Source organism: Rhizobium sp. Root1220 (assembly GCF_001426265.1).
GTDB lineage: Bacteria > Pseudomonadota > Alphaproteobacteria > Rhizobiales > Rhizobiaceae > Rhizobium.
The window spans coordinates 115,343-551,013 of record NZ_LMDG01000023.1 but is presented as its reverse complement, the minus strand read 5'-3'; the positions used below and the strand labels follow the sequence as shown (position 1 = coordinate 551,013).

Below are 435,671 nucleotides of genomic sequence, written 5' to 3'. Positions count from 1 at the left end.
AAGCCCTAAAGCCTCAAACCCTCATCAGCATCGCAGCCAATCCGGAAACTCAGAAGCGAAGGACATCGTCGCCAGCAGCGCCGCCGCCCTCGTTCAGTGAGTGGGCTTATAGATCCTGACCTGTTTTGAAGTCAACAACCGATTTCGAAAAAAGCGAGATTTCTTGCATCTCGTTGAATTCCAAACCGTATTTTCAGAAGGGTCGTTTTCCGGCCAAGGATCGGCGGTTTGCACGACGGTCTTTTAGATAAATAGGGCACCAAAACCGCATGACGAGGCCCTTTGCCCTCACATCTTCACAATCCGGTGGTCTCAAGAGGCAAGGAATTTTCGGGCGGTCAACCCGCTCATTTGACTTCCATTGCCGAACTATGCACTTTTTGCCCGCCACCGGCACCTATGAAGCCTACCAAAAAGGACGCGGATCGCACTGCCATGATGACCGAGAAGATGATGATCCGCTCGTTTGGCAACGAGCCGCCGCTTCTCGCAGATGGAAGGCGCGCACCCGACCGCCGCGAAGTTTCGCTGCGTTGGCTTTCGGGTACGTTCCTCACGGGCATTACCTCCAGCGTATTGATGGGCGTTGCGCTGTTTGCGGCACTCGATGGTCGCCAGCAACTGGCGATCCCGGCCGAAGCCTACGCCAATATCAATGCGGACGCGCACGGCGACATTGACGTGACGCGCGGCGGACGCCTGATCGCCCCCGCGATCGCAGCCAAGCCATCCGACCGCAAGATCATGGACGTCTCGACCGTCGTTCACGAAGGCGACAAGGAGGTTGTCCGCCGGCAGCCTTTCGCACGCGTTAAGATGACGCTTGCGGCCAACCACGTCGCCACCGAGGACTATCCGAGCTTCAATCCGCTGACGATCTTTTCTGCCGATGAGCCTGAAGCCTCCCCCAGTGTCCGCACCGGCCAGATCTATGGCTCCGACGTTGAATCCGAGGTCAGCCTGAAGACGGTCGCTTATCCGACCGGCAAGTCGAGCGTCGCAGTGGCGGCCGGCATGTCATTGGATGAGATCGAGGAGAATGTTCGTTCCAACGGCTCAGTGCTGACGGACGGTGCAGCGCAGGTTGCTGCCCTTTACTACGTCGATCCCCGCCGCTTCTCCAACGATGAGAATGACGTTGATCTCGCCGCCGGCCTCACAGCCCGCGTGCTCGAGCAGAACATGACGGTCTCGGCGCCGGAATCGATCACGCCGCAGACCGAAGAATTTGCCGACGACATCATCCCTGTCCGCCAGAATACGGCCATCGTCAAGTCGATGATGGCTTCGGGCTATCCGGAGTTGCAGGCCAAGGGCCTTTCCGCTTATCTCTCGCCGCTGCTCGGTTCCGATGATCTGTCGAAGGGCGACGTGCTGCGGATCGGCATCCTCCAGAAGGGCGAACAGGCAAAGATCATCCGCGCCAGTGTCTACCGCGGCACACGGCATCTCGTGACCGTCGCATTGGATGACCATGATCGTTTCGTTGCCGGTCGAGAGCCGCCGGAACTCGACGCAGTGGCGACCGCCTTCGACGACAGCGCACTGACAGCGCCGTCCAACCAGAACCTGCCGCGCGTCTATGACGGCATCTACAGAGCCGCCCTCTCCTATGGCATGACCAAGGATATGACGGCGCTGATCATAAAGCTGTTGGCAAGCAGTGTCGACTTCCAGGCCGAACTGCGCCCGACGGACACGCTCGAAGCATTTTTCTCCGTGGCCGATTCCAGCGGGCAGGCGACGGACGATTCCGAATTGCTTTACGTCAATGCCCGTTTCGGCGACACGCAGACACGCTTTTATCGCTTCCAGGATCCCGAAGACGGCTCGGTCGATTATTTCGACCAGGACGGCAAGAGCATACGCCAGTTTCTCCTGCGCAACCCGGTCCCGAACGGCATTTTCAAGTCGGGCTTCGGCATGCGCCGGCACCCGATCCTTGGTTTTGCCCGCATGCACACCGGCGTCGACTGGGCCGCTCCGCGTGGAACGGCGATCATTGCCGTCGGCAACGGAACGGTCGAAAAGGCCGGATGGGATTCCGGCGGCTACGGCAACCAGACGATTGTTCGGCACACCAACGGCTACGAATCCTCCTACAATCACCAGAGCGCCATTGCCAAGGGTGTCGTACCGGGCTCCAAAGTGCGCCAGGGGCAGGTCATCGGCTGGGTCGGCACCACCGGGGAGTCGACGGGGCCGCATCTGCACTACGAGATGATCGTCAACGGCACCAAGGTGGACCCGTTGCGCGTGCGTCTGCCGGGCGGAAAATCATTGAAGGGCGAGCCACTCGCCAAGTTCGAAGACGAACGCCAGCGGATCGATACGCTGCTCGGCAACGAGCCTCCGCCGCAGGTCGCAAGCAAGTAGCCTGCAGACAAAATGGCGGCCGGAGCCGCCATATCTTTGCCGATATTCCCGCCTTTAGGCGGCTTCGTTCACCGTCGCATTGCGCGTGCGAAACAGCAGCCGGTCGGTCCCGCTGGTGACCTTCACCGTCGAGCCATCCGGCACCTGCCCGCCAAGGATCTGCTCGGCCAGCGGATCCTGCACAAACTTCTGGATCACCCGCTTCAGCGGCCGAGCGCCGTAAACAGGGTCGTAGCCCTTGTTGGCCAACCAATGGGTGGCCTCGTCGTCGAGCTCGATGGTGATCTTGCGTTCAGCGAGTAGCTTGACCAGACGCTTCAGCTGGATCTCGACGATCGCGCCCATTTCGTCCCGCTTCAGGCGGTGGAATAGGATGATCTCATCGATACGGTTCAGGAACTCCGGCCGGAAGTGACCGCGCACAACCTCCAGAACCTGCTCGCGGATCTCATCCGTGTCATGACCGTCGGGAAGCTCCGTCAGCATCGTCGCGCCGAGGTTCGACGTCATGATGATCATCGTGTTGCGGAAATCGACTGTCCGGCCCTGGCCATCGGTCAGGCGTCCATCATCGAGCACCTGTAAGAGCACGTTGAACACATCGGGATGCGCCTTTTCGATCTCGTCGAACAGCACGACCTGATAGGGCCGACGGCGCACCGCTTCCGTCAGCGAACCGCCCTCCTCATAACCGACATAGCCGGGAGGAGCGCCGATCAGCCGGGCCACGGAGTGCTTCTCCATGTATTCCGACATATCCATCCGCACCATCGCCGTCTCGTCGTCGAACAGAAAGCGGGCGAGCGCCTTGGTCAGTTCCGTCTTGCCGACGCCGGTCGGCCCCAGGAAGATGAACGAGCCGAGCGGCCGGTTCGGATCCTGCAGGCCGGCGCGCGCGCGGCGCACCGCCCGCGACACGGCCTGAACGGCATCACCCTGGCCGATCACCGACTTCGCCAGCTCGTCTTCCATCCGAAGCAGCTTTTCGCGATCGCCTTCCAGCATCTTTTCAACAGGAATGCCGGTCCAGCGCGAGACGATATGGGCGATATTGTCAGGCGTCACCACCTCCTGCACCATGGCGCTGCGGTCATTGTCCTGCTGTTCGGATTCCGCCAGCTGCTTTTCCAGCTCCGGAATGACGCCATAGGTCAACTCCCCGGCGCGCTGGAATTCTCCCTTGCGCTGGGCAATCGCCAGATCGTTGCGGGCATCGTCGAGCTGTTTCTTCAGATCGGCGGCAAGGCCGAGCTTCTGCTTCTCCGACTGCCAGCGGGCGGTCAGCGCATCGGCACTCTCTTCGAGATCGGTGAGTTCGGTCTCAAGCCGCACCAGCCGGTCGGCCGAGGCAACGTCGGTTTCCTTCTTCAGCGCTTCGCGCTCGATCTTCAGCTGCATGATGCGGCGATCGAGTTCGTCGAGTTCTTCCGGCTTGCTGTCCACCTGCATGCGCAGGCGCGCCGCCGCCTCGTCCATCAGGTCGATGGCTTTATCCGGCAGAAAGCGGTCGGTGATATAGCGGTTCGACAGGGTCGCAGCCGCCACCAGGGCCGAATCCGAGATCCGGACCTTGTGGTGCTGCTCGTATTTTTCCTTCAGGCCGCGCAGAATCGAGATCGTATCCTCGACCGTCGGCTCTTCGACGACGATCGGCTGGAAACGACGGGCGAGCGCCGGGTCCTTCTCGACATGCTTGCGATATTCGTCGAGCGTGGTGGCACCGACACAATGCAACTCACCGCGGGCCAGCGCCGGCTTCAACAGGTTGGAGGCGTCCATTGCGCCATCGCCCTTGCCGGCACCGACAAGCGTGTGCATCTCGTCGATAAATAGGATGATCTCGCCGTTTTCGGCCTGCACCTCGTTGAGCACGCTCTTCAGCCGCTCTTCGAATTCGCCGCGATACTTCGCACCGGCAATGAGCGCGCCCATGTCGAGCGCCATCAGCTTCTTGTCTTTCAACGATTCCGGCACGTCGCCATTGACAATGCGCAGAGCCAGGCCTTCGGCGATCGCCGTCTTGCCAACGCCGGGTTCACCGATCAGCACGGGATTGTTCTTGGTCCGACGCGACAGGACCTGGATGGTGCGACGAATTTCGTCATCCCGGCCGATCACTGGATCGAGCCGGCCATCGCGGGCTTCCGCCGTCAGGTCACGGGCAAACTTCTTCAGCGCGTCGAAGCCCTGTTCGGCATTGGCGCTGTCGGCCGTGCGGCCTTTGCGGATCTCGTTGATAATCTGGTTGAGCGCAAGTGCCGTCACACCAGCGTTCTTCAGCGTGGTCGAGGTCGACGATTCCATCGCCAGCGCCTGCAACAGCCGTTCGACGGTGACGAAACTGTCGCCGGCCTTCTTCGAAGCCTCTTCGGCGGTCGAGAGAACCTTGGCAAGCGGTGCGGCAAGATAGATCTGGCCGTTGCCACCTGAGATCTTCGGCAGTTTGGCAAGTGCGGCGTCATTGGCAAGGCGGGCAGCCTTAGGGTCACCGCCGGCACGCTCGATCAGTGATGCGGCCATGCCCTGATCGTCGTCGAGCAGGACTTTGAGAACATGTTCCGGCGTGAACTGCTGGTGCCCCTGCGCCAGCGCATAGGTCTGCGCCGACTGGATGAAACCGCGCACCCGCTCCGAGTATTTTTCGATATTCATAGTATACCTCCATAGACCGCCCTGCCCTCACAAGGCACAGGCCGATGACTGAGATTGAGCTCCCTCAAGAGGCGAGCCATTTCCCTGCCGTTGCTGGTATTTACGGCACAGGAACTTTCGTGAGGGATATGGTGGAGAATCCCGGGAGTTTAAAGAGGTCGGAGAGGAAAAACGCGGGCATTCAAACGAACCGAAAGGCACCGCGGGGACCGTCGCTCTCCTCCGATCAACCCCCGCCAGTTGAAGTACACAACCTGATTGTTCAAGGGCAGTGCATTCACATGCGTGCCGCCGATCAAGATGCCGCCGATCCAGACGGCAAGTCGGGGAGACGGCGCTGCACTACCGGGCGTCAGTGCTCCACCGCATGTGCGGCGACCTCGATGACCGGAAGCTGCTACCATGGGCCCTGCGTGACGATCTTGCGCGCGAAAGCACAACGCGCTTCTCGCTCTCGGGCCGACATTGACCAGCAGTGGCAGCGAGCTGGCCAGCAGAGTCATGAATCGACGCCGGTGGGGAAATCCGCAAAAGCGAAGAGGCCGCTCCAGTGGAGCGACCCCTCGTCAATCTCAAGCCAATTCTCCGCATATGGAGATATGGATCCCTTATTCCGAAGCAGCGTCCGCGAGAATCGGCGCTTCGCCAGACCCGGCGCTTTCGCCGGCGGCCTGCGCCTCGTCACCTTCCGCGCCGCGACGTGGGCGACGCGGGCGGCTTGCGGTGCTGCGACGACGTGGCTGGCGTTCACGCGGCTGTCCGCCGGCACTTTCCTCGTCCATCGACACTTCGGCAGGGATGCCGTCGATTTCTGGCTGCGGACCGCTGCCGTCGATCACCTCCGGCTCAGGCGCAACGACTGCGACCGGTGCCGGGCGCTCTTCCTGACGGCGCTGCTGGCGTGCGGGCGCAGGTTGTTCCTCATTGCGCTCATTGCTGCGGCGCTGATGTTGTTCATCCGAGCGGCGCTGGTGCTGCTGGTGGTCCTGCTGCTGGCGCGGTGGCTGAACGACAACGACGTCATCATTGTCGTCGCCATCGCTATCGTCGCCTTCGCGGTCGGACCCGTCGCCGAATTCGTTGCGATCGTCGCGCTGGAAACGCTCCTGCATCTGCGCCTGAGCCGCAGCAATGATGCGATAGTAGTGTTCCGCATGCTGCAGATAGTTCTCAGCGATGACACGATCGCCGGAGCTCTGCGCGTCGCGGCCGAGTTGCGCATACTTTTCTGCGATGTGCTGAGCAGTGCCTCGGATCTTGACGTCGGGGCCGGAGCTATCGTAGGTCCGCGTCAGCGGATTGCCACCCTTGCGGTTGAAGTTGTTATTATTGTTGTTGTTTCCGCCGCCGCCGCCGTTGTTGTTACTGCCACGCCCGCGACCGCGCTTGTTCTGCTGTCCTGGCCTCATCGATCGTTCACCTGAATTCTCTGTTTGTGTGGATTATTGGCACGAACCTCCGTGGCCGGGTCGACCGGCTCAGGGACTTCGTGCCGCAAGCATACTGCGCTTTCGCGCCAACCTGCCGCTTGTTCTCAAGTCAGTTTGACTGATTCACGCATTGGGTCGTGTTCAACCTTTGAAACACTCGTTTAAAAGAGCGGACCCCCGAGATCGAGCAAGTGCCGAACGAATCCTCGTTCTTTCCTGACTCTCCAATGCATAGGGGCAACCTATATCGCTTCCCGTGGAAATCCAAGCCTTTTCTTCGCGATGACAATTGCGTCCCGTTCCATCCTGCAATTTACCGGCGATCAGGTGATCGCGAACACCAGCACCCGGTCGTTCTGTCCATAATCCTTTACGGATTCCAATAACTTGAAGCCATGGGCCTCAAACACACCGGCCACGTCGCTGCGTTGATCGTAACCTATCTCAACGCCAACAACGCCACTTGGTCGTATGAACCCTGCTGCATCCTTGGCGATCGCTCGGTAGGCGTCAAGCCCGTCACTGCCGCCATCCAGTGCTGCAGCGGGATCAAATTTCGTCACCTCGGGAGCGAGATCGTGAACGACCCCGGAAGCTATGTAGGGCGGATTTGAAACGATCGCGTGAAACGAACCGCCTATGCGCTCGAACCAGTTTGACTGGATGGTCGTGAACCGATCTTGCAACCCGTTTCTCTCTGCGTTTGATTTCGCCGTCCTCAACGCATCGGCCGATATATCGCTGCCAACGCCGGACGCTTCCGGACATTCGCTCAACAGCGCGAGGCATATCGCCCCGGTTCCGGTTCCAAGGTCAAGAATATGGATATGCCCTTCCGCCTTTGCAAGGTCACGCAGATAGGGAATCATCGTATCGACGAGGATTTCGGTATCTGGCCTTGGTTCCAGAGTCTCGCTCGAAAGAGAGAGCGGGAGGCCGTAAAACTCGCGTTCGCCAAGAATGCGGTGAACGGGTTCGTGCGCCAGGCGCCTTTTGACCGCAGCCTCGACGAAAGACGCTCTTTCCTCGCCCAGCAGATCTCCGCCGCGCGTCAGCATCTCGGTCGTCGAAAACCGCAAAACGCCCGCGATCAGCAGGCGCGCATCGGTCGAGGGGTCGACGATGCCCGCTTCAGCGAAGCGACGGCGGGCATCCGCCAGAATGTCGGAAACCGTCGGTTCGCCCTGTTTCATCGCTGCTCGCCGAGTTGCGCCAGCTGGCTTGCCTGGTAGTCTGCCATCAGCGCATCGACGATTTCATCGATCTCGCCAACCATCATCCGGTCGAGCTTGTAGAGGGTCAGATTGATCCGGTGATCTGTGACCCGACCCTGTGGAAAATTGTAGGTCCGGATACGTTCGGAACGGTCGCCTGAGCCGACCTGGCTCTTGCGGTCGGCAGAACGCTCGCTGTCGGCGCGCTGCCGCTCGGCATCATAGAGCCGCGAGCGCAGAACCTGCATCGCCTTGGCGCGGTTCTGGTGCTGCGACTTCTCGGAACTGGTAACGACGATACCTGTCGGCAGGTGGGTAATGCGCACGGCAGAGTCGGTCGTATTGACGTGCTGTCCACCGGCGCCCGAAGAGCGCATGGTGTCGATACGGATGTCTTCAGCCCGGATCTCGATGTCGATCTCTTCGGCCTCAGGCAGCACCGCAACCGTCGCCGCGGACGTGTGGATCCGCCCACCCGCTTCCGTCTCGGGCACGCGCTGGACGCGATGCACGCCGGATTCGAACTTCAGCTTGGCGAAGACGCCCTTTCCCGTGATCGTCGCGATGATTTCCTTGAAGCCGCCAGCTTCACCTTCGCTGGACGAGAGAACCTCGACCTTCCACCCGCGGGCCGCCGCATACCGCTCGTACATGCGAAACAGGTCGCCGGCAAACAGCGCAGCTTCCGAGCCGCCGGTGCCGGCGCGGATTTCCAGGATCGCACTCTTCTCGTCGGCCGCGTCCTTCGGCAACAGGAGGATCTGAATTTCCTGCTCCAGCGCCTCTATGCGTTCCTTCACGTCCGGTAGTTCAAGCTCGGCCATATCGCGCATTTCCCGATCGACGCCCTTGTCGTCGAGCAGCGACTGCAGACCGGCCTGTTCCGCCAGCGCCTTCTCGTAGGCGCGGATTTTCGTCACCACCGGCTGCAGCTCGGAATATTCTGAGGCAAGCTTGACGTAGACATCGGCCGAGGGACCAGCCGACATGCGCGCTTCGATTTCGCCGAAACGGCGTTCCAGCTCGCGCATCTTTTCAACGGGAAGCTTCGCCACCCTTCACTCCGATTCTGATTGTCGTGCCTAAAGAGGAATATTGTGAACGTCGGCGAAGTGGGCAAGCAGCTCGCGCATCGAGGTCGCCCTCTTGGTATCGTCCAGCGCCTCGTTCATGATCATTGCCAAAGCCTCCACGTCGAGCCCAAGCAGCATCGCCTTGACCGGCCCGATCGAGGCCGGCGACATCGAGACCGAACGGAACCCGATGCCGAGCAGGGCCATCGCCGAAATCGGCTTGCCGGCAAGTTCGCCGCAAAGCGTCACCGGCGTTTTATTGCGCTCGCCGGCGCGCACGATGTCGCGCAGTATCCGAAGAAACGGCTTGCCGAGCGTATCGAAGCGATCCGACACCCGGGCATTGCCACGATCGACCGCCATCGAAAACTGGAAGAGGTCGTTGGAGCCCACCGACACGAAATCGACCGCCGCCATCAACTCGTCGAGCTGCCAGAGCAGCGACGGCACCTCCAGCATGGCACCGAACTGCAGCTTGCGCGGCAGCCCGTGGCCGAAGCGCGATAGATGTTGCACTTCCTTCTGCAGCAACTCGCGCACCGCCGCGATCTCCGAGACCTCGGTCACCATCGGCACCATCAGTTTCAGTTCGAGACCTGCGGCTGCCTTCAGCATCGCGCGTAGCTGCGTGCGCAGAAGACCGGGCCGATCGAGCGACAGGCGGATCGCCCGCCAGCCAAGCGCCGGATTTTCTTCTTCGTGGCCGCGGAAATAAGGGACTACCTTGTCGCCGCCGATATCAAGCGTGCGGAATGTAACGTTGCGCCCCGCCGCCTGCTTCAGCACATTGCGGTAGAAGATCTCCTGCTCTTCGGCCTTGGGCATTGTGGAGGCGATCATGAATTGCAGCTCGGTGCGAAACAGACCGATGCCCTCGGCACCTGATTCCGCCAGTTGCGGCAGGTCGACAAGAAGGCCGGCATTCATCTGCAGCGACACGCGCTGGCCATCCTTGGTGAGCGGCTCAACAGCGCGCAGCGCTCGGAACTGCTCCTGACGACGCGCGCGGAACCGCACCTTTTCCTCGTAGGAGCGCTGATGCTCCGGCATCGGCCTCAGATGCACATGGCCGCCATCGCCGTCGATGATCACCGCGTCGCCGTTTTCGGCAAGCGCCACGATGCCGGCCGCCTGGCCGATGACCGGAATGCCCATGGCGCGGGCGACAATGACCACATGGCTGGTGACAGCCCCTTCCTCGAGCACCAGACCGCGGACGTTGGCACGCGGATAGTCGAGAAGCTCGGCCGCGCCCATAGCGCGCGCCAGAATGATTGCATCACTGGGAAAGCCGTCGCCGGCCGTTCGGCCCGAATAGCCGGTCAGTTGCCGAAGCAGGCGGTTCGCCAGATCCTCGAAGTCGTGCATCCGCTCGCGCAAATAGGGATCAGTCAGGCGCATCATCCGCGCCTTGGTATCGCTCTGCACCTTTTCGACTGCGGCTTCGGCGGTCAGGCCGTTGCGGATCGCCTCCTCGAGCTTGCGCACCCAGCCTTGATCGTGAGCGAACATTCGGTAGGTCTCAAGCACGTCCCGGTGCTCGCCCTCCATCGAGACATCGCGCTGCGACAGAAGATCGTCGATCGAGATCCGCAGCGAACCCAGCGACTCCGAGAGACGTCGGATTTCCTTGTCGGTGTCGTCATTGAGCAGATTGGTGACGACAATACGCGGCTCGTGCAGTACAACATAACCAAGGCCGATGCCTTCGTTATAGGTATCGCCGTCGATGGTGACGGAACGCGTCAGATCGAGTTCGAGGCCAGGCTTGGTCAGCTTCTTGAGCTCGCCGGTGGCGATCATCTCGGCCAGCACCATCGCCGTCGTTTCGAGCGCTTCGAGCTCCTCGTCGCGATAGTTGCGGCTCGCCTTGTTCTGTACGACAAGCACGCCGAGCGAGCGGCCGGTCCGCAGGATCGGCACGCCCAGGAATGAATGGTAGATCTCTTCACCGGTCTCGGGGAGATAGCGGAAGGCCGGATGCGATTGCGCATCGGAGAGATTGAGCGGCTGCGCCGAGGCAGCGATCGTGCCAACGAGGCCCTGCCCCATCTTCAGTTGTGCCAGATGCACAGCTTCACGGTTGAGACCCTCGGTTGCATAGAGCTCAAGCACCCCGTCAGCGCGCAGCACGTAGACCGAGCACACCTCGGCCACCATGTTGCCGGCGATCTGACGAACGATCCGGTCGAGACGTTCCTGTGGCTCCAGCGGCTCCGCCATCAACTCGCGCAGCCGCTTGAGCAGCACGCGCGGACCACCGGAAAGGTCTCTCATTGCGTCTCAAGCTCCAAAAACAAAAGCAACGTAATCCGGCAGGCAGCCGCTCACTGCTCAACTTGAACGCGCGGCATACTGCTGGGAATCAATTCTTATCCAGACCGTAGCAGGAATGCAAAGTCCTGACAGCGAGTTCCGCATACGGACCATCAATCAGGATGGAAATCTTGATTTCCGAGGTTGTAATAGCCTTGATATTGATGCCCTTGTCGGCCAACGCCTTGAAGGCGGTCGCCGCAACGCCTGCGTGACTGCGCATGCCGATTCCGATGACGGAGACTTTGACGAGGCCAGATTCGTTCTGGACGACATCGTAGCCGATCTTTTCCTTGTTCTCGCCGAGCACCTTGATTGCCTTCTCGACGTCACCCGAAGGAACGGTGAAGGTCATGTCCGTCTTAGAACCGTCCTCCGAGATGTTCTGCACGATCATATCGACGTTGATATGGCTTTCGGCCAGCGGTCCGAAGATCGCCGCAGAGACGCCTGGCCGATCGGCGAGACGACGAAGCGAGATCTGAGCCTCATCCTTGGCATAGGCGATGCCGGTGACTACTTCCTGTTCCACGATTTCTTCCTCGTCACAAATCAGCGTTCCGGGCGGATTCAAGAAATCACCCATGCCCGGAGCATCGGGATCTTCAAACGATGAACGCACGAAGGTGCGTACCTTGAACACCATGGCAAGCTCGACAGAGCGGACCTGCAGGACCTTGGCGCCGAGCGAGGCCATCTCGAGCATTTCCTCGAAGGCGATCTTCTTCAGGCGGCGCGCCTGCGGCACGATGCGCGGGTCGGTCGTGTAAACGCCGTCGACATCCGTGTAGATATCGCAGCGATCCGCCTTGACGGCCGCGGCGATCGCCACCGCCGACGTGTCGGAGCCGCCGCGCCCAAGCGTCGCGATCCGATTGTCGGGGCCGAGACCCTGGAAACCGGCGATGACAGCCACCTGACCCTCGCCCATGCGCTTGACGATATCCGCGCCGTCGATCTCGAGAATGCGCGCGGCGCCATGGGCGTTGTCGGTGCGGATAGGGATCTGCCAGCCCTGCCAGGAGCGCGCGTTGATATCCATCGCCTGCAAAGCAATCGCCAGCAGCCCGGAGGTCACCTGCTCACCGGAAGCCACGACCGCATCATACTCGCGCGCATCGTAAAAGGGTGAATTGGCACCGACGACCTTCGGCATCCCCTGTACCCAGCCGACCAGCTCGTTGGTCTTGCCCGACATTGCGGAAACAACGACAGCCACTTCGTGGCCGGCATCAACTTCGCGTTTGACGTGACGGGCAACGTTCTTGATGCGATCTAGATCAGCGACGGACGTTCCGCCGAACTTCATTACGATGCGTGCCATATGCCTCTACCACAGCAAACCGCCGGGAGAGACGAAAGCCAGACCCGGCACGACGAAGCCTTGGAAAGCGGCAAGGCCGAAGAGCCGGAATTGGGAGTTCTGGAACCCTTCTGAAGCCTGGCGCCCAAGGCCCAAGTTGCGGCGTCTCTTAGCGAGTTTGTGGGGGGGTGGCAAGGTGCAGGAAGGAGAATGCCGAGGTGGCCAGCAGAGCACCGCTCGATGGCATTCCACACCCCTCAAATCCGGCGCGCTTCGTTGGACCGAACGAATGATGAGGAGTACCATGACCATTCTGCTGGAATAGCCTGAAGCATAGCGGGAGGATCACCATGTCTATCCGTCATCTGGGCTGTCTTCTCTGCATGGCAACCGTCGTCGCGACTACACCGACAACGGCCCGGCTCAACGAACTTCATGATGCAATCGCTGCAGGCGACCTGCCTCGTTTGCAGACGGGAATTAAGGCAGGCCTTGATATCAACGAGGTCGACTTCACGGTCGGCACACCGTTGCACGCAGCTGTCTTGCGCGGTTCGCCGGAAATGACGCAAATACTGCTTCAGGCAGGTGCCGACGTCGAAGCCCAGTCGATGACGAACGATTCCACGCCGCTGCATGACGCAGCAAAGGCAAATCGAGCCGAGATCATCCCGTTGCTTGTGACGGCCAAGGCCAACCTTGAGGCCAAGGACTCGCTTGGAAGAACGCCGCTGATCGTGGCGACCGTGAGCAACAGCGCCGATGCTGCCCGAGCACTGGTTCTGGCGGGTGCCGACCCTGAAGGGCGCGACGACAACTATAAGGAGCCTCCGTTGCTTTTTGCCGCGGCAAACGGTGACGTTAAAGTCGCGGAAGTCCTGGCTGGCAAGGCGGACATCAACGTCAGGTCTGGGGAAAACCAGGCCACCGCACTCCACTACGCTGCGATGGACTCGCGCATCGAGATGATCCGGTTTCTGTTGGCGAGGGGCGCAGATCCAACCCTCGTGAACAAGAACGGGGAGACTGCCTACACACTCGCGAACGCCGCTGACGTTAAGAAACTCCTGCAGGATCTTGGCGCCGGCCAGCCGTAGGGCGCACAACATTCAGGACGTGCTGAAGCGCGACTCAAGCAGATCGATTTCCCGGACCAGTTTGCGGACGAGGTCATCCGTCAGACTGCCGGAACGGGCGATGCGATAAACCTCGCTCCGTTCGGCACCGAGGGCGACAAGGCGCAGACTACGCTCGATATCATCGGATTTCCGGGCGAGATCGGCGTCCTCACCGGTCTTGGAACGTGCCTCGATGCGCTGCCGGTAGAGCGTCATGATCCTTGCTCCGGCATCCATGTAGACGTCGGCATCGTCCCGCCCCGGCTTCATGTCGTGGAGACTGCGGTCGACCGCACGCATTGCAGCTTCGGCCGCGGCAACGCGTGCCTGATCCTCCTGCCGCTGGCTTGACGGTTCGGGAGGCAGCTTCACACCCTTCATCAAGTACGGCAGTCCGACGTTTGCGGCGGCAAGGGAAACCACGATCACGCCAGCCGCCAGGAAAATTGCAAGGTCGCGCGCCGGAAACGCCGAGCCGTCCTGCAGGGTCAAGGGTAGTGTCAGCACGCCCGCAAGCGTGATCGCTCCTCGCACTCCGGCAAGAGACATTGCAGCGATCAACCGCCACCCGGGCGACTGAACCTTCTGCCGCCTGCGGGCAGCTCGAAACAGGATCAACCCGAGCGAAGCCCAGACCCAGAGAAACCGCAGCGTCGCAAGCGCGAACGCGATGGCAACGACATAGACAAAAAGCCAGAATTCTTCCCTGCGCCCGGCCTCGCGAACCACCTGCGCTGCGCCTGAAATGATTCCGGGGAGTTGTTCGCCGAGCAACACGAAGATCACGCCGTTTCCGGCGAATTGGATGGTATCCCAGAACACGGCGCGACGGACGCGCGTAACGGCCAGCGCCCGCCCCGATTGCTCCTCGTAGCTCATTAGGATGCCCGCCGCGACGGCCGCCAGGATGCCGGAGGCCTGGGCTTGCTCGGCCAGGATATAGGCACCGAAGGGAATGAGCAGGCTTATCAGAATCTGTGAACCGGTCTCCTCGCCAAACCGTCGCGATATCCAGTCCTTTAGGGTCGTCGTCAGCAGGGTGACGCCCACCCCGATCGCAATGCCACCCACTGCCAACCAGAGGAAGGTGCCGGACGCCTCGACGATCGAGAATGTCCCGGTGAGCGCTGCGACCACGGCAAAGCGCATGCACACCAGGCCGGAGGCGTCATTGAGGAGCGACTCGCCTTCGAGGATATGCATTAGGCGGTTGCGGATCGGCGCCCGCGCGGCAATGGCGGATACACCGACCGCGTCGGTCGGCGAGAGCACCGCCGCAAGCGCGAACGCCACCGGCAACGGCATCGCCGGGATAATCCAATGGATAAAGAAACCAGCGCCCAGGACGGTAAACACCACCAGACCAAGCGCCAAGGCCAGGATGGTTCCCTTGTCGCGCAGAAGACCTTCCTTCGGAATGCGCCAGCCGTCGAGAAAGAGCAGCGGCGGCAGAAAAAGCAGGAAGAAGATATCCGGATTGAGCTCGATGCGAAAATCGAGCATCGACGCGATGACCGCACCGAGTGCAATCTGCACCAGCGGAAGTGGCAAGGGCATGGGCGACATCCGCCCGATGGCGCTGCTTGCCACGACGGCGAGCAGCAAAAGCAGACTGACGGTAATCGCGTCCACAAGTCACTCCCAAGAAAGTTGAACCCCAATTGGGCGTGACTTGTCCGCAGGTTCACCCGTTCTGGGGAGCCGCCGGAGCTGTTTTGACATCACCCGCGGGCAGGAACACCCGCGCTCTGTGGTCGGCACTATCGGAGACAATACCGGACACCAGAAAAGCAATGATCACGAGGCCAGCAAAGACAATGACCAGAAGCGGGAATCCTGTTCCACTACGAGTCGCATTTTTGTCGTCTGGATAGAGAGACATGGCGAATTCCTTTACGGCCGCTCGATTACCGAACACCGCTACCGTTGTTGCAAATTCGTTGATACTACGGGCGACAACGCGATCTCGGTGCCGATGACGACAATGTGTCACCAACAGGCTTTCTATGGAACTATACTAAGGTCTGGCCATCGGCGCGCGCCCGCCTCATCGGACGAACCGGCACAGTCTACATGCCCGGCGTCATGCCAGATGCTATCGAGTTCGTCTGCGAACGGCGGCAGCCGGAATTGCCAGTAGAGCCTCTCCCAAAGCGAAGTGTCCGGGTCCGTTTCGAGAAGGATTTCTATCGGGACAGCAGGACGCGCCGACGGTTCTCTGGCCAGGTGGTGCGGAAACTTTTTGTCGAGAAATGCGTTGGTGCTCATGGAAGGCCTTTGTGTCGTCTGCTTAGGTTTTTTCGCCAATACACGCAGTGGTAATTCATTTGGGGTCCAGCTTTGACTATACGAAGGTATGGTTCTCCAGAACGCAGGTTGAATTTCGGAGACAGCGCGGCGCCGCTATTCTCCAAGCTCTCTAACGGTCAAAGCTGGAGCATTGCGATGTTTTACAGAAATCTTCTGGCCTGCCTCGTTGTCGCGAGCTGCATGGCAGCGCCCACCGCCAGTTACGCGCGCTTGAACCCGCAAGCGACGGCGGTCGAGCCCGAAGCCCGAGCTGCGGCGGATCTGACGCTTACATTTTCATACGAGGTTGATTTGGCGCGGTCGCATTTCGAACTGGTTGACGAAACCAGCTCCAGAGTGCCTTTGGACAATGCTCAGCTCAGCGGCAACGGCACTGACGTTGTTGTTCCCATCAACGCACTGCTCAAGCCGGGCAGCTACACTATGAAGTGGCGGGCGCTCTCAAAAGACGGCCTTACAGACGAAGGCAGTTATACGTTCCGGGTAGGACCTTGAGAAAGATCGATCCAATGAGGCTCATCATGATCCTGGTGCTCATCGTGATGATCGGCGGCGTTCTAAGCCCAGTGTTTGTGGCGGGATCCAACGAACAGATACCGGCGGGCCAGCCGCTTGAGCAGGCCCTCAATCCTGAAAAAATCCTCTACTGAAAGCAGCATTCGGTCGGGTGCCATACACCTGGATTCGGCTGCGGATGTGTTCCAAACACTCGCTTCACTATTCGCGAGAATGAAGCGACAGCGCCAAACGCGCGCTATGGCGTCGCTTGGTGTTGCTGCAGCCGTCGAAAAGCGGAGTTGCATCGCGTACCGGAAACAGGCAGCGTAGGCGCGCCTGGGACCGTCACTTCGCAACAGACGCCTCATCGGGCCTTCATGCGTAAGGGCCAAATCGCATCATGACGCGTGCGCAGCAAATCGGCGTTGTTATCGGCCTAGCCATCGTCGCAGCTTTCACGTTGCTGCGGGCGAGCGATCCGCCGCTCCTGCGCCAGCTCCGCGACGTCACTTTCGACGAGTACCAGCGTATCACGCCACGAACCTTCGAGACGACGCCTGTCCGGGTGATCGACATCGACGAAGCCTCGCTCAAGGAATTCGGCCAATGGCCCTGGCCGCGCGACCGGCTGGCCCTGATGGTCCAGAGGCTGTCGGGTATGGGCGCCGCGGCGATCGCCTTCGATGTCCTCTTTGCGGAGGCGGACCGCCTGTCGCCGCGTTCCATCATGCGCGATGTCGGCGTTGATCCCTCGTTGCTTCGCCAGTTGCCCGACAACGACGAGACGTTCGCCGCGGCGATCGCAGGACACGCCGTTGTACTCGGCTTCGGCCTGTCCACCGAAGGCAATTACCGGCCGCCGATCGGCGCCGGCTTTGCCTTCACCGGCGAAAGCCCGCTGAACGCGCCGCCGCGCCTCAATGCCGCGACACCGATTCGCCCGCAATTGCAGATCAACGCTGCCGGGCTCGGGCACATCAGCCTCAATCCGGGGAACTCCTCCGCCGTGATCCGCAGGATTCCTCTTTTCCTGACAGATGGCGAACAGCTTTATCCGAACCTTGCGATCGAGGCCCTGCGGGTCGCCCAAGGTGCTTCGACCTATCTGATTGCCGGAGCTCCCGAGACCAAGGACACGATGACGTCGGTCAAGATCGGCGATTTCGTCGTGCCGGTTACGGCCAGCGGCGAGTTGTGGCTCTACACCAGTCCGGACGTCGTCGCTCGTTACATCTCCGCCGCCAAGATCCTGGCACCCGATGGAGTTTCGCCCGATGTCGAAGCCGCGATCCAGGGCAGCATCGTCTTCGTCGGCACATCTTCGGCCGGCCTGCAGGATATCCGCACGACGGCTCTTGGCCAGAACGTTCCGGGCGTTTCGATGCATGCGCAGACGGTCGAGCAGATCCTCACCGGCCATTTCCTGTCGCGGCCTGATTGGGCCGACGGCATGGAAATTCTGTCGATCGCGGTGTTGGGCACGGTCCTGGTCGTGCTCACCACCTTCGTCAGCCCGGCTGTCGCCCTCGCCTGTGGCCTGTTCATCACCGCGCTCGCGCTGGTGGCCTCGTGGTTCGCTTTCTCCACATGGGGCCTGCTTTTCGATCCGCTGGCCCCGATCATTGCTGGATCGATCATCCATTTTGCCGCGACATCGTTCCGCATCCTCGTCATCGATCGCGAGCGCCGCGAGGTCCGCCGGGCCTTCGGCCAGTATCTGTCACCTTCGCTGCTCTACCGGATAGAGCACACGCGCAATGCATTGCGCCTTGGCGGCGACGACCGCGAACTGACGGTGATGTTCGTCGACGTGCGCGGCTTCACGGAACTCAGCGAGCGGCTGCAGCCTGGCGAAGTCGTCCGGTTTCTCAACACGCTGCTCGACGCGTTGAGCCGCCATGTCACCGCCCACGAAGGCACACTCGACAAGTTCATCGGCGACTCGATCATGGCCTTCTGGAACGCGCCGGTCGATGTCGCGAACCATCCTGCCAAGGCGGTGCACGCCGCCCTGGCCATGCGCGAAACACTGGCGCGCCTCAACGCCGAGGATGCTTTCGGCTTCGGGAAGGACTATCAGGTCGGCATCGGCATCGGCATTCACACCGGCCTTGCCTGCGTCGGCAACATGGGCGCGGAAACACGCTTCAACTATTCCGCCGTCGGCGACGCCGTCAATGTTGCCGCCCGCATTGAATCCGCCTGCAAGGAAGTGGCTTTCGACATCCTTGTTTCAGAGGAGACAGCCGGTGAATTGCCGCATTTTGCCATCCTCGACGCCGGCGCGATGGGTCTCAAAGGAAAGAGCAGCAGAGCTCGACTTTATGCCGTCGTCGGAGACAAGCAGGTGCGCCGATCGAAGGAGTTCGCAGACATGCTCCATATCCACACCAAGCTTGTCGCAGCGCTGGGCTCGCGCTCAACTGACAGCCGAAAGATACTTGTCAGCGCGAAACTGACGGCATCGGCACTTACCGCCACTCTCCAGCAATTCTATGCCCGCATCTCGCGTCGGGCGGACCATTTCCGCGACCTGCCCAGCACCGAACGAGACAGCGCGCAGGCGGGTTAGCTCGGGGACCGTGTCGCACTCGGGCTAATCGCTGCTCGTGTGCCTGTTTCCCTGGTAACCACCGTCGCGACGATTATAACCCCTGTTCCAGCCGTGGTTATCCCTCCCGTGACCGTTGTATTCGTAGCCGCCGTGACCATGATGGCCATGGTGAGGCTTGTCGGGTTTGTCAGGCCTATCCGGCTTGTCCGGCTTGTCCGGAACCTCTGGCGTTTCACGCGGCTGCTCAGGCGCTGGCGGTGCCGGCGCTTGGGGTGTCGGCGCCTGGGGTGTCGGGGCTTGAGGCGCAGGCGGCTCCGACCGCTGCTGCTGTTGCTGCCGGGGGCGATCTTGCCGATTGTCGTCACGCAGGGATGCCAGGCCGCAGGTGGTGCGGATGCCGCCCAGCGCACCCGAAAGCTGCTGGTGGCCGGAGAGGAATGGAAGCGCCCTCGGATTTCCGAGTGTTTGCAGTGTGCTGCGGTCAACCTCGCTCGGGTCGGTCATCCTGCCGCCACGCGTCGCGATGACGCAGTCGCACTGTTGCCGCAACTGCCTGCACCCACCCGGGCCGCAGAATTCCGCCGCGCCGTTCAGCAGGACGATCGCCGTGGTGCCGTTCTCCCCAACATAAAAGTCGAAGGCCGTGCCTCGGACGCCGATCGTTCCGGCAGGCGTAACGATCGAATAGGCCGATGACGCCGATTTGCCGCTGATCCAGCGGAAAGTCCCTTTCGCGGCCTTGATCGAAAGCCTCTTTACGGAGGCGGTATCGTCATAGACAAACTTGTCGATGACCACGGACGAGCCCGCCCCCACGGCGAGCTTCGTGCCATCCTTGAAAAGGAACTGACCGAGCCCCGACCTCGACGTTCGGATGCGCTCATCGCGGTGCACAGGAGATCGGGTGGCCAGGACACCAGCCTCGCCAGTAACCTCTGTCCGGATAAGCGTTGCCTGGCCGACAGGCTCCGCGGACAAAGCCGGAACCGGATCGAACAACGCAATAATCAGACCCGCGGCGACGACACCACTCGAGCGCAACATGACGACCCCCACACAACACGCATGAGTATATTAGCATATTATTATTATTAACGTCTGCTTATCCACTTGATGTACAGCGGCGATAGCTGGCTCAGGTCAGACCCCTTGACATCCCGGCGCGTTCATCCGACTTCACTCAACACGAACGCGAGGAGCAGACGATGACGGAAGCGGCAAAAAGCACGATCGACCAGAGCGAAGTGGACCGTTTCTCCGCCATGGCAGCGGAATGGTGGAGCCCAACTGGCAAGTTCAAGCCGCTGCACAAGTTCAACCCGGTGCGGCTCGCCTATATCCGCGACAAGGCCGCCGAGAATTTCGGGCGGGACGTCCGCAGCGCCAGGCCGCTGGAGGGCCTGCGTGTTCTCGACATCGGTTGCGGCGGTGGGCTGCTCTCCGAACCAGTCGCCCGCATGGGCGCTTCGGTCGTCGGTGCAGATCCGTCCGAAAAGAACATCGGCATCGCTTCCACCCACGCCAAAGCGTCAGGCGTGTCCGTGGACTATCGGGCCGTCACCGCAGAGCAGCTTGCGGAAGCCGGAGAAACGTTCGACATCGTGCTCAACATGGAAGTCGTCGAGCATGTCGCGGACGTCGAATTCTTCATGACCACGTGCGCCAGAATGGTCCGGCCGGGCGGGCTGATGTTCGTGGCCACCATCAACCGCACCATGAAGGCGGCAGCACTGGCGATCTTTGCGGCCGAAAACATCCTGCGCTGGTTGCCGCGCGGAACGCATCAGTACGAGAAACTCGTTCGCCCCGAGGAAATCGAAAAGCCGGTGGCGGCCGACGGCCTGACCGTGATCGATCGAACCGGCGTGTTCTTCAATCCGCTATCGGATCGATGGAACCTGTCGAAGGACATGGACGTGAACTACATGCTGCTGGCCAAGCGCGAGCAATAAGAATCCCCCCTCAGCGCCCTACTACGACGAACGCAGTCCGGCGCCATTTCAAAAAGGCCTCCCGGTAGATCGCGTAGAAGGCCTAGTTGGCCTCGTCAGGGAAGGTCGGGAGCGCGGCAATCTCGATGCCCTCCTCCAGCAATGCCTCTGCCTCGTCGAACGTCGCCTGACCTATGATGCCGCGGGCATCCGCCTCCCCGTAATGGATCTTGCGCGCCTCTTCCGGAAATTTCGTGCCGACATCCTCGGAATTGGCTTTGATGGATGCGACAGCCTCCTTCATCTTCTGGAAGGCCTCGCGGCGCATCGCATCCATCGCAACCGTCTGCATCTCGCTCTTCTTGCGTGCTGTCGAGACTGATGGCGCCATCAGGAGCTTGGAAATGGAAGCCGAGTGGCAGGTCGGACAGGTGAGAAAACCCGACGCCACCTGGCGATCGAAATCCGCACTTTCGGAAAACCAACCTTCGAACTCGTGGGCATTCTCACAACGCAGCGAATAGCGGATCAAGCGGCAACGCCCCCGGCGACTGCCCCGTCAACCCTCTCGATGGAAAACTCTCGACCATTTTTCAGGTTCGGAATCTTGTCATGCGCGGCCTTCACCGCAGCGGGATCGATTTCGGCGACGATCACCGCCTCGCCCGTGGGCCCAGCGGATGCAAGGACTTTGCCCCACGGGTCGATGATCATCGAATGGCCGAAGGTTTCACGCCCGTCTTCATGCACCCCGGCCTGCGCCGCGGCAATGACGAAGACGCCATTTTCAATAGCGCGTGCCCGAAGCAGAATTTCCCAATGCGCCTCTCCGGTCTGTCGCGTGAAGGCAGCAGGAACCGTCATGACCTGCGCGCCGGCGATCGCCTGCGCCCGAAACAGCGCCGGAAAGCGAACATCGTAGCAAATGGTGAAGCCCATTTCGGCGAAAGGAAGCGATAGCACGCGAGCCTCCGATCCCGCCTGGTAAGCAGCGCTTTCGCGCCAGCTTTCGCCGTTGGCAAGATCGACATCGAACATGTGAATCTTGTCGTACCGATTGAGAATTTCACCGCCTGGGCCGAAAAGGTAGCCGCGATTGGCAAGCTTGCCGTCGTCCAGCGCAATGGCTGTGGAGCCAACATGCATGTGGATGCCAAGCTCTCTCGCGAGTTCGGACCCGGTACGAACGATGACGTCATCCGCTTCATTGCGCAAAAGCGGCTTGGCGGCCGCGCGGTCACGTTGAAGCATGCCGGTCATCTCGGGCGTCTGAACATAGGTCGCGCCCTTTGCCGCCGCCTCGCGAACGAGGCGTACCATGGCGGCAGCGTTCCTTTCGGGATCGACGCCAGAGCACATCTGAACGGCGGCAGCGGTAAAGGTCATGGCATTTCCTCAGGCGGCAAGCAGCGGATCGAGCTTGCCGGCACGATCCAAAGCAAAGAGGTCATCACATCCGCCGACATGCTGCTCGCCGATGAATATCTGCGGAAACGTGGTGCGGCCGCTGGATTTGCCAATCATTTCCTGGCGTAGTTCCGGAGCGAAGGTCGCATCGTGCTCGACAAACGCCACGCCTTTTTCGGAAAGCAGGGACTTGGCGCGGGAACAGTAGCCGCAGGCCTGGCGGGTATAAATCGTGACGGGTACCATAAAGGGCTCCAGACAAATTCGTTATCTCTGGTCATATAGTTTCTGAAAGTGCCCTTGCAAAGGTCAAAACCGTGATGTCTGCCGCTCCTGCCTTGCGCAGTGCCCGCGTCGCGGCGGCGACTGTTGCACCGGTCGTATACACATCATCGACGAGGATGAGCCGCTTTCCGGTCACTTCGTTCTCGCGTCCCTTGGCAACGGCGAAGGCTCCGCGAACATTGTCTTCGCGAGCCTTCGCGCCGAGGCCGACCTGCTGGCGGGTCCGCTTGATGCGCACCAGCGTTGCGGGCAGAAGCGGCTTGCCGGATTGCCGCGCAAGGTGACGCCCAAGTTCCGCGGCCTGGTTGAACTTCCGCGAGACCAATCGGGTGCGATGGAGCGGCACCGGCAGTATCGCGTCGCATTCTTCGACGACCCCATCGCCGGCCCGCAACATCCATTCGGCCATCATCGGTGCAAGATCTGTCCTGTCGCGATACTTCAGCCCGTGAACAAGGTTACGGATCGCTTCGTCATGAAACGCCGCAGATCGCAGCCGATCGAAGGGAGGCGGGTTGGCGATGGCTTCGGCGCTGAGGATGCCCGGCCCAAGATCGTGGGAGAAAGGAACCCCGAGTACCTCGCAATATGGCCGCTCGATGAAGCGCACGCCAGCCCAGCATTTCGGGCAAAGGCCGCGATGTCGACCCGTTGCGATACCACAGACAACACACCCAGGCGGATAGACAAAATCGACTAGACGCATCAAGGGACGCATCAGGAGCGCCCTGTCCACCCTCGCCAAAGTCTTCCATCCTTGCAACCCCATGGCGAAAGTGTAGCGCGTTTCTCGCCGTTGGAAAATCGTCTTGCGGCACCGGACTTGCGGGACTATGGACTCGGGCATGGATTTGATTTTCGACCAGGCCCGGATCGCAGCAAACCGGCACCGCGCGCTTCGCGGCAACGACCCGAAAGCCGCGTTTCTGCTGGATATTGCCGCCGACGAGTTGGGCGAACGCCTCGCCGTCGTCGAGCGAAGCTTCGACCACGGCGTGGAATTGCACGGCGCAACCGGCGCTGCCGCGCGTGCGGCGCTCGCGACCGGAAAGGTTGGCCAGCTGACCAGGGTCGAGAGCGAGCGCGGTTTTGTCGGAGCCGGCGAGACCTTCATCCAGGCCCCTCTCGAGGACGTCCCCCTGGAGCCGCAGTCGGCAAATCTTATCCTGGCTCCGCTCAGCCTTCATCTGACGAACGACACACCGGGTGTGTTCATCCAGATTCGCCGCGCGCTGAGGCCCGACGGGCTGTTTCTCGCCGCGATCCCGGGGTCCGGCACGCTGCAGGAACTGCGCGAAGTGCTGCTCGCCACCGAGATTGAAATGACCGGCGGCGCAAGCCCGCGCGTCATCCCCTTCGCCGACGTTCGCGATGTCGGTGGCCTGCTGCAGCGCGCCGGTTTCGCGCTGCCGGTGATCGACGCCGAGACCTACACGGTGCGCTATGATTCGATCTTCCCCCTGATGAGGGATCTGCGAGCAATGGGCATGGCCAATCCGCTCGCCGCGCGTAGCCTAAAGCCACTGACGCGCGCCTTCTTCGTGCGTGCGGCGGAGATCTACGCCGAGCGCTATTCAGATCCGGATGGCAGGATCAGGGCAACTTTTTCGATCATCTATGTCTCGGGTTGGGCGCCGCACGAGAGCCAGCAGAAGCCTCTGCGTCCGGGGTCAGCGAAGGTCAGGCTCGCCGACGCGCTCAGGGTCGAAGAACACAAGCTGAAACAATAGCTGGGATGCGATCAGCTCTAATGGTTCGTCGATCTTGCCCGCCAGTTGCCGCCTTGACTTGAGCGGGGCAGTCCTCAGCAGCCGAGCCCGTTTCCGTATCCCTGAACCACGCAGACAGAACCCGGCGTTTCCTGAAGGACGCTGCGGCGGATTGTATAGCGCTTGCCGTTCTCGGCTTTCGGAATGGAGCCCGTTGTCATCGTGTCGAATTCCGATGGGGCGCTTGCAAAGACGCTGGATCTCGACTTATCGGCCAGCATCGGCGTCAGGATCAATGTCAGCGCCACGACGGCCGTCCCGAACAGCAGCGCAATATTCAGCACTCCGGTCCTGCTCGAGGCAGCCGAAGTCTGTTCCTTTTCCCTGACAGCTTTCCAGAAATCGTCGTCCATGCGTCAAGCCTTCTACACACACGCCAGTTGCTTGATTGAGGCCGATATTTGGCAGAAGGTGTTAAACGATCGATTAATATCCACACCCAAAATCGCAATGCGATGGATAATAATGAGAGGTTTCTAAAGTAAGTCCTGCAGGACCGGGATAAGCGGCTCATCGGCGGGTGGCATGGGATAGTCTCGCAGCGCCTGCGGCTTTACCCATTTCAGCGCCTGGCCTTCCTTTCCGTGCGGAATTCCCTCATAGCGCCGGCAAACATATAGCGGCATCAGCAGATGAAATTTCTCGTAGGTATGGCTGGCAAAACTCAGCGGCGCGAGACAGGCGATTTTGGTGGTGATGCCGAGCTCTTCGTAGAGTTCGCGTACCAGCGATTCCTCCGGCGTCTCGCCAGGCTCGACCTTGCCGCCAGGAAATTCCCAGAGGCCGGCAAGCGACTTGCCCTCCGGTCGCTGCGCTAGAAGAATACGACCATCGGAATCGATCAACGCACACGCAGCGACGAGAAGGATCTTTCTGCCGGAGTCGCTCATCACGGCTGGCCCTGGCGCCAATAGCGATAGCGGTACGCCTCGCGAAAGCCGAGACGCTCATAGAGCGCCAGCGCTGCAGCATTTTCGGCCTTGACCTGCAACCAGGCGGAACGAGCACTACGCATCCGCGCCCAGCGCAAGGCGGAGGTCAGGATTTCCAGGCCAAGCCCCTCGCGCCGGCGCGACTTCGCGACCGAAAGCGACATGATGCCGGCCAGGTCATTGTCCTGGACGCAGAGAACCGTGGCAAGCGGGCCGGTTTGCGGGTCCTCGATCATGAACAGGCCGGACGGTGGCTTGATCGCGTTGATGATCTCGGCGAGTGCGGGCTTCAGCTTCGCGGTGACCTGATCGGTGGCCAGATTGGCATCGACAAAGCGCCCTATGTCATGCGTCGGCAGGTGATCCAGCGTGTCCGGCAAGTCGGCATGCGCCAGGTCGCAGGTCATGACGATCGTTTCATCGAACCGCTCCCAGCCCTGCGACTGGATGATATTGATCAGGACCGGCGATGCCAGTGGTGTCTGCCGCAAAACAGCCGGGCGGCCATAGGCCTCGAACTTGCGGCTTGCCTTTGCCAGCCTGATCTCGACATCGCGATGATCCGAGGGATCGAGCGGTACGATGGAGTTGAGGCGGTTCGACGGATGGCCGGCCGTCAAGCGAACCTGCCAGCTGCCGTCATACTGCACGGACGAAGCCGGCCAGGCACGGAAACCGACTGCTTCGAGCCTGCGCACCAGCGGCAGATTTGTCGTTTTGAGTAGTGCTTCGGTCAATGAACGATCAGCTCCGATAGTCGCCGTTGATGGCGACATACTCTTTCGTGAGGTCGCACGTCCAGACTGTTGCCTTGCCATTGCCAAGGCCGATCTCGACCTTGACCGGGATATCCTGCCGTTTCATGACGTCGGAGGCAGCCGCTTCGGAATAGCCGGCGTCACGCTCACCGTTGACGGCTACGCGTACGTCGCCAAACCAGATGGCCAGCCGATCGCGATCGGCCATCTCGCCCGACTTGCCGACGGCCATGACGATGCGTCCCCAATTGGCGTCCTCGCCCGCTGCGGCGGTCTTGACCAGAGGTGAGTTGGCGATCGACAATGCGATCTTCTTGGCAGCAGCATCGTTCTCGGCACCGGTCACGGTGATCTCGAGCATCTTGGTGGCACCCTCGCCGTCGCGCACGACTTGCAGCGCGAGATCCTTCAGCAGATCGTTGAGGGCGGCCCGGAACGAAGCAAGGCGGGGGTCGTCGGCACTCTCGACGCGAGCCTGGCCGTCTTCAGCGGCAGCCGCGGTCGCAAAGAGCATCAATGTATCGGACGTGGAGGTATCGCTATCCACGGTCATCGAGTTGAAGGTGGGATCGACGCCGGCGGAAAGCAACGATTGAAGTGCCGACGGCGCGATATCGGCATCGGTGACGACGAAGGACAGCATGGTGGCCATATCGGGAGCGATCATGCCGGCACCCTTGGCAATGCCGTTGATCCTGACTTGAACGCCACCGATTTCGGCACTGCGGGTCGAAACCTTGGGGTAGGTATCGGTGGTCATGATCGCCTTGGCGGCCTCGAACCAGAAGTCGCCCGTCGCATCGGCGCAGAGCGTATCCAGAACGCCAGCGAACTTCGTGGCATCGAGCGGCTCGCCGATGACGCCGGTGGAGGCGAGATAGACCTCGTTCTCGTCGCAACCGACAGCCGCGGCGGCAGACTTCGCCGTCAGTTCGGTGGCTTCGCGGCCCTTGACGCCCGTAAACGCGTTGGCATTGCCGGAATTGACAACAACTGCCCGCGCCACGCCGTGCGGCAGGTTGACGCGGCAGAAATCGACAGGCGCGGACGGGCACTTCGAGCGGGTGAACACACCCGCGACGGCAGCCGGCTTGTCGAACACCATCATCAGGACATCGGTGCGGTTCTTGTACTTGATCCCGGCGGAAGCGGTCGCCATTCGCACGCCGCGCAGCGCCGGCACGATTGCAAAAGATTTCGGTGCGAGCGGGGAAACGGAACCGGACATGACGATAGACCTGGCTATGGGCATTTCCAGCCGGCGTGGAATCGTTCGCCGGCAGGATATGCGACTACGGAAGATAGTGAGGGGCCCGGAAAAAACCGGGCCCGGAATGACGATTACTGCTGCGGCTGCACTGCCGCCGGCGCATCGCCCGGCTGCGGCTGCTTGTTGGCGTCATCATAGCTCTTGCGAAGGGTTGCGTCAGTGATCTCGACCTTGGACTTTTCCTTCGCGGCAGCGAGAAGGGCAAGATACTTGTCGCGCATGACGAGCTGGCGAACCTGATCCTTGACCTGGTCGTAGGCCGGAGGAGCGGCATCGCGCTTATCTTCGACGAGGATGACGTGATAGCCGAAATCGGTCTTTACAGGGGTCTTGGTGTAGGTGCCCTTTTCGAGCGCGAAGGCAGCGTCTTCGAATTCCTTGACCATGCGGCCCTTGGTGAAATAGCCGAGATCGCCGCCGTCGGTCTTGTTAGGGTCGGTCGACTTTTCCTTGGCGAGCTCCGCGAAATCCTTGCCGGCGTCGAGCTGCTTGATGATGTCCTGGGCTTCGGCCTCGGTTTTCACCAGGATGTGGCGGGCGTGCACTTCTTCCTGCTTCGGCAGGGCGGCAACTTCCTTTTCGTAGCGTGCCTTGACTTCTTCATCGGTGACGGTGTCGACGACATGCTCCTTGAAGTAGGCGTTGTGCAGCTCGCGATCGGCGAGATACTGCATGCGCTTCTTGAACTCGGCAGACTGATCGAGCTTCTCGGCAGTTGCATCCGTTGCCAGCAGCTTCACATCGATTGCAGCCGAAAGGGCGGCGACCTTCTTCTGTTCTTCAGGCAGCTGCGCAAGCTGCGGATCAAGATTGGCAATTGCCAGATCCAGCTCCGACTGATGAATCTCGACGTCGCCCACCTTGGCCACGACCGCATCCGGCTTGTCTTCCGCACGGACCGGCGCCTGGAACGCAACAAACGTTGCGAGCGCCAACACGGCGATTTTGTTGTAGTTCAACATCAAATAACCCTTCACAGTTAAACCAGCGGCTTCAACTTTGTGAATCCAGCCTCAAACAGCCATCAACACTGGAATGTGGCCTTTCTATATCAGCCAAATCCGTTGACATCATTCGACCCCCCTCTTATCTGTCTCGCAACCTCGCGTCCAGAACAGTTCCTGGCGTTTCGAGACGTGCGCCTGAATTTCGGCCGGGCCGCGGATAAGAAAAGCCGGGGAAGTATATTGAGAAAGGACCAGTCATATGGTCAGCTTTGGCGGTTTTGCCCGCAAAATATTTGGCTCTGCCAACGACCGCCGCGTGCGGTCCTTCACGCCGAACGTCGCCTCGATCAATGCGATAGAGGAGAAGACCAGGGCGCTCTCGGACGAGCAGCTCGCTGCCCAAACGGTGGAGTTTCGCAAGCTTCTGGCCGAAGGCAAGACGCTGGACGATCTACTGGTCCCCGCTTTTGCCGTCGCTCGCGAAGCCTCCCGACGTGTTCTCGGCATGCGACCTTTTGACGTACAGCTCGTCGGCGGCATGATCCTGCATTCGAACGCGATCGCGGAAATGAAGACCGGCGAAGGCAAGACGCTCGTCGCAACGCTGCCGGTCTATCTCAATGCGCTGTCCGGCAAGGGCGTGCATGTCGTGACCGTCAACGACTATCTGGCACAGCGCGACGCCGCCACGATGGGCCGCGTCTACAGCTTCCTCGGCCTGACAACGGGCGTTATCGTCCATGGGTTGTCCGACGAGGAGCGAGCCGCCGCATACGCTTGCGACGTCACTTACGCGACCAACAATGAGCTCGGCTTCGATTACCTGCGCGATAATATGAAGTACGAGAAGAACCAGATGGTCCAGCGCGGCCATAACTTCGCGATCGTCGACGAAGTGGACTCGATCCTCGTCGACGAAGCGCGCACGCCGCTGATCATCTCCGGTCCGCTTGACGACCGCTCGGATCTTTACAACACTATCGATGCCTACATCCCGCTTCTCACCGAAGCGGACTACGAGATCGATGAAAAGCAGCGCTCGGCCAACTTCTCCGAAGAGGGCACGGAGAAGCTGGAGAACCTGCTGCGTGAGGCCGGCCTGCTCAAGGGCAACGCGCTCTACGACATCGAGAACGTTGCGATCGTTCACCACGTCAACAACGCGCTAAAGGCCCACAAGCTGTTCCAGCGCGACAAGGACTACATCGTCCGCAACGACGAAATCGTCATCATCGACGAATTCACCGGCCGCATGATGCCGGGCCGCCGTTATTCGGAAGGCCAGCACCAGGCGCTCGAAGCCAAGGAACGGGTGAAAATCCAGCCTGAAAACCAGACGCTGGCGCAGATCACCTTCCAGAACTACTTCCGCATGTACGGCAAGCTCGGCGGCATGACCGGCACGGCGCAGACCGAAGCGGAAGAGTTCGGCAATATTTACGGCCTCGATGTCATCGAAGTGCCGACCAACCTGCCGATCCAGCGTATCGACGAGGACGACGAGGTCTACCGGACCTTCGAAGAGAAGTACAAGGCGATCATCGCCGAAATCGCCGACGCCCAGAAGCGCGCGCAGCCGGTGCTTGTCGGCACGACCTCGATCGAGAAGTCCGAACTGCTCGCCGAGATGATGCGCAAGCAGGGCTTCAAAGACTTTCAGGTGCTGAACGCCCGTTATCACGAGCAGGAAGCCTATATCGTCGCCCAGGCAGGCGTGCCCGGCTCGGTCACCATCGCGACCAACATGGCAGGCCGCGGTACCGACATCCAGCTCGGCGGCAACCTCGACATGCGCGTGGAACGTGAACTCGGCGATATCGAGCCAGGCCCGGAGCGTGACGCCCGGATCGCGGCGATCGTGGAAGAGATCAAGGTACTCAAGCAGAAGGCAATCGACGCCGGCGGTCTGTACGTCATCGCGACCGAGCGACACGAGAGCCGCCGTATCGACAACCAGCTGCGCGGTCGTTCAGGCCGTCAGGGCGACCCGGGCCGCTCGAAGTTCTACCTGTCGCTTCAGGACGACCTGATGCGCATCTTCGGTTCCGACCGCATGGACAGCATGCTGCAGAAGCTGGGTCTGAAGGATGGCGAGGCCATCGTTCATCCCTGGATCAACAAGGCTCTGGAGCGCGCGCAGAAGAAGGTCGAGGCCCGCAACTTCGATATCCGCAAGAACCTGCTCAAGTACGACGATGTTCTGAACGATCAGCGCAAGGTGATCTTCGAACAGCGCCTCGAACTGATGGAATCGCCCAGCATCTCCGAGACGGTGTCCGACATGCGCCGCGAGGTCATCGAAGACCTCGTCGAGAAGCACATTCCGGAGCGGGCCTACGCCGAACAGTGGAATGCCGTCGGCCTGAAGGAACAGGCAGCGGCGCTTCTCAACCTCGATCTGCCGATCGAGGACTGGGTCAAGGAAGAAGGTATCGGTGAAGACGATATTCGCGAACGCCTGACAGCGGCTGCTAACGCAACCTTCACCGAAAAGGCCGAGCGGTTCGGTCCCGATATCATGCACTATGTCGAGCGCTCGATCGTCATGCAGACGCTCGATGCCTTGTGGCGCGAGCACATCGTCAACCTCGACCACCTGCGTTCCGTCATCGGTTTCCGTGGCTACGCCCAGCGCGATCCGCTGCAGGAATACAAATCGGAAGCGTTCGAGCTCTTCACGTCGCTGCTAAACAACCTCCGCGAGGCGGTCACCGCGCAGCTGATGCGTGTCGAACTCGTCCAGCAGGCACCTGCCGAGCCGGAACCGCCTATGATGCAGGCCCACCACCTCGACCCGGATACCGGCGAAGACGATTTTGCGCCGATCTACCAGGCATCGGAAGTCATCGTCACCCCTGAAAACCGCAATCCTGATGACCCTGCGACCTGGGGCAAGGTCGGCCGAAACGAGGTCTGCCCCTGCGGCTCCGGCAAGAAATACAAGCATTGCCACGGTGCCTTCGAGCAGGTTTGAAGCTTTGTCAGGTTGAATTGATCGCTTAAAAAGGCCCTCGCGACAGAGATGTCGCGGGGGTTTTTTGCGGAATCATGAATCAGCCATCATGGGAAGCTCAAGTCCAAACCGAGCATCCGGCTGAGGACGAAGGTGACGAGTCCCACGACTAGAAGCGCTAGCACGAAGACTGCGGCCATCGTGCCGCCCGTGCGTAGCACCGCCCGCGTCTCGGCCTTCTCACCTTGATCATAGTGCCATTTGATGGCGAAGAACATGGCTGTGCCTAACGCGAGAACCTTGAACGTAACGAAGACGACAGGAACCCAATCCATAATAAAGACCCTCATGTGCATAAGCTACGCGCCTTATGATCCTATTTTAGGCAAACGCATACGACCTATTATGCAACGCTGATATGTAATAGCAGGTGGCGGTTCCTGGCCTTTATCGTTGGGTTCGGGAATGACCGGGCCGGAAGCGTACATTGGTGGCATTTGCTACTTAATTCCGGTTTTTTGTCTGGTGTGGAAACATGCCTGCAACTCTTGATTTCATAGTGCACACAAGATTCAGCCGCAAAAGCGTCGTTTTGTTTCCCAAACTTGCGGACAGAGCCACGAGCTCGAACTCTTTGAGAGGCCCCCTCATGACAGCCGTCGCGCCGAAAGCAAATCTGAGTGCCAACACCAATCAAACGGCGGTATATCGGCGGCGGGTGGCGGTTTTGTTTGGCGGGCGCTCTTCTGAGCATGACGTCTCGGTGCTGTCGGCCACCAACGTAGTGAAGGCACTCGATCCGGATAGATACGACGTCTTCCCGATTTTCGTCACGAAAGCTGGACAGTGGAGGATGGTCGAGCCGAACGTCGATCTGTCGCTTGCGTCGACAGCAGAAGCCGCGCCACAACTCTGCCTGCTGCCGGGCGGACATGGACGGCTGTTCGCAGTCCCCGACAACGCGACTGCCTTCGAGTTGCCGCCGATCGACGTTCTGTTTCCGGTCCTGCACGGCATGCATGGCGAAGATGGTTCGATCCAGGGTTTGGCAGAGGTCGCCCGCGTACCCTATGCGGGATGCGGCATCCTCGGCTCTGCGGCGGCCATCGACAAGGATGTCGCCAAGCGTCTGTTGGAGCAGGCAGGACTGCCTGTGGCGAATTCCGTCTGTATTCACCACGCCGCACCGGCGCCTTTCGGCGAAGTCGTCGACCAGCTTGGCCTTCCGCTGTTCGTCAAGCCGTCTCGCCAGGGTTCCTCCGTCGGCGTCAACAAGGTCACCGACAAGGAAAGCTTTGACGCCGCATTGGCGGAAGGCTTCAAGTACGATCGAAAGCTGCTCGCCGAGCAATTCATTCGCGGGCGGGAAATCGAATGCAGTGTGCTCGAGCATGCCGATGGCGAAATATTCGTATCGCTGCCCGGCGAGATTGCGCCATCCGAGCATCATGGCTTCTACAGCTACGAAGCAAAATACATCGATGAGAACGGTGCAGCTCTGATCGTTCCGGCTCAGTTGCCGAAGGACGTCGAAGGCCGGATCAGGCAGGCTGCCGCTCTTGCTTTCAAGGCACTCGGCTGCGACGGCATGGCGCGCGTCGACTTCTTCCTGACCGCCGACATGGCGTTCGTCGTCAACGAGGTCAACACCATCCCGGGATTCACGGATATCAGCATGTATGCCAAGGCGATGGCCGTAAGCGGCATCAGCTACCCGGAGATTCTCGACCGGTTGATCGACCACGCTATGGCGCGTGCTGGCCGCTGACGCCAAACGTTAAGTGAAACGGCATCGCCACAACCGTTTCTTAACGCTGTTCTGCCACTACTCGACGGACGATTTGCCTGAGAGTTTTGCGTGTTTATGATGGCAGTCATTGAGACGGCTGAAAAGTTGCTGCCTGCGGGCTTGCGCCCGGCGGGCGGTCGCGTGCTGCGCACTCTGGCTACCATCCTGACGGAAAGCGGCGAAAAGGCCGTCGCTCGGCGCATGGCTCTGACCGCCTTCGCCATCCGCATCGTCAGCGCCGCCCTCGCCTTTCTGTCGCAGATCGCTCTTGCCAGGCTGATGGGCGAATACGAATACGGCATTTTCGTATTCGTCTGGGTGCTGATCGTGGTTTTCGGCGATCTCTCCTGCCTCGGCTTCCACACCGCCATCGTGCGATTCCTGCCGCACTACAGGGCATCCGGCGCCTATGACGAGATTCGCGGCCTGACCGGTACCGCCCGCCTGTTTGCACTCCTGTCCGGCACGGTCGTTCTCGTGTTGGGTTTGATCGGATTGCATCTATTTGGCGGCAGGATCGAGAGCTACTACCTCGTCCCCATATTTCTCGGCTTGTTTGCCCTGCCAATGATCGCACTCGGCGACGTGCTGGAGGGAACCTCGCGGGCCAACCACTGGCCGGTGATGGCGCTTAGTCCGGTTTACATCGTCCGCCCGATCCTCATCATCGCCTTCATGCTGGTGGCAATCCGTCTGGGCGCCGAACACACCGCCGTATCGGCGATGAAGGCGGCGTTGGCCGCCACTTACGTTACAGCCGTCGGTCAGTACATCGCCACGCTCCTGCGGCTACGCCGGCACTACCATGCGGGGGCGTCCAAGGTGGATTTCCTGGCCTGGCTCGGCGTCGCCTTCCCGATCTTCGTGATCGAAGGCGTCAGCTTTCTTCTGACCAACTCGGATGTCGTCATCGTTGGTATCTTTCTCGATCCACACGAAGTGGCCATCTATTTCGCTGCCGCCAAAACAATGGCCCTGGTCCACTTCATCAATTTCTCCGTCAAGGCGGCCTCCGGCCCGCGCTTTTCCAGCATCATCGCCGAGGGCACCCGAGAGCAACTTGAAGCGGCCGCAATTGACGCCGCCAAATGGACATTCTGGCCGGCGCTAGGAATTGGCCTTGCCGTGCTCGCTGCCGGCAACCTGCTGCTCTCCCTCTTTGGCGACGCATTCACGGCCGGCTACATGCTGATGGTCATCCTGCTTGCCGGGATTCTCGCGAAAGCCTTGGTCGGGCCTGCCGAAACGCTGCTGATGATGGCAGGCAAGCAGAACATATGCGTCCTGCTATATGCCGTGGCGCTGACGGCAAGCATCACGTTCAACGTGCTTCTCATCCCGAACCTCGGCATCGAGGGCGCGGCAATAGCGACCGCGTCGGCCATGGGTGTCGAAGCGATCCTGCTGCATCTCGCAGTCCGCGGCGCGCTGGGTATCACCCTCTTCGCGTTCGCTAAGCCGGCCGCGGCCAAAACAGACATGAAGGCCTGAACGAATGGTGCGAACTCCCCCCGCCAACGAAACCACCGACGCGACGGCGAACCGCATGGTTCACGAGCTGGCGGCGCTGGATTTCGACACGCCGCAGGCAGACGCACGCGTGGAAATCGGCCGGCCAGGGCGCGAGCTGTGCCTCTACTCCGGCAAGCTCGGCTATGAATTGCAGGACGAACTCGACTTTCTCTCCAATCGTGCGATGGAGCCGAATGTCTTCTTTACGGCACGTTTTCTGGCGCCTGCCATGCCGCGGCTCGATGACCGGCAGGTGAATTTTGCACTGGTGCGCGACGAAAGTGACACACGCAGCCGGATGCGCTTCCTGATGCCTTTCTCCATCGAGAGGCCCGGCTTCGCGGTCGGCCCCTCAATCGTTCGCGTCTGGTCGAACAGCTTCGCGCCGCTCGGCACGCCCCTCATCGATGCGGAAGATGCGGCCGAAACGCTCGATAATCTCTACGAGGGATTGACCCATCAGGATCTGCGACTGCCGCCGATGCTTGTCCTGCCCGACATCAGGCTGAACGGCATCTTCGCGCGCATGGCCAAGGCCGTCGCGATCAGCCGCAACCTGCCAATCACAATTGCCAACCCGTACCAGCGCGCGATGCTGCAGAGCGATGAGGACGCTATGGCCTACCTTCGCCACGCCATTTCTTCCTCCCACATGCGCGAGATGCGCCGGCAATGGCGCTTGCTCGAAGAGCAGGGCACGGTCGTCTACGGTGTAGCCCGCCAGGCGCGCGATGTTCACGCCCGCTTCGAGGAGTTTCTGGCGCTGGAGGCCGGTGGCTGGAAGGGCAAGAAGCGCAGTGCGTTGGTGACCGACAGATACCACACTGCCTTTGCCCGCGAAGCCATCTCCAACCTTGCAGCCGTCGACGCCGTTCGCGTTCATACGATCGACTTCGACGGCAAGGCGATTGCGGCAACCGTGGTGCTGATGATGGGCGGCGAGGCATATACATGGAAGACCGCCTATGACGAGGCGTACGCGCGTTTTTCACCCGGAAAGCTGCTGATGGGCGAACTGACCGAGTGGCATCTCGACGATGCCAACATCGTTCGCTCGGACTCATGCGCAGCACCCAACCACCCGATCATGAATCGCTTCTGGCGGGAACGGGAGGACATGGGGACGCTGGTGATTGGCCTGACGCAAAACGGCGACCGCGACGTGCGCCAAGTGGCGGCGCAACTCCATATGTACAGCAGCACCCGCAACGTTGCGAAAATGCTGCGCCAGAAGATCATGTCGCTTGCCGGCCGTGGCTAGGCGTCGACGTTTGCCCTGTCCCTCAGCATCCGGCGGATCACCTTGCCGGTGGTCGTCAGCGGCAATTCATCGATGAACTCCACTTCGCGCGGATACTCGTGCATCGAAAGCCGCATCTTCACCCAGTCGCTAATCTCGATTGCAAGCCGCTCGCTCGGCTCGAAACCCGGAGCAAGAACGACATAGGCCTTGACTATTTCGGTGCGCACCGGATCGGCTTTCCCGACCACGGCCGCAAGCTGCACCGCCGGATGGCCGATCAGGCAGTCCTCGATCTCCGCGGGGCCGATGCGGTATCCGGCCGACGTGATGACGTCGTCGTCGCGCCCGAAGAACGTTACATAGCCATCCTGATCCTGCCGACCGATATCGCCAGTCAGAAGCCAGTCATTGGCGAACTTCCTTTCAGTTGCCGCGGCATCGTTCCAGTAGCCAAGAAACATGACCGGATCCGGCTGCTTCACGGCGATCTGCCCGGCCTGTCCGGCCGGCAGTTCCTCGCCCGTTTCGCTGACGATCGCAACGCGGTGCCCGGGCACCGGCCGGCCTATGGCGCCGGCACGGCTGATGCCGATGGCAGCGCACGACGACAGGACGAAATTGCATTCCGTCTGACCGTAGAATTCGTTTACCGTTATGCCGAGTGTTCGCTTGACCCACTCGTAAGTCTCCGCGCCGAGCGACTCTCCGGCAGCCCCGATTGTCCGAAGCACGAGATCGTATTTCGAACGCGGATCGGACACGGATTGCAGCAGCCGCAGCGCCGTTGGCGGAATAAAGCCGTTGCGGACCTTCATCTCCGCCATGATACGATAAGCCATGTCGGCGTCGAACTTCTGCGCGGGTGACGAGACAACCGGAACACCGAGCAGAAGGCTTGGCAAGAGCGCGTTCAGCAAGCCTCCCGCCCATGCCCAATCCGATGGCGTCCAGACTTTGTCGCCTGCCTGCGGGAAGCCCTCGTGGGCGAATTGCATGCCCGGAATGTGGCCGGCGAGCACCCGATGCCCGTGCAACGCACCTTTCGGCGGCCCGGTGGTACCAGACGTGAAGATCATCAGGGCCGGTTCGTCTGGCCCCGTTGCGGCAATGTCGAAGACGGGCGGATGGGCATCCATCAACGCCAAGAAGGACAGTGCGTCGCTGTCGCCGTCGACGCTGATGACCGACGCCAGTTCCGGCAGTCGCTCGCGAATCTGGCGCAGTCGCTGAAGCCCGAAGCTGTTGGTAATGATCGCCGACACTCCTGCCGTCTTCAGGCGGTATTCGAGTGCTTCGACCCCGAAAAGCAATGCCAGCGGCACGGCGATGGCGCCCATCTTGTAGATCGCCACATGTGCAATAACGGTTTCGAACGATTGCGGCAGGAGCAATGCGATGCGATCGCCCCGCTTGAGGCCCAACGAGACAAGTGAATTGGCAAGCGAGGACGAGCGTTCGGCAAGCTCGCGGTAAGTCAACGAAAGGTGATCGCCGTCCGGACTGAAGTGTTCGAGGCAGACACGCTCCGGTTCTCGCGAGGCCCAGTCATCGCTGACGGCACGGCCGATGTTGAAATCTTCCGGAATACTCCAGGCAAAATCGCGATATAGCTCGTCATAGTGATCGCGTGGCGGCAGTTTCATCGGCAAAGTCCAATTATGCTGCGGCAGCTAACACCTTGTGCCGCGCACACGCAAGCGCACCGCCGATGGAGCCTGCGCTGATCTGTCATATCATTCTTCGACCGCGGGCCTGACATTTTCGCCATCGCCGCCCTAGATCAGGGGTGCGCGCGGGTAGGCTATTCGTCACGGAGCAATTCTCATGGACTACGTCAAATTTGGTGGTACCGGGCTGGAGGTGTCAAGGATCTGCCTCGGCTGCATGACGTTCGGGGACCCCGATCGCGGCAACCACAGCTGGACGCTCGGCGAGGAACAAAGCCGGGCCCTGATCAAGCAGGCGCTCGACCTTGGGATCAACTTCCTCGACACCGCCAACACCTATTCCAACGGCTCGTCGGAGGAAATTGTCGGCCGTGCCGTGAAAGACTTCGCCAGGCGCGAAGACATCGTGCTCGCCACCAAGGTTTTCAACCGCATGCGCCCCGGCCCGAACGGCGGTGGCCTTTCGCGCAAAGCCATCTTCGACGAGATCGACCACAGCCTTCGACGCCTCGGCACCGACTACGTCGACCTCTACCAAATTCACCGCTTCGACCACACGACGCCGATCGAAGAAACGCTGGAAGCCCTTCACGATGTCGTAAAGGCAGGCAAGGCTCGCTATATCGGCGCTTCCTCGATGCATGCGTGGCAGTTCGCGAAGATGCTCTACACCTCCCGCGCCAACGGCTGGACGCCCTTCGTCAGCATGCAGGATCACCTCAACCTGCTCTATCGCGAGGAGGAGCGCGAAATGCTCCCGCTGTGCCAGGACCAGAAGATCGCGGTGATTCCCTGGAGCCCCCTCGCGCGCGGTCGGCTGACACGCGACTGGGACGAAAAAACGGCGCGCAGCGAAACCGACGAGTTCGGCAAGACGCTGTATAAGCAGGCCGAGGACGCCGACAAGGCGATCATCGGTACCGTCGGCAAGCTGGCGAGCAAGCATGGCGTTTCCCGCGCCCAGATCGCTACCGCCTGGATCCTGCAGAAAAGCGCGGTTACCGCTCCGATCATTGGCGCCTCCAAGACAAACCATTTGGTCGATGCCGTTGGCGCGCTGTCCGTCAAGCTCACACCCGAAGACGTTGCAGCTCTGGAGGAACCCTATGTTCCGCATCGGATCGAAGGGTTCAAGTAACACGCACCAAGGATCGGAACGCCTGCCGCTTGGCGATAAGCGTTCCGGTCAGGATATTGTCAGATGACCCCCATTCCGTTCGAAGCCCGCCGCTTCCGCTCGACTGCGGCCTATTACGCCCACTACCGTGTTCCCTATCCGGATGCCCTGATCGAACGTGTTTCCGAAAGAGCCGGGCTTGTTCCCAGTGATCGCCTCCTTGATCTCGGCTGCGGCCCGGGCCAGCTCGGCATTGCTTTCGCACGTCTGGCGAAGGCAAGCGTCACTGCCATGGACCCTGAGCCGGAGATGCTGGAGGCTGCCCGCAGCAACGCGGCCGAGGCCGGCGTTAGAGCCAGTTTCGTCCAGGGGTCGTCCTACGACCTTGGGCAGCAGTTCGCTCCGCTGGCGATGACCGTCATGGGCCGCTCTTTCCACTGGATGGATCGTCCGGCGACGCTTGCAGCCCTCGATGCGATTACCGCGCCCGGCGGCTCCATCGTACTCTTCGGCGACCGCCATGTTTCCGTGACACCGGACTGGCACGAGGCCCTGAGGAAGCTTGCCGAACATTTCTCGCCGGAGCGCAATGCCGAGCGCGAGCGCCGTCGGGGGCCGGAATGGACCCCGCATGAAGACATCCTGCTCAAGTCGGCTTTCAGAAATCTCGAACGGATCGGCATCGTTGTCGAACGCTCCCTCGATATCGATGATATCGTCGGCCGCGTTTTCTCCATGTCCGCGACCTCGCCCCAGGCGCTCGGCGACAGGGTAGCCGAATTCGAACAGACGCTGCGCCGGGAACTCGTTGCGCTGTCGTCGACCGGAACGTTCTCGGAAACCGTCGACGTCAACGGCCTGATTTGTTTCCGTCCGTAAGCGGCTTTTTCAGTCCCAGCTGCTCCCGCATCGTCGAGAGAAACCGGCCGGCCAGCGTCCGATCCCTGACCGCACGGGCAAGGATGACCGCCCCCATCATCGAGGACAGGGTGGTGAAGCCGTTCCTGCGGCGCGTCTCGTTATCCTCGCCCGGCACGATGTCCGCGAGGATATCGACAAGCGTTGCGAGCCCGTTGTCGAATGTATCGCGAACGGCACCTTGGCTGCGACTGACCTCCTGAGACAGAGTAGCAAACACGCATCCGGCGTCGTCGACAGCCAGCCAGGAGATATAGTGGTCCACCAAAGCGTCCAGCGGCCGGTCCGGGGTGCTTGCGATAACCGCTTTCCAGCGCACCGCCACCCTGTCGATGAGCGCACGGCTGACCTCCAGCGCGAGATCGTCCTTCGACCGGAAGTGGCCGTAAAAACCACCATGCGTCAGGCCCGCCGCCTTCATGATATCGGCAACGCCAACGCCATCGAAACCGCTTTCCCGGAACATCACGCCGGCAACATCCAGGATTTTCTCGCGGTTTTCCGCGAATTTCTCTCTGCTAACCCGCATTCGGTTCTCCGCAAAATAGCTGCTTGACAATTTATATGACGTCCATCATCAATAATCAACAATCATGATGGCCATCATGTAAATTCTTGCAATCCCCAACACGCGGAACACCCAATGGTCTCCACTGTCCTTGCCTCGTCGCTGGCGCGGCGCAACATCCACTACGGATGGGTCGTCGTCGCGACGACCTTCCTCACCATGCTGGTTACAGCCGGCGCCATGGGGGCGCCGGGCGTGCTGATCAAACCGCTGCAGGACGAGTTTGGCTGGGACACCTCGCAGATTTCATCGGCTCTCGCCGTACGATTGGTTCTCTTCGGCCTGATGGGACCCTTCTCGGCTGCCTTGATGAACTACTTTGGCGTCCGCAAGGTCATCGTCTTCGCCATGGTACTGATTTCCAGCGGCTTCGTCGGTTCGTTGTTCATGACAGAGATCTGGCAGTTGCTGCTCCTTTGGGGCGTTGTTGTCGGCCTCGGCACCGGCCTGACGGCAATGGTACTGGCCGCAACCGTTTCGGCCCGCTGGTTCACCAAGCACCGCGGCCTCGTCGTCGGCATGCTTTCGGCAAGCTCGGCCACCGGGCAGCTCGTCTTCCTGCCGTTCATGGCGCAATTGACGGAAAGCTATGGCTGGCGCGCCACGGTGTTCTTCGTCTGCGGCATGATCCTGTTTGCCGCCCTCGTTGTGCTCGCCTTCATGCGCGACCGCCCGTCCGATCTCAACCTGCCGTCCTTTGGCGAGGAAACCGTATCGCCGCCGCCACCGGCGCAATCCGGCGGCCTGCTTGTCATGCTGGCAACGCCGATCACCGTGCTTCGGGACGTGTCGAAGACCTCCACCTTCTGGATCCTGTTCGCCACCTTCTTCATCTGCGGGCTGAGCACGAACGGCCTGATCCAGACCCACTTCGTCACCCTTTGCGGCGACTTCGGCATCCTGCCCGTCGCGGCCGCCAGCGTTCTCGCCGTCATGGGTATCTTCGACTTCTTTGGCACGATCGGCTCCGGCTGGCTCTCCGATCGATTCGATAATCGTTGGTTGCTCTTCTGGTACTACGGCCTGCGCGGTCTCTCTCTCCTCTTCTTGCCGTTCAGCGATTTCACCTTCTACGGCCTCTCGATCTTCGCAGTCTTCTACGGCCTGGACTGGATCGCCACGGTTCCCCCGACCGTAAAGATCGCCGCTGACCGCTTCGGCCGCGAAAAGGCAGGCATTGTTTTCGGCTGGATCTTTACCGGCCACCAGTTGGGCGCGGCGACCGCCGCTTACGGCGCCGGCCTGTCGCGCACGGAACTGTCGAGCTACCTTCCGGCCTTCTTCATCGCCGGGGCTTTCTGCCTGCTCGCCTCAGTCCTTGCGATCACGCTGAAGAAATCAGGCCTGACGGGTGCGGGACCCGCCATTGCCCACTAAACACCGGGCTTCCGTCCGATTTTTTGCAGCCGGAAGCTCCATCAAATCAGCCCGATAACTTTGCCCGCCGTCTTGCGCGCGCGGGCAAACGCGTGCTAGACACCCGCCTCGTCGGTATCCGTTGCCCCATTGGCGGAATTGGTAGACGCGCTCGACTCAAAATCGAGTTTCGAAAGAAGTGCTGGTTCGACTCCGGCATGGGGCACCACCGCATCCCAACGGGACCGATAAGCGCGACCCGGTGATAGGTAACGTCACCCGGTACCGCAAGGCGGGCCTTGGTGGCTTTGGTGCACCGTTCGGAGGCAATAGCCTCAGACCACCGCGCCTACGGAGACGATGGCCAGGAAAACGAAGGCGATCACCCCGACCAGACAAGCGAGGCTTTCAACGTTCCGGGGACGCTCGATCCCTGCTGCGTGAACCTTCAGGGCGAGATACAGCGGCAGCGCCAGAAAGAATATCGATATCCACTTGGGACGCACCATGGTTCCGTCGACAGCGACCATAACGACGAGCACGAGCATCAGGCTTATGGCCAGCGTCCGTCCGACCAGTCGTGTCCACTGGTTGCTTGCGGTGAGTATCGCGACGAGATCCGATCGGTAGACCAGCGCAAACAGACCGAGTGTCAATGCCGCGCATTTGAAAATCGACAGAATAAGGGAAAAGGCAGCCTTGACGGCATCGGGAACTGGCCCGGTCGTGGCCGTCTTCATCTTGCTTATCGTGTCGCCGGTGGCGTCGCCGAAATGAGTCACGATCCAATAACAGTGCGGACCGACGATTAACACGCCGACCGCCAAGGCGATGGCCATGCGCCAGTTCAACGCCAAACGACGCAACCCCGGCTCCAACAGCAGCGCTGCCACCATGGCAACCGGGATGATCGCAAAATTGTATTTCGCCAGGAAACCGATACCGGCCGCAGCGCCCACAAGCCCATAGTTCAGCGCGGTCGGTCGCTTGACCAAGAGGAACACGGTATAAAGAAACAGGGAAACCGCAGCGAAGGCGCCCACGCTATGTGTCAGGTCCCTCTGCGAGAGGAGGAACACAGCTGGCAGGCTCAAAATGCCGAGCGCCGCAATCGACATCGCATCGCGAGAATTCGTCGCCGCCCGCGCCGCCATTGCAAGAAAGACGCAGCTAAGCAGAAGCGTTCCGCTCTTCACGAACGCAAGCGTTTCGAGCGACACGCCGAAAAGCTGGCCAAACCCATAGACCAGCCAATTATATAGCGGAGGCTGATCGCCGTAACCGATCTGCAAGGCGTGCGACAGGAAGACCTGCTCGGCCTCGTCGGATACCAGCGGCCCGCCGCGTAGTATCCGGGCAATGAAGCTGGCGGCGAAATATGCCACGACCAGAAACGCCGGCAACAGTTCACGCAGACGTGTGACGCGCCGCGAAGGAGCGTACGAACCACTTGTAATTTCAGTCAATGCTACCCCGCATGCACTTGCTTTGAGTTGCCCTCATCCGACCTGCAACATGCAACGTTCGCTCCGCGCTGTACACTTCAAATGAGATTTGGTGAAACACGCATTTGCGCCGGTTGAAATACGCCGTGAGGTGACCGCGCGGTTACCCGGGCGAAAGGGGTTCCGGCGGGTTCATGGCGGAAGATCCGTACAAGCGGCCTGCGTCAAAGACGTCCGGTACGCCACAAGGTCAAATCAGCGGTTTAAATTCTCCGGCACTTCGGCCAAAGTGGCGCGATTGCTAAAAAGGGACGCGCGTGCATCAGGAAGTATCGCTAATTGCCACGGTAGCCGTGAGTTTCGTTTGCGCGGCCATATTCGGCTATGTTGCCGACCGGCTGCGTCTGCCGCCACTGGTCGGCTATCTGGTCGCCGGCATTGCCATGGGGCCGATGACACCGGGCTTCGTCGCCGACGCGGAGCTCGCCAGTCAGCTGGCTGAGATGGGCGTCATCCTGTTGATGTTCGGCGTTGGCCTGCATTTTTCCACGGCCGATCTGCTCGCCGTGCGCGGCATCGCCGTGCCCGGTGCGCTTGCGCGGATCGCAGTAGTCACCCTGATCGGCATCGGGCTCGCAAACTGGTGGGGCTGGGGGCTGGGCGCCGGGATCGTCCTCGGCCTTAGCCTGTCGGTGGCGAGCACCGTTGTTCTGTTGAAGACGCTGGAGGAGCGGAACCTGCTCAATTCGGCCAGTGGCCGCGTGGCTGTCGGCTGGCTGATCGTCGAGGACCTTGCCATGGTCCTGGCGCTGGTGCTTTTGCCTGCCCTTGCAGAATTGCTCGGCGGCCGCGCCCCCGCCGACCTTGCACTTGGCGCCGGGTTGCCGCTTCCGCTGGCGATTTCGCTGACGCTGCTGAAGGTCGGCGCGTTTGCGGTCATGGCGATTGTCCTCGGACCGAAGGTCGTGCCCTGGCTGCTGACGCTGGTCGCTCGAACGGGCTCACGCGAACTGTTCACGCTGACGGTCCTCGCGATCGCGCTCGGCATCGCATTCGGCTCAGCGGCAATCTTCGGCGTGTCGTTTGCGCTCGGCGCCTTTTTCGCCGGCGTCGTGATGAGCGAATCCAACCTCAGCCATCGGGCTGCTGCCGACTCGCTCCCTCTCCAGAACGCCTTTTCGGTGCTGTTCTTCGTGTCCGTCGGCATGCTGTTCGATCCCACGATCCTGGTGCGCCAACCGATTGCCGTGATCAGTGCGCTGGCGGTGGTCATTGTCGGCAAGGCCCTCATCTCCTTCCTGATTGTCGTGCTGCTTCGCTATCCGATCGGCATGGCGCTGACGGTGTCGGGCGGACTGGCGCAGATCGGCGAATTCTCGTTCATTCTAGCCGGTCTCGGCGTTTCCCTGGGATTGCTGCCGACGGCGGGACAGGACATCATCCTCGGCGCGGCGATCATTTCGATCACCCTCAATCCACTCGTCTGCGCCGGCGCCGAAGTGCTGCACACGCAGGTGCACGCGAGATGGCCGGCGCTCGGCAATCACTTCGGTCGCCGCCGGCACGAAGCACTGGGCCGGGAACTTGAAAAGATCCGGGCGGTCACCGAGGCGCGCGAGCATCAGCATCAGCTCGAGATGCAGGAGCTTATCGAAACCTTTCCACTGTTTGCCAAGGTAGACGAGGATTCGCAGGAGGAATTGCTGCTCCTCTTCCGGCCGAAATCCGCCCTGCCGGGCGAACGCGTAATGCGCAAGGGCGACCGCGGCGACGGCATGTACTTTCTGTCATCCGGTGCGGTCGAAGTGCAGGTGCCGGGAGAGCCTATCCGACTGGATCCGGGTGCCTTCTTCGGCGAAATGGCGCTGCTTAGCGGCGGGCGACGCACCGCAGACGTCGTCGCCGTGGATTTCTGCCAGTTCTTCGTGCTGGAGCGGCGCGATTTCAATATGTTTACCGCAAAGCACCCTGTCTTGCGCCAGGCTGTCAGCGAAATGGCCCGCGAACGAACCGAAATGAACGTCATGCGGCAGAAGCATGGACAGCCATCGCGCGTCGAGCCGTGACAGGGTTTACGGAAATACGATCACGAAGTTTTTTTTAAGCTCGACCCAACGAACGACACAGCAAGCATTTACAGCTTGGGGCGAGCTACTTAAAGCTCTCGCACGTCACGATGAAAGGATCGGAATGCTTCGCAGACTGTACGACTGGACCATGTCACTTGCCGCCCGTAAATCGGCGGAAGTCTGGCTCGCGGTTATCGCCTTCGTCGAAAGCTCCGTCTTTCTGGTTCCCGCCGACGTTCTTTTCCTGCCGATGGCACTCGCAAAGCCGGAACGCGCCTATCGCTATGCGCTCGTGGCCACCATAGCCTCCGTTCTTGGCGGCATTGCCGGGTGGGCGCTCGGCTATTACGCCTATGACACGGTTGCTCGCCCGGTTCTCGAATTCTACGGCAAGCTCGATGCATTCGAGCAAATGCGCATGTACATTCATGACGAGTGGGAAATCCTCCTGCTGCTGCTGGTGACCTCTGGTCTCGCGCATCTGCCGCCGATCAAGATCGTGACGATCCTAGCCGGCGTCATCCACATGAACCTCGGCTTCTTCATCATCTCCGCGATTGTTGCGCGTGGGGCTCGGTTCCTGTTCCTGGCATGGCTGCTGCGTCGTTACGGCGAGCCTATCCGTCATTTCATAGAGAAGCGCCTTGGACAGGTTGCCGGCGTCCTCGCCGCGGTCGCGATCGCTCTCGGCATTGCCTACAAACTGCTTGCACATTGAGCCAACCGCGCTGGAGCCTCCCATGACTGCCTCCTTTTCCCTTGGTCGCCCCACCTTCGTCTATTCGATCCTGCTGGCGGTCGCGATGGCGGCGGTCGTCGGCACTGCGCTCGGCTTCCAGTATCTCGGCGGCTATATTCCCTGCGCGCTTTGCCTACTGCAGCGCCAGCCCTACTACTACGGAATTCCTGTCGCAGTGCTTGGCGCCATCGCGTCCGCGGTCGGCCTGCCGAACTGGATCGGGAGGGCTTTCCTACTTGCCGCCGGCATGCTGATGATCGTCGGCGCCGCCATGGGCGTCTATCACGCAGGCGTCGAGTGGCATTTCTGGGCTGGGCCGGCGACCTGCTCGACGACAGCCAGCAGCATGTCGCAGAACGCCGGCGACCTTCTGACCGAGCTCAATACCATCAAGGGGCCATCCTGCACCGACGCCGCACTGCGCGTGCTCGGCCTGTCGTTCGCCGGCTGGAACGTGATCGCAAGCCTCATCCTTGCAGCCTTCGCTTTCATCGGCGTGCGCAAATCGGCTTGATCACGGCTTTGATCGGGAATTGATCACGGCTGCAGTTCGCTATCCCAGTAGAGATAGTCGAGCCAGCTATCATGCAGGTAGTTCGGCGGGAAGAGCCGGCCGTTGTTGTGCAGGTCCTGCACGGTCGGCTGATACGGCTTCTGATGCGGGAACATGCCTGCCTGCTTCGGCAGCTTGCTGCCCTTCCTGAGATTGCAGGGTGAGCAGGCCGCCACGACATTCTGCCAGGTCGTCTCGCCACCATGCGCGCGCGGCACGACATGGTCGAAAGTCAGATCATCGTGCTGACCGCAATACTGACACTCGAACTTGTCTCGCAGGAACACGTTGAAACGCGTGAAGGCCGGATTGCGCGAAGGCTGGACGTAAGTCTTTAGGCACACGACGCTCGGAAGCCGCATCGAGAAGCTCGGCGAAGAGACCGAGTGCTCGTATTCTGCAATGATGTTCACACGGTCAAGGAAAACCGCCTTGATCGCGTCCTGCCAGGACCAAAGCGACAAGGGGTAATAACTCAGCGGCCTGTAGTCAGCGTTCAGGACGAGCGCCGGCAGGGCCTGGGGGGAAACTGCAATCGTCAAGGGCTTCTCCTGATCGATTCGGCATCTGCATTCTTATATTAGGCCGGTTGTGACGGCATTGTGAAGTCCAATAAATTCAAACGGGAATCCTCTATTCCCGAACTATTGCCGATCAGTCGACCGGCAGCACGCCACGGCCAAGCTTGACTGCGTAGTAGGCCCAGAAAAGCCGGGCTGCGACGGATCTCCAGGGTGACCACTCGGTCGCCATGGATGCCAGCTCCCGTGCCGGGGGCCGCGTGCCGAGACCGAATGCCGCAGCCACGGCATTCTGCAGGGCGACATCCCCGGACGGAAATATATCGGCATGACCGCCGCAGAATATGAGGTAGACCTCAGCCGTCCAGGGGCCGACACCCTTGACGGCCGTTAGCTCCGCCAACGCCTCGCGCGGTGGCCTGGCCGAGAGCGCAAGCAGATCGAGCTGGCCCGCGGCAACAGCCCCGGCAACGCGCGAAAGCGTTTCGGCCTTGGCGCGTGACAAGCCGAACTCGCGCCATGCTTCGGAATGCAGCAGCACGTAGTTGTCGGCACGTAGCACGCCGTGCTCCGGCTGCATCCGGCGCCAGATCGCCTCGGCGCTGGCGCGCGATACCATCTGCGAAACGATGATGTGTGCGAGCCCCTCGAACCCCGGCTCCCGCAGACGCAAGGGGATCTTTCCGGCCTCCCCCGCAACTGGCCCAAGGCGGGGATCAAGGCGGAGCAAGTGCTCCAGCCCTTCCCTGACATCATCGTCACTGCGAATGATCTGCACGCTTCCTCGCGATCGTCGTCAATCCGTGGCAGAAGAAAGCATGATCGCGATTCCCCGTCAAAAGCCAGTCTTCCGCTTTGCGCCAAGCCCCAACGGACCGCTGCATCTCGGCCATGCCCTGTCGGCGTTTCTCAACCGCGATATGGCGGCATCGAATCACGGCCGCTTCCTCTTGCGGATGGAAGACATCGATCTAACGCGCTGTACACCCGAATTCGAAGCGGACATCTACGCCGATCTGGAGTGGCTTGATATAGACTGGGAGTTGCCGGTGCGACGTCAATCGGAGCATTTCAGCGAATATCAGACGGCGTTGAATGGTCTGATCGAGCGCGGCCTTGCCTATCCGTCCTTCTTGACCCGTGGTGAAATCAGGGCACGTGTTGCGGCTGCCGATACGACCGCGCTGGCTTGGCCTCGCGACCCCGACGGTTCACCGCTTTATCCTCCCGATGATCGGGAGCGCACTGAGGACAGCCGGCAGGCGCTGCTGGCATCGGGATTGAAGCATGCATGGCGGCTCGACATGGCTAGGGCGTTGGCGCTGGTGGATGAGCCGATGTCGTGGACGGAGACGGGCGACGGAGAAACCGGCCGTGTGATTGCTAACGCTTCGGGATGGGGCGACGTCGTTCTGTCGAGGTCCGACGCCCCATCGAGCTACCATCTCTGCGTGGTCGTCGACGATGCTGTGCAGGGCATCACCCATGTCGTGCGCGGACTCGATCTATTCCATGCCACGTCGGTGCATCGGTTGCTGCAGACCTTGCTCGGCCTCCCTGCGCCGATCTACCACCACCATCGCCTGATCATCGACGAGGAAGGGCTGAAGCTGTCCAAGAGCCGGGGCGATACAGGCCTTGCGGAACTGCGCGAAAGCGGCGCTTCACCGACCGATATTCGCCGTCTTGTCGGGCTTTGAGCCTTTCGGCTGACCGCTCAGGAAATTGTGAGCGAAGATTGCGCGCACCCGGAATTTCAGCAGCGCCGCGTTGATCTCGGCGCCAACGATGAAGATCACGCCGATCATGTAGAGAAAGATCAGCACGATCATCACCGACGCCAGGCCGGCATAGGTCGCCGTATAGTTGGCGAAAGCCGAGAGATAGTAAGCGAATATAAGTGCACCGGCCAGCCACAGCAACAGCGTCACCAGGACGCCGGGCACCACGTCGAACACCCGTCGGCGCCCCGCCGGCAGCCACAGGTGGACCACGAACAAAGCGACCGTCAAAACGAACAGCGTCCCGTAGACACGCCAGCTGAAGACGACTTCAAGCGTTTCGGCAAGAAGCGGCGACCACAGGCGCGCATAGTCCAGCGCCAGCGGTATTGCCGCCACCAGCACGATGCTGATGGCGGCAAAGATGATGACGGCGATCAGGACGTAGCCAAGGCTGGCAAGGCGGGTGAAATACCAGGGCCGCGTCTCCTGGACGCGGTAGGCGCGGTTGAGCGAAATACGCAATGCCTCGACCCCGTTGGAGGCGAAGTAGGCCGCGGCCAGCACGGAGACCGTCAACAGGCCGCCCCGGGGAATGGTCAGCACCTGCAGCACCTCGTCGGCAAGCGGCTTGGCGATGACATCGGGCCAGGTGTCGAAGATCAGGTGAATTGCCGTGGAGGAAAACTGGTCGGCGCCGAGGAAGGTGGCCAGCGTTGTGCCGAAGATCAGGAACGGAAATACTGCTAGCAGCGTCGACAATGCGATGTGGCTCGCCATGGCAAAACCGTCATCTTCAATAAGGTGGCATATGGCGTCATAGACCACCTCATAAAAGATTCGTACTATCCTCGGCATTCCATCTCCCGGCATTCCTCATTGTGTCGCCCGTTCGAATATGGGAAACGACTCCCGTTTTGTACAGGAATCATTCCATGTCGGATCAGCGCACAATCATCGTGACTGGATGCTCGTCCGGCATTGGTGCCTTTTGTGCAAGGGCGCTGAAAGCGGACGGCTGGAAGGTTTTCGCGACCGTTCGGAAATACGAGGATCTCGCCCCGCTTGAGGCTGATGGTATCGCAGCCCTCCGGATGGATTACACGCGAACGGACACCATAACGGATCTGGTGCGAGACGTGACGGCATCGACAGGCGGCCGCATCGATGCCCTGTTCAACAATGGCGCCTACGGCCAGCCCGGAGCCGTCGAAGACCTTGCGACGGATGTGTTGCGCGCGCAGTTCGAAACGAATGTCTTCGGCTGGCACGAGCTGACGCGGCAAGTCATCCCCTTGATGCGCAGCCGCGGCCAAGGCCGCATCGTTCAATGCTCATCGATCCTCGGCGTCGTGCCCTACCGGTACCGCGGTGCCTACACAGCCTCGAAATTCGCGCTTGAGGGCCTCAGCATCAGCCTTCGCATGGAGCTGCAGGACAGCGGCATCCATGTGAGCCTGATCGAACCTGGCCCCATCACCTCCCGCTTCACGGCAAATGCCCTGGCGAAGATCAACGAGCACATCGACATCAAGAACTCGGTGCATGCGGCAGATTACCGCCGCCAGCTCGCCCGCCTTGACGGATCGGGTGAACCCAATCGACATAAGCTTGGACCGGAAGCGGTTTATGCGGTGCTGAAGCACGCATTGAACTCGACCAGCCCAAAACCACATTATCCCGTAACCACACCGGCGAAGCAGGGCATGGTGCTGAAGAGGCTGCTTCCTGCGGATCTTTTCTATCGCCTGATGCGCTGGGTGGACTGACAAGAAGGCTACAAGCAGCATGTCGACCGTCACCTATGTTCTTGCGATCATCGTCATGGGCATCGTCGCCCTGGTTCTGATCCGTGGCCTCTTCAACATGGCGAAGGGCGGCGATCCGAACCTTTCCAACAAGCTCATGCAGCTGCGCGTGCTCTTGCAGGCGATTGCGGTGATCCTGATCATGCTGACGCTCTGGCTGACCGGCGGTGGCCGCCCTAGCTAACACAAAAAAGGGGGAAGCATGGTCAAGCTCAACAAGATCTACACGAAGACCGGCGACGACGGGACGACAGGCCTTGTGTCGGGCCCTCGCCGCGTGAAGGACGATCTGCGCGTTGAAGCCTTCGGCACCATCGACGAGGCGAACTCGGCGATCGGAATTGCAAGGCTGCACATGCAGGGCATGCCGGAACTCGATGGCATGCTGATGCGGATTCAGAACGACCTCTTCGACCTCGGCGCCGACCTCGCGACGCCCGACACCGGCAAACCGCCCGAATACGAGCCGTTGCGGATCGTCGACACACAGGTGACGCGCATCGAGCACGACATCGACACGCTGAACGGCGACCTTCAACCGTTGACGTCCTTCGTCTTGCCCGGGGGGCACACCGCCGCCGCCCATTTGCATCTGGCCCGCACGATCGCCCGACGCGCCGAGCGGCTGATGGTGTCGCTTGCGCGCACCAAAGGCGAGGTCGTGAGCCAGGCCGCATTGAAATACGTCAACCGTCTCTCCGACTTCCTGTTTGTCGCCGCGCGCCACGCCAACGATCGCGGCCATGCCGATGTGCTTTGGGTTCCCGGCAAGAACAGGTAGGCCGTCCACTCGACACGAACGCCCGGGGGCAGGCTTCATGTTCATACCGCTGCACGACGCCAACACGCTGAAGCACATCAAGGTCCAATGGGTGACCGTGGCGCTCATCGCGCTGAACATTGCTGTCTGGCTTTTTACCGGGATTGCCGCGACCCAGCCGGTCGCGCAGGCAACCATCGTCGGTCTCGGCTATATTCCCGCCGTCGCCTTTCACTATGCGACGCTTGAGCCGGCACTCGCCTTCGTTCCCGAACCGCTCACATACCTCACCTATGCCTTTGTCCATTCGGGCTTCTGGCACCTGGCCTCCAACATGATCTTCCTCTGGGTGTTCGGCGACAATGTCGAGGATGCACTGGGCCATGTTCGCTTCCTAGCCTTCTACCTGCTGTGCGCCGCTGCCGGCGCGCTTTGCCATGGACTTGTGGGCACGACATCGGAGGCACCGCTCATCGGAGCCTCAGGCGCGATTTCGGGCGTGGTGGCCGCCTACGTCATGCTTCATCCACGCGTGAAGGTCTGGGTTCTGGTCCTCATGCGCATCCCCCTGCCCCTGCCGGCCTTCGTGCCGTTGTTGCTGTGGATCGGCCAGCAGTTCGTGATGCTCGTGCTCGATCCCGACGGCGGGGTTTCCTGGGGCGCCCATGTCGGCGGCATCGTGGCCGGCGGCCTACTCGTGCTTGCCATGCGCCGTCCGGGCGTTCCGCTTTTCGATCGCGAAATCGTGACGCCCCGGGCCGTCAGTGACCGACCGGCCGCCAATTCGGAAACGGCTGCTCTTCTCAGCCGGCGACTGCCGTGGCGCCGACAATAGCACGCATATTGACGTGAACGTAAACGTTATATATTTGCAGGGGCAATTTGCCTGTCTGCGCCATGGAAGCGTTGTGTTTGGAGGAAAAACGCGTATCCATGTCGCCATTCGACAATCGGAGCGGCGCCGAAGCGCGCATTTTCTTGGCGAAAGAGTTGAAGGAAGGACCCCATGAAAATCCTAGTCCCCGTGAAGCGGGTTGTTGACTACAACGTGAAGATCCGCGTGAAGCCGGATGGCACAGGCGTCGAGCTCGCGAACGTGAAGATGTCGATGAATCCTTTCGACGAGATTTCCGTCGAGGAAGCGCTGCGGCTGAGGGAAGCCGGCAAGGCCGAGGAAGTCGTCGTCGTATCGATCGGCCCCGCCAAGGCCGAGGAAACCCTGCGCACGGCGCTCGCCATGGGTGCCGACCGCGCGATCCTCGTCGAGACCGACGATCAGGTCGAGCCGCTCGCCGTTGCCAAGATCCTCAAGGGTGTCGTCGATGCCGAACAGCCGGGGCTCGTCATCGTCGGCAAGCAGGCGATCGACGACGATTCGAACCAGACAGGCCAGATGCTGGCAGCCCTCCTCGGCACCGCACAGGCGACCTTTGCCTCGAAGATCGAAATCGGCGACGGCAAGGCCCAGGTGACGCGTGAAGTCGATGGCGGCCTGCAGACGATCGAGATCAAGCTTCCCGCGGTGGTCACCACCGACCTGCGGCTCAACGAGCCGCGCTATGCCTCGCTGCCGAACATCATGAAGGCGAAGAAGAAGCCGCTCGACAAGAAGGCGCCCGCCGACTTCGGCGTCTCCACCGAGCCGCGCCTCAAGGTGCTGAAGACCGAGGAGCCGTCCGGCCGCAAGGCTGGCGTCAAGGTCAAGTCGGTCGCCGAGCTTGTCGAAAAGCTCAAGACCGAAGCCGGCGTGCTTTAAGTTAGGACAAGGGAGATATCATCATGGCCATTCTTCTTCTGGCTGACCACGACAGCAGCCACCTGTCCGACCAGACCGCCAAGACTCTGACGGCTGCCGCCAGGATCGGCGGCGACGTGCATGTTCTCGTCGCCGGTGCCGGCGCCAAGGCTGCTGCCGAGCAGGCTGCGAAGCTGTCCGGCGTCTCCAAGGTGCTGGTCGTCGAGGACGCGAGCCTTGCCAACAATCTCGCCGAGCCGCTGGCGGCCCTGATCGTTTCGCTCGCCGGCTCCTACGACACCATCATCTCGGCTGCGACATCGGTCGGCAAGAACGTCCTGCCGCGCGTGGCAGCCTTGCTCGATGTTGCACAGGTGTCGGAAATCATCGAGGTCGTTGCATCGGACACCTTCAAGCGCCCGATCTATGCCGGCAACGCCATCCAGACCGTGCAGTCGACCGACGCCAAGAAGGTCATCACCGTGCGGACGGCTTCGTTTGCCGCAGCAACGGACGGCGGTTCCGCATCGGTCGAGACGATCGCCGCCGTGCCCGATCCGGGCCTGTCGTCCTTTGTCCGGGACGCCCTGTCGACCTCCGACCGTCCGGAGCTGACCTCGGCGAAGATCATCATCTCCGGCGGCCGTGCGCTCGGCTCCGCGGAGAAGTTCAAGGAAGTCATTCTGCCCGTCGCAGACAAGCTCGGTGCCGCCGTCGGCGCATCCCGCGCTGCCGTCGATGCCGGCTATGCGCCGAACGACTGGCAGGTCGGCCAGACCGGCAAGGTCGTCGCCCCGCAGCTCTACATTGCCTGCGGCATATCCGGCGCCATCCAGCACCTCGCCGGCATGAAGGATTCCAAGGTGATCGTCGCCATCAACAAGGACGAGGAAGCCCCGATCTTCCAGGTCGCCGACTACGGTCTCGTCGCCGATCTCTTCGAGGCCCTGCCGGAATTGCAGAAGGCTTTGTGATCGCGAAGCACCTTGTTTTTCGCACTTGCGAATGACTGGAAAATTATCCTTTTAAGGTCTACTACTGCTGCCGGGCGATGTTTTGCCCGGCAGTTTTGTTAGAATAATGCGGCAGCGCGGGGGCGACTGGCGGTCGGGGATTTGGAGATGAATGCGGTGTTGAAGACGATTGGTATTATCGGCGCGGGCCAGATGGGCTGCGGCATCGCGCAGGTTTCCGCGGACGCCGGCTACAAGGTACACATCTACGATCTCTCCCAGGAGCGCATCGAGCACGGCCTCGCCACGATCAACGGCAATCTTGCGCGCCATGTCACCAGCGGCAAGATGACCGACGAAGAACGTTCGGCGACGCTGGCGCTGATCTCCGGCTCGTCCGACGTCAACGACCTTGCGGCCTCCGATCTGGTCATCGAGGCGGCAACCGAAGACGAGAGCGTCAAGCGCAGGATCTACACGCAGGTCTGTCCGGTCCTGAAGCCGGATGCCATCCTCGCGACCAATACATCCTCGCTCTCCATCACCCGGCTGGCATCGGCAACGGACCGCCCAGAGCGGTTCATGGGCATCCATTTCATGAATCCCGTGCCGGTGATGAAGCTGGTCGAGCTGGTGCGCGGCATCGCGACGGAAGAAGGCACGTTCAGCACCGCCAGGGAGTTCGTCGCCTCGCTGGACAAGACGGTCACCGTCGCCGAGGATTTCCCGGCCTTCATCGTCAACCGCATCCTGCTGCCGATGATCAACGAAGCGATCTACACGCTCTATGAAGGCGTCGGGACCGTCGATGCGATCGACACTGCCATGAAGCTTGGCGCCAACCACCCGATGGGCCCGCTGCAGCTCGCCGATTTCATCGGCCTCGACACCTGCCTTTCGATCATGCAGGTGCTGCACGACGGCTTGGCCGATTCCAAATACCGCCCCTGCCCGCTGCTGGTGAAATACGTCGAAGCCGGCTGGCTCGGCCGCAAGTCCGGCCGCGGCTTCTACGACTATCGCGGCGAAGTGCCGATTCCAACTCGCTAAGCCTCCTCCGCGGGAGAAGGTGGCACCGCTCACACGCCGATCGCGCCCTTGATCAGCGCCTTCGCCTCGTCGCTATCCCAAGCAGCAGGCCCGTTCATCGCCGAAATCAGGCAGCCCTTGCCGTCGATCAGAAGCGTGACCGGCAACCCGAATGCCAGCCCTTCCTTCTTCAGGTCGTTGAAGACGTCGATGGTGTTGTCGCGATAGAGCTGCAGCGCATCGACCCCGGTTTCGGCAAGGAACGCCTTCGGCTTTTCGTCGTCGCCGGTGTCGATATTGACCGCCACGACCTGGAACTTGTCGCTGCCCATCTCGCGTTCGAGCGCATTCAACGCCGGCATCTCCTCGCGGCAGGGCACGCACCACGTTGCCCAGAGATTGAACAGCACGGTCTTGCCGGCAAATTTGTCGAGCGTCATCGGTTTGCCGTCGGCACCCTTGAAGGAGACAGCCGTCAGCCGACGCGGCTGGTCGGCAGCAACCATCGCCGCCACCTGCCCTGTCAGCAACGGCGTAATCCTGGCCGCCGTGTCCCTGGTTGCCGCGCACTCGGCGGATGCCGTTTGAGCGCCGCCATTGCCATACCCGGCTTCACTGATGTAAACCGCTGCCGCACCGGCAATGATGCCTGCGACGACCGCGATCCCAACCAGTTTCAGGGATGGCAGGCGCAAGGGCGTTCTTGTTGTCATTTCATTCTCCAGGACACGCGTTCTTCAAGGCAGGCATCTTTCATGGCCGACAGCACGGACACCAAATCCTCCAACCAGATGTGGGGCGGACGTTTCGCGTCCGGTCCCGATGCGATCATGGAGGAGATAAATGCCTCGATCGGTTTCGACAAGAAGCTGTTTGCCCAGGACATCCGGGGATCGATCGCCCACGCCACCATGCTTGCCCACCAGGGCATCATTTCGGCCGAGGATAAAGACAAGATCGTTCAAGGGCTAAACACGATCTTGTCAGAGATCGAGAGCGGCAATTTCGAATTCTCCCGCAAGCTCGAAGACATCCACATGAATGTCGAAGCGCGCCTGGCGACACTGATCGGCACGGCCGCCGGCCGCCTGCACACCGCCCGCTCGCGCAACGACCAGGTGGCGCTCGATTTCCGCCTCTGGGTCAAGGAAGAGCTTGAGAAGACCGAGCAGCTGCTGACCAGCCTGATCGCAGCCTTCCTCGACCGCGCCGAAGAGCATGCCGACACCGTCATGCCCGGCTTCACCCATCTGCAGACCGCCCAGCCCGTCACCTTCGGACACCACTGCATGGCCTATGTCGAAATGTTCGGCCGCGACCGCTCGCGCGTTCGCCACGCCATCGAGCATCTGGACGAGAGCCCGATCGGTGCTGCCGCCCTCGCCGGCACCGGCTATCCGATCGACCGCCACATGACGGCGAAGGCACTCGGCTTCCGCGAACCGACCCGCAATTCGATCGACACTGTTTCAGACCGTGACTTCGCCATCGAGTTCCTGGCGCTGGCCGCCATCTGCGCCATGCACCTGTCGCGTCTCGCCGAAGAGATCGTCATCTGGTCGACGCCGCAGTTCGGCTTCGTGCGCCTGTCGGATGCGTTCTCCACCGGCTCCTCGATCATGCCGCAGAAGAAGAACCCGGATGCCGCCGAGCTGGTGCGCGCCAAGACCGGCCGTATCAACGGCTCGCTCATCGCGCTGCTGACGATCATGAAGGGGCTGCCGCTCGCCTATTCCAAGGACATGCAGGAAGACAAGGAACAGGTCTTCGACGCCGCCGAGAGCCTGGAACTGGCAATCGCTGCGATGACCGGCATGGTTCGCGACCTGACGATCAATACCGCCCACATGAAGGCCGCAGCCGGCACCGGCTATTCCACCGCCACCGATCTCGCCGACTGGCTGGTGCGCGAAGCAGGCCTCCCTTTCCGCGACGCCCACCATGTCACCGGGCGCGCCGTGGCGCTTGCAGAAAGCAAGGGATGCGACCTGGCCGAGCTGCCGCTTGCCGATCTGCAGGCGATCAATTCCGCGATTACGGACAAGGTCTACGACGTGCTGACCGTCGAGGCATCGGTCGCCAGCCGCAAGAGTTTCGGCGGCACGGCACCCTCGGAAGTGCGCAAGCAGATCGCCTACTGGCGCGCCCGAAACTGACCCGAACAATCGGGGTGCACAAGGTGGATAAACTTCGCTATGAAGGTGTCCATCGGTGCCGCTCCAAGAGGAATCCCATGCAGACCAGCTTGCCGCAGATCATCCGCCTGACGGTTGTTTTCGCCGTGATCGGCCTCGCCGTCGCCGGATGCGGACGCAAGGGCGATCTCGATCCACCGAGCGTGCAGGCAACCAGGGGCGGCGACTCGTCCAAACCGACGCAGCAGCCCGGCAGCGTGGACAGGCCCTTCTTCCTCGATCCCCTTCTTTAACAGGCCACTCCAGTGAACCATTTCGAGTACCGCGACGGCATCCTCTACGTCGAGAACGTTCCCGTTCCGGACATTGCCAAGGGCGTCGGCACACCCTTCTATTGCTATTCGACGGCAACGCTCGAGCGCCACTACCGCGTCTTCGCCGAAGCCTTCGGCGACATCGATTCTATGGTCTGCTATGCCATGAAGGCGAACTCGAACCAGGCGGTTCTGAAGACGCTGGGCAATCTCGGCGCCGGCATCGACGTGGTCTCCGAAGGCGAACTGCGCCGCGCGCTTGCCGCCGGCATCCCGGCGAGCCGCATCATGTTCTCCGGTGTCGGAAAGACGCCGCGCGAAATGGACTTTGCGCTGGAGGCAGGCATCTACTGCTTCAACGTCGAATCCGAGCCGGAACTCGAAATCCTCAACCAGCGCGCCATCGCGGCGGGCAAGAAGGCTCCGGTCTCGTTCCGCATCAATCCGGACGTGGACGCCAGGACCCATGCAAAGATCTCGACCGGCAAGAAAGAAAACAAGTTTGGCATTTCCGCCGAACGCGCCCGCGCCGTCTATGCCCGCGCGGCTGGCCTTCCCGGCATCGAAGTGACCGGCATCGACATGCACATCGGTAGCCAGATCACCGATTTGCAGCCATTCGACGACGCCTTCCGGATGCTGCGCGACCTTGTCGACACGCTGCGCGCCGACGGCCACGATATCCACCACGTCGATGTCGGCGGGGGTCTCGGCATTCCATACCGGGCTGACAACAACCCGCCACCATCCCCCGAAGCCTATGCGGTGATCGTCAAGAACAATCTGCGCGGCCTGGACTGCAGGATCGTCATGGAGCCCGGTCGCCTGATCGTCGGCAACGCCGGCATCCTGGTGACGGAAGTTCTCTATGTGAAGGACGGCGGCGAGAAGACGTTCGTCATTGTTGACGCCGCCATGAATGACCTCATTCGCCCGACGCTCTACGAGGCCTATCACGAGATCCGCCCCGTGGTGATCTCCGCTGCCAACGCCCCGCGTATCAAGGCCGATATCGTCGGCCCGGTCTGCGAGACCGGCGACTACCTTGCGCTCGACCGCGAAATGGCAATGCCGAAGCCGGGCGACCTGTTCGCGGTCAGCTCTGCGGGCGCCTATGGTGCTGTGCAGGCGGGCACCTACAACAGCCGTCTGCTGGTCCCGGAAGTGCTGGTCAAGGGCAGTGAATTCCACGTGATTCGGCCGCGCGGCACCTATGAGGAACTGATCGCCCTCGACTCCGTACCGGCTTGGCTGGCCTGAGGGGCCTCGCTGCCTGGGCCATCACTTTTTGGCGACCCGGCGTGAAAAACCGGCATTGCCCGGCGCTTGCCCTCGCCTTCGCCACAAAGAATGTTATCCTTTGCGAAGAGCGAATTGCCCAGCAATCGCCGGAAGCGCCCTCTGCCCCATGAACGCCAGATCGCGGAGACCGGATTGAAGAAGAGCTCCAGCACGGAGAAAAAAGGTGCATTTGCCCTGAGGCCGTCCTTGGCGCGACTGGTTGCGGCGAAGCGTTTTCTGGCGCGGATCGTGCTGCTGTCGGAACAGGCCCTTCCTCTGTTGCTGCCGGTTCTTTCGCTGGTCGCACTCTATCTCTCGATTTCCTGGTTCGGCATCTTCCGCCACACGCCCGATTGGGCGCGTATTGCCCTGCTCGCTGCCTTCGGCGCCGGTATTGTTGCCGCGCTGCTGCCGTTCCGCAAAGTGCGCTGGCCGGATGTCGCCGCCGCCGATCGGCTGCTCGAACAGCGCAACGGCCTGCCGCACCAACCGGTCGCCGTGCAGGAGGACGAACCCGCCTTCGATACGCCGTTCGCACGCGCCCTCTGGAGGGAACACCAGACGCGGATGGCGGAAAAGATCGCCGCGCTCGACGCCGGGTTCCCGCGTCCCGAAATCGCCAACCATGACCGCCTGGCATTGCGCACCATTCCAGCTCTGCTGGTGGCGACCGCTTTTGCCTATTCGCTGTCGACGAACGGCGGATCGATTGCCGATGCGCTGCAACCGCGACCCGAGCCACAGGCAAGTGACCCGACGGTTCGCATCGATGCCTGGGTCACTCCGCCTGCCTATACCGGGCGCGCCCCAGTTTACCTGACCGCGACCGGCACCGAACAGACCGCCATCAGGATTCCGCAGCTTTCGAATCTCACGGTACGGGTCAGCGGCGGCAAGGCCGCAGAAAAAGTACTCTTCAAGCGTGAGGACGGGCAGGCACAGGAGATTGCTGCCCAGGACGACCCCAAACAGACTGACGCTCAAGCGGGACAGCCTGATGGTGCGGCAGTTGCAAACCCTGCCTTGGTGGCGAGCACGCACCTGATGAAACTCGAGGAGAATGGCACGCTTGAGGTCAACGGGCGCACGTGGACTTTCAACGTCATTCCGGACAAGGCGCCGGAGATAGCATTCAACGGCATTCCCAAACCGACCGTCAACGGCGCTCTCGAAATCGGCTTTACCATCAAGGACGACTACGGCGTCCAGGAGGCGCATGCCGAGATCGTCCCTGTCGAATCCGATCCGACGGCGACCCCGCTCTATCCGTTGCCGGACTATCGTCTCGATATTCCCCGTCGCAATGCACGCGATGCGAAAGGGCTGACCAGCAAGAACCTCACCGAGCATCCGCTCGCCGGCAAGCGCGTGCGCATCACCTTGGTCGCCAAGGATGCCGCTGGCCAGACCGGCCGCAGTCCGCCGCACGAAATGACGCTGCCCAGCCGGCCGTTCAACGAGCCCCTTGCCGCGGCCGTTGCCGAGGAGCGTCAGGTCTTCGCTCTCGATACCGGCAAAATGCCGGAGGCCGTCGCGCTGAACGAAGCGCTGACGATCCGCCCGGAAGAGACGATCCCCAACCTGACCAATTACCTGCTGCTGGAATCGGCCCTGGCGCGAATGAAGCTGGCAAAGGGCGACGAAGCGCTGAAGGATACCGCGGACTATCTCTGGGATATCGCCGTCGGCATGGAAGACGGTGACCTGTCGCAGGCCGAGCGCAACCTGCGCAATGCCCAGCAGAATCTTGCCGACGCCCTTCAACGCAATGCGCCGGATGCCGAGGTCAAGAAACTCATGGACGAACTGCGCAAGGCGATGCAGGACTATATGAAGGAACTCGCGCAACGCATGCAGAATGCGCCGATGCAGCCGAACCAGAACGCCCAGAACATGATCCGGCAACAGGATCTGGAGCGGATGATGGACCAGATCGAGAATCTGGCGCGCTCGGGCAATCGAGACGCGGCACAGCAAATGCTGTCAGAGTTGCAGCGCATGATGAACAACCTGCAGGCGGGCCGTCCCCAGCAGGGCCAACAGGGTCAGGACAACAGCCAGATGCGCCAGCAGATGGACAAGCTTGGCCAGATTCTGCGCGACCAGCAGAAGCTTATGGAAGAAACCTTCAAACTGGATCAGCAATTGCGGGACCGCATGCAACGCGGCGACCCCAACATGGGCATGAACGACCCGCTGCTGGACGATATGCCAATGGACAATGACGGCATGCCCCAGGACCAGCAGCAGGGTCAGCAAGGGCAGCAGGATCAACAGGGACAGTCGCCCTCCGATCAGATGACGGCTGAACAGTTGCGTGAGGCCTTGAAACAACTGCGCTTCAGGCAGGACGAGCTCGGCAAGCAGCTGGGTGAATTGCAAAAGGGCCTCGGCGACATGGGAATGAAGCCCGGCCAGGGATTTGGTCAAGCGCAACGTGAGATGGAAGGCGCCGGCCGAGAGCTCGGCCAGGGTCGCGGTGAACCGGCCGTTCAGGGCCAAGGCCGTGCGCTGGAAGCGCTCCGCCAGGGCGCTCGCGATATGATGAGCCAGATGATGCAGGCAATGCAGGGACAACAGGGACAAGGGCCGCAAGGGCAGGTCGGACAGGGCAACCAGAATGGCCGTGACCCGCTCGGCCGGCCCCGCCGGGCAGACGGACCGGATTTTGGGGATCAGGTGAAGGTACCGGACGAAATCGATGTGCAGCGCGCCAGAGAAATTCTGGACGCCATCCGTGAGAAGCTTGGCAACAACCCTTCGCAGGAGATCGAGCGACGGTATTTAGAACGGTTGCTGGACATTCAGTAAGCAATCCGTCCCAATATGGGTCACGATAGCGTGAGAACGGCTTTCCCGAACGCCAGTTCGTTCTATTTTGCCTTTGGCGCAACACGTTGAGTCAAGGGTATTCCGATGAAAGCCGAATGGAAGCCGATCTTAGCGATCGCTATTGGCATCGGCATGAGCGTGAACACTGCGAATGCGATAGATCTTGGCGGTTTTGCCACGATCGATAGCGGGGGCAAGTCGATGGCTGCCGAGAACTACAGCCCGAATTATCGCCGCCAAAGCCACCTGTACAGCACCGAAACAACCGGCAGTATTTCACCCCACCGCGGTTCATCAAGGACTCGGCCGGCCGGCTGCCCGCTTCGGCCGGTGCCTGGCTCGCTGCAACCCCTTGGCGGAAATAGCGGTGCCAGCCAGGACATGGCGTGCCCGCACTACAAATAGCGTCCTGGTCGGTTGTCACCCGAATATCCGACGCGTCGTACCTGGTGCGCGACCACCAAGGTCGATCGAATTTCCTTGCCCAGGACTATTCCTGCTTGGCAAAAGCTTCGTAGTGTCAAACTACAGGCGAATAACGACAGCGATTCGATGGCAATTCTCTTCAAGACGGTAATCGGCGAAAACACGGCGTTCCAGATGATCGAGGATGCGCTCGTCGGAACCAGCGATTATGACGGCTACCTAAACATCGTGGCGGACGAAGGCGAGCGGACGCTTTCCTGGGCGCCCGGCATGCATGCTGAGCAATTCCAGACGGAAATTACCGAAGTCCTCCGTTCAACCTGGGATATCTGTCGCTTCTGGGTCGTCTACGAGCGGCGGGACGACCGGCAGGATGCGGAGGCGAACGCCATCCGCAATGCTGCATTCAAGCTCACACGCGGCTATGCTGGTGTCATCGTGGTAACGCTCAGCCTACTCCACAAGCGCGACAGCCTCGCCGATATCGAACTGATTTTCGTTTGCTTCCAGCAGGATTTCCAGCGCCGGAATTTCCGCGTGCGCTACGAGGGAAAATTCATCCCGGACCAGCCGTGAACGTCCTGATTGGATTGCCGCCGCAGCCGTGTCAGGCAGCCAATGCGCGAGCAACGGCCTTGCGGATATCCGGCAAGGCAAATGGCTTCGAAACGACATCGATGATCTTCTCCGCCAGATCGTCGGCGCGCTCCCGCTGCTCGGCATAGCCGGTCATCAACAGGATCTTCAGCGCCGGAAAGGCGGTTTTTGCCTGATGGGCCAGTTCGATGCCGTCCATGACAGGCATGCGGATATCAGAGAGCAGCAGATCGTAGGCGCCGTCTCTCAGCTTCTCCAGCCCCTCCGCACCATCGGCGGCTTCCTCGGTCTCATGACCGTCAAGGCGCAACGCGCGGGCTACGAAAGAGCGCAGCGAATCTTCGTCTTCCGTAATCAGAATTTTTGCCATGGTGTGCATCGCTCCGTTTCATGCCCCCGCACGGAAATCACACGACTTTCCTTTGCGTTCGGTAAACATCGGCAAGCGATGGACGGGATGGTTAACAACCCGTCTTGTCCCGCACACTCAGGCGTCGCCGGTAACGACGCCTACAAACGGAAGTTCGCGGAAAGCGTAGGCCACATCCATCCCGTAACCGACGACGAAATAGTCCGGGCATTCGAAACCGACATAATCGGCTTCCAGCTTTTCCTTGCGCTTGACGCTCTTGTCGAGCAGCACCGCGATAGTGACGTGGCGGGCGCCGCGTTCGTAGAGCAGTTCCTTGGCAAACAGCAGCGTACGGCCGGATTCGAGAATATCGTCGATCAGCAGAACGTCGCGGTCCTTCACGTCACTGTCGATGTCCTTGACGATGCGCACGCCTTGCGAAACGGTCCCCGTTCCATAGCTCGACAGCGTGATGAACTCGACCTCGGGCGCAAGGCCGCTGTCATGCAGCGCGCGGATAAGGTCGGCCGCGAAAATGAAGGAGCCCTTCAGGATCGCGATAACCAGGAGATCCTTCGTGGGGCCCTGCGCGATCTGCTTTGCGATGGCGTGATTGCGCTCGGCAATCTGCTCGGCGGTGAAAAGTGGCTCGATGTTTTTTCCGCGCACGACGGGCATTGGAAGGCTGCTCCATGAAAAGAAGCACAAGCCGTTACCACAAAGCGAACGCGGAAGCACCCCTCACGGCATGAAGGAGAGCCGGACTTCCGGGATTTTTCCACCGGCATACTGGACCCTGGTCGAGAAACCGCGGCTTTGCCCGCTATAGATGACATCGACCGGCGGGTTGATGATGACACTTGCGGTCAGCTGCTCGCGTACGAAAAGGTCGGCGCGTATGGGACGTATCACCTGCGTCGTCCGGCTGTCGTTGTCGACGATGCCGTTGATCAGGAGCACCCGCATGCCGTTGGCATCCCGCGGCGTCAAAGTGACATGTGTGAAATGCAGCGGCGAACCGGACGCAGCCGTCTCGGCTGGCGAGAGGCTCGAGAAGCCACCGGAAACACTGAAAGCAAGCAGCGAAACCGCAAACACGAACAATAAGAAGATCCTCGGCGACGCCTGCTGCAGCCAGCCTTCTCCGGCGCGCGCAAGCGATGCCACAATGCCGGTCGATGCCGGCGGGTCTATAACAGAGCGCCTGCGGTTGTCCTTGAAACTTCGGGCATCGAAGGATTGCGTGCGACCGGCACCAATTACGAAAAACTCGGCATCTGCAATGTCGACAGCGCGCGCGTGGCGCGTCGTGCGCGCCGCGGGCTCTGGTGGCAACAAATCGTAGGTGCGACCGGGCGCCTGGCGTCTGAACGAGGAAGAGTTCATGAGGACGGCCTTTCCGATGTCCACACGTTTCAATCCAGGTAGTGAATCCGGCATTGAAACGAATCCTGCCTAGTCGTAAATCTTAATGGTTAATGCTTCGCGAAGATCGCCATCAAACCGGCGTCTCTCCAGCGCAATTTACCGCTTGTTAACCGAGTTGGTTAACAAGTCGTGCGGTGAAACAACAAAAGACTGAGCTGCCCGTTGATCCACTTCGAGAACGTCGGTTTGCGCTATGGAATGGGGCCGGAAATTCTTCGGGACTTGACCTTCGACATTCCGAAGAAATCCTTCCAGTTCCTCACCGGGCCATCGGGCGCGGGCAAGACGACGCTGCTGCGGCTGCTGTTTTTGTCGCTGCAGCCGACACGTGGCCTGATCAGAATGTTCGGGCGCGATATCTCCGATATTCCGCGAACCGAACTGCCGTTGCTGCGGCGCCGCGTTGGCATCATCTTCCAGGAATTCCGCCTGCTCGACCATCTAACAACCTACGAGAATGTTGCGTTGCCGCTGCGCGTTCGCGGCAAGGACGAGAGTTCCTACAAGACGGATGTTCTGGAACTTCTGAAATGGGTCGGTCTCGGCGAGCGCATCAATGTCTTGCCGCCAGTTCTTTCGGGTGGCGAGAAGCAGCGCGCGGCCATTGCCCGCGCCCTCATCGACCGGCCCGAGATACTTCTCGCCGATGAGCCGACCGCGAACGTCGATCCGCCGATGGCGCGTCGTCTCCTCAATCTCTTTCTCGAACTCAACCGGCTGGGCACCGCGGTGGTGATTGCCACTCACGACCTGACCCTGATGGACCAGGTCGAAGCCCGCCGCATGATTCTCTCGGAAGGGCACCTCGATATCCATGACTGAGCCCGCCCCCCGCTCGCCTGTGAAAGCGTCGCCGAAAAGCCAGAAACGGCCGGAGTTGAGGGTGCGCCCGACAGCGCCGATCCTGCCGTCGGCCAACATTCAGGGTAATGCGCTGATGGTGGTGATCGCCATCATGGCCTTCCTTGCCTGCCTGACGCTCGGCGGCGTCAGCATGGTGCGCTCGACCGCTGCAAGCTGGGAAAGCCAGATCTCCCGCGAGGTCACCATCCAGATCAAGCCGGATGACGGGCTCGATATGGAAAAAGCACTGGTACAGGCGCGCGAAATCGCCCTTACCTTTGTCGGCACCAAGAGCGGCCAGATCGTCGACGAGGCGGCAACCGCACGCCTGCTCGAACCCTGGCTCGGCACCGGTCTCGACATCAAGGAGCTACCTGTTCCGCGACTCGTCATCGTGACCATCGACGAGACCAACCCTCCCGACTTCGATTCGATGCGCTCGCTCCTGAAGGAAAGTATTCCGCAGGCCTCACTCGACGATCACCGCACCTGGGTCGACAGGCTTGTGTCCATGGCCCATACAACCGTGATGATCGGTACCGGCGTGTTGCTGCTGGTTTTCTCGGCGATGGTTCTGACCGTCGTCTTCGCCACCCGCGGCGCGCTTTCCGGAAACAGGCACATCGTGGAAGTGCTCCATTTTGTCGGCGCCGAAAGTTCTTTCGTCGCCACGGAATTCCAGAAGCATTTCCTGAAGATCAGCCTGAAGGGATCTGCGGTTGGAAGCGGGCTTGCCGCACTATTTTTCATGAGCGCCGGTTTCCTCCAGAGCCACACGCTGGCAACGCCGCAGACAGATCAGGCAACCGCCCTGTTCGGCACGTTCTCTGTCGGCGCGCTCGGCTATGCCGGCATCTTTGCAACCATGATCGTCATCGCATTGCTCACCACCTTCACGGCGCGGCTGACTGTTATGCGGACGATTTATGAGATTGACACGTTGCGCTCCGATCCGACGCGTGCCGATGGATTGGCGAATTGACGCTTGCGTTTGCCTTTTTCGCCACGAAAGCGTCTGTTACATGCCGCAATCTCGATATATTTTCTGATTCATGAGCATGAGCCACATGTCGCGCCACACGATTCGCCCGAAAACGGAGCTAATCCGCTCCGCAGGCGAACCTGCGCGTCGTGGCCCGGTGCGGCGCATGCTGCGCTGGGGTGGTTTTGCGTTCATATTGGTTGTCGCTACCATTTTCGGCGGCTTCCTGCGCTTTGCCGATTCCGTCACCACATTGAAGCCGCCGCTGGCGCCCCACGCGGATGCGATCGTGGTCTTGACGGGCGGATATCAGCGCATCGACCAGGCGGTCGAACTGCTGCAGAAAGGCGCCGGCAAACGTCTGCTCATTTCCGGCGTCCACCCGACAACCACCCCCAAGCAGATCCGCAGAATGACCCAGGCCTCGTCTGAGCTTTTCTCCTGTTGCGTCGACATCGGCTATGACGCCCTTGATACTATCGGCAATGCCGAGGAAGCGTCGAACTGGATTCATGCACGGGGATATAAAAGCGTTCTCGTCGTGACCAACAACTACCACATGCCGCGCAGCCTGGCCGAACTCGCCTATGTCGATGCTGACACCCAGTTCATAGCCTATCCGGTGGTCAACTCGGATCTGAAAAGCAGCAACTGGTTCACCGATCCGAACGCCGTGCGGGTGATGCTCGCCGAGTATGCCAAGGTCCTTCTTGCCGGCGCCCGCAACATCACCGGCCTCGGACGCCACGCCGGCCTTCGATCGGAAAGCGTCGCCGGACAATGGTGAGCGAAAGCTTTTTCTGAAGAACAATATCGTGTAGGACGACGCAGCCGCCTCTTGCGGACACTGCCTTGGGAAAGTTCATGATTGCCCTGCGTTCCGTCCTCTTCAACACGATCTTCTATGCCAATCTCATCCTCCGGATGATTGTGCTTTCTCCTTACTATTTCCTCGCGCCACGCAAGGTTGCCTACCAGATTCCGAAAAACTGGGCGCTGTCGAACCATTGGCTCATGGAAAAGATCGTCGGCACCACCTTCGAAATCGAAGGCATGGAGAACCTGCCGGACGGCGGCTACATCCTTGCGCCGAAGCACCAGTCCTTTTGGGATACATACGCATTGCTGCCTTGGCTCAAGGATCCGGTCTATATCCTGAAGCGCGAACTGATGTGGATTCCGCTCTTCGGCTGGTATGCCAAGAAGCAACGGATGATCCCGATCAATCGCGGTGCCCGCGGCAAGGTCATGGTCGAGGCACTGAAGCGGACCAGGGAAGAACTCGCGACCGGCCGCCAGTTGATCATCTACCCGGAAGGCACCCGTCGCGCGCCCGGCGCAGAACCGCTATACAAATACGGCATCGCCCGCATGTACCGCGACCTCGGATTGCCGGTCGTCCCGGTCGCCATGCATCCCGGCCTGTTCTGGCCACGCCGCAGCACCATGCGCTACCCCGGCCATTTCAAGGTGAAGATCTTGCCGGCGATCCAGCCTGGCATGGACCCGGACGCGTTCTTCGCTCACCTGATCGACGTTACCGAGCGCGCAAGCGACGAACTGCTGATCGAGGCGGCCGAGCGGAACCCCAGCCTGCCGCTACCGCCGACAGCAGCCCAAAGGCTCGCAAAACTCCGGAAGACGGACGTGGCGACCGCCTGAATTCAGGCCGCCCGCAGCCGTGTCACTTCGCCCACCACCTGCTCGAGCCAGTGGTCGCGAATACCCATTTCCTGCAGATGCGCCAGCGTGTTGAAAACATAGGCGTCGTTGGGGCCGGATTGACCGTGCGCCTGGTGGACGACCCGCGCAGCAGCGACCGCGTCGAGCGCGCCGGCGTATTGCGTGTGGTTCCTATCGACAACATAGGCGACCGCCTTGCTGCTTCTGCCGTCCGCCAGTTGGAGTGGCAGGCAGCGTTCAAGATAGACGTTCGTCACCAGCTCACGTTCACGCAGATATTCGACCACGTCGTCTCGTCGTTCCGGCTCAATCCGGAAGGCCATGCCGCGGCAGGAACCACCCCTATCGAGGCCAAGTACAAGCCCCGGATTTTGCTGGGTGCCCCGGTGAACCCAGGAGCGCACGCAGAGCGATCGCCGATAGCCATGGACAAGAGCCTGAGAACGCTCCACAAATTCGAAGCCCGGATTCCACATGAGGGATCCGTAGCCAAATACCCAAAATTCGTCCATATCGCACGCCAGACCCACATTACCATTCGCGAGTCACCATTGGAGAACATCATGGCAGCGTCAAGCCAATCCCGAGGCGGCAGAAAATTCTGGATGCTCGGCGGTGGCATCGTCCTCGTGATCGCGCTCTACACCGGCGCCTGGTTCTATGCTGCTTCCGAGCTGAAGAATACCGTCCTGCGGGCGATCACGCCGGGCAACACCGCGGGCGTCAGCGGCGAGTGCGCTGACATCGACTTCCGCGGCTATCCCTTCCGCATCGGCCTGTTCTGCTCGAAGGTCGACCTCGATGATACCGTCAACGGCGTTTCGGCGAGCTTCGGTGCGTTGCGCTCCGCGGCCCAGGTCTATGCGCCCGGGCACATCGTTTGGGAGCTCGATTCTCCCGCGGAAATTCGGACTGCCCACGGTCTTTCGGTGAATGCCGAATGGGCAAGGCTGCAATCAAGCCTGGTCACGAAACTGAAGGGCATTGACCACTCCTCGACGGTAATCGACGGACTGAAGGCAACCGCCATCTCCTCGCAGACAGGCCAGACGATCAATTTTGACGCTGCCCATACCGAAATCCATCTTCGCCAGAATGGCGTCGATCTGGATGCCGCCGTCTCGGTGACGGACTCCAACACCGTTATCAAGGACTGGCCGCAGTTGTTCCCGAAGCTCTCGGCAAGCGCGGACGTGACACTCGCCGGCAAGGCAGGCATGATCGACGGCAGCGACAAGCGGGGCCTCTACGGCGCTGGCGGGGAGTTGCGCAAGGTCGTGGCAGACATCGGCGACGGCAGGGTGATGACGCTGACCGGGCCGTTCTCCTTCGACGAGGAAGGTTATCTCTCGGGCAAGTTCAAGCTCGAGATCGACCGCCTCGGACCCTGGCGCGACAGCATCAAGCAGACCTTCCCCGACGTCGCCAAGACCGTCGATACTGCCGCCAAGCTGTTGAAGGCACTGGCTGGCGGCGGCGACAAAGTCTCTGTCGATCTGGTTGTTGCGCGCGGCAACGTCACCGTCGGCGGCTTCATTCCGCTCGGTTCCATCCCGCCGATTTGAGGGTCAGGGCTTCTTTTCCAGGGGATGAGGACGGCCGAAGTCGGGCGCGTCGACATCCTGGCCGGCCTGGATGATGGAACGGCGGATGGTGCGGGTGCGGTTGAAGAGTTCGAAGATCTTGTCGCCCTCGCCCCAGCGAATCGCCCGTTGCAGATAGGCCAGATCCTCCGAAAATCGGGCGAGCATCTCGAGGATTGCATCCCTGTTGTGCAGGCAGACGTCGCGCCACATCGTCGGATCGGATGCGGCAAGGCGGGTAAAGTCTCGAAACCCGGAAGCAGAATATTTGATGACTTCCGATTCCGTCACAGTCTCCAGGTCGTCTGCCGTGCCGACGATATTGTATGCGATGATATGCGGCAGGTGCGAGACGATGGCGAGCACCTTGTCATGGTGCTCCGGGTCCATCTCGTCGACTTTCGAGCCGAGCGTTTCCCAGAAATGACGCAGCGCCTTCAGCGCGGTTTCATCGGTTCCGGGCACCGGCGTGAAAATGCACCAGCGCCCCTCGAACAAGCCGGGGAAACCCGCATCCGGCCCGGACTTTTCCGTGCCGGCAAGTGGATGGCCGGGTATGAAATGCACGTACGGCGGCATATGCGGCTGCATCTGCGCGATGACCGACGCCTTGGTCGAACCGACATCGGTGACGATCGCTCCCGCCTTCAGGCTACCGGCAATTTCCTTGGCGACACTCTCCGAGGCGCCAACTGGAACAGACACGATCACAAGGTCCGCCTCGACGACAGCCTCGGCCGCTGAAGTCGTGTAGCGATCACCGAGCTGAAGCTCCTCTGCACGCTTCAACGTCTCCGCACTGCGCGTTGTTACGACGACTTCCCTGGCGAGCCCTAGCCGCTTGATGTCGTGGGCGAGAGAAGAGCCGATCAGCCCGATCCCGATCAGCGCAATACGATCGAACTGAACCGTCATGCCTTGCGCCCCATGAACTCGCCGAGCGCTTCGATGACGGCGCGATTCGCCTCTTCGGGGCCGACGCTCATGCGCAACGAGTTTGGAAAGCCGTAAGCCTTGACCGCACGAAGGATGTAACCCCGGCTCGTCAGGAACTCGTCGGCTTCAGCAGCGCGCTTGCCCTCGACATCGGGGAAATGAATGAGGACGAAATTTGCAACCGAAGGCGTCACCTTCAGCCCAAACGTCTCGAGCGCCCCCGTGATTTTCTCGATCCACATCTGATTGAAGGAGACGGCTCCCTGTACGAAAGCCTGATCGCGAACAGCGGCCGCACCCGCAGAGATCGCCGCCGTATTCATGTTGAACGGACTGCGAACGCGATTCACCGCATCGATGATATCCACCGGAGCGAACATCCAGCCGATGCGAAGCGCGGCAAGGCCGTAAACCTTCGAAAAGGTGCGGGTCATCACGACGTTAGCGTTGGACGAAACCAGCTCGATACCAGCCTCGTAATCATTGCGACGAACATATTCCGCGTAGGCAGCGTCGAGCACCAATACCGCGCTCTTCGGCAGAGCCGCATGCAACCGGCGAATCTCGCTGACAGGAACATACGTCCCTGTCGGGTTGCCCGGATTGGCGATGAAGACCATCTTGGTCTTCGGCGTTATGGCAGCAATGATCGCATCCACATCGACCGTCGCGTCCTTTTCCTTGACGGTGACAGGCGTTGCTCCGGCACCCATGATCTGGATCTTGTAAACGAGGAAGCCGTGCTCGGTGATGATGGCCTCATCGCCCTTGCCGAGATAAACGTGGCAAAGCAAACCAAGCAACTCATCCGAACCGTTGCCGCACATGATGTTAGCCGGATTAAGGCCGTGCACGGCACCGATCGCCGTGCGAAGCACGAGGGCCTGCCCGTCCGGATACCGCTCCAGATGGCCGGCGGCGTCGCGGAAGGCCTCGATCGCCTTCGGGCTCGCGCCAAACGGTGTTTCGTTCGACGAGAGCTTGTAGACGCGAGCAACACCCGGCGCATGTTCCTTGCCCGGAACATAGGCTGCGATATCCAGGATACCGGGACGCGGAACGGGCTTGCTAGTCTCTACGCTCATGGGATCGACCTTGGAAAATGCCGGAAATCCGGCTTAAAATTGCCATGAGGCAATAGAACGGAAAGTCGATCTTGTCGAGTGCCGCACGCCTATCGGCTGCGCGTCGTCGGAACGCCATGCGGCGTGATCACCGGCACGAAGACGCGGCGCGAGGCGCGGGCCGCGACGGGAAGGCCCTGATAAAGCCTCTTCTGGGCCTCGACGATGATGACGCCGGAGAAGGCCGGCCAAAGCGTCCGCCCGACGCGCTCGAATGCGCCTCTGAGCCGCATCATTGTCCTCAGTTTCGACGGCGGAAACAACAGTGCCTCAGCGGTCGCGCCCGGCGTGAAGTTGGTTTCCCGCAGCAGATGCGTCAGCTGACCGCGCGAATACGGCCTGCCGGAACCAAACGGCGTGTGCTCCATCCGTGCCCAGACGCCGCGACGGTTCGGCACGACGATGACCAGCCGCCCACCGGGCGCCAGCACGCGCCACAATTCTTTCAACGTTTCGCGCGGGCTCTCCGCAAATTCGAGCGAATGAACCATCAGCACACGGTCGATGGAGGAATCGGGCAGTGGCAATTCTTCATCGAAAACCAGCGCTGTGGAAGACAGTGCCCCGACCGGCCAGTTAACCGCACCCTGCCCCGCCGGCATGAAGGCGAACGTCCGCTCCGTGTCAGTCTGGAATCGATCGAGAAATGGAACGACGTAGCCAAGGCCGACGAGGCGCTCCTGTGGCAATCTCACCCATAGCGACGAAAGCGCCATGGCGATCGAATGCTCGGCAATACGTCCGAGGTCGGAATGATAGAACTGGCGTAGGTCGACAATATCAGCGTGCATCGCAATAAATGTTATCAGTGAGCGGTTGGACTTCAAGGGCGGAGCCTCTACATTCCCGGTATACCGCGACAAAGAGGTTATTTGAGACTATGAAACCCTTGGATTTAGACGTTTTTCTCTGCCGTTCCGATAATTTTGGCGTGCTCGTCCACGATCCAGAAAGCGGATTTACCGCCTCGATCGATGCGCCCGACGCGAACGCCGTTATGAAGGCCGCCGACAGCCGCGGCTGGACCGTCACACATATCTTCACCACCCACCATCACACCGATCATGTCGAGGGCAATCTGGCGCTGAAGGAACGATATGGCTGCGAGATCGTCGGACCGATCAACGAGGCCGTCGCGATCCCGGGTCTCGACAGGACAATGGCCGATGGCGATACTTTCCTGTTCGGCGACCACACGGTCGAAGTCATCGAAACGCCCGGTCATACCGCCGGCCACATCTGTTACCATTTCATCGACGACAAGCTGCTCTTCGCCGCCGACACACTGTTTGCGCTTGGATGCGGACGCCTGTTCGAGAGACCGCCTGCCGACATGTGGCATTCATTGCAAAAGCTGGCGGTCCTGCCGGACGAAACCGCCATCTATTTCGGTCACGAATACACGCTCTCCAACGCACGCTTCGCGTTGACCATCGATCCTGACAACGAACGGCTGAAGAGCCGTGCGGCCGAGATCGAGGCGCTGCGTGCAGAAGGCAAGTTCACGATCCCGACAACGCTCGCGCTCGAAAAAGAGACCAATCCTTTCCTCCGCGCGGCCGACCCGGCAATCCGCCGCAACCTCCTGATGGAAAACAGGAGCAACGAGGACGTCTTTGCCGAAATCCGCAAGCGGAAGGACAATTTCTGATGTCTCCGGACGATGTTATCCGCGAACTCGGGATGCAGGCACATCCCGAGGGCGGCTGGTATGTGGAAACATTCCGCGACGGACATGGGGCACGCGCCCATTCGACCGCAATCTACTACCTCTTGAAAGCCGGGCAGCGCTCGCACTGGCATCGCGTGCACGATGCCGCGGAGGTCTGGCACCATTACGCCGGTGCGCCACTGGCGCTGCACCGTGCGCAGGACGGCGGCCGCTGCGAGACCGTGATCCTTGGCACCGATATCCTTAGCGGCGAGCGACCGCAGGCGGTCGTTCCCGCCGATTGGTGGCAATCGGCTGAAACGCTCGGTGAGTTCACGCTGGTCGGATGCACGGTTGCGCCCGGTTTCGAATTCGCGAGTTTCGAGGTGGCGCCACCTGACTGGCACCCCGCCACTTGAGTTATTCGGCAGCGGCGGGCCGCTCGATCGTCCCGGCCTTGCGCCGGAACATCTCCTGCGCGGCGAGCAAAGCACCGCCGGTGACAAGCAGGCACGCAATCGCAATGCGCCAGCTCGGTTCCGCAAATCCGAAAATGGTCAGGATCAACGTCGAAAGCAGCGGCGCGGCATAACTGGCCGCGCCCAGGATCTGGATGTCCCCGTTCTTGACACCATGATCCCAGGCGTAGAACGCCGCACCGACCGGAAACAGGCCAAGGCCCGCGACAGCTACCCATTCGAGCACAGTCTCCGGCCACACGGTGGCCTCAAGGCCGAGATGGCAAGCGAAGGACAAAACCGACGTTGCCAGACAGAATCCGGTAACGACATCCGTCGACACGGCATCGAACCGCCGCGTCAGCAGGGAGTATCCGGACCAAGTAAACGCGCAGAGAATAGCCGCGCCGTAGCCAATGGCGTAGGCGCCGTCGAAATCGATGCCGTTCCGCCCGACAATCAGGAAGGTACCGCCAAGACCGGCCAGGGCGCCGACAATGTGGTACCAGCGCAGCCTCTCTCCCGGCAACAGGGCCGAACCGACCACGATCAGCAGCGGCCAGAGGTAGGCGATGAGCCCCGCTTCCACAGCCGGGGCGTTGCGTAGTGCGGTGAAGTAAAGAAAGTGGTATCCGAACAATCCGGCAATGCCGACGATCCACACCTTGGCGGGCTGCTTGAGCAATGCCAGTCGTGAGGGATTGAGAGCCAGCACTAGGATGCCCGGAATACTGCCGATGGCAAAGCAGATGGCGGAAAGCTGAAACGGCGGCATCCTGCCAGAGGCTGCGGTCAGCAGCGCCAGAAACGACCACATCAGAATGGCCGTGAACCCAATCAACGTTGCCCGAAGCTTCACATATCCCCTTTCACGGGAACCCTTGCCCCGTTAGCTTGCGCTGTATTTCACCGCCGTGATGGTCACCGGCCCGTATTGCGTCGGGATACGGACATAGACGGGAGCATATACATTGGCCGCATCTGCCTTGGCAAACCAGATTTCCATACGGTTGCTCTTGCTGAGATAGACAATGTCGCTGCGGCCTTTCTTGTAACCGGATTTCGGAACGAACCGGACGCTGCAGACCAATGCCTTGCCGCTGAATCCCTCTGTCGAAAAATCCTGCGAGCCTCTGGGCGACAGCACCAGATCCATCCGCATCTCACCATCATAAATGGGAAGCCGTTGCGAGCAAGGATTGGAGTCGGCGGGGAAAATGAGCCCTGATATCGGATCCAGTACCGAGCGCAGGTCTCCGGCAGGGACATCGACCCAATTTGCCGGCGGACGGCGCGGCGGCTTGACCGTGGTCGAGGTTATGTTGCCATTGTTATAGCGAACCTCGTAGGTGCGCGCCCGTTTTCCGCTCTTGTAGTAAAGGTAGTAGCGCGAGGCCTGCAGTCGATCGCCCCGCAGCACGCCATCGACGCTTGTCTTGGCTGAAATGTTCGTCACCAGATCCGCCAGACCCGCAGAGCTGATATCGCCGGAAACCTTGTAGCTCTTGTCGTCTTCAATTCGAGTGACGAACGTGGCGCGAGCAATCGTCAGTATCCCGAGCGCAACCTTGTACTCCGTCCGATGCACGACCTCGCCAGCGCCGGCCGGAACGGCCATCAGCACAGCGAGGGCGGAAATGAGAATACGTCTGCCCATATGAGCCATGAAATGAACCTTGTCGTCCCGGCGAACTGGTCAGGCCGTCGAACACGGTCTATATCCTTGTCGTTCCATCAAGCAAACACCAGCTTTTTGACGGAATTGCGGGAAACGCCAAGGTTTGGCTTGACGGGCGCGACCTGCCTGATTATAGAACCGCAACTTTCCAATCATGGCCTGTTGGATTGCAAGCCCGATTTTGCGCGGGTCGGCAATAGATGGCCGAGAAAAACAAGAATAGGTGTCTCATGTCCCGCATGTGCGAATTGACCGGCAAGGCAGTCCTCGTTGGCAACAATGTCAGCCATGCCAACAACAAGACCAAGCGCCGGTTCCTCCCGAACCTGTGCCAGGTTACGCTGATCTCCGACGCGCTCGGCCAGCGTTACCGTCTTCGCGTTTCGGCTGCTGCTCTGCGTACCGTCGAGCATCGCGGTGGTCTCGATGCTTTCCTGATCAAGGCAAGCGAAGGTGATCTGTCGATGCGCGCTCGTCTGCTGCGCCGTCAGATTGTCAAGAAGACCGCCGAAGCTGCTGTCGCTGCTTAAACAGCAACTGCCCTTCTGCTATAAGGCTTCAAAAGGCTTGCACGGATAATCTCCGGACAAGCCTTTTGCTTTGCCTGCCGATCCCTCCAACTGGTGGCATACCCCAGGATAAAAAAATGCTGACGATGCGCTCTACCCTTATCTACGTAGCCCTGATGACGCTGGTCGTCGTCGCCTCGAACTTCCTGGTTCAGTTTCCCCTGCATGCCGAGCTCGCCGGCATCAATCTGGCCGATCTTCTGACCTGGGGTGCCTTCACCTACCCGGTCGCCTTCCTGATAACCGACCTCACCAACCGCCAGTTCGGCCCCAAGGCCGCGCGCAAGGTGGTGTTCGCAGGCTTCGTGGTTGGTGTCGCGCTTTCTTTCGTCACCTCTGTTCCACGCATCGCGATCGCATCCGGCTCGGCCTATCTTGCCGGTCAGCTGCTCGATATCGCCGTCTTCAACCGGCTGCGCCAACAGGCATGGTGGCGTGCACCGCTGCTCGGCTCACTGGTCGGTTCGATGCTCGATACAGCGATCTTCTTTTCCTTCGCGTTTGCCGCCGTCTTCGTCTTCATCGGTCCGAACGATCCCTTCGCGCTGGAAGCCGTCCCCATCCTTGGCGTTTTCACCGCACAGGCGCCGCGCTGGATCTCCTGGGCAATCGGCGATTTTTCGGTGAAGGTAATTGTCGGTCTGCTCATGCTGCTTCCCTACGGCGCCCTGATGAGCGTGCTGCGTCCGACACAGGCGGTTCGCGCCAACTGATCGGCAGCGCCTGGCGCTATCCCGCACTGCTCAAGTCTGACGAAAGCGACCGTGGCATCAAACCCGATGCCACGGCGCTGGACAATGTCAGATTGTTTGACCATTCTGCCCCTATAGTTGCATCCCTATCGTCGTCGGCCGCAGAGTTGAGGAGGAGAGTAAGCAATGATCCGGTTGGGTGGAAAATACCAGCATCTCGGCCACGGCTTCGGCTGCGGTTGCCTTTCGCCTGAGATTCAGCATGCGTCGCGCCGGCTGGAGTACCTTACCCGGCGGGGAGTTCTCAGCGGGCTCGGCGCAGCACTGTTCACCGCCGCCGCTCCACCACTCGCCTTGGCGCAGACGTCCGCGCCGCCGACCAGGATCCTCCTTAGGCAAGCAAAGGTGTTCGATGGGAAGTCTGCCACGGCACAATCCGGGGCGCAGATCTTGATCGAGGGCAACAGGATCGCCTCAATCGACACGACCAATAGTCAGCCGCCTGCCGATGCAACCGTCATTGACTGCGGCGGGCGCCTCCTCATGCCCGGCATGATCGACGCGCATTGGCACAGCCTTTTCGCCGCCGTTCCTATCACCATCGCCGTGACGGGAGATCCGGGCGCGATCTTCACCGCTTCCACGGCGGAGGCGGAGCGCACACTGTTGCGCGGCTTTACCACAGTCCGCGATGTCGGAGGACCAGTCTTCACATTCAAGCAGGCGATCGATAACGGCGTGATTCCAGGTCCGCGGATCTATCCCTCCGGGGCAATGATCACGACGTCGGGCGGTCACGGCGACCTGCGGATGCTATCGGAAATCCCACGCAATCCGGCCCAGCTCAGCATCGTGGAGAAATCCGGCGGTGCGATGATTGCCGACAGTTTGGGTGAGGTGCAGCTCCGGGTTCGCGAACAGTTCATGCAGGGCGCGTCCCAGATCAAGATCGTCGGTGGCGGCGGTGTTTCATCGCCGCGCAGCCCGCTCGACATGACGACATTCAGCGAAGGCGATCTCCGGGCAGCTGTTGCCGTCGCGAAGGATTGGAATACCTATGTCACCGTTCATGCCTACGCCCCCAACACCGTCCAGCGCGCCATAGCCGCAGGGGCAGCCTGCATCGAGCACGCCCATCTGATGGACGAGGACACGGCAAGGATGATGGCCGACAAGGGAATCTGGCTCAGCATTCAGCCGTTTCTCTCCGTCGAGGATTCCGTGCCGCTCACCGGCCCGTCTGCCGAGCGGCTGCGCCAGGTATTTGCCGCCACCCCGGTGGCCTACGATCTCGCGCGCAAGCACAAGATCAAGACCGCGTGGGGCTCTGACATGCTGTTCTCACCAGAGATGACCGCACGGCAAGGGACGATGCTGACGCATCTCAGCCGTTGGTATTCGAACGCCGAAGTTCTGCAGATGGCGACCTCGACGAACGCCGAGCTTTTGGCCTTGTCCGGGCCTCGCAACCCCTATCAGGGCAAACTTGGCGTTCTGGAGGGAGGAGCATTCGCGGACATGCTTCTCGTGGATGGGGATCCTCTTGAAGATATCAACCTTCTGAGCGACCCGGACAAGAATCTGGCCGTCATCATCAAGGACGGGCGGATCTTCAAGAACACGCTAAACCCGTAGGCGTCAAACAGACTACCATCGACACAGTGGCCCGCCGCCGAATTGTCGGCGCGCTATTCCACCAATCGGAATTCCAGCATCAGATTGCGCTGCAGCATAGAATGGTTGTCGTCGGAGACGAGAATGACATGCGTCGTACCGTCGACGGCGGTGAAGGCCTCAAGGCCTTCCATGTTGTCGATCTGGTAGTTGAAGTCGCCCTGCAGCAGAATCTCGCCGTCCATCACGGAACCTGGCTTGATGTCGGCGGACTTGATGCGACGGATGCGCATACCGATTCCCTCGGCCATGTTGAACCGACGCTCCAACAGCAGCAGGTCGCCGTTCGGCAGGAAGGCGCCGTCGGTGGCATCGTAGTCGCCGTAGTGGGCAAGTGCGAGCTTGCCCTTCATCGGCCCGTCGAGGATGGCTGCATAGGCGTTGCCATCGGCATCGAGGCTGCGCTCGGCAACGATGAGCGTACCGCCCTTCAGTGGGCTCGTCAGCGGAGAGACGGCTATGGTTTCGAAGCCCCGGTTGGCGCGCAGCGAGCGTTTCGGAAACGGGATAGGCATCGCGTCGATGGCGCGCGAGGTCTCGAAGCCCGGATTGGGATAGACATCCACGCGGTGATCCTGTTCGAAGGAGACCAGCACCCGATCACCATGCAGCGCGAGGCCCTCGGCATCCATATGGCCTTTGCCCTCGAAGCTTTGCCCGACGCGGTTGCGCATCGGGGTGATCTCGACATCCGCCAAACCCGAAAGGCGGCCTTGCGGATTGCGCTCGATACAACCGGTCATCCAGTGGCCGGTGTCCAGAACCCCGACGAAATGCGTCCGGTCCGGCTGGAGGCGGATGGATGACAGCGAACCGAACACCCGGTTGCGCGACACCATCTCCAGCCCACCGAGAAATTCGAAAGGCCCGAACCTTGTCTCGTTCGAGCCTATCTTGAAATCGGAAATGACACGGCTCTCGATGACCGACGGAAACGTGCCGGCCACCGCCGGCATGCCGGTCGCAAGGCCAAGAGCCAGCAGCGCCAAGAGTGCGTATTGTTTCCCAACCGCCCAGGCAGCGCTCATGCGCGGTCAGCCTGCGCGACGGAGACGCCCGCCTCGCGGCTGGGAGGCCTGATCCTCGAAGAGCGAGGCAAGCTGCTCGGTCATTGCGCCTGCCAGCTCGTCCGCATCGACGATCGTCACTGCCTTGCGGTAGTAGCGCGTGACGTCGTGACCGATGCCGATGGCCAGCAGCTCGACCGGCGAGCGGGTCTCGATGCGATCGATGACCGCGCGTAGATGGCGTTCCAGGTAGTTGCCCGGATTGACCGACAATGTCGAATCGTCGACCGGCGCACCGTCGGAGATCATCATCAGGATGCGGCGCTGTTCGCGGCGGGCAAGCAGGCGATTATGTGCCCAGATCAGCGCTTCGCCGTCGATGTTTTCCTTGAGCAGGCCTTCACGCATCATCAGGCCGAGATTGCTGCGCGCACGGCGCCACGGTGCGTCGGCTGATTTGTAGATGATATGCCGCAGGTCGTTGAGGCGACCCGGCGTCTGCGGCTTGCCGTTGGCCAGCCACTGTTCGCGCGCTTGTCCACCTTTCCAAGCCTTGGTGGTGAAGCCTAGGATCTCGACCTTGACGCCGCAACGTTCGAGCGTGCGAGCCAGAATATCGGCGCACGTGGCGGCGACCGTGATCGGTCGTCCGCGCATCGAGCCTGAATTGTCGATCAGCAGGGTTACGACGGTATCACGGAACTGCGTGTCGCGCTCCATCTTGAAGGACAGCGCCTGCATCGGGTCGATGATCATGCGCGTCAGGCGCGCCGGATCGAGATAGCCCTCTTCGAGGTCGAAGTCCCAGGAGCGGTTCTGCTGCGCCATCAAACGGCGCTGCAAACGGTTGGCCAGGCGACCGACGGCGCCCTGCAGATGCGCCAGCTGCTTGTCGAGGAAGGCGCGCAGGCGCTCGAGCTCGGCCGCATCGCAGAGTTCCTCGGCGGTGATCGTCTCGTCGAAATCCTCGGTGAAGACGTGGTAATCGACCTTCTCGTTGAAGTCGTCGAACGGCGTGTTCGGACGGCGGGTCTCGCCCGGCGTCTCCGAATCGTCCTCGCCTTCCTCCATCATGTCGTCGTCGGAGATCTCGGCGCCTTCGGTCTCGCCGTCCTCCATCTGCTCGTCGGCGACTTCGCTGTCTTCGACGGGCGCGGCATCGGAGCCGGCGTCATCGTCGACTTCGTCGTCGTTCTGCTCCTCGCCGCCCGGCTGATCCTCCTGATCCGATTGGTCGTCGGACTCGGGGTCGCTGTCGTCGTCGCCATACTCCTCGGCCATTTCCATGGCCGACAGCATGTTGCGGATGACCTTCGAGAAGGCCTGCTGGTCGGTGATGACATTCGAGAGATTGTCGAGTTCCGACCCGGCCTTTTCCTCGATGAAAGAGCGCCACAGATCGAGCACCTTACCACCCGACGCCGGTGGCTTCTGGCCTGTCAGCTTCTCGCGCACCATCATGGCAACAGCTTCGCCGACGGGCGCATCTTCCTGGCGTTCGATGCCGGTGAAGTTCGCCTTGGCGTATTTCTCCTCGGTCATGGAACGCAGGTTGGCGGCAACGCCTTCCATGCGCAGCGCACCAATGGATTCGACACGCGCTTGTTCCACCGCATCGAAGATCGCCCGCGCGTCGGAGCCCTGCGGCGCCATCGTGGCGTGCACCTTCTCGTCATGGCAGGCAAGCCTCAGCGCCATCGAGTCGCCAAGACCGCGCGTAACCGCGAGCTCGTGCGCCGTCGGTCGCTTGGAAAGCTCCGGCAGGCGAATGCGCTCGGCCGTCATTCCGGGGCGCTCATTGGCGAAGGTTACTTCGACCTCGCCGTCGCCGGCGATGGCGCGCACGCTGCCGGTTATCGCCCTGCGTAACGGCTCCACGTCGACCGGCGAGCCAGGCTTTGCTTTCGAATTGTCACCGCGAGCTGCCATGATCGATTGGCCTCAGGCCTCCAGGACGATGTTGGCAGCACTTTCCTTCAGCTCGACACCGAAGGCGCGCTGATAGTGTTCGGCGACCAGCGGACGCTCCAGTTCGTCACACTTGTTGAGGAAGGTGACGCGGAAGGCGAAGGCAAGATCACCGAAGATCTCGGCGTTTTCAGCCCAGGTGATGACGGTACGCGGGCTCATGACGGTCGACAGGTCGCCGTTCATGAAGGACGCGCGGGTCAGATCGGCAACCCGCACCATCTTGGAGACGGTGTCACGGCCGTTCTTGTCCTTGCCGAAGCTTTTCACCTTGGAGGCGACGATATTTACTTCATGATCGTGGGGCAGGTAGTTCAGCGTCGTGACGATCGACCAGCGGTCCATCTGCGCCTGGTTGATCTGCTGCGTGCCGTGATAGAGGCCCGTGGTATCGCCCAGACCGATGGTGTTCGCCGTCGCAAACAGCCGGAAGGCAGGGTGAGGGCGGATAACGCGGCTCTGGTCAAGCAGCGTCAGGCGGCCGGACGATTCCAGCACGCGCTGGATAACGAACATCACGTCCGGGCGGCCGGCATCGTATTCGTCGAAGACCAGCGCCACATTGTGCTGATAGGCCCAGGGCAGGATGCCGTCCTTGAATTCGGTGATCTGCAGGCCGTCCTTGACGACGATCGCATCCTTGCCGACGAGGTCGATACGGCTGACATGGCTGTCGAGGTTGATACGCACGCACGGCCAGTTGAGGCGCGCTGCTACCTGCTCGATGTGCGAAGACTTGCCGGTGCCGTGGTAGCCCGAAATCATCACGCGTCGATTGTGGGCAAAGCCGGCAAGAATGGCGAGCGTCGTCTCGCGATCGAAGAGGTAGTCCGGGTCGAGATCCGGGACATAGGCGCTGCCCTGGCTGTAGGCCGGAACGCGGATGTCGGAATCGATGCCGAAGACGTCCCTGACCGAAACGGTAGTGTCTGGAATCTCGGAAATATCAAGGTCAATCTTGCTCATCATGTCTCCAAGGAGGGTGACCGACACCCTGCCATACTGTCTCAGTCCAGTTTGCAACCACGGCGCCGCAGAAGGTCCGCGCCCGCTCATGTCGGGACGTCGGCTATGCTTCTCCGGGACTGAAACCAAACCTCGGGGCGACAGATCGATCGCTTGCGAGCATTCTTGAACATAGTCCCGGACAAGAAATGCCGCATCCGGAAGTGGCCGAGGCGCCTGGGGGGCAAACGCAAAAACACATGCCGCGGTTGCCTGCGGCCTCAGCCGATTTGGACCATACCCGATTGAAGACCAAGAGCAAGGACGGGAATCGATCCGCAGGAAGTCGCCAATCTCGTAGCCTACGTGGCGAGCCCGCTTTCCCGCCATTGGCATCCGGGTGGTGCTTCTTCACCAGTTCCTTGTAGCGACTCTTGATCTCGGCCGAGGTGGCGTTGGCCGCCAGGTCCATGGTGTCGAAGGCCTTGGCTTCCAAACTTTTAAGCTTGCGCTGTTCGGGAAAACGCGGGCCGCTGCTCTTCGCATCCTTAACAAAGCCGAAGGGATCACGAACGCGGGTATAGGCGCCCGAGCGCACTTCCGACTGGATGGGGCTGTCTTTCGCCGACTTGTTGACGCCGACGGTCCAGGTCGGGCGATGGCCGGTGATCGCCTCTTTCTGGTAGCGCGCGATCTCGCCGTCCGAGAGGCCGGAGAAATAATTGTAGCCCTTGTTGTATTCCTTGACGTGCTCGAAGCAGAACAAAAAGAACTGTCCCTCGGCATTGCGTCCGACGGGAGCGCGATGCACGCCTTTTTTGTCGCAGCCGTCCCACTGACAGGAAGGGGGGGCCTGTTCGGGTTCCTGCTCGCGTTTGCGGCGGGTGCGGATACGGTCGAAATATTTGGAATCGAGTCTCATGACGGCGCTAATTATGGGGCTCAGAAGAGCCAAGGACAAGAATTGACAAACGGGAATGTTGCTGGCTTGGTGGGAACCTTTTTCGCAAAGCAGCAAGATCGGCCAATGACCCTGCAATCCTCCATCGAAGAAAAGCTGACGACGGCCTTCGCGCCCGAACGCCTTGATGTCATCAACGAAAGCCATCTGCATGCTGGTCACCAGCCCGATATTACCGGCGCCGGGGAAACGCATATGCGGGTACGCATCGTGTCCGCCAGCTTTGCCGGCATGACGAGGCTGGCGCGCCATCGCGCCATCACGGAACTGCTGAGGCCGGAGCTTGATGCCGGACTGCACGCACTCGCCGTCGAACCCGCAGCGCCCGGCGAGCCGGTGCGCTGGTAGAGCTTGCCGCATGACACGCGAGCGCCGGAGCTCGGTCAGCGAATGATCAGTGCCGTCGCATAGAGACCGAAACCGAAGACCGTGTGAGCCACGAGATTGAGAAACCGGACCTTGTTGGGGTTCGCCGTCTTCGATGCCGCCCAGCCGATTCCCAGACCGGGCTGCAGCAGAAACCAGCCGGCGCCAACCGTCAGGATCGCCCAGATCCAGGCCGGCAGAAGCGTCGGCTCCGCCAGCCAGCCGGGGCCGGTGATCAGCACCAGCAGGATGCCGTATAAAATGCCGATGGCGTAGTGGCTGATCCAGCCGAGCGCCAGTTCATGCTCATATGGCGCGGCGGCCCCGATATCGTCGTGGAATACCTTGCCGGTGCGCAGATGCCAGAACCAGCGGCCGACCGGCGCCCAGTTGGGCATCCCTCCGTTCGTCGCCTTGGCGAGAAGGATTGCCCAGATGTCCATGAGGGCCGTCGCGCCCATGCCTATGACGACCGAGCGCCAGAAAATATCGAACATATTAAATCCATGATGATCCTGCGCGCCTTGAGACAATCTCCTCCCGCGGCGCGCAATGGGTGGTAAGGGGTCAGGCCGGGTTCGCCTCGTTTTCTTCCGCTGGCCGGATACGCAGCTTGGTGATGCGGTTCCTGTCCCGCTTCATGACGATGAAACGCTTGCCATAGAAGGTGAAAGCCTGCCGCTCTTCGGGGATCGTCATCGATTCGTGGATGACCAGGCCCGCAATCGTTGTCGCTTCCTCATCGGGCAGGTTCCAGTCTAGCGCCCGGTTGAGGTCGCGAATGGGAACATTGCCGTCAACCACGATCGAACCGTCCGCCTCCTGGCGCACACCTTGGATGTCGATGTCGTGCTCGTCGGCGATGTCGCCGACGATTTCTTCGAGAATATCCTCGAGCGTCACGATGCCCTGCACCTCGCCATACTCGTCGACGACCACTGCAAAGTGCTGCTTGCGGCGCAGGAAGGCGTTCAGCTGATCTTCGAGACTGGTACTGTCCGGCACAAACCACGGCTTCTGCGCGATCTTGGCGATATCCAGGTGCTCGGGCTCGGCATCGCGCTCGGCGAGCGCGCGCAGGAGGTCCTTGGAATGCACCACGCCAATGATGTTGTCGGTGGTGCCGCGCCACAGTGGCATGCGCGTGAATGGGCTGTCCAGGATGGTGCGGACCACCACCTCGGGCGGATCATCCGCATTGATGCAGCGCATCGCCATGCGGTGAACCATGATGTCGGAGAGTTCCAGCTCGCCAAGGTCGAGCACGCCGCCGAGCCGGTCGCGGTCGGCTTTGACCACGGAGCCTTCGCGATGCAGAAGGTCGACCGCGCCGCGCAGCTCCTCATGGGCCGAAAGCATGGAAGTCTCGCGAGACAGGTTGATGCCGAAGAGCGACAGGATCCACCGCACGATCATGTTCACGAAGGAGGAGATGGGACCGACGACGGCGACGAACATCTTGACCGCGAAAGCCACCTTGAGCGCAAATTGCTCCGGTATCGAGATCGCCCAGCTTTTCGGCAGCACTTCGGCAAAGACCACGAGAATGACGGTCATCGCCAGTGTCGCAAGCGCCACGCCCGAATTGCCGAAGATCCCGAGAAAGACACTCGTTGCAATCGAGGACGATAGGATGTTGGCGAGATTGTTGCCAATCAGCAGCGCGCCGATCAGCCGGTCGCGACGCTCGATCAGCTGGCGTACCATTCCGGCGCGCTCTTCGCCGTTGGCTTCCAGCGTGTGGATGCGGCTGCGCGATACCGCGGTCAGCGCTGTTTCCGAACCGGAGAAGAAGGCAGACATCAGAACGAGTGCCACGATGGAAATAATTTCCGGCCAGTATGCGGAAAGAAATGCCAGCGTGCCGTCGAGGGTCATTGAGGGTGTTTTTCCTTGAGAAAGCTCAACACTTCCGAAGCCGGTACATCGTTGGCGACGAAGGACTTGCCGATGCCATGGGTCAGGATGAAGGTGAGCTGCCCGTTCTTGACCTTCTTGTCCTGCGCGATCGCATCCATCAGCACCTCCGCAGGCGGAAGCGCGCCGGGGATTTCAGACATGCGCGTCGGCAAGCCGACCTCTCTCAGATGACGCTCGACGCGGCGCGCATCATCGGGGCTCGCGAGGTTCATGCGAGCCGAGAATTCATGAGCCAACACCATGCCGATCGAAACGCCCTCGCCGTGGACAAGACGTGCGCTGTCGTAGGCCGTGGCCGCCTCGAGCGCATGGCCGAAGGTATGGCCCAGATTGAGCAGGGCCCGCTGGCCAGTCTCGCGTTCGTCCGCGACGACGACATCCGCCTTGGCCTGGCAGCTGGTCGCAATCGCCTCGATGCGAGCGGAGCCGCCTGAAAATACGGCTTTCCAGTTGGTTTCCAGCCAGTCGAAGAACTCCGGCTTGTCGATCAGTCCGTATTTCGCGACCTCAGCATAACCGGCGCGAAACTCTCTCTGGCTCAGCGAATTCAAAGCATCCGTATCGGCAAGTACGAGATCGGGCTGATGGAACACGCCGATCAGGTTCTTGCCATGGCGGCTATTGATACCGGTCTTGCCGCCGACGGACGAGTCCACCTGCGACAAAAGCGAGGTCGGCACCTGTACGAAGCGAACGCCGCGACGCACTATGCCAGCTGCAAATCCCGACAGGTCGCCGATGACACCGCCACCCAGCGCAACAACGCAATCGTTGCGCTCGATGCGCGCTTCCAGGACCTTGTCGCAGGCAGCCATCAGATGCTCGAAGCTTTTCGTCTTCTCGCCGGCAGGCAGGACCAGTGTTGAGGACGCGATCCCGGCGCCTTCGAGGCTGTCCACGAGCGCGTCGAGGTAGAGCGGCGCAACGTTCGCGTCGGTGATAACAGCCGCCTTGCGCCCCTTGAGCCGCGCGGCGATCTCGGCACCGGCGCACGCGATCAGGCCAGGCCCGATCACGATGTCATAGGCGCGCTCGCCAAGCGGCACATGAACTTTGCGTTCGATAGAGGCGGCAACGGCATTCATCAGGCTGCACTTTCAGTTTGGGATTCGATCACCGCCTTCAGCACGTCCTCGGCCATGATCTCCTTGCGCACGTCGCGGGAGACTACGGTAAGGTCGGCAAGCGCGTAAACCGGATATCGGGCATTCATCAGGTTTTCGAGCGTCTGCCTGGGGTTTTCCGTCTTCAGCAGCGGGCGTGTGTCACGTTTGTTGACACGCTCCCAAAGCACGTCGAGATCGGCCTTCAACCAGACGGAAACACCGCCCTTCTTGATATGCCTGCGGGTGCGGTCGTTGATGAAGGCTCCACCACCGGTGGACACCACGCGCGGACCATTCTTGAGCAGTCGCTTCATCACCCGCGTCTCGAGCGAACGAAACTCCTCCTCGCCGTACGCGGCAAAGAGTTCGGTGATCGACATGCGCGAAACGCGCTCGATTTCGAGATCGCTATCGACGAAGGGGACGCCCAGCTGAGTGGCGACAATCCGCCCGACGGAGGACTTCCCGGCACCCATCAGGCCCACGAGGATCAGATTGCGCGAGCCGAGCGCGGCACGACCTCTGTCTCTCAGGCTTTCGGCAACGGTCAGGACTGGGTCGCTCATTGGTCCATTCATACTTTGTTTGCGAACGGTATCGACAAATGCAGGTGTAGCGTCAAGTCGCGGGCAAGTGAAACTTGGTTCAAAAGCTCCTTCTTGCGCTTGCAAACACGCTTCTTCATAAAGAAGCAAAGCCATGGAGTTGCTGAATGCCAAGCCTGTTCCGTTTACTCGCCATATTGGCGATCATCGCCGGAGCGATATACGGAACGATGTGGGGCCTCGTTACGTTCGTCGAGCCGCAGGAGCGCGACGTCACGATCCGCATTCCTTCCGAGCGGATCAATCCACCCTCCACTGGCGCAATCAACCCGGCCAGGAAGTGATGCGATGAAGGATCTCGGCCGCGTTCACGTGGAAGCCTTTCTCGAGATGATGAGCGCCGAACGCGGCGCGGCTGCGAATACGCTTTCCTCCTACGAGCACGACCTTGACGCGCTCCGCTCGTTCCTGAACGGAAAGAGCATCAGACTGACCGAAGCAGGATCGGCCGATCTTTCCGGCTACCTGGCCTCCCTCGCCGAACAGGGGTTCAAGCCCTCCTCACAGGCTCGCAGGCTGGCCGCGATGCGCCAGTTCTACAAGTTCCTCTACGCCGAAGGTCTCCGCACTGATGACCCGACCGGCATACTCGACGCCCCCAAAAAGGGCCGGGCGTTGCCAAAGACAATGGGCATCGATGAGGTCGGCAGGCTGCTAGAGCAGGCGGAAACGGAGGCACACGATCCCGCTCCCGGACAGTTGCTGCGGCTGCGCATGCTGGCGCTGCTCGAGCTTCTCTACGCGACCGGCATGCGGGTCAGCGAACTCGTTTCCCTTCCCGCCCGCGTGCTTGATCAGGAGGGGCGCTTCCTGATGATCCGCGGCAAGGGCAGCAAGGAGCGCCTGGTACCGCTTTCGCAATCGGCGATCGCTGCCCTGAAACTCTACGGCCGCATGCTGGTCGCCGAGAATGCCGCAACAGGGAAGCCCGAGGAAAGTCCATGGCTTTTCCCGGCAGCCTCGAAGGAAGGGTATCTGCCGCGCCAGGTTTTTGCACGCGATCTGAAAAATCTTGCAATCCGGACGGGTCTTACACCATCTATGATCTCGCCCCACGTCATGCGGCACGCCTTCGCAAGCCATCTGCTCGCCAACGGCGCTGACCTGCGTGTGGTACAGGAACTGCTCGGTCATTCGGACATTTCGACCACGCAAATATACACGCATGTATTGGAGGAAAGGCTCCAGCAACTGGTCCAAACGCATCACCCCCTTGCCAAACAGGCGAAAAAGCAGGAATAGGACCGGCGACAAAGGGCATCCCAACCAAATACCCCGGGCACAAGGAACGGAAACGCACCTCATGCACAACTACCTCGACTTCGAAAAGCCGATCTCCGACCTCGAAGGCAAGATCATCGAACTGAAGAAGCTCGCCTCGGAAGACGAGAGCATCGACACGTCCGATGAAATCGGAAGGCTCGAAGTTCGCGTTCGCGAGGCGACGGTCGACATCTATTCGAAGCTCAACGCCTGGCAGAAGACCCAGGTCGCGCGGCATCCGCAGCGACCCCACTTCGTCGACTACGCCAAGACGCTATTCCAGGAATTCACGCCGCTCGCCGGCGACCGGAAGTTTTCGGAGGATGCTGCGATCCAGGCCGGCCTTGCGCGTTTCCGCGGCCAGCCGGTTGCCGTTCTCGGCCAGGAAAAAGGCAGCGACACCAAGAGCCGCCTGAAGCACAACTTCGGCAGCGCGCGGCCGGAAGGCTACCGCAAGGCAATCCGCGTCCTTGAAATGGCTGACCGTTTCGGCCTGCCGGTCATCACGCTGGTCGACACCGCGGGCGCTTATCCAGGCGTCGGCGCTGAGGAGCGCGGTCAGGCGGAAGCCATCGCTCGCTCGACGGAAATGTGCCTGGGCGTCAAGGTTCCGATCATTTCCGTCGTCATCGGCGAAGGCGGCTCCGGCGGTGCGATCGCGATCGCGACCGGCAACCGGGTCTATATGCTCGAGCATGCGATCTACAGCGTGATCTCGCCGGAAGGTGCAGCCTCGATCCTGTGGCGCGATTCGGCGCGCGCCAAGGAAGCTGCCACCAACATGAAGATCACCGCCGAAGACCTGAAGTCCCTCGGCATCATCGACGGTATCATCGGCGAGCCTCTAGGCGGCGCGCACCGTGATCCCGACAGCGTGATTGCCGCGACCGGCGACGTGATCGCCAACGCATTGGGCGAGCTTTCCAGCCGCACCGGCGAGCAGATTCGCAACGATCGCCGCCAGAAATTCCTCAGCATGGGGCGCAACCTGTAGCGTGAAGACTGCGACACTTTGGCGATTGGGGCCAAACCTTAGCCACAATAATGTTATCAATAACATTCCTACTTGCGGGGGCCTTGGTGGCGCGGCATAGGATGGTAAGGTTTTCTAAACCATATTCATCCAATGATTCTGCTTCGTTTCCCGAGCTGCAAGACGGATTGGATCGCATCTCGTTATTGGGCTAGTTTGAATGCGCATTCGTCATTTTGCCTATGTTTCCCTGATAGCGCTGGCTCTCGCCGGCTGCAACGACGCATTGGATTCCACCCAGATCGACCTGTCGACGGTCAAGAATAAGGTCGAGCAGCCACTGCCGCCGCGCATCCTCTCCGAGATGAACGCGAAAAGCATGGACCGCAATTCGCCGATCATGATCCGCATCTTCAAGGAGGAAGGGGCGCTGGAGATCTGGAAGGCGAAGACCGACAACCGCTTTGACAAGATCGCCGACTACAAGATCTGCGCCTGGTCCGGTCGTCTTGGTCCCAAGGTGAAGCAGGGTGACAGGCAGGCGCCGGAAGGCTTCTACAACCTGAGCCGTGCCAACCTGAATCCGAATTCGAAATACTATTTGGCGATCAACACTGGCTTCCCGAACCGCTATGACGCCGTCAACGGCCGCACCGGCACCGACCTGATGATCCATGGCGCTTGCTCATCATCGGGTTGCTACTCCATGACCGACCAGCAGGTGCTGGAAATCTACGCCTTCGCGCGCGACGCCTTCAAGGGTGGACAGTCGACCGTTCAATTGCAGGCCTTCCCGTTCCGAATGACCGCCGACAACATGGTGAAGCACCGCATGAACTCGAACATCGAGTTCTGGAAGATGCTGAAGGTCGGCTACGACAATTTCGAGGTGACCAAGCGTCCGCCGGAAGTGAATGTCTGCGAGAAGAAATACGTCTTCAACCAACAGTCGGCCGGTGGCGGATTTGATGCCGGCGGCAAATGCCCGGAAATGTCGACGCCTCCCGCGCTGACTGCAGCGCTTGCCTCCTATGGCAAGACCTACGACCTGGCCTACGCCAAGGCGATCAAGGAATTCGACGGTCTGGCCTGGTACGATCCAAGCGAAGCCGAGCGCAAGGCGGTTGTCGCCAAACTGCGCAAGGGCCGTGACCTGGCGTATGCGCCGACGGGCACGTCGCTCGAGGCTGGACGGATGGTAAAGGTCGCGGAACTTGAAGGCATGATGTCCAACAAGACTGCGACGACTGTTGCCAACAATGCAGCTCCATCGGCAACGCCGGCGGCTCCGGAAGCGTCAAAGACCACGGCAGTTGCCGTTGTCGATCCGGCAGTTGTTCCCGTCCCGACGCCGAGCCCGCTGACCGCCTTTGCGCCAGCCGAGCAGCAGGAGCCGATCGAGGTTGCGTCAAAGAAGCCGTTCTGGAAATTCTGGGGCAGGGACTGATGGCGTGAGCGCCATTTCCTATGATCTGCGTGGGCTGAAATGCCCGCTTCCTGTTCTCAAGACACGCCGAAAACTGTCGTCGCTGCCCAGCGGCGCGACTATCCGCGTGGAAACGACCGATCCGCTTGCCGGGATCGATATCCCGCATTTCTGCAATGAAGATGGCCACGAACTGGTCGAGTCCGAAAAGACCGAACGCGGCCACCGCTTCCTGATCCGCAAACGATAGCTTAGAGCCGCATGCCTGGTATGGCGAGCGGGTTGTTCGCCAGCGCGGCGCGATCCGGCGTATCTATCCGCGGCTTGCCGAGAAACGCGTCGAACAGATCCTTCACGAAGGCCTCCGGCAGATCCTTGGTGATCAACACCATCCGCGTGCGCCTGTCGTCGGGGTTGGGCCAGGCAGGCAGCCTGGTCGGCGGATGGAATATATTCTGGACACCGTGCAGCACCAGCGGGCGCTCCGGACGGTCGGACACGGCGATGATCGCTTTCATGCGCAGCAGCTTTTCACCGTGCGCCGAACGCAGGAGATCGATGAACATGTCGAGCGCCATCGGATCGATCGGCTTGTCCTCGACGATCGAGAAGGACCGGATCGAAGCGTCGTGACGGTTTACGTCGTGGGGGTCCTGATGGTCGTGTCCGTGATGATGGTGATGACCGTGTCCATGGTGGTCATGGTGATGCGCCTCGTGGGCGTCTTCGTCGCGCAGCCAGCGGCCGACATCGGCACTCTTCGTCGCCGGATCGTAGAGACCGTTGAGCAGCGTTGCCGTCGTTCCGGTTTGCGGATCGTCGGCATCCATCAACGCCGCCCGCGGATTGAGCGATCGTAGCCGCACTTCGAGGCCCTGAAGCGTTTCCGCCGGGGCCATGGTCTTCTTCGAGATGATCAATCGATCGGCAACGGCAACCTGCCTCACGGCCTCTTCGTGATTGTCCAGCGTCTGCACGCCATTGACGGCATCGACGACGGTGACGACACCGTCCAGTTCGAAGTTCGTGGCGATGATCGGGTTACCCATGATCGCCTGCATGACTGGCGCCGGATCAGCAAGGCCCGTCGTCTCGATGACCACACGCTTGACTGGTTTGACGCGACCGGTCTGTACGGCATCCATCAGATTGGCGAGCGTATCGACCAGCTCGCCGCGCACAGTGCAGCACAGGCAGCCGTCGGAAAGCTCGATGATTGCATCGCCGGAGCTTTCAACGAGGAGATGGTCGATCCCGACATCGCCGAACTCATTGATGATCACGGCGGCGTCCTTCATCGCCGGATCCTTGAGAATGCGGTTCAGCAGGGTCGACTTGCCGGCACCGAGAAAGCCCGTGAGGATGGTGACCGGAATACGGTCCGAAGGAGCGCTCATGTGACTGTGGCCTTAGAACGAGGTCGGACGCGGCAGCGGCACCGGAACATTGGCAATGGTGCCGGCTGTATCGGCGGTAGCAAGCTTGTCCGGCTGCGGCTCGTTTTGGCCCGGGATCAGGCCGGCATAAACGAAATTCGGCTCGTGATCCATTTCCTGAATATAGGGCGAATTGATTTTCATGCGGCCTACCTCATCGCGTGTCTCGCTGCGAATCTTCGCGCCCTTTGCGCTGCAGATCTCGGCGGTGATATCCGTGACCTGATCCTGGCCAGGGCCGTAAGGCTTCAGAGAGCCGAGCGTATCGCCACCGGCGAATTGCGAGGTGAAGCCCTTCTGCAGCAGGTCGGCTGATGCGTCGACGCGCGCCGCCAGGCTATCGGTTCCGAGCACGACCGAAACCAATGTTCGGCCATTGCGCGTGGCTGAGCCGATCTGGTTGAAACCTGAAGCACAGATGAAACCGGTCTTCATGCCGTCGGCGCCGGCAAAGCGGCCGATCAGCATGTTGATGCTGGGCACGTTCTTTGGACCGGTGGTGATGCCTTCCAGCGAGAAGAAGCCGGCATATTGCGGGAAATCACGACGCAGCGCGACCGACAGGATCGCGAGGTCGCGCGCGGTCGTGTACTGACCCTTGCCTGGCAAGCCGTTCGGATTGACGAAGTGCGAATCCGACATGCCAAGCTTGGCCGCTTCGCCATTCATCCTCAGAACAAAGGCTTCCTGGGTGCCGCCGACGGCTTCCGCCACCGCCACGGCTACGTCGTTCGCGGATTTGACCATCAGTATCTTCAGCGCGCTATCGAGCGTCAGCTTCTGACCCGGCTTGAAGTACATCTTGGCTGGTGGCTGGGCAGCCGCCCGCTTGCTCATCACCACGGGCGTATCCAGACTGATCTGGCCAGAGCGGACAGCATCGAAGACGGTATAGACCGTCATCAGCTTGGTCAGTGAGGCGGGATACCACTTGCGGAAGGCCTCCTCGTGTTCAAGCACGCGGCCACTTTGAACATCGACCAGAATATGCGGGTTCGCATAGGCCTGCGAGGTGGCGGAAAAAGCAATGGCGGCTGCGGAAGCTGCGATTGAGAACGGCCGCATGGCGGCAAGCAAACGGTTCTGGCGCGTCGACACTGTTTATCCTCAAAGATGTCCGGGGTTCTCGAAACTTTCCCCTATTTAACGTATATGGCCATGACATGGCAAAGGTCATTGTCTAACTTATTTCCGCGGCATGATGTCTCCGTGGTTCTTTTGCCGCCATTTTCGATTTCACTGGGGAAAGCAAGCATGCCGATTTTGAACAGAGCCGCCGAGCTTCAAGGCGAAGTCACCGAATGGCGTCGGCATATCCACGAGCGGCCGGAGCTGCTGTTTGCGGTCGAGAACACCGCGGCTTTCGTGGCGGAAAAGCTCAAGGAGTTTGGCGTCGATGAAATAGTGACCGGCATCGGTCGCACCGGCGTCGTCGGCCTGATCAAGGGTCAGGGCGACGGGACCCGGGCGATCGGCCTGCGGGCCGACATGGATGCGCTGCCCCTGACCGAGATCTCCGGCAAACCCTGGGCCTCCAGAACCTCCGGCAAGATGCATGCCTGCGGCCATGACGGCCATACGGCGATGCTGCTCGGCGCCGCCAAGTATCTCGCCGAAACCCGCAATTTCAACGGCAATGTCGCGGTGATCTTCCAGCCGGCGGAAGAAGGCGGCGGCGGCGGGAACCTGATGGTCAAGGATGGCATGATGGAGCGCTTCGGCATCGAAGAGGTCTATGGCATGCACAATCTTCCGGGCCTTCCGGTTGGCCAGTTCGCCATCCGCAAGGGCGCGATCATGGCCGCGACCGACGAATTCACCATCACCATCAAGGGTCGCGGCGGCCACGCTGCGCAGCCGCACAGGACCATCGACCCGATCGCCATCGGCGCGCAGATCGTCACCAACCTGCAGCTTCTGGCGTCGCGCAACGTCGATCCGCTGCGCTCGGTCGTCGTCTCGGTCACCAAGTTCAACGCCGGCTTCGCCCACAATGTCATCCCCAACGATGCGGCGATCGCGGGAACCATACGAACGCTGGACGATGAGGTGCGCGATCTTGCCGAAGCGCGCCTGAAGCAGATCGTTGAGGGCCTCGTTGCCGCCCACGGTGCCGAGGTCGACATCGCCTTCCACCGAAACTACCCCGTGACCTATAACCACGTGGCAGAGACCGGCCATGCGGTCCAGATCGCCAGCGACATAGCTGGTGCGGCCAACGTCAACGCCGAGATCGACCCGATGATGGGCGGCGAGGATTTCTCCTACATGCTGAACGCCCGCCCCGGCGCCTTCATCTTTATCGGCAACGGCGATACGGCGGGACTGCACAATCCGGCCTATGACTTCAACGACGAGGCCATCAGCCACGGGATTTCCTACTGGGTACGCCTGGCCGAACAGCGCCTCGGCCAATAGCAATCCCACCGACGAATTCCATTGCAAAAGAGCTTGGCTTCCGGCCAAGCCTTTTGTATGGATTACGCCTGAGTGGTCCCGTAGCTCAGCAGGATAGAATAGGTTTAGGGGCGGAAATATTTACCGATTAACCTCAAAGGCCCGCAAAATGCTGGGTTCCCGGGTCGGTAACATTACCGGTCTCATTGATTGCCCTCTTGCTCGCATTCCTGCCATCAGCTATGGGGTGATTAATGACAGTTTGTCCACGTAGCTCAGCAGGATAGAGCACAGGATTCCTGGTTGTAAATTGGGGGCTGCACAACGAAAGGGTGTAGTCGATCTGCTCAAAGTCGGGGAACGCTTCGCTGAACTTTCAGCATGCCAATCCCGAGCCAAGCTTCGGAGAAATCCGTTGAAGGTGTAGAGACTGGATGGGTAGCACCTAAAGGCTTCGGTCCATGGTGAAGGGACAGTCCAGACCACGAACGCTCTAGGGCGGCGGCTAAAGCCGAAGTGGTATGAATCCTGGGGTCGGAGGTTCGAATCCTCTCGTGGACACCAATTTCCTTAGAACGGCTCATACCGAAATTGACGCCTAGAAGCGTCCTTTTCGTTTTACCTGACGATTTCGTTAGAATTCTAACGAGATATCATGATTGCAATCATGAATGATTGCAAGGCTTAACGCAAGCAGGATTGCTTGCTTTCTTGCATTCGTGGGCAAAACCGAGTACTTTTCTGACCGATCTAATCTCTATGGAGAGCCACGAATGCCAGTGATATGCGCCGCCAACCCTAAGGGGGGCGCGGGGAAATCAACGATGATCCTGACGCTGGCGACCACGCTTTCTCACGAAGGAGCATCGGTTACGGTCATAGACGCCGACCCGAACCGGCCGATTTCCGACTGGCGAACAGGTGGCAGCCGATTGGCCATCAAGGTCGTTGGAGACGTTACCGAGGCCAACGTCCGTGATCGCATCAACACGGCAGCAAGGGAAAGTCAGTTTGTCTTCGTTGATCTCGAAGGGACTGCGAGCCGACTGGCCTCTCGCGCGATCATCCGTGCCGACCTCACGTTAATTCCGCTATCAGGCAGCGCACTCGACGCGAGACAAGCAGCCAGAGCAGTTGGCCTAGTGAAGGAGAGCGAAGAGGATACCGGCCGTCGTCTCAACTTCTGCCTGGCTTTCAACCGAACCAACCCTCCACCCTTTACTCGCAGGATTGAGCGCGAGATCACCAATCAGATGATCGCCAATCGCCTCCCGGTGATGCCCACCCACCTTTACAGACGAGAAGCCTACAACGCGATGTTCATGGAGAAACTGAGCCTCTACGAACTCGACGGCAAAAGCGTCAACGGGTTGAGCGGCGCTATCGAGAATGCGATACAGGTTACGGCAGATGTACTGGAGCTCCTTCGCGCGATCGCGGATGAAAAGGCGGCGTAATGAGCAAGACCGATATTTTCCGAACGGAAGAGCGCAAGCTGAAGATCGACGAGTTCAAGCCGGAGACGGGCGAGGACAGTGACAGCGAGCTCGAGCAGCGGGTCGCAGATCGGACCGCCGAACGGAATGGCTTTACCAGCCGTGAGACGATCGAGCGCGTCGGCCGCGTCCGAAAGCCTAGCGAGCCGTTTGATCAGGCTTACGTTCGCGCGCCGCTTGCCACAATCAATCGGTTCAAGCGCTACTGCAACGAAACCGGCTATTCTTACGGTGAAGCGTTGGATGTCTTGATGAAGAAAGCCGGCGTTTAATCGACAACCTGATCGACGGTAGCTGACCCGCGGCAACGCTCGGGTCAGCCGATTTCAATTATTTCTCACCTGCACGCCGTCTCTTTTCGGCCGACTTGAAGTCTTCGATTAGGGTTTCGAGTTCGGCTAGGGTGCTGGCGTCCAGGATCAGGGTTCCGATGGGTGTCTTCCTACTCACCTTGACCCCGTCATCGTCAACTGTAAACAAACCGAGCTTCAATATCCCAATCCAATAATCCAAGGATTCGATAGCGCGGCCGGACGTCGACGGGATCGCGTCGGCATCAACTTTCACGTTATCGGTGATGAGTTTCTTCAGACCTGCGATCCGTTGTCTTTGTTCGCGAATAATTCGGAAAAGTTCATCGAAAACAGCGCGCGTGTTGGCATCAACGCCACCGAGATCGATGGATTCCAGGTCGTCGAAGGTCAATGGATCGTCCGCCATGATGTTCGTTAGGTCATCGAAGGCGCGTTTCCAAATACGGAGCATTTCCGGGTAGGTGTTGTAGATTGTCCGTTCACTAGGGAAGGCGGGGTCACCGCCTCCCATAGTGGCACCGGTTTCCGCTACAAGAGCCGCGGTAGGGATGTATGGTGTTTTCCTGCTGCTCAGGAGAACGCGGCAGACGTCTGCGATCTTCCGATAGTTTGCTTTTGCCACAGCCCTCTCAATGGGCAGCGACTCGATCAGGGTAAACGCAGCTGTCACCAATAGTCCCCGATTGACTTTCACGATGCCCAACATGAGCAAGCTGAACACAATTCAACGTGGCCTAGAGGAAAAGCATGCCCGCCTGGTCGAGGCCAAGCGTCGCATGGAGCGCTTGAAGAACGAGCTCAACCTGTCCGATGAGGATATGGCGAGCTTGGTCGAGGATGACTAATGACGCGTGATGACTTCAATGCGAGCATCCGTGCAATCCAAGCCTTCTTCGAGAATGAAGGTTACCTTGAAAGCACCGTCTACTTGGTGGCACTTCCACGTTCCGAGGACTTCAACGCGACGACTCTAACTTCGAAGGACTATAGCGTCGTTTATGAAAAGGGCCTCTCTCTATCGCACTACAATTTCATATTGAAAGACCTCGCTTACTTTCAGTTCTCGCATGCATCAGGAGGAGAGTGGGCTCTGGCATATTACCCGAACCCTCGGGTAAGTGGTTCACCGGACGCATTTGCGGAGTTCAATGATTTGAAGGACGCTCTGGATCGAGACGAGATCAACGATGAGGAGTTTTCGTCATTGGTTTCGAGCCTTCCCATTGGCAACTACATTCCCCGCGTCAGGTTCGAATACAGCGAGAGCCAATACAGGCGTGTCAGACATCCTGGCGCGCATTTCCATATTGGTATGTCAGGCGAAGATCGATGGGCCTCGTCCCGCAAGCTATCGCCTCGATCGTTCGGCATGCTTATCGCGAAGCACTACTATCCCGACCTGTGGTGGAATAAATCCAGGTTTTCGCTCTCTGAAGAGGATCAGGAGCTCCCAGGCAATGTGGAAACCTGCTTCGACGAGAAGCTACTGAACTCCATTCGCAACGATGGCGTGTCGCATTCTTTTGCCGAATTTGAGCGACAAACGTTCCATTTCGGGGCTCTACAAGCCGCTATGGCGTAGAGGGTGTTTTAGACAAAATCAAATTGCTCGGTAAGCGGTGTCTCAATCCCACCGTGAGAGTTCCCTCACGTTTAAAGGACTTAGAACCTAATTGATTTACAATCCGATGCGTTACCCAAGCGCGGCGCGCTGTAAACCTTCGTTTGTCTTACGGCCCGGTGCGCGCAGGCATAACCTGCTCGAAGCCGCCACGAAGAAGTGCCCGCATCAGGGGCGCTCCTCAGGAGCATCGACGGAAAGTGACGGCTGCCAACCAACACAGGAGCACGCTATGTCGCAATTAACAGTCGAATCCCATGGACGGACAATGCCTCAGCTGCAGCCGCCGGCGGAGGACTCTTTTCATCATGGCAAATCCGGCAAGAGCGAATTGGTTTCCTCGCGGTATGCCGTCAAGATCGGTGACATCGACGTGATGATCATCAGCGACGGCGTTCTTCCTCTTCCGAACGAGATGCTGGGCTACAACGCAGACCCGGCGCATCTTGCGGACTGGGTATCCGACATGTTTCTCCCGACTGACACGTTCGACTGGCCGCTCAATGCTGTCGTCGTGCATAGCGGGGACCAGATCATCCTCCTCGACGCCGGGCTCGGAATGGACCCCGATCTCCATCTTCCGAGAGCGGGCCAGCTGCTCAAACGCCTCGATGCCGCCGACATCGATCTCGGTTCGGTTACCGACATCGTCTTGACCCATCTCCACATGGACCATATCGGCGGGCTGGTCGTCCCTGGTGTCAAGGAAAAGCTCCGTCCGGACCTGAAGATTCACGTCGCCGCCGCCGAAGTCCGGTTCTGGCAAGCTCCGGACTTTTCCCACGTGCACATGCCTGAAGGATTTCCAGATGCGCTAAGGGCAACGGCCAAGAAGTTTTTGGCCGACTACGGTGATCATCTGACGTTGTTCGACGACATGAAGGAGATCGCGCCCGGCGTTACAGCACGGCGGACAGGCGGCCATACCCCCGGACACTGTGTCATCCGCGTAGCGTCCGGCGCAGATGCGCTTACCTTCGCAGGCGATGCGGTTTTCGCGGTCGGCTTCGAACAACCGGAATGGTTCAACGGTTTCGAACATGATCCCGAGGAAGCCGTCCGGGTCAGGGTGGAACTTCTCAAGGAACTTGCTTCGACTGGCGAACTGCTCGTGGCTACCCACCTGCCGTTCCCGTCACTCGGCCGCGTCGCGGTGACGGCGGACGCATTCCGCTGGGTGCCGGTTTTCTGGGACTACTAAACGGTGCGGTCTGCTACTGACAGCGTCACGGCATCATCAGAGGCGGCAGGACATTCGGAACCCTGCCGCCCCCTATCGAGGGCCTTCCGAGGTCGTCGGCCGCTAGGCCGCGATCGCGGTCGGAAGCTCCCGTCCCTCGAAAAACGCGTTCAGGTTAAGGATCAGCTGGTCCACCAGTTTCGGCATGACAGTTCGCGTGGTCCCGGCCGAGTGCGGTGTCACGATGACGTTGGCTAGGTTCCGCCACTTTACGGGGTCGGTCGGCTCGTTCTCGAAAACATCGAGCGCAGCTCCCGCCAAGCGTCCCGACCTCAGGCGATCGACCAGGGCGTCCTCGTCGACGAGACGGCCTCTCGCGACGTTCACCAACAGTCCTCGCGGACCGAGGGCGTCGAGAATCGCGCCGTCTATCATGTGACGGTTGGAGGAGTCCGCCTTGCACGCGACGATCAGGACGTCGTTCTCGTTTGCGAGTGTCATCAGGTCTGGCAGCCTCGGAAACGACACATCGTCCTTGGGACGCGGCCCCCACCAGGATACGGGCAGCCCGAGCAGGGCGCACCGAGCAGCGACCGCCTTCCCGATCGCCCCCATACCCACCACGCCGACCGAAAGCTCTCTGAGGGAGCGGGTGACGATCTTGGCGCTGCCCGACCATTCGCCGGAGCGGACGAGGCGGTCCCCCGAGACAAGACCTCGGGTCCAAGCGATCAAGAGGCCAAGGGCATGGTCGGCCACGTCTTCGTGGTTGACTTCGACTGCGCGGGTCACTTTGATGCCTCGCCGGGCCGCCCATCGGACGTCGACCCCGTCATAGCCTGTCGAGAGACATGCGATCAGTCCGAGATTTGGAAACTGGGCCAGGTAGCTTTCTTCCAAACAGGTGTCGCCTGCCACGACGATCGCCGTGACGTCATCGGTCAGGGCTTTCGGGACCGCTTTCCATCCGACAACGGCTTCGTAGTTCGGCGGTAGGCGGGGACCGACGAACGCGATCTGCTCATGAGCGATCAGCACTCTCTTAGGCTGCATTCAACGACGTGTCCGGCTGCTGGGGCTGAGGCATCGGAGCCTGGAACACCTTGATCCGCGCGTGGTACGGAACGCGTTCGTAGAGGTCGACGATGTCGTGGTTCATAAGGCGAACGCAACCCGACGAGACGGCCTTCCCGATGGAATTCCACTCCGGGCTTCCATGGAGCCGGTATAGCGTGTCCTGACCATCACGGTAGATATACAGAGCGCGCGCACCGAGCGGATTCATCACGCCGGGTTCCATTCCTCCGTTTGCGATCGAATACTTCTCGAGTTCGGGCTGCCGCCCAATCATCTCGGCCGGCGGCTTCCAACGCGGCCACGCCTGACGCCAATGGATGACGCCATCACCTTCCCATGAGAACCCTTGACGACCGACCCCGATGCCGTAGCGCATCGCCGTGCCTCCGGCCTCGACAACGTAGAGGAACCGCTTGGACGTATCCACGACGACCGTGCCGGGCATTTCACCTGTGGGATCGGTCACGCGCTGGCGAAGGTACTGTGGATCGATCTGTTTGTAAGGTACCGCGGGAACGAGATGCCCGCCGTCTTCAAATGCACCATACCGGGCGTCGAGTTCCGGGTCCTCAGGTGACTGCGGTGGCAGTTCAGCTACCTTCGCGGGGATCGGGGGATTCTTGGGTTCCGTGGTCGCGCACGCGCTCAAGAGCGCCGGGGCCGCCAAAGTTCCCAGGAGTAGAGAACGTCGAGAGATTATCATCTGTTTGTCTGCACCGCTTCTATGGGAGGTGTGGGCGATAGTCGCTGCGAGCGATAATCGACATCCGACTCCTAGAAACATCAGCGCGACCAAGCAGTCCATTGCGCGGTTGGTTATGGTCCCGATAACGGTCGGTTATCACTCAGGCTGCCAGCATCATATCCTGTGCAATGCCGTCGATAGACCGCAGTTTTGGCATGACGAAATCCACGAACGAACGCACGACCGGACGCATGAATTTGGTGGACGGAAACGTCAGGAACGCCTCCGTCGGTTTTACCGCGTATTCGGGAAGCACCCGGACGAGCTCACCGCGCGCAAGCAGATCGATCACGAGATTCCGCTGGACTTGCCCGACGCCACGTCCGCGAAGGAGGGCGTCGACGACAACGTGCGCGTTGTTGGTCTTGAGGACGGGCTTTATCGCGATCTCGGTCGTTGAACGGTCACGCCGAACAAGCGACAGGGTATTCCTCGCCGAGGTGCTGGTGAAGGTCGAGACGACATCCAGATCGGCGAGGTCGTCCACTGAAGCAATGGGACCGACCTTGTCCAGAAACTGCGGTGACGCCACCAAGATACGCTCCACCCAACCAATCCTGCGGGCGATCACCTCCTGCTGCTCGATCTTTCCGTATCTGAGGCTGACATCGAAGTTCTCGTAGAGGAGATCGACCGCCCGTCCGTCCAAAACGAGGTCGACGCTGATGTTGGGGTGCATGTCCTGAAACTCCATCACGATGCCGTAGAAATGCTGGACACCGATGCAGGAAGGCGCGTGGACACGGAGGTTTCCCTCTATTTCGCCCATGTTGATACGAACGCCCTCGAGAGCGGCGTCAATCGATGCGATTGCCTGTCGGCTGGCTTCGTACAACTCCGTCCCGTGCGCGGTCGGGAGAACGTTCTTTGGCGTTCGTTCGAGGAGGCGCGCGCCGACATGCTTCTCGAGATTGACGATGTGCTTTGTGACCGCCGGTTGGGAGATACCGAGGTCGCGCGCGGCCCCGGTTATCGACCCTTTTTCAACCGTCCTGATGAACGACCTCAAGGCGGTGTTCAAGTCCATACCCATAACTCCCCGTTATAACCTCCGAAGGCGATAACATTCTGAATGTGGCATGGCCGTGACGCACGCCTTCAAAGCGTGGGTCGCAACAGCACTTCAGCTAGCCTGCCACGCAGCCCTTCCCGTCACACCCTTGCAAACAGCGCCGACAAGAAACCGTCTGATGCGATGTCAAATCATACCGCTCAGCATTGTGGGGGCTGGGGCATGGTGCCTTTGCGTTGGACGCTTCAGATGTTTCCGACGGGACACCAAAGGCTCCGTGGTCGGCAGCCAACTGATACAGTAGAAAGAACGAAAACATGTCTCCACCTCGCGGTTGCGATTGAACACCTCCGCAATAATACGGGATTGGAGTTGTGCGGTTAACGCAAACAAAGGTTTACATGCGCTGGTCCTCCGCCCCTCGCTTCACGGTAAACCACCGTTTTATTGATCCGCCGCTTTCCATCTGCAAACACGGGCGCATTCCGAACGTCGTGGCGACGTTCGGTGCCATCCAGCGAGGAAAGAATGGCGGTAAACCCAGTGCTCAACCACCCAAGCAACGAAAACACGGTCGAGACGGTCGATCTGCGGATGCTGTTCGCCGATATCCAAACCGAGATTGGACAGTCGCTCGCGCCGGAAATCCAGCTCGATGTAAAGTTGGCTTCGTCGCTTCCGTTGGCCGCATGTTGCCGTGAAAGGCTTCGCGATGCGATCGTCCAGCTCCTCAGCAATGCGCGAGACGCCTTGCCAGCAGGCGGAATCATTGGCCTGAGCGCTGCTGCCCGTCACCATAGGGACGGAGTGAGCAGCCTCGATTTGCATGTTTCCGACAATGGTATTGGCATGGAGGGCACAATGCTTCGCCGAGCCCTGGAGCCATTCTTCACGACGAAGACCACGGGCCTGGGAGGATTAGGCCTCACGATCGTCAGCCATTTCGCACGCGAAGTCGGCGGAAAATTTCACTTGGAGAGCGAGTTTGAAATAGGCACCCGCGCGACCCTGTCGCTGCCGGCCTTTGTCTGACCCGCTGTGCCTCACTCGGGCCGAAACGCGAGCCCGAGTGACTTCGACGGGAACGGGATCGTTCGTCAGAACCCGGACACGGACTGTCCAAGCTTAGTCATAGTCTGGCTATCGAGGCTTCCGGCGAACCAGGCGTCCAGTGTGGACTCGAACAGGAACTCAGAGCTAGCGTTGAAGAAAAGCGTCATCGAGGCATGCAGCTTCCGCACGTCCACGGCAGTCAGTGTTGAATGTGCCTGCGTCGTCCTGAGATGCTCCAAGGCGCGTACGCACTCGCGATAGCGCCCACCAAGAACAGCGTCCTCGAGATAGTTGCGCGCTGATTCGAGAGAGCCGATGGAGAGCGATCCTCCACCAAGTGAACACCCCGTACCATGCAATCTGGGGAACAACGCGTCGAGATCGTCGGACGGGACACGGCCTTCGCGAATGGCGATAAGGTTCCGGTCATACGAGGGCCCTTGTGCAGCGACGAAGCGCATAAGGTCTCCGGACTGCGTATGCGACGCAGGAGAAGCGACGCCTACGACGTCGAGATATTCTGGGTTCGCATGCAGGAAGGCGTTCATGAAGGAGCACCTTGACAACGCTGTTTCGCCGCGGCGTTTCACCAAATCCAGTGTACCCTCCACCAGAGCGGTTCCAATGCCTTGCCCCAAAAATTCCGGGACCTCGACGTGTACGAATACGATCAGGTCGCCTTCGAGCCTATAGTATGCGGCGGCGATGCTGTTTTCATGGATCGCGCGCTCGAAGCGACGTTTGGATGGGTTGTCCCTGACTTGTGTGTCCATTGTTTCCACTCCGGCTTTTGGTGACCGATCACCGACTGCCGATAGGATATTTCGTGTACGGCTAGCGGTCATCTAAACGAAGGTTTGCATCGACCTCCTGGGCGGCGGGCAAGATGACTGTCATTGTAGCGCCGTCCGATCCGCTTGTGGCCATAATCGATCCCCCGTGATTTGAAAGGATCGAGCGGCATATGGCCAACCCCAAGCCCGCGCCCTCCGGCTTTGTCGAGAAAAAGCCGTCGAAAATTCGATCTAGGTTCTCGCTGTCTATGCCGCCACCGGTGTCCCTGACGGTCATTCGGATAGCTCCGTCCTCAAGTGTCGTCGCGATGTGAATCTCACGGACCGAGTGGTATGGACTCGAAGTCGCGTGGACGCTGTTGAGAAGTAGATTCACCAAAACCTGCTGCAATTGTATCCTGTCGCCGACGACGTCCGGAAGCGTCGGTTCGAAGTGTCGGCAAACCTCGATCCCGTAAGACTGGAGATTTGGCATAACGAACCGAATTGCCTCGTCTGCCACGGTGTTGACGCTGACACGCCTCCAGGCCGTTTTTTTCTTCGCGGTCATCTCGTGCACGCGCCGGATAACGTTGTTCGCACGGTGGGCGTTCTCTTCGATCCTGGTCATCAGGGCGGCCACGCGCGCTCGATCCAATGGTTCCCTCTCAAGCCAACGCGCGCCCGTGGCCGCATCGGTTACAATGACGGACAACGGTTGCCGCACCTCGTGCGCGATCATGGCTATCAGTTGACCCAGCGCGGAAAGTCGGTCCGCGTGAATGACATCCGCTTCGAGGTCGGAAAACTGCGATGCGGATCGCCGCCGGCCGAATTCGACGTAGTGCGAAACTCCACCATCCTGCGATGAGATCGCGAAAACCCGGACATTGAGCGTCACAACCGTGTCCATTGACGATCGCGTCACCACCCCCTGCCAGCACCCCCATTTTGCGATCTCCCGCCAAGGAAGGTCGCCCTTGTCCACTGCGGAGGCTACGTCTCGGCCCAAGACCTCGTCGACCTTCCAACCGAACAGAGCAAGCGCTACGGAATTGCAGTGAAGGACGATTCCGTCAATTCCATAAACCACCACGCTTCCGGCAGCTTCCTCGGCCATTCTCGCGACCAGTGGGTCGACCGCCGAGACCCGTTCTTCTTGAGTGTGGTGGGCGGTATTCATGTTGTCTCCATCACTCAGTAAGCCCTGAGCCACGCAATGCTTTTGAAAAAGTTCTGCGCCCGGGCGACGTGGGCCCGATTGATATTCATCTGAAGTTCATGACTGGTCGCAAAGCGACCTAGCATTGCAATTAGCCGTTCCTCTTCCGCTTCGTGGACGCCAGCCTTCTTACAGTATTGAGAGATGTCCCAGACGGCTCTCACGCTTGTCTCGTTAGTCATTTTCTACCAATCATCGACATGCCCGCAGGCGCTTTGAGAAACAGGCGGCGGAGCCGGTCTGGTACGGTACTTTACCGTACCTGTCAAACTCACGTCACGCGCCCAGTACCTCTTGGATTAGGCCTTCGTGAAAGCTCCCGCGACTAGGGCTTCGACAGACCGCCGCACGTCACTTTCAACGACCTCTGCTGTCGGCGTTATTCCGGTGAGCAGCGCTTCAAGGTGGACGGACCCTCGGAGCAGCGCCAGAAACTGGTCCGCCGCGACTTGGGGGTCCTCGCTCAATCGAGCTTCGGTCTGCTGCGCCAGGAAGTTGGCAAGAATGTCGGAAACCCGCTTCGTCGCGTCCACAACAAACCTCTGTCCCAAGCCCGGGAAATGCGGAGATTCCGACACAACGGCACGGAACAGCGCCAGGCCGTCGGGTGATACGATAGTCCTGAGGTAGGTCCGGCCGAAAGTCGTGAGGGTTTCACGAAGCCCTTTCACCGGCATTACCGTGAGCCCGACGATCGTTCGGTCCGAAACCATTTTGATGACGGCGAAAAACAGGTCCTCCTTGCTCGGGAAATATCTATAAAGCGTCCGCTTCGAGCCTCCCGTCACCGCAATCACGTCGTCCAACGAAGTGCGCGAAAACCCCTTCTTGAAGAAAACCTCGGCAGCAGCCGAAAGCATTTCGTTTCGGCGAGCTTCCTCGCGTGGCGACAGTAATAGATCAGGACTGCTGGACAATGAAGTTTCCTGTTTGGAATGGGAGGTATCAAAAGTCGCTATAGCGGATTGACAGACAATTGTCCGCATCATCCGAGCCGACGCCGGAACAGCCAAGAAGCCGAACCCAGCGTGACAGCAGCGATCAGCAACAATGGCACAGTCTGGCGGATAACCTCGTCGAGGCCGATGTCCTTGAGGAAGATTCCTTTGACGATTACCAGAAAGTATCTCAACGGATTGACGATGGTCACAGGCTGAAGCCAATCCGGCATGTTTTCGATGGGGGTAGCGAACCCCGACAAGAGCGTTGCCGGGACGAGAAACAAAAAGGCCCCAAGTATCGCCTGTTGCTGCGTGACCGACATCGCCGAAATGAACAGGCCGATACCCGCGATCGACCCAAGATAAAAGAGCGAGCTTGTATAAAGCAGAATGAGCGAGCCCCTGAGCGGAACCTCGAATAAAAACACCGCCGCCACGATGTAGACCGTCATGTGAAAAAGCCCGATCAACATGGGCGGCACCAACTTACCGACCACGATTTCGTGCGTGCGCAAGGGCGAGACGAGAAGCTGGTCAAAGGTGCCTAACTCGCGCTCTCGGGCGATCGACAGCGCCGTAACGATAAGGCCGATGAGAAGGGCGATATTGGCAATCAGGTTGGGTACCATGAACCACTGATAGATCAGGTTCGGATTGAACCAATACCGCGGTTCGGTCGACAAGGCCCGGGGAGCGAGTCGGACGCCAGTGGGCGTCTCCTCACTCAGGGACGCGACGATCCGCGAAAGATACCCCGCGACGATCTGCGAGGCGTTCGAACGCCGCCCATCGAGGATCACCTGAAGGTCGGCGGGTTGGCCAGCAGCGATGTTCCTCGAGAAATCTGGTCCCACGGTGACAGCGGCCGTTACGCGTTGCTTATCAATCGCGTCGTGGACGTCACGCAGCGTAGCTGCCGGAATGACCTCCCGAAACATTGGCGAGCCTTTGATTCGCAGGGACAACTCTTGGCCCCAGTAGCCGGCGTCCCTGTTCAAAAACATCACATCCACGTTACGAACTTCGAGGGTGGCGGCGTACGAGAATACGAGGAGCTGGACAATCGGCGGGCCGATGAGGATCGCTCGGCCCTTGGGGTCACGCAACACAGCGAGCAGTTCCTTGACAATCAAGGCTTTCAAACGAATCCACCACATCACGCGATCCTCTTCCTGGTACTGCGAGCCGCGAGCGTGAAGAAGACCGCTCCTATAACAAGCATCGCTATGGCGGACTGGGCGAACATCGGCCAGATGTCTCCGGCCAGGAAAACCGTCTGCAGGCAAGGAATCAGGTAGCCGGCCGGCACGAGATAGGTAAGCCACTGGATGACCTGCGGCATGGAGTTGATCTCGAAAAGGAAGCCGGACAGAAGGAATGACGGTAGAAACGCGGTTATGAGAGCGAGCTGGGAAGCCAGGAACTGGTTCTTCGTCGCCGCCGATATCAGGAGCCCCTGCCCGAGCGCGGGAACAAGAAACACCGCGGAAAGGAAGTACAACGCGACCATTGAGCCTCGAAAGGGCACGCCGAACAGTCCAACGGCAACCACAACGCATAGCGTCATTGAAGCGAGCGCAAGCAGGAAGTAAGGCAATATCTTGCCGGCAAGGAGTTCCACTGCGGAAACCGGGGTCGCCATGATCGCTTCCATAGTCCCCCTCTCCCACTCCCGCGCCACGACAAGAGACGTCAGTAGGGTTCCGACAAGCGTCATGATGATTGCGATCGATCCGGGAACCAGAAAGTTGCGGCTTGTAAGCTCGGGGTTGAACCAGAACCGTTGCTCGACCTGAATCGGCGGCAGGTTTACGGCGATATCCGACCCACGTTGCCGCTGCCAGTTCGATACCGCTCCCTGCGCGTAGTTCAGGACGAACGCCGCTGTATTCGGATCGGAGCCGTCGACGATCACCTGAACGCCAGGTCGCTCGGCCGCTGCGTATTCCGTGGTGAAGTCGGCGGGGATAACGATGATACCCCTCACCCTCGCGAGGACCAGTTCCTCTTCGAACTCCCGACGGTCACGGCCGGTTTGGACGGAAAAGTAGGGGGACCCTTGAAAACTGGCCGCCAGATCGCTCGTAAGCGGATTGACCTCCTCGATGACCAACCCTATCCGGGTCCGCGTCGCGTCGAGCGAAATTCCGTAGCCGAACAGAAAAAGCAGGATCAGCGGCAACACGAACGCGATGAGTATGCTGCTTGGGTCACGAACGACTTGAAGCGCTTCCTTCCGGACCAGCGCGCCGAACCGCATCGCTGTTCCACCATCGGGCGGCATGGGTTTAGGCGTCGACATCATCCGCTCTCCTTCATGTCGGACTGCTTTACGAGAGCGATAAAGGCATCTTCCATGGTCGGATCGGCGTTCTCTGTGGTTGCCGTCCTCGACTTGAGTTCGTCCGGGGAACCAAGTGCGATTGAACGTCCTCTGTAGATCAAGGAAATACGGTCACAGTACTCGGCTTCGTCCATGAAGTGGGTCGTCACGAGAACCGTGACGCCTTTCTCGACAAGACCGTTGATATGCGTCCAAAATTCCCTACGGGTGATCGGGTCGACGCCTGACGTCGGCTCGTCGAGAAAGAGCGCCTTGGGCTCGTGGATGACTGCACATGCAAGGGCCAAGCGCTGCTTGAGACCAAGCGGAAGAGCGCCCGCCGACGTGTTCAAACGCGAACCGAAATCGAATATGGACGTCATCAACTCGATGCGCTCACGTTTCTTGGCTCCAGTCAGCCCGTAAACCCCGGCGAAGAAATCGAGATTCTGACGGACGCTCAGATCGCCATAGAGCGAGAATTTCTGCGCCATGTAGCCGAGCATGTTCCTTGCCTGAGGCGCGTCCTTTCGGAGATCGAAACCCGCGACGCGACCCTCGCCTCCCGTCGGCACGAGGAGGCCGCAGAGCATCTTGAAGGTGGTCGATTTACCCGCTCCGTTCGGCCCAAGAAGTCCGAATATTTCCCCAGCGGGTATATCGAACGTGATGTTGTCGGCTGCGACGAAATCGCCAAACCGCTTCACTAACCCCTTCGCTTCGATAACGGGTTGATTGTCCGCTCTTGAAATCGCCGGCTGGGACTCGGCAAGCTTCGACTTGCCGCCAGGGCCGCCTCCGAGCATGTCGACGAATGCGTCTTCGAAGCGCGGTGCGACTACCCGTATCTCCGCAGCGGGGCCGAGCGAGCTGAGGACCGGGAGCGCAGTGCTTTTCGTGACGATCCTCAAAGAGTCGCCCTGGATGCCGCCGTCGACGATGCCCTCCTCGTCCAGCAACTTCGCAAGGACGCCGCGTCGACGCCCTCCGACGTTCTTGACGCGAAAGACGCGACCCGTCACGCGTTCGGTCATTTCTCCAGGACTGCCCGAAAAAAGCACCCGGCCCTCGTTGAGCAGCAGGACCCTGTCACATGCTTCCGCCTCGTCCAGATACGCGGTCGACCAGACAACACCGATCCCTTCTTCGGTCAGATTTTCGACCATCTTCCAGAGGTCGCGCCGGGAGATGGGGTCGACGCCAACCCCGGGCTCGTCCAGTAACAGCAAACGAGGCTTTTTAAGGAGGGCGCAAGCGAGGCCAAGTTTCTGCTTCATCCCTCCCGACAGTTTGCCCGCGAGCCTTGTCGAGAACCGTTTGAGGTCGGTGAACTCGAGTAGGTTTTCAAATGTTGCTTCACGTTCGGAGTGAGGCAATCCCCGCAAGTCAGCATAGAGTGTCAGGTTTTCTCGGATGGAAAGGTCTTCATAAAGGCCGAAACGCTGAGGCATGTAGCCAATAGCGGCCTGGATTTGCGACGCATGCGTCCCGGTGTCCATACCGAGGATAGCGACCGAACCGGTATCTGGCTGCATGAGCGCCGTCATCAGCCTTATCAGCGTTGTCTTTCCGGCCCCGTCCGGACCGACGATCCCCGTGATCTGACCTGCGAAGATCGAGCCGGAGACATCTTCCAAGGCCGGTTTCGTCGCCCCGAATCCTTTCGCCACCTTATTCAGGGTGGCACATTCCCGCGGCAGGGTGACATCGCCGTCAGCGGTCATTGCCCTGACGCCTGAACTGACGGAAACCTGACCGTCACAGGCATGCCCTGACGAAGGTCTGGATCGGGTAGGTCGATGACGACTCGGAGGCGGTAAACCAGATCGGTCCTTAGCTCGGGAGTCTCGACGGATTTCGGGGTGAACTCTGCCACCGGTGATATGAACCCAACCGTGGCATCGTATTGTTTAGTGGCGTCGGTATCGGAGGACACCTTCGCCTTCATGCCAGGGTGGATTTTACCCAGGGATGTCTCCGCGATGTATGTCCTAACCCAGACGGGCCGGGTCAGTGAAAGCACATAAGCCACGTCCGCCGGCGAGACGATCGCGCCAGCTTCGCGAACTCTCGATAGTATGACGCCATCGTTGGGTGCGCGAAGATCGGTGTCGTCCAATGACGTCTGGGCAGCCGACAAGGTCGCCTCACCTGCCTTGAGCTGCGCGGCAGCGGTAGCGATGTCTTCTATGCGGGTTCCTTCGAGGAGCACAGCCAGAGCCTGGTCCGTGACATCCGCTCGTGCAGCCGCGACAGCCCGAGCGGCGGTGGCGTCGTCGAGCCCCGCTTCGGATATCGTGCCCTGTGGCCGCAGGCGTCGCGCGCGGTCGTAAGCGACGCTGGCGTTTTTGAGGCTGGCAACACTTTCATCGTGGGCTGCTCTGGCCTGAGCGATCTCGGTCTTCCGGGGGCCTGCCCGCAATTTATCAAGCGTCGAGCGGAGAGCAGAAGCGTTGGCTTCAGCCGATAGCAACGCATATCGGTGAGGGTCTCTATCCAGACGCGCGATGACGTCGCCTTTGCGTACGTCGTCACCTTCGTCGACGAGTGACTCGCTGATGCGGCCGCCCACTCGGAAGGCCAGCGCGACCTGGCGTATGTCCACATTCCCATACAGGACCAGTTCAGTTCCGGTCCTGTGGGACAGGCCGACCAACGCCAGCGCATCGAACCGCCAGAGGGCTCCGGCAAGAACCAGCAGCACTATCCCGGCCGAAATCGCTTTTTTCATCGTCTTCTCCCGGCGCAGGTCGAGACGGCAAATACACCCATCTGCCCTGCCGATTTTTATGGGAAAGCCCAGTGCGGCACCCACAGTTGAAATCATGGAACGGCGGTCCAGCGTGGCGCTGCCGCTCCTTGGACGGACAACCCGCCTTCTTATCGAGATAGTCTGCGTAGGTTTCGAGGGACAGCCAAACGTTCGTATGCGTTGACTTGTGATGCCGACATAACCGCGGGACCGCAAAATTGATGACAGCTGTCACACAGCGGCCGATTGCCGGAAAACATCCAGTTTCGGACAAGCCGTTGCCGCCACGGTCTACTGGATTTTACCCAGGAGGTTTCTATGAAAGTCGGTCTCGACAGCTCGGTTTACAGTGTGTTCGCCCGCCAGGCGGTGAACGCCCCATCCGTTAGCGACGACAAATTTGAGCTGCCCTCGTCGTCGAGCCCCGCCAAGGTCCCGGCGCTAAAGACCGACGCGCAGTTGCTCGACGATTTTTACAACAGGCTGGTGCAGTCAAACTTCAGAGCCGATGCCGATAAAGACGGCCTGGTTTCGAAGGATGAATACGTCCAGAGCAAGAAAGAACTCGCTGCGGCGGACGACCGACCCTACGACGCGACGGTCGTCGAAAGGCATTGGAACGTATTGGACCCGACCGGCAAAGGAAGCGTCGACCAGGGTGAAATGCGCTCCGGAGTTGAGCGGCTGCTGCCCGTCAGTGTCGGTCATCTCAGCGACGCGGACGCTGCGCGTCTGCGCAACATGAAACCGAGCACCTGAAGTGCATGACGCCATGGGCGGCCAGCATATGGTGCGGCGGCTCTCGATTAGCCCTAAGACCGAGAGCCGCCGTGTTGATCGAAACGGGCCGCGGACTGCTACGCGGTGCCAGGCGCGAACAGTTCGATTGGTTCCGCAAAACCTTTAAGTCCATGCCTTCCGACTGACCGCGCATCGCTCCCTGCTCGTCTGCGAAGATCGTCGGTTATTAAAAGCTCCTCGCCCATCGGGGCGCACGCACCTTGGATGCGGCTGAGGAGATTGACGTCGGGGCCGATAACCGTGAAATCCAACCGGCGACCCGAGCCAATGTTTCCGTAACTCACCTCGCCATAGTGGAGGCCGATGGTCGCTTCGATCCGGCGGCCGTACAGTTCGAAATCCGATAGCTGCCTGAATATAAGGGCACACGCCGCTAAGGCCTGTCTGCTCGCTATCGCGGCGTCGGCACTCGGAAAAAACGCCATGACCGCATCGCCCATAAATTTGAGTACCTCACCGCCGTTCCGAGTGATTGCTGGCACGACCATGTCAAAGTAGGCATTGAGAAGTTGCAGGACCTTGTCCGCGGTTAGGCTGTTCGAAAGCTCCGTGAAACCCTTGAGGTCACAAAGAAGCAACGCGGCCTCGATGGTCTCGATGTCGCCTTGGCGTATGCGACCAGCCAGAATGCGTTGCGCCGTCATGGGACCGATGTAAGTATCGAGGAGGGAAAGCTCGGCTTGCCGCATGACCCTGATCTCGCACGTGTTCCTGAGCGCCGGACGAATGCGTTCGATCGCCATGAGGTCTGTCACGCTGAAGCCTCCTGGCCTCTTGGTAGCAAAGCAGGCCGCGCTTACCGGGCCGTCCATATTGTTCAGAGGAACGATGGAAATCTGTTGAAGTCCACGGTGAGCGAACACGTCGATGCCCTCCCATGGCCACTGTGGATCGCCCGCGCGGACGACCATTGGCTCACCCGAATTCATGACCTTCATCACCGGACTTGCGGAGAGCTGAGCACGCACCCCATGCTCTCGATCGCGCACTTCGACCGGTTCAGCCGGCGACCATGCGAGCGTACGCGCCAGTATTTCGGGATGCAGTGTCATCAAGTGCAGCGTCAGTCGGTCCACAGGGAGGCCGATCTGTACAAGCCGCGTTCCGAGACCGGCGATAAGGCCTGGCTCGTCGAGAGCATGACAGTCGTCGCTGGAAAGCCATTCCAGAACCGACAGAACCGTGCTGGTTTCGATGGCACTGGGTAACCCGTCAGACCGGTATGATCGGGCTTCCGTATCGCCGCCGTTGATCGACTTGCGCATTAGTGGGCTCCTCCGCCGCCTGACATGTGACCTGGCTTCTTGAGGAAGAGACCGGAAATCAACGCAACGATCAGTGCCACGCCGAGGAGGTAGAACGTATCGCTGAAGGCCATGATGGTGGACTGTTTTCGGATATTCATCGCAATCGCGACAATGGCTTTGTGCGTGGCGGTAGCCGGATCGCTCACGCCATGATCCAGGAAATAGGACGTGAGTTTCGCGATCCGCAGTCTTGTGGACTCCTCGAATAGGCTCACAGAGTCTGTCAGAATATTGGAATGAAACTGCTGGCGCTTCGAAAGAAACGTCTGCAGGGAAGCAATGCCAACAGCACCCCCGAGATTTCGCATCATGTTGAAGAGGGCCGATGCAGAGCCTGCGTTTTCCTGCTCGATGCCCGCGGTGGCCACCACTGACAAGGGCGCGAAAACCAAGGCCTGGCCAACAGCGCGGATCACGTTCGGCAGAAAGAACTGGTCGGCCGCATAGTCGCCCGTCATGTGCACGTTCATGAAATTCGATACCGCGAACAGTAGGAACCCGATGGCGATGATCACTCGAACGTCGAACCGTTTCATCAGGCGTGGGACGAGCGGAATCAACAACAGTTGGGGTATCCCTGTCCATGCGAGGACGAAGCCAATCTGCTCGGCGTTGTAACCCTGGACGCGCGAAAGATAGATCGGCATAACGAAAGCCGAGCCATATAGCGCCATCCCCAGCAAGAAGTTGGAGACGATACCGGCCCCGAAATTCCGCCTTAAAAGCAGCCTAAGATTTAATAGCGGATGCGCCGTCTTGAGTTCGATAACGAGAAATAAGGTCAGCGAAACAAATGCTATGACCGAAAGCGTGACGATGAACTCTGAGCCAAACCAATCCTCTTTGTTTCCCTCTTCCAGGACCGTCTGCAGAGCCGCGAGACCAAGCGCAAGGGTCGCGATCCCGGGCCAGTCGCCCTTTGCCAGCAATCCCAGGTTCATCGGTGCCCGGTCGAGCGACGCCCAAAGCATCGCGATCATGAGCGCCCCGGGGACGAGGTTTACGTAGAAAATGAATTCCCAGCCGTAATTCTCGCTCAGGTAGCCACCGATTGTCGGTCCGATCGCCGGAGCGAACGTCGCGGACAAAGCGAACAGCGCTAGTCCGATAGGTTGCTTCTGCTTGGGCAGCAGCGTGATGATGATCGTAAACGCCATAGGAATAAGGACGCCACCGGCGAAGCCCTGGATCGCCCGCAACACGATCATCTGCTCGAGGCTCATCGCGAAGGCGCAAGCCACGGAGAAGAACAGGAACAGCATCGCGTTGGTCAGAAGGAATTTACGCAGCGAGAATACGGTCGATAGCCAGCCGCTCAGGGGGATCACGACAATCTCGGCTATCAAGTATGATGTTGATATCCAGCCGCCGTCGTCCTTTCCCGCCCCAATCGCGCCTTGGATATCCGCGAGCGAAGCGTTGACGATCTGGATGTTAAGGACCGCCATGAATGCGCCCAGCGTCGAACCGACCACCGCCGTCCACATGCGTAGGGCGCTCATTTCCTGCTTTGGCGGTTCGGCGGGGACTGCATTCGGCGCTGCGATGATTTCAGGCATAGCTATTCTCCTTCCGGCTGCGGTCCGGATTCCACACGGGCGTTTTTACTGAGATGATGGATCAGTGAGCGGTCGCGCGCGCGTCTGATCGGGTATCGATTTCCGGTTCGACCGACATGCCTGATCGAAGCTGGCCGGGTACATCCTCGTGATCGATGATGATTTTCACGGGGATGCGCTGGACGATTTTCGTGAAGTTACCGGTCGCGTTGTCCGGCGGCAGGAGCGAGAACTCCAACCCGCTGGCAGGCGAGATGCTGTCGACATGCCCTTCGACCTTGAGGTCAGGGAAACTGTCCACCCTGACCTCGACATGCTGCCCGGGCCGCACGTCGGTCAACTGGGTCTCCTTGAAGTTCGCCACCACGTAAACCGAATGGAGCGGGACGACAGCCATCAACTGCGTGCCGGCTGTAACGAACTGGCCGATACGGATCGATCGCGCGCCTACGGTCCCTTCGACAGCTGCCACAATCTCGGTATACGAAAGGTTCAATTCCGCTTGGCCCGCCATCGCCACTGCCCGGTCTCTCTGCGCGACCGCCTGCTCTCGCTCGGTCTTTAGAACGGGTATTTTGTTCTGCGCGGCGACAAATGCGGCATAGTCCCGCTCGACTGCGGCCGAGGCCTGATCCATCAGGGATCGGCTTTGCTCCGCGCGCGACTGGGTTCCGGCTCCGTTGGTGATCAGGCGGGCATTCCGCGCGGCGTCCGACCGGGCATAGATGAGCGTCGCGCTCGATGCTTCGCGGGAGGCCCGTGCCTGAAGGATGACAGACTGCTGCAACTCGATCTGCGCGTCGATATTCTTGATCGCCGCATTCGCTGCGTTTACGTCCGACCTCGCTTGAGTGAGCGCGGCCTGGAAATCGCGGTCATCAATTCGCGCGAGGATTTGACCTGCCTTTACCACGTCGTTGTCATTGACGAGAACCTCCTTGACGTACCCTGCGATCTTGGGCGCGACGGTCGTATAATCGGCCTTGACGTAGGCGTTGTCCGTCGAGACGATAAAGCGGCCCACTGTCCAGTATTGATAGCCGAAGTCACCTGCATATGCGGCTGCGGCAAGCAGGGCGGCAACGAATAGCCCTCTCTTCAGCACGCTTTTGCCTGTCTTCGCCGCGGACGTGCCGGGGTCGGGAGAAGCCGGCACTCGGGGCAACGTTTCGTTCGTGGAGGGTTCGAAATTCTTGTTTCGTGGCAGTTCAACCATGGTCGTCTCCGAGGCGCGTAGTGCGCGCTTATGATCGTCGTCCGCAACATGCCCCCATTGATCGGGATTGATAATCCATCGATTATCGGAAAGATTAGCCGCTCTAAGCGGATAATGTAGGAGCGGAAATGGATCGCTTAACTAGCTTGTCAGTGTTCGGTAAGGTTGTGGAATGCGGTGGTTTTTCCGCAGCGGCCCGTCGCCTCAACATGTCCGTGACCATGGTCGGCACCCATGTCCAGTCTCTTGAAGAAAGGCTCGGCGTTCGACTTTTGAACCGTACAACCCGCAAGGTGAGCCTGACCGAGACAGGGAAATTTTATTACGATCGAACGGCGCAAATCCTAGCTGAACTCGATGACGCCGACCGCACCGCTGGCGCGCTGACCACCACTCCACGGGGAACGCTCAAGCTTTACGCCAACTCCGCCATCGTCAGTTTTCTGCTGCCAGTCATCGATGAATTCCTGGCACTGTATCCGGCGATCTCCCTGAACCTGCATACGGGCGACGCCATGATCGACATGATCGACGAGGCCTACGATCTGGCCATCCGCTCGGTTCCTTCTCATCACCCTAGCCTGATCGTCCGAAAGCTCACTCCCTGGAGACACGTTCTAGTCTGTGCGCCCGCCTACCTGGATAACCATGCCGAACCGAGGGTGCCGGGCGATCTCATGGATCACGACTGCCTCCAGTACACGTACTACCCGTACGGAGACGAGTGGACCTTCGAGGATGCGAATGGCCAGCGGAGCAGCGTCAGGGTCAAGGGAACCATCCTTTCGAACAACGCCGAGACGCTTAGGCACCTCGCCATCGCCGGCCGTTCTGTGTGGCTCGCTCCGAGCTTCGTCGTCTCGGGGGACCTTACCGCTGGGTCGTTGGTCCCTCTCCTCCCGGATCACCGTGGCGTCGAGCTTGCGATCAATGCCGTTTACCCGGACAAAAGCCACCTTCCCACGAAGGTTCGGCTGTTCGTCGACTTGATCGCCGACCGTTTCGCCGAGCACAGAAAGTGGATGACGTGAGGCTTTCATTTGCCCGATCCCGCACGAGCGTGTGCGGGACCGGAACTTTCACGGCATTACGCCGCCCGCACGGTGCTCTTCGCGAACCAAGTAGCGAAGTCGACCTTGCCGAGCTTGGCCGGACCCAGCGGAACCAGAGACTCTTCGTCGACGAGCGAACCGAAGTATTTCGATGCCCTGTCGACCACGATCTTGCGATCGTCGCCTTTCGCCTCGAGGAAGCGCTTCAGGAAGTCACTCATCGGGCCCTTCTCGGGGCCGGCGATTTCCAAAGTGCCGTTTATCGGGTCGGCGCATACCGCGTCTGCGACAAAGGCGGCGACGTCGTCGGCTGAGATCGGCTGGAAGGCCCCGGGGGATGCGTGAACGGTTCCGTCCACGGCCATGCTGTCGGCGATCCCGCCGATGAACTCGAGAAACTGAGTGGAGCGAACGATGGTGTACGGGACGCCGCCATTCTTGACGCGGGCTTCCTGCGCCAGCTTACCCGGAAAGTAGCCGTTGTCCGGCGAGCGTTCGAGCCCGACGATGGACAGGGCGACGTGATGCCCCACGCCCGCTTTCGCTTCCGCTTCGAGCAGATTTGCCGTTGCAGTTTCGAAAAACGATAGTACCGCTGCCGGCTCGAAAGACGGAGAGTTCGCGACGTCCAGAACGACGTCGGCCCCAGCGAGAACGTCTGCAAGACCCTCGCCCGTCAGAGCGTTGACGCCTGTCGACGGCGACGCCTGATTCACGTCGTGGCCCCGCGAGCGCAGGATATTGGCGACCTTCGTTCCGATCAGCCCGGAACCGCCTATGATCACGATTTTCATTGTATTTCCTCTTTTGTTTTGGTTTTCCGTGTGTCCGTGGAGGGTTCAGATTTGGCTGCTGCCACGGGAAGCCAAGATCATTCGTCGGGGGTGACGAGCTGCGTCTCGTTCGTATCCACGACGAACACAGCCATGAGCTTGGCCGGCTCTGTCGCGCTGGCGTTGGCGCTGACTTTGTGATGATCGCCCGGCACTTCGGTCCAGTGCTCGCCGGTCTTGTAGACGTGGAGTTCGCCGTCGTTGACCTGGCTCTTGATCCGGCCCTCGATCACCGTCGCATAGATGAAAGCGGACTTGGGATGCATGTGCGACGGGTTCGACCCGCCCGGCCCGTACTCGACGAGAACGACACGCAAACTTTTCCCGGAAACGTTCGGCAGCTTCTGATCGAAGATCGTCGAAACCTTGGAGTTGTGCGCCTTGTCCGCGGATACCGCGGGTGCTGCGATCGAGAGTGCACATGCTAGAGCGATAGTGAACCTACGCATGAACTTCATCCTGTTCTTGAGTTAAGACAGGGGAATTCTAGCCAGCCGGACACGATCCTAATAGATAAACGATGGTTTGCCTGTGGAGCCTTGGGTTGCGATTTCTGACGGATGAGTCGTTTGCATGGACACCGGGCGTGCAAACACGGCGCGGCGATGTCGGCGCATCGCCCTAAAGTCATTGCAGCACTTGCGGCCGCTCCACGTACGGTTCTTCGGTGCCGTTGCGCGAACGCGAGAGGTCGCTCTCACCCGGGCGTTTCAGGGGAAGCGTGAAACTGACCGACGCTCCGCCGTCCGGCATGTTCTCGGCGTGAAGTCGTCCGCCGTGGGCCTCGATGATGGAACGGCATATGGCTAGCCCTATTCCCAAGCCATCTTTCTTGGTTGTGTAGAACGCGTCGAATACTTTTTCCGGCGCGCCGATGCCAGGGCCGTGGTCACGCACCTCCACTTTCGCGGTTTCCGAGGACGCCCGACTGGCAACGATCGAAATCTTCCTGGGGAGGCTCTCTGTTTCCCGCATTGCTTCGATGCTGTTCCGGATCAGGTTCAGGACCACTTGCTCGATCTGCACGCGATCCACCGGCATCGAGGTCAACCTTGGGTCCAAATCGACTTCCAACTTGACGCCGTTGTTGGACAGCTTGTCCGCCATCAGGTCGCATACCCCCGTGACGATGGCATTCAAATCGACGACTTCGCGCTGATGCTCGGACTGGGAGAAGAGAGCTCTGATCCTGTTGATGACTTCGGCTGCCGCATCCGCATCCCGTATGATCCATTCCGCGGTCTTCCTTGCGCGGTCGTAGTTGGGCGGTGTTGCGCCAAGCCATCGTTGGAACGCGTTTGCATTGGACACGACAGCCTGAAGGGGCTGGTTGAGTTCGTGGGCGATCGATACGGACAGCTCCGACAGGCTCGCGGCGCGAGAAGCGCGTGCCAGCCTCTCATCGGCGAGGCGAAGGGCCTCCTGCGCGCAGACCTCGTCGTCTACGTCGAGGTTGACGCCATACCATTGCAGGATACTGCCTTCGTCATCCCGGAACGGTTCGCTTCGGTCTTCGATCCATCGGTAGACACCGTCGGCTCGGCGTTGCCGATAGCGCATCGCGAACGACTCGCCGTGGGCGTAGCAGTATTCCAGACGACCAAGAACGGCAGAGAGATCGTCGGGATGGACAAGGTCGCTGTTTGTGTGCGCTGCATTGATGTCGACAGCGCCATCGGACCTCGGAGCCTTGAGGCCGGTACTGTCGTGCAGCTTCTTATTGACGTAGACCGGCATGCCTTGGGGATCGGCCAACACGATGCCGACCGGCACGGTGTCGATAACGTGCTGGAGATACCGCTCGCTTTCTTTCAGCGCTGCCTGTGCCCTAACCTCCTCCTCGATTTCGAAGGATACTCCGTACCAACGGACGATCTGGCCGGTTTGATCCCTCAGCGGCTCGGCACGGGAATCTATCCACCTGAACTGACCGTCGCGTCGCCGCAGTCGGCACTTCGTATGGATCGAACGTCCTACGGCTAAGCCGTTTTTAAAATCATCGTTGATGCGGTCGCGGTCGTCGGGATGCAAGAGTTCCGGATGGATCGTGCTGGAGCCGATATGGGCGTCGGCCGCAATACCCGTCCACTCGGCGAAGCGGGCGTTAAAGTAGCAAGGCTGACCTTCAGGGGTCAGGAGCCAAATGAGCGAGGGAACGGTATCGACCAGTACCTGAAGCTCTTTCTCGCTTTGCCGGACTGCTTCGTTCGCCTGCACCTCGTCGTTGATATCGAGAAAAACGCCGTACCACTGAATGATATCGCCGTCGTCGTCGTGCAGCGGTTGGACTTTGCCGTCGGTCCAGCGGTACTGCCCGTCGGCCCGTCGAAGGCGAAACCTCACACCGAATGGCTCGTCACGTTCGAAGGCGTGTTCGAGGACCGCCCGTAACCCGACCTTGTCCGCAGGGTGCGCACTATCGCTTATGACGTCAGCGAAAAGGTGGCCGCTATCGGGTGTAAAGTCCGATCCAAATCCCATCCACTCCAGAAGTCGCTCGTTGAAGTAAGTGGTTCCGCCGGACGGGTTGGTACACCATATGAGCGCCGGGACGGTATCTATCAGACTCCTCAGCTTCTGCTCGCTTGCCTTGAGAGCCGCTTCGGCCTTGCGCTGGTCGTCGATGTCGACGGTGGTGCCGAACCATCCTGTAATGTTGCCGTGGCGGTCTCGCGAGGCAACAGCTGAGTCTCGAAACCAACGATAGGTGCCATCGTGCCGCCTCACCCGCTGTTCATCAACGAGCGGCTCACCGGTTCTGAGACTGTGATCCCAGCGGTCCAAGCTCGCCTGGACGTCGTCGGGATGAACGAAGGGAGCCCACCAGGCATAGGTGTCCCTTTGCATTCGCTCTAGCATCTCTTCGGCCGAGATACCTATGTACTCGGTTGCCGCGGGGTTGACGAACCGCAGACGTCCGTCTGGATAGGCTGACCATCCAAGGCCTGGGATGTCGTCTGCGGTCGGTTGCTTCGACTTATAGACCTGCTCGAAAAAGCTCGTGGTTCGAAAGATCGATACCAGCGTCCAGGCCATGAACGCGGTGGCGACGAAAACGAGGAACTTCGTGAGGGAATGTTGGTCTGGCCCCGGGACCTCGTAAACCCACGCCGCCAGAGCGGTGCAGGCCACAACAAACGCGAGGCCTTGTTTCCAGCCGCAACAGATGCAGATAGATATTACTGCAAGCAACAGGCTCGAAGGCTCTTCAAGGAAAACGGCCGCGCCGATACTGATCGCGGCAGCCGTTCCCGCTAAAGCCTTTCGGGCAATTGGTGATGACCATTCCATTGCCACTCCTCGCCGGCAGCCAACCACAGGCAGCCACCGATGTTCCACAATAAACTCTGGACGCTCGTCGCGATACCTGTCCGTTGGCACAGGTATCGAACTAGCCCCGCCCTATCTCCAAGTCGTATAGAACTCGGGACAGCGACTGACAGACTGTAAACAGCTGGGTCACGGCGTTGACCTTGAGCTTTTTCATCATGTTGCTGCGATGAAGCTTGACGGTGGTCTCCGTGATACCGAGCTCGTAAGCGATCTGTTTATTCAGAGCGCCGGTTATGACGAGCTTGAGAACCTGCCGCTCGCGAAAGGTCAACGTTTCATACAGCTCGAGATGTCGGCGTGACGCGGCGGTTTCCTCCCTGCGGATACGATCGGTTTCGATGGCTCGTGATATCGAATCCAGCAGGGTCTGATCTCTGACCGGCTTGGTCAGGAAGTCGATGGCACCAGCCTTCATGGCCTCGACACTCATGGCTATGTCGCCGTGCCCGGTCAGAAACACAACGGGGGTGTTCATACCATGTCGAGCCATGTGCTGATGGAGATCGAGTCCGCTCAATCCCGGCATGCGGACATCCAACACGACACAGCCCAGCCGGTCAGGCAGGTTCGTCTGCAGAAACTCCCTCGCCGACGCGAAGGCCATCGACTCGATGCCGACCGAACTAAGGAGGTTTTCCATGGCGTCGCGAACATGAGCGTCGTCATCGACAAGCATCACGATCGGTTCGGCATTCGGATATGTTTCCGGGCACACCATCCCTTCCCCCTGGGCTACGGCACCAACTGCGCACCGGGACAATCTCCCTTACCCACCCAATACGCTGGCGACGTGCACAAAAAATATACACCATGGAAAAACCATAAACCACTGCCCCTGCCCACTTCTGGCGGGAATCCGACAAGAATTTACCAGCAGATTGCGTAGGTTGTACTTGAAACAAAGCACAGCCAAGGTAGCATAAATGTACACAAAGTTGCTGGGAGCCGCTGCACGACTTGCTGTCATCGCGTTGCTCGCCCTCGTGTTCTCGGGGTTGCGGGTCAATGCGTCCGAGGAGCTGCCCGCACTGCGCATTCCAATTTCGACGGATATCGGCACTTTCGACCCCGACAACGGGTTCGAGATCGACGGAATCAGCGTCATCAACAACGTGTACGAAGGGCTCGTGGAGTACGAAGAGCTATCAACGACTTTACGCGGTCTCCTGGCCGAAAGCTGGACGATCTCCGACGACGGTCTGCTCTACACTTTCAAGCTCCGGCCGGGTGTGACATTCCAAGACGGATCGCCGTTCGACGCGTCGGCGGTAATAACGTCCTTTTCCCGAAGGCGCGACGGCAGGTTTTCCCTGAGCTACTTTTTCGACAACGTGGCCGACATGAAAGCCTTGGACGACCGAACGGTTGTTTTACGTTTGAAGGAACCTCAGCCCTCGTTCCTTGACAGTCTCGCGAGCCCGTGGGGACCCAAGATCCTCAGCCCGAGGGCCTTGAAGGAAAACGACGGCGGGGATCGAGCCTCCACGTGGCTGAACCAACATGCCGTCGGGACCGGCCCATACAGACTGAGTGAGTTCAAGCGGGGCGAACGCTACGGCCTTCTCCGCAACGACGACTACTGGGGAAAGAAACCTTTCTTCCGGGAGGTCAGGCTTCCTGTCATTCCAGATGTCAGCCAGCAGATGCTGCAACTCCGCGCAGGCCAGATCGATGCTGTTCCCAAGAACTATCCCTTTGAACAGCTGAACAGCCTGCCGGCAGGTTTGATCGCCACCGCTTCCCCGAACATGACGCTATATGACCTCTTCCTGAAACCCGGAACCCCGCTGGATGAACCGGAGGTCAGGAGGGCGTTCATGACGGCAATCAATCCTTCGGCGTGGGTCTCCGACGCTTTCGGAAAATATGCCACCGTGGCCCAGTCACTGTATCCTAAAAGCGTTCTTACGCCTCGAAAGCCGATGACGTTTCCGACTGATCTCGATGCGGCCAGGGAGACGATCAAGAAACACGGCGACGTCAACGTCGTCATAGGCTTGTTCAGCGCGACCTCCACCTACAGACGGATAGCGGACCTCCTGACGGCGCAATTGGCGACCGTCGGAATAAACGCCACCTCCTACGTGCTCGCACCGGGTGCCGGTTTTGCGGTCAAGAACGATCCGAACGCGCCGGACGTACTTCTGACAATCGCAGGTCCCGATGCTGCCCATCCAGAAAATCAGCTGACCGCCTTCTATACCGAGAACGCGCCTCTAAACTTCTTTGGACGACGCGTGCCGGAAGCCGACGCGATCGTGGACAAGGCGAGACGCATGACGGAAACCGAGGAGCGCAATCCGCTCTACGAGGAAGCAGGCGACCTCTATCTCGCAGCGGGCGTGTCGATCCCGCTTGTCGACGTCGACAACGTGATCGTTCACCGCAGCGATCTCCGCAACTTCGGTCTGCGCCCTGTCTATCCGATCGGAAACATCGACTATTCGAAGGTCGAGCGGACGGGACCCTGACGGACGGCAGACCTTGCAGATGGAGAAACACGTATCGAATAGCGACGACCATGACCAATCCACCTATCCTCGCCGTAAGGAACCTCTGCATATCCTTCCGCTCCGCCCGAAAGTCGGTGAAGGTGCTCGACGACGTGGATTTAAGCGTGGCGTCCGGCGAGAACCTCGCAGTGGTCGGCGAGAGCGGCTCGGGTAAGACGTCGCTTGGCTTGGCCGTGCAAGGTCTGCTGGCACCGTCCGGGAACCCCATCGTAGCGGGATCGATCGAAATCTGCGGACAGGAAGTGATCGGGTCGACCGAACGTAGCATGCGCGAAATCCGCCGCCATCTCGTGAGGGCCATACCCCAAGACGGGCTGTCGGCTCTCAATCCCACCATGACCATCGCCAATCAGCTACTGGAATCGGCCACCGTAAGCCGAGCGATCATCCTCGACTGGCTGTCACGGACGGGCATCAAGGAGCCGGAGCGCATCCTCGAGCGCTACCCCCACCAGCTATCGGGTGGCCAAAGGCAGCGGGTGCTGGTGGCGATGGCCATGATGGCACAGCCCAGACTGCTGATCGCAGACGAGCCTACGGCCGCGTTGGACACCGACTCGCGGGCCGAAATCCTGAACATGCTCGACGAGATCGTCCGAGAGCGGGACACGGCCGTCTTGTTTATCACACACGACCTCGCTGCGTCCGCCAGGATATCGGACCGCACGTTGGTCCTTTATTCTGGCCGTGCCGCGGAAACGGGCGCAACCGGTCGGGTCACCAAGCAACCGGCTCATCCCTATACGGCCGGCCTATTGAAATCCCGCTTCGATTTCGAGTCAGACAGGACCCGCCCCCTCCCGGTTCTCCGAGAGGACGACAGGCTGCCAGTGGTCGAGGACGCATGCCACTATTCTCACAGATGTCCCATAGCGCGGCCGAAATGCTTCGTCACGCGTCCACCGATCGAGCCAACGCCGGACGGCGAAGGAGCAGTCGCCTGTTTCTTCACCGACAAGACGAGGTCGCTTGAGAACGAGAAGCTGTCGGAAAAATGGCCACTACGGCCCCAGCGTTCGACCGCGGTTGTTTTGGAAATGCGCTCAGTGAGGAAATCCTTGACCGAACACCGAGCCAACCGCACAGACCGTCGATCGGCCGTTTTGGAAGGCTTCGATCTCCACGTCAATGCGGGCGAGGCTGTGGCCCTGATCGGTGCGAGCGGTTCTGGGAAATCCACGGTTCTCCGGATAGCGGCTGGCATCACGCCTGCGGATAGTGGCCTCGTAAAGCTTGGCGGGGGGGAAGGGAGTTTGCAGTTCATCTTCCAGGATGCCTTCTCGTCGTTGACGCCATGGCTTTCTATCGGAAGGCAGATTTCAGATCGGCTAAGACACCTTGACAAGTCGACGGCCGAGAAGCGGGTGGATGAAGTGCTGCGACTCGTCAGGCTGCGGCCGGAGCTGGCCTCGTCGCTTCCCTCGGAGCTTTCGATAGGTCAATGTCAGCGCGCGGTCATCGCACGCGCGATCGCTGTCCCCCCGTCCCTTCTCCTGTGCGACGAGCCCATCAGCGCGCTGGATGTGTCTCTCGCGTCCTCGACGCTGAACCTGCTCGGCGAGCTCAGACACCGGCTTGGAATGGCGATGATCTTTGTGACGCACGATATGGCGGCCGCCCGGTATCTCGCCGACCGGATTGTTTGGCTCCATGGAGGCGTCGCCAAAGATTTGGGCCGGGCAGACTCGCTGAATGCTCGCCAACACGACCTTGATCGCCGACCGAATGACAGCTTGGAGAGAACCTGACTTTGCCAAGAGTGCTATCAGACGTCAGAAGTCTTAGAATCCCCGCAATGAGGCTTGGGACCTGGGGATGTGTAGCCGCGCTCCTCTTTCTGGTCTTCACGGCACTTGCGTTGTTTCCCTATCAGCTCGCGCCCTTCGACCCGCAAGCTAGGGTAGGGCCGACGTTCTCGCCGCCGTCAACGCTGCATCTCTTCGGAACGGACGAGATAGGCCGTGACTTGGCGTCGAGGACGATACTCGCGCTGCGCTATACATGGCTGCCAGCCCTGGCCTTGATCGCATTCAGCCTGTTTGTCGGACTGGCGATCGGCGTCGCGGCCGGGTTCGTAGGCGGGTGGTTCGACTTCGCGGTGCAGCGCCTGGTCGATCTTTTCATGACGCTACCTTCTATGCTGGTAGCGCTAGCCATAGCGGCGACGTTGGGTCCTGGAACCGTCAACACCCTGATCGCGATCGCGCTGACCTGGTGGCCATGGTATGCGGTGATCGCGCGCGACGAAACCCGGAGGCTGAAAGCACGACCGCACTTCGAAGCCGCACAGGTGGCTCGTATCGGGTGGTGGCGATTGATCTGGCATTACCTTGCTCCGGGCGTCTATCCGGCGCTCGTCGCGGCGGCGGCGCTTGATGTCGCCAATGTGGTCAGCGCACTAGCACTGATGTCCTTTCTCGGTCTCGGCCAGCCCGATCCCGCTCCGGAACTCGGCTCGATGATTTCGAGGTCAATGGACAGTCTCACCGCATTCTGGTGGCTGCCGATCATCCCTGGCCTCGTCATCTTCGCTCTGTGTATCACGGCCAATGTCCTGGGCGACGCCGTCCGGGCGTCTCTCAGGGGGCGTTGAGCCATGCTGCGCTTCGCGCTCAAGCGGGTCTCGAGCTTGCTGGTCGTTCTGGTCGCCATGAGCTTCATCGTCTTCAGCCTGCAGCGCATAGTTCCCAGCGATCCTGCTCGGATACTCGCCGGTCCGACCGCGCCGACGGCGGCGGTCGACACGCTGCGCGAGCGCCTCGGGCTGAACGCTCCGATCCTCGCTCAGTATTGGCGCTTCATCAAAAATCTCGGCAGAGGCGACCTTGGCACTTCGCTGCGGACGCGCAACCCTGTAACGATGGACCTCGTCAATGCAGCTCCTGCATCGATCGAATTGTCGTTGGCGGCTCTTTCCTTGGGTACTTTGATCGCAGGGTTGGTTACGGTCGTCAGCGTGGTCGGCAAGCGCGTTCGTATGTTCCGCCTGAGCCTTCTGGGGTTCGGTTCCGCGCCGGTGGTGCTGACGTCCCTCCTGCTGATCTACGTCTTCTGGTTCGAGCTGAACTGGTTTCCGAGCAGCGGAAGGATAGGCGCTCCTGATTTCCAATCGCGATCCGGATTTCTGCTACTCGACACCATCGCGGCAGGCAGGATCGATCTTTTTATCGACGTTCTGAAACATCTAGCGCTTCCTGCGATTGCCCTCGCCTTGCCGATAGCTGTGGCTCTGTGCCAAACGCTTACGGCTTCCCTATACGGCGTCATGCAAGAGGGCTTCATCCTGACGGCCCGCGGGAAAGGACTTGGCCCACTTCACGTTCTTCTTTTCCACGGGCTGCGCAATTCGGCTTCCGCTCCTATAGCGATGTTCGGGCTCCAGGTGAGATTGCTTCTTGGCGGGCTTCTTGTCGTCGAACGGGTGTTCGCCTGGCCTGGTATCGGCCTCTACATGGTCCAGTCCTTCAATGCTGCCGACCTTCCGGCGATATTGGGGATGTCCCTGGCATTGGGGGCCTTCTACATCGTTGTTTCCGCGATGGTAGAGCTTGCGCAGGCGTGGGCCGACCCGCGGATATCGGTCTGAGCGACCTAGCCCCGAGGGTAGGTTGACAATGCTAATACACTAGCCGAAGCGCACTCCGCACGGATGGATTTCATGCGCGTCATTGGGTCTGATCGAGACCCGACTGAAATCCGCGAGCTTGAAGATGTCCGACCTCGACATGCCGATCGATCTCCACCTTACCCCCTTGCCCGTCGAGCATTTTTGGGAAGGTACATCGTCAGGCCTATCCGACATCGTCGTGAGAAATCCGGCACGTGGGCGCACCGGATTGTGCGCGTGGCAGTATCGGAAGACCCTGCGTTTCATCGAGAACAGGCTGTCGCAAACCATCAAGGTGGAGGATATCGCTACCGAGGTCCGCATGAGCGCCGGGCATTTCTCAAGAGCGTTTGCGATATCTTTCGGCATCGCCCCTTATGCATTTCTTCTGAATAAGCGTCTCGAGAGGGCGCAACAACTCATGCTCAAACCGGATCAACAACTATCGGCCATCGCTTTCGAATGCGGACTGGCCGACCAAGCCCACCTCAGCAAGCTATTCAGGAAGCTGGTCGGGACGACGCCAGCACGCTGGCGTCGTGAAAGACTGGTCAATCAGGCCCGGACCACGGCCCGACGCACATCGGGCGTTTCGCGTCTGGACGGCTGTTGCAGCTGATCGAAGCGGCGGACGACGTCGACGAGGGAGCGGGCCTGGAGTTTTCTCATCATACGGCCGCGGTGGAGTTTCACCATGATCTCGCTGATGTTCATCTCGTAGGCGATCTGTTTGTTCAACAGCCCCCTGGACACGAACGCGAAGACTTCCGCCTCCCGTGGCGTCAGCCTCTCCGCGCAAGCGCGGGATATCGATAGGGCCGCCTCCTGCTCCCTCAACTCGGCGTTTCGTCTGACCGCCAAGCGTACGGTCTCGATAAGAGTTTTCCCATCGAACGGCTTGAGCAGGAAGTCAAACGCGCCTTCTTTCATAGCATGCACACTGATCGAGACGTTGGCATTACCGCTCATGAAAATGATCGGAAGCGGATGACCGGCCGCCTTCAGACATGCCTGCAGCTCAATTCCGTTCATCCCCGGCAACTTGACGTCGAGGAGGATACATCCCGGCACAGAAAGGTCGGCCACTTCGAGGAACTCGTCGGCCGACCCGAATTCGTCAGCCTCCATGCCGATCGACTCGAAGAAATTCTGTAGCGACAACCGTAAATTCGCGTCATCGTCAATGATGTGTACAGTCGCGTTCGTAGGTTCGGCGCAAGGGTTCTCTAGCATCTTCGATCCTCCAGTATGTGCCCGCTACCAAGTCTGTCGGCCCAAGCGGTCCATCTGTACTCATCTTACCTTCCTCCGATATCGGCTGCCATTAGACCGTGGCCGAGTCGACCTATTCAATGGTTTAGAGAGACATTCGCGGGGCTAGGCGTGACCGCGCGAAATGAAAGGGGCCGCCCCTGCAAGGAACAAGGACGGCCCGCTTGGCGGACGGGGGATTGTCCGCGAGCTCGGCTAAGAGGGGGCAGCCGAGCGATAGCCGTCGGCGCTCGGGAAGGATGAGAGTGCGCCGTCCGACATATAGAAGCTTACGGATATTTGATCGATTGGCACGATATACAGTGGTTTGTCTTGTCGGGGGGACGTCCGACCTGCCGAACGAACGTCCCTTCTTCATTATTCGAGGCCGGCTTTGTCCAGACCATAAGCCTTATCAGCCGACCCTGGGATCGCTTTGGCGGCAATGCTAGCGCGGTTCCAGGCATTGATGGCCATGATCTGGAAGGTGAGATCGGCCATGTCTTTTTCGGAGAACTGCCCCCGAACTCTGACGAACAGCTCTTTGGCGACCCCGTGTTCGGAAAGGGTGGTGAGCGCCTCTGTGCCGCAAGATGGTAGAGACGCAGCGGGCGCTCGCCGTGGATCGTGGCCTCCTTGGAATGCATGTCCAGGCAGAACGCGCACTGGTTGATCTGGGAAGCGCGGATGTCTACGAGGTCGAGGATCGACTGTTCGATCGATGCTTCTTTGATGGCGTTGCTGAGGCCCATGAGGGCTTTAAAGAGGTCGGGCGCGTGTTGCGCGTAGTTGAGACGCTGTGTCATTGCGACGATCCATGTTATTTTTAGGGAAACGCAATCGGGCTCGCCAACGGCCCGCGGATCGTGCTGTAGAGGCGCGCAGGTTAATAGCTATACGGATGTTCTAAGCGGGACTATCGAAGGGATCGAAAACACAAACGCGGCTCCGCGCGGTGTATTCGGTTCGACCCACAGTCGTCCTCCGTGCGCCTCGACGATCGACCGGCAGATTGCGAGCCCCATCCCCATTCCCTGCCCCTTGGTCGTGAAGAACGGTTCAAATAGTTGTTCGGTCTCAATTACTCCCGGCCCGGTATCGCGGACTTCAGTCTGGACGAAACCTCTAACGACATACAGGCGGATCGAAAGCGATCGGTCCGATGTGTCATCCATGGCTTCCAAGCCATTCCGGATAAGATTCACCACGACTTGCTGGATTTGTACTCGGTCGATCAGCACCGAAGGCATGTTCGCTTCGAAAGCCAGATCAATACGCACGTTTTTTCTATACCCCTCCTCTGCCATGAGTTCCCGGGCCTCGGCCACGACGTCTTGCATGGAAGCGTCAACGCGCTCCTCGTCATTGCGCCGGAACAACGCCCGGATTCGGCTGACTACCGATGTTGCGATGTTCGCGCTGCGGATGACCCTTTCGAGCGCTTGCTGAGCCCGTTCCACCTTGGGAGGATCGGCCTGAAGCCACCTGAGGCTGGCGTCCGAACTCGAGACGAGAGCCGACAACGGCTGGCTCACTTCGTGTGCGATCGATGCCGTCAACTCGGCAAGTTTTGCCGCTTCGCTCGCTCGTGACAGATTTCTCTGCGCTCGACGTAGTTCTTCCTGCGATTGGACAAGATCATCGATGTCGATGCAAACGCCGTTCCACTGGATGATCTTCCCCTCCTCGGATCGCATAGCAGCCGTTCGCGTTTCCACCCAACGATATTGTCCGTCGAAGCGTCTCAGGCGGTGCTTCATCGCATATGGCTCACCGGTGGCAAGGGAGCGGGCATATCTCTCCTTGACCGTCGGCAAGTCATCCGGATGAATGATAGCCTCTAGTGTCCCGTCCAGCCTCGATCTGCCGGCCTCGTCTTTGTCAGCCAGATTGAATCCCAGGAACTCCTGCAGGCTCTTGCTCCTGTATATCGGCTTGCCATTTGGATCGGCGCAGTAGATTAGCGTCGGCAGTGTCTCGACGAGTTGCTGGAGGGATCGTTCGCTCTCACGTAGCGTCTGCTGAACCCGCATTTCATCGTCAACATCGATGGAGATTGCGTACCATTCGAGAATCGCGCCGTTTTTGTCCTTCACGGGTTCGAACCGATCGGACATCCAGCGGTAAGCTCCAGCCGCAGTGGCGCGACGGTACCGCATCTCGAAGATTTTGCCCGATCTCATTGCCCGGATGATCCGCCTCTGGACCTCCTTTCGATCTCCCCGATGAACGCGTGTCTTGATCGCTCTCGCCAGCCCGGAAATGGTCATCGGGCTGGGAGAGAATTCTTCGATAAGTCGTTTACTGGCGTATGTGATCGCGCCGTTGGGCGTCCAGCTACAGATGTTGACTGGCAACGAGTCAATGAGATGCTGGAGATGCCATTCGCTTCGTTGGAGCGCCTCCTCGGCGCGAACTTGATCGTCCACATCGTGGCTCAGCCCGTACCATTGAACTATTTCACCGCGATGGTCGCGCATGCACTCAGCGCGCCCCGACACCCATCTGTATACCCCGTCGTGCCGGCGGAGACGGTACCTGGCGGCAAACTTCGCCCCCGTCGCAAGACTACCCTTCAAGTCTACTCTTACCCTCGGTAGGTCGTCGGGATGGAGGCACTTCTCCATCATGTTGTCGAAAAAGCTTGTTCCGGGTCCACGTACACCCGCGACATCGAAGCCCAGATAATCGACCATCCTCTTGTTGAAGAACACGGGCTCTCCTTCGGCGGTGAGACGCCACAGGTTGCTCGGAACCATGTCGACGAGCTGCCGCAACTCCAGTTCCCGGTCTTTCAAAGCCTCGACTGTATCCCTGTAAAGATCAGTATCGAAGGAAGTCGCGTGCTCCCCCGACCTGACGACCTTCGTCGCACTCTTCCAAAACGCTCTGCTTGAAGAGGAGACCTTCAAAACTCGATCGATTTGGCCGAGGTTCGAATGTAGATCGCCCGCGCAGCCATTCTGACGGCGAAGAAAAATAACCCCCAACCAGATGGCGCATAGCCCGAACACCGCCGAACGCACCGAAATGACGGAGCTCGCTTCCTCGTGGAGGATAAGGGCAAAAACCACGGTCGATACGATCACAATCACAAGCACCGCGATCGGACGTCCTCGCGCAATCGACAGCATCAAAGCAAGCGGCGCTATTAGAGCGAGCGGCTCACCGACCAGAATAAGGGTCGCGGCCGCCATAGCGGAGGCGACCGCAAATTGAGCCCAAATCCACGCTTCTCGTTCCATGTCTCGCTCGCCTGTCGCTAGAACCGCTTCCAATACGTCAATTGTCAGGTCGATGATGCTGCCTCGGCGGACTCCTGGGTGCAGACGTCTGTCATGATCAACACTCATCCTGCTTCCGCGGCGTCCCGCCTGAAAAGCGATCTCACCGCATGAGCAAAATCTGGTCTGGCATTGTCGCCGGCGGTGTCAGGACTTGGTGCCGGGGTAATTGAGTGCGATGTCCCGGACCTGGCTTTCAAACTCTCCATCAGGGCAGAATTGCGTTCCATCATCTGTTCGAGTGCCTCCGGAGAAATCTCGTCGGCGGTCACCCTCGTAAACGCACGGACTTCGTCGACACCAGCGTTGTCCGACAGGACTGAGCCAATCACCACGTCGCCGGGTGAAAGGCGGGTCACCTGAGTTCCCCGACGCAGCTCCACGATTCCTGTCCGAATAACAAGCAAGCCGTCGGGCCCGGAACCTTCAGTACCAATAAGCTCTCCTTTGGCAAAAGACCGGACCTTCGCGGATTTTGCTAGCTCCAAGCCGGTATCCTCCCCTTCGTCAACCAATGAAGGCGCGCGGCCAGCCGACGCCGGTTCAGCTGCGTTGACGAGGTAGCTGGAATTGGGTGGCATGGCCAACTCCACCCCGTTGGCGCGGCAGTGCTTGAAGACCATTTCGATAACTTCGTTTCGGATCGGATTCCGATGAGACGGCCCTGGAACATGGAACAGCAGATCGGCTTGCGTGTAGGCGGCATTGATCGCTCGCAAGGAAACCGATGGAGCAGGATCGCGTATCACGGAATTGCAGCCGGCCAAGGCGTCCTGCATGGTATCCAAAATGACGGATGGTCGGTGCTCCGCGCGCACGTGCACGGTCAGCGAAATCTGGTGAGCTTCGTCGGGTTTGCTCAAGTTCGTAAGGCCTTGTTTTGCCAACACGCTGTTTGGCAGCACGACGAGATTGTTCGACGAAGTTAGAAGATAAGTGGAGCGCCAGTTGCTGGCGACGACGCGGCCCTCCGTCCCCTCTGGAAGCGATATCCAGTCGCCGATTACGTAAGGACGTCCGAGCGTCAGGGCGATGCCCGAGAAAACGTCTCCCAGGGTGTTTTGCAGGGCAAGGCCCAGAATGATGGCGACGACACCGGAGGTCGCGAGCAGCGTGCCGATCGGCGCGCCGAATACGAAGGCCATGATCGAAAGGCCGACCCCTAGATAAACCAGCGCAACGATCAGGTCTTGGAGGAGCCTTGCCTCCTTTGGTCGCCCATCGAGTACGATGTAGATGCGAACGAAGCCGATGGCGGCCCAGGCCAGATGTGTCCACCAAAGAATCTTCGCGGTCACAACCAACGTGCCCGAACCGCCGATGTGGGGAGCTTCGTACTGAAAGGGATTTCTACCAGCCAGCACGACGGCGGCGGTCATGGCAAGGAAAAGCATGATCTGGACAATCAGGCGCGCTGTCGGCCGCGAGCGCCCTTGAAGATGCCAGACAACGATCCCGACTACGCCGAGAAGATTTACAGTTACGAAAACGGGAAGCATTTCTGTCTGCATGACATGGGACCGTTGCCTGGGACCGCGCTGAACGACTTTGAGGTTCGCTGCGGTCGGATTGAGCAAAGCTCAGAATATCGACCCGGTTCCGCATGCGACAGTAAACGATGGTTTGCCTTGCCCCGTGATGGCTCGGCACCGATTGTATTCGGCTGATGTGAACTCGGAAGCGACGCCGCGGTCAGTCAACTCGGGGTGCTACAAACGTCAGTATAGTTGCCAGACAAGTAGCGACAGAATACCCGTCGCCACCGGGGCCATCTGAGTGGAGGATGCAAATGGCGTTTGACACAGAAGAAGCTCATGAGGCTTTGCGCCCACAGACGGTCTACGTTGTCGACGATGACGCCGAAGTCGCGGTGTCGCTGACGGACTTCTTGGAGGCTGCGGGTCTCTCAGCGAAGAGCTACGGCGACGCGGCTTCGTTTTTCGCCAGCGCTGCTTTGGACGCCGCTGGTTGCGTGCTCGTCGATCTGCACATGCCAAAGGTCGATGGGATAGGATTTCAGCGCGAATTGGACGGCAGAGGATATAGACTTCCCGTCGTTTTCATGACCGGACTGGCCGATGTCGGGATAACCGTCGCCGCCATGAAGGCGGGCGCAATCGACTTCTTCCAAAAACCTTTTCGTCCCGACGACCTTCTGAAGTCCGTGCTTGACGCCCTCACCCTCGACGCTGGTCTTTTCAAGGAACGGCAGATCAAGGCCGATGCGCTATCGAAATTCTCATCGCTGACACCCCGCGAGAAGGAGGTCATGTCGCACGTCGTCAGGGGCTTGTTGAACAAACAGATCGCCTACGAGTTGGGCATCAGCGAGATCATGGTGAAGCTTCATCGCAGCAGTATGATGAAAAAGATGAACGCGGCATCGCTTCCCGAGTTGGTCCGGTTGGCGGCGATCTTGCCTTAGTATTGTTTCAGAAATTTCAGATAGCCCGGAGGTCCGGGCGGAGGTGACGCAATATGCCTACCGAGAGCCCAGTAAGGATAGCCATCGTCGACGATGACCAGATTCTCCTGGATTCACTCCGCGACTTTTTCGACGCTGTAGGCATAGAAGCGATTACGCATTCGTCAGCCGAAGCGTTTCTCGCGGCACACTCGGATGATGTGGATTGCGTTCTCGCCGATCTAAAGATGCCCGGCATGTCCGGGATCGACTTGCTGCAAAGAATCGTCGCCGCCGGGGGACCTCCGGTCTGCATGATGACATCGTTCGCAGACAATCACACGAAAACCAAGGCATCCTCGTTAGGTGCGGCGGGTTTCCTCGAGAAGCCGATCCGTTCCAGTGAACTCCTAGACTTCATCAAAAGGTCCTGTCCGCGCCACACATAAGAGCCTCACCTCGGCTCCACGTCGACGCCCACATCGAAGATGTAGCCTTTGCCGCGAACGGTCCTGATCAGCCGCGGCCTCGAGGGGTCGATTTCAATGCGTCGTCTCAACCTCATCACCAGAGCGTCGAGGCTGCGATCATAAATCTCCTCGAAATTGACCCTGCTTGCGTTCAACAACTTCTCCCGGGATAAAACTTGCCGGGGTGCGTTCAGAAACGCGATTATCAGATTGAACTCCGCCACGGTCAGCACCGCATCGCTGACACCCGGTCTGCTAAAACGGCGATCGCGGACGGTTAGTTTGCAGTCTCCGAACGCATATGATCGCCGCGTCCGATCGGCGGTTACAAGCCGGTTTCTGCGAATGGAGCCCTGTATCCGGGCCTCGAGTTCCCGAAGGCCCATCGACTTGTGGACGTAATCTGCAGCGCCGGCTTCGAACCCCCTCACCTTATGTTCTTCATCGAGTAGCCGGGCGCTGGCTACGATCACCGGAACCGGCGTGATGCGGGTCAGTTCCCGGAGATCATGAAAATTCTCGGGGTTGTCGATGTTCACCAAAAGGGCGTCCGCGACGCCCTTCGCAAGAGCGTGCCTGAGCTTACGAAAATCGGCCACTACCGTCACCAGAAACGCGTTTGCCAGAAAATGCTCGGCCACCTTGGCTCCAGCATCCGTGTCGGCATCAAGCAGTATCAAATGCCCCATCGAATAGACCCCCGTCTTGCGGGCACGGGCTATAGGCGGATACGAGCTCGAAAATAACGCAAACGTCCGTATAGGTTGCCACCGGGAAAGCGGGCGGCGGAGCGTCATAACCATCGTATAGCTCCACAAGGACGGGCTGCTGCGCCATCAATCCAGAGCCTCATCTGGGCGAGTTCACGCCTTCATGAGAACCCCTCAAGATTGATTGGAAGCATCGATGACTTCGAAAACCAATGGGCACACACGCCGCACTTTAATAACCGGATCGTTGGCCGCCGTCGCGGCCGCCGGCACCCTGAGGACGTCGTCCGCAGCGCAGCCCGCCAAAAGCTTGGGCTCGAACGAGGCCGGCTATGTGGTGACCAACGACGGCACTTCGATATTCTATAAGGACTGGGGCCCTCACAGCGCCCAGCCCATCGTGTTCCATCACGGCTGGCCTCTCAGTTCGGACGACTGGGACGCCCAAATGCTGTTCTTTCTTTCGAAGGGTTACAGGGTCATCGCGCATGACCGCCGTGGGCACGGCCGTTCCGCGCAGGTGAGCGACGGTCACGACATGGACCACTACGCCGCAGACGTCGCTGCCGTGATGGCTCACCTCGACGTCCGCGACGCGATACACGTCGGCCACTCAACCGGCGGCGGTGAAGCTGCCAGGTATGTCGCAAAGTACGGAGAAGGCCGAGTTGCCAAGCTCGTGCTGATAGGTGCCGTTCCCCCACATCTTTCGAAAGCCGATGCCAACCCGCAAGGCATTCCGTTGGATGTCTTTGACGGCCTTCGCGCGGCGTTGGCGGCCAACCGGTCGCAATTCTACCGCGAGTTCGCGGGTGGTCCTTTCTACGGGTACAATCGTCCCGGAGTGAAGGCTGCGGACGCGGTTGTCGAGAACTGGTGGCGTCAAGCGATGACCGGAGCCGCCAATGCTCACTATCTCGGCATCAAGGCATTCTCCGAGACCGACTTCACAGGCAATCTCAAGAAAATCACTATCCCGACACTCCTGATGCACGGAGACGACGATCAGATCGTGCCGTTGGCTGGCTCCGCGATACTGGCCGAAAAGCTCCTGCGGAATGCCACTTTGAACGTATACAAAGGCTTTCCGCACGGTATGGCAACCACGCACGCAGACCTCGTAAACGGCGACCTTCTTGCATTCTTTGAAAGCTGACATCGCCGGGGGTGCCAAAAAAAGGCACCCCACTCCCACTATGAGTTGGCGAGAACATCTGCCTTGCGGACCAAGTCGGCGAGGTTCCGGCTCTGCATCTTCCGCATGAGGCTCATTCGATGAAGTTTCACGGTCATCTCGCTGATGCCCAGCTCAAAGGCGGCCTGTTTGTTCAGCAGCCCGCGGCATATGGCGTTCATGACCTGCTTCTCCCGCGGGGTGAGCTTGTCAAACAACGCACGCACTTCGTCTGTCTCGGCCTTCGCGAGCCGCCGCTGTGTGTCGACACTGATCGCGACATCAACAGCGGTCAGGAGTTCCTGATTTCGGAACGGTTTGGTGATGAAGTCGGCGGCTCCGGCCTTCATCGCTATGACGCTCGCCTGGATGTCCGCATGTGCCGTCAGGAAGATGAGAGGAAGCGTGCTTCCTACCTCGTTGAGATACACCTGGATGTCCAACCCTGTCTTCCCGGGCATGCGTAGATCGACGACCACGCAACCTGGCGCGGACAGGTCGGCCGCGGCGACGAACTGATCTCCACTGGCAAACGCAACGGCTTGCAGTCCGACCACCGAAAACAAATCGAGCAAGGACTCCCGAATGTCAGGGTCATCGTCCACGATATGTATCAATGGGGTCTGGTCGTCTACGGCGCTTTTCATCGGCTGCATATTCGCACTGCCCGGCCCGAAGGCCTTACGGTTTCTCGCGCGAGACATTAGCACGAACAAAATCCGAGGCACGGCAAACCATCGTATAGGGGTCCGGCCGACACGGCCGAGAGAGCGCCAAGAGTCCGTCAAGGCAAGCTTTCGTTTAGTCGAAAGCCCCGGCCAGAAGCTTATGATGCCCCCGATGTGACACGGAGGTCTTTTATGAGAATCGCAGTTATAGGCGCAAGCGGCACAATGGGCTCTAGAATTGCGAAGGAACTGCAAGCCTCCGGCGCGTCAGTGGTTCCGGCGTCGACTTCAACTGGCGTCGACGTGATCACGCGCGAAGGTCTGGATGCGAGATTGTCCGGTGTGGACACGGTCGTCGACGTCGTCAACTCAGGTTCTTTTGGGGACGGTGACGCACTCGAGTTCTTTCGGCGAGCAACCAGGAACGTTGTGGAAGCGGCCAAAGCGGCCGGCGTGAAACACTACGTGGCTCTCTCCGTCATGGGAACGGACCGCCTCGTCGAGAACGACTACTTTCGCGGAAAGCTCGTTCAGGAGAACATCGTGCGATCATCCGGTCTCCCCTACACAGTGGTGAGATCAGCGCAGTTTTTCGATTTATGGGTAGCATCCTAGACGGTTTTGAAGCCGACGGAGCATTGAGGTTACCCGAGATAGACCTTCAGCCTCTGGCCGCGAACGAGGCAGCGAAAGGCATAGCGAGGCTGGCACTCAGCAGCCCCCGGGATTCGATCGTTGAATTCGCCGGACCACAAAGTATCAGCCTCAACGACATCGCAAGCGAGTACCTCACTGCGACTTCCGACAGTCGGTCGGTCAGGAGTGATCCATCGGCGATGTACTTCGGCGTCGGCCTGCCTCCGGACGGCTTGTTGCCTGGCAGAAGCGCGATGTTGTCGGAGCTTTCTTTTCACGATTGGATTAGGCGAGAGGTACTGGCGATCGCCTGACGATGAGACGCGACAGCGAACTCGACCCCGGAGAGGTCACCGCCCTTTTTACGGTCCACTTTCTCGTGACCGGGGTTGCTTGGCTGTGCGCCGCGCCGTCGGTGTACCGCGGGTGGGCGAACAAGTCCTCTTCGGAGACGCAGGGAACATCGTCTACCGAGTGGACGGCGTTCTCTGGGCTTATGCAGACGAGAACGATAACGGTCATGAGGTTTTTGTGACCCTCTCCCACCCTCGGCTTGCCAACGGTGGGGCAGTCGTTAGTGGCTAGCCCTCCAGATACGACCATTGCGAAAACGTGGCGGCCTGGCCTCGACGGACGCCATCCGCGTCGATCAATTGCCAAACGAGCCCGTTCTCCATCTAGAACTCCCTCCCTGATTTCGTGACCCGCAAGCCCCTATAGTTATCGATAAATCCATGCGTGGCGACCGCGTCGAGCAATCGCTGCCGTTCAGATCGATCGGGAGCCTTTGCCGAAAGCCGTGACGGCAAGGATGTGAACTCGTCCCAAGAATAGCCGAAGATGCGTTGCGCCATGAGGTTCGCATAGACGAACCGAGGATCGGGTTCTGTATTGTGAGCTACGACGACAAACGGCGCGTTCGCGTAGAGCCGACCCGGTGTCGCTTCGTCGTCGCCTAAAAGCTGTCGCCCGGAACCGTCGGGTTCCTGTTTTGAGGTCCTTTCGTGTTGGGACGCTGGACCTCGCGCCTTGCGTAAAACTTGCGAAAAACGGGTGTAATGGCGATCCATGACAACCGTCACGATAAACTTCCATAAAAGACGAGTTCAAGGCGGACGACCGGCGTCATTGATCCTGACCTCGGCCGAAACCCTCGGGCCGCTATTTTAGATGACGCTGAAAATACCGTTCGCGACGGTGCGCCATAGCGAACGGTTATGCCGGCCATAGGCGGACCCGACATAGACGCCGCCGTGAAACTGCGATTGTTTCGGCAGCGCACAGGCATCGATTACATAACAAATCCCGTCACGGGCTCGGACCGTATGACTTCGGCTTCGGCTGAAAGGACACGATGAAAAGGACAATTCTCATCACAGGCGCGAGCAAAGGGATCGGCCTTGCGCTCGCAAACCGCCTTTCGAGAAAGGGGCACAGCGTAATCGGCATTGCCCGAAATACCACGGAAGGTTTCCCTGGACGCCTCTTTCCTCTCGATCTCTCTAATCATACAGCGTTGGAAGATTTGAGCCGGATAACTCGTGAGAACAGTGTCGACAGTGTAGTCAACAATGTCGGCCTCGTGCGGGCAGCGCCGATGGATGACGTGACGATCGAGGCCCTCGAGAGCGTGCTTCGCGTCAACCTTCATCCCGCACTCACCGCATCGCAGGCCGCGCTTGCGGGAATGAGATCGCGAGGTTGGGGGCGGATCGTCAACATTTCGAGCTTGACGGTGCTCGGTAGCTTAGAGCGCACAAGCTATGCGGCGGCAAAGGCGGCCTTGGTCAGCTTCACCCGGAACTGGGCGCTTGAACTGGCGTCGACTGGGATTACCGTGAACGCCGTTTCGCCTGGCCCCACGGAGACGGAGCTGTTCCGGGCAAACAATCCGGTCGGAAGCGCTGGTAAGCTCGATATCTCTCAGGCGTTCCTATGGGACGTTTTGGAAGGCCGGATGAAATCGCCTCGGCTATCGAATACATACTGTCCGAAGACGCCAGCTTCATGACCGGGCAGACCTTGCATATCGACGGCGGAGCATCGATCGGCAAGGCAGCGCTGTAGGTGCGACCTGACCGTTCACAGTTTGAACAAGGGCCGCGAGTTTTTTCTAGAGGGCCTTCCGATTTGGGGAGCTCGACAGTTGGTCAGAGAACTCGTCACTCAACTTAGAGCCCAGGTATCGCCTCGGCATGCTGTCCAATGAAATCGCAAAAGCGGCGGAGGCGGTTCGGCATCATGGAACCGAAGGCATGAATGACCCGGAAGGGCTGGGAAGGAAGAGCAAGGTGAGTCGAGACGTCTATCAAACGGCCGTCTCGAAGCTCATCGTACACAGCGCAACGCATAAATACCGCCGCTCCGAGGCCGTTCATTGTTGCAGCCCTGAGAGCTTGCCCCGTGTCACAGTCGACCCTTCCTTGAGGTAAAAACGTCTCACCGTTTTCTAAGGACACAGGACTAGGTTTGCCATCGACAATGTACCTTGCGAACGGCAGTTGTGCTGCTTCGTGGCTCGATCTGGGCATGCCGTATCGCTCGACAAAACCAGGTGAGGCGACCATGACCATATTCACATCGGCCAGCTTGCGAACTCGGTGGTCGCTTTGTCCTCCCCCGCCAACCCGAAACACCACGTCGTAGTCTTCACGGATAAGGTCGACTTGCCGGTCAGTGAGCCCGACTTGCAAACTGGTTGCGGGGTACGACGAGGCGAAATCACGAAAAATCGGAGTCATAAAAAATCGGCCTAGTTCGCTCGGCATGCTGAACTTGATCCGACCGACAAGGTGCTCATCGTTAAGTGCGAAATCATCAGAAGTGTCCAATTGCCGAAGCAACGGCACCACCTTGTCGAAGAGAGCCTGCCCTTCCGCAGTCAAAGAGAGGGCCCGCGTCGACCGCAGAAACAAGCGGGCATTCACGAGCGCCTCTAAACGCCCCACACTTCTTGAAACTGCCGATGGCGACGTTCTGAGGAATTTTGCCGCCGAACTGAACGACCCCGTCTCTACCGACCTCACAAATGCGATCAATCCTGGCGTCTCATCAAGAAGATTGGGCATCGATACCTCCTGCGCACAGATCATGTGCTCGCAAACCAGCTTATGTGCCGCTCGTCGCAACGCTATCTCAAGGCTCCGCAACATGGAGACTGAGATGAATACATTGCAAGGAAAAGTAGCCGTCATTACAGGCGGTAACAGTGGGATCGGAAAGGCCACGGCCAAGTTGTTCGCAGACCGTGGCGCGAAGGTCGTTATCACGGCGCGACGCCAAGATGTCCTTGACCAAGCGGTCAATGAAATAGGCCACGGGGCGGTAGGCCTTTGCGGCGATGTTGCAGACCTTGCACATCACCACGAGGTAGCAGCGGAGGTGTCTAGAGTATTCGGCACAGTAGACATATACATGGCCAACGCTGGTGTGATTGATCTCAAGCCATTTCAAGAGATCAGCGAGGAAGTCTACGATCACCACTTCTCGATAAATACCAAAGGGGTTTTCTTTGGTGTCCAGGCCATTTCCCCGATCATCAACCACGGGGGAAGCATCATCATAACGAGTTCACTGGCTGCTAGCAAAGTCCTTCCCGATCACACAGTCTACGCGGGCTCAAAGGCAGCCGCCGCCGCCTTCGCGAAGAACTGGGCGATAGAACTCAAGGATCGCCGTATCCGAGTAAACATCCTTAGCCCTGGCCCCACCGACACCGAAATCCTCGGCAAGCTCGGAATTTCGGACAAGCAGCGTGGTCCGTTCCTCGAACATATGTCCAAAACAATCCCAGCGGGAAGGCTGGCAACCTCGGAAGAATTAGCTAATGCCGCGTTCTTTCTTGCGTCGGACGATAGCCGTTTCGTGAACGGCATCGAATTAAATGTCGATGGTGGAATGTCGCTGATCTGAGGCATACGCATAGCCGCTCACAAGCCGCCCCGCAGATGTGCCAGTTTCCGCTGCCACATTCTAATCTTCTTGGCCAAAGAGACGAGGCGGCTCCTGTCTCAACGGGAGCGACTGAACCGCAACTAACTCGATCGTATCCGATGCAGTGAAGACGGCATCGGACGACTGCTGCCGGATATTTCAACTAGAGCGGGTATCCATTCCTGCTATGGAGAGCCCCCACCGCCCGCGTCTTCCATTTTTTATCCAGTTGCCTCGGAGTTGTCCCATGAATTTCTGGTCTCCCGCCCGCCGTCCTGCTCCTTCTGCCCCTTCCGATGAACTCGACAGCACCCAGTCGGGGATCGACGACGGAGACGCCCGCGGATGGCGCTCCGAATTCCAGCATGATCACGACAGACTGTTGTTCTCCACGCCGGTTCGCCGTCTCTCGGACAAGACGCAAGTCTGGCCCATGGACGAGAACGATGGCGTTCGCACTCGGTTGACACATTCGCATGAGGTGGCAAACCTCGCACGCTCGATTGGCTCGAACATCGCCGAGCGGCGGCCCGAACTTTTCGGTGCCGATTTACACAAGATCATCCAGCCGATCCTAACCGCGATCGGGCTCGCCCATGATCTGGGAAATCCTCCATTTGGTCATCAGGGAGAGGCGGCAATTGGCTACTGGTTTACAAAGCGCTCGAGTTGGATTTTCGATCTCGACGGCCCGAAAGGAAAGCAATTGGAGGACGAGGTGCCCCTGGGCTTGCGGACGGAATTCACCAAGTTTGATGGGAACCCGCAAACGTTCCGCCTAATCACCAGACTTCAGACGCACCGTGATTACCTCGGACTGGACCTGACGGCTGCGACACTCTCGGCCGCGCTCAAGTACCCCGTCTCCACAGTTTCCACGGTCGACGATCATCCCGTGTTCGGAAAGCGCGGTTATTTTGAATCCGAAAGTGATGTCGTCAAATGGATGCGGGCGCACGTCGGCGTCGCGGAGAAAGAACGTCACCCGCTCACGTGGATCATGGAAGCCTGCGACGACATCGCATACAGCATCCTCGACGTGGACGACGTGATGAAGAAGAAGATCATCTCGCCGGACGATGTCCTTGTAATACTCCAGCACGACGAGCGGAGTAAAGACCATCCGGCGGTCGAGAAAATCGGCCGGAAGTTTAAGGAAATCCATGACCTGAAGAGAAGCCCGCAGGTTGCCCGCGATATCAAGATCGGCATGCTGCGAGCTTACCTTATTTCCGCTCTGATTGAGGATGTGGCTACGACCTTCCTCGCTTCGTCGGATGCCGTGATGGGGAAGACGCATGCGAAGGCAATTCTTGATGACAATAAATTGTGCAAGGCCCTCAAGGGGATAGCAAAACAGCATGCATTTGCGCATCCATCCGTGCTCAAGATGGAGGCCCTTGGAGCGGCGGCGCTGGACGAGCTGATGTCGTTTTTCTGGGAAGCGATCAGCCAGCGCGAGGAAAACGACAACTTTGACAGCAAGCGAACGACCGCAATCGCAAAATACGGATGGTCCCTTGTCAGCCCGAACTACATCGAGGCGGCCAAACACAGCAAGGACAGCGCCGGGCCAAGCTCGGGCATCAGGTACAGGGAGCTCAGGCTCCTTACCGACATGATTTCGGGCATGACGGATTCGTTTGCGTTGAACCTCTGGAACGAGGTAAGATCGTTGCCGAAATGACAGTCGCAACGAAGTCCCATATCGTGAAGCGTCGTATCGACGATTACGTCTGGCGAGACGACACCCTCGCCAGTCGGCGGCTGCGCCATGTCCTTGCGATACATTTTCATCAGTTCGACAACGTTGCCATTGTCGGCGGTATGGTTCGAGACTTCGCGCGCGTCGGAAAACTGGGGTTCAAGTCAGACGTCGACCTTGTGATAGACGCGCCGGTGGAAGCCGTTGCCGACATGGCTAAATCCGTGAATGCCCGAACCAACGCTTTCGGCGGACATTCGATATCGGAGATGGGGTGGAACGTCGATTTTTGGGCGTTGAAGTCCACTTGGGCGATACGCGAAGGTCACGTCGCGGCGGACAAGCTCGAGGATTTCACGCGCTCGACGTTTTTCAACTATGATGCCGCCCTCTATGATGTTCGCAGGCGACGGGTGCTCCACGACGAAACCTATCTGCACGGCCTTCAGAGCAGGGTTATGGAGATAAACCTTCGGCCGACGCCGATGGTCCTTGGCAATCTCTACAGAGCTGTCAGGCGCATTCTCCTTTGGAACCTTTCACCGGGAAGCAAACTCAAGTCGTTCATAACGGAGAACCTGGACAACGATGGTTTCCGTGACGTAGTCGCAATGGACAATCGCAAAAGCGCTACACCCTTCCTCTATCGGTACAAGAGCGCAAGCGAACTGCGGCAGTCGGTGATATGCCGCGACTACAGAGTTGCTATGGCGACATACTACGGGGAGCAGCTTGACCTTCCGGGCCTGGCTCAAGGCCCGATACATTCGTCCGTCTGAGCATTCGGTTCCGATTGCGCCGTTCTGCTTTAGCGTCAGCGAGATCGACTATTTGACAGGCATTGGCTAGTCATCTTCCGGATCAGGAGCGACGTCCGGTACCCGGTCGAGGATAGCCAACGCCGATTGCACGAGTTCTTCATTCGATCCGAGATTTGCACCGATCTCCACGACGAAGCCGGGATCGAATCCTGTCCGTTCACCTGGATATCCTCGAGGATTGCTGACCACGCGCGTCTGCCCGATGTGGTAGTCACTTCGGTTGTGAAGGTGGCCGTGTATCCAGAGCGCCGGCTGCGCATCGAGGATTAGACTTTCAAGATGGGAGGCATAGCAGGCGACCGCCGAACCCTCTCGATACCATGACGGAACCGATCGGCTGGACGGCGCATGATGGGTTAGGACGACAGTCGTCCGTTCCGCGCTCCCTTCCATTGCTGCCGCGATGAAATTGCGGGTCTCCTGATGCTTCCGGAAAGCGTGGATCGGTTTGAACTTCTTATAGGGTCGCTTCGTGAATTTAATCCGGCGGTAGTCATTCATGCCCGCTTCCGCGTCGGCCATCGCGAAAGCAGCCTCACGGCCAAAGAGTTGGAAGTCGGTCCAAAGAGTTCCTCCAATGAACTGCATGTTCCCGATATCGACTGTCTCGTTCTCGAGAAAATGGATATTGGGAAAACCATTCGCGAACTTGCGGGCGTCCCTGATGTTTTCTTGCACAAAGCCGCCGTAAAACTCATGATTTCCAGCGACGCAGACGACCGGGATTTCGGGTGCGATGTTGTCGGCCAACCATTGAAGACTGGGGATGATGCCTTTCGTGGTGACATCGCCGGCGCATACGACCACGTCCGTCCCTTCCGGGAGGCGATGATCGAATGGCACCCCGAATTCGAGATGCAGGTCGGAGATTGGCCATAGCTTCATCGGGACGGCACCTATTGTCGACTGGTCGGAAATGAGTTCAGCGAATGGAGGTTGTCGCTACCAGTCTTGGCGAGAGCGATTATTCGAACAAGAATGGCGCGTGCGGAAGGTACTGGGCTACAAAAGCACTCACCATGGTAATCGAAAGAGCATCGTGTTCGATCAGCAGCGTCCGCTCGGCCTCTTGAGCCGAGAGCCATCCGTCGTGCAACCGCCATCGCCTCAGGAATAACTGATCGAGATTCCATCGGCTCCAAAACCTGAGGGACTTGAGGGCGTCATCTCGGGTCTTCGTAGTCGGCGCATACTTGGCCGCCGCCTCTAGCCAGTCCACGATGCTCTCTTCGGTGATGACACCTGTCACTTTAAGTCTCTCCGCGATATCCTCTGGAACACGGACCAGCGCGATATCACGGGCCCTTGTAAAACGGCGGTCCGCGGTAAAATCGATTCCCCACTCGTCAGGGGAGTCACGCCACAGGATCGTTTCAGCTTGTTCCGTCCACCTGGCACCGAGAATAAGGCCGAGGCTCTCAAAGACACCGAAAGCTTCAGGCGAAAGGTATGCAGGTCCACATCCATGGGCTGCCCGTATGTTCGCAGGCCGAAGGCCCGTTTGACTTGGTCGGGCCCGCGCTCCGACGAAATGTCGGTACTCCAGTAGATTGACCTGGGCCGCGAGAGAAACGACGACCGTGGCGACATCGTCCCATCGTGGCAACGTCGCCGGCAACGTCGGGTGTGCACTTCTCTCGATGCCACCGTCGACCGCCTTGACCGCCTCTCCGAGCGCGACCAAAGCCCCGCAGGCAGCTTCAAATGCACTGATGAAGAGATGGTCCCATTGACCGGTTTCGGGGTCGGGAAGTGCCGACCACAGGAACTCCGCGACTGGGCTAACCCATTTCGGCGGTGAGGGCACCCTATCTGCGCCGCGTTCGGAAACGTTTATCGTTCTACCGAGTGGCTGGAAGCCGGCCTCGTCGAGCATCTCACCGACCGAACCCGGCAAAGGTTTCCGTGGCGTCTTCCGATTGCCGGATGATCGCGTTCGTTTTGCTGTCACGTCCCCGTCCTCAGTATTGGCTTCGCAAGGCTGACTACCGATCTGCGATGGCGACGCAGAATCTCGACGACCTCCGCGCCTGTCATCGAGCACGTTTCCATCAACCGATCTGCCAAGGCATCTAGGGCTGGTCGCTGCCTTTGAATGATAGACCTCGTTCTCGCGAGTTCGTTTTGCAGCAACAAGTGGACCTGTCTTCGAAGCTCCGGTCTGTGGAGACGCATCATCGCCAGCTTTGCGAGTTCAAGGGGTTCCACGATGAGTGTGTGGCCCATACCCGTCACCCCTTCGATAACGGTCGCGATTTCCGTGGCCCTGTTCAAATCGGCCTCGCTCGCGCCGGACGCGCCGTCCGCGAAAGCGCCGTGGACTTCCATTTCAGCCGCGATGCCTCCAAGGCAGGTGGCGATGGAGTCGAGATATGTTGCTTTGGTCCTAGCGTGCGTCGCCGACGGCTCATAGTCGACCCTACCGAGTTCACCAACATGTCCAGGTCTCCGCAGTTTCGAGATCGCAATACTGGAAATCTCGCGTCCGGTTTCAAAGGCGACCAACGCGTGTCCCGCTTCATGGATCGCGACGACCCGGAGGTATTCCTCCGAGAGCTTCTCCAGCATTGGGAGCTGATCGATTATGTGCATCGCGTTAAGGTCGTCTGCATTGCGCCGTGCCGTTCGCCTCGCTCCCCGCACGAGTTTCTCGACATCCGCGCCCGCAAAGCCCTCGGTGGCGAGCACGAACATTTCGGCGTCCGCGTCTGAAAGCCGGATGCCGCTATGAAACTTCAGAATACGAAGACGTGAAGCGCCATCGGGGAGCGTGACTTCCAGATGACGGTCGAGCCTTCCCGCGCGCAGAATGGCAGGATCGATGAGGCCCGGGTGGTTACATGCCGCGACGACCACCACGCCCTCGCGACGGACGAAGCCGTCGAGAAGTTCGAGCAGGCCCGTTATAAACTTACGATTATAACTCGAGTTGTGGTCGGATTCCATACGCCGGCCAACTGAGTCCACTTCGTCGATAAACAGTATCGACGGCGCATCCTTCTCGGCTTGGGTGAAAGAAGTGCGCATGGCCTTCAGGTGTTCATCCAGGTTACCCGCTTCTTGCCAACGAGAAACTGAACCGAAAACCACACGCACCTTGCAGGTGTTGGCCAACGCGGTTGCGAACATCGTCTTCCCGACGCCCGGCGGCCCACTAATCAGGACTCCAGCATCGACATCTCGCCAGCCGATCAAGCCAGACTTGTAGTCCGCCAGGTCCTGCGCGAGCTCGTATCCCCAGGCTAAGGCTGGCCCGAAACCGTGCATGTCCTCAAGCGTCGGTCCGATCGTCTCCGCGATCTGTGGCTCGGGTTTTCCAATCAGTTTTGAAAATTGTTGACGCAAACGCTCCAAAGCCTGGAGGGCACCGCGCCGGTCTTGAAACGCGGAGTGAAGACGTTCCCAAGGTTCCTGTACCAATAGGTCAACCAGCTTCTCGTCACGAGGAAGTCCTGCCCGGAGAAGAGCCGCCTTTGCGTGTCTCCTGGACCGGGGGCCGATTTCGATCACTGCGTCCGAGAAAAGCAGTTCGTTGTCAGTCAGCTGGTACTTTGGCGGTGACAGGAAGATTCCCGACTGATTCCTCTCCGCAAGAGCCTGATCGCGAAATGATTTGTCCGACCATTCGAAGACGAAGGTGTCGAAGTCCAGCCTTTTCCAAATTTCCCGGCCAAAGACCTGCGCCGCTTGGGAGTAGACCGGTCTATAGTAGTCGTCGCCGAACGTCAGCGTTACGATCGTTTTGCGTTCTATTTTATTCCACGGGCGGAGCGCGGCTGCTATGGCGCAGTAAGCCATGAAAACAGGCAGCGTGACGTTAGTGCTGCCGACTCTTGTCGACTTCCAAGGCACGCGGGTGCGCTTGCCAGAATGAACTTTTGGCATTGCTTCTTCCTGCAAATGGAATGCTCTACAGCGCGCCGTTTTGGCTCACCGCAATGATGGACTGGCGTCGACTATTACTGGAACTGACGATCGGCGGTCCCCGACGGCCCGAGGGAATACCAACGGGACAAAGTGCGGGCGAGACCACGACGCTTGTCGAGAAAGAATAGTTGGCTGGTGCATGCTGTTCGCCCGTCGGCGATGCGAGGATGGCCAAACGATTGGCCGACGAGAGATGGAACGGGCCTCTGCACCAAAAACCAATCCTTGAGAAACGCCGAAGGTACACCTGTCCCGGCGGAGGTTTCTGCGTTCTCAAGGTCATCCGCAAGTCGTCTCAGTTTTTCAACCAAGGCTACCTTCGAATAGCCAAGCCACAGGTCAACAGACGAATCACCAAGTTGCATTAAATCGTTCCCGGATTCTGTGTGCGTTTTCTGATCACCGATCACGGTTATAACGTGTTTTATGAACAAATAAAGACCCTGACGAACGAATGTTGACAACCAATGTCCCAAAACGGCTTTTCATTTGCGATGAAGACGCCCACCTCACCCGCAGCACTTCGAGTCGCGCGATCCCTAACGAAGCTCCACGTCGCTGAGGTCTCTGAAATCGTGAAGATTCCACGACGAGCGATAGCCGCCGTTGAAGCCGGTGAATCCTCCGTCAACGACCACAATGTGCGACTGCTGGAGTTCTACGAGTCCAAGGGTATCGAGTTTCTGGGCGAGCTAACGTTCGGGAAAGATGTCGCGCGCTCCGGGGCTAGATGGATAGCGCCCGAAAAAATCGATTTCATCGAGAGCGAAGAATACCATACGGAAAAGACAGGCGTGTCATTCGCTGCGGCCAGAAACCTTCTTGGGCTGAAGCAAGCAGAGGCCGAAGCGAGGTCCGGAGTGTCCCTGAACGCCATCGGCAAACTGGAGACCGGCCAGCCATGGCCCAGTTCGCTCGAAAAGCTGCACAAATTCTACCTCAACAGCGGCGTTGAGTTCCTGGGCTGGAGTAGCGTCCGGACCCAGCTTTTCTATGGCGTAGGTGTCCGGTGGCGTTCCTAGACGTAAGCACTTAGGTGGGAGATCATAGTTCGCAGAACCGAGGAAACGCCGAATTTTTCAGAGAAATTTTTCGAAAAATTGAATCCGCCCTTGGCGGATACTCCATTTCTTCTGCCACTCCTGCCTGGCCCTGTAAAGGCACGCTCGCCGCAAGGGCTCGCTCTGACGACCTTGACAGGGTCATTCACTCGTAGCGTTGGCTTGGGAACAGCAAGGCCAAGTGTGGCCGTGCTGCCCATCGACTACTGTCACCCAACCGAAGGCGTCGGTAAATACCGGTAACTTTGAACCCGCCTCTAAAAGAGCACCAGATTCCTAATCTGGGGGTCACGCGTTCGAATCGCGTCGGGATCACCAATAGATTCAACGAGATAACAAACAACCCAGCCTTATGGATGTTGCATCCGTTTCCGTTGATTTTCAACGATTCGGCGAATCCATGCGACATGGATTGCAACATGGGACCTTGCAAAGGCGTCTCGCGCATTTGACTCGATCACGTCAGGTGTCGTGATTTTGCCTGACACAACGGAGGCAGTGATTCGCATGGCATCGTGGGCAGCTTTTTTCATCAGCATCGCAGTGGCCATCATTGCCTTCCTGCAATGGCGAACAGCGCATCAGAAAGTGGTCCTTGATCTCTTCGATCGTCGTATGAAGGTCATCGACGAGGTCAACGACGTCATCGGATATTTCTGGACGAACGAAGGTAACCTTGTCGCCTTCAATGCCCGTCGACGATTGTCACTTGCCTCCGGAAGTGCTCGCTATCTGTTCGGTGAGGAGGTCGCCACCGCCATCAAACGTTTGGACGCGATCATCAGGGAACTCGGATCCCTGAAAAACAGGCTGGAGAAACTGGCCGTCGACGGTCCCGGCCGCTATGAGGTCACTGAAAAGATCACCGCGCTGGAAGACACATTCGACCAATGGGTGAGGTCATTCCCTGATTTGTGCCTTCCATATGTGAAGCATGATCAGCGGCGCGTCGGAACTCTGCGCGAATGGTTCGTCGAGCGAAATCGCAAGCGTTTGAGCTACGGCGACCAATAAACTACGCGACCAAGGCGCCAAATAAAAGCGATTCACTTCTCGATATTTTCGATAAGGGAACGCGAATGACGAGGAAAGCAATCATTAGCCAAGCCGCCACGGGCTCAATCCGTCGTGGCTTGCTGCTGGCGTTGCCGTAGACAACGGAGAGGTAGACAAGAAGGGCAAACCGATACTGAGGCCGAAGTATACCGGCTTGCCTCCCAAAAGTGCAGGAGCGTATGGGGCGTTCGACGATCGCACTGACAATGGACCGATACTCGCATCTATTCCCGAGCGGGAAACCACGGGTGTCGCCGGGATCGGTGCCCGTCAACAAGCGGCGTTCAGTTTGGTGTCAGGATTCCGTGCCATGTATCCGGATTGCGTTGATTCGTCACACGACTGACCCGTCTTCGCATGCTATCAGCCGATGAACACGTGCATTGGATCCGCCAATCTTGCGAAAATCGCTTCTCTCCCGGCCGAGCATCGGCAGCGTCACGCTGTGCGCGATCGTGGCGCTCTATCTCGCCGTCTGTGCAAACCGGACGTTCTGGGTGAAGGTTCACAACTACCTTGCGCCCGAGCCCGGCGCCGTCTGGATGTTGTATGTCGCGATCCCCGTCCTGTTCATTGCGGCAGCCACCGCTTTTTCCGCCAAGTATGTGATCAAGCCATTTCTGATTTTCCTCGTCGTGGCTTCGGCTCTCGCGGCTTGGTTCACCGACACCTTCGGGGTCATTGTCGATCCCGATATGATCCGCAACGCGATCGAAACAACGCCTGCTGAAGCCCATCATCTGATTACGCGGGGCTTCCTCCTGCACGTGCTTCTTTATGGTGTGGTCCCGGTCCTGCTGATACTCTGGGTCAAGGTTGTTCACCGCCCCGTTTTGCAGAAGCTGTTGTGGAACACCGTAACGATCACCGTCTGCCTTGCAGTGTTTTCCGTCGCCGCCATCGGCTATTCCAAGGAATACACGACAGCGATCCGCCAACACCGCGACCTCGTGAAGACGCTGAACCCTGTTACCCCCATCGTCAGCACGGCACGATACTTCTTGCAGGCCAGCAAGGAGGCACGGCTTGTCGTCCAGCCTTTAGGGACGGACGCCGAGGTTGCTGCTCCGGCCGGCGGCATCAAAAAGCCGCGGGTGACGATCATCGTCGCGGGAGAGACAGCGCGGGCGATGAACTTCTCGCTCGGAGGCTACGGGCGGGACACCAACCCTGAGCTTCGAAAGCGGGACGTCATCTACTTCCCGCAGACGACCAGCTGCGGGACCGCCACCGCAACGTCGATCCCTTGCATGTTTTCGCAGTTCACGCGAGCGACCTTTACCCATAGCAAGGGGCTGGAGAACGAGGGCCTGATGGACGTTCTTGCCCATGCCGGCATCGATGTCGCGTGGTTCGACAACAATACCGGCAGCAAGGGCGTGGCCAACCGCATCAAATACGTGGATCTCGCCAACTTGACGGATCCGCGCTTCTGCAAGGGAGGCGAATGCCAGGACGGCGTCTTCCTCGACAAGCTTGATGAATGGCTGGACGGCGTGACCAAGGACAGCGTGCTCGTGCTTCACCAGATGGGAAGCCACGGCCCTGCCTACTATCTGCGTTATCCTGAGGAATTCCGGAAATTTCTGCCGGAATGCGAGACGGCCGAACTCGGAAGCTGCAAGGACGAACAGATCGTCAACGCCTACGACAATTCCATTCTCTATACCGACCATTTCCTGTCGACGGTGATCGACAAGCTGAAGGCACGCAGCGACAAGATGGCTACCGGGATGATCTATATGTCGGACCACGGAGAATCGCTCGGCGAGAACGGGCTCTATCTCCATGGGACACCGTATCTGCTGGCCCCTGACGAGCAGACCCATGTCCCCTTCCTGGTGTGGCTCGATCCGGATTTCACCAAGTCCATGGCGGTCGACAAGGCATGCGTTGCCCAGGCCTCGGGCCGGGCTACATCCCACGACAACCTGTTTCACAGCGTCCTTGGAATGATGAACGTGACGACGTCCGTTCACGATCCCAAGCTCGACGTTTTTGCAGGCTGCAAGACCGGGCCGACGTCGTAATCCCCAACAGCCGGCCGCAAGTCGAATTGTCCGACCGTGTGCGGTTCGGTCTTACTTGCCGCGTTCTCTAGCCCCGACAGGAACATTCGACGTCCTGCCGCGTTTACGGCGAAACAGGAGTGCTCGCCATGCGAATAAAACTCACAGTGCTGGCAGTCGCATATCTCGTCGTTAGCAGTCTTTTGTTGGCGACCGCCTACAAGCCGGGTGGTCCGATGACCACGCCGAAAACCGACAGGATAGCCGGATCCACCTTCCTTGCAGAGCGCTTCGCGGGATGATTGCTACCAGCGCGCTGCAGGTCGCTGCTGAAACACCTCGTGTCTCCGGCGCGGGCGCCGATGCTATGCCACCCGAATATCGTTCTGGACGGATTTGACACCCGTTACTGCCCGAGCGACCGCTGCCGCCCGTTCGACCTGAGCGACAGTCGCCACGACGCCTCCAAGTACGACGTTTCCTTCGCGTACAGTGACATCGAGATCAGAGGCATCAAGGCCGCCTGCCACGGCCAGCGCATTTGCGACGGCCTCCTCGAGAGCCGCGTGGTTGACGAACTCCACTTCGATTTCCGGCGTTTCGCCGAAGAACGTTGGCTGTTTGAAAATCATGGTGGCTTCCTCTCAACTTCTCTTTTAGAGAACGCCGCATCGCGAAGTTGGTTGCATGCGTCACCCGGCGACCAGCACATGCTGGCCCAACGATGCGAACGCCACTCCGCCGCATCGCACACTTGCCGCCCATATCAATCCCCTGTAGAGCCGGGGCGGGTACAAGAGTTTTGGCGAAATCACCATGATGACAGGCAATGCGCCCAGGCGCCTCAGTGTTTTTGGTTCAACGGGCTCGATCGGCCAGAATACGCTTGATGTCATCGGGCAGCTTGGCGGACGGGAGAATTACGAAGTCTCCGTTGTCACCGGCAACGAAAACGTCGAGCTCCTGGCGCACCAAGCAAGATTGGCCGGCGCGAAGCTCGCTGTAACCGCCAGCGACCGCATGTATGACGCGCTGAAGGCCGCGTTGTCAGGCAGCGACATTGCGGTCGCCGCCGGCGTTTCCGGACTTGCGGAAGCCGCTGATATCGAGGCGGACTGGGTAATGGCAGCCATCGTTGGCACCGCTGGACTGGCACCCACGCTGGCGGCGGCGCGCAGGGGGGCGACGATCGCGCTGGCGAACAAGGAATGCCTTGTTTCGGCGGGCGACCTCTTTGTCGACGCCGTGCGGGACGCAGGCGGCCGATTGATCCCCGTCGATAGCGAGCACAGCGCAATCTTCCAGTCGCTTGACGAAGATCAGCGGCACGCCGTCGAGCGTATCATCCTGACGGCGTCGGGTGGCCCCTTCCGGACATGGTCGCGAGCCGACATGGCGAACGTGACCGCCGCGACCGCACGGGCACACCCGAACTGGTCGATGGGCCTGAAGATTTCCATCGGCAGCGCATCGATGTTCAACAAGGCTCTGGAGATGATCGAGGCAAAGCACCTTTTCGGAGTTCGTCCAGATCAGATCGAAGTGATTGTCCATCCGCAATCGGTCGTCCACTCCATGGTCGGCTACACGGACGGATCGGTCATTGCGCAGCTCGGCAGCCCGGACATGCGCACCGCGATTGGCTACGCTTTGGATTACCCGCGCCGGCCGAAGCTGGACGTCGAGCGGCTGGATTTCGCAAAGCTCTCCCGCCTGGACTTCGAAGCCCCGGATGAAGACCGCTTCCCTGCTCTGAGACTGGCACGGACGGCGCTCGAGCGCGGCGGACTGCAGGGCGCCATCATGAACGCCGCTGAAGAGGTGGCGTTTCAGGCCTTTGTCGATGAGCGGATTGGATTCTTACAAATGGCCGACATCGCCGAGGCGATCATGGACAGGATGACCGGGGCAGGCGGGGCGAACACGATGGACGATGTGTTTGCCGCCGACGCAGAAGCCCGCGACCTTGCGGCGGAGTTGGTTTCCATCAAGGAAAAAGCCGCCTGACAGGAGAGCCCCGCAGACGGCTTTGTTGTACTCGAAGTGCTTGACCCTCAGGCGGCCAGATCGTCCGCTTCGCTTTCCTTGAACATCTTGGCGAGGTTGAGGAAGCAGATCATGCCGTTCTCCGAGGCGATGATGCCTTCGCAGAAGGCGCGATCGAACGATGCCGTCACTTCCGGCACCGGCTGCACCTGTCCCGATGCGATTGTCAGGATATCCGAAACCCGGTCGACCAGCATGCCGATGACCATGTTGTGGACTTCGGCAACGACGATGGCACTGCGTTCGTTTGCGACGGTGCTTTTCATGCCGAGCTTGAACGCGAGATCGATGATCGGGATCACCGAGCCGCGCAGGTTCATGACGCCGATGACGTCGGCCGGGGAATGCGGGATCGGCGTCGACGGTGCCCAGCCGCGGATCTCGCGAATGGTAGTCGTCTTAACGCAGAATTCCTGATCGTGCAGTCTGAAGGCAATGATCTCCAGCATATCGCCGCTGAAGCTCGTGGAATTGATCGTAGCCATTGGAATCGTCCCAACTGTCGAAAGCCAGGGCAGGAGCAACCGCGCCACCATTGGCGCGGATGGACTTTGCCTTCAAACCGCGCACGCCTTCGAAATTGGAAGAGCACTGATACGGTTAGCATCGACATTAGGGAAAGAGTGTTGCGCAATTCTAAATCGACGCCGAGATTTCTTGCCTGGTGTATATATGCCGGACCGGTCAGGCGATCGTCTTGCCGATCTGTTCCACCGCCCAATCGACCTGCTCCTTGGTGATGACCAGCGGTGGCGCAAGGCGGATGGTGTTCTCGTGCGTATCCTTGGCGAGCAGGCCGCGCTCCTTGAGCGAATAGCAATATTGCCTTGCACCACCGGCTTCCGGTTCCAGTTCGACCGCCATCATCAAGCCGCGACCGCGGACATCCTTGACGATGTTGGAGCGGATCGAGCGAAGACCTTCGAGGAAATAGTCGCCCATCCTGGCGGCATTTTCGATCATGCCTTCCTCGGTCAGCACTCTAAGTGCGGCCCGTGCCACCGCACAGGCGAGCGGATTGCCGCCGAAGGTCGAGCCGTGCTGACCAGGCTTCAGCACACCGAGCACCTCGGAATTGGAAAGCACGGCGGAGACTGGATAGAACCCCCCGGACAGCGCCTTGCCGATCAGCGTCACGTCCGCTTCTATGCCTTCATGCTCTTCGGCCAGTAATTTGCCGGTACGACCAAGGCCAGTCTGGATTTCGTCGAGAATCAGCGTGACGTTCTTTTCCGTGCAAAGTTCGCGCACGCGCTTGAAGTAGCCGACCGGCGGAATAACAACGCCGGCCTCGCCCTGGATAGGCTCGATCAGCGCAGCAACCGTGTTCTCGTTGATGGCAGCGGCGAAGGCATCCGCATCGCCGAAGGGCACGGTCCTGAAGCCTGGGGTGTAGGGGCCAAATCCGGTCCGTGCATCAGGGTCGGTGGAAAAGCTGATGATGCTGAGCGTCCGGCCGTGGAAATTGTCCGAGCAGACGATGATCTCGGCCTTGCCTTCCGGCACTCCCTTGACCTCGTAACCCCATTTGCGAACAGCCTTGATCGCCGTCTCGACGGCTTCTGCGCCGGAATTCATCGGCAGAATCTTGTGTGATCCTGTCAGTTCCGCCAGCTCCTCGTAGAGGTGCGCTAGTTGATCATTGCGGAAGGCGCGCGAAGTGAGCGTCAGCTTTCCGGCCTGCTCGACCATCGCCGCGAGAATCTTCGGGTGGCAATGGCCCTGGTTGACGGCGGAATACGCCGAGAGGCAGTCAAGATAACGATTGCCGTCGGTATCCCACACGTGGACACCCTCCCCCCGCGTCAGGACAACATCGAGTGGCTTGTAGTTGTGGGCGCCGAGACGCTGTTCGGTATCGATCAGGCTTGTTGAAATGCTCATTGTCGGCCCCTTTATGCAGCGCGTGTCGGACGGTCGAAGATACGGCGACCGAAGAGGCTTGCCGTCAGTTCCACGAGTATGCGGGCGCTTTTGCCGCGATCGTCGAGGAACGGGTTGAGTTCAACAAGATCAAGCGAAGAGACGAGGCCGCTGTCGCAGAGCATTTCCATAATGAGGTGAGCTTCACGGAAGGTCGCGCCGCCCGGGACGGTCGTGCCGACTCCGGGGGCGATGTCCGGGTCCAGAAAGTCGACGTCGAGACTGACATGCAACAGGCCATTGGCAGCAGTGATAACGCCGAGGATATGGCGCATCGTCGCCGCGACGCCTTGCTCGTCGAGCCAGCGCATGTCGTAGACGTTGACGCCATGCTCGGCGATCAGCTCGCGCTCGGGCGCGTCGACGGAGCGGATGCCAACCTGGAAGACATTGCGAGGATCGACCAAAGGACGATCCCTCGGCAGGATATCCGCGAGTTCGGCCTGGCCGCAGAAATAAGCGACGGGCATGCCGTGGATATTGCCGGAAGGCGAGGTGGAAGGAGTATTGAAGTCGGAATGTGCATCGAGCCAAAGGACGAACAGCGGTCGGCCTTTATGAGAGGCGTACCGCGCCATCCCCGAAACCGTTCCCATCGACAGGCTGTGGTCACCACCGAGGATCAGCGGAAAGCGGCCGGCTGCCGCGGCCTCGTAGACACCGGCCTCCAGCGCCCGGGTAAACGCGCCGATGATACGCAGATTGTGTGCCTTCGGATGGTTCGGCAGGTCGCGGGCCGGAACGACATTCACGTCGCCGGCATCGAGCACATCGTGGCCAAGATCGATCAGCGTCTGGTCGACACCGGCGATGCGCAGGGCGGCTGGCCCCATGGCAGCGCCCCTTCGGCCCGATCCCTCCTCGAGCTCTGCGCCGATAAGGGTGATCGATCTCGGATGTGCCTGCATTTTTTTCTCCCGCTCAAGTACGTCGGGATGCATATTGAAGCATCGCCGCGCCGGCAAAAAGATGAAAAAATGTCAGTAATGATCCATCATTTAGCAGTTTGCTAATTCCGATTTTGCAAAGTGACAGCCATGGACGATCTTGACCAGGAAATTCTGAGCGCACTGCGTCACAATGCACGCACACCGGTCTCTTCGCTGGCGGCGATGACCGGAGCATCGCGCGCGACCGTCGCTGCGCGAATCGAGCGGCTCGTCGCCAATGGCACCATCGCGGCGTTCACCATCCGGACCGGTCATGAGACCCGCGCCGCCGGCGTCCGGGCCATTGTCATGATCGAGGTTCTCGGCAAGCTTGCGGACAAGGTCGCGGACCACCTTCGTGGCTTGCCGCAGGTGCGCGCCCTGCACAGCACCAACGGTAAATGGGATTTCGTCGCCGAACTGGAGGATCGTGACCTCGTCTCCTTCGACGAAACACTTCGCCGCATACGGCTCATCAACGGCATCAACTCGACCGAGACCAACATCCTGCTGAAAACCCGCAAGACGGGCTTCTAGTATTCGCGTTCGTAGATGATGCCGGCCTCGCCTTCGCCGTCCCCGCCGGCGGCACCCCGCAGCTTGACGCCGCGTCCGACGTCGAGATTGATCACCGCCTTGGCTCCGTTACCAGTGCGTCCACCGCTGCTTTGCTGCAGCTCGAAGTAGGTCCTATCGTTGAGATAGCGACCGACGCTGACGTTTGTCTGACCGTTGGCGCCGGTGCTGATGTCGAGATTGTCAACGCCAAGCTGGTTGCGCAGCCCCTCGAACAGCGAGCCGGAACGCCCACCCGCAAGTTGGCTGACAGCATCGGCAAGTTGAGCAATCTGCAACGGCGACAGCCTGGACATGGATTGCCCGAAAATCAGCTGCGCAAGCACCTCGTCCTGCGGCAGGGCGGGAGAGGACGAGAAGGTGATGGCGGGGTCCGTTGCAAGACCCGCGACGTTGACCGTCAGCGTCGTGGACCCCGACGTCGAACTGGCATGCATGTCGAGCGCCGGCGTCAGATCGCCGGCGAAAGTGATGCGGCTCTTGTCGGAGAAATCAAGTCGACGGTTGAGGATCGTCAATCGCCCCCGCCGCATGGTGAAGCCGCCGGAAACGACTGGCACCGCTGCCGTTCCCCGCACGGTCAGGTTGCCGCCGAGCTCGGCGTCGATGCCGCGGCCACGCACGAAGATCTGTGATGGAGCCTCAAGCTGCAAGTCGAGATTGATGGTATTCGACTTCGCACGCGCACCGTGTTGCGTCTCGTCTCGCAATTGCGCCAGAACAGCCTTCGGTGCGTTGATGTGCCTGATATCGATTTCGCGTAACGAGGTCGGCAGTTTTTCCGGCACGGTGATCGAAGCCCTCTCCAGCCGTAGACGACCGCCAAGGGTCGGCGTGGCAAGAAGCGGACCCCGCACGGTGATCGCACCGTTCACCGTCGCCACGACCAGCGCGCCGTCGACATAAACGGCGTTGTCCAGCCTTGCCTCGATGTTAGCCGGAAAGTTCGAGGCAGGCTGAATGCCGACACTGCCGGTCACCGAAATACTGCCGCCGCTGGCGAACTGGCCGGTGAGCCGTGAGATCACCGCCTCCCGCCCGTTGAACCGGATGTCCGCTGCCAGATTGTTGAGCGCGAGATTGCGACGGACGTCGACCACCCTTGCACCATTGGTCGCGACAGTACCGTTGATCAGTGGGGCCGCCGCGGTTCCGCCGATCTGCAGATTGAAGTTGGCCGTACCATCTGCGACGAAGCCCTGCGCTGCCAGTTGTGTGCCGAGGACCGCGAAAGGCAGGTTGCCGGCAAAACGCAAATCCAACGCGCGGTTCCCGGCAATGGTGACGCTGCCGCCGCCTCTCAACGAGAGACCGGCATCGCCGGTAACGGTCGTGTCGATGGTCAACCTGTCTCCGGCGAGCTTCCCGCTGGCGGCGACCGCGAAGGGAGACAGTCCGGCGCTCCTCGTATGGCTGGTGGCGGCACCTCGCCAATCGAGATTGAAATCGACGGCCGGGCGAGGCAATCTGCCGGAAGCACTGACCGAGCCGGACATGTTGCCTTCAGCCGCCAACCCGGGCACGAAGGCGTTTGCAAGACCTGCCGGCAAATTGGATATGTCGGCCTTGACGACGAGTGAGTTGGCATTCGGCCCGGCGACCACGAAATTGCCGCCGGCCTTCAACGACACGCCGCCGCCGCTCAGATTGGCGTTGAAGTCGAGGTTGTTGTTTGCGAACCTGCCGGTGGCCGCGGCGGCTAGCGGTCCAAGTCGGGACGCCCTCGTCTGGGAGGTCGCCGCGTTTCTCCAATCCAGCTTGAAATCAACAACCGGACTGGTGGCGGTTCCCGTCGTCTTCGCCGTACCGGATATAGTCCCTTCCGCGCCGAGGTTCGGGACGAAGCCATTCGCAAGGCTTGCGGGCAAATTTGCGATGTCGGCATCGACGGAGAGGCCCTGGATACTACCGCCCTGCAGCGCAGCAGTCCCCCTGGCTTTCAAGAGCGATCCGCGGTCCCCACCGAGGTTGGCATCGAACTCTATCTTATTGTCAGCAAACCGACCGCTTGCGTCGAGGCTCAAAGCCGAAAGCCCCGCACTCCTCGTCTGGCGGGTTGCCGCGTTTCTCCAGTTCAGCCTAAAATCGACCGCGGGAAGCGGAAGCGTACCGGACGCCGTTGCCGTTCCGGAAATCGTTCCTGCCGCATCCAGGTCCGGAACGAAGCTGTTTACCAGGGCGGCCGGCAGGTTGCTAAGCGCCGCGTTGGCCTGCAGGCTGCGTATGGTAGCGCCTTCCAGGGCAACCTCGCCCGTTGCCTTCAGTGTCGCACCGTCACCGCCGCTGAGATCCGCCTCGAAGTCGAGCCTGTTATCACCAAGCGTCCCCGTGGCCTGCAGCGCCATGGGCGCGATGCGCGCCGCTTTCGTCTGCTTGGTCGCAAGGTCCGTCCAGGCGAGATCGAAGTTCGCCTTCGGTTGCAGCAGCGTTCCGGACGCCGTTGCCGTTCCCGATATCAGGCCACTTGCACCTAGATCGGGGAGGAAGGCGTTGGCGAGGCTCGCCGGGACGTTTGTTATCCTTGCGTCGGCCGTGAGATCCCGGATCGCCGTACCGGCCAGCGAAACGTTGCCCTTGGCCGTCAGCGCCATGCCGCCGCTTGCTGCAAGCCCCGTGTCGAACTCCAGATTTCCGTCAGAGAATCTCCCGCTCGCGTTGAGCCGGAGACCGGTGAGGCCGGCCGCCTTTGTCTGGCTGGTCGCCGCCTTCGCCCAGTCAAGATCGAAGTTTGCGGACAGCGTCGGCAGTTTGCCGGCAGCGGAAATCGAACCGGAGATCATACCCTCCGCAGCAAGACCCGGCACGAAGGCGTTGGCGACTGCTGCCGGAATATTCGCAAGTTGACCGTCGAGTTTCAGCGTTTCGGCGTCGGGGCCGGCCACGACAAAATTGCCCTCTGCTTTCAGCGAAAGCCCCCCTTTGCCACGGGCGTCTGCGCTAAAGTCGAGGACGTTGTTTTCCAGTTTGCCGCTTGCCGTCAGGCCTAGCGACGCGATTTTTGCGGCTTTCGTCTGGCTGGTTGCCGCGTCCTTCCAGTTCAGTTTGAAGTCAAGCGCGGGAGCGGGAAGCTTTCCCGAGGCGTTGAGGCGGCCCGAGATCGAACCCTCGGCAGCAAGGTCCGGCACGAAGGCGTTCGCCAGCCCGGCCGGGATGTTGACGATGTCGGTGTTGATATTCAGGGATTGCGCATTCGATCCGGCTGTTGCGAAATCACCGCTGGCCTTTAGCGACACGCCGCCCTTGCCGATGGCATCGGCTTTGAAAGTCAGCTTGTTGTCGGCAAACTTTCCATCGGCTCCGATTGTCAGAGATGAAAGGCCCGCAGCCTTGGTCTGGCTGGTTGCCGCATCTTTCCAGTCGAGCTTGAAGGTGGCAACCGGCGCGGTTGGCGTTCCGGTGACCGAAACCGTGCCGGATACCGTCCCGCCGGCATCAAGCTTGGGGACGAAGCTGTTTGCCAGGGAAGCAGGCAGCTGTTTTATGTCCGCATCGATGTTCAGTGTTTCTCCAGCCGAGCCTCTCACGCTCACAGAACCGTCGCCGGTCTTGAGGCTCAGGCCGCTCAAGGTAACCGTGCCGCCACTCATCGTTATTTCGGACGCGGAGGATAATTCTACCGGGATGCCGCGCGGCCTTGCAGAGAACCTCTCGAGCCGAAGCAAAGTCGTGCCGGCGTTCACCTCCACGTTGCCGGAAGCGACAAGCGGACTGCCGTCATAACCAGCGTCGAGATTGAAGTTCGTGCGGTTCAGCTGTTGCGTGAAATTGAGCGCCAGCCTTTCCACCGTGTTGGTGCCGGACGCCAACTTCTCGGCCTTGATGGCGCCCGTGGCTGCGAACGCCCGGAGATTGCTCACCGTGACGTCGACTTCTGGTCGGACAATTGAGAAGGTATCGCGCTTCAGCCCGCTGCCGCCGGCGGCCACCTTGAGTGCAATCTTGCCCGCATCGTTCGCTATGTCGATCGAGCCTTTCAGGTCACCCTCGGCTTGCTGTCCGGCGAGCGCTGCCAGAAGTCCGATGTCCGGGAAATCGAAAGTGAGTGCACCGGTCGGCTCGAAGGCTTTCGACAGCTCGACATGGCCGGTCAAGCGGTTGTTGCCGACATCTGCAGCGATCGACGGAAGCAGCGTCTTGCCGTCCAGCGATTGGATGTCGGTGCTGACGTTGATCGGCTGGCCATCGATGGCGCCCTTGGCGGTGACCTCGCCCCGTGGCGAGTTGCGATCCGCCGAACCGGAAAGGGTGACGTCAAGGTCGCTCACGCGCCGACCCGCCATGCTGAGAGACGGCGCGGTTATGTTTGCGGCAACAGCCGGAGCGGCGAGGTCACCCTTGGCACTCAGCTTGTAACTGACCTCGCCCGACGCATTTTCGAGCAACTTCGCGATATCCGGAATGCGGCCGGCGAGGGTTGCATCGACCGTATTTTCATCCAGCACCAAACCGCCGAGGGCTTCGATCGTGCTCGACTTGACGGAGAGGTTCGACAGATTGAATTTCGACGGGACTATCCCGGTGACCTGGCTCTCGACAACGATCGGCGAATCGAAATGCGTTGCGACTGCTGGCGGCAGGGCGGACGGTGCAACAGTCAGCTTGATGTTGCCCGTCACGGCAGCGGCGCTCAGCTTGTAGGAGCCGTTGAGGTCGGCGTTTGCCGACTCACTTTCGATTGTCGTGCCGTTGAAGCCCAGCGCGTCTGGCGAAATCTGAAGCGGCACTGCAATCGTGACCGGCCCCTGGATCGCCCGATTGATATCGGGATTGACGAACGTCATGTCGCCGGCAACGAGCCGTATCTGCACGGCGCCCGATCGGCCGGCAAGATTGAAATTGTCACTCTTTGCGGTGAGCTTGACGTTGCCGATCGTCGTTTGCGGCAGCGTGGCTGTGTCGACCGAGGCGCTAATATTGAGGCGCGAGGCCTTCGCGTCTCCGGTCAGCGCGAGGTTCACCCCCGAGATCAGGAAGCGGGCTTCGCCGTCAGCCAGAGGCCAGCGGAAATCGACGGGTCCCGACGTTCCGAGAAGATTGGCGTTGAGGCTGTTGTTGCCTTTGGGATCCAGCGTGCCGGATGCTGCAACCACGACAGAGCCGGTTGCCAGATTTCCGGTCTGGATGTCGATCTTGCCTTTGTTGTCGAACGCAGCGGCGAGATCGATGGTCGTCTGTCCTGCGAAGAGCGGACGGAAGGCCGCCGGAAGCAGCGAGCTCAAGTCACCGCCGCCCTTGAGGTCAAGGTGATGCAGGCCGTCCCGCGATAGCGTATGGCGCGCTTCGATCGACGCCCGCTGCTGGCCATCAAGCGCCGCCTGCAGCTTTCCCCTCCAGTCGGAAATCGGCCCGTCGCCTGACAGGCTTATTTCCATCGCGGGACTGCCAGGCAGGGCCAGCAGACCTGCAAGCAGGCCACCCTTCGGCTCCGTGAGTTTCGCCTGTAGGCGCAGCTGGTTCCGATCCGGCAGGAAGGCGATATCGGCGGTCAGCCTGGCATCCGGCACGTCATGCCGATTGATGCTGATCGCCGCGTTGCCGCCTTCGTTGTCGGCGCGCATGCTGCCGTCAGCCGCGAGTGTGAAAGCGCGGCCGATCAGCGGCTGGGCCAGGCTTATTTCCGGTAGAGCGATGCTGTCGATGTCGATCTTCACCGGCAACGAAAAGCCACCCCCATCGTTGGCGTCCGGTCGCGACGGCAAGGTGCGGACGGGCCTTCTCAAAACATGGATCGCCGCCGCCTCGACGCGCTTTGCATGAAAAGTGCCGGTCAGCAGCGCCAGCGGGTTCCAGTTGACGGAGAGGCCGTCGATTTGGGCAAAAATCCCCTTGGTATCGGAAAGCACGATCTGGCTCGCGCGCAGGCCACCGGTCAGCAACCCTTGGGGATCCAGAACCCTGATCGTCATGTCGCGGTTGGAGATGATCGAAGCGACCCTATCCGTGACAATGCGCGCGCCGAAGGACGTGAAGCCGAACACGCCGAGGGCGATGGCAAGGAGGATCAGAACGACACCGGCTGAATAGCCGAACAGTCGTATGATCCAGGTCACGATTCTCGTTAGCGTTTGCATAGACTCGGACACTACTCCGTTAAGGTGACCGCTCGCGGCGCCGAGAAGGCTGCGGGCTTCACATGTTTAGAACGATTGTCCGATACCGGCATAGATGCCGAAGCTCGTCCCATCCTCGTACTTGTTGAGAGGCACAGCGAAATCAAGCCGCAGCGGACCAAACGGCGTCGCATAGCGAATGCCGATGCCCGCGCCGGCACGTATATCGGAAAAATCGGGCGCAAGATCGGCGGAAACCGTACCGACGTCGATAAACGGCACCACACCGATCGTGTCGGTGACCTTCACGCGGGTTTCAAAAGACCCGATGACATAGGACGCGCCGCCGGTTTCCCTGTTTTCGGCATTGCGGGGAGAGATTTCCTGATAGCCGTAGCCCCTTACCGAACCGCCGCCGCCCGCAAAGAAGCGACGGGTAGCCGGGATATTCGCCAGATCGTCCGCGCCAACGAGAAAACCGGCCGAAAGCCTGCCGGCGAGAACGATACGATCCTCGGTCCCCAAGCCTTTGTAACCCGAGATGGCGCCTTCGAAGCCAGAGAAGAACGTGCCGTTGAAGGCCTCGTAGCTCGGCGTTGCCTTAAGCATGGCGCGATAGCCCTCGGTGGGGTCGAGCTTGCTGTCGCGCGCGTCGCGATCATACTGAAGAGGCAGCGCAAAGGTCAGGTAGGTATTCTTGCCGAAGGCGTCATCGTCCTTCTCCCAGCTCACCTCGCCGGCGCCGGTGATCGTGTCCTGGTCGCTCAGTTCGTACGACAGGCCGAGTGAAGCGGTCACCAGCTTTGCGTTATAGGCATCCGGGTTCTCGGTCTTTGCCAGGAGGCTTGCCGTCAGCGTCGCCGATGGAAAGAACGCGCCGGGCTTTGTGAAGATGATGCCAGTCGAATAGTCGAGATCGCCGACATCGGTCGCCTGTCCGATCCTGCCGACCGAACCTTCAATGCGCAAGGATTCCGCTTCGCCGAACAGGTTGCGGTGCCCCCAGTAGCCATTCAGGCCGAATCCGTCGATCGTGGAATATTGCGCCCCGACGCCAAAATAGCGACGCTTGCCTTCGGACACCTCGATGGTCATCGGTATGGTTCCGTCGGCCGCCAGCGTGTCGGCCTCGTTGATGGACACGCTCGAAAACACGCCCAGGGCCCGCAGGCGATCGCCCGCTTTCCTCAATGCTTCCGGCGAATATCGATCGCCTTTGTTAAGGCGCGAGTAGCGCTGGATAAAACTCGACCGTACAGTTTTTTCGCCGGTTACGGCGACGTCACCAAGCGGGGCAACCGGACCGCCGTCTGCGGCCAGCACTACATTGACGGTATCGGTCCGGTGATCGGCGATCACCTCGCGCTTCGTCAGCTTGGCAAGAGGGCGGCCTTCGTTCTTCAGTTGCTCGACGATCTTGTCACCGGCCTTGATGATCGTCAGCGAGCCGGCCCTTGCACCGGGCGACAGATCGTAGTCCGCCGGATTGCGGTTCGCCGCGTCACCGCCGAACTGAACCTCATGAACCTTGAAGACGGGGCCGGCTGCGACATTGACCGTCACCGGGACGGGCCGCGAGCGGTTGAAAGTCGGATTCGGTGGAAGACTGTCGATGTCCGTGCCATCGACCGTGATCGTCACCACGCCGCCGTAGCGAGCCTTCTCGTAGAGAGCGGCAATCAGGCGGTCACGGTCATCCCTCGCCTTGATGACGACGCCGAGATCGCCGGACACCGGGCGGTCCTTGTCGCCCACGAGGCGGGAACTGTTTTCAAGGGCTTCCTTGAGATCCGGGTCGGCCGCATCGGTGTTCAGCGTGACGACGTAGCGCACTGGATCAGGCACCTGGTCAGCCGAGTCGTCGTCCTTGCCGAAGATTGTCATGCCGAAGAGCTTGAACGCAAATGCATCGCTGACAAGGGCCGGCGACAACGCAGTCGCTGCTGCGACTATCATCATCGAGCCTGCTCGCCGATACGCAATACCCGTTTTCGGTGCCCTGCCTCTGATCTGCATCCGCCGCTTTTTGTCTACTTGGAATTCCGCTTTGCGCCCCCCGGCCGGCGGCAACCTTAGCGGCAAAATTCCTTGTAGTGTACCGTTTTAAATCGCTTGATTGCTCAATTCGAAGAAAAAAGCAAAAAATCCCGGGCTTAAACCCGGGATCTGTCGTGTGCCAGGCGTGGGATCAATAACCGCCGCGGCAATCGTCGATATAGCGGCGGCCATACCGATCACGGTAGTAGCACTGGCCGGGCTGCTCGGCGACGCGGCCGATTACCGCGCCCGACACGCCACCGATAGCAGCACCAACTGCGGCACCTCGAACGTCCCCGGTCACCACGCCACCAATAATGGCGCCGGATGCCGCACCGATACCCGCCCCCTGCTGGGTCGGCGTGCAGCTTGCGATCGATAGGCCAATAACGGCGAGTGCAATAATCTTCTTCATCAATAGCTCCTAGGTTGGTCGCCCTGAGGGCGGTGGCCGTCCCTGATTCTTATATTTTCGTTAGGCTAGCCCACAAACTATGGCGCAAAAAGGGGCAATCCACCGCTTTTGTCCGGTTTTGACCGTGGCAATGAACGAAATTGGGATCGGAAACACGGCGGCAAAAGCGCTTTGCCAACACGGCGAATTTAACGGACCGCCCTAAAGTAGTGGTTGATCGCAAAGCGAAAACATCAAATGATGCCGGTCGTGCCTGGAGGAGGCACGAGGAGGAAATCATGGCGAAAGTGAAACTGACGGTGAATGGCCGCGCGGTGAGCGGTGACTGTGAAGAGCGCACGCTTCTTGTCCACTTCATTCGTGAAAAACTTGGCCTGACCGGCACGCACGTCGGTTGCGATACGAGCCAATGCGGCACCTGCGTCGTTCATATGGATGGCCGATCGGTCAAGAGCTGCACCATCCTTGCCGTTCAGGCTTCCGGCGCGTCGGTCACGACCATCGAGGGACTTGCCGTCAACGGCGAACTTCACCCGGTTCAGGCCGCCTTCAAGGAACATCACGGTTTGCAGTGCGGCTTCTGCACGCCCGGCATGGTGATGACCGCCGTCGACATGATCGGTCGCCATGGCGGTCATCTGGACGAGCAGACGGTTCGACACGAGCTCGAAGGCAATATCTGTCGGTGCACCGGCTACCACAACATCGTCAAGGCCGTGCTGTCCGCCAATGAACAGATGCACGGCACGGTGAAGCAGGCAGCCGAATAGTTCTCAGGAATTGTCTGGCTGACGCCGAACACTTTTGGCGGAATGCCAGGCCCGAAACCCCATTGGGAGGACATCATGGGTGTTGAAGGAATTGGTGCACGCGTCGCGCGCAAGGAAGACAAGCGGTTCCTGACCGGCAAGGGTCGCTACACGGACGACATGGTCGTGCCGGGCATGAAATTCGCTTTCTTCATCCGCAGCCCACATGCTCATGCAAAGATCAAAGGCATTGACGCAGCCTCGGCCAAGGCGATGCCGGGTGTTATTGACGTGCTGGATGGCAAGCAGCTGCTCGCCGACGGGATCGGCAACCTCATTTGCGGCTGGATGATCCATTCGAAAGACGGCTCGCCGATGAACATGGGCGCATGGCGCCCGCTGGCGGTCGATACCGTGCGATATGTCGGCGATGCAGTTGCCATCGTCGTGGCCGATTCGCTGGCCGAGGCGCGAGATGCGGCCGAAGCCGTTGTGGTGGACTACCAGGAGCTGACGGCGGTGGTCGAGGCGGTCGACGCGCTGAAGTCCGGAGCACCACAGATCCATCCGGAAGCTACCGGAAACCTGATCTTCGACTGGCAGCTCGGCGATCCCGCGGCCACCGAAAAGGCACTCTCGGAAGCCACCCATATCACGGAAATAGAGCTACACAACAACCGCCTCTCGCCCAATCCCATGGAACCGCGCGCCGCGCTCGGCATCTATGATTCAGCCGAGGATCACTATACCTGCTACACGACCAGCCAGAACCCACATGTTGCCCGGCTGGTGATGAGCGCTTTCTACAACGTCGCGCCGGAGAACAAGCTGCGGGTTATCGCCCCTGATGTCGGCGGTGGCTTCGGGTCGAAGATCTATATCTATCCGGAAGAGATCGTCTGTCTCTGGGCTTCCAAGAAAACCGGAGTTCCGGTCAAATGGAACTCGGACCGGACCGAGGCATTCCTTACCGATGCACATGGCCGCGATCACGTCTCGAAAGTGAAGATGGCCTTTGACAAGGACCATCGCATCATCGGTTTGCACGTCGATACCATCGCCAATCTCGGCGCCTATATGTCGCTGTTTTCGTCGGCGGTGCCGACCTATCTCTATGCGACATTGCTGTCCGGGCAGTATGACATTCCGGCGATCCACGCCAATGTTCGCACCGTCTACACCAATACGGCACCGGTCGATGCCTATCGCGGCGCCGGACGTCCGGAAGCGACCTACCTGCTTGAACGCACCATGGAGACGGCGGCGCGCGAGCTCGGCATTTCGCCCGCGGAACTGCGGCGGAAGAATTTCATTCGCTCCTTCCCGCATCAGACGCCGGTCATCATGAATTACGATGCAGGCGACTATGAAGCATCGCTCAACGCCGCGATGCAGACCTCCGATTGGAACGGCTTTGCCGGTCGGAAGGCGGAAGCGGCCGGGCGCGGCAAGAAACGCGGTATCGGCATGAGTTGCTATATCGAGGCTTGCGGCATCGCGCCATCGCAGGCGGTCGGCTCGCTCGGTGCCGGCGTCGGTCTCTGGGAATCGGCAGAGGTGCGCGTCAATGCCGTCGGCACCATCGAGGTGCTCACCGGCTCTCACAGCCATGGACAGGGCCACGAGACGACCTTCGCACAGCTCGTATCCGATCGCCTTGGTGTATCGATCGACAGCGTTTCAATCGTCCATGGCGACACCGACAAGGTTCAGATGGGCATGGGCACCTATGGCTCGCGCTCCGGTGCGGTCGGCATGTCGGCGATCGTCAAGGCACTCGACAAGGTCGAGGCCAAGGCGAAGAAGATCGCGGCCCATCTGATGGAAGCGGACGAGAGCGATATCGTCATCGAGAATGGTGAGGTAAAGGTGGCGGGCACCGACAAGATGTTGCCCTGGTTTCAGGTCGCACTTGCCGCTTACACGGCCCACAATCTGCCCGGCGGCATGGAACCCGGCCTTAAGGAAACGGCCTTCTACGATCCGTCCAACTTCACCTTCCCGGCCGGCTGCTACATCTGCGAAGTCGAAGTCGATCCCGAAACGGGCAAGACCGACATCATCCAGTTCGTTGCCGCCGACGATTTCGGCAATATCATCAATCCGATGATCGTCGAGGGACAGGTGCATGGCGGCATCGCGCAGGGCATCGGCCAGGCATTGCTCGAAGCCGTGCACTATGACGAAAACGGTCAACTTCTCACTGCGAGCTTCATGGACTACGCCATGCCCCGGGCCGACGATCTACCGTCGTTCCAGGTGTCGCATCAGGTCACGCCGTCCCCGAGTAATCCGCTCGGCATCAAGGGGTGCGGCGAGGCAGGCGCCATCGGCTCGCCGCCGGCGCTGATCAACGCGATCACAGATGCGATCGGCAACAACATGCTCACCATGCCCGCCACGCCGCAGAAGGTGTGGATGGCGGCGCGTGCGGTTCATTGAGGGGGAACGACGATGTACCAGACAAATTATCACCGTGCTTCCTCAGTCGATGAAGCGGTCAAGATGATCTCGGGAACGGCAGAAGGCAAATACGTCTCCGGCGGAATGACGCTGATTGCCACCATGAAGCAGCGGCTGGCCGCGCCAACCGATCTTGTCGATCTCAGGCACATCGCCGCGATGAAGGGCATCAGGGTCGAGGGCGGCAAGGTCACCATCGGCGCTGCGACACCCCATGCCGAGGTGGCGGGATCGGCGGCTCTGCGGGCCGCATGCCCAGCGATCACCAGGCTGGCCGGGATGATCGGCGATCCGCATGTACGCCACATGGGAACGATCGGTGGCTCTGTTGCCAACAATGACCCCGCCGCCGACTACCCCTCGGCGATGCTGGCGCTCAATGCCCGGATAATCACGAACAAGCGGGAAATCCCGGCTGATGACTTCTTCACCGGCCTGTTCGAGACGGCGCTTGGGGACGGGGAGTTGATCACGGCGCTTGGTTTCGAAGCGCCGGAAAAGGCGGGTTACGCGAAGTTTCCAAATCCGGCTTCTCGTTACGCCATGACTGGCGTCTTTGTTGCCAAGGGATCCGGGGGAATTCGTGTGGCGGTCACCGGCGCCGGTTCAGACGGCGTCTTCCGCCAAACGGCGATGGAACAGGCCCTCACCGCGAACTGGTCGCCATCGGCTATCGCCGCCGTTAGTGTCGACCCGTCGGGTTTGATGTCGGACCTGCACGCCAGCGCGGAATATCGGGCCAATCTGGTGAAGGTCATGGCAAAGCGTGCCGTCATCGACGCAGGCTGATGCGTAATTTCGATCGCGGCAGGTTGCAGCGCCGCGATCGTTTTCCCATATGGTCAAGGCCGGCTTTTTTGAACTAAAGTAATTCAAGTCTATGGGCCTTTTGCCGCACTTGATGTTAAAGCAAGGGCAAAGGGTTGACGTGCGTTCGTCCGTTGGCAAGAACGCTCGCACGATACTGGAGCAGACGATGGATTTCGAAGCATTCTTCAAGACCGAGCTGGATGGCCTGCACACGGAAGGCCGCTACCGCGTTTTTGCCGATCTTGAGCGCCATCGCGGCAGCTTTCCGCGCGCCACGCGCCATACCGCGGACGGGCCGAAGGATGTAACCGTCTGGTGTTCCAATGACTATCTCGGGATGGGCCAAAACCCCAAGGTGATCGAGGCGATGAAAAACGCCATCGACCACTGTGGCGCGGGTGCGGGAGGCACCCGGAATATTTCTGGCACCACCCACTACCACGTTCTGCTGGAGCGCGAGCTTGCCGATCTGCATGGCAAGGAAGCCGCGCTGATCTTCACATCCGGCTACGTCTCGAACTGGGCTGCCCTTGGCACGCTCGGTGCCAGGATCCCCGGCCTCGTCATCTTCTCCGATGCCCTGAACCACGCCTCGATGATCGAAGGCATCCGCTACGCCAAGTGCGACAAAGTCATCTGGAAGCACAATGATATCCAGGACCTCGAAGCCAAGCTCGCCGCCGCCGATCCGAAGGCGCCGAAGCTGATCGCCTTCGAGAGCGTCTATTCCATGGACGGCGATATCGCCCCGATCAAGGAAATCTGCGACCTTGCCGACAAGTACGGCGCGATGACTTACCTCGACGAAGTCCATGCCGTCGGCATGTATGGCCCGCGTGGCGGCGGCATTGCCGAACGCGAAGGCCTGATGGACCGCCTGACAGTCATCGAGGGCACGCTTGGCAAGGCTTTCGGCGTCATGGGCGGCTATATAGCGGCCTCAACGGCGCTCTGTGACTTCATCCGCTCGTTTGCATCTGGTTTCATCTTCACGACGGCACTGCCGCCGGCGCTGGCTGCCGGTGCGGTCGCCTCGATCCAGCACCTGAAAGCCAGCCCCTTCGAACGCGCCCGGCACCAGGATCGGGTGCGCATGTTGAGAACCCTGCTCGACAAGAACGGCATCCCGCATATGCCGAACCCGAGCCATATCGTCCCCGTCATGGTCGGCGATGCGGCAAAGTGCAAATGGATCTCTGACCTGCTGCTTGACAACTGCGGCGTCTATGTCCAGCCGATCAACTATCCGACGGTTCCAAAGAAGACCGAACGCTTGCGCATCACGCCGACACCGCTTCACACCGATGCCGATATCGAACACCTTGTCGAAGCGCTGCATTCGCTGTGGGCACGCTGCGCACTGGCGCGCCACGTCGCCTGATAGCGATCCCGTTCTGAAGCGTGACTCCGGCAGGTTTCCGTGAATTCGGTGCATCGGCGGACAGCCCGATAGCGCCCTTCCAGACTATCAAGGCGTGCTGGCAGGCTCCGGCTTTCGGATAAACGGAGCGGCTTGAACAACAAGAGGGTTCAGGCCGTTTTCTTCTCGTTCCAGTATTTCGAGAAGCTGTCGCCGCATGCGCGGTTCCCAGAATTTGTTGATGTGGGTCGCAACCCCTTGCACGGCCTGGCTTGAAGGCTGGCTCTTGAAGAACGTCGCAATCTGGTTGGCCATGTAGACAAGCTTGGCTTGGGTCTCATGCGACATCGGAGATACTTCCCGGCTGGATTCGGTGCGAATGCGTGAACACCTCGAAATCTTCTCCTCGCACCAGCGCGATGAGCGTCATTCCGGCATCCTCGGCGGTGCGGATCGCAAGTGCCGTCGGCGCGGAAATGGCGATCAGAACCGGGCTTCCCAGGATAGCCGCCTTCTGCACCATTTCGACCGACAGTCGGCTGGTAACGACCACGGCACCTTCTCCGCCTGTCATGCCAAGACGAACGGCCGCACCACACAGCTTATCAAGCGCATTGTGCCGGCCAACATCCTCGCGAACGGCGACAAGTCCGGTTCCCCGGACATAGAAGCCTGCTCCATGCACTGCACGCGTCTCCCGGTGCAACGGTTGGGCGCCGTTGAGAAGCGACACGGCCTCTACGATATCCGCAGCGCTGATCGTCATCGCTGCGGCAGACACATCCGGTACCTCGCGGACCGCCTGCTCGATCGATTCGATGCCGCAAAGCCCGCAACCAACGGGGCCCGCCATGCTGCGACGGCGCGCCCTCAGCGCATCGAAGACCTCGTCGACCAAGGTCACCTGAACATCGATGCCCTGTTCACCCTCGACGACATCGATCGACGCAATCTGCCGAAGCGTCGTGATGATGCCTTCGGTCAAACTGAACCCGACAGCGAAATCCTCAATATCTCCAGGCGTCCCCATCATCACCGCATGCGTCGTGCCGCCGTAGGAAAAGGCAATCGGCACCTCCTCCGGCACAATACGCTCGCCAATCGTGACGACGCCGCCGCTGCGGGCAGTGCGTCTGACCGCGATCCGGGTCTGCTGTTCGATCATCACTCCGCTGCCTCCAGTTTTCCGGCGATCCGGCGGCTCTGCCGCGCCTGCTCGTCATACTCGACCTGCCAGTCGGATGGGCCATTGGAAGGCGAGACCTGCACCGCCGTTACCTTGTATTCCGGGCAGTTGGTCGCCCAGTCGGAGAAGTCGGTGGTGATGACGTTCGCCTGCGTATCCGGATGGTGGAAGGTGGTGTAGACGACGCCAGGCGCAACGCGGTCGGTCAGCAGCGATCGCAGCGCCGTGTCGCCGGAACGGCTCATCAGCTTCACCCAGTCGCCGTCGCGAATACCGCGCTGTTCGGCATCATGCGGATTGATCTCCAGGCGATCCTCGGCGTGCCACACCACATTCTCCGTGCGCCGCGTCTGCGCACCGACATTATACTGGCTGAGAATGCGCCCGGTGGTCAGCAGCAGCGGGAAGCGCGGCCCCGTCCGCTCGTCGGTCGCAACATATTCGGTGCGGATGAACTTGCCTTTGCCGCGCACGAAGCCGTCGACATGCATGATCGGCGAGCCCTGCGGATGCGCCTCGTTGCAGGGCCACTGCACCGAGCCCATCTTGTCCAGATAGTCATATGAAACGAGCGCAAAGCTCGGCGTCGTCGCGGCAATCTCGTCCATGATCTCCGAAGGGTGGGCATAATTCCAGGCCAACCCCATGGCTTGCGCCATTTTCTGGGTAACCTCCCAGTCGGCATATCCGTTCTTCGGGCTCATGACCTTGCGGACACGGTTGATGCGCCGCTCGGCATTGGTGAAGGTACCGTCCTTTTCAAGGAAGCTCGATCCAGGCAGGAAGACATGCGCGTAGTTCGCGGTCTCGTTCAGGAAGAGGTCATGGACAACCACGCATTCCATCGCGGCGAGGCCAGCCGCGACGTGCTTGGTATCTGGATCGGACTGCAGGATATCCTCGCCCTGGACATAGAGCCCCTTGAACGAACCGTCGACCGCCGCATCGAGCATGTTCGGAATGCGCAGACCCGGTTCGTTGCTGATCTTGACGCCCCAGAGCTTCTCGAAGATGTCGCGCGTCGCGTCATCGGAGATATGGCGATAGCCGGGCAGTTCATGCGGGAAGGAACCCATGTCGCAGGAGCCCTGCACATTGTTCTGGCCGCGCAGCGGGTTCACGCCAACGCCGGGGCGACCGATATTGCCGGTGACCATGGCGAGGTTGGCAATCGCCATGACCGTTGTCGATCCCTGGCTGTGTTCGGTGACCCCGAGGCCGTAATAGATGGCGCCGTTGCCGCCCTTGGCATAGAGACGCGCCGCACCCCGGACCAGATCGGCGGGAACGCCGGTGAACTTCTCCGTCGTTTCCGGGCTGTGATCCGGCTCGGCGACGAAGCTTGCCCAATCCTCGAACTCGGACCAGTCGCAACGCTCGCGGATGAAGGCCTCATTGAACAGTCCCTCGGTCACGATCACGTGCGCCAGTGACGTCAGGATCGCGACATTCGTACCGGGCTTCAGCGGCAGGTGATAGGACGCCTCGACATGGGGAGAGCGTACGATATCTGTGCGGCGCGGATCGATGACGATGAGCTTGGCACCCTGCCGCAACCGCTTTTTCAGCCGCGACCCGAACACCGGATGCCCGTCGGTCGGGTTAGCACCGATGATGACGACGACGTCGCTCTGCTCGACGCTGTCGAAGTTCTGCGTGCCAGCCGAAGTGCCGAAGGCCTGGCCGAGACCGTAGCCGGTCGGCGAATGGCAGACGCGGGCGCAGGTGTCGACATTGTTGTTGCCGAAGCCGGCGCGCACCAGCTTCTGCACCAGATAGGTTTCCTCGTTCGTGCAGCGCGAGGACGTGATGCCGCCGACCGAGTCGCGGCCATACTGATACTGGATGCGGCGGAACTCGGTTGCGACATGCGCGAAGGCCTCGTCCCAGCTCACCTCCCGCCATGGGTCGGTGATCTTCTCGCGGACCATCGGATTGAGGATGCGGTCCTTGTGGCTGGAATAGCCGTAGGCGAAACGGCCCTTGACGCAAGAATGCCCGCGGTTCGCCTGCCCATCCTTCCACGGAACCATGCGCACGAGCTCCTCGCCGCGCATTTCCGCCTTGAACGAACAGCCGACCCCGCAATAGGCGCAGGTGGTAACCACCGAATGCTCCGGCTGGCCAATCTCGATCACCGACTTCTCCGTCAGCGTCGCTGTCGGACAAGCCTGCACGCAGGCGCCACAGGAAACGCACTCCGACGATACGAAGTCCTCATGCATGCCGGCCGAAACTCGTGAATCGAAGCCGCGGCCTTCGATGGTCAACGCGAACGTGCCCTGCACTTCCTCGCAGGCACGTACGCAGCGGGAACAGACGATGCATTTTGACGGATCGAAGGTGAAATAGGGGTTTGATTCGTCCTTCGGCGCCCATTTGAGATTGAGATCGCCATTGTTGCGCGCCTTGATGTGGTTATCGCCCTCATAGCCATAGCGCACGTCACGAAGACCGACGGCACCGGCCATGTTCTGCAGCTCGCAATCGCCGTTGGCCGCACAAGTCAGACAGTCGAGCGGGTGATCGGAAATGTAGAGCTCCATCACCCCGCGACGGACATCCTTCAGCCGGTTCGTCTGAGTGGAGACCACCATACCTGAAGCAACCGGCGTCGTGCAGGACGCCGGGAGGCCTGCCCTCCCCTGGACTTCGACCAGACAGAGGCGGCAGGAACCGAAGGCGTCCATCATGTCGGTAGCGCAGAGTTTCGGGATCTCGATACCCGCATCCATCGACGCGCGCATGATGGAGGTTCCCTCCGGCACCGTCACCTGGTTGCCGTCGATGGTGAGCGTCACCATGGTTTCGGAGATCGAGGCCGGCGTGCCGTAGTCGGTTTCGTGGACGAGAGGCATGGTCTTACTCCGCCGCTTCGATAAGAGGTGTGGGAACGAAATCCTCGGGGAAATGCGTCATGGCGCTCATGACGGGATAGGGCGTAAAGCCCCCAAGCGCACAGAGCGACCCGAACTTCATGGTGTTGCAGAGATCGGCGAGCAGCACGCGGTTCTTCTCAGGCTCGATGCCGCGCGCGATCTTGTCCGCCGTCTCGACGCCGCGCGTCGAGCCGATCCGACAAGGTGTGCACTTGCCGCAGCTTTCGACGGCACAGAACTCCATCGCGAACCGCGCCTGCTTGAGCATGTCGGCCGTCTCGTCGAAAACGACGATGCCGGCGTGACCGATCAATCCATCCTTGGCCGCGAAAGCTTCGTAGTCGAATGGCGTGTCGAACAGCGAGCGTGGGAAGTAGGCGCCGAGCGGCCCACCGACCTGAACCGCCTTCACCGGCTGCCCGGATGCGGTTCCGCCGGCAATATCATCGACCAGTTCGCCGAGCGTAATGCCGAATGCCGTTTCAAAAAGACCACCATGCTTCACATTACCGGCAATCTGGATCGGGATTGTCCCCCGCGACCGGCCCACGCCGAAGTCGCGATAGTAGGCCGATCCCCGGTCCATGATCACTGGCACGGAGGCGAGTGAAATGACGTTGTTGATGACGGTCGGACAATCGAAGAGACCCTCGTGGGCCGGCAGCGGCGGCTTGGCACGCACGATGCCGCGCTTGCCTTCGAGACTGTTCAGAAGCGCCGTCTCTTCGCCGCAGACATAGGCGCCCGCACCCGTGCGCACCTCCATGTCGAAAGCCTTGCCCGAGCCGAGAACGGACGGCCCAAGTATTCCGGCAGTTCGCGCGATATTGATCGCGCTGTTCATAGCCGCAATAGCATGCGGATACTCGGATCGTATATAGACGAAGCCCTTGCTTGCGCCGGTCGCGAGGCCCGCGATCACCATGCCCTCGATCAGAACGAAGGGATCGCCCTCCATGATCATCCGGTCGGCAAAGGTGCCGCTGTCACCCTCATCGGCGTTGCAGACGATGTACTTGCGTGCTCCCGGCGCATCGAGCACCGTCTTCCACTTGATACCGGTCGGAAAACCGGCGCCGCCGCGGCCGCGTAGGCCGGACTCGGTCACCTGCCCGACGATGTCGGTCGGCTGCATGGAAAGGGCGCGACGCATGCCGGCAAGGCCGCCATGCGCTTCGTAATCGTCAAGAGACAACGGATCGATAACGCCGCAACGGGCAAACGTCAGGCGCGTCTGCCGCTTGAGGAACGGCAGTTCCTCAACTTCGCCGAGACAGAGCGGATGGGTGCCGCCCGAGATCAATCCCGCATCGAAAAGCGCCGCGACATCCCTCACCCTGACAGGCCCGTAGCCTATCCGTTTTCCTGCCACCTCAACCTCGACAAGCGGCTCCAGCCAGTGCATTCCGCGCGAGCCGTTGCGCACGACCTTCGCATCGAGACCGCGAGCGACAATCTCCTGGGCGATTGCCTTCACCACGTTTTCGGCCCCAACCGACAGCGCTGCGGCATCGCGCGGAACATAGATCCTGACGGTCATCGACGTGCCTCCGAGATCAGCTCCGCGAGATCGGCGGCATCCACCCGGCCGTGCACCTCGCCGTCCATCATTGCGGACGGCGAGCACGAACAGAGCCCGAGACAGAAGACAGGTTCGAGGGTGATTGCCCCATCGGGCGTCGTTCCGTGCCAGTCCACGCCGAGCATCGTCTTGACCCGCTCGGCAAGCGCGTCCCCACCCATCGCCTGGCAGGATTCGGCCCGACAGAGCTTCAGGACATGCCGCCCGGCGGGATGATCGCGATAATCGTGGTAGAAGCTGACGACGCCATGCACCTCGGCGCGCGACAGGTTGAGTTCGTCGGCAATGACAGGAAGCGCCTCCTGCGGCACGTAGCCAAACTCGTCCTGAATCCCGTGCAGGATCGGCAGCAACGGGCCTTCTAGCGCTTTGAGATTGTCGATGATCGCGCGCGTACGCATCGAGATATCGCCCTTGGCGACAAGAATGTTCATTAGCGGTCCTCCCGAGACCTGCAACGACGATAGTGGCATGCTCGGGCGGGCTTTCTGCTGAGGCCTGTAGCCGACGAAACTGCTAACGTCCGTTCAGTGCAACCTTCTCAGGGAAACGCGCGGCGATCAATATGGCTGTTCCGTCACTCGATAGGAAATTTCTATTGACTATCCGGCTCGTCCGAGAGGATACGAGCCTCGTGCAACAGCGCCGACACCAGCGGCGTGAAGGGCTCGCGATGCGTCGCAACCAGACCGACAAGGTGGTGTGCCTGTGGCTCAATGATTGGAATCATACGGATCTCGGCAGGAAAGCCAAACGATTTCGCTATGATGCGCGGCATGATGCTGGCCCAGCGCCCCGTTCTGACATGCGAAAACAGCACGATCATCGAATTTGATTCGAGTGTCGGATGAGCCGTTCCGCCTGCTTCGGCAAGAAGTTGATTGATAATGCGGCGGTTCTGCATGTCTGCGGTCAATAGACAAAGCCGAAGATCGCCGACTTCCTTCCAGGTAACACTGTCGCGATCGGAAAGCGGGCTTCCGGCCGCGGTAATGAGGTTATAGTGCTCCGCATAGAGCGGTACGCTGGTAACGCGTCCAAGCGGCTCATTCTCCAGGTAGGTGATTCCAGCATCGATCTCCAGATTCTCGAGCATGCTCAGTACCTGCAGGGAATTTCGGGAAACGATCGAGAATGTGACGTCGGGATGCCGCTCCTGGAAGGGTGCGGTGATGCGCGGCAGCATCGCCAGGGCGGTCGGGATTGCCGCAATCCTGATGTGGCCGGACAATCCGTTGCGCGCCGCCCGCATCTCCTCGCGCATCGTCCGGGCGTCGCCGACGATCCGTCGCGCCCATTCCAGAACCCGCTGCCCTTCGGGCGTCAGTCCCTGGAAGCGGGAGCCGCGGCTTACGAGCATGACGCCAAGCTGGTCCTCCAGCTGTCGGATCGCGGCCGATAGCGTCGGCTGCGAAATGCCACATTCCTCGGCGGCACGCCCGAAGTGCTTTTCGTTGGCAAGCGCAATAAAGAATTCAAGCTTGTCGATCATTCGACCTCCCGCCGCTTTCGGCCACGGGTCATCTTCGCGTTGACGCCGACGCGCCGCAAGTCCGAGTGTCAGCTTTCGTGCGGCTCGGGAAATTGATCGAAAAGCGAACGCAGGAAGATGACGATGTCGGGCCGGGTGACGCGATAGTAGATTTGCCGGCCCTCACGACGGCTGGACACAAGGCCTTCCATTCGGAGACGCGCCAATTGCTGCGATACCATGGCCTGCTGGATACCAAGGCTCTCTTCGAGCTGCCCCACTGTCTTTTCCTCGTCGGATAGAAGGTGGAGTATGAGCAGCCTCGAATGATGGGCTATCGCCTTGAGAAAGCTGCTCGCGTCTCGCGCCTTGGCAGACAGTGTCTGCAAATTCTGGTCGGCCGTACCCGACCGAGGTGTAGGCAAGTGCATTATGTATCTCTGATTGTATAAACGGCATGAATAAAGTGTACATTAACATATTCGCACCGCATGGCCGTTTGGATCTCCCAAAATGCCAAAAAAAGTCCCTGCCGATCAGCAGATCAGTTGGCCACCGTTGATCTCCAATACTTGCCCCGTAATGTATCCTGAAAGCAAAGGCGCAGCGAGGAACAGATATGTCGGCGCGCAGTCCTCGGCTGTTCCCAGTCTCTGGAGAGGAATACTCTTGCGAGTCTGCTCCAGTTTTTCCGGCGATGAATAACGCTGGTGGAAATCCGTCTCGATTGTCCCCGGCGAAACGCAATTGACACGGATTCCGTCCGGGGCGAGCTCCCTCGCCAACGCCTTCGAATAGGTGGCGACGAACGCCTTGGACGCTGAATAGACAGCCGACCCCGGGCTCCCTCCGGTCAGCGCGGAAATCGAAACCGTGTTGACGATCGCGGCTCCCTGCGCCGCACGCAAGGCCGGCAGTAGAGCCCGCGTCACCTCGACCACGGAAGTCTGGTTGAGTTGCACGATGGCTTCATACTGTTCATCGGTTAGCGCGTCGGCCGGAAAGCGGCCAATCATCGTCCCGGCGTTGTTGACGAGCACATGCACCCGCTCGAAATTGCCCAACACCTTGTCGGCGAGTTGCCGGGTGCCAGCCGACGTGGCGAAATCCGCAGCGATTAGGAAAGCGCGGCGGTCCTCTACCGCCGTGAGCAGGAAGTCAGGCAGCGCCCGGTCCGCGCTGCGGCCGATGTGAACCGCCACTCTTGCGCCGCAATCGAGGAACTGCCGCGCAACCTCGAGGCCGATGCCCCGGCTTGCGCCCGTGACAACCACGTTATGATTTTCAAACAGCTTTGGGTTAAACACGCAGCCCTCCTCGGCCTTGCCAATCCGCGGATGCGGCGTCCGCACATGATATGAGGCAGCAATGCCGGCCGCCAGCCGACCGTATGATTTCGCGACGGGCAGCTTTCTACCGAAAGGCAACCACAACCGGTCCAGTCCGTCAACCGATCCCGCAAGGCGAGGGAACGGGCGAAGCTGGGCAATGGCGAATTGCGCTGGACGCGAGCAACGAGGAGGCACCCGAAACGAAAAAAGCGGCCTCGCGGCCGCTTCGGAATTCGGATAGGTAGCCCCGCATCAATCCTGCTGGACAACGCCGCGCAGGTGGGTCATCTCCATGATGAAATGCTCGAGCTTGGACTTGTGCTCGTGATGCTCGGTGTCATCAAGCTCCTGCTTGGCAACTTCGATACGGCGCGTCAGCTCGTCCTTGCTGAGATCAGCAACCAGAACGGCTGATTCGGCCAGCAAGGTGCAACCTGTCGGAAGAATATCGGCAAATCCGCCGAAAACCACGAAATCCTGCTTCGTACCGTTCGCGGATCGCACGCTGACGATACCCGGTTTGATGGTGGTCATCGTCGGCGCATGGTGTGCCATGACCGTCATCTCGCCCTCGGTTGCCGGAATGACAACTTCTGTCACCATCTCCGACAGGAGCAGGCGCTCCGGAGATACGAGTTCAAAATTGAAATTGTCAGCCATCAGTGACTTACCTTCTCGGCTATGGCCTCTGCATCTTGCAGTTTGGTCCCGCAGAACGGGCAGTGCTGTATCGCCTGATCGAGATACCCAAGACCGTCTTCGGTCTGGAGCAACCCAACCACCACCATCGTCACGCCACTGTCCGATACATAGATCGTCGGCGCTGCGGGGTCGGGAAGCTCCACTGCGACGGCCCGAAGGGCGTCGCAGCAGAAAATCTCGGTATGAGCGTCGCTCATCAAGCCGCCGCGGAGAGCTTCTTGGCCTTTTCGATGGCTTCTTCCATCGAACCAACCATGTAGAAAGCTGCTTCCGGCAGGTGGTCGTATTCGCCGTTCACGAGGCCCTTGAAGCCCTTGATCGTATCTTCGAGCGCAACCAGCTTGCCCGGCGAACCGGTAAAGACTTCGGCGACAAAGAACGGCTGTGACAGGAAGCGTTCGATCTTACGAGCGCGGGCAACCGAAAGCTTGTCTTCCTCGGATAGTTCATCCATCCCGAGGATGGCGATGATGTCCTGGAGGGACTTGTAGCGCTGCAGCGTCGACTGAACCTTACGAGCCACTTCGTAGTGCTCTTCGCCGACAACAATCGGGTCGAGCATGCGCGAGGTGGAGTCGAGCGGGTCGACCGCCGGGTAGATACCCTTTTCAGCAATCGAGCGCGACAGAACGGTGGTCGCGTCCAGGTGGGCAAACGACGTTGCCGGAGCCGGGTCGGTCAAGTCGTCGGCCGGAACATAAATGGCCTGAACCGAGGTGATCGAGCCGGTCGTCGTGGTCGTGATGCGTTCCTGCATCTGGCCCATGTCCGTTGCGAGCGTCGGCTGATAGCCAACGGCTGAAGGAATGCGGCCCAGCAGAGCCGACACTTCGGAGCCTGCCTGCGTGAAGCGGAAGATGTTGTCGACGAAGAACAGAACGTCCTGGCCCTGGTCACGGAAGTTTTCAGCAACCGTCAGGCCGGTCAGGGCGACGCGAGCGCGAGCGCCCGGCGGTTCGTTCATCTGGCCGTAAACGAGCGCCGCCTTGGAGCCTTCGCCGCCGCCGTGCTTGTTGACGCCCGATTCGATCATTTCATGGTAAAGGTCGTTGCCTTCACGGGTACGTTCACCCACGCCGGCGAAGACAGAGTAACCACCGTGCGCCTTGGCGACGTTGTTGATCAATTCCATGATCAGAACGGTCTTGCCGACGCCCGCGCCGCCGAAGAGGCCGATCTTGCCGCCCTTTGCGTAAGGCGCCAGCAGATCGACGACCTTGATGCCGGTAACCAGGATCTGTGCTTCCGTGGACTGGTCCACGTAAGACGGCGCTTCCTGGTGAATCGCACGTCTGGAAGACGTGACCAACGGGCCGGCCTCGTCAACCGGCTCGCCGATGACATTCATGATGCGGCCGAGTGTTTCGGGACCAACCGGAACCGCGATCGGACCACCGGTGTCCGAAACCGGCTGACCACGAACCAGACCTTCGGTCGAGTCCATGGCGATCGTGCGAACTTCGTTTTCACCAAGATGCTGCGCGACTTCGAGAACGAGGCGGTTGCCACCGTTCGTGGTTTCGAGCGCGTTCAAGATCGGCGGCAGTTCGCCTTCGAAAGCAACGTCCACGACGGCGCCGATAACCTGCGTGACCTTACCGGCAGAGCCTGCCGCGGTCTTCTTGGGGGTAGCTGCCTTAGCCATCTTCTTACCCTCTTTCCCTAACCTCAGAGCGCTTCCGCGCCCGAAATGATTTCAATGAGTTCCTTGGTGATCTGCGCCTGACGCTGGCGGTTATAGCTCAGCGTCAACTTGTTGATCATCTCACCGGCGTTACGCGTCGCACTGTCCATCGCGCTCATCTTGGCGCCCATTTCACCAGCGACGTTCTCAAGGAGCGCGCGGAAAATCTGGACCGAAATATTGCGCGGGATCAGATCGTCGAGGATCGATGCTGGATCCGGTTCGTATTCGTAGACCGCACCCGCATGCTCCTCATCCTGGACGACAACAGCCGGAGCCGATGCCGGGATGAGCTGGAGCGCCGTTGGAACCTGCGAGATGACCGACTTGAACTCGGAGTAGAACAACGTGCAAACGTCGAACTCCTCGGCTTCGAACATCTCGATGACGCGCTTGCCGATCTGGTCCGCATTCTCGAAGCCGATACGCTTGACGTCGCGCAGTTCCTTACGCTCAACGATGAGCGAAGCAAATTCGCGGCGAAGAACGTCATAGCCCTTCTTGCCGATCGTGAAGATCTTTACGGTCTTGCCTTCAGCGAGAAGCTTGCGGGCATGGTCACGCGCAAAACGCGAGATCTGCGAGTTGAAACCGCCGCAAAGACCGCGTTCTGCGGTGCAGACCACCAACAGATGCACCTGGTCCTTGCCGGTCCCGGTCATCAGCAGCGGCGCGCCGTCCGCATCGGTCACGGCATTGGCGATATTCGCCAACACCACACCCATCCGCTGCGAATACGGCCGAGCGGCTTCGGCCGCCTCCTGCGCACGCCGAAGCTTCGCCGCGGCGACCATTTTCATCGCCTTGGTGATCTTCTGCGTCGCCTTGACGGAGGCGATCCGGTTTTTCAGATCCTTAAGTGAAGGCATCCGTTATCCGTCCTAAATGGGTCCGATCAGGCGAAAGACTTGGCGAAGTTATCGACGGCAGCCGTAAGCTTGCCCTTCGTATCATCGCTGATTGCCTTTTCCGTGCGGATCGTGTCGAGGATGGCCGAACCTTCAGAGCGGAGGTACGACAGCAGGCCCTGTTCGAACTTGCCAACCTGGCCGACAGCGATCTTGTCGAGGTAGCCGTTGACGCCGGCGAAGATCACCGCGACCTGCTCTTCCGTCTTCAGCGGCGAGAATTGCGGCTGCTTCAGGAGTTCGGTCAGGCGTGCACCGCGATTCAGCAGGCGCTGCGTCGAAGCATCGAGGTCGGAGCCGAACTGGGCGAAGGCGGCCATTTCGCGATACTGGGCGAGTTCCCCCTTGATCGAGCCGGCAACCTGCTTCATGGCCTTGACCTGAGCAGCCGAACCAACGCGCGAAACCGACAGACCGACGTTAACAGCCGGACGGATACCCTGATAGAACAGGTCGGTTTCGAGGAAGATCTGGCCGTCGGTGATCGAGATCACGTTGGTCGGAATGAACGCCGAAACGTCGTTGCCCTGCGTTTCGATGACCGGCAAAGCGGTCAGCGAGCCAGCGCCCTTTTCGTCGTTCATCTTCGCAGCGCGCTCGAGGAGACGCGAGTGCAGGTAGAAAACGTCGCCCGGATAGGCTTCGCGGCCCGGCGGGCGGCGCAGTAGCAGCGACATCTGACGGTAGGCAACAGCCTGCTTGGACAGGTCGTCATAACCGATCAGCGCGTGCTGGCCGTTATCGCGGAAGTATTCGCCCATCGTGCAGCCGGCAAACGGTGCCAGGTACTGCATAGGAGCGGGATCGGAAGCCGTCGCGGCAACGATAATCGAGTACTTCAGAGCACCACGTTCTTCGAGAACCTTGACGAACTGCGCAACGGTCGAGCGCTTCTGGCCGATAGCGACATAGACGCAGTACAGCTTCTCGCCGTCCGGACCATTGTCGTGGATAGCCTTCTGGTTCAGGATCGCGTCGAGAATGATCGCGGTCTTGCCGGTCTGGCGGTCGCCAATGACGAGCTCGCGCTGGCCACGACCGACAGGGATGAGCGCATCGATGGCCTTGAGGCCGGTCGACATCGGCTCATGCACCGACTTGCGAGGAATGATGCCGGGAGCCTTGATGTCAACGCGCGAACGACGCGTTGCATTGATCGGGCCCTTGCCGTCGATCGGGTTGCCGAGAGCGTCAACCACGCGACCGAGCAGTTCCGGACCAACCGGAACGTCAACGATTGCGCCGGTCCGCTTGACGGTGTCGCCTTCCTTGATCCCGCGTTCCGAGCCGAAGATGACCACGCCGACGTTGTCGGATTCGAGGTTCATCGCCATGCCGCGGATGCCGCCGGGGAATTCGACCATCTCGCCGGCCTGGACATTGTCCAGACCGTAAACGCGAGCAATACCGTCTCCGACGGAGAGCACCTGACCGACTTCCGAGACTTCTGCCTCTTTGCCGAAATTTTTAATCTGGTCTTTGAGAATTGCGGAAATTTCCGCGGCGCGGATATCCATCAGCCAACCTCTTTCAGTGCAAGCTTAAGGGTAGAGAGTTTGGTACGAAGAGACGTATCAATCTGACGGGACCCGACCTTCACGATCAGACCACCAAGAATTGACGGGTCAACCGTGACGGCAACCGCCACGTCTTTGCCGGTGACGCCCTTCAGCGCCGCCTTCAATTCAGTTTCCTGCGCCGCAGTCAGCGCATGGGCCGAGGTCACCTCGGCAGAGATTTCGCCACGCTGGTTTGCAGCGATGATGCGGAAGGCCCTGATCATGCCGGGAACGGCAAAGAGGCGGCGATTACGCGCCACGACCTTCAAGAAGTTTGCGAAGAAGCCGCTGATGCCGGCCTTCTCGCAGATCGCGACGATAGCATTGAACTGATCGTCCGCGGTAAAAACGGGGCTCGAAACGAAACGTCTCAGATCGTCGCTCTCATCCAGCATCGCCTGAAAACGGTCGAGATCCGCGGTCACGGTCGCGACGGCATTCTCTTCGATCGCCAACTCGAACAGCGACGAGGCATATCGTTCTGCAACACCAGATGTAAGCTGGGATGTGTCTGCCACTGGCACAATTTTCCCTGATTTCAATTCAAGAATCTGGCTTCCGGCGGGCGCCTGATTTAAATTCTTGAATTCGTTTTGATTTCCCCCAGAAATCACAAGAGAAGCCTCTTGCTTCTTCCGAAATTCGGGGTCCGTCTAACATAGGATCTGCGGACTCGCAACACGCGTAACGCCCGAATACGGCTTTCACATCGATTTCTGCCGGAAAAAGAAGGAAAGCTTCAAAAGGCCACCGCTATCGCACACGATCACCATTCAATTCAGGCGGAAAAGAAGCCGAAAACGTAACCGAGCGGGAGCGCCGCCAAAACGATCTGCACAACCAGGAGTAAATAGTTGATCATCGTACTCCCCTTATCTGAAAGAAGCGAAACGGTGCGCGCGAACGCCGCCATCGCGAAGGCCGCGCCGAGCGCCATGTAGATCCAGTCCTGCGCCAGCATCAGCGCCGAAAGACCGAAGCCGAGATAGAAGCCGCCCATCGACCTTTGTTCGGCGTAGCCGTCCCGTCGCCCTTCCCGTGGCGCAAGCCCGAACAAGCGCATCGCATATCCGGGGGCGAACATGATGATGAGCCCGACCAGCGCCGTAAATGCCGCGGCGCCAAAGGCGAGCCGTTCCCCCAACTCCGTCGGAAAATAGAAATCCATTGAATCGACCCCGAATAACCTGATTTGCAGTCCTTATGGCATGATTGCGGCAAGCGGCAAACGCTCGGAATACCTTGGTCTACAGGAAGCTTTGCGGATCGATGTCGAGTTGGACATGAATGGAGCCCCGTTCCTTGGGAGACTGCGACAGCAGGGCGCGGAGAAAGCCCTGAATGTCGGAATTCCGTCGCCCATGCACCAGCAGCCGAAACCGGTGGCGACCGCGCACGAGCGCCAGCGGTGCTTCGGCCGGCCCCAGTACTGAAATTCCCGTAACCTGCGGGGCGGCGTTGCGCATGCCGCGTGCATGGTTTTCCGCGTCGTGGCGGGTCTCGGCCGAGACGATGATCGACGCCAGCCGCCCGAAAGGCGGCAGGATGGCGCGCTCGCGCTCGGCGATCTCGCGCTCGTAGAAGGCGCTCGCGTCTCCGGACACGATCGCCTGCATGACCGGGTGTTGCGGCTGATAGGTCTGCAGCAGCCCGTGGCTCTTGAGGCCCGTGCGGCCGGCGCGACCGGTGACCTGAGACAGGAGCTGGAAGGTCCGCTCGGCCGCACGCGGATCTCCATTGGCGAGACCCAGATCGGCATCGACGATTCCGACCAGTGTCATCAACGGAAAGTTATGCCCCTTGGCGACCAGCTGCGTGCCGATGACGATATCCGCCTCTCCCTTGGCGATGGCATCGAGCTCAAGCCGCAGACGTTTGACACCCCCCATGATGTCGGACGACAGAACGATCGTTCGCGCCTCGGGAAAGTGCCGCTCCACCTCTTCGGCAATGCGCTCCACCCCCGGCCCGCAGGCCACGAGATGGTCGAGCGTGCCGCATTCCGGGCAGGCCTCGGGCGTGCGCTCGCTGTGGCCGCACTGGTGGCACTGCAGCTGCTTCTTGAAGCGATGCTCGACCAGCCAGCTGGAGCATTGCGGGCACTGGAAGCGATGGCCGCAGACCCGGCATAACGTCAACGGCGCGTAGCCACGCCTGTTGAGGAAGAGCAGCGCTTGCTGTTTTTTCTCGACGGTCTTGCCGATCGCGCGCACCAGCACCGGTGACAAGAAGCCGCCGCGTTCCGGCGCATGCCGACGCATGTCGACCAGATGCAGATCGGGCAGTGCCGCATCGCCGAAGCGTGTCGGCAGATGGATGGTGCTGTAGCGCCCGCTCTGGCCGTTTACCTGGCTTTCCACCGATGGTGTCGCCGATACGAGAACGACCGGAAAATCCCCGATCCTTCCGCGCACCACGGCCATGTCGCGGGCGTTATAGAACACTCGGTCTTCCTGCTTGTAGGCAGGGTCGTGCTCCTCGTCGACAATGATAAGGCCAAGATCCTCGAACGGCAGGAAGAGTGCCGACCGTGCGCCTGCGACGACACGCACGTCGCCTGTCACCGCCTGCCGCCAGACTTTCTCTCGCATTCTCGGCGGCAGGTCCGAGTGCCACTCGGCAGGCTTGGCGCCGAACCGGTCCTGGAACCGCTCCAGGAAGCTCGCGGTCAGCGCAATTTCGGGCAGCAGGATCAACACCTGCTTGCCCTTCTTCAGCGTCTCGGCGACGGCCTCGAAATATACTTCCGTTTTCCCCGAGCCCGTCACCCCATCGATCAGCGATACGGCAAACTCCCCCTTCCGGACTTCCGCCAGGATGTCGTTCGCCGCTTCCTTTTGAGGTCCTTCAAGCCGCGAGGCCGCGAAATCGGGATCCGGCCTTGCGACGACTGGCGGTGGAGACAGGAATATCGTCTCGAAAATCCCCTGGCTCACCAAGCCATCCACGACGCTTGTCGACACCCCTGCGGCATGTGCGAGCCCGCTGCGCGTCCACGACAAGCCATCGCCCGCCGTAGCGAGGACACGGGCGCGCGCCGGCGTCATCCGTTCCGGTTCGCCGCCAACAAAGCGCAACCCTTCCACCATCGGCTCAGGCTCGAAGGCGTTCGGCACGCGCAGCGCCATGCGGGCCACAAGTCCAGGCGGGGAGAGCGTGTAGCTCGCCACCCAGTCGATGAAATCGCGCATCTCCCTGGACAGCGGCGGGCAATCGAAGACATGGCTGATCGGCCGCAGCTTTTTCGGATCGATACCCTCGTCGCCGCCGTCCCAGACGACGCCGATGACCTGCCGGGGTCCAAGCGGCACCTGCACCACCGAGCCCGGCTCGACCGCCATGCCATCGGGCACAGCATAGGAATACGGCTTGGGAGCAGGCATGGGCACGAGCACCGGAACCGTGCGGTGCGCCGGCGGTGTGTCAAACAATGCTCCAAAGAGATCGGACGAATCTGTGCTCATCGGGCGCGACCATGCCCGGATCGGCGGAAAAATGAAACCCGCGACGCAATCACCTGCCTAATCTTCATCGTCGCCGTCTATCACCACCCGTCAGCCGCATCCCCTCTCCGGCGCATTCCGGACCAAAGGACCGAGGCGAATATCGAGCGGAGCAGCATGCCTCGCTATAACCCATCCGGTCATCGAAATGAATGGGCTCCAGCCATCCCATCCTGGCTGGGTTCGGCGATCGGCTGGAACTGCGCATCGCCATCGACATACAGATCGTGCACTGTATGCCTCTCGATCGCTTTCGTGACATCGTTGATGTCGCCTTCAAGATGCTCGACGGGAATCATGTTGCCGATCATGAAATCGAAGCGGTCGCCGCGCTTGTTGAGAAGCTCGTGAAACACCGTCATGTCCCTCAGCTCCGTCGACCACTTGGCGAACCAGTAGAACAGGCCCGAGTTCCGCGCGGTCACGTGAACGGGAAGGATCGGAAGATTGTATTTGCGCGCGAGCCCGACGGCGGACGTCTTCCAGGGACGCTCGTTCAGCCGTCCATTCGCCCAATAAGCAATCCGTCCGGAAGGAAAAAGCACCGTCGCCTTTCCTTCCCGTACCGCATGGTTCGTCAGCTGCAGCGTCTCGCGTGCCTTGGGCTTGCTTTTGTGTTCTTCGCGCCATTCGACTGGAATGATCACCTCGGCAAAGCGCGGATTGACGCGAACGGCATCGCGATTGGCAAAGAACATCATGTCCGGCCGCCGGCCCTTCAGAAGATCGAAGACAGCGACGCCGTCGGCAATTCCGGTGGGGTGGTTGCTCACCAGGATAAATCCACCGGAGGCCGGAATGCGCTCGCCGTTCCTGATATTGATCTTCAGTTGCAGCAGGCTGCTCATGTACTCGAAGCACTGGAAGCCCGGCATGTTCGCAACATCGTTGGCAAACCTGATCGCCCTGTTGTAGCGCAGGAGGGTATAGAGAAAAGGCCGCATCACGGGCCACAGCGGACTGTTGACGATGCGCCGGCCGCGTTCGGCTATCAGGGTGTCGACGATGTGTCCGGGATTGCCTTGCGAGACGAGTGTGATCGCTTCTGCGAACTGTCCGAAAGCCGTCATGGGTTGGCGCCGTGCCATGCAATATCCTGCGTCGTTGGGAAATCAGTTAGCGCGATTAATATGATGGAAGGATGACAGGCACCTGGCCGATATTAGCAATTCCATAACTGTCCTTCCCTCAGAATTGGCAGCCGGACCGGCAAATTCAAGGGGCCTGAGACGTGAACGAACTGCTGATCATCGCCGACCCGCGACTTATGACCGAACGCGCCGCCTGGCTCCAGAATCTCGCGAGCGAGAGGCGCCTTTCCGAGCACACCCTCGACGCCTATGAACGCGATACCCGCCAGTTTCTGACTTTTCTGACCGGCCATCTTGGTGGCCCGACATCGCTCAAGGACATCCATTCGCTACGACCGGCCGACTTCCGCGCCTTTCTGGCCGCACGTCGCAGGGACGGTTGCGGCGCCCGTTCGCTCGGCCGCAATCTTGCCGGTCTTCGCTCGCTCCTGCGTTACCTGGAGAAGAAGGGGCTGGTAAACGCCGCCGGTGCTGCCGCCATCCGCTCGCCCAAGCAGCCGAAATCGCTGCCCAAGCCGCTTTCCGACAGACAGGCGATATCGGTCGTCAGCGACGAGGCGCAATTGCATGACGAACCCTGGATCGCCGCTCGCGACGCGGCCGTCATGACACTTCTTTACGGCTGCGGTCTGCGCATATCGGAAGCACTCAACCTTACTCCGGGTGACCTGCGCCCCGGCGCGACCACGCTCCGCATTGCCGGCAAGGGCAACAAGACGCGGCTGGTGCCGTTGCTGTCCGTCGTTTTCGACGCCGTCGCAAAATACCGCACGCTCTGCCCGTATCATCTGGACATCACGGAACCGCTCTTTCGCGGCGCCCGCGGCGGCAAATTGCAGGCGGCAATCATTCAGCGCACGATGCAAAAGATGCGCAACGCCTTCGGCCTGCCGGAAACGGCGACCCCGCACGCACTGCGGCATTCCTTCGCAACACATTTGCTGGCCGGTGGCGGCGACCTCAGGACCATCCAGGAACTTCTCGGCCATGCCAGTCTTTCGACCACGCAGGTCTACACGGGTGTGGATTCCACCCGTCTCTTGGAAGTTTACGACCGTGCCCATCCCAGGGCATAATCTTTTGTTAACGTCTTCTCTTAAAGGAATATGCGCAAGCAAGACCGTAAAGATCGAGGCTTATTCATCGTGACCGGAACACCATCATGACGATCTCCATCGGCCACCGCAGCCTGCACGCCGCATCGCCGGGCAATGTCCTGCTCTGGCTGATTGCCGCTTTCCACATGCTGCTCGCCGCAGCGTTGCTTGCCGTGCTCTTCTCCGTCTCCCCGGCAGCCGCCGCCGACGACAGCTGCACCGGACGCAACGTGCTGGCCGATCTCAAGCAGAACGACCCGGCACGCTACGCCGAAGTCGTCCGGGAGGCCGATGCGGTACCGAACGGTAAGGGCATTTTCTGGAAGATCGAAAAGCCGGGCGTGAAACCATCCTGGCTGCTCGGCAGCATGCATGTCACCGATCCGCGCGTCGTCACCCTGCCGCCCCGCACGCAGGCCGCCCATGACGCGGCGGACACCATAGTCATCGAATCCGACGAGATATTGGACGAGAAAAAAGCCTCGGCGGCTTTGCTGATGAAGCCAGAATTGATGATGTTCACCGATGGCACGACCATCGACAAGCTTCTCTCCCACGATGACACCCTGCGCCTTGAGGAAGGTTTGAAGCAGCGCGGCATCCCACTTGCCGCCGTTTCGCGCATGCGTCCGTGGATGATCTCCAGCGTCGTTGCCCTGCCTAGCTGCGAAATGGCCCGCAAGGCCAAGGGCGTGCAGTTTCTCGACCAGAAGATCGCCGCCGACGCCGTTGCCCAGGGCAAGCAGGTCAAGGGCCTGGAAACGCTCTCGGAGCAACTGCAGGCGATGGCCGAACTGCCGACCGAATTTCACATGAAGTCGCTAATCGAGACGTTGGCGCTCGGTCCCAAGATGAACGACGTCGTGGAAACCATGACCGATCTTTACCTCTCCGGCGACATCGGAATGACGATCCCGATGCTGAAGACGGTCTCGCCCGAAGGCGAGGACGAGGACAGCGACTACGCCGCCTTCGAGCAGCGCATCATCCTCGACCGCAACAAGGTCATGGCCGAGCGTGCCGCCCCGATCCTCGCCAACGGCAACGTCTTCATGGCTGTCGGCGCGCTTCACCTGCCTGGTGAAGAGGGCGTGATCGAGCTGCTGCGTAAGCAGGGCTTTACGCTGACCGCGGTGAACTGACGCTTTTCAGCGCCCGCCCGAAGCACTGCCGTACAACGGCTTGCGGCACCCTCCCGATCGTATCCCACCTGAACGAAAAAGACCGCGATCCTTTCGAATCGCGGCCTCGTCGGAATCTCTCCCGAATTGCCTACAGGTGGATCGGCTTGAAGAACGCAGCGAGTGCCGCTTCCTTCACCGCTTCCGACATCGTCGGATGGGCATGGCACGTACGGCCGAGATCTTCGGCGGAGCCGCCGAATTCCATCAGCACGGCGATCTCGTGGATCATCTCGCCAGCGCCGAAGCCGACGATATGGCCGCCGAGAACGCGGTCGGTGGTCTTGTCCGACAGGATCTTCACGAAGCCGTCTGTAGCAAGCATGGCGCGGGCGCGGCCATTGGCCGTGAACGGGAACTTGCCAACCTTGTAGGCGATGCCTGCGGCCTTCAGCTCTTCCTCGGTCTTGCCGACGGAGGCGACTTCCGGCTGGGTGTAGACGACACTCGGAATGACGTCATAGTTCACATGGCCAGCTTGGCCGGCGAGGATTTCGGCCAGCGCCACACCTTCGTCTTCCGCCTTGTGCGCGAGCATCGGGCCCTTTACCACGTCGCCGATCGCATAGATGCCGGCAACATTGGTCTTGAAGTGGCCGTCGATTTCGACGCGGCCGCGATTGTCGAGGACGACGCCTGCTTCTTCCAGGCCGAGACCGGCGGTATACGGCTTGCGGCCGGTGGCGATCAGCACGACGTCGGCTTCAAGCGTCACCTTGTCGCCGCCCTTGACCGGCTCGAACGTCACCTTCGCACCCTTGCCACCCTTTGCAACGCCGACCACCTTGGCACCTAGGTTGAAGTCGATACCCTGCTTGGCCAGCATGCGGTGGAACTGCTTGGCAACGTCGCCGTCCATGCCGCCGAGGATGGTGTCGAGATATTCGACCACGGTGACCTTGGCGCCGAGACGCGACCATACAGAGCCGAGTTCGAGGCCGATGACACCGCCTCCGACGACGATCATCGTCTCGGGAACCTTCTCGAGCGCGATACCGCCCGTCGACGAGATGATCACCTTCTCGTCGAGATCGACCTGCACGCCCGGAATACCGGCAACGTCGGAGCCGGTTGCGATGACGATGTTCTTGCCTTCGATTTCCTGCACCTTGCCGTCTTCGGCGGTGACCGAGACCTTTCCTGCGGAAACGATCTTGCCGGTGCCGATGAAGCTGTCGATCTTGTTCTTCTTGAACAGGAAGGCGACGCCGTCGACGTTGGCCTTCACCGTCGCATCCTTATGCGCCAGCATCTTGCCGAGGTTCAGCTTGGGGGCGGCAACCTCGACGCCGAGCGCATCCATGCCGTGGCCGGCCTGATGGAACATCTCGGAAGCATGCAGAAGCGCCTTGGAGGGAATGCAGCCGACATTCAGGCAGGTGCCGCCGAAGGTCGCGCGCTTCTCGACGACCGCGACCTTGAGGCCAAGCTGGGCCGCCTTGATGGCAGCGACATAACCGCCCGGGCCGGTTCCGATAATGATCACATCATAGGACATTGTTTCTTTTCCTTTGCGTTATTTGTTTGGTCCGCCGCGCGGGTAAGTGAGCAGGCGTCGAGCAGAGCGGCACCAGCGCCGGGCACGACGGTGAAGATCGAGACGCGGCCGTCGTGCCGAGGAATTGGAGCGTGCACCTCATGCTCACTGCGCCCTCTGCATCATCGACCGCCGCTCACATTGAGGATCGCGCCCGTGACATAGGAAGCCGCGGGGGACAACAGGTAGAGCACGGCATCGGCGATCTCCTCTGCCGTTCCCGCCCGCTGCATCGGAATGCTGGGCGCCATGTCCCGCGCCCGATCCGGCAAGCCGCCGGATGCATGGATCTCGGTGTCGATCACGCCCGGCCGCACTGCATTCACCCGCACGGCCTCGGTCGCCACTTCCCGGGCCAGGCCGATTGTGAAGGTATCGATCGCCGCCTTTGAGGCAGCGTAGTCGACATATTGCGAGGGCGAGCCGATGATCGCCGCCATCGAGGAGATATTGACGATCGCCCCGCCCTTGCCGCCATGCCGGCTCGACATCCGCCGCACCGCTTCGGCTGCACAAAGAATGGAGCCGGAAACGTTGATCCGCATCATCCGATCGAGGCGCTCGACCGACATCTCGTCGACCCGTGCAGGCGCATCGACAATGCCGGCATTGTTGGCCAGCCCGTCCAGCCGCCCGAAATGCGTGTCGACCGCTTCGAACATTGCGGTGATGTCACCAGCATCGCCAACGTCGCCCTTGATGGCGATGGCTTCCCCGCCTGCAGCCTTGACGGCCGTGACGACCGCATCGGCGGCGGCGCGGTTCGAGGCGTAATTCACAGCCACGTCCCAGCCCTGAAGGGCAGCAGCGCGGCAGATCGCAGCACCGATGCCCCGGCTGCCGCCAGTCACAAGAAGAACCGGCCGTTGCGTCATTTCCCACACTCCTTGAATGCCAGAACATCCCAAGGTGCGACCTGCGCCTTGCCGATGCCCCAGACCGACGACGAACGGATTGCCGGGCCAAGGCCGGGCAGGACGATCCTTGCGGCCGCCGTGGCAGCTTCCGGCTGCAGATTATCCACCTCGCCCTTGGCGTCCATGCCATAGACAGCACCTTGCCAGACCGTGCAGGCATTGAGATCGTCGCCCGTCACGTCGCCACCCGGACAATCGAACATCAGGATACCGACGGCACGCTCCGGATCCTCCGAAGCCATGACGTATCCATCGAGAACGATCGACGTCTTCAGGATCTTCAGCTTGAACTGGTTGCTGGCAGCGGCGGATTCAGAATTGATCGGCGTAAACCGAAGCTCATAGGCACCATCCCTATCGGAATAGACCGCGTTTGCCTGCTTGCAGTCAGCGGCACTGGCCGAAGCGGCCGGGAGAGCCGTGAAAACCGCAAGCGACGCCAGGAAACCGGTGCTTCCGACAAGGGAAAGCACAGCATCCACACGCCCGATAAACATTGCCAGCGACATCACGCGCCCCGCGGCTGAGGTGAAAAGGGCCGCTCACGCGGCCCAGTTGATTGCTTAGAGATCGAGCACCAGGCGTTCCGGGTCTTCCAGGCTTTCCTTGACGCGGACGAGGAAGGTTACGGCTTCCTTGCCGTCGACGATCCGGTGATCGTAAGACAGCGCCAGGTACATCATCGGACGAATGACGATCTGGCCGCCGACAACAACCGGACGATCCTGGATCTTGTGCATGCCGAGAATGCCCGACTGCGGTGCGTTGAGGATCGGCGATGACATCAGCGAGCCGTAGACGCCGCCATTGGTGATGGTGAACGTGCCGCCCTGCATGTCGGCCATCGACAGCGTTCCGTCGCGGGCAGCCTTGGCAAGACGGCCGAGGTCTTTTTCGATCTCGGCGATCGACATCTGGTCGGCATCGCGGATGATCGGAACGACGAGGCCCTTGTCGGTACCGACGGCCATGCCGACGTGACAATAGTTCTTGTAGATGATGTCCGTGCCGTCGATCTCGGCGTTGACGGCCGGCAGTTCCTTCAGCGCGTGGGTGACGGCCTTGGTGAAGAAGCCCATGAAGCCGAGCTTGACGCCATGCTTCTTTTCAAAGACGTCCTTGTACTTGGCGCGCAACGCCATGACGGCGCTCATGTCCACCTCATTGTAGGTGGTGAGCATCGCAGCCGTGTTCTGAGCATCCTTCAGGCGCTTGGCGATCGTCTGGCGAAGGCGCGTCATCTTGACCCGCTCTTCGCGGCCTGCATCCTCTACGGTCGAAGGACCCCGCGGGGCAACCGGCGCAGCTGGCGTGGCAGCCGGAGCCGACAGGCCCTTGGCGACAGCGGCAATGACGTCGCCCTTCAGGACCTGGCCGCGCTTGCCGCTGCCATCGACCTGATCAGCGGAGAGATTGTTCTCGGCAAGCATCTTGGATGCTGCCGGAGCCGGCGGCATCGACGAGACCGATGCGGAAGACGCAGCAGCCGCGACAGCGACCGGTGCGGCAGCAGCAGCTGGCTCCGCAGCCTTGGCCGGAGCAGCGGCAGCAGCACCAGTGCCGGCCGAGATCTGGCCCAGCAGCGCGTCGAGACCGACGGTTTCGCCGGCTTGGGCGACGATCTCCGAAAGAACGCCGGCAGCCGGTGCCGGGACTTCGATGGTCACCTTGTCGGTTTCAAGCTCGACGAGTGGTTCGTCGGCCTTGATGACATCGCCGACCTTCTTGAACCAGGTGCCGACGGTTGCCTCGCTGACGGATTCACCGAGAGTTGGAACGCGGATTTCTGTGGCCATTGTTTAAATCCTGAATTTTGATCCGTGAATTGTGATCAGTGTGATTTTTGACGGCGTTCCGGCAGTGTGGCCGAACAGCGAATTAATACGGAGAGGAAGCGATTGCCGCCTCTCCGATCTCATTCCATTAGCCGCCGAGCGCATCCTCCAGGAATGCGGCAAGCTGTGCCAGATGCTTCGACATCAGACCGGTTGCCGGCGAAGCGGCTGCCGGACGTCCGGTGTAGCGGACGCGCTGGTACTTGGCGTCTATGTGAGCGAGCACCCATTCCAGGTACGGGTCGATGAACGACCATGCACCCATGTTCTTCGGCTCTTCCTGGCACCAGACCATTTCCGCATTGCGGAAGCGGCTGAGCTCGTTGATGAGCGCTTTGGCCGGGAACGGATAGAGCTGCTCGACGCGTAGCAGGTAGACATCGTCGATGCCTCGCTTTTCACGCTCCTCCAGAAGATCGAAGTAGACCTTGCCGGAGCACATGACGACGCGGCGGATCTTGTTGTCCTTCTGCAGCTTGATCGGACCGTCCTTGATCACCTCGGCATCGTCCCAGAGCAGACGGTGGAAGGAAGATTCGCCGGCCATTTCCGCCAGACCCGACACCGCGCGCTTGTGGCGCAGCAGCGACTTGGGCGTCATCAGCACCAGCGGCTTGCGGAAGTCGCGCTTAACCTGGCGGCGCAGGATATGGAAGTAGTTCGCCGGCGTCGTGACGTTGGCGACCTGCATGTTGTCTTCAGCGCAGAGCTGCAGGAAGCGTTCCAAGCGAGCCGAAGAGTGTTCCGGACCCTGGCCTTCGTAGCCGTGCGGCAGCAGGCAGACGAGACCGGACATCCGCAGCCACTTGCGCTCGCCCGACGAGATGAACTGGTCGAACACGACCTGCGCACCGTTGGCGAAGTCGCCGAACTGGGCTTCCCAGAGCGTCAGCGCGTTCGGGCGGGCCAGCGAATAGCCATACTCGAAGCCGAGCACCGCCTCTTCCGAAAGCATCGAGTTGATGACTTCGTAGCGTGCCTGGGTTGGCGAGAGGTTGGCGAGCGGGATGTAGCGCTCTTCCGTTTCCTGATCGTAGAGCACCGAGTGGCGCTGCGAGAACGTGCCGCGTTCGCAATCCTGACCCGACAGACGAATCTTGTGGCCTTCCGTCACAAGCCCGCCGAACGCCAGCGCTTCCGCCGTCGCCCAGTCGATGCCTTCGCCCGTCGAAATCATGTTCGAGCGGTTTTCCATGAAGCGCTGGATGGTGCGGTGCGCATGGAAGCCTTGCGGAATTTCCGAAAGCTTGCGGCCGATTTCCTTCAGCTGCTTCATCGGGACGGCGGTCTTGCCGCGACGCTGCTCGTCGGCATTGTCAGCCGTGCGCAGGCCGGACCATTCGCCGTCCAGCCAGTCGGCCTTGTTCGGCTTGTAGTGTTGGCCGGCCTCGAACTCCTGTTCCAGATGAGCGCGCCAGTCAGCCTTCATCTTCTCGACTTCGCCGTCGGTCAGCACACCCTCGGAAACGAGCCGTTCCCCGTAGAGCTGCAGCACGCTCTTGTGGCTGCGGATGACCTTGTACATCTTCGGCTGGGTGAAGGATGGTTCGTCGCCTTCATTGTGGCCGTAGCGGCGATAGCAGAACAGGTCGAGGACGACAGGCTTGTGGAATTTCATGCGAAATTCCATGGCGATCTTGGCCGCGTAGACGACCGCTTCCGGATCGTCGCCGTTGACGTGCAGGATCGGTGCCTCGATCATCTTGGCGACGTCGGACGGATAGGGCGACGAGCGCGAGAAGGCCGGATTGGTGGTGAAGCCGATCTGGTTGTTGATGATGACGTGCATCGTGCCCGCAACGCGGTGACCGCGAAGACCGGAGAGCCCGAGGATTTCGGCAATGACGCCCTGGCCGGCAAAAGCCGCGTCGCCGTGGATCAGCAGCGGCAGCACCTTGGAGCGCTCGGAAAGCGGAATGGTATCGCCTTCCCAGACGGTGGCGCCCATGTCCTGCTTGGCGCGCGCCTTGCCCATGACCACGGGGTCGACAATCTCGAGGTGCGACGGATTGGCCGTCAGCGACACGTGAATCTTGTTGCCGTCGAATTCGCGGTCGGAAGAAGCGCCGAGGTGGTACTTCACGTCGCCCGAGCCTTCGACTTCGTCAGGCGCGTAGGAGCCGCCCTTGAACTCGTGGAAGATGGCGCGGTGCGGCTTGCCCATGACCTGGGAGAGCACGTTCAGGCGGCCGCGGTGGGCCATGCCGAACACCGCTTCCTTCAGGCCGAGACTACCGCCGCGCTTGAGGATCTGTTCCAGCGCCGGGATCAGTGATTCACCGCCGTCGAGGCCGAAGCGCTTGGTGCCCTTGAACTTGACGTCGAGGAACTGCTCGTAGCCCTCGGCTTCGATGATCTTGGCAAGGATCGCCTTCTTGCCTTCGTTGGTGAAGGCAACGCCCTTGTCCGGGCCTTCGATCCGTTCCTGGATCCAGGCCTTTTCCTCAGGGTTGGAAATGTGCATGAACTCGACGCCGAGCGTCGAGCAATAGGTGCGCTCGAGGATCTCGATCATCTCCGGGATGGTCGCGTATTCCAGGCCGAGAACGTTGTCGATGAAGATCTTGCGGTCGTTGTCAGCGGCGGTGAAGCCGTAATTCTCGGGCGCCAGCTCGTGGTAATCATCCACCGGAGCAGCAATGCCTAGCGGATCCAGCTTGGCGTGCAGGTGGCCGCGCATCCGGTAGGCGCGAATCATCATGATGGCGCGAACGCTGTCGCGCGTCGCCTGCAGGATGTCGGCACCGTCGGCCTGCTTGCCTGATGCTTCCGCCTTGGCCTTGACCTTGGTCTCGACCACCTTCTCGATGATGCCCCAGTCGCCGTCCAGCGCCGAGACGAGGTCGCCGCTGGCCTGCAGCGGCCAGTTTCTCTTTCGCCAGGACGCGCCCTTGGCGGCCCGCTTTACGTCATCAGGATTGTCTTCCAGCGCCTTGAAAAACGCTCGCCACTCCTCGTTGACCGAGGCTGGATCGTCTTCGTAGCGCGCATAGAGCTGCTCGATATAAGTAGCATTGGCGCCATCCAGGAACGAGGTGACCTGAAACTGCTCGTTGGCTTCTTGCCGTGCCATGGTTACACGCGGACGCTTCCGCCCGCCTCCTGACTTAGTGTTTTCGCCGATCTCTCCCGACCGGCTGCCGCATCTGTCTTCGCCGCCTGTCCGCGGCTCATTCCGTGTCTTGGTCTAATCCGGGCAGCACGACACGAATGCGTGCTGCCCGGGTCTTATAGATTGGTTCAGCCCTTGAGGACTTCAACCAGCGTGGTGCCGAGGCGAGCAGGCGAAGGCGACACCTTGATGCCGGCCGCTTCCATGGCCGCGATCTTCGATTCCGCATCGCCCTTGCCGCCGGAAACAACAGCACCGGCGTGGCCCATCGTGCGGCCCTTCGGAGCCGTACGACCGGCGATGAAGCCTGCCATCGGCTTCTTGCGGCCCTTCTTGGCTTCGTCGATCAGGAACTGTGCTGCATCTTCTTCAGCCGAACCGCCGATTTCGCCGATCATGATGATCGACTTGGTGGCGTCGTCAGCGAGGAACATTTCCAGCATGTCGATGAACTCGGTGCCCTTCACAGGGTCGCCGCCGATGCCGACAGCCGTCGTCTGGCCGAGGCCTTCGTTCGACGTCTGGAACACGGCTTCGTAGGTCAGCGTGCCGGATCGCGAGACGATACCGACCGAACCCTTGCGGAAGATCGAGCCCGGCATGATGCCGATCTTGCATTCTTCCGGCGTCAGGACGCCTGGGCAGTTCGGGCCGAGCAGGCGCGACTTGGAGCGGTCGAGGCGAGCCTTGACGCGAACCATGTCCATGACAGGGATGCCTTCGGTGATGCAGGTGATCAGGCCGATCTCGGCATCGATCGCCTCGATGATCGCGTCAGCTGCACCAGCCGGCGGAACGTAGATCACCGACGCGTCGGCGCCCGTGCGTTCCTTGGCTTCGGCAACCGTTGCGAAGATCGGCAGGCTTTCGCCCTTCGAGCCGGTCCACGTTTCGCCACCCTTCTTCGGGTGGATACCGCCGACCATCTGCGTGCCGTAATAGGCAAGCGCCTGTTCGGTGTGGAACGTGCCGGTCTTGCCGGTCAGGCCCTGAACGAGGACCTTGGTATTCTTGTTGACGAGAATAGACATTATCAGGTCCTCAAATTAGGCGTTGATCGCCGCGACGATCTTCTTGGCAGCGTCGTCGAGATCGTCAGCAGCCGTGATCGCAAGACCCGATTCGTTGAGGATCTTCTTGCCGAGTTCGACATTGGTGCCTTCGAGGCGCACGACGAGCGGAACCTTGAGGCCGACTTCCTGAACTGCTGCGACAACGCCTTCGGCGATGACGTCGCACTTCATGATGCCGCCGAAGATGTTGACGAGGATGCCCTCGACCTTCGGGTCAGCGGTGATGATCTTGAAGGCTGCAGCCACCTTCTCCTTGCCGGCGCCACCGCCGACGTCGCAGAAGTTTGCCGGCTCCTTGCCGTACAGCTTGATGATGTCCATCGTCGCCATGGCGAGACCGGCACCATTGACCATGCAGCCGATGTTGCCGTCGAGCGCCACGTAAGCGAGGTCCCACTTGGAGGCTTCGATTTCCTTGGCGTCTTCTTCGGTCTCGTCGCGCAGCGCCTTGACGTCGTCATGGCGGAACAGCGCGTTGCCGTCGAACGACATCTTGGCGTCGAGAACGCGCAGATGGCCGTCCTTCATGACGATCAGCGGATTGACCTCGAGCAGAGCCATGTCCTTTTCGCCGAACGCCTTGTAGAGCGCCGGGAACAGCGACTTGGCGTCTTCGGCAGCAGCACCGGAAAGCTCGAGTGCCCCAGAGATCGCGGCAACGTCAGCAGCCGTCACACCGGCTTCCGGGTTGATGGCGATCGCGTGGATCTTTTCAGGCGTGTCGTGGGCAACGGCTTCGATGTCCATGCCGCCTTCGGTGGAAACCACGAAGGCAACCTGACCGACCGAACGATCGACCAGGATCGAGCAATAGAGCTCGCGGTCGATGTCGGCGCCGTCTTCGATGTAGAGACGGTTGACCTGCTTGCCGGCGTCGCCGGTCTGGGCGGTGACCAGAGTGTTGCCGAGCATGTCCTTGGCGTGCGCCACGACTTCCTCGATCGACTTGGCAAGACGAACGCCGCCCTTGGCGTCAGGGCCGAGTTCCTTGAACTTGCCCTTGCCGCGGCCGCCGGCGTGGATCTGGCTCTTGACCACGTAGAGCGGGCCCGGGAGCGACTTCGCAGCGGCTTCCGCTTCCTCGACCTTGAGGATGGCAACACCTTCCGCGACCGGCGCGCCATAGCCCTTCAGCAGAGCCTTGGCCTGATATTCATGAATATTCATGGATCTATTCCTGTTTGGATTGCGTCAGCGGCCGTCAGGCTTACTTGAGCGACGGCGCGATGTTGATGCAGGCTTCGCACAGGCCGGCGACAGCGCCGACAGACTTGTCGAAGGCTTCCTTCTCGGCCTTGTTCAGGTCGATTTCGATGATGCGCTCGACGCCACCGGCACCGATGACCGTGGGAACGCCGACATACATGTCCTTGACGCCGTACTGGCCGGTCAGCTGCGCTGCGCAAGGCAGAACGCGCTTCTTGTCCTTGAGGTAGGATTCAGCCATTTCGATCGCCGAAGCGGCCGGTGCGTAGTAGGCCGAGCCGGTCTTCAGCAGGCCGACGATTTCGGCGCCGCCATCGCGGGTGCGCTGGATGATTTCTTCGAGGCGTTCCTTGGTGACCCAACCCATGGTGACCAGATCGGTCAGCGGAATGCCGCCAACGGTCGAGTAACGGGCGAGCGGCACCATCGTGTCGCCATGGCCGCCGAGAACGAACGCCGTGACGTCCTGAACGGAAACGTTGAATTCCTTGGAGAGGAACAGGCGAAAGCGCGACGAGTCGAGAACGCCGGCCATGCCGACGACCTTGTTGGCCGGGAGGCCCGAGAACTTCTGCAGTGCCCAGACCATCGCGTCGAGCGGGTTGGTGATGCAGATGACGAAGGCGTTCGGGGCATACTTCTTGATGCCGGCGCCGACCTGTTCCATGACCTTGAGGTTGATGCCGAGCAGATCGTCGCGGCTCATGCCTGGCTTGCGGGCAACACCTGCGGTGACGATGCAGACGTCTGCGCCTTCGATCGCCGAGTAGTCGCTGGCGCCGGTCAGGTTGACGTCGAAGCCTTCGACCGGAGAGGACTGAGCGATGTCGAGGCCCTTACCCTGAGGAATGCCATCCGCGATATCGAAGAGAACGATGTCACCCAGTTCCTTCAGGCCGGCGAGATGCGCCAGCGTGCCACCAATCATGCCAGAACCAATGAGTGCGATCTTGTTACGCGCCATTTCGGTGTTTCCTTTGCGACCAAACTTCGTCGGGCGACGCACGGAGGGGCATCGCCCAATTGCCGCAACCGCATAGACCCAAAGCCCAAAAATGGCAAACGATTATTTTTGGTGAAGTAATTTCAATCGTTTAGATCATTAAACTCTTACGTAAACGTAAAATAAACAATCACCGTAGCGCTACTCGGCAGCCCGTCTTTCCTGGTGCAGCGCAAGATATTCCGCACTCCGCATCTCGAACAGCCGCGAAACCGTACGGTCGAATTCGAAGCCTTCCGTACCACGCGCTTGTGTCAATAAATTCTCAGGCATTTCTGCGGCGGAAACATAGAGCCGCACCGCATGATCGTAAAGCGTATCGATCAGGATGATGAAGCGCTTTGTCTGGTTACGCTTATCCGGCCCAAGCAACGGCACGTGATCTAGGAAGACCGCATCGAAACGCGCGCATATCGCCAGATAATCGGCAGCGCCGAGCGGTTTTTCACAGAGATCGACGAAGGAGAAGCGCGCGATTCGATCGACCGCGAGGGGCACGTGAATGACGCGGCCCTTCATCGCGATCTCGAGCGACTGCGCTCTTCGCCCATGCAGCGCCTGCGTCCACAAGGCATCCATGGCCATATCAGTTCGTTCATCCCGCGGCGTCAGGTAGACCGGCAGGCTATCGACCTTCTCCATGCGGTAATCGGTCGGCGACTCGAGCGAGGCAATGTCGACGTATTCGTGCAGGAGATCCAGGAATGGCAGGAAAAGGCTGCGATTGAGCCCATCCCTGTAGAGATTGCCGGGCTCGACATTGGAAGTGGCAACGAGGATGCAGCCACGCCGGAAAAGGTCGGCAAAGAGCCGCGACAGGATCATCGCATCGGCAATATCGGTGACCGAGAATTCATCGAAACAAAGCAGCTCGGCTTCATTGAAGAGCGCCGCCGCCACAACCGGGATAGGATCCGATTGCTTGGTCTCGCCGTTCTTCAGCTTCAGCCGATGAGCGGCGATGCGATTGTGCACATCGGTCATGAACTCGTGGAAATGCGCGCGCCGTTTCCTGGCACATGGCGCCATCGTGAAAAACATGTCCATCAACATGGTCTTGCCGCGGCCGACGCTACCGTGGATGTAGAGACCCTTGACCCTGTCCGACGGCTTCTTCTTCGCTGCAAACAGCCATCCCAGCGCACTACCCTTGGCAGCCGGGCGCTTTTGCTTGAGCTGCGCCAGAACGCGATCCAGGCACTTCGCCACATGCATCTGTGCTGAATCGAGCTGAAGCGCTCCCGAGGCGGTCAGCGACTTCAATTGCTCGCTGACGCTCAGGTTGTAGTCTGGCATGGGTTGCATCAAGATGTCCGCCTATGCAGGATCGGCGGCCGGATCACTTAACGGCTGAGAGTGATCGGCTGCCCGGTATTCGTCTGGCCGCTGAAGCTGTTGTCGGCGGTCTTGTAGACGCTGCCTATCTGGTTGCCGCTGCGGTCCTTCAGGAGGACTTGCTTGCCCGTGACTTCCCAGGAGCCCATCGCCGTCAACTCACCGACACAGCCGCGGGTGCCGCCGCGCGATCCGCTGCCCAGGTTGGTCAGCGTCAGGAACATGTCGCAGGAGCCGTTAACGCGCCAGCTGCCGACCATCGATTCCTTGGTGACGTCCATGGCGTTCGCGGCCATCGCGCCCGGCTGGCCGCCTGCCAGCGGCGCGGTCGTCGTCGGCGCGGCCGGAAACTGCGACGAACCCGATGGCGGAGGCAGCTGCCCGCCCTGCACGGAGGGAACCGGCTGAGCCGTCAATGGAGCCGGCGCGGAACTGTAACTTGCATCGTTGTATGCGGTGCGCTGGCAGCCAGCTAACGACAGAATAACCGCGAGACCTGTCGCCACATGTCTGAACTGCATCATGATACTCCCGATTTTTCAGTATTGCCCTGAAGGTGCCGCGCAATCACGGCGGAATTATCTTGAAAGACCGTGTTGAATCAAGCCGGCACAAGGAGAATTTGTGTCATCGCGGGAGTAAGCAGGCAAACGCGGAGCAAATTTGGCACAATCCACGGCAATGCAAGGCGTGTGATAGGACAAATGAAGGACCGCGAATGCGGCCCTGCATCTCAGTCCATCAAACCCGACGCTCGACCATCATCTTCTTGATCTCCGCAATCGCCTTGGCCGGGTTCAGACCCTTCGGGCAAGTCTGCGCACAGTTCATGATCGTGTGGCAGCGATAGAGGCGGAAGGGATCCTCGAGGTTGTCGAGGCGTTCGCCGGTCGCTTCGTCTCTAGAGTCGATCAGCCAGCGATAGGCCTGCAGCAGCACGGCCGGACCCAGGTAGCGGTCGCCGTTCCACCAATAGCTCGGACAGGACGTCGAGCAGCAGGCGCACAGAATGCACTCGTAGAGCCCGTCGAGCTTCTGGCGATCCTCATGACTCTGCTTCCACTCCTTGGCCGGCGCCGGGGAAACGGTCTTCAGCCACGGCTCAATCGAGCGATGCTGGGCGTAGAAATTATTGAGGTCGGGAACCAGATCCTTGACCACCGGCAAATGCGGCAGCGGATAGATCTTCACCGTGCCCTTGATGTCATCGAGGCCCTTGGTGCAGGCCAGCGTGTTCGTGCCGTCGATGTTCATCGCGCAGGAGCCACAGATCCCCTCGCGACAGGAACGGCGCAGCGTCAACGTCGGGTCGATCTTGTTCTTGATGTAGAGCAAGCCGTCGAGCACCATCGGGCCACAATCGTCGACATCGATATAGAAGGTGTCGATAGACGGGTTCTGGCCATCGTCCGGGCTCCAGCGGTAGACGCGGAATTCGCGGGTGTTCCTGGCGCCCGCCGGCTTCGGCCACACCTTGCCTTCACGCATCTGGGAGTTCTTGGGAAGAGCGAGTTCTACCATGTCCAGTTCCTCTTAGTACACACGAGCCTTGGGCGCGATCTTCTGGGGATCGATACCCTCTGCGATGAGCTCGGTGTGAACCGGGCGGTAGTCGAGTTTCACGTCGCCCGCGTCGTTGACCCACGCCAGCGTATGCTTGCGCCAGTTGACGTCGTCGCGGCCGGCGAAGGCGCCTTCCGTGTAGTCTTCTCGTGCGTGGGAACCGCGGCTCTCCTTGCGGGCCTCGGCGCCGTAGATCGTGGTGATGGCATTGGCCATCAGGTTCTGCAGCTCGAGTGTTTCCACGAGGTCCGAATTCCAGATCATCGAGCGATCGGTGACCTTGATGTCACGCATTTCCTGCCAGATGGCGGAGATGCGCTTGCAGCCGGATTCCAGCGATTCCTGCGTACGGAACACGGCCGCATCTTCCTGCATGGCGCGCTGCATCTTTTCGCGGAGCACCGCCGTCGGCGTACCGCCGCTGGCGTGGCGCAGGCCATCGAAGCGGTCCATGATCTTGTCGCAGGCAGCAACATTCAGATGCGGCACCGGCGATGCGCGGTCGATCACTTCGCCGGCGCGGATCGCGGCGGCGCGGCCGAACACCACGAGGTCGATCAGCGAGTTGGAGCCGAGGCGGTTGGCGCCGTGCACCGAGGCGCAGCCGGCTTCGCCGACCGCCATCAGGCCGGGAATGATCCGCTCCGGATTGGAGCTGTCGGCATTCAGCACTTCGCCCCAATAGTTCGTCGGAATGCCGCCCATGTTGTAGTGGACGGTCGGCAAGACCGGGATCGGCTCGCGAGTCACATCGACACCGGCGAAAATCTTGGCGCTCTCGGAAATCCCCGGTAGGCGCTCGTGCAGCACAGCCGGATCGAGATGGTCGAGATGCAGGAAGATGTGGTCCTTGGCCTTGCCGACGCCGCGGCCTTCGCGGATTTCCAAGGTCATGCAGCGCGAGACGACGTCACGCGAGGCAAGGTCCTTGGCCGAAGGCGCATAGCGTTCCATGAAGCGTTCGCCCTCGGAATTCACGAGGTAACCGCCTTCGCCGCGCGCGCCTTCGGTGATCAGACAGCCGGAGCCGTAGATGCCGGTCGGGTGGAACTGCACGAATTCCATGTCCTGCAGAGGCAGGCCGGCGCGTGCCACCATGCCGCCACCGTCGCCGGTGCAGGTATGGGCAGACGTTGCCGAGAAATAGGCGCGGCCGTAACCGCCGGTCGCCAGCACCACCATCTTGGCGGCGAAGCGATGGATCGTGCCGTCGTCGAGGTTCCAGGCAACGACGCCGGTGCAACGGCTGCCGTCGTCCGACATGATCAGGTCAAGCGCGAAGTACTCGATGAAGAACTCGGCGTTATTGCGCAGCGACTGGCCGTAAAGCGTGTGCAGGATGGCGTGGCCGGTACGGTCGGCAACGGCGCAGGTGCGCTGTACCGGCGGGCCTTCGCCGTAGTTCTGCATGTGGCCGCCGAACGGCCGTTGGTAGATCTTGCCCTCTTCGTTACGGGAAAAGGGAACGCCGTAATGCTCGAGCTCATAGACCGCCTTCGGCGCTTCCATGGTAAGGTACTGCATGGCGTCGACGTCGCCGAGCCAGTCGGAACCCTTGACGGTGTCGTAGAGGTGCCACTGCCAGCTGTCCGGCGTCATGTTGCGCAGCGAAGCGGCGATGCCGCCCTGGGCAGCAACCGTGTGCGAGCGCGTCGGGAATACCTTGGTGATGCAGGCCGTGCGGAAACCCTGTTCCGCCATGCCGAGCGTGGCGCGAAGACCGGCGCCACCGGCGCCGACGACGATCACATCGTATGAGTGATCGACGTACTTGTAGGCCTTCCCATTCTGAGCGGGTGAAGTCGGTGCCATGATACGGTTATCCTACGAATGCAATTTTCAGAATGGCGAAGAGACAGAGCCCCGCCATCAGGATCGAAAAGAAGGTGTTCAGCATCAGCAGTACGATCTTGCCGAATTCGCCGTGCACGTAGTCTTCAATGATCACCTGCATGCCGAGCCGCATGTGGATGATGCCGGAAATGACCATCAGGCCCATCACCACCGCAACGAAGGGGTTCGAAAGCGCGTGAACCACCTCGGCATAGGGCTGGCCGGCATGGACCAGCATGAAAATGATGAAGAAGAGGAAAAGCGGTACGTTGGCAACCGCCGTTACGCGCTGGCGCCAGAAATGATCGGTGCCTTCCTTGGCCGAGCCAAGGCCGCGAACCTTACCCAAGGGGGTACGCATGTCCATGAGATCAACCTTTAAAAGCGAATGAGGAAGCCGATCAACCAGACCAGCACGGTCAGACAGAGCGACCCGATGATGTTGGCTTTGGCGAGCTTGGTCGAAAATGCCTTGTCGAACCCGTAGCCGAGGTCCCACATGAAGTGACGGAAGCCACCGAGCATATGGTGGATCAGCGCCCAGGTATAGCCGAGCAGCACGAGCTTGCCCACGAAGCTGCCAAGGATCCAGTTGACCCAATCATAGTAGGCTTGTCCGGTCGCAGCTGCGATCAGCCACCAGGCGATCAGCAGTGTGCCGACGTAAAGTGCGCCCCCGGTAATGCGGTGGACGATAGACATGACCATGGTGGGGATTGGTTTGTAAATCTGCAAATGCGGCGACAGAGGCCGATTATTTGTCACATTCGCCATCAGAACCTCGCGGCGTCTTCTCTGCGCTCCCGGATTTCGGAGCATTCAAGGCAACCACACGAATGACAAATTCCTTTGTGTGCGTTGCATCAACGGCGACGTTTAGTCACGTAAGCCCCTGACGACAAGTGCAATTGCACCCGCCGATTTAATTTAATCGATTTGCGTCTGCACGCAGCGAGACCCAACCATCATCTCATCCCCTCATAACGCGGTTCCGGGCCCAAGGCGCAGCGTTGGGTAGACAAGCGAGAGGTTTTGGCGCATTTTCACGTTAACGCTTTGTTAAGCATCCGATTTCCGGAGACATACACCATGTTTCGAACCACGTCGAAGCTCCTTTCCCTGGTCCTTACCGGCCTGATCGCCTTGCCGGCAGCGGCCGGCGATTTCGGGGGGCATTCGTTCCCTCGTCATCGCAGCGGCAGCTTCATAGGCCACCATGCGCCTTTCGCGGTCGGGCGGCCCTTCGTGGGACGAAACGACGGGCGAATGCGCTTCGCCTCTGGATATGGCCGTTTCGGCGACCACCGGTTTCGCGATCGCCTGCTGAAGCGCGTCTACTCGCCTTATGGCCGTTACGGCGGGAACAATGTCGTGGTTGTCGTCCAGCCTTCCGGGAGCAACGGAGGTGGTGGAACCTATGCAGGCTCGTCGTATGCCTATGAAACGAGCGCGGGAACCTTTGTGACAGGCAGCGGCTACTCCTACGCCCCCCAGCGGACCGCCTACCTCGCGCCTATGGCCAAGGTCATCGATGTCGCGACCAAGGGCAGCAGCTGCTCCTATGAGGCAGGCGTGTGCGTTATCAGGCCTTGAAGCGCCACACCGTCGTTTTCTTGATTTCGCTGTCTTCCAGCGCCCTGCTAACGGGGACCTGGTAGACCGCAGCGGATTCCAATTTCTCTCGCGGCAGGTAGGCTCGTCCCGGATCTCCGACAAGAACGCCTACACCATCGCGGCTGAGGCTTTCGAACCATGGAACGAGCATGGCGGCGAAATCGCGGTCATAGAAAACATCCCCCGCAAGCAGGATATCCGCGTCGACCTTGCGGCCAACGAGATTGGCGCTGGCAAAATCCAGCTCTACCGCATTCAGCGCCGCGTTCATCCGCACCGCCGCTTCGGCCCATGGATCGATGTCGGCCGCAAGCACCTCACGGGCGCCGCTCATCTTCGCCGCAATCGCCACGAGACCGGAGCCGCTGGCGAAATCGACGACGCGTTTGCCGTCAACGATATCAGGATGATCGAGAACATATCGCGCCAGCCCCTGCCCGCCGGCCCAGGCGAAAGCCCAGAACGGCGGCGGCAGGCCAATCGCCGCAAGCTCCTCTTCCGTCTTCAGCCACAGGTCGTGCGCCTCCGTTGCCAGGTGCAGGCGCATTTCCGGCACATGCGGCGGCACCATCACGCTTGTGTTGGCGCGAATGAAGAGTTCCGGATCGGTCTTCAAAGGCTCGTCAGCGCGGCGGATTGTCGAGGCCACCCATGCGGCAGACCTCTAGCCACTCGTCATCCGTCACCGGCTGCACGGAAAGCCGCATGGACGTCACCAGAGCCATGTTCGAGAGCTTCTCGTTGACTTTGATGTCCTTCAGCGTCACCGCCTGCGGCATATCGCGAACGGCTCGTATATCGACGCAATCCCAGCGGTCGTCACCGGCGGCGGTCGAGTCGGGGTGCGACAGCGCACAGACCTCGACGATGCCGACGATCTCCAGGCCGTCATTGGAGTGGTAGAAGAACCCCTTGTCGCCGATCTGCATCGCCCGCATGTTGTTGCGCGCCAGGTAGTTGCGAACGCCGGTCCACTCGGTTCCCTTCTCACCGGCTGCCTTCTGCTGCTCCCACGACCAGGCAGATGGTTCGGACTTGTAGAGCCAGTGCGCCACGTTCATGCCTCCGGATTGTTGAAGACCCAGTTGAAGGGCTTGATGTCGACGCTTTCGAAAAGCCCGGCCTTGGCGAAGGGGTCAGCGTCGGCGAGTGCCTTTGCGGCCTCGATCGTGTCGGCCTGGATGATGACCAGGCTGCCGCATGGCTTGCCGTCGCTATCGAGAAACGGCCCCGCCATTTTCAACGTGCCTTCGGCATTGAGCTTGTTGAGATGTTCGACGTGAGCCGGCCGCGCCTCCATGCGGACGTTCAGGTGATCGGGCTTGTCCTTGCAGAGAAGAGCAAAAAGCATTTCAGGCCTCCTATTCCGTTGTTATTGGACGCGTCATGAGCTGATCGATGGCTTCGGCGACGCCGAGCCTGCCCTCGATGATAGCCGAAACGGCGTCCGTGATCGGCATCGTGATACCCAGCGTTTCAGCCAGGCGTGTTGCAACAGCTGCGGCGAAAGCGCCTTCAACGAGTTCGCCGCGCGCCGGATTGACCTTCTCGCCGCGCCCGAGCGCAATGCCGAACCTCAGGTTTCGCGACTGGTGGCTGGTTGCCGTCAGCACCAGATCGCCGAGACCGGACAACCCTCGGACAGTATCCGCCTGCCCGCCCCTGGCGACCACGAAACGGGACATTTCAGCAAGACCGCGCGCGATCAGCGCTGCCCGCGCCGAATCGCCGATCCCCGCGCCTTCGACAATGCCGCAGGCGATTGCCAGAACGTTTTTTAGCGCACCGCCGAGCTGCACGCCGATCCGGTCGGAGGACGCATAGAGACGAAAGGTTCGCCCGGAGACCGCGTGCGCAAGTCTTTCGGCCAGGTCCATGTCGCCCGCGGCGATGGCCATGGCGGTCGGCAATCCCTTGGCGATATCCGCCGCGAATCCCGGCCCGGACAAAACGGCAATCGCGTGGCCGGGCAGTTCGCGCTCGAGCATATCAGTCAGCAGATTGCCGGTGGTCTTTTCGATCCCCTTGGCGCAGGTGACGACGACGGCGTCTTTTGCGAGATATGGCCCGTATTGGCGTGCGGCGTCCGCCTGTGCCTGCGACGGCATGGCAAACAGCACGATGTCGGCATCACCGATCGCATCGGCCTCGGCGGAAAACATCAGGGAATCCGGCAGTTCGACACCGGGCAAAGCGGCATCGTGCAAACGCTCCGCCTTCAGATCCGCGATCAATTCCGGGTCGCGTCCGACGAGCGTCACGGAATTGCGTTCCGTCAATGCAATCACCGCGGCCAGCGCAGTTCCAAAGGCGCCCGCTCCAACGACGGCAATTTTCTCGCTCATGCCTTCGCTCCTCGCTTGCCGAAACCAAGCAATGCCTCGGCGCCCGCATCCAGCGGCCAGCGCGAGCGCGGCTGCACGTCAAGGTCGTCAGGCTCCACGCCTGTCGCCATGCGCTCCAACCCGGCCCAGGCAATCATCACCGCGTTGTCCGTGCAGAGCCTCAGGGGCGGCGCGACAAAGCGGAAGCCGTACTTGTCGCACAGCGCCTGCAATGTGCTTCGGATTTCCAGGTTGGCGGCAACGCCGCCCGCGACGACCAGAGCAGGGCCGCCGTCCACCTGCGGATAGGCAGCCTTGAACCGCTCGAGCCCGCGCCCGATGCGATCCTTCAATGTTCGCGACACGGCTCTCTGAAACGATGCGCAAATATCCGCGACATCCTGATCGGTGAGCGGCGCGATCTCCGTTGCGGCCTGGCGCACGGCGGTCTTCAGGCCCGAGAAGGAAAAATTGAGCTTAGCCTCGCCGACAAGCGGTCGAGGAAAATCGAACCTGTTCGCATTGCCGTTTTTGGCCGCCTGCTCAACTGCCGGGCCGCCCGGATAGGGCAGGCTCAGCAGCTTCGCCGTCTTGTCGAAGGCCTCGCCGAGCGCATCATCGATCGTCGTGCCCCAACGCTCGTATTGTCCGACACCGCGCACAAGGATAAGCTGCGTGTGGCCCCCGGAAACGAGCAGCATCAGATAGGGAAATGCCAGCCCATCCGTCAGTCGGGCAGTCAACGCGTGGCCTTCGAGGTGGTTGACGGCGTAGAGCGGCTTTCCCGATGCTTTGGCAATCGCCTTTCCGGTCATCAGGCCGACGAGCAGCCCACCAATCAGGCCGGGGCCTGAGGTTGCGGCGATGGCATCGATGTCGGAGAGCGACACATTGGCCCGTTTCAACGCCTCGTCGATAAGGGTATCGAGCGCTTCGACATGGGCGCGAGCCGCAATCTCGGGTACGACGCCGCCATAGGCGCTATGCTCCTCGAGCTGGCTCAGCACCACGTCGGAGCGTACGGTCGGCACGCCGTCGGCAGCCCGCTCGACCACGGCCGCGGCGGTTTCGTCGCAGCTTGTTTCGATGCCGAGGATGCGTAGAAAGCGAGCCATGGATCCTGATCGTTGATTGCGATGGGTCTGAAACCCGTTTACGAGGAACTCCGGTAACAACGGATCAATGCGGATGCAAACAAAACCTTTCCGGATCGGCACCCGAGGTAGCCCGCTAGCACTGGCGCAGGCTCACGAAGCGCGCGACAGGCTGATGGCCGCGCATGGATTGCCGGAGGACATGTTCGAGATCGTGGTGCTGACCACCAAGGGTGACCGGATCACCGATCGTTCCCTGGCCGAAATCGGCGGCAAGGGGCTTTTCACCGAGGAACTGGAGCAGCAGCTTTCCACCGGCGACCTGGACATCGCCGTCCACTCAGCAAAGGACATGTCGACGAAGCTTCCGGAAGGACTCTGTCTCTCTGCATATCTGCCGCGCGAAGACATCCGCGACGCCGTGATCGGACGCACCGCGCCGAAGCTGATCGAACTGCCGCATGGCGCGGTCGTCGGCTCGTCGTCGCTTCGGCGGCAGGCACTGATCCGCCGCATTCGCCCGGATATATCCGTCATCACCTTTCGCGGCCTCGTCGATACCCGGCTCAGAAAGCTGCGGGAAGGACAGGTAGACGCGACGCTGTTGGCCCTTGCCGGCCTGAAGCGGCTCGGCAAGGTCGAGGTGATCACCGATATTCTGGACGCCGAAACATTTCCGCCCGCGCCCGCACAGGGTGCGATCTGCATCGAGAGCCGGGTCGACGATGCCCGCATCGAGGCTCTGCTGGCACCGATCAACGATGCGACGACCTTCGACACCGTTTCCTGCGAGCGCGCCTTTCTCGCCGCCCTGGACGGCTCCTGTCGGACGCCGATCGGTGGCTATGCGGTTTGCGAGGGCGACCAGATTCGATTCTCCGGTCTGATTATCACGCCGGACGGGCGCCATCAGCACGCGGTCACCATCGACGGAAATCGTCGCGACGCGGCGGCATTGGGCACCCGAGCCGGGCAAGACGTTCGCGCTCGTGCCGGCAGCGCGTTCTTCGACGACTGGAGCTGATGTCCCTATGCGTGTGCTCGTGACCCGTCCCCTGCACTCGGGCCAGCGCACCGCCAGGCGTCTTCGCGACATGGGACACGAACCGGTGTTGCTGCCGCTGTCGCGGCCGGTTCACGATCCCGTTGCCGCTCTGACCGGGCTGACGAATACCGATGGCGCCATCGCCGTGACCAGCGCCGAGGCGATCCATGCCATCGCCGCGCGGCGCACAGAGCTTGCGGCCCATTTCAACCGTCATCTCTTTGCCGTGGGAGAGGCGACGGCGGCGCAGGCGAGAGCGGCCGGCTTCCGCTCCGTCACGCCATCCGGCGGCAGCGGAAACGATCTCGCGGACGCGATTGCAGCCAAGACGCATGGACCCGTTCTCTATCTTGCCGGGTCGCCGCGAGCGGAGACCTTCGAGACCCGCGCCGGCGAGGTCGGCCTGACAGTAACCGTTGCGGAGAGCTACCGGATGGAGCCGGTAAAGGTCGATGCGGGGATGCTGCGATCCATTCTCGCCGGAGGACGACTGGATGCGGTCCTCTTTTATTCGCGGCAGACCGCCGAAACCTTCTTTCACATTTCCGAGATCGAAGCGCACCCCGACAAGGTCGCCGGAACCCGTCTTCTCTGCCTCAGCGCTTCTGTCGCAGAGGCGGTTCCGCTGTTCCTGCGCAAGAACGTCGGCATTGCAGCGACGCCGAAGGAATGCAGCCTTTTGTCGCTCCTTTGACGGCAGTGCCGCCCAAATTTCATCTAACCTCTTTCCTTAACTTACATCACTGACTACTTTCGATGCGATGCAGAAAGATGAGGATCTCATGGCACCAGGAAATCCGCCACGCCACTCGAAGAGCACCGAAGAACCGGTCACCATCGATATGGATGTGCAGGAGTTTGCCTCTGCCAGTGATACCGAGAAAGAAATGCCGGACCCGGCCGACGATCCGGAACGCTCAGCGCCGATAGATGACAGGGCGCAGAGGGACTCCGGCAATGAACAATCGGCGGGTTATGACGACGGCCCCAAGCCCTCGGCGCCGCCTGCTTCCCACCAAACCCACTGGCAAGCCGGCAATACATCCGGGCTGATCGCGGCAGGCATTATCGGTGGGCTGGTGGCGCTGATCGGGGCGGGCGCTATTCAGTATGGCGGCTACCTCCCAGGCTCCTCGGCGCCCGAGACGACAGCGGCGGACGTGACAAACCTGTCCGCTGAAATCGACGGGCTGAAACAATCGGTTTCGAACCTTGCCGCAGCGCCGCCGTCCATCGGCGATGACGGCACGACCGAAAAGCGGATTGCTGCACTGGAAGCGATGGCGAAGTCTCCGGCTCCGGCAGCGCCTGCCGATTCAGCCGCGATTGACGCGCTCAACCAGAAGATCGCCGATCTGACCGGCCAGATCGACCAATTGCGTGGTACGGTCGCGCAGGCGTCTCAACAGACGACCAATGACGCCAACATCGAGCAGAGGCTGGCGGAGACCGAGCGGAAACTCGACGAACCACGCCGCGACGTTGCCGTGGCGCAGGCCATCGCCGCAGCGGCACTTAAGGCGGCGATTGATCGTGGCGGTCCGTTTGCTGCCGAACTCGACACTTATGCGGGTGTTTCGCCCGATGATCAGGCTGTCGCCGATCTTCGCAATTTCGCCGAAACCGGCGTTCCCTCCCGCGCGGAATTGATCCGGCAGGTCCCCGAGGTGGCGACCGCAATCGTCAATTCCGTCGACCGGACAAATCCCGACCAGAGCTGGTCCGACAGATTGATGGCGAGCGCGAAAACGCTGGTGAGCGTGCGCCCTGTCGGCAACATCGAGGGCGACAGCGTGGAAGCGATCGCCGCCCGCATGGAGGACAAGGTAAAGAACGGCGACTTGCCGGGAGCCGCTTCCGAGTGGAATGCACTTCCCACCCAGGCCAAGCAGGCATCGGCAGCATTCAAGCAGTCGCTTGAAGCGCGCATTCGCGTCGAGGATCTTGTCGGCAGTGCCCTTTCCAAAGCCATCTCCGGCGCCGGCAAGGAGGGCTGACGCATGATCAGGCTCGTCATATTCGCCCTTGCCGTTCTTGCGCTTGGATACGGTTTTTCCTGGCTGGCCGATCGCCCGGGTGATCTGTCGCTTGTCTGGGGCGGCCAACTCTACCAGACGAGGCTGATCGTCGCGGCAAGTGGCTTGATCGCGCTGATCGCGCTCGTCATGGTCTGTTGGTGGTTGGTGCGCGTGATCTGGACATCGCCCCATTCGATCACCCGCTATTTTCGCGCCCGCAAGCGCGACCGCGGCTATCAGGCACTGTCCACCGGACTGATCGCCGCAGGCGCCGGCAATGCGCTGATGGCGCGCAAGATGGCAGCCCGTTCCCGCGGGCTCATCCGCGCTGATCAGGAACCATTGATTGCCCTCCTCGAGGCCCAGGCAGCCCTCATCGAAGGCCGCCACGACGAGGCCCGCGCCAAATTCGAGGCGATGACCAACGATCCCGAAACCCGCGAGCTCGGGCTGCGTGGCCTTTACCTTGAAGCCAAGCGCCTCGGCGCCAACGAAGCCGCCCGTCAGTATGCGGAGAAGGCAGCGGACAACGCACCCTATCTGCCATGGGCAGCCCAGGCGACGCTGGAGTATCGCAGCCAGGCCGGTCGTTGGGATGACGCCCTTCGCTTGCTTGAACAGCAGAAGGCAGCCCGCGTGGTCGAAAAAGCCGAAGCCGATCGCCTCCGCGCGGTGCTGCTGACCGCCCGGGCGACGGAGAAGCTTGAAAACGACCCCGCCGGCGCGCGCGACGATGCGACCCACGCCCTCAAGCTCATCGCCGATTTCGAACCCGCCGCCATTGTCGCTGCCAAGGCGCTGTTTCGGGAGGACAAGCTTCGCAAGGCGGCTGCCATCCTCGAGCAGGCCTGGAAAACCAACCCGCATCCTGAGATCGGGCGGGCCTATGTGCGCGCCCGCAGCGGCGATTCGGCCGCGGATCGCATCAAACGTGCCGAACGGCTTGAGGCGCTCAGACCGAACAATGTCGAGTCGCTGCTCGTCGTGGCGCAGGCAGCGCTGGACGCGCAGGATTTCGGGAAAGCCCGGACAAAGGCCGAGGCCGCGGCCCGCATCGACCCCCGCGAAGCAGCCTTCCTGCTGCTCGCGGACATCGAGGAGGCAGAGACCGGCGACCAGGGCCGCATTCGCCATTGGCTGGCCCAGGCACTGAAAGCACCGCGCGACCCGGCATGGGTCGCCGATGGCTTCGTCTCCGACAAATGGCTGCCGCTATCGCCTGTCACCGGTCGCCTCGATGCCTTTGTCTGGAAGCCGCCGTTCGACCACGCTGAAGGTCATGTCGAGGAAGGCGCTCTGGCGTCGATCGACAGCGCGCTAAAGACACTGCCGCCGGTGCGCGAGGTCCGCGCCGAAGGATCGGTCAACGACCACCGCATCATCGAACTCGAGCGGGCGGCAACCATTGCGGAGGCAGCGCGCCCTGCCGCAAAGGCTTCGGAACCGGCCAGGCCGCTGGCAACCGCCTCAGGCAAGCCGGAACCCCGGCCCTTCTTCGGTGGCCTGCCGGACGATCCCGGCGTTCGCAATCCAACGGTGGAGCCGGAACCCAAGACACGGCTGCGCCTTTTCTAGACAAGGATCTCTATGTTCGAACGTTTCCAGGAATTCTTTCAAAATCTGACCGCCGACAATTCGAAAAAGGGCTTTGCGCCGGATGATCCGCGCATTGCCGTGGCCGCGCTCTGTATGCAGGTCATGGAAGCGGATGGGCAGATCAAGGATAGTGAGACAAAACGGCTGCGCAAATTGCTGAAGGAGCAGTACGGTCTCGACAGCAAGCAACTCGACGCGCTGATTGCCGCCGGCCAGGAGGCCGAGAGCGATGCCGTCGATTATTACCGGTTCACGGCGGACCTGAAACGCCATCTCGATACCGAACAGCGCCTCGAACTGATCGGCATCCTGTGGGATATCGTATATGCCGATGGCGAACGCAGCGAGATGGAAGACGATGCAATCTGGCGCATCGCCGAACTCCTTGGCGTTTCGGCGCGCGAGCGCATTCAGAAACGCCAGGAAGCGGCGAAACGCGTAAAAGATACCGAGGTGGTTCAGGACGATGTCGATTGAACGCCCGAGCTACCGGCGCCCTGTTCTGATCGTCCTGCACCAGGAGCGATCGAGTCCCGGCCGGGTCGGTCAGCTGCTGGTCGAGAAAGGCTATCCTCTCGATATCCGGCGACCGGTGCTCGGCGACAAGCTTCCCTCGACACTTGCTCACCATGCCGGCGCGGTCGTCTTCGGCGGCCCGATGAGCGCCAACGATCCCGATGATTTCATCAAGACGGAAATCAACTGGCTGGATGTGCCGCTTAGCGAAAAGCGTCCGTTTCTTGGTATTTGCCTCGGTGCGCAGATGCTGGTGCGCCATCTCGGGGGCAAGGTGCAATCCAATGCCGATGGCACCACCGAGATCGGCTGGTACCCGCTGCGCGCGGCGGAAAAGGGCCGACTGCTGATGCAGTGGCCGAAGATGGTTTACCACTTCCACCGCGAGGGCTTCGACCTGCCCCGCGGCGCCGATCTGCTGGCCGAAGGCAATACCTATCCAAACCAGGCCTTTCGATACAACGAAAACGCCTGGGGTTTGCAGTTTCATGCGGAACTGACACGGGCGATGATGCACCGCTGGGTCGTGCACGGCGCCCAGCGCTTCATCCTGCCGAACGCGCAGCAAGGTCGCGAGCACCTCGAGGGGCGCATGCTTTTTGACGCGCCGCTCAAGGCATGGCTGAACGAATTCCTCGACATCGTTTTCGAGGGCAAGGCATCCAAGACCACCGCGATATCGAGAGCGGTTCTCACGGGCTATTCAGGTGCGTCCGGCAGCACACCGTGCTAAAATCGCCCGTCACCCTCCGGGGCGACGTTTCAGTAGCAGGAATGCGTTCCGATCCACGATTCGGCCTCGAAATGCTGCATACGGTCAGCGACGGGCTCGAGCTATCTCAGGGGAACTCCATGTCTAACTACGAGCAGAAACTTGCAGCGATGGGGTTGGTCCTTCCGCAGCCCCTGAAGCTTCCGTCCGGCATGATCCTTCCATTCCCATGGGTAAACGTACGCGGCAATCGAGCTTTTGTTTCGGGACATGGTCCGCAGAACAGCGACGGTACACCTGCCGGTCCGTTCGGCGCTGTCGGTGAGAATGTGTCCGTCGAAGAGGCCAAGGCCTCGGCGCGGAAAGTAGCCCTGTCCATGTTGGGCAGCCTGAAGCGCGAGTTGGGCAGTCTCGATCGCATCACCGGCTGGTGTCGCGTGTTCGGCATGGTCAATTGCGCGCCGCGCTTCGCCAATTCGCCGGCCGTCATCAACGGTTTCACCGAGCTTATCATCGAGGTATTCGGCCCGGAGGTCGGAAGTCATTCGCGCTCGGCGATCGGTGTTGCCGGGCTGCCGCTCAACTTTCCGGTCGAAATCGAAGCCGAGATATTGGTCTCGACCTAGTGTCGGCGGATCGTCAGATCTGCTCGTGTCGTGTGGGCGCATCGAGCGTATCGATCTTGCGCAATTGAGGGAAGCTTGTAGCCCAGATGACCGCGACGGCGAGAGTTCCGACGCCGCCGATAATCACGGCGGGCACGGCGCCGAAAACGGATGCCATCGTGCCGGCCCGGAATTCCCCAAGCTCATTGGAAGCTCCGACGAAGACGGTGTTGACGGCGTTGACGCGGCCTCGCAGCTGGTCCGGCGTCCAGAGCGCGATCAGGCTCTCTCGGACATAGACGGAAACCATATCCGCCGCGCCCATCAGCGCCAGCGCGGCGATCGATAGTTCCGTGTTCGTCGAGAAGCCGAAAACGATGGTGCCGAGTCCGAACAACGCAACGCCAATGAACATGTAGACGCCAGCGCGATGCCGCAGCGGATAGGCGGCAAGCAGGACCGCCATGATAATCGCACCGACGCCCGGCGCGGATCGCAGCAGACCAAGGCCCCATGGGCCAAGCACCAGGATATCCCGCGCAAAGATCGGCATGAGCGCGGTGGCACCGCCGAGCAGCACGGCGAAGAGATCCAGCGAAATCGCCCCGAGCACCACCTTCTCGGCCCGAATGAAGCGGAAACCGCCCAGGATCATGTCCCAGCTTTTCGCCACGCCCGTCGTCTTCTGCTCCGGCTTTGGAATCATGTAGAGCAGCGCTGCACCGAGTGCCGCGAAGACCACCGCGACGGCATAGGCCGTTTGGGGGCTGACGCCGTACAGCAAGCCGCCAAACACAGGGCCAGTGATGGCCGCCAATTGCCATGAGGACGAATTCCAGGCGATTGCGTTCGACAGGTCCTGCGGCGGCACGAGATTTGGCGCCAGCGACTGGACGGCCGGCGACATGAAGGCGCGCTCGATGCCGAAAATCAGTAATACGGCAAAAACGGGGAGGGGAGAGAAAGTCCCCGTGATCGTCATCAAAAGCAGCGCCAGCGTGCATAACCCGCCGACAAGCGAGCAGATCGAAGCGATCGCACGCCGGTTGTGACGATCGGCAACCGACCCGGTCACCAGGATCAGCAACAACGAGGGAAGAAACTGCACGAGCCCGATCAGGCCCAGGTAGATCGCGCTCCCTGTCTGGTCGTACATCTGCCAGCCGACGGCGACGCTGACGATCTGCTGAGAAAAGGACAGAAGAAAGCGGGCGAAGAAGAAACGGGCATAGGACCGATGCCGGAACGCGGCGAAACGGTCTCCGGTAGACGAAAAAGACATCAGGGCGTTCCGAGGAAAAAGCGTGGCAGCGGCGCGCGGCGCGCCTGTTAAACATGATTTACCATGCGTTTACACACGGCACTTGCCCGTTTAGTCGCCAATGTCTACATGTCTGTCAACAACGAACTGGAGACTACGATGATTGCCATCTTTCAAACCATTGATTTGGCTTTGAATCTTTATACTTGGGTGTTGATTGCCAGCGCTATTTTCTCTTGGCTCTATGCGTTCAACGTCATCAATTCCAGCAACCAGTTCGTCAATTCGGTCGGAATGTTCCTGTTCAACGTCACCGAACCGGTGCTGCGCCCGATCCGCCGCGTGCTGCCGAACCTCGGCGGCATCGACATTTCGCCGATCATCCTTTTGCTTATCATATTCTTCATTCGCTCGCTGATGTGGAACACGATCTTCCCGCTGGTGGCGTGACGCGACCCTGGACAGCCGGTGCCGATCACGTCTCGCTCGCCGTCAGGTTGACGCCAAAAAGCGGGCGCGACGCAATCGATGGTGTCGAAGCGGATGCTGAAGGCAGGTCGCACCTGAAAGTGCGCGTCACCTCGATTGCCGAGAAGGGCAAGGCCAACAAGGCCCTGATCGCCGTCGTGGCGGAATCGGTCGGCCTTGCCAAGTCCTCCGTCGGCATCATCTCAGGCGAGGCATCGCGTAAAAAAATCCTCCGGATCGAGGGCGACCCGGAGGATGTGATCAAAAAGCTGGATGCTCTTGCGGGGCTGTGATCAGGCCTTTTCCTTCTTGGCGCGTTCGATCGCCTCGAGGATCAGCGCCCCGGCCTCCTTGGCATCGCCCCAGCCGAATATCTTTACCCACTTGCCGGGCTCGAGATCCTTGTAGTGCTGGAAGAAGTGTTCGATCTGCTTGACCGTAATCTCAGGAAGGTCGGTGTAGTCCTTGACCTTGTCGTAGCGCATCGTCAGCTTCGGCGATGGCACGGCAATGATCTTCTCGTCCTTGCCGGAATTGTCTTCCATCTTCAGCACGCCGATCGGGCGAACATTGATGACGCAGCCCGGAACGAGCGGTCGGGTGCTTGCTACAAGCACGTCGATCGGATCGCCATCTTCCGAGAGCGTATGGGGGACAAAGCCGTAATTGCCGGGATAGGTCATCGGCGTATAGAGGAACCGGTCGACGACCAGCGTGCCGGCTTCCTTGTCCATCTCATACTTGATCGGATGACCGCCGACCGGCACCTCAATGATGACGTTGACGTCCTCAGGTGGGTTCTTGCCAATGGAAATCGCGTCTATGCGCATGGAGCTTCCCTCTAAAGGTTAAGTCGATGGTTGCCAGATAATGGGAATCATCCCGCAACGCAACACGGCAAGGGCAATTTGAGCAGGACGAACGAGGTGAACGTGGACGGCGCTCAGGGCAAGGCGCCGCTCTGCCGTTTGGTCGGAGCCAGCCCCGCGCCTGATCTGGACCGTCTTGTCTGGCCCTGCCAGAGCAAACCCAGGCGCTGCCAACGCCTGGCGAACCGCCCATCGCCTCGCGTCAAAAGACGCTGCAGACGGTAGGCCAGGAGACCGGTTCCCAGACCCGACCCTACTGACACGGCAATGATCCACGGAGAAACGAAGGTCTCGGGGCGGCTTGCATCCAACAGCAAATCCGGGAAGATCCGGTGCAGGAGATAGATGTGGTAGCTCGCGGCGGCGACCGGAATGACCATAGCTGCAAGCAGCGCTGGAACCTTCAGCTTGGGCAGATAGACCAGCAGCGCCAGGACAGGCAACTGCACGCCATAAAGGAACCAGGATCCCACCCAGTTGCCGCCCGTGTAAGCCATGAGAGGCATGGTCACGCCGGATGCCAGGATGACTGCAAGCCGCCGTCGGGGGGAGCTGGCAAACGCAGCGCACCAACCAAAAACAGCAAGATGCAGCACCCATGGCAGCGTAAATATCTGTCTCGCGCCAATCGGCCAGAGGATCGGGCTTGCAAAGTGCAGCGCCGTTGCAGCCACGAGCAGAATGAAGCCGAAACGAAATGGATCGACGCTGGCAAAGCGGCGAATGGCCGGCGGAGCGAACAGCAGCGCCCACAGCAGCAGCAACTGCACGAATGCCTCCACGAACCAATAGAGATACGGCAGCATTTCGTGCCGCTCAGGCGCCGCGAAGCCCAAATTGCCGACGAGAAAGACCGACGCCCACGGCACCGCACCCCAGCCAATGCTGAAACCGAGTACGACGAGATAGTAGGGTAGCAAGACAAGGCGGAGTTGCCTGAAGAACCTGCGAAAATCGCCGTCGAACAACGCCTTCGACTGGAACCGTGCCAGACCGAAACCACAAAGAACAAACATCGTACCCGCCCCGCCAGGAATGGGCCAGGTGGTGGCATGGTGGAAAACGACCAACAGGATCGCAATGGCCCTCAACAGAATGTCGCTGGAGATCACACGCGCCGCAAGCGCGGTTTGCGACCGTGCCGACAGCGCGCCGACACTCATCTTCTCCCATCCCTCGGGTGCCGCCCCCAGCAGGCGCTCAAGCCCGACGGTCATTTCAAGGTAGCGCAGCGAATCTCCTCCAAGGTCTGCGAAACAGTCGTCGGGCAAGACCTGCTGCGGGAAAAATACCTCCTTGAACAGAGTGGCGACGGTAGGTTTCTCGCTGTCCGACGGGCGCTCGGTCATTCGCGCGCGAAGCTGCTCATAGTCAAGCTTTCCGTTTGCCAGCCGCGGCAGTTCCTCGAGGGCGACGGCGCGGGCATGCGGCAGACCGATGCCGGCCGCCAGCGCCAATTGCCCGCGCACCTCTGCCTCTGTATGCGCGCCAGTGAAGGCAGCGAGAACAAGTTCGTCGTCACCGACGACAGCTGTGGTGATTCCGCGTTCCGAAAGCGCGGCCTCGAGCGCGTCATGGCCCAACCGTATCCCGCCTATCTTCGACATCCGCCGCAAGCGACCTGTGATGCGATAGAGGCCGTCCGCGTCGCGCACCCCAATGTCGCCGGTTCGAAGCTCATCGATGTCTGCTCCCCTCGCCAGATCGTGACGCGTCTCACCGTAGCCAAGCATGACGTTCGGTCCGCGGTAAACCAGTTCGCCGGGCACATTGTGCTCGCGGACCGTCGTGCCACTTTCGTCCACCAACCGCAGTTCGCCGCCAGGCACGGCAAGGCCGATCCCATCAGCGTGGTCAGGCAGCCGCCGCGGGGGGACATAGGCGATCCGCGCGGTGGCCTCGGTCTGTCCATACATCACGTAAAAGCGCCGCCCCTCGGGGACAAGCCAGTCATGATAGAGGCGAACATCCGAAGGCGGCAGGCGACCACCGGCAACGGTCATGAAGCGGAGATCCGGATATCGTTGCTGACGAAAGCCACGTTGCTCCATCAACTCGTATGAGTGGGGAACGCCCGACAGATTGGTGCATTGAGCTGCCTTGAACTCCTCGACAAATGCCGGATCGAGGATTGATGTTCCCGGCACCCAGAGCGCCGCTCCGACAGAGAGATGTGAATTCAGGATCGAGAGCCCGTAGGAGTAATGCAGCGGCAATGTCAGTGCACCGACATCCGCGGCATCGAGTTCAAGATACTGGGCGATCGAGGAAGCATTGGCGGCGACCGCTCCTGCGGAAAGCCTGACGGCCTTTCCGCAACCGGTGCTCCCCGATGTCATCAATATCAGCGCGAGGTCATGGTGAATGCGGCTCTGCGGCCTGTAGCCGGTTTCGTTCAACCGCCAACGCCCATTCTCCTTTCGGAAGGCCAGTTCCGGTTCAAACCGCTCGACAAACGACAGCCAGGCGGCATCATCATCCGGGGGCAGCAAGGCGGCGGCATGGCCGCCGGCAAGCGCTGCAAGATAGGCAGCGATCGAGTGTTCGGAAAGGGCGGCTTCTATAGCGACAAGCTTCTTGCCCGCGCCCATCGCGCGCGCCGTAGCCGCGACGCGTTCTGCCAGTTCGCCATAGGTAATATGTGGCCGCGACGGTATCAGCAGGGCCGGCCCATCGGGCACCCGGTCGAGGTGCGTCCAAAAGCCCTTCGACATGACCATCTCCCACGCAATCCACCGCGCGTGAGCAGCCAAATACATAAGTTGAGTATGATTTGCAAGTTTGTGATCAACAGCGAGAGCTAATTGCTGCAGCGCCCGAAAAAAACAATGCGCGCCCTGATCAGCTCCAGATGAAGCCGATCTTCTTCAGCTGCTTTTGATCGAAGGTTTCCATGCCCTCGCAGTAATCGGCACCGCCGTGGCTGCGATAGAACCGGGCACCGGTCTCGTTTTCCTCCAGGCACCAGACAACCATGCCATTGCAGCCAAGCGACTTCAAAAGCCGCCGCGCTTCGCCAAACAGCATATGGCCAAGGCCGATGCCCTGGTATTCAGGCCGGAGGTAGAGCTCATAGATCTCGCCCTCCTGCGGAAGGGCGCGAGCGCGGTTGAGTCCGAGCGTTGCATAGCCCGCGACGGTCCCGGCGACATCGAGAACGAGCAGCGTAGCCGGTCCACGGGTTGCCTTGCGCCACCATGTCTCGCCACGCCGTTCGATCATCTGCGTCAGTGCCTTATGCGGAATGATCCCCGCATAGCTATGTTGCCATGCAAGCCGATGCACTTCCGAAATAGCTCGGGAATCGTGCGGCTCGGCCCGCCGAACATCGATCGACAACGTCTTCATAACGCTTACTCTGGCCTTGTCGCGGACAATTAACCATATGCGCCAACGCATTCCGGCCGATTGCCCACAGACTTAACATGTGGACGACAGCTGAAATTTAACGCTTTTTTAACTATTGCGACAAGCGGAATTCGGCGCCGCGCACAAATAAAAACCCCGGCACGATGGCCGGGGTTCCGAGGCATGACTGTCTAGGTGGCTCAGGCCGACTTGGCCTTGCTGAAGCGCTTGCGATCGTTCGCATCGAGATACATCTTGCGCAGACGGATCGACTTCGGCGTCACTTCCATCAGCTCGTCGTCCTGAATCCAGGAAAGAGCGCGGTCAAGCGTCATACGGATCGGCGGCGTCAGCTTGACGGCTTCGTCCTTGTTGACCGAGCGGATGTTGGTCAGCTGCTTGCCCTTGAGAACGTTGACTTCAAGATCGTTGTCGCGCGAGTGGATGCCGATGATCATGCCCATGTAGACCTTTTCGCCGGGCTCGATCATCATCGGGCCGCGATCTTCGAGGTTGAACATGGCATAGGCAACAGCTTCGCCCGGCGCATTGGCCAAGAGAACGCCGTTGGTGCGGCCGCCGATTTCGCCCTTGAACGGCTGGTATTCTTTGAACAGACGGTTCATCACGGCGGTGCCGCGCGTGTCGGTCAGCAGTTCCGACTGATAGCCGATCAGGCCGCGGGTCGGAGCATTGAACACCAGGCGAAGACGGTTGCCGCCGGAAGGACGAAGCTCGGCCATTTCAGCCTTGCGCTCGGACATCTTCTGGACGACGATGCCGGAATGCTCTTCATCGACGTCGATGACGACTTCCTCGATCGGCTCCATCAGCTGATCGTTCTCGTCGCGATGCATGACGACGCGCGGACGCGACACGGCCAGCTCGAAGCCTTCGCGGCGCATGGTTTCGATCAGAACGGCGAGCTGCAATTCGCCACGACCGGAAACGTAGAACGAGTCCTTGCCTTCGGCTTCTTCGATCTTCAGCGCGACATTGCCTTCGGCTTCCTTGTACAGGCGGTCACGAATGACGCGCGATGTAACCTTGTCGCCTTCGGTGCCGGCCAGCGGGCTGTCGTTGACGATAAAGGACATGGTGACGGTCGGCGGGTCGATCGGCTGTGCCTTCAGCGCCTCGGTGATCGCAGGATCACAGAACGTGTCGGCGACCGTGCCCTTGGAGAGGCCTGCGATCGCGACGATGTCGCCTGCATGCGCTTCGTCGATCGCCGTGCGCTCGATGCCGCGGAAGGCTAGAATCTTCGAGATGCGGCCGGTTTCGATCAGCTTGCCATCCTGGCCGAGAACCTTGACAGCCTGATTCGACTTGATCGAGCCGGAATTGATACGGCCGGTAATGATGCGGCCGAGGAAGGGGTTGGCTTCGAGGATCGTGCCGATCATCGTGAACGGGCCTTCGGCAACCGTCGGCTCCGGAACGTGGCTGAGCACGAGGTCGAGCAGCGGTGCGAGACCCTGATCCTTCGGGCCCTCAGGCGCAACGTTCATCCAGCCATCGCGGCCGGAACCGTAGAGGATCGGGAAGTCGAGCTGTTCGTCGGTGGCGTCGAGGCTGGCGAACAGGTCGAACACTTCGTTGATGACCTCTTCGTGGCGGCCATCGGGACGGTCGATCTTGTTGATCGCGACGATCGGCTTCAGGCCGACCTTCAGCGCCTTGGAGACGACGAACTTGGTCTGCGGCATCGGACCTTCAGACGAGTCGACCAGAACGATCGCGCCGTCCACCATCGACAGGATACGCTCGACTTCGCCACCGAAGTCGGCGTGGCCGGGGGTGTCGACGATGTTGATGCGAACGCCCTTCCACTCGACCGAGGTCGCCTTGGCAAGAATCGTGATGCCGCGCTCTTTTTCCAGGTCATTGGAGTCCATGACGCGTTCTGCAACGCGCTGGTTCTCGCGGAACGAGCCGGACTGTTTCAGAAGCTCGTCAACCAGGGTCGTCTTGCCATGGTCAACGTGCGCGATAATCGCGATGTTGCGAAGTGCCATATGTTTAGATCTCTGAGGCTGGGGCGCCACGCTGGGAGAAGGCGCCTATTTCGTTTGGGCGGCTCATACAGTGTTTTTCGCCGTTGCGAAAGGGGGGAACCGGAATTGCGGTGACTCCGCCGAACCTGATCATTCCGCCACCAGCCCGCTGCGGCGCAGGAGCGTCAATAGCAGGAGCGGCAGAAGCGTGGTGATCACGATGGCGATGAAAGCCATGGCCATGCCAAGCCCGATCGATCCCTGCTCGAACTGACGCCAGATGAAGGTGGCGATTGTCTGCATGCCGACCGGCGCCACGACGACCGACGCGACCAGCTCTCGCGAGGCAAGCGCAAAGACCAGCAACATCGCCGAGGCGAGACTTGGAAACACCAGCGGCAGCAGGATGCGGCGGAAAGCAGTTACCCCGCTGGCGCCGCAAACGCGTGCCGCCGCCTCCAGGCTGTCGCCGATCTGCTGGAAGGCCGCCGTCGTATAGCGCACCGGCTGTGGCACCAAAATGCAGCAATAGGCAAGCAGTAGGATGAAGGCGGTGTTGTAGGGCGTGGCTGGAAGCCAGGGCATGTTCCAGGCAAGGATCAGGCCGACGGCAACGACGATGCCCGGCAGGGCATTCGGCAGGATAGTCATCGTATCGATGACTGTCCGCCCGCGGGTCCTGGTCTTGACGACCGTGTATGCAGCCATCACGCCGATAAGACCGGTGATCAGTGCCGTGCCGATCCCCAGTGAAAAGCTGTTGGCGAGGGCGGCCAGCGCGCCGGCGCTGTTGCTGAAGACGGACACGAAATTGGCAATGCTGAAATTGTCCGCCGCCAGTCCGCCCGAGATGGTCCGCGAGAGCGCGGTCATCAGGATTGCCAGCAACGGCACGCCGGTCGCGAGAAAGGCGACGAGGGAGAAAGCCATCATCACCGGAAATTTCAGCGCACCGAGCGGCCGCTTGTCCTTGTCCGTCGGTTTACCGCCGACCGTCTGGTAGGAGCGCCGCGACAGGATCCATCGCTGCAGCAGGAAGGTCACCAGCGACAGCGCGACGAGCAGTATCGAGAGGATCGCGGCGCCCGGAAGATCGATGGGCCAATCGGAGATGCGCAGGTCGATGCCGGTAACCAGCACCTGAAAGCCGGCGCGCCGGCCAAGTGCCGCCGGAGTGCCGTATTCCTCGATGGCGGCTGCGAAGACGAGCATCAGGCTGGCGACAAGTCCGGGGGCGGAAAGCGGCAGGGTAATGCGCCAGAAAGCGCGTGCCGGCGTGGCGCCGAAGACCCGGCCGACATCGGCATAGCGCGCACCGACCGCCTCGACCGTGCGCGACACCGCGAAATAGACGACCGGAAAGGTATTGAAGGCCATGACCATGGTCATGCCGAAAAGCGAGAAAAGAAACGGAGCGAGATTGAAGCCCGCGACCTGCTCGAGATAGCCGCGCGGCTGCAGCGTCATGATCCAGCCCAGCGTGGCGATGTAGGGCGGGATCATGAAGGGAACGAGCAGCAGCACGTCCCAGAGCGGCGCCAAGGGAATGCGATAAAGCGCGCGAAAGACCCCGAGCGGCACCGCAACCAGGGATGAAGCCAGCACGACACAAGCGCCGAGCAGCAAGGTGTTGCCCGTCATGCCGACTAGCGCGCTATCGGCAAGCGTATCCATGAGAGCGGAGAAAGGGCCCGCGAACGAGCCCTGTCCGAGATTGGGGAAGATGCCCTGAAGCACCACGGCAATGAAGGGAACAGCAACGATGACGGTCAGGCCCGCAATCGCGAACCAGGCAGCCGGAGCCGCGCCGCCGACATCGTTCGCCCTCATTGCCTTGTCCTCACTTGCCGCCGAACGTGTCGGTGATCTGCTTCAGCGTCTCCTTGCGCTTTCCGTAGACGGCAGCGGTGTCGTACTTCAAGAGCTTCAGATCGCTGATCAGCGGGCGGCTTGCCGGAACATCGGAGCGGGCCGGCATCAGCATCTGGTCGGCAACGAGCTTCTGGCCTTCGTCAGAGAGCATGTAGTCGATGAACTTCTTGGCGTCGTCCTGGTTCTTGGACCAGTTGAGGATCATGGCAGGGCGCGGCGCGATTACCGTACCGGAGGTTGGAAAGACGACTTCGATGTTCTCGCCTTTTTCCTTGGCATTGAGGGTGATGTAGTCGACGGCGCCGAAGACCGCAGCCTTCGCCCCCTGCAGAACCGGGTTCAGGGCTTCGGCATTGGCACCGGCGATGACCGCGCCGTTGTCTTTCAGTTCCTTGAAGAGCTTGAAGTCATCCTGGCCGGCAAGGGCCGCGGTCAGTTCGAAAGACGAACCGGATTGAGCGGGATCGGGGATATTGACGAGATCCTTGTATTCCGGCTTCGTCAGGTCGGTCCATTCGGTCGGCTTCGGCGTGCCGCTCTTGGTGTTCCAGGCGATGCCCAGCGCCGAGATCCCCTGCGCGACTGCTGTGTCGGTCTTCAGGAAGTCGGGCACCTTGGCGGCATTCGGGCTGGTGTAGGAAACGAGCCAGCCGCGCTTTGCGAAATCGGTGGCCGTATCCCAGGAAGCCGAGATCAGAACGTCGACGACCGGGTTTGCTGCCTCGGCCTCGATACGGGCCATGACCTTGCCGGTAGTTGCCTGGAAAACATTGACCTTGATGCCGGTCTGCTGGGTGAAGCCGGCCGACAACTTGTCGATCAGGCCTTGAGGGCCGGCGGTGTATACGGTGATATCGGCGTGGGCGACGCCGGCCATCAGGGTTGCGGCGAAAACGCCGAAAGTGATTTTTTTCAACGATTTAAACATTTTCCAAATTCTCCTTTTTGGATAGATGAACCCCGTTGCCGAACCAGCGGATCTGGTCGACATCGATCGTGAGGCCGACCCCTTCGCCCGGACGCAGTTTGGTGCGGCTCAAAACCTGCAATTCTGTAGTGTCGGCTCCGACAAGCGAAACAGTCGCCAGGTGGCCGTCGCCGCGGAACTGCGAACGCAGCACCGTTGCCGCGAACCGACCCGGGACCATATCGCCAGCCGTGATCGACGCGGTGGGAATGAGCACCCGCGCCGTCCGGCTCGCAGCCGCAACGCCGCCGAGCAGCACCACACCGCTATTTCCGAAAAACCAGCGCCCGTCTCGATACTGAAGATCGGCAATGCCGCCGAGGCGCAGGAAATCCGCCACTTCTGGCGTTGCCGGCCGCTCGATCAGTTCGTCGGGCGATGCCAGCTGTTCGATCAAGCCGCCACGCATCACCGCGACGTCGTCGGCAAGCGTCAACGCCTCGCTATGATCGTGGGTGACATAGATGGCTGTGAGACCGAGCGTCGCGATCAGTTCGGCAAGCTCGCCCACCATGTTTTCGCGCAGTTCGCGGTCGAGGTTCGACAGCGGCTCGTCGAAGAGGATGAGCTGCGGCTCGGCGACGATGGCGCGCGCAATTGCCACGCGCTGCTGCTGGCCACCGGAGAGATCGCTCGGACGGCGGTCGGCATAAGCACCGAGGCCAACACGCTCCAGCGCGCGCATTGTTCGCTCATGGCGTTCCGCTCTGCCCATGCGGCGCATTTCGAGCGGAAAGGAAACATTGCCGCCCACTGTCAGGTGTGGCCAGAGCGCGTAGTCCTGAAAGACCATGCCGAGATTGCGCTTTTCGGGCGGAGAGAAAACACCGCTCGATTCGTTCGCCACGATTTGGCCGGCAATGGACACCGACCCTTTCGTCGGAGACAGCAGGCCGGCGACAAGTCTCAGCAAGGTTGTCTTGCCACAGCCGGAAGGGCCGAGAAGCGCAAGCGTCTTACCTCTGGACAGCGAGAGATTGATACCCTTCAGGACCGCCGTCGCACCATAGTGCAATTCGACGTCAGCCGTCGAAACGGCAGCATTGGTCTCTGAACGTTGAGAGGTCATGAAAAACCGGCATCGGTGAAGATCGATGCCGGTTGCATATTAACAATCGATGACACTCATGTGACGAAGCGGCAGCGACGCCACCACGCGCCCGCTTTCTCACATCTTCTCATCGAGAAGTGTTCAATCCCACGCGCTATGCGTCGCTGCCGGAAAGCTCCTCGAAGGTCGCAAGCCCCTTCTTGACCAGCATCGCATCCGGGCTCGGCAGCTTGCCGCGGAAAGCCTTGTAGGCATCCTCGGGATCTATTGAACCGCCGACCGAATAGATGTTGTCCTTGAGCTTGGCAGCCATCTGACCGTTGAAGGCATCGCCGGTCTCCTCAAAGGCCTGGAAGGCATCTGCATCGAGCACTTCCGACCACATGTAGGAGTAATACCCGGCCGAATAGCCGCCGGAGAAGATATGCTGGAAGTGCGGCGAGGCATGGCGCATGACGATCGCCTTCGGCATGCCGAGCTCCGCAAGCACTTCGGCCTGAACCGCCATCGGATCCTCGATCTTGTCGCGCGTGTGGAAGGCCATGTCGACCAGCGCCGACGAGGTGAATTCAACGGTGTTGAAGCCGGAGTTGAAGGTACGCGCTGCCAGAACCTTGTCGAGCAATTCCTGCGGCATCGGCGCCCCGGTTTCAAAATGCACGGCATATTGCTTGAGAATGGCCGGAACCGTCAGCCAGTGCTCGTAAAGCTGCGACGGCAATTCGACGAAATCACGCGAGACGCCGGTGCCCGAAACCGAGGGGTAGGTGACATTGGAGAGCATGCCGTGCAGCGCATGGCCGAACTCGTGAAACAGTGTGCGGGCGTCATCGAGCGACAGCAACGCCGGCTTTCCATCGGCAGGCTTGGCGAAATTGCAGACATTGTAGATGATCGGCAGCTCGCCGGTGTGGCCATTCTTCAAAGGCAGCTTGTGCTGCGACTGGAACGAGCTCATCCATGCCCCTGAACGCTTCGAACTCCGTGCGAAGTAGTCGCCGAGGAACATCGCGACCAGCCTGTTCTCCTGGTCACGGATTTCGAACACCCGCACATCGGGATGATAGGCTGGAACGCCTTTCTTCTCGATGGCATGAATGCCGAACAGCCGGCCGGCCACGTCGAAGCAGGCATCAATGATCTTTTCGAGCTGCAGGTAGGGCTTCAGCTCGGCCTCGGAGAAATTGAACTTCTGCGCCCGGATCTTCTCGGCATAGTGCCGCCAGTCCCAAGGCATGACTTCGTGGTTCTTGCCCTCTTCGGCAATCAGCTTTGCGATGTCGCCTTCTTCCTCTCCGGCTCGCCTGACGGCCTTCACCCAGACTTCCTTCAACAGGTGGTTCACTGTGTCAGGCGTCTTGGCCATGGTATTGTCGAGCTTCATCTCGGCAAAATTGCCATAGCCGAGCAGCTTTGCCACCTCGTCGCGCAAGCCGAGCGTTTCGCGAATGATGCCACGATTGTCCGACGGGCCGTCGTTTGCCCCGCGCGCCACCCAGGCCTGGAAGGCCTGCTCGCGCAGATCGCGGCGTTCCGAGAAAGTCAGAAACGGCTCGATGATCGACCGCGACAGCGTCACGGCGAACTTGCCGTCCTCGCCACGCTCGCGGGCGGCGGCGGCCATCGCGTCTCTCAGGAAATCGGGCACGCCGACAAGATCGGCCTCGTCGGACAGGTTCAGCGCCCAGCCTTTCTCGTCCGCCAGCACGTTCTGGCCGAACTGCGTGCCGAGGCCGGCAAGCTTTTCATTGATGCCGGCAAGCTTCTCCTGCTCGGCCTTCGGAAGCTTCGCACCGGACTTGACGAAGCCCTTCCAGTGACGCTCCAGCACACGCGTCTGCTCCAGGGTCAGACCGAGACTCTCGCGCTTCGCCCAAAGTGCATCGATTCGCGCAAACAGCGCCGCGTTCATGCCGATCTTCGAATAATGGCGCGACATCTTCGGCGAGATTTCCCGTTCGAGCGCCTGAATTGTATCGTTGGTGTGCGCGCCGGCCCTGCCCCAGAAGAGCGCCGACACCCGCGCAAGCGCGTCGCCAGCGGTCTCCAGGGCCACGACGGTGTTCTCGAACGTCGGCTCTGCCGGATTTCCGGCGATCTCGTCGATCTCACGCTCGTGCGAAGCAAGCGCTGTGTCGAAAGCGGGCGCGAAGTCGCCGTCGTTCAAGGCGTCGAAACGCGGCAGACCGTGCAGGCCGTTCCAATTGACGAGTTCCGGATTGAATTCTGGTGTCGAAGGCATGCGGACATCCTTTGTGGCAGGCTGATGAAACGGCAATATAGGAAGGGATTGACGCGATTGGTATTCCCTCGTGTATTGGACTGGGCGATGGACACGACACCGAGAGCTTGAATTCAAGAGTTCCGCGCCGACCGGCTTACGTTGATGGAAGGCAACCAACATGGCGTTCGATTGGCACAGCGACGAGATCACGCGCACTACGCCTCTGACAGGATCGTATCGCAACACTCAGAACGTCAGGCGCTTTTTCCAAACGGAATGCGGCGAAGGCTTCAAATTCGACCGCTCGTTGATGGCGTGGCTCAAGACGGCAATCGATCAGACGATGGGGGATGCAGCCGACGAATGGCGCCGGCGTGAAGCGGCCAAGCGATAATCCTCCGCGCCCGCAGCTCCCCCGTCACGCTTTCCGCCAGCCAAGCAGTCCCGGCGTCGCGTGCAACAGCGCCTGCGCGGCAAATCCCATGAACAACACACCGGAGCAACGCACGATCAGCCGCTCGTGCGACCGGTAGAACCGACGAACCGCGCCTGTGCCGACAATGGCGATCAGGATCATGTCGGCCACGATAAAGCCGAGGAATGAGACGGCCAGCAGAACCGGCAGTGTCTCGAACCGCAGCGCACTTGCCGAACCTGCCACCAGCGCCGTGAAGGTTGCCAGCGCGACCGGGTAGCCCTTGGGATTGGTGACGCCGAAAATCAGCCCACGGCGAAACGGCCGCTCGACCGCCATCAGAGCCTGCCCCTCGCCCTTCGGCTTCGCACGGAAAGCATTCCAGCCGATCCAGGCCAGATAGAAACCGCAGAGCAGGCCGAGCGCATCGAACACGAAAGTGCCGATCGTCTTGGCCCCGATGATCGCCACGAGGGCGAGCGACGCCCAGAGCACGTCGCCGACCAGATGTCCGCAGACAAACTGCGCCCCTGCCCTTCGCCCCTGTCCCGCTCCGATGCCGAGCAGCGCAAGAAACGCCGGGCCGGGAATGAGCACGTAGAGCAACGCTGCGAGAAAGGCGCCCGCGAACAGGGATTGGGTCATAGGCAACTCCGAAATTGACCGTTGCAGACTATGCGGTCGCGCCTGATCGTCAAGCAGCAAGCAGTGCCAATCACATTTTTGAATTGCCGTATCCCCGGGCTTCGGCCAGAAGTGAGACAGCCCGGTTTAGTGGGCGATAGATGCCAACCGCAGCCGAGCACCCAATATGCCCCCATTCCGGATGAGCGAACGGCGAACGAGCATGCTCGGAGCACTGCTCGTCACCATTGGCCCCATCTCGATGTCGATCTACACACCGGCCATGCCGGAACTGGTTGCCGCGTTCCAGACCACGGATTCGGCGATCAAGATGACGCTGTCGCTGTATTTCGGCGGCTTCTCCATCGCCCAATTGTTGGCCGGGCCGCTGTCGGATGCATTCGGGCGCCGGCCGGCGACCCTGCCCTTCGTTGGTATCTATATGATCGGCAGCCTCCTGGCCGCGTTTGCTCCCGGTATCGAATGGCTGCTCGCCGGTCGCCTGATCCAGGGCATCGGCGCTTCTGTCGGCATCACCGTCGCACGCGCCATCGTCCGCGACCAGTTCACCGGCAGCGAAGCCTCGCGCATCATGAACCTGATCGGCATCATGATCGCCATCGGCCCGGCCATCGCACCGACCGCCGGCGGCCTGGCGCTCGCCGCCTTCGGCTGGCAATCGGTATTCTTCCTGCTGGTAGGCTTCGGCCTGCTGATCTGCCTCGCGGTGCTGGTCTTCATGCGCGAGACCAGCGTGCCGGATCGCCGGCGCGCGCTTCCGGGACCGCTGCTCTCGGCCTATGCCGAGCTTGTCCGGGAAGGCCGCTTCGTCTCCGCGTCGCTGGTCCTCGGCGGTTCTATCGGCGCTCTCTATGCCCAGTCAACGCTGCTGCCCTTCATCCTGATCAAGGTGGTCGGCCTGTCGCCCACCGCCTTCGGCCTCGGCATGCTGATGCAGTCCGGCTCCTACTTCCTCGGCTCCGTCTGCCTGCGCTACACCGCATCACGGCTCGGCGGTGATGGTTCGGTGCGCGTCGGTCTCGGGCTTCTCGGTCTTGCCGGCGTCATGATCGCGCTTTCGGTCCAACTTATCACGCCCTCCTACCTCTCGATCATGGTGCCGGTCGCCTTCCTCGCCTTCGGCCTGGCTTACCTTACGCCGCATATGACCACGTCCGCCCTCTACCCGTTCCCCCATATCGCAGGCTCCGCCTCGGCGATGATGGGCTTTATCCAGATGGGCGGCGGCTTTGCCGGTGGCGTCGTGGGCTCGCTGATCGGCCTGCCGCTACTTGCGTTCGGGACGGTCATCCCGACCATGACGCTGGTTTCCATACTGAGCTATGCTTATTTCCTGCGCGCCTCGCGCCGGGCAGCCACGACATTGCAGCACTCGGTGGGCGAATAAAAAAGGCCCGCGAGAGGCGGGCCTTGGCAACTTCAAGCGATTGTCGTGAACCTGCCGTTTACTTCGTCAGGTTGCGCTTGCCGAGCGTCCGCAGGCGTAGCGCGTTGAGCTTGATGAAGCCGGCAGCATCCTTCTGGTCGTAGGCGCCCTGATCGTCCTCGAAGGTGACCAGCTTGTCGGAATAGAGCGACTTCGGGCTCTCGCGGCCGGTGACCATGACGTTGCCCTTGTAGAGCTTCAGCGTCACTTCGCCCTCGACATGCTCCTGGCTCTTGTCGATCAGCGCTTGCAGCATTTCGCGCTCCGGCGAGAACCAGAAGCCGTAATAGATGAGCTCGGCATATTTCGGCATCAGCTCGTCTTTGAGATGCGCCGCACCCCGGTCAAGCGTGATCGATTCGATGGCGCGGTGCGCCGAAAGCAGGATCGTACCGCCGGGCGTTTCATAGACGCCGCGCGACTTCATGCCGACATAGCGGTTCTCGACAAGGTCAAGACGGCCGATGCCGTTGTCGCGCCCGTAGTTGTTTAGGGTGGCGAGCAGCGTCGCCGGGCTCATGCGGACACCGTTGATCGAAACAGCGTCACCCTTCTCGAAACCGACCTTGATGATGGTCGCCTTGTCGGGTGCCGCTTCCGGCGAGATCGTGCGCATGTGCACGTATTCGGGCGCCTCGACGGCCGGATCTTCCAGAACCTTGCCTTCGGACGAGGAGTGCAGCAGGTTCGCGTCGACCGAGAACGGCGCTTCGCCCTTCTTGTCCTTGGCCACCGGGATCTGGTGCTGCTCGGCAAAGGCAAGCAGATCGGTGCGGCTCTTGAAAGCCCAGTCACGCCATGGCGCGATGATCTTGATGTCTGGGTTCAGCGCGTAGGCGGACAGCTCGAAGCGAACCTGGTCGTTGCCCTTGCCGGTGGCGCCATGGGCGATCGCATCAGCGCCGGTCTTCCTGGCAATGTCGATCAGGTGCTTTGAAATCAGCGGCCGGGCGATCGAGGTGCCGAGCAGGTAGACGCCTTCATAGACGGCATTGGCGCGGAACATCGGGAAGACGAAGTCCTTCACGAATTCTTCGCGCACGTCCTCGACGTAGATTTCCTTGATGCCGAGCATCTCGGCCTTCTTGCGCGCCGGCTCCAGCTCTTCGCCCTGGCCAAGGTCGGCCGTGAAGGTCACGACTTCGGCGCCGAGTTCGGTCTGCAGCCACTTCAGAATGATCGAGGTGTCGAGGCCGCCGGAGTAGGCGAGAACGACTTTCTTCACGTCTTTTTTCGTTGCCATGAGATGAGGTCCGTTGTGCATGAGGGCAGCGGCAAACCCGCAAAACCCGGTGTCGCGGGCACTTTTAGCGAGATTGTCGCACGACGCAAGGGGAACGACGTCCGGTTGCCGCCTTCGGCGAGGGTTTGACAGTACCAAACCGCAGCCCATATCTGCTGCGTCCGAACAAAGCGCGAGGAGGCCCGAGCCGTGACGAATATAAAGGACGTTATCAAGAAATCCAACGTAGCCGTCATTACCGGCGGCGCCTCCGGCATCGGGCTTGCAGCCGCCAAGCATTTCGCAAGCGCCGGCATGAGCGTGGCCATTGCCGATCTCGGTGGCGCCCGGCTGGCTGCTGCGGCCGACGCGCTGAAGGCAATCTCGGGTGAAGAGCATGTCATGGCGATCGAGACCGACGTTGCCGACAAGACCGCGCTCGAGGCGCTCGAGCGCGCCGTCATCCAGCGTTTCGGCCGCGTCCACGTGTTGATGAACAATGCCGGCATCGGACCGGAGACCTCGATCTTCAGCGCCCAGGCCGGTTGGGACGCGATCCTCGGCGTAAACTTGCTGGGCGTGATCAACGGCACCCGTACCTTCGGCCCGCAAATGCTGGCCCACGGAGAACCCGGCCTGATCATCAATACCGGCTCGAAGCAGGGCATCACCACGCCGCCCGGCAACCCTGCCTACAATGTGTCGAAGGCTGGCGTGAAAGCCTTCACCGAGGCCCTGCAGCACGAACTGCGCAACACCGAGGGCTCCAGGATCTCGGCGCATCTGTTGATCCCCGGCTTCGTCTTCACCGGATTGACCAAAGGCGACAGGGCCGAGAAACCGGCTGCCGCCTGGACCTCTGAGCAGACGGTGGATTTCATGATCGAAAGCATCGGCAAGGGCGACTTCTACATCCTCTGCCCCGACAACGACGTCGCCCGTTCGACAGACGAACGCCGCATGGCCTGGGCCATTGGCGACATTATCGAAAACCGCCCGCCGCTGTCGCGCTGGCACCCCGACTATGCCGACAAGTCCAAGGCGTTTATCGACGGCAAGGATTGATTGGACATTTTCTGAAAGCCGGATATGAGACCAAGCTTTCATACCCGGCTTCGGAGCGTGCCATGGATTTCCTCCCGACCTTCCCGACCCTCCTCGCCTTTGCCGCGGCAACGCTTCTGCTCGCCGCGACACCCGGCCCCGACATGACGCTGTCGATCAGCCGTGCCTTGGCCCAAGGCAAGAAGGCAGCACTTTTCGTGGTGCTTGGTACCAGTCTCGGCATCGTCGTCCACACCATGCTCGTCGCCTTCGGCATATCGGCGCTGATAACCGCCTCGCCGACCGCCTTCCTGATCCTAAAGACCGGCGGCGCCGCCTATCTCCTGTGGCTGGCCATCCAGGCGATCCGCTTCGGTTCGAAGCTGTCGATCAAGAAGGTCGAAGCAGTGAAGGGCACTCCGCTCGCCAACATCTCCTCCGGTTTCTGGGTCAACCTGCTGAACCCGAAAGTCATCATCTTCTTCATGACCTTCTTGCCGCAATTCGTCAGCGCCGGCGATCCCGCCGTCACCCACAAGCTGCTGTTCTTCGGTTTCTGCTTCATCCTGATCGGCATGCCGGTCAACGCCGCCGTTGTCTTCGCCGCCGACTGGCTCGCCGGCTGGCTACAGAACAACAAGAAGGTGTTGCGCGGCATGGACTATACCTTCGCCGGCGTCTTCTCTGTCTTTGCCGCGAAAATCCTGCTCACGCAGGCGCGCTGATCCGAACCCGCATCGGCTGATCAGTCGTCTGCGCCGTGGTTTGCGATCATCATTGCCTCGAAGGCCATGCGCTCGGTCTTGCGCATCCGCTCCGATTCCGACTTCAGCTGGCCGCAGGCGGCGAGGATGTCGCGGCCGCGCGGGGTGCGGATCGGCGAAGCATAGCCGGCCGCGTTGATGAAATCGGCGAACTTCTCGATCTGCGCCCACTCCGAACACTGGTAGTTGGTGCCCGGCCACGGATTGAACGGGATCAGGTTGATCTTCGCCGGCACGCCCTTGAGCAGCTTGATCAGCCCCTTGGCGTCTTCCAGACTGTCGTTGACGTCCTTCAGCATCACATATTCGAAGGTGATGCGGCGCGCGTTGGACAGGCCCGGATAGGCGCGACAGGCGTCGATCAGTTCCTTCAGCGGATACTTCTTGTTGATCGGCACCAGAATATCGCGCAGATCGTCGCGCACCGCATGCAACGAAATCGCCAGCATCACGCCGATCTCGTCGCCGGTGCGGAAAATTTCCGGCACCACGCCCGAGGTCGACAGCGTCACGCGGCGCTTCGACAAGGACAGCCCGTCGCCATCGGTAGCGATCAAGAGAGCCGTCTTCACGGCATCGAAATTGTAGAGCGGCTCGCCCATGCCCATCATCACGATGTTGCTGACCTTGCGGCCTTCCGCGGGCATCACGGTGCCCTGCGGCGCTTCGCGATCCGGGAAATCGCCCAGCCGGTCGCGCGCGAGCAGCAGCTGCGACAGAATTTCCTCGGCCGTCAGGTTGCGTACCAGACGCTGCGTGCCGGTGTGACAGAAGGAACAGGTGAGGGTGCAGCCGACCTGGCTGGAGATGCAGAGCGTCCCGCGGCCTTCTTCCGGAATATAGACGGTCTCGATCTCGACAGGGCGGCCAGCACCGCGCGCCGGAAACCGCATCAGCCACTTGCGGGTACCGTCGTTGGAGACCTGTTCGTCGACAATCTCCGGGCGACCGATGGTGAAATGCTGCTTCAGCGTTTCACGCATGTCCTTGGAGATGTTCGCCATGTGGTCGAAATCGGAGACGCCGCGCACATAGATCCAGTTCCACAGCTGCGCGACGCGCATCTTGATCTGCTTTTCGGCCACGCCCTTTTCGCGCAGCGCAGCCCCCATCTCTTCGCGGGTCAGGCCGATCAGCGTCGGCTTCGGCAAGGCTTCGCCGCGCATAGGAGAGGCGCCAGCAGGCTTGAGAACGGTCATCGCATCCATCACGGACATACATCTAATCCCGAATTCAACATGCGGTCCTCCCAAAAGCCGGATGACTTGCGGGCGGAAAGGGCATGAAGGCAGAAATTGAGTGCGGCGCATGACGGCAAAGCCGCGATCTGACCGCTGTTATGCCGGCCTTTAGCATCATTTTTGCCATCCGTCACTATAGATGGAAACGACAAAGGCCGGCGCAAGGCCGGCCATCGAAATCATCGGCACATCAAGCGCAGCTTACTTGCAGGCTTCGATCTGCTTCAGGGCAGCCGAGATACCGGAAAGCGAATAGCTATAGGAGGTGGCCGTGCCCTTGCGGGAGGTGGCGTTGACCGTCATCGCATGGCCGGTCTTCATGGCCGCGACCAACGCCGGCTCCTGCGCCGCGTTCTCGACCCAACCAGCCTTGTCCTTGGTGAACATGACGAAGCTCTTGTTGTCGATGACAACATCGATCTTCGACGCGTCCTTGACCACGTAGCCCATCATCGCCTGTGGCTCGTAGGAGATGTTCTGGCCCGGGCGCTGCGACACGATGAAGAAGTTGTCGCCGTGATCGATCCCGGCCGGCTTCTTCTCGGTGGGCACGGACAGAACGTAGCACACGGTGCTCGCGCCCGACTTGTAGGAATAAGCACCCCAGGCCTGGAACTGCTGGATGCGAGTCGGCGCCGAAGAAGCGGGGGCTGCCTGCTGCGTTGCCTGCGCGGCTGGCTTCTTCGCTTGAGCGGATGCAATGCCGGCGCCGGCGAGAACGAGGGAAAGGGCGAGTGCGATACTTCTTACAAACATGGATATCCTGCCGGTTCTTGCGATTCGAGCCCGAAGCGAGCGGGCGGCGCATAATCACGATCTGCTTTATTTTGACTTAATTCAGGTTACCAAAGCGTCAACGGAGACCGCGAGAAGTCTCTGCGTGTGTCATTTTCGCCCAAGTGTCAATCTCGCGCCCTGGAACTTCATCCGAAATGGGTTTGCGATAAATCAAGGTCATCGCCATGGATGAATCTAAGACATAAAGATTCAGGCAAGAGTTTGACCTTTTCGAAAACCGTTGTAGGTCATTAAGCATTGGAAATCCGTTGAGGAATTCGCTGAGCCAGGGGGCTTGTGACGGAATATGGATGCCGAAGGGAAACAGCGCTTCGCCGCCCTCGCACGGGCTGTTGCGGAACGCCGCGATCAGCAGGCATTTGCCGTCCTGTTCGACTATTTCGCGCCGCGACTGAAATCGTGGTTGTTGCGCCAGAAGATGACGAGCGGCGAGGCCGAGGAACTGGTGCAGGAGGTCATGATTGTACTCTGGCACAAGGCCGGACTTTACGATCCGGCGAGATCATCGCTTTCGACCTGGCTTTTCCGTATCGCACGGAACCGACGGATAGATATCCAGCGCCGCGCGCGCGCGCGGGTGCTTGATGAAGCTGATCCGGTCCTGCAACCCGTCGCCGAAATCGGCGCGGATGAAATAGTCGCCAACGACGAGCGCGACGGGCAGGTGCGGGCGGCCGTCAGCCAGCTGCCGGCAGAACAACGCGAGATGCTGCAGGCGGCGTTCTTTCTTGGGCAATCGCATTCGCAGATTGCCGAGGCGACCGGCTTGCCACTCGGAACGGTAAAGTCGAGGATACGGCTTGCTTTTGGCAAACTGAAGAAGGTGCTTGAGGCCGATAGCGTCTAGCGAGCCCGCGACTAGATGGTTCTCATGCCCTCGGGCTCGTCGGCAAGCGCTCGATCAGCTGCTTCATAGTGTTTAGGCCTGATATGCCGGCTGACCATCGCGAAAGCAGCGGTGAACACGGCAATATCGTCGGAGAATCCAATCACGGCGAAGACATCCGGAATCATATCTATCGGCATGACGAAATAGGCCAGCGCCGCCAGAAGCACTCCGCGTACCTTCGTCGGCGTCAGCGGATCGAGAGCGCAATAATAGGCAGCGACCACATCACGCGAGAAGGGAATCTGGCGCACAGCCTTCTTGAAGGTCGGCCAGAACTTCTTGCGCACCGCACCCTCGCGCCGGTTCTGCGTATCTTCGTCTCCCGGCAACAGGATCTCACCGAACTTGACGTCGTCCATTCCGCTTTGTCCTCTCGTTCATGCGCAGATATGGGGGATGCCGGCATCTGATTCAATCAGATGCGCCGCACAGCCGCCTTGTCCATCGCCGCCGCCAGTTTGAAGTCGAGCTCGGTCAACCCGCCGGCGTCATGCGTGTTGAGCTTCACATCGACACGCGAGTAGACGTTGAACCACTCGGGGTGATGATCGAGCTTTTCGGCCGCAAGTGCAGCCTCGGTCATGAAGCCGAACGCTTCCACGAAACGCCCGAATTTAAAGCTTCTGGAGATCGATGCGCCTTCAGCATCAAGCGACCATCCGCTCAGCTTCGCGAGTTCTTCGTCGATAGCCGGCCGTTCCAGTTTGTTCCGTTTCATGCGATTGTCCCTCCTCGTTCCTCGTGGGTCTCTTATGAAACGCTTCAGCATTCTGTTTGTTTGCATGGGCAATATATGCCGTTCGCCACTTGCGGAAGGAATTTTTGTGCATGCCGCCGAGGAAGCCGGTCTGGCGAACCATTTCGCCGTCGATTCCGCTGGCACCGGGGGCTGGCATCAGGGCGAGCATCCGGACCGCCGCGCTATCGCGACCGCCCGGAATTACGGCATCGACATATCGGCGCAACGCGCACGCCGCATCGTGATCGAGGATTTCAGCGACTTCGAATTGATCCTTGCCATGGACCGGGCCAACGTATCCGAATTGCGTCGAATGGCGCCGGCAGCCCGCAACGTCCATCTCTTCGGCGATTTTGCGCTGAAGACCGTCGAAGACATCCCCGATCCCTACTATAGCGGCAATGACGGTTTCGAACTGGTCTATGCCAGGCTTTTCACCGGCTGCAGCAAGCGGCTGGAGGCGCTGGGCACCGACAATGGTTCGTGGAGCGGGAAGATTTCTTCCGTCAGGTAGGGCCCGCCACCAACAGATTCGCGCGAAGACAGAAGGACGAAACGGGGCACGGTGAAAGCCGAAGTTTGAAAATTGCCGCGCCCGGCAAGGTAGTGAACCACGTCATCGACCCGAGAGGATTTCAGCCGCGCCAGCGTCACATGCGGCGTGAATTTGCGGGGATCCGGCGCCAGGCCGATACGCTGGCAGATGCGCTCTATTTCGGCCTGAAGCGCGTACATTTCGGCTGAAGGCGTAACGCCCGCCCAGACCGAATGCGGCTTCTTGGAGCCGAAGGAGCCGATACCATCGAGACGGATCTGGAATTCGGGCCGGTCGATGCGGTCAAGCCGGTCGACGATCTCATCCGCCGTGCGTCCGTCGACATCGCCGATGAATCTCAAGGTGATGTGGTAGTTCTCCACATCGATCCACCGGGCCCCAGGCAGACCGCCGCGCAGCAATGAAAGGCTCATCGCCGCATTGCGCGGAATTTCGAGGGCGGTAAAAAGTCTCGGCATAACGAGCACTCCCCGAATCTTTTGCAGGTGCTCACACGGAATCACGCATTGCGCACCTGCGCAAGTCCCTAATTCTTCACAGTCGAAAACGTCCTCACGAATTGCGTGATAGCCGGTTCCATGTTCTCGACCATCACATCAACGCCTTTGCTGTTCGGATGCATGCCGTCCTCCAGTTTCAGGGCAGCATCCAGCGCGACACCGTCGAGGAAGAACGGGTAGAGCGCAACGCCATGCTTCTGCGCCAGTTTCTCGTAGATAGGATTGAAGCGTGCAGCATAGTCCCCGCCCATGTTCGGCGGCGCGATCATGCCGGCCAGAAACACGGCAATGCCACGCTCTTTTAGCCGGGTAATCATCTGGTCAAGATTCTTTTCGCTCTGTTCCGGCGCGATGCCACGCAGGGCATCATTGGCGCCGAGTTCCAGGATCACCCCGTCTGTGCCGTCCGGCACGGACCAATCGATACGCGAAAGACCGCCTGTCGTCGTGTCTCCCGAAACGCCTGCATTGGAGATGGAAACGTCCAGGCCCTCTGCCTTCAGCGCCGCCTGCAGTTTCTCGGGAAAGCCGTCCCCCGGCGGAAGCTGATAGCCTGCCATCAGGCTGTCGCCGAACCCGACCAGGTTGATGGTCCTTGCATTCGCCCCGACCGAGAGCATCAGCGAGGCGACAATGACGGCGATGTGAAGGCCGGCAACTTTAAAATTCATTCCGCTTTCCCTAGATTGGCAATACGATCGGCATTTATATAGGGCGAATACTGTTGGCAAAAACCATCATCGAGTTGAAGCGCGCCGATTTGACGCTCGGCAGCGCGGCTGCGTCCGTCCACGTGCTGAAGGGTATCGATCTGACCATCGCCGCGGGCGAGTCGGTTGGCATCGTCGGCCCATCCGGTTCCGGCAAGTCGACCTTGCTTATGGTACTGGCCGGTCTCGAGAGGCTCGATAGCGGCGAAATCAACATCAGCGACACGCCTCTCCACGCCTTGAACGAGGATCAGGTTGCCGATTTCCGTGGCCGCAACATCGGCATCGTCTTTCAGTCCTTCCACCTGATCGCCAACATGACTGCGCTGGAAAATGTCGCGGTGCCGCTGGAACTCGCGAACGTGCCTAATCCGTTCGAGATCGCTCGGCGCGAACTGAAATCCGTCGGACTTGGCGAGCGCCTCAATCACTATCCCGGCCAGCTCTCCGGCGGCGAACAGCAGCGCGTCGCGATCGCGCGGGCGCTCGCTCCCTCACCGGCCCTTCTTATTGCCGACGAACCCACCGGCAATCTTGACGCCGATACCGGGCGACAGATCGCCGACCTGCTGTTTTCGAAGCAGGCCGAGCGTGGCACGACACTGCTTCTCGTCACCCACGACACGTCGCTCGCCAACCGTTGCTCTCGCCAGATCCGCGTCCGATCCGGAAGGATCGAAGGCGACAGCGCGGCAGATCGGCAATCCGCGGCTGCGATTGCATGAGGCTTGTGACCCCGCGCGTCTCGCTCGCCTTCCGCCTTGCCGTCCGCGAACTGCGAGGTGGCCTCAAGGGTTTCTATATCTTTCTCGCCTGCATAGCGCTCGGCACCGGAGCGATCGCCGCGGTCAACTCGGTCTCGCAGTCGATCACCGACACGATCTCGACGCGCGGTCAGGAAATTCTCGCCGGCGACGTGCGCTTCGAACTCAACAATCGTGAAGCCACCGAGCCGGAGCTGAACTTTCTGCGGGGGCTCGGAAAAGTCTCCGTTTCGACGGGCCTCCGTTCCATGGCGCGCAAACCCGACGGTTCGGATCAGGCCCTCGTCGAGGTCAAGGCCGTCGACGGTGCCTATCCTCTCTACGGCCAGTTCGAGGCTGAGCCGAATCGTCCGCTGCATGCCCTTCTTGCTGATCAGAGCGGTACCTACGGTGCTGTCGCTGCGCCGATTCTGATGGACAGGCTCGGCCTGTCGATTGGGGACGAAATTCTGCTCGGCAACGTGATCCTCAGCATCACCGGCACCGTGAAGACCGAACCGGACGCCGTTTCCGAAGGTTTCGGTTTCGCGCCTCGGCTGATCGTCAGCCGCGAGGCGCTCAAGGCATCAGGGCTGATACAGACCGGCAGTTTGGTCGAGCACGCCTACAAGATCAGGCTCGACAACCCCGCTGAGGCGCCGACCATCCGCGACCGAGCGGCTAAGGAATTTCCGGCGGCCGGCTGGTCGATTCGCAGCAGCGACCGGGCAGCACCGTCGCTCACCGAGAACATCGAGCGCTTCTCGCAATTCCTGACCCTTGTGGGCCTGACAGCCCTGATCGTCGGCGGCGTGGGCGTTGCCAACGCCGTGCGCGCCTTCCTCGACTCCAAGCGCACGACAATTGCAACATTCAAGTGCCTCGGCGCCCCGGCGACGACCGTGGTGCTGATCTACCTCATCCAGATTGCGATCATCGCCTTCGGCGGCATTCTGGTCGGCCTTGTGATCGGCGCATTGGCGCCCATGCTGGCCGCTCAGTTTCTCGCACAGTTCCTTCCGGTCTCGACCGACGCCACGTTCTATCCAGGCGCCCTTTTCCTGGCAGTCCTGTTCGGCATCGTGACGACGCTTGCCTTTGCGATCATGCCGCTCGGGCATGCCCGCGAAGTTCCCGCGACCGCGCTTTTCCGCGAGCAGGGTTTCGAGACACGCCGCCTGCCATCGTGGCCCTACGTCTTGCTTGCCGCCGTGTTCCTGGCGATCCTTGCGGGCCTGGCGATTGTCACGGCCCACGACCGTTTCATTGCAATCGTCTTTGTTGGCGCCATTGCCTTTGCATTCGTCGTCCTGCGTCTGGTTGCAGAGGCCATTGCCTGGTTGGCCCGCCGCAGCCCCCGGGTCAACTCGCCGGCACTTCGGCTCGCCATCGGCAATATTCACCGCCCCGGTGCTCTGACGCCTTCGGTGGTGCTGTCGCTGGGCCTTGGCTTGGCCCTTCTCGTCACCCTCACGCTGATCGACGGGAACATGCGCCAGCAGCTCACCGGGCGCATGGCGGCCGGCGCACCGAACTTCTTCTTTGTCGATATTCAGGGCTCCGAGGTCGAGAATTTCCGCAAGCTGGTCAAGGCGGAGGTGCCGGACGGAAAGCTGGTCGAGGTTCCCATGCTGCGGGGCCGTATCCTTGCGCTCAACGGACAGGACGTCACCAAGGTGAAGGTGCCACCGGGTGGCCAATGGGTGCTGCGCGGCGACCGCGGCATTACCTATGCGGAGACCCTGCCGGAAAACGCCTCGCTGACCGAGGGCTCCTGGTGGCCGAAGGACTACAGCGGCGAGCCACTAGTCTCTTTTTCCGCGGAGGAGGCCGGAGAACTTGGCCTGAAGATCGGTGACACCGTCACCGTCAATGTCCTCGGCCGCAACATCACCGCCAAGATCGCAAATCTGCGCAAAGTCGAGTGGGAATCGCTTTCCATCAACTTCGTCATGGTCTTTTCGCCGAACACCTTCCGCGGCGCACCGCACGCATGGCTAGCGACCCTGACCGACCCGTCGGCAACGTCAGGTCAGGAGGCGGCAATCCTCAAATCGGTGACCAACACCTATCCGACGATCACCAGCGTTCGCGTTAAGGACGCCATCGATATCGTCAACACCCTGGTCGCCCAGCTGGCGACGGCGATCCGCGCCGCGGCCTCCGTTGCACTCATCGCATCGGTCCTCGTGCTAGCGGGGGCACTGGCAGCTGGAAATCGGGCCCGAACCCACGATGCCGTCATCCTGAAGACACTGGGCGCAACCAGGCGGATGCTGATCCGGGCCTTCTGCTACGAGTATCTGATCCTCGGCGTGGCAACGGCCATTTTCGCGCTTCTCGCCGGTGGGGTCGCCGCGTGGTACATTCTGTCCCGCATCATGCGCATCCCCTCGCACTTCCTGCCCGACGTCGCGGGTGTGACGCTGGTGACCGCTCTGGTCCTCACCGTTGGCATCGGCCTCATCGGCACATGGCGGATCCTGGGGCAGAAGGCAGCACCCGTTTTACGCGAGCTCTGATTGAAGATACGGGAGAATTCCCTTCACCTTACGGCGATTTAACCCGGTTCCGGGTTGCAAGGCCCTTGTTTGCAAAAGGCGAAAGGCTCATATTGTGTACAGGCATGCTGGGGCTCCGCAGCGGCGCCCGGGCGAAAAACCCGACACCGTGTTCACATCGGAGCTGTCAAGAGGAAACTATGGCTGACCTTCGTAACTACCAAAGCCGCGTTCAAACCGGCGAGATGATCGATGAGGGCCTGCGAGCTTACATGCTCAAGGTCTACAATCTGATGGCGCTCGGCCTGGCAATCACCGGCTTGGCCGCCTACTTCGCGTTCACCTTTGCCGTATCCGACGGCCAGCTGACCGCATTTGGCGCCGCGATATATACAAGCCCGCTGAAGTGGGTCGTAATCTTTGCTCCACTGGCAATGGTGTTCTTCCTGAGCTTCAAGATCAACAGCATGAGCGTCTCCGCCGCCCAGATAACTTTTGCGGTCTATGCCGCGCTGGTTGGCCTGTCGCTGTCGTCGATCTTCCTGATCTACACCGGCCAGAGCGTCGTTCAGACCTTCTTCGTGACCGCGGCGTCCTTTGGCGCGCTGTCGCTGTACGGCTACACGACCAAGCGTGATCTGTCCGCGATGGGGTCGTTCCTGATGATGGGTCTGTTCGGCCTGATCATCGCCTCGATCGTCAATATCTTCCTGGCCTCGTCCGCCATGCAGTTTGCGATCTCGGCGATCGGCGTGCTGATCTTCGCAGGCCTGACCGCCTATGATACGCAGCGCATCAAGAACATGTACTACGAAGCTGATGATGCGACCGTTGCCGGCCGCAAGGCGATCATGGGCGCGCTGACGCTCTACCTCGACTTCATCAACCTCTTCATGTTCCTCCTGCAGTTCATGGGCAACCGCAAGTAAGACGGAACCGGTTGATCAAAATCGAAAAGGCGGCTTCGGCCGCCTTTTTTGTTGCGCGGCATTTCAAGGAGTGATTTCTGGCTGACGACCTCCTGTCTCATTGCCGGCCCGTTCGAATGTCCGTTTCCCTCCGTATCGCCTCTTCCTCAGACCTCGACGCCATTACCGCGATCTATCGCGATTCCGTGCTGAACGGCATTGCGAGCTATGAGCTCACTCCGCCCGAACGGCCGGAGATGGAAGCGCGGTTCTGCGCAATTGCAAGTCAGGGCTATCCTTACATCGCCGCAGTCGATGACGAGGGAAGCCTGCTTGGCTATGCATACGCCTCCGCCTTCCGCACGCGCCCGGCCTATCGCTGGATGGTCGAGGACTCGATCTATCTGGCGCCGGAAGCCCGCGGCCGTGGCATCGGGAAGATGCTTTTGGCCGACCTGATAACACGCTGCACCGAGCTCGGCTTCCGCCAGATGGCTGCCGTCATCGGCGGCGCCCATCCGGCGTCGATCGCGCTGCATGGCAGTTTGGGATTTGAGAAAACCGGCCTGTTGAAGGGCACCGGCTACAAGCACGGCCGCTGGCTCGACACCATGATCATGCAGCGGTCGCTGGGCGCGGGAACGGCAACGGATCCCGATCCCGCAGTCTATCCGGGCACCCTTTTCAAGAGCTGATCCCGGCTCACTTCTCGACGAGCTTTAGCGTCTTGCTGAAGACTTTTAGCACCTGCGGCAGTTCGTGCCCGCGCTTCAGTATGGTGCCGTGGGTATTGATGACAGCATAGGCGCCCTGCTTGGCGGCAAGCTTCGGATTTTTTTCTATGCTAAAAAGCGGCATCTCACCGGAACGCTTGAACACAGAGAACACGGCGCGGTCTTTCAGGTGATCGATCGCATAGTCCCGCCACTCGCCCTCGCCTACCATGCGACCGTAAATCCACAATATCGCATCGAGTTCGCGCCGGTGAAAGGTGACCGGAGAGGGGTCCTTGCTCTGCTTGTATTCCTTGAGATCCACAACGGCGGAGTTGTTGTCGGCTGACCGGCTTTCGCCGCGCCGCACATCCGGCTGATCTGTCATCAGTCTCTCAGAGCCTCCGCTTGTAACAGGAGAATGACAGTTTGCCTTAGCCTTTATAAATTGCAAGCGCGCCGGCGGTCACATTAAGCATAGTCTGTGCAATCTCCCGAGCGCCGCATTTCAGTCAAAACAGCGCCTCATTTACAAGGGAAATTCCCTCACGACTGCGCCGGGGAAGCATGTCTCGCTCTCCACCGCATTGAAATTGCGTATAATCCCTGCCGGATTCGTCTGTTTGGGGGTTTGCAAAAAGTTTGGCGCCAGCGCGCCAAAGGGCCCGGCTGACCGTATCGACCTTAACCCCAGCCCCGAATACGATCAGCCGGGCCGCCCCGTTTTCCATCTGCCAAAGCAGACGAAACTTCAGATGCTCTTTCCCGCCATGATCACCGTCGCTCCGAGGATCGCACCCGGACTACCATCGGCGGTGGCAGATTGAAGTAGAATCGCGCAGCCCTCAAGGTCCGGCTTCTGCATCACGCTCGCGGGTAGCGTCAAGCTCGTTTCCTTGCCGTCCCACATCCCGACCGTTTCGACATCCGAAACGCTGTTCAGGTAGGCGATCTTCTTGCCGCTGTTTTCGCCCTTTTCAACGTCGATCGTCTTTTCGCGATTGAAATAGACCATCACGACGCTAGCCTTGCCTTGCCCGGCGCCGACCTTGACCTCGAGTTCGTCGTCGCGCAACTGGGCATTGATAGGCACCGACAAGCCCATGCCATGCGTTGCGTAGTCGTCAACCTTCTTGTCGATCGCGCCGAGGTCGGCACCAGCCACATGATCCCGGCCGTTGACCACGACCTGCGGCGTGTAGACGTTCGCGCGGCCCATCGACCGCGCGTAGCCATATTGCCGCTCGGTATTTTCCTTCGAGCTCAGGGTATCGGCCCAGCCGAGATAATTCCAATAGTCGACGTGATAGGCGAGAGCGATGACATTGCCGCCCTCCACGAGCTTGCGAAACGCCGCGTCGGCAGGAGGACAGGATGAGCAGCCCTGAGAGGTAAAGAGTTCGACCACGCCTTTCGGCGCGTCCTGGGCAAAAAGCGGGCCCGCCATAGCCACACCTGCCAACAGTGGAATCAAGAACCGCGCGGACATTCACCTGCACCTTTTCTTCAACACCGGCAGCCCGCCAGAGGGCCACAGCGCCGATTTATGAACGTAGAGATAGTCGTTCCCGGCCCAAACGAAAAGTCACGAACGGGTGAGACGCAGCTTCTTCCCGCGCAGCCGAAACACAAGGTCGTGAGCCGTGCGTTCAATACCGTTGTCGCAAACTAAAACCGCCGGAAACTTCTTTCCGGCGGCCATTATCAGTAAAGTCTATTAAAAATCAGGCGGCGAGATCGCGCAGAACCGTCTGCAGGATGCCGCCATTGTTGAGGTAGATCACCTCGTCGAGCGTATCGACACGCGACAGCAACGGGACGTCCCTGACAGTGCCGTCGCCATAGGTGATCTTGGCGATCTTCTTCTCGCGCGGCTTGATGTCCACAAGACCCTCGATGGTGACGATCTCGTCGCCCTTGAGGCCGAGCGATGCCCAGGTCGTGCCCTCTTCGAAGACGAAGGGCACGATGCCCATGCCGACCAGGTTCGAGCGGTGGATACGCTCGAACGACTGCGCGATCACGGCCTTGACGCCGAGCAGGTTGGTACCCTTGGCAGCCCAGTCACGCGACGAGCCGTTGCCGTATTCGACACCGGCGAAGATGACCAGCGGAACGCCTTCGGCCTTGTACTGCATGGCCGCATCGTAGATCGATTCCTCTTCCTTCGACGGGTAATGGATTGTGTAGCCACCTTCCTTCCCATTCGGGCCGAGCATGTGGTTGCGGATGCGGATGTTGGCAAACGTGCCGCGCATCATCACTTCGTGGTTGCCGCGGCGCGTGCCGTACTGGTTGAAGTCCGCGACGCCGACGTTGTGCTCGAGAAGGTAGGCACCCGCAGGGGACGCTGCCTTGATGGAACCGGCTGGAGAAATGTGGTCAGTGGTGATCTTGTCGCCAAACAGGCCGAGGACGCGAGCGCCCTTGATGTCGGAGATGCCGGAGCCGGTCTTGCCCATGCCGACGAAGTAGGGTGGGTTCTGGACGTAGGTCGAGTTGTCGTCCCAGGCATAGGTCTGGCCCGGAGGGATCTGCACGGCCTGCCAATTCTCGTCACCCTTGAACACGTCGGCGTACTTGCTCTCGTATAGTTCGCGCGTGACGTATTTCAGGATGAATTCCTGAACTTCGTGCGAGGTCGGCCAGATATCCTTCAGGAACACCGGCTTGCCGTCCTGGTCCTCGCCGATCGGCTCCTTGGTCAGGTCCTTCTGGACCGTACCGGCGAGCGCGTAGGCGACGACGAGCGGAGGCGAGGCCAGATAGTTCGCCTGGACGTCCGGCGAAATGCGGCCCTCGAAATTGCGGTTGCCCGACAGTACGCCGGCAGCGATCAGGCCCTTGTCGTTGATCGTCTTCGAGATCGGCGCCGGCAGCGGGCCGGAGTTGCCGATACAGGTCGTGCAGCCGAAGCCGACGAGATTGAAGCCGAGCTTGTCGAGGTCGGCCTGCAGGCCGGACTTGGCAAGATATTCGCCGACGACCTGCGATCCAGGCGCCAGCGACGTCTTGACCCACGGCTTGGTCTTCAGGCCCTTGGCGACCGCATTGCGAGCGAGCAGGCCGGCGGCGATCAGCACCGACGGGTTGGAGGTGTTGGTGCAGGACGTGATCGCGGCAATGGCAACGTCGCCATGGCCGATGTCGTAATCGCTGCCTTCTACCGCATAGCGGTTGGAGAGCTGGCCGGGCTTCTTGTATTCGGTGTCCAGCGAGGTGGCGAAGCCGGATGCGATATTCTCCAGCGAGATGCGGCCTTCCGGACGCTTCGGGCCGGCCATCGACGGCACGACATCACCGAGATCGAGTTCGAGCGTATCGGTGAAGACCAGTTCCGAGCCGTCGCCTTCCCGCCACATCCCTTGAGCCTTGGAATAGGCTTCGACGAGTGCGATCCGGTCATGCGTGCGGCCGGACATGGTGAGGTAGTTGATGGTTTCGCCGTCGACCGGGAAGAAGCCGCAGGTCGCGCCATATTCCGGACCCATGTTGCCGATCGTCGCGCGGTCAGCGAGCGGCATGTTGTCCATGCCCGGGCCGAAGAATTCGACGAACTTCGAAACGACGCCCTTCTTGCGCAGCATCTGCACGACGGTAAGAACGAGGTCGGTTGCCGTGACGCCTTCCCTGAGCTTGCCGGTCAGCTTGAATCCGATGACTTCTGGCAGGAGCATGGAAACCGGCTGGCCGAGCATGGCCGCTTCCGCTTCGATACCGCCAACGCCCCAGCCGAGAACGCCGAGACCGTTGATCATCGTCGTGTGTGAATCGGTGCCGACGCAGGTGTCGGGATAAGCGATCGTCTCGCCGTCCTCTTCCTTGGTCCAGACCGTCTGGCCGAGATATTCGAGATTCACCTGATGACAGATGCCAGTGCCCGGAGGAACGACGCGGAAATTCTTGAAGGCCTGCTGGCCCCACTTCAGGAAGCGGTAGCGCTCGCCGTTGCGCTGGTATTCCAGCTCGACATTCCTGGCAAAAGCCTGCGGCGTGCCGAATTCGTCGACGATGACCGAATGGTCGATGACGAGGTCGACGGGAACCAGCGGGTTGATCTTCTCGGGATCGCCACCGAGCGACACCATCGCATCGCGCATCGCGGCAAGGTCGACGACGGCCGGAACACCGGTGAAGTCCTGCATCAGCACGCGCGCCGGGCGATAGGCAATTTCGTTTTCAACGGCGCCTTTGTTGTTCAGCCATTCGGCGACAGCCAGGATGTGTTCCTTGGTGACGGACTGGCCATCTTCGAAGCGCAGCAGGTTCTCGAGTAGAACCTTCATCGAATAAGGAAGCTTCGAAACACCTGCAAGGCCATTTGCTTCAGCCTTGGGAAGGCTGAAATAGACGTAGTCCTTGCCGTTCACGGAAAGCGTGGAACGACAATTAAAGCTGTCAACAGATTTAGACACGAGAGACCCCGTTTCTGATAGCGAACACAATTGTGCGGACGCCTATGCACGTTATGCACATCAGGATGCGGGTACGGCCATTTCCGCTGTCCGCACATGAAGTAAGACTTCATGTTCGGCGCTAGGATGGAATTCACGCCGGCCGCTGGCGTGGTTGCGGGTCTTATAGATAATTTCTAAGAAAGGTGCCAGAGAGTGCGTGGTTCATTTCGGATTTTTTTGCATTGCGATGACTGAAAAATTAAACCCCTTGAAAGGCATGCATCTTGATGCCGTCAATCTGGCTGCACGCCGGGGCGAAGACCTGATTTTCCAGGACATATCCTTTCGTCTGGAATCTGGCGAAGCGCTGGTTTTGACAGGTAAAAATGGATCGGGAAAGTCAACTTTACTTCGTGTGGTCGCCGGCCTGTTGCGACCCGACACGGGCACCGTGGCGCTGACTGATTCGGATGGCGATGCACAACGGCGTGTCGGCGAGGTCAGCCACTATCTCGGCCATCGCAACGCCATGAAAAGCGAGTTGACGGTCGCGGAAAATCTCATCTTCTGGCGCGACTTTCTCTGCAACGGAAATATCAATGCCGCGTTGTCCATTGAGGAAGCGGCCGCCGCTGTCGGCCTGCCCGGCATCACCCACCTCCCCTTCGGCTATCTCTCCGCCGGCCAGCAACGCCGCTTCGCCTTCGCCAAGCTGCTGGTAGCCTATCGCCCGATCTGGCTCCTCGACGAACCGACGGCAGCACTGGATGCCAGCGCCGACGCGTTGTTCGCCGCGCTGATCGAGACGCACCGCCAGACCGGCGGCATCGTCATTGCCGCAACCCACCAGCCACTCGGGCTTGCGGAAGCGGGGGAGCTGCGGATGACGGGGTTTTCGGGTGGGGATATGGGGGCGTGGGGATGATGGATATGTCGGCAATAAAAACCCCTCCCAAACCCCAGGCTCACGCATGACCGCCCTCCTCCTGCGTGACATGAAACTCTCCATCCGCGCCGGTGGCGGCGCGTTGGTCGGCGTGCTGTTCTTCCTGACGGTCGTCGCCGTCATCCCCTTCGGAGTCGGCCCGGATCTGGCGCTGCTTTCCCGCATCGGCCCGGCCATCGTCTGGATCGGTGCGCTGCTGGCGGCGCTGCTCGGTCTCGACCGCCTGTTCCAGGCCGAGCGAGACGATGGCACGCTCGATCTGATGTTGATGCACGAAACGCCGCTGGTGCTGACGGTGCTGACCAAGTGCCTGGCCCATTGGATCTCCACCAGCCTGCCGCTGGTCATCGCCTCGCCATTGCTCGGCCTGTTCATGAACATGAGCGAGACCGCGATCGGCGCAACCATGCTGACGTTGCTGGTCGGGACGCCTGCGATTACCTTCATCGGCGCGGTCGGCGCCGCCGTGGCCGTGGCGCTGCCGCGCGGCGGCCTGCTGGTTTCGATCCTCGTGCTACCGCTCACCATCCCGGTCCTGATTTTCGGCGTCAGCGCCACCTATGCCGCCGTCGAGGGACCGTCGCCGTTCCTGCCGCCCTTCCTGGTCCTGATTGCGCTCACCCTGTTCTTCGCCGTGATCGGCCCGGCGGCAGCGGCGCTTGCGCTGCGCAACACATCGGATTGATCCGGCCTCAGATTGCTCCAAACGACAGATCGCGGTAAGGAAAGCGGCATGAGCGAAACCAGCCTAGCCATCACCAAATTCAGCGACCTCGCCAACCCGACGCGGTTCCTGGCGCTCGCCTCCCGTCTTGTCCCGTGGATGGCCGGTTTCACCACCCTCTGTTTTATCGTGGGGCTGTATCTCAGCTTCACGACCGAGGGCGACTACCAGCAGGGCGAAACAGTCCGCATCATGTATATCCACGTGCCTGCGGCCTGGCTGGCGATGATGGGCTATACGATCATGAGCATCTCGGCGGTCGGCACACTGGTCTGGCGCCACCCGCTCGCCGATGTGTCAGCAAAGGCAGCCGCCCCGCTCGGCGCCGCCTTCACCCTGATCGCGCTGGTCACCGGCTCGCTCTGGGGCAAGCCGATGTGGGGCACCTGGTGGGTCTGGGACGCACGGTTGACGTCCGTCTTCGTCCTTTTCCTGATGTATCTCGGCCTGATCGCGCTCAACCGCGCCATGGACGAGCCGTCGAAGGCCGCCCGCGTCAGCGCCGTGCTGATCCTTGTCGGCTTCGTCAACATCCCGATCATCAAGTTCTCCGTCGACTGGTGGAATACACTGCATCAGTCAGCGAGCGTGCTTCGCCTTGACGGCCCGGCAATCGACCCGGAATTCCTGCGCCCGTTGCTGGTCATGGCCATTGCTTTCACCGCCCTGTTCTTCACCCTGCACGTGATGGCCATGCGCAATGAAATCTGGCGCCGCCGCATCGCCGCCCAGCGCCGGCTGGCGGCACGCCTGGCAAGCCGCGAGGGATAGACGATGACGCATGCTTTCTACGTCTACGGTTCCTACGCCTTCGCCGCCTTCGTCGTGGTCGCCGTCACGGTCTGGACCTGGCTCGACGGCCACGCGCGCCGGAAGGAACTGGCGGCACTCGAGGCATCCGGCATCCGCCGACGTTCGGCGCCGATGAAGGGCAGACAATGACCGACGCACCTGATGTCCCTCCACCGAGGCGCGGTTTCGGGCGCTATGCCGTCGCCCTCATCCCTCTCATCGTCTTCGGCGGCATCGCGGCCACGGCCGCCAAGATGCTCTATGATCAGGACGTGCACGGCAAGGACATCTCGGAGATTCCATCGGCGCTGCTTGGCACCAAGGCCCCTTCGCTGAACCTGCCGCCGCTCGAGGGCGCCAACCTGCCGGGGCTGACGGACGCGGCCATCAAGGGCAAGCTGACGCTGGTCAATGTCTTCGCCTCCTGGTGCATCCCCTGTCGCGAGGAACATCCGATCCTGAAAGAGCTGGCGAAAAACGGCCGACTCAACATTGTTGCGATCAACTACAAAGATAAGAACGACAACGCGCTCCGCTTCCTCGGCGAACTCGGCAACCCCTACGCGGCGATCGGCGTCGATCCCAAGGGCCAGGCTGCGATCGACTGGGGTGTCTATGGCATTCCGGAGAGTTACCTCGTCGCCCCGGATGGAACCATCCTCTACAAGAGAGTTGGCCCGTTCGATGAGGTCAGCCTCAGGGAAGGCCTGTTTCCGGCGATTGAAAAGGCGCTGGGAACGCCAAATTCCTAAGAGACCCCGGCCACACAATGCCGAGGGATCTTCAGGCCGCTACCATTCCGGTCACACCCCACCCTGCCAGGTCTTCACAGCCTCCAGCGGCCAGACCAGCATCAACACGTTCAGCGTCAGATTGTCCCTGATCATGTATCCGGTGAAGATCTCGAAGAAAATGGCGAGCGCCACCGTCAGCGCCACAGGGGCGCGCGAGGCGAAGAAGAACCCGACAACCATGAACACCGTGTCCATCGCCGAATTGAGGATGCTGTCACCGTAGTAGTCGAGCGAGATTGTCGCCGTGCGATAGCGGTCTATGATCAGCGGCGAGTTCTCCAGCAGTTCCCAGCCGGATTCGATCACCAAAGCCAGCAGCAGCCGCATGGCGATCGGCTTGCCGCGCAACAGCAGATGCGCGACGCCATAGAAGATGAAGCCATGAATGATGTGCGATGGCGTGTACCAGTCGGAGAGATGCTGCGAATTCCCGCTCGAATTGACGGTGCCTTCCCATAGCTTGATGTAGCCACAGGTGCAGATCGGCGTCCGCCCCATCATGTATTCGGCAATGATCTGGACCAGTAAGACCGCAAGGCATGCGGCGAACCAGAACGCCTGATGCTTCGTTCGCTCTGCCGTATCCAGTGTTGTCACTTCTCGGTCTCTCCCGCCGGTGTGACCGTATGCTTCATGATCAGCGGCATCTGCGCAAGTGTGAAGATGATCGTGATCGGCATTGTTCCCCAGACCTTGAAGGCAACCCAGAAATCATCGGAGAAATTGCGCCAGACGACCTCGTTCAGCACCGCGAGGAACAGGAAGAAGATGCCCCAGCGTATCGTGAGCTTGCGCCATCCCTCGGCATCGAGCTGGAAGGCGGCATTGAAGACGTACCCGAGCAGCGACTTGCCGAAGGCAAGACCGCCAAGCAACGTGAAGCCGAACAGCGCATTGATGATCGTCGGCTTCATCTTGATGAAGGTTTCGTCCTGCAGGTAGATCGACAGCGAGCCGAAGACCAGCACGACGATGCCCGAGACGAACGGCATGATCGGCAGGTGCCGGAGCACAACCTTGGAAATGATCAGCGAGATGATCGTCGCCGCCATGAACAGCGCGGTCGCGACGAACAGCGGGCCCCCGAGAGCTGCCAGCGCCGGAAACTTCTCTACCAGCCAGGGACCGCGCAGATTGGCGAAGAAGAAAATCATCAGCGGGCCAAGCTCAAGTGCCAGCTTGAGCATCGGGTGATGCTTGTCGGCAGCCGACGGGGTGATATCGCTCTCGGTCGTCATACTATCAAAATCCGTTCTTCGTCACGAGACGCTTGCTCGCGTTTGCGGGCATATGTGTGGCATCAATGGCCGTTCGCGGCAATGGCATCAGCCAAGCCCGGCAATGGCATGGGCGAAATCCTCGGCCTCGAACGGCTCCAGGTCGTCGACCCCTTCGCCGACGCCGATGAAATAGACCGGCAGCTTGTGCTTGGCGGAGATGGCGACGAGGATGCCGCCACGCGCCGTGCCGTCGAGCTTGGTCATGATGAGGCCGTTGACCCCGGCGACATTGCGGAAGATCTCCACCTGGCTCAGCGCGTTCTGCCCGGTGGTGGCGTCGAGCGTCTGCAGCACCGTATGCGGCGCATCCGGATCGAGCTTGCCGAGCACGCGGACGATCTTTTCGAGTTCCGCCATCAGCTCCGTCTTGTTCTGCAGGCGACCGGCGGTATCGATGATCAGCACGTCGCATTTCTTCTGCTTCGCCTGCTCGAAGGCATCATAGGCAAGACCTGCTGCGTCGGCGCCGAGCTTGGTGCCGATGAACTCCGACTTGGTGCGATCGGCCCAGATCTTCAACTGCTCGATGGCTGCGGCGCGGAAGGTGTCGCCGGCCGCTACCATGACCTTGAGGCCGGCGCCGGACAGTTTCGCGGCGAGCTTGCCGATCGTCGTCGTCTTGCCGGTACCGTTGACGCCGACGACGAGGATGACATGCGGCTTGTGGCTGAGATCGAGTTGCAGCGGCTTGGCGACCGGCTTCAGCACCTTGGCGATCTCTGTCGCCATGATGCGGCTGACATCCTCGCCGCTCACATCCTTGCCGTAGCGCTCGGAGGCCAGCGTATCGGTGACCCGCATTGCCGTCTCCACGCCGAGATCGGCCTGGATCAGCAGATCCTCGAGATCCTGCAGCGTATCGTCGTCGAGCTTGCGCTTGGTGAAGAGCGCTGAAATCTGGCCGGTGAGGTGCGATGAGGTACGGGCAAGGCCAGCACGCAGGCGCTGAAACCAGGACAGCTTTGCCCCCGGCACGATCGCGGCCGGTTCTGAAACGGCGGGGCCGGTAGCGAAGCCCTTGGGGAGAATCGGGCTGACGAGTTCAGCAGGATCGGTCGATTCAACCATCTCGGGATCGAAGGCTGTCGGTTCCTCTCTGCTGTCCAGCATCTCCCCTTCGGGCGGGGACAATAGCTCGGGGCTGGCCGCTTCTGTCGGAATCACTTCGGCATGCGGTTCAACGGCCTCAACATCCGTCGCCTGACCGTTGAAACGATCTGCGCGCTCATGTAGAGTCTTCGGAGACACCGGCGTCTCCGCAACGGTATCGGCCGCCGGCTCAGCTTCGGCTTCAGCCTCGAGCAACGACAGCGGCACGAGGCCGATATCACCGGTCATGACTTCGGCGGGCAGAACCTCGGAAACCTCGTCCTCCTCGTCCGCAGGCAACGATACGGACGCCAACGCCTCGGCGGACTCCTCCGGCGTCGGGCTATCATCGCCCGCCGGCCCTCCGGCCGTATCCATCTCCTCCGGGAGAACCGGATCTACCGAAACCGGCAGATCCTCGACCCGCGAATGCGGCTCCAGCTCGGCTTCCAGTGCCCTCGGTTCGACCGCGTCCGTCTGCTCCTCCAGCGGCTTTTCCTTGCCGAAGGTGAAGACCTTTTTGATGAAACTGAACGCCATGAGAATTCCGTAAACTCAGGCCGCGTCGGCGGCCGTCAATTGCATGTCGAGATGCTTGCCGTTATGGCCGGTGATATCGACCGGCACCAGCGCGCGGGGGCTGAGGCCCGGTGCTGCGACAAGCGTGAAGTTTTCCGTATGCGCCAGTCCGTTGTTTTCCACCAGCAGCCATTGCCGTGTGCCGACCATGCCGTCGAGATGGGACTGGTGCAGCATATGTCCAGTGGCACGCAGCCTTGCGGCCCGCTCCTTGACCAACGCCCGGTCGAGTTGCGGCATGCGCGCCGCCGGCGTTCCCGGTCGCGGGCTATAGGGGAAAACGTGCAGATGCGCGATGCCTGCCTCTTCGGCGAGCCTGATGGCATTGCCAAACATCTCTTCGGTCTCTGTGGGGAAACCGGCGATCATGTCCGCGCCGATGCTGATCTCGGGCCGCAGCCGCCTGACATCGTTGACGAAAGCCAGCGCATCGGCGCTCGAATGCCGACGCTTCATCCGCTTCAGGATCATGTCGTCGCCATGCTGCAACGACAGATGCAGATGTGGCATGAACCGCACCTCGTCGCCGATCAGGTCGAGCAGATGCCTGTCCGCCTCGATACTGTCGATCGACGATAACCTGAGCCTGCTGATATCGGGGATCTGCTTCAGAAGCGTCTTGGCGAGCAGCCCGAGCGTTGGCTCACCCGGCAGGTCGGCACCGTAGCTGGTGGCATCGACGCCGGTCAGCACGATCTCGCGATAGCCGCTTTCGACCAGCCGCCGCGCCTGGTCCACGACTGATCCCATCGGCACCGAGCGCGAATTGCCGCGGCCATAGGGGATGATGCAGAAGGTGCAGCGATGGTCGCAGCCGTTCTGCACTTGGATGAACGCCCGCACGTGGCCGTCGATATGCTTGACCATCTGCGGCGCCGTCTGGCGCACGCTCATGATGTCGTTGACCCTCAGCTTCTCCTCTGCCGAGACCCCGAAATCGGGCAGCGCCCGATAGTTTACGCTCTTCAGCTTCTCCTCGTTGCCGAGCACCGCGTCGACCTCTGCCATGCCGGCGAAGGTCTCCTTCTCGGTCTGCGCCGCGCAGCCGGTAACGATGATGCGGGCATGCGGATTGTCGCGCCGCGCCCGTCGGATCGCCTGTCGCGCCTGACGCACGGCCTCGCCTGTGACAGCGCAGGTATTGACCAGAATCGCGTTGTTGAGCCCGGCCTTTTCGGCCTCGGCCCGCATCACTTCGGATTCGTAGGTATTCAGACGACAGCCGAAGGTGATGACCTCGACGCCGCTCACCGTGCCTCCGCCCCCTTTGTCTCGTCGCGCGACCAGATGCCGGTCGAGGGATCGACGATGCCGGACCATTCCCATTCGGCCGGGCCGGTCATGACGACGTGATCGTCGCTTTCGCGCCAGTCGATGGTGAGCGACCCGCCATTCGGGCTGCTCGCGACCTTGATCGTCACCTCGCGACCGGTACGGCCGGTCCGTGCCGCGGAAACCGCGGTCGCGCAGGCCGCTGAACCGCAGGCAAGCGTCAGCCCCGCACCGCGCTCCCAGGTCCGGGTGGTGATGGAGGTCGGCGAGGTCACTTCGGCAAGTGTGATATTGGCGCGCTCGGGAAACATCGGGTGGTTTTCCAGCAGCGGCCCGAAGCGGGCGAGATCGTAAGACATCACATCGCGATCCACCCAGAAGATCGCATGCGGATTGCCCATAGAAGCGACCGACGGCGAGTGCAGCACCGGATTGTCGATCGGCCCGATCTGCAACTCGATGCGGCTGGTATCGAAGAACTCTTCCGACAGCGGGATCTTGTCCCATTCGAACACCGGCTTGCCCATGTCGACGGAAATCGTCCCGTCGTCATGATCGACGGCATTGAGAATGCCGGCGACCGTCTGGAAGGTGAACGCCTTCTTGCCGGTTTCGGCCGCCAGCGCCTGCACCACGCAGCGCGTGCCGTTGCCGCAGGCCTGCGCCTTGGAGCCGTCCGAATTGAGGATGTCGATCCAGGCATCGGTTCCTGACGCCTTCGGATCATGGATTGCCATGATCTGGTCGAATTGCGTTTCCGCCGCACCGTTCAGCGCAACCGCAGCGTCCGGCGTCACCCTGTCCGTGCGACCCCGCATGTCGACGACCAGGATCTTGTTGCCAAGTCCGTTCATCTTCGCGAATTCGACCGTTGCGCTCATCGTCTAATGTCCATGTCTATTTCGGCTGTATATGGCGGAAATGTCGCGGAATTACCAGTGGGTTGCCGACCTCGACGGCCTACCACGCGGGAATTCGGACGAAACCGGGCGATGCGGACGGTGTCCAAGTCGGGTTGCTGCGCCATATTTAAGAAATAGTGCAGATATCTGGCGTTTTTCATACGCTGGAGGCATTCTGTGCTTCAGATGCGTGCTCTTGCCATGGGAGGACTGCCGATGCGCTGCTTCACGGTACTTGGACCTTCGCAGACGGGAAAATCGTCGCTTGTCGCGAAACTCGCTTCGCTGGACGACACACCGCGACGATCCGTTTCTCCATATGGATCGAGCATCACCGAGTTCCAGTTCGGAGGCGAAACGTGGTGCGCGCTGGACACCCCGGGCACGAACGAGTCTCTCGCACTAGCGCAGGATGCCTTGTTGACCACAGATGCCTGCATCCTCTGTGTATCGCCCGCGCCTGACGAGGCCGTTCTGGCGGCTCCCTATCTCAGGGCCGTCGAAGCGTCGGGTACACCCTGCATTCTGTTCATCAATCGTATTGACGAACCGCGAGGGCGCCTTCGCGACGTTATCGCCGCCCTGCAGGCGTATTCGAGCCATCCGCTTGTGCTGCGGCAAGTGCCGATCCGGGAGGGAGACAGGATCGTCGGCAGCTGCGACCTCATTTCGGAGCGCGCCTGGCGCTACCGGGAGGGTCAACCCTCCGCCCTCATCGAACTTCCCGACAGCTCTACCGAGCGCGAGCATGAAGCGCGCTCCGAGTTGCTGGAGCAACTCTCCGAATTCGACGACTGGCTGCTGGAGGAACTCGTCGAGGAGCGCGAGCCGGCGAGCGACGCACTCTTCGCGATCGCCTCGCGGACACTCAAGGAAAATAGGATTATTCCGGTGCTCTTCGGCGCGGCCTCGCACAGCAACGGCATCAAGCGGCTGATGAAGGCGCTGCGCCATGAGGCGCCGCCCGTTACGGCCCTCCGCCGCCGGCTTGCCGCGGATGGCGGCCTCGATGAAAACAGCCTTCTTGCCGTCAGTTTCCATGCCTACCACCGTGCCAACATCGGCAAGACCGTGCTGGTGCGCGCTCTCGCCGACGGCTTGAAGCAGGGAGCAGCACTCGGCGGCGCCGGGTTGGGGGCTGTTCAGGAGGCGGGAACCGGACGACCGCTGGCAGGCAGCATACCGGCGGGGCATGTCTTCGCGGCCATCAAATCCGACCACCTCCCCACGCCGGCGCTACTGACAGCCACGACCGCCGCCGAGCCACCGCAATGGAGTTCTCCACCCACCCCGATGCTCGAACGCATTCTCGTGCCAGGCAGCGAACGCGACGAAACCAAGCTGTCCGCCACCTTGGCAAAGCTTGCCGAAACTGATCGCGGCCTTAGAGTGATGCAGGAGGAGGGGACCGGCGCGCAGCTGATCTGCGCGCAGGGGCCGGTGCACCTGCGTGATTTGCGCAAGACGCTATCCGACGTCTTCAAGGTCGAGGTCACCGACCGGTCGCCGAACCCGGTTTACCGGGAAACCATATCGAAGCATTCGAACGTGCACTACCGACATCGCAAGCAGACCGGCGGTGCCGGGCAGTTCGCCGACGTGCAGCTGAGTGTGCGCCCCAACGAGCGCGGGCAGGGCTTCAGCTTCGGGGAGACGGTGAAGGGCGGGACCGTGCCCAGGAATTACATCCCGGCGGTCGAAGCCGGCGCCCGCGAGGCAATGGAGAAAGGTCCGCTTGGCTTTCAGGTGGTCGATGTGGAGGTGACGCTGACTGATGGCCAGTATCACTCCGTCGACAGCTCGGAGTTCGCCTTCCGCGCAGCCGCCAAGATGGGGGTCAAGCAGGCCCTGTCGCAAGCCGCAGCGGTGCTGATGCAGCCTGTAGCGCGGGTCGAAATCCACATCCCGTCGGTCTTCTCCGGCGGCGTGGTAGCGATCGTATCGTCCTTGCGCGGGCAGGTGCTCGGCTTCGATCGTGACGAAAATGCGAAGGGATGGGACATATTCCGCGCGCTCGTTCCCGGCGGTTCACTTGAGGAGTTGGCGCGGGCGCTGCGATCTGCGACGCAGGGCATAGGATACTTTTCCAAATCCTTCGACCACTTCGAGGAGCTATACGGCAAGGAGGCCGACGCCATCATCAACGCTCATGGTGCCGGATCGCATCCGGGATGACGACCGTAAGCTCGAGCCGCAGACGAAACGGGTGGACAATTTTTGCCCGCTTGAAATAATATCCCTTTAAAATCATTCGGATGGATATTATCCGCGTTAACGTTGTCCCCGCTCCCACGATCGGCAACATAGTCATGCAGTCATCGGACGGGAGCCGGGTTCGCGAACCGGTAACGCCTACGGTCTGAAATCCGGCATTCGGTGATGATTGCTTCGAGGGCGTATTCGGTGGCCGTCAGGGCTCTGGATGCATCCGGCAATCGCCTGGTCGAGAGACGCTCCTATCGACAGGGTGAAACCGGAAGCCTTGATGCGGTCGGGCAGGCGGCAACGCCTGACACACTCTACTACCACACACGATCTGCCTGCCCATTCCCATTCGGGATTCTGCAGCCAGCCGTCGCGGAGCCATGCTCCGGCGCGGAATTTTCCGCTGGCATGTTCAGGTCATCGGCACGTCGAAGACCTCTCCTGCCCGCAGAGGCCGGAACCGCGCGCGATCGACGCCGTACTCTCGCAAAGCGATATCAAGCGCCGCGACGGGTGCATCGATCGCCTCGTCGGTCAGCTGGAATGTCGCGAAGTGATGTCCGGCGACGTAGGCAGCGTTCGCAAGCTGCATTCCCATCACCGCTTCTTGCGGGTTCTGATGCTGCCCTCTCATGAACCACCGAGGCTCATAAGCGCCGAACGGCAGGATCGCCAGCCGGAAGGCCCCATGTTTTTCCTGCGCCGCCTTGTAATTGACGCCGCCATGAAACCCGGTATCGCCGACATGATAGATCCGGCCCGCCGGTGTCGTGATCACGAAGGCAGCCCAGAGCGCCATGCTGCGGTCGCCGGTGCCGCGTGCCGACCAGTGATGCGCCGGCTCGGCATCGATGGCGATCTTATCGGAGATCGCAGCCCGATCGCCCCAATCCATCACCGTGATATGTGCATCGGGCGCCGCGTGACGGATGATCGCGTCGTTCCCGAGCGGGGTGACAAATTGCGGCTCGTGAGCGATTTGCAGTCGCTTCAGCGTCGCGATATCGAGATGGTCGTAGTGATTGTGGGAGACGAGAACGAGATCGATCTTCGGAAGATCGTCGAAACGGATACCAGGCGCCGTCACCCTCTTGGGTCCGGCGAAGCTGAAGGGGCTGGCCCGATCCGACCACACCGGATCAGTCAGTATATTGAGCCCCGCCACCTGCACCAGCATCGACGCATGACCAACCATCGTCACCCTGAGACCGTCGCCCGATACCAGTGACTCTGGCTTTGCCGGGGCAAAAGGGCTCGTCACCTGTTTCTTCCAGGTCTGCCGCTCTCCGTTAAACTGCCAGCGCAGCAGGGCGCGAACACCGAGAGGCGCGATGCCACCGGGGTTGAAGAACCGCACGCCATCGAAGTGGTCGGAGATCGGACCGTGATAGTAGGGATTCTTGGATTTGGCATTTGCCATACAGTGGGAGCCTTGCCTCTGGGGTCTCTGCATTTGGGTTGCGCCGATCGGTTTTGAAAGGCCGTTTGGCGCTTATTTGCCGGCTTTGCCTTGACTCCGCGGCCGATTTCCTGTTTACCGCCGCTCAATCTGCGACGAGCACAAGACTCCGAGCCGCCGACCGGGACCTGATCCTGGAGGTCCACACCCGACAGCGCGATGCGCCCTCGGGTGCTTTTTGGCTATGCGTCTTGTTTTCGTCAAGGAAAAGCACGAGGTTTCCGCTATCCCGGAAACACGAAGGAAGAGCCGATGTTTGAGAACCTCCAGGACCGTCTTGGTTCCATTTTGAATGGACTGACAGGCCGTGGCGCGCTTTCGGAAAGTGATGTTTCCGCGGCGCTGCGCGAGGTTCGCCGTGCGTTGCTGGAAGCCGACGTCGCGCTCGACGTGGTGCGTGCCTTCACCGACCGCGTCCGCGAAAAGGCCGTCGGCGCCGAAATTCTGAAGGCGATCAAGCCCGGGCAGATGGTCGTCAAGATCGTCCATGACGAGCTGATCGAGATGCTGGGCGGCGAAGGCGTTGGCGTCGATCTGCACGCAGCCGCGCCCGTCGTCATCATGATGGTCGGCCTGCAGGGATCGGGCAAGACCACCACGTCAGCCAAGATTGCCCACCGCCTGACGACGCGCGACAAGAAGAAGGTGCTGATGGCATCGCTCGACACGCGCCGTCCGGCCGCGCAGGAGCAGCTGCGCCAGCTCGGCGTGCAGGGCAACATCGACACACTTCCCGTCATTGCTGGCCAGTCGCCGACCGATATCGCCGCCCGCGCCGTGCAGGCAGCCAAGCTCGGCGGCCATGACGTCGTCATCCTCGACACCGCCGGCCGTACCCATATCGACGAGCCGTTGATGGTCGAGATGGCCGATATCAAGAAGAAGTCGAACCCGCACGAAATCCTGCTGGTCGCGGATTCGCTGACCGGTCAGGACGCCGTCAATCTCGCCCGCAGTTTCGACGAGCGCGTCGGCATCACTGGCCTCGTGCTGACCCGCATGGACGGCGATGGCCGCGGCGGTGCGGCGCTGTCGATGCGTGCCGTTACCGGCAAGCCGATCAAGCTGATCGGCGTCGGCGAGCGCATGGGCGAGCTGGAGGAATTCCATCCCCGCCGTATCGCCGACCGTATTCTCGGCATGGGCGACATCGTCTCGCTGGTCGAGCGCGCCGCCGAGAACATCGACGCCGAAAAGGCGGCCGCCATGGCCGCCAAGATGGCCAAGGGCAAGTTCGACCTCAACGACCTCGCCGACCAGCTGCGCCAGATGCAGAAGATGGGCGGCATGGGCGGCATCATGAGCATGATGCCCGGCATGGGCGGGATGAAGGACAAGATGGCCTCGGCCGGTCTCAATGACAGCCTGTTCGGTCGCCAGATCGCCATCATCGGCTCGATGACCAAGGCCGAGCGCGCCAACCCTGACATGCTCAAGCATTCCCGCAAGAAGCGCATCGCCGCCGGCTCCGGCACCGACGCCTCCGACATCAACAAGCTTCTGAAGATGCACCGCCAGATGGCGGACATGATGAAGATGATGGGCGGCAAGGGCAAAGGCGGCATGATGAAGCAGATGATGGGCGGCCTGGCCGGCAAGATGGGCCTCGGTGGCCTTGGCGGCGGCATGGGCGGCATGCCTGATCTCGCGAACATGGATCCGAAGCAACTCGAAGCGTTGCAGAAGCAGGCGGAAGCCGCTGGCCTCGGCAGGCCGGGTGGCGGCATGCCGGGTCTCGGTGGTGGTTTGCCGGGCCTGGGGGGCGGCAAGCTGCCAGGCCTCGGCGGTGGTTTTCCTGGCCTTCCCGGCCTGCCAAAAAAGAAGTGAAGGGGTCGCGTAAACGATGACTGATCCTGAAATCAAAGCCCGGCTTTCGGGCTACCGCCAGTCGATCGACAATATCGACGCGGCACTCGTCCACATGCTGGCCGAACGCTTTCGCTGCACCAAAGAGGTCGGCGTGCTGAAGGCCACGTACAATTTGCCGCCGGCGGACACGGCGCGCGAGGAATACCAGATAGCCCGTCTGAGGCAGCTTGCCGAAGACGCGCATCTGGATCCGGATTTCGCCGAGAAGTTCCTGAACTTCGTCATCAAGGAAGTCATCCGGCATCATGAGCAGATCGCAGCGGATCACGCCGAACAGGGCGCCGTCGCAAAATAACCAACGCCGCCAGAACAGCGGCACAGACACATCCAAGGAGTAAAGAACATGGCACTGAAAATTCGTCTCGCCCGCGGTGGCTCGAAGAAGCGCCCTTACTACCACGTCGTTCTGGCTGACGCCCGTTCGCCACGCGACGGTCGCTTCCTCGAGAACCTCGGTTCGTGGAACCCGATGCTCGCCAAGGACAACGAAGCCCGCGTCAAGCTCGACGCCGACCGCATCAAGCATTGGCTCGACCAGGGCGCACAGCCGACCGACCGCGTTCTGCGCTTCCTCAACGAAGCCGGCCTTGCAAAGCGCGATGCCAAGAATAACCCGGAAAAGGCAAAGCCAGGCAAGCGCGCTCAGGAGCGTGCCGCTGAAAAGGCTAAGAAGGTTGCCGACGCTGCCGAAGCTGCTGCTTCCGCGGAATAATTCGGGGCTAGCGCCCTGAGCAGACGGGCGGCATGGCGACATGCCGCCCGTTTTCGTTTCCATTCCGCCGCACTTCGGTTATGAGAAGCCAAATACCAGGCTTCGGACAAAGGATCTCATGACAAAGCTTGAAAATCCGGTGCTGATGGCAACGATCGGTGGTGCACAGGGCCTGCGCGGCGAAGTCCGCGCAAAGTCCTACAGTGCCGATCCGACGGCGCTCGGCGACTATGGCCACCTGCACAGCATGGACGGCCGCAGTTTCGAGGTGCTGGAAATCCGCGAGATGAAGAACATCGTCGTCATCCGCTTCCGCGGCATCAATGATCGCAACGCCGCCGAAGCGCTGAACGGCCTGGAACTCTATATCGACCGCGACAACCTGCCGGATGACGAGCTCGAGGAAGACGAGTTCTTCTATGCCGATCTCGAGGGCCTGGAAGCGCTGGACGATCAGGGCGTTAGCTACGGCAAGGTGACAGGCGTTTTCGATTTCGGCGCCGGCGATCTGCTTGAGCTGAAAGGTCCCGGCAAGCGCCCGGTGCTGATTCCATTCTCGGAGGCCTCGGTTCTCGAGATCGATCTCGAAAGCGGCAAGATCACCATCGATCCGCGCGCTGCCGGCCTTGTCGACAACCCCGACGACGATCCGCCGTTTACCGCTGACAAGCCGAAAAAGAAGAAGTGAGCAAGCCGATGGCCTTCCGGGCGACCGTCCTGACACTCTACCCGGAAATGTTTCCCGGCCATCTGGGCTATTCGCTTGCCGGCAAGGCGATGGAGCGTGGCCAATGGGCACTCGATGCCGTGCAGATCCGCGACTTCGCCACCGACAAGCACCGCACCGTCGATGATACGCCTGCCGGCGGCGGCGCCGGTATGGTGCTGAAGCCCGACGTGCTGGCGCGTGCCATCGACACCGTCGCCGACAACGACACCCGCCCACGGCTGCTCATGAGCCCGCGCGGCAAGCCGCTCACCCAGAAGCGCGTGCGCGAACTGGCAGCCGGCGACGGCGTCATCATCGTCTGCGGCCGCTTCGAAGGCGTCGACCAGCGTGTCATCGATGCGCGAGAGCTGGAAGAAGTCTCGATCGGCGACTACGTGCTGTCAGGCGGCGAACCGGCAGCGCTGACGGTGCTCGACGCTATCGTCCGCATCCTGCCCGGCGTCATGGGCAACGACCTCTCGGGCCTGCACGAAAGCTTCGAAGGCGGCCTGCTCGAGCACCCGCACTACACCCGCCCGCAGGAATGGGAAGGCCGCGACATTCCGGCGATCCTGACGTCAGGCAACCACGGCGCCATCGACAAATGGCGGCGCGAGCAGGCGCTGCAGCTGACCCGCGAGCGGCGGCCGGATCTGCTGGAAGACTAGGCTCAGGACCTATTAAACTGCTTGCCGCCGGATGGCCCACGCTCCTTCGCCTCGGTCGCATGGGCCTGCCGCGGTGTTGTCCCTGGCTGAGCCGCATCCTGCTCGGTGCCGCAGAAAGCGCGGGATCTGCTCCAGCAACCAGAATCAACGGCCGCCAGCGATAAAAATCCCCCGCGAGGGATGACAAGCCGGTTGCTTTGGTGTAGGAGCGCACGCGGAAATGGGGTTATCCCCGTCTACCAGCAACAAAGAATGGCGAACCCGCTCCTGTCCGTAAAGGGCTAAATCCGGAGGTCTCGTACCAAAGGACACGTGTTGAGCGCTCTGGCTGTTTCAGAAGAACCAAGGGTTAAGACGATGAACATCATTCAGCAGCTTGAGGCCGAACAGGTCGCCAAGATCGAAGCCAAGCGCACGCTTCCAGAATTCTCCCCGGGCGACACCGTCCGCGTCAACGTGAAGGTCACCGAAGGCACGCGTACCCGCGTACAGGCCTACGAAGGCGTTTGCATCGCTCGCTCTGGCGGCGGTCTGCAGGAAAACTTCACGGTTCGCAAGATCTCCTACGGCGAAGGCGTCGAGCGCCTGTTCCCGATCTACTCGCCGGCAATCGAAAGCGTAGAAGTCGTTCGCCGCGGCAAGGTCCGTCGCGCCAAGCTCTACTACCTGCGCGATCGTCGCGGCAAGTCTGCCCGTATCGTTGAAGACACCGGCACCCGCGCCCGCAAGCTCAACGACGCCGAGCGCGCCGCTCTGGCCCAGGAAAAGGCACGTCTGGAAGCCGAAAAGGTTGCGGCAGCTCAGGCGCTGGCAGCCGAAAAGGCAGCACAGGAAGCCGCTGAAGCCAAGGCCGCTGCAGAAGCAGCCGCTGCAGCAGCAGCTGAGCCGGCAGCAGAATAAGTTTCGATCCTCACGGATTGATGCGAAAGGCGACCCTCGGGTCGCCTTTTTTGTTTTGGGTCAGTCGAGGAGTGACGAACTCTCTCCTTGCTGCTTTTGCCCGGCCGACGCTTTACCCGGAAATCTCGGGCTCGACCAGCCGCGCCAGGTTTCTCAGCGATTCCTGCCAGCCGAGATAGCAAGCCTCCGCCGGAATGACATCGGGAATGCCTGCCTGGATGATCTCCACCTCGGTTCCCACCGAAACCTTCTTCAGCGTTACCGTGACGTCCATTTCGCCGGGCAGGTTGGGATCGTCGAACCTGTCGACATAGCGAAGCCGCTCACCGGCAACGAGCTCGAGATATTCACCGCCAAAGGCGTGCCTGTTGCCGGTCGTGAAGTTTCGGAACGACATCCTGAACGTGCCGCCGACTGTCGGTTCCAGATGATCGACGGTACACACAAAGCCGTTCGGCGGAAGCCACTTTGCCAGAGCGTCGGCTTCAAGAAAGGCGCGATAGACTTTCTCGGGCGTGGTCGCGAGAACGCGGTGCAGTCGTACAGTGCTTGGCATTATCCTGATCCTCTCAAATTGACGGAGCGGGTGAAAACCCGAGGACGAACGAGGCTTTGCCGATCCGACATGCGATCGGGCTTTTGTTCAAGTGAAATGCGACAGCGTTGGCGAAGCATTTGCAACCACCTTTCGCACTCCGCGAATTTCCTTCCCCGAAACCAACGCCTTTTTAGACCACAATTCCTGTTTTCGCCCATAGCTACAAGCCAATCCTCTTGCCAGCCACTTCGCAACTATGACAGGTTCCGCGAGCATTGTTTTGGGGAGATTTCCATGCCGTTCCGCCGCACCGTCCTTGCCGGACTGACCGCTCTCATCCTTTCGCCGCTGGCGGCGTCAGCTGCCGATCTGCCGGATTTGAAGGGCAGGAGTGTCGTCGTCGTCACCGAAAACGCCTATCCGCCGTTGCAGTTCGTCGATCCGAAATCCGGCCAGCAGATCGGCTGGGAGTATGATGCCATGAACGAGATCGCCAAGCGGCTGAACTTCAAGGTCGAGTACCAGAACACCAGTTGGGACGCGATGATCCAGGCGGTGTCGGATAACCAGTACAACATCGGCATGACCGGCATCACCATCAAGGACGACCGCAAGGCCAAGGTGGATTTCTCCGATCCGTATATGCGCTCGCAGCAGTTCATGCTGGTGCGCGGCGACGAGAGCCGCTTCACCGACGCCAAGACATTCGGCGCTTTCAACGATGGCCTCGTGGGCGCCCAGCCGGGCACCTCGCCCTTCTATGCGGCCGTCTACGAGATTCTCGACGGCAACGAGCAGAACCCGCGCATCAAACTGTTCGAGACCTTCGGCGCCACGGTGCAGGCGCTGAAATCAGGCGACGTGGATGTCGTGCTGACCGACAGCGTTGCCGCCCAAGGCTATGTCGACGCCTCCAAGGGCGGCCTCAAGGTCATCGGCGGCCCGCTCGGCACCGAGGATTTCGGTTTCATCTTCCCGAAGGGTTCGGATCTGGTGGCGCCGGTCAATGCCGCGATTGCCAGCCTCAAGGCCGACGGCACACTGGATGGCCTGAACAAGAAGTGGTTCCTCGACTACAAGATGGGGCAGTGACCCTGCCCGGGAACGGAGCATGATGGCTCCTCAGCCGGCCCCATCAGGGCATGAGAAGGGCGACTATCCCTGGTGGCTGGTCGCCCTCGTCGTGATCGGCCTCATCCTCGCCGCCGTCATCATCACCAACGATATCTATGCGCAGGTCTTCCGCACCGTCTTCAATGGCGTCGGCGTCACCATATTCGTGACGCTGGTGGGCTTTGCCCTGGCAACCGTCCTCGGCCTCTGCATCGCGCTACTCGGCCTGTCCGACAGCCTCGTGTTGCGCCAGATCGCCCGTTTCTATGTCGAGGTCATTCGTGGCGTGCCGATGCTGGTGCTGCTCTTCTACATCGCCTTCGTCGGCGCCCCGGCCATCGTCGCCGCCTACAATTTCCTGACCTCGCCGCTGGTGAAGGCCGGTCTCGCCGAGCCGGTGCTGGTGCGCGATTTCTCGCTGATGTGGCGGGCGATCATCGCCCTGATGATCGGCTATTCTTCGTTCATCGCCGAGGTCTTCCGCGCCGGCATTCAATCCGTCGATCACGGACAGATCGAGGCGGCGAAGGCGCTTGGCCTGTCGCGCTATCACCGCTTCCGTTTCGTGGTGTTTCCGCAAGCGATCAAGGTGATCTTCCCGCCGTTGTCCAACGATTTCGTCGCCATGGTGAAGGACAGTTCGCTGGTCTCGGTGCTCGGCGTCGCCGACATCACGCAGATGGGCAAGATCTATGCCTCCGGCTCGTTCCGCTTCTTTGAAACCTATTCGATCGTCACCTATATCTACCTGATCCTGACGATCGGATTGTCGCTTGCCCTGAGGCAAGTGGAGAAGCGGATGCGCGGGAAGGATCGGCGATAGCGGCTGAATGATTGGAATTGCCGCGGCCGCCAAAAATTGATATGTGACGGCTCATGGAATCCAAGTTCAGTTGCACTGGCGCCCATATTTTCGTGCTGCAGGATCATTATCGCCTGCCGGCACGCTTCTTTGCGGCCGTTTCCGGCGCACTCAACAGCCGACTTCGTTGATCGAATGACGGCCGGCGGACCTTTCCGTCATCAAACTCCATTACCATACGCACCCAAAAACGGACCTACCGCCATGAGCGCACCGCGTACCCTTTACGACAAGATCTGGGACGACCACCTGGTCGATCAACAGGCCGACGGCACCTGTCTTCTCTACATCGACCGCCACCTGGTCCACGAGGTCACCTCGCCGCAGGCCTTCGAAGGCTTGCGTATGACCGGACGCAAGGTCCGCGCGCCTGAAAAGACGCTGGCTGTCGTCGACCACAACGTTCCGACCTCGCCGGATCGCCACCTTGGCATCAAGAACGAGGAAAGCCGTATCCAGGTCGAGCAACTCGCGATCAACGCCGCTGAATTCGGCGTCGAATACTACTCGGCCAGCGACAAGCGCCAGGGCATCGTCCACATCATCGGACCGGAACAGGGCTTTACCCTGCCGGGCATGACGATCGTCTGCGGCGACAGCCATACCTCGACGCATGGCGCCTTCGGCTCGCTGGCACACGGCATCGGCACGTCTGAAGTGGAACACGTTCTGGCCACCCAGACGTTGATCCAGAAGAAGGCGAAAAACATGCTGGTGCAGGTCGACGGCCAGTTGCCGACTGGTGTCACCGCCAAGGACATCGTGCTCGCCATCATCGGCGAGATCGGCACTGCCGGCGGCACGGGCTACGTCATCGAGTATGCCGGCGAAGCCATTCGCGCGCTGTCGATGGAAGGTCGCATGACGATCTGCAACATGTCGATCGAGGGCGGTGCCCGCGCCGGCCTGATTGCGCCGGACGAGATCACGTTCGAATACATCAAGGGCAAGCCGCGCTCGCCGACGGGCGAAACGCTTGAGCAGGCAATTGCCTACTGGAAGACGCTGGTTTCTGACGAAGGCGCCCACTACGACCGCATCGTCACGCTCAACGCCGCCGAACTGCCGCCGATCGTCTCCTGGGGATCTTCTCCCGAGGACGTCATCTCGGTGCAAGGCATCGTTCCGAACCCGGATGAAATCACCGACGAGAACAAGCGCACCTCCAAGTGGCGCGCGCTGGACTACATGGGCCTGAAGCCGGGCACGAAGATCACCGACATCGCTGTCGACCGCGTCTTCATCGGCTCCTGCACCAACGGTCGCATCGAGGACCTGCGCGCTGCCGCCAAGGTCGTCGAAGGCAAGACCGTTGCCGCAACCGTCGATGCGATGATCGTTCCGGGCTCCGGCCTCGTCAAGGAACAGGCGGAAGCCGAGGGCCTCGACAAGATCTTCAAGGCCGCCGGTTTCGACTGGCGCGAGCCGGGCTGCTCCATGTGTCTTGCGATGAACGACGATCGCCTGAAGCCGGGCGAGCGTTGCGCCTCGACCTCCAACCGCAACTTCGAAGGCCGCCAGGGCTTCAAGGGCCGCACGCATCTGGTGTCGCCCGCCATGGCCGCGGCAGCCGCGATCGCCGGTCACTTCGTAGACATCCGCGAGTGGAACTAAGATCCATGGCCTCCCCCTGACGAACAGGGGGAGGCCATATGTTTCGCGTGAAGGAGCATTCAAACCGCGAGACAATCTCGTGCTCCCTGCCTGGCGAGTGATATGAACGCCGAAAGCAAGCGCCGCCTTCTGTTGTTGCGTCACGCCAAGTCCGCCTGGCCTGCGGGCATAGCCGATCACGAGCGCCCGCTTGCCGAACGCGGTGAAAAGGCAGCCCCGCTGATGGGCGGCTATTTGGCGCGCGAAGGCCTTGTTCCTGATCTGGTTCTGGTCTCATCCGCACGTCGCACCCAGGAAACGTGGATGCTCGCCGCCGGCGCGCTGCCGTCTTCGATCGAAAAGCGCGATGTGGAACGTCTGTACGAAGCCTCGGCGGCTGACATCTCCGCGATACTCCAGACGATCGAACCCTCCGTTCGAACGCTGATGCTGATCGGGCACAATCCCGGTTTCCAGGAGTTTGCAAATGATCTCGTCGGCGCTGGCGACGCCGAATCCTGCATGCGCCTGCGGCGGAAGTTCCCGACCGCAGGCCTGGCGGTGATCACCGTGGACGCGGATCGATGGGGGGATCTGAATCCACGCAGCGGCTTCCTGGAGCGCTTTGTCGCGCCGCGTTCGCTCACCTAAGCGGCGGGGACTGCCCGCCCCCCTCTTTCCGGAACGGGAAAGAAGAGAGCGGCTGCTGCCACGATCAGAACGTTGCGGTGTACGGATCCGGCCCCATGCGGGCACCTTTGTCGTCGAGTTTGGCGATCGCTGCCATATCCTCAGCATCGAGCTTGAAGTCGAAAACCTTAAAGTTTTCTTCGATGCGCGACGGCGTGACCGACTTCGGAATGACGACGAGACCACTGTCGAGATGCCAGCGGATAATGACCTGCGCCGGCGTCTTGCCGTGCTTGGCGGCGATTTGGCCGATGGCCGCATTCGCGATCAACTTGCCCTGACCGAGCGGGCTCCAGGACTCGGTCACGATATTCAGCTTCTCGTGCGCCTCCCGGGCTGCCTTTTGCTGGAAGTCCGGGTGAAGCTCGATCTGGTTGATGACAGGAACGACACCCGTGTCGCCGATGATATGCTCGAGGTGATCGGGATAGAAGTTCGACACGCCGATGGAACGAGCGCGCCCCTCTTCCCTGATCTTGACGAAGGCCTTCCAGGTCTCGCGGTAGAGCCCGCGATGCGGCGACGGCCAGTGAACAAGGTAGAGATCGACATAGTCCATACCAAGCTTCTTCAGGCTGCCGTCAAAGGCGCGCATCGTGGCGTCGTAGCCCTGATCGGTATTCCGAAGCTTGGTGGTGACAAAAATATCCTTGCGGTCGAGCCCAGACGCGCGAATGCCCTCGCCGACACCCTCTTCATTGTCATAGCCCGACGCCGTATCGATGTGACGGTAGCCGGCGGCAATCGCCGCGCGAACCGTGGGTGCCGCGATGTCCTGCGGCGTCTGCCAGACGCCGAGGCCGACCTGGGGAATGGAATGTCCGTCATGGAAAGTGATGATGGGTTGTTGTGCCACAATATATCTCCGGGAGTTTAATTGGACGGGCGTGATTGAATCCGCGCTCCAGCAGATTTCCCTGCGCGCCTTTCAGCCCGGGCGCCGGTCGAAATGCATATAGGTCATCGGCTTTGGATTATCACCCCCGCCGGTCAGAGAACACGCACCACCGTTCCCTTACGCAGGAACGGCAGCAGACGGCGCATGTCGCGTCGGTGAATGGCCACGCAGCCGGCCGTTGGCTCATAACCGGGCTTGATCAGGTGGAAGAAGATCGCCGATCCGCGATTGCGCGCTCTCGAGGTGATGTTCCAGTCCATGACGAGGCAGACGTCATACAGTCCGTCTTTGCGTTTCATCTCTTCGCGGCCTGGGCGAAACGGTGCCTTCACGAGGCGATTGTAGTTGGCATCGTCGGGCTGATCGCACCAGAGCATGTCGCTGCGGATGCGGCGAATCACCAGCGGTGTCTTGAGGTGCACGGGCCGTTCGCCGCGGCGAAAGCCGCACAGCAGTTTCATCGAAGCGATCGGTGTTGCGCCGTCGCCCTCGCGCTTCAGAACCGTTCGTCCCGCACGGCCAATCGCGGCGGGCACTGTAATCGTGCCGAATTGAACCAAGGCACGGCTTTTATTGCCCGGTGCCGGACGCACGGTAATGATCGTTGACTGTATACTGTCCGACCGCCTTGTTTTTTCCATCTTTCTCGCATGTCTTTGCATTGCCTAGGGCATATATTGAAATCATATAGCACCATATACGACAACAGCTTGGTCTCCCGATCTTTGCCAATCACCGAAATTGGCGTAGGACTAGGGAACCGGATGGCGAGGATAGAGCCGCATGACCGCACGCACCATTCTATTGGTGGACGATGACGACGACCTCCGCGAGACCCTCACGGAGCAGCTTTCGCTCTACGAGGAGTTTACGGTTCTGCAGGAAGCAACTGCGGGCAAGGGCGTTGAACGCGCACGTTCCACACCGATCGATTTGCTGATCATGGACGTCGGCCTGCCTGACATGGATGGCCGCGAGGCGGTCAAGCTGTTGCGCAAGGGTGGCCTGAAGGCGCCGATCATCATGCTGACCGGCCACGACACCGATTCCGACACGATTCTCGGCCTCGAAGCCGGCGCGAACGACTACGTAACGAAGCCATTCCGGTTCGCGGTGCTGCTGGCTCGCATCCGCGTCCAGCTTCGCCAGCACGAGCAGAGTGAGGATGCCACCTTCAGCGTTGGCCCCTATGTCTTCAAGCCAAGCCAGAAGTTGCTGACGACCGAAAACGGCCAGAAGATCCGCCTCACCGAGAAGGAAGCGGCAATCATTCGTTATCTCTATCGCGCCGAGCAGAAGGTCGTCACCCGCGACGTGCTGCTGGAAGAGGTATGGGGCTACAATTCCGGTGTGACGACGCACACCCTGGAGACGCATGTCTACCGCCTGCGCCAGAAGATCGAGCGCGATCCATCCAATGCCGAGATTCTGGTAACAGAAAACGGCGGCTACAAGATCATACCGTAAGATGGCGCTGAACGACGATATCCGCCTGCTCTCGCAGCTCCCGTTGTTCAATGGAATGTCGGAGGACCAGTTGCGGCTGGTCGCCTTCGGTGCGGATCGCCGCGTGATTTCGGCCGGCCAGATGCTTTTTCGCGAGGGCTCTCCGGCCGAAAGCGCCTACGTCATCCTGAGTGGAGAAATGGAGCTGAGCCGGACCGGTCGCGATGGCCAGCTCGAGGTTCAGTCGACCGTCGGCCCGGGTACACTTCTATCCGAGCTGGCGCTCGTCACCCTGGTCGAACGCAAGTTCACCGCAGTCGCCAAGGACGACACCAGCATCATTCGCATCACGCGCGCCCTGTTCCATCGGCTGATCGAAGAGTATCCGGATGCCGCCCGCCTGATTGAGAACCGCATCCGCGACAATATCGCCGAGCTGGCGGCGAGGGCCGCCGCCGAGCTTCATCGCTTCGCCTGAGCCGTCAAAGATCGAAGTGGGCCGTCACCGGCACATGGTCGGACGGCCGCTCCCAGCCGCGCGCCTCTTTCAAGATGTCGATCCGCCGCAGGAGCGGGCCGAGTTCTCTTGACGACCAGATGTGGTCAAGACGGCGTCCGCGATCGGCCGCTTCCCAGTCCTTGGCGCGATAGCTCCACCACGTATAGAGTTTTTGGGACTCAGGGACGTTCTGGCGCATCAGGTCGAGCCAGCCGCCGCGTTGCATGACATCAAGCAGTCCTTCGGTTTCGACAGGCGTGTGGCTGACGATCTTCAGGAGCTGCTTGTGCGACCAGACGTCGTGTTCAAGCGGCGCAATGTTGAGATCGCCGACGAGAATCGCCGACGTGTTGGCCTCGCCGTTTGCCTTCAGCAGCTTCATCTCCTCGATGAAATCCAGCTTGTGGCCGAACTTCGGATTGATCGTCCGGTCCGGCTCGTCGCCCCCGGCGGGCACATAGAAATTATGGAGCCGAATGCGCCGGCTGCCGCGCTCGAAGATCGCCGAGATATGACGCGCATCCCCGACCTTGCAGTAGTCCTGCCGATGGTCCTCGACGAGCGGCAAACGCGAGGCGATCGCGACGCCGTGATAGCCCTTCTGACCGTGAATGATAACGTGCTCGTAGCCCATGGCGCGCAGCGGCGAGGCCGGAAACAGCTCGTTCGGAACCTTGGTTTCCTGAAAGCACAGGATGTCAGGCTTATGCTTGAGGACGAACTGCTCGACGATCGGCATGCGCAGCCGTAGCGAATTGATGTTCCAAGTGGTGACCGAGAAGCTCATTCCATTGCCTTTCAACGCGAACGGACTGGCTGTAGAACAAAGCCTGCGTCGAAGGAACGGACCCACCCAAAGAAAAACGCCCCGCGGACCGCAGGGCGTTGTTCTGGAGCACGAAAAGGCCTAGTCGCGATAGGCGGCCGTTCCGGGAATGACTTCGTATGGCACCCTGAAGACCTTGTCGTCGAACTGCATGCCGGTCTTCACGTTGAAGACCATCACCGAGGTGTCCTTGCCCTGGTTGTCCGTGATCGTCCACTGCCTCAGGTCGTAGGTCTTCGGATCGAACATCATGGTGATCGTCGAATTGCCGAATACCGTGTTGTTGCCGAGAGCGATCGTCGTCAGGTCGGACTCCTGCTTGACGCTCTTCACCGATCCTGCCGACAGGTCGATGCGCTGGGCGAGAAGCAGGCTGAGTGGCGTCTTCGAAAGCGGGTAGAGATCCCAGGTCTTCAGCTTCATGTTGCCGATCGCGACATTCTTGCCATCGGCGATAACGCGGATTGGCGAGGGATTGTCATAGTTGAAGCGCAGCCTGCCGGGACGCTGGATAAAGAACTTGCCGCCGGTCTGCTCGCCGCGCGGTCCGAATTGCACGAACTCGCCCTGCATCGTCCCGACGCTGGAGAAGTGGTCGGCGATCGCCTGAGCGGTCGCATTGCTCGACGCCGCAGCCGCGGCCTGAGCAAAGACACTGAGCGGCAAGGTGGTCGAAGCCGCGGCGACAGCCAGAGTGCCAAGCATATGGCGGCGTGTCAGCGAGATGCGGCTCAGGAAGGACTCGGAGTTGTTCATTTAGGTCTCCTCTATGCGTTCTGCATGCTGCCGAAACGCGGCGTCTTCATGGCGCGATCGCAGGCCTGCGGAAGGTAACGGTTTCAAGCCGATCAGGTTTCCGTGAAGTCCGTCGTGGCGACGATACATCGACTGTCAGCGGTCGAGAATATCGCCTTCGGTCGGAACCAGAATCTCGCGCTTTCCGGCATGGTTGGCGGGCCCGATGATGCCTTCCTGTTCCATCCGTTCGATCAGCGACGCTGCACGGTTGTAACCGATGCCAAGTCTACGCTGAATATACGACGTCGAAGCCTTTCCGTCACGCAGAACAATCGCGACGGCCTGATCGTAGGGATCCTCCGAATCCGAGAGATTTGAGGTGCCTGCCGGCCCGCCGCCGTAATCGCCGTCCTCATCGTCATCGGCGGTGATGGCGTCGAGATACTGCGGCGATCCCTGGGTCTTCAGATAGGCAACGATCTCCTCGACTTCCAGGTCGGCGACAAACGGACCGTGAACGCGCTGGATGCGCCCGCCGCCCGCCATGTAGAGCATGTCGCCCATGCCGAGCAGCTGTTCAGCACCCTGCTCGCCGAGGATGGTGCGGCTGTCGATCTTCGAGGTCACCTGGAAGGAGATGCGGGTCGGGAAGTTGGCCTTGATCGTGCCGGTGATGACGTCGACCGAAGGACGCTGCGTCGCCATGATCACGTGGATGCCTGCCGCGCGCGCCATCTGCGCCAGTCGCTGCACGGCGCCTTCGATGTCCTTGCCGGCCACCATCATCAGGTCAGCCATCTCATCGATGATGACGACAATGTAGGGCATCGGCTTCAGATCGAATTCCTCGGTCTCGTACATCGCCTCGCCGGTGTGGCGGTCGAAGCCTGTCTGGACGGTGCGTGAAATCACCTCGCCCTTGGAGAGGGCCTGCTCGACGCGGCTGTTGAAACCATCGATGTTTCGCACGCCGATCTTCGACATCTTCTTGTAGCGCTCTTCCATCTCCCTGACGGTCCACTTGAGCGCAACGACGGCCTTCTTCGGATCGGTGACGACAGGCGACAGCAGATGCGGGATGCCGTCATAGACGGAGAGTTCGAGCATCTTCGGATCGATCATGATCAATCTGCACTGGTCCGGCGTCAGACGGTAGAGCAGCGACAGGATCATCGTGTTGATGGCGACGGATTTACCGGAACCGGTGGTACCGGCAACCAGCAGATGCGGCATCTTGGCGAGGTCGGCTATGACCGCCTCGCCGCCGATTGTCTTCCCGAGCGCCATGGCAAGCTTGGCCTTCGAGCCCTCGAAATCCCTGGAGGCGATAAGTTCGCGCAGATAGACCGTCTCGCGCGTCGAGTTCGGCAGTTCGATGCCGATGGCGTTGCGGCCTGGAACGACCGCGACGCGGGCAGCGATCGCGCTCATAGAGCGAGCAATGTCGTCGGCGAGACCGATCACGCGCGACGATTTGATTCCGGGCGCCGGCTCAAGCTCGTAGAGCGTCACGACAGGACCCGGGCGCACATGGATGATCTCGCCCTTGACGCCGAAGTCCTCGAGCACGCCTTCCAGCATGCGAGCATTCTGCTCAAGCGCGTCGGCCGACAGTGTCGAGTCGCGCACGACGTTTTTCGGTTCGGCAAGCAGATGCATCGATGGCAGCTGGAAGCCCTCCGGGCGAATGAACGAACCCTGTTGTTCCCGATCCATGCGAGCGCCCGGCTTCGGGCGCGGGGGCGGTTGCACGACGCGGGGCTCCGGCCGGCCGCCGTTCTGCTTGGCGGGAGCGCGCATCATCCAGTCGTCGTCGTCATCCGGCAGGATATCGGCGGGTCGGGGCGGCATGCCGCTGCCAAACGCGATGTCGTCGTCCTCGTCATCGTCGTTCAGCGAGATCGACGGGGCGGAGACGATACGGCGCTGCGAGGCGGCACGCGGCTCTAGCGAGGGCTCCATACGTTCACCACGTGCAGCGGGCGCCTTGGCACGAACCGGCTCGTTGAGCTTGCCGAACTCGTCATCGTTGAAATCGTAGGGCGATTCAAAGTCGTCCTGCCGGCGCTTGCGCGGTCCAAGGCCGAGCAGGCGACGCATGCGCGCCTGGCTCATGTACCATGCATGCGTCAGCGCCCCGAAGGCGAGCCAGCCGCCGCCATCGTCGTCCTCGTCCTCGTCTCCCACCGAACGCAGCTTCGAACGGCTGGCGGCGTAGGCCTGGTTTTCCTCTTCTGCCTCCTCCTCCTCGGTTCGGCCGACGATGCCAGCGGCAAACAGCATCATCCAGACGGTCGGGACGGCGAAGATGCAGCCGATAGCCGTGGCAAATGCGCCGGTCGGATAGGCACCGACGAAGAGCGCGGGAAAGCGCAGGATCATGTCCCCGACCACGCCACCGATGCCATTCGGAATAGGCCAAGTGAGCGGCGGCGGGAAGCAACCGAGAACGGCAGAGGAGAGAACCGACCCCAGCGCCCAGGCCGCGGCCCGCGCCGGAATGCGGCTGAACCGGCGGCCCGAGATCAGTGCCAGCGCCCAGGCGACGACGGGTAGCAGCGCCACGACGCTGGCCAGCCCGAAGAATTGCATGAGGATATCGGCAAAGGCAGCACCGCTATAGCCCAGAATGTTGGTCGGCTCATTGCCGGTTGCATAGGAGTAACTGGGATCGGCGACATTCCAGGTCGCGAGGGCCGCGATCGCGAGCGCCAGCAGCACGAAAATCGCAAAGCCCGAGAGGGTCTGCGCCTGGCGGAACATGAATCCCGAAAGGGAGAAACGGTCCGGCCGGCCATCCATTGCTGGCGATGTGCTTCTTGCCATTTATGTACCCGTTCAGTGCGTGAGAGCGTGCGAATCGCCAATGCGTCCCTGCCCATTGCGTCTGCTCCACCTAACCAGAGGACGGTTAAAGCCGTGTTAACCATGCGCCCCACATCCGGTACCCTGAAAATAAAAAGCCCGAACCTTGGAAGGTCCGGGCCAGGAAGTGGGCTTGCATTTCGGATGGGCCGCGACGGGCTATACGCCGCGCCCGTTAAAGGCGCGGCCAGGCCGCGATCAGGAGTGGTATGCGGCTTCACCGTGCGTTGCGAGGTCGAGACCTTCACGCTCCGCTTCGACGGTAACGCGCAGGCCGACAATCACGTCGACGATCTTGTAGAGGATCGCCGAGCCGACGCCGCACCATACGACGGTGGTGAGGATCGCCGTCAGCTGGGTGACGACCTGGCCGCCCATCGTCACGCCTTCGGCGTAGCCGATGCCGCCGAGCGATGCGCTTGCAAAGATGCCCGTTGCGATGGCGCCGAACATGCCGCCGATGCCGTGAACGCCGAAGACGTCAGCCGTATCGTCGTAGCCGAACTTGTTCTTCACCACGGAGACGAAGAAGTAGCAAAGCGGCGAAACGAGCAGCCCCATGATGATCGCGCCCATCGGGCCGACGATACCGGCTGCAGGCGTGATCGCGACGAGACCAGCTACCATGCCGGAGGCGCCGCCGAGCATCGATGCTTTTCCGCGAGTGAGCGTTTCGACAGCCGCCCAGGAAACGACGGCAGCAGCGGTCGCAACGAAGGTGTTGACCGTTGCGAGCATCGCGCCGCCGGAAGCTTCGAGGTTGGAGCCGGCGTTGAAACCGAACCAGCCGAACCAGAGCATTGCTGCACCGACCATGGTGAGCGTCATCGAATGCGGCGCCATCATGTCCTTGCCAAAGCCGGTACGCTTGCCAACCATGATCGCACCGATCAGACCGGCGACACCAGCATTGATGTGAACGACCGTACCGCCTGCGAAGTCCAGCGCGCCCATCTTGAAGAGCAGGCCATTGGCGTCCCAGACCATATGAGCGATCGGGAAGTAGACGAAGGTTGCCCAAAGAGCGCAGAACAGGACAACCGCCGAGAACTTGATGCGCTCGGCAAAGGCGCCGACGATCAGGGCAGGGGTGATTGCAGCAAAGGTCATCTGGAACATCGCGAAGATGAACTCTGGAATGACGACACCCTGCGAGAAGGTCGCAGCGGTCGAATCCTTTGTCACACCCGCCAGGAAGATCTTAGCGGTGCCACCCCAATAGGCGCTGTCGGAACCGCCGAAGGCGAAGGAGTAGCCATAGATCACCCAGATCAGCATCAGTACGGCGGCGACCATCGTGCACTGCATCAGCACCGAGAGCATGTTCTTGGCGCGCACGAGGCCACCGTAGAACAGCGCAAGGCCCGGCAGGATCATGAACAGAACGAGCAGGGTCGATATGAACATGAAGGCCGTGTCGCCCTTGTCCGGGACAGGAGCGGCGGCAGCAGCTGGAGCAGCCGTGGCGGCAGCATCTTGCGCGAAGGCGGCGACCGGCGCGAGCAGCGCAGCGGACGCAGCGCCGAGCCGCGCGAAAGTGGATGAAAACTTCGAAATGGACATTGAAAAAAGCTCCTTGCTCAGCCGTTACAGCGCTTCTGAGTCGGTTTCGCCGGTACGGATGCGCACCGCATGGTCGATCGAGTAGACGAAGATCTTGCCATCGCCGATTTGGCCGGTCTTTGCTGACGACGCGATGGCTTCGACAGTCTTTTCGACGAGTTCCGATGCAACCGCAATTTCGATCTTGAGCTTCGGCAGGAAGCTGACCGCGTATTCGGTGCCGCGATAGATTTCAGTATGTCCCTTCTGGCGCCCGTATCCCTTTACCTCGGTCACGGTCAGGCCTTGAATGCCGATCGCGGTGAGGGCTTCGCGCACCTCATCGAGCTTGAACGGCTTGATAATGGCCATCACAATTTTCATCTGGTTTCCCATCCTTCGTTGTCCCTCGGCGCGGAGCCGACTCTCCTTGCCCGCTGGCGTTTACGCACAGCGACCACCATCTTACATTCAAGGGGCGTGCCAGATTCGAATTGGAAACTAAGTTATTGAAAAATAAAGACTATGGCAGATGAAATCAATAAATGGGCAAATGATTGCCTAATAATCGCTCAAAAAACACTCAAATGAATAAATATGCTCACAATCTAGTCATTTGCTCTTTTGCGAATCAGACCCTCCTGCGCCACGGACGCAATCAGGACACCATCTCGCGTAAACAGGCTTCCCCGCGTCAAACCTCGCGCTCCGGACGCAGACGGGCTGTCCTGCGTATACAGGAGCCAGTCGTCGAGCTTCGTCGGCCGATGAAACCACATCGAGTGGTCAAGGCTGGCGACCTGGATGGTCTGATCGAAAATCGATGTGCCATGCGGATAGAGCGACGTATCGAGCAGGGTCATGTCCGAGAGGTAGGCCAGAATGGCCGCCTGGCAGTGGCGATCATCGGGAACCGGCCCCGTTGCTCGAACCCAGACGTGCTGAAATGGATCCAGTTTCTTGTCCGAGAAATAGTGTGTCAGCGACACCGGGCGGATTTCGATCGGCCGTTCGCGCTCCCAGTACTTCCGGATCGCCGCCGGCGCGTTGGCAAGGTACTGCGCTGCGATCTGGTGTTCGTCCAGCAGCTTTTCGGGAGGCGCGACGTCAGGCATCGGGATCTGATGGTCGAAGCCCGGCTCCTCGATCTGAAACGATGCGGAAAGAGCAAAGATCGCCTTTCCGTGCTGGATGGCGACGACGCGGCGCGTGTTGAAGCTGGAACCGTCACGTATGCGCTCGGCCTGATAGATGATGGGCACCGAGGGATCGCCGGGCCGCATGAAATAGGCGTGCAGCGAGTGAACGAGACGGCCAATCTCCACGGTACGCTGCGCCGCCATCAGCGCCTGCGCGATCACCTGACCTCCAAAAACCCTTTGCCAACCGACCTGCGGACTGCGCCCGCGAAAGATATCGACCTCGATCGGCTCGAGATCGAGCGTCGAAAGCAGCGTTTCCATCGCAGTCGGCTTGTCGGTATCGCGCGTCATTTTGTACAGCTCCTGACGGTAGGAAGTGCGGTGCCGATGATCTATATAGATCAACGCGATATTCACAAGAAATGGAACGGGACGCTATGCGGGACATGCTGGTTGTAGGTGCGGGTTATGTGGGGCTTTCCGCCGCCGTCGCGGTCAAGCAGGCGGCGCCCCATCTCGATGTCGTCGTCGTGGAAGCAGCACCCGCAGGCGTATGGGAGAAGGACATGCGGGCATCGGCGATCATCGCCGCCGCGACCAAGATGCTCGACGTTTTCGGGATTTGGGATCAGATCGAGCCCGACGCGCAGCCGATCACCAGGATGATTGTCACGGACTCGAAGACGTCAGATCCCGTTCGTCCCGTCTTCCTCACCTTCGATGGCGAGGTGCAGGACGGGAGGCCGTTTGCGCATATGGTTCCCAACGTCACCCTCGTGCGGGCGCTTCGGGGCACCTGTGAGCGGCTCGGCATCGAGATCCTGCATGGCCTCGGTGCACACGGGCTGACGACCGAGGACACCCATGCGTCGGTGACGCTTTCGGACGGCAGCATCATGGAGACGCGTTTGGTGGTCGCCTGCGATGGTGTCCGCTCCCAGATGCGGGAACTAGCCGGGATCAAGACCGTCTCATGGGATTATGGCCAGTCGGGGATCGTTGCAACGGTCGAGCATGAGCGCCCCCACCACGGCTGCGCGGAAGAGCATTTCCTGCCCGCCGGTCCCTTCGCCATCCTGCCGCTCAAGGGAAATCGTTCCTCCCTTGTCTGGACCGAGCCGACACCGGAGGCGAACCGGCTGGTCAAATCCGACGACCTCATTTTCGAGGAAGAGCTGGAACGCCGCTTCGGCCACAAGCTCGGCACCTTGAAGATCATCGGAGAAAAGCGCGCCTTCCCGCTCGGGCTTACGCTCGCGCGCGCCTTCGTCGCGCCGCGCGTGGCACTGGCCGGTGACGCTGCGCACGGCATTCACCCAATATCGGGCCAGGGGCTTAACCTCGGTTTCAAGGATGTCGCGGCACTCGCCGAAACCATCGTCGAAGCCGATCGCCTCGGTCTCGATATCGGGTCGATCAATATTCTCGAGCGCTATCAGACCTGGCGGCGATTCGACACGTTCCGCATGGGGGTGACTACCGATGTGTTGAACAGGCTGTTCTCCAACGATCTGGCGCCGATCCGTATCGCCCGCGATATTGGCCTCGGCATCGTGGATCGGCTACCGGGCCTCAAGTCCTTCTTCATCGGACAGGCGGCGGGAACGACGGCCAGGGAGAACCCCCGCCTACTCGCCGGACAGACGATCTAGTCAGTCATCGAGGCTGCGGGCCTCCGACACCAGCATGATCGGAATACCGTCGCGGATCGGATAGGCAAGGCGCGCCTTTTCCGACACCATTTCATTGTGCTCGCGATCGTAACTGAGATGCCCTTTGGTCAAGGGGCAGACCAGCAACTCCAGGAGCTTGGGATCAACGCGGCTGAGTTTTTCGTCCATGGCGAACAGATCTACTGCAGAACGGTATCGGAGTCACCGAAGACGCGGGCCAGCACGATCTCGGTGATGGCAATCAGCGTCTCGGCCCGTGTCCTCAGGTCCGGCGCCTCCAGGAGTGCCTGTTTCTCGGCCGGCCCGAAGGGCGACATCATCGCAAGTGAGTTGACGAGCGTCAGGTTGCTCGCCCGCTCCACACTCTCCCAATCCGCCTCGAGCTTGTTGGCCTCAAGATAGGCCTTGAAGGCGGCAAGAAGCGCAGACCGGTCGACGGCATCCTCCTCGTCCCGCGCCGAGAGATCGGCGATGAAAGGCGCGATGCGGAAACTGCGGAACGGGTTGTGGGTTTCCTTTTCTTCAAGGAGACGGAAGCGACAAATGCCGGTCAGCGAAACGATGTAGCGCCCGTCGCCCGTTTCGGCGAAAGAGGTGATACGCCCGAGGCAACCGACCGGGGCAAGGTGACCCTGGCCCTGTCTTTCCGCGGGTTCACCGAGCGCCGGCTGTACCATGCCGATCAGCCGGTTTCCCGACAACGCGGCATCCAGCATCGCCAGGTAGCGCGGCTCGAAGATATTCAGAGGCAACTGCCCGGTTGGCAGCAGAAGCGCGCCACCCAGAGGAAATACAGCGATCGTATCAGGCAGATCGCCGGGTTTTAGATATCGTGCATTCCCGACTTGCATAGAGGCTGGTCCCGCATCACTCAGCGAGCGCGACACCACGCCCGCACAAACGGGAATGTGGTGCCCGCCTCCGAAAACGCAAGGGCACTCACCCTAAACTTGAACCCCCGGCTTAAGAAAACAGCATGGCGGAGAGCTTGCGGCGCGCCGCGACGGTGGCGGCATCCTTGAAGCCCCAGACCTCGAAGAACTGCAAAAGCTGACGACGGGCGCCGTCATCATCGTAACCGCGGTCCTTGCGCATGATATAAAACAGGTTCTCGGCGGCCTCGTCGCGCCTACCCTCGACGTTGAGGATCTTGGCAAGCTTCATTCGGGCTGCATGATCATCGGGATTGACCGCAAGCTCGCGCTCGATCGCGACCGGATCGCCGAGCTTGCGGGCTTCCTCGATCTGGTCGAGTTTCTTCAATACGGCCTGGATCGCCGTATCCTTCGCCATCTCGTCCGGCAGCTCGGTCAGCGCCTCGCGTGCCCGCTCGTGCTGGTTGGCGGAAATCATGCATTCCGCCATGCCGGCCAAAGCCTTTGCGTTTTCCGGATCTGCCTGCATGATCGCGCCGTAAAGCTGCGCGGCTCCATTGACGTCGCCAGATGCCAGCAGTTCATCGGCTTCCTTGAGGACGGCCTCGATTTCAGCCGCCTGATCGGCACCGGGCGGTCCTGCGATTCGATCGATGAACTCTCGAACCTGGCTTTCCGGTACTGCACCCATGAAGCCGTCGGCGGGGCGGCCTCCGACGAAGGCAATAACGGCGGGTATCGACTGGATGCCAAGCTGACCGGCAATCGACGGATGATCGTCGATGTTCATCTTCACCAGCTTCACCCGTCCCTGGGCCTCGTTCACGACTTTTTCGAGCACCGGCGTCAGCTGCTTGCATGGCCCGCACCAGGGCGCCCAGAAATCGACGAGAACCGGCTGGTTGCGTGACTCCTCGATAACGTCCTTCGTGAAGTTCGCGGTCGTCGTGTCCGTGATGTAGCTGCCCATCGCCGGTGCGGGAGCCGCGCCATAGCTTGCCGACGCCGACATCTGGCCAAGGGAATTGCTGTAGGGGTTGTCGTTGCCGCTCATAGGTATCTCCCGCCACGCCGGTCAACCGGCTTTTCTAGCGCTAAAATCGTATGTCAGGACGTCACTTTCAAGACAAGCGGCTCATGCCCCGTCGCTTCCATGAAACGAATGAGGTCACCGCCCGCGATCGACGTCGTGGCATCGTTCGAAAGCGGATGGCAATTGACAATCTCGTCCTTCATCAGATCTGAGTCGAGGACAAAGGTAACATTGCCGCCCGTATCGTTGATTGCCCCGAAGGCGGTTACCGCGCCCGGTATGACGCCCAGATATTCCATCAGCTTTTCCGGCTTTCCGAACGACACTTTGCTGGCAGCGCCGATCAGCGTGTGTACCGTCTTCAGATCGACAGCCGCGTTCTCTTCCACCGTCAACAGGAAGAACCGATCCTTCTTGTCTTTGACGAAGAGATTCTTTGTGTGGCCACCGGGAATTTCGTCACGCAGGGCAACCGATTCCGCGACGGTGAAGACAGGCGCGTGATTGGTAGTGTTGTGTCTGATATCGAGCTCATCGAGAAAAGCGAACAGCTCGTCTCGGGTCTTCGGTGTTCTAGCGGTCATCTTGCAATCCATCGCAGTCGGGAAATGACAGGTGCCCTGATTAAGTCTGCGCGCCCACTTTTGCAATCTTCGCGATCGGCGCCCTCCCCTGCACTTGTGGCGTTCGGGACGCCTACGGACGCCACCGCCAATTTTTCTTCGGCTTTCAGTCATTTCCCTGTTGCATTTGAAAATCGTTTGGGCGATATAGCGCCCGTCGCCGCAAGGTGGCGCCCACGGTCCTCCAAACTACCACAGGCCGTCGGATTTATGAGCGGGTGTAGCTCAGTGGTAGAGCACAACCTTGCCAAGGTTGGGGTCGAGGGTTCGAATCCCTTCGCCCGCTCCAATTTCCTCAAAAGATAAAGCAATTTTCGCGACGGCGGCAAATACGGCGCGTAAAGAGTGAACCGTGTCGCCACGACCGCGGTGAGACCATAGACTCGGTTTGCCGTCGCTCGGACATGTTGTTGAAGACGCGCTCGATCCGAGCTGCCTGCATTCCCTTTGCGAAAACGATTGCTACATCCCGATCCCGCGCGCGTCCACTGTCTTGTTAAGCCTCGCGCCAATCGGGGCCACGCGCGCTAGGGCAAGTGCGAGCGCTTGCTTTCACGGCAACGTCGCCCTGCACAGCTGGTAGCGATGCGACCCGGTGCCAATCCCAGCGGTAAATACGGTGCAGCCGTCGGGATGCAGTGTGAACCCTGATTGCGCGACAATATGCGCAGCCTGGTCCCGTCGAGTCCGCTCCGATACATCAACATCGATTTTTCGAGATTGCGGCACGTCAAGGCGGCAGCTGTTTTCGCCACCAGCCGACGATACGACATCCACTCGGAGGCGCAGTCGGGTGGTTATCCCCCGAAGGAATTCGCAACCTTGTGGGCTTCGCGTGAGCTGTATCCGATGCGCCAAGTCATTGTAAAAGGCCATGTCGGATGCACGCTTGCTATTTTCGCCGTCGGTAATGACAAAGATCTGGCCGCCGCGTGCGCGCGCAATTTCCCTCGCCTTTTCAGCGTAGGCCGATGTAGCAGGAAAAGCATTCGCCAAGCCGATAAATGCGACGTCGGGGGGGAAGAGGGCTACAAGCCAGCCTAGCGGCTCTGTCGGGCTGGCCAGCAGAACGGTCGTGTGTTCAGAGCCAGACAGTGGGGGAGCTTCCACATGGTAGAGCGGATCGGCCCACCCCTCATGACCCCAAGTACGAGCGCCGCCGGTCAGAACGACGGCAGCCGCAGGGATCAGCAACCACGCAGTGATTCGCCGGGCCCGTTCGTACGGATTGAGTTGCGCCAGAAGAACAAAGAGCGCGATCGGCAAAAGAACTTCAAACGACACCATGTATCTGGAAATACTGAATATATTCATCCACATAAGATAGGCTGCTGCGATGAAGAACAGTAGGAACGCGGCCTCCGGCTTGAGGGTGGGCATTGTGACGCCGCGCCACCGGGCCCAGACTGCTCGCACCGCCCAGATCCAGAACGTGACATAGATGATCGGCCAGATAATTTGGCGCAGGGGTAGCTCGCCGACCCTACGGGCGTCTGCTGAAAAAAGAAAAGGCCAGAAAAAGGTTTCGACAAAGCCATCTGGCCGCCAGCGCAGGTCAGCAATGGATACCGGCGTGACAAGCGGATGCGGAAAGAAGTTACTGAACTGCGGAAAGAACGGATTACCGAATTCTTGGGCTAGCCGCACCATCCAGTAGCCACCTGTGATGGCGAAACCGACAATCGCCGAAATGCCGAAAACGATGGAAAGCCTCAATCTGAGACTCAGCGTTCCTCGATAACAAAACAAGAGCGCCAGACAGATGGAAAAGGCAGGTACCGCATTGGTCAGCTTAAGACCGGTGCTGACGCCGGCGAGCAGACCAGCGACCAGGAGCAGCGCCGTCGCCTTGGCGTTGCAGTGTCCGAGGGCCGACCAGCGCGAAACCATCAAGTAGATGGCTGCAAGAATGAAGATTGCAGTCGTGTTATCGCCCATGGAGTTGCCGATTTCTGATAGGAATACGGCTGTAACACATCCCGAAAGCGCCAACAGTATCGGCACGCGGTATCGATCTTCGACGGGTCTATCTGGAAGGACGACCACCGCGATACCCATCACAAAGATAAAGGCCGTCCCGTGAAGCACCCCTTGCAAGAAGCCCGAGAGCGCGGACGGCAGCGTCCGGTTGAGTAGATAGACGAATAGATCGAGCGTGGGATTGAAGTAGCCTTGGAACCCCGCTGGCGCCAAATCGATCGACAGCTTGTCATGCATCAAGGCGAATGGGTTGTAGACGTGATAGTTGTAGAGGTCCCAATTGGCGTCGGCACCGAGGATTAGGGAATACAAGCCGAAGAGCAACGGAACCATGATCGCCGCGAACACCGGAGCTTGTGGTCGTCGGAGCAATCCGCGTTGCCTGCTCTGCGAAACTCTCAACGTCGTCGTTTCAGCATTTACATTGAGATGGGTTTTGAACACCCACACTTTCGCACCTACGAAATTGAGGCCCATGCCAGCAACAGAGCCGCAAGCGACAGCGATCGCCGGCAGCAACCTTAGGTTTGGAAGCATTGAGACGACCAAGCAGTAGACCAGGTAATTCAAGGACCCACCCAATAGCATGGTGCCAAAATACAGCCACCATTCCTTATGGATTTTCTCGCTGTGGCTGTACCTGAACGTAAAGCGCCGGTTGATGAACCAAGTCACCAGTACCGCTGTGAGAAATGAGATCGCGCGACCAACCAGCAGGCCCACGCCATTGTGCAAGGCAAGCAGCAATACGCCCAGGTCGACTGCAAATCCGACAATGCCTACCACTGCAAAACTAAGGATTTGTCTCCGTAGTTCAGCCATCTGAGCCTGAACGCCAAAGGCTCGGCACTGCAAGGTAAGCAAGACGCTTGATTTCCATACGACCTCGCGTGACGGTGTTCAATACCATACCTGAGGTCAAAAGCAGAGCACCGAACAACATTATCGTTGCCGCCAGCACTGCTGTAGGCAAGCGGGGTACAAGCCCGGTTTCCAGGTAGGTGGTCAAAAGCGGCGCGGTAAGTATTACCGATGTCAGAACACAGACTATGAAACCAAATGCGAAGAATATCAGCGGCTTCTCCGCTTTGAAGAGACGTATGATTGTCAAAAGAATTCGCAGGCCGTCGCGATAGGTATTGAGTTTGCTGGTGGAACCGGGGGGACGCGAACGGTAGTCTGTCGTTATCTCGGACACCGGCATTCTGAGTTCATAAGCATGGACAGTGAGTTCCGTTTCAGTCTCAAAGCCGGATGCATGGGCAGGGAAGGATTTGACGAAACGGCGCGAGAATACCCGGTAGCCGGAAAGCATATCTTTTAGGGACTGCCCGAAGATCATCGTTACACACGCCGTCAGAAGCCAATTTCCAAACCGGTGCCCGGGTCGATACGCCTCGCGCTCGTTCGACGCCCGGCTTGCCACGACCATGTCCAATCCATTCGCTGTCATTTCCTCGATGAGGATCGGTGCAGCACTCGCGTCATACGTTCCGTCTCCGTCGACCAGGAGATAGATGTCCGCTTCGATATCGGCGAACATGCGTCTTATGACATTTCCCTTGCCCTGCTCCCGGACAGTATTCACGATTGCACCTGCCTCCCGCGCGCAAGCGATCGTTCGATCAGTGGAGTTATTGTCAAAAACATAGATGGTTGCACCGGAGAGTGTCCGGCGAAAGTCGCTAACGACCGCACCTATTGTGACTTCCTCATTGTAGCAGGGGATGAGGACGGCAACCCGCTTGTCCCCTCCCGGTTGCTCGGCATCGCACGATCCGGCCAGTCTGGCAGCTGTTTGCATGTCCGTTGTCATTCCGCGATTTCCAGTTTGAAGCACCGATTTTTCGCCGGGCGTTGTCGTGTGCCGAGAACGCGAGTGGTTACCGCGTGAGCGCGCTGCCGACAGCTTGCCAGCCGTTTGCCATTTCGTCCTTTGAGGATCCGTTTTCGCCGGCGCTCTCCTCGGAACGGACTGAACCCCTGCTGTCTGCTTGAGACTGACGGTCGGCGATGTAGGGAGCGAGCATTCTTTCCAAGTGGGCGGCGCTCACACCTGCGTTAAAGCCTCTCATTGCACCCTCTTACTGTTTACACTTTCTAAACACTTACCGGCTCGCACCATTTGCCGAAACACTTCAATCGAACTCTCCACCAGCTTTTGTTGCAAACAACAGTGGAGCCTCGCGCCGAACCTGCATCGAGACGCGGCCCGCCTGGCAGGCGGCATTCAGGCCAGTGCGGGCGGCCGGCGGTTCGGCTTGACAGCCTCGCCCTTCACGCTCTACCCTTCTCGCATTCACCAGGGGGGTCCCGGCAAGGGGCTGAGATACTGCTGGACAATACGGCTTGACCGTTTGTGGCGCAGTGACCCGTTGAACCTGATCCAGTTCATACTGGCGTAGGGACGGTGCAAGCGCTCGAAAGGTTTCGTATTCCCGCGTGGAATCCGTGCCGGCGTCTTTCCATCATTCCGGCTGAGGACTGGGTCTCCAACCTAAAACTTGGAGCCTCAACCATGAATATTGCCGCAAAGACCATCACCCCTTCAGTCACCATCGGCCCGCTGCCAGCCTCCCGCAAGATTTACATTCCCGGAGAGATCCACCCGGATATCCTCGTGCCGATGCGCGAGATCAGCCTCCACCCAACCTCGGGCGAGCCGCCGGTAGTGGTCTACGATTCTTCCGGCGCCTACACGATCGAGGGTGCTGAGATCCACATCGAGCAGGGCCTTCCCGAGCTTCGCCGCGACTGGGTTCTCGCCCGCGGCGATGTCGAGGCCTATGATGGTCGCCACGTCCGCCCCGAGGACAACGGCTTTGCCAGCGGCGAACGACTGACACCCGAATTTTCCGCCAAACGCCACCCGCTGCGGGCGAAAAACGGCAAGGCTGTCACCCAGCTCGCCTACGCGCGCGCCGGGATCGTGACGCCGGAAATGGAATTCATCGCCATCCGCGAGAACCTCGGCCGCAAGACCAGGGCCGAGGCGATGATCCGCGACGGCGAAAGCTTCGGCGCCCACATTCCCGACCACGTCACGCCCGAATTCGTCCGCCGGGAGGTGGCGGCCGGCCGCGCGATCATTCCGGCCAACATCAACCACCCCGAAGCCGAGCCGATGATCATCGGCCGGAACTTCCTGGTGAAGATCAACGCCAATATCGGCAACTCCGCCGTCACCTCGTCGATGGCCGAAGAGGTCGAGAAGATGGTCTGGGCTGCCCGTTGGGGCGCCGATACGGTCATGGACCTGTCGACCGGTCGCAACATCCACAATATCCGCGAATGGATCATCCGCAATTCGCCGCTGCCGATCGGCACGGTGCCGCTCTACCAGGCGCTGGAGAAGGTCGAGGGCATTGCCGAGAACCTGACCTGGGAGGTCTATCGCGACACGCTGATCGAGCAGGCCGAACAGGGCGTCGACTATTTCACCATCCATGCCGGCGTCCGGCTCCACTATATCCCGCTCACCGTCAACCGGGTGACCGGCATCGTTTCGCGCGGCGGCTCGATCATGGCCAAGTGGTGTCTTCACCATCACCGCGAAAGCTTCCTTTACGAGCATTTCGAGGAGATCTGCGATATCTGCCGCGCCTATGACGTTTCCTTCTCGCTCGGCGACGGCCTGCGTCCCGGCTCGATTGCCGATGCCAACGATGCGGCGCAATTTGCCGAACTGGAAACCCTGGGCGAACTGACGAAGATCGCCTGGGCCAAGGATTGCCAGGTCATGATCGAGGGCCCTGGCCATGTGCCGATGCACAAGATCAAGGAAAACATGGACAAGCAGCTCGCCGTCTGCGGCGAAGCGCCCTTCTATACGCTGGGTCCGCTGACGACCGACATCGCCCCCGGCTACGACCACATCACCTCCGGCATCGGTGCGGCGATGATCGGCTGGTTCGGCACGGCAATGCTCTGCTACGTCACTCCGAAGGAGCATCTCGGCCTGCCCGACCGCAATGACGTCAAGACCGGCGTCATCACCTACAAGATCGCTGCCCACGCCGCCGATCTCGCCAAGGGCCATCCGGCCGCCCAACTGCGTGACGACGCCCTGTCGCGGGCCCGCTTCGAGTTCCGCTGGGAGGATCAGTTCAACCTCTCGCTGGATCCGGAAACAGCCCGCAGCTTCCATGACGAGACTTTGCCGAAGGAAGCGCACAAGGTCGCGCATTTCTGTTCCATGTGTGGCCCGAAATTCTGCTCGATGCGGATCTCCCATGACATCCGTGCCGAAGCCCAGAAGGAAGGGCTGGACGCCATGGCGGCAAAATATCGCGAAGGCGGCGACCTCTACATGGCGATCGATACGACCCCGAAGGCGGCCGACTGAGATGCACGTTCTCGTCAGGGGGCCCGGCGTCGCCGGCCTCACCGTCGCCCATGAACTTCGCAAGCGCGGTGCCGATGTAACGATCGTGGATTCGTACCCGACATTCCGCCATGCCGCATCATGGCTCGCGGGCGGCATGCTGGCGCCATGGTGCGAGCGTGAAAGTGCCGACGAAGCCGTTCTGCTGAGAGGTCTCGACGCAGCCGACCGTTGGGATGCGATCCTGCCGGGAGAAGTTCAACGATATGGCACGCTGGTGGTGGCACCGGCACGCGATTACGGTGAACTGAAACGCTTTGCCGGCCGCACGACGGGCCATCAGTGGCTGGGCGACGCGGAGATTGCTTCGCTGGAGCCCTCGCTTGCCGGACGATTCCGGCAGGGCCTTTTCTTCCCCGGCGAAGCCCATCTCGACCCGCGGCGGGTGCTGACATTGCTGCGATACAGGCTCGCGGTTCAGGGCGTTGTCTTCGCAGAGCATAGCGCGAGCGAGGAGGGCTTCGACAATGTCGTCGACTGCACCGGCGCCGCCCGCATTGGCACAGCAGCGGGGCTGCGCGGCGTGCGCGGCGAGATGCTCTATCTCGAGACGCAGGAGATCGACCTCGCTCGGCCGGTCCGCCTGCTGCATCCGCGCTTTCCCGTCTACATCGTTCCTCGCGGCGCGGGCCTGTTCATGGTCGGCGCCACGATGATCGAAACGGAGTTCGGTGGACCGGTTGCCGCGCGATCGCTGATGGAACTTTTAAACGCCGCCTACGCGCTGCATCCGGCCTTTGCCGAAGCGACAGTCGTTGAAACCGGTGCCGGAATTCGCCCCGCCTTCCCCGACAATTTTCCCAGGGCGACCCGGGAAGGAAACCGGATCTCGATCAACGGCCTCTATCGCCACGGCTTTCTGTTGGCGCCGGCGATGGCCAAGGGCGCCGCTGATCTTGTGTTTAACCAAAATACCGCAGGAAGGAATGCCCCATGAAACTGATCATCAATGGCGAGCCGCAGGATATTCCGGCAACCACGCTGTCGGAATTGCTGAGCCTGATGGAATACGAGGGCGAGTGGCTGGCGACCGCCGTCAACGGCGAATTGGTTCATCGCGAAGACCGGCTTGGTCATGCACTCAATGACAACGACAGGATCGAGGTCCTTTCTCCGATGCAGGGGGGCTGAACGATGCTGACGCTCTATGGAACAGACGTGACATCCCGCCTTCTGCTGGGGACAGCCCGCTATCCCTCGCCGGCCATTCTCGCTGAGGCTGTCAGACAATCGGCAACGGAGATCGTCACCGTGTCGCTTCGCCGCGAGACCTCAGGCGGCAGCAGCGGCGGTGCCTTCTTCGAGATGAACCGGGCGCTCGGAGTCCATGTCCTGCCCAACACCGCCGGCTGCCACGGCGTCGCGGAAGCGGTGCTGACGGCGAAGATGGCGCGCGAAGTTTTTGGTACGAACTGGATCAAGCTCGAAGTCATCGGCAACCACGATACGCTGCAGCCGGATGTCTTCGGCCTCGTCGAGGCCGCCCGCATTCTGGTCGACGAGGGTTTCGAGGTCTTCCCCTACACCACCGACGATCTGGTGGTTGCAGAGCGCCTGCTTGACGTGGGCTGCAAGGTGCTGATGCCGTGGTGCGCGCCGATCGGCAGCGCCGCCGGCCCCCTCAATCCGACTGCGCTGCGTGCCATGCGCGCGCATTTCCCGGATGTGCCATTGATTGTCGACGCCGGCATCGGCCGGCCATCGCACGCAGTAACTGTCATGGAGCTCGGCTTCGACGCCGTCCTGCTCAACACAGCGGTTGCCGGCGCCGGCGATCCCGTCGCCATGGCAAGCGCTTTCTCCAGGGCGACCGACGCTGGCAGGCAGGCCTATGGAGCCGGCATGCTGGAGCCCCGCGACATGGCGGTTCCCTCGACGCCGGTTATAGGAAAGGCCGTATTCGCATGACGCTCGACCCCTTCTACCTCATCGTTGACAGCACCGACTGGGTGGCGCGACTGGTGCCGCTCGGAGTCAAGCTGGTGCAACTGCGCATCAAGGATCGTCCGGAGACCGAGCTACGCGCCGAAATCCGTACAGCCTTGGCCATCTGTGCCGCGCATCGATGCCAGCTGATCGTCAACGACTACTGGCAGCTGGCGATCGAGGAAGGCTGCGACTTCGTCCATCTCGGCCAGGAGGACCTCGCGGTAGCAGACCTCCGGGCCATCCGCGCGGCCGGTCTGAAACTTGGCGTCTCGACGCATGACGAAGTCGAGCTGCAGGCGGCACTGGCAGCCGAGCCGCAATACGTCGCTCTCGGGCCGGTCTACGCGACAATCCTCAAGCAGATGAAATGGGCACCGCAGGGGCTGGGGCGCCTTCGCCAATGGAAATCGCATGTCGGCCACCTGCCGCTGGTTGCCATTGGGGGCCTGAACATCGACCGGATCGAAGGTGTTATTGCCCACGGCGCCGATAGCGCTGCGGTCGTCACGGACATCACCCTGAACAAGGATCCCGAACTAAGAACCAGGCAGTGGCTCGCGGCAACCGATCCGTGGAGGACCGGAAAAATGCAATCCGCGTAAAGCGCGAGACGGGGCAACGAGGTGATCGAATTGCCTCGCAAGCGTCACCATTCCTTCAAAAAGGATTGATTTGCGCGTGGCCCTTGCTCATGGTGAAGCAGGCACGACAACGAACTGGGCTTGGAGCGCATGCTACAACGGACAGAGGAAACGGATGCCGCATTGGTCGACAGACTGCAGCAGGCTGCATTCAACTATTTCCCGAAACACTATAATCCGGACAACGGCCTTGTCGCCGATACGTCCATTGCTGATGTCCCCTGCAGTATAGCGGCGGTCGGCTTCGCCCTGTCCTCCTATACGGTTGCCGTCGAGCGCGGATGGATGGAGCGCGCCGAGGCCGTGCAGCGAACCACCCAGACCCTGTGTTTCTTCGCCAACGGCCACCAGGGACGCGAGCGCCACGCGATCGGCTACAAGGGCTTCTTCTACCATTTCCTGCACATGGACACCGGCCACCGCGCCTGGAACAGCGAGCTTTCGACGATCGACACGACGTTGCTCGTCGCCGGGGTCCTGACCGCCGCGGCGTATTTCGACCGCAACGACGGCGACGAAACCGAGATCCGCAGACTGGCGGTCTTGATTTATGAGCGCATAGACTGGCATTGGGCGCTGAACAAGGGCGAGACGGTCTGCATGGGGTGGAAACCCGGCAGCGGTTTCCTGCGCTGGCGTTGGCAGGGATACGATGAAGCCATCCTGCTCTATACCCTGGCGCTCGCCTCGCCGACGCACCCGATCCCCCAATCGAGCTACGACGTCTTCGTATCCAGCTATTCCTGGATGCTGTTTGGCGAGCAGCACTACCTTTATGCGGGACCTCTCTTCATCCATTTCTTCTCCCATGCCTGGATCGATTTCCGCGGCATCCAGGACAGGCCGATGGCCGAACGCAATTGGGACTACTTCCGCAACACCCAAGTCTGCATCGCCGTCCAGCGGGATTATGCCGAACGCAACCCCGGCCATTTCGTCGGCTACAACAAGAATGTCTGGGGGTTGTCAGCCTCCGACGGCCCGCCGCCGACACGCCACATGCGCGGCGGTCGTCACCCGCGCGTGCTTGGCTATGCCGCGCGCGGCGCTCCGCTTGGCCCGGACGATGGCACCATTGCACCATGGGCAGCCCTCGCCTCGCTGCCGTACGACCGCCAAGCCTCGATCGACGGCGTTCGTACGCTTCTGTCGACTTACCCCAGCCTCACCTATGAGGGTCGCTTTCCCGGCGGCTTCAACCCGACCGTGAAGACAAAGCGACCGGAGGGCTGGGTCGACGACCGGTGCGTCGGAATCGACCAGGGCCTTCTCGTCATGACAATCGAGAACGATCGATCGGACTTCATCTGGGGTCTGATGCGAAAGTCGCCCGTTATCCGCACGGGCCTGGAGCGCGCCGGCTTTACCGGCGGCTGGCTCGAAGAGAACGAAGACGTAGAGCGAAAGACCGCCTGATCAGCGACCGAAGACGTGTGCCTTGCCGGCAATGTCGAGACGAACCCGGTCGCCACGCTCGGGCAGGGCCACGCTCGACGTCTTGATCAGGATCGGCGGCAGCGCCACCCCGTCAAGCGACACCGCGACTGTGCAGGTCGCGCCGCCGAACTCCACCTCGACGACCCGTCCACCGTGTTTCTGGTCGCCGTCATCGGCGACGACGCGGATCTGCTCGGGCCGCAGCATGATCTCGACCTTCCCCTGATGACCTCCCTCGACCGCAACACGGCCGAGTGCGCAGTCGGCGATACCGTCACGCACGATTGCCGGCAGCATCACCGCATCTCCGAGAAAAAGCGCCGTCTCGCGGTCCTGCGGATGCAGATACAGCATTTGCGGTGATCCTGCCTGAACCAATCGGCCCTCGCGCAATACCGCGACCTGATCGGCAAAGGAAAGCGCCTCCGCCTGATCGTGAGTAACGAGGATCGTGGTGATGCCTGCCGCCTGTAAAACGCGCGCGACGGCCTTGCGCATGTTTTCCCGCAGACCGGTGTCGAGCGCCGAAAACGGCTCGTCGAGGAGCATCAGTCGCGGTCTGCGTCCAAGCGCCCTGGCAAGCGCCACGCGCTGCTGCTGGCCACCGGACAGTTGATGTGGTCGACGCGTCAGCATGCTGCGGTCAAGCTCGACCATGTCGAGCAATTCGATGATGCGCTTGTCCCGATCCGTGGAGCCCCGCGCAAATCCGAACCCGATATTCTGGGCCACGTCGAGATGCGGAAAGAGCGCACCCTCCTGCGATACGATGCCGATGCCGCGCTTGTGCGCCGGCACCGCGGCCGGCCCATCGGCCAGAAGTTCGCCGTCCAGCGTCACGCGTCCGATGTCAGGCTGCTCGAAACCGGCTATGATGCGAAGGAGGGTGGTCTTGCCCGAACCGGAGGGACCGACAACCGCCGTGCGACTACCTGCGGCGACATCGAGCGTGATGTTCTCGAGCGCCTGGACATGACCGTAGCGCTTGCTGGTGCGATCGATCCTAAGCAGCGTCATTGGCCTGCAGTCCGTTTTGATTGAGCATGAAGGAGGAGGGTCAGCGGCAGCGATAACACGACCATCATGACGGCGTAAGGCGCGGCCGACACGTAGTCTATCTCACTGGTCAACGACCAGAATCTCGTCGCCAGCGTTTCGACGCCGTTTGGCGCCAGCATCAAGGTTGCCGTCAGCTCGTTCGTGATGCCGAGCGCGACAAGGGCAATGCTCGCTGCCGCCCCCGGTGCCGCGAGGCGCATGGTGATTTGCCGTACCGCCTGCGCCGGCGTTCGCCCAAGCCCCATGGCGGCACGCTCGAGCTCGACCGGAGCCTGCGCAATGCTTGCGCGGAGGCCCACCATGGCACGCGGCAGGAACAGCAGAATGTAGGCGATGATGAGCGTTGCAAACGTCTGATAGAGCGGCAACACCAGCCTTACGGTGATGGTGACAAGCGACAGGGCCACCACGACACCCGGCAGGGAACCGACATAGTAATGGCAGGCCTCGAGAACGCGCTGGAAACGTCCGGGTGCACGAACCGAAAGCCACGCCATCGGTGCGGCCGCGACGGTGGAGAGAATGCCTCCTGCAAGGGCAAGAACTATGGTCTGCAGAAAGGCATTGCCGACCGTGTCCAGACGCCAGATGCCGAAGCCGCCGAAATAGAGCCAGCGCACCAACGTCACGAGCGGCACGCCGAGAGTCAGTCCGGCAAGCACAACCGGCACGAGGATCGCCGGCACGACGAACCAGCCGAGGCGGTGACGATCGGCCGGGCGCGCCGAACCGGAGCCGACGCGGGCATAGCGCTCGTTGCCACGCACCAGTACCTCGAGGCCCAGCAACAGCAGGCAGCACGCAACGAGCACCCCGCCCAGCATGTTTGCGGCCGGGCTGTTGTAGGCGGATTGGAACTGATCGACGATCGCGGTTGCGAAGGTGTCGAACCGGATCATCACGAAGAGCCCATACTCCGACAGCAGGTGGAGTGCTATCAGTAGCGAACCGCCGCAAATGGCAAGGCGTAGCTGTGGTAGCACGGCGCGGAAGAATACGCCCCACGGACCAACTCCGAGCGAGGCCGCAGCATCCTCGATCGCCGGATCCAACCGTCGCAGCGCGGCGGCGACAGGCAGATAGAGAAAGGGAAAGTAGGCAAGTACCGAGACGAAAACGCCGCTCTGCAGCCCCCGCATTCCCGGCACGAGGCTGACCCAGGCATAGCTATGGACGAAGGCGGGTACAGCCAGCGGCGCGACCGCGAGCCAGGCCCACAGACGGGCAAAGGGAATATCCGTGCGCTCCGTCAGCCAGGCAAGCGTCACGGCAAGCACAATCGAGACCGGAACCGTGATTGCCTCGAGAAGGACCGTGTTGACGAGCAGTTCGCCCACGCGCGGGCGAAACACCAGCTCCTTGACCGTCTGCCAGCCGACATCGACGGTGATCCATCCGATGAAGCCGAGCGGGACGAGGCTGAACAGGGCTACGACCGAGGCAAGGAGGAGGACGGAGATATGCGGCATGCGACCGCGCAGCCGATCCAAGCCCACCACCGGCTGCGTCGGCATCTTTTGGCCGGGAGCGAGCAATCTGTTGTCCTGCAGCAAGGCCGCCGCCTTCATATGCTGAAAAAGGAAGGCAACCGCCTCGTTAAATGCGGTTGCCGGATCTTGTCATGCCCTAAGGTTTTCTTGAGCCAAAAGCAATAGTTTTAGGTCAGGACAACCGCGCGGCTTCAGATGATGCCCGCGGCGGTCATGAGCTCGGTTACCTTCTTGCTGTTCAGCTTCGCAGGATCGACCTTTGGCGCCTGGAGATCGACCAGCGGAACCAGCTTGTCATTGGAGGCAGCACCCTTGCCGATGGCATACTCGTAGGATGTGCCGTTCTTCAGGATGTCCTGCCCAGGCTTGCCTGTGATGAACTTCAGGAACGCCTGTGCTTCCTTCTGGTGCTGGCTGGACTTCAGGATGCCGCCGCCTGAAATGCTGACGAACGCGCCCGGATCCTGGTTCTTGAAGTAGTGGAGCGCAACGTTCTTGCTGTTCTCGCCGGTCTTTGCCTGATCGCCGAACCAGTAGTAGTGATAGATCACCGCACCTTCGACTTCACCGGCATTGACGGCCTTCATGGCAACGCTGTTGCCCTTGTAGGGCGTCGAATCTTCCTTGAGCGCCTTCAGCCAGGCTGCTGTTGCCTCCTCACCCTTGAGTTCGAGAAGAGCACTGACGATTGCCTGGAAATCCGCGCCGGCAGGCGCCGCACCCCAGCGGCCCTTCCATGCCGGATCCGCGAGGTCGAGCAGCGACTTCGGGAGCTTGTCTTCGGTGAGCTTCGTCTTGTCATAGGCAAAGACGGTGGAGCGCGCCGCAATGCCGGTCCACATGCCGTCGGAAGGGCGGTATTCGTCGGGAACCTGCGCCAGCGTATCCTTTTCAATCGGCTCGAATAGGCCGGCAGAATCGACAAGCGTCATGGCGGGCGAATTTTCGGTCAGAAACACGTCGGCCGGCGAAGCTTCGCCTTCCTGTATGATCTGGTTGGCGAACTGCATGTCGCTACCCTGACGCATCGTCACCTTGATGCCGGTTTCCTTTGTGAAGGCATCGATCCATTCGCGTCCGAGGCTTTCATGCTGGGCATTGTAGACAACGATACCCTCGGATTCCTGAGCCTGCACGGCACTGGTTGCGAGCGACGTTGCGGCAAGAAGCGTGGTGACCAGCGCCACCGCGCCGGACAAGCGATTAAGGGAAATGTTCATGATGCCCTCCATGGCGTTTCACCTGAGTTTCCCCAAGGCGATGGGAGCCGTATATTTTTCTTGATTTCCAATTTCAAGTTTCCTTGACGGGAAGGAGATCACAAATACTTGAAAAATCAGCTCAACTTCAGAACGGCTCTAGAGAGCATTAATCGCGGAGACAACTTCGTTCTCGACGTCAATGCCGTTTTCCATAGCGCTTCTTCGGCCCGTCTGGCCACGCCGTCCGGGGAGCCGGACGCCCGGGTCGGACGAAATTTCGCTCGCCAGCACGCCCAGGCGCTCGGCAACGCCGCCTCCGCCACTTGCCAGGGGGTCGATGACGATCAGCATCTGGCCCAGACCGGGCGCACCCCCCTTGTCGTCGAAGAGCGAAGACGACTCGAACGAGAAATTCGCGCCAGTCAATGCGCCCGCCAGGATCTCGACCATCATCGCCAGCGCTGCTCCCTTGGCTTCACCGGAAGGGACCATGGTTCCTTCCAGCGCCGCGACCGCATCGGTTGTCGGTCGACCGGCCCGGTCGAACGCCCAATCCGACGGTATGGCGACACCCTTCTGTCGCGCGGCCATGATCTTGCCGCGGGCGACACGCGAGAGCGCGAGATCGATGACGAGAGGGTCGGCGTCCGGGATCGGAGCCGCGAAGGCGATCGGATTGGTGCCGAATATGGGCTTGCGGCCACCCCAGGCGGCCATCGACGCGGTGGCATTGGCAACCATCAGCGCGACAAGTCCCAGCTCCGCAAATCGCTCGACCGTCAAAGCCAGCACGCCGGCGTGATGCGAGCGGCGGACAGTCGCCAGAGCGATACCCTGCTGCCGAGCAATGTAGGGAAGTGCGGAAACGGCAAGGTCAAACGCCGGATAGGCGTAGCCATGGCAGGCATCGATCTGGACCACCGCCGGACGCGACCTCTCGAGCAATGGCTTGGCAAATCCGTCAACCTTGCCGGCTCTAGCCTGCATCGCATAGGCTTCGACACGTCGCAGGCCATGCCCACCCTGACCAGCGGCTTCGGCCGCGACGAGCGCTTTTGCGACAGAACGCGCATTTGACCCGTCGACGCGATTGCGCAACAGGGCATCGAACACCAGCGTCTCGGCAGCAGCCAAAGTCAAATGCATGGAAAACCTTCACGAAAGGAAAAAGGGCGATAACGCTGTTACGTCATCGCCCTTCCTGTCGCAATGCGGCAATTACTCGACGTCGAACTTCACGCCTTGCGCGAGCGGCAGCGTCTTGCCGTAGTTGACGGTGTTGGTCGTCCGGCGCATGTAGGCGCGCCAAGCATCGGAGCCGGACTCGCGACCACCGCCGGTTTCCTTCTCGCCGCCGAACGCGCCGCCGATCTCTGCCCCGGACGGGCCGAGATTGACGTTGGCGATCCCGCAGTCGGAGCCGCGAGCCGAAACGAAGGTTTCCGCTTCGCGCATATCGTTGGTGAAGATCGACGACGACAGACCCTGCGGCACCGCATTGTGCTGCTCCAGCACCTCATCGAAATCACTGTACTTCATCACGTAGAGGATAGGCGCAAAGGTTTCATTCGCGACTGGACCGGTCTGAGACGGCATCTCGACCAGCGCCGGGCGGACATAGAAGGCATCCGCCGAACCGTTCTCGACGCGCTCGCCGCCCGTGACCTTGCCACCGGCTGCCTTCGCCTGCTGAAGGGCGGACTGCATGTTGCTGAAGGCTTGCTTGTCGATCAGCGGGCCGACCAGCGTGCCGGCTTCGAGTGGGTTGCCGATGGTGACTGAGCCATAGGCCTTCTGCAGGCGCGGAACGAGCTTGTCATAGACGCTCTCATGGACGAACAGGCGCCGCAGTGTGGTGCAGCGCTGGCCGGCCGTGCCCATGGCCGAGAAGGCGACACCGCGAAGCGTCAGGTCCAGATCGGCGGTCGGGCAGATGATCGCGGCGTTGTTGCCGCCGAGTTCAAGGATGGCGCGGGCAAAACGCTGCGACAGGCGCGGACCGACAGCGCGTCCCATCGCCGTCGAGCCGGTTGCCGATACCAGCGGGACTTTCGGATGGTCGACGAGAGCTTCGCCCACCTCACGTCCACCGATCAACAGCGTCGACAGGTTGGCGGGCGCCGTGCCGCCCTCGGCGATGAACCGCTTGAGCGCCCTTTCGAAGAGTGCCTGAACGGCAAGCGCCGTGAGCGGTGTCTTTTCGGATGGCTTCCAGACCGTGGAGTTGCCGCATACGAGCGCCAGCGCCGCATTCCACGACCACACCGCAACCGGGAAGTTGAAGGCGGAGATGATGCCGACAACGCCGAGCGGATGCCAGCTTTCCATCATGCGGTGCTCGGAACGTTCGGTGGCAATCGTCAGGCCGTAAAGCTGGCGCGACAGGCCAACGGCGAAGTCGCAGATGTCGATCATCTCCTGAACTTCGCCAAGGCCTTCCGAAGTGATCTTGCCGACCTCGATCGAAACGAGACGACCGAGAGCAGCCTTGGACGAACGAAGCTCTTCGCCAAGCAGGCGAACCAGTTCGCCACGCTTCGGCGCCGGCACGGCACGCCATTCGAGGAACGCCGTGTGCGCCGCATCGATAGCCGCCTTCGCTTCGGCGACGGAGGCTTCTTTCAGCGCACCGATCTCCTTGCCGGTGACGGGCGAGGCCACACGGAGGGTGCCGCCGGTGTAGCGGCCCGCATCGACGCCCAACTCGGTGAGCAATTTCTTCGTCTCGGTGGCGAGGTCTAGCGTTGCAGTGGTCATTGTTGGTCCAACCTTGTTGTTCTCAAAAGCGGGCATCGGCGAAGTGGGCAACCTGGGCGCCGGCTTCGTACCATACTTCCTTGACGGCACGGAAGCTGGGTTCGCTCGGCGCCGTCAGAGGTAACGGCAGCTCGGCTTCACTCACCTGCCCAAGGATGTGATGAGCAAGCGTACGCCCGAAGACCGTACCGGGTGCAATACCGCGACCATTGTAGCCCGAGAAGCCGAGGACGTTCGGCGCGAACTTGTGAAAGCGCGGAAGTGCGTTGTCGGTCATTCCGATCTTGCCATACCACTCGCATTCGAAGTCTACATCGCCAATCTGCGGGAAGAGCTTCTTCAGCGAGCGCTTCGCCCACGAGGTGTGGACGGCAAGTCCGGTGTTGCGCAGCGCCCCGACGCTGCCGAAGACGAGACGGCCGGCCTGATCCATACGATAGGACGAGAGGATTTCCTTGGTATCCCAGACCCCCTCGCGGCCGGCAAGGATCGACTTGCGCAGATTTTCGCTGAGCGGGGTCGTTGCAAGATTGAAGTATGGCAGATGAACCTGCTCGGTGCGAACCTGCTCCCAGGGGCCGGTGCTATAGGCATCGGTGGCAACGATGATCCAGTCCGCGGTCACTTGCCCCGCTGCCGTTTTCACGATCCAGCGGTTGCCGTTCCGCTCCGTGGCAATCACCGGGCTCGATGTGTGAATCCCAACGCCTGCATTGGCCGCCGCGTGGGCAAGACCCCGCGCATAGGCAAGCGGCTGCAGAGTGCCCGCGCGCAGGTCGAGCAGCGATCCCGCATAGGCGTTGCTGCCGACACGCTTGGCTGTTTCCTCGGCATCAAGCACCGAAACAGGCGCACCGCGAGCACCCCATTGTCGGGCACGGTCTTCAATTTCCCTGAGACCACTGGCACCGACCCCGACGTGAAGCGTCCCGTTGCGCTCCAGTTCGCAGGCGATGCCGTGCGTGTCGATCAGCTCCATGACCAACCTTGGAGCGTTGCCAAGAAGATCGAGCAGCCGTTCGCCGTAAACGGGACCGAGCACACCGGGCAGGTCGTTGGGCATCACCCACATCCCCGCATTGATCAGCCCGACGTTACGACCCGCGCCGCCAAAGCCGATTTCCCTCGCCTCGAGCAGCACGACCTTGGAGCCGGCTTCGGCAAGATGCAGGCTCGAGGACAGCCCGGTATAGCCGCCACCCACAACGACGACATCGGCCGTCAAAGCACCCTCCAGCGCCGGGGTCATCGGCGCCGGAGGCGCAGTCTTTTCCCAGAGTCCATGGGAACGGGGATCATTCAGCATCGGTTTCGACCAATTGAGAGCTCAGGCATTCTAACGCTGCACGGATACTTGCGAAACCTCTGCCGCATCAGGCAACCGCCCTGAGTTCGAGGCCGGCAAGGCCAAGCAGATCAATCGCCATGTCCAATGACCGTGCCTGGCGCTCGGCATAGAGATCGAGCTCCTCAGTGATCGTTGCGCCAAGCGCCGCCTCGAATGCGTCGCGGTTCGAACGCGTGGCGTAATTCTGCTGCTGGTCTGTCCCAAGGTTGGACTGGAAGATGCCAGCAGCACTGACTGGCAGGAAGTCCTCGTAGACGATGGGATCGAACCTCAGATAGCCCTTGGCGATCAGCTCCTCCGCATCGGCGGGCAGCGCACCCCGAACGGCTGCCGCAATACCCTCAGGCGTCGCCGAATAGTGGAAGAAGGCGAGGCCCTGCGCACGCAATTCATCCCAGCTGTCCGGCAGCTCCTGGAACTGTTCCGACAACTCCGTACCGTAGTCGCCCGCCTTGGCTCCGCTGGCGCCGACCTGCACCTCGCCGCGAACCGAGGCAAGCAGGCGGTCGTAGAGCGCCCGGCCCTTTGCGGTCAGCGCCACCCCGCGCTGCTCGATTTCGCCGAAGCGAGCGGTATGCGTCCCGTTGGCGGCTCCATTCGCACCGGCAAAGGCAATGGTCTCTTCCAGCGCCTTGAAGCTCGTCTGTCGCAGCAGAATATCGCATTCGCGGCGTGGCGGCCCCTCGATGACGGCCTTTGGCGTGATCCCGCGCTCCGGCATCCGCCGCTGCACGGCATCGATATCGAGCGTGCGTGGCGTCAGGTGATTGATGTGAGGTCCCTTGAAGCTCACCACATCCGCGATCAGCCGATGCGCGTCATGCAAACGCTTGTAGGTTTCAGCGCTGACCGTCGCCTCGCCATGCCAGCGGAAGGTTTCCAGCGCCTCCGCGACGAACTCCACCGCTTCCGCTTCGATCAAACCGCCAGCCTGCTCGTGGCGTTCGATCAGTTCGATGGCGCGCTGGGTATAGATCTGGCGCTGCGCCAGGATTTCGGCGGCTTCTGCGCGGAGCGCATCGTCCTCGATCAGTTCAAGGCGCAACAACGAGGTGAAAACGCGGAACGGGTTGATGCTCAGGGCAGCGTCATCGATCGGGCGAAAACAGGTTGAGTGAACCGGTACGCCGGCAACCGAAAGGTCATAGTAGCCGACGGGCTGCATGCCCATCACCGCAAACAGACGACGGATCATATGGAGTTCACCTGCAGCACCAAGACGAATCGCGCCATGGCGCTCCACATCGATCCGCTCGAGTTCACCGGCCCGTGTCAAACGGCCACGAAGCTCCGCATTCGCAGCCAATACTTCCGCATTCACCTCCGACACGAGTTCCAGCAGCGTCCCGTATTGCGGCACCTCGGCGCGGTACATCTGCGACATCGCTTCCGTGAAGAGCGAACGGATACGGTCGGCGGAAACGAAACCCATTGGCATGACGAGACTCCACGGTCATTCCGATTTTGTAGAATGACGTCCTTTACAAGGCGGAGGAACCCATAAATATCGACATTTCGGAAATAGCTCATTCGGAAATGGAATGATGATGCTGCCATCGCGACGTTTCTTGCCGTCTACCTCATTGCTTGCCGCCTTTGAATCGGTCTCCCGGACGGGCAGCGTTACCGCGGCAGCGCGCGAGCTGGACCTGACGCAGAGCGCGGTGAGCCGACAGATCAGGGCGCTGGAGGAGCAACTCGGCGTCGAGCTCTTCATTCGCGAACGCCAAACGGTGCGGCTGACGCTCGCCGGCGACAGTTATGCGCGCGAGATCCGCGAGGCGCTGCGGCGCATTTCCAGCGCATCACTCAACCTGCGCGCCAACCCGCATGGCGGCACCCTCAACCTGGCCATTCTCCCGACCTTCGGCACTCGGTGGCTTGCACCCCGACTGGGACGTTTCCTCGCCGCCAATCCCGGCGTGACCATCAATCTCGTGACCCGACTGTCGTCCTTCGATTTTCGATTGGACTCGATCGATGCGGCGATCCACTTCGGCCATCCGCACTGGCCCGGCGCCGAGCTCACGTTTCTGATGTCGGAAAAGACGGTGCCGGCTTGCAACCCCGAATTCCGCAGACAGCACGCGATTGAGACCGCAGAACACCTGCTCGATGCTCCCCTCCTGCATCTCACCACGCGCCCGGACGCCTGGGAGCAATGGTTTGCGGACAACGGCGTGACGTTTCGGAACGTGCAGGGAATGCTCTTCGATCAGTTCGCCACAGCCGCCCAGGCAGCAATCGCCGGGCTTGGCGTCGCGTTGCTCCCAACCTTCCTGATCCAGGACGAGTTGAAGCGAGGCGACCTGGTCGCGGCGGTCGACCGCGAGATGGAAAGCAAGGAGCGCTACTACCTCGCCTACCCGCCCGAGCGGGCAGACTATGCGCCACTCGCGGCATTTCGCGACTGGGTTGTTCGGGAGGCAGCAGCATGACGGAACGGCTTGCGCCTGCGGGGTGCTTTCGCGCATTATGAGGCAACAGAACTGATGCAGGAAACTCCCATGAAGCCTATTTTCGTCCAGCTGCAATGCGCTCCCGGCAAGACATACGAGGTCGCCGACGCCATCTACCAGACCGAACGCGCCTCCGAGCTCTACTCGACGAGCGGCGACTACGATCTCCTGCTGAAGGTCTACATCGAAGACGGCCAGGACATCGGCAAATTCATAAACGACCACATCGCCAACATACCCGGCATCGTACGTTCGCTAACGACACTGACTTTCAAGGCCTTCTGAAGCAAAGTCACGGTCGGTTAACTCTCTTCCTCGACAAAGCCCCGCCGGCGCGGAATATAAACCCTGTCTTAAGGACGGCGGGGGTTTGTTGCGACAATCGTCGCTCCGACCGCGCAGGCGCGGCCAAGAGGTGCTGTCATGTCCGCCGTCGAAGCCTACGCTCACGAGCCCCTATCCGATTCCCGGCCGCTGATCGTGCATGTCATCCGGCAGTTTCTGCCGAACCGCGGCGGTCTGGAAGACGTTGTCGCCAATCTTGCCCGGCAGACGGTTGCCCATGGGTACCGCGTGCGCGTGGTGACGCTCGATACGCTTTTCACCGAACGTCAGAAGATATTGCCGCATCATGAACGCATCGAGAATATCGAAGTGGTCCGCATTCCCTGGTCCGGCAGTCCGCGCTACCCGATTGCTCCGCAGGTCTTTCGCCATCTAGGCGATGCAGACCTCATACACGTGCATGCCATAGATTTCTTTTTCGACGCGCTGTCCTGGGGCCGGTTCCTGCACCGCAAGCCTATGGTTGCGACCACGCATGGCGGCTTCTTCCACACGAGCAACTACGCAGCAATCAAGAAGGTCTGGTTCCAGACGATCACGCGGGCCTCTGCTGTGGGTTACGACAGGATTATCGGCTGCAGCCTTTCCGATTTCCGCCAATTCTCACGGATCGCCTCAAGCCGCAGCATGGTCATCGAAAACGGAGCGGATATCGGAAAGTTCGCCGACAGCGCCTCCCGGACGCCCTTGCGCCGCATCGTCACCATCGGCCGGTTCTCCGTCAACAAGCGTCTCGACAATTTGCTGGCGACCGTGGCCGCCCTTCGGGAGCGCGGCGGTCCAGCCTGGCACCTCGATATCATCGGCGTGGAGTCCGATCTCAGCCGCCGGGATCTTGCCGATCATATCGAGCGTCACGATATCGAGGATGCTGTCACGATACATGTTTCGCCGGCTAACAACTTGATTCGGAGAATCATTTCGCAGGCATCCATTTTCGCTTCGGCATCGGCCTATGAAGGCTTCGGGCTTGTCGCCCTTGAAGCGATGAGCGCGGGACTTCTTCCAGTCTTGAATGGCAACGAGGCTTTTCGCACGCTTTCGGAGCGGCACAATCAGCTGCTCCTTGCCGACTTCTCGGATGCAGCCTCTGCCGCAGAGGCAATCGAGGCCGCCTACGATCGCCTTCGGTCGCACGGTCCGCAGTTGCGGGACCAGCTTATGGCAGAAACGCGGGCCTACTCCTGGGAGGTCGTCGCCGAGCGCTATCTCGGTGTCTACCGGGAATTGCTCGACGCCTGACTGCCCACCGTCAGGCCTTGGCGAGCCGGACAATCTCTTCGAATACCGTCTTTCGCGACGCCGGCGGCGTCAGGTTGTGGTCTGCATCGGGCAGCATTACCAGGCGCACGTTCGGATGGCGCGCAAACCTGCGCCCGCCTGGACCGAAATGAAAATACATATGCTCCAGCCCGACATCGCCCTCGCTGTAGATCAGCGTCACCGGAACCTTGCGCTTGCCCACGGTCGAAAATGATTTCTTCACTTCGACGGCCGTATGATGCCGGCCCGGCAGATACTCCAGCAGGGGCGCTATCCTGACGGACATGCGCCGGGCAAATGCGATGGCCACGTTTCTTACAGCCGCCCGGACATCGATCTCGCCGCTCATAAGGCGCTTGAAAGTGTCCACGCTTGCCAGCCGCTGCCCATAGTCCTCGAAACTGCGAGGCACCGAGACGACGTGTTTCTTCTCGACCGCCTGATTGGGGTCCCAGTAATAGACGAATGGATTGATCGAAACAGCAGCCTTCAGCCGCTCGTCGTCAACGACGGCACGAATGGCCACATAGCCGCCACTGCAGCGGCCCGCGACCATGAGCGGGCCGGGTGCATGGCGCTCGAGAAGATCAAGAGCGGCACGCGCGTCCGCGCTTTGTGTAGCCGAATAGAGAATCTGGTCCGGCGCGTCGGGGCGCGGCGGGCTGTCCCCGACATTGGCGGAATCGAAACGCAGCGAAACGACGCCTTGACGTGCGAGGTCGCGAGCCATGTCGACGATGGTGCGACCCCAGCCGCAATGGCGATCGTAGGCAGTCGACAGGAAAAGCACTGCATTTCCGGTGCGGCTGCCGATCGGCCGGCTGACAACACCGATCAGGTGATCGAATTCACCGAAGCGGACCGGCACTTCTTCGAACCCGTCCCCAACCATTGGCTGCGGCTCTATCGCAGCCGTAGAGCGAACGGCGGCCTTGTCCACGGAGGTATTCGCATCGATCCATTCGGCCAGAGAGCGTACGGTGGCCATCGGCACCTTAGCAAACAACGGGTCGGTCACCAACGCGTCGTAGCCTTCAAATGTCTGCTGCTCGACCGATGCGCCGAGAGCCCGCAAATTGTCCGCAAACGTCGTATCGTCGGAACGTGCCGGTCGCTCAAGGACAAGGTAATGCGCCGCAGCGATCGCCTCGGGAGCGGTGATGTTGAGCTTTGAGATTTCCGAAGCGATACCGTCCGGCATCACCAGACCGGCTATCACCTGTTTGCCCTGGGGAACATTGCCCTCGCCCAGACCAAGGTGATAGTTGATGAACTTGGACCAGGCGCTGAGCTCTCGCAGATAAGTGCGACCGTTGGTGACCGGCGCCAGCATGACGACGTTGTCCACGCCATCGATCGTTCTCCCCACCCGCTGCGCAAGAGTGGCGCCAATGCCCTGGGCAACGATGATGATGCGGTCGCATCCGCTGAGGCTCTTGAGCTTCTGCGCGGCAGCGACGACGGCGCGCTCCCAGATTTCCAGCGTGGCGGGCGCATTGCCGAGATCGAGCGCGTCCCCGGTCGAGGGATAGTCGAACCGTAGGCTTGGGACGCCGAGATCGGCGAAATGTTCAGCCATAATGCGGAAAAATTTGCGACTGCACATTTCCTCAAGGCCCCAAGGGCTGAGCAGCAGGACAGCGGTCGATCGTTTGGCGACGCCTGCGTTCTCGGGCTTGAACAAGCCGATCGTCCCGTCAAATGCGAGAGGCAGGGCGGCATCCCGGCCGGCACCTTCCGCCGGCTGGGCCGTGAGTTCGTCAGCACGCGTTTCCTCGCCGCCCCGGGAAGCAAGCGGTGCTACAAAACCGGCAGCCTTCCTGGCCAGCCCTCGCAGAGGCACAGGTATTTTCTCCACGATCGACAATATTACCTCGGCATCCTCGCGCGGGATGGCGTTCAGGAGTTTCAGTGCGAAGATATAGCCAAGCCCTCCGGCGACTATGGCAAACAGAAGTCCAATAGAACCGTTGACAAACTGTAAACTCACCAAAGCAATACAGGCGCAAAACACGGCCGCCGCCACCGCCTTGGAAAGGCTTACATAAAGCCCCGACAACTGATTGCCGAACCCTGTCTGCCGGACCATGATAACGCACATCACGGTAAACGCCGCGATGCGGACAAGGGCCGCTCCCTCTGCGGCGAGGAAGGGCACCGCCAGCAGGCAGCCGACAGACATGACGAACCCGCCGACAACGCTGACCCGCAAGCGGTCCCGTGCCCGATCCATCGACAGGAGATAGAGGCTAAGCGTCTGCATGAAAGTATAGGAGGGAGCCGCCAATGCCAGCAGCGCCACAATCGGCCCGCTCGGACGAAATGCTTCCCCGAATACGACCCGCACCAGCTCTCCCGAGATCGCGGCAAGCCCGAAACTCATCGGCAGGATGATATAGGCCATGCTGCGGGTCACGGCCGCAAATACCTCTACCGGCAGCGTTCGGTCAGTGCTGCTGTGACGCCGCTCCGAGTAGTAGGGCAGAAGGCTACCGGTCATCTGGATAGGAAGCTGCAGGGCGATGTTCGCCACCGAAAGGCCGACGGCATAGTAGCCAACCATCTCGACGGACCAGAACTGCTGCAGGAACAGAAGCTCCAGCCGGTTGAGAAAAATGGAGTCGATGACGAACTGTCCCGACAGGACTATCGAAGACGATGCAAGGTACTTGAAAGAGACTCCGCAACGGTCGCGGCGCGTAAACAGGATCGGCAGAGTCGCGACAAAGAAGACCACCTGGCCGAAAAGGTACCCGACGAGAACCCCCGGAACGCCGTATAGCAGAGCGCCGCCGCCAACCCCAATGAGCTGCAGCAGGCACACGCCAACCGCCAGCTTGAAGAAGTCACCGAGCCTGCGTTCGCCGATCAGGTAGAATTTGACGAACGATCCGATCGCCTGAACGAAGAACAAGGCGCCGGTCACCAGCGCAACGGACGGCGCGGTCTCGGCCCAGTGCAGTCTCTCCGATGTCAGGAAGAAGAGCGCGTAAAGTCCAAGCAGGGCGATCGTGGAACACAGCATCAAGGAAACGAGTAGCGATGCGAAGCCGCGCCGGCGCCGGGCATCAAACCCCTCCGCCTGCAACTGCGGCAAGGTCTTAGACAGGGTGATGCTGGAGCCGAGTTCGGCGATGGATGCACCGGTGACGACGAGCCAAAGCGAGAAAGCGACGACGCCATTGGCTTCTGGGCCGAGCAGACGAGCGGTAATGATGGACGAAAGGAATCCGGTCAGCAGCAGCAGCATCCCCGCCGCGCCGTTCATGACAGAATTCGCAATGATTCCCTTCGACATATCGTTTCCGTTCAAGGCGGTTCACAACCGGCCATGCTAATGTGAAAAACTTTCCGAATTGATTGCGCCTATGCGCCAAACACCGCTCCGACACCGGTCAAAATGTGAAGGATCGCGAGCTGCCGAGACTGGTGACTTCTCCAGAGGGATCGTCATCGTCTTCGGTGCCCGGCAACCGATGCAGTCGAATGCGCTTCGGCGCGCCCGGAGCAAGGTGGAACCAGTCGTCCTCCGGCCTGTAGCCGTTGATCTCGAGATGGACGGACTGAGCCAGCCGGTCCGCTGAAAGATCGACCACCCATCCGTCGCTGCCCTGATGCGACGCCGAGACGATTATCTCGGGATCGTGAAAGGCCTTCGCTCGGCCGAGCGGAAAGTGGAAGGCATCGGCGACGACCGGGCCGCCGTCCGGCAACCGGAGCCTTGCCACGACGACGTCATGGGACGGTGGACCGAAGCGGAAAGCATATGTCGTGTCGAAAAACGCGCCGAACAGATCGGTGCCGGCAAAGGTCTGGCTGCTTCTCGGCCCCAGAGTGAGAATCCGGCCGCCGCTGACGACATGTTGCCTGCCGCGCTGCAGACACACCAGCTCCAGGTCGAGCTGCAGACTGTGCATGGTCTCGTTAATCACGTGAACGTCGAGGCCATTGGTGCCTTCGTCGGTAACGATCACCTGAACCGGGCGGAAGGCACGCCGCAAGGCATACCAAACCGGCTTCGGTTCACCGGTTGAATCGATAACGCCCCACCCGGGACCTGGGAGAAGATCCTGCAGCGTCCAAACCAATGCTCCGTTGCAAGGGGAGCCCTTGCGCCTCCACTCGGCAAATGTCGCTTCGACGACCTCGCCCGTTACGGCGCGCGAGAGGTCGAGATAGTGCTCCCGGTTCTCGCGGCGCAGCCTTGCGGGGTCATGGCCGTAAAGTTCCGCCAGATAGAAATCTCGAACATCCTCGAAGTCCCAAGACGAGCCGCGATCGCGAGGAACGCGCGCTTTCCACAGTGGGCTATGGACTGGCGGAACATCAAGGTGCCGCTGCAGAATCCGCTGCTGCGGCACGTGGGAGAAGGCGAGACTCTCTGCCGCGAACCGCAGATTGGCGCGTCGCGCGTCCTCCAGCGGCCGCATATAGGCGCCGACGCCGTAATAATGCGTTACGCCTGCGTTCGACGCGAACGGCATCGACCCGCCGGAGGGCGAGTTCGGTACATACGGTACGTCAGGTCGGACGCGAGCGGCGATGGCTGGAATGATCTCGTCTGTGATCGGCCCGGTCCAGAATTCCGTCGGCAGGCCGAACATGGCCGCCTGTTGGTAGATCTCGCTGCCACCGCATAGCATTGCGAGGCAAGGAGAGCCTTGGACACGGTGCAAGAACTCTTCGACCTCGGCATGCACATGCGCCGTAAAGCTCTTGTCGTTCTTCGGATAGTCGAAATTGGCAAACATGAAGTCCTGCCAGACAAGCAGGCCGAGCTCGTCGCAGAGCTGGAAGAACTCCGGCGTCTCATACGCCATCGTCCCGCCGATGCGGATCATGTTCATGCCAGCTTCGGCGGCAAGTCGCAAAAACGGCTCATAGTCCGCGCGTGCACCAGGCAAGCGCACGATATCTGCCGTCGTCCAGACCGCACCACGGCAAAAGACCCGGTCGCCATTGATCCTGAGTGCGAAGTCCTCGCCGTCTGCACCTCGGTCAAGCTCGATGCGACGAAATCCGGTTCGCCCCAAAGAATGCTCGACGCCATCGATAAGGATCGAATAATCGTAGAGACGCGGCACACCGTGCGTATGCGGCCACCAGGCCTCGACATCCGTCAACCTGAGGATGGCGGAGTAGTGTCCTTCCGCGACTTTTTCGAACGCCTGCTGGACCTCTCCGCAACGAAGCAACAGATCCGGGTTTTCGACATCCGCGTGCAGCGAAACACTCAACCGCCCGGTGCCATCCGCTTCGAGTACGGCGCGCACAGAAACGTTGTCGATGGAAACGACGTCGCGACGAACAAGAGTGATCGGACGCCACGGGCCGACCGCATGGATCTCCGGGCACCAACCCGGCATGTGTCCGAGCAGTGTCGTGCGAACATTCTTCAGCCCCTGCGGACTGATCATCTGCGGGCGCCAGCGCGCGCGGGGACCTGGTTCGGCCAAACGGGGCGCCAAGGCGCGGAAACAAAGCGCCAGTTCGTCGCCGCCGGAGAGCGTCACGGGAATCTCATGCAGCGTGAACATGCTTTCGGACGACAGAATCTCCTGCCCATTCAGGAAGACATGGCAGAGCGTTGCCAATCCTTCGAAACGAAGGATTGCCTCGCCCGGCTGTGCGTCGAAAAGCCGGCTGACATACCACGCATCCTTCGTATCGAGCTGTTCGGGGTTCTCTCTGTCGAAAAGACCTGCATTCTCCAGCGCGGCCGCAACTGTCCCTGGCACCTCCGCGGTTATCACGGGCGCGGACAGGGGAATGTCATGCGGCACAGCGCAAGCGCCGGGTTCCGTCAGCACCAGATTCCAACCCTCGGAAAGAAGGGTTTCTTCAGAGCCGATGCTCGCCAGCCGCCCTCTCATGCCCAGCCTCCCGACCTTACAGACGCTTCGCGAGCGAAACCATCATGGCATCCCATGCATCCGCCGCCGGATCAAGCGCTGTCCGCAACGGGTCGTATTTCCCGCGAGTAATTGCGCGCGCAAGCTGGAATTGAACGGATTTCGCCACCTCCGAAATCCGCCGCGCCTGCTCCACCGCCGCCGCAAACTCGCTCGCAGAAAGCCATGCCAGATGGTCTGCGGCAAGTTCGAAGTTGGCGCCGAACTGGCGAAGCGTATTGAACGCATACTTATGGAAGAAGCCAAAGGGCCGCGCCGCCACCGCTTCGACCTGCTCCGGAAACACCCCGGCGAACGCCCGGATCGGGTTGTGCCTGGGACGGCGCCCAAAATGACGGCGGAGAAGCCCGCGCGACGCTTCGCTGACCGCGCGCGCAGCCGGTATGCGAGACGGGAATTTGGCAAATTCGGTGTAGGGCAAGAACGGCGGAAGATCTTCCGTCAGCTGCAACTGGAAGAGCCCATCGAAATCCTCGCCCTGAAGCTGAAAATAGCCACCATTGTGGAAGTACTCGACACGCTTGGCGCTAAAATCCAACCTGTTGACCGCAACCGTCGTCTTGCCGTGCTCGACGCGATAGGCGGTGCCCTGGGTGTCCGGCATGTAGAACGAGTCCATCTCGAGCAGGCAAAGGCGGCCACGTGCGATTTGCACTTCGATATGTCGCTCGACGCGGTCGAAGATCGCCAGCTCGCTCACGCGGATATCGTAGAGCGTTTCCAGGTCCTCGAGCGGTACCTTGAAGAACGTGAACTGATCACCTTCGAAATCCTGGGTCAACGTGAAGCCCAGCATGGCCTCGGGTGCGGCACCCAACGCGCTCAGCACCTCGATCCAGAGATCGACGTAGCAATTGGTTTCCGGCCACATGCGCTCGCTCGAATGCAGCGCATGTGGCTTATAGCCGTCCGGGTGAATCCCCGGAAAAACCGATGCCATCACACCACTCGGCCCCACAGCGCCTGGCGCACCTTGGCCGGCCAGACCTTCACGTCGAGACCGTGGTGATGGAAGAGTGCAAGCGCGATGCGCTCCAGCCCGAAGCCGACGCAGGCGGTATGTGCAACGCTGCCGTCTTCGAGGAACAGACCCCACTTCGAGCCGAACGCGTCCTGATGATAGTTGAAGCTCATGCAAGCGGTGGGATTGGCAGTGGACGTGATCGGGATCAGAAGCTCGAACTTGAGGTTCTGGTCGCGCTGGTTATTGGCCAGCATCTTGCCGGCACGACCGAAGAATGGATCGTTGGCAACGTCGATCGCGACATCGAGGCCGACAGCCTTCATCATTTCGACGCCGCGATCCATCCAGCGCTGGCGGAAATCCGTCACGTGCCGTTCGGTGCCCATGCAGATATATTCGCGCATGCGGAAAAGCTGCTGACGCGCAGGATCCTGCGAGGGCTCATGGCGGAAGCAATAGGACTGGAGATCGAACAGACCGCCTTCCGCGGGTAGTCTGCCGCGCTTGGCGATCGTCGGGTAGAGCGGATAGCAGGCCGCGGGCGTCAGGACGATGTCGGTCGCCGTCTGCGCCTGGGTCCAATCGTCCCCGACTTCCATGCACTGTAGCAGGTTTACGTGATCAAGCTCGCTGCCGCAGAAGCTGTGCACCGTGCCGGCGAGCTGCGGGAAGCTCTTCATGTATCCGCTCTTTTCGAAGAAGGCGCGGTTCATGCCCGGCGGAAAACGCATTGCTTCAGCGCCATCGGCACCGCCGAACCTGTCGATCAGTCGTTCGAAGGCAGCGATTACATCTTCAAACTGGCCGCTGCGTCCATAGAGACCATCAATGCCGGTATCGATCAACAGGCCCGATTCAAAGAGCCGGTCCAGGAAGGTCACTTGCATGTCCATGTCGTCACCCCAATAGGCTTGTGTCCTGCTTGTGGACAAGAAGCATGCTCGACGTGTTGCCGAGGATGCGATCGTTCGAGATCATGAGTTGCGCGGAGTGAGCGTCACGAAGATGTCGCCCGACACTGAAGGGCGTACCGTTCTTGTAGCCCATGATGCCGCAGATCAGCATGACGTGGTTGATGATTTCGAGGATCGTTTCCGACGAAGCGATCTTCACATTGTTCATGGCAACGGCAAAGCCCATCGACGACAACTTGTCGGCGTCGTTTTTGGCATGCTCATAAGCCTTCAGGCCTGCAACGACATTGGAGCGGACCATCTGCAGCAGGTTGGAAACTTCCGCGAGGCGCAGCGCACCCGGCGGTGTGGTTCCCGGCGACTTGCGCGCTGCCGAGCGAACGAACGCCTGCGCGCGGCTGAACGCGTCGACGGCAATGCCGTACCACACGCCGCTCCACAGCAGATGCGATGAGGCTAGCATCGACTGCGCTGCAATCTCGGCAAAAGGCTTCGGCAGTATCTGAACCGCCGGCGCCGCGCCCTTGAACAGAAAGCCGTCCGAGCAGGTCCCCCGCATGCCGAGCGTATTCCAGGCATGGGTTCGCTCCAATGTGTACTGGCCGCTCAGGAAGACAGTCAGGACCTGATCGGAGGATGCGGCCTCGGCATGAGCCCGCGAAGTGATCATGATAGCGTCGGCGTAAGCACCGTACGAAATCACGGTCGCGTCCTTCTCAAGAGCGCAAATAGGGCCATCAACCTCGATTGCGCAAAGACTGTTCCGAAGATTGCCGCCGATCCCGCCCTCCGTGGTCGCAGAGGCAATCAGCAACTGCTCGGCAGCGACGCGCCGCATGAAGCTGGAATGCCATTCGCTGGCGCCACAGTGTTCGACCAGACTGCACAGCTTGATGTGGTGCATGGCAAAGACCATGGCTGCTGCTGCGCAGGCTTGGCCAAGCAATGCACACAGTTCGGCGATCTCGCCGATGGTCGCACTCTCGCCGCCGAGATGGCGGGGAATCTGGATGCCAAGCAATCGTTCGGCTTTCATGGCGTCGACGGCTTCGCGCGGAAACCTTCCTTCAAAATCGACGGCGTCCGCGTGCTGAGCTGCAATCGCAGCGACGCGGGAAACCCTGACAGCAAGATTTTCTTCCGTGATTTTGACCGGAATATTCATCTAGGCAACCTTCCGGCTGTCCTTGATGAGATCGACCGTCCTCGAAATCGCCGAGATGCTCGCGAACGACTTCCGATTGAGAAGGTTGTCGGGGAACTCGATGTCGAATGCCTCCTCGATGCCGAGCATCAACTGCACGGATGCGAAGGATGTCAGGCCGGCAGCATAGAGATCGGCATCATCCGCAACCTGATCGACCGAGACCGGGAGCTTTCCAAATTTGACCAAGAGTTCGCGGATAGTCGTGTTCATGCTTAACATCTCCAAGATGATCATATCCTGAGGGGCGATCCATGCCTCGATTGGAGAGCGGTTCTATTCAGGAAAACCCAAGATTCCCCTAAATGACGTAGTTAAGGCTGACTGAGGGACCGAACTACAAATTTATCAAAGATTTTGAAATGACGAATAAACGGCAATGTTTTCAAACGTCTGCGTAAATTCTGAGACAACGCAACGCGCTGTCGCCGGCAGCGGATTGTTTGATAATAACACGCCTGGTCCGCACTTTTTCTAGTCGGCGGGCGGATACCGATGCTGCCCCCCACGATAGTCGGAAACCGAATAGCAGCCTTGCCCTATCTCGTGGATGGCCTGTTCAGAGATGACTGCTTTTCCATGCCCACCCGGTATATCGAGGATATAGGTCGGCTGGCACAGTCCGGAAATCCGACCGCGCAGCGCAGCAACGATTTGCTGCCCCTCTTCAATCGTCAGTCGAAAATGGCTCGTTCCCGGCGCGAGATCCGGATGATGCAGATAGTAGGGCTTCACGCGCGTCTCGACGAAGGCCTTCATCAACTCACCGAGGACCGCCGGGTCGTCGTTGACACCTCTGAGGAGGACGGATTGGCTGACCATCACGATTCCGGCATCTACGAGACGACCACAGGCTGCGCGTGCTCCGTCCGTCAGCTCGCGTGGATGATTGGCATGCAGTGCGATGTACACCGTCTTCCCGCTTGCCTTGATGGCGGCGATCAACGCTGCATCGATCCTTTCCGGATCGACCACGGGGACGCGGCTATGGAACCGGACAATCTTGACATGATCGATGGCCGCCAGTTCGCTGAGGATCGCCGTCAGGCGTCGCGCCGACAGGACCAGGGGATCGCCCCCGGTCAGAATAACCTCCCAGATTTCGCGGTGATCGCGGATATAGTCGAAGGCGGCTTTCATTCCGCCAACATCCAGCGTGCCGAGCCCCTGCGGCCCGACCATCTCGCGCCGGAAGCAGAAGCGGCAATAGACGGGACAGACGTGGACGGCCTTTAGCAGCACGCGATCGGGATAACGATGAACGATGCCCTCTACCGGGCTGTGAGCGTGGTCGCCGATCGGATCGGCCCGCTCTTCAGCCGTAACGACAAGCTCGGCCGCGTCGGGCACGAACTGGCGTGCGATCGGATCGGCCGCATCCGTGCGGTCGATCAGTGCCGCCACCGCGGGCGTCAACGCAACCGCATAACGCGACGTAACCTCTTCCAGGGCTGCGCGGTCACGCTTGCCGATGAGGCCGGCGCTATCGAGATCTTCGACGGTCCTGATGGGGCTGGAACTCATACGCCGTACTCCGCAACCGGTGCCCAAAGCACCTGGTCGATGCGCGATGCGCCGGTGGCAAGCATCACCAGCCGATCAAAACCCAACGCGATGCCACTCGCCTCCGGCATGATGGCAAGCGCACCCAGAAAATCCTCGTCGATCGGATAGGTTTCGCCGTAAATACGTGCCTTCTCCGTCATTTCGATCTCGAAACGGCGACGCTGCTCCGCTGGATTGGTGAGTTCGCCGAAGCCGTTCGCGAGTTCAACACCGCAGGCATAAACCTCGAAACGCTCGGCAACCCTGGGATCATGCGCCGAGGGCCTTGCGAGCGCCGCTTCCGAAACCGGATATTCGTCGAGAATGGTAATGCGACCGAAGCCGAGATGGGGCTCGACCTTTTCGACAAGGGCGCGGCTGAACAAGTCTGCCCAGCCGTCATCCTCGGCAACGCGCATGCCGACGCGCGTCATCTCCGCCGCCAGATGCGCTCGATCGGTATCGCCGCCCGCAAAGACCGATCCGAGAAGATCGATGCCGGCATACCGCTGGAAAGCCTGCGCCACACTGATCCTGTCCGGTTCGGCAAAAGGATCGCATTCCCTGCCGCGATAGGTCAGCCGGGCTGCTCCGGTTGTTTCGGCCGCAAGCGCCAGAATGCGCGCGCAATCGATCATCAGGCTCTCGTAGCCCTCGCCGGCGCGATACCATTCGAGCATCGTGAATTCCGGGTGGTGCAGCGGCCCGCGCTCACGATTGCGGTAAACATGCGCAAAGCAGGCGATACGCAGTTCACCCGCCGATAGCAGCTTTTTGCATGCGAACTCAGGCGAGGTATGCAGATAGAAGGGTGATCTCCGACCGTCGGTCGTAACCGCCTCAGTTGCGAAGGCGTGAAGGTGCGCCTCGTTGCCAGGCGACACCTGCAGCGTGGCCGTGTCGACCTCAATGAAATCCTCGCGCGCAAAATAGCCACGCAGCTCGGCTTGGATCGCATTTCGCCCAATCAGGAACGGCCGGCGATCAATGTGGACGCTCGGCGTCCACCATGGAGACGCTTTGGCGATCGAGGGCTTCATTGCATTTATCCTGACCGGCTTGACCGACGCGAGGGCTGGCTATTTGCCGGATTTTAGGTTAGTTGCGCCCCCAAAGAACAATCAATTGCGTCTCGGGGCTATTTCGACAGTCCTCTACGACGCCAAAAGCCGAGTTACAAGGAAGTCTTAATGGTCAAGGTTATCGCCTCTTCCGTCCGCAAGGGCAACGTTCTCGACGTGGACGGCAAACTCTACGTCGTTCTGACGGCCAGCAACTTTCATCCGGGCAAGGGAACGCCCGTTACCCAGGTCGACATGCGCCGCATCGTCGACGGCGTTAAGGTATCGGAACGCTGGCGCACCACGGAACAGGTCGAGCGCGCCTTTGTCGAGGACGTGAACTTCCAGTACCTCTATGAGGACGGCGAGGGCTTCCATTTCATGAATCCGGCTACATACGATCAGGTGGTCGTCGACGTCGAGACCATGGGCGACCAGAAGGCCTACCTCCAGGAAGGTATGACCTGCATTCTCTCGATACACGAAGGCCTTCCGCTGGCGCTCGATCTGCCTCGTCATGTCACGCTTGAGATCGCCGAGACCGAACCGGTCGTCAAAGGCCAGACGGCTTCGTCTTCCTATAAGCCTGCCATATTGTCGAATGGCGTCCGCACCCTCGTGCCGCCGCACATCAACGCTGGCACGCGCGTCGTCATCGCCACGGAAGACAATTCCTACGTCGAGCGCGCCAAGGACTGATGATCCCCTGGCGGGTCGCTCTGAAATAGCCGCACAGGAAACGATGCGGCTTTTTTGTTGCCAGCTAGACTAGAGAAAAAGCGCCGGCGAACCGGCGTTTTTGGGCTTAACGCGGGCAACGTGCTTCATATCGACGACCGTAACGGTCACGATATACGCAATAACCTCGGCGTTCCACCGACTGGCCGATCAAAGCACCAGCCACACCACCAGCCACGGCACCAATAGCAGCACCACCCCAGCTATTACTGACGGCGCCACCAATGATAGCACCCGTACCTGCGCCGATCGCAGTGCCTTGCTCGGTCGCTGTACAAGATGCGAGCGCGCCGACAAGAGCACCAATGAGAACAATTTTTTTCATCATGACTTATCTCCCAGTTTTTTCGGACGCTTAGATACGGCCAAGTAGCACAAGAACAATGATAATCACGAGAACTAGACCCAAACCTCCGGAAGGTCCATAGCCCCAACCCCGGCTATAACCCCAATTGGGTAGTGCACCAATCAGAAGCAGAATAAGGATAATAAGCAGTATCGTGCCAAGCATGGTCTGTGTCCTCAACTATTTCGCGTTCGAATGGACGAGAAACACGCGCTGGCAGTTTTTGTTCCACGCCGTCATTGCTGGCTTTTGATGCGCACACCGTTATGAACCGTCAGCAGCAAGGCGAGAATTCAATCAGCTATGAAGCGGGGAATAACGCGGGAACGTGACCCTGCATTCGCCACGCCCCCGATTGGATTAACACTTCAACGAGCGCAACACACGTATTACGCGACCTTGTCGATTCAGCATCTTGTGGGAAAAGATGATTCAAAATCAATACTTAGCGGTGAACAAATACGGAATCAAAGCGAGTCAGCGATTCGTCTCTGATTCGTTCACAGACTGTTCTGAATCGGAAAACGTGTATTCTGCAAGCTATTCGCGCAGATCAAATTCAAATCAGCCCTTGCGTTTGGGATGGCGGCTGTCCATGTGTGGTCTGCTTCCGGGAGAGGAAGTTGACTTGACCCGAGGCGCCTCCGCCTCACTCGCAGGACCATGACACTGACATCGCAGCCGATGATACTGAGCGGGCGCGGCGTGACCGCGGTGCTCGGACCGACCAATACCGGCAAGACGCATTATGCCATCGAACGCATGGTCGCCCATGGCACCGGCGTGATCGGTCTTCCCTTGCGGCTACTTGCGCGCGAGGTGTACACGCGCGTCGTCGAAAAGGTCGGGTTTCAGAACGTCGCCCTGATCACGGGCGAAGAAAAGATAACGCCGCCGAATGCCCGCTTCTCGGTCTGCACTGTCGAAGCGATGCCGCGCGAGACGAAGGCAGCCTTCGTTGCAATCGATGAAGTCCAGCTCGCTGGCGATCTGGAACGGGGGCACATCTTTACCGATCGCATTCTGCATCTTCGTGGGCGCGACGAAACACTGCTGCTCGGTGCCGGCACGATGCGCCCGATTTTGCAGCACCTTCTTCCAGGCATTACGGTGATCGAGCGGCCCCGTCTGTCTCAGCTATTCTATGCCGGACAGAAGAAGATCACCCGCCTGCCGCAGCGCTCGGCGATCGTGGCATTCTCTGCTGACGAGGTCTACGCGATCGCTGAGTTGATCCGGAGACATCGTGGTGGCGCAGCCGTCGTTCTCGGTGCGCTCAGCCCCCGGACCCGAAACGCACAGGTTGCTCTCTATCAGGCCGGCGATGTGGAATACCTGGTCGCGACCGACGCCATCGGCATGGGACTCAACCTCGATGTCGATCATGTCGCATTCGCCCAGGACCGCAAGTTCGACGGCTACCAGTTCCGCAGTCTCAACCCCAGCGAACTGGGGCAAATCGCCGGGCGCGCCGGGCGGCATCTTCGTGACGGCACCTTTGGCGTCACCGGCCACGTCGACCCCTTCGATGAAGAACTGGTCGAGCGTATCGAGGGTCATGAGTTCGACAACGTCAAAGTTCTTCAGTGGCGCACGAAGCGTCTCGATTTCTCGTCGATACAGTCGCTTCGCGCCAGCCTGGAGACCGCTCCAACCGTCTCGGGGTTGACGAGGGCCTTGCCGGCTGTCGACCAGCAAGCGCTCGAACACCTGTCGCGCTACCCGGAGATCGTTGACCTTGCCAATAACGCGGGCCGTGTCGAAAAGCTGTGGGAAGCTTGTGCGCTGCCCGATTATCGACGTATCGCGCCGGCACAACACGCCGATCTTATTTTCACCCTCTTTTCCGATCTCGTGCGCTATGGCACGGTGAACGAGGACTTTCTTGCCGAGCAGGTGCGCCGCGCGGATCGAACAGACGGTGAAATCGACACGCTTTCGGCGCGAATCGCGCAGATAAGGACTTGGACCTATGTATCGAATCGGCCCAGTTGGCTTGCCGATCCGACACACTGGCAGGAAAAGACGCGGGAAATCGAGGATCGATTGTCCGATGCGTTACATGAAAGGTTGACGAAACGCTTTGTTGATCGCAGGACATCTGTGCTCATGAAGCGCCTGAGAGAGAATGCGATGCTGGAAGCTGAAATCAGTGTAAATGGCGATGTCTTCGTAGAAGGACATCATGTGGGGCAGTTGTCCGGATTCCGGTTCACGCCTGTTTCTGGAACCGAGGGGCCGGACGCGAGGGCGGTCCAGACCGCTTCGCAAAAGGCGCTCGCCCTGGAATTCGAGGCGCGCGCGGCGCGTATCCACGCAGCTGGCAACAGCGATCTGGCAATCAGTTCTGACGGCTTGATCCGTTGGCTGGGTGATCCCGTGGCGCGCCTGACCGGCAGCGACCACATCATGCGTCCCCGCGTCATCCTGCTTGCCGACGAGCAACTCACCGGCAACGCGCGTGATCATGTGCTCGCCCGCGTCGAGCGGTTCGTGAACCACCACATCAGCACTGCCCTGAAGCCGCTTGACGACCTGTCTCGCGCCGAAGACCTTCAGGGTCTCGCAAAGGGGCTCGCATTTCAGCTGGTCGAAAATCTCGGCGTGCTGTTCCGGCGCGACGTGACCGAGGAAGTGAAGTCGCTGGATCAGGATGCACGCGCTTCGATGCGCCGCTACGGTGTCCGCTTCGGTGCCTATCACATCTTTGTTCCGGCACTTTTGAAGCCGGCGCCCGCGGAGCTCATCACGCTTCTCTGGGCATTGAAGAATGACGGTCTCGACAAGCCTGGCTACGGCGATCTTATTCCCGTGCTTGCCGCCGGTCGAACTTCGGTTGTGACCGATCCCACTTTTGAGCGCATGTTTTACAAGCTCGCGGGCTTCCGCTTTCTCGGAAAGCGCGCGGTTCGTATCGATATCCTGGAACGCCTTGCCGACATCATTCGTCCGCTGCTGCAGTGGAAGCCCGGGCAGTCCAACCGTCCGGAAGGCGCCTACGATGGCCGCCGCTTCACAACAACCACCGCGATGCTCTCCATTCTTGGTGCGACACTGGAAGATATGGAAGAGATCCTCAAGGGTCTTGGCTATCGGGCCGATGCGGTGAAGGCGGAAGATGCCTCTGCTCACCTTGCGACCCAGGACGCATCGGCGTCACCTGCTGCCGCAGCCGTTGCAGTCGTGGCTGACGAAGGCGCCGACAGGGCCGACCACGACGATGCCGACAGCACCTCGTCCGATGAGCCGACGGCAGAAGCGCCGACAGTTGAAGCATCGGCCGCCGAGACGCCAGTGGCCGAAGCCGCGGCAACCGACATATCTGCACCGGACTCGGTCGACGAAGCAACGCCGGCGGTTGATGTCGCCGAGGCTGAAGAAGAGCCGAAGCCGGTACTTCTTTGGCGCCTGGGTGGACGTACTGACAACACCAACCAGCGCCAGGCCCGCAGCCATGGCGATCGCCGTGGCGGCGAACGTCAAGGCCAGGGTCAGGAACGCGGCCAAGGCAACCGTCGCCAGGGTGGCGAAGGTGCAGGTGAAAACCGGGAAGGCAATCGCCAGCACCGCGGCAAGGATGGCGGCAAGCCCAACCAGGGCCGCAACGAACAGCGCGGCGACCGTCAGGACCGCGGTGGCGATCGCAAGGACCGCAATGACCGCAACAACAACCGTGGCGCACCACAGCCGCTGCGCTTCGAGGCAAAGCCGCCGCGGAAGGAGAAGCCGATCGATCCGGATTCGCCTTTCGCCAAGCTCGCCGCCTTGAAGGAGCAGATGAAGAAGTAACCAATGAGCGGGGAGACACAGCCAGCAAACGGTTCGCGCCAGCGCATCGACAAATGGCTGTTCTTCACGCGCATGGTGAAGTCCCGCTCGCTCGCCCAGAGCCGCATCCAGTCCGGCCATGTGCGAATCAACGGGGAACGAGTTACCCAACCGAGCCACATGGTCAAGGTTGGCGACAAAATCGAGCTGATCCTGGAGCGACGAGATACCGTCCTCGTCGTCAAATCGGGCGGCGAGCGACGCGGTCCTTACGAGGAAGCACGTCTGCTCTACGAGGACGTGACGCCCCCGCCAGATGAGGCAAAACGCCTCACGCTCTACGACCAAGCCATCCGCACGACCGGCGCCGGCCGCCCGACAAAAAAGGAGCGCCGTGCAATCGACAAGCTTATGTCGGACGATGATTAGAAAACTCTGTTCAAACTGCCGGCTTTTGCGATTTCTTTATTCTTGAAATCCGGCTTCAAAGCCGCTACCTCACAGACAACTTGCCGGATAGCGCGACTGCCTCCTAAGCCTGTCCAAGCTTGCTCTTCGGCTAGGGGAAAGGCGCGACGTTCCAGGTTGCCCGGCCCCAGTTGTGTGGAAATCCTGGAGTTTTTCATGACCTATGTCGTGACCGACAATTGCATTCGCTGCAAATATACCGACTGCGTTGAAGTTTGCCCCGTCGACTGCTTCTACGAAGGCGAGAACTTCCTCGTCATACATCCCGATGAATGCATCGACTGCGGCGTCTGCGAGCCTGAATGTCCAGCAGAGGCAATCAAGCCGGATACCGAGCCAGGCCTCGACAAGTGGCTCAAGATCAATGCCGAGTATGCCAGCATCTGGCCGAACATCACGGTCAAGAAGGACTCGATGCCGGAAGCCAAGGAAAAGGACGGCGAAACCGGCAAGTTTGAAAAGTACTTCTCCGAGAAGCCCGGCTCCGGAGATTGATGCAAGGACGAAAGCTGGCCCGCATCATGAAACCGGGTTCAGCCGTGCCAAAATGCCTGCAAATCTGCCTGTAGCATATGGGTGGCATGTGTTACCCGCATGACTCAGCTGCAGTAAATTATTGATTTCCTCATATTTTTGTGATATCTTTCCCACACTGATCCACTTGCGGCATGTTGCATGCCCCAAAACCACCACGAAAGCAAAACGAATCTGCACGCGGTTTCCGTGACATATCAAAGCGTTGAGCTGTGAGGTCCTAGATCGCGCGCCTGAATCTGTCTGCTTCTGCCCGGTGGGACCAGAAGCAAAGTCACCCGACGGATCTTACCGTCTCATCCGGGCCTGACTGACCCGGCTCCGGCTGCTGCCGGAAGCGTAACAGGGAGTTTTTGAATAGAATGACGACCCAGCAGAAAAAACCTTCTTCCGCCCGTCACGGCTTCAAGACCGGTGAATCAATCGTTTACCCCGCTCATGGCGTGGGTACCATCACCGCTATCGAAGAGCAAGAAGTCGCAGGTATGAAGCTCGAACTTTTCGTTATCGATTTTGAGAAGGATAAGATGCGTCTGAAGGTGCCGGTCGCGAAGGCCATGAGCATCGGCATGCGCAAGCTTTCGGAAACCGATTTTGTAGATCGTGCGCTTAAGGTTGTGCAGGGCAAGGCGCGCGTCAAGCGTACCATGTGGTCCCGACGTGCCCAGGAATATGATGCAAAGATCAATTCCGGCGATCTGATCTCAATCGCTGAAGTCGTACGCGATCTGTATCGTGCCGAAAATCAGCCGGAACAGTCCTATTCGGAACGGCAGCTCTATGAAGCCGCACTCGACCGCATGGCACGTGAAATCGCTGCCGTGAACAAGATGTCGGAAACCGAAGCGGTTCGCCTCGTCGAGACCAACCTCAACAAGGGTCCAAAGCGCGGCAAGGCGATAGACGAAGACGAATCACAGGAAGAGGCTGCATAGTATCCTCCTGTTTTCTTCCCAAAAAACCCGGCCTTCGAGCCGGGTTTTTTATTGGAACTTTTTCCGCGCTGGCGCGTTTATGGCATGTAGCTGCGGATATCGTTGCGAACTGAAATCGCTCGAACGTTCGTATTCCTGTTCACATTCGACAAGGAGCGGATCATGCCTTCCACATCTTGCCTCTACGGCAACTTGAAGAAACTGGTCTCGCCAGGCCGTCTTACCGGCGCCTAATAGCAGAACTAGGGCCCCATCCGGAAACGTCCAGAGTCCGGGCCTACATACCTTCAACAGATGAATTTGGTCTGGGCAGCGATGTCCGGAGGTGAATATTCTTTGCTCATTTTCGAACCTGGCGCGACGCCTGAATTCAGGAGATCGATATGAAGAACATGTCTGCAGATCGACGCATGATCAAAATCGCCATGGCGGCGCCCTACCTCGCTCGCGAAGAAGAGCATGCTCTCGCAATACGCTGGAAGAACAATGAAGACCGCGGCGCCCGCAACCAGATAGCCATGGCGCATATGCGACTGGTCATTTCCATGGCGGGAAAGTTTCGTAATTTCGGCTTGCCTATGAGCGATCTCGTTCAAGAAGGGTATGTCGGCCTTCTGGAAGCCGCCGCACGCTTTGAGCCGGAGCGCGACGTGCGTTTCTCCACTTACGCAAGCTGGTGGATCCGAGCGTCCATACAGGACTATATCCTGCGCAATTGGTCGATCGTGCGTGGCGGCACGAGCTCTGCCCAGAAGGCGCTCTTCTTCAATCTGCGTCGGCTGCGCGCGAAGCTTGCGAAGGGCGATACACAGCTTACACTCCAATCCATTCATCAGGAAATCGCCGCAGCCCTTGGCGTGAGCCTCTCCGACGTCCAGACAATGGATGCCAGGCTGTCGAGCAACGATGCATCTTTGCAAGCTCCGTCAATCTCGGGTGACAGCGACAGCGCAGAAAAAATGGACTTTCTCGTCAGCGACGAACCTCTTCCCGACGAGCAGGTATCGAACATGATCGACGGCGAACGCCGCAGGGTCTGGTTGGCTTCGGCATTAACGCACCTCAATGAACGAGAGATGAAGATCATTCGCGCACGCCGGCTGGCCGAGGACGGCGCGACGCTTGAGGAACTGGGAACTGTTCTCGGCATCTCCAAGGAGCGCGTTCGTCAGATCGAAAGTCGCGCTATGGAAAAGCTCCGCACGGCACTTGTCAGCGCCGATCCCTACATGAGCGCCTCGGCCTAATTCAGCTTACTGCCCCAGTGACACAACTGCCCGGCAAAAACCGGGTGGTTCTACTCGGAAATGATCTTCACCCGCTCGCCGGGAGAAACCGACGCGCCCGTCGGCAAGGCGTTGATGAGCTTGAAGAGGTCGAGTTTTCGATCCGTACCCATCATGCGCGCCGCAAGCGTGGTAATATTTTCGCCTGCGCGGACAGTGACGACCCGAACACGCAGCGGCTTCAGCGACGCAGCCTCTTCCGGTGTCATGCGGCGGAAGCTGGCGCGCAACACATCCGCCGTCTGCTGCAATGCCGGACTGCCTTTCGGCACAGCCGTCAGGAAGCGGAAAATCTGGGAATTGTTGCGGATGACCGTGACGTCGAAATCCCAACGATCCGCACTTGCACGAGCGGTTGCCGCCTCCATCCCGTTGACCGTGATCTGCCGGATCGTTGACGGATCAAGCCCGGTCACCCATCCGCTGGAGATATAGTTCGTCAGGCTTTGGTTTTGGTTATCCGCCACGCCGTCGAAGCGGACGGCAACATCGCCCGGGCCGGTCGCCATGACGGCTTCGACCTTGTTGTCAATCTTGAAGTCCGGGGGCACGTCGAAGCGAATTCCAAGCCCGCCATGCAGGAAAGTCTGGCCGCGAACATAGCCTTCCTCGGGACTGTCGCCATAAAGAAGGCCGTCGATGCCATCCAGATAATAGTCCCGGCCGGTATCGCCGACTTTGCCTTCCTGACCGAAGGCGCGGGCATGGTCGCGCGCGAGCTCGATGCGTTGTGCCGAGTTTGGATGGCTCGACAAGAAGTCGAGGCTCTGGTCGGCTTCCGGATCGACCGACATGAAGCGGCTGTAGGCGGCCATGGAATCGAGGAAACGAGTGGCCGCGTAGGGATCGTAGCCCGCCTCGCCCAGCATGCGAACGCCGATAACATCGGCCTGCAATTCCTGTTGCCGCGAAAATGCCGCCAATCGCAGCTTGCCGCGCGCCAGTGCCTGCTTGCCGGCAATGTCGCTCGAGAGGACTTCGGCAACGACACGACTGGCGATGACCTCAGCCTCCTCACGCTTCTGTCGCTCGATGCCATGGTTGGCGGTCACATGGCCCATTTCGTGAGAAAGGACCGCCGCAACTTCGGATGCATCATTGGCGAGCGCAAGCAAGCCACGCGTCACGTAGAGGTAGCCCCCAGGCAGCGCAAAGGCGTTGATAGCCGGAGAGTTGAGGATGGTGATGCGGTAAGACTGGCTTGGATTCTCGGAGACCGCTGTCAGAGCGCCGGCGATGCGGGCAACGAGCCGCTCGGTCTTGGCGTCCTTATACTCTCCACCATAGCTCGCCACAATGCGCGGATGCTCACGCGCCCCCATCGCGGCGCGCGGATCGTTCTTCTGGACTTCATCGACGATCTGCGGGTTTGACGACGGAGCAACGCTCGGCTGGTATGATTGCTCAAGAGCGGACTGGCAGCCGTAGAGCGCCAGGGTCGCAACAGAGACGACCGACGTCCTCCGGACCCACCGGCACGCTGCAAAAAAACCATCACTGGAAGGCGCGGGCAATTTCCACGTCGTCAATCTGTCCAGTCTGGCTCTCCGAGTCATCGTGCTTGTCGGCCGTCGCGCTTCCCTCGCGCTCCGGTCTCTTACATTATGGTTCAACCGGCATCCATCCCCGTTCCTGCAAGGCACAATCGGGGACACAAGTCTTTGCTGTAACTGATTTCCGCATCGGTTGCATAGCGAGACTCTAACTAAATGTGGCGCCGTTGGATTTTAGCAAGCCTACGTGGCTAGGGAGTCTCTCGGTCGACTCAAATTATGGCGAAAGTGCCGTTGCCACGTACATATTCGTCAGCTGTGGAGAAATTGCTTCAATCCGGGGTGATCCTCGCGGGCGAGGAAGTCGGCAACTGGAGCTGCTACCGCGATCCTGCCGCCATCGATGAAGACAGCAAAGCCGGCGATGCGACGGACTTCGTCCGGGTCGTGCGAAACGACGACGACGGTATTGTGGCTTTCACGGTGCACACCCAGAAGCAGAGCCGCCATGTCGCTTCTCAGCGCTGGATCGAGTGCTGCGAATGGCTCATCGAGCAACAGTACCGGGCGCTTGCGGACAAGAGCGCGGGCAAATGCCGCCCGTTGCCGTTCCCCGCCCGAGAGCGTGGCAGGCATCCGTCGTTCAAAACCGGCAAGTCCAACCTTCTCAAGTGCGTTGGCGACCGCCAGGCGATTCGACACCGTGAGCTTCATGCCGGGATCAATGCCAAGACCGACGTTGGTGAAGATATCCAGGTGCGCGAAGAGGTTGTTGTCCTGGAAGACCAGCGAAACAGGCCGTCTGGACGGATGATCTCCGGTGACATCCTGTCCGGCGATCATGATCTGTCCCCGAGCAGCCGTGTCGAACCCCGCCAGCAGGTTGAGGAGAGTCGACTTGCCAGCGCCGGACGCTCCCGTTACCGCGATTACGGCACCGGCGGGAAGCCGGCAGTCAAGATCAAAATCCTGCGCCCCGAGGCGAAGGCCGACATTGCGCATCTCGATCGCGAACTGCGCCTCAGCCATGAAGAGCCGCCTCCCGCCGCGGCTGCCCCATCGTGCCAGCAATGGTCAGAAGCAGGCAGACCATGCCGAGAATCAATGCCAACCCATCCGCATCGTTTGTCCGGTAACTGCCCATGCGGCTGTAGACGAGCCAGGGGAGTGTGATGAAACTATCGGAGCCGAACAGTGCAACGGCGCCAAGATCCCCAAGCGACAACGCCATTGCGAAGGAGAGCGCAGTCAGCAGCGGCGTGCGCAAACCCGGGCCATCGACCAGACGTAGCCGCGCCCAACCGGAAATGCCAAGGCTCGCAGCCAGTTTCTGCGTGCGTCGCTGATGAATGACATAAGCGGGCTCAAGGACACGCATGACGAAAGGCAGGGACATCAGCGCGTTTATGGCAACAATCAGCAGCGGCGCATAGGTGGTGACATCGCCCACGGTTCTCAACGCCATGAACCAGCCGGTCGCAAGTACAATTGGTGGCACCAGCAGAACCAGCGAGGAGGCGCCCCCCATCAAGGCGGAAAGCGTCCGGACGTTCGCTTGTCGCTCGGCCTGAAGTGAAATCGCGTGGCGGGCACGCACCAACATCAGCGAAAGCGCGAGTGACAGGATGGCGGCCAAAAGCGCGATGGCGAGGCTCGTCGCCGTTGACTGCCAAAAGACCGGCTCCGTCATCAGTTTATAAAGATTGGATCGCAGGCCCGCGACCAACACGGACATCAACGGCAAACCCAGGAAAAGCACCGCGACAAACAGCAACCCGCTGTCGACAAACCTTGCCCCCGGCAATCGTCCGTCGGGACGCTTGATGCCCCTTCCGGCTGTTTCACCCTCGTCACCGGCAGTAGGCAGCAGTGCCAGCACACCCAGGATGAGCGCCGTCAGAACGATTTGCAGCAGCGACAGTGCCACCGCCCTGCCGGGATCGAAATCGAAGCGGAGAGATTGATAGATCGCGACCTCGATCGTCGTCGCGGCCGGCCCGCCGCCAAGGGTCAGCACCAGCGTGAAACTCGTCGCGCACAGTATGAAGATCAGCCCGGCTATACCCGGAATAATCGAGCGCAGCACAGGCCATTCGATGAAACGGAAGATCGCCAAGGGCCGCATGCCGAGGCCACTCGCCATCAACCAGTATTCGGCCGGCACCCGTTCCAGGCCCGCCAGCATCAGCCGGCAGGCAAGCGGCATGTTGAAGAAGACATGCGCCAACAGGATACCGCCCAGCCCATAGATGCTGACCGGTTCGGCCATGCCGAAGGCTGCCAGCAGGGAATTCAAGATGCCTTGCCGGCCCCAGATCCCGATCAGACCCAGTGCACCGATCAGCACGGGGAGACCCATCGGCACTGCCATGAGGCGGATAATCCAGATACGGCCCCAGAAATGTGGCTGGCGTGCCAATGCCTGTGCCACGGGGATGGCGAAGGCGATGGAAAGCACGGTGGAGAGCACCGCTTGCATCAGAGTGAAACGAAGAACGCGAATAATGTAGGGATCGGTAACAGCCGGGACGATCGACGACGTGCCGCTGGAAAGAAGCAATGCCAGCGCTGCAAGGCCGACGAAAACAGCGATGCCGGCGAGGCTCACCACCCCGCCAGTCATCGCATATCGCCGCTCGGCCTTCGTCAGGAGCATCAGTTCATGCTCATGGCAGCCAGCCATTCGTCGATCCACGCCTTGCGGTTCCTTGCAACCTCGTCAGAACGCATGAGGAAGGTCTTCGACGGGTTGACGAGCTTGGCGAAAGCGTCGGGCAGAGGCTGCGATGTCGCCGACACCGGCATCATCCAGTTGTTGGTGGGAATGGTGTCCTGAAATCCGGGCGTGACCATGAACTTCAGGAAATCTCGAGCGAGGTCCTTGTCCGGTGCGTTCTTCAGCAGACCTGCTACCTCGATCTGGATGTAGTGACCCTCGGAGAAAGAAGCCGCCTGATAGCGTTCGGTATTTTCGGCGACCATGTGATAAGCAGGTGAAGTGGTGTAGGAGAGGACCATGGGTGCCTCGCCCTTGGTGAACAGCCCGTAGGCCTCCGACCATCCGGGAGTCACCGTCAAGATGCGGTTCTTGAGCTTTGCCCAGGCTTCCGGCGCCTTGTCGCCATAGACCGACCTCACCCACAGCAACAGACCCAGGCCGGGCGTGGAGGTGCGCGGATCCTCGATGACGATCTTCTGCGATGGATCGCCTTCGACCAGATCCTTCATGCTCTGGGGCGGGCTTTTGATCGCTTGCGTGTCATAAACTACGGCAAAATGACCGTAGTCGTATGGCACGAATACGTCGTCGCTATAGTCACCGGGCACCTTGAGCGCGCTGACATCGATGCCGCTTTGATCGAAGAGCCCTGTCGCCTTGGCCTCGGTGATGAGGTTGGTATCGAGGCCCAGCACGACATCAGCCTTTGTGCCTGCACCTTCCAGCTTGAGCCGCGAAAGCAACGCAACGCCATCGGCAACACTGACGAAGTTGACGCGGCAGCCGCAGGTTTTTTCAAACGCCTCCTTGACCTTCGGTCCCGGTCCCCACTCCGACGTGAAACTCTCGTAGGTATATACGGTCAAGGTCTTGTCGGCGGCCCGCGCGCTCGTGGCAGCAAGACCGGCAAGAAGCGCCAGTGCTGAGGCAACGCCCGAATGTCTTTTGGATATAAGGTTGAACATGGCACCTCTCCTCTTGGTTTTTTGAAGGAAAAGGGCGGTGCCTGGTGTCACGCGTCTAATCCCTCCGCCGGTGTTAGCCGGATCAGGTTCCGCGGGTTGGCTTGCCAAGCCTCTCAGCCAAGTGTCGAAACGACACCCAGCACCCCGTTAGAGCGTCTGCAGATGTATCGCCATGGCTGGCATCTGGCAAGGACGAACAACGCCGTCCCTTGCCACTATTCGGCAGCCTCCTCGACACGAGCGGGATGCTTTGCCTCACCAGCTCGAGGCAGTTGCACCGGCTTCAGAAAAACGGCGGCAACGAGCCCGATGAGCGCGATGGCGCAGGAAGTCATGAACAGAGGCGTGAACGCATTCGCATAGGCCGTCTCGACGGCCGTCCGCGCCGCATCCGGCAGCGCCGCCATCATCTTTGGCGTCAGCTGCTCGATATCCGCCACGCCGGGTATGGTCCCACCGACCTTGCTCAATTGTGACGCGACAATTGCGCCGTAGATTGAAATCGCGATCGACGCGCCGCCCATGCGGGAGAGAGTGACCGAGCCGGTCGCCGCGCCCACATCACGCGCGGGTGCCGCATTCTGGACGCCAATCACCGGAACCTGCTGCGCCAGACCGATGCCTATGCCGTGGAACGCCATGATCGCGCCGATCAGATAGATCGATGTGCCGGCCTGCACCTGCGCAATCAAAGCAAAAGCGATGGCGCTGCAGGCAAGGCTCGCGATCGCGAAGGGCTTGTAGCGTCCCGTCGACGATATGACACGCCCGGCCGACAGCGAGCCGCAAACGATGCCACCCGTCAACAGAACGAACAGCACGCCGGCAGCCGACGGCGACAGACCGGTCGTTGTCTGCAGGAAGAGCGCGAAGTAGTTGACCATACCGATACCGATCGCTCCGCTCATGATCGACATGACGAGCAGCAGGCTGAAGGTGGAATTGCGAAAGAGCGGCAAGGGCACGATCGGCTCCGGCGCCCGACGCTCTACGAATACCCAGGCCACGGCGCAGATAATGCCGAGCGCGATGACGCCGAGGCTTTGTGGAGCGATCAGGGAACCGAACAGTTCGGTACCATCGGCCATCAGTACGATGCAGGTGGTCGTCATCGCGAGCAGCAAGGCGCCCGCATAGTCGATCTTCGGCCGGCGGTGCGGCTTGCGGTAGGGCAGCATGAAAGCCAGCCCGACGAAGACGATAAGTCCGATCGGAATGTTCACAAGAAAGATCGAGCGCCAACCGAAGAGGTCACTCATCGTTCCGCCGAGAACTGGCCCGATCGCCCCTGACGCCATGAGCACCAGGCTGGAGTAGCTCTGATACCGTGCACGCTCGCGCGGTTCGAAGAGATCGGCGTTGACGGCGAAGATCGAGACCATGATTCCACCGCCGCCGAGCCCTTGGAGCACCCGCGCGGCAATCAGGCTGTTCATCGATACCGCAAGGCCGCAGACAGCAGAGCCGACTGTAAAGATCGCAATCGCCGTCATCATCACGTACTTGCGGCCAAAGAGGTCGCCAAGCTTACCATAGAGCGGCATTACGGCACTCAGAGACAGCAGATAGGCCGAGCCGATCCAGCCAAAGCGCTCGATGTGGCCGAATTCGCCGACGATCGTCGGGAGTGCCGTGGAGACAATCTGGTTGTCCAGCGTCGCCATGAACATGGCGCTCATCAGGAATAGGAAAAGAATGAGCCGCCGACGATGGTCCGTCACTAGCGGCGACTGGGTAATCTGCATGTCCATGGGGCTTCGTTCCGAATTGGCAAGCGTCATTTATATGCTATTAGCATACAAATGTCAACGTCATATAAATGACATCAGCATATTCTCATCGCTCGTTCGCTCTGCTATGATCATCGGATGCGCGAAAACCAACTGCAATTTGAGGACCTGAACAGCCGCGAAAAGAGCGACGAAGGCGTTGTTCGCATCGGCCAGAGCATGACGCGAATGCGGCTGATGATGGGGCGCCGACTGATCGGGCGGCTTGCCATCCAGAGCGTCACCCCCGGCGTTGAGCTGACGCATCTTGATGTCCTCGACGTCGTTCGGCGCGCCCAGGCCGATGGAGAGGTCACTGTTGGCACCATCGCCGAGATGATGCGCATCGATCCGTCGCGGGCAAGCCGGGTCGTCGCAGACATGGTCAGCCGCGATGTTCTGATGCGCAAGGCGTCACAGGCCGACGCGCGACGGATCGTCGTCGTGATGACGCCGCTCGGCCAGAGGCTGCTTTCCGAATTGCGGGCGCAGAAGCTCGCGATCATCTCCGAGATCGTCGCGGACTGGAAACCTCAGGAAGTGGAGATTTTCGGCGAACTCTTCGAGAAGTTCATCTCGGGTTTCGAAGAGGTTTTTCACGCGCACGCCAGAGATATGGCTGACGAAGCCTGACCGACCCTTTCCCTTTCTCCCCGCTTTGCGCTATGGGCAATGCCCATGAGCCAGTCTACCTTCACCATCCTGCTCGGCGGCGAGTTGCAACAGACCGATCGGCTGCGCGACACGGTCACGGGAACACGTTTTATTGCCGCTGACGGTGGCATGCGGCACGCGGCCACGCTTGGGGTGGTGCCCGAGCTTTGGGTTGGTGACTTCGATTCCACGCCCGCCGATCTCGAAGCCATGTTTGAAGACGTTCCGAAGCAACCCTACCCCGCAGCAAAAGCGTCGACCGACGGCGAAATCGCCGTTTCGGAAGCGATCCGACGCGGCGCAAGGCGCTTGATCCTTGCTGGCGCGCTCGCCGGAGAACGCTCGGATCATGCGGTCCAGCATTTGCTCTATGCTGTCAACCTGGCCGAGGAAGGCTTCGATGTGCTGCTGACATCCGGCAGCGAGGAGGCTTCGCCGCTTATCCGGGGCTACATCGAACTGGACTTGCCGCCGGGCAGCGTCTTCTCCGTCCCGGGCTTCAGCGAGCTTCGTGGTCTGTCCATCGAAAACGCCCGCTATCCGCTGGCCGATTTCCATTTGCCCTTCGGCTCGTCGCGCACCATTTCCAACGTCGCGGAAGGCAAGGTGCGCTTCTCGCTTGAAAGCGGCCGCGCCATAGTGCTCGCCCGCCCCTACGATCTTTCCGGAGTCTGATTATTTGGCACCTCCCATTCTGAAACTCGATGACATTTTCCTGAGCTTTGGCGGTGCGCCGCTGCTCGCCGGCGCGGCATTGCAGGTCGAGCCCGGCGACAAGATTTGCCTTGTCGGCCGCAACGGCTCGGGCAAGTCGACGCTCCTGAAGATTGCTGCCGGCCTGGTCGAGGCACAGTCGGGAGAGGTCTTTCGTCATCCGTCATCGACGGTGCGCTACCTGGAGCAAGCACCCGATTTCGCTGATTTCAAGACGGTGCAGGCCTATGCCGAGGCCGGCCTTGGACCCGGCGACGATCCTTATCGCGTGACCTATCTGCTATCGCATCTTGGGCTTACCGGCGACGAAGAGCCGAAGAACCTCTCGGGCGGTGAAGCACGACGCGCCGCGCTCGCACGCGTCCTTGCGCCGGAGCCTGATATTCTGCTGCTCGACGAGCCAACCAACCATCTAGACCTGCCCACCATCGAATGGCTGGAAGGCGAATTGCAGAAGACCCGCAGCGCACTCGTTCTCATCTCGCACGACCGGCGCTTCCTGGAGAAGGTCTCCACCGCCACCGTCTGGCTGGACCGCGGCACCGCCCGCCGGCTCGACCGCGGCTTTGGCCATTTTGAAGCCTGGCGCGACCAGGTGCTGGAGGCCGAAGAGCTGGAGCAGCACAAGCTCGGCAAGGCGATCGAGCGCGAGGAACACTGGCTGCGCTACGGTGTCACCGCTCGACGCAAGCGCAATATGCGGCGCCTCGGCGAATTGCAGACGATGCGTTCGAGCTATCGGGGCCACAAGGGACCGCAGGGAACGGTGCAGGCGACCGTTTCTGATGCGCAGGAATCCGGCAAGCTTGTCATCGAAGCCGACAAGATCACCAAGGCATACGGCAACCGGTCGATCGTCACGCTTTTTTCGATCCGCGTCCATCGCGGCGATTGCATCGGCCTTGTCGGACCGAACGGTGCCGGCAAGACCACACTGCTGAAAATGCTGACCGGCCAGCTCGATCCGGACAGTGGCACAATCAAACTCGGCACCAATCTCGAAATCGCCACGCTCGACCAGAAGCGTGAGGATCTGAACCCCGAAGAAACGCTCGCGCATTATCTGACGGACGGTCGCGGCGACAACCTGCTCGTCAACGGCGAACAGCGCCACGTCACCGGCTACATGAAGGAATTCCTGTTTCAGCCCGAGCAGGCTCGCACGCCGATCAGGAGCCTTTCCGGCGGTGAGCGCGCCCGCCTGATGCTGGCGCGCATCATGTCGCGCCCGGCAAACCTGCTGATCCTCGACGAGCCGACCAACGACCTCGACATCGAAACCCTGGACCTGTTGCAGGAAATCGTCGCAGGCTTTCCAGGTACCGTCATCCTCGTCAGCCATGATCGCGATTTCCTCGATCGCACTGTCACGTCGACCATTGCCCCGGCTGTCCCAGACGCGCCGGACGGCCGCTGGATAGAATATGCCGGCGGCTATTCCGATATGCTGACCCAACGAAAGGGTGCTGCCGACGAGCGCAGGAAAGCGGAAAAAGCCGAGAAGGCCAAGGGTCAGGACACGGCCACGGCAGCAGAACCACCGAAGAACAAAGCCAAGCTCTCCTTCAAGCAAAAGTTCGCACTCGAGAACCTGCCGAAGGAGATGGCAAAGGCTGAAGCCGAAATCGCCAAGCGCGAGGAAAAAATGGTGGACCCGAACCTCTTCTCCAAGGATCCTGCCACCTTCAACCGACTGGCTGCCGAGATGGAGAAATTTCGCAACAGCCTGGTAAAGATGGAAGAGGAATGGCTGGAACTCGAAATGCTGCGGGAAGAACTGGAGGGCTGAACGGTCCTCCCCTTCGACCGAATTGTTCCGCCGCTTAGGCGCACAATCTCTCACGTTTCATTGATTCGTCAGCATTCGCTCGCCGGGACTAAGCTGACGCCGAGCGGTCTGGCCCACGGGGCGACCGCAAGGAGAAAGAGCATGTCCCGCAAATTCAACACCTCAATGGCTGCAGCGCTTGCCGCTGGCATTCTCGTCATCGCATCACAAACCGCCTCGGCAGAAGACGCCCAGCGCGTGCGCGTGCGCGGCGCGATCGAAAGCCTTAGCGGCGACACGCTTGTCGTCAAGACAAGAGAGGGTGCTGATCAGACAGTCATGTTGAAACCTGGCTGGAAAGTCGCTGGCATCGCCAAGGCTTCGGTCGAAGACATCAAGCCGGGAGATTTTGTTGGTGTAGCGTCGCTGCCGAGCGCGGACGGCGGTGATGGCGCGCTGGAGGTTCTGATCTTTCCGGCCGCGATGAAAGGCACGGGCGAAGGTAGCCGCCCATGGGACCTGAAGCCGAATAGCACGATGACCAATGCCACCGTTGCGAAGGCGGTGAAATCCGTCAACGGCCACAGCATCACGCTCACCTACCAGGGCAAGGAAAAGACCATATCCATCGCCGATGACACGCCGATCGTCACCTTCGCACCCGCTGGCAAGACGGACCTGACACCCGGCGCACGCGTGATCGTCATGGGCGAAAAATCGACCGATGGCGCCGTATCCGCGGCACAGGTCACCGTCGGCACGAACGGCGTCGTCCCGCCGATGTAAGGGTCAGAGTGCCGGTGCTGGTGCGTTTGGCGCCTTTGCGGGCGCCTTCGCTTCCGGCTTCGCCGCCAGCCCTTCGAGATGTAGCACCCGCGGCTGAAAGGCCTCGAGATACGCTTCGGAACGTCCGATATAGATCATTGTGCTCTCCGGCATGGAAAGCAGGACGTTCATCATCGTGGACTGCCAATCCGGTTCCATGCCTTCCAGCACTTCGTCGAACACCACCCAGCGGGGCCGCACGAGAAGCAACCGCGCAAAACCGATCGCCCGCTGCTCGTCGGAATCGAGAAGCTTGTCCCAGCGCGCACGCGTGTCGAGGCGCGCAATCAGCTTGTGCAGCCCCGCCGTCTCAAGAGCGGCGTGAATATCATCGTCCTTGTAAGTATCCGCGGGCTCCGGGAATGCCAGCGCCTCGCGAAGCGTGCCACCCGGAATGTAGGCGGATTGCGGGACGAACAGTATATCGTCGGCGGGGGGCAAGCCGATCTTGCCTCCGCCGCAGGGCCATAGTTCGGAGAGCGCAAGGAAAAGCAGCTTGCGGTTTATATTGTGATCGCCATTGATCATCACCTTCTCGCCGGCCTTGATCGTAACGCTGGTCTCATGCAACCGGAAGCCGCCGCACTGGTCGATTTCCTCATCGATTTTGGCGGCGATCCTCACATGGTCGAGTGTCAGCGTACCGGGCGCGCTTCGTTCGTAGGCAATCATTTCCTTGAGATCGACTTTGTCGCCCATGGTGGTCAGCGCCTGACGAAAATCGGTGACGCGCATCAGGGTGGCGCGCCATTCGGCAATAGGTCCGAAATTCGACACGTACCAGCGAAGAGCCGTATTGACCTGATTGAACGCGCCGACAGACATCATCAGCTGGCCGAAGGTAAGTCCGCCCGAAAAATAGGCCGGCGCCGCGACGATGATCGGAATGACGACAACGAGCCAGCCGTAACCGGCCGAAACCCATGTCAGGTTGACAGTGGCCATTGCCAACCGCTTGATGACGGCCAGGACCGCACTGATATCGGTATTGATGCGGCCACGCTCGTTTTCCTCGCCGCGCGCAGCGGTGATGGCAGGTATGTTTTCGTTGGCGTGCATCAGGGCAAAGCGAAGCTCTGCCTCCTTGGAGAAGCGATCGGCATTCAACTTGACGAGTTTGCGGCCAACCAACTGGCTGAGCACCGAGGCCGAGGCCGCATAGAAGATCGCAGCCCAGACCATATATCCCGGAATGGAAAAGCTATGGGTGCCGAAGTGGAAGACGAATCCGCTTGAGAGCTCCCACAGCACGCCGATAAAGCTCACCAGAAGGATTGTCGACTGTACAAGTCCGATCACGAGGCCGGTGGTGCTCTCCGCCAGGTTGCGCGCGTCCTCGTGCATGCGCTGGTCGGGGTTGACGCCGATGAGGCCGCTCGATGCCAGCCGAAGTGCCCGCTTGCGCTGCAGCCACTGGTCGACCAGATCTCGCGTCAGGCCCTCGCGCATGTAGAGCGCCGTCATCTGGTTGAACCAGGCCTGGATGACATTAAGCAGCAACAGCGTACCGGCAATGACCGCGAAGACCTTCAACTGATGGAAGAACCCCGGCAGATCACGCCGTGTGATGCTGTCATAGAAGGGCGCGTTCCACTGATTGAGGATGACGGTGGCATAGGCCGTGGCAAGGATGACGGCAATCAAGGCCGTCGACAGGACGAGCACACGCCCACGCACCCTAGAACTCCAGAACGCGGAAAACATGACTTTAAGCCGGTAAATCAGGCTCAGGTCGTATCCGACCCTGTCTTGACCCTGAATGCTCGGCCTGTCTTTCACGTCATCTGCCATTACACGTCCTTACGCCGCCTACCATATCTGAATAACATGATGATTCAGCCTGTCTAGAAACAGTTTCTAGCATGCATTAATGCGTGAGTTACTGCGGGTGCGCGAGCCAAACCTATAGGCCATTGATTCGCGGCCCGACTAGGGCTATTTAAACCACTCCGTGGTGATTTGGCCGGCCGGCTTGCAGCCACGTTAAAAAAGTTGCTAAAGGGCCGCGTGCGGACCGATAGCGATGTTTTCGTTTTTTTCATCGAGTGACCGCTATGCCGATCAAGATCCCCGATACCCTGCCCGCCTTTGAAACCCTTGTGCAGGAAGGTGTGCGTGTGATGACCGAGACGGCGGCGATCCGTCAGGACATCCGACCGCTGCAGATCGGGCTTCTCAATCTGATGCCGAACAAGATCAAGACCGAACTGCAGATGGCACGCCTCGTCGGCGCGTCGCCGCTGCAGGTCGAACTGTCGCTCATCCGCGTCGGAAATCACAAGGCGAAGAACACCTCTGAAGACCATCTTCTCTCCTTCTACCAAACGTGGGAGGAAGTGAAGCACCGGAAGTTCGATGGTTTCATCATCACCGGCGCGCCGATAGAGATGCTTCCCTATGAGGACGTCAATTATTGGAGTGAAATGCAGCAGATTTTCGACTGGACGGAGACCAACGTCCATTCGTCGATGAATGTGTGCTGGGGAGCGATGGCCGCGATCTACCATTTCCACGGTGTTCCGAAGTACGAACTCAAGGAAAAGGCCTTCGGGGTTTACCGTCACAGCAACCTGAAGCCATCCTCCGTCTACCTGAACGGTTTCTCGGACAATTTCGAAGTGCCGGTTTCACGCTGGACAGAGGTGCGCCGCGCCGACATCGAAAAATCGGAGAGCCTGGAAGTCCTGATGGAATCCAGCGAAATGGGCATCTGCCTCGTGCATGAGCGCAAGGGCAGGCGGCTCTATATGTTCAACCATGTCGAATACGATTCGACATCGCTTTCCGACGAGTATTTCCGCGACGTAAATGCGGGCGTACCGATCAAGATGCCGCACAACTACTTCCCACACAACGATCCGGCGCTGGCACCCCACAACCGCTGGCGCAGCCATGCCCATCTGCTGTTTGGTAACTGGATCAACGAGATCTACCAAACGACGTCCTACGATCTCAACGAGATCGGCAAGGCCGGCTGATCTCGAAGCTGCGCCGCCTCATTGGCGGCATTTCTTTTTTGGGGCACAGCGGTTGCGGTTTGCGGCAAATGAAGGCAGGTTCCGTGCCTCATTCAAAGATATATCTGGGCGGGCGTCATGACGGAAATGTTGGAGCGGGAAGTTTTCGGGCGGACAAAGACGAGCGAACCCGTCTATCGTGTCGAAATCCGGGGTGGCGGGCTGACCGCCAAGATCATGACCTGGGGCGCGGTCATCCAGGATCTCCGCCTTGACGGCCACGATGCACCGCTCTTGCTCGGCTTCGACGACTTTGACAGCTACCCGGCCCACTCCGCGTATTTCGGTGCGACACCCGGTCGCTGCGCCAACCGGATCGGAGACGGCAAATTCGTTCTCGACGGCAAAGCTTTTCAGCTCGACCTGAACGAGAACGGCGTTACCCACCTCCACGGCGGACGCGACAATCTCGCCCAGCGCAACTGGACGATCGTCGAGCATACCGCCGACCAGGTGGTCTTGACGATCGTCGATCCCGATGGTCGCGCCGGCTATCCCGGCAACTGCATCGTTCAGGTGACCTATCGGGTGCATGGCGACGGAGAGTTTTCCGTCGTCTACGAATCGACCTCGGACCAACCCACCCTGGCCAACGTCTGCCAGCATGCATATTTCAATCTCGACGGCCGCGAGGACGCGCTCGGTCACGACATCATGATTGCAGCCGACGGCTATCTCGTTACGAATGAGCGGCAAATCCCGACCGGCGAGGTGCGGCCTGTCGCCGGCACTGCCTTCGATTTCCGCGAGATGTCGCCGATGAAACGCTTCGACGGCGGCGAGCAGGCGCTGTACGACCACAATTTCTGCCTTTCGAGCGAGCGCACGGCCAAGCGCTCCGTTGCACTCGCCCGAAGCCTCCACTCCGGCGTTTCACTGGAGGTCCGCACGACTGAGCCCGGCGTTCAGTTCTATGCCGGCTTCAAGCTCGACACGCCCGTCCCTGGGATCGGCGGCCACAAGTATGGGCCCTTCGCTGGCTTCTGCCTTGAAACGCAGATTTGGCCGGACGCAATCAACCACGAGGCCTTTCCGAACGCAGTCCTGCGCCCCGGCGAAGTGCTGCGGCAGGAAACCGACTATATTTTCTCCAAGAACTGACGCTGACGCACAGCTGTAAAACGTCAGGCCTATCAACCCTCGCAGCCCATCTGCGAGGGTTTTTCATTGTCGTTCCATTTCACGCTTGCGATTGGTTCTAAATAGGTTCTATTATCACGGCATGGATAGAACCAGTCTGATAGCCGAACTCAACAGTCGAGGGCTTCGCGACGAAGCATTGGCCGGACCGCTCTACAAGCGGCTGGCGCAGGCATTGACTGGTCTGATTCAGGAAGGCTTGCTGAAGCCTGGCACGGCGCTGCCCGGCGAGCGCGACCTTGCCGAAGCTCTACGGGTTGGCCGCGTCACGGTTCGCACCGCATACCGCGGGCTGATGAACGCGGGTACGCTTGAATCGCGACATGGGAGTGGCACGTTCGTTTCCAGCAAGGTCGAGAGGATGGAGCAATCGCTTTGGCGCCTCTCTTCCTTTTCGGCCGACATGCATTCCCGCGGTCGCGCGCCTGCTGCAAGAATTCTGGCGCGAACCGTCAATACGCCATCGCCCGACGAAGCGTTTCTGCTTGGCCTGGGTCTCGGCGAGCCGGTTCTTCGGCTGGACCGTCTGCGCCTTGCCGATGGCCTGCCACTGGCAATCGAGCGCGCGGTCGTGCCCGTCAAGTTCCTTGGAGAAAATTCCGGTGGCGAGGGCTCGCTCTACGAGGCATTGGCCGCAAGCGGCCATCGCCCCGTTCGTGCTCTTCAACGCCTGACAGCGGTCACACTCGATCCGTCGTCGGCTGCCGCGCTCGGCGTCAAGGCAGGTGCACCGGCACTTCTAATCGAACGCGTCTCCCGCCTGGAGGACCAACGCGTCGTTGAATATACCCGCTCGCACTACCGAGGCGATGCGTATGATTTTGTTGCAGAATTGAGAATTGGAGATGACCTATGAGTGAGAGCCAATCGCTGATGTTGCAGGAAGCCCAGCAGTCGCCGGAGGTTGTGGCAACGCTTCTTCAGAAGGAGCAACCGGTCTTTGACGAGATCGCCAAGCTGTTCGCTTCCGGTGCACCAAGCGTGGTGACAACAGCCGCACGCGGATCTTCGGACCACGCCGCAACCTTCTTCAAGTACCTCTTCGAGATCACCTGCGGCGTGCCCGTCGCATCGGTCGGCCCTTCGATCGCCTCGGTCTACGGCGCGCCGCTGCACCTCAAGGGCGGGATCCATTTCACCGTGTCGCAATCCGGCGCCAGCCCGGACATCGTTGCATTGCAGGACGCGGCCAAGCGTGGTGGCGCGACGACGATCGCCGTTGTCAATGTCACGGACAGCCCGCTCGCCAGGCAAGCGGACATCGTTCTCAACCTGAACGCGGGCGCCGAGAAGAGCGTGGCGGCAACCAAGTCGTTTATCGCCTCCGTCGCCGCTCTCTCCGGCGTCACTGCCGCCATCGGCGGCAAGCGCGATCTCCACGCCGCACTGGACAAACTTCCCGAAGCACTTCTGGCGACAAACGGCATCGACACAGCAGCAGCCGAGGATGTTCTCTTTAACGCCACCTCGCTTTACACTGCTGGTCGAGGCCCTGCCTTTGCCATTGCGCTCGAAGCAGCGCTGAAGGCGAAGGAAACGGCTGGCCTGCACGCCGAGGCGTTTTCCCTTGCGGAATTGATGCATGGCCCCATGCGCCTTGTTCAGCCGGGGTTTCCGATCGTCGCCTTCACGCCTGATGATCCGGCCTATGTCAACAACGTCCAGGCACTCGAGCGCTTGCAGAAGCTGGGCGCGACCACTGTGCCGTTCTCGACCCAGCCGCTGTCCGGTGCCAATCTGCGCGTGCCGAGCACAGGCAACGGGCTTCTCGACCCACTGGTATCGCTGCTTGTCTATTATCGCCTGATCGAGTCGGTCACCCGCCGCAAGGGTTTCGACCCGGACAAGCCGGCAAACCTGCTCAAGGTCACGGAGACGGTCTGATGACCAGGAAGATCTTCACCGGTGCGCGGATCTTCGACGGCCACCGTTTCCACGACGACAAGGCGCTCATCGTTTCGGATGGGCGCGTCGAGGCAATCCTTGCGAAGAATGATCTGCCGGCTGGCGAACAAGTCCATCTCGACGGCGGCATTCTGTCTGCAGGCTTTGTCGACGCGCAGGTAAACGGCGGCGGCGGACGCATGCTCAATGACGAGCCTTCCGTTGCCTCAATGCACATGATTGCCGAAGGCCACCGGCCCTATGGCACAACGGGCCTTTTGCCGACGCTGATCACCGACACCGCGCATGCAACAACTGCGGCCATCGAAGCAGCAACAGACGCCGTCAAGACAAACCGGGGCGTGGCGGGCCTGCATCTTGAAGGACCGCATCTGGCCCCGGCGCGCAAGGGAGCACACCTCGCCCAGCTCATGCGTCCCGTCGAAGACAGCGACGTACGAGCGCTGATCGCAGCAAGGCAGTCGATAGGTACGCTTCTCGTGACGATGGCTGCCGAGCAGGTCACCCCTCGCCAGGTGCGCGCGTTGAGCGAGGCAGGCGTCATCGTCAGCATCGGCCATTCCGACTGCTCGAGCGAGGCTGCGGAAGAGCGCTTCGACGCCGGTGCAAGGGGCGTGACGCATCTCTTCAATGCCATGAGCCAGCTTGGACACCGCGCGCCCGGTCTGGTAGGCGCAGCGATCGATCACCCCTCAGTCTGGTGCGGCATCATCGCCGACGGGCACCATGTCGACCCGAAGGCACTCCGAACGGCATTGCGGGCAAAGCGTGGCGAAGGCAAGTTGTTCTTCGTGACCGACGCGATGTCACTCGTCGGTTCCGATCGGGAGACCTTCACGTTGAACGGCCGGACAGTCCGCCGTGAGCGGGGCGGCTTCTGCTCCAAGCTGGTCCTTTCAGATGGCACGCTTGCCGGCTCCGATGTCGATATGGCTTCAACGATCCGTTATGGCGTCACCTATCTCGACCTTGCGCTTTCGGAAGCTCTCCGCATGGCATCACTTTACCCGGCACGCTTTCTGCGCCTCAAGAACCATGGCCATCTTTCCGCCGGTTCACGCGCGGATCTCGTCCACCTGACCGACGCAATCGAAGTCACGCGGACTTGGATCAGCGGCGAAGCAGCCTAGATCGAGGAAAAGCGATGACGGCAATCACCGACACTTATTTTGCCGACCTGATCCGGCGGCTTCAGACTTTGAAGACAGAGCTGGCGGACCCCATGGCCACAGCCGCCTCCGTGATTCTCGAGGCCGCGCGCAACGATAAGCGCGTCTATGTGTTCGGCACTGGCCACTCGCATATGCTGGCGGAAGAGGTTCACTATCGCGCCGGCGGCCTTGCCTTTGCCGTGCCGGTGCTGGTCGGTTCCGCCATGTTGCATGAGGGTGCGGTAATCAGTTCCGTATACGAGCGAACGGAGGGGCTGGTGCGGCCGGCCCTCGAGCGCTACGGCATGCAGCCAGCCGATGTCTTCATCATCGTTTCGAACTCCGGGGTAAACGCCGCTCCGGTGGAAGCGGCCGATTATGGCCACGAAGTCGGTGCGACGGTCATCGCCATCACGTCGGTCGCCTACTCAAGCGCAGTGGCCAACGGACGTCGCCGCCTTGCGGACATCGCTGACATCGTGCTCGACAACGGTCTTCCCCCCGGGGACGCATTGATCGATCTTGCCGGTACGGATTTGAAGGTCGGGCCAGCTTCGACGGCATTGGGCGCAACGGTGCTGAATGCCATTTTCGCCGAAGTTGCCTCCGAACTGGCAAAAACCGGTGATGCACCGATTTATCTCAGCGCCAACATGCCGGGCGCCGCCGCCGTGAACGAGCGCTTGGTGAAAAAATACCGACCGCGCAATCCACACCTCTGATAACGATTATCGGCGCCGCAAGTGCATATTGTCAACGCCACGGTGACAGTCGGTCGCCAAAGGCGGCCTACCGAAGCCGAGGGTCGAGGCGCATATTTCCTTCAGGAACAGCTAGGCGAAATGTTTCGTCGGCGCTTCGACGAGGAATGCATCCATGCTTCAGATAATCTCAAATTCCGCGGTCGCCATCCTAATTGCGGCTGCCTTTGCGACAACGACTCTCGCTGCGTTGCGCGATGAAAGTCAAACGATGCAAAAGGTGCCCGTCAGGGCACGGGCGGGACGCCATCCGAAGGTCGGAAGAACAGCCAAATAATTCCTTGAATCGGCCCAAATATCGACACCGGGCTGAACGACCAATGCACCATTGGGAATCCGGAGTTGGGACAATGACTAAAATCATCGGCGCGGCAGCACTTTTGACGATTGCGGCCGCTACCTATGCAGCATCCATAAACCCGTATGGCCCAGCCAACACGTCGCACGGCTATTCGCAACAGGTCGAGAGCCGTGACAACGGGCTGACAGCCTCCATCCGCTAAACGAGCAGCTGGCCGCCGTTTGCCGTCAGAGTCGAGCCGGTGATGAAACCGGCATCATCCGAGACGAGAAAGACGACGCAGCGCGCCACCTCTGTCGGTTCGCCAAGGCGACCGACTGGTATCTGCGGGATAATCCGCTCGCTGAGGACCTTCTCCGGAACCGCAAGAACCATTTCCGTGCCGATATAGCCCGGGCAGATCGCGTTGACGGTGATGTTCTTTGTCGCGCCCTCCTGAGCAAGCGCCTTGGTGAAGCCGAGGTCTCCCGCCTTCGCAGCCGAGTAGTTCGCCTGTCCCATCTGGCCTTTTTGGCCGTTGATCGATGAAATATTGACGACACGGCCGAAACTACGGTCGCGCATGCCGTTCCAGACCTGATGCGTCATGTTGAAGAGACCGGTGAGGTTGGTGTTGACCACCTCGTGCCATTGCTGCGGCGTCATTTTGTGGAACATGGCATCGCGCGTGATGCCGGCATTGTTGATGAGCACTTCAACCGGGCCGATTTCCGCCTCGACCTTGGCAATGCCTTCGCCGCAGGCCTCGTAATTGGATACGTCCCACTTGAACACCGGCACACCGCTTTCCTCATGGAAAGCCTTGGCCTTCTCGTCATTGCCGGCATAATTGGCGGCAACTCGATAGCCGGCGCTCTTCAGCGCCACGGAAATTGCGGCACCGATCCCGCGCGTTCCCCCGGTGACGACAGCCACTCTGCTCATGTTCCGCTCCCTTTGTAAGCCCCGCTATCCTGCGGGGACTTTATTGAGATATGAATTGTAGGCCATTTAAAAAGCTTCAAAGCACATCGCGACGCCCATGCCGCCGCCGATGCAGAGAGTCGCTAGTCCCTTCTTGGCTCCACGACGCTTCATCTCGAACAGAAGAGTATTCAGCACGCGGGCGCCGGATGCGCCAATCGGATGGCCGATCGCAATCGCGCCGCCGTTGACGTTGACGATCGCCGGATCCCACCCGAGATCCCTGTTGACGGCACAGGCCTGTGCCGCAAATGCTTCGTTGGCCTCGACGAGATCAAGATCGCCGACCGACCAGCCCGCCTTTTCCAGCGCCTTGCGCGAAGCCGGGATTGGACCTGTCCCCATTACCTGCGGATCAACGCCGGCGGTCGCCCACGAAACGATGCGGGCGAGCGGCTGGATTCCCCGGCGCGACGCCTCTGCTTCGGTCATGAGAACGGCAGCAGCGGCGCCGTCGTTCAAGCCAGATGCATTGGCAGCCGTGACTGTACCTTCCTTGTCGAAGGCAGGGCGAAGTTTCGCCATCGCATCGAGCGTCGCTCCGTGGCGGATATATTCGTCCGCATCCACCGTCACGTCGCCCTTCCGCGACTGGACGACATACGGAATGATCTCGTCAGCGAACCGCCCCGCCTTCTGGGCAGCTTCCGCCTTGTTTTGCGAGGAAACGGCAAACCGATCCTGTTCTTCGCGGGTAAGTTGCCACTGGCGCGCTATGTTTTCCGCTGTGACACCCATGTGATAGCCAAAGAAGGCGTCGGTGAGCCCATCCTTGATCATGGTGTCTATCATTTTCATGTCGCCCATTTTGACACCGCTGCGCAGATGCGCTGCGTGTGGTGCCATCGACATCGATTCCTGGCCGCCAGCGACGATGATCTTCGCGTCACCAAGCGCAATCTGCTGCATACCGAGAGCGACCGCGCGCAGGCCCGAACCACATAGCTGGTTGACGCCCCATGATGTCGCCTCCTTGGGTACGCCGGCCTTCATGGCTGCCTGCCGCGCCGGATTCTGGCCCTCGCCTGCCGCCAGAACCTGGCCGAGAATAACCTCATCCACTTCAGCGGCATCGACACCCGCACGCTCCAGCGCACCTTTTACGGCAGCCGCCCCGAGTTCGTGGGCGGGAACCGTGGCAAAAGCTCCGTTGAACGAACCGACAGCCGTGCGGCCTGCACCGGCGATGACGATGGACGAACTGGACATGCGGATCTCCTCATTAACTCCACCAGATGTAGAGTGAAACTGACAAAGCTTCGCTCTCAAGTCAAACGCCAAGAGTCGCCCAGCTATTTTCGTGATCGCTTACATTGAGACAAATTATGTCTACCGCGAAAGGAGTTGCCGCATCGCACAAAGAGATTGTCACTGGAGTTCTTTTGCGTCTACATTCGCAGGTGGAGGAACTTCAATAACAATCAGATGGGCTTCGGGAGACTGATATGGCGAAGAATGATGGTCAGATCGTAATCAAGAAATATGCCAATCGCCGCCTCTACAATACGGGCACCAGCACTTATGTGACTTTGGAAGACCTGGCGGAAATGGTGAAGAAGGGGGAGGATTTTACGGTCCAGGACGCCAAGAGCGGCGATGACATCACGCACTCGGTGCTGACGCAGATTATTTTCGAGCAGGAATCCAAGACGGGCAACACGCTTCTGCCGATCTCGTTCCTTCGCCAATTGATCACCTATTATGGTGACCAGATGCAGATGGTCGTTCCGAGCTACCTTGAACACTCCATGCGCGCATTCACCGAACAGCAGGCTCAGATGCGAGAGCAGGTGACCCGGGCCTTCGGCGAAACGCCGCTTACCAAGAATCTTCAATTGCCTCTGCAGATGGTCGAAGACCAGGTGCGTCGCAATACGGAGATGTTCCAACAGGCGATGCAGATGTTCTCGCCATTCATGGCGCCGCCCGCCAAGGAAAGCCGCAAGGCAGAAGCCAAGGACATCGACGAACTGAAAGAACAACTTCGCGCGCTTCAGAACAAACTCGATACTCTCTGAAACTACAGCCCGATCGAGACATCGCGCCCGGCGGTGCGGATGGAAACAGCAAAACCGCCAATCACATCGATGAGCGCAATCGTCATCAGGATGAAGAAAATCTGCGTTGCCGCGTCCTGGATAAGAAGAAACTCGATCAGGAACGCGATAAATACCAGCATGGAGAGCATATGGTTGGCGAGACTGCCACCGGCGTTCTGTGTCGCCCTCAATATTTCGAAGAACAGCACGACCAGCGCCACAACGATGAACAGATCGCCGAGCGACATGCTCCACATCGCGCCAGAAATCATCGAAAGAACAATAATATCGTTCTCAAGCGCCGGAAGCCCGCCGCCACCCATCAAACCCAAAATTGTCAGATTGTAGAGAATAAAAGGAATAATCATCAGCGGCATAGCATTGAACATATGACGGAGTCCCCCTCGGCTGAGAGAATACTGCCGTAAACCGCCATATCACTTCAAGAGCAGAACGATTTATTATCGCTGAAAAGCAAAAGGCCGGCACATGGCCGACCTCGCAAGTCCTGCTCAAGCAGAACGCACAAAATTATGCGCTTTCCTTCGGCGTAAGAACCTGACGGCCGCGATACATACCGGTCTTCAGATCGATATGGTGCGGGCGGCGCAGTTCGCCGGAGTTCTTGTCTTCAACGTATGTCGGAGCCTTCAGTGCGTCTGCGGAGCGGCGCATACCGCGCTTCGACGGGCTCGTTTTTCTCTTCGGTACAGCCATTTTTCTTACTCCACGTCACGGGCAAACACATCCAACGGCCAGACTGGCGGCCGAAACGACGTATCGCGATTTCGGAAATTTTGCGCGCTTATACATGCCTTGACGGGGCTTGACCAGTCCCCATGACTATTTTTTGAGATTCTGACAGTTCTACTCTCAAACCTCGTCTTCCTCGACAATCCACGGTTCGGCGCGCGCGGCGTCTTCCCACGTTTTCCATGCCGGATGCGCCTTCAGCGCAGCCATATAGCTCAGCGTGTCACCTGCTGTCACCAGGTCATAGGTATCGAACCGATTGACGACTGGCGCAAACATGGCGTCGGCGCCCGAAAAGGCTCCGAACAGAAACGGCCCACCGGAATGAGCACGCAGGTCACGCCAAATGGTTTCGATCCGTGCGACGTCGGCCATGACACCGTCGGCGAGCGGAATCTTGCCCTTCGGCCGCCGCATGTTCATTGGACAGGCGTTCCGCAATGCCTTGAAGCCCGCGACCATCTCCGTCGAAACTGCACGTGCAACCGCTCGCCTGCCCCGTTCCTTCGGCCAGAGGCCCGCCTCCGGAAAGAGTTCGGCGATATACTCGATGATAGCCAGTGATTGCCACACGCCAACGTTTCCATGCTGCAGCATCGGAACCTGGCCGGTTGGCGAGAACTCCTTGAACCGTGGATTGCCGTTGGCAAAATCAAACGGCACCAGCACCTCCTCGAAGGGAATGCCGGCTGCAGCCATGGCGATCCATGGCCGAAACGACCAGGACGAGTAGTTCTTGTTGCCGATATAGAGGGTGAGCTTGTCCAATGGGGCCTCCCGCGATTAGCGCCGAAACTGTTCACGGGCGGGTCTTGGTCCACACGTTCCAAACCAATGCCAGATGGCAGAGACCATAACCAACCAAATGTGCTGATATCAGTTATAAATGCACCCGACGTAATCGCCGGAATTGCGCGCGCGGCGCTCGATGACGGCGGCAAGTCGGCGTAGGCCACGGCCGGGTTTGCCGGCATTGCGGTCGATCGGATTCGGGAGCGACACTGCAAGCAGCGCTGCCTGTCGGCTTGTAAGCTTGGATGCCGGCACCTTGAAATGGTAGCGGGCCGCGGCCTCGACCCCATAGATGCCCGGCCCCCATTCCGCGATGTTGAGGTAGATTTCCATCAGGCGTCGCTTCGACCAGACAAAATCCGACGACACGGCGAGTGGCAATTCCAGCGCCTTGCGGACAAAGGAGCGACTGTTCCAGAGGAACAGGTTCTTTGCCGTCTGCATGGGGATCGTGCTGCCGCCGCGTGTGGATTGACCGCTGAGGGTATCCTCCACCAGCATGCGCATCTCGCCCCAGTCGACCCCGCCGTGAAAGCAAAACTGCCCATCTTCTGACATCATCACCGATTGCACCAGAACCGGCGAAATCTTGTCGATGGACACCCACTGCCTGTCATAGCCCTGCAGCAGCACGAGATCGCGGAGCATCAGCGTCGATATCGGGTGAATGAACGGTAGCAGGTAAACGAAGATCAGAACATAAGGGAGAATGGCAAGCGCTGCGATCGCAAGCACGATGCGCATCATGATCGGGCGACTCTTCAGCCAAAGAAACACGCGCCGGTGGGCCGGCATGGCTATGCTGTCCTCTCTATCCGGCGTGATATCCAATTTTCCCCGACCCAGTCTCGTTCCCTACTCTCCATACCGTCTGCAAACTCTCAATGCCATAGACAAAGGAAATCTTGCGTTTGTCATCGACAATTCCGTTGCAAGCGAAGGGGCGCCCATGCCAAACAGCGCAGCATGGATCCAAGCTTTGAAGCATTCGAAACGAGACTGTCCGCCAATGCGCGGGAGATCGAGACCCTTCTCGAGACGCTGCTTTCAGCGACCGTTCTGGATGACGAGATCGGCCGACCGGAGCAACTGCGCTCGGCGATGCATTATGCAGTCCTGAATGGTGGCAAGCGGTTGCGGCCGTTCCTGGTCGTTGAAACAGCGGCGTTGCTTGGTGGTGACGGGAAAGCGGCTTCGCGAGTCGGTGCAGCGCTCGAATGCGTTCACTGCTACTCGCTTGTTCACGACGACCTGCCCGCAATGGACGACGACGATCTGCGCCGCGGCAAACCGACGGTGCATATTGCCTTTAATGAAGCGACCGCGATCCTCGTTGGAGACAGCCTGCTGACCTACGCCTTCGACATCATCGCATCGCCGGAAACCACCCTTCCCGAGGCCGACAGGCTGGCGCTCGTTCTGGCGCTGGCTCGCGCTGCGGGCATCGGCGGCATGGCGGGAGGCCAGGCGCTCGATCTCGCCGCCGAAAGGCAGCAACCTGACGAACAGGGGATCACGACATTGCAAGCGATGAAGACAGGCGCGCTCATTCGCTTCGCCTGCGAGGCGGGCGCGATCATCGCCGGCGCTTCGCTGGCGGACCGCAAGCGGCTGCGCAGGTTCGGCGAAAGGATAGGTCTCGCCTTCCAACTCGCCGACGATATTCTCGACCTGACGTCGGATGCAGCCACGATGGGCAAGGCGACGGGCAAGGACGTAGGTCGCGGCAAAGGCACGCTGGTCGCGATGCACGGCTTGGCATGGGCGGAAGCAACACTCGCAGAGCAAGTCCGGGAGGCGGAAGCCCTTCTTGCGCCCTACGGCAAACGTGGAGCGGTCCTGACCGAAGCAGCCCGCTTCGTTGCCCATCGGAAAAGCTGAAAGCATCGCCGAAACAATCTCCCGGAAGGTCGCACCGCCTCCCCGTGCTGCCGAAAAATCTACCGGATTTGACGTCCGCGGTTATTCCGCAGCCGTCTTCTGACCAAACCGTTTTTCGATGTAGTCGGCCACGAGCCCCTCGAAATCAGAAGCGATATTTGGGCCGCGCAACGTCATTGCCTTCTTGCCATCGATGAAGATCGGAGCCGCCGGCGTCTCGCCGGTGCCGGGAAGCGAGATGCCGATATCGGCATGCTTGCTTTCACCGGGGCCGTTGACGATGCAGCCCATGACCGCAACGTTGAGCGCCTCAACACCCGGATACTTGTCGCGCCAGACCGGCATGTTCTTGCGCAGGTCGTTCTGAATGTTCTGCGCCAGTTCCTGGAAAACCGTCGACGTCGTGCGCCCGCAGCCGGGACAGGCGGCGACAACAGGCACGAACTGCCGGAAGCCCATGACCTGCAGCAGTTCCTGCGCCACCTGAACTTCGCGGGTACGATCGCCGTTCGGTTCAGGCGTCAGCGAAACCCGGATGGTATCGCCGATGCCATGCTGCAGGACATAGCCCATGGCGGCTGACGAAGCGACAATGCCCTTGCTCCCCATGCCGGCTTCGGTAAGGCCGAGATGTAGCGCATGATCCGAGCGCTGCGAGAGCATCGAATAGACAGCAATCAGGTCCTGAACCTGGCTGACCTTGGCAGACAGAATGATGCGGTTGCGCGGCAGGCCGATCTCTTCCGCCAGATTGGCAGAAATCAGCGCCGACTGCACGATCGCCTCGCGCGTTACCTGACGCGCAGAAAGCGGCGAACCGGCCTCCGCGTTCTGGTCCATAAGCGCCGTCAGCAAGTCCTGATCGAGCGAACCCCAGTTCACACCGATACGGACCGGCTTGTCGTAGCGGATCGCCATCTCGATGATCTCGGCGAACTGCTTGTCCTTCTTGTCCTTGAAGCCGACATTCCCGGGATTAATCCGGTATTTCGCCAATGCTTCGGCACAGGCCGGATGATCCGCAAGCAGCTTGTGACCGATGTAATGGAAGTCGCCGATAAGCGGCACGTCCATGCCGAGACGCAGCAGCCGTTCGCGGATTTTCGGCACGGCTGCGGCACTTTCGTCGCGGTCGACGGTGATGCGGACCAGCTCCGATCCCGCTTTGAAGAGCGCAGCCACCTGGGCGACCGTCCCATCAATATCGGCGGTATCGGTATTGGTCATCGACTGAACGACAACCGGCGCGCCACCGCCCACGATGACGCCACCGACATCAACGGCTACGGACGAACGGCGCGGTTCCGGATCAAAATCTGCGGCAGAAGACATGTAGAGTTCTTGAACCCCTTAAATTCGTGCTTTTCAGGTGGATCATGGTCGCTTTGTTGTCAACCGCCCTGGGCATCACTTTTGTTGGCTGCGGTTTCAGTGACCGCCGCCGGAGATGCCGTCGGCGTAGCGTGCGAGATTTGACAGCAGCAGAACCACCACCAGCAACAGTGGTAGCGCCATGAACACCACGCCGAATCCGATATGTTCCGCTACGAAGCCGATGGCGGATGGCGCCACCAACATACCGGAGTAACCCATCGTCGTCACCACCGACAGGCCGATGCCAGCCTTGAGCCCTGGAATGTTGCCTGCCGCCGAGAAAGCGATCGGCACCATGTTCGATATGCCGACACCGCAGAGAGCAAACCCGATGATTGCCACTTCGGCATCGGGCGCGAATGCGGCCAGCAGCATGCCGGCAATCGCAAATAGCGTGCAGATCCTGAGCGTCTTGACGCCGCCCAGCCGATCGCGAACGAGATCCCCAGCAAATCGCATGATCGCCATGGTTAGGGAGAAAGCTGCAAATCCGAAGCCGGAAAGCGCCACCGATGCGCCGAGCTCCTGGCGCAGATACAGGGCTCCCCAATCGAGCACCGCACCTTCGGGAACCATTGAGAACAGTGCCATCAGGCCAAGCAGCCACGGCAGCGGCACGAAAGGAAGACGGACCTTTTCCTTCTTCTCATCCGGATGCGGTGGATCGGCAAGGATCATGGTCCACGCGATGCCGAGGAAGATCACCGCCAGAACGGTCGCAACCTGGGCATGGCCCAGCACACCAAACTTCGCAATGACGAGACCACCGAGACCTGCCCCGATAAGGCCGCCCAGACTCCAGAAAGCGTGGCACGAGGACATGATCGCTCGCCGCATCGACTTCTCGACTGCGACGGCATTGGCGTTCATCGCCACGTCCATCGCACCGATGAAACCGCCAAAGAGAAATAGCGAGATCGCGCCGGTGACGACGTGGGTCGCAAGCGTGAGCGCCAGCAGGATTGGCAACAGGCAGACGGCGCTGACCTGCGCCACGCGTCGCGAACCATGGCGTGCGATCTGCGCACCCGCAATCGGCATCAGCGTCAATGATCCGATGCCGAACACCAGGATCATCAGGCCGAGCTCGAACTTGCTAAGCTGAAGTCGCTCGGCGAACTCAGGAATCTTCGGCGCCCAGCAACCGACGATGAAGCCGTTCATCAGGAAGAGCAACGAAACCGCCGTTCTGTTCCTGTTCACAAAGCCCGGCCTGGCGGCCTGCACCGCGTTCATTGGATTATCCATGTCTTGTCCCGATACCCTTGCCACCGAACTGTCATGCCCGGTTGCTCATTGAATTGAATCACGCCGCTTCACCAGCGACAATCGTTCTGCACCCGCGGTCGCGGTATTGCGCGAGCATCCCGGCGTCGGCATCGCGCTCGACGACCAGACACTCGCACTGCGCCATCGGAAGCACGGCATGCGGTGCCGCCGTTCCGAACTTCTCCGAGGTGACGGCGACAAGAACCTTCCGGCTTCTCGATGTTGCGAAGCGCTTGAACTCCGCGTCTTCAAACCCGAGCGTCGTCACCCCGGCCACGAGGTCAATTCCGCAGGCGCCAAGGATGCAAAGGTCGGGCGACAGCATTTCCATGTCGCGCATGGCCTTGGCGCCGAGCGATCCGCCAACCTGCCTGTCGACGAGGCCGCCTATCAGAATGACGTTGACAGCAGGCTTGTCGATCAGTGCCGCCGCAATCGCCGGCGCATTCGTGATCGCCGTCAGCGCCATGTCGGTGGGAAACGCCGCCGCAATCGCGAGGTTCGTGCTCCCCGCATCAAAGAAGACCGTCGAACCGACGGCAATCTGTGAGACCGCAGCCATCGCAAGCGCTTGCTTGCGATCACGCGCAACGCCCACGCGGTGAGAGAGGCTGCCGCTGGCAGAAGAGAAGGGCAATGCGCCACCGTAGACACGTTCGCATAGACCGGCTGCCGCCATCTCGCGAAGATCCCTGCGCACCGTGTCTTCGGATACGCCGAACTCGACTGCAAGCTCTGCCGCAAGGACTCGGCCATTCGCTTGCAGCTTTCGCGAAATCGCGCTCTGCCGTTCCTGCAACAGAAGTTCGTTCACGTTCATGCCGGTTTTGTCCGCGTTCATTGCAATTTGGTACAAACACGCATAAACAAACATGAACATGCACGCAAGCAGAACATGAAGCACGTTTTTTCACGTCGCGAAACAACACGCGCCGAATTCGTGATAATTGAGAAAAATATTCGCACCTGCCCATTTTCTTCGCAGTTTTCTACGCATCGCGTGACCGGCTTTTCTGCGATTTTCCCCGCATCGAACATCTGGTGAAATTGGATAGAAAAAATGAACCTCCTGAAGACCATCGCCGCTGCCGCACTGATCCAGGCCGCTGCCTTTCTCCCTGCGGTAGCCGGCGAGAATCTTGCGGCCATCAAATCGGCAGGCGTCCTGAAGATCGGCACGGAAGGAACCTATGCGCCATTCACCTACCACGATGCCAACGGCAAGCTGGTCGGCTTCGATGTCGAAATCGGCGAGGCGGTCGCTACCAAGCTCGGTGTCAAGCCGGAATTCATCGAGGGTAAATGGGACGGCCTTATCGCCGGCATTGATGCCAAGCGGTACGACACGGTGATCAACCAGGTCGGCATCACCGACGCGCGCAAGCAGAAGTACGATTTCTCCGAACCCTACATCGCATCCAAGGCCGTTCTGATCGTTCGCGACGGCGACGACAGCATCAAGAGCTTCACGGACCTGAAGGGCAAGAAATCGGCGCAGTCGCTCACCAGCAATTTCGGCAAGCTCGCCGAGCAGTCCGGCGCCGAACTCGTCGGCACCGACGGCTTCGACCAGTCTATCCAGCTGGTTCTCACCAAGCGCGCCGATGCGACCATCAACGACAGCCTGTCCTTCCTCGATTTCAAGAAGCACAAGCCGGACGCACCGGTGAAGATCGTCGCCCAGCAGGAAAATGCCGACTATTCCGGCATCATCGTCCGCAAGGGCGAGCCGGAACTCGTCGAAGCGATCAACAAGGCGCTGGCCGAGATCAAGGCGGACGGCACCTACCAGAAGATCTCCGACAAATACTTCGGCCAAGACGTTTCGAAGTAACCTACGACGACGGTTTCCCGTCGCCTCCACATCCTTTATACCTGCCTGAAAGCGTTCAGCGAAACCTCGCTGAACGCATCTTTCTTTAAGGGATACGTTCGTGCCGCACTGGCTTCAATTGATGGCGGAATCGCTCGCGCCGCTCCTCTGGGCCGGGCTGATCTTTACCATCCCGCTGACATTGCTCTCCTTCTCGCTGGGCCTCGTTCTCGGCTTGATCACCGCAATTGCGCGCCTCTTCGGAGCGGCACCGATCGCCGCGATTGCTCGCTTCTACGTCTGGGTCATCCGTGGCACGCCACTGCTGGTGCAACTCTTCGTCATCTTTTACGGGTTGCCGAGCATCGGCATCCTGCTCGATGCCTTTCCCGCAGCACTGATCGGCTTCACCCTGAACATCGGCGCCTATAGCTCCGAGATCATCCGTGCGGTGATTTCATCGGTGCCGAAGGGGCAGTGGGAGGCCGCCTATTCCATCGGCATGAGCTGGCGCCAGGCGATGAGCCGCACCATTCTGCCCCAAGCGGCTCGCGTTGCGGTGCCGCCGCTGTCCAACACTTTCATTTCCCTCGTCAAGGACACGTCGCTCGCCGCCGCCATTACCGTGCCTGAGCTTTTCCAGGCAGCACAGCGAATTGTCGCGACGACCTATGAGCCGCTGATCCTCTACATCGAGGCGGCATTGATATACCTTGCCCTGAGCTCCGTTCTTTCCACCCTGCAGGTGCGGCTTGAGCGTCGCTTTGCCCGCTATGGCGGCATGCTGGAGGCAAATGCATGATCGAGCTATTCGACATCGAAAAGCGCTTCGGCGATGCCGTCATCCTGAAGGATATCAGCATCCGCATCCCGGAAGGCAGCGTCACAGCACTGGTAGGCCCCTCCGGTGGCGGCAAGAGCACCCTGCTTCGCTGCATCAACCTGCTCGAAATCCCGACCGCCGGAACGATACGGCTTGGAGAGGAAAAGCTGACCTTTACGCCTGGGCAGAAAACCGGCTGGCAGGCGATCCAGAAGATCCGCCGACAGACAGGAATGGTGTTCCAGAACTTCCAGCTTTTCCCGCATCAGACGGCAATCGAAAACGTCATGGAGGGGCTCGTCACGGTGCTCCGGTGGCCGAAGGAAAAGGCCCGTGAGCGAGCCATGGAGTTGCTGACCAAGGTTGGCATGGCGCACAAGGCCGACGCCTGGCCTTCGACCCTATCGGGCGGGCAGCAGCAGCGCGTGGCGATTGCCCGCGCGCTTGCCCCTTCGCCACGCGTTCTTCTTTGCGACGAGCCGACGTCTGCACTCGATCCGGAATTGTCGGCAGAGGTCGTCGATGTTCTGGGACGCCTTGCCAGCGAGGGAACGACGATGGTCATGGCGACTCACGATCTCAGGCTCGCCTCGAAGATCGCAAATGATGTGGTGTTTCTGGAGGCCGGAAGCGTCGTCGAGACCGGCAGCGCCAAGAACATCTTCACCGCACCCGAGCGCGAGCGCACCAAGCGCTTCATCTCGACGATCAACGCCGCCCACACCTACGACATATAAGGATGGGCGGCGGCAGTCGTCGGTTTACGCCGAACGCGCGGCCTTCAGGACGTTGCCCCACCAGATCAATTGATCAAGCTGGTTCTTCGCTGCTTCCACGAGGTGCGCGTAGTCGGTCAACGTCTTGCCGTCCTTTAGGATGGAAAGATACTCCGGGAACGAGATGTGGATGCCGGTCTTGACCGAAACAGCGCTCATCTCGACGAAGATGAGCCGCAAGTGCTCGACTGCACGCGCTCCGCCGACGCCGCCATAACCGACGAAGGCGACCGGCTTATGGATGAACTCGCCGAGATCGATCGCGTTCTTTAGAACGGCAGTTGGAGCATGGTTGTACTCGGCGGCGGTAAAGACATAGCCGTCGAACTCGCGCAGCTTCTTCTTCCAGCGTTCGGCCGTTTCGTTTTCAGCGTCGGTGGCGCTCGCCTCGCCGAGAAAAGACATCGGGTAGTCCAGCAGATCGAGCACTTCGACCTCAAGCTCAGGGCGGCTTGCGGCGATCTCGGCGATCCACTTTGCGGGATGATCGGCAAAACGACGGATGCGCGTGCTTCCAATGATAACGGCAATTTTCAGCTTGCTCATACCCACCTTTTCTCCATTTAAAGGCACAAACAGAAAAGGGCGACCTTGCAGCCGCCCTTCCAATATCAAATGATCAATCAGCCTGCGTAGGTGACCAGGAGGTCCTTGGCGTCGATCTGGTCGCCGGCCTTGACGAGGACCTCGGCGATCGTGCCGTCCTTTTCCGCATGGATCGCCGTTTCCATCTTCATCGCTTCGATCGACACCAGCACGTCGCCGGCGCTGACCGGCTGGCCGGCGGAGACAAAGGCACGCGAGATGACGCCCGGCATCGGCGCACCGACATGCGCGGCATTGCCCGGCTCCGCCTTGCGGCGCGCAGCGGCACCGGTGGCGCCATGGGCGCGATCCGGAACCTTGATGCGGCGCGGCTGGCCGTTGAGCTCGAAGAACACCGTGACCATGCCCTGGCTGTCGGTGCCGCTCATAGCCTGGTTGACGATGACGAGCGTCTTGCCCTTCTCGATATCGGCAAACAGCTCGCCGCCATCGGGCAGGCCGTAGAAATAGGATGGCGTGGGCAGAACCGAGACCGGGCCGTAGGTATCCGACGCCAGCGCGAAGTCGGTGAACACCTTCGGGTACATCAGGTAGGAGGCAAATTCGAAGTCGTTGACCTCGCGCTCCAGCTTGGTCTCGATCGTCTTGCGCTCCGCATCCAGATCGGCATCCTCGAGCAGCGAGCCCGGACGAACCGTATAAGGTTCTTCGCCCTTGAGCGCCTTCTTCTGCAGCGCTTCCGGCCAACCGGACGGAGGCTGGCCGAGATCGCCCTTCAGCATCGAGACGACCGATTCCGGGAAGGAGACTTCCTTGTCCGGGCTGACGACATCGGCGACGGAAAGATCTTGGCTCACCATCATCAGCGCCATGTCGCCAACCACCTTGGACGACGGCGTTACCTTGACGATGTCGCCGAACATCTGGTTGGCATCGGCATAGGCCTGCGCCACCTTGTGCCAGCGGGTCTCAAGCCCGAGCGAACGGGCCTGTTCCTTGAGGTTGGTGAACTGGCCGCCCGGCATTTCGTGCAGGTAGACCTCAGAGGCGGGCCCCTTGAGGTCGCTTTCGAAGGCCGCATACTGGTTGCGCACCGCTTCCCAGTAGAAGGAGATGCGGCGGATCCATTCGGGATCGAGGCCCGGATCGCGCTCGGAGCCACGCAACGCCTCGACGATCGAACCGAGGCAAGGCTGCGAGGTGTTGCCCGACAGCGCATCCATCGCCGCATCCACGGCATCGACGCCGGCATCGACGGCCGCGAGAACCGTCGCGGCAGCAATGCCCGATGTGTCATGCGTGTGGAAATGGATCGGCAGGCTGGTTGCTTCGCGCAGCGCCTTGAATAGCACCGTGGCAGCAGCAGGCTTCAGGAGGCCGGCCATATCCTTCAGCGCGATGATATGCGCACCGGCCTTTTCGAGCTGCACGGCGAGGTCGGTATAGTACTTCAGATCGTACTTCGGACGCGCAGAATTCAAGATATCGCCGGTGTAGCAGATCGCCGCTTCGCAGAGCTTGTTCTCTTCGGCAACCGCGTCCATCGACACGCGCATGTTCTCGACCCAGTTCAGGCAGTCGAACACGCGGAACAGGTCGATGCCGCCCTGCGCAGCCTGGCGGACGAAGTATTTGACGACATTGTCGGGGTAGTTCTTGTAGCCGACGCCATTGGCGCCGCGCAGCAGCATCTGCAGCAGCAGGTTCGGTGCAGCCTCGCGAACCATCGACAGACGTTCCCACGGATCCTCCGTCAGGAAGCGCATCGACACGTCGAAGGTCGCGCCACCCCAGCATTCGAGCGAAAGGAGGTTCGGCAGCGCATGCGCATAGGTGCCGGCGATGCGGGCGATGTCATAGGTGCGCATGCGGGTGGCGAGAAGCGACTGATGGCCATCGCGCATCGTCGTGTCGGTCATCAGTACGCGCTTTTCGTTGCGCATCCACTCGCCGAATTTCTTCGGTCCGAGCGTATCGAGCAGCTGCTTGGTACCGTCCTTGATGCCGGAGCCGTTGGTGTAGGGCACGACGGGCTCGGCGGCATCCGCCGTCGGCTTAGGCCGGTCCTTGGCTTCGGGGTGGCCGTTGACCGTAACATCGGCCAGATAGGTGAGCAGCTTGGTCGCACGGTCCTGGCGCTTCACCTGCTGGAACAGTTCCGGCGTCGTATCGATAAAGCGGGTCGTGTAGCTGTTATCCCTAAACTTCGGATGCGTGATGATCGCTTCGAGGAAGGTCAGGTTTGTAGCGACGCCACGGATACGGAATTCGCGCAGCGCGCGGTCCATGCGGGCAATCGCTTCCGACGGGTTCGGCGCCCACGCCGTGACCTTCACCAGCAACGGATCGTAATAGCGGGTGATGATCGCACCCGAGTACGACGTGCCGCCATCGAGGCGGATACCGAAGCCGGACGCCGAGCGATATGCGGTGATGCGGCCGTAATCCGGGATGAAGTTGTGCTCAGGATCCTCGGTGGTGATACGGCACTGCAGCGCATGGCCGTTGAGCTTGATGTCTTCCTGCTTCGGAACGCCCGATTCCGGCGTGCCGATCGCAATGCCGTCAAGGATGTGGATCTGCGCCTTGACGATGTCGATGCCGGTGACGACTTCGGTGACCGTGTGCTCGACCTGGATGCGCGGATTGACCTCGATGAAGTAGAATTTGCCGGTATCGGCATCCATCAGATATTCAACAGTGCCGGCGCCGACATAGTTGGTCGCAGCCGCGATCTTCAGCGAATAGGCGGCCAGCTCCTGCCGCTGCGCTTCGCTGAGGTAGGGAGCCGGCGCACGCTCGACGACCTTCTGGTTGCGGCGCTGGATCGAGCAGTCACGCTCGAACAGATGCACGACATTGCCGTGCGTATCGCCAAGCACCTGACTTTCGACGTGGCGGGCACGTTCGACCAGCTTTTCGAGATAGACCTCATCCTTGCCGAAGGCGGCCATCGCCTCGCGCTTGGCTTCGGTGACTTCGCGGGCAAGGTCCTTGGGGTCGCGGATGGCGCGCATGCCGCGGCCACCGCCACCCCACGAGGCCTTCAGCATAACGGGATAGCCGATCTCTTCGGCCATACGGGCAACTTCAGCAGCATCATCAGGAAGAGGATTAGTTGCCGGCACCACAGGAACGCCGACCGAGATCGCCAGATTGCGAGCGGCCACCTTGTTGCCGAGCTGGCGCATCGTATCGCCGCGCGGGCCGATGAAGATTATGCCCGCTTCTTTACAGGCATCGACGAATTCGGGGCTTTCCGACAGCAGGCCATAGCCCGGATGAATCGCATCGGCGCCGGACAGCTTGGCGACGCGGATCACTTCCTCGATCGACAGGTAACTCTCGATCGGTCCGAGATCGCGGGCAAGATGTGGGCCGCGGCCGACTTGGTAGCTTTCGTCCGCCTTGAAGCGGTGCAGCGCCAGCTTGTCTTCCTCGGCCCATATCGCGACCGTTTTTATGCCCAGCTCGTTGGCTGCGCGAAACACGCGAATGGCAATTTCGGAACGGTTGGCGACAAGGATCTTAGAAATGGGCAATGCAGTCTCCTCACGGCATCGAAACGGGCAATGCTGCACCCGCGAAGAGAAGTCTTAACGCGCTGTCACGAAAAGTTCAATTTCCTGAACAACGATAGATGGGAAATTCTCTGACTACGTAATGAGGCCATGACGAAAGGCCACGGCAACCGCGTGTTGTCTGTTCTTTGCTTTCAACTTGTCCTGCAGGCCGTTCATGTACCAGTCAACGGTATGATTGGAGATCTTGAGAAGCTTTCCGATCTCCACCGAGGTCATGCCTTCCGCCAAGAACTGCAGTATTTCCATCTCCCGGCGCGTCAGTCTGGCGTCGATACTGGAGACATTTTCAACTGCCAGCGCCTCTCCACCGAGCTCCAGAAGCCGCCAGAACGCTTTCTGCGCAACGGCGCCGAGGAGCGAAATTTCGACCGGAGAGAGTTCTACCGGGCTCCCGCTGATGCTCATATTGCCGAGAATTCCGTTCCGCCCCTGGATCTGGAAGACATAGCCGTCCTTCAGTCCATACCCTTGGGCGTCAGCCATCATCTGCTCCATGCGACGATGGTGCGGATCCTTCCGGAAAGCCGCCAAACTGTCTCTCCAGCGGAACGGTCTTTGCGCGTATGCGAGATAGCGAACGGTCGGATCGATCAGAGCATACTTCTTCAAGAGATAATTTTGCGGCCATTTCTCTGGCCAATGAGCAGCAAGGGGCAGGTTACTGTGCTCCGCATTTGGCCTCGAATGTCTCAGCAGTCCGTAATATTCGAAGCCGTAGGAACGGATGACATGCGCCAATTCGTTGACCACGGCTTCGGGCTTTCGACATTCCTCCAGAACCACAAGCAATTGGATCAAATAATGAATATTCACAGAAAAGCCCCTGATCCGCCGGCGCGCAATGAGGTACGCCAGTCATCGGCACAAGCCGTAATGGTAAACGATTTATCGATACAACTAAAATGTCAGTGCGACGTATATTTAATGGTGTGCCACTACGGCGCTACAACGCAAGCAGAAAGTAAGAATTACAATTTTTCTCCGGTAAAATTTCCGCCTCCCACTGCGGGAAATGTATCGCTGTCGACGATTCCGGATGTCACTTGAACGTCCCGTTAATCGCCGGTTCAGGTAGATTTTTGTAGCGTCGCAACATCCGCTATTTCGCAGATGCACAAGAGGTACCGCCGTGTCGCTATTCAAGGTCTATGCAAGAGCTTTGCGCTATCTGGGCGCCTACAAGCTCCGCGTATCCCTCGTCGTTATCGCCAACATTGTGCTCGCAGCGATTACCATCGCCGAGCCGATCCTGTTCGGCCGCATCATCGACGCGATTTCCGGCAAAGGTGACGTCAAGCCTATCCTGTTCATGTGGGCAGCATTTGCCGTCTTCAACACGATAGCGTTCGTTCTGGTGGCCCGCGAGGCTGACCGGTTGGCGCATGGACGCCGTGCGACGCTGCTGACGGAGGCCTTCGGGCGCATCATCTCGATGCCCCTCTCCTGGCACCACCAGCGCGGCACCTCCAACGCGCTGCACACACTTCTTCGTGCGTGTGAGACGCTGTTCGGCCTGTGGCTGGAATTCATGCGCAATCACCTTGCAACAGCCGTGGCGATCGCCATCCTGATCCCGACCGCAATGTCGATGGACCTGCGCCTTTCGGGCGTGCTGGTGGTGCTTGGTATCGCTTATTGGCTAATTGGTCGCCTCGTCATGAGCCGCACCAAGGATGGCCAGGCGTCTGTCGAGAACCACTATCATACGGTTTTCTCGCATGTCAGCGACTCGATCAGCAATGTCTCGGTGCTGCATAGCTACAATCGCATCGAGGCCGAAACCAAGGCACTGAAGTCGTTTGCCGACCGTCTTCTTCAGGCTCAGTACCCTGTGCTCGACTGGTGGGCCCTGGCGGGTGCGATGAACCGCATGGCATCGACCATCGCCATGATGATCATCCTGGTCATCGGCACTCTCATGGTACAGGCTGGCGAGTTGCGGATCGGCGACGTCATTGCCTTCATCGGCTTTGCAAATCTGCTGATCTCGCGGCTCGACCAGATGCGCCAATTCGCCACGCAGATCTTCGAAGCACGCTCCAAGCTCGAGGACTTCTACACTCTCGAAGACTCGGTCCGCGAACGCGAGGAACCTGCCGGCAATGCCGATATCAGGGAAGTAAAAGGCGAAGTCGAGTTCCGCAACGTATCGTTCCGCTTCGGTAACACGGCTCAGGGCTTGCACAACGTGTCGTTTACCGCCAAGGCTGGACAGACCGTTGCGATCGTCGGTCCGACCGGTTCTGGCAAGACCACGATGATCAACCTGCTTCAGCGAGTCTATGACCCGGACAACGGCCAAATCCTGGTCGACGGCCACGATACGACAAAGGTGACCCGCAAGTCGCTGCGCCGCTATATCGCAACGGTATTCCAGGATGCCGGCCTGCTCAACCGTTCGATCAGCGACAACATTCGCCTTGGCCGGGAAGGTGCGTCGGATGAAGACATGCGCCGTGCAGCAGAAGCCGCCGCCGCCGCCGACTTCATCGAAACCCGCGAAGATCAGTACGACACCCATGTCGGCGAACGCGGCAACAAACTCTCGGGTGGCGAACGCCAGCGCGTAGCCATTGCCCGCGCCATCCTCAAGGATGCTCCGATCCTGGTGCTGGATGAAGCGACGAGCGCGCTCGACGTCGAAACCGAAAACCGCGTCAAGGCTGCGATCGACAATCTGCGTCAGAACCGCACCACCTTCATCATCGCCCACCGTCTCTCGACGGTCCGCGAGGCCGACAAGGTTCTTTTCCTCGATAGCGGCCGCATCGTCGAGGAAGGCAGCTTCGCTGAGCTTAGCCAGAGCAACGGCCGTTTCGCTGCCCTGCTGCGTGCCAGCGGCATCCTGACGGATGAAGAAGTCCGCAAGGCCCACACGACGGAAGCCGCCTAAAAAAGCAGCAAGACAAGCGATCGATCGAAGCCGGATGGTGCTGCCATCCGGCTTTTTTTGTCCGGCTGACACCTTGCGCCCGTTCGGTAGCAATCGCCTGTGAAGGCATTAGACTAAAGTCATAATCCCAAAGCCGCTCTCTTTATGAGGGAAATTTTCTGCCACAATCCCGTCAGGCGAACCGCGATTCGGGGAATGCTTTGAGGAGAGTAGAGTCGCGCGCCGCGTTTCATCATCTGTGGAGGACAGAACATGGCAAATGTCGCAAGCGTCGACGGCACGAAAGCCGGCCCGATGACGAGCGAGGAGAAGAAGGTTATCTTCGCCTCGTCGCTCGGTACGGTTTTCGAATGGTACGATTTCTATCTTTACGGTTCGCTCGCCACCTATATCGGGGCGACCTATTTCACGCAGTACCCTGAGGCCACGCGCAACATCTTCACGCTGCTGGCGTTTGCCGCCGGCTTCCTGGTACGCCCGTTCGGCGCACTGGTATTCGGCCGTCTCGGTGATCTCGTCGGACGCAAATATACATTCCTGGTAACGATCCTGATTATGGGTATGTCGACATTCCTTGTCGGTATCCTTCCGGGTGCCGCAACGATCGGCATCGCGGCACCGATCATCCTGATCGGTCTTCGTCTGTTGCAAGGCCTGGCACTCGGCGGCGAATACGGCGGGGCTGCAACTTATGTGGCCGAACACGCACCCAACGGGCGCCGCGGCTACTTCACCTCCTGGATCCAGACCACCGCAACGCTCGGCCTCTTTCTGTCGCTGATCGTCATCGTCGGCGTCCAGTTCCTGATGGGCAAGGAAGCATTCGCTGCTTGGGGCTGGCGCATCCCGTTCCTCCTTTCCTTCGTGCTTCTCGGTGTTTCCGTCTGGATTCGTCTCAAGATGAACGAATCGCCGGCATTCCAGAAAATGAAGGCTGAAGGCAAGGGTTCAAAAGCGCCGCTGACTGAAGCCTTCGGCCAGTGGAAGAATGCCAAGATCGCGCTGATCGCGCTTCTCGGCGCAACAATGGGTCAGGCAGTCGTCTGGTATGGCGGCCAGTTCTACGCGCTGTTCTTCCTGCAGAATGTGCTGAAGGTCGAGCTTCAATCGGCAAACATCATGGTTGCGATCTCGCTGATCCTCGCAACGCCCTTCTTCGTCGTTTTCGGTGGCCTGTCCGACAAGATCGGCCGCAAGCCGATCATCATGGCCGGCTTGCTGATTGCAGCAGTCACCTATAATCCGCTGTTCAAGGCCATGACCTGGACAGCAAACCCGGCACTTGCCGAAGCCCAGGCTTCGGTCCGGGCAACGGTCACTGCGGATCCGGCTGACTGCAAATTCCAGTTCAACCCGACTGGAACGTCGAAGTTCACCAGCTCCTGCGACGTGGCGACGGCCTTCCTGACCAAGAACTCGGTGCCTTACGATGTCGTTCCGGGCCCGGCTGGCCAACCGGCGACAGTCAAGATTGGCGATGAAACGATCACCAGCTTTGACGTCATCGCGGCCGGCGACAAGGCAAAGGGCTTGACCGCAGCGTTCGAAAAGAGCGCCAACATAGCCCTTCATGACGGCGGCTACCCGCTTAACCGTGGCGCCATCAAGGTTCCGGACGCCAAGCTGGACGCCTTTATTGCCGCCAATCCTGAGCTCGCACTGAATGCCGAGGCAGTCCGCGCCGGCACCAAGGAAACCATGCCCGCCGATAAGCTGGTGGCGGGCAAGCTTCTGACGGCAGATGAAGCGAATGGCGTCACCGACATGGCGGTCTACAACATCGCCGGCGGTGGCACTTTCGCCATGACGGCCGATCCGGCCCGGGTCAACTGGATCGGCACGATTGCCATCCTGTTCGTGCTCGTTTTCTACGTGACGATGGTCTACGGCCCGATTGCAGCGCTGCTGGTCGAACTCTTCCCGACACGCATCCGCTACACCGGCATGTCGCTGCCCTACCATATCGGCAACGGTTGGTTCGGCGGCCTTTTGCCTGCAACGGCCTTTGCAATGAGCGCCGCCACCGGTGATATCTACTTTGGCCTCTGGTACCCGATCATCTTCGCATCCATCACGCTGGTGATCGGCCTTATCTTCCTGCCGGAAACGAAGAATCGCGATATCCACGCAATGGATTGACCGCCAGGAAATCACACCGATGAAGCCCGGCGCTCACAAGGCGCCGGGCTTTTCATTTGTCAGAGGGAACGTCTTTCGCTCCATACCGGTGTAAGAAGTGGGCTCAGAAGAGCCGGCTCAGTCTCGGTGTTGGCCAACCGTCACGGCCGACTGAAAAGAGAATCCCGAAACGGGCAAGCAGAATAGAGATTGCGAAAGCAAACCAGACGCCGAGTGCCAGACCGGCCGCTACGTCGCTCGGATAGTGAACGCCTATGATGACCCGCGTGGCGCCGAGCCACAAGCCGATACCGATGAAGACGAGCCGGAAGCGCGGAAAGAGAAGGGCCAGCGCCATGAAGAGTGCACCGATGTTGGTCGAATGGCCGGACGGGAAGCTCTGATGCAGGAAATCCCAATTGAAGGGCGCGAAGCTGAAGATACCTTCCTGGTCGTAAAGCAGCGGCCGTGCCCGACCGATTGCGAACTTGAGGATATTAGCGACGACGCTGGCAAGCGCCACGGACAGGCCGACATAGGCTACCATCTGTCCCAGATAAACCATTCGGAACTGCGAGCGAACCTTCCATAGCCGGCGATGGACAAGATATCCAGTGATCAGGACCGTACACAGAGCGGCAAGAATCCAGGCAAGCCTGCCGATATCAGTCACATCGCCAGCAATCGAAACCAGCGGCGGCGCGAGGCTGTTGGCTGCCTGACCCAACGGTCGATCCAAGACGAAAAACGCAATGGCGACGATATTGATCGCTGAAAGCGTGAAAGCCATCCAGGGGACGCGACGATGAAGCGTGCGCCGTGCATCGTAGCGCTTGCGCAGACGACTCCAGACGTTCGGTTTAGGATCGATGGTCTCGTGCATTCCACTCCTGCTCATTTCTCATTGAAGAACGGAGATAGGAGAAACCTGAACTGCCTTCAAGCAAAGGCCCTTCGTATCTGTCGATGCGAAGGGCCAAAAGCGTGTTTCACGTGAAATATCAGGCAGAAAGAGCCTTGAACTCGGCCAGGATCGCCTCGCCCATCTCCACAGTGCCGACCTTCGTGGCGCCTTGCGCCATGATGTCTGCCGTGCGGATGCCCTTGTCGAGCACGTTCGCAATCGCCTTCTCGAGATTGTCGGCTTCGGTCACCATGTTGAAAGAGTAGCGCAGGCACATGGCGAAGGAGGCGATCATGGCGATCGGGTTTGCAATACCCTTGCCGGCGATGTCAGGTGCCGAACCGTGAACCGGCTCGTAGAGCGCCTTGCGCTTGCCGGTCTTCCCGTCAGGCGCACCGAGCGATGCCGATGGCAGCATGCCGAGTGAGCCCGTGAGCATGGCCGCAACGTCGGAAAGCATGTCGCCGAACAGGTTGTCGGTGACGATGACGTCGAACTGCTTGGGCGCACGAACAAGCTGCATGCCACCGGCATCCGCCAGCATATGCTCGAGCTGAACATCGGAGTACTTGGCCTTGTGGGTCGCGGTGACCACCTGGTTCCACAGCACGCCCGACTTCATGACATTCCGCTTTTCCATCGAGCAGACGCGATTGCCGCGGGTGCGTGCCATTTCGAAGGCCACGCCGGCGATACGCTCGATTTCGTAGGTGTCGTAGACCTGCGTATCGATGCCGCGCTTTTGTCCATTGCCGAGATCGATGATCTCCTTGGGTTCGCCGAAATAGACGCCGCCCGTGAGTTCGCGAATGATGAGAATATCGAGACCTTCGACCAACTCCGGCTTCAGCGAAGAGGCGTCTGCAAGCGCCGGATAGCAGATGGCAGGACGCAGGTTGGCGAACAGTTCCAGATCCTTGCGCAAGCGCAGCAGGCCGGCTTCTGGGCGCACTTCATAGGGAACGTCATCCCACTTCGGGCCGCCGACCGCGCCGAAGAGAACGGCATCCGCCGCGAGCGCCTTCTGCATGTCTGCTTCGGAGATCGCCGCCCCGTGCGCATCATAGGCGCTGCCGCCCACCAGACCTTCGTCGGTGAGGAACCCGGCCTTCATCGCCTCATTCATGTAGGCAATGATCTTGCGGACCTCACCCATGGCCTCGGGACCGATGCCGTCACCCGGCAGCAGGAAAAGATTGCGCGCTATCATGGAAAATCCTCCGCGGAAAAACAAGTTGCGGCTTATTAGCCTTCGGGAAACGGCATTTCAAGCGAACAACAGGTCGTTTCGGTACGCTTCACGATACCGAGCGTTCTATCTGCGCGAGTTGACCGCGGGGCCAGAGCGGGTAACAAGAGGGCATCGCGACCGCTATCTGGATATCACCGATGCCCACTCCACCTCTTCATCTCGACACACCGCTTTTTCGCACCCCAGCCGCTTATAGCGCCAGCAACGCGCCGCTCTGGTTGAAGCTCGACGCCCTGCAGCCAGCAGGAAGCTTCAAGCTGCGCGGCGTCGGCAAGCTCTGCCAGCATGAGGTGGAAAACGGCGCACGAGAAATCTTCTGTGCTTCAGGAGGCAATGCCGGAATCGCGGCCGCCTATGCTGGGCGTGCGCTTGGCGTACCGGTAACGATCGTTGTGCCGGAAACGACGTCCGAAGAGGTGCGCCAATCGATCGAAGCGACCGGCGCTACCGTTCTCATCCACGGCTCCGTCTTCGATGAGGCAAACGCCTACGCCGTCAAGATCGCGGAGGAGCGCAAGGCCGCTTACGTACATCCCTTCGACCATCCGCTTCTCTGGGAGGGACACGGCACGCTGATCGATGAAGTCGTGGCAAAGGGTGCCAGCTTCGATTGCGTAATCGCCAGTGTCGGCGGCGGCGGGCTGCTTGCGGGAATTGTCGCCGGCCTCAAGCGCAACGGGCTGTCGCATGTGCCTGTCATCGCGGTCGAAACCGAAGGCGCCGCGTCCTTTCATGCGAGCATCGCGGCAGGCGAGCGCATCACCCTGCCCGCCATCACATCAATCGCCAATTCGCTGGGTGCGCGCCAGATCGCCCAGCATGTGTTTGATCTGCCGAAGCACCATCCGATTGAAAGTGTGACGGTCACCGATGCCGAAGCTGTCGCTGCCTGCCTGAAATTCGCCGATACCTATCGGATCCTGGTCGAACCTGCATGTGGTGCTGCATTGGCTGTGGCGGACGCTCATCCCGACATTCTCGCACGCTTCAGCAACCCACTGATCGAGGTCTGCGGCGGCATTGGCGTTTCGCTGGAGAAATTGAAAGTGTGGAAGGAGCAAATGCTCTGAAAATCAGGCAAAGAAAAGCCGGGCAGAACCCGGCTTTTGATGCGGCATTTTCGAGTTTCAAGCGGCCCAGGGGCGCGAGGCCGCGTTCGACTTTTCGAAGCTGTCGATCGACTTGCCTTTTTCCATCGTAAGGCCGATGTCGTCCAGGCCGTTGAGTAGGCAGTGGCGCTTGAACTCGTCGAGATCGAACTTGATCGAACCGCCATCCGGACCGGTGATTTCCAGGTTTTCGAGATCCACCGTGAGAATCGCGTTCGAACCGCGAGAAGCATCGTCCATCAGTTTGTCGAGATTTTCCTGACTGACCTTGATCGGCAGAATGCCGTTCTTGAAACAGTTGTTGTAGAAAATGTCGGCGAAGCTTGTCGAGATGACACAGCGGATGCCGAAGTCGAGAAGCGCCCAAGGAGCGTGCTCGCGCGAAGAGCCACAACCGAAGTTATCGCCGGCCACGAGGATCTTGGCATTCTGATAGGCCGGCTTGTTGAGCACGAAATCCAGGTTCAGGGATCCGTCTTCGTTGTAGCGGGCTTCGGCAAAAAGACCCTTGCCAAGACCGGTACGCTTGATCGTCTTCAGGTAGTCCTTCGGAATGATCATGTCGGTGTCAATGTTGACCACCGGCAAAGGGGCGGCAACGCCCGTCAGCTTTACGAATTTGTCCATGACCCAGTCTCCAATCTCAGCAGACGTAACTTTTGTTGATCAGCGTTTAGTCCAGTTTTCGGCCGAAATGAAGGAAAATCTGCATCAAGCGGCTGGCCTCTTCGCAGACACGGGATGGCCAGCCGCCTCAGGATTTACGCCTTGACGGGCGCATTGATCGCCCAGCCGACACCGAATGGATCGCGAAGCTGACCGTAGCGATCGCCCCAGAACATCAACTCGACGGGCATGACGACCTCGGCTCCCGCAGCAACCGCCCGATCCCACCAGAAATCGATGTCGTCGACAACGAGTTGCAGAGTGAAACCCTGATGCTTCTGGAAGGGGTGGCCATGCTCCGGGTACGCATCGCTGAGCATCAGCGAGCTGCCATTCACATAGAGGTGGACATGCATCGTCCTCCCGTTTTCGTCAGCTGGGACGACGAATGCCTCTTCGGCGCCAAAAGCGCGCTTGTAGAATTCCGCAGCCTTCAGGGCTCCGTCGACCGTGACATACGGCAACAAACCGCCCTTGACAGGCGGCAACTTCATTTGGCTGGTTTCCGGTGCGCTATCCATGCTTGACCTCCATTCGCGTGATTATGAGGGCAGACAAAATGCTGCCGCTTCAAAGACGCGAGAGGATTGGCAGAGCCGACAGTTTCCGTAAATTTTTCCGAAGAAAATTCGGATCTGATCGCAAGATCAGAGATCGATGATCGTGCCGCGCCCGTCGTTCCAGATACGCATGGTTTCGCCAGAATGGGGCTTGGCGTTTGACGTGGCGCGGACCGGCGCCGGTTTCATCTTCAGTGAAAGCGCGCGGCCGACCATGAGCACCGTCAAAATGCCGCCGACGGCGAGCGTCACCGAAAAGGTGAGAAGCGCCAAGGCAACGAAGGCGGTGATGCCTGCGAGCAACAGGAAGATGGAACGGATACTCTGCATGGGTTTGAACCTTTCTTTGGAAAGGAAAGTGGTCCTTCTCTGCTTTTTCTGCAAGGCAAGCGTGGCTTTTTGTTGTCTTGCCACCCATCACAAAGCTTGGCACATATTCGTGATGACCCGAAATTCTCCCACCCGTTCCATGAGCTTGCGCCGTTCGGTGCTAAGCGTTCCGGCTGTCAACATCCGCGCTCTGGAAAAGACGTATTCACTGGATTGCGACGCCGTGATCTTCGATCTTGAAGATTCAGTCGCACCTGAGAGAAAAGCCGAAGCCCGGGAAAACCTAAGGGCATTTTTTGCCGCCACGCCGGCAAAAGACCAGGAGCGGATCATTCGCGTCAACGCACCTGCTTCCACCTTCGGAAAGGCAGATATGGAGCTTGTCCTGGCACTGGAACCGGATGCGGTGCTTCTGCCGAAGGTCGACGAACCACAGGATGTCTTATCCGTCAGCGACCGTCTTGCCGATGCCGATGCGCCGGAAAGCTTGCGCATCTGGGCGATGATCGAGACGCCGCGCGGCATACTGAATGCCGCCGCGATTGCCGAAGCAGGCCGAACGCCAGGCTCAAGACTCGACTGTTTCGTCGTCGGCCTCAACGATCTGCGCAAGGAAACCGGTGTCCTGCCGCAACCGGGCAGAACCTACCTTGTGCCCTGGCTGATGCAGGTCGTTCTTGCTGTGCGCGCCTATGGCCTCGATGCGATCGACAGCGTCTTCAACGATTTCAGGGATGCCGAGGTCTTCGATGCCGAATGCGCCCAGGCCCGGGCTATGGGTTTCGACGGCAAGATGCTGATCCACCCCGCGCAGATCGAGGCAGCCAATCGGCATTTCGCGCCTGATGCGTCGGCGATCGCCGAAGCGGAAGCGATCATTGCCGCCTTTGCTGATCCGGAAACCGACGGGCTCAATGTCATCAATTCCAATGGTCGGATGATCGAGCGGCTACATCTTGTCCAGGCGGAAAGTCTGGTTCATAAAGCCCGCCTGATTGCAGGACGCCAAACGGCGAAGTGAAAGACGATTTTATGAAGCTCTACCGCCTTCTGACCGGCCAGGACGATGCCGCCTTCTGCCACCGCGTGACCGACGCCCTCAACAAAGGCTGGTCGCTGAACGGATCGCCGGCGCTGACCTTCAACGCCCAGACCGGACAGGTCATGTGCGCCCAGGCGATCATCAAGGACGTCGAAGGCAAGGACTACCACCCGGACATGAAGCTCTCCGAGCAGTAATAGTGGGCCGCCTATCGCTCCACGGCTTCCTCGGCGCTTTCCTCGATCCGCTCCATGTCGTCGTCGCTGAGACCGAAATGATGGCCGATCTCGTGGATCAGGACATGGGTGATGATATCGCCCAGCGTCTCGTCATTCTCGGCCCAGTAATCGAGGATCGGGCGCCTGTAGAGACGGATGCGGTTAGGCAGCTCGCCGGTTTCCAATGTAAACCGCTCGGAAATCCCGCGGCCTTCAAAAAGACCGAGCAGGTCGAACGGCGTTTCCAGCGCCATGTCCTCGAACACCTCGTCATCGGGGAAATCCTCGATTTCGATCGTCAGATCGGTGGTCAGCGAACGAAACTCATCTGGCAGATGGCTGTAGGCTTCCATTGCCAGGGACTCGAATGTACTGATCGTCGGAGCGTGGCGATCCCGCCAATTATCGCTCTGGTCTATGCGGGCCATAAAAATTCCCTTCCTTTGCGGCCCATATAGAACCTTTGCGGTCGATTTTCGAGAGCGGAATCAAGGACAGGAATAAATTCATAGGAAACGACTGTTGACTCTTCAGTCGACCTCTGGAATCCATAAGAACATAACAGGAACATTTGAAATTTGGAGTGACGTCATGGCACAGTCGGCCGTGACGCGCGAGCGGCTTTTTGCGCTCCGCGAAACCATTGCAAAACTTGAAGGAAAACCCGCGCCGGCCTTGGCGGCAGCGGAGAGCCAGGCTTTGGGTGAAACTGATCTGGGTGGAGAGGAAGCCGAAAACGCGCTTCGTCTCCCGCTCGGAATACCCGCTCTCGATGAGGTCATGGATGGCGGCGTGCCACTGGACGGCCTGACGGAAATCCGCACGCAGTTGCTGCGCCATGCAGGCTCGAGCAGCGGCTTCGTGCTGGCGCTTGCCGCCATGCTGCAGCGACAGGATGAAGAGAACGGGCACCGGCCACTCCCCATCCTATGGATATCAGACAGGGTCGCCTCGATGGAGGCGGGGCGACCCTATGCCGTAGGCCTGCAGGATTTCGGCTTGAGGCCCGGGCTATTTATGCACGCAACCCCACGCAAGCTGGAGGATGCCCTTTGGCTGGCGGAAACCGCCATTGAAAGCGGCGTCTTTCCGGCAACCATTTTCGAGGTCCGCGGCAATCCGAAATCGTTCGGGCTGACGGAAAGCCGACGCTTGAACCTGCGGGCAAAGACCTCCAGGCGCCCACTTTTCCTGTTGCGACAAGCCGGAGAGGAAGAGGCCAGCAGCGCTTTCTTCCGTTTCCTTGCCGAACCCGCGCCGGCCAAGGCGCGGCTCTTGCCGGGTGGCTCGATGCTAGGCGGCAGCATCGGCAATCCAATTTTTCGCCTCACCCTGGAGAAGAGCCGCAATCCGGCTCCTCTCTCCCTTCTTCTGGAGTGGAATCCCCATGACCGCCGGTTTTTCCCTGTCCGCCAATCAGCCGACACTCGCTTTCCAGCCGAGCGCGCAGCGCATTCTGGCGCTAAGCTTCCCGCACCTGCCAACCGATCGGATCGCCAGGAAGAAATGGGGCCCTTCCTGGCGTTTGCGCGCTCGTCCTGAGGCGCCGCCGATCGTATGTTCCGGTCGCTTTGCCAATGCCATGCGGTTGACGGCGCTGGATGAGGCGGCGGAAGCGATCAACCTTAGGAAAAGCATGGGTGTCGGCGAAGCCCGCGCCATCTATCAGACGATCGAGGTGATCGAGGAAGATCCTGCTGCCGATCGGCGCTTTCTCGAGGGAATCGCCGACTGGTGCGACCGATATACGCCGCTGGTCGCCCTCGATGGCAAGGATGGCCTGTTTCTCGATATCACTGGCTGCGCCCATCTGTTCGGCGGAGAGAAGGCGCTTCTCAGGGATATTCTTTCGCGGCTGCTGCAGATAGGGCTTGATGTCCGCGGTGCCATTGCCTCGTCGCCTGGCCTCTCATGGGCCGTGAGCCGCTTCGGCCAAGGGGGGGTCATCGAAGCGGATGAGGCAGAACAGGTAATTGCCCCCCTTCCCGTCGGCTCGCTGCGCCTTGCCGAAGATACCGTCGCCGCCCTGACCAAGATGGGCCTGAAATATGTTGGCGACCTGCTGGAAACCCCGCGCGCCCCGCTTGCCCGCCGCTTCGGAACAAGCGTGCTGCTAAGGCTGGATCAGGCGCTTGGAATGGATGAAGAACCGATATCGCCGCGCCGGCCCGTTGCAAGCCTCTCGGCCGAGCGCCGCCTGATCGAACCAATCGGCGCGGAGGAAGATATTCTTGATCTCGCCGGTCAGATCGCAATCTCACTGAAACCCTCCCTGGAGGCCCGCGGCGTCGGCGGCCGTCTCTTCGAGCTCGTCCTCTTTCGTGTGGACGGCAGGGTCTTCCGCATTGCGGCAGGGACGGCCCGGCCGCTGCGCGAACCCAGGCGGATTGCGGCCCTGTTCGCCGAGCGCCTGCAGACCGTGCACGACGACCTCGATGCTGGGTATGGATTTGAAATCCTGCGTCTCAACGTCCTTCGCCACGAGACTTTCGATACGACGCAAAGCGATTTCGAAGGCCATCAGCAGAAGGATGCATCGCTCACCGTCTTCGTCGATCGCGTCTCTGCTCGTCTCGGCGCCGATTGCTTGCAGACCTTTCAGCTGCGTGAGAGCCATGTGCCGGAAAGAGCGGTCCTTGCCGTATCCGCAATCGATGCCCTTTCGGGGCTGAAAGCTCGGCAGGGCAATCCTCCACCGTCGCGCAGTGAAAGACCCGTGAGGCTCCTGGAAAGACCGGAACCGATGGACGCCTTTGCCATCGAGGTGCCGGACGGTGCGCCTGCCAACTTTCACTGGCGTCGAATGCGCCATCGCGTCGTCAGAAGCGAAGGACCGGAGCGGCTTGCCATGGAATGGTGGATCGACGGATCGGATGCGGCTGAGCGGGACTACTTCCGTGTCGAGGACGATCAGGGACATCGTTTCTGGATCTATCGCGAAGGCCTTTATGGACGCGACGCGACACAGCGCTGGTTCATGCATGGAATGCTCGCATGACGTCGGGCTTTTTCGAGATCGGCGCCAAGACAAATTTCTCGTTTCTGGAGGGCGCTTCCAAGCCCGAGGAGATGGTGCTGCAGGCGGCGGTCCTGAAAATCGGAGGCCTTGGCATTGCCGATCGCAACTCGGTTGCGGGCGTGGTCAGGGCGCATGCCCAGGCAAAGGCTCTCCGGAAGAAATTCGAGAGAAAACAAGATGGACTTCTGGAAAAAGATGAAAAGCCCGAAGACATTATCGAGCCGGTCCTTCTGCAGCCCGGCGCCCGCCTCGTCTTCTCGGACGGAACACCCGATATTCTTGCCTACCCGCACAATCGCGAGGGATGGGCGCATCTATGCCGCCTTTTGAGCGCCGGCAATCTGCGCGCGGAAAAGGGCAATTGCATCCTGATGGAAGCGGATCTGTCGGAATTTGGGAGCCAGATGATGCTGGCTCTCGTCCCCGATCTGGCGGTTGCCGATGATCCCCGTCTTTATCAAGCATTCGAAGCCTGCCTCGAACGCCTGCGCGACCGCTTTCGCGAAAAGCTCTACGTGGCGATAACGCCCGCCTATGACGGTCGAGACAAACGCGTGTTTTCCGTACTTGCCATGCTTGCTGCCCGAAATCGCGTGCCTCTGATCGCCACCAATCAGCCGCTCTATCATGAGAGCGCGCGCCGCCCTCTGTCCGACATCATGACGTCGATCCGGGAGCATGTGCCGATTCCAGAAGCCGGGTTTCTTCTGGCGCCGAATGCGGAGCGCTATCTGAAGGACGAGCGCGAGATGACCCGTCTGTTCAGGGACTATCCGGATGCTGTTTTGAACACTGAGACGTTCTTTTCCAAATTGTCGTTCCGCCTCGACGAACTGGAGCATAACTACCCGGATGAGAACGACGAAGGCGAGACGGCTTACGAAACCCTGGAGCGCCTGACCATAACAGGGGCAGCTCGGCGCTTTCCGAATGGGGTCACGGCCAAAATCCAGGAGCAGATCGATTCCGAGCTGAGCCTCATCAAGGAGAAGCAGTATGCTCCCTATTTCCTGACAGTACACAGGATCATCATGCATGCGCGATACGAACTCGAGATTCTCTGCCAGGGGCGCGGCTCGGCTGCCAACTCGGTCATCTGCTATTGCCTTGAGATCACCGAGGTGAATCCGGAGAAAAGCACGCTCCTGTTTGACCGCTTCATGTCCACCGACCGCGACGAACCACCTGATATCGACGTCGATTTCGAGCACGACCGGCGCGAAGAGGTGATCCAGCATATCTACCAGCGGTACGGCAAGGAACATGCCGGCTTGACGGCTGCCGTGACCAGCTATCGCACCCGCTCCGCCGGCCGCGAAGTCTCGAAGGCATTCGGTCTTTCGGAAGACATCCAGTCGGCGATCGGCAGCCTGGTCTGGGGCTGGTCGGATGGTGCTCTGACGGAGCGAGAAGCCAAGGCAGCTGGCCTCGATACGAAGGACCCTGTGACCAGCAACGTCCTGAAGTATGCGTCCGAGCTTCTGAGCTTCCCCCGCCACCTCACCCAGCATGTCGGCGGCTTCGTCATCACCCGCGATCGGCTCGACGAGGTCGTGCCAATCATGAACACCGCCATGCCGGGCCGCTACATGATCGAGTGGGATAAGGACGATCTCGACAATTTGAAAATCCTCAAGGTCGATGTTCTGGCGCTCGGGATGCTGACCTGTCTGCGCAAGGCCTTCGACCTTCTGCTGCTGCACTACGACGTGAAGAAGACACTGGCCGATCTCGGTAATGACACGCATGAGGACGAAGAGCCGGTTTACGACATGATGTGCCGGGCCGATACGCTGGGCGTCTTCCAGATCGAGAGCCGGGCGCAGATGAGCATGCTGCCGCGCCTGCGACCAAGAGCATTCTACGACCTCGTCATCGAGGTCGCAATCGTCCGGCCAGGCCCCATTCAGGGCGACATGGTCCATCCCTATCTGAAGCGAAGGGAGCAGAGCAACCGCGATATTCCGATCGAGTATCCAAGCGAGGAGTTGAAAGAGGTGTTGAAGCGAACGCTGGGTGTCCCACTTTTTCAGGAACAGGCCATGCAGATCGCCATCACCGCGGCGGGATTCAAGCCTGCTGAAGCCGATCAACTGCGTCGTGCCATGGCGACCTTCAAACGGACTGGCACCATTGGCGGCTTCGAAAAGCGCTTCATCGACGGGATGACGTCCAAGGGAATCTATTCCCCGGAATTTGCGCAGCAATGCTTCAACCAGATCAAGGGTTTCGGGGAATATGGATTCCCGGAAAGCCACGCCGCATCCTTCGCCCTTCTCGTCTATGCCTCCTCCTGGATGAAGGCCTACTATCCTGACGTCTTCTGTGCGGCGATGCTGAATTCGCAGCCGATGGGATTTTATGCGCCTGCGCAATTGGTTCGCGATGCAAGGGAACATGGTGTGCAGGTCCGGGCGGTCGACATCAACTGGTCGGACTGGGATTGCTTACTTGAGGAAACGGTTTTCGATAAAGCCAGGATCGATTTCCGCCACAAGGACATGAAGGACGTCATTCAAACCAAAAGAGCCGTCCGTCTTGGCTTTAGACAGGTCAAAGGCCTTTCCGAAAAGAGCGTGGGAGACAGACTGATCGCAAGCCGGGGGACCGGTTACACATCCATCCGTGATCTCTGGCTGCGCTCAGGCCTCGACAAATCGGATATGGAACGGCTGGCGGACGCCGATGCATTTGGATCAATCGGGCTGTCCCGGCGCGAAGCCCTTTGGGCGGTGCGGGCACTTGACGTGAAGGGGGCGGCAGAAAGGCTGCCGTTGTTTGATCAGGCAAGCCATGTAGACTTGCAGGTCGAGCCAAAGACGAATCTGCCCCAGATGCTGCCCGGCGAGCAGGTTATCGAAGACTACCGCTATCTCTCCCTATCGCTTAAGGCGCACCCCGTTTCATTTCTGCGCGAGGAATTTCATAAGATCGGCGTCACGCGCAGTGTCGATCTTTTGAACATGACAAACGGCAAATGGGTAACGATTGCCGGTCTGGTGCTGGTGCGTCAGCGCCCGGGCTCTGCAAAGGGTGTCATCTTCATGACACTTGAAGACGAGACGGGCGTCGCAAATGCAATCGTCTGGCCAAAAACATTCGAGAAATACCGGGCAATCGTCATGGGAGCTCGACTGGTCAAAATAAGAGGCAAGCTCCAAAGCCAGAGCGGCGTCATCCATACCGTCGTTGATCACATCGAGGATCTGACTTCTTCTCTGGGACTGCTGCACAAGGAGGCACAACGTTTTGGCGCGTGCGATCGTGCCGACGAGGCGCTTAGACCGACGGCTGATCCAAGACAGAAGAAGACGGTGGACATGCTCGAAAAGATCGCAATGAAGAAGCGGATTCTGGCGGCGGACGATCGAGCAAACGTTTCGGAAACAGCCAAGGTCATGCCGAAGGGGCGTAACTTTCATTGAACCGCGTCCCGGTAGGGGCGCCGAGCAAACCAGCGGAGGCGAATCAACTCTCTCACCGCAATTTGAACAGGCGGTGGACTGGGTCAGGTGATTTCGGCGATATTTTTTCTTGACAACAATCATCTTCTTTAGCAAAAAAGACGATAGTAATTGTCATGTTTGGAATGAAGACGTGCTTGTCTGCAGCTGTAACTACATAACTGACACAGAAATCCGAGAAGTCATCAACGAACTTCTTAACGATGACTGTTGGCAGCTTATCGTACCTGCAAAAGTCTACCACGCCATGGAAAAACGTGGCCGCTGTTGCGGTTGTTTCCCGAACGTGGTCGATTTGATCATTCAGACAACAGAGGAATATCACGCCCGTCGCCACTCGACGGAAGCCGAAATATTTGATTTCATGTCCCGCCTCAGAAACTTCCATGAAGAAAACAGGAGAGCGGACATTGAAAGGCGACAAAAAAGTCATCGAGCGGCTTAACGAGGCCCTCTTTTTGGAACTTGGTGCTGTCAATCAGTACTGGGTACATTACCGTCTCCTTGAGGATTGGGGCTACACAAAGCTCGCCAAAAAGGAACGCGCAGAGTCCATCGAAGAGATGCATCACGCCGACCATTTGGTCGCGCGCATCATTTTCCTCGAAGGACATCCCAATCTCCAGACGCTCGCACCGCTTCGCATCGGCCAGAACGTAAAGGAAGTCCTGGAAGCCGATCTCGCCGGCGAGTATGACGCGCGCGCCGCCTACAAGAAATCGCGCGACATCTGTCATGAGGCGGGCGACTATGTTTCCATGAAGCTGTTCGAGGAACTGCTGGCCGACGAAGAAGGCCACATCGACTTCCTTGAAACGCAGCTGGAACTGCTGGGGAAAATCGGCGAAGCCAAATACGGACAGCTCAACGCCGATTCCGCCAACGAGGCCGAGTAACACATTCGCGAGGATTCGGCCGCTCAGGCGGCCGGATACTCATTCGGACACATTCACCTCCGGCAAATGCCGAAACTCGCTGACCACCTGGTCGTAGACCGCTCTTTTGAAGGGTACGATCAATCCCGGCAGGCTCTCCATCGGCTTCCAATCCCAGGCATCGAATTCGGCTGAGTGGCCACCGGGTGGTGGATTAATCGCAATCTCACTCTCGTCACCCTCGAATCGAAACGCGAACCAGCGCTGCGTCTGGCCACGGAACTTTCCCTTCAAACCAATGCCTAGCAAATGCGGCGGCAGATCGTAGTTGATCCAGTTCCGGGCTTCGGCAAGCAGCGTGACGGTTCGCATGCCTGTTTCTTCGTAGAGTTCTCGATAGGCGGCATCGAGCGGATCCTCGCCCTTGTCGATCCCGCCCTGTGGCATCTGCCAGAGCTGCGGCGAGCCGTCATACTCGGAATTCTCTTCGGCAATGCGCCTGCCCACCCACACAAGGTTTTGTCGGTTGAGGATCATCACGCCGACGCACGGGCGATAAGGAAGATCTTCAGCTTTGATCATGCGTTGCTCATCGGGCATCCGGATTCACGGCTTTCTTGGATCATTGGTTAAGGCAGCGACGCCGACGATCTCGATTCCACGCATCGCCGCTTCCTCCGTCCATTTGGAGATTGCATCGATACTCTCGTCGAATGCGGAGGCAACCCCAATGGCCTGCCCGTTGCGCTTTGCGACACGCTCAAGCTCGTCCAACTTCTGCAGGATGGCGTTCACGTCCAGTTGCCTGTCCAATTGAACATCAGCGAAGGCATAGGGCAATCCTGTCCCCCTGGCGATCACGGAGGTCTTGGACTGCGCTGACGTCCCGTCATCGAGAAACAGCAAGCCCCGCTTGCTGATATCCCGCATCACCGGCTCGATGGCATCGGGATTGGACAGAAAACGCGCGCCCTGGTAGTTCATGATACCCGTGTAATTGGTAATCTCGCCCATCACACGATGGAGGCTTTCGATGTTCTGTGCGACGGGTTTCGATGTCAGCAACGTATCGGGACCTGGATCGTTCGCCGGATAATCGAACGGCTCGAACGGCACCTGCAGCAGGATCTCGTGGCCGCCGCGCCGCGCATCCTGCATCCACCGCTGCAGGCTGTTGCCGCTGGCCGCAAACGCGAATGTGATCTCTTCCGGCAGCTGCTGAATGGCGCGCTGGGTTCCCGTTTGGCTGAGGCCCAATCCACTGACCACGATCGCTATTCGCGTCCCGCGCGCGCCCGACCAGGGGCGCGCATACTGATCCATCGGTCGGCGCCCGTCTGGACCCACAACCGGCAGCCGGCCGTTGGGTGTGTCCTCCAGCAACGCATCGTTCGGGATCGCAGCCATCCGGGAATCCTGCCCAAACTGCATGGCATCCACCAGAACAGGACCGTTTCCATCGCGCGCTTTGGGGCTGTATTTGGTCACGACCGACCCGTCGCCTGCAACCATCTGCTCGACGTTCGCGCCCGATTGAGGGTCCGATCGCGGCATCCCGGCGGCGACGGAAGACGACGGCGCCGGCTGTTGTGTCTCGGAAGGCGGCGCGGTGGTCTGCTGCTGAAGCGACGGCTTCGCTTCCTTCAAGTCGTCGTCACGAAAGGCGGTGTAGATCGAGAACCCACCGATAAGGATCAAGCAGCCGCTCGCGGCAATGCGGCCCAAACGCAGAATGCCCGGTTTCTTCCCCGTCGGCTTGCGGTTCTGTCCCAAAGGCGCGTGTAGGTCCGTACCCAATCTTCTTCCTGCTCCGGCATCAGGACAGCAAAAAGGCGTCAGGCCGGACATTCGATCCCGGCCTGACGCCTCATTCTAACATTACTTGGCGCTAACGGCCTTGTCCGGGTTCGGCGGGAAGGAAGGGTCCGTCTTCTTGCCGCGCAGCAGGTCAAGCGCATAGTTCAGCTGGACGTCGTCCTTTGGATCCGGCGGAACATAGGCAACCGAACCGGAGCCTTCGTCCGTCTCGCTCTGACCCTTGATGTGGCCACGCAGGCTGGATTCGCCCTCGGTCACCATTTTGCCCTTAAGGGCATCCGGCAGAGGCTCTTCCACCTTGATATCAGGCGTGATGCCGGTGCCCTGGATAGAGCGGCCCGACGGCGTGTAATAGAGCGCCGTCGTCAGGCGCAACGCACCGTTTTCGCCGAGCGGAATGATCGTCTGCACCGACCCCTTGCCGAACGAACGCGTGCCGAGAACGGTGGCGCGACGCAGGTCCTGAAGCGCGCCCGCGACGATTTCCGAAGCCGAGGCCGAGCCGCCGTTGATCAGCACGATCACCGGCTTTCCGTCGGTCAGATCGCCTGGACCGGCGTTGAACCGGCGTGTTTCATCTGGATTGCGACCGCGCGTCGAAACGACTTCGCCCCGCTGAAGCAATGCATCGGAAACCTGGATTGCCTGGTCGAGCAGCCCACCCGGATTGAGACGCAAGTCAAGGACATAGCCCTTGAGCTTGTCGGCCGGAACGGTCTTCTTGATCTTCTCGATCGCTTTTTCCAGATCGGGATAGGTTTTCTCGGTGAAGGAGATCACCCGCAGATAACCAACATCATCCTCGACGCGAGACTTGACGGCCTGCACCGCCACGACGTCGCGGACAATCGTCAGTTCGATCGGCTTATCGGCACCCTTGCGGATCAGGGTCAGCTTGATCGGCGTATTGACTGGACCGCGCATCTTTTCGACGGCGTCTTCAAGCTTCAAACCACGGACGGACTGACCGTCAATCTCGGAGATATAATCGCCGGAAAGAACGCCGGCTTTTGCCGCGGGCGTATCGTCGATCGGCGTAATGACCTTGACGAGTTCGTCTTCCATCGTGACTTCGATGCCAAGGCCGCCAAATTCGCCCTTGGTCTGGGTCTGCATGTCCTCAGCGTCCTTGGCATTCATGTAGCTCGAATGCGGGTCCAGCGAGGAAAGCATACCGTTGATGGCATTTTCGATCAGCTTGTCTTCGGCCGGCGGCGTCACATACTGCGCCCGCACGCGTTCGAAGACATCACCGAAAACGGAAAGCTCCTTGTAAGTGGACGCTCCAGCCGCTTCCGCAGGCACACCCGCAGAATAGATTACGCTCATCGCGGTCGCACCCATCAATGCGCCGACCAGAACAAGAGAAGCCCTACGAATCATTGCGTGCCTTTCCAGTGTCTTTAGCGGTCCACCATGGTCGGGAATCGACCGGTTTTCCGTCTTTTCGAAATTCAATGTAAAGTGTTGGCCGATTGGTTTCCAGCGCCAATGCAGTCGCGCTCGCCACTCTTTTTGCTCCCATCACGGCAAGCGGCTCTCCGGCAAAAACGAACTTCCCCTGGCGGGCGCTGATCGTTTCCATTCCGGAAAGGACAAGGTGGTATCCGTCTCCTGCATCCAAGATAATCATCTGGCCGTAACTGCGAAATGCGCCGGCGTAGACCACGAGCCCGTCCGCGGGCGCGGTGACCACCGTTTCCGGATTGGTCGCAAGCGTCATTCCCATGGCCTCGTGCCCGGTTCCGTCGGCATCACCGAAGTGACGGAGGATATCGCCTGCCACAGGCAATTCCAGTTTCACCTTCAATTCTCCGAACGGATATGCGGGCGCAATGCGGTTTTTATCAGGCACACCACTGTCGGCAAGCGCCCTGGCCTGTGCCTGCTGCTCGACCGTCAGAAGCTTGCGGTTCTCTTCGGCCTGGCGCGCGGCGGCGGCGGCGTCTCGGACCGACGAAATCTCGGTCTCCATCGAAGCCACGAGACCCTCCAGGCTCGTCGCCTTGCCGGCGAGTTCTTCCGAATGCTTCCTTTCGGCTTCGAGCTGGGCAGTATTGCTGCGGCTAAGCTTGTCGTTTTCAGCAAGAAGCAGGTCCATGCGCCTTTCTTCTTCGATGTTGTTCGTCATTGTTGCCGCCAGGTTGGCCTTTTCGGCAGCGCTGGCGGACTGGAGCGAGGAAAGGCTGGCAAGATCGGCAGCCAGCTTGTCGGTTTCCTTTCGGATGCCGGGCACGACTGCGCCGAGCAGGATTGCGCTTCTCACCGAGGCAAGCGCATCGTCGGGGGTCACAAGAAGGGCGGGCGGTGGATTGCGCCCCATACGCTGCAAGGCAGCGAGCACTTCCGCAAGTAGGCCGCGCCGCTCGTGCAGCGAGCGATGAACGGCGTCCTCTTTCACCCCGATATCGGCCAGCTTCCTCTCGCTCTCCAGCATCTGCAGTTCAAGTGACTTGCGCCGGGCGGCTGAATCGATCAGCGCCTGCCGAATGCTGGTCGTGCTCTTCTCCAGATCCGCAATGCTCTTCTGGAGCTCGCTGACCTTGTCCGACGACAGAACGATCGTCTTGGACAAAGCCTCAAGCTCACCCCGCGTCTCATCGCGCTTCCTTGCAAGGTCGGCGGCCGGGTCTGGCACAGGCTGCGCTGACATTGTATCCGCCTCGGCGCTCCTAACCGGAAGCGATCCAACGCCTGCATCTTCGCCCAACGCCTGAACGGGCGCATCCTGAGCCAATGCAACACCATCAAAAGGGCGCCCGGAAGAGGCGATCGCGGATACACCCAAGGCCACGGTCAAAGCCGGCAGGACGATATATTTTCGCGTGAGCGCAGGTATCGGCATGCTTGCAGGGCAATCCTCTCAAATCGCGCGCAGACTAAGCTGATTTGTCATGCTTTTCCAGAAGATTGAGAACGGCTGCGTAGCAGTGCGGTGCACGTATGCGTGACTTGTCGGATCGATCTAGACGCGATGATAGGGATGTCCGGAAAGAATGGTAACGGCACGGTACAACTGTTCAGCGATCAGCGTGCGAACAAGCTGGTGCGGCCACGTCATCTTGCCGAGGCAAAGCGTGGCATCCGCGCGGTCGTAAAGCGACGGATCGAGTCCATCGGCGCCGCCGATTGCAATCGTCAGGTCACGCTTGCCCTGATCTCGGTAGTTTCCGAGAAGGTTGGCAAAACCCTCACTGTCCAGGGCCTTGCCACGCTCGTCCAGCAGGATGAGGACGCAACCATCGGAAAGCGATTTCTGGAGCAACACCGCCTCGTCACGCTTACGGGTCTCCGCATTGGAGGCCCGACTTTCCGCAACCTCGGCCACACGGGAAAACTCAAGCCCGACAGCCGGTCCGGCTTTGGCAAAACGGTCGAAATAGCGGTTCGCAAGATCCTTCTCCGGGCCGGACTTCAGCCGCCCCACGGCAAAGAGACCTATGCGCATCCGTCCGCTCCTGCATTCGACATCAGGCGGCAAAAAAACCGCACGTCCGGTGATATCACCGGCCAATCAGTTGCCGTCTATCAGGCGTTGGACATAGCGTCCAGACAGCCCGTCAGTGCAGCGTTTCGTCCATGTCCGGAGCGGCCCACATCTTTTCGATGTTATAGAACTCTCGGATTTCAGGACGGAAGACATGCACGATGATGTCGCCGGTATCGATCAGGATCCAGTCGCCGGCGTCCTGACCTTCGACACGGGCGCTACCGTAGCCCTCGTCTTTCAAGTCAGTCAGCAGGTGGTCCGAAATCGCCATGACATGCCTGCTCGAACGGCCGGAGACAACAACCATGAAGTCTCCAAGCGCCGATTTTCCGGCAATGTCGATGGTGACGATATCTTCAGCTTTGGAATCCTCGAGACTTACGAGGACGGCGTGCAGGGCACGGGCAGCGGCATCATCGCCACGTTCCGCACTCTTCGGGACAACGGCTAGCGTTTTTCCCTTCGCGTGTAATGTTGTCAGTGCTTTCCCTTTCTCGGAATGACAGACCATGCACATCACTGACTTGGCGAACCAAATCATAGTTAAGATAGGCACCAAACCACCAACGATTCAAGACGTGGGCGATCACAAAGCATGAATACACGATTTGCCGTGGCAGCGGCGCGATTTTGCCAGGCAACGACCCGTGTACAGTTGATGCGGCGATGCTTAGAGTGATCGCCGGTTTGCGAGTTCAAAAAGGCCGCCTATGGAAAGCGCCGAGAAAAATATGCCGTTTCCAGTTCTGCGTATCAGCTTCCCTCACGAGGATCGCCTCGGAAGAGGCAAGATGGAGTTGCTTGAGCACATTCGCGAGACGGGTTCCATTTCGGCTGCCGGCCGAGCGATGCACATGTCCTACCGCCGTGCCTGGCTACTCGTCAGCGAAATGAACCGGATGTTCAAGGAGCCTGTGGTGGAAACGCAGCGCGGCGGACAAAAGGGTGGTGGCGCTGGCTTGACGCCATTCGGTTATGACCTGCTTGTCCGCTTCAGGCGGATGGAACAGGCCGTGCGCTTGACGCTCGCCGATGATCTGACCTGGCTGGAAGCAAATCGAGCCTCCCGGCCCAGCGCGGGCACCTGATCAGGGGTCCAGCGCCACGGTTTTGATGATCACAAAGGCCTTGTCCCCCACCTGCAATCCCAGCCGCTCGGCGGAAAAGCTGGTGATCCGGGAGAGGATCACGTCGCCGCCGCAGTCGACGAGAACGTCTACGGTCGCGTCGCGCGCCGGGGTCAATGCCTGAACGGTACCCTCGAGAATATTGAGTGCACTCAGCCCCTCCGGTCGCATTGTTGCCAGCATGACATCGCGGGACGGGATACGAACCCGAACGCTCCTGCCCAACAGGCGCATTGCCCCGGGAACGTGAAGGCGGACGGATTTGAGTGCGATCGTCGCAAGAAGGTGCTGCGGATCGACGCTTTCGACCTTTCCTTCCATAACTGCGCCGGCGTCGCGGTGATCGAATGATGACAGGGGGTGGCTAAGCACATCGCTCACAGACCCCACCGCCTCCACCCGACCGTCGTTCATAACCACGACCTGATCGGCAAGCCGCGCCACCTCGGCGATCGAGTGGCTGACATAGACGATCGGAATGTCCATTTCGTCACGCAGACGCTCGAGGTAGGGCATCACCTCCGCTTTGCGGGCATCGTCCAGCGCCGCAAGCGGTTCGTCCATCAGCAGCAGACGTGGTGAAGAAAGCAGCGCTCGACCGATCGCTACCCTCTGCCTCTCACCACCGGAGAGTGTTCCCGGGCTGCGCTGGAGCAGCGCTTCGATGCCCAGCAGCGCCACGATCCGGTCCAGGTTCTCCGCAACTCCGGTTCTGGGGGCGAACCAGCGGCCATAGGAAAGATTCTGGCGGACGTTGAGGTGCGGAAACAGCCGCGCCTCCTGAAATACATAGCCGAACCGCCGGCGATGCTTCGGAACAAAGATGCGCTGTGCCGTATCGGTCAATACCTGCCCGTCGAGCACAACGCGTCCTTCTTCCGGGCGCGCCAGACCCGCGATAGTGCGGATCATCGACGTCTTGCCGGAACCGGAGCGGCCGAAAAGCGCCGTGATGCCGCGCTCCGACGTGAAGGCGGCGTCAAGCGAGAATGACCCAAGCCGGTGCTTTGCTTCCACGACCAGCGTCATTCCGGATCGATCCTCCGACCGACAATACGGGAAAGAAACTCGGACGCGAGCAAGGCCGCCATCGAAATGGCGACCGCCACAAGAGTGAGCCGCAACGCCCCTGCATCGCCGCCCGGCACCTGTGTGAAGGAGTAGATTGCCGCCGACAGCGTCTGCGTCTCACCCGGGATGTTGGAAACGAAGGTGATCGTCGCCCCGAACTCGCCCATGGCCTTTGCAAAGGCGAGGATCATGCCGGCTACAATCCCCGGCAGCATCAGCGGCAGCGTAATTGTCAGAAACACCCAGATTGGACCAGCGCCGAGGGTTCCGGCGGCCTCTTCCAGCTTTCGGTCTACCGCTTCGATGGAGAGGCGGATACTGCGGACCATGAGCGGGAACGCCATAACAGCACAGGCAAGTGCGGCACCCGTCCATCGAAAGGAAAAGACGATGCCGAAATACTGATCAAGAAAGCTGCCGATCGGACCACGGCGACCGAATAGAATGAGAAGAACGAAACCAGTGACAACCGGAGGCAGGATCAACGGCAGATGAACGACGCCGTTCAGGATCGACTTGCCCCAGAAGCGCCCACGGGCCAGCAGGAGAGCAACGAGAATTCCGAACGGCAGACTGGTCAGCATGGCCACGACTGAGACGCGCAGGCTGAGCAGGATCGCCGTCCATTCGTCGTTGCTCAAGCCGAGTGCATCCAAGCGTCATTGTCTCCAGAAGCGAAGGCTCACCGAGGCGGGCCTTCACGCTATGCCGTAACGCAGAAATCCGCAATCATTTCAGGATGGTGAAACCTTGGGCGGTGAAAAACGGAGCCGCCTTTTCCGACTTCAGGAAATCCAGATAGGCAGCCGCGTCTGGGTTCTTGCTCTCGGCAAGGATGGCGACCGGATAAATGATCGGTGGATGAGAGTCCGCAGGGAAGGTCCCCACGACGGCGACGCCGGAATCAGCGGCTGCATCCGTCTGATAGACGATGCCATAGGGTGCTTCTCCACGGGAAACGAGAGCGAGAGCAGCGCGGACGCTCTCCACGCCCGCGACCTTGGACTCGATCGATGACCATACGCCAAGCTTCTCGAGTGCGGCCTTGCCATACTTTCCGGCCGGGACCGACTTGACTTCACCCATCGCGAGCTTGCCGTCATCCAGCAAGGCGGCGAGATCAAACCCACGCTTGATGTCGACGGGCTTTGCCCTGTCTTTTGCCGCAACCAGTACGATCCGGTTCCCGAGCAGGTTGGAGCGCGTATCCGCCTTGATCAGGTTCTTCTTGGCAACATAGTCCATCCAGTCCAGGTCAGCCGATATAAAAATATCGGCGGGTGCGCCACTTTCAATCTGTTTGGCAAGTGCGGAGCTGGCCGCGTAGGAGACCACTGCTTCCTTGCCGCCGTCCTTCGCCCAGGCTGCATTTGCGGCATCGAGGGCATTCTTCAGGCTGGCGGCTGCAAAGACTGTAACCTTCTCGGCAGCGATCGCTGGAGTCGAGGCCATGCCCAGCCAGGCCAGCGAAACGGCGGCGGCTGCAAGTTTGATCCATTGACGACGGCTGTGCATCAATTGTCTCCCAGGTTTTCGAAATATCTACGGAAATATAACGGGATCGGTGCGTTTGGCTAGCGATATATTTGGTAGAACATTGCGCCTGATTGAAAACCAAGCGTCCATCCGTCGAGCGCATGGCTGGAAAATTGGACCTGCAAGAAGCCTTAGAATCATGGTGAAGATTTGCGAGTTCGACGGGACAACTTCCACGCTCCAATCAGCATGCAAATGAAATAAGCAGCTTTTTCAGGTCGACTCGATGAGCCATGCGCAATACGCACCGCTGCAATGCAACACATTCGCTTCACGTTTCCGCAGATTGTGGTAAAACATACTCATCGAACGGCGATCTCCTCCTCCCAAAGCCGTTGGATACGGATCGGCAACACTCCTCCTCCCAGTTGTCGATCAAGTTTAAAAGCCCGACGGATCTCCTCCCCCGTCGGGCTTTTCATTTGGGAGCTTTCCTGAATAGAACTACTGCGACGTACCGTTCGTCCTGCGGATCAAGGTAGAGCTCAGACCGGACCGAGGCCCATGAATGAAGGTCCATGCCGGAGCCTGCCTTTTCCACAGCGCCCGGGAATCATCCTCGTCGACGCGCGCGAAATCGAACGTCTTCGCCATCTTCGATGACAGAAACGACAAGGTTGAACCAGGACGATCGATAACGGCGATCGGGAATGTTCGAGCGATATCCTGCCATTTCTGCCATCGATGGAAGCTTTTCAGGCTATCGGCACCCATTATCCAGATGAAATGAACGTGTGGATTGCGCGTCTTGACGCGGGCCAGCGTATTGGCGGTAAAGCTGGTGCCGAAGTCCCGTTCGAAGGCCGTAACCTTGATCGCGGGATGTTTTGCCAGTCTTTCACTGAGTGAAACGCGTTCAGCCAGTGGCAGCAGGTCGTTCCGTTCCTTCAATGGATTTCCAGGCGTCACCATCCACCACAGCTGATCGAGAGCGAGCCGCTTGATCGCGATTTCGGCGACAAGCGCATGCCCCTGGTGCGGCGGGTTGAATGATCCCCCGAAGAGACCGACGACCAATCCCCGCTCGGCATGCGGCATGCGACGATAACGCGACTCGATCTCGTCCTTGGTCACGTCAGGTCCGGATCTGTCCGGTACCGTGCACGCGGTATTTGAACGAAGTGAGTTGCTCGACGCCCACCGGGCCGCGCGCATGCATTTTTCCCGTCGCAATGCCGATTTCCGCACCCATGCCGAATTCTCCGCCATCGGCGAACTGCGTCGAGGCGTTGTGCAGCAGGATGGCCGAGTCGACCTCGGTGAAGAAGCGCTGCACGACCTCCGGATCCTCCGCGATCACTGCTTCCGTGTGGTTCGAGGAGTATTTCTGTATGTGCGCGATTGCGCCCGAGATACCATCGACGACGGCAACGGAGACAATGGCGTCGAGATATTCCGTCGACCAATCCTCTTCGGTTGCGGGCTTGATGCCCACGGCCGCTGTCACGACGGCAGCGGAACCTCGTATCTCGCATCCGGCGACCGAGAGCTCGTCGAGCAGCGGAAGGAGGTGAGTACCGGCAACCGCGCCGTCGACAAGAACCGTCTCGACCGCTCCACAAATGCCGGTGCGGCGCATCTTCGCATTGACGATGATCTGCTTGGCCATTTCAAGGTCTGCCGAAGCATCCACGTAGATATGGCAAAGGCCCTCAAGGTGCGCAAACACAGGCACCCTCGCCTCATTCTGGACGCGCGCGACCAGGCTCTTGCCGCCGCGCGGAACAATAACGTCGATCGCGCCATCCAATCCACGCAACATCGCCCCCACCGCAGCGCGGTCGGAAACCGGCACCAGCTGGATGGCGTGCTCGGGGAGCCCAGCCGCCTTCAGTCCTCGGACGAGGCAGTCGTGGATGGCCTGGGAGGAACGCCGCGAGTCGGAGCCGCAACGCAGTATGACTGCGTTTCCGGCCTTGAGGCAGAGCGCGCCCGCATCGGCCGTAACGTTCGGCCGGCTCTCGAAGATAACACCGATCACGCCCAGCGGCGTGCGCACGCGCTCGATCTTCAGTCCATTCGGCCTGTCCCAGGCGGCGATCACTTCGCCCACAGGATCCTTGAGAGCCGCAATGGCCCGAATACCCTCAGCCATCTCGACGACGCGCTTGTCGTTCAGCGTCAGCCGGTCGATGAAGGAAGCCAGCATGTCCGTGCCGGCCACCTCCTCGAGGTCCTTGGCGTTCTCGGCAAGAATACGGTCCTTGTCGGCAAGGATTGCATCGGCCATCGCACTCAGCGCTCTGTTCTTCGCCTCTGTGGATGCAAAGCCCAACGGTCGCGCAGCAGCCTTTGCCTTGCGGCCGATGTCGTTCATCAGCGCCTCGACGTCAGGGCTCTGCACAACGGTATCAAGCATGGGCCGTGTCCTTCCTCTGCCTTTCCGATTCCGAATTCGCCTGCGATGTCATCACCATGTCGTCACGGTGAATCATTGCCGCGCGTCCAGCATAACCAAGGATCGCCTCGATCTCAGCCGACTTGCGGCCGGTGATCTGCCGGGCTTCGTCCGCGTCGTAACCGGCCAGCCCGCGAGCGATCTCGCGTCCATTCGGGCCGACAATGGCTATCGTATCGCCGCGACTGAAAAGCCCCACGACCTTTCGCACGCCCGCCGGCAGCAGGCTCTTGCCGGCGCGGAGTGCTGTTACCGCACCGTCGTCCACATGCAGCTCGCCGGCCGGCTGCAACTGTCCGGCGATCCATGTCTTGCGGGCAGTGACGGGCGTGCCGGAAGGCGCGAACCATGAGGAACGGGCACCACTCTCGATCGCCGACAAAGGATGATCCGCCTTGCCCGAAGCAATGATCATCGCGCACCCGGCCGTCGTCGCGATCTTGCCGGCGTCGATCTTGGTGCGCATGCCGCCACGAGAAAGCTCGGATGCGGCGCCGCCAGCCATAGCTTCGATCTCCGGTGTAATCTCGGTGATCGTATCCAGGAACTGCGCCTGCGGATCGAGGTGCGGCGGGGCGGTGTAGAGGCCGTCTATATCGGAGAGCAGGATCAACAGATCAGCGCCCGTCATCGTCGCGACGCGCGCGGCGAGGCGATCATTGTCGCCATAGCGGATTTCGCTCGTGGCAACCGTGTCGTTCTCGTTGATGATTGGGACGGCGCCGATCTTCAGAAGCTGGCTTATCGTGGCGCGAGCATTGAGATAGCGGCGCCGCTCCTCCGTATCCCCGAGCGTCAGAAGAATTTGGCCGGCAACGATTGCGTCGCGCGAAAGATTTTCCGACCAATCGCGCGCAAGCGCAATCTGCCCGACTGCCGCCGCCGCCTGGCTTTCCTCAAGTTTGAGAGCGCCCGTGGGCAGATCGAGGACCGAGCGACCCAGCGCGATAGCGCCCGAGGAAACCACCAGAACGTCAACGCCTTTCCCCTTCAGGCGGGCGATATCCGCGCACATCGCGTCCAGCCAGAGCTTTCGAAGGCCGGTCTTTCGGTCCACGAGAAGTGCCGAGCCGATCTTGATGACGATACGGCGGTAACTGTCGAGAGGCTTAGGATTGCCCATCAACCTCGTCTCCATCGTCCGATCCCGCAATGTCCCGATGCCTGATCTTCGGCACCTTCGCCAACTTTTCGGCGCCGGCATTGGCTTCGACGATAATATCGCGCAGGGCACGCAGCACTTCCGTCATGCCCTTACCGGTCGCCGCGGAAATCTGGAACGGCGTCTTGCCGCAGGCCTTGGCAAGCTCCTTGGTCTTCTTTTTCAACGTCGCTTCGTCCAGCACATCGATCTGCGACAATGCGACAATCTCTGCCTTGTCACCAAGCTCATTGCCATAAGCCTCGAGCTCCGTCTTGACGGTCGTGTATGCCTTGCCGACCTTCTCTTCCTGTGCCGAGACCAGATGCAAAAGCACGCGCGTGCGTTCGACGTGTCCCAGGAAGCGGTCGCCAATGCCGACGCCCTCATGCGCGCCTTCGATCAGGCCCGGAATATCCGCGAGAATGAACTCTTGCCCGTCGATGGTCGCCACACCGAGGTTGGGATGAAGCGTGGTGAACGGATAGTTTGCGATCTTCGGGCGTGCGCGAGTCACCGCGGCAAGGAAGGTCGACTTCCCGGCGTTCGGCAGTCCGACAAGACCGGCATCCGCAATAAGCTTCAGATGCAGCCAGACGGTCTTTTCCTCGCCGGGCAGACCGGGGTTGGCCCAATCCGGCGCTTGATTGACCGACGATTTGAAATGCGTGTTGCCGAAACCGCCATTGCCGCCTGCCGCGATGCGGAACCGCTGTCCTTCAGTCGTCAGGTCACAGATCAGGGTCTCGCGATCTTCTTCGAGAACCTGCGTGCCGACCGGAACCTTGAGCGTCACATCGCCACCGTTGGCACCGGTACGGTTCCGCCCCATCCCGTGCGTGCCGATCTGCGCCTTGAAATGCTGCTGAAAGCGAAAGTCGATCAACGTATTGAGCCCGTTGACCGCCTCGACCCAGACGTCACCGCCACGGCCACCGTCGCCGCCATCGGGACCACCGAACTCGATGAACTTCTCGCGCCGGAACGAGACGCTACCAGCACCACCGTCTCCAGACTTGATATAGACCTTTGCTTCGTCGAGAAATTTCATTTTACTTCCATCATTCGGTGGCAGTTTCACCCCCAGTACCGCTTTCGATATAGGCGGTTCAGCCGGAGGTCAAAGGATTATCGTGAAGTTTGCGAGCTATAACATACAGTACGGCTTCGGTCTCGATGGGATATACGACCTCGATCGAATCGCAGCCAGTGTCGAAGATGCCGACATCATCGCGCTCCAGGAAGTGACCCGTGGCTTCGCGCGGAACGACTACGCCGACATGGTGGCCGATCTGGCCGCGCATTTTACTGACCATTTTTGGGTTTATGGGCCTGCATGCGACCTCCACGTGGAAGCCTCTTCCGATGGTTGGCCACCGCGTGGTACCCGCTTCCAGTTTGGCAATATGGTGCTGTCCCGCTGGCCAATTCTCTCGACCCGGACCTTGCTCCTGCCGCGCAGCCGGACGATCTCCAAGCTGAACCTCCAGCGCGGCGCCACAGAAGCTGTGATCGACACGCCGGGTGGAGCGCTCCGGGTCTATACGGTGCACCTTGACCACGTGTCGGCCGACGAGCGCAGCCAGCAGCTCGCCTATCTCCGCGATCGCATCAACGCGTTTCTGCCAGAAGGCGGATCGGTGACGGGCGCTATCGAGTTCGACATCAGCGATCCGCCTTTGCCAGAGGACTACGTCGTCATGGGCGATTTCAACATGACCCCGGAATCGCCGGAGTACTGCCGTTTCGCGGGCAGCAAAGACGGCTTTTACGGCCGCACCACTCGGATCGGCACGCCGGTCGACGCGCTTGCAGCGCTGAAGGCCTACGAGCCTGGAAGCTACAGCTGGATGGATCCCAAGGACCATGGCAAACGCATGCATCTCGACTACTGTTTCGTGAGCGGCGGTCTCGAAGGCCGCCTCAAATCTGCGGATATAGACACGAATTCGATCGGTTCAGACCACTTCCCGCTGTGGGTCGAGATCGGCGACTGAAAGAGACGCCGCGGTGTTGCCGCGGCGTCCTGTCTTGCTCAGGCGCCCTTGCCTTGCCACAATGCACCAGGCTTCAGCACCGTCTCGACATGCGTGACCATGGTGTTGCGCGCGAAACTGTAGATCTCGCTGCAACCGGTCATGCGGAAGCCGAGCCTCTCCTGCAATCTGAGCGACGCCGGATTGTCGGCGAAGACGCCGGAATGAACCGACGTTTCCGGCATCCGCCGCGAGAAGCGCTCAAGCATCGCAGCGACTGCCTCGCTCATGTAGCCGCGCCGCCAGTAGTAGCGGTTCAGCCAATACCCCAGGTGCCAACGGCCGTGCCGGAGTTCGATCGAAACGACGCCGATATGCGTATCGTCGCCGTCGGTGATCGCCAGCTGCCAGTCCGGCAAGCTGCCCGACGTGGCAACCACCAGCCAGTCGAGCGCATCTTGCCGATCGTAGGGCGCGGGCACGCGGGCAAGCATCCGTGTCACCGCGAAATCGGAAAGCGATCCCGCGATAGCATCGGCATCGCTCAACCGGTGTGGGCGCAATGTCAGCCGGTCCGTGGTTATGACCGGCTGCGGGCCGGCCATCAGCGACTGGGTCTTCGGTCTCTGGAGGCTGATCGCGTTCATAGGACGGTCCCCCAGCTTCTGAGCGACATCCAGGTCTTGCGGTCCAGCCTGTACCATTCCACCGGCACATTGCTTCCAAGCGCCAGCGAGACCGCAAGTCCCGAACCCTGGAACTGAAAGCCGCACTTCTGGATGACCCGCCGCGATGCGACGTTCATCACCCGGCAACGGGCATCGATGTGATCGACGTCCTGCCGCGTGCGGAACACCATATCGACGAGCGCATGGCAGGCCTCGGTCATAAAGCCCTGATTCCAGTAGGGTTCGCCGAGCCAGTACCCGATCTCGACGGTTCGCCCGTCCAGATGCGGCTCGACCCCGCAGCAACCGACGAAGGCGCCGTTTTCGGCTTTGGTGATCGCATAGACGCACTTGCCAATCTCGCCATTTTTCGTGCGTCGCACGAAGTCGGCGGCATCATTGGCCGTATATGGGTGCGGCATACGCGACACCATCGTGGCGACTTTGGCGTTGTTGGCGAGATGGGCAAGGGCGTCGATGTCTTCTTCGTGCGGCGCGCGCATGACGAGCCGTTCCGATAACAAGACAGGGCAATCGGTCCTTAACCGTTCCGGCCTCAGCCGTTCCTTGGGAGACCTTTGGTCTTCCCGGGGAGACCGCGATTGGCCATCCCTTAACAATTCGCCGTGCATGGTTCAGTCCTCCTTGAGGGTAAAGAAAAAGGGAAGATGGGTGGTGCCCCATCTCCCCTTTTGTCTTGACTGAACCTTGTACGCTCAGCCGGGTCGATGAGACACCGGCTGCTATAAAGCGCTACCGGCTTATTCCGCTGCTTCCGCTTTCGGCATCACGGATACGTACACGCGGCCATTGGCCTTCGTACGGTAGTTCACATTGCCGGCGGTGAGAGCAAAGATCGTGTGATCCTTGCCGAGGCCAACGTTGGAACCCGGGTGCCACTGCGTACCGCGCTGACGCAGGATAATGTTGCCAGAAATGACGGCTTCGCCGCCGAACTTCTTCACGCCAAGGCGCTTGGATTCGGAATCACGACCGTTGCGCGACGAACCGCCAGCTTTTTTGTGTGCCATTGGAGTTCTCCTTTAAACCTTAAGTCCCGTGATCTTACTTGGCAGCCACGATGTCCGTGATACGGACAACAGTGTGGTGCTGGCGATGGCCGCGCGTGCGCTTCGAGTTCTGACGACGGCGCTTCTTGAAGGCGATGACCTTCTTGCCGCGGTTGTGCTCGACCACTTCGGCCTTGACGGAAGCGCCCTTGACGAAGGGAGCCCCAATCGCAGCGTCGGCGCCTTCGCCGATTACGAGAACTTCGGTGAATTCAATTGCGTCGCCAGCGGTTGCTTCAAGCTTCTCGATGGTCAGCACGTCGTTTGCCGCCACACGGTACTGCTTACCGCCGGTCTTGATGACTGCGAACATTTTTTATCCTTTCATGTTCGTTCCGGCTCAACCCGCGTCAAACAGGTGGCCGTCTTTTTATCAGTCGATGTTAAGCAGGGATTTCAGGGCTTTTCGCCGAAAATTCTGACTGCCGGTGACGCCTCACGCGAGCGTGGGACGGGCAAGGCACGGACTTATCCACGCCTATTGACCTGCGCAGATACGCGAGCGAAAAAAAACTGTCAAGGGTAAAGGATAAAAAGCTTTGCGATTTCGACTTGCCAGCCCGCCAAACTCTCGCTAAGAGACAGCCCGCGCCAAACAAGCGCCAACCAGACCGCGGAGAGGTGGCAGAGTGGTTGAATGTACCGCACTCGAAATGCGGCGTGCCTGCAAGGGCACCGTGGGTTCAAATCCCACCCTCTCCGCCATAATGTCCAGTGAAATTGTTACGTTTCAGCGGCACTAGGGGATTTCTGTTAGTTGAGCTACTAATCAACCCTCTAACAGCTACTGGTTTCTCAGCTGATTTCCAGGATGCCAATCACGCACTTACCCCGTTGTAGTTCCGCAAACGCTCGGGGGTGCTGATCAATCATCTGCCTTTTGAAATATTCAAGTTCGCCGGGAAGCTTGAAATTGAATACAGCGGCAAGAGCTGCGCGGGGATGCGATGCAAGGCGTATTCCTTGCCCCCCGCCGAAAAAGGTCTCAAATACCTTCCAGAATTCTTTCTCTGATTTCCACTCTCGCAGCCCTGCCACGTAGGCGAGCAAGTCCGTTATTGCCAGACCATCCAGCCAGAGCTTTTGTGCGTCGGGATCGAAACGCGTTTTTTCGTTCTCACGAGCGGGTTGCAGCTCAACCGTGGACGCCGGGATACCTTTTAGATCTCCGACTACGAACCATTCGAGCCGTCCGGTCGCGCGCCTAAAAGCAACGATAAGCCGTTTGTTTCGCACCCTATAGAGTTCATGACTTCTTGTCAGGGCGTCTAAAATATCACTCATGTCTTCGTCTCCGCATATTCGGCGTACTTCTGGCGTATCGACTCGATACTTTCGGTGATCGGCATCTCCGGTGCAGGTGCGAATACCTTTTGCGAAATTCGCCAGTTCAGAGCAGGACCTTCGTTCCCATCCAGTAGCGCCGTGTAGGCGTCGCCAGGCGCGTCAAATTTCGAGTGCCATTCTTTGCGCGCGGTCGCCCATCGTTCGAAAGCCAGACGATCAGCTAATGAGAGCGCCGCCATTCTAGCAGCCATGCTTTGGCGTGGGCGAACCAGGGCTAGCAGTTCGGCAAGCTTGCGTTTCTCAGCGCTGAGAGCCATCTTTTACAATTGCCTCAAGCTCGATTAGCTTTGCTCGCAGCTGTTCTATGTCTTCGATTTCTCGAAGACTTTTGATTGTGGCTGCGAGGTCTTTTGCCTCGCTCGGTACGATTTCGCCGTCTTCTAGCATGCGGCCAATTGTTGCCGGTCGCATGTCGTCCAATTCCAGGGCTCGTTCCTTTGGCAAAATTCGGTCAAGGCAATAAGAAATCGCCTTGAAATCACCGGCCATAATCAATTGCCACAATTGATGAATTGCGTCGCTGCGCATGTCCTGAATTTGCTTCATCGTTTCATGCGCGATGCGGTTTTTTGATCCTTTGGGCCGACCGCCGAAGCCGCGAAGAAACTTACCGGTTTCATCGCGTTGAACGACGCTATTGAAAGCGGAATTTTGGGGAACAGCTGGTTTCATTAGCGCTTTACTCGCACGCTTTGTGCGGTCAGCCACGCCTCAACCGCGTCGGTTGGAAGAAATGCCCCGTTGCCTTCACGAAACGAAGCCGGAAAGCCCCTGTCACGCTTCCAAAGGGCGATAAGTTGACGCGATGGTTGCCCAAGTGCAATGCGGAGCTGATCATGAGAAACAAGCGGCTCGCTCGGCAAAGTGACAACGCAAGGCAGCTCAAATCGAATAGGCTCCATTTTATGCAGCCTTGCCATTGAGCAAGTCGAAAGCAACAACTGGATGCTGGTCCGTCGCAACTGCAACGAAATTGACCACGCTCGTTAGCATGGATCGAACAAGATCGACCTCAGCAACACCATCCTCGTGCGCCTTCATTGCTGCCTTCGCGTTGGTCATAGCCGCATCACGATCAAAGCCATTCGGGATGGGGTCGATGAAAGACGGCTTTAGCGGATGGTGGGCGAGATACGTTGTCGTCAGATTGTGCAGGATCAAGCTGTTTTCTATCTGCTGACGAAGGGCGTCAGGAAGGCCGCCAATTGCCCAATTCTGCAAGGCAGAGACGGCGACTTCCGGATCGGTCAACGCCAAGCGAGAAGCGTCAGCAATCTTCATTGCGGAAAGGCGGGTTGCGATTGCAACAGACCGGGCCGGATCAACTTTATGCCGTCCAAGCTGATCGTTGCGGACATTCGCTATGTCAGAGAGCTTTTGCCGCCCCGCATTACCAATATCTTGAAAGGATTGGCGAAGCGCCGGAGCGGTCTCTCGTGCGCGATGATGAATGCCGCGAAGATTTGAAGTTTCGGACGCTCTCGCAATTCCTAAGGCGAACAGATCAACATTGGCTTGAAGCGGTTGAACAACATTTCTGAATGCCGCCGAGGTAAGCAACTTACGATAAAAGACCACCCTCTCGGATGGGCCGTTCTCCACGCGGACGGTGATTATGGAAGCGGCGTCATCTTCGAAATTCAGGAATTTGATAGGCATGACATTTCCTCAGAAAATCAGGGACTGGCCACAGATTGGCCGGATCATAAAAGCCTGTCAAGTATTTGTTTTTTCTAGCCAAATGGCCAAATTTTCATTCCGGGAATCCGGCTTAAATTCCGAATACTCACCACCTTCTCAGGCACGGACCACGCCATCTACGATTGAGACTTGGCGTAGTCACCGGCCTGGCCGAAGTGCATGTGCGCGTGCGTCAACAATCTTCATCAAATGATTCGCGAGAAGAATGATTTCGAGCGCTTCCATTGGGTCCTCCATGTTGACATCTCGATGCGAGTTCGGGTTCTTGTATGAGCCAATTGCACCGCAAAAAAGCTGCATGCGGGCTAGGCGTTCACCAGCCTCCGCAGTTGCGTCAGTCAAGACACCCCCATCCGCCTTGAACGCTTCTTGCATCAGCTTCACCCCAAGAAGTTCGTTGCCAAAGCCGCCAACTTCCCGAACATACACCTCTACGCTTTTTGTAGCCTGAAATACCGCGACGTCGAACTCACCGCGCACGAATGCGGACCAGACACGGTCAGCAAAGCGAGCATGAAGAATTTCCTTTGGAAGAAGCCTCGCAACATTGTGGCGAGCAAACGCGGTCTCATCCTCAAAGGTCTGCGCACGTCTGCTTAGAATGCGAAAGCCATTCTGCCCATTGCTGTCCGGCGCTGGAACTAACAGTCCCTGGGCCTGTAACCAGAGCCAAGCCTCGCTGACTGCGACTTTGACATCTTCGATGCGGTTTTGAGAGTAGCCCGGCGCTCCTTCAGAGAAATCACGACCCGATAGTTCATTCAGGCAGTTTCCGAGATGAACATATCGCTCCCCTCTTTGAAGGCGACGACGGAGGATGAATAGCAGCTTGCCCGCCAGCTCTTCTGGCTCCAAGCTCAACAGCAAATCGACCTCGGGAATGACCGCAACAAGATCTTTCATGATGGGTTCTCCTAATGTGGACAACAAGATTATGGTGATAGCCGTATGAGGCGCACCCTACCAGAAGACATGGCAATCAAGCCGAAGTCGTACGCGGGGGCAAGGCCCTGGGCGACGAGCGGCAAGCACTGCCCGTAGCACCCGAGGATTGGACCCCGGATCCATGGCGCTCTGAACGACCCTTCACTTAAAGATATAGTCGAAAATAATAGATGCTTGGATTAGTGAGCCAATTGGCCCCTGCAATAACCGATTGTAAATCGTAGAGATTGACTGATTGCAATAGCGGACACTATCTCCGCCACACCCTACTGGCCTTACTATTTCTTATTTAAAGGGGGACGAAAATTTCCCTGCAATTTCAGTAAATTGCCCTATTGTCCCTACTTTCCCTACAAGAAGTGCGATGAAGTAGCAGTCAGCAATTATGCAAATTATAGCAAGTTTCTGACGTGTTGGTATTATAGGCGTCCGACGGGGACCAACAGGGACAGTGCCTCCGCCAGGCACCGATGAACCTCCTCGGACTCAATGAATTGCCGTGCTCTCCCCACTGTCCCTAAAAACTAGCAGTCAGTAATCCCCGCGGGCACATGGCGACCGCGAGGATTATTTGCATTTCGCATGCCGGATCACACCCCGCTCCAGCTCGGCCGACGCCCAAATTTACGGGCCTACATCCTCGTCAACGATACCGTCGTCTTCAGTAATTTCTGGCTCCTCGGCTCCAGAGACAAAGAAGTGGTGAGTCTTATTCTCGTTCAAGTAAGCTTGGAGACCGCTACGAGCCTCTGCGAGCTTTTCGTAGTATGTCTTGAAAGGCTTCGACAGTTCATCGGCGCGTTGGCGCGTGGGCGGCACTGGAATAGCAACTTCGAGATACCTCTTCCCGACATCCTCTCGGTTAGTTTGCATAAAAATGACCCGCCGCCATTGATCGCGGACAATCTTCAGCGTCATAGCCCATAGAAGATAAAAAGTGTCGAAGTTTGCGTTCGGTCCCGGTCGAAGGACGATAACCTCCTTCGTCGTGAGGACCTGCTCCTGTCCAGGCATCATAACGCAGAAGTCCCCGATATTTTTGGAAGTTCTCTCCGGGCAAATCAGATCGAACGGTTGTAAACCTGACGATGAAGCGCGCCAGAATTTTTCGGCAACAGCCCGAGGAACCCGATTTGTCGGATTAATGTTCACGAGCCCTGCCCGCAAATCGGAAACCTTAATATACGGAACTTCGCCGATGCGTTGCTCTTGTGATGGCGAACCATGACCGTTGCGGATCAGCAGGCGGCCGTCTTTTAGTAGCGCACCTAGGGTCTCCGAGGTGAAACCTTTGAACGTCGGATCGTTCTTCAATTCGGTATGAAAGTGGTCGCCGTAACGGTGATCGTAGTAAATTGGAACGGCACAACCAACGCTGACGTCCTTCGCTGGTACAAAGTTTAGCGTGTCAGGGATCTTGTCTTCCGTCGTTGGGAGGCCCTTCAAGGCCGCTAGCGCTTCCATATCTTCCAGCAGCTGATCGTTTACGGCATCCACAAGGCCGCCAGTTTCAGGGTCAACAACCTGAATACGCTGTGCCGTGAGGGGATCGACCTTTTTTAGCGCGCGGCCGCCTTTTGTGAGCCCACAAGTTGGAGCCGTAGAAACCATCACATAGTCGTCAGAAAACCACTTGGGCTTGTGGATAGCCATGAATCAGTCCTCCTGATCAGAGATTGTGGCGACGGCAGCCTTATCGCCGTCTCCAACTTTCTCGAAAATGTAAAAGTTTGTTTTTGCGCGGCAGAATTCTTCGAATGCTTCCATCGCGATGTTCGTCATGCCGCGGAGCTTCAGTCGCCCATCCATCCATCCCGGAAGCCAACGATATTTCTTGCTGAAAAAGTATGTTTCGGGAAGAACAATCCCTATCCGTCCGCCCCTTCGCAAAAGCCGGTGTGCGAGTTCAAGATATACCAACCCAATTTCTAGATCGACGTATTTGCCAGGTCCCTTCATTGCCGCGTGATTAGAGATTGTGTAGCCCGCGGCCCTGCAGTCGACGGCTTTGACCTTCAGATCCTCACCGAACGGGGGATTCGTAACAACTACAGTAAACTGCTCTAGCACAAACGGCGTTTGATTCTGTCCGATCTCATCGCGTAATCTGGTGTATTTGGTCGGCCACTCGTTCACCCGGATCGAGTCACCGAGGAGAACGTGAGTTGACCCATCGCGCATAGCAACCATCATCGCTCGCGTCAGTTTAACTCCAATGTCGTCCTTATCGATCCCATACAGGTTGTCATTAGCCCACTTGATGAGATTCCAGGCTTCTTCCTCTTTTGGGAATTCCTTCGCCGCAACCTGTCGAAGCGCTTCGATTAGAAATCCGCCTGTACCGCAGGCCGGGTCAATCACTTTATCTGAGGATGTGATATCCAGTGCCATAATGGCCGGTCGCACGACTCGGAGCGGAGTTAGATACTGCCCTTCGCCGCTCTTAAGCGCGGACGTTCTAAAAGTCTGGAAGGCCTTTGACAGCAAGTCGATTTTGTCGCCGAGAATGCGATAGGGCCACAGCTCCGAGACTACAGAATAAATCGTTTGATCCGTCAGCAGGAGGTCGTGGCGATCGTGCGGAAGGAAAATACGAGTGCGCTGCCGCGAAAAATAGTCCTTGAACTGCTCGCGGATCTTTTCTGCTGTTCGTGTGACACGATCCTCTGTCGCCCCATAAAGGCGAAAATCCATTGCATCATCCTGCCGTGACGATCGACTGAAAACAGCGTCGTTCTCAAGCTTCACGAGGACGATATGGAGTAGTTCCCGCAGCTGATCCTCGCGCCGGTTCACCGCGGCGTCCGAGACCACCACCGTCGCGACGATGCGGCGGAGAACAGCTGACAATTCGGCTTCAGTCGGGGTACGAATACTATTCCACGTGGGAGGCTTATCTGGTGCGCGGCTGAAGTCATCGCCAGGCTGAGGCAGCTTTGCCCCTTCAACCACGACCCAATCGGCAGAATGCCGTTTGTAGATCGCCAGCGAGGCTGAACCGTTTGTCCAAAACCCCATCTTGGCCATCGGTTCGCTGCTAAGATAGCGCATTAACTGCGCCTTCCCCGCATCGATGTTCGGAGCCTTGAACTCAAAGATGATTTGGAGCGCATGGGCCGCGCCGCTTGTGTCGGCGAAAATGACGAGATCGGCGCTTCCGCAGATTTCGTATTTCTGATCCCTCTCGCGCTTGGTAAGGTCATGAGGGGTCTTGGGAACCGGCCACTCGGGCTTCCATCGCAGCTGCGCCTCTTTCCATCCAAGACGGAGCAGCTCTTTAATGGTGATTTGACGCACTGATTCCTCTGGCTTTAGGCCTGTTACACTAGACAATTCAGATACATGTCCCATCGTTGCTCTCTTAATGACTCTCTGTCGTGGTCTAAAGCCATATCGCCCAAAACGAAAAAACGGGCAACTCTTTTTTTAATAGTGAGTTCCAAAAATTAGCAGGCGCCTCAAATGGCAGGTGTTCCTGCGTAAACGGCTGCCAGTTGATCATATCAGGGAAAGTGTGCGCCAGACCGAGACAGCATTACGGAGAGAGCCGCCGTAGCTCGTACTGGTAAAATCGCTTGCCGTCCGGACCCCAACGTCGCTGTCTTTCGTAACCTGCCGCCCGCAAACAATTAGCAATGCGCTTATCTGTTCCCGTGTGCCGCTCTGTCGTGGGAATTCCAAGTGCTATGCTAGCAACAGTGTTCAATGACACAGCAGCCCCGTTTAGCGTCGCGACAAACGCGCGCACCCGTTCTTCCCATGCGTCTTGCTCGCGTCGATCCTCTTGCGCGGCGGCGGCAAGCTGTTCTTCGCCGTCCGCGAGCCACCAACTTTCGCCAACATCAAATCGAAAGCGTGCTTCCGCCCAAAGCTGATCACGGTCGCGTGTCAGTGCTGCCGTATCGATCCGACCGCACTTTACGGGCCAATAGCGCCGATTGCCGGTCTGGTCGCGCAAGTAGCCTTCGTCGTTTGTGCTGCCAACGAAAACGGATTGACGCGGGTGATTTTCCCCTGTCTTGGCGTACGGCGCCCGGAAGCTGTCCGTTGCTGACGACACAAATGATTTAATACGATTGCTTTCTGCGCGACTAAATGCCGACAGTTCCGCAATCTCTACAAACCATTTGCCGGACAAATAAATCATCGCATCATTGTTTCTGGCTATGTCCGGGAGTTGATCGCCGAACCATTCTTCGCCAGCAAGTATTTTGAGGGCGGTAGATTTTCCTGTGCCTTGCAAACCCTCTAGGATCGGGAGTGTGTCTAGCTTGCATCCCGGCCGCATGACGCGAGCAATTGCACCGATCATAAACCGCTTCCCGACTGCTTTCGCATACGCATCATCAGCGGTGCCGAAGTAGCGCGGCAACAACGCGTCAAGCCGCATTTCTCCGTCCCAAGTCAAATTGCGCACGTAATTGCGTACCGGGTGATAACCGTTACGTCGTGCGATGAACACTGCAGCGTCGTTCACCGTTTCTTTCGATGGCTTAAGAAAGTAGCTTTCAAGATAGGCCTTGCATCCAACCATGTCGTTGTCGGTCCAACGTCTCGGATATCTTCCATTCTTTTCCCAAGGGACTGGCGACGTTAGCAACACGAGCATCGCGAACTCGTCATAGGCGAGTGGAATGCGAAGTTCGTGCATTTTACGCAACGTTGCTGCTGTGGTCGTTGCCGCTGCATCAGGCGAGAAACCATCTAGATATTCTGGGACTGTCATTGGGTTTGGGACAGGGTCCTGCGTTCCAGGCTTCGGCACTGGCACGGCGTTTCCATTGCGACCGAACATCGTTGCTGCCCGCAATTGCGGTAGTTTGCGGAGAAACGATTTCCAACCCACTTCCGTCTCACGAATCGACCGCCATTGTTTCAGGTTCTCCACATCATCGTTCCCGAGAAATCGACCGCACCATTGAGACCATGCTTCGAACAACGTTGGTTCGTCAGCATGCCGCCAACCGGCCTGTTTGAAGGCGGCTGTTACGCTCACCCATTCGTGGCGCGGCAGTTCGTTCGGATCGATCAGCGACAGACCGAACCGCAGCCATTCGAGTGACGGCGCCGACAACTCCACGTCGCCCAATTTATGCCGACCGCCTTGCCCGTCGATAACGTTGACGTGCTGGTAAGCGGCTTCCATCTGCTCGATAGTGTAGCGCCAGGCAGCGCCCGCTAGTGGCCAAGTCGTGACCATGTGCGGCGTTACAGGGTTCTTCATATGCAGGAAGCCAGGCACTCTTAAGACGCGGGTCGGGTCTACAATTGCGCGGTCACTATCATACACCTGCCGGAGTTTCCGTTGCAGCGTCGTGTAACGTTCGTTGCCTTGGTAGTTCTGCGTCACCCAATAGCAATGAAACTTAGCAGGTGAAGATTGGACGGCGAAAGATGGCGGCGGATTGCTCGCTGCGGCGCGTTCGTAATTCTGCTGTGAGGATAGCGGGTTATCCAAGTCAATGACGTGGGCTCGCAAGTACCCCACGTCCGTAAGATTATGCGTCTGAACGGTTGCAGAAAACGCGTTTATATTGACGAACACCCCATAACCGCTTGTATTATGCGCGCAGAGCTCTTGCCAATGCTGTGCGAGCGTTCCGTAAAACTTACGCGCTGGCACGCTCTTGTCGATATCGTGGATTGCACGAAACCAAACTTGCGCGGTTTCTACCGGCTCGCCAGTCAACGCGTGGATATAGGTGGCAGTTTGCGAGTAATCTTGAGCAATCGAGTTGTCAGCACCCGCATGTAATTGTATAACGTTAGACATGGTGAAATGAACCCTAATTTCCCGTGTCCGTATCGACTGTCCCAACTGTCCGATACGGGCTTTTTTTGACTGCGAAGGACGATGACTCCGCGAAGTCATTCTAATTAAGTTGCTGATTTGGTTTGCAAATCTCTCCTAGTCTGCGTCCATCTAATCATGCAGACTAACGATTACGCCACATATCTGCGCTTTGACGCGTCTTCACGCTGCTGCAATAGCCACGCGTAAGCATCATCTCGGAGATAGGCGACGCGGCGCACTCCTATCTTTATCTTGGGCGGAAAGTTTGGATCGCTCTTTTCGAGGCGCTGGCGGGAGGTATCGGAAATATTGAGCATCGCGCAAAGCTGGTCGCGCGTCAGGATCGTGTTCTCGGACATGAGGTTGCCTCGCGGTAATCTTCGTACAGTGGGGGGTGCAGCCATTCGGCTCGCGTCACGTCGTCACCGCTGTCATCCGATCAGGCGGCAACATCTGGTCCCTTGCACCGCTGTCATCCGAGCAGGCGGCAAATTTGGTCCCTCGAACCGCTGTCATCCGATCAGGCGGCAATATCACCGTAAACATGGACAGCTATGGTTAGTCAATAGAAAAAGCCCGCGTAAGCGAGCACAAACTACATGATATCACCAGTTTCTAACATTTTTAATGTAATTGCCAAATAATTTTGCCATTTTCCTTCGTATTGTTTTCTATTTGTAGTCAGATAGTCGCACCATTGCTGCATTAATACTGAGCGCCTTTGAAACGCTTCTCCGCGCCGATAGGCCGCTTCTGTTTTGTTTCCAATTGTGTGCGCAAGAACGCTTTCAGCGATTTCACTTGGATGAATTGTAGTGTCCGTTATCCAGTCCCGTAGTGATGAACGAAAACCGTGCACCGTCCAACCATAGCCTTTCATTCCGCGCAGCACCTCAAGCATTGCCAGATTTGATAGAGGTCGATTCTTTTTCGCGCCGGGGAATACAAAGGGATTTCCCGGATAGCGCGGCTGTTTTCTCAACAAGTCGAGTGCGGCACGCGACAACGGCACCCGATGAATTTTGTTTGCCTTCATTCTTTCAGCAGGGATTTCCCACGTTGCGGATGCAAGATCGATTTCCGACCATTCTGCGTTCAACGCTTCACTTGTCCGCACGCCGGTCAAGATCGTGAACGCTAATGCTCGCGAGCTGAAATCGCGCTTTGCGAGCAATTCTTGGACAAATGGCCCGACATCCTGATACGGCAAAGCCGCGAAATGCGAAGACGACCGACTTTGCGAGGTGAGCCAATGCTCTAGCGCATCGTCCCAACGCGCAGGGTTGGTATGGTTTGCCCATCGTGCTCGAATTTCCCGATTGGCGTTTCCAACTCCCATCGATTTCGCTGCGCTGATGATCTTCTCAATGCGCATTCGAACACGGCTGGCAGTTTCAGGAACTACTTCCCAAAGTTGACCGGCCTTGCCGTTGTTTCGACGCTTATGCGATTGCTGCAATACCCGCAGCACGTCCGCAATTCCTATTTCATGCGGGAGCATCGAGCCAATTAGTGGATAGACGAAGTCCTCAAGGGTGCTGGTCCATTGCTCGGCGTGCTTCGCGTTTTTCCAGCCAGATCGCTGCGTTCTAATGTAGGCTTCGGCCACTTCCTGAAAAGTGTCACCGGTTTTTGCGACGGCTTTGGAGTGCCCGCGTATATTTAAAGGATCAACACCGGATTTCAGTTGTTCGCCGTATTCGATAGCGAGCACTTCCAATGACTTGAGCTCTTTTTCCGATATGGCATCATCGAATGCTTGAACGGTCATGACGCGGCGCTTGCCGTTGATTGTGTAGCGGTAAACCCAACTCGCTCTGCCGTTCTTAGCGAGTGAAAAACACAAGTTGTTTCCGTGCGACCAAATGTTAGGTCGTCCAGCCTTAATTCGGTTACGCAACTCGCGGTTTAAAAGGTCGATTTTGGTTGCCATAGAAGGGGTCCATCGTTGTTAGTTTGCCAAATCCAACTAACCGCTTAGAACCCATCCGCAGATACTTCGAATAGTCGTCGCTAACTAAAAACGATAAATATCAACAGGTTGGCTATTTGGGACTAGTCGCGATTAGTCAACCCATTGGACACCCTCTCCGCCATTTGGCATGCACAGCTCCTTTGAGAGCTTTCTCCGGATTGTGTGGCAGCTTCTACCCATTCTGGCAACAAAGCGCATGGCGGTCAGACCGGCGTGACACTTTGGCGTTTCCGTCAAGTTGATTTCCGACCTTTCCGAATTTCTCGATACACGTAAGAGGTTCATTAGATATCGGCGTGTAAGAAGGATGGATCAGCAGAAGTGAGGGGTCACTTGGCGTGGTTCTACGTATTCCGAAATACTTGCTTCGCAAAGGAATGTATATCGAGTTGGTGGAATGCGCTGACTCGGAGTTCTCCGGGCGGCGTTTCCTGCTTGAAGCGGATTCCGACCTGCGTTCGATCCTCGCTTCCTCGGCGGAAAGCGTCCTTGTCAATCCAACGAAAAGCGAGATCGACTGCGAGTTGCATGCTGGCGCCAAGCCGGACGACGATGCCACCCTGCGCGACGCCGAGGCGCGCACCCGTATCCGACATGCGGTATCTCAAGCAAGCGCGACTTTGCGGACCGGGTTTGACGATATCAAGACAGGCAAATTCGACATCGCTCGATTCGCACCAGTCGCCAGAAGCATCACCGCTTCCGTACTCCTCTCGCCGCACATCCTGGCAGAGGTCACGCGGCTGAAGACCAAAGATGAGGGAACTTATGTTCACTCGCTCGCGGTCAGCGGGCTGATGACGGGGCTAGGCCAGCTGTTGGACCTGGGAAATGAAACTACAAGGGAACTGACCATAGCCGGGCTGCTGCATGATCTCGGCAAGCTGCTGATACCCAACGCCATCCTCAACAAGGGCGGCCAGTTGACCGATGCCGAGCGGCGCATGGTGCGCAGCCATCCCGAACGGGGCTACCTGCTCCTCAAACAGCATCCGGAGGTCTCCGATCTCATTCTCGACATCTGCCGGTTTCACCACGAGGCACTGGACGGAAGCGGTTATCCGCTTGGACTGCGAGGCGATCGGCTGAGTTTACCCGTTCGCATATCCACCGTATGTGACGTATTTGACGCGCTTACGAGTGTACGCCCCTACAAGCGCGCGTGGACCAGCACCGAAGCACTGAAATGGATGTTTGAAAGAGGGCATCTCTTCGACAGGAGACTGGTCCTGCGGCTAGGAAGCCTCCTTAACTGACGAACAGTTGGATGTCTGCTAAACTGCAATGACTGGTCATTTCGAACATCGCGCGACGAAGGATTTCAAGCTTTCCTGCCAGGGTTTGTCAGGAGCGCGCCCAGACTATCCAACCACGCCACAAACCAGCGCGGCGACGAAAACAAACGCCGCAGTGACCAGCGTCGCATGAATCGCGAACTGAAACTTGCCACGCGCAGTGCCCGGCTTGCTGATCTTTGCGGAACCATACTGGTTCGCATGAGCATGCGGGATACCCAAGTTTGCCATGTGTTGCCTCCGACCTCTTCAATCTTCGAGAGATGAAGCTATTTTCCTATTTTCTCTATCTGATTAGTAGAGATGAATTTTCGTTCATCGGCGACACAGTGAAAAATCCGTTCGCCCGATGATTAGCAGAGGGTGCGCCAAGCCCATAGCAACGACCGCTCGACAGCGTTTTCGCGTGACGACTCACGTGCTGCTTCCAGCAGCCGCCTGTCTTTTTCGGCAGGAATGGAGGCTGCGGCTATCGTCTCTCTCTCGGCTTTCTCCGGTGGCTGCAAATATCCCATGGTCATGCCACCGAGAAAAAACATGCCTGATCTCCATGATCACGAAAGTTAACAGTCGTTAACGGGATCATGACAGAAGCAAGGCAACTGTCAATAGTCTAGTTGAATGGTCGTGTTTTAAGGATTTGCTTACCGGGAGCTAAGGGAACAGAGCAGCGGCATCACGCAAGCGCCGGAGATTTGACGAAACCCTTGCTCGCGAGCATCAAATTTCGCGTGTAGTCCTCGTGAACCTCCGAATGGGCCAAAGCAGATGCCGTCAGCCGTTCGACGACGGCGCCGTTGCGCATGACGGCAAGCCGGTCGCACATATGCGTGATCACGCCCAAATCGTGGCTGACCATGATGTAGGTGAGTTTGCGATCACGACGGATCTGCTCGAGAAGGTTCAAGACCTCCGCCTGAACGGAAGCATCCAGCGCCGACGTCGGCTCGTCGAGTAGCAGGATAGTTGGCTCGACGATCAGGGCGCGGGCGATCGCGACGCGCTGGCGCTGGCCGCCCGACAACTGGTGCGGATATCGAAAGCGGAAACCGTTGCCGAGCCCCACTTCGTCGAGCGCCCGGGCGATCCGGTTCTCGGTGTCGCCGATACCGTGGATCGCCAATGGCTCAAGCAACAGGCGATCGATCGTTTGGCGTGGATGCAGGGAGCCGTATGGATCCTGGAACACCATCTGCACCCGCCTGTAGAAAGCCTTGGTGCGCCTGCTACCCTCGAGCGGATCTCCATGGATTCTGATCGTGCCTTGAGAGACTGGCGCCAGTCCGGCAACGGCACGCAGGAGCGTCGACTTCCCCGAGCCCGATTCACCGACAAGACCAAAGGATTCGCCGGTCTCGATATCGACAGTGACATCCTTCAGCGCATAGAAGTGGTCGTAGACCACATTCAGGTTCTGAACGGAAAGCGCCGCGCTCATAGCGCCCACTCCGGTTTGCGGTCGAGGACAGGAAGCGGGTGCCTGCTCTCGCCGATCTGCGGCATACAATTCAAGAGACCTTGTGTGTATGGGTGCTGCGCATTCTTCAATTCGGATGCCTTGAGTTCTTCAACCACCTTGCCCGCGTACATGACGATGACCCGATCACAGAATGACGAAACCAGCCGCAGGTCGTGGGACACGAAGATCAATCCCATCCCTCGGTCGGATACCAACCGATCCATGATCTTCAGAACGTCGAGCTGCACGGTGACGTCGAGCGCCGAGGTCGGTTCGTCGGCGATCAGCAGTTCGGGGCCGGCAATCAACATCATCGCGATCATGGCGCGCTGTCCCATGCCGCCAGATACCTCGTGGGGGTAGAGATCGAAGACCCGTGCGGGGTCGCGGATCTGAACGGCTTCCAGCATTTCGAGCGCACGCTCGCGCGCTTCCGCCTTGCCGATCCTCTCGTGCGCCTGAAGCGTCTCGCATATCTGGCGGCCTATTGTCATGACGGGATCAAGGGAATACTTCGGGTCCTGAAGCACCATGGCGATACGTTTGCCGCGAAGATGACGACGTTGTTTCGGCGATATGGAAAGCAGATCGATGCCGTTGAAGTCGAGCTTGTCCGCGGTGACGACGCCGTGTTTCGAGGTCAATCCCATGATTGCGCGCCCCGTCTGGGATTTGCCCGAGCCGGACTCGCCAACAATCCCCAGGCGCTCCTTGCCAAGCGTGAAGGAAACGCCGCGAACGGCTTCGATCGTCCCGGTGCGCGTGGGATAGCTGACCTTGAGATTCTGAACGGTGAGAAGCGTCGTCATTGGCCGCTCTCCTTCGGGTCAAGCGCATCGCGCAACCCGTCACCGAGCAGATTGAAGCCCAGGCTTACGATCAGGATCGCGAAGCCGGGCATCGCGGCAACCCACCATTGATCAAGGATGAACCGGCGGCCGGACGCGATCATCGCGCCCCACTCGGGCAGAGGCGGTTGCGCGCCCAGGCCAAGGAAGCCGAGGCCGGCGGCCGTCAGGATAATGCCGGCCATATCAAGCGTCACGCGAACGATGAGTGACGATAGGCAAAGCGGCATGACGTGCAGCACGACGATCCTCAACGGCGAGGCACCCATCAGCCTGACGGCCGATATGTAGTCTGAGCGCCGAACCGTCAGCGTCTCTGCGCGGGCGATGCGGGCGTACGGCGGCCACGAGGTGATTGCGATCGCAATGATGGCGTTCTGGATGCCGGGACCGAGCGCCGCCACGAAGGCGAGCGCCAGAACCAGCTTCGGAAAGGCCAGAAAAATATCCGTGATGCGCATCAGAACGGCATCCACCCAGCCGCCGGCATAGCCGGACACCGTCCCGACAATAAGCCCGATCGGCGCCGAGATGACGGCAACAAGAAAGACGACGACCAGGGTAATGCGCGAACCATAGACCAGACGGGAATAGATATCGCGACCCTGATCATCTGTGCCGAGCCAGAAGCCCGGAGTTCCCGGTGGCAGCAGCCGGGAATTCTTGAGGTCGCCGATGACCGGCGAATGGGTCGCGAGCACGTCGGCGAAGGCGGCAACGAGCAACAAGGTGACGATAATCAACAGACCGACAACCGCCAATCGGTTCGCCGTGAACTGGCGCCAGGTGACGTATGCTCGCCCAAGCCGGGCCTGCATTCGCGATTGTGGACGGTCGGAAAGCAGCCAATCACGGCGGCTCAACCGTACTGGTTGGTGGGCGGGGGCCGTCATCGGCTTCGTGTCCTGGGGTCAAGTGTCCGGTAAAGAAGGTCGGACAGCAGATTGATGCCGATGAAGACCGTGCCGATGACGATTGTGCCACCGAGGACGGCATTCATGTCTGCGTTCTGCAGCGAATTGGTGATGTAGAGACCGATGCCCGGCCATGAGAAGACGGTCTCGGTCAGCACGGAACCTTCAAGCAGTCCGGCGTACGACAAGGCGATTACGGTCACGAGAGGGACGGCGGCGTTGCGCAGGGCATGCCCCCAGATTACCCGGGTTTCAGACAATCCCTTGGCACGGGCAGCGACAACGTACTCCTGGCTGAGTTCGTTGAGCATGAAGCTGCGTGTCATGCGGCTGATGTAGGCCAGCGAGAAGTAGCCGAGCAGCGAGGCCGGCAGGATGATGTGGCGGAAGACATCATAGAACACATCCCATTGACCCTGTACCGCACTGTCGATCAGGTAAAAGCCGGTTATCGGCGTGAAGGTATATTCGAAGACGATATCGATACGCCCGGGGAAGGCGACCCAGCGCAATTGCGCATAGAAGATCACCAGCGAGATCAGCGCGAGCCAGAATATCGGCACAGAATATCCGATGAGCCCGATGACGCGGACGACCTGGTCGGCAAAGCTGCCGCGCTTCACCGCCGCCAGCACACCCAGCGGCACGCCGATCACTGAACCGATGATGGTGCCAAGCGTGGCAAGCTCGATGGTTGCAGGAAAGACCCGACGGATGTCGACCATTACCGGATTTGTCGTGAGCACCGACGTCCCGAAGTCACCCGACAGGACGCTCTTCAGGTAAAAATAGAACTGCTGGTAGAGCGGAAGATCGAAACCGAGTTCACGACGGACGCGCTCGACGACATGCGTCGGCGCACGATCGCCGAGAATGGCAAGAACGGGATCGATTGGCACGACACGGCCGATGAAGAAGGTCACAGCCAACAGGCCGAGATAGGTGGTGACGGCGGCGATAAAGAATCGCCCGACCGCCTTCGCAATTGGAAAGGCACGGCCGGGTTTCGGCCGTGCTTCCATCTTTGTTTCGACAATGCTCAACGGATCAATCCTGCCGGATCATTCCTTGCCGATCGGGCCGACGTAGTTGGTGTCGAAGCTCGGACCGAGCTTGAAGTCCTTCAGACCCTTGCGATAACCAGCCACTTCGGTCTGCTGGAAAATGATCACGAAGGGGCTGTTGGCAAGGAACTTCCGCTGAATGTCCTCATACATGGCAGCGCGCTTGGCACTATCGCGCTCAAGCAAGGCAGCCTTCGTTTCCTTGTCGAGCTCGGGGGCCTCCCAGGTATTGCGCCACGCCAGCGTCTTGACCGTGCCTGCATCCGAGTTGTCGGGGTTGGTAGTGAACGTATCGGCGTTCGAGTTCGGGTCGAAGTAGTCGGAACCCCACTGACCGATGTACATATCGTGCGTGCGTGCACGGAACTTCGTCAGGGTCTGCTTTCCGTCGCCGGGGATGATTTCCATCTTGATGCCGGCCTGCGCGAGCGACTGCTGCATCGACTCGGCGATACCGGTTACGGGCTGCGTGTTGCGCACGTCCATCGTTACCGAGAAGCCATCCTTCAAGCCGGCCTTCGCAAGCAGTTCCTTCGCCTTGGCGACATCGAGCTTGTAGGGCTTGTCATTCAGGGCGCCGAGCTGGCCGGCGGGAAGGAAGGTCTGGTGGATATCGCCAATACCTTTGATCAGCGTGGATCCAATCGCATCGTAATCGACCAAATACTTGAAGGCTTCCTGGACTTCCGGCTTCTTCAGGTTTTCGTTCTTGGAGTTGAGACTGACGTAGTAGACCGTACCCTTTGGCGCGCTGGTCGTTGCAAGGTCGGCATTCTTGCCGATCGAATCCAGGTCGCCTGGCTCCAGATTGCGTGCAATGTCGATATCGCCGGCTTCCAGCGCCAGACGCTGCGCCGAGCTTTCCTTCATGAAACGATAGATAATGCGGTTCAGCTTGGACTTGTCACCATAGTAATTGTCGTTGCGTTCCATCACGACAACCTCGTTGGCGCGCCACTCACGCAGCTTGAAGGCGCCCGAGCCTGCATAGCCAGTCTTCAGCCATTCATTGCCGAAATCGTTGTCGTATTTGTAGTCGGCACTGGGAGTAACGGGCTTGACGTGATCCAGAACCAGCTTCTTGTCGACAACCGAAGCAACGGTCGCGGTCAGGCAGTTGAGAACGAAGCTCGGCGCGTAGGGCTTGTCGACTGTGAAGACGAAGGTGCTCTCGTCGGCAGCCTTGGCCTTCTCTGCAACGTTCTCGCCGTTGATACCGAACTGCGTGATGATGAAGGCCGGGCTCTTGTCAAGCTTGACGGCACGCTCGAACGACCATGCGACGTCTTCCGCAGTGATCGGATTACCGGAAGCGAATTTCATACCGGGCTTCAGCTTGAAGGTATAGGTCAGGCCATCGTCCGAAACAGTCCAGCTGTCAGCCAGATCGCCTTTCACCTTGGATGTATCGCTCATGTCGAGACGAACGAGAAGGCTATAGGTGTTGCTGGTGACTTCAGCGGTCGAGAGCTCGAATGCTTCGCCCGGATCCATCGTGATGATGTCGTCAATGGCGAAGCCCTCGACCAGCGTATCCTTGGGCGTTTCTGCAAACGCGGCAGGTGCGGCGATCATCAGAAGAGAAAGCGCAGCGCCTGTGGAAAGCAGGCGAAAATGACGGTTCAAGTTGCTGAGTATCATGGTTTTTTGTTCCCCTGTTTTTAGAATGAAAGTTCTATCAAGCTCCGGCGCACTCTTCCCTCCACGCCAAAGCCAGAATCCGCAACCAGTTCCCGCTGGCCAATTTTTCAAGATCGTCCGCACCATATCCAGCACGTTTAAGCGCGGCAATCAGCTTCTGGTTGCCAGCAGCATCACCGATTTCGTCGGGGATGGTTGCGCCGTCGAAATCCGATCCGAGAGCTACGCAGTCGATACCCATGCGCTCTACGAGATAGTCGATATGGCGAACCATGTCGCTGAGCGGCGTATCGCCTTCGGAGCGACCATCGCTGCGCAGCATTGCGGTCGCATAGTTGACGCCGACCAGGCCACGGCTTTCCTTGATTGCGTCGAGCTGCTTGTCCGTCAGGTTGCGTGCGACCGGCGTCAGCACATGCGCGTTCGAATGGCTAGCGACCAACGGCTGCTCCGTGGTCTTCGCCACGTCCCAGAAACCGCGTTCGGTGATGTGAGCCAGATCGACCAGGATGCCGAGGCGGTTGCATTCCCGGACTAGTGCAAAGCCCGCATCGGTCAGACCCGGCGCCGTGTCCGGGGTCATCGGGAAAGCAAAGGGCACGCCGTAACCAAAGATATTGTGCCGGCTCCATACCGGTCCCAATGACCGCAGACCGGCAGCATAGAAGACTTCGAGTGCAGCCAGGTCGGCACCAATGGCCTCGCAACCCTCCATGTGCATGACGGCCGCAAAAATGCCGTCCGCCATCGACTTCCGGATATCCTTGACTGTGCGGCACAGGCGCCAGGCGCCGGCACGATCCAGCCGGAGCGCGATCGCGGCCATCTCGGTGGCAATATTGAGCGACGGCAGATGTTCGAGCGGAGCGGCGAGGGGCGTAATATAGTGCCCGCCCTTGTCAGGATCGGCAAATACAAGATCACCGGAGGGAATGTAAACGGCGCAGAGACCGCCAGCCAATCCGCCAGCTCTCGCCCGGGGGGCATCGATGTGGCCCAATTCAGTACCGTTTGAAAATTCCGCGATTGGATCGCCACCATCTCGTTCATGCGTCCAAAGTCGGAGAAGAACGTCGTTGTGGCCGTCGAATACGAATTGCATCTGCGTTCCTGTATGCCCGGGCGGGCGATATGACGTGCGCAGAATAGAAAAGCTGACGGATTTCGCTACCCCTTTTCTGAGAATTTTTTCCGAAGTGGACAGAAGGTTGGCGGCGTCGAAAAACAGGACCCAAATGTCCCTCCGATGGACTTCAATGAAGGCATCAGCCTGGTCTGTGACTGCAAAGAGACACACATCCAGCAACGTTCAATGGACGAGCATGTCCCGCTAAAAACCAGGATGCGGCAGACTATATAACCAGCCTGGCAGCGGTGCAGTTCGGCTGCCTTTGATGGAGTAACTGATGTCTATTTCGATGTATCGACTGACAATCCCGATTTTCCAGCGCGGCCTCGACACGCTAAAGAGCTATCTCGACAAGGCCGAAAGCTTTGCAGCGGAGAAGGGCATCGACACCGGCGACCTGGTTGGCGCGAGGCTGTCTCCCGATATGCTGCCACTGTCCGGCCAATACCAGCGGGCCACCGACAGCGCCAAACTCGCTATCGCCCGCCTGACCGGCACGGCTGCGCCAAAATTTGAAGACAACGAGACCACAATTGCCGAACTGCGTGATCGGATCGGCAAGACTGAAGCCTACCTCGCAACGATTGCACCTGATGCTCTTGAAGGCACCGAGACCAGCGAGGTGGTCATTTCACCCGGTGGGAACAAAGTCACGTTCCGTGGAGACGAGTACCTTGCGAGCTTCGCGCTCCCGAATTTCTATTTCCACGTTGCGACGGCACACGCAATTCTGCGCAGCCGGGGCGTTCCTGTTGGCAAAATGGACTATCTCGGCCGCTTCAGCTGATTGATGTCAGGGCCGGCGCGAGACCGGCCCTCTTTCCGTTAATTCGGTGTAGGCAAGCGTCTGGTCAAGATGGCGCGCTCGCAATGAAAGCAGCTTCTCGGCATAGGCAAGTCGGATAGACAGATAGGCGGGGTCCGATGCAAGGTTGGTCAGCTCCATCGGATCGTTTTCGAGATCGAAAAGCAGGCACGGCAGCGCGGCAAAATGAACGTATTTGTAGCGGGCATCGCGAATGACAGCGAGGTTGCATTCGCTTGAGCGCAGCCCGAAGTGATTTTCCGCATCCTGACCGGCAATATCGCGGAAGTCGAACTCCCAGAAAGCCGCGTCGCGCCAGCTCGGCGCGCTTCCCTGTTCGATGAACGGCATGAGCGATTGGCCATCCAGACCATTCGTCGGCTCAACGGCCAATCGATCGTTGAGTGTCGGAAAGATGTCTGCCGCCGAAGTGAACTCACGAACGACGCCTCGGATCGAGGACCGAGGATCACGAATGACCAGCGGAACGTGGTAGCTGCCGTCGAAAAAGCCGCCCTTGCCAAGTGTCCAGTGGTCGCCCGCCATTTCAGCATGGTCGGATGTGAAGATAACCAGGGTATTGTTCCAGGCTCCGGACTCTTTCAATGCGTTCCAGATTCGCCCCAGTTGGGCGTCCACTTCCACGATCATTCCAAAGTATATTGCCCGGATCGCGTCGATGTCGCTCGCCGTCCAATCGCCCACGGGACCGGAGGCGCCATAGACAAAGCTTCCCTTGTCCATTCTTGGCATGGCATACGACAAATACGGGTGCGCCACCGCTTCGTATTCTCGGCTTTCGGCCCGTGCAAAACGAGGCCCCTCGTCGGGTCGAAACATTTCGCCATAGGGGGCAGGCGCGGAAAATGGCGGGTGCGGGCGCAGAAATGAAACATGCGCAAACCACGGGGCATCCTGTTCGCCCAGCCACCGAATGAATTCTCCGGCGAGAAAGGCCGTTTGCGTCTCGTCCTTGGAATAGACTGTCGGCGCACTGGATATTTCACCCGGCCGAGCGCCGGCGGGAACATGAATGCTCCGGCTTTTTGCATCGACATGTCCACGGGAGCGCAGCCAGGACAACCATTGCTTCTCGTGTTCGGGAAGCAGCTGCCGCGAAGTGAAGCCGGGCAACAAGCCCTCGTAAGTCGTCAGATGTGGATCGTTCGCGCTGATGCCGCGTGGGTCCGGCGCGGTGTCGGTGTAGCCGAACAGCGTTGGCTCATAGCCAGCGCGCCTTGCCGCCAGCGCCAGATTGTCAAAGCGGGCGTCCAGCGGCGTGCCGTTGCGGCAGACGCGGTGGTTCATCTGGTAGAGACCGGTGTAGAGGGTCGCCCTTGCCGGCGAACACGGAGCCGCACCGGCATAATGGCGTGCAAACAGCACGCCATCCGAGGCCAGCGCGTCGAAGTTGGGCGTTTTCACGCAAGGGTGCCCGACCGCCGACAGGCAATCACCTCGCCATTGATCTGCAGTGACGAGGAGAATATTGGGCCGGTCGGTCATTGGTTGTGCTCAGTGCTGGTTGAATTTTGCGTGCCAGTTCCACGCCGAACGTATGATCTGGGATAGATCGTACTGCGGCGCCCAGCCGAGAATTTCTCGCGCCTTGTCATTGTTGGCAACAAGCGTATGCGAGTCGCCTTCGCGGCGTTCGACATATTCCACCGGGAACGGACGCTCCGACACCTGCTCGATCGTCGAGAGTAACTCCTTGACGGTCGTGCCCGTGCCTGTCCCCAGATTGAGAGCGACCGACTCGCCGCCCCTCAGCAGGTATTCGACAGCCCGCACATGCGCATCGGCGAGGTCGAGAACGTGGATGTAGTCGCGCACGCAGGTACCGTCGCGCGTTTCGTAGTCGCTGCCGAATACCTTGAACCCCTGCCTGCGGCCCAGAGCCGCGTCGATCGCGAGCGGGATCGCATGCGTTTCGGGTTGATGCCATTCGCCGATCCGGCCTTCGAAATCGGCGCCCGCAGCGTTGAAATAGCGCAGCACGACAGATCGAAAGCCCTTGTATCGATCATAGTCGGATAGCGCCTGCTCGACGATGTGCTTTGTCCGCCCGTAGGGATTGATCGGCACTTGGCCGTGGGTTTCATCGAGCGGCACGCTCTGCGGCAAGCCATAGGTCGCGCAGGTGGACGAGAACACGAAAGCGTCGATCCCGGCATTCTGAGCGGCAGCCAAAAGCGTCAGCGTCCCGATGACATTGTTCTCGTAAAACGCCACAGGGTCCTTGACCGATTCGCCGACTTCGATCAGCGCGGCAAAGTGCAGAATGGCCGCGGGTTTGTGTTTTGCCAGAACCTCGTCGATTCGGGCGCGATCCCTGATGTCCCCTTCTTCAGCCGGTCCCCACTTGACGAACTCGCGATGACCGTTGGAAAAATTGTCGAAAACGACCGGCTTGAAGCCCTTGTTCGCAAGATCGAGACACGTATGCGAGCCGATATACCCAGCGCCGCCTACGACCAGAACCGTTTCACCTGCCATGCACCACCTTCTAATATCGCTTCGGATGAGGAGAGAACTAAATCAGGTCGATGGCGATAAAAAGAAGGAAACGATCGCAACGCCACTCCGCCATCATTTTGTCGCCGATGACATTAGCAAATTGGTTTTATCGAAGTTATGGCGCCTTCTGTTACCCTCCGGGAACGAATAAAAGCGCCGCAAAGAGAATCAAACCAAAAAACGACGTATTTAATCTGTCTCAATTTCTTCTCAAACCGTGTAATGGTTCGATTATCATCGCTCCGTTGCCATGACGACATAGATCATGATGCTGCGTATAGACAGGTGATCTGTCCGATAGGCGATTCAACGATAAATTGGAAAGTATCGTCCAATGAACTCGGATCTCAGAAAATTCATATTCCATGATCTGCAGGCGATCGACGGATACATTGACCCCCCGGATGCGCTTGTTTTTCTCTCGTTGTTGAAGTGCCAGATGTCCGCCCGACTAACCGGCGGCATCGCCGAGATCGGTGTCTACTACGGTCGTTCTTACTTTCTCTTCCGTAAGATCTGTGGAGAGGGAGAAAAGATCGTCGCCATTGATCCTTTCAGCATCGTCGGGGCTGAGCATGGCATCACCCAATATGCCCGATTTATCGAGAGCGGCCGCCGTCTGGGCCTCGCGGTCGATGAAGACCGCGTTATCGAAAGTGACAGTACGCTCCTTAAGCCTTCGCAGATAACGGACCTAGCCGGGACGATTCGCTTCTTCAGCATCGACGGTGGCCACATGCTGCACCACGTGGCCTCGGACAGCCGGCTCGCGGCGCGCTCGCTCGCAGAGCATGGGATCATCGCCTTCGACGACACGTTCAATCCGGCGTGGCCGGAGGTCACCGTCGGTGTCACTGATTTCCTGCGCGAGTACACGGATTCGTTCTCTGTCTTCTGCATGACAAAGTACAAGACCTATGTCTGCCGTCGGCCCTTCCACGAATTCTACTCCCGCGAAATTGCCGCGTCGGCTGATCTCAAGGCCTTCGATCACGTTGAAACCGAATTTCTGGGCTCCACGGTCATACGTCTCGAAAACCCGATGCGTCGTCGCATCATGCATGAACTCATGGTTCGGTCGGGCATGAGTGCGCTTTCCGAACGGGCCTATCGCTAGCCTGCGGTGTCTAGACCGGCGCGGGATCAGCCTCTTTCAACCGGTATCCGACGCCGGTTTCCGTGGTGATGTATTGCGGCTGGTCGGGCGTCTCCTCGATCTTCTGGCGCAGTTGACGAACATACACGCGCAGGTACTGGACATCGGCGGCCGGCCCCCAGATCTGCTTCAACAGAAACTGGTGAGTCAGCACTTTTCCCGCATGTTGGGCAAGCACTCTGAGAATATCGTATTCCTTGGGCGAGAGCTTGATCTCCTTGCCCTCGACCTTGACGATTCGCTTGACGAGGTCGAGCGACAGCCCTCCGGCCTGAAAGATCGCCCTTTCGCCCTGCTGCTGCAGCTTGTGGCGAAGTGCGACACGGAGGCGAGCGCCAAGTTCGTTCATACCGAACGGCTTGGTCAGGTAGTCATCCGCGCCGGATTCCAGCGCCTTCACGATACCGGCTTCATCGGTCCGGCTGGACAGAATGACGATTGGAAGCGTGAGACCAGCGTCCCTCCATTCCTTGAGCAACTCGTGGCCCGATTTGTCGGGCAAGCCCAGGTCGAGGATGATAAGGTCCGGCGGGTCGTCCTTTGCCGACTGCAAGGCCGTCGCGCCATTGGGCGCTTCCTGCACTTCGTAACCTTGTGCGGTCAGGCCGACGCGAAGCAGTTTGCGAATAGGCGGTTCGTCATCGACGACGAGAATTTTGACGGCTGAACCGGTCATCTGAGCTCATCCAATTTCGGGATATCGTCTGGTATGGGAAGGCGAACGGTGAAGACAGCCCCCGAACGGTCGGTGCGATTTCCCGCAGTGATCGTCCCTCCCATGGCTTCGACAAAGCCCCGGCAGATGGAAAGGCCGAGGCCGGTTCCCGCACGCACCTGGTCGCCCTTGCGCACGCGGTAAAAGGTGTCAAACACGCGGTCAAGGTCACCCGGCGGAATTCCGAGCCCTTCGTCAGACACTTGGATGACGACGTTGAAACTGTCGGCGCGTCCGTTGATTCGGATGGTCGAGTCCTCCGGAGCATATTTGGCGGCGTTGTCCAAGAGATTGAAAAGAACCTGCTCGAACAATACGGGATCGACGCGCACCATCGGAAGATCCGACGGGATCGTCATGATGGTCTCGTGGTGCTCGAGGATCTTGGCAGCACGACGCAAAGCGCTTCCGGCAATATCGCCCGGATAGTGAAGCGCATAGTTTGGCTCCATGGCCCCGGACTCGATCTTGGTCATATCGAGCAGGTTGGCGATAAAGCGATTGAGGCGTTCCGATTCATCCACTACGGTCGACAGCAGGTCGAGACGATCCTCTGTCGACATCGAGTCCAGGTAATCACGCAACGTGCCGGCCGCACCGAGGATCGCGGCCAGTGGGGTCTTCAGGTCATGCGAGATCGACGTCAGCAGGGCGGAGCGCAGCCGATCAGCTTCGACAGCGAGCTTTGCACGGTCGACGTCGGCGACAAGCTGAACGCGCTCGATCGCAAGAGCCGCCTGATCGGCCAACGCATCCAGAAGGCGCTGCTGTTCCGGCGTGAGCAAGGGTCCATCGCGCCGATCGTTATCGAGACCGATGACGCCGACGGCCGCACGTCCAGTGCGCAACGGAACGTATAGGCGCCTGGCGCCGGGCAGGGTGTCGGCACCGCGGCCCGCGGCATGGTTATGCTCCCAAGCCCATCGGGCAGCGGCAATATCCGCCTCATCCAGCGTATCGTCCGGTGGATAGCCCGCCTTGACAGCAATCGTGCCGCCCTCGGGTAGCAGCAACACCACACGCACCTTCAGCATGGACGCCAACTGGAAAGCGCTGGCCCAGAGAACATCGTCAAGAGTGCCGGTGCCGGCCAGTTTTTTTGAGAACAAGTAGAGGTCTTCCGTCGTCCTGGCCCGCTGCCGCGCTGAAACAGCCTGGCGCTGCACCGTGGCCGTCAGGTTGCTGGCGATGATCGCCACGCCGAGGAAAAAGAACAGGGCGAGGACGCTTTCCGGGTCGCTGATCGTCAGCGTATAACGCGGCGGCAGGAAGAAGAAGTTGAAGGCGAGGGCACTGATGACGCAGCTGTAAAGTGCCGGCCGCAATCCGTGGATCACGGCAGAGGTCAGAACGGCCATCAGGAAGACCAGCGCAAGGTTGCGGACGTCCAGAACCTGATCCAGCACGATACCGGCAATGAGCGCAATCGCAACGTAGGCAGTGGCCAGCAAATAAGCCCTCAAGTCGAACGGGGGCGCTGATTGCGCAGATTTTACGCCGCGCGACGATGTGCCTTCCTTCTCGTTGCCCGAGATCACGTGTACGCTGATATTGCCTGATCGCCTGATCAGATCATCCGCTATCGAACGATGCAGCCAATCGCGCCACGTTGGTTTGCTTGGAGCACCTATGACAATGTGGGTCACATTGTTCGCCGAGGCGTGGCGTATCAGTTCCTCGGAGACGTCGCGACCAGGAATAGTGATGGCCTCGCCTCCAAGCTGCTCCGCAAGTCGCAGCGTTGCAGCAATCGTATCGCGTTCCGCCTCTGTAAGATTGATCGAACGGTTGGTCTCGACGTAAACGGCCGCCCAGGGTCCGCGCAGGCGCGAGGCCATGCGCGAGGCATAGCGAACCAGCGAGGTCGAACGGGGATGGTGGTCGATCGATACCAGTACCCGCTCGCTTGCGGCCCAGGGACCGGCAATGGCGTGTGCCTGCATGTGGGTCAGTAGCTGATCGTCGACGCGCTGCGCCGTCCTACGTAGCGCGAGTTCGCGCAGCGCAGTCAGATTGCCCGGCGTGAAGTAGTTGGTGAGCGCCCGTTCCGCGGTCCTCGGAACATAGACCTTACCATCATGCAGCCGCTTGATGAGATCATCCGGCGTCAAATCGATGATCTCGACATCGTCTGCCAGGTCGATGATCGAGTCTGGCACCGTCTCGCGAACGCGGATGCGGGTGATCTGCGAGACGACGTCGTTCAGGCTTTCGACGTGCTGAATGTTCAACGTCGAATAGACATCAATGCCGCGGTCAAGCAATTCCTTGACATCGAGATAGCGCTTCGGGTGGCGGCTGCCTTCGGCATTGGTATGGGCCAGTTCGTCGACAAGAACCAGGCTTGGCCATCGCGCAAGGATTGCATCGATGTCCATCTCCTCGAGCACGCGGCCTTTGTAGTCGATTTTTGCCCGAGGAATGACCTCGAAACCGTCGACCAGAGCCTGCGTTTCCTTGCGCCCGTGGGTTTCGACAATGCCGATCACGACATCGACGCCGTCCGACATCTTGGCGTGGCCGGAGGCTAGCATTTCGTAGGTTTTGCCGACACCAGGCGCGGCGCCCAGGAAGATCTTCAGACGTCCGCGCGTTTCCTGACGCGCCTTTTCAAGCAGCGCATCGGGCGAGGGTCTGCCGACCTGGTCGCGGTTGTCTTCGGGCATGCGGTAATTGTTCCTTACGAGCAAGCCCCGGGCGCATAGGGGCGTCCGGGGCTTTCGACCTTATTCAGACATAGAAGCATCAAGGGACTGGTTCAATGCCAGAACATTGACGGTCGGTTCGCCAAGAATGCCGAGTTCGCGGCGCTGAACCGCGCTGTCGACCAACGCCTTCAATTTGGCCTCATCCATGCCGCGAGCCTTGGCCACGCGCGCCACCTGGAAGTATGCGGCCTCCGGCGAAATGTCCGGATCGAGCCCGCTACCGGAAGCCGTTACGAGATCGATAGGAACCTCCGCATTCGGATTCGTTGCCTTGGCAGCCTCGTAGTCGCTCTTCACACGGTCGATCAGTTTCTTGCTTGTCGGACCGAGATTCGAGCCGCTTGAACTGGCGGCGTTGTAGCCGTCGCCCGCAGCCGAAGGCCGGCCGTGGAAGTACTTGTCGCTGGTAAAGGCCTGACCGATCAGTGTCGAGCCGATGACCTTGCCGTCCTTCTCGATCAGGCTCCCGTTTGCTTTCGCCGGGAAGAGCGCCTGAGCGGCCCCCGTCATGGCGAGCGGGTAGACAAGCCCGGTTATAGCCGTTGTGGCAACGATCATGACGATTGCCGGACGAAGTTGTTTCAACATTGTCATTACTCCTTAGGCGAGGCCGATAGCGGTGATCAACATGTCAATCGCCTTGATGCCGACGAAGGGAACGATGATGCCGCCGAGGCCGTAGACCAACAGGTTGCGGGACAGAAGTGCGCCGGCGCCGATCGGACGGTAGCGCACACCCTTGAGGGAGAGGGGGATCAGCGCGATAATGATCAACGCGTTGAAGATGATGGCGGACAGGATCGCGCTTTGCGGTGTCGACAGGCCCATGACGTTCAGCGCGGAGAGCTGCGGATAAAAGGTCAAGAACATCGCCGGGATGATGGCGAAGTATTTGGCAATGTCGTTGGCGATCGAGAAGGTCGTCAACGCGCCACGGGTCATGAGGAGCTGCTTGCCGATCTCGACGATCTCGATGAGCTTCGTCGGGTCGCTATCGAGGTCGACCATGTTGCCGGCCTCGCGGGCTGCAACCGTGCCGGTGTTCATGGCGACACCCACGTCGGCCTGGGCGAGGGCAGGGGCGTCGTTGGTGCCGTCACCGCACATGGCGACGAGCTTGCCCTTGGCCTGCTCCTCACGCATCAGCGCTAGCTTCATTTCCGGCGTTGCCTGCGCAAGAAAATCGTCGACACCGGCCTCAGCAGCAATAGCTGCCGCAGTGAGCGGGTTGTCACCGGTGATCATAACCGTGCGGATGCCCATACGGCGCAGTTCGGCGAACCGCTCGCGGATACCGCCCTTGACGATATCCTTGAGCTGGATGACGCCCAGCAGACGGCCGTCACGAGCGACGGCCAGCGGCGTGCCACCCGCCTTGGAGACTTCGTCGGCGATCGCCTGCAACTCTCTGACCACGTCGGTGTTGGTCCGAATAGCGATGGCGGCATTGCCCGACACCGGTGCGGAAGCAGCGCCGACATAGGCGAGTACCGCGTCGACGGCGCCCTTGCGGATCGAAGAGCCTTCGACATCGACGCCGCTCATGCGCGTCTGTGCCGTGAATGGTACGAACGTCGCCTTAAGGCTCGCCATGTCGCGACCGCGGATTGCATATTTTTCCTTGGCGAGAACGACGATCGAGCGGCCTTCCGGCGTCTCGTCGGCGAGCGAGGCCAGCTGCGCTGCGTCAGCGAGGTCCTGCTCCGAGATACCGCGGACCGGGCGGAAGCTTGTCGCCTGGCGGTTACCAAGCGTGATGGTGCCCGTCTTGTCGAGCAGCAAGGTGTCGACGTCACCGGCGGCCTCGACGGCCCGACCGGACATGGCGAGTACGTTGAAACGCACCAGCCGGTCCATGCCGGCAATGCCGATTGCCGAAAGGAGCGCGCCGATCGTCGTTGGGATCAGCGTGACGAACAGGGCCACGAGAACGATGATCGGGATCGATCCACCGGCATAGATCGCAAAGCTCGGGATGGTCGCGGTGGCGAGAACGAAGATCAGCGTCATCCCTGCAAGAAGGATGTTCAAGGCAATCTCGTTGGGCGTCTTCTGCCGTTCTGCGCCCTCGACCAGCGCAATCATGCGGTCGATGAAGGTCGAGCCGGCGGCTGCCGTGATGCGTACTCGGATCCAGTCCGAAAGCACCTGCGTGCCACCGGTCACGGCCGAGCGGTCGCCGCCGGATTCGCGGATGACCGGAGCGGATTCGCCGGTGATGGCCGCTTCGTTGACCGAGGCAACGCCTTCGACGACTTCACCGTCGGACGGGATGATATCGCCGGCCTCGACAAGTACAAGATCGCCTACCTTCAGGCTGGTGCCCGGCACCATGCGGTAGCCGGTGCCGTTGTTGGCGGTCAACAGCTTCGCTTGCGTTTCGGTACGGGCCTTGCGCAGCGAATCGGCCTGCGCCTTGCCGCGTCCTTCAGCGACCGCTTCCGCGAAGTTGGCGAAAAGCACGGTGAACCAAAGCCAGAGGTTGATCTGGAAGGAGAAGCCGAGATTTCCGCCGCCGGCGGCGAGGTCGCGCAGGAAGAGAACGGTGGTGAGCACTGAGACGGTGGCCACGACGAACATGACCGGATTCTTGGCGAGTGTACGTGGGTTGAGCTTAACAAAGGCGGCGCCCACGGCCGGAATGAGGATGCGAGAATCCATGATGCTCGCGGATTTTGCCTGGCTCATAAGAGACTCCAGCTTGAAAAGAGTAAGGCGAACGCTGTGCGATCAGCCATGTAGGATCCGAACGGCAGCGACGATCACGAGCAGGCCGGCCATCATCACCAGGATGATGTCGGAGGCGCGCGCCATCCGCTGGCTGTCACGTCCCGGCGAACCGGGACGTGGGTTGAAAGTCTTGCGAAGTCTGTGACGAAGAATCATGCTTCACCTCAGAAGGTTTGACCTGCGATCATGACCAGGTGCTCGATGACTGGGCCAAGCGCCAGTGCTGGGAAGAACGTCAATCCGCCGACGATCAGGATCGTCCCGGTTAGAAGGCCGACGAAGAGAAGGCCATCTGTCGGAAACGTCCCGGCCGAAGCGGGAACGGTTTTCTTGGCCACCAGGGAGCCGGCGATCGCCAGTGCGGGAATGATCACCAGGAACCGGCCGGCAAGCATGCCGATGCCCAGCGTGATGTTGTACCAGGGGGTATTGCCGGTCAGGCCGCCGAAGGCCGAGCCATTGTTCGCCGCAGCCGACGTATAGGCGTACAGTATCTCCGAGAAGCCATGCGGGCCGGCCGTGCCGATCGAGGCGACGGCAGAGGGAAGCACGCTTGCGATAGCCGTGAAGATCAACATGGCGGCCGGCAGGCAGAGAATGGCGAGGATGGCCATTTTCATCTCCTTGGCCTCGATCTTCTTGCCGAGGTATTCCGGCGTACGACCGACCATCAGCCCCGCGACGAAGATCGCGATGATGATGAAGAGCAGGATGCCGTAGAAGCCCGCCCCGACGCCGCCGACGATGACTTCGCCGAGCTGCATGTTGATCAACGGGATCAAGCCACCGAGTGCCGTGAAGCTGCCGTGCATGGCATTGACAGCGCCGCAGGAGGCTGCCGTGGTGACCACAGCGAACAGCGACGACAGGACCACGCCGAAACGGACCTCCTTGCCTTCCATGTTACCGCCCTGCAGGCCAAAGGCATGCATCAGCGGATTGCCCGCAGCCTCGGCCCAATAGGTGATGCCGACGCCGACGATGAACAGGATGCCCATAGTGGCGAGGATCGCCCAGCCCTGACGCTGGTTTCCAACCATGCGTCCGAAGACGTTGGTGAAGGCAGCGCCGATCGCAAAGATCGAGAGCATCTGGATGAGGTTCGAGATCGCGTCCGGATTCTCGAAAGGATGCGCGGAGTTGGCGTTGAAGAATCCGCCGCCGTTGGTGCCGAGCATCTTGATCGCAAGCTGCGAGGCAACGGGGCCGACGGCGATCGTCTGTTTGGCGCCTTCCAGCGTCGTCGCATCGATATAGGGACCGAGCGTCTGCGGCACACCGAGGTAGACGTACACCAGCGTCAGCACGATGCATATCGGCAGCAGCACATAGAGTGTGCCGCGAATCATATCTACCCAGAAATTGCCGATGGCCTTGCCGGAAGCGCGAGAAAAGGCGCGGATGAGGCCCATGGCAATCGCCATGCCGGTCGCCGCAGATACGAAGTTCTGCACGGTGAAGCCGACCATCTGCGTCAGATAGGACATGGTGCTTTCGCCGCCGTAGTTCTGCCAGTTGGTATTGCTGACAAAGCTGACTGCGGTGTTGAAGGAAAGCTCGGGCCCGACCGCTGCCATGCCTGCCGGGTTATAGGGAAGCATGCCCTGCAGGCGCATGAGCGCGTACAGAACGAGCACGCCCAGCAGATTGAACATCAGCATGGAGAAAGCATAGGTTGTCCAATGCTGTTCCTCACGCTCGCTGGTGCCGGCAACGGCATAAAGCCCGCGTTCGATTGGAACGAGGACCGGTGAGAGGAATGTTCGCTCGCCACTGAAGACGCGGGTCATGTAACCGCCAAGCGGTTTGACGAGCACGATGAGAATCCCGCAGTAAAGCAGGATCTGAAGCCATCCGTTGAGGGTCATATGAGGTAACTTTCAATACCCGGTTGGTTCTGCCTGGCGCGTTCCCCTTGTTGGCTGAGCCCAGGGGAATGGCGATGCCTAGAAGCGTTCGGGGCGAATGAGAGCGTAGGTGAGGTAAACCGTGAGAAACACGGTGACGGCACCGCTGAGAATATAGTCGAGGGTCATGGCGCTTCTCCGTTCAGAGTCGGTCACAGGCTTTGGTGTAGGCAAAGCACAAGGCGAAAAATACGATTGCTGTGGCGAGTAGAACTATGTCCATCATCGATCTTGACTCCTGTTGTTCTTCTTTGGAGTCAGACAAGACAAAGGGCTCCATTCCTTGGAATGGCACCTTTCATGCTTTCTGGCGTGGAGATGATCGTGATGATCTCTCAGCCATCAATATACGGCCGAAGAGCATAAGCGTACGAGATCGACGCAGGGCCGCGGATATAAAAATCTTATAAATGTCGGGAGATGAAAAATGCCTCGCCGAAGCGAGGCTAGTCCAGGCCGCTTCGGGGAAAAGAAGAAGCGGCAAGGTTGTTCTATTGCTGCGCATGCCTTCTGCAAAGCGCACTTTCGGGCATTTTGGTACGCCTGCCTCGATAGCGATCTTATTGTCGGGGCTCGCCGCCCTTAAGCCGGTGAACAACATTTCGGCCACGCCGGACCGCGGTGAACCCTGTCCCAATCGCAATGAGCCAGAGGGCCGCCGTCAGAATTTGATTGTGTCCGCTCCAGAGCGGCTCAGGGACCGAGAGAATGGCGGCTGCCGTGATCGTTGCCATCCGGTGTTGCTTCGCCATCGGGCCGGAGAAGTCGCTTGGCGTACCCGCCGCGCGCCCAAGTTCACGGATGTAGGCCGTTAGCACGGCACCGCAAGCCACAGCCCAGCCGAGCCCGGCGGATCCGACTCCGAAGCCGACGCCTACGAAGATCAGGATATCGGCAACCCTATCCGGGAATTCATTCCAGAATGGTCCATCGGCAGCGCCTTTCCCACCCTCCACGGCGACCATGCCGTCGAAGAGATTGCACAGCAGCCGCAGCTGGCACAGGGCTGCAGCCAACACGAGGAAGCTAATGCGCATCCAACCCGTTCCCTGCCCTGCAACAAGGAATGCCCCGCCTGCCAACGCCGCAAAGACCATGCTCAACTGGGAAATCTCATTGGGGGTGACCGACATCGTCGCCAGCCATCGCGCGATCCATTTTGCCCAGTGCCTATCGCGGCTCGCCAATGGCCGCCGGTCCCCCTTCTCCGTCATTCGTGCGTCCTCTTTCGATACAGGGAGTAGTTGTAGATCGCTGCGTAGCTGGTGGAGACGGCAAGCGGCAGTGCTACTGTCCTCAGAATCTCCGGTGTACCGCTCAGGGCGTGGATTGCCACCAGCGTTCCCGTCGATCCCAGGCAGGCGATCAGTGGCGGTACCCAAAGCGCCGCGAGGCCCAAAAACCGGCGCGACAGAAATTCAATCGTCGTCTTCAGAAAGAGAGTGAGGCCTGCCGAAAGCATTCCCTGCACGAGCCCAGCCTGCAGAGCTTGCGGCAGCGCATGGCTGCTATTGGCGAAAAGTGCCCAGCCGCCCATCGCGAAAAACGCGAACGCGACATGTGTGATGCTGCTCTGAGCAAGGCGGCGAAGTCCCGCCGTCATGTGCTTGACCACCAGTAGCGGACGATATGAAAGAAGATCGGAGCAGAAAAGACCACGGAATCGAGCCGATCGATCAGGCCGCCGTGACCTTCGATCAGATGACCCCAGTCCTTGACGCCGCGATCCCGTTTGATCGCCGACATCACAAGCCCTCCGAAGAAACCCATCATGGTGATGATCAAGGCAAGAAGTCCGGCCTGAAAGGGTGTAAACGGCGTGATCCACCATAGTGCTGCACCAATGAGCGTCGCACTCGCCACGCC

Annotated in this window: 409 protein-coding genes, 3 tRNA genes, 7 pseudogenes and 3 riboswitches (1 of these 422 cut by a window edge); of the genes and pseudogenes, 171 read left to right on the top strand and 248 right to left on the bottom strand. The window is 60.0% G+C overall.

Annotated elements, in window-relative coordinates; translation table 11 throughout:
- The first annotated feature begins 435 nt into the window (after positions 1-435).
- Positions 436-2,376, top strand: a complete 1,941-nt coding sequence (locus ASC90_RS16990) for a M23 family metallopeptidase (RefSeq protein ID WP_056542701.1) — start codon at positions 436-438, stop codon at positions 2,374-2,376.
- Between the two features lie 54 nt (positions 2,377-2,430).
- Here the strand turns inward: ASC90_RS16990 and clpB are convergent, their stop codons facing one another.
- The 6 genes from clpB to ASC90_RS16960 all read right to left on the bottom strand — a co-directional run bounded on the left by clpB (position 2,431) and on the right by ASC90_RS16960 (position 12,385).
- Positions 2,431-5,028 carry an ATP-dependent chaperone ClpB gene (gene clpB / locus ASC90_RS16985; RefSeq protein WP_056542599.1) on the bottom strand — a complete coding sequence of 866 codons (2,598 nt, stop codon included), beginning with the start codon at positions 5,026-5,028 and terminating at the stop codon, positions 2,431-2,433.
- 608 nt (positions 5,029-5,636) lie between these two features.
- Positions 5,637-6,437 carry a DUF4167 domain-containing protein gene (locus tag ASC90_RS16980; protein ID WP_056542597.1) on the bottom strand — a complete coding sequence of 267 codons (801 nt, stop codon included), beginning with the start codon at positions 6,435-6,437 and terminating at the stop codon, positions 5,637-5,639.
- Between the two features lie 344 nt (positions 6,438-6,781).
- Positions 6,782-7,651, bottom strand: coding sequence for a peptide chain release factor N(5)-glutamine methyltransferase (gene prmC, locus ASC90_RS16975; protein WP_056542596.1), 870 nt, complete (start codon positions 7,649-7,651; stop codon positions 6,782-6,784).
- Entirely contained in the window at positions 7,648-8,727 is a 1,080-nt protein-coding gene (gene prfA, locus ASC90_RS16970; RefSeq protein WP_056542595.1) for a peptide chain release factor 1, read from the bottom strand. Before prfA ends, prmC begins: the two co-directional genes overlap by 4 nt.
- Positions 8,728-8,754: 27 nt before the next feature.
- Positions 8,755-11,022, bottom strand: a complete 2,268-nt coding sequence (gene ptsP, locus ASC90_RS16965) for a phosphoenolpyruvate--protein phosphotransferase (RefSeq protein ID WP_056542594.1) — start codon at positions 11,020-11,022, stop codon at positions 8,755-8,757.
- 88 nt (positions 11,023-11,110) lie between these two features.
- Positions 11,111-12,385, bottom strand: a complete 1,275-nt coding sequence (locus tag ASC90_RS16960) for an aspartate kinase (protein ID WP_056542592.1) — start codon at positions 12,383-12,385, stop codon at positions 11,111-11,113.
- A 329-nt stretch (positions 12,386-12,714) separates the two neighbouring features.
- On the opposite strand from ASC90_RS16960, the gene ASC90_RS16955 reads away from it, so the two are divergent.
- Positions 12,715-13,461 (top strand): ankyrin repeat domain-containing protein, encoded by a 747-nt coding sequence (locus ASC90_RS16955; RefSeq protein WP_056542591.1) that lies wholly within the window; start codon positions 12,715-12,717, stop codon positions 13,459-13,461.
- A 12-nt stretch (positions 13,462-13,473) separates the two neighbouring features.
- On the opposite strand, the gene ASC90_RS16950 is transcribed toward ASC90_RS16955, so the two are convergent.
- Positions 13,474-15,114 (bottom strand): Na+/H+ antiporter, encoded by a 1,641-nt coding sequence (locus tag ASC90_RS16950; RefSeq protein ID WP_056542589.1) that lies wholly within the window; start codon positions 15,112-15,114, stop codon positions 13,474-13,476.
- A 52-nt stretch (positions 15,115-15,166) separates the two neighbouring features.
- Positions 15,167-15,364, bottom strand: a complete 198-nt coding sequence (locus ASC90_RS16945) for a hypothetical protein (protein WP_056542587.1) — start codon at positions 15,362-15,364, stop codon at positions 15,167-15,169.
- A 563-nt stretch (positions 15,365-15,927) separates the two neighbouring features.
- Here ASC90_RS16945 and ASC90_RS16935 point away from each other — a divergent pair.
- From ASC90_RS16935 to ASC90_RS16930, 3 genes are all read left to right on the top strand, one after another.
- Complete coding sequence (locus ASC90_RS16935) at positions 15,928-16,287, top strand: copper resistance protein CopC (RefSeq protein WP_056542582.1); 360 nt, start codon at positions 15,928-15,930, stop codon at positions 16,285-16,287.
- A gap of 26 nt (positions 16,288-16,313) precedes the next feature.
- A complete protein-coding gene (locus ASC90_RS30285) occupies positions 16,314-16,442 on the top strand; it encodes a hypothetical protein (RefSeq protein WP_280138328.1) in 129 nt (42 codons plus the stop codon).
- A 248-nt stretch (positions 16,443-16,690) separates the two neighbouring features.
- Entirely contained in the window at positions 16,691-18,862 is a 2,172-nt protein-coding gene (locus ASC90_RS16930) for an adenylate/guanylate cyclase domain-containing protein (RefSeq protein ID WP_056542580.1), read from the top strand.
- A 24-nt stretch (positions 18,863-18,886) separates the two neighbouring features.
- On the opposite strand, the gene ASC90_RS16925 is transcribed toward ASC90_RS16930, so the two are convergent.
- A complete protein-coding gene (locus ASC90_RS16925; RefSeq protein ID WP_056542578.1) occupies positions 18,887-19,888 on the bottom strand; it encodes a FecR domain-containing protein in 1,002 nt (333 codons plus the stop codon).
- 161 nt (positions 19,889-20,049) lie between these two features.
- On the opposite strand from ASC90_RS16925, the gene ubiG reads away from it, so the two are divergent.
- Positions 20,050-20,796 (top strand): bifunctional 2-polyprenyl-6-hydroxyphenol methylase/3-demethylubiquinol 3-O-methyltransferase UbiG, encoded by a 747-nt coding sequence (gene ubiG, locus ASC90_RS16920; RefSeq protein ID WP_056542576.1) that lies wholly within the window; start codon positions 20,050-20,052, stop codon positions 20,794-20,796.
- A gap of 82 nt (positions 20,797-20,878) precedes the next feature.
- Here ubiG and ASC90_RS16915 read toward each other — a convergent pair whose 3' ends face one another.
- The 4 genes from ASC90_RS16915 to ASC90_RS16900 are packed head-to-tail and all read right to left on the bottom strand — an operon-like array spanning position 20,879 to position 23,236.
- Positions 20,879-21,307, bottom strand: coding sequence for a DUF1178 family protein (locus ASC90_RS16915; protein ID WP_056542574.1), 429 nt, complete (start codon positions 21,305-21,307; stop codon positions 20,879-20,881).
- Positions 21,304-22,161 (bottom strand): carbon-nitrogen hydrolase family protein, encoded by an 858-nt coding sequence (locus ASC90_RS16910; protein WP_056542573.1) that lies wholly within the window; start codon positions 22,159-22,161, stop codon positions 21,304-21,306. Before ASC90_RS16910 ends, ASC90_RS16915 begins: the two co-directional genes overlap by 4 nt.
- Before the next feature lie 9 nt (positions 22,162-22,170).
- Positions 22,171-22,428: a glutaredoxin 3 gene (gene grxC / locus ASC90_RS16905; RefSeq protein WP_056542571.1), complete on the bottom strand. Its 258-nt coding sequence runs from the start codon at positions 22,426-22,428 to the stop codon at positions 22,171-22,173.
- A gap of 31 nt (positions 22,429-22,459) precedes the next feature.
- On the bottom strand, positions 22,460-23,236 hold the full coding sequence (locus ASC90_RS16900; protein WP_056542569.1) for a ComF family protein: 777 nt from the start codon (positions 23,234-23,236) through the stop codon (positions 22,460-22,462).
- Between the two features lie 76 nt (positions 23,237-23,312).
- Between ASC90_RS16900 and ASC90_RS16895 the strand changes: the two genes are divergently transcribed.
- Entirely contained in the window at positions 23,313-24,197 is an 885-nt protein-coding gene (locus ASC90_RS16895) for a methyltransferase domain-containing protein (RefSeq protein WP_056542700.1), read from the top strand.
- A gap of 74 nt (positions 24,198-24,271) precedes the next feature.
- On the opposite strand, the gene ASC90_RS16890 is transcribed toward ASC90_RS16895, so the two are convergent.
- The 5 genes from ASC90_RS16890 to ASC90_RS16870 all read right to left on the bottom strand — a co-directional run bounded on the left by ASC90_RS16890 (position 24,272) and on the right by ASC90_RS16870 (position 28,158).
- Complete coding sequence (locus ASC90_RS16890; protein ID WP_056542567.1) at positions 24,272-24,589, bottom strand: hypothetical protein; 318 nt, start codon at positions 24,587-24,589, stop codon at positions 24,272-24,274.
- A gap of 123 nt (positions 24,590-24,712) precedes the next feature.
- Positions 24,713-25,126 (bottom strand): 8-oxo-dGTP diphosphatase MutT, encoded by a 414-nt coding sequence (mutT, locus tag ASC90_RS16885; protein ID WP_056542565.1) that lies wholly within the window; start codon positions 25,124-25,126, stop codon positions 24,713-24,715.
- Positions 25,126-25,944, bottom strand: a complete 819-nt coding sequence (locus ASC90_RS16880) for a GNAT family N-acetyltransferase (RefSeq protein WP_056542562.1) — start codon at positions 25,942-25,944, stop codon at positions 25,126-25,128. The genes mutT and ASC90_RS16880 overlap by 1 nt, the downstream gene beginning before the upstream one ends.
- Positions 25,913-27,154: a bifunctional glutamate N-acetyltransferase/amino-acid acetyltransferase ArgJ gene (gene argJ / locus ASC90_RS16875; protein ID WP_056542561.1), complete on the bottom strand. Its 1,242-nt coding sequence runs from the start codon at positions 27,152-27,154 to the stop codon at positions 25,913-25,915. The genes ASC90_RS16880 and argJ overlap by 32 nt, the downstream gene beginning before the upstream one ends.
- A gap of 113 nt (positions 27,155-27,267) precedes the next feature.
- The gene (locus ASC90_RS16870; RefSeq protein ID WP_056542559.1) at positions 27,268-28,158 is read right to left on the bottom strand and encodes a peptidylprolyl isomerase; all 891 of its coding nucleotides are present in this window, start codon (positions 28,156-28,158) and stop codon (positions 27,268-27,270) included.
- Between the two features lie 244 nt (positions 28,159-28,402).
- On the opposite strand from ASC90_RS16870, the gene secA reads away from it, so the two are divergent.
- The gene (secA, locus tag ASC90_RS16865; protein ID WP_056542557.1) at positions 28,403-31,117 is read left to right on the top strand and encodes a preprotein translocase subunit SecA; all 2,715 of its coding nucleotides are present in this window, start codon (positions 28,403-28,405) and stop codon (positions 31,115-31,117) included.
- Positions 31,118-31,203: 86 nt separating this feature from the next.
- Here the strand turns inward: secA and ASC90_RS16860 are convergent, their stop codons facing one another.
- Positions 31,204-31,431, bottom strand: a complete 228-nt coding sequence (locus ASC90_RS16860; protein WP_056542698.1) for a hypothetical protein — start codon at positions 31,429-31,431, stop codon at positions 31,204-31,206.
- Positions 31,432-31,745: 314 nt separating this feature from the next.
- On the opposite strand from ASC90_RS16860, the gene ASC90_RS16855 reads away from it, so the two are divergent.
- The 3 genes from ASC90_RS16855 (at position 31,746) to ASC90_RS16845 (ending at position 35,658) form a co-directional block, all read left to right on the top strand.
- Positions 31,746-32,864, top strand: coding sequence for a D-alanine--D-alanine ligase family protein (locus ASC90_RS16855; protein WP_056542556.1), 1,119 nt, complete (start codon positions 31,746-31,748; stop codon positions 32,862-32,864).
- A gap of 99 nt (positions 32,865-32,963) precedes the next feature.
- Positions 32,964-34,376: an oligosaccharide flippase family protein gene (locus tag ASC90_RS16850; protein ID WP_056542696.1), complete on the top strand. Its 1,413-nt coding sequence runs from the start codon at positions 32,964-32,966 to the stop codon at positions 34,374-34,376.
- Between the two features lie 4 nt (positions 34,377-34,380).
- Positions 34,381-35,658 carry a GNAT family N-acetyltransferase gene (locus ASC90_RS16845; protein WP_056542555.1) on the top strand — a complete coding sequence of 426 codons (1,278 nt, stop codon included), beginning with the start codon at positions 34,381-34,383 and terminating at the stop codon, positions 35,656-35,658.
- Here the strand turns inward: ASC90_RS16845 and ASC90_RS16840 are convergent.
- Positions 35,655-37,283, bottom strand: coding sequence for an AMP-binding protein (locus ASC90_RS16840; RefSeq protein WP_056542554.1), 1,629 nt, complete (start codon positions 37,281-37,283; stop codon positions 35,655-35,657). The genes ASC90_RS16845 and ASC90_RS16840 overlap by 4 nt on opposite strands.
- 181 nt (positions 37,284-37,464) lie before the next feature.
- Here ASC90_RS16840 and ASC90_RS16835 point away from each other — a divergent pair, with 181 nt between their 5' ends.
- Both ASC90_RS16835 and ASC90_RS16830 read left to right on the top strand, forming a co-directional pair.
- The gene (locus ASC90_RS16835) at positions 37,465-38,445 is read left to right on the top strand and encodes an aldo/keto reductase (protein WP_056542552.1); all 981 of its coding nucleotides are present in this window, start codon (positions 37,465-37,467) and stop codon (positions 38,443-38,445) included.
- A 63-nt stretch (positions 38,446-38,508) separates the two neighbouring features.
- Positions 38,509-39,303 (top strand): class I SAM-dependent methyltransferase, encoded by a 795-nt coding sequence (locus tag ASC90_RS16830; RefSeq protein WP_056542549.1) that lies wholly within the window; start codon positions 38,509-38,511, stop codon positions 39,301-39,303.
- Here the strand turns inward: ASC90_RS16830 and ASC90_RS16825 are convergent.
- Positions 39,275-39,871 carry a TetR/AcrR family transcriptional regulator gene (locus ASC90_RS16825; protein ID WP_056542548.1) on the bottom strand — a complete coding sequence of 199 codons (597 nt, stop codon included), beginning with the start codon at positions 39,869-39,871 and terminating at the stop codon, positions 39,275-39,277. The genes ASC90_RS16830 and ASC90_RS16825 overlap by 29 nt on opposite strands.
- Positions 39,872-39,985: 114 nt before the next feature.
- Here ASC90_RS16825 and ASC90_RS16820 point away from each other — a divergent pair, with 114 nt between their 5' ends.
- On the top strand, positions 39,986-41,287 hold the full coding sequence (locus tag ASC90_RS16820; RefSeq protein WP_056542546.1) for an MFS transporter: 1,302 nt from the start codon (positions 39,986-39,988) through the stop codon (positions 41,285-41,287).
- 123 nt (positions 41,288-41,410) lie between these two features.
- Positions 41,411-41,495: transfer RNA gene (locus ASC90_RS16815), tRNA-Leu, on the top strand.
- 106 nt (positions 41,496-41,601) lie between these two features.
- Here the strand turns inward: ASC90_RS16815 and ASC90_RS16810 are convergent.
- Positions 41,602-42,732 (bottom strand): glycosyltransferase family 39 protein, encoded by a 1,131-nt coding sequence (locus tag ASC90_RS16810; RefSeq protein ID WP_082519950.1) that lies wholly within the window; start codon positions 42,730-42,732, stop codon positions 41,602-41,604.
- 296 nt (positions 42,733-43,028) lie between these two features.
- Between ASC90_RS16810 and ASC90_RS16805 the strand changes: the two genes are divergently transcribed.
- The 3 genes from ASC90_RS16805 (at position 43,029) to ASC90_RS16795 (ending at position 46,033) form a co-directional block, all read left to right on the top strand.
- Positions 43,029-44,777 carry a cation:proton antiporter gene (locus ASC90_RS16805; RefSeq protein ID WP_056542542.1) on the top strand — a complete coding sequence of 583 codons (1,749 nt, stop codon included), beginning with the start codon at positions 43,029-43,031 and terminating at the stop codon, positions 44,775-44,777.
- Positions 44,778-44,901: 124 nt separating this feature from the next.
- The gene (locus ASC90_RS16800) at positions 44,902-45,498 is read left to right on the top strand and encodes a YqaA family protein (RefSeq protein ID WP_056542540.1); all 597 of its coding nucleotides are present in this window, start codon (positions 44,902-44,904) and stop codon (positions 45,496-45,498) included.
- A 22-nt stretch (positions 45,499-45,520) separates the two neighbouring features.
- Positions 45,521-46,033: a disulfide bond formation protein B gene (locus ASC90_RS16795; protein ID WP_056542538.1), complete on the top strand. Its 513-nt coding sequence runs from the start codon at positions 45,521-45,523 to the stop codon at positions 46,031-46,033.
- 23 nt (positions 46,034-46,056) lie between these two features.
- Here the strand turns inward: ASC90_RS16795 and ASC90_RS16790 are convergent, their stop codons facing one another.
- A complete protein-coding gene (locus tag ASC90_RS16790; protein WP_056542536.1) occupies positions 46,057-46,614 on the bottom strand; it encodes an HNH endonuclease in 558 nt (185 codons plus the stop codon).
- Positions 46,615-46,726: 112 nt separating this feature from the next.
- Positions 46,727-47,371 (bottom strand): DNA-3-methyladenine glycosylase, encoded by a 645-nt coding sequence (locus ASC90_RS16785; protein ID WP_056542534.1) that lies wholly within the window; start codon positions 47,369-47,371, stop codon positions 46,727-46,729.
- 40 nt (positions 47,372-47,411) lie between these two features.
- Here ASC90_RS16785 and gluQRS point away from each other — a divergent pair, with 40 nt between their 5' ends.
- On the top strand, positions 47,412-48,293 hold the full coding sequence (gene gluQRS, locus ASC90_RS16780; protein ID WP_056542531.1) for a tRNA glutamyl-Q(34) synthetase GluQRS: 882 nt from the start codon (positions 47,412-47,414) through the stop codon (positions 48,291-48,293).
- Here the strand turns inward: gluQRS and ASC90_RS16775 are convergent.
- Positions 48,258-49,172 carry a YihY/virulence factor BrkB family protein gene (locus tag ASC90_RS16775; RefSeq protein ID WP_056542529.1) on the bottom strand — a complete coding sequence of 305 codons (915 nt, stop codon included), beginning with the start codon at positions 49,170-49,172 and terminating at the stop codon, positions 48,258-48,260. The genes gluQRS and ASC90_RS16775 overlap by 36 nt on opposite strands.
- Positions 49,173-49,249: 77 nt before the next feature.
- Between ASC90_RS16775 and ASC90_RS16770 the strand changes: the two genes are divergently transcribed.
- The 7 genes from ASC90_RS16770 to ASC90_RS16740 all read left to right on the top strand — a co-directional run bounded on the left by ASC90_RS16770 (position 49,250) and on the right by ASC90_RS16740 (position 54,620).
- Positions 49,250-50,083 carry an SDR family oxidoreductase gene (locus ASC90_RS16770; RefSeq protein WP_056542527.1) on the top strand — a complete coding sequence of 278 codons (834 nt, stop codon included), beginning with the start codon at positions 49,250-49,252 and terminating at the stop codon, positions 50,081-50,083.
- A 19-nt stretch (positions 50,084-50,102) separates the two neighbouring features.
- A complete protein-coding gene (locus ASC90_RS16765; RefSeq protein WP_056542525.1) occupies positions 50,103-50,306 on the top strand; it encodes a twin transmembrane helix small protein in 204 nt (67 codons plus the stop codon).
- Positions 50,307-50,324: 18 nt separating this feature from the next.
- Positions 50,325-50,903, top strand: coding sequence for a cob(I)yrinic acid a,c-diamide adenosyltransferase (locus ASC90_RS16760; protein ID WP_056542523.1), 579 nt, complete (start codon positions 50,325-50,327; stop codon positions 50,901-50,903).
- A gap of 37 nt (positions 50,904-50,940) precedes the next feature.
- On the top strand, positions 50,941-51,717 hold the full coding sequence (locus tag ASC90_RS16755) for a rhomboid family intramembrane serine protease (RefSeq protein ID WP_056542521.1): 777 nt from the start codon (positions 50,941-50,943) through the stop codon (positions 51,715-51,717).
- Positions 51,718-51,888: 171 nt separating this feature from the next.
- Entirely contained in the window at positions 51,889-52,638 is a 750-nt protein-coding gene (locus tag ASC90_RS16750; RefSeq protein ID WP_056542520.1) for an electron transfer flavoprotein subunit beta/FixA family protein, read from the top strand.
- 23 nt (positions 52,639-52,661) lie between these two features.
- On the top strand, positions 52,662-53,591 hold the full coding sequence (locus tag ASC90_RS16745) for an electron transfer flavoprotein subunit alpha/FixB family protein (protein ID WP_056542519.1): 930 nt from the start codon (positions 52,662-52,664) through the stop codon (positions 53,589-53,591).
- A gap of 147 nt (positions 53,592-53,738) precedes the next feature.
- The gene (locus tag ASC90_RS16740; protein WP_056542518.1) at positions 53,739-54,620 is read left to right on the top strand and encodes a 3-hydroxybutyryl-CoA dehydrogenase; all 882 of its coding nucleotides are present in this window, start codon (positions 53,739-53,741) and stop codon (positions 54,618-54,620) included.
- Between the two features lie 29 nt (positions 54,621-54,649).
- On the opposite strand, the gene ASC90_RS16735 is transcribed toward ASC90_RS16740, so the two are convergent.
- The gene (locus tag ASC90_RS16735) at positions 54,650-55,312 is read right to left on the bottom strand and encodes a TlpA disulfide reductase family protein (protein WP_056542516.1); all 663 of its coding nucleotides are present in this window, start codon (positions 55,310-55,312) and stop codon (positions 54,650-54,652) included.
- Positions 55,313-55,354: 42 nt separating this feature from the next.
- Here ASC90_RS16735 and argH point away from each other — a divergent pair, with 42 nt between their 5' ends.
- The 6 genes from argH (at position 55,355) to ASC90_RS16705 (ending at position 62,163) form a co-directional block, all read left to right on the top strand.
- Positions 55,355-56,755, top strand: a complete 1,401-nt coding sequence (argH, locus tag ASC90_RS16730) for an argininosuccinate lyase (RefSeq protein WP_056542514.1) — start codon at positions 55,355-55,357, stop codon at positions 56,753-56,755.
- A 77-nt stretch (positions 56,756-56,832) separates the two neighbouring features.
- Positions 56,833-57,027, top strand: a complete 195-nt coding sequence (locus ASC90_RS16725) for a lipoprotein (protein ID WP_056542512.1) — start codon at positions 56,833-56,835, stop codon at positions 57,025-57,027.
- A 12-nt stretch (positions 57,028-57,039) separates the two neighbouring features.
- Positions 57,040-58,308 (top strand): diaminopimelate decarboxylase, encoded by a 1,269-nt coding sequence (lysA, locus tag ASC90_RS16720; protein WP_056542510.1) that lies wholly within the window; start codon positions 57,040-57,042, stop codon positions 58,306-58,308.
- 228 nt (positions 58,309-58,536) lie between these two features.
- Positions 58,537-61,140, top strand: a complete 2,604-nt coding sequence (locus tag ASC90_RS16715) for a TIGR02302 family protein (protein ID WP_244480404.1) — start codon at positions 58,537-58,539, stop codon at positions 61,138-61,140.
- 105 nt (positions 61,141-61,245) lie between these two features.
- Positions 61,246-61,566 carry a hypothetical protein gene (locus ASC90_RS16710; protein ID WP_056542508.1) on the top strand — a complete coding sequence of 107 codons (321 nt, stop codon included), beginning with the start codon at positions 61,246-61,248 and terminating at the stop codon, positions 61,564-61,566.
- A 147-nt stretch (positions 61,567-61,713) separates the two neighbouring features.
- Positions 61,714-62,163 (top strand): hypothetical protein, encoded by a 450-nt coding sequence (locus ASC90_RS16705; protein ID WP_056542506.1) that lies wholly within the window; start codon positions 61,714-61,716, stop codon positions 62,161-62,163.
- Between the two features lie 31 nt (positions 62,164-62,194).
- Here ASC90_RS16705 and ASC90_RS16700 read toward each other — a convergent pair whose 3' ends face one another.
- From ASC90_RS16700 to ASC90_RS16690, 3 genes are all read right to left on the bottom strand, one after another.
- Entirely contained in the window at positions 62,195-62,554 is a 360-nt protein-coding gene (locus ASC90_RS16700) for a response regulator (protein WP_056542692.1), read from the bottom strand.
- Positions 62,555-62,671: 117 nt separating this feature from the next.
- On the bottom strand, positions 62,672-63,214 hold the full coding sequence (gene hpt, locus ASC90_RS16695) for a hypoxanthine phosphoribosyltransferase (RefSeq protein WP_056542504.1): 543 nt from the start codon (positions 63,212-63,214) through the stop codon (positions 62,672-62,674).
- A gap of 63 nt (positions 63,215-63,277) precedes the next feature.
- Positions 63,278-63,922, bottom strand: a complete 645-nt coding sequence (locus tag ASC90_RS16690) for a hypothetical protein (protein WP_056542690.1) — start codon at positions 63,920-63,922, stop codon at positions 63,278-63,280.
- A gap of 204 nt (positions 63,923-64,126) precedes the next feature.
- Between ASC90_RS16690 and ftsE the strand changes: the two genes are divergently transcribed.
- From ftsE to ASC90_RS16670, 4 genes are all read left to right on the top strand, one after another.
- Positions 64,127-64,786, top strand: a complete 660-nt coding sequence (gene ftsE / locus ASC90_RS16685) for a cell division ATP-binding protein FtsE (RefSeq protein ID WP_056542502.1) — start codon at positions 64,127-64,129, stop codon at positions 64,784-64,786.
- Positions 64,779-65,789, top strand: a complete 1,011-nt coding sequence (locus ASC90_RS16680) for an ABC transporter permease (protein ID WP_056542500.1) — start codon at positions 64,779-64,781, stop codon at positions 65,787-65,789. The genes ftsE and ASC90_RS16680 overlap by 8 nt, the downstream gene beginning before the upstream one ends.
- Before the next feature lie 85 nt (positions 65,790-65,874).
- Positions 65,875-66,576 (top strand): YdcF family protein, encoded by a 702-nt coding sequence (locus tag ASC90_RS16675; RefSeq protein WP_244480399.1) that lies wholly within the window; start codon positions 65,875-65,877, stop codon positions 66,574-66,576.
- Positions 66,577-66,653: 77 nt separating this feature from the next.
- Positions 66,654-67,451 (top strand): 1-acyl-sn-glycerol-3-phosphate acyltransferase, encoded by a 798-nt coding sequence (locus ASC90_RS16670; protein ID WP_056542497.1) that lies wholly within the window; start codon positions 66,654-66,656, stop codon positions 67,449-67,451.
- 2 nt (positions 67,452-67,453) lie between these two features.
- Here ASC90_RS16670 and ASC90_RS16665 read toward each other — a convergent pair whose 3' ends face one another.
- Positions 67,454-67,984: a gamma-glutamylcyclotransferase gene (locus ASC90_RS16665; protein WP_056542495.1), complete on the bottom strand. Its 531-nt coding sequence runs from the start codon at positions 67,982-67,984 to the stop codon at positions 67,454-67,456.
- 51 nt (positions 67,985-68,035) lie between these two features.
- On the opposite strand from ASC90_RS16665, the gene ASC90_RS16660 reads away from it, so the two are divergent.
- On the top strand, positions 68,036-69,037 hold the full coding sequence (locus ASC90_RS16660; protein ID WP_056542493.1) for a DUF2125 domain-containing protein: 1,002 nt from the start codon (positions 68,036-68,038) through the stop codon (positions 69,035-69,037).
- Between the two features lie 3 nt (positions 69,038-69,040).
- Here the strand turns inward: ASC90_RS16660 and ASC90_RS16655 are convergent, their stop codons facing one another.
- From ASC90_RS16655 to ASC90_RS16645, 3 genes are all read right to left on the bottom strand, one after another.
- Positions 69,041-69,970, bottom strand: coding sequence for a prephenate/arogenate dehydrogenase family protein (locus ASC90_RS16655; RefSeq protein WP_056542491.1), 930 nt, complete (start codon positions 69,968-69,970; stop codon positions 69,041-69,043).
- Positions 69,967-71,076, bottom strand: a complete 1,110-nt coding sequence (gene hisC, locus ASC90_RS16650) for a histidinol-phosphate transaminase (RefSeq protein WP_056542489.1) — start codon at positions 71,074-71,076, stop codon at positions 69,967-69,969. Before hisC ends, ASC90_RS16655 begins: the two co-directional genes overlap by 4 nt.
- Positions 71,077-71,165: 89 nt before the next feature.
- Entirely contained in the window at positions 71,166-71,942 is a 777-nt protein-coding gene (locus tag ASC90_RS16645) for a class I SAM-dependent methyltransferase (protein WP_056542487.1), read from the bottom strand.
- Positions 71,943-71,995: 53 nt separating this feature from the next.
- Between ASC90_RS16645 and gloB the strand changes: the two genes are divergently transcribed.
- Positions 71,996-72,766 (top strand): hydroxyacylglutathione hydrolase, encoded by a 771-nt coding sequence (gene gloB / locus ASC90_RS16640; RefSeq protein ID WP_056542485.1) that lies wholly within the window; start codon positions 71,996-71,998, stop codon positions 72,764-72,766.
- Complete coding sequence (locus ASC90_RS16635; protein WP_056542483.1) at positions 72,766-73,185, top strand: cupin domain-containing protein; 420 nt, start codon at positions 72,766-72,768, stop codon at positions 73,183-73,185. Before gloB ends, ASC90_RS16635 begins: the two co-directional genes overlap by 1 nt.
- A 1-nt stretch (position 73,186) precedes the next feature.
- On the opposite strand, the gene ASC90_RS16630 is transcribed toward ASC90_RS16635, so the two are convergent.
- Positions 73,187-74,083 carry an EamA family transporter gene (locus ASC90_RS16630; RefSeq protein ID WP_056542481.1) on the bottom strand — a complete coding sequence of 299 codons (897 nt, stop codon included), beginning with the start codon at positions 74,081-74,083 and terminating at the stop codon, positions 73,187-73,189.
- 30 nt (positions 74,084-74,113) lie between these two features.
- Positions 74,114-74,890: a DUF3108 domain-containing protein gene (locus ASC90_RS16625; RefSeq protein WP_056542479.1), complete on the bottom strand. Its 777-nt coding sequence runs from the start codon at positions 74,888-74,890 to the stop codon at positions 74,114-74,116.
- A gap of 242 nt (positions 74,891-75,132) precedes the next feature.
- Here ASC90_RS16625 and rpmB point away from each other — a divergent pair, with 242 nt between their 5' ends.
- From rpmB to ASC90_RS16610, 3 genes are all read left to right on the top strand, one after another.
- The gene (gene rpmB / locus ASC90_RS16620; protein WP_056542686.1) at positions 75,133-75,432 is read left to right on the top strand and encodes a 50S ribosomal protein L28; all 300 of its coding nucleotides are present in this window, start codon (positions 75,133-75,135) and stop codon (positions 75,430-75,432) included.
- 116 nt (positions 75,433-75,548) lie between these two features.
- Positions 75,549-76,184 (top strand): queuosine precursor transporter, encoded by a 636-nt coding sequence (locus ASC90_RS16615; protein WP_056542477.1) that lies wholly within the window; start codon positions 75,549-75,551, stop codon positions 76,182-76,184.
- Positions 76,185-76,349: 165 nt separating this feature from the next.
- On the top strand, positions 76,350-77,798 hold the full coding sequence (locus ASC90_RS16610) for an amidohydrolase family protein (RefSeq protein WP_056542475.1): 1,449 nt from the start codon (positions 76,350-76,352) through the stop codon (positions 77,796-77,798).
- A 53-nt stretch (positions 77,799-77,851) separates the two neighbouring features.
- Here the strand turns inward: ASC90_RS16610 and ASC90_RS16605 are convergent, their stop codons facing one another.
- The 4 genes and pseudogenes from ASC90_RS16605 to ASC90_RS16590 all read right to left on the bottom strand — a co-directional run.
- Positions 77,852-78,865, bottom strand: coding sequence for an esterase-like activity of phytase family protein (locus ASC90_RS16605; RefSeq protein WP_056542473.1), 1,014 nt, complete (start codon positions 78,863-78,865; stop codon positions 77,852-77,854).
- Positions 78,866-78,871: 6 nt separating this feature from the next.
- Complete coding sequence (gene cobT / locus ASC90_RS16600; protein WP_056542472.1) at positions 78,872-80,773, bottom strand: cobaltochelatase subunit CobT; 1,902 nt, start codon at positions 80,771-80,773, stop codon at positions 78,872-78,874.
- A gap of 12 nt (positions 80,774-80,785) precedes the next feature.
- Positions 80,786-81,778: a cobaltochelatase subunit CobS gene (gene cobS, locus ASC90_RS16595; protein ID WP_056542470.1), complete on the bottom strand. Its 993-nt coding sequence runs from the start codon at positions 81,776-81,778 to the stop codon at positions 80,786-80,788.
- Between the two features lie 361 nt (positions 81,779-82,139).
- Positions 82,140-82,679: pseudogene (locus tag ASC90_RS16590) on the bottom strand (J domain-containing protein); the annotation flags it as partial.
- A gap of 105 nt (positions 82,680-82,784) precedes the next feature.
- On the opposite strand from ASC90_RS16590, the gene ASC90_RS16585 reads away from it, so the two are divergent.
- Positions 82,785-83,066: a BolA family protein gene (locus tag ASC90_RS16585; RefSeq protein WP_056542685.1), complete on the top strand. Its 282-nt coding sequence runs from the start codon at positions 82,785-82,787 to the stop codon at positions 83,064-83,066.
- A gap of 35 nt (positions 83,067-83,101) precedes the next feature.
- Here ASC90_RS16585 and ASC90_RS16580 read toward each other — a convergent pair whose 3' ends face one another.
- From ASC90_RS16580 to ASC90_RS16565, 4 genes are all read right to left on the bottom strand, one after another.
- On the bottom strand, positions 83,102-83,581 hold the full coding sequence (locus ASC90_RS16580; protein WP_056542468.1) for a DUF2938 domain-containing protein: 480 nt from the start codon (positions 83,579-83,581) through the stop codon (positions 83,102-83,104).
- 70 nt (positions 83,582-83,651) lie between these two features.
- Positions 83,652-84,962, bottom strand: a complete 1,311-nt coding sequence (locus tag ASC90_RS16575) for an HlyC/CorC family transporter (protein ID WP_056542466.1) — start codon at positions 84,960-84,962, stop codon at positions 83,652-83,654.
- Entirely contained in the window at positions 84,959-86,089 is a 1,131-nt protein-coding gene (gene aroB / locus ASC90_RS16570) for a 3-dehydroquinate synthase (RefSeq protein ID WP_056542464.1), read from the bottom strand. Before aroB ends, ASC90_RS16575 begins: the two co-directional genes overlap by 4 nt.
- Positions 86,089-86,676, bottom strand: coding sequence for a shikimate kinase (locus tag ASC90_RS16565; protein ID WP_056542462.1), 588 nt, complete (start codon positions 86,674-86,676; stop codon positions 86,089-86,091). Before ASC90_RS16565 ends, aroB begins: the two co-directional genes overlap by 1 nt.
- Before the next feature lie 146 nt (positions 86,677-86,822).
- Here ASC90_RS16565 and ASC90_RS29415 point away from each other — a divergent pair, with 146 nt between their 5' ends.
- The 5 genes from ASC90_RS29415 (at position 86,823) to ASC90_RS16545 (ending at position 90,627) form a co-directional block, all read left to right on the top strand.
- Complete coding sequence (locus tag ASC90_RS29415; protein WP_200950915.1) at positions 86,823-86,999, top strand: hypothetical protein; 177 nt, start codon at positions 86,823-86,825, stop codon at positions 86,997-86,999.
- 4 nt (positions 87,000-87,003) lie between these two features.
- On the top strand, positions 87,004-87,957 hold the full coding sequence (locus tag ASC90_RS16560) for a site-specific tyrosine recombinase XerD (protein WP_056542460.1): 954 nt from the start codon (positions 87,004-87,006) through the stop codon (positions 87,955-87,957).
- 61 nt (positions 87,958-88,018) lie between these two features.
- Positions 88,019-88,972, top strand: a complete 954-nt coding sequence (locus ASC90_RS16555) for an acetyl-CoA carboxylase carboxyltransferase subunit alpha (RefSeq protein WP_056542458.1) — start codon at positions 88,019-88,021, stop codon at positions 88,970-88,972.
- Positions 88,973-89,171: 199 nt separating this feature from the next.
- Entirely contained in the window at positions 89,172-90,398 is a 1,227-nt protein-coding gene (locus ASC90_RS16550) for a murein L,D-transpeptidase family protein (RefSeq protein WP_056542456.1), read from the top strand.
- Positions 90,399-90,402: 4 nt separating this feature from the next.
- Positions 90,403-90,627 carry a sulfurtransferase TusA family protein gene (locus ASC90_RS16545; protein WP_056542454.1) on the top strand — a complete coding sequence of 75 codons (225 nt, stop codon included), beginning with the start codon at positions 90,403-90,405 and terminating at the stop codon, positions 90,625-90,627.
- Between the two features lies 1 nt (position 90,628).
- Here ASC90_RS16545 and ASC90_RS16540 read toward each other — a convergent pair whose 3' ends face one another.
- Together ASC90_RS16540 and ASC90_RS16535 are read right to left on the bottom strand one after the other, a co-directional pair.
- On the bottom strand, positions 90,629-91,774 hold the full coding sequence (locus tag ASC90_RS16540) for a GTP-binding protein (RefSeq protein ID WP_056542453.1): 1,146 nt from the start codon (positions 91,772-91,774) through the stop codon (positions 90,629-90,631).
- A gap of 12 nt (positions 91,775-91,786) precedes the next feature.
- A complete protein-coding gene (locus ASC90_RS16535) occupies positions 91,787-92,911 on the bottom strand; it encodes a D-alanyl-D-alanine carboxypeptidase family protein (protein WP_056542451.1) in 1,125 nt (374 codons plus the stop codon).
- A 156-nt stretch (positions 92,912-93,067) separates the two neighbouring features.
- Here ASC90_RS16535 and ASC90_RS16530 point away from each other — a divergent pair, with 156 nt between their 5' ends.
- From ASC90_RS16530 to ASC90_RS16520, 3 genes are all read left to right on the top strand, one after another.
- Positions 93,068-94,231: a M20 aminoacylase family protein gene (locus ASC90_RS16530; protein WP_056542450.1), complete on the top strand. Its 1,164-nt coding sequence runs from the start codon at positions 93,068-93,070 to the stop codon at positions 94,229-94,231.
- A gap of 752 nt (positions 94,232-94,983) precedes the next feature.
- Positions 94,984-95,667 carry a ParA family protein gene (locus tag ASC90_RS16525; protein ID WP_056542448.1) on the top strand — a complete coding sequence of 228 codons (684 nt, stop codon included), beginning with the start codon at positions 94,984-94,986 and terminating at the stop codon, positions 95,665-95,667.
- Positions 95,667-95,978 carry a hypothetical protein gene (locus ASC90_RS16520; protein ID WP_056542446.1) on the top strand — a complete coding sequence of 104 codons (312 nt, stop codon included), beginning with the start codon at positions 95,667-95,669 and terminating at the stop codon, positions 95,976-95,978. Before ASC90_RS16525 ends, ASC90_RS16520 begins: the two co-directional genes overlap by 1 nt.
- Positions 95,979-96,036: 58 nt before the next feature.
- On the opposite strand, the gene ASC90_RS16515 is transcribed toward ASC90_RS16520, so the two are convergent.
- Positions 96,037-96,690, bottom strand: coding sequence for a hypothetical protein (locus ASC90_RS16515; RefSeq protein ID WP_156392987.1), 654 nt, complete (start codon positions 96,688-96,690; stop codon positions 96,037-96,039).
- A gap of 34 nt (positions 96,691-96,724) precedes the next feature.
- Between ASC90_RS16515 and ASC90_RS28900 the strand changes: the two genes are divergently transcribed.
- The 3 genes from ASC90_RS28900 to ASC90_RS16505 all read left to right on the top strand — a co-directional run bounded on the left by ASC90_RS28900 (position 96,725) and on the right by ASC90_RS16505 (position 98,842).
- The gene (locus ASC90_RS28900; RefSeq protein ID WP_156392985.1) at positions 96,725-96,865 is read left to right on the top strand and encodes a hypothetical protein; all 141 of its coding nucleotides are present in this window, start codon (positions 96,725-96,727) and stop codon (positions 96,863-96,865) included.
- Positions 96,865-97,602: a DUF2290 domain-containing protein gene (locus tag ASC90_RS16510; RefSeq protein ID WP_056542442.1), complete on the top strand. Its 738-nt coding sequence runs from the start codon at positions 96,865-96,867 to the stop codon at positions 97,600-97,602. Before ASC90_RS28900 ends, ASC90_RS16510 begins: the two co-directional genes overlap by 1 nt.
- A gap of 307 nt (positions 97,603-97,909) precedes the next feature.
- Positions 97,910-98,842 (top strand): MBL fold metallo-hydrolase, encoded by a 933-nt coding sequence (locus tag ASC90_RS16505; protein WP_244480398.1) that lies wholly within the window; start codon positions 97,910-97,912, stop codon positions 98,840-98,842.
- A gap of 102 nt (positions 98,843-98,944) precedes the next feature.
- Here ASC90_RS16505 and ASC90_RS16500 read toward each other — a convergent pair whose 3' ends face one another.
- The 3 genes from ASC90_RS16500 to ASC90_RS16490 all read right to left on the bottom strand — a co-directional run bounded on the left by ASC90_RS16500 (position 98,945) and on the right by ASC90_RS16490 (position 101,670).
- Positions 98,945-99,874 carry an NAD(P)-dependent oxidoreductase gene (locus tag ASC90_RS16500; RefSeq protein WP_082519947.1) on the bottom strand — a complete coding sequence of 310 codons (930 nt, stop codon included), beginning with the start codon at positions 99,872-99,874 and terminating at the stop codon, positions 98,945-98,947.
- Positions 99,864-100,601 (bottom strand): L,D-transpeptidase, encoded by a 738-nt coding sequence (locus ASC90_RS16495; RefSeq protein WP_056542437.1) that lies wholly within the window; start codon positions 100,599-100,601, stop codon positions 99,864-99,866. Before ASC90_RS16495 ends, ASC90_RS16500 begins: the two co-directional genes overlap by 11 nt.
- Positions 100,602-100,743: 142 nt before the next feature.
- On the bottom strand, positions 100,744-101,670 hold the full coding sequence (locus tag ASC90_RS16490) for a LysR family transcriptional regulator (RefSeq protein WP_056542435.1): 927 nt from the start codon (positions 101,668-101,670) through the stop codon (positions 100,744-100,746).
- Positions 101,671-102,183: 513 nt separating this feature from the next.
- Here ASC90_RS16490 and ASC90_RS16485 point away from each other — a divergent pair.
- On the top strand, positions 102,184-102,687 hold the full coding sequence (locus tag ASC90_RS16485; protein WP_056542433.1) for an ATP-binding protein: 504 nt from the start codon (positions 102,184-102,186) through the stop codon (positions 102,685-102,687).
- A gap of 65 nt (positions 102,688-102,752) precedes the next feature.
- On the opposite strand, the gene ASC90_RS16480 is transcribed toward ASC90_RS16485, so the two are convergent.
- The 7 genes from ASC90_RS16480 to hlyD all read right to left on the bottom strand — a co-directional run bounded on the left by ASC90_RS16480 (position 102,753) and on the right by hlyD (position 110,698).
- The gene (locus tag ASC90_RS16480; protein ID WP_056542432.1) at positions 102,753-103,481 is read right to left on the bottom strand and encodes a DUF1810 family protein; all 729 of its coding nucleotides are present in this window, start codon (positions 103,479-103,481) and stop codon (positions 102,753-102,755) included.
- A gap of 61 nt (positions 103,482-103,542) precedes the next feature.
- Positions 103,543-104,664: an ATP-binding protein gene (locus tag ASC90_RS16475; RefSeq protein ID WP_056542431.1), complete on the bottom strand. Its 1,122-nt coding sequence runs from the start codon at positions 104,662-104,664 to the stop codon at positions 103,543-103,545.
- Between the two features lie 338 nt (positions 104,665-105,002).
- Positions 105,003-105,620, bottom strand: a complete 618-nt coding sequence (locus tag ASC90_RS16465) for a TetR/AcrR family transcriptional regulator (protein ID WP_244480397.1) — start codon at positions 105,618-105,620, stop codon at positions 105,003-105,005.
- Between the two features lie 68 nt (positions 105,621-105,688).
- Positions 105,689-106,801 carry an ABC transporter permease gene (locus tag ASC90_RS16460; RefSeq protein WP_056542427.1) on the bottom strand — a complete coding sequence of 371 codons (1,113 nt, stop codon included), beginning with the start codon at positions 106,799-106,801 and terminating at the stop codon, positions 105,689-105,691.
- Positions 106,801-107,928, bottom strand: a complete 1,128-nt coding sequence (locus ASC90_RS16455) for an ABC transporter permease (protein WP_056542681.1) — start codon at positions 107,926-107,928, stop codon at positions 106,801-106,803. Before ASC90_RS16455 ends, ASC90_RS16460 begins: the two co-directional genes overlap by 1 nt.
- Before the next feature lie 17 nt (positions 107,929-107,945).
- Positions 107,946-109,691, bottom strand: a complete 1,746-nt coding sequence (locus ASC90_RS16450) for an ATP-binding cassette domain-containing protein (protein ID WP_056542424.1) — start codon at positions 109,689-109,691, stop codon at positions 107,946-107,948.
- A complete protein-coding gene (gene hlyD, locus ASC90_RS16445; RefSeq protein WP_056542422.1) occupies positions 109,688-110,698 on the bottom strand; it encodes a secretion protein HlyD in 1,011 nt (336 codons plus the stop codon). The genes ASC90_RS16450 and hlyD overlap by 4 nt, the downstream gene beginning before the upstream one ends.
- A 339-nt stretch (positions 110,699-111,037) precedes the next feature.
- Between hlyD and ASC90_RS16440 the strand changes: the two genes are divergently transcribed.
- On the top strand, positions 111,038-111,478 hold the full coding sequence (locus ASC90_RS16440; RefSeq protein WP_056542420.1) for a hypothetical protein: 441 nt from the start codon (positions 111,038-111,040) through the stop codon (positions 111,476-111,478).
- 98 nt (positions 111,479-111,576) lie between these two features.
- Here ASC90_RS16440 and ASC90_RS16435 read toward each other — a convergent pair whose 3' ends face one another.
- From ASC90_RS16435 to ASC90_RS16425, 3 genes are all read right to left on the bottom strand, one after another.
- Positions 111,577-112,785, bottom strand: coding sequence for an adenylate/guanylate cyclase domain-containing protein (locus ASC90_RS16435; RefSeq protein ID WP_056542418.1), 1,209 nt, complete (start codon positions 112,783-112,785; stop codon positions 111,577-111,579).
- A complete protein-coding gene (locus ASC90_RS16430; protein ID WP_056542417.1) occupies positions 112,785-114,386 on the bottom strand; it encodes an MDR family MFS transporter in 1,602 nt (533 codons plus the stop codon). The genes ASC90_RS16435 and ASC90_RS16430 overlap by 1 nt, the downstream gene beginning before the upstream one ends.
- 61 nt (positions 114,387-114,447) lie before the next feature.
- A complete protein-coding gene (locus ASC90_RS16425; protein ID WP_056542416.1) occupies positions 114,448-115,602 on the bottom strand; it encodes an HlyD family secretion protein in 1,155 nt (384 codons plus the stop codon).
- A 128-nt stretch (positions 115,603-115,730) separates the two neighbouring features.
- On the opposite strand from ASC90_RS16425, the gene ASC90_RS16420 reads away from it, so the two are divergent.
- On the top strand, positions 115,731-116,633 hold the full coding sequence (locus ASC90_RS16420) for a LysR family transcriptional regulator (RefSeq protein WP_056542415.1): 903 nt from the start codon (positions 115,731-115,733) through the stop codon (positions 116,631-116,633).
- 56 nt (positions 116,634-116,689) lie between these two features.
- On the opposite strand, the gene ASC90_RS16415 is transcribed toward ASC90_RS16420, so the two are convergent.
- The 4 genes from ASC90_RS16415 to ASC90_RS16400 all read right to left on the bottom strand — a co-directional run bounded on the left by ASC90_RS16415 (position 116,690) and on the right by ASC90_RS16400 (position 121,538).
- Entirely contained in the window at positions 116,690-117,448 is a 759-nt protein-coding gene (locus ASC90_RS16415; RefSeq protein WP_056542413.1) for an SDR family oxidoreductase, read from the bottom strand.
- Positions 117,449-117,525: 77 nt separating this feature from the next.
- Positions 117,526-117,936, bottom strand: coding sequence for a cupin domain-containing protein (locus ASC90_RS16410; RefSeq protein ID WP_056542679.1), 411 nt, complete (start codon positions 117,934-117,936; stop codon positions 117,526-117,528).
- 178 nt (positions 117,937-118,114) lie between these two features.
- Complete coding sequence (locus ASC90_RS16405; RefSeq protein ID WP_056542411.1) at positions 118,115-120,778, bottom strand: PAS domain-containing protein; 2,664 nt, start codon at positions 120,776-120,778, stop codon at positions 118,115-118,117.
- Positions 120,779-120,878: 100 nt separating this feature from the next.
- Positions 120,879-121,538, bottom strand: coding sequence for a response regulator transcription factor (locus ASC90_RS16400; RefSeq protein WP_056542410.1), 660 nt, complete (start codon positions 121,536-121,538; stop codon positions 120,879-120,881).
- A 205-nt stretch (positions 121,539-121,743) separates the two neighbouring features.
- Here ASC90_RS16400 and ASC90_RS16395 point away from each other — a divergent pair, with 205 nt between their 5' ends.
- The 5 genes from ASC90_RS16395 (at position 121,744) to ASC90_RS16375 (ending at position 127,559) form a co-directional block, all read left to right on the top strand.
- Positions 121,744-123,291 carry an ABC transporter substrate-binding protein gene (locus ASC90_RS16395; protein WP_056542409.1) on the top strand — a complete coding sequence of 516 codons (1,548 nt, stop codon included), beginning with the start codon at positions 121,744-121,746 and terminating at the stop codon, positions 123,289-123,291.
- A gap of 50 nt (positions 123,292-123,341) precedes the next feature.
- On the top strand, positions 123,342-125,081 hold the full coding sequence (locus ASC90_RS16390) for an ABC transporter ATP-binding protein (RefSeq protein WP_056542407.1): 1,740 nt from the start codon (positions 123,342-123,344) through the stop codon (positions 125,079-125,081).
- A 47-nt stretch (positions 125,082-125,128) separates the two neighbouring features.
- A complete protein-coding gene (locus tag ASC90_RS16385) occupies positions 125,129-125,926 on the top strand; it encodes an ABC transporter permease (RefSeq protein ID WP_082519943.1) in 798 nt (265 codons plus the stop codon).
- Positions 125,927-125,929: 3 nt separating this feature from the next.
- Positions 125,930-126,919 carry an ABC transporter permease gene (locus ASC90_RS16380; RefSeq protein ID WP_056542402.1) on the top strand — a complete coding sequence of 330 codons (990 nt, stop codon included), beginning with the start codon at positions 125,930-125,932 and terminating at the stop codon, positions 126,917-126,919.
- 139 nt (positions 126,920-127,058) lie between these two features.
- Complete coding sequence (locus tag ASC90_RS16375; RefSeq protein ID WP_162246981.1) at positions 127,059-127,559, top strand: AraC family transcriptional regulator; 501 nt, start codon at positions 127,059-127,061, stop codon at positions 127,557-127,559.
- On the opposite strand, the gene ASC90_RS16370 is transcribed toward ASC90_RS16375, so the two are convergent.
- From ASC90_RS16370 to ASC90_RS16355, 4 genes and pseudogenes are all read right to left on the bottom strand, one after another.
- Positions 127,496-128,173 (bottom strand): response regulator, encoded by a 678-nt coding sequence (locus tag ASC90_RS16370; protein ID WP_056542398.1) that lies wholly within the window; start codon positions 128,171-128,173, stop codon positions 127,496-127,498. The two genes, ASC90_RS16375 and ASC90_RS16370, sit on opposite strands and share 64 nt — an antisense overlap.
- 396 nt (positions 128,174-128,569) lie before the next feature.
- Positions 128,570-128,997, bottom strand: a pseudogene (locus ASC90_RS16365) (carboxymuconolactone decarboxylase family protein).
- An 87-nt stretch (positions 128,998-129,084) separates the two neighbouring features.
- Positions 129,085-131,544, bottom strand: coding sequence for a PAS domain-containing protein (locus tag ASC90_RS16360; protein ID WP_056542396.1), 2,460 nt, complete (start codon positions 131,542-131,544; stop codon positions 129,085-129,087).
- A complete protein-coding gene (locus ASC90_RS16355) occupies positions 131,541-132,986 on the bottom strand; it encodes a mechanosensitive ion channel family protein (RefSeq protein ID WP_056542394.1) in 1,446 nt (481 codons plus the stop codon). Before ASC90_RS16355 ends, ASC90_RS16360 begins: the two co-directional genes overlap by 4 nt.
- Positions 132,987-133,264: 278 nt before the next feature.
- On the opposite strand from ASC90_RS16355, the gene ASC90_RS16350 reads away from it, so the two are divergent.
- Positions 133,265-133,900 carry a response regulator gene (locus ASC90_RS16350; RefSeq protein WP_056542392.1) on the top strand — a complete coding sequence of 212 codons (636 nt, stop codon included), beginning with the start codon at positions 133,265-133,267 and terminating at the stop codon, positions 133,898-133,900.
- A gap of 53 nt (positions 133,901-133,953) precedes the next feature.
- Entirely contained in the window at positions 133,954-134,328 is a 375-nt protein-coding gene (locus ASC90_RS16345) for a response regulator (RefSeq protein WP_056542390.1), read from the top strand.
- A 5-nt stretch (positions 134,329-134,333) separates the two neighbouring features.
- On the opposite strand, the gene ASC90_RS16340 is transcribed toward ASC90_RS16345, so the two are convergent.
- A complete protein-coding gene (locus ASC90_RS16340) occupies positions 134,334-135,152 on the bottom strand; it encodes a winged helix-turn-helix domain-containing protein (RefSeq protein WP_056542389.1) in 819 nt (272 codons plus the stop codon).
- A 103-nt stretch (positions 135,153-135,255) separates the two neighbouring features.
- Here ASC90_RS16340 and ASC90_RS16335 point away from each other — a divergent pair, with 103 nt between their 5' ends.
- Complete coding sequence (locus ASC90_RS16335) at positions 135,256-136,215, top strand: alpha/beta hydrolase (protein ID WP_082519941.1); 960 nt, start codon at positions 135,256-135,258, stop codon at positions 136,213-136,215.
- Positions 136,216-136,253: 38 nt separating this feature from the next.
- On the opposite strand, the gene ASC90_RS16330 is transcribed toward ASC90_RS16335, so the two are convergent.
- Positions 136,254-136,880, bottom strand: a complete 627-nt coding sequence (locus ASC90_RS16330) for a response regulator (RefSeq protein WP_162246979.1) — start codon at positions 136,878-136,880, stop codon at positions 136,254-136,256.
- A 213-nt stretch (positions 136,881-137,093) separates the two neighbouring features.
- Between ASC90_RS16330 and ASC90_RS30040 the strand changes: the two genes are divergently transcribed.
- On the top strand, positions 137,094-137,516 hold the full coding sequence (locus ASC90_RS30040; RefSeq protein WP_056542385.1) for an NAD(P)H-binding protein: 423 nt from the start codon (positions 137,094-137,096) through the stop codon (positions 137,514-137,516).
- 602 nt (positions 137,517-138,118) lie between these two features.
- Here ASC90_RS30040 and ASC90_RS16310 read toward each other — a convergent pair.
- Positions 138,119-138,508: pseudogene (locus tag ASC90_RS16310) on the bottom strand (MEKHLA domain-containing protein); the annotation flags it as partial.
- Between the two features lie 383 nt (positions 138,509-138,891).
- Here ASC90_RS16310 and ASC90_RS16305 point away from each other — a divergent pair.
- On the top strand, positions 138,892-139,548 hold the full coding sequence (locus ASC90_RS16305; RefSeq protein WP_348270872.1) for an SDR family NAD(P)-dependent oxidoreductase: 657 nt from the start codon (positions 138,892-138,894) through the stop codon (positions 139,546-139,548).
- Positions 139,500-139,604 (top strand): hypothetical protein, encoded by a 105-nt coding sequence (locus tag ASC90_RS30405; protein WP_348270873.1) that lies wholly within the window; start codon positions 139,500-139,502, stop codon positions 139,602-139,604. The genes ASC90_RS16305 and ASC90_RS30405 overlap by 49 nt, the downstream gene beginning before the upstream one ends.
- Before the next feature lie 104 nt (positions 139,605-139,708).
- Here the strand turns inward: ASC90_RS30405 and ASC90_RS16300 are convergent, their stop codons facing one another.
- The gene (locus tag ASC90_RS16300; protein WP_056542379.1) at positions 139,709-140,605 is read right to left on the bottom strand and encodes a LysR family transcriptional regulator; all 897 of its coding nucleotides are present in this window, start codon (positions 140,603-140,605) and stop codon (positions 139,709-139,711) included.
- Between the two features lie 94 nt (positions 140,606-140,699).
- On the opposite strand from ASC90_RS16300, the gene ASC90_RS16295 reads away from it, so the two are divergent.
- The 3 genes from ASC90_RS16295 to ASC90_RS16285 all read left to right on the top strand — a co-directional run bounded on the left by ASC90_RS16295 (position 140,700) and on the right by ASC90_RS16285 (position 143,954).
- The gene (locus ASC90_RS16295; protein ID WP_056542377.1) at positions 140,700-141,449 is read left to right on the top strand and encodes a glucose 1-dehydrogenase; all 750 of its coding nucleotides are present in this window, start codon (positions 140,700-140,702) and stop codon (positions 141,447-141,449) included.
- A 268-nt stretch (positions 141,450-141,717) separates the two neighbouring features.
- Positions 141,718-143,157, top strand: a complete 1,440-nt coding sequence (gene dgt, locus ASC90_RS16290) for a dGTP triphosphohydrolase (RefSeq protein WP_056542375.1) — start codon at positions 141,718-141,720, stop codon at positions 143,155-143,157.
- Positions 143,154-143,954, top strand: coding sequence for a hypothetical protein (locus tag ASC90_RS16285; protein WP_056542373.1), 801 nt, complete (start codon positions 143,154-143,156; stop codon positions 143,952-143,954). The genes dgt and ASC90_RS16285 overlap by 4 nt, the downstream gene beginning before the upstream one ends.
- A gap of 66 nt (positions 143,955-144,020) precedes the next feature.
- Here the strand turns inward: ASC90_RS16285 and ASC90_RS16280 are convergent, their stop codons facing one another.
- The 4 genes from ASC90_RS16280 to ASC90_RS16265 all read right to left on the bottom strand — a co-directional run bounded on the left by ASC90_RS16280 (position 144,021) and on the right by ASC90_RS16265 (position 148,387).
- A complete protein-coding gene (locus tag ASC90_RS16280) occupies positions 144,021-144,881 on the bottom strand; it encodes a metallophosphoesterase (RefSeq protein WP_056542370.1) in 861 nt (286 codons plus the stop codon).
- Positions 144,882-144,960: 79 nt separating this feature from the next.
- Positions 144,961-145,947: a hypothetical protein gene (locus ASC90_RS16275; protein ID WP_156392980.1), complete on the bottom strand. Its 987-nt coding sequence runs from the start codon at positions 145,945-145,947 to the stop codon at positions 144,961-144,963.
- On the bottom strand, positions 145,944-147,881 hold the full coding sequence (locus ASC90_RS16270; RefSeq protein ID WP_056542367.1) for an AAA family ATPase: 1,938 nt from the start codon (positions 147,879-147,881) through the stop codon (positions 145,944-145,946). The genes ASC90_RS16275 and ASC90_RS16270 overlap by 4 nt, the downstream gene beginning before the upstream one ends.
- A gap of 74 nt (positions 147,882-147,955) precedes the next feature.
- Positions 147,956-148,387, bottom strand: coding sequence for a hypothetical protein (locus ASC90_RS16265; protein ID WP_156392978.1), 432 nt, complete (start codon positions 148,385-148,387; stop codon positions 147,956-147,958).
- Positions 148,388-148,498: 111 nt separating this feature from the next.
- Between ASC90_RS16265 and ASC90_RS16260 the strand changes: the two genes are divergently transcribed.
- The 5 genes and pseudogenes from ASC90_RS16260 to ASC90_RS29410 all read left to right on the top strand — a co-directional run bounded on the left by ASC90_RS16260 (position 148,499) and on the right by ASC90_RS29410 (position 152,351).
- Positions 148,499-148,945: a helix-turn-helix transcriptional regulator gene (locus ASC90_RS16260; RefSeq protein ID WP_162246978.1), complete on the top strand. Its 447-nt coding sequence runs from the start codon at positions 148,499-148,501 to the stop codon at positions 148,943-148,945.
- A gap of 546 nt (positions 148,946-149,491) precedes the next feature.
- On the top strand, positions 149,492-149,998 hold the full coding sequence (locus tag ASC90_RS16250) for a hypothetical protein (protein WP_056542361.1): 507 nt from the start codon (positions 149,492-149,494) through the stop codon (positions 149,996-149,998).
- 94 nt (positions 149,999-150,092) lie between these two features.
- Positions 150,093-150,273, top strand: a pseudogene (locus ASC90_RS30035) (site-specific integrase); the annotation flags it as partial.
- Between the two features lie 165 nt (positions 150,274-150,438).
- On the top strand, positions 150,439-152,070 hold the full coding sequence (locus ASC90_RS16245) for a phosphoethanolamine--lipid A transferase (protein WP_056542675.1): 1,632 nt from the start codon (positions 150,439-150,441) through the stop codon (positions 152,068-152,070).
- Between the two features lie 128 nt (positions 152,071-152,198).
- Positions 152,199-152,351, top strand: coding sequence for a hypothetical protein (locus tag ASC90_RS29410; protein WP_200950914.1), 153 nt, complete (start codon positions 152,199-152,201; stop codon positions 152,349-152,351).
- 63 nt (positions 152,352-152,414) lie between these two features.
- On the opposite strand, the gene ASC90_RS16240 is transcribed toward ASC90_RS29410, so the two are convergent.
- Positions 152,415-152,681 carry a BON domain-containing protein gene (locus tag ASC90_RS16240; protein ID WP_056542359.1) on the bottom strand — a complete coding sequence of 89 codons (267 nt, stop codon included), beginning with the start codon at positions 152,679-152,681 and terminating at the stop codon, positions 152,415-152,417.
- Positions 152,682-152,865: 184 nt separating this feature from the next.
- On the opposite strand from ASC90_RS16240, the gene dxr reads away from it, so the two are divergent.
- Positions 152,866-154,056, top strand: a complete 1,191-nt coding sequence (gene dxr, locus ASC90_RS16235; protein WP_056542357.1) for a 1-deoxy-D-xylulose-5-phosphate reductoisomerase — start codon at positions 152,866-152,868, stop codon at positions 154,054-154,056.
- Between the two features lie 47 nt (positions 154,057-154,103).
- On the opposite strand, the gene ASC90_RS16230 is transcribed toward dxr, so the two are convergent.
- From ASC90_RS16230 to rocF, 3 genes are all read right to left on the bottom strand, one after another.
- Positions 154,104-154,580, bottom strand: coding sequence for a chemotaxis protein CheW (locus ASC90_RS16230; protein WP_056542673.1), 477 nt, complete (start codon positions 154,578-154,580; stop codon positions 154,104-154,106).
- Between the two features lie 199 nt (positions 154,581-154,779).
- Entirely contained in the window at positions 154,780-155,979 is a 1,200-nt protein-coding gene (gene rocD / locus ASC90_RS16225) for an ornithine--oxo-acid transaminase (RefSeq protein WP_056542354.1), read from the bottom strand.
- Positions 155,980-155,990: 11 nt separating this feature from the next.
- On the bottom strand, positions 155,991-156,926 hold the full coding sequence (rocF, locus tag ASC90_RS16220; RefSeq protein ID WP_056542353.1) for an arginase: 936 nt from the start codon (positions 156,924-156,926) through the stop codon (positions 155,991-155,993).
- Between the two features lie 129 nt (positions 156,927-157,055).
- Between rocF and ASC90_RS16215 the strand changes: the two genes are divergently transcribed.
- A complete protein-coding gene (locus ASC90_RS16215; protein WP_056542351.1) occupies positions 157,056-157,484 on the top strand; it encodes an Lrp/AsnC family transcriptional regulator in 429 nt (142 codons plus the stop codon).
- Here the strand turns inward: ASC90_RS16215 and ASC90_RS16210 are convergent.
- The 3 genes from ASC90_RS16210 to ASC90_RS16200 form a co-directional block, all read right to left on the bottom strand.
- A complete protein-coding gene (locus ASC90_RS16210; RefSeq protein ID WP_200950913.1) occupies positions 157,481-163,594 on the bottom strand; it encodes a translocation/assembly module TamB domain-containing protein in 6,114 nt (2,037 codons plus the stop codon). The two genes, ASC90_RS16215 and ASC90_RS16210, sit on opposite strands and share 4 nt — an antisense overlap.
- 66 nt (positions 163,595-163,660) lie before the next feature.
- Positions 163,661-165,589: an autotransporter assembly complex family protein gene (locus tag ASC90_RS16205; protein WP_200950912.1), complete on the bottom strand. Its 1,929-nt coding sequence runs from the start codon at positions 165,587-165,589 to the stop codon at positions 163,661-163,663.
- A gap of 172 nt (positions 165,590-165,761) precedes the next feature.
- The gene (locus tag ASC90_RS16200; protein ID WP_056542345.1) at positions 165,762-166,025 is read right to left on the bottom strand and encodes a glycine zipper domain-containing protein; all 264 of its coding nucleotides are present in this window, start codon (positions 166,023-166,025) and stop codon (positions 165,762-165,764) included.
- Between the two features lie 278 nt (positions 166,026-166,303).
- On the opposite strand from ASC90_RS16200, the gene ASC90_RS16195 reads away from it, so the two are divergent.
- From ASC90_RS16195 to hemA, 4 genes are all read left to right on the top strand, one after another.
- Positions 166,304-166,795, top strand: a complete 492-nt coding sequence (locus ASC90_RS16195) for a (2Fe-2S)-binding protein (protein ID WP_056542343.1) — start codon at positions 166,304-166,306, stop codon at positions 166,793-166,795.
- Positions 166,796-166,870: 75 nt separating this feature from the next.
- Positions 166,871-169,216: a xanthine dehydrogenase family protein molybdopterin-binding subunit gene (locus ASC90_RS16190; RefSeq protein WP_056542339.1), complete on the top strand. Its 2,346-nt coding sequence runs from the start codon at positions 166,871-166,873 to the stop codon at positions 169,214-169,216.
- Between the two features lie 12 nt (positions 169,217-169,228).
- On the top strand, positions 169,229-170,026 hold the full coding sequence (locus ASC90_RS16185) for a xanthine dehydrogenase family protein subunit M (RefSeq protein WP_056542337.1): 798 nt from the start codon (positions 169,229-169,231) through the stop codon (positions 170,024-170,026).
- A gap of 187 nt (positions 170,027-170,213) precedes the next feature.
- Complete coding sequence (gene hemA / locus ASC90_RS16180) at positions 170,214-171,428, top strand: 5-aminolevulinate synthase (protein ID WP_056542335.1); 1,215 nt, start codon at positions 170,214-170,216, stop codon at positions 171,426-171,428.
- Positions 171,429-171,515: 87 nt separating this feature from the next.
- Here hemA and ASC90_RS16175 read toward each other — a convergent pair whose 3' ends face one another.
- The 18 genes and pseudogenes from ASC90_RS16175 to ASC90_RS16095 form a co-directional block, all read right to left on the bottom strand.
- Complete coding sequence (locus ASC90_RS16175) at positions 171,516-171,755, bottom strand: formate dehydrogenase subunit delta (protein WP_056542332.1); 240 nt, start codon at positions 171,753-171,755, stop codon at positions 171,516-171,518.
- A complete protein-coding gene (gene fdhD, locus ASC90_RS16170) occupies positions 171,745-172,572 on the bottom strand; it encodes a formate dehydrogenase accessory sulfurtransferase FdhD (protein ID WP_056542331.1) in 828 nt (275 codons plus the stop codon). The genes ASC90_RS16175 and fdhD overlap by 11 nt, the downstream gene beginning before the upstream one ends.
- Positions 172,572-175,451, bottom strand: coding sequence for a formate dehydrogenase subunit alpha (fdhF, locus tag ASC90_RS16165; RefSeq protein ID WP_056542329.1), 2,880 nt, complete (start codon positions 175,449-175,451; stop codon positions 172,572-172,574). Before fdhF ends, fdhD begins: the two co-directional genes overlap by 1 nt.
- A gap of 4 nt (positions 175,452-175,455) precedes the next feature.
- The gene (locus ASC90_RS16160; protein ID WP_056542327.1) at positions 175,456-177,012 is read right to left on the bottom strand and encodes an NADH-quinone oxidoreductase subunit NuoF; all 1,557 of its coding nucleotides are present in this window, start codon (positions 177,010-177,012) and stop codon (positions 175,456-175,458) included.
- A complete protein-coding gene (locus ASC90_RS16155; protein WP_056542325.1) occupies positions 177,009-177,488 on the bottom strand; it encodes a formate dehydrogenase subunit gamma in 480 nt (159 codons plus the stop codon). Before ASC90_RS16155 ends, ASC90_RS16160 begins: the two co-directional genes overlap by 4 nt.
- Positions 177,489-177,649: 161 nt before the next feature.
- The gene (locus ASC90_RS16150; protein WP_056542323.1) at positions 177,650-178,546 is read right to left on the bottom strand and encodes a LysR family transcriptional regulator; all 897 of its coding nucleotides are present in this window, start codon (positions 178,544-178,546) and stop codon (positions 177,650-177,652) included.
- A gap of 68 nt (positions 178,547-178,614) precedes the next feature.
- Positions 178,615-178,956 (bottom strand): metalloregulator ArsR/SmtB family transcription factor, encoded by a 342-nt coding sequence (locus ASC90_RS16145; protein ID WP_056542320.1) that lies wholly within the window; start codon positions 178,954-178,956, stop codon positions 178,615-178,617.
- 105 nt (positions 178,957-179,061) lie between these two features.
- Positions 179,062-179,832: an SDR family oxidoreductase gene (locus ASC90_RS16140; RefSeq protein WP_056542672.1), complete on the bottom strand. Its 771-nt coding sequence runs from the start codon at positions 179,830-179,832 to the stop codon at positions 179,062-179,064.
- A gap of 86 nt (positions 179,833-179,918) precedes the next feature.
- A pseudogene (locus ASC90_RS30030) lies at positions 179,919-179,999 on the bottom strand (redox-sensitive transcriptional activator SoxR); the annotation flags it as partial.
- A gap of 109 nt (positions 180,000-180,108) precedes the next feature.
- The gene (locus ASC90_RS16135) at positions 180,109-180,516 is read right to left on the bottom strand and encodes a F0F1 ATP synthase subunit epsilon (RefSeq protein WP_056542318.1); all 408 of its coding nucleotides are present in this window, start codon (positions 180,514-180,516) and stop codon (positions 180,109-180,111) included.
- Positions 180,516-180,755, bottom strand: coding sequence for a hypothetical protein (locus ASC90_RS16130; protein ID WP_056542316.1), 240 nt, complete (start codon positions 180,753-180,755; stop codon positions 180,516-180,518). The genes ASC90_RS16135 and ASC90_RS16130 overlap by 1 nt, the downstream gene beginning before the upstream one ends.
- The gene (gene atpD / locus ASC90_RS16125) at positions 180,755-182,203 is read right to left on the bottom strand and encodes a F0F1 ATP synthase subunit beta (RefSeq protein ID WP_056542314.1); all 1,449 of its coding nucleotides are present in this window, start codon (positions 182,201-182,203) and stop codon (positions 180,755-180,757) included. Before atpD ends, ASC90_RS16130 begins: the two co-directional genes overlap by 1 nt.
- 23 nt (positions 182,204-182,226) lie before the next feature.
- The gene (locus ASC90_RS16120; RefSeq protein ID WP_056542312.1) at positions 182,227-183,111 is read right to left on the bottom strand and encodes a F0F1 ATP synthase subunit gamma; all 885 of its coding nucleotides are present in this window, start codon (positions 183,109-183,111) and stop codon (positions 182,227-182,229) included.
- A 26-nt stretch (positions 183,112-183,137) separates the two neighbouring features.
- Positions 183,138-184,667: a F0F1 ATP synthase subunit alpha gene (gene atpA, locus ASC90_RS16115; protein ID WP_056542310.1), complete on the bottom strand. Its 1,530-nt coding sequence runs from the start codon at positions 184,665-184,667 to the stop codon at positions 183,138-183,140.
- Positions 184,667-185,233 (bottom strand): F0F1 ATP synthase subunit delta, encoded by a 567-nt coding sequence (locus tag ASC90_RS16110; RefSeq protein WP_082519952.1) that lies wholly within the window; start codon positions 185,231-185,233, stop codon positions 184,667-184,669. The genes atpA and ASC90_RS16110 overlap by 1 nt, the downstream gene beginning before the upstream one ends.
- A gap of 254 nt (positions 185,234-185,487) precedes the next feature.
- On the bottom strand, positions 185,488-185,877 hold the full coding sequence (locus ASC90_RS16105) for a hypothetical protein (RefSeq protein ID WP_056542306.1): 390 nt from the start codon (positions 185,875-185,877) through the stop codon (positions 185,488-185,490).
- A gap of 79 nt (positions 185,878-185,956) precedes the next feature.
- A complete protein-coding gene (locus tag ASC90_RS16100) occupies positions 185,957-188,173 on the bottom strand; it encodes a primosomal protein N' (RefSeq protein WP_056542304.1) in 2,217 nt (738 codons plus the stop codon).
- Positions 188,174-188,352: 179 nt separating this feature from the next.
- The gene (locus ASC90_RS16095) at positions 188,353-189,300 is read right to left on the bottom strand and encodes a 1-acyl-sn-glycerol-3-phosphate acyltransferase (RefSeq protein ID WP_056542303.1); all 948 of its coding nucleotides are present in this window, start codon (positions 189,298-189,300) and stop codon (positions 188,353-188,355) included.
- 143 nt (positions 189,301-189,443) lie between these two features.
- Here ASC90_RS16095 and ASC90_RS16090 point away from each other — a divergent pair, with 143 nt between their 5' ends.
- Complete coding sequence (locus ASC90_RS16090) at positions 189,444-190,379, top strand: tyrosine recombinase XerC (protein ID WP_056542301.1); 936 nt, start codon at positions 189,444-189,446, stop codon at positions 190,377-190,379.
- 86 nt (positions 190,380-190,465) lie between these two features.
- Positions 190,466-191,542, top strand: coding sequence for a TraB/GumN family protein (locus tag ASC90_RS16085; protein ID WP_056542299.1), 1,077 nt, complete (start codon positions 190,466-190,468; stop codon positions 191,540-191,542).
- Positions 191,543-191,672: 130 nt separating this feature from the next.
- Here ASC90_RS16085 and lpdA read toward each other — a convergent pair whose 3' ends face one another.
- The 14 genes from lpdA to sdhC form a co-directional block, all read right to left on the bottom strand.
- Positions 191,673-193,079, bottom strand: coding sequence for a dihydrolipoyl dehydrogenase (gene lpdA, locus ASC90_RS16080; RefSeq protein ID WP_056542297.1), 1,407 nt, complete (start codon positions 193,077-193,079; stop codon positions 191,673-191,675).
- 161 nt (positions 193,080-193,240) lie between these two features.
- Positions 193,241-193,993, bottom strand: a complete 753-nt coding sequence (locus tag ASC90_RS16075; protein WP_056542295.1) for an SDR family oxidoreductase — start codon at positions 193,991-193,993, stop codon at positions 193,241-193,243.
- Entirely contained in the window at positions 193,990-194,532 is a 543-nt protein-coding gene (locus tag ASC90_RS16070) for a hypothetical protein (RefSeq protein ID WP_056542669.1), read from the bottom strand. Before ASC90_RS16070 ends, ASC90_RS16075 begins: the two co-directional genes overlap by 4 nt.
- A 66-nt stretch (positions 194,533-194,598) precedes the next feature.
- Positions 194,599-195,831 (bottom strand): 2-oxoglutarate dehydrogenase complex dihydrolipoyllysine-residue succinyltransferase, encoded by a 1,233-nt coding sequence (odhB, locus tag ASC90_RS16065; RefSeq protein ID WP_056542293.1) that lies wholly within the window; start codon positions 195,829-195,831, stop codon positions 194,599-194,601.
- Between the two features lie 127 nt (positions 195,832-195,958).
- Complete coding sequence (locus ASC90_RS16060) at positions 195,959-198,943, bottom strand: 2-oxoglutarate dehydrogenase E1 component (protein WP_056542292.1); 2,985 nt, start codon at positions 198,941-198,943, stop codon at positions 195,959-195,961.
- Positions 198,944-199,110: 167 nt separating this feature from the next.
- The gene (gene sucD / locus ASC90_RS16055; RefSeq protein WP_056542290.1) at positions 199,111-200,013 is read right to left on the bottom strand and encodes a succinate--CoA ligase subunit alpha; all 903 of its coding nucleotides are present in this window, start codon (positions 200,011-200,013) and stop codon (positions 199,111-199,113) included.
- Between the two features lie 15 nt (positions 200,014-200,028).
- Positions 200,029-201,222, bottom strand: a complete 1,194-nt coding sequence (gene sucC / locus ASC90_RS16050) for an ADP-forming succinate--CoA ligase subunit beta (protein WP_056542288.1) — start codon at positions 201,220-201,222, stop codon at positions 200,029-200,031.
- A 40-nt stretch (positions 201,223-201,262) separates the two neighbouring features.
- Positions 201,263-202,225, bottom strand: a complete 963-nt coding sequence (gene mdh, locus ASC90_RS16045; protein ID WP_056542287.1) for a malate dehydrogenase — start codon at positions 202,223-202,225, stop codon at positions 201,263-201,265.
- Between the two features lie 180 nt (positions 202,226-202,405).
- Entirely contained in the window at positions 202,406-203,569 is a 1,164-nt protein-coding gene (zapE, locus tag ASC90_RS16040) for a cell division protein ZapE (RefSeq protein ID WP_056542284.1), read from the bottom strand.
- A gap of 38 nt (positions 203,570-203,607) precedes the next feature.
- Positions 203,608-204,120 carry a protease inhibitor Inh/omp19 family protein gene (locus tag ASC90_RS16035; protein WP_056542666.1) on the bottom strand — a complete coding sequence of 171 codons (513 nt, stop codon included), beginning with the start codon at positions 204,118-204,120 and terminating at the stop codon, positions 203,608-203,610.
- A gap of 220 nt (positions 204,121-204,340) precedes the next feature.
- On the bottom strand, positions 204,341-205,120 hold the full coding sequence (locus ASC90_RS16030) for a succinate dehydrogenase iron-sulfur subunit (RefSeq protein ID WP_056542283.1): 780 nt from the start codon (positions 205,118-205,120) through the stop codon (positions 204,341-204,343).
- 12 nt (positions 205,121-205,132) lie between these two features.
- Positions 205,133-206,974 (bottom strand): succinate dehydrogenase flavoprotein subunit, encoded by a 1,842-nt coding sequence (gene sdhA, locus ASC90_RS16025; protein ID WP_056542280.1) that lies wholly within the window; start codon positions 206,972-206,974, stop codon positions 205,133-205,135.
- A 7-nt stretch (positions 206,975-206,981) separates the two neighbouring features.
- Entirely contained in the window at positions 206,982-207,362 is a 381-nt protein-coding gene (gene sdhD / locus ASC90_RS16020; protein WP_056542278.1) for a succinate dehydrogenase, hydrophobic membrane anchor protein, read from the bottom strand.
- Between the two features lie 11 nt (positions 207,363-207,373).
- A complete protein-coding gene (gene sdhC / locus ASC90_RS16015) occupies positions 207,374-207,769 on the bottom strand; it encodes a succinate dehydrogenase, cytochrome b556 subunit (RefSeq protein ID WP_056542276.1) in 396 nt (131 codons plus the stop codon).
- A gap of 315 nt (positions 207,770-208,084) precedes the next feature.
- Here sdhC and ASC90_RS16010 point away from each other — a divergent pair, with 315 nt between their 5' ends.
- Positions 208,085-208,588 (top strand): hypothetical protein, encoded by a 504-nt coding sequence (locus ASC90_RS16010; protein WP_056542274.1) that lies wholly within the window; start codon positions 208,085-208,087, stop codon positions 208,586-208,588.
- On the opposite strand, the gene ASC90_RS16005 is transcribed toward ASC90_RS16010, so the two are convergent.
- The 5 genes from ASC90_RS16005 to tsaD are packed head-to-tail and all read right to left on the bottom strand — an operon-like array spanning position 208,578 to position 212,048.
- On the bottom strand, positions 208,578-209,225 hold the full coding sequence (locus tag ASC90_RS16005) for a methyltransferase (protein WP_056542664.1): 648 nt from the start codon (positions 209,223-209,225) through the stop codon (positions 208,578-208,580). The two genes, ASC90_RS16010 and ASC90_RS16005, sit on opposite strands and share 11 nt — an antisense overlap.
- A gap of 7 nt (positions 209,226-209,232) precedes the next feature.
- Positions 209,233-209,664, bottom strand: a complete 432-nt coding sequence (locus ASC90_RS16000) for an EVE domain-containing protein (RefSeq protein WP_056542662.1) — start codon at positions 209,662-209,664, stop codon at positions 209,233-209,235.
- Positions 209,665-209,666: 2 nt separating this feature from the next.
- Entirely contained in the window at positions 209,667-209,960 is a 294-nt protein-coding gene (locus ASC90_RS15995) for a YciI-like protein (RefSeq protein WP_056542272.1), read from the bottom strand.
- A 10-nt stretch (positions 209,961-209,970) separates the two neighbouring features.
- A complete protein-coding gene (locus tag ASC90_RS15990; protein ID WP_056542271.1) occupies positions 209,971-210,954 on the bottom strand; it encodes an NAD(P)H-dependent glycerol-3-phosphate dehydrogenase in 984 nt (327 codons plus the stop codon).
- Complete coding sequence (gene tsaD / locus ASC90_RS15985; protein WP_056542269.1) at positions 210,951-212,048, bottom strand: tRNA (adenosine(37)-N6)-threonylcarbamoyltransferase complex transferase subunit TsaD; 1,098 nt, start codon at positions 212,046-212,048, stop codon at positions 210,951-210,953. The genes ASC90_RS15990 and tsaD overlap by 4 nt, the downstream gene beginning before the upstream one ends.
- A gap of 73 nt (positions 212,049-212,121) precedes the next feature.
- Between tsaD and hemC the strand changes: the two genes are divergently transcribed.
- The 7 genes from hemC (at position 212,122) to ASC90_RS15950 (ending at position 218,540) form a co-directional block, all read left to right on the top strand.
- Complete coding sequence (gene hemC / locus ASC90_RS15980) at positions 212,122-213,051, top strand: hydroxymethylbilane synthase (protein WP_056542658.1); 930 nt, start codon at positions 212,122-212,124, stop codon at positions 213,049-213,051.
- A 7-nt stretch (positions 213,052-213,058) separates the two neighbouring features.
- Positions 213,059-213,766 (top strand): uroporphyrinogen-III synthase, encoded by a 708-nt coding sequence (locus ASC90_RS15975; RefSeq protein WP_056542267.1) that lies wholly within the window; start codon positions 213,059-213,061, stop codon positions 213,764-213,766.
- A 67-nt stretch (positions 213,767-213,833) separates the two neighbouring features.
- On the top strand, positions 213,834-215,069 hold the full coding sequence (locus tag ASC90_RS15970) for a COG4223 family protein (protein ID WP_200950911.1): 1,236 nt from the start codon (positions 213,834-213,836) through the stop codon (positions 215,067-215,069).
- A 3-nt stretch (positions 215,070-215,072) separates the two neighbouring features.
- Positions 215,073-216,665, top strand: a complete 1,593-nt coding sequence (locus ASC90_RS15965; protein WP_056542264.1) for a heme biosynthesis protein HemY — start codon at positions 215,073-215,075, stop codon at positions 216,663-216,665.
- Between the two features lie 12 nt (positions 216,666-216,677).
- Positions 216,678-217,163, top strand: coding sequence for a TerB family tellurite resistance protein (locus ASC90_RS15960; protein ID WP_056542262.1), 486 nt, complete (start codon positions 216,678-216,680; stop codon positions 217,161-217,163).
- Complete coding sequence (locus ASC90_RS15955) at positions 217,153-217,935, top strand: glutamine amidotransferase (RefSeq protein ID WP_056542260.1); 783 nt, start codon at positions 217,153-217,155, stop codon at positions 217,933-217,935. Before ASC90_RS15960 ends, ASC90_RS15955 begins: the two co-directional genes overlap by 11 nt.
- A gap of 119 nt (positions 217,936-218,054) precedes the next feature.
- A complete protein-coding gene (locus ASC90_RS15950; RefSeq protein ID WP_056542646.1) occupies positions 218,055-218,540 on the top strand; it encodes a RidA family protein in 486 nt (161 codons plus the stop codon).
- Between the two features lie 13 nt (positions 218,541-218,553).
- Here the strand turns inward: ASC90_RS15950 and ASC90_RS15945 are convergent, their stop codons facing one another.
- Entirely contained in the window at positions 218,554-219,801 is a 1,248-nt protein-coding gene (locus tag ASC90_RS15945; protein ID WP_056542257.1) for an MFS transporter, read from the bottom strand.
- A gap of 138 nt (positions 219,802-219,939) precedes the next feature.
- On the opposite strand from ASC90_RS15945, the gene ASC90_RS15940 reads away from it, so the two are divergent.
- Together ASC90_RS15940 and ASC90_RS15935 are read left to right on the top strand one after the other, a co-directional pair.
- Positions 219,940-220,230, top strand: coding sequence for a YggT family protein (locus tag ASC90_RS15940; RefSeq protein WP_056542255.1), 291 nt, complete (start codon positions 219,940-219,942; stop codon positions 220,228-220,230).
- Positions 220,227-220,541 carry a DUF167 domain-containing protein gene (locus ASC90_RS15935; protein WP_056542253.1) on the top strand — a complete coding sequence of 105 codons (315 nt, stop codon included), beginning with the start codon at positions 220,227-220,229 and terminating at the stop codon, positions 220,539-220,541. The genes ASC90_RS15940 and ASC90_RS15935 overlap by 4 nt, the downstream gene beginning before the upstream one ends.
- On the opposite strand, the gene ppa is transcribed toward ASC90_RS15935, so the two are convergent.
- From ppa to ASC90_RS15895, 8 genes are all read right to left on the bottom strand, one after another.
- Complete coding sequence (gene ppa / locus ASC90_RS15930; RefSeq protein WP_056542251.1) at positions 220,542-221,078, bottom strand: inorganic diphosphatase; 537 nt, start codon at positions 221,076-221,078, stop codon at positions 220,542-220,544.
- 113 nt (positions 221,079-221,191) lie between these two features.
- Positions 221,192-223,831: an AMP-binding protein gene (locus tag ASC90_RS15925; RefSeq protein ID WP_056542250.1), complete on the bottom strand. Its 2,640-nt coding sequence runs from the start codon at positions 223,829-223,831 to the stop codon at positions 221,192-221,194.
- Between the two features lie 127 nt (positions 223,832-223,958).
- Positions 223,959-224,465: a GNAT family N-acetyltransferase gene (locus tag ASC90_RS15920; protein ID WP_056542248.1), complete on the bottom strand. Its 507-nt coding sequence runs from the start codon at positions 224,463-224,465 to the stop codon at positions 223,959-223,961.
- A gap of 200 nt (positions 224,466-224,665) precedes the next feature.
- Positions 224,666-226,483, bottom strand: coding sequence for a translational GTPase TypA (typA, locus tag ASC90_RS15915; protein ID WP_056542246.1), 1,818 nt, complete (start codon positions 226,481-226,483; stop codon positions 224,666-224,668).
- Positions 226,484-226,612: 129 nt separating this feature from the next.
- Positions 226,613-228,292 carry an iron ABC transporter permease gene (locus tag ASC90_RS15910; RefSeq protein WP_056542243.1) on the bottom strand — a complete coding sequence of 560 codons (1,680 nt, stop codon included), beginning with the start codon at positions 228,290-228,292 and terminating at the stop codon, positions 226,613-226,615.
- 10 nt (positions 228,293-228,302) lie between these two features.
- Positions 228,303-229,262: an ABC transporter substrate-binding protein gene (locus ASC90_RS15905; RefSeq protein ID WP_056542242.1), complete on the bottom strand. Its 960-nt coding sequence runs from the start codon at positions 229,260-229,262 to the stop codon at positions 228,303-228,305.
- Positions 229,255-230,370, bottom strand: a complete 1,116-nt coding sequence (locus ASC90_RS15900; RefSeq protein WP_056542239.1) for an ABC transporter ATP-binding protein — start codon at positions 230,368-230,370, stop codon at positions 229,255-229,257. The genes ASC90_RS15905 and ASC90_RS15900 overlap by 8 nt, the downstream gene beginning before the upstream one ends.
- A 136-nt stretch (positions 230,371-230,506) precedes the next feature.
- Complete coding sequence (locus ASC90_RS15895; protein WP_056542237.1) at positions 230,507-232,594, bottom strand: M3 family metallopeptidase; 2,088 nt, start codon at positions 232,592-232,594, stop codon at positions 230,507-230,509.
- A gap of 160 nt (positions 232,595-232,754) precedes the next feature.
- Between ASC90_RS15895 and ASC90_RS15890 the strand changes: the two genes are divergently transcribed.
- Entirely contained in the window at positions 232,755-232,970 is a 216-nt protein-coding gene (locus ASC90_RS15890) for a DUF6434 domain-containing protein (RefSeq protein WP_056542234.1), read from the top strand.
- A 24-nt stretch (positions 232,971-232,994) separates the two neighbouring features.
- Here the strand turns inward: ASC90_RS15890 and ASC90_RS15885 are convergent, their stop codons facing one another.
- Positions 232,995-233,636 carry a LysE family translocator gene (locus ASC90_RS15885; protein WP_056542232.1) on the bottom strand — a complete coding sequence of 214 codons (642 nt, stop codon included), beginning with the start codon at positions 233,634-233,636 and terminating at the stop codon, positions 232,995-232,997.
- 202 nt (positions 233,637-233,838) lie between these two features.
- Here ASC90_RS15885 and ASC90_RS15880 point away from each other — a divergent pair, with 202 nt between their 5' ends.
- Positions 233,839-235,023: a multidrug effflux MFS transporter gene (locus ASC90_RS15880; protein WP_200950910.1), complete on the top strand. Its 1,185-nt coding sequence runs from the start codon at positions 233,839-233,841 to the stop codon at positions 235,021-235,023.
- Between the two features lie 58 nt (positions 235,024-235,081).
- On the opposite strand, the gene ASC90_RS15875 is transcribed toward ASC90_RS15880, so the two are convergent.
- The gene (locus ASC90_RS15875) at positions 235,082-236,305 is read right to left on the bottom strand and encodes an argininosuccinate synthase (protein ID WP_056542228.1); all 1,224 of its coding nucleotides are present in this window, start codon (positions 236,303-236,305) and stop codon (positions 235,082-235,084) included.
- A 189-nt stretch (positions 236,306-236,494) separates the two neighbouring features.
- Between ASC90_RS15875 and ASC90_RS15870 the strand changes: the two genes are divergently transcribed.
- Both ASC90_RS15870 and ASC90_RS15865 read left to right on the top strand, forming a co-directional pair.
- On the top strand, positions 236,495-237,349 hold the full coding sequence (locus tag ASC90_RS15870; protein ID WP_056542226.1) for an SDR family NAD(P)-dependent oxidoreductase: 855 nt from the start codon (positions 236,495-236,497) through the stop codon (positions 237,347-237,349).
- 62 nt (positions 237,350-237,411) lie between these two features.
- Positions 237,412-238,053 (top strand): LysE family translocator, encoded by a 642-nt coding sequence (locus tag ASC90_RS15865; protein ID WP_056542643.1) that lies wholly within the window; start codon positions 237,412-237,414, stop codon positions 238,051-238,053.
- 20 nt (positions 238,054-238,073) lie between these two features.
- Here ASC90_RS15865 and rlmN read toward each other — a convergent pair whose 3' ends face one another.
- Together rlmN and ASC90_RS15855 are read right to left on the bottom strand one after the other, a co-directional pair.
- Positions 238,074-239,309: a 23S rRNA (adenine(2503)-C(2))-methyltransferase RlmN gene (gene rlmN, locus ASC90_RS15860; protein ID WP_056542224.1), complete on the bottom strand. Its 1,236-nt coding sequence runs from the start codon at positions 239,307-239,309 to the stop codon at positions 238,074-238,076.
- Positions 239,310-239,534: 225 nt separating this feature from the next.
- On the bottom strand, positions 239,535-240,089 hold the full coding sequence (locus ASC90_RS15855) for an invasion associated locus B family protein (RefSeq protein ID WP_056542222.1): 555 nt from the start codon (positions 240,087-240,089) through the stop codon (positions 239,535-239,537).
- Positions 240,090-240,417: 328 nt separating this feature from the next.
- On the opposite strand from ASC90_RS15855, the gene ASC90_RS15850 reads away from it, so the two are divergent.
- Positions 240,418-240,978 (top strand): sigma-70 family RNA polymerase sigma factor, encoded by a 561-nt coding sequence (locus ASC90_RS15850; RefSeq protein WP_056542220.1) that lies wholly within the window; start codon positions 240,418-240,420, stop codon positions 240,976-240,978.
- Positions 240,979-240,989: 11 nt separating this feature from the next.
- Here ASC90_RS15850 and ASC90_RS15845 read toward each other — a convergent pair whose 3' ends face one another.
- Together ASC90_RS15845 and ASC90_RS15840 are read right to left on the bottom strand one after the other, a co-directional pair.
- Positions 240,990-241,379, bottom strand: a complete 390-nt coding sequence (locus tag ASC90_RS15845; RefSeq protein WP_056542218.1) for a YkvA family protein — start codon at positions 241,377-241,379, stop codon at positions 240,990-240,992.
- Between the two features lie 56 nt (positions 241,380-241,435).
- Positions 241,436-241,738, bottom strand: coding sequence for a 4a-hydroxytetrahydrobiopterin dehydratase (locus tag ASC90_RS15840; protein ID WP_056542215.1), 303 nt, complete (start codon positions 241,736-241,738; stop codon positions 241,436-241,438).
- A 34-nt stretch (positions 241,739-241,772) separates the two neighbouring features.
- Here ASC90_RS15840 and ASC90_RS15835 point away from each other — a divergent pair, with 34 nt between their 5' ends.
- Positions 241,773-242,273, top strand: coding sequence for a low molecular weight protein-tyrosine-phosphatase (locus ASC90_RS15835; protein WP_056542214.1), 501 nt, complete (start codon positions 241,773-241,775; stop codon positions 242,271-242,273).
- Here the strand turns inward: ASC90_RS15835 and thpR are convergent.
- Positions 242,180-242,773 (bottom strand): RNA 2',3'-cyclic phosphodiesterase, encoded by a 594-nt coding sequence (gene thpR, locus ASC90_RS15830; protein ID WP_056542211.1) that lies wholly within the window; start codon positions 242,771-242,773, stop codon positions 242,180-242,182. The genes ASC90_RS15835 and thpR overlap by 94 nt on opposite strands.
- A gap of 68 nt (positions 242,774-242,841) precedes the next feature.
- On the bottom strand, positions 242,842-243,435 hold the full coding sequence (locus tag ASC90_RS15825) for an arylesterase (RefSeq protein ID WP_244480402.1): 594 nt from the start codon (positions 243,433-243,435) through the stop codon (positions 242,842-242,844).
- Between the two features lie 104 nt (positions 243,436-243,539).
- Here ASC90_RS15825 and ASC90_RS15820 point away from each other — a divergent pair, with 104 nt between their 5' ends.
- The 4 genes from ASC90_RS15820 to ASC90_RS15805 all read left to right on the top strand — a co-directional run bounded on the left by ASC90_RS15820 (position 243,540) and on the right by ASC90_RS15805 (position 248,372).
- Positions 243,540-244,250 (top strand): ABC transporter ATP-binding protein, encoded by a 711-nt coding sequence (locus ASC90_RS15820; RefSeq protein WP_056542207.1) that lies wholly within the window; start codon positions 243,540-243,542, stop codon positions 244,248-244,250.
- Positions 244,247-246,790, top strand: coding sequence for an ABC transporter permease (locus ASC90_RS15815; RefSeq protein WP_056542206.1), 2,544 nt, complete (start codon positions 244,247-244,249; stop codon positions 246,788-246,790). Before ASC90_RS15820 ends, ASC90_RS15815 begins: the two co-directional genes overlap by 4 nt.
- A gap of 179 nt (positions 246,791-246,969) precedes the next feature.
- Positions 246,970-247,698, top strand: coding sequence for a Bax inhibitor-1/YccA family protein (locus ASC90_RS15810; RefSeq protein WP_056542204.1), 729 nt, complete (start codon positions 246,970-246,972; stop codon positions 247,696-247,698).
- Between the two features lie 116 nt (positions 247,699-247,814).
- Positions 247,815-248,372 (top strand): GNAT family N-acetyltransferase, encoded by a 558-nt coding sequence (locus ASC90_RS15805; RefSeq protein WP_056542202.1) that lies wholly within the window; start codon positions 247,815-247,817, stop codon positions 248,370-248,372.
- A gap of 7 nt (positions 248,373-248,379) precedes the next feature.
- On the opposite strand, the gene ASC90_RS15800 is transcribed toward ASC90_RS15805, so the two are convergent.
- From ASC90_RS15800 to acnA, 3 genes are all read right to left on the bottom strand, one after another.
- Entirely contained in the window at positions 248,380-248,778 is a 399-nt protein-coding gene (locus tag ASC90_RS15800; protein ID WP_056542199.1) for a DUF2794 domain-containing protein, read from the bottom strand.
- A 363-nt stretch (positions 248,779-249,141) separates the two neighbouring features.
- The gene (locus ASC90_RS15790) at positions 249,142-249,879 is read right to left on the bottom strand and encodes a thioredoxin family protein (RefSeq protein ID WP_056542195.1); all 738 of its coding nucleotides are present in this window, start codon (positions 249,877-249,879) and stop codon (positions 249,142-249,144) included.
- 235 nt (positions 249,880-250,114) lie between these two features.
- On the bottom strand, positions 250,115-252,805 hold the full coding sequence (acnA, locus tag ASC90_RS15785) for an aconitate hydratase AcnA (protein ID WP_056542193.1): 2,691 nt from the start codon (positions 252,803-252,805) through the stop codon (positions 250,115-250,117).
- 259 nt (positions 252,806-253,064) lie between these two features.
- Between acnA and ccmA the strand changes: the two genes are divergently transcribed.
- Genes ccmA through ASC90_RS15760 form a run of 5 tightly spaced genes read left to right on the top strand, consistent with a single transcriptional unit; the run spans position 253,065 to position 256,001 of the window.
- The gene (ccmA, locus tag ASC90_RS15780; protein ID WP_056542191.1) at positions 253,065-253,712 is read left to right on the top strand and encodes a heme ABC exporter ATP-binding protein CcmA; all 648 of its coding nucleotides are present in this window, start codon (positions 253,065-253,067) and stop codon (positions 253,710-253,712) included.
- 46 nt (positions 253,713-253,758) lie between these two features.
- Positions 253,759-254,418, top strand: a complete 660-nt coding sequence (ccmB, locus tag ASC90_RS15775) for a heme exporter protein CcmB (RefSeq protein ID WP_056542190.1) — start codon at positions 253,759-253,761, stop codon at positions 254,416-254,418.
- A gap of 48 nt (positions 254,419-254,466) precedes the next feature.
- Complete coding sequence (locus tag ASC90_RS15770; protein WP_056542188.1) at positions 254,467-255,228, top strand: heme ABC transporter permease; 762 nt, start codon at positions 254,467-254,469, stop codon at positions 255,226-255,228.
- Positions 255,229-255,231: 3 nt separating this feature from the next.
- Complete coding sequence (gene ccmD / locus ASC90_RS15765; protein ID WP_056542186.1) at positions 255,232-255,399, top strand: heme exporter protein CcmD; 168 nt, start codon at positions 255,232-255,234, stop codon at positions 255,397-255,399.
- Positions 255,396-256,001 (top strand): DsbE family thiol:disulfide interchange protein, encoded by a 606-nt coding sequence (locus ASC90_RS15760; RefSeq protein WP_056542184.1) that lies wholly within the window; start codon positions 255,396-255,398, stop codon positions 255,999-256,001. The genes ccmD and ASC90_RS15760 overlap by 4 nt, the downstream gene beginning before the upstream one ends.
- 51 nt (positions 256,002-256,052) lie before the next feature.
- On the opposite strand, the gene ASC90_RS15755 is transcribed toward ASC90_RS15760, so the two are convergent.
- From ASC90_RS15755 to dapF, 5 genes are all read right to left on the bottom strand, one after another.
- The gene (locus tag ASC90_RS15755; RefSeq protein ID WP_056542181.1) at positions 256,053-256,640 is read right to left on the bottom strand and encodes a DUF2585 domain-containing protein; all 588 of its coding nucleotides are present in this window, start codon (positions 256,638-256,640) and stop codon (positions 256,053-256,055) included.
- On the bottom strand, positions 256,637-257,281 hold the full coding sequence (locus tag ASC90_RS15750) for a septation protein A (protein ID WP_056542179.1): 645 nt from the start codon (positions 257,279-257,281) through the stop codon (positions 256,637-256,639). The genes ASC90_RS15755 and ASC90_RS15750 overlap by 4 nt, the downstream gene beginning before the upstream one ends.
- An 87-nt stretch (positions 257,282-257,368) precedes the next feature.
- On the bottom strand, positions 257,369-258,952 hold the full coding sequence (gene ftsY, locus ASC90_RS15745) for a signal recognition particle-docking protein FtsY (RefSeq protein ID WP_056542177.1): 1,584 nt from the start codon (positions 258,950-258,952) through the stop codon (positions 257,369-257,371).
- Between the two features lie 15 nt (positions 258,953-258,967).
- Positions 258,968-260,242: a tRNA (N(6)-L-threonylcarbamoyladenosine(37)-C(2))-methylthiotransferase MtaB gene (gene mtaB, locus ASC90_RS15740; protein ID WP_056542175.1), complete on the bottom strand. Its 1,275-nt coding sequence runs from the start codon at positions 260,240-260,242 to the stop codon at positions 258,968-258,970.
- Positions 260,239-261,144, bottom strand: a complete 906-nt coding sequence (gene dapF / locus ASC90_RS15735) for a diaminopimelate epimerase (protein WP_056542173.1) — start codon at positions 261,142-261,144, stop codon at positions 260,239-260,241. The genes mtaB and dapF overlap by 4 nt, the downstream gene beginning before the upstream one ends.
- Positions 261,145-261,381: 237 nt before the next feature.
- Here dapF and ASC90_RS15730 point away from each other — a divergent pair, with 237 nt between their 5' ends.
- Complete coding sequence (locus ASC90_RS15730) at positions 261,382-263,340, top strand: elongation factor G (RefSeq protein WP_056542171.1); 1,959 nt, start codon at positions 261,382-261,384, stop codon at positions 263,338-263,340.
- Between the two features lie 442 nt (positions 263,341-263,782).
- On the opposite strand, the gene ASC90_RS15725 is transcribed toward ASC90_RS15730, so the two are convergent.
- Entirely contained in the window at positions 263,783-264,790 is a 1,008-nt protein-coding gene (locus ASC90_RS15725) for an MBL fold metallo-hydrolase (protein ID WP_056542169.1), read from the bottom strand.
- 291 nt (positions 264,791-265,081) lie between these two features.
- On the opposite strand from ASC90_RS15725, the gene ffh reads away from it, so the two are divergent.
- The 6 genes from ffh (at position 265,082) to rplS (ending at position 269,687) form a co-directional block, all read left to right on the top strand.
- Positions 265,082-266,656 carry a signal recognition particle protein gene (ffh, locus tag ASC90_RS15720; protein ID WP_056542168.1) on the top strand — a complete coding sequence of 525 codons (1,575 nt, stop codon included), beginning with the start codon at positions 265,082-265,084 and terminating at the stop codon, positions 266,654-266,656.
- Between the two features lie 16 nt (positions 266,657-266,672).
- The gene (locus ASC90_RS15715) at positions 266,673-266,993 is read left to right on the top strand and encodes a chorismate mutase (protein ID WP_056542166.1); all 321 of its coding nucleotides are present in this window, start codon (positions 266,673-266,675) and stop codon (positions 266,991-266,993) included.
- A 48-nt stretch (positions 266,994-267,041) separates the two neighbouring features.
- Entirely contained in the window at positions 267,042-267,410 is a 369-nt protein-coding gene (rpsP, locus tag ASC90_RS15710; protein ID WP_056542164.1) for a 30S ribosomal protein S16, read from the top strand.
- 118 nt (positions 267,411-267,528) lie between these two features.
- On the top strand, positions 267,529-268,098 hold the full coding sequence (rimM, locus tag ASC90_RS15705; protein WP_056542641.1) for a ribosome maturation factor RimM: 570 nt from the start codon (positions 267,529-267,531) through the stop codon (positions 268,096-268,098).
- An 8-nt stretch (positions 268,099-268,106) separates the two neighbouring features.
- Positions 268,107-268,787 (top strand): tRNA (guanosine(37)-N1)-methyltransferase TrmD, encoded by a 681-nt coding sequence (gene trmD / locus ASC90_RS15700; protein WP_056542639.1) that lies wholly within the window; start codon positions 268,107-268,109, stop codon positions 268,785-268,787.
- A 357-nt stretch (positions 268,788-269,144) separates the two neighbouring features.
- Positions 269,145-269,687 (top strand): 50S ribosomal protein L19, encoded by a 543-nt coding sequence (gene rplS, locus ASC90_RS15695; RefSeq protein WP_056542162.1) that lies wholly within the window; start codon positions 269,145-269,147, stop codon positions 269,685-269,687.
- A 112-nt stretch (positions 269,688-269,799) separates the two neighbouring features.
- Here the strand turns inward: rplS and ASC90_RS15690 are convergent, their stop codons facing one another.
- The gene (locus ASC90_RS15690; protein WP_056542160.1) at positions 269,800-270,243 is read right to left on the bottom strand and encodes an SRPBCC family protein; all 444 of its coding nucleotides are present in this window, start codon (positions 270,241-270,243) and stop codon (positions 269,800-269,802) included.
- A gap of 276 nt (positions 270,244-270,519) precedes the next feature.
- On the opposite strand from ASC90_RS15690, the gene ASC90_RS15685 reads away from it, so the two are divergent.
- The 4 genes from ASC90_RS15685 (at position 270,520) to ASC90_RS15670 (ending at position 274,444) form a co-directional block, all read left to right on the top strand.
- Positions 270,520-271,317, top strand: coding sequence for a transporter substrate-binding domain-containing protein (locus ASC90_RS15685; protein ID WP_056542158.1), 798 nt, complete (start codon positions 270,520-270,522; stop codon positions 271,315-271,317).
- Positions 271,318-271,339: 22 nt separating this feature from the next.
- A complete protein-coding gene (locus ASC90_RS15680) occupies positions 271,340-272,161 on the top strand; it encodes an amino acid ABC transporter permease (RefSeq protein ID WP_056542633.1) in 822 nt (273 codons plus the stop codon).
- A gap of 243 nt (positions 272,162-272,404) precedes the next feature.
- Entirely contained in the window at positions 272,405-273,814 is a 1,410-nt protein-coding gene (leuC, locus tag ASC90_RS15675; RefSeq protein WP_056542156.1) for a 3-isopropylmalate dehydratase large subunit, read from the top strand.
- Between the two features lie 102 nt (positions 273,815-273,916).
- Positions 273,917-274,444 (top strand): histidine phosphatase family protein, encoded by a 528-nt coding sequence (locus tag ASC90_RS15670; protein ID WP_056542154.1) that lies wholly within the window; start codon positions 273,917-273,919, stop codon positions 274,442-274,444.
- 64 nt (positions 274,445-274,508) lie between these two features.
- Here ASC90_RS15670 and ASC90_RS15665 read toward each other — a convergent pair whose 3' ends face one another.
- Positions 274,509-275,339: an aldo/keto reductase gene (locus tag ASC90_RS15665; RefSeq protein WP_056542152.1), complete on the bottom strand. Its 831-nt coding sequence runs from the start codon at positions 275,337-275,339 to the stop codon at positions 274,509-274,511.
- 134 nt (positions 275,340-275,473) lie between these two features.
- Positions 275,474-276,022 carry a L,D-transpeptidase gene (locus ASC90_RS15660; protein WP_056542150.1) on the bottom strand — a complete coding sequence of 183 codons (549 nt, stop codon included), beginning with the start codon at positions 276,020-276,022 and terminating at the stop codon, positions 275,474-275,476.
- A 142-nt stretch (positions 276,023-276,164) separates the two neighbouring features.
- Between ASC90_RS15660 and ASC90_RS15655 the strand changes: the two genes are divergently transcribed.
- On the top strand, positions 276,165-276,848 hold the full coding sequence (locus ASC90_RS15655) for a response regulator transcription factor (RefSeq protein WP_056542148.1): 684 nt from the start codon (positions 276,165-276,167) through the stop codon (positions 276,846-276,848).
- Between the two features lies 1 nt (position 276,849).
- Positions 276,850-277,305 carry a cyclic nucleotide-binding domain-containing protein gene (locus ASC90_RS15650; RefSeq protein WP_056542146.1) on the top strand — a complete coding sequence of 152 codons (456 nt, stop codon included), beginning with the start codon at positions 276,850-276,852 and terminating at the stop codon, positions 277,303-277,305.
- 4 nt (positions 277,306-277,309) lie between these two features.
- On the opposite strand, the gene ASC90_RS15645 is transcribed toward ASC90_RS15650, so the two are convergent.
- From ASC90_RS15645 to tesB, 6 genes are all read right to left on the bottom strand, one after another.
- Positions 277,310-278,113, bottom strand: coding sequence for an exodeoxyribonuclease III (locus ASC90_RS15645; protein ID WP_056542143.1), 804 nt, complete (start codon positions 278,111-278,113; stop codon positions 277,310-277,312).
- 120 nt (positions 278,114-278,233) lie between these two features.
- Positions 278,234-278,908: an outer membrane lipoprotein carrier protein LolA gene (locus ASC90_RS15640; protein WP_056542141.1), complete on the bottom strand. Its 675-nt coding sequence runs from the start codon at positions 278,906-278,908 to the stop codon at positions 278,234-278,236.
- 135 nt (positions 278,909-279,043) lie between these two features.
- On the bottom strand, positions 279,044-281,716 hold the full coding sequence (locus ASC90_RS15635) for a DNA translocase FtsK (protein ID WP_056542139.1): 2,673 nt from the start codon (positions 281,714-281,716) through the stop codon (positions 279,044-279,046).
- Between the two features lie 237 nt (positions 281,717-281,953).
- Positions 281,954-283,318, bottom strand: a complete 1,365-nt coding sequence (locus ASC90_RS15630; protein ID WP_056542137.1) for an ammonium transporter — start codon at positions 283,316-283,318, stop codon at positions 281,954-281,956.
- Between the two features lie 24 nt (positions 283,319-283,342).
- Positions 283,343-283,693, bottom strand: a complete 351-nt coding sequence (locus ASC90_RS15625; protein ID WP_056542135.1) for a P-II family nitrogen regulator — start codon at positions 283,691-283,693, stop codon at positions 283,343-283,345.
- A gap of 212 nt (positions 283,694-283,905) precedes the next feature.
- Complete coding sequence (tesB, locus tag ASC90_RS15620) at positions 283,906-284,790, bottom strand: acyl-CoA thioesterase II (RefSeq protein ID WP_056542133.1); 885 nt, start codon at positions 284,788-284,790, stop codon at positions 283,906-283,908.
- Positions 284,791-284,825: 35 nt separating this feature from the next.
- Between tesB and ASC90_RS15615 the strand changes: the two are divergent.
- Positions 284,826-286,091, top strand: a pseudogene (locus ASC90_RS15615) (ubiquinone biosynthesis hydroxylase); the annotation flags it as partial.
- Here the strand turns inward: ASC90_RS15615 and ASC90_RS15610 are convergent.
- The 4 genes from ASC90_RS15610 to ASC90_RS15595 all read right to left on the bottom strand — a co-directional run bounded on the left by ASC90_RS15610 (position 286,092) and on the right by ASC90_RS15595 (position 288,604).
- Positions 286,092-286,280 (bottom strand): Trm112 family protein, encoded by a 189-nt coding sequence (locus ASC90_RS15610; RefSeq protein WP_056542128.1) that lies wholly within the window; start codon positions 286,278-286,280, stop codon positions 286,092-286,094. It lies immediately after the preceding pseudogene.
- Positions 286,281-286,291: 11 nt separating this feature from the next.
- On the bottom strand, positions 286,292-286,963 hold the full coding sequence (locus ASC90_RS15605) for an LON peptidase substrate-binding domain-containing protein (protein ID WP_056542126.1): 672 nt from the start codon (positions 286,961-286,963) through the stop codon (positions 286,292-286,294).
- A gap of 112 nt (positions 286,964-287,075) precedes the next feature.
- Positions 287,076-288,041, bottom strand: coding sequence for a thioredoxin (gene trxA, locus ASC90_RS15600; protein ID WP_056542123.1), 966 nt, complete (start codon positions 288,039-288,041; stop codon positions 287,076-287,078).
- Positions 288,042-288,094: 53 nt separating this feature from the next.
- Positions 288,095-288,604 (bottom strand): prolyl-tRNA synthetase associated domain-containing protein, encoded by a 510-nt coding sequence (locus tag ASC90_RS15595; protein ID WP_056542630.1) that lies wholly within the window; start codon positions 288,602-288,604, stop codon positions 288,095-288,097.
- Between the two features lie 253 nt (positions 288,605-288,857).
- Here ASC90_RS15595 and ASC90_RS15590 point away from each other — a divergent pair.
- Positions 288,858-288,932, top strand: a tRNA-Gly gene (locus tag ASC90_RS15590).
- 263 nt (positions 288,933-289,195) lie between these two features.
- On the opposite strand, the gene ASC90_RS15585 is transcribed toward ASC90_RS15590, so the two are convergent.
- Together ASC90_RS15585 and ASC90_RS15580 are read right to left on the bottom strand one after the other, a co-directional pair.
- On the bottom strand, positions 289,196-291,487 hold the full coding sequence (locus ASC90_RS15585) for a GtrA family protein (RefSeq protein ID WP_244480395.1): 2,292 nt from the start codon (positions 291,485-291,487) through the stop codon (positions 289,196-289,198).
- Positions 291,438-292,427 (bottom strand): glycosyltransferase, encoded by a 990-nt coding sequence (locus ASC90_RS15580; RefSeq protein ID WP_056542626.1) that lies wholly within the window; start codon positions 292,425-292,427, stop codon positions 291,438-291,440. Before ASC90_RS15580 ends, ASC90_RS15585 begins: the two co-directional genes overlap by 50 nt.
- A gap of 490 nt (positions 292,428-292,917) precedes the next feature.
- A riboswitch (TPP riboswitch) is annotated at positions 292,918-293,049 on the top strand.
- Between the two features lie 92 nt (positions 293,050-293,141).
- On the opposite strand from ASC90_RS15580, the gene thiC reads away from it, so the two are divergent.
- The 6 genes from thiC (at position 293,142) to ASC90_RS15550 (ending at position 298,993) form a co-directional block, all read left to right on the top strand.
- A complete protein-coding gene (gene thiC / locus ASC90_RS15575) occupies positions 293,142-294,968 on the top strand; it encodes a phosphomethylpyrimidine synthase ThiC (protein ID WP_056542121.1) in 1,827 nt (608 codons plus the stop codon).
- 1 nt (position 294,969) lies between these two features.
- Positions 294,970-295,944: a glycine oxidase ThiO gene (thiO, locus tag ASC90_RS15570; RefSeq protein WP_056542120.1), complete on the top strand. Its 975-nt coding sequence runs from the start codon at positions 294,970-294,972 to the stop codon at positions 295,942-295,944.
- Positions 295,941-296,138, top strand: a complete 198-nt coding sequence (thiS, locus tag ASC90_RS15565; protein ID WP_056542118.1) for a sulfur carrier protein ThiS — start codon at positions 295,941-295,943, stop codon at positions 296,136-296,138. Before thiO ends, thiS begins: the two co-directional genes overlap by 4 nt.
- Positions 296,139-296,141: 3 nt before the next feature.
- A complete protein-coding gene (locus ASC90_RS15560) occupies positions 296,142-296,915 on the top strand; it encodes a thiazole synthase (RefSeq protein WP_056542116.1) in 774 nt (257 codons plus the stop codon).
- A complete protein-coding gene (locus ASC90_RS15555; RefSeq protein WP_056542114.1) occupies positions 296,912-297,538 on the top strand; it encodes a thiamine phosphate synthase in 627 nt (208 codons plus the stop codon). The genes ASC90_RS15560 and ASC90_RS15555 overlap by 4 nt, the downstream gene beginning before the upstream one ends.
- 129 nt (positions 297,539-297,667) lie before the next feature.
- Entirely contained in the window at positions 297,668-298,993 is a 1,326-nt protein-coding gene (locus ASC90_RS15550) for a glucoamylase family protein (RefSeq protein WP_056542112.1), read from the top strand.
- On the opposite strand, the gene ASC90_RS15545 is transcribed toward ASC90_RS15550, so the two are convergent.
- The 7 genes and pseudogenes from ASC90_RS15545 to ASC90_RS15515 all read right to left on the bottom strand — a co-directional run bounded on the left by ASC90_RS15545 (position 298,994) and on the right by ASC90_RS15515 (position 308,308).
- A complete protein-coding gene (locus tag ASC90_RS15545; RefSeq protein ID WP_056542110.1) occupies positions 298,994-300,031 on the bottom strand; it encodes an ABC transporter ATP-binding protein in 1,038 nt (345 codons plus the stop codon).
- Positions 300,028-301,696: pseudogene (locus tag ASC90_RS15540) on the bottom strand (iron ABC transporter permease). Before ASC90_RS15540 ends, ASC90_RS15545 begins: the two are co-directional and overlap by 4 nt.
- 58 nt (positions 301,697-301,754) lie before the next feature.
- The gene (locus ASC90_RS15535) at positions 301,755-302,783 is read right to left on the bottom strand and encodes an iron ABC transporter substrate-binding protein (RefSeq protein ID WP_056542624.1); all 1,029 of its coding nucleotides are present in this window, start codon (positions 302,781-302,783) and stop codon (positions 301,755-301,757) included.
- Positions 302,784-302,921: 138 nt separating this feature from the next.
- On the bottom strand, positions 302,922-303,911 hold the full coding sequence (locus tag ASC90_RS15530; protein ID WP_056542106.1) for an Ldh family oxidoreductase: 990 nt from the start codon (positions 303,909-303,911) through the stop codon (positions 302,922-302,924).
- A gap of 72 nt (positions 303,912-303,983) precedes the next feature.
- A complete protein-coding gene (locus ASC90_RS15525) occupies positions 303,984-305,522 on the bottom strand; it encodes an aldehyde dehydrogenase family protein (protein WP_056542104.1) in 1,539 nt (512 codons plus the stop codon).
- A gap of 22 nt (positions 305,523-305,544) precedes the next feature.
- Complete coding sequence (locus ASC90_RS15520) at positions 305,545-306,828, bottom strand: FAD-binding oxidoreductase (RefSeq protein ID WP_056542102.1); 1,284 nt, start codon at positions 306,826-306,828, stop codon at positions 305,545-305,547.
- A gap of 67 nt (positions 306,829-306,895) precedes the next feature.
- A complete protein-coding gene (locus ASC90_RS15515; RefSeq protein WP_056542100.1) occupies positions 306,896-308,308 on the bottom strand; it encodes a VOC family protein in 1,413 nt (470 codons plus the stop codon).
- Positions 308,309-308,411: 103 nt separating this feature from the next.
- On the opposite strand from ASC90_RS15515, the gene ASC90_RS15510 reads away from it, so the two are divergent.
- From ASC90_RS15510 to ASC90_RS15500, 3 genes are all read left to right on the top strand, one after another.
- Positions 308,412-309,308, top strand: coding sequence for a LysR family transcriptional regulator (locus ASC90_RS15510; RefSeq protein ID WP_200950909.1), 897 nt, complete (start codon positions 308,412-308,414; stop codon positions 309,306-309,308).
- A gap of 69 nt (positions 309,309-309,377) precedes the next feature.
- The gene (locus ASC90_RS15505) at positions 309,378-309,614 is read left to right on the top strand and encodes an Lrp/AsnC ligand binding domain-containing protein (RefSeq protein WP_056542098.1); all 237 of its coding nucleotides are present in this window, start codon (positions 309,378-309,380) and stop codon (positions 309,612-309,614) included.
- Between the two features lie 138 nt (positions 309,615-309,752).
- Complete coding sequence (locus ASC90_RS15500; RefSeq protein ID WP_056542096.1) at positions 309,753-310,916, top strand: glycosyltransferase family 4 protein; 1,164 nt, start codon at positions 309,753-309,755, stop codon at positions 310,914-310,916.
- Between the two features lie 10 nt (positions 310,917-310,926).
- Here ASC90_RS15500 and ASC90_RS15495 read toward each other — a convergent pair whose 3' ends face one another.
- The 8 genes from ASC90_RS15495 to epmA form a co-directional block, all read right to left on the bottom strand.
- Entirely contained in the window at positions 310,927-314,235 is a 3,309-nt protein-coding gene (locus ASC90_RS15495; protein ID WP_056542094.1) for an oligosaccharide flippase family protein, read from the bottom strand.
- Positions 314,236-314,332: 97 nt separating this feature from the next.
- Positions 314,333-316,810, bottom strand: coding sequence for a glycoside hydrolase family 2 protein (locus tag ASC90_RS15490; protein WP_056542092.1), 2,478 nt, complete (start codon positions 316,808-316,810; stop codon positions 314,333-314,335).
- A 16-nt stretch (positions 316,811-316,826) separates the two neighbouring features.
- Positions 316,827-317,789, bottom strand: a complete 963-nt coding sequence (locus tag ASC90_RS15485) for a DUF1839 family protein (protein WP_056542090.1) — start codon at positions 317,787-317,789, stop codon at positions 316,827-316,829.
- Positions 317,789-318,706: an amino acid--[acyl-carrier-protein] ligase gene (locus ASC90_RS15480; RefSeq protein ID WP_056542088.1), complete on the bottom strand. Its 918-nt coding sequence runs from the start codon at positions 318,704-318,706 to the stop codon at positions 317,789-317,791. Before ASC90_RS15480 ends, ASC90_RS15485 begins: the two co-directional genes overlap by 1 nt.
- Before the next feature lie 4 nt (positions 318,707-318,710).
- Positions 318,711-319,892, bottom strand: a complete 1,182-nt coding sequence (locus ASC90_RS15475; protein ID WP_056542086.1) for an acyl-CoA dehydrogenase family protein — start codon at positions 319,890-319,892, stop codon at positions 318,711-318,713.
- The gene (locus tag ASC90_RS15470; protein ID WP_056542084.1) at positions 319,893-320,144 is read right to left on the bottom strand and encodes an acyl carrier protein; all 252 of its coding nucleotides are present in this window, start codon (positions 320,142-320,144) and stop codon (positions 319,893-319,895) included.
- A gap of 261 nt (positions 320,145-320,405) precedes the next feature.
- Positions 320,406-321,455: a lysine-2,3-aminomutase-like protein gene (locus ASC90_RS15465; RefSeq protein WP_056542083.1), complete on the bottom strand. Its 1,050-nt coding sequence runs from the start codon at positions 321,453-321,455 to the stop codon at positions 320,406-320,408.
- Positions 321,452-322,516 (bottom strand): EF-P lysine aminoacylase EpmA, encoded by a 1,065-nt coding sequence (epmA, locus tag ASC90_RS15460; protein ID WP_056542081.1) that lies wholly within the window; start codon positions 322,514-322,516, stop codon positions 321,452-321,454. The genes ASC90_RS15465 and epmA overlap by 4 nt, the downstream gene beginning before the upstream one ends.
- Before the next feature lie 150 nt (positions 322,517-322,666).
- Here epmA and efp point away from each other — a divergent pair, with 150 nt between their 5' ends.
- On the top strand, positions 322,667-323,236 hold the full coding sequence (gene efp / locus ASC90_RS15455) for an elongation factor P (protein ID WP_056542079.1): 570 nt from the start codon (positions 322,667-322,669) through the stop codon (positions 323,234-323,236).
- A gap of 106 nt (positions 323,237-323,342) precedes the next feature.
- Here the strand turns inward: efp and ASC90_RS28350 are convergent, their stop codons facing one another.
- Positions 323,343-323,603 (bottom strand): YMGG-like glycine zipper-containing protein, encoded by a 261-nt coding sequence (locus ASC90_RS28350; RefSeq protein WP_082519935.1) that lies wholly within the window; start codon positions 323,601-323,603, stop codon positions 323,343-323,345.
- Between the two features lie 27 nt (positions 323,604-323,630).
- Complete coding sequence (locus ASC90_RS28345) at positions 323,631-323,786, bottom strand: DUF3309 family protein (protein WP_082519934.1); 156 nt, start codon at positions 323,784-323,786, stop codon at positions 323,631-323,633.
- Between the two features lie 498 nt (positions 323,787-324,284).
- Between ASC90_RS28345 and ASC90_RS15450 the strand changes: the two genes are divergently transcribed.
- The 5 genes from ASC90_RS15450 (at position 324,285) to ASC90_RS15430 (ending at position 330,573) form a co-directional block, all read left to right on the top strand.
- Positions 324,285-327,410 (top strand): helicase-related protein, encoded by a 3,126-nt coding sequence (locus ASC90_RS15450; RefSeq protein WP_056542077.1) that lies wholly within the window; start codon positions 324,285-324,287, stop codon positions 327,408-327,410.
- A gap of 3 nt (positions 327,411-327,413) precedes the next feature.
- Positions 327,414-327,818 (top strand): RNA-binding S4 domain-containing protein, encoded by a 405-nt coding sequence (locus tag ASC90_RS15445; RefSeq protein WP_056542076.1) that lies wholly within the window; start codon positions 327,414-327,416, stop codon positions 327,816-327,818.
- Between the two features lie 195 nt (positions 327,819-328,013).
- Positions 328,014-328,352 (top strand): ferredoxin FdxA, encoded by a 339-nt coding sequence (fdxA, locus tag ASC90_RS15440; protein WP_056542622.1) that lies wholly within the window; start codon positions 328,014-328,016, stop codon positions 328,350-328,352.
- Positions 328,353-328,753: 401 nt separating this feature from the next.
- Entirely contained in the window at positions 328,754-329,326 is a 573-nt protein-coding gene (locus ASC90_RS15435; protein WP_056542074.1) for a CarD family transcriptional regulator, read from the top strand.
- A gap of 383 nt (positions 329,327-329,709) precedes the next feature.
- On the top strand, positions 329,710-330,573 hold the full coding sequence (locus ASC90_RS15430; protein ID WP_056542073.1) for an RNA polymerase factor sigma-32: 864 nt from the start codon (positions 329,710-329,712) through the stop codon (positions 330,571-330,573).
- 50 nt (positions 330,574-330,623) lie between these two features.
- On the opposite strand, the gene ASC90_RS15425 is transcribed toward ASC90_RS15430, so the two are convergent.
- The 5 genes from ASC90_RS15425 to ASC90_RS15405 form a co-directional block, all read right to left on the bottom strand.
- A complete protein-coding gene (locus tag ASC90_RS15425; protein ID WP_056542071.1) occupies positions 330,624-332,168 on the bottom strand; it encodes a M48 family metalloprotease in 1,545 nt (514 codons plus the stop codon).
- 249 nt (positions 332,169-332,417) lie between these two features.
- Complete coding sequence (locus ASC90_RS15420) at positions 332,418-333,134, bottom strand: ATP-binding cassette domain-containing protein (protein ID WP_056542068.1); 717 nt, start codon at positions 333,132-333,134, stop codon at positions 332,418-332,420.
- The gene (gene thiP, locus ASC90_RS15415) at positions 333,127-334,761 is read right to left on the bottom strand and encodes a thiamine/thiamine pyrophosphate ABC transporter permease ThiP (protein ID WP_056542066.1); all 1,635 of its coding nucleotides are present in this window, start codon (positions 334,759-334,761) and stop codon (positions 333,127-333,129) included. Before thiP ends, ASC90_RS15420 begins: the two co-directional genes overlap by 8 nt.
- Positions 334,761-335,789 (bottom strand): thiamine ABC transporter substrate binding subunit, encoded by a 1,029-nt coding sequence (gene thiB, locus ASC90_RS15410; RefSeq protein WP_056542064.1) that lies wholly within the window; start codon positions 335,787-335,789, stop codon positions 334,761-334,763. Before thiB ends, thiP begins: the two co-directional genes overlap by 1 nt.
- 42 nt (positions 335,790-335,831) lie before the next feature.
- Positions 335,832-335,946: riboswitch (TPP riboswitch) on the bottom strand.
- A 58-nt stretch (positions 335,947-336,004) separates the two neighbouring features.
- On the bottom strand, positions 336,005-337,540 hold the full coding sequence (locus ASC90_RS15405; RefSeq protein WP_056542062.1) for an MDR family MFS transporter: 1,536 nt from the start codon (positions 337,538-337,540) through the stop codon (positions 336,005-336,007).
- Positions 337,541-337,657: 117 nt separating this feature from the next.
- Between ASC90_RS15405 and ASC90_RS15400 the strand changes: the two genes are divergently transcribed.
- The 4 genes from ASC90_RS15400 (at position 337,658) to ASC90_RS15385 (ending at position 341,480) form a co-directional block, all read left to right on the top strand.
- The gene (locus ASC90_RS15400; protein WP_056542061.1) at positions 337,658-338,191 is read left to right on the top strand and encodes a MarR family transcriptional regulator; all 534 of its coding nucleotides are present in this window, start codon (positions 337,658-337,660) and stop codon (positions 338,189-338,191) included.
- 45 nt (positions 338,192-338,236) lie between these two features.
- On the top strand, positions 338,237-338,887 hold the full coding sequence (locus ASC90_RS15395) for a thiamine diphosphokinase (protein WP_056542059.1): 651 nt from the start codon (positions 338,237-338,239) through the stop codon (positions 338,885-338,887).
- A 4-nt stretch (positions 338,888-338,891) separates the two neighbouring features.
- Positions 338,892-340,715, top strand: coding sequence for an ABC-F family ATP-binding cassette domain-containing protein (locus ASC90_RS15390; protein WP_056542057.1), 1,824 nt, complete (start codon positions 338,892-338,894; stop codon positions 340,713-340,715).
- A 141-nt stretch (positions 340,716-340,856) separates the two neighbouring features.
- Complete coding sequence (locus ASC90_RS15385) at positions 340,857-341,480, top strand: DUF5666 domain-containing protein (protein WP_056542055.1); 624 nt, start codon at positions 340,857-340,859, stop codon at positions 341,478-341,480.
- 3 nt (positions 341,481-341,483) lie between these two features.
- On the opposite strand, the gene ASC90_RS15380 is transcribed toward ASC90_RS15385, so the two are convergent.
- Positions 341,484-343,310: an ABC transporter ATP-binding protein/permease gene (locus ASC90_RS15380; protein WP_056542052.1), complete on the bottom strand. Its 1,827-nt coding sequence runs from the start codon at positions 343,308-343,310 to the stop codon at positions 341,484-341,486.
- A gap of 150 nt (positions 343,311-343,460) precedes the next feature.
- A riboswitch (SAM riboswitch) is annotated at positions 343,461-343,538 on the top strand.
- A gap of 35 nt (positions 343,539-343,573) precedes the next feature.
- On the opposite strand from ASC90_RS15380, the gene metA reads away from it, so the two are divergent.
- From metA to ASC90_RS29405, 7 genes are all read left to right on the top strand, one after another.
- Positions 343,574-344,497, top strand: coding sequence for a homoserine O-succinyltransferase (gene metA / locus ASC90_RS15375; RefSeq protein WP_056542050.1), 924 nt, complete (start codon positions 343,574-343,576; stop codon positions 344,495-344,497).
- Between the two features lie 117 nt (positions 344,498-344,614).
- Positions 344,615-345,637: an aldose epimerase family protein gene (locus ASC90_RS15370; protein ID WP_056542048.1), complete on the top strand. Its 1,023-nt coding sequence runs from the start codon at positions 344,615-344,617 to the stop codon at positions 345,635-345,637.
- A 121-nt stretch (positions 345,638-345,758) separates the two neighbouring features.
- Positions 345,759-346,532 carry a GntR family transcriptional regulator gene (locus ASC90_RS15365; RefSeq protein ID WP_056542047.1) on the top strand — a complete coding sequence of 258 codons (774 nt, stop codon included), beginning with the start codon at positions 345,759-345,761 and terminating at the stop codon, positions 346,530-346,532.
- On the top strand, positions 346,529-347,560 hold the full coding sequence (locus ASC90_RS15360; protein WP_056542045.1) for an SIS domain-containing protein: 1,032 nt from the start codon (positions 346,529-346,531) through the stop codon (positions 347,558-347,560). Before ASC90_RS15365 ends, ASC90_RS15360 begins: the two co-directional genes overlap by 4 nt.
- Positions 347,560-348,711: an N-acetylglucosamine-6-phosphate deacetylase gene (gene nagA / locus ASC90_RS15355; RefSeq protein ID WP_056542043.1), complete on the top strand. Its 1,152-nt coding sequence runs from the start codon at positions 347,560-347,562 to the stop codon at positions 348,709-348,711. Before ASC90_RS15360 ends, nagA begins: the two co-directional genes overlap by 1 nt.
- 14 nt (positions 348,712-348,725) lie before the next feature.
- Positions 348,726-349,454: an SIS domain-containing protein gene (locus ASC90_RS15350; RefSeq protein WP_056542041.1), complete on the top strand. Its 729-nt coding sequence runs from the start codon at positions 348,726-348,728 to the stop codon at positions 349,452-349,454.
- Positions 349,455-349,843: 389 nt separating this feature from the next.
- The gene (locus tag ASC90_RS29405; protein WP_200950908.1) at positions 349,844-349,996 is read left to right on the top strand and encodes a hypothetical protein; all 153 of its coding nucleotides are present in this window, start codon (positions 349,844-349,846) and stop codon (positions 349,994-349,996) included.
- Here the strand turns inward: ASC90_RS29405 and ASC90_RS15345 are convergent.
- Positions 349,993-350,718, bottom strand: a complete 726-nt coding sequence (locus ASC90_RS15345; protein ID WP_056542040.1) for a beta-ketoacyl-ACP reductase — start codon at positions 350,716-350,718, stop codon at positions 349,993-349,995. The genes ASC90_RS29405 and ASC90_RS15345 overlap by 4 nt on opposite strands.
- A 66-nt stretch (positions 350,719-350,784) precedes the next feature.
- On the bottom strand, positions 350,785-351,966 hold the full coding sequence (locus ASC90_RS15340) for an acetyl-CoA C-acetyltransferase (protein ID WP_056542038.1): 1,182 nt from the start codon (positions 351,964-351,966) through the stop codon (positions 350,785-350,787).
- A 236-nt stretch (positions 351,967-352,202) separates the two neighbouring features.
- Between ASC90_RS15340 and phaR the strand changes: the two genes are divergently transcribed.
- Complete coding sequence (phaR, locus tag ASC90_RS15335; protein WP_056542037.1) at positions 352,203-352,775, top strand: polyhydroxyalkanoate synthesis repressor PhaR; 573 nt, start codon at positions 352,203-352,205, stop codon at positions 352,773-352,775.
- A 2-nt stretch (positions 352,776-352,777) separates the two neighbouring features.
- Here the strand turns inward: phaR and ASC90_RS15330 are convergent, their stop codons facing one another.
- From ASC90_RS15330 to mtgA, 4 genes are all read right to left on the bottom strand, one after another.
- A complete protein-coding gene (locus tag ASC90_RS15330) occupies positions 352,778-353,185 on the bottom strand; it encodes a hypothetical protein (protein ID WP_056542035.1) in 408 nt (135 codons plus the stop codon).
- 142 nt (positions 353,186-353,327) lie between these two features.
- Positions 353,328-353,513 (bottom strand): 50S ribosomal protein L32, encoded by a 186-nt coding sequence (rpmF, locus tag ASC90_RS15325; RefSeq protein ID WP_003543812.1) that lies wholly within the window; start codon positions 353,511-353,513, stop codon positions 353,328-353,330.
- Between the two features lie 156 nt (positions 353,514-353,669).
- Complete coding sequence (locus ASC90_RS15320; RefSeq protein ID WP_056542033.1) at positions 353,670-354,317, bottom strand: glutathione S-transferase family protein; 648 nt, start codon at positions 354,315-354,317, stop codon at positions 353,670-353,672.
- Positions 354,318-354,425: 108 nt separating this feature from the next.
- Complete coding sequence (gene mtgA / locus ASC90_RS15315; RefSeq protein WP_200950907.1) at positions 354,426-355,172, bottom strand: monofunctional biosynthetic peptidoglycan transglycosylase; 747 nt, start codon at positions 355,170-355,172, stop codon at positions 354,426-354,428.
- 135 nt (positions 355,173-355,307) lie between these two features.
- Between mtgA and ASC90_RS15310 the strand changes: the two genes are divergently transcribed.
- Positions 355,308-356,222, top strand: coding sequence for a polyprenyl synthetase family protein (locus ASC90_RS15310; RefSeq protein ID WP_056542029.1), 915 nt, complete (start codon positions 355,308-355,310; stop codon positions 356,220-356,222).
- An 81-nt stretch (positions 356,223-356,303) separates the two neighbouring features.
- Here ASC90_RS15310 and ispG read toward each other — a convergent pair whose 3' ends face one another.
- The 3 genes from ispG to ASC90_RS15295 all read right to left on the bottom strand — a co-directional run bounded on the left by ispG (position 356,304) and on the right by ASC90_RS15295 (position 359,706).
- Positions 356,304-357,554 carry a flavodoxin-dependent (E)-4-hydroxy-3-methylbut-2-enyl-diphosphate synthase gene (gene ispG, locus ASC90_RS15305; protein WP_056542027.1) on the bottom strand — a complete coding sequence of 417 codons (1,251 nt, stop codon included), beginning with the start codon at positions 357,552-357,554 and terminating at the stop codon, positions 356,304-356,306.
- 96 nt (positions 357,555-357,650) lie between these two features.
- Positions 357,651-358,844 (bottom strand): MFS transporter, encoded by a 1,194-nt coding sequence (locus ASC90_RS15300; RefSeq protein ID WP_056542026.1) that lies wholly within the window; start codon positions 358,842-358,844, stop codon positions 357,651-357,653.
- A gap of 58 nt (positions 358,845-358,902) precedes the next feature.
- Positions 358,903-359,706, bottom strand: coding sequence for a DeoR/GlpR family DNA-binding transcription regulator (locus tag ASC90_RS15295; RefSeq protein WP_156392968.1), 804 nt, complete (start codon positions 359,704-359,706; stop codon positions 358,903-358,905).
- A 219-nt stretch (positions 359,707-359,925) separates the two neighbouring features.
- Here ASC90_RS15295 and ASC90_RS15290 point away from each other — a divergent pair, with 219 nt between their 5' ends.
- From ASC90_RS15290 to ASC90_RS15280, 3 genes are all read left to right on the top strand, one after another.
- Positions 359,926-360,699, top strand: coding sequence for an amino acid ABC transporter substrate-binding protein (locus ASC90_RS15290; RefSeq protein WP_056542021.1), 774 nt, complete (start codon positions 359,926-359,928; stop codon positions 360,697-360,699).
- A gap of 100 nt (positions 360,700-360,799) precedes the next feature.
- Positions 360,800-361,480 (top strand): amino acid ABC transporter permease, encoded by a 681-nt coding sequence (locus tag ASC90_RS15285; protein ID WP_056542019.1) that lies wholly within the window; start codon positions 360,800-360,802, stop codon positions 361,478-361,480.
- Positions 361,477-362,238, top strand: coding sequence for an amino acid ABC transporter ATP-binding protein (locus ASC90_RS15280; protein ID WP_056542016.1), 762 nt, complete (start codon positions 361,477-361,479; stop codon positions 362,236-362,238). The genes ASC90_RS15285 and ASC90_RS15280 overlap by 4 nt, the downstream gene beginning before the upstream one ends.
- Before the next feature lie 24 nt (positions 362,239-362,262).
- Here ASC90_RS15280 and ASC90_RS15275 read toward each other — a convergent pair whose 3' ends face one another.
- From ASC90_RS15275 to ASC90_RS15265, 3 genes are all read right to left on the bottom strand, one after another.
- Positions 362,263-362,823: an NAD(P)H-dependent oxidoreductase gene (locus ASC90_RS15275; protein ID WP_056542014.1), complete on the bottom strand. Its 561-nt coding sequence runs from the start codon at positions 362,821-362,823 to the stop codon at positions 362,263-362,265.
- A gap of 77 nt (positions 362,824-362,900) precedes the next feature.
- Entirely contained in the window at positions 362,901-366,365 is a 3,465-nt protein-coding gene (pyc, locus tag ASC90_RS15270) for a pyruvate carboxylase (protein WP_056542013.1), read from the bottom strand.
- A 114-nt stretch (positions 366,366-366,479) separates the two neighbouring features.
- Positions 366,480-367,220, bottom strand: coding sequence for a LuxR family transcriptional regulator (locus tag ASC90_RS15265; protein WP_056542011.1), 741 nt, complete (start codon positions 367,218-367,220; stop codon positions 366,480-366,482).
- 316 nt (positions 367,221-367,536) lie between these two features.
- Here ASC90_RS15265 and ASC90_RS15260 point away from each other — a divergent pair, with 316 nt between their 5' ends.
- Positions 367,537-369,300 (top strand): glucan ABC transporter ATP-binding protein/ permease, encoded by a 1,764-nt coding sequence (locus ASC90_RS15260; protein ID WP_056542009.1) that lies wholly within the window; start codon positions 367,537-367,539, stop codon positions 369,298-369,300.
- Between the two features lie 252 nt (positions 369,301-369,552).
- Complete coding sequence (locus ASC90_RS15255) at positions 369,553-371,439, top strand: MFS transporter (RefSeq protein WP_056542007.1); 1,887 nt, start codon at positions 369,553-369,555, stop codon at positions 371,437-371,439.
- A 103-nt stretch (positions 371,440-371,542) separates the two neighbouring features.
- On the opposite strand, the gene ASC90_RS15250 is transcribed toward ASC90_RS15255, so the two are convergent.
- Both ASC90_RS15250 and leuB read right to left on the bottom strand, forming a co-directional pair.
- Positions 371,543-372,301 (bottom strand): phosphatase PAP2 family protein, encoded by a 759-nt coding sequence (locus ASC90_RS15250; RefSeq protein ID WP_056542005.1) that lies wholly within the window; start codon positions 372,299-372,301, stop codon positions 371,543-371,545.
- Positions 372,302-372,419: 118 nt separating this feature from the next.
- The gene (gene leuB / locus ASC90_RS15245; RefSeq protein WP_056542002.1) at positions 372,420-373,532 is read right to left on the bottom strand and encodes a 3-isopropylmalate dehydrogenase; all 1,113 of its coding nucleotides are present in this window, start codon (positions 373,530-373,532) and stop codon (positions 372,420-372,422) included.
- Between the two features lie 179 nt (positions 373,533-373,711).
- On the opposite strand from leuB, the gene ASC90_RS15240 reads away from it, so the two are divergent.
- Entirely contained in the window at positions 373,712-374,644 is a 933-nt protein-coding gene (locus ASC90_RS15240; protein ID WP_056541999.1) for a pyridoxal-phosphate dependent enzyme, read from the top strand.
- A gap of 57 nt (positions 374,645-374,701) precedes the next feature.
- On the opposite strand, the gene leuD is transcribed toward ASC90_RS15240, so the two are convergent.
- The 3 genes from leuD to ASC90_RS15225 all read right to left on the bottom strand — a co-directional run bounded on the left by leuD (position 374,702) and on the right by ASC90_RS15225 (position 376,239).
- Positions 374,702-375,310: a 3-isopropylmalate dehydratase small subunit gene (gene leuD / locus ASC90_RS15235; protein WP_056541996.1), complete on the bottom strand. Its 609-nt coding sequence runs from the start codon at positions 375,308-375,310 to the stop codon at positions 374,702-374,704.
- 134 nt (positions 375,311-375,444) lie between these two features.
- Positions 375,445-375,870, bottom strand: coding sequence for a glyoxalase/bleomycin resistance/extradiol dioxygenase family protein (locus ASC90_RS15230; protein ID WP_056541994.1), 426 nt, complete (start codon positions 375,868-375,870; stop codon positions 375,445-375,447).
- 126 nt (positions 375,871-375,996) lie between these two features.
- Positions 375,997-376,239: a hypothetical protein gene (locus ASC90_RS15225; protein ID WP_056541991.1), complete on the bottom strand. Its 243-nt coding sequence runs from the start codon at positions 376,237-376,239 to the stop codon at positions 375,997-375,999.
- Positions 376,240-376,351: 112 nt separating this feature from the next.
- Between ASC90_RS15225 and ASC90_RS15220 the strand changes: the two genes are divergently transcribed.
- Both ASC90_RS15220 and ASC90_RS15215 read left to right on the top strand, forming a co-directional pair.
- On the top strand, positions 376,352-377,260 hold the full coding sequence (locus tag ASC90_RS15220; RefSeq protein WP_056542621.1) for a CoA ester lyase: 909 nt from the start codon (positions 376,352-376,354) through the stop codon (positions 377,258-377,260).
- Between the two features lie 11 nt (positions 377,261-377,271).
- A complete protein-coding gene (locus ASC90_RS15215) occupies positions 377,272-377,478 on the top strand; it encodes a DUF1737 domain-containing protein (protein ID WP_056541988.1) in 207 nt (68 codons plus the stop codon).
- 11 nt (positions 377,479-377,489) lie between these two features.
- Here the strand turns inward: ASC90_RS15215 and ASC90_RS15210 are convergent, their stop codons facing one another.
- The gene (locus ASC90_RS15210; protein WP_056541986.1) at positions 377,490-377,927 is read right to left on the bottom strand and encodes a metallopeptidase family protein; all 438 of its coding nucleotides are present in this window, start codon (positions 377,925-377,927) and stop codon (positions 377,490-377,492) included.
- Positions 377,928-378,090: 163 nt separating this feature from the next.
- Between ASC90_RS15210 and ASC90_RS30025 the strand changes: the two genes are divergently transcribed.
- The 5 genes from ASC90_RS30025 to bfr all read left to right on the top strand — a co-directional run bounded on the left by ASC90_RS30025 (position 378,091) and on the right by bfr (position 384,878).
- Entirely contained in the window at positions 378,091-379,041 is a 951-nt protein-coding gene (locus ASC90_RS30025) for a hypothetical protein (protein WP_056541983.1), read from the top strand.
- Complete coding sequence (locus ASC90_RS15200) at positions 379,025-380,497, top strand: DNA polymerase Y family protein (protein WP_280138329.1); 1,473 nt, start codon at positions 379,025-379,027, stop codon at positions 380,495-380,497. Before ASC90_RS30025 ends, ASC90_RS15200 begins: the two co-directional genes overlap by 17 nt.
- Positions 380,494-383,943 carry an error-prone DNA polymerase gene (locus ASC90_RS15195; RefSeq protein WP_056541980.1) on the top strand — a complete coding sequence of 1,150 codons (3,450 nt, stop codon included), beginning with the start codon at positions 380,494-380,496 and terminating at the stop codon, positions 383,941-383,943. Before ASC90_RS15200 ends, ASC90_RS15195 begins: the two co-directional genes overlap by 4 nt.
- Positions 383,944-384,052: 109 nt before the next feature.
- A complete protein-coding gene (locus tag ASC90_RS30020; RefSeq protein ID WP_082519932.1) occupies positions 384,053-384,427 on the top strand; it encodes a (2Fe-2S)-binding protein in 375 nt (124 codons plus the stop codon).
- Positions 384,393-384,878 carry a bacterioferritin gene (gene bfr / locus ASC90_RS15185; RefSeq protein ID WP_056541975.1) on the top strand — a complete coding sequence of 162 codons (486 nt, stop codon included), beginning with the start codon at positions 384,393-384,395 and terminating at the stop codon, positions 384,876-384,878. Before ASC90_RS30020 ends, bfr begins: the two co-directional genes overlap by 35 nt.
- Before the next feature lie 39 nt (positions 384,879-384,917).
- Here the strand turns inward: bfr and ASC90_RS15180 are convergent, their stop codons facing one another.
- The 6 genes from ASC90_RS15180 to rsfS all read right to left on the bottom strand — a co-directional run bounded on the left by ASC90_RS15180 (position 384,918) and on the right by rsfS (position 390,676).
- Positions 384,918-385,439, bottom strand: coding sequence for an RNA pyrophosphohydrolase (locus ASC90_RS15180; RefSeq protein ID WP_156392963.1), 522 nt, complete (start codon positions 385,437-385,439; stop codon positions 384,918-384,920).
- Between the two features lie 24 nt (positions 385,440-385,463).
- The gene (locus ASC90_RS15175) at positions 385,464-386,654 is read right to left on the bottom strand and encodes a divergent polysaccharide deacetylase family protein (RefSeq protein ID WP_056541969.1); all 1,191 of its coding nucleotides are present in this window, start codon (positions 386,652-386,654) and stop codon (positions 385,464-385,466) included.
- 81 nt (positions 386,655-386,735) lie between these two features.
- Positions 386,736-388,058: a S41 family peptidase gene (locus ASC90_RS15170; protein ID WP_056541967.1), complete on the bottom strand. Its 1,323-nt coding sequence runs from the start codon at positions 388,056-388,058 to the stop codon at positions 386,736-386,738.
- Positions 388,048-389,490, bottom strand: coding sequence for a murein hydrolase activator EnvC (locus ASC90_RS15165; protein WP_156392995.1), 1,443 nt, complete (start codon positions 389,488-389,490; stop codon positions 388,048-388,050). Before ASC90_RS15165 ends, ASC90_RS15170 begins: the two co-directional genes overlap by 11 nt.
- Before the next feature lie 150 nt (positions 389,491-389,640).
- Positions 389,641-390,123, bottom strand: a complete 483-nt coding sequence (gene rlmH / locus ASC90_RS15160) for a 23S rRNA (pseudouridine(1915)-N(3))-methyltransferase RlmH (RefSeq protein ID WP_056541959.1) — start codon at positions 390,121-390,123, stop codon at positions 389,641-389,643.
- A gap of 112 nt (positions 390,124-390,235) precedes the next feature.
- Positions 390,236-390,676: a ribosome silencing factor gene (gene rsfS / locus ASC90_RS15155; protein WP_056542614.1), complete on the bottom strand. Its 441-nt coding sequence runs from the start codon at positions 390,674-390,676 to the stop codon at positions 390,236-390,238.
- A gap of 199 nt (positions 390,677-390,875) precedes the next feature.
- Here rsfS and ASC90_RS15150 point away from each other — a divergent pair, with 199 nt between their 5' ends.
- Entirely contained in the window at positions 390,876-391,253 is a 378-nt protein-coding gene (locus ASC90_RS15150) for a LysR family transcriptional regulator (RefSeq protein ID WP_056541956.1), read from the top strand.
- Here ASC90_RS15150 and modC read toward each other — a convergent pair whose 3' ends face one another.
- The 7 genes from modC to obgE form a co-directional block, all read right to left on the bottom strand.
- Positions 391,254-392,321 (bottom strand): molybdenum ABC transporter ATP-binding protein, encoded by a 1,068-nt coding sequence (gene modC, locus ASC90_RS15145; protein ID WP_056541953.1) that lies wholly within the window; start codon positions 392,319-392,321, stop codon positions 391,254-391,256. It abuts the gene before it with no gap.
- Positions 392,318-393,019 (bottom strand): molybdate ABC transporter permease subunit, encoded by a 702-nt coding sequence (modB, locus tag ASC90_RS15140; RefSeq protein ID WP_056541950.1) that lies wholly within the window; start codon positions 393,017-393,019, stop codon positions 392,318-392,320. Before modB ends, modC begins: the two co-directional genes overlap by 4 nt.
- A 73-nt stretch (positions 393,020-393,092) precedes the next feature.
- On the bottom strand, positions 393,093-393,878 hold the full coding sequence (modA, locus tag ASC90_RS15135) for a molybdate ABC transporter substrate-binding protein (RefSeq protein WP_056541947.1): 786 nt from the start codon (positions 393,876-393,878) through the stop codon (positions 393,093-393,095).
- A 465-nt stretch (positions 393,879-394,343) separates the two neighbouring features.
- On the bottom strand, positions 394,344-394,937 hold the full coding sequence (locus ASC90_RS15130; RefSeq protein WP_244480401.1) for a nicotinate-nucleotide adenylyltransferase: 594 nt from the start codon (positions 394,935-394,937) through the stop codon (positions 394,344-394,346).
- Between the two features lie 37 nt (positions 394,938-394,974).
- Positions 394,975-396,258: a glutamate-5-semialdehyde dehydrogenase gene (locus tag ASC90_RS15125; protein ID WP_056541942.1), complete on the bottom strand. Its 1,284-nt coding sequence runs from the start codon at positions 396,256-396,258 to the stop codon at positions 394,975-394,977.
- Complete coding sequence (proB, locus tag ASC90_RS15120; RefSeq protein WP_056541938.1) at positions 396,251-397,420, bottom strand: glutamate 5-kinase; 1,170 nt, start codon at positions 397,418-397,420, stop codon at positions 396,251-396,253. The genes ASC90_RS15125 and proB overlap by 8 nt, the downstream gene beginning before the upstream one ends.
- Positions 397,407-398,489, bottom strand: coding sequence for a GTPase ObgE (gene obgE, locus ASC90_RS15115; protein WP_056541935.1), 1,083 nt, complete (start codon positions 398,487-398,489; stop codon positions 397,407-397,409). The genes proB and obgE overlap by 14 nt, the downstream gene beginning before the upstream one ends.
- Before the next feature lie 82 nt (positions 398,490-398,571).
- On the opposite strand from obgE, the gene ASC90_RS15110 reads away from it, so the two are divergent.
- Positions 398,572-399,435, top strand: a complete 864-nt coding sequence (locus ASC90_RS15110; protein ID WP_056541932.1) for an endonuclease/exonuclease/phosphatase family protein — start codon at positions 398,572-398,574, stop codon at positions 399,433-399,435.
- 38 nt (positions 399,436-399,473) lie between these two features.
- Here ASC90_RS15110 and ASC90_RS15105 read toward each other — a convergent pair whose 3' ends face one another.
- From ASC90_RS15105 to rplU, 4 genes are all read right to left on the bottom strand, one after another.
- Positions 399,474-400,061, bottom strand: a complete 588-nt coding sequence (locus ASC90_RS15105; protein WP_056541930.1) for a GNAT family N-acetyltransferase — start codon at positions 400,059-400,061, stop codon at positions 399,474-399,476.
- On the bottom strand, positions 400,058-400,714 hold the full coding sequence (locus ASC90_RS15100) for a GNAT family protein (protein ID WP_056541927.1): 657 nt from the start codon (positions 400,712-400,714) through the stop codon (positions 400,058-400,060). Before ASC90_RS15100 ends, ASC90_RS15105 begins: the two co-directional genes overlap by 4 nt.
- 129 nt (positions 400,715-400,843) lie before the next feature.
- On the bottom strand, positions 400,844-401,113 hold the full coding sequence (gene rpmA, locus ASC90_RS15095) for a 50S ribosomal protein L27 (RefSeq protein WP_037067980.1): 270 nt from the start codon (positions 401,111-401,113) through the stop codon (positions 400,844-400,846).
- A 34-nt stretch (positions 401,114-401,147) separates the two neighbouring features.
- A complete protein-coding gene (rplU, locus tag ASC90_RS15090; protein WP_007790977.1) occupies positions 401,148-401,465 on the bottom strand; it encodes a 50S ribosomal protein L21 in 318 nt (105 codons plus the stop codon).
- Positions 401,466-401,767: 302 nt separating this feature from the next.
- Here rplU and ASC90_RS15085 point away from each other — a divergent pair.
- Positions 401,768-401,857, top strand: a tRNA-Ser gene (locus ASC90_RS15085).
- A gap of 90 nt (positions 401,858-401,947) precedes the next feature.
- Here the strand turns inward: ASC90_RS15085 and ASC90_RS15080 are convergent.
- The 10 genes from ASC90_RS15080 to ASC90_RS15035 form a co-directional block, all read right to left on the bottom strand.
- Positions 401,948-402,436 (bottom strand): hypothetical protein, encoded by a 489-nt coding sequence (locus ASC90_RS15080; RefSeq protein ID WP_056541924.1) that lies wholly within the window; start codon positions 402,434-402,436, stop codon positions 401,948-401,950.
- Positions 402,433-402,756: a hypothetical protein gene (locus ASC90_RS15075; RefSeq protein ID WP_056541921.1), complete on the bottom strand. Its 324-nt coding sequence runs from the start codon at positions 402,754-402,756 to the stop codon at positions 402,433-402,435. The genes ASC90_RS15080 and ASC90_RS15075 overlap by 4 nt, the downstream gene beginning before the upstream one ends.
- A complete protein-coding gene (locus tag ASC90_RS15070) occupies positions 402,740-403,207 on the bottom strand; it encodes a hypothetical protein (RefSeq protein ID WP_156392962.1) in 468 nt (155 codons plus the stop codon). The genes ASC90_RS15075 and ASC90_RS15070 overlap by 17 nt, the downstream gene beginning before the upstream one ends.
- A 195-nt stretch (positions 403,208-403,402) precedes the next feature.
- Positions 403,403-404,158, bottom strand: coding sequence for a hypothetical protein (locus ASC90_RS15065; protein ID WP_056541915.1), 756 nt, complete (start codon positions 404,156-404,158; stop codon positions 403,403-403,405).
- A 180-nt stretch (positions 404,159-404,338) separates the two neighbouring features.
- Positions 404,339-405,103 (bottom strand): TIGR02391 family protein, encoded by a 765-nt coding sequence (locus ASC90_RS15060; RefSeq protein WP_056541913.1) that lies wholly within the window; start codon positions 405,101-405,103, stop codon positions 404,339-404,341.
- 666 nt (positions 405,104-405,769) lie between these two features.
- Positions 405,770-406,798, bottom strand: a complete 1,029-nt coding sequence (locus ASC90_RS15055) for a hypothetical protein (RefSeq protein WP_056541909.1) — start codon at positions 406,796-406,798, stop codon at positions 405,770-405,772.
- A gap of 3 nt (positions 406,799-406,801) precedes the next feature.
- Entirely contained in the window at positions 406,802-408,496 is a 1,695-nt protein-coding gene (locus ASC90_RS15050; protein WP_082519931.1) for an N-6 DNA methylase, read from the bottom strand.
- Between the two features lie 184 nt (positions 408,497-408,680).
- Complete coding sequence (locus ASC90_RS15045) at positions 408,681-410,918, bottom strand: VapE domain-containing protein (RefSeq protein WP_056541903.1); 2,238 nt, start codon at positions 410,916-410,918, stop codon at positions 408,681-408,683.
- A 170-nt stretch (positions 410,919-411,088) separates the two neighbouring features.
- Positions 411,089-411,298 (bottom strand): AlpA family phage regulatory protein, encoded by a 210-nt coding sequence (locus ASC90_RS15040; RefSeq protein WP_056541901.1) that lies wholly within the window; start codon positions 411,296-411,298, stop codon positions 411,089-411,091.
- A 236-nt stretch (positions 411,299-411,534) separates the two neighbouring features.
- Complete coding sequence (locus ASC90_RS15035) at positions 411,535-412,872, bottom strand: site-specific integrase (protein WP_244480394.1); 1,338 nt, start codon at positions 412,870-412,872, stop codon at positions 411,535-411,537.
- A gap of 380 nt (positions 412,873-413,252) precedes the next feature.
- Between ASC90_RS15035 and ASC90_RS15030 the strand changes: the two genes are divergently transcribed.
- The gene (locus ASC90_RS15030) at positions 413,253-414,170 is read left to right on the top strand and encodes an HD-GYP domain-containing protein (RefSeq protein ID WP_056541900.1); all 918 of its coding nucleotides are present in this window, start codon (positions 413,253-413,255) and stop codon (positions 414,168-414,170) included.
- Positions 414,171-414,275: 105 nt separating this feature from the next.
- Here ASC90_RS15030 and ASC90_RS29400 read toward each other — a convergent pair whose 3' ends face one another.
- From ASC90_RS29400 to ASC90_RS14995, 8 genes are all read right to left on the bottom strand, one after another.
- A complete protein-coding gene (locus tag ASC90_RS29400; protein WP_200950906.1) occupies positions 414,276-414,440 on the bottom strand; it encodes a hypothetical protein in 165 nt (54 codons plus the stop codon).
- 122 nt (positions 414,441-414,562) lie between these two features.
- Positions 414,563-414,748 carry a hypothetical protein gene (locus ASC90_RS15025; RefSeq protein ID WP_056541897.1) on the bottom strand — a complete coding sequence of 62 codons (186 nt, stop codon included), beginning with the start codon at positions 414,746-414,748 and terminating at the stop codon, positions 414,563-414,565.
- Between the two features lie 137 nt (positions 414,749-414,885).
- Entirely contained in the window at positions 414,886-415,647 is a 762-nt protein-coding gene (locus ASC90_RS15020; RefSeq protein ID WP_056541894.1) for an ABC transporter ATP-binding protein, read from the bottom strand.
- On the bottom strand, positions 415,644-416,477 hold the full coding sequence (locus tag ASC90_RS15015; protein WP_056541892.1) for an ABC transporter ATP-binding protein: 834 nt from the start codon (positions 416,475-416,477) through the stop codon (positions 415,644-415,646). Before ASC90_RS15015 ends, ASC90_RS15020 begins: the two co-directional genes overlap by 4 nt.
- Positions 416,474-417,409 carry an ABC transporter permease gene (locus tag ASC90_RS15010; RefSeq protein ID WP_056541889.1) on the bottom strand — a complete coding sequence of 312 codons (936 nt, stop codon included), beginning with the start codon at positions 417,407-417,409 and terminating at the stop codon, positions 416,474-416,476. Before ASC90_RS15010 ends, ASC90_RS15015 begins: the two co-directional genes overlap by 4 nt.
- Positions 417,406-418,473: an ABC transporter permease gene (locus ASC90_RS15005; protein ID WP_200950905.1), complete on the bottom strand. Its 1,068-nt coding sequence runs from the start codon at positions 418,471-418,473 to the stop codon at positions 417,406-417,408. The genes ASC90_RS15010 and ASC90_RS15005 overlap by 4 nt, the downstream gene beginning before the upstream one ends.
- An 18-nt stretch (positions 418,474-418,491) precedes the next feature.
- Positions 418,492-420,135 carry an ABC transporter substrate-binding protein gene (locus ASC90_RS15000; RefSeq protein WP_056541884.1) on the bottom strand — a complete coding sequence of 548 codons (1,644 nt, stop codon included), beginning with the start codon at positions 420,133-420,135 and terminating at the stop codon, positions 418,492-418,494.
- Between the two features lie 37 nt (positions 420,136-420,172).
- Entirely contained in the window at positions 420,173-421,237 is a 1,065-nt protein-coding gene (locus tag ASC90_RS14995) for a dipeptidase (RefSeq protein ID WP_056541881.1), read from the bottom strand.
- 304 nt (positions 421,238-421,541) lie between these two features.
- On the opposite strand from ASC90_RS14995, the gene ASC90_RS14990 reads away from it, so the two are divergent.
- A complete protein-coding gene (locus tag ASC90_RS14990; RefSeq protein ID WP_056541879.1) occupies positions 421,542-422,051 on the top strand; it encodes a DUF1993 domain-containing protein in 510 nt (169 codons plus the stop codon).
- Positions 422,052-422,057: 6 nt separating this feature from the next.
- Here the strand turns inward: ASC90_RS14990 and ASC90_RS14985 are convergent, their stop codons facing one another.
- On the bottom strand, positions 422,058-423,575 hold the full coding sequence (locus tag ASC90_RS14985) for an alkaline phosphatase family protein (RefSeq protein ID WP_056541876.1): 1,518 nt from the start codon (positions 423,573-423,575) through the stop codon (positions 422,058-422,060).
- A 9-nt stretch (positions 423,576-423,584) separates the two neighbouring features.
- Positions 423,585-424,568 (bottom strand): UDP-glucose 4-epimerase GalE, encoded by a 984-nt coding sequence (galE, locus tag ASC90_RS14980; RefSeq protein WP_056541873.1) that lies wholly within the window; start codon positions 424,566-424,568, stop codon positions 423,585-423,587.
- Between the two features lie 355 nt (positions 424,569-424,923).
- Here galE and ASC90_RS14975 point away from each other — a divergent pair, with 355 nt between their 5' ends.
- A complete protein-coding gene (locus ASC90_RS14975; protein WP_056541871.1) occupies positions 424,924-425,706 on the top strand; it encodes a class I SAM-dependent methyltransferase in 783 nt (260 codons plus the stop codon).
- A gap of 10 nt (positions 425,707-425,716) precedes the next feature.
- Here the strand turns inward: ASC90_RS14975 and ASC90_RS14970 are convergent, their stop codons facing one another.
- The 10 genes from ASC90_RS14970 to ASC90_RS14930 all read right to left on the bottom strand — a co-directional run.
- Positions 425,717-426,421 carry a response regulator transcription factor gene (locus ASC90_RS14970; protein WP_056541868.1) on the bottom strand — a complete coding sequence of 235 codons (705 nt, stop codon included), beginning with the start codon at positions 426,419-426,421 and terminating at the stop codon, positions 425,717-425,719.
- The gene (locus ASC90_RS14965; protein WP_056541865.1) at positions 426,418-429,126 is read right to left on the bottom strand and encodes a sensor histidine kinase KdpD; all 2,709 of its coding nucleotides are present in this window, start codon (positions 429,124-429,126) and stop codon (positions 426,418-426,420) included. The genes ASC90_RS14970 and ASC90_RS14965 overlap by 4 nt, the downstream gene beginning before the upstream one ends.
- Before the next feature lie 60 nt (positions 429,127-429,186).
- Entirely contained in the window at positions 429,187-429,756 is a 570-nt protein-coding gene (gene kdpC / locus ASC90_RS14960) for a potassium-transporting ATPase subunit KdpC (protein ID WP_056541862.1), read from the bottom strand.
- A gap of 12 nt (positions 429,757-429,768) precedes the next feature.
- A complete protein-coding gene (gene kdpB / locus ASC90_RS14955; protein ID WP_056541860.1) occupies positions 429,769-431,856 on the bottom strand; it encodes a potassium-transporting ATPase subunit KdpB in 2,088 nt (695 codons plus the stop codon).
- 42 nt (positions 431,857-431,898) lie between these two features.
- The gene (locus ASC90_RS29395) at positions 431,899-432,054 is read right to left on the bottom strand and encodes a hypothetical protein (protein WP_200950904.1); all 156 of its coding nucleotides are present in this window, start codon (positions 432,052-432,054) and stop codon (positions 431,899-431,901) included.
- Between the two features lie 8 nt (positions 432,055-432,062).
- Positions 432,063-433,766 carry a potassium-transporting ATPase subunit KdpA gene (gene kdpA / locus ASC90_RS14950; RefSeq protein WP_056541858.1) on the bottom strand — a complete coding sequence of 568 codons (1,704 nt, stop codon included), beginning with the start codon at positions 433,764-433,766 and terminating at the stop codon, positions 432,063-432,065.
- A 78-nt stretch (positions 433,767-433,844) separates the two neighbouring features.
- Positions 433,845-433,934 carry a K(+)-transporting ATPase subunit F gene (locus ASC90_RS14945; protein WP_016556800.1) on the bottom strand — a complete coding sequence of 30 codons (90 nt, stop codon included), beginning with the start codon at positions 433,932-433,934 and terminating at the stop codon, positions 433,845-433,847.
- A gap of 431 nt (positions 433,935-434,365) precedes the next feature.
- A complete protein-coding gene (locus ASC90_RS14940) occupies positions 434,366-435,019 on the bottom strand; it encodes a CDP-alcohol phosphatidyltransferase family protein (RefSeq protein ID WP_056541855.1) in 654 nt (217 codons plus the stop codon).
- A complete protein-coding gene (locus ASC90_RS14935; RefSeq protein ID WP_056541852.1) occupies positions 435,016-435,408 on the bottom strand; it encodes a hypothetical protein in 393 nt (130 codons plus the stop codon). Before ASC90_RS14935 ends, ASC90_RS14940 begins: the two co-directional genes overlap by 4 nt.
- Positions 435,405-435,671 carry the 3' portion of a phosphatidate cytidylyltransferase gene (locus ASC90_RS14930; RefSeq protein ID WP_056541849.1) on the bottom strand. Its footprint extends 684 nt past the window's final position, so the window shows 267 of its 951 coding nt (coding positions 685-951); its start codon lies beyond the right edge, outside the window; the stop codon is at positions 435,405-435,407. The genes ASC90_RS14935 and ASC90_RS14930 overlap by 4 nt, the downstream gene beginning before the upstream one ends.

What these genes read in the sequence shown, in the direction of transcription:
- ASC90_RS16990 (WP_056542701.1), top strand. Translation starts at nt 436, where the DNA reads ATGATGACCGAGAAGATGATGATCCGCTCGTTTGGCAACGAGCCGCCG.
- clpB (WP_056542599.1), bottom strand. Translation starts at nt 5,028, where the DNA reads ATGAATATCGAAAAATACTCGGAGCGGGTGCGCGGTTTCATCCAGTCG.
- ASC90_RS16980 (WP_056542597.1), bottom strand. Translation starts at nt 6,437, where the DNA reads ATGAGGCCAGGACAGCAGAACAAGCGCGGTCGCGGGCGTGGCAGTAAC.
- prmC (WP_056542596.1), bottom strand. Translation starts at nt 7,651, where the DNA reads ATGAAACAGGGCGAACCGACGGTTTCCGACATTCTGGCGGATGCCCGC.
- ptsP (WP_056542594.1), bottom strand. Translation starts at nt 11,022, where the DNA reads ATGAGAGACCTTTCCGGTGGTCCGCGCGTGCTGCTCAAGCGGCTGCGC.
- ASC90_RS16960 (WP_056542592.1), bottom strand. Translation starts at nt 12,385, where the DNA reads ATGGCACGCATCGTAATGAAGTTCGGCGGAACGTCCGTCGCTGATCTA.
- ASC90_RS16955 (WP_056542591.1), top strand. Translation starts at nt 12,715, where the DNA reads ATGTCTATCCGTCATCTGGGCTGTCTTCTCTGCATGGCAACCGTCGTC.
- ASC90_RS16945 (WP_056542587.1), bottom strand. Translation starts at nt 15,364, where the DNA reads ATGTCTCTCTATCCAGACGACAAAAATGCGACTCGTAGTGGAACAGGA.
- ASC90_RS16935 (WP_056542582.1), top strand. Translation starts at nt 15,928, where the DNA reads ATGTTTTACAGAAATCTTCTGGCCTGCCTCGTTGTCGCGAGCTGCATG.
- ASC90_RS30285 (WP_280138328.1), top strand. Translation starts at nt 16,314, where the DNA reads ATGATCCTGGTGCTCATCGTGATGATCGGCGGCGTTCTAAGCCCAGTG.
- ASC90_RS16930 (WP_056542580.1), top strand. Translation starts at nt 16,691, where the DNA reads ATGACGCGTGCGCAGCAAATCGGCGTTGTTATCGGCCTAGCCATCGTC.
- ASC90_RS16925 (WP_056542578.1), bottom strand. Translation starts at nt 19,888, where the DNA reads ATGTTGCGCTCGAGTGGTGTCGTCGCCGCGGGTCTGATTATTGCGTTG.
- ubiG (WP_056542576.1), top strand. Translation starts at nt 20,050, where the DNA reads ATGACGGAAGCGGCAAAAAGCACGATCGACCAGAGCGAAGTGGACCGT.
- ASC90_RS16910 (WP_056542573.1), bottom strand. Translation starts at nt 22,161, where the DNA reads ATGACCTTTACCGCTGCCGCCGTTCAGATGTGCTCTGGCGTCGATCCC.
- grxC (WP_056542571.1), bottom strand. Translation starts at nt 22,428, where the DNA reads ATGGTACCCGTCACGATTTATACCCGCCAGGCCTGCGGCTACTGTTCC.
- ASC90_RS16900 (WP_056542569.1), bottom strand. Translation starts at nt 23,236, where the DNA reads ATGGGGTTGCAAGGATGGAAGACTTTGGCGAGGGTGGACAGGGCGCTC.
- ASC90_RS16895 (WP_056542700.1), top strand. Translation starts at nt 23,313, where the DNA reads ATGGATTTGATTTTCGACCAGGCCCGGATCGCAGCAAACCGGCACCGC.
- ASC90_RS16890 (WP_056542567.1), bottom strand. Translation starts at nt 24,589, where the DNA reads ATGGACGACGATTTCTGGAAAGCTGTCAGGGAAAAGGAACAGACTTCG.
- mutT (WP_056542565.1), bottom strand. Translation starts at nt 25,126, where the DNA reads ATGAGCGACTCCGGCAGAAAGATCCTTCTCGTCGCTGCGTGTGCGTTG.
- ASC90_RS16880 (WP_056542562.1), bottom strand. Translation starts at nt 25,944, where the DNA reads ATGTCGCCATCAACGGCGACTATCGGAGCTGATCGTTCATTGACCGAA.
- argJ (WP_056542561.1), bottom strand. Translation starts at nt 27,154, where the DNA reads ATGTCCGGTTCCGTTTCCCCGCTCGCACCGAAATCTTTTGCAATCGTG.
- ASC90_RS16870 (WP_056542559.1), bottom strand. Translation starts at nt 28,158, where the DNA reads ATGTTGAACTACAACAAAATCGCCGTGTTGGCGCTCGCAACGTTTGTT.
- secA (WP_056542557.1), top strand. Translation starts at nt 28,403, where the DNA reads ATGGTCAGCTTTGGCGGTTTTGCCCGCAAAATATTTGGCTCTGCCAAC.
- ASC90_RS16860 (WP_056542698.1), bottom strand. Translation starts at nt 31,431, where the DNA reads ATGGATTGGGTTCCTGTCGTCTTCGTTACGTTCAAGGTTCTCGCGTTA.
- ASC90_RS16855 (WP_056542556.1), top strand. Translation starts at nt 31,746, where the DNA reads ATGACAGCCGTCGCGCCGAAAGCAAATCTGAGTGCCAACACCAATCAA.
- ASC90_RS16850 (WP_056542696.1), top strand. Translation starts at nt 32,964, where the DNA reads ATGGCAGTCATTGAGACGGCTGAAAAGTTGCTGCCTGCGGGCTTGCGC.
- ASC90_RS16845 (WP_056542555.1), top strand. Translation starts at nt 34,381, where the DNA reads ATGGTGCGAACTCCCCCCGCCAACGAAACCACCGACGCGACGGCGAAC.
- ASC90_RS16840 (WP_056542554.1), bottom strand. Translation starts at nt 37,283, where the DNA reads ATGAAACTGCCGCCACGCGATCACTATGACGAGCTATATCGCGATTTT.
- ASC90_RS16835 (WP_056542552.1), top strand. Translation starts at nt 37,465, where the DNA reads ATGGACTACGTCAAATTTGGTGGTACCGGGCTGGAGGTGTCAAGGATC.
- ASC90_RS16830 (WP_056542549.1), top strand. Translation starts at nt 38,509, where the DNA reads ATGACCCCCATTCCGTTCGAAGCCCGCCGCTTCCGCTCGACTGCGGCC.
- ASC90_RS16825 (WP_056542548.1), bottom strand. Translation starts at nt 39,871, where the DNA reads ATGCGGGTTAGCAGAGAGAAATTCGCGGAAAACCGCGAGAAAATCCTG.
- ASC90_RS16820 (WP_056542546.1), top strand. Translation starts at nt 39,986, where the DNA reads ATGGTCTCCACTGTCCTTGCCTCGTCGCTGGCGCGGCGCAACATCCAC.
- ASC90_RS16800 (WP_056542540.1), top strand. Translation starts at nt 44,902, where the DNA reads ATGCTTCGCAGACTGTACGACTGGACCATGTCACTTGCCGCCCGTAAA.
- ASC90_RS16795 (WP_056542538.1), top strand. Translation starts at nt 45,521, where the DNA reads ATGACTGCCTCCTTTTCCCTTGGTCGCCCCACCTTCGTCTATTCGATC.
- gluQRS (WP_056542531.1), top strand. Translation starts at nt 47,412, where the DNA reads ATGATCGCGATTCCCCGTCAAAAGCCAGTCTTCCGCTTTGCGCCAAGC.
- ASC90_RS16775 (WP_056542529.1), bottom strand. Translation starts at nt 49,172, where the DNA reads ATGCCGAGGATAGTACGAATCTTTTATGAGGTGGTCTATGACGCCATA.
- ASC90_RS16770 (WP_056542527.1), top strand. Translation starts at nt 49,250, where the DNA reads ATGTCGGATCAGCGCACAATCATCGTGACTGGATGCTCGTCCGGCATT.
- ASC90_RS16765 (WP_056542525.1), top strand. Translation starts at nt 50,103, where the DNA reads ATGTCGACCGTCACCTATGTTCTTGCGATCATCGTCATGGGCATCGTC.
- ASC90_RS16760 (WP_056542523.1), top strand. Translation starts at nt 50,325, where the DNA reads ATGGTCAAGCTCAACAAGATCTACACGAAGACCGGCGACGACGGGACG.
- ASC90_RS16755 (WP_056542521.1), top strand. Translation starts at nt 50,941, where the DNA reads ATGTTCATACCGCTGCACGACGCCAACACGCTGAAGCACATCAAGGTC.
- ASC90_RS16750 (WP_056542520.1), top strand. Translation starts at nt 51,889, where the DNA reads ATGAAAATCCTAGTCCCCGTGAAGCGGGTTGTTGACTACAACGTGAAG.
- ASC90_RS16745 (WP_056542519.1), top strand. Translation starts at nt 52,662, where the DNA reads ATGGCCATTCTTCTTCTGGCTGACCACGACAGCAGCCACCTGTCCGAC.
- ASC90_RS16740 (WP_056542518.1), top strand. Translation starts at nt 53,739, where the DNA reads ATGAATGCGGTGTTGAAGACGATTGGTATTATCGGCGCGGGCCAGATG.
- ASC90_RS16735 (WP_056542516.1), bottom strand. Translation starts at nt 55,312, where the DNA reads ATGACAACAAGAACGCCCTTGCGCCTGCCATCCCTGAAACTGGTTGGG.
- argH (WP_056542514.1), top strand. Translation starts at nt 55,355, where the DNA reads ATGGCCGACAGCACGGACACCAAATCCTCCAACCAGATGTGGGGCGGA.
- ASC90_RS16725 (WP_056542512.1), top strand. Translation starts at nt 56,833, where the DNA reads ATGCAGACCAGCTTGCCGCAGATCATCCGCCTGACGGTTGTTTTCGCC.
- ASC90_RS16710 (WP_056542508.1), top strand. Translation starts at nt 61,246, where the DNA reads ATGAAAGCCGAATGGAAGCCGATCTTAGCGATCGCTATTGGCATCGGC.
- ASC90_RS16705 (WP_056542506.1), top strand. Translation starts at nt 61,714, where the DNA reads ATGGCAATTCTCTTCAAGACGGTAATCGGCGAAAACACGGCGTTCCAG.
- ASC90_RS16700 (WP_056542692.1), bottom strand. Translation starts at nt 62,554, where the DNA reads ATGGCAAAAATTCTGATTACGGAAGACGAAGATTCGCTGCGCTCTTTC.
- hpt (WP_056542504.1), bottom strand. Translation starts at nt 63,214, where the DNA reads ATGCCCGTCGTGCGCGGAAAAAACATCGAGCCACTTTTCACCGCCGAG.
- ASC90_RS16690 (WP_056542690.1), bottom strand. Translation starts at nt 63,922, where the DNA reads ATGAACTCTTCCTCGTTCAGACGCCAGGCGCCCGGTCGCACCTACGAT.
- ASC90_RS16680 (WP_056542500.1), top strand. Translation starts at nt 64,779, where the DNA reads ATGACTGAGCCCGCCCCCCGCTCGCCTGTGAAAGCGTCGCCGAAAAGC.
- ASC90_RS16675 (WP_244480399.1), top strand. Translation starts at nt 65,875, where the DNA reads ATGTCGCGCCACACGATTCGCCCGAAAACGGAGCTAATCCGCTCCGCA.
- ASC90_RS16670 (WP_056542497.1), top strand. Translation starts at nt 66,654, where the DNA reads ATGATTGCCCTGCGTTCCGTCCTCTTCAACACGATCTTCTATGCCAAT.
- ASC90_RS16665 (WP_056542495.1), bottom strand. Translation starts at nt 67,984, where the DNA reads ATGGACGAATTTTGGGTATTTGGCTACGGATCCCTCATGTGGAATCCG.
- ASC90_RS16660 (WP_056542493.1), top strand. Translation starts at nt 68,036, where the DNA reads ATGGCAGCGTCAAGCCAATCCCGAGGCGGCAGAAAATTCTGGATGCTC.
- ASC90_RS16655 (WP_056542491.1), bottom strand. Translation starts at nt 69,970, where the DNA reads ATGACGGTTCAGTTCGATCGTATTGCGCTGATCGGGATCGGGCTGATC.
- hisC (WP_056542489.1), bottom strand. Translation starts at nt 71,076, where the DNA reads ATGAGCGTAGAGACTAGCAAGCCCGTTCCGCGTCCCGGTATCCTGGAT.
- gloB (WP_056542485.1), top strand. Translation starts at nt 71,996, where the DNA reads ATGAAACCCTTGGATTTAGACGTTTTTCTCTGCCGTTCCGATAATTTT.
- ASC90_RS16635 (WP_056542483.1), top strand. Translation starts at nt 72,766, where the DNA reads ATGTCTCCGGACGATGTTATCCGCGAACTCGGGATGCAGGCACATCCC.
- ASC90_RS16625 (WP_056542479.1), bottom strand. Translation starts at nt 74,890, where the DNA reads ATGGCTCATATGGGCAGACGTATTCTCATTTCCGCCCTCGCTGTGCTG.
- rpmB (WP_056542686.1), top strand. Translation starts at nt 75,133, where the DNA reads ATGTCCCGCATGTGCGAATTGACCGGCAAGGCAGTCCTCGTTGGCAAC.
- ASC90_RS16615 (WP_056542477.1), top strand. Translation starts at nt 75,549, where the DNA reads ATGCTGACGATGCGCTCTACCCTTATCTACGTAGCCCTGATGACGCTG.
- ASC90_RS16610 (WP_056542475.1), top strand. Translation starts at nt 76,350, where the DNA reads ATGATCCGGTTGGGTGGAAAATACCAGCATCTCGGCCACGGCTTCGGC.
- ASC90_RS16605 (WP_056542473.1), bottom strand. Translation starts at nt 78,865, where the DNA reads ATGAGCGCTGCCTGGGCGGTTGGGAAACAATACGCACTCTTGGCGCTG.
- cobT (WP_056542472.1), bottom strand. Translation starts at nt 80,773, where the DNA reads ATGGCAGCTCGCGGTGACAATTCGAAAGCAAAGCCTGGCTCGCCGGTC.
- cobS (WP_056542470.1), bottom strand. Translation starts at nt 81,778, where the DNA reads ATGAGCAAGATTGACCTTGATATTTCCGAGATTCCAGACACTACCGTT.
- ASC90_RS16585 (WP_056542685.1), top strand. Translation starts at nt 82,785, where the DNA reads ATGACCCTGCAATCCTCCATCGAAGAAAAGCTGACGACGGCCTTCGCG.
- ASC90_RS16580 (WP_056542468.1), bottom strand. Translation starts at nt 83,581, where the DNA reads ATGTTCGATATTTTCTGGCGCTCGGTCGTCATAGGCATGGGCGCGACG.
- ASC90_RS16575 (WP_056542466.1), bottom strand. Translation starts at nt 84,962, where the DNA reads ATGACCCTCGACGGCACGCTGGCATTTCTTTCCGCATACTGGCCGGAA.
- aroB (WP_056542464.1), bottom strand. Translation starts at nt 86,089, where the DNA reads ATGAATGCCGTTGCCGCCTCTATCGAACGCAAAGTTCATGTGCCGCTT.
- ASC90_RS16565 (WP_056542462.1), bottom strand. Translation starts at nt 86,676, where the DNA reads ATGAGCGACCCAGTCCTGACCGTTGCCGAAAGCCTGAGAGACAGAGGT.
- ASC90_RS29415 (WP_200950915.1), top strand. Translation starts at nt 86,823, where the DNA reads ATGCCAAGCCTGTTCCGTTTACTCGCCATATTGGCGATCATCGCCGGA.
- ASC90_RS16560 (WP_056542460.1), top strand. Translation starts at nt 87,004, where the DNA reads ATGAAGGATCTCGGCCGCGTTCACGTGGAAGCCTTTCTCGAGATGATG.
- ASC90_RS16555 (WP_056542458.1), top strand. Translation starts at nt 88,019, where the DNA reads ATGCACAACTACCTCGACTTCGAAAAGCCGATCTCCGACCTCGAAGGC.
- ASC90_RS16550 (WP_056542456.1), top strand. Translation starts at nt 89,172, where the DNA reads ATGCGCATTCGTCATTTTGCCTATGTTTCCCTGATAGCGCTGGCTCTC.
- ASC90_RS16540 (WP_056542453.1), bottom strand. Translation starts at nt 91,774, where the DNA reads ATGAGCGCTCCTTCGGACCGTATTCCGGTCACCATCCTCACGGGCTTT.
- ASC90_RS16530 (WP_056542450.1), top strand. Translation starts at nt 93,068, where the DNA reads ATGCCGATTTTGAACAGAGCCGCCGAGCTTCAAGGCGAAGTCACCGAA.
- ASC90_RS16525 (WP_056542448.1), top strand. Translation starts at nt 94,984, where the DNA reads ATGCCAGTGATATGCGCCGCCAACCCTAAGGGGGGCGCGGGGAAATCA.
- ASC90_RS16520 (WP_056542446.1), top strand. Translation starts at nt 95,667, where the DNA reads ATGAGCAAGACCGATATTTTCCGAACGGAAGAGCGCAAGCTGAAGATC.
- ASC90_RS28900 (WP_156392985.1), top strand. Translation starts at nt 96,725, where the DNA reads ATGAGCAAGCTGAACACAATTCAACGTGGCCTAGAGGAAAAGCATGCC.
- ASC90_RS16510 (WP_056542442.1), top strand. Translation starts at nt 96,865, where the DNA reads ATGACGCGTGATGACTTCAATGCGAGCATCCGTGCAATCCAAGCCTTC.
- ASC90_RS16505 (WP_244480398.1), top strand. Translation starts at nt 97,910, where the DNA reads ATGCCTCAGCTGCAGCCGCCGGCGGAGGACTCTTTTCATCATGGCAAA.
- ASC90_RS16500 (WP_082519947.1), bottom strand. Translation starts at nt 99,874, where the DNA reads ATGCAGCCTAAGAGAGTGCTGATCGCTCATGAGCAGATCGCGTTCGTC.
- ASC90_RS16495 (WP_056542437.1), bottom strand. Translation starts at nt 100,601, where the DNA reads ATGATAATCTCTCGACGTTCTCTACTCCTGGGAACTTTGGCGGCCCCG.
- ASC90_RS16490 (WP_056542435.1), bottom strand. Translation starts at nt 101,670, where the DNA reads ATGGACTTGAACACCGCCTTGAGGTCGTTCATCAGGACGGTTGAAAAA.
- ASC90_RS16485 (WP_056542433.1), top strand. Translation starts at nt 102,184, where the DNA reads ATGGCGGTAAACCCAGTGCTCAACCACCCAAGCAACGAAAACACGGTC.
- ASC90_RS16480 (WP_056542432.1), bottom strand. Translation starts at nt 103,481, where the DNA reads ATGGACACACAAGTCAGGGACAACCCATCCAAACGTCGCTTCGAGCGC.
- ASC90_RS16475 (WP_056542431.1), bottom strand. Translation starts at nt 104,664, where the DNA reads ATGAATACCGCCCACCACACTCAAGAAGAACGGGTCTCGGCGGTCGAC.
- ASC90_RS16460 (WP_056542427.1), bottom strand. Translation starts at nt 106,801, where the DNA reads ATGTGGTGGATTCGTTTGAAAGCCTTGATTGTCAAGGAACTGCTCGCT.
- ASC90_RS16455 (WP_056542681.1), bottom strand. Translation starts at nt 107,928, where the DNA reads ATGCCGCCCGATGGTGGAACAGCGATGCGGTTCGGCGCGCTGGTCCGG.
- ASC90_RS16450 (WP_056542424.1), bottom strand. Translation starts at nt 109,691, where the DNA reads ATGACCGCTGACGGCGATGTCACCCTGCCGCGGGAATGTGCCACCCTG.
- hlyD (WP_056542422.1), bottom strand. Translation starts at nt 110,698, where the DNA reads ATGAAAAAAGCGATTTCGGCCGGGATAGTGCTGCTGGTTCTTGCCGGA.
- ASC90_RS16440 (WP_056542420.1), top strand. Translation starts at nt 111,038, where the DNA reads ATGAAAGTCGGTCTCGACAGCTCGGTTTACAGTGTGTTCGCCCGCCAG.
- ASC90_RS16435 (WP_056542418.1), bottom strand. Translation starts at nt 112,785, where the DNA reads ATGCGCAAGTCGATCAACGGCGGCGATACGGAAGCCCGATCATACCGG.
- ASC90_RS16430 (WP_056542417.1), bottom strand. Translation starts at nt 114,386, where the DNA reads ATGCCTGAAATCATCGCAGCGCCGAATGCAGTCCCCGCCGAACCGCCA.
- ASC90_RS16425 (WP_056542416.1), bottom strand. Translation starts at nt 115,602, where the DNA reads ATGGTTGAACTGCCACGAAACAAGAATTTCGAACCCTCCACGAACGAA.
- ASC90_RS16420 (WP_056542415.1), top strand. Translation starts at nt 115,731, where the DNA reads ATGGATCGCTTAACTAGCTTGTCAGTGTTCGGTAAGGTTGTGGAATGC.
- ASC90_RS16415 (WP_056542413.1), bottom strand. Translation starts at nt 117,448, where the DNA reads ATGAAAATCGTGATCATAGGCGGTTCCGGGCTGATCGGAACGAAGGTC.
- ASC90_RS16410 (WP_056542679.1), bottom strand. Translation starts at nt 117,936, where the DNA reads ATGCGTAGGTTCACTATCGCTCTAGCATGTGCACTCTCGATCGCAGCA.
- ASC90_RS16405 (WP_056542411.1), bottom strand. Translation starts at nt 120,778, where the DNA reads ATGGAATGGTCATCACCAATTGCCCGAAAGGCTTTAGCGGGAACGGCT.
- ASC90_RS16400 (WP_056542410.1), bottom strand. Translation starts at nt 121,538, where the DNA reads ATGGTGTGCCCGGAAACATATCCGAATGCCGAACCGATCGTGATGCTT.
- ASC90_RS16395 (WP_056542409.1), top strand. Translation starts at nt 121,744, where the DNA reads ATGTACACAAAGTTGCTGGGAGCCGCTGCACGACTTGCTGTCATCGCG.
- ASC90_RS16390 (WP_056542407.1), top strand. Translation starts at nt 123,342, where the DNA reads ATGACCAATCCACCTATCCTCGCCGTAAGGAACCTCTGCATATCCTTC.
- ASC90_RS16385 (WP_082519943.1), top strand. Translation starts at nt 125,129, where the DNA reads ATGAGGCTTGGGACCTGGGGATGTGTAGCCGCGCTCCTCTTTCTGGTC.
- ASC90_RS16380 (WP_056542402.1), top strand. Translation starts at nt 125,930, where the DNA reads ATGCTGCGCTTCGCGCTCAAGCGGGTCTCGAGCTTGCTGGTCGTTCTG.
- ASC90_RS16375 (WP_162246981.1), top strand. Translation starts at nt 127,059, where the DNA reads ATGCCGATCGATCTCCACCTTACCCCCTTGCCCGTCGAGCATTTTTGG.
- ASC90_RS16370 (WP_056542398.1), bottom strand. Translation starts at nt 128,173, where the DNA reads ATGCTAGAGAACCCTTGCGCCGAACCTACGAACGCGACTGTACACATC.
- ASC90_RS16360 (WP_056542396.1), bottom strand. Translation starts at nt 131,544, where the DNA reads ATGAGTGTTGATCATGACAGACGTCTGCACCCAGGAGTCCGCCGAGGC.
- ASC90_RS16355 (WP_056542394.1), bottom strand. Translation starts at nt 132,986, where the DNA reads ATGCAGACAGAAATGCTTCCCGTTTTCGTAACTGTAAATCTTCTCGGC.
- ASC90_RS16350 (WP_056542392.1), top strand. Translation starts at nt 133,265, where the DNA reads ATGGCGTTTGACACAGAAGAAGCTCATGAGGCTTTGCGCCCACAGACG.
- ASC90_RS16345 (WP_056542390.1), top strand. Translation starts at nt 133,954, where the DNA reads ATGCCTACCGAGAGCCCAGTAAGGATAGCCATCGTCGACGATGACCAG.
- ASC90_RS16340 (WP_056542389.1), bottom strand. Translation starts at nt 135,152, where the DNA reads ATGGTTATGACGCTCCGCCGCCCGCTTTCCCGGTGGCAACCTATACGG.
- ASC90_RS16335 (WP_082519941.1), top strand. Translation starts at nt 135,256, where the DNA reads ATGACTTCGAAAACCAATGGGCACACACGCCGCACTTTAATAACCGGA.
- ASC90_RS16330 (WP_162246979.1), bottom strand. Translation starts at nt 136,880, where the DNA reads ATGAAAAGCGCCGTAGACGACCAGACCCCATTGATACATATCGTGGAC.
- ASC90_RS30040 (WP_056542385.1), top strand. Translation starts at nt 137,094, where the DNA reads ATGAGAATCGCAGTTATAGGCGCAAGCGGCACAATGGGCTCTAGAATT.
- ASC90_RS16305 (WP_348270872.1), top strand. Translation starts at nt 138,892, where the DNA reads ATGAAAAGGACAATTCTCATCACAGGCGCGAGCAAAGGGATCGGCCTT.
- ASC90_RS16300 (WP_056542379.1), bottom strand. Translation starts at nt 140,605, where the DNA reads ATGCCCAATCTTCTTGATGAGACGCCAGGATTGATCGCATTTGTGAGG.
- ASC90_RS16295 (WP_056542377.1), top strand. Translation starts at nt 140,700, where the DNA reads ATGAATACATTGCAAGGAAAAGTAGCCGTCATTACAGGCGGTAACAGT.
- dgt (WP_056542375.1), top strand. Translation starts at nt 141,718, where the DNA reads ATGAATTTCTGGTCTCCCGCCCGCCGTCCTGCTCCTTCTGCCCCTTCC.
- ASC90_RS16285 (WP_056542373.1), top strand. Translation starts at nt 143,154, where the DNA reads ATGACAGTCGCAACGAAGTCCCATATCGTGAAGCGTCGTATCGACGAT.
- ASC90_RS16280 (WP_056542370.1), bottom strand. Translation starts at nt 144,881, where the DNA reads ATGAAGCTATGGCCAATCTCCGACCTGCATCTCGAATTCGGGGTGCCA.
- ASC90_RS16270 (WP_056542367.1), bottom strand. Translation starts at nt 147,881, where the DNA reads ATGCCAAAAGTTCATTCTGGCAAGCGCACCCGCGTGCCTTGGAAGTCG.
- ASC90_RS16250 (WP_056542361.1), top strand. Translation starts at nt 149,492, where the DNA reads ATGGCATCGTGGGCAGCTTTTTTCATCAGCATCGCAGTGGCCATCATT.
- ASC90_RS29410 (WP_200950914.1), top strand. Translation starts at nt 152,199, where the DNA reads ATGCGAATAAAACTCACAGTGCTGGCAGTCGCATATCTCGTCGTTAGC.
- ASC90_RS16240 (WP_056542359.1), bottom strand. Translation starts at nt 152,681, where the DNA reads ATGATTTTCAAACAGCCAACGTTCTTCGGCGAAACGCCGGAAATCGAA.
- dxr (WP_056542357.1), top strand. Translation starts at nt 152,866, where the DNA reads ATGATGACAGGCAATGCGCCCAGGCGCCTCAGTGTTTTTGGTTCAACG.
- ASC90_RS16230 (WP_056542673.1), bottom strand. Translation starts at nt 154,580, where the DNA reads ATGGCTACGATCAATTCCACGAGCTTCAGCGGCGATATGCTGGAGATC.
- rocD (WP_056542354.1), bottom strand. Translation starts at nt 155,979, where the DNA reads ATGAGCATTTCAACAAGCCTGATCGATACCGAACAGCGTCTCGGCGCC.
- rocF (WP_056542353.1), bottom strand. Translation starts at nt 156,926, where the DNA reads ATGCAGGCACATCCGAGATCGATCACCCTTATCGGCGCAGAGCTCGAG.
- ASC90_RS16215 (WP_056542351.1), top strand. Translation starts at nt 157,056, where the DNA reads ATGGACGATCTTGACCAGGAAATTCTGAGCGCACTGCGTCACAATGCA.
- ASC90_RS16210 (WP_200950913.1), bottom strand. Translation starts at nt 163,594, where the DNA reads ATGCAAACGCTAACGAGAATCGTGACCTGGATCATACGACTGTTCGGC.
- ASC90_RS16205 (WP_200950912.1), bottom strand. Translation starts at nt 165,589, where the DNA reads ATGCAGATCAGAGGCAGGGCACCGAAAACGGGTATTGCGTATCGGCGA.
- ASC90_RS16200 (WP_056542345.1), bottom strand. Translation starts at nt 166,025, where the DNA reads ATGAAGAAGATTATTGCACTCGCCGTTATTGGCCTATCGATCGCAAGC.
- ASC90_RS16195 (WP_056542343.1), top strand. Translation starts at nt 166,304, where the DNA reads ATGGCGAAAGTGAAACTGACGGTGAATGGCCGCGCGGTGAGCGGTGAC.
- ASC90_RS16190 (WP_056542339.1), top strand. Translation starts at nt 166,871, where the DNA reads ATGGGTGTTGAAGGAATTGGTGCACGCGTCGCGCGCAAGGAAGACAAG.
- ASC90_RS16185 (WP_056542337.1), top strand. Translation starts at nt 169,229, where the DNA reads ATGTACCAGACAAATTATCACCGTGCTTCCTCAGTCGATGAAGCGGTC.
- hemA (WP_056542335.1), top strand. Translation starts at nt 170,214, where the DNA reads ATGGATTTCGAAGCATTCTTCAAGACCGAGCTGGATGGCCTGCACACG.
- ASC90_RS16175 (WP_056542332.1), bottom strand. Translation starts at nt 171,755, where the DNA reads ATGTCGCATGAGACCCAAGCCAAGCTTGTCTACATGGCCAACCAGATT.
- fdhD (WP_056542331.1), bottom strand. Translation starts at nt 172,572, where the DNA reads ATGATCGAACAGCAGACCCGGATCGCGGTCAGACGCACTGCCCGCAGC.
- fdhF (WP_056542329.1), bottom strand. Translation starts at nt 175,451, where the DNA reads ATGCCTCTCGTCCACGAAACCGACTACGGCACGCCGGCCTCGATCTCC.
- ASC90_RS16160 (WP_056542327.1), bottom strand. Translation starts at nt 177,012, where the DNA reads ATGACCGTCAGGATCTATGTTCCGCGCGATGCCGCAGCGCTGTCGGTT.
- ASC90_RS16155 (WP_056542325.1), bottom strand. Translation starts at nt 177,488, where the DNA reads ATGAACATTCTTGTCGCCAAGGGCGATATCTCGATGCGTACGCGCGCG.
- ASC90_RS16150 (WP_056542323.1), bottom strand. Translation starts at nt 178,546, where the DNA reads ATGATCGACAAGCTTGAATTCTTTATTGCGCTTGCCAACGAAAAGCAC.
- ASC90_RS16145 (WP_056542320.1), bottom strand. Translation starts at nt 178,956, where the DNA reads ATGCACTTGCCTACACCTCGGTCGGGTACGGCCGACCAGAATTTGCAG.
- ASC90_RS16135 (WP_056542318.1), bottom strand. Translation starts at nt 180,516, where the DNA reads ATGGCTGACAATTTCAATTTTGAACTCGTATCTCCGGAGCGCCTGCTC.
- ASC90_RS16130 (WP_056542316.1), bottom strand. Translation starts at nt 180,755, where the DNA reads ATGAGCGACGCTCATACCGAGATTTTCTGCTGCGACGCCCTTCGGGCC.
- atpD (WP_056542314.1), bottom strand. Translation starts at nt 182,203, where the DNA reads ATGGCTAAGGCAGCTACCCCCAAGAAGACCGCGGCAGGCTCTGCCGGT.
- ASC90_RS16120 (WP_056542312.1), bottom strand. Translation starts at nt 183,111, where the DNA reads ATGCCTTCACTTAAGGATCTGAAAAACCGGATCGCCTCCGTCAAGGCG.
- atpA (WP_056542310.1), bottom strand. Translation starts at nt 184,667, where the DNA reads ATGGATATCCGCGCCGCGGAAATTTCCGCAATTCTCAAAGACCAGATT.
- ASC90_RS16105 (WP_056542306.1), bottom strand. Translation starts at nt 185,877, where the DNA reads ATGGATTTCTATTTTCCGACGGAGTTGGGGGAACGGCTCGCCTTTGGC.
- ASC90_RS16100 (WP_056542304.1), bottom strand. Translation starts at nt 188,173, where the DNA reads ATGAGCACAGATTCGTCCGATCTCTTTGGAGCATTGTTTGACACACCG.
- ASC90_RS16095 (WP_056542303.1), bottom strand. Translation starts at nt 189,300, where the DNA reads ATGGCACGGCGCCAACCCATGACGGCTTTCGGACAGTTCGCAGAAGCG.
- ASC90_RS16085 (WP_056542299.1), top strand. Translation starts at nt 190,466, where the DNA reads ATGACGATCTCCATCGGCCACCGCAGCCTGCACGCCGCATCGCCGGGC.
- lpdA (WP_056542297.1), bottom strand. Translation starts at nt 193,079, where the DNA reads ATGTCCTATGATGTGATCATTATCGGAACCGGCCCGGGCGGTTATGTC.
- ASC90_RS16075 (WP_056542295.1), bottom strand. Translation starts at nt 193,993, where the DNA reads ATGACGCAACGGCCGGTTCTTCTTGTGACTGGCGGCAGCCGGGGCATC.
- ASC90_RS16070 (WP_056542669.1), bottom strand. Translation starts at nt 194,532, where the DNA reads ATGTTTATCGGGCGTGTGGATGCTGTGCTTTCCCTTGTCGGAAGCACC.
- odhB (WP_056542293.1), bottom strand. Translation starts at nt 195,831, where the DNA reads ATGGCCACAGAAATCCGCGTTCCAACTCTCGGTGAATCCGTCAGCGAG.
- ASC90_RS16060 (WP_056542292.1), bottom strand. Translation starts at nt 198,943, where the DNA reads ATGGCACGGCAAGAAGCCAACGAGCAGTTTCAGGTCACCTCGTTCCTG.
- sucD (WP_056542290.1), bottom strand. Translation starts at nt 200,013, where the DNA reads ATGTCTATTCTCGTCAACAAGAATACCAAGGTCCTCGTTCAGGGCCTG.
- sucC (WP_056542288.1), bottom strand. Translation starts at nt 201,222, where the DNA reads ATGAATATTCATGAATATCAGGCCAAGGCTCTGCTGAAGGGCTATGGC.
- mdh (WP_056542287.1), bottom strand. Translation starts at nt 202,225, where the DNA reads ATGGCGCGTAACAAGATCGCACTCATTGGTTCTGGCATGATTGGTGGC.
- zapE (WP_056542284.1), bottom strand. Translation starts at nt 203,569, where the DNA reads ATGCAACCCATGCCAGACTACAACCTGAGCGTCAGCGAGCAATTGAAG.
- ASC90_RS16035 (WP_056542666.1), bottom strand. Translation starts at nt 204,120, where the DNA reads ATGCAGTTCAGACATGTGGCGACAGGTCTCGCGGTTATTCTGTCGTTA.
- ASC90_RS16030 (WP_056542283.1), bottom strand. Translation starts at nt 205,120, where the DNA reads ATGGTAGAACTCGCTCTTCCCAAGAACTCCCAGATGCGTGAAGGCAAG.
- sdhA (WP_056542280.1), bottom strand. Translation starts at nt 206,974, where the DNA reads ATGGCACCGACTTCACCCGCTCAGAATGGGAAGGCCTACAAGTACGTC.
- sdhD (WP_056542278.1), bottom strand. Translation starts at nt 207,362, where the DNA reads ATGGACATGCGTACCCCCTTGGGTAAGGTTCGCGGCCTTGGCTCGGCC.
- sdhC (WP_056542276.1), bottom strand. Translation starts at nt 207,769, where the DNA reads ATGGCGAATGTGACAAATAATCGGCCTCTGTCGCCGCATTTGCAGATT.
- ASC90_RS16010 (WP_056542274.1), top strand. Translation starts at nt 208,085, where the DNA reads ATGTTTCGAACCACGTCGAAGCTCCTTTCCCTGGTCCTTACCGGCCTG.
- ASC90_RS15995 (WP_056542272.1), bottom strand. Translation starts at nt 209,960, where the DNA reads ATGCTTTTTGCTCTTCTCTGCAAGGACAAGCCCGATCACCTGAACGTC.
- ASC90_RS15990 (WP_056542271.1), bottom strand. Translation starts at nt 210,954, where the DNA reads ATGAGCGAGAAAATTGCCGTCGTTGGAGCGGGCGCCTTTGGAACTGCG.
- tsaD (WP_056542269.1), bottom strand. Translation starts at nt 212,048, where the DNA reads ATGGCTCGCTTTCTACGCATCCTCGGCATCGAAACAAGCTGCGACGAA.
- hemC (WP_056542658.1), top strand. Translation starts at nt 212,122, where the DNA reads ATGCAAACAAAACCTTTCCGGATCGGCACCCGAGGTAGCCCGCTAGCA.
- ASC90_RS15975 (WP_056542267.1), top strand. Translation starts at nt 213,059, where the DNA reads ATGCGTGTGCTCGTGACCCGTCCCCTGCACTCGGGCCAGCGCACCGCC.
- ASC90_RS15970 (WP_200950911.1), top strand. Translation starts at nt 213,834, where the DNA reads ATGCAGAAAGATGAGGATCTCATGGCACCAGGAAATCCGCCACGCCAC.
- ASC90_RS15965 (WP_056542264.1), top strand. Translation starts at nt 215,073, where the DNA reads ATGATCAGGCTCGTCATATTCGCCCTTGCCGTTCTTGCGCTTGGATAC.
- ASC90_RS15960 (WP_056542262.1), top strand. Translation starts at nt 216,678, where the DNA reads ATGTTCGAACGTTTCCAGGAATTCTTTCAAAATCTGACCGCCGACAAT.
- ASC90_RS15955 (WP_056542260.1), top strand. Translation starts at nt 217,153, where the DNA reads ATGTCGATTGAACGCCCGAGCTACCGGCGCCCTGTTCTGATCGTCCTG.
- ASC90_RS15950 (WP_056542646.1), top strand. Translation starts at nt 218,055, where the DNA reads ATGTCTAACTACGAGCAGAAACTTGCAGCGATGGGGTTGGTCCTTCCG.
- ASC90_RS15945 (WP_056542257.1), bottom strand. Translation starts at nt 219,801, where the DNA reads ATGTCTTTTTCGTCTACCGGAGACCGTTTCGCCGCGTTCCGGCATCGG.
- ASC90_RS15940 (WP_056542255.1), top strand. Translation starts at nt 219,940, where the DNA reads ATGATTGCCATCTTTCAAACCATTGATTTGGCTTTGAATCTTTATACT.
- ppa (WP_056542251.1), bottom strand. Translation starts at nt 221,078, where the DNA reads ATGCGCATAGACGCGATTTCCATTGGCAAGAACCCACCTGAGGACGTC.
- ASC90_RS15925 (WP_056542250.1), bottom strand. Translation starts at nt 223,831, where the DNA reads ATGTCGAAGGGCTTTTGGACGCACCTCGACCGGGTGCCCGATGGGCCG.
- ASC90_RS15920 (WP_056542248.1), bottom strand. Translation starts at nt 224,465, where the DNA reads ATGAAGACGTTGTCGATCGATGTTCGGCGGGCCGAGCCGCACGATTCC.
- typA (WP_056542246.1), bottom strand. Translation starts at nt 226,483, where the DNA reads ATGGCACTTCGCAACATCGCGATTATCGCGCACGTTGACCATGGCAAG.
- ASC90_RS15910 (WP_056542243.1), bottom strand. Translation starts at nt 228,292, where the DNA reads ATGAGGGCGAACGATGTCGGCGGCGCGGCTCCGGCTGCCTGGTTCGCG.
- ASC90_RS15905 (WP_056542242.1), bottom strand. Translation starts at nt 229,262, where the DNA reads ATGTTTAAATCGTTGAAAAAAATCACTTTCGGCGTTTTCGCCGCAACC.
- ASC90_RS15900 (WP_056542239.1), bottom strand. Translation starts at nt 230,370, where the DNA reads ATGACCTCTCAACGTTCAGAGACCAATGCTGCCGTTTCGACGGCTGAC.
- ASC90_RS15895 (WP_056542237.1), bottom strand. Translation starts at nt 232,594, where the DNA reads ATGCCTTCGACACCAGAATTCAATCCGGAACTCGTCAATTGGAACGGC.
- ASC90_RS15890 (WP_056542234.1), top strand. Translation starts at nt 232,755, where the DNA reads ATGGCGTTCGATTGGCACAGCGACGAGATCACGCGCACTACGCCTCTG.
- ASC90_RS15885 (WP_056542232.1), bottom strand. Translation starts at nt 233,636, where the DNA reads ATGACCCAATCCCTGTTCGCGGGCGCCTTTCTCGCAGCGTTGCTCTAC.
- ASC90_RS15880 (WP_200950910.1), top strand. Translation starts at nt 233,839, where the DNA reads ATGCTCGGAGCACTGCTCGTCACCATTGGCCCCATCTCGATGTCGATC.
- ASC90_RS15875 (WP_056542228.1), bottom strand. Translation starts at nt 236,305, where the DNA reads ATGGCAACGAAAAAAGACGTGAAGAAAGTCGTTCTCGCCTACTCCGGC.
- ASC90_RS15865 (WP_056542643.1), top strand. Translation starts at nt 237,412, where the DNA reads ATGGATTTCCTCCCGACCTTCCCGACCCTCCTCGCCTTTGCCGCGGCA.
- rlmN (WP_056542224.1), bottom strand. Translation starts at nt 239,309, where the DNA reads ATGTCCGTGATGGATGCGATGACCGTTCTCAAGCCTGCTGGCGCCTCT.
- ASC90_RS15855 (WP_056542222.1), bottom strand. Translation starts at nt 240,089, where the DNA reads ATGTTTGTAAGAAGTATCGCACTCGCCCTTTCCCTCGTTCTCGCCGGC.
- ASC90_RS15850 (WP_056542220.1), top strand. Translation starts at nt 240,418, where the DNA reads ATGGATGCCGAAGGGAAACAGCGCTTCGCCGCCCTCGCACGGGCTGTT.
- ASC90_RS15845 (WP_056542218.1), bottom strand. Translation starts at nt 241,379, where the DNA reads ATGGACGACGTCAAGTTCGGTGAGATCCTGTTGCCGGGAGACGAAGAT.
- ASC90_RS15840 (WP_056542215.1), bottom strand. Translation starts at nt 241,738, where the DNA reads ATGAAACGGAACAAACTGGAACGGCCGGCTATCGACGAAGAACTCGCG.
- ASC90_RS15835 (WP_056542214.1), top strand. Translation starts at nt 241,773, where the DNA reads ATGAAACGCTTCAGCATTCTGTTTGTTTGCATGGGCAATATATGCCGT.
- thpR (WP_056542211.1), bottom strand. Translation starts at nt 242,773, where the DNA reads ATGCCGAGACTTTTTACCGCCCTCGAAATTCCGCGCAATGCGGCGATG.
- ASC90_RS15825 (WP_244480402.1), bottom strand. Translation starts at nt 243,435, where the DNA reads ATGCTCTCGGTCGGGGCGAATGCAAGGACCATCAACCTGGTCGGGTTC.
- ASC90_RS15815 (WP_056542206.1), top strand. Translation starts at nt 244,247, where the DNA reads ATGAGGCTTGTGACCCCGCGCGTCTCGCTCGCCTTCCGCCTTGCCGTC.
- ASC90_RS15810 (WP_056542204.1), top strand. Translation starts at nt 246,970, where the DNA reads ATGGCTGACCTTCGTAACTACCAAAGCCGCGTTCAAACCGGCGAGATG.
- ASC90_RS15805 (WP_056542202.1), top strand. Translation starts at nt 247,815, where the DNA reads ATGTCCGTTTCCCTCCGTATCGCCTCTTCCTCAGACCTCGACGCCATT.
- ASC90_RS15800 (WP_056542199.1), bottom strand. Translation starts at nt 248,778, where the DNA reads ATGACAGATCAGCCGGATGTGCGGCGCGGCGAAAGCCGGTCAGCCGAC.
- ASC90_RS15790 (WP_056542195.1), bottom strand. Translation starts at nt 249,879, where the DNA reads ATGTCCGCGCGGTTCTTGATTCCACTGTTGGCAGGTGTGGCTATGGCG.
- ccmA (WP_056542191.1), top strand. Translation starts at nt 253,065, where the DNA reads ATGCATCTTGATGCCGTCAATCTGGCTGCACGCCGGGGCGAAGACCTG.
- ccmB (WP_056542190.1), top strand. Translation starts at nt 253,759, where the DNA reads ATGACCGCCCTCCTCCTGCGTGACATGAAACTCTCCATCCGCGCCGGT.
- ASC90_RS15770 (WP_056542188.1), top strand. Translation starts at nt 254,467, where the DNA reads ATGAGCGAAACCAGCCTAGCCATCACCAAATTCAGCGACCTCGCCAAC.
- ccmD (WP_056542186.1), top strand. Translation starts at nt 255,232, where the DNA reads ATGACGCATGCTTTCTACGTCTACGGTTCCTACGCCTTCGCCGCCTTC.
- ASC90_RS15760 (WP_056542184.1), top strand. Translation starts at nt 255,396, where the DNA reads ATGACCGACGCACCTGATGTCCCTCCACCGAGGCGCGGTTTCGGGCGC.
- ASC90_RS15750 (WP_056542179.1), bottom strand. Translation starts at nt 257,281, where the DNA reads ATGACGACCGAGAGCGATATCACCCCGTCGGCTGCCGACAAGCATCAC.
- ftsY (WP_056542177.1), bottom strand. Translation starts at nt 258,952, where the DNA reads ATGGCGTTCAGTTTCATCAAAAAGGTCTTCACCTTCGGCAAGGAAAAG.
- dapF (WP_056542173.1), bottom strand. Translation starts at nt 261,144, where the DNA reads ATGAGCGCAACGGTCGAATTCGCGAAGATGAACGGACTTGGCAACAAG.
- ASC90_RS15730 (WP_056542171.1), top strand. Translation starts at nt 261,382, where the DNA reads ATGCGCTGCTTCACGGTACTTGGACCTTCGCAGACGGGAAAATCGTCG.
- ASC90_RS15725 (WP_056542169.1), bottom strand. Translation starts at nt 264,790, where the DNA reads ATGGCAAATGCCAAATCCAAGAATCCCTACTATCACGGTCCGATCTCC.
- ffh (WP_056542168.1), top strand. Translation starts at nt 265,082, where the DNA reads ATGTTTGAGAACCTCCAGGACCGTCTTGGTTCCATTTTGAATGGACTG.
- ASC90_RS15715 (WP_056542166.1), top strand. Translation starts at nt 266,673, where the DNA reads ATGACTGATCCTGAAATCAAAGCCCGGCTTTCGGGCTACCGCCAGTCG.
- rpsP (WP_056542164.1), top strand. Translation starts at nt 267,042, where the DNA reads ATGGCACTGAAAATTCGTCTCGCCCGCGGTGGCTCGAAGAAGCGCCCT.
- rimM (WP_056542641.1), top strand. Translation starts at nt 267,529, where the DNA reads ATGACAAAGCTTGAAAATCCGGTGCTGATGGCAACGATCGGTGGTGCA.
- trmD (WP_056542639.1), top strand. Translation starts at nt 268,107, where the DNA reads ATGGCCTTCCGGGCGACCGTCCTGACACTCTACCCGGAAATGTTTCCC.
- rplS (WP_056542162.1), top strand. Translation starts at nt 269,145, where the DNA reads ATGAACATCATTCAGCAGCTTGAGGCCGAACAGGTCGCCAAGATCGAA.
- ASC90_RS15690 (WP_056542160.1), bottom strand. Translation starts at nt 270,243, where the DNA reads ATGCCAAGCACTGTACGACTGCACCGCGTTCTCGCGACCACGCCCGAG.
- ASC90_RS15685 (WP_056542158.1), top strand. Translation starts at nt 270,520, where the DNA reads ATGCCGTTCCGCCGCACCGTCCTTGCCGGACTGACCGCTCTCATCCTT.
- ASC90_RS15680 (WP_056542633.1), top strand. Translation starts at nt 271,340, where the DNA reads ATGGCTCCTCAGCCGGCCCCATCAGGGCATGAGAAGGGCGACTATCCC.
- leuC (WP_056542156.1), top strand. Translation starts at nt 272,405, where the DNA reads ATGAGCGCACCGCGTACCCTTTACGACAAGATCTGGGACGACCACCTG.
- ASC90_RS15670 (WP_056542154.1), top strand. Translation starts at nt 273,917, where the DNA reads ATGAACGCCGAAAGCAAGCGCCGCCTTCTGTTGTTGCGTCACGCCAAG.
- ASC90_RS15660 (WP_056542150.1), bottom strand. Translation starts at nt 276,022, where the DNA reads ATGGAAAAAACAAGGCGGTCGGACAGTATACAGTCAACGATCATTACC.
- ASC90_RS15655 (WP_056542148.1), top strand. Translation starts at nt 276,165, where the DNA reads ATGACCGCACGCACCATTCTATTGGTGGACGATGACGACGACCTCCGC.
- ASC90_RS15650 (WP_056542146.1), top strand. Translation starts at nt 276,850, where the DNA reads ATGGCGCTGAACGACGATATCCGCCTGCTCTCGCAGCTCCCGTTGTTC.
- ASC90_RS15645 (WP_056542143.1), bottom strand. Translation starts at nt 278,113, where the DNA reads ATGAGCTTCTCGGTCACCACTTGGAACATCAATTCGCTACGGCTGCGC.
- ASC90_RS15640 (WP_056542141.1), bottom strand. Translation starts at nt 278,908, where the DNA reads ATGAACAACTCCGAGTCCTTCCTGAGCCGCATCTCGCTGACACGCCGC.
- ASC90_RS15635 (WP_056542139.1), bottom strand. Translation starts at nt 281,716, where the DNA reads ATGGCAAGAAGCACATCGCCAGCAATGGATGGCCGGCCGGACCGTTTC.
- ASC90_RS15630 (WP_056542137.1), bottom strand. Translation starts at nt 283,318, where the DNA reads ATGTCCATTTCGAAGTTTTCATCCACTTTCGCGCGGCTCGGCGCTGCG.
- ASC90_RS15625 (WP_056542135.1), bottom strand. Translation starts at nt 283,693, where the DNA reads ATGGGAAACCAGATGAAAATTGTGATGGCCATTATCAAGCCGTTCAAG.
- tesB (WP_056542133.1), bottom strand. Translation starts at nt 284,790, where the DNA reads ATGACGCGCGATACCGACAAGCCGACTGCGATGGAAACGCTGCTTTCG.
- ASC90_RS15610 (WP_056542128.1), bottom strand. Translation starts at nt 286,280, where the DNA reads ATGGACGAAAAACTCAGCCGCGTTGATCCCAAGCTCCTGGAGTTGCTG.
- ASC90_RS15605 (WP_056542126.1), bottom strand. Translation starts at nt 286,963, where the DNA reads ATGCAAGTCGGGAATGCACGATATCTAAAACCCGGCGATCTGCCTGAT.
- trxA (WP_056542123.1), bottom strand. Translation starts at nt 288,041, where the DNA reads ATGAGCGGCAACGACAACCCCTACAGCAATTCCCTTGGCCAGATGTCG.
- ASC90_RS15595 (WP_056542630.1), bottom strand. Translation starts at nt 288,604, where the DNA reads ATGACCGCTAGAACACCGAAGACCCGAGACGAGCTGTTCGCTTTTCTC.
- ASC90_RS15580 (WP_056542626.1), bottom strand. Translation starts at nt 292,427, where the DNA reads ATGCAAACAGCTGCCAGACTGGCCGGATCGTGCGATGCCGAGCAACCG.
- thiC (WP_056542121.1), top strand. Translation starts at nt 293,142, where the DNA reads ATGAATATTGCCGCAAAGACCATCACCCCTTCAGTCACCATCGGCCCG.
- thiO (WP_056542120.1), top strand. Translation starts at nt 294,970, where the DNA reads ATGCACGTTCTCGTCAGGGGGCCCGGCGTCGCCGGCCTCACCGTCGCC.
- thiS (WP_056542118.1), top strand. Translation starts at nt 295,941, where the DNA reads ATGAAACTGATCATCAATGGCGAGCCGCAGGATATTCCGGCAACCACG.
- ASC90_RS15560 (WP_056542116.1), top strand. Translation starts at nt 296,142, where the DNA reads ATGCTGACGCTCTATGGAACAGACGTGACATCCCGCCTTCTGCTGGGG.
- ASC90_RS15555 (WP_056542114.1), top strand. Translation starts at nt 296,912, where the DNA reads ATGACGCTCGACCCCTTCTACCTCATCGTTGACAGCACCGACTGGGTG.
- ASC90_RS15550 (WP_056542112.1), top strand. Translation starts at nt 297,668, where the DNA reads ATGCTACAACGGACAGAGGAAACGGATGCCGCATTGGTCGACAGACTG.
- ASC90_RS15545 (WP_056542110.1), bottom strand. Translation starts at nt 300,031, where the DNA reads ATGACGCTGCTTAGGATCGATCGCACCAGCAAGCGCTACGGTCATGTC.
- ASC90_RS15535 (WP_056542624.1), bottom strand. Translation starts at nt 302,783, where the DNA reads ATGAACATTTCCCTTAATCGCTTGTCCGGCGCGGTGGCGCTGGTCACC.
- ASC90_RS15530 (WP_056542106.1), bottom strand. Translation starts at nt 303,911, where the DNA reads ATGCATTTGACTTTGGCTGCTGCCGAGACGCTGGTGTTCGATGCCCTG.
- ASC90_RS15525 (WP_056542104.1), bottom strand. Translation starts at nt 305,522, where the DNA reads ATGACCACTGCAACGCTAGACCTCGCCACCGAGACGAAGAAATTGCTC.
- ASC90_RS15520 (WP_056542102.1), bottom strand. Translation starts at nt 306,828, where the DNA reads ATGCTGAATGATCCCCGTTCCCATGGACTCTGGGAAAAGACTGCGCCT.
- ASC90_RS15515 (WP_056542100.1), bottom strand. Translation starts at nt 308,308, where the DNA reads ATGCCAATGGGTTTCGTTTCCGCCGACCGTATCCGTTCGCTCTTCACG.
- ASC90_RS15510 (WP_200950909.1), top strand. Translation starts at nt 308,412, where the DNA reads ATGATGATGCTGCCATCGCGACGTTTCTTGCCGTCTACCTCATTGCTT.
- ASC90_RS15505 (WP_056542098.1), top strand. Translation starts at nt 309,378, where the DNA reads ATGAAGCCTATTTTCGTCCAGCTGCAATGCGCTCCCGGCAAGACATAC.
- ASC90_RS15500 (WP_056542096.1), top strand. Translation starts at nt 309,753, where the DNA reads ATGTCCGCCGTCGAAGCCTACGCTCACGAGCCCCTATCCGATTCCCGG.
- ASC90_RS15495 (WP_056542094.1), bottom strand. Translation starts at nt 314,235, where the DNA reads ATGTCGAAGGGAATCATTGCGAATTCTGTCATGAACGGCGCGGCGGGG.
- ASC90_RS15490 (WP_056542092.1), bottom strand. Translation starts at nt 316,810, where the DNA reads ATGAGAGGGCGGCTGGCGAGCATCGGCTCTGAAGAAACCCTTCTTTCC.
- ASC90_RS15485 (WP_056542090.1), bottom strand. Translation starts at nt 317,789, where the DNA reads ATGGCATCGGTTTTTCCGGGGATTCACCCGGACGGCTATAAGCCACAT.
- ASC90_RS15480 (WP_056542088.1), bottom strand. Translation starts at nt 318,706, where the DNA reads ATGGACATGCAAGTGACCTTCCTGGACCGGCTCTTTGAATCGGGCCTG.
- ASC90_RS15475 (WP_056542086.1), bottom strand. Translation starts at nt 319,892, where the DNA reads ATGAATATTCCGGTCAAAATCACGGAAGAAAATCTTGCTGTCAGGGTT.
- ASC90_RS15470 (WP_056542084.1), bottom strand. Translation starts at nt 320,144, where the DNA reads ATGAACACGACTATCCGCGAACTCTTGGTCAAATTTGGAAAGCTCCCG.
- ASC90_RS15465 (WP_056542083.1), bottom strand. Translation starts at nt 321,455, where the DNA reads ATGAGTTCCAGCCCCATCAGGACCGTCGAAGATCTCGATAGCGCCGGC.
- epmA (WP_056542081.1), bottom strand. Translation starts at nt 322,516, where the DNA reads ATGAAGCCCTCGATCGCCAAAGCGTCTCCATGGTGGACGCCGAGCGTC.
- efp (WP_056542079.1), top strand. Translation starts at nt 322,667, where the DNA reads ATGGTCAAGGTTATCGCCTCTTCCGTCCGCAAGGGCAACGTTCTCGAC.
- ASC90_RS28350 (WP_082519935.1), bottom strand. Translation starts at nt 323,603, where the DNA reads ATGATGAAAAAAATTGTTCTCATTGGTGCTCTTGTCGGCGCGCTCGCA.
- ASC90_RS28345 (WP_082519934.1), bottom strand. Translation starts at nt 323,786, where the DNA reads ATGCTTGGCACGATACTGCTTATTATCCTTATTCTGCTTCTGATTGGT.
- ASC90_RS15450 (WP_056542077.1), top strand. Translation starts at nt 324,285, where the DNA reads ATGACACTGACATCGCAGCCGATGATACTGAGCGGGCGCGGCGTGACC.
- ASC90_RS15445 (WP_056542076.1), top strand. Translation starts at nt 327,414, where the DNA reads ATGAGCGGGGAGACACAGCCAGCAAACGGTTCGCGCCAGCGCATCGAC.
- fdxA (WP_056542622.1), top strand. Translation starts at nt 328,014, where the DNA reads ATGACCTATGTCGTGACCGACAATTGCATTCGCTGCAAATATACCGAC.
- ASC90_RS15435 (WP_056542074.1), top strand. Translation starts at nt 328,754, where the DNA reads ATGACGACCCAGCAGAAAAAACCTTCTTCCGCCCGTCACGGCTTCAAG.
- ASC90_RS15430 (WP_056542073.1), top strand. Translation starts at nt 329,710, where the DNA reads ATGAAGAACATGTCTGCAGATCGACGCATGATCAAAATCGCCATGGCG.
- ASC90_RS15425 (WP_056542071.1), bottom strand. Translation starts at nt 332,168, where the DNA reads ATGACTCGGAGAGCCAGACTGGACAGATTGACGACGTGGAAATTGCCC.
- ASC90_RS15420 (WP_056542068.1), bottom strand. Translation starts at nt 333,134, where the DNA reads ATGGCTGAGGCGCAGTTCGCGATCGAGATGCGCAATGTCGGCCTTCGC.
- thiP (WP_056542066.1), bottom strand. Translation starts at nt 334,761, where the DNA reads ATGCTCCTGACGAAGGCCGAGCGGCGATATGCGATGACTGGCGGGGTG.
- thiB (WP_056542064.1), bottom strand. Translation starts at nt 335,789, where the DNA reads ATGTTCAACCTTATATCCAAAAGACATTCGGGCGTTGCCTCAGCACTG.
- ASC90_RS15405 (WP_056542062.1), bottom strand. Translation starts at nt 337,540, where the DNA reads ATGGACATGCAGATTACCCAGTCGCCGCTAGTGACGGACCATCGTCGG.
- ASC90_RS15400 (WP_056542061.1), top strand. Translation starts at nt 337,658, where the DNA reads ATGCGCGAAAACCAACTGCAATTTGAGGACCTGAACAGCCGCGAAAAG.
- ASC90_RS15395 (WP_056542059.1), top strand. Translation starts at nt 338,237, where the DNA reads ATGAGCCAGTCTACCTTCACCATCCTGCTCGGCGGCGAGTTGCAACAG.
- ASC90_RS15385 (WP_056542055.1), top strand. Translation starts at nt 340,857, where the DNA reads ATGTCCCGCAAATTCAACACCTCAATGGCTGCAGCGCTTGCCGCTGGC.
- ASC90_RS15380 (WP_056542052.1), bottom strand. Translation starts at nt 343,310, where the DNA reads ATGGCAGATGACGTGAAAGACAGGCCGAGCATTCAGGGTCAAGACAGG.
- metA (WP_056542050.1), top strand. Translation starts at nt 343,574, where the DNA reads ATGCCGATCAAGATCCCCGATACCCTGCCCGCCTTTGAAACCCTTGTG.
- ASC90_RS15370 (WP_056542048.1), top strand. Translation starts at nt 344,615, where the DNA reads ATGACGGAAATGTTGGAGCGGGAAGTTTTCGGGCGGACAAAGACGAGC.
- ASC90_RS15365 (WP_056542047.1), top strand. Translation starts at nt 345,759, where the DNA reads ATGGATAGAACCAGTCTGATAGCCGAACTCAACAGTCGAGGGCTTCGC.
- ASC90_RS15360 (WP_056542045.1), top strand. Translation starts at nt 346,529, where the DNA reads ATGAGTGAGAGCCAATCGCTGATGTTGCAGGAAGCCCAGCAGTCGCCG.
- nagA (WP_056542043.1), top strand. Translation starts at nt 347,560, where the DNA reads ATGACCAGGAAGATCTTCACCGGTGCGCGGATCTTCGACGGCCACCGT.
- ASC90_RS15350 (WP_056542041.1), top strand. Translation starts at nt 348,726, where the DNA reads ATGACGGCAATCACCGACACTTATTTTGCCGACCTGATCCGGCGGCTT.
- ASC90_RS29405 (WP_200950908.1), top strand. Translation starts at nt 349,844, where the DNA reads ATGACTAAAATCATCGGCGCGGCAGCACTTTTGACGATTGCGGCCGCT.
- ASC90_RS15345 (WP_056542040.1), bottom strand. Translation starts at nt 350,718, where the DNA reads ATGAGCAGAGTGGCTGTCGTCACCGGGGGAACGCGCGGGATCGGTGCC.
- ASC90_RS15340 (WP_056542038.1), bottom strand. Translation starts at nt 351,966, where the DNA reads ATGTCCAGTTCGTCCATCGTCATCGCCGGTGCAGGCCGCACGGCTGTC.
- phaR (WP_056542037.1), top strand. Translation starts at nt 352,203, where the DNA reads ATGGCGAAGAATGATGGTCAGATCGTAATCAAGAAATATGCCAATCGC.
- ASC90_RS15330 (WP_056542035.1), bottom strand. Translation starts at nt 353,185, where the DNA reads ATGTTCAATGCTATGCCGCTGATGATTATTCCTTTTATTCTCTACAAT.
- rpmF (WP_003543812.1), bottom strand. Translation starts at nt 353,513, where the DNA reads ATGGCTGTACCGAAGAGAAAAACGAGCCCGTCGAAGCGCGGTATGCGC.
- ASC90_RS15310 (WP_056542029.1), top strand. Translation starts at nt 355,308, where the DNA reads ATGGATCCAAGCTTTGAAGCATTCGAAACGAGACTGTCCGCCAATGCG.
- ispG (WP_056542027.1), bottom strand. Translation starts at nt 357,554, where the DNA reads ATGTCTTCTGCCGCAGATTTTGATCCGGAACCGCGCCGTTCGTCCGTA.
- ASC90_RS15300 (WP_056542026.1), bottom strand. Translation starts at nt 358,844, where the DNA reads ATGGATAATCCAATGAACGCGGTGCAGGCCGCCAGGCCGGGCTTTGTG.
- ASC90_RS15295 (WP_156392968.1), bottom strand. Translation starts at nt 359,706, where the DNA reads ATGAACGCGGACAAAACCGGCATGAACGTGAACGAACTTCTGTTGCAG.
- ASC90_RS15290 (WP_056542021.1), top strand. Translation starts at nt 359,926, where the DNA reads ATGAACCTCCTGAAGACCATCGCCGCTGCCGCACTGATCCAGGCCGCT.
- ASC90_RS15280 (WP_056542016.1), top strand. Translation starts at nt 361,477, where the DNA reads ATGATCGAGCTATTCGACATCGAAAAGCGCTTCGGCGATGCCGTCATC.
- ASC90_RS15275 (WP_056542014.1), bottom strand. Translation starts at nt 362,823, where the DNA reads ATGAGCAAGCTGAAAATTGCCGTTATCATTGGAAGCACGCGCATCCGT.
- ASC90_RS15255 (WP_056542007.1), top strand. Translation starts at nt 369,553, where the DNA reads ATGGCAAATGTCGCAAGCGTCGACGGCACGAAAGCCGGCCCGATGACG.
- ASC90_RS15250 (WP_056542005.1), bottom strand. Translation starts at nt 372,301, where the DNA reads ATGCACGAGACCATCGATCCTAAACCGAACGTCTGGAGTCGTCTGCGC.
- leuB (WP_056542002.1), bottom strand. Translation starts at nt 373,532, where the DNA reads ATGATAGCGCGCAATCTTTTCCTGCTGCCGGGTGACGGCATCGGTCCC.
- ASC90_RS15240 (WP_056541999.1), top strand. Translation starts at nt 373,712, where the DNA reads ATGCCCACTCCACCTCTTCATCTCGACACACCGCTTTTTCGCACCCCA.
- leuD (WP_056541996.1), bottom strand. Translation starts at nt 375,310, where the DNA reads ATGGACAAATTCGTAAAGCTGACGGGCGTTGCCGCCCCTTTGCCGGTG.
- ASC90_RS15230 (WP_056541994.1), bottom strand. Translation starts at nt 375,870, where the DNA reads ATGGATAGCGCACCGGAAACCAGCCAAATGAAGTTGCCGCCTGTCAAG.
- ASC90_RS15225 (WP_056541991.1), bottom strand. Translation starts at nt 376,239, where the DNA reads ATGCAGAGTATCCGTTCCATCTTCCTGTTGCTCGCAGGCATCACCGCC.
- ASC90_RS15220 (WP_056542621.1), top strand. Translation starts at nt 376,352, where the DNA reads ATGACCCGAAATTCTCCCACCCGTTCCATGAGCTTGCGCCGTTCGGTG.
- ASC90_RS15215 (WP_056541988.1), top strand. Translation starts at nt 377,272, where the DNA reads ATGAAGCTCTACCGCCTTCTGACCGGCCAGGACGATGCCGCCTTCTGC.
- ASC90_RS15210 (WP_056541986.1), bottom strand. Translation starts at nt 377,927, where the DNA reads ATGGCCCGCATAGACCAGAGCGATAATTGGCGGGATCGCCACGCTCCG.
- ASC90_RS30025 (WP_056541983.1), top strand. Translation starts at nt 378,091, where the DNA reads ATGGCACAGTCGGCCGTGACGCGCGAGCGGCTTTTTGCGCTCCGCGAA.
- ASC90_RS15195 (WP_056541980.1), top strand. Translation starts at nt 380,494, where the DNA reads ATGACGTCGGGCTTTTTCGAGATCGGCGCCAAGACAAATTTCTCGTTT.
- ASC90_RS15180 (WP_156392963.1), bottom strand. Translation starts at nt 385,439, where the DNA reads ATGATCAAAGCTGAAGATCTTCCTTATCGCCCGTGCGTCGGCGTGATG.
- ASC90_RS15170 (WP_056541967.1), bottom strand. Translation starts at nt 388,058, where the DNA reads ATGATTCGTAGGGCTTCTCTTGTTCTGGTCGGCGCATTGATGGGTGCG.
- rlmH (WP_056541959.1), bottom strand. Translation starts at nt 390,123, where the DNA reads ATGCGCATAGGTCTCTTTGCCGTGGGGCGGCTGAAGTCCGGCCCGGAG.
- rsfS (WP_056542614.1), bottom strand. Translation starts at nt 390,676, where the DNA reads ATGGTCTGTCATTCCGAGAAAGGGAAAGCACTGACAACATTACACGCG.
- ASC90_RS15150 (WP_056541956.1), top strand. Translation starts at nt 390,876, where the DNA reads ATGGAAAGCGCCGAGAAAAATATGCCGTTTCCAGTTCTGCGTATCAGC.
- modC (WP_056541953.1), bottom strand. Translation starts at nt 392,321, where the DNA reads ATGACGCTGGTCGTGGAAGCAAAGCACCGGCTTGGGTCATTCTCGCTT.
- modA (WP_056541947.1), bottom strand. Translation starts at nt 393,878, where the DNA reads ATGCACAGCCGTCGTCAATGGATCAAACTTGCAGCCGCCGCCGTTTCG.
- ASC90_RS15130 (WP_244480401.1), bottom strand. Translation starts at nt 394,937, where the DNA reads ATGCCGCATGCCGAGCGGGGATTGGTCGTCGGTCTCTTCGGGGGATCA.
- ASC90_RS15125 (WP_056541942.1), bottom strand. Translation starts at nt 396,258, where the DNA reads ATGCTTGATACCGTTGTGCAGAGCCCTGACGTCGAGGCGCTGATGAAC.
- proB (WP_056541938.1), bottom strand. Translation starts at nt 397,420, where the DNA reads ATGGGCAATCCTAAGCCTCTCGACAGTTACCGCCGTATCGTCATCAAG.
- obgE (WP_056541935.1), bottom strand. Translation starts at nt 398,489, where the DNA reads ATGAAATTTCTCGACGAAGCAAAGGTCTATATCAAGTCTGGAGACGGT.
- ASC90_RS15105 (WP_056541930.1), bottom strand. Translation starts at nt 400,061, where the DNA reads ATGAACGCGATCAGCCTCCAGAGACCGAAGACCCAGTCGCTGATGGCC.
- ASC90_RS15100 (WP_056541927.1), bottom strand. Translation starts at nt 400,714, where the DNA reads ATGCACGGCGAATTGTTAAGGGATGGCCAATCGCGGTCTCCCCGGGAA.
- rpmA (WP_037067980.1), bottom strand. Translation starts at nt 401,113, where the DNA reads ATGGCACACAAAAAAGCTGGCGGTTCGTCGCGCAACGGTCGTGATTCC.
- rplU (WP_007790977.1), bottom strand. Translation starts at nt 401,465, where the DNA reads ATGTTCGCAGTCATCAAGACCGGCGGTAAGCAGTACCGTGTGGCGGCA.
- ASC90_RS15080 (WP_056541924.1), bottom strand. Translation starts at nt 402,436, where the DNA reads ATGAGTGATATTTTAGACGCCCTGACAAGAAGTCATGAACTCTATAGG.
- ASC90_RS15075 (WP_056541921.1), bottom strand. Translation starts at nt 402,756, where the DNA reads ATGGCTCTCAGCGCTGAGAAACGCAAGCTTGCCGAACTGCTAGCCCTG.
- ASC90_RS15065 (WP_056541915.1), bottom strand. Translation starts at nt 404,158, where the DNA reads ATGCCTATCAAATTCCTGAATTTCGAAGATGACGCCGCTTCCATAATC.
- ASC90_RS15060 (WP_056541913.1), bottom strand. Translation starts at nt 405,103, where the DNA reads ATGAAAGATCTTGTTGCGGTCATTCCCGAGGTCGATTTGCTGTTGAGC.
- ASC90_RS15055 (WP_056541909.1), bottom strand. Translation starts at nt 406,798, where the DNA reads ATGGCTATCCACAAGCCCAAGTGGTTTTCTGACGACTATGTGATGGTT.
- ASC90_RS15050 (WP_082519931.1), bottom strand. Translation starts at nt 408,496, where the DNA reads ATGGGACATGTATCTGAATTGTCTAGTGTAACAGGCCTAAAGCCAGAG.
- ASC90_RS15045 (WP_056541903.1), bottom strand. Translation starts at nt 410,918, where the DNA reads ATGTCTAACGTTATACAATTACATGCGGGTGCTGACAACTCGATTGCT.
- ASC90_RS15040 (WP_056541901.1), bottom strand. Translation starts at nt 411,298, where the DNA reads ATGTCCGAGAACACGATCCTGACGCGCGACCAGCTTTGCGCGATGCTC.
- ASC90_RS15035 (WP_244480394.1), bottom strand. Translation starts at nt 412,872, where the DNA reads ATGGCAACCAAAATCGACCTTTTAAACCGCGAGTTGCGTAACCGAATT.
- ASC90_RS29400 (WP_200950906.1), bottom strand. Translation starts at nt 414,440, where the DNA reads ATGGCAAACTTGGGTATCCCGCATGCTCATGCGAACCAGTATGGTTCC.
- ASC90_RS15025 (WP_056541897.1), bottom strand. Translation starts at nt 414,748, where the DNA reads ATGTTTTTTCTCGGTGGCATGACCATGGGATATTTGCAGCCACCGGAG.
- ASC90_RS15020 (WP_056541894.1), bottom strand. Translation starts at nt 415,647, where the DNA reads ATGAGCGCGGCGCTTTCCGTTCAGAACCTGAATGTGGTCTACGACCAC.
- ASC90_RS15015 (WP_056541892.1), bottom strand. Translation starts at nt 416,477, where the DNA reads ATGACGACGCTTCTCACCGTTCAGAATCTCAAGGTCAGCTATCCCACG.
- ASC90_RS15010 (WP_056541889.1), bottom strand. Translation starts at nt 417,409, where the DNA reads ATGACGGCCCCCGCCCACCAACCAGTACGGTTGAGCCGCCGTGATTGG.
- ASC90_RS15000 (WP_056541884.1), bottom strand. Translation starts at nt 420,135, where the DNA reads ATGATACTCAGCAACTTGAACCGTCATTTTCGCCTGCTTTCCACAGGC.
- ASC90_RS14995 (WP_056541881.1), bottom strand. Translation starts at nt 421,237, where the DNA reads ATGCAATTCGTATTCGACGGCCACAACGACGTTCTTCTCCGACTTTGG.
- ASC90_RS14990 (WP_056541879.1), top strand. Translation starts at nt 421,542, where the DNA reads ATGTCTATTTCGATGTATCGACTGACAATCCCGATTTTCCAGCGCGGC.
- ASC90_RS14985 (WP_056541876.1), bottom strand. Translation starts at nt 423,575, where the DNA reads ATGACCGACCGGCCCAATATTCTCCTCGTCACTGCAGATCAATGGCGA.
- galE (WP_056541873.1), bottom strand. Translation starts at nt 424,568, where the DNA reads ATGGCAGGTGAAACGGTTCTGGTCGTAGGCGGCGCTGGGTATATCGGC.
- ASC90_RS14975 (WP_056541871.1), top strand. Translation starts at nt 424,924, where the DNA reads ATGAACTCGGATCTCAGAAAATTCATATTCCATGATCTGCAGGCGATC.
- ASC90_RS14970 (WP_056541868.1), bottom strand. Translation starts at nt 426,421, where the DNA reads ATGACCGGTTCAGCCGTCAAAATTCTCGTCGTCGATGACGAACCGCCT.
- ASC90_RS14965 (WP_056541865.1), bottom strand. Translation starts at nt 429,126, where the DNA reads ATGCCCGAAGACAACCGCGACCAGGTCGGCAGACCCTCGCCCGATGCG.
- kdpC (WP_056541862.1), bottom strand. Translation starts at nt 429,756, where the DNA reads ATGTTGAAACAACTTCGTCCGGCAATCGTCATGATCGTTGCCACAACG.
- kdpB (WP_056541860.1), bottom strand. Translation starts at nt 431,856, where the DNA reads ATGAGCCAGGCAAAATCCGCGAGCATCATGGATTCTCGCATCCTCATT.
- ASC90_RS29395 (WP_200950904.1), bottom strand. Translation starts at nt 432,054, where the DNA reads ATGATTCTTCGTCACAGACTTCGCAAGACTTTCAACCCACGTCCCGGT.
- kdpA (WP_056541858.1), bottom strand. Translation starts at nt 433,766, where the DNA reads ATGACCCTCAACGGATGGCTTCAGATCCTGCTTTACTGCGGGATTCTC.
- ASC90_RS14945 (WP_016556800.1), bottom strand. Translation starts at nt 433,934, where the DNA reads ATGACCCTCGACTATATTCTCAGCGGTGCCGTCACCGTGTTTCTCACG.
- ASC90_RS14940 (WP_056541855.1), bottom strand. Translation starts at nt 435,019, where the DNA reads ATGACGGAGAAGGGGGACCGGCGGCCATTGGCGAGCCGCGATAGGCAC.
- ASC90_RS14935 (WP_056541852.1), bottom strand. Translation starts at nt 435,408, where the DNA reads ATGACGGCGGGACTTCGCCGCCTTGCTCAGAGCAGCATCACACATGTC.